Below are 461,373 nucleotides of genomic sequence, written 5' to 3' on the forward strand. Positions count from 1 at the left end.
TTCCCGGCCACGTGCACGGTCACCCGGCCGGTCTCGCGGCCGAGTGCGGTCCGGACGGTGTTCCAGGCGGCGTCTTCGGTCGCGGCCGCGTGCAGCTTGCCGAACGGCACGGCCAGCGGCTCGCACGAGAGGATCCGGCCGTCGTACCCGGCGCTGCGCAGCAACCGCGCGTACTGGCCGCTGTTGGCGCCGACGTCCACGACGGACCGCACGCCGAGTGCGTCGCACAACCGCACCAGGCGGCGGGCGAACGGGTCGCGGGACACCTCGAAGCCGAAGCGGTTGACGGTGCGCTTGAGCAGCGCGCGCATCGGCGGCGGCACCAGCCGGGCGAGGTCCTGCGGCATCCTGTTTCCCGTCCTTCGATCCGGCGAATGTCGTTGTCCCGTCTCGAAACCTCCTTCGATTCTGGGCAGAATCGCGGACGTGGCGCAGCGCCGGACGGCCAGGACAACCCTTTCGGGTCACGGCTTCCGGGCCGTGCTCTCGGCCGCGCTGCGCGTCGGCGGCGGGCAGCTGGTGGCCCAGGCCCTGACCGGGATCCAGCTGCTGGTGCTGGCCCGGCACACCGGCACGGCCGCGTTCGGCACGGCGGCCGCCTGGTACGGCGTGGCTTCGGCACTGGTGCCGTTGTGCGACTTCGGCGCGTCGGCCCGGTTGCTGCGCGACGGCGGACGTCTCGGCGGGCCGCCACCGGGAGCCGGGCGGCTGCTCGTCGTGCGCAAGAGCGCGGTGCTGGCGGGGCCCGCCGCGGTCGTGCTGGTGGTTTCCGCCGTGCTCGGCCTGCCGGTCCTGTTGCTCGGACTCGCGGTGGCTTACGGCGTCACGCGGGCGGCCCTGCTGGTCGTGCAGGCGGACTGGCAGCTGCGGGGACGCGCCGGGGTCGCGGCCGGCGTGGCCGCCGGAGAACGGCTGGTCGCGCTGGCAGCCGGCCTGTCCCTGACGGCGGCCGGCGTCCCCGCGGCGGTCGCGCTGCTCGGCGGGCTCCTGGCCGGGACCGCGGCGATGCTCGTCCGGCGGGCGCCGTTCGAGCCGGGCCCGGCGGCCGGCCCGATCCGGTACGGCCTGCGGTTCGCCGGCGCCGGGGTCGCGGGAAACCTGGCCCTGCTCGACACGGTGGTCGTGTCGGCGGTGGCCGGGCCGGTGCAGGCCGGGTACTACGCGCTGGGGGCGCGGCTGCTCGGGCCGCTGCTGGTCCTGGTGACGGCGGCGGGGACCGCGGTGCTGCCGGCACTGGCCACCGGCGCTCCGGCGGCGTCGCGGGTGGTGCGGCTGATCGGAGTGACGTCCGCGGTGGCGTCGGCGGTGGTGTTCCTCGCCGCCGGCCGGCTGGTGCCGCTGGTGGCCGGGCCGGGGTTCGCGGGGGCGGTCCCGGCGGTGCGGTGGTACCTCGCGGCGCTGGTGTGCGTGGTGGCCGCGCAGCTGCTGGTGTTGCTGCGGCAGGCTCGCGGAGACGAGGTGGCGATGAGCGTCCTGCTGCCGGTGGGCGTGGCGACGGGACTGGGCGCGATCGCCGTGGGAGCGCACGCGGGCGGGGCGGCGGGAGCGGCGGCCGGTTATGCGGCGGCTTGTGTCGTGGTGCTCGGGGTGCTGGCCCGGCGCCACTTCGGCCGCCGCTCAAGGTCACCGGGCGGCCACTGACACCTCCACCGGTTCCGCCACCGGCTCCGGCGGTTCCTCCCGCCGTGACACCGACGTCAGCGCCAAGGCCAACGCCAGCGCCAGGTGTCCCCGGGTCGTGTCCCCCAGTGGGGAGAACCACACGTGCCAGAACGCCACCAGCAGCACGTACACCTCCGCCACCCCGCCGCGGCGCAGGGCCCGCGTGAGGCCCCGGGCCAGCAGCACCAGCGCCAGCAGCCAGAACGGCAGCGCCCCGATGCCCGCCGTCGCCCACGCTCCCAGCAGGATCGAGTGCAGGTACAGCTCGGGCGGCTGCACCAGCGTCAGCCGGTCGTAGCCGTAGACCGGGTAGTGGTGGGACTCCAGCCAGTCCAGCGCCGTCGCCTTGACCTCCGGGGGCACCACCGCCCCCGGGCCCCAGCCGAGCACCGGGCTCGCCGCGATGCCGCCGAGCAGGAACACCGCGTCCTTGCGCCCGCCCACCAGCAGCCCGAAATCGCCTTCCTGGAACCGGACCTTCTGCTGCTGCGCCGCCCCCAGCTCACCCTCGTTCGCCAGCGTCACGTACGCCTGCTGCAGCACCAGCGCCCCGATCGCGACGGCGACGGCGAGCGCGACCACCCGGGCGCGGCCCCGGCGGCGGCCACCCAGCGGGGCGAGCACCGCCGCCAGCCCGGCTGCCACCGTCAGCACGGCCAGGCTGCGCGACCCCGTGACCAGGTGCCCGGCCGCCAGCAGGAACAGCAGGACCGGGACGGCGTAGCGGCGGGTGCGGGGCCGGAGCCGTTCCGCGGCCAGCAGCACCAGCAGCGTCACGGCCTGGCCCGCGCCGAACTTCCACGGATCGAGGGCCGCCACCGTCGGCGGCGTGACCAGCAGCCCGGCCAGCTGGCCCCACGCGAACCCGAGCAGCACCCGGCGGCGCAGCGCCGCCGGGTCGGCGTCCGGAGACCGCAACACCAGGCACAGCAAGCCGATCGTGACGACCAGCGTCCCCAGCGACGCGAACGCCCGCAGCACCTCCCCACCCGGTGCGGGCCGCAGCAGCGTGCTCACGGTCAACCCGGCGAGCCACAGCAGGCCCGTCCCCAGCACCGCCGGTCCGCGCCGCGCCTTGAGCAGCGCGAACAGGCACGGCGGGGCCAGCACCAGCGCGGCGAGCTCGGTCAGCGAGAGCCGGCCGCCCAGCGGCAGGTACAACCACAGCCCCAGACCGGCGACCAGCGGCGGCAGGAGCCCCGCGCGGGTCAGCGGCCGATCCACGCGCGCGTCCGGTGGAAGTAGGCGCCGTCGATCTCGCGGATCGCCTTGGCCGGCACCCCGCCGAACAGGGTGTTCGGCTCGTACTCCCGGTTCAGCGCCGTGACGCTGCCCGCCGCCAATACCGCCCGCCGGGTTAGCCGCGTCCCCGCCATCACCACGCAGTTGGTGCTGACGAAGGCGTCTTCGGCGAGGCGGACCGCGACCGTCGTCTGCCGGCCCGTCTCGAGGTCGACGCTGTGCGAGAGCACCGTGCTGCGGACGCCGCCGATCGTCGCGAACGGCGCGAGCACGACCCCGCCCGAGACGTCGACGTAGTGGCGGTTGGTCACTACCGCGTGGTCGCCCAGCCGCAGCGCGCCGTGGTCGCCGTCGCTGACGTCGCGCAGCGTCGGCGCGGTGGAGATCCAGTTGAACTGGCCGATGATGACGTCTTCGCCGACGTCGAGCACGCGCAACCCGCGGAACGTGTTGCCGGAGCCGAGCACGGTCCCGGACCCGATCCGCACCGCCGTCGCGCCGCGGAACAGGCAGATCCCGATCCGGGCCGTCGGTGCGACGTCGTGGCCGAGCAGCCGCAGCACCCGGTTCTTGCCGCGGCCGGGCGGCAGCAGCCACGCGGCCGTGCGGGCCAGGCTCTTCAGCTGGTCGAACACCGGGAAACCACCTTCTGTCGCAGGGATGTGTACCGGGCGCCGAACCGCAGCTTCGCGGTCGCGACGCCCGCGGCGTGCCAGGCCGTGCCGGCCAGCGCGCGGAGGGCGTCGGGCGCGGTGCGGCAGCCCCGCCACCGCACCCGGGCCCCCTCGGTGAAGAACCGGCGGCCGAGCCCGCCGGACTTGCTCGCGTCGTGGTAGCGCAACGCGGCCAGCGGCCGCGGCACGACCACCTGGTCGGCGCCGGCCAGGCGCAGCATCAGGTCGAAGTCCATGACGTAGTGCAGGTCGGGCGCGAAACCGCCGCGGGCGCACAAGAACTCGCGGTCCACGGCCAACGCGCCGGAGAAGGCATAGCAGCCGCGCAGCAGCAGCTGCCCGCGGTCGAGCCGCTCGGCCGGGCTTTCCCGCAGGAGACCGCCTTCGCCGTCGACGAGCTGCCAGCCGCCGACGACCACCTGCGTCCGCGCGGTGACGGCCGCGCGGACCGCGGTCAGGGCGCCGGGCAGCAGCAGGTCGTCCGCGTTGGCCCACAGGACGAAGTCGCCGCAGGCCCGGCGCAACGCGCGGTTGAGCGCATCGGACTGGCCACCGTCGCGCTCGTGGACCACGCGCAGCCGCGAGTCCTCCGCCGCCAGCGCGTCGAGGACCTCGGCCGAGCCGTCGGCGGACCGGGCGTCCTGCACGACCAGCTCGTCGTCGGGACCGAGCTGCCCGAGCACCGAGGCCAGGGCCGGGCGGAGGTGGCGCCCCGCGTCGAGGCAGGGCATCAGCACGCTCAAGCGGACCACCGGGTGAGCACCTCCTTCACCAGCTGCCGGTAGCGGTCGCCGACCCGGCCGTCGTCGAGCTCGCGGCACGCCCACGCCCGCCCGGCCGCGCCGACCGCCCGGCGCCGGCGGTCGTCGCCGAGCAGGTCGCGCAACGCCCTCCCGGCCGCGGCCGGGTCGCGCGGGGTCACCACGGCGGCCCCTTCCGGGGCCAGCTCGTCACCGAGGTAGACCTCGTCGCTGACCAGCACCGCGACCCCGGCCACGAGGGCCTCGGCGACGGCGACGCCGAAGTTCTCGTTGTCGCTCAGCAGCGCGAAGACGTCCGCGGCGGCGAGCAGGTCGCGCCGGCGCACCGGGTCGGCCCAGCCGGTGAACACGACCCGGCCGGCCCCGGGCCGGGCGGCCGCCGTCGTCCGCAGCTCCCGGTCGAGGCGGTCGTCGCCGGCACCCGCCACGACCAGGACGTCCCCGGGGCGCGCCGCCCGGTCGAAGGCGGCGAGCAGCAGCGGCAGGCCCTTCTTCTCGTCGATCCGGCCGAGGAACAGCACGATCCGGCCGTCGGCGGGCAGCCCGCACGCGCGACGCGCGACCGCGCGCGGATCGGGCGCCGCCGTGGGCACCGGCAGCGGCAGCACCGTCCGGCGCGAGCCGGCGCCGAAGTCGACCAGCCGCTCGGCCTCCCGGGCGGTGGTGCAGACGACCGCCGCCGCGCCGGCCAGGGTCTCCCGCCACAGCGGCGCGAGCCGCCGCTTCGCCCAGGCGTGCTTGTGCAGGTCGTAGGGGTCCAGGCTGCCGTGCGGCCACACCAGGTAGGGCACCGCGTACTGCCGGGCGGTCCGGCCGCACAGGTGAGCGGTGAAGTCGAAGACGCCGTGCACGACGACGAGGTCGTGCTGCGGCACCAGCCGGGCCAGGGTGGACTTGAGCCGTGCCGAGCCGTGGAAGCGGCCCGCGAACCGCCCCGGCGGGACGAGCTCGACGTCGAACCACAGCGGCAGGTCCCGCAGGATCCGCCCGCCCTCCTCCGGCCGGTGCACGGTGACGAGGGTGGCGTCGTGCCGCAGCCGGGCTTCGACCCCGCCGAGCGCGGCTACGGCGGCGGCGACCCCGCCGTAGCTGTCCCCGACGCTGGCCACCGCGTGCAGCACGCGCAGCGTCATCGAGTGGCCTCCCGCACACTGTCGTGCGGTGCGCTCCGCGGGCGCGGGGCGTGGACGCCGGTGACTTCAGCGAGATCGGCGTCGACCATCAGCCGCGCCAGCTCGGGCGCGTGCACCCGGGCCCGCCAGCCGAGCTCGCGTTCGGCTTTGCCCGCGTCACCGATCAGCGACCGCACCTCGACCGGCCGCACGTACCGGTCGTCGAAGCGCACGTGCTCGCGCCAGTCGAGCCCGGCGTGCCCGAAGGCGTGGCCGAGGAACTCCCTTACCGTGCAGGGAGTTCCGGTCGCGATGACGTAGTCGTCCGGCGAGTCCTGTTGCAGCATCAGCCACATCGCCTCGGCGTACTCGGGGGCGTACCCCCAGTCCCTGGTGGCGTCGAGGTTCCCCAAGTGCAGCACATCCTGCTTGCCCGCGCTGATCATCGCCGCCGCGCGGGTGATCTTGCGGGTCACGAAGGTCTCGCCACGCCGCGGGCTTTCGTGGTTGAACAGAATCCCGTTCACGGCGTACATGCCATAACCCTCGCGATAGTTGCGGGTCACCCAGTAGGCGTAGGTTTTGGCCGCGGCATAAGGCGACTGCGGCCGCAACGGTGAATTCTCATTCTGCGGCGGCGGCGTTTCGCCGAACATTTCCGAACTGGACGCTTGGTAGAACCGGCACGGAAGATCCACCATTCGGATGGTTTCGAGCAGCCGCGCCGTGCCGAGGCCGGTCGTGTCGCCGGTGAACACCGGCTCGTCGAAGCTCACCCGCACGTGGCTCTGCGCGGCGAGGTGGTAGACCTCGTCCGGAGCAATGCTGGCCACCAGGTTCGCCAGCCGGCAACCGTCCGTGAGATCGCCGTAGTGCAAGGTCAACCGGCCGGGTTCCCGCACCGGGTCCCGGTAGAGGTGGTCGATACGCGTGGTCGTGAATGTGCTCGCGCGGCGGATCATCCCGTGGACTTCGTACCCTTTGGCGAGCAGCAGCTCGGTGAGGTAACTTCCGTCCTGTCCGGTTATCCCGGTGATCAAAGCGGTTTTCATCGCGGTTCTCCCGGAAAGTGCGATCCGTCGGCGTCCGGCTGGGCTCGTCCCATCATTGGCCCGCACGAGGACAGCGGCGAGTCGCGTGCGGACACGTTCACACAAAAGCGTTGTTCTGCCGGAACGAGGAGTGAGGCCGATGCGTCGTGCGCTGACCGGGACCACGCCGATCTACGTGGCGGGGCACACCGGCCTCGTCGGGTCCGCCTGCCTGCGGCTGCTGGCGCGGCGCGGGTTCTCGCGGCTGATCACCGCCGGCTCCGCCGAACTCGATCTCAGAGACCGTGACGCGACAAGGGAATTCCTCCGCCGGCACAACCCGCAGGTGGTGCTCGTCGCCGCCGCGCGGGTCGGCGGGATCGCCGTGAACGCCGCCGAGCCCGCCGAGTTCCTCAGCGACAACCTGCGGATCCAGCTGTCCCTCTTGGACGCCGCGCGCGAGCTCCGCGTGCCCCGGCTGCTGTTCCTCGGCTCGTCGTGCATCTACCCGCGGGCCTGCCCGCAGCCGATCCGGGAGTCCGCCCTGCTGACCGGGCCGCTGGAGCCGACCAACGAGGCCTACGCCGTGGCGAAGATCGCCGGGCTGGTGCACGTGCGTTCGGTGCGCCGCGAAGACGGGCTGCCGTGGATCTCGGCCATGCCCACCAACCTCTACGGCCCGCACGACCGCTTCGACGCCGAACGCGCGCACGTGCTGCCCGCGCTGCTGCGCAAGTTCCACGAAGCGGTCCGCTCCGGTGCGGACACCGTCGAGGTCTGGGGCACCGGCCGGCCGCGCCGGGAGTTCCTCCACGTCGACGACCTCGCCGCGGCGTGCCTGACCCTGCTGCAGCACTACGACGACGACGAACCGGTGAACGTCGGCACCGGCGAGGACATCGCCATCGCGGACCTGGCGAGACTGGTCGCCGCCACCACCGGGTTCACCGGGGAGATCCGCTTCGACCCGTCCCGGCCGGACGGGACCCCGCGCAAGCTGCTCGACGTCAGCCGGATCCGGGCGCTCGGCTGGCGGCCGGAGATCGGGCTCGAAGCCGGCCTGGCCGGCACCTACGACTGGTACCTGCGCCACCAGGAGGTCGCGGTCTGATGCGGATTCTCGTCGTCGGTCTCAACTACGCCCCCGAACACGCCGGGATCGCGCCCTACACCACCGGCACCGCGCGGGCGCTCGCCGCCGCCGGGCACGACGTCCGGGTCGTCGCGGGGTTCCCGTACTACCCGCAGTGGCGCACCGCCGCCGGGTACCGCGGGCTCGTCCGCCACGAGACCGACGGCCCGGTCCGGCTGACCCGGCTGCGGCACTTCGTCCCCCGGGACTCGGCCGGGCTCGGGCGGATCCTGCACGAAGGCTCGTTCGCCGCCCACGCGTGGCTGCGCGCCCGCGGCCTGCGCGACGTCGACGTGGTGCTCGGGATCAGCCCGTCCCTGCTGTCCCTGGTGGCCGCGCGGCAGCTGGCGGCGACGGCGGGAGCCGCGTTCGGCGTCGTCGTCCAGGACCTGTACGCCTCGGCCGCGGCCGAACTGGGCACGCCGGGCGGCTCGCACGTCGGCCGGCTCGAAGGCCGGCTGCTGCGCGCGGCCGACGGGGTCGTCGCGGTGCACGAATGCTTTGCCGAGGCACTGCGGCAGCGCCACGGCGTCGAGCCCGGCCGGATCACGGTGATCCGCAATTGGACGCACACCGGCCCGCCGGCCGACGAGCCGTGGCCGGAGGAGCACCCGTGGCCTGCTGGACGCGGCCCGGTCGTGCTGCACGCCGGGAACATGGGTGCCAAGCAGGGCCTGGAAAACGTCGTCGCGGCCGCCCGGCTCGCCGAAGAACGCGGTGAGGACGTGCGGTTCATGCTCGTCGGGGACGGCTCCCGCCGGGCCGAGCTGTGCCGGCTCGCGACCGGGATCCGGCGGGCGTCCGTGCTGCCGCCGGTCCCCGACCGGCACTTCCCCGGCATGCTCGCCGCCGCCGACGTCCTGGTGGTCAACGAACGCCCGGGCCTGCGCTCGGTCTGCGTGCCGAGCAAGCTCACGTCCTACTTCGCCGCCGGGCGGCCGGTGCTGGCCGCGACCGAGCCGGACAGCCCCGCCGGGATCGAGCTCGCCGCGGCCGGCGCCGGCGTCCGGGTCACTCCGGGCGATCCCGAAGCGCTGCTGGCGGCCGCGCTGCAGCTCGGCCACGACCGCGAACGAGCCGACCGGTTCGGCGAAAGCGGCCGCAGGTACGCGAAGACGGTGCTGGGTGCCGACGAGGCCGCCCGGCGCTACCGCGACTGGGTCACGGCGCTCGGCGAGCGGAGCCCGGGGTGAGCGCCGTGCTGGTCGTCTGCACCGCGAACGTCTTCCGCTCGCCGCTGGCGGCCGGCCTGCTCGCCGCCCGGGTCGGCGGGACGTTCTCCAGCGCCGGGGTCCGCGCGCGCCCGGGTGAGCCCATGGCCGAGGCGGCCCGGTCCGCCTTGGCCGCGCACGGCCTGGCGGACGACGGGTTCCGGTCCCGCCGGCTCACCGCCGAACTGGTGGCCGACGCCGCCGCGGTGGTCACCATGACCTGGGCCGAACTGTCGGAAACCGTGCGGCTTTCCCCGCGCGCGCTGCGGAAGGTCGTGACGCTGGGCGAAGTCGCGCGCGCCGCGTCGGACGGCGGGGCACGCGGCTTCGAAGACCTGGTCGCCGCCGCCGTGTGCGACCGCGGAACCGTGACCGTCCAGGACGTCCCGGATCCGCGGGACGCGCGCCTGTTCGCGGCCACGACGGCCCGGATCACCGAGTTGGTCGACGTCGTGGCCGGGGCGCTCGCCGCCGGCGTGGCGGGTGCGCGGTGAAAGCCCCCGCCGTCGCGTTCGCGATCCTGCTCGCCGCGGGCCTGGTCTGGCTGCTCGCCGCGCCGCTGCACGGCGGGGTCCGGCACGGGCCCGCGATCTGGCTGGGACTCGGCGGGGCGGCCCTGCTGGCCGGCGTCTGCGCGGTCGTGCGGGCCCGGCGTCGCGCGGCCGGGCGGCGGACCGGCGTCATCGCCGTGATCCCCGTGCCGCGCGCGTACGGCGGGTCTCTGACACCCTCCGACGAACTCAGGAAGGGCTGACTGTGGCGGGCAACGGCAGCGGACGGCCCGCCCGCAGCGCCTCGGCCGCCGCCGCCAGCCGCGGCCGGTCCAGGGTCAGGTACGCCTGGCCGTCCGGCGAGCGCCCGGATCCGGCGACCGGTGCGGTGTGGAACGTGACCGCGTCCGGGCGCAGGGTGGCGACGTCGAGGAACAGCTCGCGGAAGCGGTCCGGGGTCAGGCCGGCGTCGGCGGCGACGGTGTCGTGCACGACGCCCAGCACCCGCTCCAGCAGCCCCGGGTCGGTCAGGGCCTTCGTCGCGACGTCACGGCCCAGCGCCGAGAGCAGCAGGTGCTGGCGGCCGATGCGGTCCAGGTCGCCGTGGGGCAGCCCGTACCGCTGCCGCACGAAGGTGAGCGCCCGGTCGCCTTCCAGCACGATCGGCCCGGCGTCGAAGTGGATCCGGGTCTGCGGATCGGTCGAGGCCACCGGGTTGTCCACCGGCACCCCGCCGAGCTCGGTGGTCAGCCGCCGGACCCCGGCGAAGTCGGCGACGACGACGTGGTCGATCCGGATCCCGGTCAAGTCCTCCACCGTGCGGATCACCAGCCCGACGCCGCCCAGCGACAGCGACGCGTTGATCTTCGCGGTGCCGTGCCCGGGGATGGGCACCCAGGAATCGCGCGGCACGGAAAGGACTTCCAGCCGCTTGTGCCCGGCGGCGAAGTGCGCGAGCAGGATGCTGTCGGCCCGCTCCCCCGTCACGCCGCCGCCGACGTCGGGACCTTCGCGCCGGTCGCTTCCCAGCAGCAGGACCGTGACGGGCGGCTTGGCCTCCTCCGGCGCCGGAGCAGCCGCGGCCGGCCGGGACGGCAGGCCGGCGAAGACGTCACCCGGCAGCTGGCCCAGGCCGTTGGTCACCACGCGCTGCAGGTGCCACCCGTACGCCGTGACGCCGATGGTCAGCAGCGCCAGCACGACGAGCGCGATCCGGCCGGCCACGGTGTACCACCGGCGTGGCGCGTTCGGGCTCATGCTCCGACAGTGGTTCCCGGCCGGGGCGCTGTCAACGCGGGCGCAACGATCAGGTGACCCGGCCGCGCATCCGGAAAGTCCACTGTAGATGGCCGAAAAACCTTGGTGGAGAAGGTATCGCACGTTCCTCGCCGCGTCCGACACCCTCGTCGTCGGCTGGGCCGTGACCCTCGTCCCGGTGATCGCGCCCGGCCAGCCGCCGTGGCGCGACGTCACCGTGCCGCTGGGGTTCGCGCTGCTCTGGTCGCTCGCCCTGGTGGTGTCGGGCACCCGGGACGCGAACGTGCTCGGGATCGGGCACGAGGAGTACAAACGGGTACTGTCGGCGTCGGTGACGCTGTTCGGTCTCGCGGCGATCGCGGCATACCTGCTGCGGGATCCGACGGTTCGCAGCTACCTCCTCGCGGCGTTCCCGACGGGCGTCGGCGGGCTGGTGCTGTCCCGCTGGCTGTGGCGGCAATGGCTGCATGCGCGCCGGTGCGCCGGCGACTGGTCGGCGCGGGTGTTCTTGGTCGGGGACACCGCGCGGGTGTCGGGGCTGGCCGACGCGCTGTCGTCGGTCCCCTACACCGGCTACGCCGTGATCGGCAGCTGGCACGGACCGGCGGGCGGCTGCCCGGACGACACGGCGCGCGCGATCGTCCGCGCCGCGCGCCGGCTGGCGGCGGACACCATCGCCGTCACCGGCGGTCCCGACGCCGGCCCGGACCTGCTGCGCCGGCTGGGCTGGCTGCTCGAGCAGACCCCCACCCAGCTCGTCGTGGTGCCGGGCGTGATGGCGGTGGCGGGGCCGCGGGTGCACACGCGGCCGGTGGCCGGGCTGCCGCTGCTGTGCATCGAGGCGCCCCGGTTCACCGGCTCGGCCCGGCTGGTGAAGCGCCTGTTCGACGTCGTGGTCTCGGCGGCGTCCCTGCTCGTGCTGAGCCCGGTGCTGGTGGCGATCGCGGTGGCGGTCAAGGTGGACAGCCGCGGGCCGGTCTTCTACCGGCAGCCACGCTGCGGGCGCCACGGCAAGGTGTTCCGGGTGTGGAAGTTCCGCACGATGCACCCGGACGCCGACCGCCGGCGCGCGGAACTGGTCGCGGCCAACGAAGCGGACGGCCCGCTGTTCAAGATCCGCCACGACCCCCGCGTCACGCGGCTCGGGCGCTCCCTGCGCCGGTGGTCGGCGGACGAGCTGCCCCAGCTGATCAACGTGCTGACCGGCCGGATGAGCCTGGTCGGCCCCCGCCCGCCGCTGCCGGAGGAGCTGCGCCACTACGAACGCGACGTCCGCCGCCGGCTGCTCGTCACCCCGGGGATGACCGGGCTGTGGCAGATCAGCGGCCGCTCCGACCTCGGCTGGGCGGAGGGCATCGAGCTGGACTTGTACTACGTCGAGAACTGGTCGTTCACACTCGACTTGACGGTGCTGTGGAAGACGGCCCGCGCGGTCGCCGGCGGCCGGGGCGCGTACTAGCCGACGGGCTCGGTGCGCCGCGGCAGGTCGCGGCGTTTCTCCGGTAGCCACCGCGTGAACCGGCTCCGCTTCGGCGGGGTCAGGTAGCGGTAGTACCGCCCGGCCGCGCCCGCTGAACCGGCCGGGACGCGGTTCAGCATGATGCCGATCAGCCGCGCGCCGATCGTGCTCAGGGCGCGCGCCGCCCGGTCGACCTGGTCGCGGCGGGTGCGGCCGACCGCCGTCACCAGCAGGGCGCCCGTCGCCCGCTTCGCCAGCAGTGCCGCGTCCGTCACCGGCAGGAGCGGTGGGGAGTCGATCACGACCAGGTCGAAGCGGGTCTCGAGGTCCTTGAGCACCTTGTCCATCGCCGGCGAGCCGAGCAGCTCGCTCGGGTTGGGCGGCAGCTCGCCCGCGGTCAGGACGTGCAGGTCGCCACCCCAGCGCTGCAGGGCTTCGTCGATGCCGATGCGGTCCAGCAGCACCGTCGTCAGCCCGACCGTGTCGACCAGCCCCAGGTAGTGCGCGATCCGGGACTGCCGGAGATCGGCGTCCACGACGACGACCCGCAGTCCGCTGTCGACCAGCGTGAGGGCCAGGTTGACCGCGGTGGTGCTCTTGCCTTCGGCGGGCACGGCCGAGGTCACCACGACCGAGCGCAGCTCCCCGACGGCCGACACGAACTGCAGGTTCGTGCGCAGCTTGCGGAACGCCTCGGCGCGCGCGCTCTGCTGGCTGCGCAGCAAGGTCGGCAGCTGCTCGGCCTGGCGGTCGAACGGGATTTCGCCGAGGACGGCGTCGCCCTTCGGCAGGTCCGCCTCGCCGCGGACGCGGGTGTCCACCGCCTGGCGGACCAGCGCGCCCGCGATCCCGGCGATGATCCCGGCCAGCAGGCCTGCTCCCAGGCTCACCGGCACCGACGGGAACACCGGGTCCGCCGGGACGCTGGCGCGGCGCACGAAGCTCACGGTGACCGGCGAACGCTGCCCGGTGGTGCTCTCGAGCTGCGTCACCACCCGGATCAGCGAGTCGCCGATCGCGTCGGCGGTGGTCGCGGCGCGGGCGGGGTCGGCGTCGCGCACGGCGATGTCGACGAGCACGGTATCCAGCGGCGCGCCGACGGTGACTCGCTCGGCGAGCTCGTCGGCGGTGCCGGGCAGGCGCAGCTGCGCGATCACCGGGTCGAGCACCCGCGGCGTCGTGACGACCTGCGCGTAGGACTTGACCCGCTGCTGGCCGAAACTGCCACCCGAGTACAACTCGGTGCCGTCGTCGCCCTGACGGGTGGAGACGAACAGCTGGCTGTTGGCCGAGTACTGCGGGGTGGTGCAGAGCAGGAACACCACGGCCGCCAGCACCCCGAGCAGGACTCCGGCGACCACGGCGCGCCACCGCGCTCGCAAGGCGCGCAGGTATTCGGCGAGCTCCACGTTTCTCCTCCCGGCCGGACCTCGGACTGTGTGTTCGGGGTCAGGCCGGCCCGGCCCGGCGTTCCGCCGCCCCACCGCGGCGGGTCACCCGGCGCGCGGGCTTCGGGGCGATCGGCTCGCCGTTCTCCTCGGCGTCGTCGGTGCTCGCTTCCGGTTCGCGCCCGTCCGCCGGCCCGCGGAGCGCGGCGATGGCTTCGGCGATCCGGTCGAGGTCGTCGGAGAGCTCGCGGTGCAGCGCCCGGACTTCGGCCGCCTCTTCTTCCGCGCGCGCGACGATCAGCCGGGCCTCGCGCTGGGCCTCGGCTTCCGCGGTCCGCCGGACGTCTTCGGCGTCCGCGACAGCACTGCGGGCGTCCGCGCGGATCTTCTCGGCGTCCTCCTCGGCCGCGGCCCGGATCGCCGCGGCCTCGGCTTCGGCGAGGCCGAGGATCTTTTCGATGCGCGCGCCGACCCCGGAGGCCGCCGGTTCCGCCGGTGGCCGCGGTTGCGGCACACCGCCTTCCGCGAACCGAGCCACCCGCTCCTGCAGCGCTTGGACGTACTCGTCGACCTGGTGGCGGTCGTACCCGCGCAGGACGACGGCGAACCGGACGGAGCTGTCCGCGGCCGCTTCGGACACCGTGATCGAGTCTTCCGCCATGCTTGGAGTGTCGTGAACCCGGCGCCCGCCAGCAAACCGGGACGCGCCAATGGCACCTTCGGATGAATTCCTCAGGCGCCGCGGGCGGTGCCGAAGTCCTGGGTCCAGTAGGTGCGCGCGCCGCCGAGGGTGTACCAGATGCCGATCTCGCGGAACGCGCAGTTGAGGATGTTCGCCTTGTGCGGCGGGCTGTTCATCCACCAGGTGACGACCTGCTGCGGAGTCCGCTGCCCGGCGGCGATGTTCTCGCCCCAGCGCTTCCACGGGTAGCCGGCGCCGGTGATCCGGTCGTCGGGGTTGTCGCCGGCGACGCCGGTGTGGCTCATGTACCGGTACTTCGCCATTTCGTCGGTGTGCACCTGCGCGGCCACCGTCAGCTGCCCGTTGCCGACGAGCGCGGGGCACCCGGCCTGCGCGCGGTACTTGTTCGTCTCCTGCAGTACCTGGACCGGGTAGGAGGTGGCGGCGTCCGCGGCCCCCGGTGCGACGACCGTTCCGGCGGCGGCCACGGTCAGGGCGACGGCGATTGTTCCGATGCGCATGGATTTCTCCCGGGTCGGATCACGAGGCTTCCGTCCATGATGGACAGATTGCCGGGGTGACCCGCAGCCACCGGATCCGGGCGTCCGGGTTGACCGGACGTGGCCCGCCGCGCGGGATTTCACGAGATGGGGACACCGTCCTCCGCCACTTCGGTGAATCGCGCCGGGATCACCCGGACGTCGCGTCACCTCGTGAAACCCCGGAGCGTCAGCCGGCCGGCTCCAGGCGGATCCGGACGTCCAGGTTCCGCTCGACCTCGCTCCGGCTGTACAGCAGCGGGAACGAGCCACCCGAGGCCCACAGGCCGTTCAGATCGCTGTAGTGCGGGCTGCGCGGGTCGCCGGACTGCCCCGGCGCGTTGATCGCCGCCGAGCCGTTCCAGTTGCCCACGTCCAGGGCCATCTTGAACGTCGCCCCGATGATCTGGGCGTAGGTCAGCGGGTGGAAGAACGACGGGTGGATCGTGTGGTAGTCGCCGCCGATCGGGGTCGGGCCGACGTTCGGGCCGCCCAGCGGGTGCTTGAACTCGTTGTGGTGCAGCGTCCCCCAGTGCCACGTCGACGGGTCGGGGCCGAGCTGGCCCGCCACGTCTCGGAACGCCACTGGCAGCGAGCTCAGGATCAGCTGGTCGCGCACCGCCGCGCCGTCCGGGCCGAGCCAGCCCGACGGGTCGCGGAAGGACGCGATGATCAGGCTGAAGTCGGGGTTGATCGTGCGGACCAGCGCGTCCGCCGCGGCCTGCGGCAGCACCGCGTGCGCCCACACGTAGTGCAGGTACTTCATGATCCACGTCTCGTACAGCGCGGCCGCCGGCGAATCCGCCGACGCGACGCCGTCCCAGCCGCGAAGCAGCTCCAGTGCCTTCGCCGTGTCCGGGTCCGAGGAGGACAGCCCGCGCACGAACTCGAGGAGCTGCGTGGCCGCCAACGACTTCTCGTCCTTCTGCAGCGCCAGGGAATCGGCGACGGTCGCGCCCGGGCGGGACTCGATCAGCTCGTCGATGCGCTGCTTGCGGTACGGGAGCTGCCATTCGTAGTTGGACACCACCGGGTGACCCGGCGGGATGTTGAAGTCGTTGGCCGAAGCGAAATACCCGGACGGCGGGTTGTACTGGCCGGGCAGCTCGCTGTTCGCGTAGAAACCGTTCCAGTCGTAGCGGCCGTCACCGGGGACCGGCAGCAGGCCGTCGTAGCCGGCACCCGTGCGACGCGGCGTCAGCCCGGCCGGGACGTAGCCGATGTTCCCGCGCACGTCGGCGTAGGCCAGGTTCGAGCCCGGCGTGCCCCAGTTCCGCATGCCCGCGGTGAACTCGCGGAAGTTCGTGGCGCGCTGGTAGTTCAGGCTGCCCAGGTACGCACTGGCGCCCGGCTGCGTCCACGCCGTGCGGACCGCGAACGCCCGGTGCGCCGCCTCGTCGACCTTGACGACCGGGCCGTGCCGGGTGAAGGACAGCTCCTTCGTGACCGGCGTGCCGCCGCGCACCGCGATGGGTTCGGCGACCGTGGTCATCCGCTCCCAGCCGTTGCCGTAGCGATAGCGCGTCGGGTCGTTCGGGTCGAGGTCGTAGACGTAGAGGTCGGTCTGGTCGATCGGCAGGTTCGTCAGGCCGAACGCGATGTTTTCGTTGTGCCCGATGGCGATCCCCGGGTTCCACGGCTCGCCCGCGCCGGCCAGGTTCAGCCCGGGCGCCGACAGCTGCGCGACGTACCGGCCCGACGGCAGGGCGTCCGCGCCGCGGTGCGGGTCGTTGGCCAGGATCGGCCGGCCCGACGCCGTCCGGCCCGGCCCGATCGCCCAGGCGTTGCTGCCGGCGGTCGCGTCGGCGATGTCCTTGGTCTCGGTCCGGAAGCCGCTCCCGGTGAAGTTCACCGCGGCGGTGGCGAGGTCGTACACCTTGAGCACGTCGTCCGGCACGGAGCACGGGTCGAGGCCGGCGGGCACCGCCGCCTCGTGGTCCGGGTGCAGGGACCGCAGGTAGCGGCTCGCGCCGGGGCCGGCCAGGCAGACGAGCTTCGCGCGGGCGACCTCCCACATCAGGTTCTCCCCGATGGCGTGCGTGCGGATCCGCACCACGTCCTGCGGGCGCCAGCGGGCGGGCTGGTAGCCGAGCTTGGCGAACTCCGGCGGAACGGCGGCGGGGTTGCGGCCCAGCCAGTCGACGTAGGAGTTGATGCCCTCGGCGAACCGGGTGGCGGCGAGCCTGCCCTCCGGACCGTAGGACGCCCACTCGGCGTCCATGTCGCCGCGGTAGAGGAACAGCCGGGCGGCCCGGTCCTGCTCCACATAGGACGGACCGAGCACCTCGCTGAGCTGCCCGAGACCACGGCGGCGCCAGGTGTCGATCTGGAACAGCCGGTCGCGGGCGATGTTGAAGCCCTGCGCGAAGAAGAGGTCACTGGTGTCGGCCGCGTAGATGTGCGGCACACCCCACTTGTCGACGAGCAGGTCGACCGGCCGGTGCAGGCCGGCGGCCGCATATCTCGGCCCGGTCGCGGCCACCGCGCCCGGAACCGGCGACAGGCAGAGCACGACCAAAGCGAGGATCAGGCCGCGGAAGACCGGCCGGCGTCGGGCCATGGTGCTCTCCTCGTTCGGGAGTCGGGTCCGGGTTCGTCCGATATGTCTACCGGCCGCCGGCGCGGTCCCACGAGCCCCTTAGGGGTCAGCCGTCCCCGCCGGTTCCACCAGCACGTTTTCCGGGTCCTGCGGGTCGTACCGCACGGTCACCGCCGAGCCGCGCGACGGCGACTGGAACAACGACGTCACCATCGTCGCCACCACCGTGCGCTCCCCCGTCTCCGTCGCGAACCGGACGTGGACGACGAACCGCGGGTTGCCCATCACCCAGACGTTGGTGAACTCGGCGTGCACCACGTGCCCGGTGACCCGCCGCCCCCGCTGACGCAGCGCCCCCTCCCGGTCCTGTGCCTCCGCCTCGCGCAGGAACGCCCGCAGCAGCACCACGATCAGCACCAGCGCGACCAGCGCGGCCACCGCCGGCACCAGGTACGGCTCGTAGTAGACGACCCAGTCCACATCGGACCAGGGCTCGGCCTTCCCGTCGAGGAACGGGAGCCGCTGCCCCACCGACTCCGGCGGGGTCCACGACGGGATCGCGACGCCGCTGCCCAGTGCCACGCCCAGTGCCGCCGTCAGCGAGCCCGCCCGGAAGCCGAGGCCGACGCCGTTCAGCGACAGCCCGCCGCCCCACAGCATCGCGAACCCCAGTGACGAGGCCACCGTGACCGCCACGCTGAAGAACAGCACCAGCGATGCCGCCGAGCCCGCCCCGGCCCCCCACGCGTCGAGGCGGTTCAGCGACATCAGCCGGAAGTTGTCCAGGATCCCGAGCGACCCGGACCAGCCCGCGGCGGCCCAGGCGAGCGTCGTCGGGATCCCGAGCAGCCACAGCCCGCGCCCGGTCCGGCGGCCCGGCCGCGGCGGGTCCGCGAGCCCGGGAACGAATCCGAACACCGCGGCCGCCTAGTCGATCGGGCCGAACACGGCGACCTTCGCCGGGTCGGCCGGGTCGACGCGGGCCTCGTGCCGGGTGCCGGGCGCGTACTGCTGGATCGTCGCCTGCGGCGTGATCAGCCGGGTCACCGTCCGGTAGGTGCTGCCGCCGGCGCGGGTGACCTCCAGCGTCGCCGTGTACTGCGCCTGCCCGGCGATCGTCCGGCCGGTCGGCTCCAGGGCGCGGATCACCAGCGTGGCCGGCTCGCACGTGTCGTACAGCCGCCGCAGTTCGGTGCCGTAGGCCTGCAGCTCCTGCTGCTGGCGCAGCTGCTCCTCCGGCGGGAGCGCCATGAACGCCGCCATGTCCGGGTCGGCGGTCAGGCCCCGCAACGCCTGCGCGGCCGGCTGCGGCGTCGGCAGCTGCGGCGTGATGTCGTGCCCCTGCGCCGCCGCGGCCTGCCGGAACTGCTCCGCGTGCTGCCGGAAGTCCTGCGCGCCGCGGGCCATACCCTGCTGCGTGGCCTCGTCGACCTTCTCGCGGATCTTCTTGAACATCGGTCCCGCCCTTCGCTGTGTGGTGTGCACACAGCTTCCGGCGGGCCGGCCGCTACCGAACCCAGGTTTGCCCGTCGTCGGAGGCATCGAGGCAGGTCAGCGCCGCCCAGAAGACCGGCGAGCGAGCCGGCTCGGGCCGTTCGCGCCACCGCGCGAGCCGGGTCCGCTGCCACGCGCAGAGCTCGGCGACCGGGTCGTCGCCGGCCAGCGCCGTGTCGACGGCGATCACCAGCTCGGCCATCGGGTCCGCGCCCGGCACCGCCGCCGACGTCGGCAGCGCCCACACCGTCGCGGCCACCAGCCGGGCCCCGGCCGCGACCGCCGCGAGCAGCACGCCGAACGGCTCGGGCAGCCCGAAGTCGCTCGCGCTGGCGCAGCCGATCAGGGCCACGCGCGCCGGCATCGCGTCCACTTCGGACAGTGCGAGGTCCGCGGCGGTGAAGGGCCGGTGCGCGCCGATCGGCTCGGCCGTGCCGGGCAGCTCGGCCGCACAGGACAGGTGCAGCGCGGTCTGCGCGCCGTGGTCGTCGCGGACCCGGCTGACGTGCCCGACGAACACCAGCCGTGAACAGGGCTCGGCCAGCAGCCGCGCGAGCAGCCGCCGGTCGGTGTCGGTGCGGCGGACCAGGTCGAGGCCCCGCGCGGCGGACGGCCGGACCGGCCCCTCGGCGAGCCGCGAGTCCAGGTGGCGGATCAGCGGCGACGCCGCGTCCTGCTTGCCGAGCACCGAGCCCAGCTCGCCGAACGCGCTCTGGCCGGGGATCCGCGGGTCGAGCAGGTAGCAGGGCGGCCCGGGCGGCGCCGGGGGACGGCGCGGGATCCCGACGGGCGCCAGCAGCGAGACGTCGGCGACGTCGAGGACGCGCTCGTCACCGTCGAAGCACCCGCCTTCCTCGCCGGGGCCGAGCACGCGGTCCGGGCGCCGGTCGGGCAGCGCGACCAGCCCCCACGGCACCGCGGCGAGGCTCGGCGACGGCTGGACGCGCAGCAGCGGACGCCGTCCGCCGGCGGCGGCCTCCCGCAGGCGCGCGACGAGATCGGCCGGCAGCAGGTTCAGGCCGAGGACCCGGGCCAGCCGTTGTTCGCCGGTGAAGGCGGCCAGAGCCCGTCCGACGGCGTCGGGGACGCTCTCGCCCTCGTGCGGCGTCGGGGACGCGGCGTCCAGGTACTCGCGCGCTGTCGCGACCAGGGCGGCGTCGACCGGGTGGGTGTGGACGGTGTCGAGGTCGGCGGTGGTCCGCCAGGTGAGGTAGGTGTGCCCGGCATCGGCGTACCGCAGGAGGAACGTCTCCCTTTCGGTCGCCGGCCAGGTGCACACCGCCGGGGTCTCCGGCCGCGACGTGCGATACCGCTCGGCGGCGACGTCGAGCCAGCGGTCGAGTTCCATCGGCGAGTCCGGGGACCACCGCAGAGCGGGCGGCGGGGCCAGGCGCAGCGGCAGCGACGACGTGACGGTGCCCAGCGCGGCGAGCGGAAGGCGGTCGCCGGCGAGCGCCACCTCGAGCGCGGGAACCGTCCCGGTCAGGTCGACGGCCGCTGCCCCGCCCGCGGTGTAGGCGCCGACGGCACAGGTGCGTTCGACCAGCTCCGCCGCCAGTCTCGGCTCCCGCAGCCGGGCCAGCACCGCCATCAGCAGTTCGGTCGCCGGCCCCGCGACGTCGCGGGCCCACGCCGTGCGGGCCCGCGGCGACGAGAACTCGAACCGGTAATCCGCGGCCGCGAGCGCCAGCGGCAGCAGCAGGTCCAGCAACGCGCGCGGGTCATCACCACGCGCGTAGCCGATCGTGGCCGCGACGAAGTCCGTGTGCAGGCATTCCAGCCACTCACCGGACGCGCGTGCCGATTCCCGCGCTCGCGTCACGTGCTCCTCGGCGGTCGCCCAGTCGCCTTCCGCCGCGGCGCAGCGGGCCAGCGCCACGTCGAGCCGGCGCAGCCCGGGCCGGTCGTCGTGGGCGGTCCAGATCCTGCCCGCGTGCTCGAACTGGTCCCGCGCCTGCCGGACGTCGCCACTGAGCATCAGCACCGTCCCCAGCGCGTGACTCGCCTCCGCGACGTCACCGGTCGCGCCCGCCGCCGCGAGGTCGTCTCGGGCGGCGACGATCGCCGCGACCGCCCCCGGGAAGTCGCCGGCCGACGCACGGTCGGCGGCCAGGTCGATGGCGTACTTGGCGGCGTGGTTCGCGGTGAGCCGGACCAGGTCGGCGCGCGCGTCGGCGTCTTGGCCGCCCGCGCGGCGAAGGCGGGCGCGTTCGGCCTGGGCCATCGCCCGCAGGGAAGCCACCCGGTCGCCGTCCCCGTCCAGCGCTCCCAGGATCTTCTCGAGCGCGGTCAGTGCCCCGGCCGGGTCGCCGGCGGCCACCTGGACGCGCACCTCGAGGATCCGCAGCTCCAGCTCGTCGGTGCCGTGCGGGTCGAGCAGCTCGGGCGGGTACTGCTCCGGGCCGGCCGCCTTCCGCAGGGCCGCCCGGTGCCGCTGTCCCGCGATCAGCGCACGCGCCCGCGCGACGTCACCGTCCTCGGTGGACAGGGAGATCAGCACGCGATCGGCCACCTCGCGGGAACCTTCGACCATCCGCAGCTCGGCGTACTGTCCGAAGTGGACAGCCGCGGCCGCGCTCACCCGGAAGGCGGCGAGGACGGCTTCGGCGCACTGCCGGGCGTTGCGCAGGTCGCCCGCGGAGTAGCAGACACCTGCCAGGTCACTGACGGCGGCGAGTTCGAAGTCGCTCCGGTCGAGCCGCTGCGCGAGCTGCCGCAGCCGGCCGTAAGCCCGGTGTGCGCCGGCGATGTCCCGCGCCGCGGCGAGCCTTTTGGCCTCCTGCTGGATCTCGACGGCTTCGCCGAGCAGCCGCTGGTACTCGGCCTCGGTGAGGGAACACGCGGGCAGTTCGCCGTAGCGGGCCGGGTCCAGGCCGAAGTGCTCGGCGACGCACCGGCAGTTGTAGCCGTGCGAACTCGCCCCGGCCAGCTCGTCCGGCACCGGCGGGTGCAGCGGCGGCGGCATGCCGACGAGCACGTCAGAACTCCCCGTCGGTGGCCGCGCGCTCGGCCAGCGTCCGGGCCCCCGGGGGCAGCGCCTCGCGCGCCCGCACGAGCGACACGACCTCCGCCCGGTCGGCCTCGGTCGTCCCACCGACCTCCTCGGCCGTCACGCCGACGACGAGTCCGAAGTGGACGGAAGGCGCGGCCGCCAGGTCGACGGCACCGGCGAACCGCCCGGCACCCAGGTGCAGGGGAACCTCCGCGACCACTTCGCCGTCGCGGGTCGCGAACGCGGACAGCGTCGCGTCGGCGAACGCCCCGGCGACCTCGACCTCGAGGCGGGTGACCGTGGGCGCCGCGACGACCCGCCAGGTCACGGTGTCTTCGGCGGCGTCGAGGACACCCGGCGGCACCCGAGCCCAGTCGACGCTCGCCCGGCCCTCGGCCACGACGCCCTCCTCGGACGCACCGGAACCGGCTCCCGCGGCCAGGGCGTACGCGCGCTGCCCCGGCATCACGGCGGCCGCCAGCCGGGCCGCGGCTTCGGCGCGCACGACGTCGTCCTGCTCGTCGAACCACGCCGACAACCGTGTGCAGAGGCCACGGACTTCGTCGGCGACAGGTGTCGCGGTGAGCCCTTCGACGGCGGCGTCGAACAGTTCTCCCGGCGTGGCTTCGAAGCCGTCGAGCATCCCTTCGGCCACGTTCTCCACCATCGTGGTGGCGACCGCGGCTTCGAGGTCGAGCAGCGCCGGATCCAGCGACGGAATCCCGAGCGCCGCGCTCGCGGGCCACCACCGGCGGGCCCACAGCAGCAGCGCGAGGGTGGCCACTTCGGGCCGGGCGGGGACGTCGACGTGGCCGGACGTGAGGGCGTCGAGAGCGTGGTCGGCGCCGACGAGCCGGGTCAGCCACGGTTCCGCGGCCGCGGCGTCGGTGAGTTCGACCCGCATCGCGCCGGGCACGCCGGCGAGCAGGTCGGCGAGGGCGAAGCGGACGAGGCCGCCGTCCGCCGCGACGACGGGGGTGTGCACCGGGTGCGTCACGAGACGGCCTCCAGGTCCGGCAGGCGGGCCACGAGCGCACGCCGCACCTTCGTCCGCAGATCCAGCGAGGTCGACCGGACGACGCCGGAGACGAGGTCACGCACGTCCGCGGCGTCGGCCGGGACGTCACCGCGGACGTCGAAGCCGTGCAGGCGGATCCACAGCCGGCCGAGGAACTGCTTCCCGAACTCCCGCAGCTCGCGCACCAGCTCGGCGTCGGGACGCGGGGTGAGCGGTGTGGTGCCGGCCAGCGCCCGGCGAGCGTGGAGGACATACCCCTCGCGCGCGACCTGGGCGTTGAGCTGCCGGGCGAAGGCCGGCGCGGATCCGGGCGCGACGCCGTCGAGCGGCCGGAGGGCGGGCGCGAGGACGACCCCGAGCGCGAAGCAGGTGGCCAGGGCGGGCAAGCCGAGCCCGAACCCGGCCACGACGCGGCGGGCTTCGTCGTCGACGAGGTCGGCGACGTCACCCCGGTCGCCGGCGGGGAGTCGCCGCAGGGTGGCGCGCACACGCCGTTCGACGCTGCGCTCGAGGAGTTCGGGGCCGGCTTCGTCCTGCCGGCGCAGCGGCGGGACGGCGGTGCGATCCCCGCGCTGCAGGCCGAGATCCGGGACCGGTGAGCCGGAAACGGCTTCGGCGGCCCGGGCGAGCGCGCCGGCTCCCCCGGGCCGGCGCAGCGCCAAGCCGAGGGCGTGCCCCGCGGCGGATCCGGCCAGCCACGCGGCATCGGTGGGGGTCTCGGCGAGCGCGCCGAGCAGCACCGCGGCTTGCTGCGGGGCCAGAGCGGCGTCGGTGTGCCAGCGGCGGTGCAGCTCCGCGGTCAGGTCCGCGGCCGCCCGGGGATCGGCGAGATACGCGGTCAGCTGCGCGACGCCGGCTTCGTCGCCTTCGCCGTGCAGCTCGCGCAGCGCGGATGCGGCGGTCTCCGGCGCTTCCGGTCCCGGCATGCCGAAGCTCGTCGCCAGCTCGTACGCCAAGGGGAAGCAGACGTCCTGGACGTTGCCCGTGGTGATGCGCAGGGCCCGGCGCTGCCGCTTCAGGTGCCCGAACCACGCGGCGGTCGCCCGCAATCGCGGCGCGTCGGCGAGGAGCAGGCCGGTGAGCTCATTCGCCGCGGCGGGCTCCAGCAGCGGCCGGCCCAGCTTCGGCCGGGCCGCGGTCCGCACCACGAGCGGGTCGATGATCTTCTTGACGGTGCGGGTCAGCGGGCCGCCGTCCGCGGCCGACAGGACCTCGACGCCGGCGATCCGGTGCCAGGCCGCCGCGAGGACGGCCGAGCGCAGCCGGGGCTTGCCCGATCCCGTCACCGCCACCCCCGCCACGAACGCACCTTACGGCTACTGAGGTCCGTTGGTCAGCGAAAGGTTGAACGTGTAGCGGGACGCGCGGTAGACGTGCCAGCCGTACTCGACCACGCGGCCCGTGTCGTCGTACGTCGTGCGCTGCATGGTCAGCAGGGCCGCTCCCGGCGGCTCGTCCAGCAGCTGCGCGTCCTCTTCGGTCGCCAGCCGGGCGCCGATGTGCTGCTCCGCCGCGTGCAGGCGGATCCCCGCCGAGCGCAGGAGCTGGTAGAGGCCCTTGTCGCGCAGTTCCTCGTCCGTCGGGTCGATGACGCCGTCGGGCAGGTAGTTGTTCATCAGGGCCAGGGGCTCGCCGTCGGTCGAGCGGATGCGGGTCAGCCGCCGCACCCGCGTCAGGCCCGGGGCCTCCAGCAGTTCGGCCACCTCGGCGTCGGCGTCCGCCACGCTGTTGGCCAGCACCCGCGACTCCGGCTTGCCGCCGAGCCCGGCGAGGTCGTCGAACAGGCTGCTCAGGCGCAGCGGGCGCGCCACCTTCGTCCGGACGACCTGGGTACCGACCCCGCGCCGCCGCACCAGCAGGCCCTGGTTGACCAGCGTCTGGATCGCCTGGCGGACGGTCGGGCGCGAAAGCCGCAGGCTCGCCGCCAGGTCCACCTCGTTGCCCAGCCGGGCGCCCGCGGGCAGGCGGCCGTCCTCGATCGCGGCGTGCAGCTGCTGCGAGACCTGGTGGTACAGCGGCTCCGGGCTGCCGGGGTCCAGCACGATCTCCCGGCCGGGATCCCAGGCCGGGTACGTGACGTCCACGCGGGACGACGGCGGCGGGGTGCTCATCAGCGGAAGCGTACCGTCACTCGGCCGGATGACCGTATGTCCATATGTCTTGACAAAGTCCGCCGGGCGCTGGCATCGTCGATCGCGTGACGGACATGGTGCGGCGGATCGTCGCCAAGCGAGTGCACGACCCGGGCGCGGTCGCCGAGGCGGCGGCGAGCCGCGTGCGGGCCGAGTCGCCCTTCAACGACAAGGGCCGCACGATGATCATCGCCGCGGACCACCCCGCCCGCGGCGCCATCGCCGTCGGCGGCAACCCCACGGCGATGGCGAACCGGGGCGAACTGCTGGAGCGGCTGTGCCTGGCGCTCGAACGCCCCGGCGTCACCGGCGTGCTGGGGACCGCGGACATCCTCGACGACCTGCTGCTGCTCGGCGTGCTCGACGGCAAGACGGTCATCGGGTCGATGAACCGCACGGGGCTGGCCGGGTCGAGTTTCGAGATCGACGACCGCTTCGCCTGCTACGACGCCGAATCGATCGAACGGATGCGGTTCGACGGGGGCAAGACCCTCACCCGCATCTGCCTCGACGACCCGGCCACGCCGGGCGTCCTGGAGAACACCGCGAAAGCGGTCAACGAACTGGCCGACCGCAAGCTCGTCGCGCTGGTCGAGCCGTTCCTGTCCCGGTGGACCGACGGACGCCTCAAGAACGACCTCTCCCCCGAGGCCGTCATCAAGTCGATCACGATCGCCGCCGGGCTCGGCCGCTCGTCGGCCTACACCTGGCTCAAGCTCCCCGTGGTGGACGAGATGGAGCGCGTACTCGCGTCGTCGACCCTGCCGGCCGTCCTGCTCGGCGGTGAGGTCACCGACCCGGACGCGGCCTTCGCGGCGTGGCAGCGCGCGCTCACCCAGCCGACCGTGCAAGGCCTGGTCGTGGGGCGTTCGCTGCTCTACCCGCACGACGGCGACGTCGCCAAGGCCGTCGACACCGCGGTGGGCCTGTTGTGACCACCCGGATTCAGCACACTACCCGTGGGAGCACCGTGAACACCGTCGAACACTGGATCAACGGCACCGCCACGTCCGCGGGCTCGACCCGCACGGCGCCCGTCTACGACCCGGCCACCGGGAAGCAGCAGGCCTCGGTCCTGCTCGCCGAAGCGTCCGATGTGGACACCGCCGTAGCGGCCGCGGGCAAGGCCTTCGAAGCGTGGGGCGACTCCTCGCTTTCCCAGCGCACCAAGGTGATGTTCGCCTTCCGCGAGCTGCTGGTGAAACACGAAGACGAGCTCGCCCGGATCATCTCCGGCGAACACGGCAAGGTCGTCGAGGACGCCCGCGGCGAGATCGTGCGCGGCCGCGAGGTGGTCGAGTACGCGTGCGGCATCGCCGACGCGCTCAAGGGCAGCTTCTCCGACCAGGTCTCCCGCGACGTCGACGTGCACGACTTCCGGCAGCCGCTCGGTGTCGTCGCCGGGATCACGCCGTTCAACTTCCCGATCATGGTCCCGCTGTGGATGCACCCGGTGGCGATCGCGACCGGCAACACGTTCGTCCTCAAGCCGAGCGAGCGCGACCCGTCGGCGTCGAACTTCGTCGCGCAGCTCTACGCCGAGGCCGGGCTGCCCGACGGCGTGTTCAACGTCGTGCACGGCGACAAGGTCGCGGTCGACGCGATCCTGGACCACCCCGACATCGCCGCGGTGTCGTTCGTCGGCTCGACCCCGATCGCCAAGTACGTGCACGAGCGCGGGACCGCGGCCGGCAAGCGCGTCCAGGCCCTCGGCGGGGCGAAGAACCACGCGGTCGTCCTGCCCGACGCCGATCTGGAGTACGCCGCGAACCAGCTGACCGCCGCCGCGTTCGGCTCGGCCGGGCAGCGGTGCATGGCGATCTCGGTCGGCGTGGCCGTCGGCGCGGCCGGCGACAAGCTGGTCGAGATCCTCGAGCGCAAGGCCCGCGAGATCAGGGTCGGTCCCGGCAGCGACCCGGCCAGCGACATGGGCCCGGTGGTCACCGAGGCCGCCCGCGAGCGCGTGGTGAACGCCGTCGCGCGGGGCGCGGAGCAGGGCGCGTCGGTGGTGGTCGACGGCCGCGGGCTGACGGTCGGCGGGTACGAGGAAGGCTTCTTCGTCGGGCCGTCCCTGCTGGACGACGTCACCACGGACATGCAGGCGTACCGCGAGGAGATCTTCGGCCCGGTGCTGGCGATCGTCCGCGCGGAGACCGTAGCCGAGGCGATCGCGATCATCAACGCCAACCCGTACGGCAACGGCACAGCGATCTTCACCGCCGGCGGCGAGGCGGCGCGCAGGTTCCAGCGCGAGGTCAAGGTCGGCATGATCGGCATCAACGTGCCGATCCCGGTCCCGATGTCGTACTACTCCTTCGGCGGCTGGAAGGACTCCCTGATCGGCGACAGCCCCATCCACGGCCCGGCAGGAGTCACTTTCTACACGCGCGCAAAGGTGGTCACGACGCGCTGGCCCCACACGACGACCCCGGCCGCGGCGTTCACGTTCCCCACCTCCAGCTGAACAAGCGGCGCGGGACGCCGCCCGGCACCTCGGTGGCCTGCAAGCCGAACCCGGGGTCCCGGAGCAGCGAATCCCGACGACCGCTGAAGTTCGGCTGCCGGCCCAGCACGTGCAGACACTGCACGGACCCAACTCCCGGCGGCTGGGCCCCGCCCAGAAGCTCCGCGGCGAAACTTCGAGCACCCCTAACCCGCACTCAGCAGGCACACCCGGTGCGGCCCGGAACTGCGGGCCGTCGAAAACCTGTGCAACGAACACGCCATGGTCGCCAGGTGAGGGCACGACCGCGGGTTCGGCTGGTCTCCTCGCAACGTGGATGCCAGCGCTCGATGCTCGCTGGCGATCGCCGACGACACACGACGCTGCCCGATCCCTGCCCCGCACGCTGCACCAGGTCGACCTCGGCGATAACGCCCTGGTCGAGTTGGACGGGTCGACGACGATCTGGCCGGCGAGGCCGCCCGGATCAACAACCGTCTCCGCGGCCCGCTCACCGGGATCCACCCCGCCTTCGAAGGCGCCATCGGCCCCAAAGCCAACCACTAGGCGGTGCGGGAAATCCTGTCCCGTTGAGGCGGCCCGGCAGGCATCGCCATGGCCGGCCGCCGCAAGCTCACCGCGATCGCCACCGCCCACGCACCCCGCATGGGCACCCAGCTCGTCGATGCGATCGTGACCGCGCTCGGTGAACAGCCGGTCATCGTTCCCGGCACAACGGCCGCGGACTTGGTGCTCCCCCGAGACCGGCCGACAGCTGCTGACCAACCATCCGGACACCCTCGGAGGACCGCCACAGTAACCGGAACACCCATCTCCGGTTTCCGGTACGGTGGGTAACGGCACCGACGAAGGAGGCCGCCATGGGCAACGTGGGCCCGATCCCGAAGACCGCCGTCGATCGCGTCAACACCTGCGTCGGCTCGCTCCGCGCTTCCCCGCGCTGGGGACGGCTGGTTCGCCGGCACCTCACGCAGGTCACCTACACGGGACGGCGGTCGGGCCGGACGTTCAGCACCCCCGTCGGCTACCGGCGGGCCGGTGACGTCGTCACCATCGGCGTCCGGCTGCCCGACGCCAAGCGGTGGTGGCGCAACTTCACCGGCGACGGTGGCCCGCTGTCCCTCGAACTCGACGACACCGAGCGCACCGGCCACGCCGTCGCCCGGCGCGACGAGAAGGGCCGCGTCACCGTCACCGTCCGGCTCCGCGAAGCCGAAACCGAAACCGCCTAGCGGGCCATCCCGTGCCAGAGCAGCTCGGCGAGACCCGCCGCGTCGCCGCGCCAGTCGCCGTTCGGGTCGAGCATGAGCAACCCCGCCAGGCCGCGCAGCACCACCAGCGGGTCGAGATCCGGTCGCACGGTCCCGGCCGCCTCGTTGGCCTTCAGCAACGTCGAGACCGCGCCGACCATCGCTTCGTACGCACTCGCCGGCAGCTCGCCGCGGGATGCCGTCGCGCGGCGCAGGGCGTCGGCCAGGCCCTTCTTGGTCATCATGTAGTGGGCCAGGTGGTCGGTCACCCACACCCGGAACGCCTCGTCCGCGGCGTGCTTCTCCAGCAGCACCGGCACGATGTCGACGATGTGCCGCACCTCCCGCTGGTACACCGCCAGGATCAGCGCCTCCGGCGTCGGGAAGTGCCGGTACACCGTGCCGACGCCGACCTCGGCCTGCTTCGCGATCGCGTTGAACGAGACCTCGCCCGTGCGGGCCAGCGACTCCGCGGCGACGACGAGGATGCGCTCGTGGTTGCGCCGGGTGTCCGCGCGCCGGGGGCTGACCGATCCCGTCGTCATCGTCCTCCCGTTCCTCGTGCCGTCCCGCCGAATCTAACCCAGACCTGGAGCGGCTCCAGCGTGTCCGGTTCGTTGCGAACCGGATTGTAATCCGCTAGCCTCGCCCAAAGGTGAAGCGGATGAGTATCCGCTCCCTGTTCGCCGCCACCACCACCGTCAGGTACCCATCCGGACGAGCTGCGGAAAGAGACCAGTGGACATCTCACTCGAAGTCAACGGCAGTACCGAACACCTGGACGTCGATCCCGGTGTGACCCTCCTCGACGCGCTGCGCGAGCGCCTCGACGTCACCGGCCCGAAGAAGGGCTGCGACCGCGGGCAGTGCGGCGCCTGCACCGTGCACGTCGGCGGCCGGCCCGTGCTCTCGTGCCTCACCCTGGCCGCCACCGTCAAGCAGCCGGTCACCACCGTCGAAGGACTGTCCACAGAGGACCGGCAGCACCCGGTGCAGCAGGCGTTCGTCGACCAGGACGCCCTGCAGTGCGGGTTCTGCACCGCCGGGCAGGTCATGTCGGCGGTCGCCGCCGTCGAGCAGGACGTCGAGGACGTGCGGGAGTTCATGTCCGGCAACCTCTGCCGGTGCTCCGCCTACCCGAACATCGTCAAGGCCGTCGAGCAGGCGAGGCGGGCCGATGCGTCCCTTTGAGCTGACCGCCCCCACCACCGTCGACGACGCGCTCGCGACGCCCGGCACGTTCCTGGCCGGCGGGACGACGCTGGTCGACCTCATGAAGCTCGACGTCCTCACGCCCGAGCACGTCCTGGACATCAACCAGGTCCCGCTGCACGGCATCGACACGAGCGACGGCCTGCGCTTCGGCGCGCTGGAGCGGATGAGCGCCATCGCCGCGCACCCGCAGGTCTACCCCGCGATCTCGCGCGCGCTGCTGCTGAGCGCGTCGCAGCAGATCCGGAACATGGCCAGCATCGGCGGGAACCTGCTGCAGCGCACGCGCTGCTCGTACTTCCGCGACGTCGCCACGCCGTGCAACAAGCGCGAGCCGGGCAGCGGCTGCTCGGCGATCGAGGGCGCCAACCGCATGCACGCGATCCTCGGCACCAGCGACTCGTGCGTCGCCACGCACGCCAGTGACGTCGCCGTCGCCCTGGTCGCGCTCGACGCGCGCCTGCAGCTGGCGAGCGCCGAAGGCACCCGCGAGGTCGCCCTCCGGGACTTCTACCAGCTGCCCGGCGACACCCCGGCGCTGGAGAACGACCTGCGCCCCGGCGAGCTGATCACCGAGGTGGTCGTCCCGCGGCTCGACTGGGCCACGAACTCGACCTACGTCAAGGTGCGCGACCGGCAGTCCTACGAGTTCGCGCTGTGCTCCGCCGCCGTCGCCCTCGACGTGCGCGACGGGAAGATCGCCGACGCGCGGGTCGCGGCCGGCGGCGTCGGGACCGTGCCGTGGCACCTGCCCGCCGTCGAGGACGCCCTGCGCGGCGCCCCGGCGACCCAAGCCACCTTCGAAGCCGCCGCGACCGTGGCCGCCGACGGCGCGCGCCCGTTGTCCGACAACGGTTTCAAGGTGTCACTGCTGAAGCGGACGATCGTCCGCGCCCTGCTCGAACTGACCGAGGGGAGCTCCCGATGATCACCCGGCTCGACGCGCCGCTGAAGGTCACCGGCGAGGCCAAGTACGGCGCCGACCACTCCTTCCCCGGCATGGTCTACGGCTACGTCGTGCTCAGCACGGTCGCCCACGGCGAGATCGAAGCCATGGACTTCTCCGCCGCGCGGGCAGCCCCGGGCGTCGTCGGCGTGTACTCGCCGTTCGACCCGCTGACGCTGAAGACGGCGACCTCGCCGCTGTTCGGCGAGACCTGGGTTCCGCTGCAGACCAAGGAAGTCACCTACTACGGCCAGCCGATCGGCTTCGTCGTCGCGGAGACGTTCGAGCAGGCCCGGGACGCGGCGGCGCTCGTCGCGGTCGGCTACCGCGAGCTGCCGGCGAAGACGTCGCTCACCGACGGCCTCGCCGACGCCGAAGACGCGCCCCCGGCCCGCGACGGCGCCCCGCCGACGCTGGCGATCCTCGAGGACGGCGTCGAATCCATCGAAGACGCGTTCGCCGCGAGCCCGGTGGTCGTCGAAGCGACCTACTCGACCGCGACGCAGAACCACGCCGCGATGGAGCCGCACTCCGCCGTCGCCGTGTGGGACGGCGGCGAGGTGACCGTCTACAGCGGCAACCAGGCGTCGAACCTGCAGGCGATGGAGCTCGCCAGCGCCCTCGACGTGCCGCTGGAGGCCGTGCACTGCGTGAACCCGTTCGTGGGCGGGGCGTTCGGCGGCAAGGGCCGCACGTCCGCACCGGCGTTCCTGGCCGCCGCGGCCGCCCGCGACCTCGGCCGGCCGGTGAAGTCCACACTGGCCCGCGAACAGGTCTTCACCGCGACGGCGGGCCGGGCCGCGACGGTCCAGACGATCAAGCTCGGCGCGGAGCGCGACGGCAGCCTGGTCGCCTTGAGCCACGACTCCTGGTGCAGCACGGACACCGCGCGGTCGTTCGTCGAGCCGACGTCGCACGGCACCTCGCGCGAGTGGTACGCGACGCGGAACCTGGCCATCAGCCAGAAGATCGTGCCGCTGAACATCCCGCCGACGACGTTCATGCGGGCTCCCGGCGAGGCGCCCGGCTCGTTCGCGCTGGAGAGCGCGATCGACGAGCTCGCCGAAGCCCTCGGCATGGACCCGATCGAGCTGCGGATCAAGAACAACTCGATCGCCCCGCCGGGCAAGGACCTGCAGTGGGCGAGCAAGCACCTCGACGAGTGCTTCCGCGTCGGCTCGGCCCGGTTCGGCTGGCAGCACCGCCGGCCGGGCGGGCACACCGACGGCGACTGGCTCGTCGGGATGGGCGCCGCGACCGCGATGTTCCCGGCGCTGCGGTTCCCGGCCACGGTCGGGATCACGCTGCGGGCGGACGACACCGCCGACGTCGCGACGAGCGGCGCGGACCCCGGTACCGGCCTGCTGACCGTGCTTTCCCTGATCGGCGCGGAGTCGCTGGACATCCCGGCGGACCGGATCACCCCGCGGCTCGGCGACTCGTCGCTCCCGCCGGGCGGCCTCTCCGGCGGTTCGACGGCGACGGCGAGCGCGGGCACGGCGATCATGATCGCCGCGACCAAGGCGATCGACGAGCTCGTGGCCCTGGCTTCCGACCCCGGCGCGCCGTTCGAAGGCGCCGAAGTCACCTACGCCGACGGCCACGTCTTCGCCGATGGCAAGTCCATGACGTTCGGCGAGCTGCTGCGGACGCTGGGCCGGGAGACGCTCGAGGTGACCGGCTCGTCGGCGCCCGGCGAGGAGCTGACCAAGCACTCGTTCAGCTCGTGGGGCGCCCAGTTCTGCGAGGTCCGCGTGCACAAGTGGACGCGGGAAGCCCGGGTGTCGCGGATGCTCGGCGTGTTCGACGCGGGCCGGATCATCAACGACAAGGCGGCCCGCAGCCAGATCATGGGCGGCATGATCTGGGGCGTCTCGGCGGCTTTGCACGAGGGCCTGGAGATCGAGGCGAACGGCCGGCTCGCGAACGGCGACTTCGCGAGCTACCTGCTCCCGGTGAACGCCGACATCCCCGAGGTCGACGTCCAGTTCGTCGAGTACCCGGACACCCTGCACAACGCGGTCGGCGCGCGGGGGCTCGGCGAGATCGGCACGGTCGGCATGGCCGCGGCGATCGCCAACGCCGTGCACAACGCCACCGGCATCCGGGTCCGGCACATCCCGATCACCATCGAAGATCTGCTCGAAGACTGAGCCGGGGGCGGGGCACGCGCGCGTGTCCCGCCCCCGCGTTCGTCCACCTGGCGCAACGGAACCGGCGCCGTTATCCATCCGCGACATCCCGCGACGGTTCGCCCATGACGGCGGCCCGTCCTCGGTCCTAGGCTGACGGGCGCTCGCCCGATCTTCCTCGAAGGGACCCCCCGGCATGACCGACCCCGTCGTCCCCACCACGTCCGGCGCGGTCCGCGGTCACGTCACCGCCGCCGGCTTCGCGCTGTTCCGCGGGATCCCGTACGCCGCCGCGCCCGAGGGCGACCTGCGCTTCGCCGAACCCGTCCCGGCCCCGCCGTGGGAGGACGTCCGCGACGCGAGCAGACCCGGGCCGACCGCACCGCAACGCCGGCACGACGTGCCCGGGCTCGACCTCTCCCCGCTGACCGGCGCCGGCTGGCGGCCGGGCCCGGAGTACCTCACGGTCGACGTCTGGACCCCGCAGCTCGGCGCGGCCGGCCTGCCCGTGCTCGTGTTCGTGCACGGCGGCGCGTTCCTCGGCGGCACCGGGTCGGCACCGGCCTACGACGGCACGTCGTTCTCGCACGCCGGCGCGGTGCTCGTGACCGTCCAGTACCGCCTCGGCGTCGACGGCTTCCTGCCGCTGGAGGGCGGCACGACCAACCTCGGGCTGCGCGACCAGCTCGCGGCGCTGCGGTGGGTCCAGGAGAACATCGACGGCTTCGGCGGCGACCCCGGCAACGTCACCTTCTTCGGCGCCGCCTCCGGCGCGGTCAGCGTCGCCTGCCTGCTCGGTTCCCCGCTCTCGCAGGGCCTGTTCCACCGGGCCATCGTCCAGAGTGGACACCCGGACATGGTGCGCGACGGCGTCCAGTCCCGCCGCCTCGCCCGGGTGATCGCCGACGAGCTGAAGGCCGAACCGACCGCCGAGGCGTTCCGGAAGGTCTCGACCGAGCAGCTGCTCGACGCGCAGGACGCCGTCCTGCGGCCCGGCGGGGCCCCCGACCTGCGCGACGCGCTCGGCTACGACCGCGGGTACGGCCTCAGCCCGTTCCTCCCGATGGTCGGCGACGACGTCCTGCCGCAGCACCCGGCCAAGGCGATCCGCGCGGGCGCGGGCCGCGACGTCGACCTGGTCGTCGGCAGCTGCAGCGAGGAAATGCGGCTCTACCTGGTCCCCAACGGCGCGCTGGAGGCGGTCACCGACGACCAGGCCGTGGCGTCGCTGGCGGTGTCGCACCCCGACCCGGCCGGCGTGCTCCACCGGTACGGCCTGGGCTCGGACCGCTCGGCGGGCGAGGTCCTCGTCGCGGCCCTGACCGACCTGGTCTTCCGCGACGGCGTGCGCGACCTGGCCGAGCACCACGCCGGCCGGACCTTCCGCTACGAGTTCGAGTGGGGTTCCCCGCTGCTCGAAGGCAGCCTGGGCGCGTGCCACGGGCTCGAGCTGCCGTTCGTGTTCGACGCGCTGGGACCGCTGTCCGGGCCGAGGGGCCTGCTGGGCGAGCACCCGCCGCGGGAGCTGGCCCGCGACCTGAACGGCGCGTGGTACCGCTTCGCCGCGACCGGCGCGCCCGGCTGGGAGGAGTACGCGGGCGAGGAGACGGTGTTCCACACGTACTGAGCCGCGAGCACCCCGCGCCGGTGTCCGGCCGGGGTGGCGTCGAGCAGGGCCGGACCGGACCCGGCCGCGATCCGGTGGCCTGCGTGGCACGGCCGCGCTCCGCTACCGCTGCCGACCGGAGCAGCCCCTGCCTGACCCCTACCCCGGGGGGCGGTTGACGACGCCCCGCCCCGCTGACAGGCTCGAACCGCCCGGACGGCCGGACGAAATGGGGACCACCGATGCCCGAGGCGGGCTCCGCCGCACCGCCGCGCACGCTCGTTCGCACGCTGCTGCGCAGCGGCACACCCGCGGAGCCGGCCGAGCCTCCCGACGAGCACAGCGATCTCGCCGCCGTCGGGGACGCGACGCTCGCCCGCGCCGCGCGCTACTGGGTCGTCGTGCCGCTGGCCTACCGGATCGCGGCGTTCGTCAAGGTGTTCATCGGGTTCGCCGCGGCCAACGGCCGGGTCGGGCTCGGGCCGGTGCTGGCCGCCACGGTGTTCGCCGTCGCCGCCAACACCGGCGCGGTCGCCTGGGTGCTGCGCGCGGGCGGGCTGCGGGCCCGCGTCACCGGCCGCGCCCTGGCGCTGGACCTGGCCGTCGGGGTGGCGCTCAACTTCGCCGTCGCCGTGACGGCCCCGCCGGCGGTGCAGCCGTTCGCGGTCGACGTGTCCTGGACCTGGCTGGTCGGCGCGGTCGCGATGTGGGCGGGGACGTCCGGGCTGCCCTCGGCGCTGTGGCTGGTGGTGGCGGCCGCCCCGCTCCGGGCGGCGCTCACCCTGGCCGGCGGTCTCCCCCTGACCGACCAGCTCTCCGTGACGCGGTCGATCGGCTGCATGATCGCGCTGGCGGTGGCGATCGTGCTCGCCGCCGGCATCCTCATCCTGCTCGGCGCCGGCACCCGGTTCGCGGTGGACATCGGGATCCGGCGCGGGCGCGAGGCCGAGCGGCGCCGCACGCGGCGCATCATGCACGACAGCGTCCTGCAGACGCTGGAAGCGCTGGCCATCTCGGCCCCGGGCGACGACGCGCACGCCGTGAGCCGGCTGTCCGAGGTGCGTTCGGTGGCGAAGGCGGAGGCGGCCGAGATCCGCCGCCGGATCACCGAGCCGATCCCGAACGGGACGAGGCGCGGGTTCGCGGTCGAGCTGGCCGACGTCGCGACCGAGATGGCCCGCGACGGCCTGCGCACCCAGCTCGTGGCGGCGGACTTCGCCGACGACGACAAGCTGTCCCAGGACCGCCGCACGGCGATGTGCGACGCGGTGCGGGAAGCGCTGCGCAACACGGTGAAGCACTCCGGAACGAAGCAGGTCGTGCTGCGCGTGGAGGAGCGCGACGGCGGGATCGCGGTGGTGGCGCGCGACCAGGGCCAGGGCTTCGACGTCAACGACCGGCCGCCGGGCTTCGGCATCACCCAGTCGATCCTCGCCCGGCTGGCCGAGGTGGGCGGCCACGGCACGGTGGACTCCCAGCCGGGCCGCGGCACCCGCGTGACGATGTGGGTGCCGAACTAGGCCCGCACCCGGCGACAACGCTTCTGCGCTGCCGCACAAGACCGCGGGGGTGTCCGGGGCGCACCATGCCCGGACAAGCCACCGCGGGAGGAGAATCCCATGTCCGACGCACTGCGCCGCGACGCGCTGGGCACGCCGGGTGTCGTCTTCCTCGTGCTGGCCGCCGTCGCGCCGCTCACCGGCATCGTCGTCATCGCCGCCTTGGGCATCGCGCTCGGGAACGGCGGCGGCATGCCCGGCGCGTTCCTGCTCGCCGCCGTGATCCTCGTGCTCTTCGGCGTCGGCTACGCGCAGATGAGCAGGGTCGTCACCGGCGCGGGCGGGTTCTACGTCTACGTCACAAAGGGCCTCGGCCGCCCGCTCGGCCTGGTCGCGGCGCTGATCGCGCTGCTGGGCTACAACTGCTTCGTCGCCGGCGCGGTCGGGACGAGCGGGTTCTTCACCGCGAACGTCGTCGAGCAGGTCTTCGGGTGGCACACGCCGTGGCAGCTGTGGAGCCTCCTCTCCGCCGCCGCGGTGTTCGCGCTCGGCCGGCGCGGGGTCGACGTCAGCGCGAAGGTCCTCGGGGTCTCGCTCGTCCTGGAGGTGTCGATCCTGCTCGTCCTCGACGTCGCGGTCGCCGTCCGGACCGGCCTGGACGTCCACGCCTTCGCGCCGGGCGTGGTCTTCTCCGGCTCGGTCGGGGTCGCGTTCCTGTTCGCTTTCAACGCTTTCGTCGGCTTCGAGGCCACCGGGCTGTTCAGCGAAGAGGCACGGGACCCGCACCGCACGATCTCCCGCGCGACCTACACGGCGATCGTGCTCATCGGCGTCTTCGCCGCGTTCACGACGTGGGCGGTCGTCAGCGCGACGAACGTCGCCGAGGCCGGGAAGACCGCCCAGGACCACCTCGCGACCGGGGACCTGGTCTTCTCGATCAGCCGGACGTACCTGGGCTCGTTCCTCACCGACGTGATGATGCTGCTGCTGGTCGTCAGCCTGTTCGCGGCGCTGCTCGCGCTGCACAACTCGGCGACGCGCTACCTGTTCGCGCTCGGCCGGGCCCGGGTGCTGCCCGCGGTCCTCGGCCGGACGAACGCGGGCAACGGCGCGCCGTACGTCGCCAGCGGCACGCAGATCGGGGTGGCGACGCTGATCGCGGCGGGGTACGCGCTGGCCGGGCTGGACCCGCTCGCCGACCTCACCGCCAGCATGACCGGCATCGGGACGCTCGGGGTGATCGCCCTGCAGGCCCTGGCCGGGGTCGCCGTCGTCGCGTTCTTCCGCCGGCGGCGCGACCCCCGGATCTGGCGCACGGCGGTGGCGCCCGGCCTCGGCGGGCTCGGCCTGATCGCCGTGACGACGCTGGCGTTCCTCAACTTCCCCACCCTCGCCGGGTCCGACGCGCCGGCGATCGCGCTGCTGCCGTGGCTGCTGGCCGTGGCGGTGGCCGGCGGGCTCGCGCTCGCGGTGTGGCTGCGGCGGCGCCGGCCGGAGGTCTACGCGGGCCTGGACGAACTCGGGCTCGAAACCGTCTCCGGCTAGGCCGCGCGCCGGGCGGCGCGCTCGGCGGCCAGGCTCGCGCGGCACGCCGCGGTCAGCCGGGTGGTGGCGGCGCTGCCGCCGTGGCCGCAGCGCGGGCAGGTCATCGCGACGGCCAGGGACAGCTCGTCGACGGCGACGCACAGCTCGGTCCGGCAGCCGCGGCACCAGCGGTGCCGGGTGACCGGGCTGACGTGCGCCGGCGACGCGACGCACTGGTGGATCCACCGGCCGTGCACGTGGCAGGTCAGGCGGTCGTCGGGGGCCAGCAGGCCGATGTCCTCGGCGTCGTCTTCGGTGGCGAGCAGGACCGGCAGGCTGCGGACCCGGGTGGTGGTGCACGTCGTGGCGGTCATCGCGATCCCCTTTCTCCGCTTGTTCGTCGAAGGGGGATCGCCGGATTCGACATCGGGACCAGGTTGGCCGGAACTCGGCGGTTCTTGGCATTCCAGCCACTGCCCGGCCCGCACGAAGATCGGTAACTTCGGCGCGTGTCGAAAATCCTGCTCTCGGTCCACGTCCTGGCGGCGATCCTCGCCGTCGGCCCGGTCGCCGTCGCGGCCAGCATGTTCCCCGCCGCCGTCCGGAAGGGCGATCTCAAAATCGCGAAGGTGCTGCACCGGATCTGCCGCGTGTACGCCTACGCCGCCGTCGCGGTGCCGGTGTTCGGCTTCGGCGTCGCGGGCACGATGCACGTCATGGGCGACCCGTGGCTGCTCGTGTCCATCGGGCTGACCGCCGTGGCGGCGGCGGTGCTCGCGGTGCTGGTGCTGCCGCGGCAACGACGGCTGCTGGCCGAAGAGTCCACCGCGAGCAAACTGGGCAGGCTGGCCATGGTCACCGGGGTGTTCAACCTGCTGTGGGCCGCGGTGACGGTCCTGATGATCGTGCGGCCGGGCTCCTCGACCGGCGCCTAACCGGGCACGCGGACGGCGACGAAGTCCGGCCGCTGCCGCAGGACGAAGCCGAGCGAGAGGTACAGGCGGATCGCGGAGGTGTTGCTCGCGGCCGCGTGCATCATCGGCGTCTCGCCGCGCTCGCGGATGCCCGCCGCCACGGCGTGCACGAGCCGCGTCGCGAGGCCCTGCCCGCGGTACGCCGGGTCGGTGCACACCGCGCTGATTTCGGTGTAGCCGGGCGGGTGCAGCCGCTCGCCGGCCATCGCGACCAGCGCGCCGTTCCGCCGGATCCCCAGGTACGTGCCGAGTTCGACGGTCCGCTTCCGGAACGGCCCGGGCTTCGTCCGTTCGACGAGGTCCAGCATCTCCGGCACGTCCGAGAGCCCCAGCCGCACGGCTTCCGGGTCCGGCGCGGCCGCGACGCTCTCGTCCACGAGCTGGACGCCGGGCAGCGCGTCGAGCACTTCCCAGCCGGCCGGCGGCCGGGCGGCGGTGGCCGCGAGCACCACGACGGCTCCCGGCCCGCCGAGCCCGGCGACGTCGAGCCAGTCCTGCTCGCCGGGATCGTCGGGAAGACCGAGGAACGGTGCGATGTCCTCGGGGTAGCGCACCACGCGCCCACGGCGTTCCGCGAAGCGGGCGTGCGGGCCGGTCAGCGACGCCCAAGTCGGGTTGTCGAGCGGAGAAGACATACCGCCAGGATGCGCAAAACCGCCGTCCGCCCGGCGGCGCTCCCACATCCTGAGCAAGCGCTCAGCCGACCGTGGTCAGCTCGTCGTCGGAGAGCACCCCGGACCCGGCCGACACGACCAGCCTGCCCGCACCCACCTGGTAGGTGTAGTCGCCGTTCTTCGCGACGAAACCGTCGCCCGCGGCCCGGGCGGGCAGCACGATGTGGGTGTCGTCCGAGGCCGCCTGCCCGCGGGCCTGGCCGTCGTAGAAGATCCGCCCGTCGGGGACCTGGCAGATCGTGATCAGGGACTTCACCGTCTGCGCGACCAGCAGCGCCGTCCCCTGGCCGCCCGGCAGGTACCGGGCCGCGTCGCCCGGGCACGGCTTCCCCGTGGGCGTCGCCGAGGTCGACGTCGTCGTGGACGGCGTCACCGGCGGGGTGACGCCTTGCGCGGTCGTGACCACGGTCTTGGTCGTCGGCAGGGCGGGCGTCGTGTACGACGGGAACGGCCCGGACGCGTCGGGCGAGGGCTTCGAGCGCGAGGTGAACAGCAGGACCCCGCCGATCGCGACCCCGGCGACCAGCATCAGGGCCAGCAGCACCCACAGCGCTCGCGCGCGAGCCCGGCCCGGGGCCAGGCTCGCGCAGGTACCGCAGCGCCCGGCCGCGGGGTCGTTGACCGCGCCGCACTGCGCGCACGTCCAGGGGGAACCCGCCATCGGGCCTCCTTCGCCCCGGCGCGGAAGCACGCCGGCCCCTCATCGTCACCGACGCGGGCGCGGGCTGCAACGCCCCCTTACGCCTGATGGACGACGTTGACCATCCACGGGATGCCGAACTTGTCGACGCAGGCACCGAATTCGTCGCCCCACATCTGCTTTTCGAACGGAACCGTCACGGTGCCGCCCTCGCTCAGCTTGTCCCAGTAGCCGCGCAGGTCGCCCGCGTCGTCGCCGCTGAGGCTCACCGTGATGTTCGTGCCCGGGTTGTGGTCCATCCCGGCCGGGGTGTCGGACGCCATGAGCGTGTAACCGTGGTCGGTCTCCAGCTGGGCGTGCATGATCTTCTCCGCGTCCGCTCCTTCGGGTGAACCGAATTCCCCGAACGTGTTCACGGTCAGCGTGCCGCCGAAGATGCTCTTGTAGAACTCCATGGCCTGGCGCGCCTCGGCGCGGAAGCTCAGGTACGGGTTGAGAACGGTCGCCACGGCGAACTCCTTCTGCTCGAAGAGAGCAGCATCCTCGCAGAAGCCCGTGACCTCGACAAACGCGGGAATTTCAGACGACGAACCGGCGGTGCGCGTGCGGTTCCAACGGCAGCGCGCCGTACAGCGCGGCGCGGGCACGCAGCTCCAGCGCGGGGTCGAGGGGCTGCGTCCCGGCGGCCGCGGCGGTGTGGAAGGTGCCGCGGTCGAACAGGTAGACCAGCGCGAGCTTGCGGTCGCGGCGCCCGTCCGGCTCGGCGAACTCGACGGTCGCCGACCGCAGGCAGCCGCCGTAACCCGCCCGCGCCAGCCGGTCCGCGACGTCGACCAGGTCGGCGGTCAGCACGCGCAGGTCGCGGTTGCGGCGCCAGCACCGGACGGTCGAGCGGCCGTGGAGGTCCTGCGTGACCAGCGGGTGCACGGGCAGCCGGGCCGACGTCGCGGCGATCAGCTCCGCCTCGGTGCGGGCCAGGGCATCACCGTCCACCTTGAACCCGACCGTGCCGCCGCCGGTGGGCGTGAGGCCGAGCGCGGCGCGCATCCGCGGGGCGGCCGCGGCGAGGGTGTAGAGGGAGTTCAGGTGCGGACGGGACGTCCAGCAGCGGACGAGCTTGCTGTCCAGCAGGGTCACGGGCGGTGTGTCCTATCTCGGTCGAGAAGACCGCCGGGCCGGGCGCTCTGGCAATGTCCACAGTGGACGTCAGGCGCGGGGACGCGGGGTCGGAAAGGACAGCATGCGCCCGCGGCCGCCGGTCCGGACCGGAACCGAGCGATCACGCGGCGAGCGGCAGCACTTCGCCGCCGAACGGTCACACCGGGTCAGGTTCAGCCGATCAGCGGTATCCCTCTCGCCTCACGGGACCGTCACGACCACCTTGCCGAGGTTGCGCCGGCTCCGGAACCGCTCGAACGCCGCCCCGGCGTCGTCGAACGGGAAGACGCTGTCGACGACCGGCTCGAGCGGCCGGACCGCGAGCCACCGGAGGAGGTCCTCGGTGTCCTCGCGGCTGCCGACCCAGATCTTCCGGATGGTCGCGCCGCTGCGGAAGAGGTCCATGAAGTCGACCGGCGGTCCGCTGCGGCCGACGAACCCGACGAGCGCGATGTCGGCGTGGTGCGTTCCCGCCGCGACGAGCGACTGCGCGAACGTGCCGGGCCCGCCGACCTCGACGATCCGGTCGGCACCGCGGCCGCCGGTGGCGTCGAGGACGGCTTTGCCCCACTCGGGCGTCGCGGTGTAGTCGATGACGACGTCCGCGCCGAGTTCGGTCAGCTTGGCCGCCTTGGCCGCGCTCGACGTCGTCGCGACGACCCGGGCGCCGTGCTGCTTGGCGAGCTGCAGGGCGAACAGCGACACACCGCCGGTGCCGAGGGTGAGCACGACCTCGCCCGGCTTCACCCCGCCGAGCGAGGTCCAGGCCGTCACCGCGGCGCACGGCAGCGTCGCCCCTTGCTCGTAGCTCAGGGAATCCGGCAACGCGACGAGCGCGTGCCCCCCGACGGCGCGGTACTCCGCGAGCCAGCCGTCCTGGCCGTTCCCGTAGCCGGTCAGGGTGCCGGGCAGCCGTCCGGCGATCCAGTCCGAGTGGAAGGCGTTGAGCACGCGGTCACCGGCCTTGAACCGCGTGACCCCCTCGCCGACCGCGGCGACCTCGCCCGCGGCGTCGGACAGCGGGATCAGGCTCCCCGAGCCGGTGGCGAAGTGGTCGCCGTCGAGGATGAGCAGGTCCCGGTAGTTCAGCGACGTCGCCCGGACCCGGACGAGCACCTCCCCGCGTCGCGGCTCGGGCGTGGGCTCTTCGCGCTGGACCAGGCTTCCGGCCTCGGGACGGTAGACACGCACTGGGCGACCTCCTCATGTTAACCGATTGGCTAACATCGACCTTGGCACAGCGAGCGACACCCCGGCAAGCAGGGATACTCGGACCATGGCCAGCCGCACCGCGACCCCGTTGGAGCACCCGGCCCTCGCGGACGTCTCGTTCCCCGAGGCCCTGGAAGCACTGCGCGACCCGCACCGGCTGGCCATGGTCGCCGCCCTCGCCCGCGAACCCGGCCAGTCGTGCGGCGCGATCATGCCACCGGTCAGCAAGCCCGCAGCGTCCCGGCACTTCAAGATCCTCCGCGCGGCCGGCCTGCTGAAGCAGTGGGACAGCGGCACACAGCGGCTCAACGCGTTGCGCCGCGAGGAGTTCGACGCCCGCTTCCCCGGCCTGCTCGACCTGGCGCTCGCGGAAGCCGCACGCCTGCCGGGCTGATTTTCTCCGCATTTCTCCCCTAACAGACATTTAGCATTGCTAATAGATCTGAGTCAGAGCTACTTTGGCGGCATGACCGAACTCGCCGACCGACTGCTCGGCGCCGTCCAGGGGATCCGCCGGGTGGTGCGCCGCCGCACCCGCGCCGAAGTACCCGGCTTCCCGCTGCCCGGCGCGCAGGTCGAGGTCCTGCGCGTGGTGGCCGACCACCCCGGCATCGGCGTCGCCGCGGCCGCGCGCGAGCTGCACCTGGCCGCCAACTCGGTCAGCACGCTGGTGAACCAGCTCGTCGACGCCGGCCTGCTGCGACGCGAAGCCGATCCCGCCGACCGGCGCGCGGCAAGGCTGGAGATCACCGACGCCGCCCGCGAGCGGATGGCTTCGTTGCGGCGCGCCCGCACCGGGCTGGTCGCCGAAGCGCTCACCGGACTGTCCGAAGAGGACACAGCGGCGATCGAACAGGCGTTGCCGGCGCTCGAAAAACTCATGGGCATCCTGAAGGAGCAGCCATGACCGAACCCGCGGTGCGGTGCACCGAGCTGAGCCACTCGTTCGGGACGACCCGCGCGGTGGACGGCGTCGACCTCGAGATCGCCCCCGGCGAAGTGTTCGGCTTGCTCGGCCCGAACGGGGCAGGCAAGACGACGACGCTGCGGATGATCACCACGCTGCTGCCTGCGGCGGCGGGCCACATCACGGTGTTCGGCGTCGACGTCGCGCGCCGCCGGATGGCCGTGCGGCGGCTGATCGGCTACGTCCCGCAGCAGCTGTCGGCCGACGGCGCGCTGACCGGGCGCGAGAACGTCGCGTTGTTCGCAAGACTCTTCGACGTGCCACGCGCGCGTCGGGACGCCGAGGTGCGGCGCGCCCTGGACCTCGTCGGGCTGGCCGACGAAGCCGACCGCGTCGCGAAGGGCTACTCCGGCGGCATGATCCGCCGGCTCGAGCTCGCCCAGGCCCTGGTCAGCTCGCCGCGGCTGCTGATCCTCGACGAGCCGACGATCGGGCTCGACCCGGTCGCGCGCTCGGCCGTGTGGGAGCGGATCACGCAGATCCGCACCGACACCGGCATGACCGTGCTCGTGACCACGCACTACATGGACGAGGCCGAGCAGTACTGCGACCGCGTCGCGCTCATGCACACCGGCCGGATCCGGGCGCTGGGCACCCCCGCCGACCTCGAGACCGACCTCGGCCCGGGGTCCACATTGGACGACGTCTTCCGGGCGGTCACCGGCGACCGCCTCGAAACCGACGAAGGAGGGATCCGCAGTGTCCGTGCCGCTCGCCGCACCGCCCGCCGTCTCGGCTGACCCCGGCCCGCTGCGCCAGGCGCGCATCCTCGCCGCGCGCGTCGGCGCGATGTGCCTGGTCGAACTCCAGAAGCTGCGCCGGGACCAGACCGAACTGCTCACCCGGGCGATCCAGCCCGCGCTGTGGTTGCTGATCTTCGGGGAGACGTTCACCCGGCTGCGCGCGATCCCGACCGGCTCGACGCCGTACCTCGACTACCTCGCGCCCGGCATCCTCGCGCAGTCGGCGTTGTTCATCTCGATCTTCTACGGCATCCAGATCATCTGGGAACGCGACGCGGGCGTGCTCGCCAAGCTCCTGGTGACCCCGACCCCGCGCGCCGCGCTCGTCGCGGGGAAGGCGTTCGCCGCCGGGGTCCGCGCGCTCGTGCAGGCGCTGATGGTGCTGGTCCTGGCTGCGATCCTCGGCGTCGGGCTGACCGTGAACCCGTTGAAGCTGCTGGCGATGGCCGTGGTGCTCGTGCTCGGGTCGGCGTTCTTCTGCTGCCTGTCCATCGTGATCGCCGGGATCGTGCTGTCGCGCGAACGGTTGATGGGCATCGGCCAGGCCATCACGATGCCGCTGTTCTTCGGCTCCAACGCGCTGTACCCGGTGGACCTGATGCCGTCGTGGCTGAAGGTGCTCAGCCACGTCAACCCGCTGAGCTACCAGGTCGACGCGCTGCGCGGGCTGCTGATCGGCACCCCGTCGCACCTCGGGCTCGACTTCGGCGTGCTGGCCGCGGCGACCGCAGTCGCGATCGCCGTGGCTTCGGCCCTGCTCGGCAGGTTGGCCCGTTGAGGCGCATATCTCACCGAACGGCGGCTTCATTCCCCGGTGGCTAATCTCGGATTCGTGAATGGTCGCCCTGGCGTGGTCTCTTTTGCCGGTTTGTGCGTTCTCGCCGGAATTCTGGTGGCGGGCACGGTGGCGCCCGCCGCCATCGGCGCCGGCCTGCTGTCGAATCAGGTCAGCGATTCGGTGGACGCCATTTCCGCCCAGCTCGCCGCCGCCGATCCGCCGCTGACGACGACGGTGACCGACCGCGACGGCACCCCGATCGCCACGCTCTACGCGCAGTACCGCCTCCCGGTCACCCCGGCGGGGATCGCGATGACGATGAAGGCCGCCATCATCGGGATCGAAGACCGCCGGTTCTACACCGAAGGCGGCGTCGACGTGCAGGGCATGCTCCGCGCGGCGGTCAACGACAGCGCCGGCGGCTCGCTGCAGGGCGCGTCGACGATCACCCAGCAGTACGTCAAGAACTACCTCGTGAACGTCGTCGACCGGACCAACCCGATCGCGCAGCAGGAAGACCGTGAAGACTCGCTCGCGCGCAAGCTGCGCGAAGCGAAAATGGCCGTCCAGCTCAACGACACGACGAGCAAAGACGACATTCTGGCGGATTATCTCAACGTGGTCGAATTCAGCGGAACCGTGTATGGGGTCGGCGCCGCCGCGAAAGCGTATTTCGGGACGACAGCGGACAAACTGACCGTCCCGCAGGCGGCGTTGCTCGCCGGAATGGTGAACAACCCCAGCATCTACAACCCGTACACGCACCCGGACAAGGCCCTGCAGCGCCGGAATCTCGTCATCGACGCCATGGTCTCCAACGGCTCGCTCCCGGCGTCCTACGCGGCGACGGCCAAGGCGGCCCCGCTCGGACTGCTGCCGAACGGGCCGGTGACGCCGTCCGGGACGTGCATGGGCGCGGCGCCGGACGCGGGATTCTTCTGCACCTACGCGGAGAACTACCTGGTGCACGCCGGGTTCACCGCGGATCAGCTGGCCACCGGCGGCTACACGATCAAGACCACCCTCGACCCGCGCGTCTCCCAGGTGACGAAGGACGCCGTCGACGCGAACGTGCCGACCACCCAGGACGGCGTGGCGAACACCTTCGCCGTCGTCCAGCCGGGCTCGAGCGGTCACCAGGTGCTCGCCATGGTCGCGAACCGGAACTACGGCACGGATCCGGCGCAGGGCGAGACGTCCACGGACATCGTCGCCGACGCGAGCAACGAGTTCGGCGCGGGCTCGTCGTTCAAGATCTTCACCTCGGCGGCGGCGCTCGTCACCGGCAAGGCGGGCCTGGAGACGCCGCTGCCCAACCCGGATAGCCAGTGCTTCGCGCCGCCGAACGCCAACGCGCACACGGCCTGCTACACCGTCCACAACGACGGCCACTACGCCGACCCGATCAGCCTCGCCGACGGCCTCGCGACGTCGCCGAACGTCGCTTTCGTCGGGCTCGAGAACCAGGTCGGGATGCCCGCCGTGCTCGACATGGCGTACAAGCTGGGGCTGCGCAACACCCTCGCGACGAACGACGCCGGGGCCGCGCCGAACCCGGCGTCGGGCAACCCGCAGTACAACGAGCCGCAGTCGAAGTACTTCCAGAACCTGCTGTCGTTCACCCTCGGCAACAGCCCGGTCAGCCCGCTGGAGATGGCGAACGTGTCGGCGACGCTGATGAGCGGCGGCGTCTGGTGCCCGCCGAACCCGATCCTTTCGGTGACCGACCGGAACGGGAACGCCGTCCCGGTGCAGCAGCAGGCGTGCGAGCAGGTCATCCCGACCGGCGTGGCGAACACGCTCGAAGCGGGCTTGAGCAAGGACACGACGGACGGCACGTCGGCCCAGGCGGCGCACGCGGCCGGCTGGACGCGCCCCGACATCGGCAAGACGGGCACGACGCAGCAGAGCGAGTCGGTGGCGTTCGTCGGCGGCGTCGACGGCTACGCGGTCTCGTCCATGGTCTTCGCCGACGGCCCGCGCCCGCGCGAGATCTGCCCGGGCACGCCGGTGCACCTCGGCAACTGCGGCCACGGCGCGTTCGGCGGCACGGTCGCCGCGCCGCCGTACTTCCACGCGATGAGCCAGCTGCTCGCGGGCGTGCCGGACCAGGCGATCCCCGGCCCGGACCCGGGCTACCTGACCGCGCGGAGCTAGCGGGGTTCGAGGAAGACGAGCGGGATCTCGCGCTCGGTCTTGGTCTGGTACTGCGCGTAGTTCTTGAAGTCGCCGGTGATCTTCGGCCAGAGCTGCGCGCGCTCGCCGGCGTCGGCGATCCGCGCGTGCATCGGCCGCTTCGGGGCGCCCTTGAGCGACACCTCGACGTCCGGGTTGTCGCGCAGGTTGAGGAACCATGCGGGGTGCGTGTCGTCCCCGCCGCGCGAAGCCACGACGACCAGCGTTTCGCCGTCCTGGTGCGGCGAAGTCAGCAGCACGGTCCGCGGCTGCCCGCTCTTGCGGCCGGTCGTGGTGAGCTCGAGGACGGGCATGGCGGCCTGCCAGCCGACCTTCCCGCCGGTGAGCTTGATCAGGCCGCGGTGCACGGCGTTCATGGTCTTGAGGGCGAAATCGCTCGGCATGATCACAATCTAGTCCCCGAGTTCGGCGAAACCGCCACGCGGCGGCGCGCCGGTGTGCGAGGCTGCGCGGCGGACAGAGGACCTGGGAGAAAGAAGTACCGATGCTGATCTGGGGCTGGCGGACACGGATCTACGTGCTGGCGATGACGACCTTCCTGTGCGGCCGGTGCGGCAACCCCGCCTCGCACGCGGTGCGCAAGGCGGTCACGAAGTTCACCCTCTTCTTCATCCCGCTCTTCCCGATCAGCGTGAAGTACTCCGCGCAGTGCACGTTCTGCGGGATCGAGAACCGGATCCCGAAGGAGGACGCCGTCCGCCTGCAGGCGCAGGAGGAGCAGGGGCAGCAGCAGGGTGCCCAGCCGGGCTACCCGCAGCAGCCGCCGTCGCAGGGGTTCCCGCAGCAGGGTGCGCCGCAGGGCTTCCAGCCGCCGCACCCGTCGCAGCCGCAGGGTTTCCCGCAGCCGCAGCACCCCTCGCAGCAGCAGTACCCGCAGCAGGGCCAGTTCCCGCAGCAGGGCAACTGAGGCTCGGGCGCCGGGTTCGCTGACCCCGTCGGCGTCCTTTTCGGACAACAGGAACAAACCTCGCACCGCTGTCGTCTCTCGGCAGCAGCTCGCCGGTCAGGCACCGACCGACGCGAACCCCGAGGCCCGGCGCGCGATCAAGGCCGAGGTCCCGGCGAACCGGCCGTAGAGGGCCGCGAGCAGCACGACGTCGACCGCAGCCCCGGCGCCGCACCCGCGCGCGGCTTCGCGCAACCCCCGCTCCGCGGCCTCGGCGAGCGCGACGGCATCGGCCAGCCCGGCATCACCTTCCCCGCCGAGCAGCCCCCGCAGCGCCCGGGCGGCGGCCACCGCGTGCCCGCCCAGCCGCCCGAGCGCCGGCCGCACCTCCAGCGGCACCCGCCGCGGCTCCGCGACCTCCCGCGCAAGACCACCCATCCGAGTGAGATCCACAGCGGTGCAGACGGCGGCGACGACCGCCTTCAAGTCCTCCTCCCGAGGCGCGTGCAGGGCCAGCAGCGCACACGCCTGGTCCTCGCACGCGGCGCCGAGCGCGCCGATCGCGGCAACGTCGTCCCGCACCCGTCCGCCCAGCGTGTGGTCACTTTCGAGCACGGAACGCGTGGCCTCTTCGAGCGCGATCGCGACCAGCGCGCACAGGTCCGCGAGCCGGTGGGCGAGCGTGCCCAGCTCCTTCTGAAACGCCGTCGGCATGGCGGCAGGAAACCAGCCCGGCCGGGTACCGGCATCTCGTCGCCCGGCCCGGAACTGTCGGACCCCCGTGCTCTCCTCGTCGGCGAGAGCGGTGCACCCCGCACCCGGAGGAGAAGGAGGAGCCCGATGGCAGGCGAAACGCTCGTCACCGTGGTCGGCAACCTGACGACCGACCCCGAGCTGCGGTTCACCCCGTCCGGCGCCGCGGTCGCGAACTTCACGGTCGCGTCCACGCCGCGCACGTTCGACCGCGAGTCCGGCGCCTGGCGCGACGGCGAGGCGATGTTCCTGCGCTGCAGCCTGTGGCGGCAGTACGCGGAGAACGTCGCGGAGTCGCTCGGGCGCGGTGCCCGCGTGGTCGTCCAGGGCCGGCTGAGACAGCGGTCGTACGACACGAAGGAGGGTGAGAAGCGCACCGTGACGGAGCTGGACGTCGACGAGATCGGCCCGGCCCTGCGGTACGCGACGGCCAAGGTGACCCGGCTCAGCCGGGCCGCCGGCGGCGAGGAGAGCAGTTCGTGGACGCCGGAGCCGGCGGTCGCCGGATCGCCGCCGTTCTGAGCCCATCCGGTCGCGTCCGGCGCCCGAACGCCCGTTGACGAGGAGTCGACCCGGGCTCGACCGGCGGTGGTGACGATGGACGGACGCTCACGGCCCGACCGGTTCCGGATGTGCTGTCGAAATCCCGTCAGCTGGTTCGACGCAGGGGTAGAGGCCGAACCACGAGCGGGAGGGACCGAGATGACCAGCAACGAGAAGACCGGAACACCGGCCGTGCGCCCCTTGGTGAACCACCGGATGCTGGCGATGCTGCGAGCGGTCGGCGCGGGTCGCGGCCGGGTGTCCTGCAGCAGCGAGCCGGACCTGTTCATCGACGGCCTGTCGTGCGGCGACCAGTTCGCAGCCCACGCACTGGCCCACCAGGGCCTGCTCCGCCCGGCCCGCCCCGGCCTGCCGGGCGAGCTGGTCCCGGCGATCCTGACGGCCGAGGGCCACGCAATCGTCACAACGCAGCAGCACCACCACGCCGCCTGACCCGGCAGCGCGAACCTTGACAACTCCACAAAGCGAACGCGCGGCCGGTCCGCTCCGCCGGAAGGTCCGGGTGGTCACCATCCGGCGACCACGCACCCGCCCCGGCTCGGCCAGCCTGGGCACTGGTCGCGAGAGTCCGGCCCGCGCAACCAACTCGACCCCACCCCGCCGACCCGGGCACTGGTCGCCGGAATCCCGCCCCGCACAAGCAACTCCACTCACCCAGCCACCCGCCCGGCCGACCTGCGCACTGGTCACCGGAACCCGGCCCGAGCAACCAACCCACCCCACCCGGCGACCTACTCAGCCGACCTGCGCACTGGTCACCGGAACCCGGCCCGAGCAACCAACCCACCCCACCCGGCGACCTACTCAGCCGACCTGCGCACTGCTCGCCGGAACCCGACCCGAGCAACCAACTCCGCCCCACCCCGCGACCCACCCGGCCAGCCTGGGCGCTGATCGCTGGAGTCCGACCGCGCAACCAACCCCACCCCACCCGCCCGCGCACCGCGCCCCGCCCGGCACCCGGGCCCGCCCGCACAACGCGACTACCGTGGCGGGCATGAGCAACACCGAGGCCGCCCCCACCGAGCTCGCCTGTGGCGACCGGCCCGCGACCGCCGACCCCGAGCACCCGGCCGTCGAGATCCTCACCCCGCGCGAGGTCCCCCTGGGCGGCCCACGAGCGATGCACGTCCGGCGAACGCTCCCCCAACGCGCCCGGTCACTCATCGGCGCCTGGTGCTTCGCCGACCACTACGGCCCGACCGAGGTCACCGGCGCGATGGACGTCGCCCCGCACCCGCACACCGGCCTGCAGACGGTGAGCTGGCTGTTCGCGGGCGAGATCGAGCACCGCGACAGCCTGGGCACGCACGCGATGGTCCGCCCCGGCGAGCTGAACCTGATGACCGGCGGGCACGGCATCTGCCACTCGGAGGTCTCCACCGAAGCCGCGAAGACGCTGCACGGCGTCCAGCTCTGGGTGGCGCTGCCCGAGCGGCACCGGCACACGGCACGCGCCTTCGACCACTACGTGCCGTCGGTGAACCGGATCGAGGGCGCCGAGATCCGGGTGTTCCTCGGATCGCTGGCCGGGCGCACGTCCCCGATCCCGACGTTCACCCCGCTCCTGGGCGCGGAGATCGTGCTGGGCCCGGACGCCCACATGTCCCTCGGCGTCGACCCCCGCTTCGAGCACGGCGTCCTGGCCGACACCGGCGACGTCGTCGTCGCGGGCACTCGCGTCCGCGCGGCCGAGCTGGGCTACATCGGCACCGGCGTGCGCTCCCTGACGCTGAGCAACCGGGGCTCGGCGCCGGCCCGGTTCCTCCTGCTGGGCGGCACCCCGTTCGACGAAGAGATCCTGATGTGGTGGAACTTCGTCGGCCGGACCCACGAGGAGATCGCGGCGTTCCGCGAGGCCTGGCAGGCGGAGTCCGACCAGTTCGGCAGCGTGAAGGGCTACTCGGGCACGCCGCAGCGGCTGCCGGCACCCGAGTTGCCGGCGGTCCGCATCAAACCGCGCCGGAACCCGCCGTCAGGCCAGGAACCCGGCCACGGCTGAGACGAACGCGGGCGCGTCGTCCAGCCAGGGATAGTGCGCGGCGCCGGGCAGGACGGCGACCCGCGCGTCCGTGAACAGCGCGGCGAACTCGCCGGCGACGCCGGGGCTGGCGATCCAGTCCAGCTCACCGGCCAGCACCAGCACGGGAGCATCGACGGCCCCGAGCGCGACCCGGGTGCGCTCGGGCTCGAAGGCACCATCGGCGTTGTAGACACGAGCGGCGGCCCCGTTGCGCTGCCCGGGTTCGGCGGCTTGGTGACGCCGGGCGGCGTCGTCCCAGCGGCCGTAGTACATCGGGGCGACGGCGGCCCAGTCGGCACTGGTCGCGGTCCGGGCGGCAATCGCCTCATAGGCCGCGGCGGCGGCCTCGAACCACGGCGCCCCGGAACGCCGAGCCATGATCAGCCGCCGGTCGGCAACGGGCAGCTGCAACCCGACGGCCCGCGGACTGGGCGCAACAAGCGCAAGCCGGCGCAGCCGACTGGGATACCGAGCGGCGTAGAGGGTGGCAAGGCTCGCCCCGGCGGAGTGCCCGAGCAGGTCGAACCGTTCGAGGCCGAGGTGCTTGCGCAGTGCTTCGACATCCTCGACCTGCCGATCACACCGAAAGGTCGCGGGATCACCGGGCGTTTCGGAGTCCCCAGTCCCCCGCAAATCCAGCACGGCAAGCTGTCGCCGGTCGCCAAGCCCCCCGAGATCCCCCAGATAAGCCCCGGCCCGCATAGGTCCACCGGGCAGGCAGACAACGGGGTCACCACGAGAACCGAGGAGGCGAAAAGCAAGCGCGGTCCCATCCGGCGCGGAGAAGATCGGCATCCCCGACCCTGACACTCCCGAGGCAATCCGGGCAACCCTCACCGGTCAACGGTCAGCCACACCAGCCGGACCCGCGCCCTTCCCGGCACCCTGCGCCCACACCGGCCACGGCGCGCCTCGCGAGCAACCCTCCCCGGCCCGCACGCCGGGCCCGCCGCCACCCTTCGCCCACAACGGCCCCAGCGCACGTCGCGACCAACCCCTCCTCCGCGCCCGCACAAGCCCGACCCTTCACCGCTCCCGCGCGAGGTAAGCCTCCAGCGTCGCCAGCCGATGTCCCCGCGCGAACCGCTCGACCTCCGCCGGATCGCCCCCGCCCTCGATCAGCTCCAGCAGCCGCTCGTGCTCCTCGACCGACTTCGGTGCCCGCCCCGGCACCGATGCGAACGTGCTGTCCCGGACCGCCGCCAGCCGCGTCCAGCAGCGCTGCACCAAATCGACCAGGTTCGGGTTCGGGCAGGCGCTGAACAGCACCTCGTGGAACTCCGCGTTCAGCGCCGTGAACGCAAGCGGGTCGAACTCGGCCAGGCTCCGGCGCATCCGCTCGTTCAACGACCGGGCCAACGCCAGCGCCGAAGGCGTCAACAGCGGCGCCGCGAGCCCGGTGGCCGCGCCCTCGACGATCGCCACCGTCTCCATCGCGTGCCGGTACTCCGTGGGGTCGATGGCCACCACCCGGGCGCCGACGTTCCGCTCGAACTCGATCAGCTCTTCGGCTTCGAGCCGCCGGAGGGCCTCGCGGACCGGCACCGCGCTGACCTCGAGCTCGCGGCCGATCTGGTCGAGCACCAGCCGGTACCCGGGTCCGTAGCGGCCGTCGAGGATCCTGGCCTTGATCGTCTCGTAGGCCAGCTGGGACTTCGTAACCGGTCTTCCCGACGACGCGCTGATCATGTAGGAAACCATATATGGTCCTGCCGACGGACGACGCCCAGGAGGCCGTGCCGATGCCGATTCCCCCGCCCGCCCCCACCGCGGCCGACCTGATCGTCGACGGGCTGCGGGCCCACGGCGTCGACACCGTCTTCGGACTCCCCGGCGTCCAGACCTACGACCTGTTCGACAGCCTGGCCCGCGCGGGCGACGACATCCGGGTGATCGGCGCCCGGCACGAGCAGACCGTGGCCTACATGGCGTTCGGGTACGCGCAGGCGACCGGCCGCACCGGCGTCTGCACCGTCGTCCCCGGCCCCGGTGTCCTCAACGCCTCGGCCGCGATGCTCTCGGCGCACGGAGCCAGCGCGCCGGTGCTGTGCCTGACCAGCGAGATCCCCCGCGCATACCTCGGCCGCGGGCTCGGGCACCTGCACGAGATGCCCGACCAGCTGGCCACCCTCCGGACCCTGACCAAGTGGTCGGCGCTGGTCGAGCACCCGGTCGAAGTCCCGGACGCGCTGGCGACCGCCTTCCGCGAAGCCGCGGGCGGGCGGCCGAGGCCGGTTTCCCTCGCGGTCCCGTGGGACGTGCTGGGCCTGCGCGCACCTGCCGAGGTGGCCGGCCCGCTGCCGTTGCCCCGCCCGGTCGTCGACCCGGACGCACTGCAGCGAGCGGCGGACCTCCTCGCCGGCGCGAAGAACCCGATGATCATGGTGGGCGGCGGCGCCCGGCACGCGGCTGCCGAGGTCCGGGCGCTGGCCGAACGGCTGCAGGCACCGGTGGTGCCGTTCCGCGGCGGGCGCGGCATCGTGGGCGACGACCACCCGCTCGGCTTCACCTGCGTCTCCGGTTTCGAGCGGTGGGCGGAGACCGACGTGGTGATCGGCATCGGGTCGCGGATGGAGCTGTCCTGGTTCCGCTGGCCGGAGAAACCCGCCGGTCTCAAGACGATCCTGCTCGACATCGACCCACGGCAGGCAACCCGGCTGGAGGCGGACGTCGCGATCGTCGCCGACGCGGCCGACTCCACGGCAGCGCTCACCGAGGCAGCGGGTCCACAAAGGACGGATCGGACCGCCGAGTTCACCGCGCTGAAGGCGACCGTGGCCGGGCGGTTCACCGACGTCGGCCCCGAACTGGAGTACCTGCGGGCGATCCGGGACGTGCTGCCCCGCGACGGCTTCTTCGTCGAAGAGATCTGCCAGGTCGGCTTCGCGTCCTACTTCGGGTTCGACGTCTACACGCCGCGCACCTTCGTCACGTGCGGCCACCAGGGCACGCTCGGTTTCGGCTACCCGACGGCGCTCGGCGTGCAGGCGGCTTTCCCCGGCCGCCCGGTGGTTTCGGTGGCCGGCGACGGCGGGTTCATGTTCGCCGCGCAGGAGCTGGCCACGGCCGTCCAATACGGACTCAACGTGGTGGCGGTCGTGTTCGACAACGGCTACTACGGCAACGTCCACCTCGACCAGGAGCGGCTGTTCGAGGGCCGCGCGCTGGGCGGGCGGCTGCACAACCCGGACTTCGCCCGGCTCGCGGAGACGTTCGGCGCGCTCGGCCTGACCGCTCGCACCCCGGACGACCTGCGCGGCGCGCTGGACAAGGCGTTCGCCGCCGGGCGACCGTCACTGGTGCACGTGCCGTGCGAGCTGGGCGTTGGCGCTTCGCCGTGGAAGTACCTGATGCCGAAGTCGGACCGCAGCTAGCCGGTGGCCACGCGCTCGAGCGCGGCGAAGACGCGGTCGACGTCGGCCGTGGTCGTCTGCCAGTTGCTGAAGGCCGCCCGCAGCGCCGGGCGGCCGTCGTAAACGGTCGGGGTCAGGAAGGTGGTCCCTTCCTCGGCGATGGCGCGGACGAGAGCATCGACGTCGCCGCCGCCGGCCGGGGCGAAGCACACGACGTTGAGCCGCACCGGCGCGAGCAGCCGCCAGCGTGGCGAGCCGTCGATCCGCGCACCGAGGTCCCGGGCGAGCGACACGCAACGCTCGACGATCTCGCGGTGCCCGTCCCGGCCGTAGGCCACTAGCGAGAACCAGGCCGGGAGGGCGCGCAGCCGACGGGAGTTCTCCGGCGTGAGGTGCAGGAAGTCCGGGGTTTCGCCGATCTCGCCCAGGTAGGCCGCGTTGTTGCTGAACACGCGCAGCTGCAGGTCGCGGCGGCGGGTGAACTGGACGGCGGAGTCGTAGGGCACGTTGAGCCACTTGTGCAGGTCGACGACCACCGAGTCGGCCTGGTCGAGGCCCGCGGTCAGCGCCGCGTGCTCCGGCGAGAGCGCGGCGAAGCCGCCGAATGCGGCGTCGACGTGCAGCCAGAAGTCGTACCGCTGCTTGAGCGCGGCGATCGCGCGCAGGTCGTCGAAGTCGACGGTGTTCACGGTGCCTGCGTTCGCGACGACGACGGCCGGTCCGTCCAGCGATTCGAGCGCTTCGGCCAGCTTGGCGACGTCGACGGCTTCGCGGCCGGGGAGCACAGGCACTTTCCGCAGCGCCGACCGGCCCATCCCGAGGAACGACAACGCCTTCAGGATGCTCGAGTGCGGCGAGCCGGACAGCACGGTGACGGGGCCGAGCGCGGCGGCGCCGTCGTCGGACACCGACACCCTGGCGCGCTCGCCGAGCCATTCGCGGGCGATGGCGAGGCCGGTGACGGTGGACATCGTGGCGCCGGTGACGAACGCGCCGGAGAACTCCGCGCCGAGCCCGAACAGCTCGGCCAGCCAGCCGACCGTCTCGCGTTCCAGGTCCTGTGCCGAGGAGTCCATGCCGCTGGCGGGGTTCTGGTCGTAGGTGGCGGTGAGCCAGTCCCCGGCCAGCGACGCCGGAGTCGCACCCCCGGTGACGAACCCGAGGTAGCGGGGCCCGGCACTGCCCGCGAAGCCGGCTTCCCAGCGCTGCGAGAACGCCTCCAGCGCACCCTGGCCCCCGACGCCTTCAAGCGGCAGCGGCGCCCGTACCGGATCCCCAGGCGGAACGGCGGCAGGCCGTTCGGGCAACCCGGCAAGCGCTTCACCGGCGAGCTTCCGCGCGGCGTCGAGCAGTTCGGGCAGGGACTTCAGGTCTTCGGCAAGCCTCGGATGCACCTCACCGACGCTAGGCCCCACCGCCAGCGCTGTCGCGGTCCAATCCCCCGAAACTGGCCCGCCGCACCCCGTGTCGACCTTGGAATCACGCGAGTCGACCCGGGAATCACGCGTGATGCCCCTCCAATCACACGAGATGCCCTCGCAAGCACGCGAGAGGCCCGCCCAATCACGCAAACCGACCGCCCAGGTACGCGAACCGACCCTCCAGGCACGCGAACCGACCGCCCGGGCACGCCAGCCGACCGCCCCGGCACCGGCAGCCGACCAACTCGGGCACGCCAACCGACCCTCCCGATACGCGAATCGACCGTCCAGGGACGCCAGCCGACTGCCCGGGTACGCGAACCGACCCTCCAGGCACGCCAGCCGACCGCCCGGTGCACCCGCCGGCCCGGCCACGCACCCGGACCGGCCGGGTCAGCGGCGCCGGAGCCGCCGAACCCGGACTTCCGCCGGGTCGAACGCCACCCGCCTCAGTGGCACCACGAGCAGCAGCACCACCGCCATCGACGACATCGCCGCGAGCACCATCGCCGCGACGAACTGGGCGGCTCCCGACGTCGCCGTCGCGAGGACCAGATACCCCGCCAGCACCAGCGCGACCGGCGCCAGCAACCCGCACAGCACCGGCACCGGCGGCACCCGGTCACCGTCGGGGCGGCGGGCGGAGACCACCGCCGCCCCGGCGCAGGTGACCGCGGCGACCAGGAGACAGCCGCCGACGGTGTCGCTCAACCGGTGCCAGCCCAGGGCCACGGCCGCGGCCGACACCCACGCGACGCCGACCCCGCCCGCCACCAGGGCCTGCGGGCGGAACCGCCGCGGCAGCACGATCGCGAGCGCCACCAGCACCGCCATCGCCGCGCTGACGTGCCCGCTCGGAAAGCTGTTGTGGCTCGCGACGCCGAGCCGCTCGCCCGTGCTCGGGCGGTCCAGGACGTACAGCTTGAGCAGCTGCGCCACCATCAGCGGCGCGGCCAGCATCAGCAGAGCCGTCACGCCGAGGGCGAACCGCCGCCGCGCCAGGGCGATCACCACCAGCAGCACCGCGACGCCGCCGAGCACGACCACCAGGTCGGTGTCGCGCAGCGGAGCGGCCCACTCCACCGTCGTCCCCGCGGACTGGGCGCTGCGGACGACGCCGTTCTCGACGCTGCGCCCGGCCTCGGTGCGGACGAAGAGCAGGTAGGCCGCGACGAACGCGAGGGCGAACCCGGCCGCGCTCGCCGCGAGCACGGCGGTGCGGGACACGGCCCGGGTCACGAGCGCGTGGCGCCCGGCCGGCGGGGTGGCGGGGCGTACCTCGGAGATGATCACTGCCATGTCTCCGAGTCTGGCTCCGGCATTTCGGGATCCCGTCAGAGCGATGTCATGGTTTTGCTACAAGATCCGCCCGGGTCGCCACGACGTGCGCTTTTCCGAATAATGGCGCCGTGGCCGAGGTACTGGTGGTAGAAGACGACGCGGCGGTACGGGAAGGACTGCAACTGGCCCTGCGCCGGCAGGGACACGTGGTGCACACCGCGGAGTCGGGCGAGCTCGGCATCGAGGTGCTCGTGCACCAGCACCCCGACATCGTCGTGCTCGACCTCATGCTGCCCGGCATGGACGGCTTCGAGACGTGCCGCCGGATGCGCGCGTCGGGACCGATCCCGATCATCATGCTCACCGCGCGCAGCGACGACTTCGACGTCGTGGCCGGGCTCGAAGCGGGCGCCGACGACTACGTCGCCAAACCGGTCGAACCCCGGGTGCTGGACGCGCGGATCCGGGCCGTGCTGCGCCGGGCCGTCGCGGAACGGCCGGACGAGCCGCCGCAGCCCGAGGAACGGCACGGCGACCTGGTCATCGACCGCGCCGGGCTCGAGGTCACCAAGCGCGGCGCCCCGGTGTCGCTGACCCCGACCGAGCTGAAGCTGCTGCTGGAGCTCTCGCGCACACCCGGGCAGGTGTTCAGCCGCCAGCAGATCCTCTCCGCCGTCTGGGACCACGACTACCTCGGCGACTCGCGGCTCGTCGACGCGTGCGTGCAGCGGCTGCGCGCGAAGATCGAAGACGTGCCGGCGAAGCCGGAGCACGTCCAGACGGTCCGAGGGTTCGGCTACCGGTTCGGCCGGTCGTGATCCGGCAGGTCCGCTCCTGGCTGGCCGGGCTGAGGCCCCGGCTGGTCGCCGCGTTCGCGGTCATCATGATCCTCGGCGCCACCGCCGCGGCCGGCGCGAGCTACGTCTCCGCGCGCAACGCCATCCTCAAGGGCATCCAGGACCAGACGATGCTGAAGCTGCGCGACCAGATCGTCGCGTACCTGCCGACCGTGTCGCTGCCGCCGTCCCAGGCCACGCTCGACGCGTTCGCCTCCGCGCTCAAGCCCAGCGGCGCGCTGGTCGTCTACCACGACCTGTACTCGTCTTCGGGCATGTCACCGGACCAGGTGCCCGCCGAGCTGCGCCAGGCCGTGACGACCAGCACGTACACGCAGTTCCAGCGGGTCGACGCCCACGGCTTCCCCTTGTTCTTCGTGGGGATCCCGGTGCAGTCCGCGACCGGCTCCACGACCGGCCTCGAGGTCTACGCGATGGCTTCGCTGGACCAGCAGCAGGCCGCGATCGACGAACTGGCCCGCCAGGCCTGGCTGGTCTCCGCGCTCGCGCTGCCGTTCGCGGTGGGGGTGGCCCTGCTGGCCGCGCGGCAGGTGCTGCGGCCGGTCCGCGCGCTGAACACCGCCGCGGACCAGCTCGGCCGGGGACGGCTCGACGTCCGGCTGCGCGCCAAGGGCTCCGACGAGCTCGCGCAGCTGGTCACGACGTTCAACCACACCGCGGCGGAGCTGGAGCGCACGGTCGGCACGCTGCGCGCGATGGAGGCCGACGCGCGGCGGTTCGTCGCCGACGTCTCGCACGAGCTGCGGACGCCGCTGGCCGCGATGAACGCCGTCACCGACGTCCTCGACGAGGACGCCGGCCAGCTGCCGGCGGACACCGCGGTCGCCGCCCGGCTGGTGTCGGCGGAAACGAAACGGCTGACCCGGCTGGTGCAGGACCTGATCGAGATCTCCCGGTTCGACGCCGGCCGGGCCGAGCTGCGCCGGGAGGAGCTGGACGTCGCCGCCGCCGTCACCGACACCCTCGCCGCACGCGGGTGGGAACCCGGTTCCGAAAACTCCACGGACGCCGCCGTGGTCGCCGACCTGCCGCCCGGCATCACGGCCGCGCTCGACCGGCGGCGGCTGGACATCGTCGTGGCGAACCTCGTCGGCAACGCGCTGCGGCACGGCGCGCCCCCGGTCGAGGTGGTGCTGCGGGCGGAGGGCGGCGACGTCGTGCTGGCCGTCACCGACCACGGGCCGGGCATCCCCGCCGAGGTGCTGCCCCGGATCTTCGACCGCTTCGCCAAGGCGGACACGGCCCGGGCGCGGTCCGAGGGCAGCGGGCTCGGGCTGTCCATCGCGCGCGAGAACGCGCGGTTGCACGGCGGCGACATCGTCGCGGCGAACACCGGCACGGGTGCTCGCTTCGAGCTGCGCCTGCCCCGGGTGGCCCGGTCCGAGGAGGCGCGGTGAAGAAGCTCTTCGTCCTGGTCGTGCTGCTGCTGGTGAGCGCGTGCGGCGTCAAACCGACGGGCGTCGTCCCGGCCGGGCCGGCGCCGACGCTGCGCAACACCACCGGCAGCGGACGCGGCACCGACGTGATCCTCTACCTCGTCATCGACGGCCGGGTGGCCCCGGTTACGCGATCGACCGGTGGTGGCAGCGTGAGCGTCGAGACGGCACTGTCGTTGCTGCTGGCCGGACCGACGTCCAGCGAAGCGGCCGACGGGTACGTTTCGGCCCTCCCCCGCCAGACCGCGCCGATCGCATTGGCCCCCGGCCCGCCTACGACGATCAGCTTCCCGTTCCCGCTGAAGTCCATTGCCGCAGTCGGCATCAACCAGCTGGTCTGCACGGCGGTCGCGGCGCTGGCGACCGACGGGCAGTACTCGAACGACGGCACGATCTCGATCTCCGGAACGGACGTCCAGCTGCCGTACCAGACGTGCCAAGCGTTCTGAGCACTGTCTACTGTGGACCCTCGGGTGCCGTGGCCGAGGCGACGAAGATCGGGATGGCCAGGAAGAACCGACCCGCCGCGGCCCGCGCCGACTGCTCCCGCAGCCAAGCATCGATCGGCGCCCGCGATGCGACGCCGGCGTCCCTGGCCGCCGCGGCGAGGCCGTCCAGCAGGGGCAGGAAGCTGCCGCCGGTGTCGACCATCGTCCTGACCTCGACGGCGACCTCGGTGAACCCGGCGTCGACGAGCAAGGTGCGGTACTGCCGGGCCGCGCGAGGGCCCGCGACCACGTCGGCGCGGGCGTGGACGATCGCGCGGGTCAGGGCCGGCCGGTCCGAGTCGAGCACGAGGGTGTCCCAGTCCTGCCCGCACAGCACGGCCCGGCCCCCGGGAGCCAGCACCCGCCGGGCCTCCACAACGGCCGCCGCCGGATCGGCCAGCTCGTGCAGCACCTTGTCGGCGCGATAGCCGCGGAACTCCCCGTCGCCGAAGGGCAGCCGGAGCAGGTCGGCCTCGACGAACCCCGCCGCCGCGCGAGATTCGCCGGCCGGGGCGCGACCTGCAGCCCCAGGTTCACCGACCGGAGCGCGAGCCGCCGAGGGCGAGCCCACCTGCCGAGCGGATGGCGCGGACCCTCCGGCACCGCGCGCCCGTGCCGCAGCCAGCATCCCCGGGTCGCGATCCACCCCCACCGCGCGCACCCCGCGGCCGCACAGCTCCGCGACCGCCCGTCCAGCACCGCACCCGACGTCCAAGACCCGGTCGCCCGGCCGGCATCTCAGCAGCTCGTACGTCGCTTCGCGCAGCTCGCCCGCCCCTGGGAGTTCGTCGGCCCGGTCGAGGCGGGCGAGCAGCTGTTCGGTCGTCATGCTCGCCATCGTCGGCCTTCAAGCCGACCTGAAGTCAAGCTCCGGGGTACGGTCGGGCCGTCCTGGCCTCCGTCAGCGACCGGGCCCACCAGCCCAGCTGGTCGAGCATCACCTTCGCCGCGACCGACGCCGCCTCGTCCGTCGGCTGCCCGTCCGGCCCGAAGCGGGCGTGGGCGCCGTGGAAGCTGACCGTGTCGCGGATCGTCACCGCGTGGAGCTCGGCGAAGACCGCCCTCAGGTGCTCGACCGCGCGCAGGCCACCCGACATCCCGCCGTACGACACGAACGCGACCGGCTTGGCCGTCCACTCCGTGCGGTGCCAGTCGATCGCATTCTTCAACGAGGCCGGATAGCTGTGGTTGTACTCCGGGGTGACCACGACGAACGCGTCCGCCGCGAGCAGCCGCGGCGTCACCTTCGCGATCTCGGCCACGACCGCCGCCGACGGCACCGAGCCGAACGCCGGCAGCGCCAGCGGCAGCTCCGGCTCGGCGAGGTCGACGACGTCGACCTCGAACCCGCCGTGGTCGCCCGCGACGCCGGCCAGCCAGTCCGCCACCACCGGGCCGAACCGTCCTTCCCGGACACTTCCCACGATCACCGCGACCCGCACGGGAGCTTCGGACACACTTCCTCCTTGGCACAGCGGCGTTGTTGCCGTCCGGCCCAGGATCAGACCTCAAGCTCGCTTGAAGTCAAGTGCGCGGCTGTGGTTGGCTGGGAAGCATGGTCAACGCCACCGCCCGGACGCTGCCCGATCTCACCGTCGGCGAACTCTCCCGGCGCAGCGGCGTACCCGCGTCGGCGCTGCGGTTCTACGAGGACGAAGGCCTCATCCGCAGCCGCCGCACCGCCGGCAACCAGCGCCGCTACTGCCGGGACGCGCTGCGGCGGGTGACCTTCATCCGGATGTCCCAGCGGGTCGGGATGCCGCTGTCGACGATCCGCGAAGTGCTCGCCCTGCTGCCCGACGACCGCACGCCGACGCGAGCCGACTGGGCGAGGATCTCGCAGTGCTGGCAGGAAGACCTGAACGCGCGGATCCGGCAGATGGAACAGCTGCGCGACCAGCTCACCGACTGCATCGGCTGCGGCTGCATGTCCCTGGCCAAGTGCCGGCTCGCCAACCCGGGCGACCGGCTCGGCGCCGACGGGCCCGGCCCGCAGCGGCTGGCCGACCACCGCAGCGAAGGCTATGAAGACTAGCGGCGCTCCAGCACGCCGCGGACGAACATCGCCTGCCCGGCGTGCTGGATGTCGTCGTCGAGGACGCTGACGAGCCGCACCCCCAGCGAAACCGGCGGGTCCCAGGCCTCGTCGACGATCCGGTCGAGCGCCGGCTCGTCGAGCCCCCGGAGGAACCGGACGGTCTGCTCGTGCACGGCGTCGTAGTACCCGGTGAGCAGGTCCGGCTTGTCGACCCGGACCGCTTCGACGTCGGCCGGGCGGTGCCCGAAGCCGATGTCGCCCGCCGGGAACGGGAGGCCGAACCGCGAAAGCCAGTCCTGGCCGGTCCACACCTGCTCGGTCCCGGCCACGTCGGAGACGTGGTCGTCCTGGACCCGGGTCAGGTGCCACACCAGCCAGGCGATCGAGTTGGCGCCGTCGTCCAGCCGGGTCCGGAGCTGCTCGGCGGTGAGCCCTGCCACCGCCGCGTGCACGTTCTCCCGGACCCGGCCGAACCCGTCGACGAGCAGATCGGCCACGTTCATCGGCTGCCTCCCGTTGCTGAACCCGTTCACCGGCGTGCTACCCGATCATGCCCGCCGGCAAACGGATCCGGCTAGCGCGGCAGCAGCTGGTCGAAGAACGAACGGTAGCGGCGCAGCGCCACGCGCAGGTCCTCGGTGGCCGGTTCGCCGTGCCGCCACTGGCCTTCCAGCTCGCCCTTGTGCTCGGCGAAGGTGGTGGCCAGCGCGCTGATCACGGCGGCGACCAGCTCGTCGGCCTCGCGAACCGACTGCTGGGGGTCGTCGACGAACCCGGTCTGGATGTTCTGCCAGCGGTCCCGGAAGCCGGTGACCTTGTCCTCGTCGATGAGCGGCGGAGCCTCGACGTCGCCGCCCGACTTCGCGGGTGCGGCGGCGGGTGCGGTGTCCGTGCGGGTGGTCTCGGCGGCCGGCTGGGCCGACGCGGAAGCCAGGTCCGCCGTGCTCAGGTTCTGGTCGCCATCGCGGTTGCCGTCGTAGGTCTCGTCGGTGCCCGGCTCGCGGAAGTCGGCGTGCTCCCCGGGGACTCCGGCGGTGTCCGGCTCGCGGACGTCGTCGGCGAAGTCGTCATCGTGGTCGGTGCCGTGCCGGGTCAGGTGCTCGGTCATGGTCAGCGTCCTCCGTTCCACTCGGTCCGCGGCTGCGCGGACGCCTGGTGTTCCTGGTGCCCGGTCTCGGGGGTCTCGTGGACCTCGAGCCGGTCGTCGTCGCGGTCGCGCCCGTTGCGGTCGTGCCCGTTGCGACGGTCGTGGTGGTCGTGCTGCCGGTCGTCGTCCGCGCCGTCGGTCAGCAGGTCCTCGAAGACGGTGCGGTAGCGGACCATCGCGTCGCGAAGGTCCTCAGTGGACGCTCCGTCGCTCTTCTGCTGCGTGGTGTGCGCGGCGCGGTAGTGCTCGAGGGTCTTGGCGTGCCGCACGGAAAGATCGGCGACCTGCTGCTCGTACCCCTCGGTGGGGTAGCCGCGCTCGCCCATCAGCGCGACGAGCAGGTGGTCCGCTTCGGCGACCGCGGTGGACGGCTCGTCGACGAACTTTTCCTGCACCTGCGCCCATTCCCGGGCGTAGCGCTCCCGCGCCGATGCCGACAGCGGGCGGATGTCGAACTCCTTGTGCCGGCGTTCGCGCTCGGCGAGTTCCCGTTGCGCGGCACGCGGGTTGTCGCTCTCCTCGACCGTCCGGTCGTACTCCGGGCCGAACCGCTGCTGCAGGCGCTTCCGCTGCATCTCTTGTGACACAAGCCAAATCACGGCGCCGAGCACCGCGACGGCCACGACGACGATCACGACGATCAGCCATGTGGGCATTGCCAAAACACTCCTTCACGGACGTCGCCCCCGACGCGTCCGGAGTTCCCGCGCGCCGGGCTCCGAAACCCGCCGAGACGCGCTCGACCTCGCGATTCGGCCGACCGGCGGCGCCAATACGGCCGGATGCCGCGCCGGCCGCACGGGTGTAACGACGATAACACCGGAGCACTAGCGTCGTTACCATCGAAGTGCTATCGTCGATAACAGAACGACGGAAGCGGTGATACAACCACCGCCCTGACCGGAAGAAGGAACCATGAGCACCACCGGAACCCGCGTCGCGATCGTCACCGGCGGCTCCCGCGGCATCGGCCGCCAGGTCGCCGAGCGCCTGGCCGCCGACGGCATGGCGGTCGTCGTCAACTACGCCGGCAACGAGAAGGAGGCCCAGGCCGCCGTCGACGCCATCACCGAGCGCGGCGGGCAGGCGATCGCCGTCCGCGCCGACGTGGCCGATCCGGCCGCGGTCGCGGAGCTCTTCGACACCGCGGAGCGCACTTACGGCGGCGTCGACGTCGTCGCCCACCTGGCCGGCGTCATGAACGCGCCGACCCCGATCGCCGACACCGACTTCGACGTCCTCGACCGCGTGCACCGCACCAACATCCGCGGCACGTTCGCGGTGGCTCAGCAGGCCGCGAAGCGGGTGCGCGACGGCGGCGCGGTGATCACCACCTCGACGTCGGTGCTCGGGCTGAACCTGCCCGGCTACGGCATCTACAACGCGACCAAGGGCGCGGTCGAGGCGATCACCATGATCCTGGCGCGCGAGCTGCGCGGCCGCGACATCACCGTGAACACCGTGGCCCCCGGTCCGACCGCGACCGCGCTGTTCCTCGACGGCAAGGACGAAGAGACCATCGACCGGATGGCCAAGCAGCCGCCGCTCGAGCGGCTCGGGCAGCCCGAGGACATCGCCGAGGTCGTCGCGTTCCTGGCCGGCCCGGCCCGCTGGGTCAACGGCCAGGTGCTGCGCGCCAACGGCGGAATCGTCTGAGCACCCCTTCGAAGGCAAAGGACAGAGTCATGATCATCGTCGTCACCGGCGCCTCCAGCGGGATCGGCGCCCTCTCCGCCCGGGCGCTGGCCCGGGCCGGCCACACCGTCTACGCGGGCATGCGCGACACCGGCGGCCGCAACGCGCCGCAGGTCGAGGCGGCCGCCGCGTTCGCCCGCGAGCACGGCGCCGACCTGCGATCGGTCGAGCTCGACGTCTCCAGCCAGGACTCGGCCGACGCCGCCATCGAGCGGATCGTCGCCGAACAGGGCCGGCTGGACGTCGTCGTCCACAACGCCGGGCACATGGTGCTCGGCCCGGCCGAAGCGTTCACCCCCGAGCAGCTCGCCGAGCTGTACGACACCAACGCGATCGGTACCCAGCGCGTCAACCGCGCCGCCCTGCCCCACCTGCGCGCGCAACGCGACGGGCTGCTGGTGTGGGTGTCGAGCAGCAGCGTCCGCGGCGGCACCCCGCCCTACCTCGCGCCGTACTTCGCGGCGAAGGCGGCGATGGACAGCCTCGCCGTCTCCTACGCCGCCGAAGTGGCCCGCTTCGGCATCGACACCACGATCATCGTGCCGGGCGCGTTCACCTCGGGCACCAACCACTTCCCGAACTCGGGGCACCCGGCCGACGAGGCCGTCGCGGCCGCCTACGAACAGCGGTACGCGGGGCTGGTGGACCACGTCGCGGAGAAGCTGGCCGCCATCACGCCCGCCGACGCCGACGTCGCGACGGTCGCCGACGAACTGGCGCGCGTGGTCGGCCTGCCGAAGGGCGAGCGGCCGTTCCGGGTGCACATCGACCCCTCCGACGACGGCGGGTGGCTGGTCGCGGAGGTCGGCGACCGGATCCGGAGCGAGTTCCTGCGCCGGATCGACCTGGGTGACCTGCTCAGCCCGACCGTGTGAACCGCGTGACGATCACGTGGTCCTTCGCCGGGCCGCGGACCGCCCACTCCTGCCGCCAGCGCCGCGCGTCGAGCACCCGGTAGCTCCCGCGGTAGAGGTCGTCGCGGCAGGGGTGGTCGGTGTCCCAGCGCCCGGCGCGCAGGTCGACGGCGTGGAAGAAGCCGCCGTGGTCGAAGTGCACGTCCGCGCGCCCGGGCGCGGTGGGCCGGTAGTGCAGCGTGCGGGTCACCGGTCCGGTATACGTGCCGAGCCGCATTTCGCCGGCCTCGCGGTAGACGAGGACACCGTCCTCCTCGGTGAAGGTGGCGGTGCCGGTCACCTTCACCGCCGGATCCCCGCCGGCCGTGCGGATTTCGCGGTCGAGCCACCACTCGCCGCCGAAATGCGCGGCGAGATCGGGCACCGGGAAGCACTCGTCCATCACGACCAGTGTGCACCCGCCGGATCCCGCCGCGCCGGAGAGGGCGGCCGGAAGTTGTCGGACCCCCGCTCTAGACTCGGCCGGGTGGCAGAGACCGAGTTCGCGACCGTGTCCGACGCGCTGGAGACCCTCCGGCGCGTGTTCGGCTACGACGCCTTCCGCGGTGACCAGGCGGCGATCGTCGAGCACGTGATCGCGGGTGGTGACGCGCTCGTGCTGATGCCCACCGGTGGCGGGAAGTCGTTGTGCTACCAGATTCCCGCGCTGGTGCGGCCCGGTGTGGGCGTGGTGGTGTCCCCGCTGATCGCGCTGATGCAGGACCAGGTCGACGCGTTGCGCAACGCCGGCGTCCGCGCGGGTTTCCTCAACTCCACGCAGGACTACGCGGCCCGGCAGGAGGTCGAGTCGGCGTTCCTGTCCGGCGAGCTCGACCTGCTCTACCTGGCCCCGGAACGCCTTTCGGTCGAATCCACCGTGCGGCTGCTCGACCGCGGGAAGATTTCGCTGTTCGCGATCGACGAGGCGCACTGCGTCGCCCAGTGGGGCCACGACTTCCGGCCCGACTACCTCCAGCTCTCCGCGCTGCACGAACGCTGGCCGGACGTGCCGCGGATCGCCCTGACCGCGACGGCCACCGAAGCCACGCACAAGGAGATCGCGGCCCGGCTGAACCTCGACGAGGCCCGCCACTTCGTCGCGAGCTTCGACCGGCCGAACATCCAGTACCGGATCGTCGGCAAGAACTCGCCGCAGCGGCAGCTGCTGGAGCTGCTGCGCACCGAGCACCAGGGGGACGCGGGGATCGTCTACTGCCTGTCCCGGAACTCGGTGGAGAAGACCGCGGAGTTCCTGGTGCAGAACGGGATCCCGGCGGTGCCGTACCACGCGGGCCTCGACGCGCGCACCCGCGCGAAGCACCAGTCCCGGTTCCTGCGCGAGGACGGCCTGATCGTGGTCGCGACGATCGCGTTCGGCATGGGGATCGACAAACCGGACGTCCGGTTCGTCGCACACCTCGACCTGCCGAAGTCCGTCGAGGGCTACTACCAGGAGACCGGCCGGGCGGGGCGCGACGGCCTGCCGTCGACGGCCTGGCTCGCGTACGGGCTGCAGGACGTCGTGCAGCAGCGCAAGATGATCGACACGTCCGAGGGCGACGACGCGCACCGTCGCCGGCTGGGCGCGCACCTGAACGCGATGCTCGCGCTGTGCGAGACGGTGGAATGCCGCCGCGTGCAGATCCTCGACTACTTCGGGCAGAAGGCCGAGCCCTGCGGCAACTGCGACACGTGCCTGAGCCCGCCGGAGAAGTTCGACGGCACGATCCCGGCGCAGAAGCTGCTGTCGACGATCGTGCGGCTGCGCAACGAGCGGCGGCAGAAGTTCGGCGCCGGCCAGGTGGTCGACATCCTGCTCGGCAAGTCCACGCCGAAGGTCACGCAGTTCCAGCACGACACGCTCAAGACGTTCGGCATCGGCACCGAGCTGCGCGAGCCGGAGTGGCGCGCGGTGGTGCGGCAGCTGCTGGCCCAGGGCCTGCTCGCGGTCGAAGGCGACTACGGCTCGCTGGTGCTCACCGAGGCCAGCGCCGAAGTGCTGGGCGGTGACCGCGAGGTGATGCTGCGCCGCGAGCCCGAGCGCGCGGCGGCCGCGAAGGTCCGTGGCACCCGCAAGGCCGCCCCCGCGGCGGACTTGCCCGCGGAGGCGGCCCCGTTGTTCGAGCGCCTGCGTGCCTGGCGGGCCGGCGTCGCGAAGGAACAGGGTGTCCCTGCGTACGTGATCTTCCACGACGCGACCCTGCGCCAGATCGCCACGCAACGGCCGTCTTCACTGGCCGACCTGGGCACGGTCAGCGGTGTCGGCGAGAACAAGCTCGCCAAGTACGGCGAGGGCGTCCTCGAGGTCCTGACCGCCGAGTGACCTAGCGGGTGGCCGGCCCCGGCCCCGGGTGCCCGTCCGGCCCGGTCACGGAGTTGACCTTGCGGACCGCGCCGGCGATCTGCTCGTGGTACTTGCCCTTGGTCTTGTCGTCGACGAACTTGGCCGCCTTGCCGACGGCCCCGTTCACCTTTTCGGGGTTCTTCTTGGCGTACGCGCGGGCGGCGCCGGCCGCGCCGGCCAGCACGGTGAGCTTGCGCAGGAAAGCCATGGTCGTCTCCCTCGTCGGTGTGCGGTCATCCTGACAACGCGGACGAACCACCCGGAGGTTCCCCGTGTGACGAGGGCCAAACCTGCCACCGCGGCGCCGCGGCGGAAAATCGGGCGCGCACCTGGGCGGGCGCACCTAGGCTCACGATCATGCGCGACCTCGCCGCCCTGCCGAAAGCCCACCTCCACGTCCACCTGGAGAGCACGATCCGGCCGGGCACGCTCCGTGAGCTCGGCGAGGCGAATGGCGTGGACGTCCCGGGTGAGCCCCCGGTCTTCGACGGCTTCCGCGCCTTCGCCGACTACAACGCGCTCGTCCGGGCGTGCCTCCAGCGTCCGGAGGACTTCGAGCGGATCGCCCGCGAGTACTGCGAAGACGAAACAGCCCAGGGCACGCGCTACGCCGAAGTCACGTTCACCGCGGCGTCGCACGGGGAACGCCTGGGCGACCTCGAAATGCCGCTCACGTCCGTCCTCAAAGGACTTTCCGGGAGCGCGCTCGAATGGCGCTTGGTGCTCGACCACTCGCGGCGCCGCTCGGTCGAGCGCGCCGAACGCACCCTCGACCTCGCGGTGAAGCACGACGAAGTCTTCGCGATCGGCATGGCCGGCGAGGAAAACCACTCCCTGAAGCCTTTCGCAGCCGTCTTCGAGCGGGCCCGCGCGGCCGGCATCCACCTGCTGCACCACACCGGCGAGGACGCCGGCCCGGACAGCATCCGCGAAGCCCTCGACGTCGGCCGGACCGAACGGCTGGGCCACGGCATCCGCGTCCTCGAAGACCCCGCACTGGTCGCCGAGGTCCGCGAACGGGGTCTGGCGCTGGAGGTCTGCCCGTCGTCGAACGTGACGCTGGGGCTGGTTCCGTCGCTGCCCGAGCACCCGCTCCCCCGGCTCCTCGACGCGGGGCTAACGGTCACGCTCAACACCGACGTCCCGTCGGTCACCGGCGCGAACCTGGCGGCGGAGTACGCCCGCGTCCGGGATGCCTTCGGCTACGACGATGCGGCGATGGCGGACTTCGCGCGGGCGAGCGTCACCGCGTCCTTCGCACCCGACGTGACGAAGGAGGCGATGCTGCGCGGCATCGACGCGTGGCTCACACCGGCAGCAGGCGGGTGACCAGCGTGCCGAGCTGGTGCACCGTCCGGCACTCGTGCATCTCGACGACGTCGGCGTACTCCAGCGCGGCCGAGTCGCCGGTCGACCACAGGGACCGGCGCTCCGGGTTCAGCCAGTAGACGTGCCGGGCGCGGGCCTTGATCTCGCGGACCGCGTCGAGGTTCGGGTCGCCGCCGTTGGTGCGGGCGTCGCCGAGGATCAGCACCGACGTCCGCGGGCCGACCGCGTCGAGCCAGTTCGCCGTGAACTGGCGCAGCGAGCCGCCGTAGTCGCTGTGGCCGTCCCAGCGCACCAGCGCCGCCTCGGACAGCATCCGCGCGCCGAGGTGCTCGGGGTCGGCCGCGCCGCTGGTGACCAGGTGGGTGACCTCGTCCGCGCTGTCGACGAACGCGAACACGCGGATCTTGCTGAACTGGTCGCGCAGGGCCTGGACCAGCAGCATGGTGAAGTTCGCGAACCCCGCCACCGAGCCGGAAAGGTCGCACAGCAGCACGATCTCGGGCCGGCCGGGGCGCCGGTGGCGGTAGGCCGGGCGCAGCGGCACCCCGCCGGTCGACAGCGACCGCCGCAGCGTGCGGCGCAGGTCGATCTGCCCGCGCGTGGTGCGCTTGCGGCGGGCGGCGAGGCGCGTCGCGAGCTTGCGCGAGAGCGGCTGGATCGTCCGGCGCAGCTCGGCGAGCTGGTTCCGGCTGGCGATGAGGAAGTCGACGCGGTCGGGCGCGGGCGCGATGGCGTGCTTGGCCACGCGCTCACGGCCCCGGACCTCGGCCGCGCGCCGGCGGGCCTCGGTGCGGACCTGCCCGCGGAAGCCTTCGACGCGGCGGCGGATCTCGTCGCGGTCGAGCCGGTCGGTGAACTCGCCGCGGGCGCCGCCGCCGCGCACCGCGGCCAGCACCCGCGCGATCAGCGTCTGCGGCTGGAGCCGCTCCAGGGTCTGGTGGGCCGAGAACCCGCCGCCCGGACCGGACGCCGAGCCGTACTGGCCGAGCATGTCCACCGCGAGCCCGGCGAGCTGGGCCAATGCCTGCTGGTCGCCGTCGGCGAGCGCGGCGGCGAGCTCTTCGCGCAGCTCTTCCAGGGTCGACGGCTGGTCCTCGCGGGCCCGCTCGGGCGCGCCGATCCCGGCCGGGAAGTACAGGTCGAACGCGGCGTCGAACACCGCGCGCTGCCCGCCGCGCCGGACCAGCGCCGCGGCCAGCCCTTCGCGGACCAGCTCGCGGTCGTCGAACCCGAGGACTTCGAGCGCGGCCGCGGCGTCGACCGTCTCGGCGGGGCCGGCCGGGATGCCCTGGGCCCGCAGGGCCCGGACGAACGACGCGAGCCGGTCCGGCACGCCGCCGGTCACGACGCGTCCAGGACCTGTTCGAGCTTCAGGCCGGCGCCGGCCTTGGCGATGTCGTCCTGGTGCTTGAGGACGACGCCGAGGCTTTCGAGGACTACCTGCTCGTCCAGCGTCGACGCGCCGAGCGCGAGCAGCGTGCGTGCCCAGTCGATGGTCTCCGCGACCGAGGGCAGCTTCCGCAGGTCCATCGCGCGCAGGGCGGCGATCACCCGGACGACGGAATCCGCGAGCGCGGCGTCGATGCCCGGGACCTTGAGCCGGACGATGTCGCGTTCGAGCTCCTCATCCGGGAAGTCGATGTGCAGGAACAGGCACCGGCGGCGCAGCGCTTCGGACAGCTCACGCGTCGCGTTGGAGGTCAGGACGGCGAACGGCGCGCGCGTCGCGGTGATGGTGCCCAGCTCCGGCACGGTCACCTGGAAGTCGCCGAGGACCTCCAGCAGCAGGCCCTCGACCTCCATGTCGGCCTTGTCGGTCTCGTCGATGAGCAGCACGGTCGGCTCGTCCGAGGAGATCGCGGTGAGCAGCGGGCGGCGCAGCAGGAACTCCTCGCCGAAGATGTCGGTGCGGGCGTCTTCCCACGTCTCGTCGCGGCCGGCGGTGATCCGCAGCAGCTGCTTCGCGTGGTTCCACTCGTACAGCGCGCGGGCCTCGTCGATGCCCTCGTAGCACTGGAGGCGCACCAGCCGCGAGCCGCTGACCTGGGCGACGGCCTTGGCGAGCTCGGTCTTGCCGACGCCGGCGGGACCCTCGACCAGCAGCGGCTTGCCGAGCCGGTCGGCCAGGAACACCGTGGTCGCCACCGCCGTCGAGGCCAGGTAGCCGGCTTCGGCCAGCTTCGCCGACACGTCGTCGACGGAGGTGAAGAATCCCGTGCCCACCACGTGCCTCCTAAGCGGTCGCTCACCAGGAGCGTACCCGACCGGACGGCTAGCATCGGCCGCGTGACCTACGTTGCGGCTTCCGGCCGATACGAATCGATCCCCTACCGGCGCTGCGGGCGGTCCGGGCTCAAGCTGCCCGCGATCTCGCTCGGGCTGTGGCACAACTTCGGCCACGACAAGCCCCTGCAGACCCAGCGCGACATCACCCGCCGCGCCTTCGACCTCGGCATCACGCACTTCGACCTCGCCAACAACTACGGCCCGCCGTACGGCTCGGCGGAGGAGAACTTCGGGCGGCTGCTGGCCACCGACTTCAAGCCGTACCGCGACGAGCTGGTGATCTCCACCAAGGCGGGCTACGACATGTGGCCCGGCCCGTACGGCGAGTGGGGCTCCCGCAAGTACCTGCTGTCGTCGCTGGACCAGTCGCTGGGCCGCATGGGCCTGGACTACGTCGACATCTTCTACTCCCACCGGTTCGACCCCGAGACGCCGCTGGAGGAGACGGTCGGGGCGCTCGACTCCGCCGTCCGCGCCGGGAAAGCGCTTTACGTCGGGATTTCGTCGTACAACTCGGAGCGGACCGCCGAGGCGGCCAGGCTGCTGCGCGAGCTCGGCACGCCGCTGCTGATCCACCAGCCGTCGTACTCGATGCTGAACCGCTGGATCGAGGAGGACGGGCTGCTCGACGCCCTCGACGAGGCGGGCGCGGGCTGCATCGCGTTCTCGCCGCTGGCGCAGGGGCTGCTGACGGACAAGTACCTGACCGGCGTCCCCGCGGATTCGCGGGCGGCGCAGGGCAAGTCCCTCGACCCGGACACGCTCGACGACGACCGCCTCGGCCGGGTCCGCGCGCTCAACGAGATCGCCGGGCGCCGCGGGCAGTCGCTGGCGCAGCTCGCGCTCGCGTGGGCGTTGCGTGACCACCGCGTCACGTCGGTGCTGATCGGTGCCAGCAGCGTCAAGCAGCTCGAGGACAACGTCGGCGCGCTGGGCAACCTCGACTTCAGCTCGGAGGAGCTGACCGAGATCGACGGCCACGCCACCGACGCGGGCATCAACCTCTGGAAGCGGTCCTCGGACGGCTGACGGCTGACGACGGCGGGGCGCGCACTGCGTCCCGCCGTTTTCCGGCTCGACGTTTGACCAGATTTCGCATTTGGTCATATGATGGCGTCATGCCTCCTGCCGAAGACCGCGCCGAGCGGGCCGAGCGCATCCTCGACGCGGCCGCCGAGCTGCTGCTGCGCGTGGGCTACCGGCGCACGACCATCGAGGACGTCGCCGAGCGCGCGGACGTCGGCAAGGGGACCGTCTACCTGCACTGGAAGAACCGCGAGGAGCTGTTCCTCGCGGTTCTGCTGCGGGAGTCCGTGCGCAGCATCGAGGACCTCGTCCGGGCGGTCGAAGCGGACCCGCTCGCCGCGCGGCTGTCGCGGCTGACCGAGGTCCAGTACACGAACGTGCTGGGGCGCCCGCTGCTGCGCGCGGGGTACGCCGACGACGCCGGCACGCTCGGGAAGCTCCTGCCGAAGCTGCACGCCAAACTCGACCCGCGCCACGACGAGGCGTTCGTCGAGTACCTCGAACTGCTGGCGGGCAACGACTTGCTGCGCACCGACCGGCCGGCCCGGGAGCTCGCCGTCGCCTACCAGGCGGTGCTGCACGGCTTCCTCGTCGGCGTTCCGCCGGCGGAGCCCGCGCTGATCGCCGACACCGTCGCGCACGCCTTCGAGCCGGTCGCCGTCTCGACGATGCGGCTGCGCGAAGTGGCGCCGCGGGTCGTCGCGCTGTTCACCGAATCCGTCGCGCTCGACCGGAAGCAGCTCGAGCGCGCGTACTGAATATCTGGGAGGACACATGCGCACGGGGATCCTGATCGACGAGCTCGGCGTCGGCTTCGACGGCATGACCACACAAGCACGCGAAGCGGCGAAGCTCGGCTACGGCACGCTGTGGCTCGCGCAGCGCGGCGGCTGGGACGCGCTCACGGCGTTGCCCGCACTCGGCGCCGCGGCGCCCGGCGCCGAGCTGGGCACGTGCGTGGTGCCGACGTACCCGCGGCACCCGATCACGATGGCGGCGCAGGCGCTGACCGTCCAGGCCGCGACCGGCGCGCCGGTGCACCTCGGCGTCGGGCTGAGCCACCGGTACATCGTCGAGCGGGAGTTCGGGTACTCCTACGACCGGCCGCTGCGGCACCTGCGCGAGTACCTCGAAGCGCTGAACCCGTTGCTGCGCGGGGAAAAGGCGGACGTCCACGGCGAGACGCTCACCGCGGCGGGCGGCTTGACCACGCCGGGCGCGTCCCGGCCGGCGGTCCTGGTGGGCTCGGTCAGCCCGGGGTCGACGCGCCTGGCGGGCGAGCTGGCCGACGGCGTGATCACGACCTGGGCGGGCCCGCGCGCGATCGGCGAGTTCGTGGTGCCGACGCTCGGTCCCGGCCGGCGGGTCGTCTCGGGCCGGCTGATCTGCGTGACGTCCGAAGTGGACGAACGCCGCGCGTGGGTGGAAGAGAACTACGGCGCGGCGGCGCAGGTCCCGGCGTACCGGTCCATTTTGGACCGCGACGGCTACGCGCGCGCCTCCGACAGCGCGATCGTGGGCGACGAGGAGACCGTGCGCGACAAGGTGAAATCCCTGGAGGATGCGGGCGCGACCGAGCTGCTGGTGATGCCGTTCGGCTCGGTGGCGGAGCAGGCCCGAACGCGCGAACTGCTGGCGGCATGAGCGGGCTCTGGGTCGACGACTTGCGGCCGGCGCCGCCGGGCTGGACGTGGGCGAAGTCGAGCGAGGAGGCGATCGCGCTGCTCAGGGACGGCGAGTTCACGGCAATCTCGCTGGACCACGACCTCGGCGGCGACGACACGACCCGCCCGGTCGTGCTGTGGCTGTGCGAGAACGACCGCTGGCCGCCGGAGGTCGGAGTGCACACGGCGAACCCGGTGGGCCGCGAGTGGCTCACCGGCATGGCGCGGCGGTACGGACCCGGGGTCCGCTGACCGGCACCGCCGACTCCGCCGGGAGTGACTCACCAGCACCAGGTCCCACGCCGCGAGTGACTCACCACCACGCCACGCCGATACGCCCTGGATCAGCCGGCGCCGCGGGCTCGGCGGGCCTGGATCAGGTCCTCGCGAGCCCGGGCGACGCGGGAGCGGACCGTGCCGACCGGGCAGCCGCACACCTCGGCGGCCTCCGCGTACGACAAGCCGAGAACCTGGGTCAGCACCAGGACTTCGCGCCGCTCCGGGTCCAGCCCGTCCAGCAGCAAGCCCAGCTCCACGAGCTCTTCGAAGCCGGCCGCCGGGTCGCGGGTGCGCTCGGCGGCGGCTTCCCAATCCGTGTCCGCGATCTTGGGGCGCGCCCCCGCGGCCCGGATCTGGTCCACCACCACCCGGCGCGCGATCGACAGCAGCCACGTCCGCGACGACGACCGCCCCGCGAAGCGGCGAAGGCTGCCGAACGCGCGGAGGTAGGTCTCCTGCGTCAGGTCGTCGGCCGCGGACGCGTCGGTGAGGTGGGCGAGGAAGCGCCAGACGTCGGCCTGCGTCGCGCGGACCCACTCCTCCAGGGCCCGGCGATCGCCGCGGCCCGCTGCCATCGCCAAGGCCGTGACGCGCTCGTCGTCCTCACCGCGGGTCATGCGAGGAAGATACCGCGGCGCGAAGCGCCTCCGTCGAGGGCGGCGATGGGGAGGAAGGCGGAGTCAGCAGTGACGGCAAACCTCGCGATTCCGCCGTCCGGCTGGTGGGAGACGCGCCGTATAGGGCGTTATACGACCCTCACTCGACCTGCTTGACCGCCCACTCCGCCCACTCGCGCTGCATGGCGGAGAACCGCTTGCCCCACTCCAGGACCAGGCGGCCGTAGAGCGACTGGTTGTCGTCGCCCCAGTCGATCGAGCCCTCCAGCTCGTCCAGCCGCTCTTCGCGCGCCCGCGCCGACTCCCCCATCGACGCGACGTAGCCGCGGGCCTGCGCCGGGGAAACCGAGCCGAGGAAGTACACGCGCAGCAGAGCGGCGCTGCGCGGCGGGCCGCCCGGGTCGACGTCGACCAGCCAGTGCCGCAGCTCCGCGCGGCCGGCCTCGGTGATCTCGTACTCCTTGCGCCCGCGTGGGCCCTCGGCGAGGACGTGGATCATGCCCGCCGTCTCCAGTTTGCCGAGCTCGCCGTAGAGCTGGCTCTGCGTCGCGGGCCAGACGTTGGCCATCGCCCGCTCGAACCGCCTGAGCAGGTCGTAGCCGCTTCCGGGCTCGTCGGCCAGCATGCCGAGCACCGCGTGTCGAAGGCTCATGTGCCCCATCATGACATTCCACTATTGACATGTCTATCCAGGAGCTTCTAGTTTCGACATGTCACAGCTGGAACGTCCGGGGGAGACCGGCATGAACTACCTGAAGAGCTTCCTTCCGTGGATCGCGTTCGCCGTGGTCGCGACGCAGTTCGACTGGCGCTGGTCCGGCCTGACCGGGCTGGTCATCTCGGCCGCGCTCCTCGTGCTCGCCCGCCGCGAAGGCCGCCAGAACGACGCCCTCATCATCGAGTGGAGCGCGCTCGCCTTCTTCGCCCTGCTCACGGCGACGGCGTTCGCTTTCCCGGCGTCGCCGCTCAAGACCTACACCGGCGCGCTCACCGACGCCTGGCTGGCGCTGACCGCCTGGGGCTCGCTCGCCATCGGCAAGCCGTTCACCCTCGGCATCGCCCGCACGATGACGCCGCCGGAGCTCTGGGGCAACCCCGTCTTCAAGCGCGTCAACGTGGTCATCACGCTCGTGTGGGCCGCGAGCTTCACCGTCACCGGCCTCGCCGGCATCGCGCTGCTGAACTTCGCTCCGCACGCGACCGCCGCCTTGATCACGCTCAAGGTCCTCGGCTTCGCCGTGCCCGTCGCCTTCACCATCCGCTACCCGCGCATCGTGCGCGCCCGAGCCGAAAAGGCCGCCTGACATGACCACCAGCGACTTCCACCTGAGCGGGGTCTACGCCCCCGTCCACGACGAGCTGACGGCGTTCGACCTCCCCGTCACCGGCGCCCTGCCGCCCGAGCTGACCGGCTGGTACCTGCGCAACGGCCCGAACCCGCGTGAGGACAGCAAGCACTGGTTCACCGGCGACGGCATGGTCCACGGCGTCCGGCTCGAAAACGGCCGGGCCGCCTGGTACCGCAACCGGTGGGTGCGCACCGACAGCTTCGACGACCCGGATCTCGAGCTGTACAACGAAGACGGCACGCGCAACCTCCACGCCAGCGTCGCGAACACGCACGTGGTGAACCACGCCGGCCGCACGCTCGCGCTCGTCGAATCCTCGCTGCCGTACGAGATCACGACCGACCTGGACACCGTCGGCGCCTACGACTTCGACGGCGAGCTGGCCGACTCGATGACCGCGCACCCGAAGATCTGCCCGACGACCGGGGAGCTGCACTTCTTCGGCTACGGCAGCATCACCGCGCCGCACGTGAGCTACTACCGCGCCGACGCCGCCGGCAAGCTCGTCGTCAAGCAGCCCATCGACGTCCCGGGGCTGACGATGATGCACGACTTCGCGCTCACCGCGGAGCACGCCGTCTTCTACGACCTCCCGGTGGTGTTCGACCACGCGTCGGTCGGCCGGGGCATGCCCTACCGCTGGGACGCGGGCTACGGCGCCCGGCTCGGCGTGCTGCGCCGCGACCGGCCCGAGGCCGGCGTGCGCTGGCTGGAGATCGAGCCCTGTTATGTCTTCCACACGCTCAACGCCTTCGACACCCGGGACGGCCGGATCGTCGTGCACGTCCTGCGCTACGACCACCAGTGGCAGGCGGGCCACGACGACCCGCCGGCGTTCCTGTACCGGTGGACGATCGATCCCGTCGCCGGGACGGTGACCGAGGACCGGCTCGACGACCGACCGGGCGAGTTCCCCCGCATCGACGACCGGCTCGCCGGGTCCGACGCGCGCTTCGGGCACGTCACCGGCCACGACGTCCTGCGCCGGTACGACCTGCACGCGGAGACCAGCAGCGAGCACGTCTTCGGCGAAGGACGCGTCCCCGGCGAAGCGGTGTTCGTCCCGGCGGAGCACGGCGAAGGCTGGCTGCTGACCTACGTCTACGACTCGGCCGAGGACCGCAGCGACCTCGTCGTGCTCGACGCCGGGGACGTCGCCGCCGCGCCGGTCGCCACGGTCCACCTGCCGCAGCGCGTTCCCGCGGGCTTCCACGGGAACTGGCTGCCGGACGCGTGACGCGTCAGGCGAACTTCGTCTTCGGCCGCTCCTGCCGGACGCCGTCGACGAAGACGTCGACCTTCTCGTCGAGGAACGCCACCAGGCCCGCAGCGCGCTCGCTCTCCGGCAGCGGCGTCGGGTAGCTCCACGCGAGGTCGTCGTGCCCGGCGACGTCGAAGTGGTCGGCGGCGCCCTTGTACGGGCAGTGCGTCACGGTGTCGATCTTCTCGAGCAGGTCCATCCGGACGTCCACGCGGGGCAGGTAGTAGCGGGTCGGCAGGCCGGTCTCGAAGAGCAGGTGCGGCCGCACGGTGTCGGCGACCGTGACGCCGTCGACCTCGATCCGCACGTGGCGCGAGCTCGGCAGGATGTCGACGCGGACGCCGGGGTCGCGCGGGTGCGTGAAGATCTGTTCGTCCTCTTCGAACCAGTCGAAGGCGCCGAACTCGAAGCGGACGTGGTCCCGGAGCTCCTCGATGGGCGAATCCGGGTATTCCAGCGCGGCGTCCACCGCCTCCGCTCCGCCACCCTTTATCGTCGACAGAACACCTTCTCCGCGGCTGGGCGAGTGCGACGTCCGGCCGGAGGGGGCGAGAACGCCGCCGGCGACGTCCGCGCGCGGGAAGTAGTAGGTCGGGTAGTAAGGAACTTCCCACACCAGAAGGGGGTGCACCGTGTCCGCGACGACCTGGCCGCCGAGGAACACGCGTACCCGCTTCGCGCCTTGTGCCACGCGGACCCGGCCGCGTACCGGAGTGCTCATGCCCCGGTCAACGGGTCCCGAAGCGAGCGTATTCCGGCGAAACCGGGGCTCGGGCGGCTAGCGTGGCAGGAAGCAAGCGGATGACAGGAGGCGGGCACGGGTGGCCGGCGTAGATGCTCCAACGGTCGGGACCCCCGCCGGGATGCGCAAGATCAACCAGCGGGCGGTGCTCGACCTGCTGCGCCGCAGCGGACCGGCGACCCGGCCGCAGGTGGCGAAGGACACCGGGCTGTCGAAGCCGACGGTGAGCCAGGCGCTGCTCGCGCTGGAGGCCGCCGGGCTGGCGCGCCCGACCGGGCACACCTCGACCGGCACCGGGCGCTCGGCCGTGCTGTACGAGGCCGACCCGACCGCGGGGTACGTGCTGGGCGTCGACATCGGGCGCGAGCACCTGCGCGTCGCGGTGTCGGACCTCGGCCGCACGATCGTGGCGCGCCGCGACGAGCGCAACACGGCGCGTTCCGGCGCCGCGCTGGTCACGGCGGTCGGCAAGATCGCGGCTTCGGCCGTCGCGGAGGCGCGGCTGTCGCAGGCCGACATCGTTGTCCGCGTCGTCGGCTCCCCCGGCGTCGCCGACCCGGAGAAGCGCTGCTTCCGGCACGCGCCGAACCTGCCGGGCTGGGGCCGCGCGGGGCTGATCGATGACCTCGAGGCGGCGCTGGGCCCGGACCTGATGGTGGAGAACGACGCGAACCTGACCGCGGTCGGCGAGGGCGAGAGCGGCGCCGCGCGCGGGGCGTCGGTGTTCGGCTGCATCACGATCGGCACGGGCGTCGGCATGGGCATGATGGTCGACGGCCGGGTGTTCCGCGGCGCGACGGGCGCGGCGGGCGAGATCGGCTACCTGCCGTACGGCCGCACCCGGTCGTCCCTGGAAGACGGCGCCCCGCCCGCGCGCGGGCACCTCGAGGAGGCGACGGCGGCCCAGTCGGTGGTCCGCGGCGCCCGCGAACTCGGCCTGGGCACGGCGAAGTCGGCCCGCGAGGTGTTCCGGCTGGCCCGCGAAGGCGACGAGCTGGCCCGGCGCGCTCTCGAAGCCGAGGCGGACCGGCTGGCGTACACGGTGGCCTCGGTGGCGGCGGTGATCGACCCGGAGCTGATCGTCCTGGGCGGCGGCATGGGCACGGCGGCGGACCTGCTGCTGGAGCCGCTGGACCGCGCGCTGCGGGCGTTCACGCCGTTGGTCCCGAAGGTGGTCCAGGGCGAACTGGGCGAGGACGCGGTCCTGGCGGGGGCGATCAGCGTGGGGCTGCGGGCGGCGCAGGGGCTGGTCTTCGACCGCCGCGTGGGTGCCGCTTAGTGGACTCGCCCGGGCGCGAGCTCCGGCTGCCGCTCGACGAAGCCGTCGAGGTGCTCTGCGACCTGAACGAGTTCGTCGTTTCACTGGACCGCATCGGCTCCCGGCAAGCCGGCGGCGCCGCCGATGACGAGACGATGGGCCGGTTCGTCGCCGACTGGGACCTCGCCGGGCGGCTGGCCCGCGCCCGCCGCCGGCGCCGCCTCAGGCCGCGCGCCAGGCTTCGCCGCCGGTCGACACTCGCCACGGGGTCAGCTTCAACACCGTGATCTTCGGGTCGCGGTGGTCCTCGCCGCCCAGGATCTTCGGGTTGTAGCCCAGGGGCTCCGGGGTCGAGGCGAACAGGTCCCACAAGAACCTGCGCGTCTCCTCGTCGTCCGTGAACTCCGCTCGGCACTCCGCCACCGCCACCTCGTGCAGCGGGTCCCAGTACGAGCACGACACGTACGGCGTCGCCGCCAGGTGCGCCAGCTTCAGCGGTGTCGGGCGGGTGAACAGCCACCCCGTCAAGCCGTCGGGGCCGAGTTCCCAGATCGGGTGGACCACCCGCGACCGCGGCCGGCCCCGGCCGTCGACGGTCACCAGCGTGCACCACACGATCCGGTGCGCGACACGGACGAACGCTCCGGCCAGCTCGGCCGGCACTCTGCTAGATTCCACAACCATGGTTGTGCATCCTAGCCCGGACGGCCTCGATCTGTCACTCACCGCCCTCTTCGCGGGCTGGGCGATGACCGACGAGGTGCAGCGGCGGCTCACCGGCCAAGGCTTCGGCGACCTGCGCTTCAACGACGGCGTCGTGATCCAGCACGTCCTGGCCGCGCCGCTGTCCATCACCGCGCTCGCCGACCGGATGGGCGTCACGCAGCAGGCCGCGTCGAAGGCCGTCGCCGATCTCGAACGCCGGGGGTTGCTGAAGCGTGCGCCCGACCCCGAAGACGCGCGCACCAAGCTGCTGCACCTCACCGAGCACGCGCACGACGCCGTCGCAGCCACCCGGACCCTGCGGGCAGACCTTCAGGACGAACTCGAGACGGAGTTCGGCGCCGGACGCGTCGAAGACGCCCGTGCCTTGCTGGCGGCGGTCATCGGCCGCTTCGGCGGCGGTGACGCGATCCGCGCCCGGCGCGTCCGGCCGCCCCGCTGATTACCTGGCACGTAATCGACGGCGACGCACGCGAAGCCGACCATGAACGCCATGGACCAGAACCGCATGATCGTCGTCGACTGCCTGGAAAACCTGTTCGTGCACAAGGACTTCGACGCCGCGAAGGCCGCGCTGCACCCCGACTTCGTCACCCACAGCCCCGGCCTGCCCAACGGCCGCGACGCGTTCGCCGACGCCGTGAAAAACTCGCCGTTGGCCGGCGCCACCGCCGAGATCAAGCACATCGCCGCCGAGCACGACCTCGTCATGGTGCACCTGCACGTCGCCGGCACGGCCATCGTCGACATCCTGCGCGTCGAGGACGGCCTGCTCGTCGAGCACTGGGACGTCAAGCAGCCCGCGTGATCACACAGGTCCCCGACGCCGTCGCCAGCAGCTTGCCGTCGGCGTCGCGGATCTCCCCCTCGGCGAACGCGATCCGCGAGCCCTCCTTCACCACGCGCCCGGTCGCGCGGATCTCGCCGCGGCCCGCGTGGATGGCGCGCAGGTAGCTCACCTTCAGCTCCACCGACGAGTAGCCGACGCCGGCCGGCAGCGTCGTGTGCACCGCGCAGCCGACCACCGAGTCCAGCAGCGTCGCCGCGACCCCGCCGTGGACCATCCCGATCGGGTTGTACAGCGACTCGTCGGGTTCGGCGACGGCGACGACCTCGCCGTGGCCGATGTGCTCCCAGCGCAGCCCGAAGTGCGCGGCGATCGGGGGCCCGGGCAGCGTGCCGTCGGCAATGGCCGTCATGTAGTCGAACCCGGACATCGACGCGCCGAGCCGGGCGGTCGGCAGCGGGTCCTGCCAGGTGATGGTCTTCGAGCGGGTCTGCGCCCCGGCGGCCACGTCGGTCATCTCGGCTCCTCGATTATGACAACTGTCTTAATCGCAGCCTCGCCCGCGCACCCGCCCGCGTCAAGCGCGGCGTGACCCAGGCCACCGGAGGTCCCGGCCCGGGTGGAATCATCTCGGGGTGGACAACGACGCCGGCCGCAAGCTCATCGACCCCGAACGGGTGGCCGCCGCGGTCGACGGGCTGGGCGACCGCGCCGTCATCGACGAGTGGGCCCAGCGGTTCTCCGTGGTCGCCGACCCGTCCCGGCTGGCGCTGCTCGTCTCGATCCACTACGCCCGCGAAATCAGCGTCACCGACCTCGCCGCCGTCACCGGCATGACCGACACCGCGGTTTCCCAAGCTCTGCGGCTGCTGCGCGCGCACGGGCTCGTGACCACGCAGCGCACCGGACGCGTGGTGCGTTACCGGCTCGCGGACGCGACCGTGCACGAACTCATCCACCGCGTGCGGCCACACCCGGCACAGCCAGTGACCGACGAGGACCGGTAGCGTGCGGGCATGACGGGATTGCCCGAGAACATCACCGCCTGCCTGTTCGACCTCGATGGAGTGCTTACCGGTACGGCCGTTCTGCACAGCGAAGCCTGGAAACGGACTTTCGACGAGTTTCTGCGCGCCCGCGACGGAGCCGGCTTCCACGAGTTCACCGCCCAGGACTACGCGACCTATGTGGACGGTCGGCCGCGCGCCGACGGCGTCCGCGAATTCCTGCGCTCGCGCGGGATCGACCTGCCGGAAGGCACTCCCGACGACGCCCCGGACGCCCCGACCGTGAACGGGGTCGGCAACCGCAAGAACGAGCTGGTCCTGAAGATCATCGACGAACGCGGGGTGAACCCTTACCCCGGCTCGATTCGCTACCTCGAGGCAGTCAAGGCCGCGGGCCTGCGGATCGCCGTCGTGACGTCGTCGGCGAACGGCGCGAAGGTGCTCGACGCCGGTGACCTCAGCAAGTACGTCGAAGCCCGCGTCGACGGCCTGACCATCCGCGAGCGGAACCTCAAGGGCAAGCCCGCGCCGGACTCGTTCCTGGCCGGCGCCGCGGAACTCGGCGTCGAACCCGCGCACGCGGCCGTGTTCGAGGACGCCCAGTCCGGCGTGCAGGCCGGGAAGGCAGGCAACTTCGGCTACGTCGTCGGCGTGAACCGCGCCGACCAGGCCGACCAGCTCCGGGCCCACGGGGCCGACATCGTCGTCGACGACCTCGCCGACCTCCTGGAGGATTGAATGACCGAAGAAGAACCCCGCGGCTACGAGTGTTCGCCGTGGGAGCTGCGCTGGCGCGGCATGGACGTCGACGCCCTGCAGCGCACCGAGTCGGCGTTCGCCGTGTCGAACGGGCACATCGGGCTGCGCGGCACGCTCGAGGAAGCCGAGCCGCGCGGCCTGCCCGGCACCTACCTCAACGGCTTCTACGAGCAGCACGAGCTTCCCTACGCCGAAGCGGGCTACGGCTACCCCGAAGAGGGCCAGACCGTCGTCAACGTCACCGACGGCAAGATCATCCGGCTGCTCGTCGAGGACGAGCCGCTCGACATGCGCTACGGCGCCGCCACCAAGCACGACCGGGTGCTCGACTTCCGCAAGGGCACGCTGTGCCGCAGCACCGAATGGTCGTCGCCGACCGGGCGGCGGGTCCGCGTGCGCACCGAGCGGCTGGTGTCGTTCACCCAGCGCGCGGTCGCCGCGATCCGGTACGAGGTCGAACCGCTCGACGAGGACCTGCAGCTGGTCGTCCAGTCCGACCTGCTGGCCAACGAGCCCATCGAGTCCGACACCAGTGACCCGCGGGTGGCCGCCGCGCTGAACTCCCCGCTGGTCGGCGAGTTCCACCGCGCGTCCGACTACAACGCCGTGCTGGTGCACCAGACCCGCCGGTCCGGGCTGCGGATGGCCGCGGCGATGGACCACAAGATCGAGGTGGACGACGGGATCCGCGCCCGCATCCACTCCGAGGAGGACCTCGCGCGGCTCACGGTCGCGGTCGACGTGCCGAAGGGTGGGCGGCTGCGGATCACCAAGTTCCTCGCCTACGGCTGGTCGGCGCAACGCTCGGTGCCCGCGCTGCGGTCGCAGGTCGAGGCCGCGCTCGCGGGCGCGCGCCAGACCGGCTGGAAGGGCCTGGTCACCGAGCAGCGCCAGTTCCTCGACGACTTCTGGGCGACCTCGGACATCGAGATCGAGGGCGATCCCGAGCTGCAGCAAGCGGTGCGCTTCGCGCTGTTCCACCTCCTGCAGGCCGGGGCCCGCGGCGAAAGCCGCGCGATCGCGGGCAAGGGGCTGACCGGCCCGGGCTACGACGGGCACGCCTTCTGGGACACCGAGTCGTTCGTCCTGCCGGTGCTGACGTACACGATGCCGGACGCGGCGCGCGACGCCCTCCGCTGGCGGCACTCCACAATGGACAAAGCGCGGGAACGCGCGCACCAGCTGGGGTTGCGCGGCGCGGCGTTCCCGTGGCGCTCGATCAACGGCGCCGAGTGCTCGGCGTACTGGCCGGCGGGCACGGCGGCGTTCCACGTCAGCGCGGACATCGCCGACGCCGTGGTGCGCTACCTCAACGCGACCGGCGACGACGAGTTCGAGCGCGACTACGGCACCGAGCTGATGCTGGAAACCGCGCGGCTGTGGGCGTCGCTGGGCCACCACGACCGGCACGGCGCGTTCCGCATCGACGGCGTCACCGGGCCGGACGAGTATTCCGCGGTGGCGGACAACAACGTCTACACGAACCTGATGGCGAAGCGGAACCTGCTGGCGGCGGCGGAGTCGTGCGAGCGCCAGCCGGACGTGGCGGCGCGGTTCGGCGTCGACACGGTCGAGCTGGACTCGTGGCGCGCGGCCGCCGCGGCGATGTACCTGCCCTACGACGAAGAACTCGGCGTGCACCCGCAGTCGGAGGGTTTCCTCGACCACGACGAGTGGGACTACGAGAACACGGATCTCGCGCACTACCCGCTGCTGCTGCACTTCCCGTACTTCGACCTGTACCGCAAGCAGGTCGTGAAGCAGGCGGACCTGGTGCTGGCGCTCTACCTGTGCGGCGACTCGTTCAGCCCGGAGGAGAAGGCCCGCAACTTCGCCTACTACGAAGCGAGGACCGTGCGCGACTCCTCGCTCTCGGCGGGGACGCAGGCGGTGGTCGCGGCCGAGGTCGGGCACCTCGAGCTGGCCTACGACTACCTCGCCGAGGCCGCGCTGACCGACCTGCACGACGTGCACAACAACGTGCGCAACGGCCTGCACATGGCGTCACTGGCCGGGGCGTGGCAGGGCGCCGTGGCCGGCTTCGGCGGCCTGCGCGACCACGGTTCGACGATGGCGTTCGCGCCGCGGCTGCCGCCGCAGCTGGACCGGATCACCTTCCGGCTGATGTTCCGCGGCACCCGGTTCCAGGTGGAGATCGACCGCGACCAGGCGACCTACCACGTGCTGGACGGCGAGCCGCTGGAAGTGCTGCACCACGGCGAGCGCGTCACGGTCACCGCCGAGCCGCAGCGGTTCGCGATCCCGAAGATCGACGCGGGTGACCCGCCGGGCCAGCCCCCGGGCCGCGCCCCCATGCGGCGCGACTCGGAGAAGGTGCGTCAGTACGCGGATCCGACCAACCCGGTCACCCTGGAAGGTCGCTGACGGCATCACGCCCGGGTGGGGCCGGAATCTCTTCGGTCCCGCCCGGGTTGACGTCCGGGTCCGGCGCGGTCGGGACGTCGTGCGTCAGCTGACCGGGAGTCGGGAGCTTCGGGAGCTCGTCGTCCTCGTCGTCGCGGGCGTGGCTGTGCTGCTGCTGGCTCATACCTTCCGGAATACCCGGTTTTCCCGGCCACGGCCAGGGGTCAGGCCGCCACGACCTTGGACCCCGCCTTTTCCCGCGCCTTGTCCTGCAAGGTCAGCAGCAGGCCGTCGCGGGTCGACCAGGGGCAGATCGCGACCTTGCCACCCGCGACCGTCAGCAGTGCTTCCGCCACGATCGCGCCCGCCAGCGCCTGGTGGGCGCGGCTGCGGGAGATGCCCGGCAGCTTGGCCCGCTTGGACGGCGGCAGCGCGGCGAGCCGCGGGATCCAGGCGCGCAGGTCGTCGAGGCGCAGCTCCTTGCACTTGGTCGGGCGGGCGCCCGCCAGCCGCGCTAGCTGCTGCAGCACCTTCGAACACCCGATGACGCGCGGGTCGTCGACGTCCGCGGCGCCCAGGGTCGTGGTGACGACGTCGAGCGCGTGCGCGCGCAAGGCCTTGACCTGCTTGGTCGACACGCGCTCGCCCGGCAGCCAGTCGCGGGTCATCGACCGCGCGCCCAGCGGCAGCGACCGCGCGAACGTCGCCCGGTCGCCGCGGCCCGCGGCCAGCTCGACCGTGCCGCCGCCGATGTCGAGCACCAGCAGCGGCCCGGCCTCCGCGCCGTACCAGCGGCGGGCGGCCAGGTAGGTCAGTTCGGCTTCCCGGCGGCCGGAGAGGAACCGCAGCTCGACGCCGGTTTCGCCGGCGACGTGCCGGACGACGTCGGCCGCGTTGGCGGCGTCGCGGATCGAGGACGTCGCGAGCGGGTAGATGTGGCTGACGCCGTGGCGGTAGGCGGTGGTCATGCCCGCGGCGACGGCGGCCGTGACGGCGGCGATGCCGCGGGCGGAGAGCCGGCCGCGGTCGTCGAGCTCGCGGTCGAGGCGCAGCCGCGTCTGGTGGTTCAGCAGCGGCTCGCGGGGCGAACCGCCCACCGGGACCACCACCAAGCGGGCGCTGAACGAGCCGACGTCCAGCACGCCCACCGCGGGCTCTTCGATTTTTCGCACGGCTCGGCGCACCTCGCTTCCGGACGAGTGGATATCCCCAGTTCGACAGGTCGAAACACGCAATACTGCCCGAAATCGCCGCGGTTCGCCGGGAATTGTCGGCTTTCCCTCCTCCGGACGTGCTTTATTGACGCGCAGGTCACAGGCCGATAACCCGATCGAGTGAATCGCAGCACTCCTGGACACGATTCGGTAACGCCCACTCTTCGCGTCCCGACTTACCGGCGTGCGGCAGGGGAACGTGGGAGAGCGCCACTCGACGCTCGTGCGGCCGGCCGCCGCCGTGCTCGCGGTGGTGGCCGGGCTCGGGTGCGTCCTGCTCGGCGTCACGACGGTGCTCAGCCCGGGCGCTCCCGGGGTGACCGCGGGCCGTCCGGCGACCGTCGCTGCCGGTGTCCTGCCGGCCGCGCTGGTGATCCCCGACCTGGGCCTCGCGCTCGGCCACCTGGTCGACCTCGGCCACGTCGGCGGCCGCCGGGAACAGCCCGGCACGGCGCCGGGCGTCGGCTGGTTCGCCGACGGCCCCGCCCCCGGTGCCCCGGGCGTCGCCGTGCTGTCCGGGCACGCCGGCTTCGGGTACTCCAGCGGCTCGTTCGCCCGCCTCGACACGCTGAAGCCGGGCGCCCCGGTCGTCGTGCGCGACGACGAGGGCCGCGAAGCCCGTTTCCAGGTTCGCCGGACGGCGACGTTCCCCGCGGACGAACCGGACAGCACGCTCGTCGCCCCGGAGGGGCCGGGCCCCGAGCTGCGCCTGATCACCAGCGACGGGACCCACGACTTCGCCGGGATCGACTCCCCGCGGATCGCCGTCTACGCGGTCCCGGTCTGACGCCCGTCCGGGCTCAGGCGAGCAGCTCCCGCAGCTGGGCCACGGCCGCGACCCGCGCCTCGCGGCCGGGCAGCATCGGGTTGACGACCAGCGTCGTCGCCCCCGCCTCCTTGAGCGCCGCCAGCCGCTCCTTGACGTACCCGGCCGGGCCGACCAGCGAGATCGAGCGCAGCAGCTCGATCGGCACCGCGGCCGCGGCCTCCTCCTTCTTGCCGTCGAGGTAGAGGTCCTGGATCAGCTTCGCCTCGGCCTCGTAGCCGTAGCGGCAGGCGAGGTCGTTGTAGAAGTTCTTGCCGCGCGCGCCCATCCCGCCGACGTAGAGCGCGACCAGCGGGCGCAGGTGGTCGAGCAGCGGCTCGACGTCGTCGCCGATGGCCAGCGCGGCGCTGACGAACACGTCGAGCTCGCCCAGCGCCGGGTCGCGCTTGGCCTTGCCCGCGGCCAGGGACTCGCCCCAGACGTCGGCGGCCTTCTCCGGGTGGAAGAAGATCGGCTGCCAGCCCTCGGCGATCTCGGCGGTGAGCGCGACGTTCTTCGGCCCGAGCGAGGCCAGCAGCACCGGGATGCGCTCGCGCACCGGGTGGTTGATCAGCTTGAGCGGCTTGCCGAGGCCGGTGCCCTGCTCCGGCGGCAGCGGGATCGTGTAGTGCTTGCCGTCGTGGACGACGCGCTCGCGCCGCCACACCTGGCGGCAGATCTCGACGATCTCGCGGGTGCGGGCCAGCGGCGCGTCGTACTTCACGCCGTGGAAGCCCTCGATGACCTGCGGACCGGAGGCGCCGAGCCCGAGGATGAACCGCCCGTCGGAGACGAAGTCGAGCCCGGCCGCGGTCATCGCGGTGAGGGTCGGGGTGCGGGTGTAGATCTGGAAGATGCCCGAGGCGAGCTGGACGCGTTCGGTCTTCGCGGCCAGGTAGCCGAGCTGGCTGACGGCGTCGAAGGAGTAGGCCTCGGGAACGAAGGCGACGTCGAGCCCCACCTTCTCGAGTTCGACGATGTCCGCGACGCTGTCGGCGAAGCCTCCGGCGTAGTTGATCGCGGTCCCGATCCGCATGTCCACCTCCGTTGCTGAGCAAGCGCTTAGTCGCGGATCCTAACGGGACCGGCCACGCCGCGCGCCCGCGATGTGCGCGCCGCCACTCACCGGCCGGTCAAGGTGCGGACCACCAGCTCCGCCGACGCCCCGGCCCCGAGCGTCGTGCCGGCGTAGCGGACGTCGGCGGCGAGCGTGCCGGCCGGCGGCTCGTCGCGGACCGTGAGCCACACCGTGACCATCAGCAGCCAGCGGACGACCAGGTAGACGAACAGCAGCACGCCGACCAGCGTGCCGAACGCCGCGACCGCGGGTGACCGGCCGAGCAGGTGCAGGTACAGCCCGCCGGCCTGCTGCAGCGCCGCGAGCCCGACGGCGGCGGCTCCGGCCGGGCGCAGCGTCGAGCGCAGCGGCAGTGCCCGGCGCGGCAGGCGGGCCAGGCACCAGGCGATGACCAGCCAGTTCGCCGCGAGGCCGAGCAGCAATGAGCCCGCGACGAGGAGGAAGTGCGGGAACCCGCCGGTCAGGCCGGTCAGGCCGAGGACCCAGGTGCCGGCCGCGCCGGTGAGCGCCGCCAGCCCGAACGACACGGCCATCGCGAGCCCGACCCCGATCAGCGCGAGGACGTCCGCGGCGATCCCGCGCAGCAGCGGCCGGGTGGCCCGCTCCTGGCCGAGCATCGAGGTGACGGCGTCGCGGACGTTGCTGATCCAGCTCCAGCCCGAGTACGCGGCGACGGTCAGCGCGAGCACGCCGATCCGGCCGCGTTCGCCCACGACGGTGTGCACGACGTCGTTGACGCGCGTGGCGATCTCGGGTGGGAGCGCGCCGTCGATGACGCGGTCGAGCTCGGTCGCGAGCAGCTGGTCGCCGGCCAGGACGAACCCGGCCACCGAGACGGCGACCATGACCAGCGGGACCAGCGCGAGCAGGCTGAAGAAGGTGACCGCGGCCGCGTAGTGGTCACCGTCGCGTTCGCGGTACCGGGCCAGGGTCGCCCCCGCCCGCCGGACCCCCTTGCCCACGACGGCTTTCCCCGCTCCACGTCCCACCGGCCGACCCTCTCATCCGCGCGTGTCCTCCGCAGTCCGACCCGGCGGCGGGGAAAACGTCACGCGCGATCACGGGCGGATCTCGCGTGATCCGGTCCGCAATTTCGCGAGTTCCGGTTCCGATCACGAAAGGTACGGTTTCGATCACGCGAGTTCCGGGTTTCGGATAGGCGGGTGTTCAGCCGGGGACCACCGTGCCGCGGACGTCGCCGAAGCCGATGCGGGTGCCGGCCGGGCCGGGGGCCGTCGCGCTGATCACGACCTCGTCACCGTCCTCCAGGAACGTTCGCTGCTCACCGCCGGGGAGGTCCAGCGGCTCGCGGCCGCCCCAGGACAGCTCCAGGAGCGAGCCGCGCTGGTCGCGGTCCGGGCCCGTCACCGTGCCCGAGGCGTACAGGTCGCCCGTGCGCAGGCTCGCGCCGTTGACCGTCAGGTGCGCCAGCTGCTGCGGCGCCGTCCAGTACTGCGTCGCGAAGGGCGGGCTCGACACGAGGTGGCCGTTGAGCCGGACCTCGATCGCCAGGTCCAGCCCCCACTTCTCGCCGGTGCGCAGGTACTCGAACGGCTCCGGGTCCTGCGGCGGGCCGTCGACCCGCGCGTGCTCCAGCGCCGCGAGGGGGACGATCCACGGCGACACCGACGTCGCGAACGACTTGCCGAGGAACGGGCCCAGCGGCTGCGACTCCCAGGCCTGGATGTCGCGGGCCGACCAGTCGTTGACCAGGCAGACGCCGAAGACGTGGTCCGCGAAGTCCTCAGTGGACACTCGCGTGCCGGGCGTGGACGGGACGCCGACGACGAACCCCACCTCCGCCTCGATGTCCAGCCTCTGCGACGGGCCGAACGACGGAGCGTCGGCGTTGCGCGGCTTGCGTTGCCCGTGCGGGCGGACGACCGGCGTGCCCGACGCGACGACCGTGCCCGCCCGGCCGTGGTAGCCGATCGGGACGTGCTTCCAGTTCGGCGGCAGCTCCGCGGCGTCGGGCCGGAAGATCCGGCCGGCGTTGAGGGCGTGCTGCTCGCTGGAGTAGAAGTCGACGTAGTCGGCGACCTCGAAGGCGAGGTGCGTGGTCACCTCGCTCAGCGGGACGAGGTGCGGGCGCAGCGACTCGGCGTACCGGGGTTCGGTCAGCCAGGTCCGGACGCTCTCCCGGACCTCCCGCCAGGTGTCGGGCCCGGCGGCCAGCAGCGGGTTGAGGACGCCGTCGGTGAGCAGCGGCGCGAAGGCTGCAGCGGTCTCGGCGGCCGCGGCGGTCAGGTCCAGGACCTGCTCGCCGACGGGCACGCCGACCCGCCGCTCCTGCGCGCCACCGACGGAGAAGACGCCGTAGGGCAGGTTGTCCAGGCCGAACGGGGTATCGTCGGCGAGGTCGAGCCAGGTCACGTCTGCTGCTCCTCGTCATCCGGGCCGGGCCGGGTCGCCTGACGCGTGATCGTGGGGCCGACACGCGTGATTGCCGGGTCGACACGCGTGATCAGCGGGTCGACACGGTGTTTTCCGCCGGTGGTCACTCCTTGGCTCCCTGGGAGCGGGCCGCCACCCAGGTGGCCACCACGTCCGCCAGGACCGGGAGGGGCAGGGTTCCGCTGCCCAGCACCGTGTCGTGGAACTCGCGGATGTCGAACCGGTCGCCCAGCGCCTGCTCGGCTTCGGCGCGCAGGCGCTCGATCTCCAGGCGGCCCACCATGTAGCCGAGCGCCTGCCCGGGGTGGCCCGCGTAGCGGTCGATCTCCGCCTCGATCTCGATCTGCGCCATCGGCGTGTTCTCCACCAGGAAGTCCACCGCCCGCTGCCGGCTCCAGCCCAGCGCGTGCAACCCCGTGTCGACGACCAGCCGCGCGGCCCGCATCGAGTCCTGCGTCAGCAGGCCGAGGCGCGACACGTCGTCGGAGTACAGGCCCATCTCGTCGGCCAGCCGCTCCGCGTACAACCCCCAGCCTTCGGCGTAGGCGTTGAACATCGCGATCCGCCGCAGCAGCGGGACGCCGGTGAGCTGCTGCGCGAGCGTCAGCTGGAAGTGGTGCCCCGGCACGGCTTCGTGGAACGCCACCGACTCGCCCAGCGTCCGCTGCCGCTGGTCCGCCTCGTGCGTGTTGGCGTAGTACGTGCCCGGGCGCGAACCGTCGAGCGACGGGTCGATGTAGTACGCGATCGAGCCGCTCGCGGCCTCCGCGGCGGGCACCGGCGCGACCTCGCACTTCTGCTCCGGCACGCGCAAGAACCATTGCGGCGCCACGGCTTCCGCCCGCGAGATCGTCTGCCGGGCGGCGTGCAGGAGCTCGTCGCCGTCGCGCCAGCGCAACGCCGGGTCCGTGCGGATCCGCTCGAAGATCTGCGCGAGATCGGTGGTGCCGAACACCTTCTGCCCCAGCTCGCGGTACTCCCCCGCCAGCCGCTCGATGATCGCCAGGCCGGTGTCGTGCAGGTCCTGGGCCGTGCGCTCGGTCGTCGTCTCCGCGCGGATCAGCGCCGCGTAGCGCTCCGGCCCGCCGGGCAGGTCGCCGATGCCCGGTGACGTCTCCGGCCGCGCGACCGGGACCACTTCGCCGGCCAGGAAGTCGCGATAGCGCGCGTACGCCGGGTACACGACTTCGGTCAGCAAGCGGTCGCGCTCGGCCTCGAGCCCGTGGACCGGCACCTTCAGCGGATCGGCTTCCGGAGCCGCCAGGTAGCGCTCGACGTACCCGACACCGATGCGCGCCAGGAACTCCGGCGGCGTGCGGCCTTCGGCGAGCGCCGCCCGCTGCCGCTCGATCACCTGGTCCAGGTACGGGCCGATCGCGCCGAGCCGGGCGAGGTAGCCGCGGGCCTTGGCCTCGTCGTCGAGCACCGTCTGCGGCAGCTCCATCAGCAGTTCCAGCGCCGGCGCGGCGAGCCCGTCGCTCACCGCGATGTCGGCGCGGCCCGAATCCAGCAGGTCGATCTGGGTGCGTGCCTGCCAGATCACGACGTCCCGCGTCACGCGCTCGGCGGGCGAGAGCGCCGCCGCGTCGAGTGCTTCGGCCCGCGTGATCAAGCCGGCGAACCCGGCGCGCTGCCGGGCGCCCGCCTCGGCGGACTGGTCGGCGAGCCGGTCGTGCGTGCCGGGGAGACCGTAGAGCGACGGCAGCAGCGGCTGCGCCTCGAACATCAGCGCCAGGCACTCGTCCGCGAGCGAGTCCGGGGTGTCGGTCCGGCTCGCGACCCAGTCGGTGACGACCTTGGCCAGCGCCGGCAGCGGCAGCATGCCGTGGCCCAGCACGACTTCGTGGAAGTCCCGGATGTCGAAGCGGTCGCCGAGCGCCGCCTCGGCCTCGGCGCGCAGCCGCTGGATCTCCAGCCGCCCCACCATGTACCCGAGAGCCTGGGCCGGCCAGCCGGCGTACCGGTCGATCTCCGCCTCGATCTCCATCCGCGCCATCGGCGTGTGGTCGACGAGGAAGTCGATCGCCCGCTGCCGGCTCCAGCCCAGGGCGTGCATCCCGGTGTCGACGACCAGCCGGCCCGCCCGCATCGAGTCCTGCGTCAGCATGCCCAGCCGCGCGACGTCGTCGGAGTACAGGCCCATCTCGTCGGCGAGCCGCTCGGCGTAGAGCCCCCAGCCTTCCGCGTAGGCGTTGAACATGCCGATCCGCCGCAGCAGCGGCAGGTCCTTGAGCTCCTGGGCCAGGCTGAGCTGGAAGTGGTGGCCCGGCACGGCTTCGTGGAACGCGATCGCCTCGCTGGTGAACCGCGGCCGCTTGTCGGCTTCGTGGGTGTTGGCGTAGTAGGTGCCCGGCCGCGAACCGTCGAGCGACGGCTGCAGGTAGTAGGCGATCGTGCCGCTCGCCGCGTCGGCCTCGGGCACCGGCGCGACCTCGCACTTCTCCGCCGGGATGCGCGAGAACCACTGCGGCGCCACGGCTTCCGCGCGGGCGATGGCGTCCCGGGCCGCGGACAGCAGCTCCTCGCCGTCACGCCAGCGCAACGCCGGATCGGTGCGCAGGCGCTCGAAAATCTCAGCGAGATCGGTGGTGCCGAACACCTTCTGCCCCAGCTCGCGGTACTCCGCCCCGAGCTGCTCGATGATCGCCAGGCCGGTGTCGTGCAGGTCCTGGGCCGTGCGCTCGGTCGTCGTCTCCGCGCGGATCAGCGCGGCGTACCGCTCCGCCCCGTCCGGCACGTGGCCGATGCCGGGCGCGGTGTCGGGCCGGCCGACCGGCTCGACCTCGGTGCGCAGGAAGTCGCGGTAGCGGGCGTAAGCCGGGTGGACGACCTCGGCGAGCAGCCGGTCGCGCTCGGCTTCGAAGCCTTCGACGGCCGCCGTCGTGCCCACCTTCAGCGGGTCGCTGTCCGGCGCGGCGAGGTAACGCTCGATGTACTCCACGCCCACGCGGGCGAGGTATGCCGCCGGCACAAGCCCGTCGGCCAGGCTCGCCCGCTGCCGCTCGGTCAGCTCCTCGAGGAACGTGCCGATCGCGCCGAGCCGGGCGAGGTAGCCGCGGGCCTTCTTCTCGTCGTCGAGCTGGTAGTACGGCAGGTACAGCAGCAGTCCCAGCGCGGGCGCGGTCAGCCCGTCGCTGACCGCGATGTCGGCGCTGCGGGCCCCGAGCCGGTCGGCCTCGACCTCGGCGGAGGCGACGACGACTTCGCGCGTCACGGCCTCTTCCGCGGACAGGCTGTCGGCGGGCAGTGCCCGGGCGCGGGCGGCCAGGTCGCGGAACGCGGCGAGGTACCGCTCCTGCGCGGCCCGGGTCTGGTCGGCGAGCCGGTCGTGGTCGGCGGGCAGGCCGAAGACCGACGGGTACAGCGGCTCCTGTTCGAAGGTCAGCTCGACGAGCTCGGCGGCCAGGCCGTTGGCCGTGTCGCCGTGCCCGGCCACCCAGTCGTCGACGGCGGAGGCGAGCGCCGACAGCGGCAGCGCGCCGCCGGCGAGCACGAGGTCGTGGAACGCGCGGATGTCGAACCGGGACCCGAGCCGCTCCTCGGCGCCGGTGCGGATCCGCTGGATCTCCAGGCGCCCCACCATGTACGCGAGCGCCTGGCCCGGCCACGCGATGTAGCGGTCGATCTCGGACTCGACCTCGACGCGCGCCTCCGGCGTGTGCTCCAGCAGGTAGTCCACGGCCTGCTGCCGGCTCCAGCCCAGCGCGTGCAGGCCGGTGTCGACGACCAGCCGGGCCGCCCGCATCGAGTCGCCGGTCAGCATGCCGAGCCGCGCGACGTCGTCGGAGTAGAGGCCCATCTCGTCGGCGAGGCGCTCGCTGTAGAGCCCCCAGCCCTCGGTGTAGGCGGTGAAGTTGCCGATGCGGCGCAACAGCGGCAGCTCGGTCAGCCCCTGGGCGATGCTGAGCTGGAAGTGGTGCCCGGGCACGGCCTCGTGGAACGCGGTCGACTCGGCCGTGTGCCGGAACCGCTCGCCCGCTTCGTGGGTGTTCGCGAAGTAGATGCCGGGCCGGGAGCCGTCGGCGGCCGGGCGCAGGTAGTACGCGGCGGGCGCGCCGGGCGCCGTCTCCGCCGGGACCGGCTCGACCGCGCACTGCTCCGCGGGGACCCGGCCGAACCACTTCGGGGCCTCGGCGGCGGCCCGGGCGACGGCCGTGCGCGCGGTGTCCAGGAGCTCGTCACCACTGCTCCAGCGCAGGGCCGGGTCGGTGCGCAGGCGCTCGAAGATCTCGGCCAGGTCGTCGGTGCCGAACACCTTCTGCCCCAGCTCGCGGTACTCGGCGGCGAGGGAGTCGATGACGTCGAGGCCGATCCGGTGCAGCTCTTCCGGGCTGCGGTCGGTGGTCGTGTGCACCTTCGCGAGCCGCGCGTACGCCTCTTCGCCGCCGGGCAGCCACTTCAGGCCCGGCCGGTCGGCGGGACGCCCGTGCGGCTGCACCTCGGTGACGAGGAATGCGCGGTACTCGGCGAAGGCCGGGCGGACGACGTCGGCCAGCAGCTCGTCGCGCCGGCGGCCGAACTCCTCGTCCGGCGCCGGCTGGCGGCGCAGCGGGTCCGCGTCCGGGGCGGCGAGGTAGCGGTCGAGGTGCGCGATCGCGGCCTCGACCAGGTGCGCCACCGGGACGAGCCCGTCGGCGATGCCCTCGGCGTGCCGCCGCGCGGCCTGGCGCAGGTACTCCGGGACCGCGGCCAGGCGCCCGAGCTGGGCCTCCGCGGCCTCGCCCGCCGTCACGGTCGTCATCGGCAGCGCCATGAGCAGCGAGGCCGCGGGCGCGACCATGATGTCGGTGACCGTGTAGTCGGCCATCCGGCTGTCGATCGACGCGACGCGGTCTTCGGCCGTGGCGATCAGGACCTCGCGGGTGACCCGGTCTTCGGCGGACAGCCCGTCGGCGGGCAGCGCGCGGGCCCGCTCGGCGAACTCCGCGAGCCGGGCCCGGTGCGCCTGCTCGGCCCCGGCGGACAGGTCCGGCAGGCCGGGCTCGGCCGGGCGGACACCTAGCAGCGCGGGCGTCAGCGGATCGGCGGCGAACAGCGCTTCGACGAACTCGTCCGCGAGTTCGGTGACCGCGGTCATGGCAGGACCCCCAGCGTCGGTGATGTGCTCCAGGCCGACCCTACTGTGCCGTTCGTTTCCGATCCGACCACAGCCACGGCCGGATGGATTTCGTGGCAATGGCACGTACCGCTCGAGGGGCCGGCCTACCTTTGGCCGGATCGGAAACGGAGATCACCGACAAGAACGCCGCGCTGTTCGCCGGGGGCGGACCACCTCGGCGCGGCCGCTCCGGCGAGACGGTAGCGTTCAGCGGGTGGCCGTGACCGATCCCGTCGATACCCGCCTGCTCGCCGCCCTCGCCGACCTCGGCAAGACGGCGGTGCACGAGCTGGCGGCCAAGGTCGGCATGGATCCGCGCGAGGTCGCCTACCGGCTGGTGGCGCTGTCCGGCAGCGGGCTGCCGCTGCTCGTCGGCGTCGAGAGCGACCCGCAGGGGCTGCGGGCGGCGATCGCGGGCTCGCCGCCGTCGTGGGCTAACCGGCCGCCGCAGCAGTTCCCGCCCCCGCCGTCCCAGCCGGTGCCGCAGCAGCCGGCGCCGCAGCAGCCGCCGATGCCGCCGCCGGGCCCGCACGGGGTGCCGTCCGGCCCGTACAACGTGCAGGGCGCGCCTTCGGGGCCGTACACCGTCCAAGGGGCGCCGTCCGGGCCGTACACCGTCCAGGGGACGCCGTCCGGGCAGTACCCGGGCCCGCCGCCCCGGCCGCCGCAGCAGCGGCCGCCCCAGCAGTTCGCCCCGCCGCCGGCGCCGGTGGACCCGGTGGTGAGCACCTGGGGCCTGCCGCAGACGGCGTCGTGGGCCCGCGGCGACGAGCCCGCCCGTCCCGCGGCCCCGGCCGGCGGCAAGCAGGGCCGGCTCCGCGAGGTGCTGGAGACCCAGGGCCTGGAGGGCGAGCAGCTGTCGGTGCAGCTGCTGGAGGTCCAGGACCCGGCGGACTACCTGTTCAGCGCGGCGGGCTACCGCCTGGAAGAGGGCGAACGCTCGGTGGTCGTGCACACCGAGATCACCAACCGCGGGGCGATCCCGTTCGTGTCGCTGCCGGACAACTACCTCGAGCTGCTCGCCGCCGACGGCACCGCGATCGGCAAGGCCCCGGTGTCGCTGACGTCGCGGCCGCCGCACAAGATCGGCGTCCAGCCCGGCGAAACCCTGGGCGGCCACACGGTCTACGTCCTCCCGGACGCGACGCGGGTGGTGTCGGTGCGCTGGAGCCCGCGGCCGGAACCGGACGAGCGCACGCTCATCTGGTCGATCGAAGACTAGTAGCTCTCGTCCTGCAGGATCTTCAGGGCGTTCGCGAGGTCGTCCGGGTACTCCGACTCGAACTCGACCCAGCGGCCGTCGGCCGGGTGCGCGAACGCCAGGGTCTTCGCGTGCAGCCACTGGCGGTTCAGGCCCAGGTGACGGGCCAGGACCGGGTCCGCGCCGTACGTGAGGTCGCCGACGCAGGGGTGCTTCAGCGCCGAGAAGTGGACGCGGATCTGGTGCGTCCGCCCGGTTTCGAGCTTGATGTGCGCCAGCGACGCCGCCCGGAACGCCTCGACGACCTCGTAGTGCGTCACGCTCGGGCGGCCGCCCTGGACGACCGCGAACTTGTAGTCGTGGCGCGGGTGGCGGTCGATCGGGGCGTCGATCGTGCCGCGAGTCGGGTCGGGGTGGCCCTGGACGATCGCGTGGTAGCCCTTGTCGACCGTGCGTTCCTTGAACGCGCGCTTCAGCACCGTGTAGGCGTGCTCGCTCTTGGCCACCACCATCACGCCGGTCGTGCCCGCGTCGAGCCGGTGCACGACGCCCTGGCGCTCGGCCGCGCCCGACGTCGCGATCCGCAGGCCGGCCGCGGCGAGGCCGCCGACGACCGTCGGGCCGGTCCAGCCCGGGCTCGGGTGCACCGCGACGCCGACCGGCTTCGAGATCACGACGATGTCGTCGTCGTCGTGGAGGATCTGCATGCCCTCGACCGGCTCGGCGACGACCTCGACGGGGTTCGCCGGCTCCGGCAGGGTGACCTCCAGGAGGCCGTCCGCGGTAAGCCGGTCCGATTTGCCGGCCGGCCGGCCGTTCAGCAGCACCGCACCGGATTCGGCGAGCTCGGCGACCACCGTGCGGGAGAGCCCGAGCAGCTTGGCGAGGCCGGCGTCGACCCGCATCCCGTCGAGCCCGTCGGGCACCGGGAGCATCCGCGAGCTCACGCCTGCTCCTCCTGCTGCTTCTCCGGCTCGGCCTTCTTCTTGTCCTTGGTCGACGTGCCGTCGTAGTCCTTGCCCAGCAGGGACAGCAGCACGATCAGCGCGCCGCCGACGCAGATCGCCGAGTCGGCGATGTTGAAGATCGCGAAGCCCTTGCCGTTCGGGGCGAACGCCGAGATGAAGTCGACGACGTGGCCCTGCAGCCCGCCGGGCGCGCGGAAGATGCGGTCGGTGAGGTTGCCGGTGGCGCCGGCGAGCACGAGGCCGAGCCCGATGGCCCAGCCGATCGAGCGCAGCCGCCGCGACAGCCAGACGATCGCGATGACGACGGCCAGCGCGACCAGCGCGAGCACCCACGTCATGCCGGTGGCCATCGAGAACGCGGCGCCCGGGTTGCGGATCACCTGCAGGTAGATGAGGCCGCCGAGGATCCGGACCGGCTCCTTGCCCTCGAGGTTGGCCGCGACCAGGTTCTTCGTCACCAGGTCGATCGCCCAGAACACGACCGCGACGGCGAACACCCAGCCCACGCGGCGCTTCGGCAGCGGCTTCGCCGGGGTCTCGGGCACCGCTTCTTCGGGCGCGGCGGTGTCGGGTTCGGAGTGGCTGGGGTCGGTGCTCACCACCCCATTCTCCACGGCGATGGTCAGAGCGTGTCGGCGGCGGTGACCGGCCCGCGCAGGAGCACGGCGAACGCGGCCCCGAACAGCACCGCCGCCGCGGTGAGCGCCCCGGCCACCGGGGGCAGGAGGACCACGGTGACCAGCGCGAACACCCCCGCGACGGCGAGGACGAACCGGCTGCGCTCGTACCCGGCGAGCAGCAGCAGCCCGAGGGTCGCCAGCAGCGCGCCGCGCACGTCCCCGGCCAGCCGGAACTGCAGCATCCCGACCAGGTCGAGCACCGGGACGGCGAGCAGGGCACCGAGGGTCCCGCAGGCGAACCGGGCGGTGCGCGGCGGCGTTCCGGCGCGGCGCAGGTCCAGCCAGTACCAGCCGGCGACGGCGGCCACGACGCAGGCGAGCGCCACGAGCCAGCCGAGGGTGGCCGACCTCGTCGGGCCGGCGTAGACGGCGACGGCGACACTCGTACTGCCGGTACCGCCGATGGTGCCGGTGGCGAGCTCGTTCGCCCGGCTCATCGGCAGCGCGCGCAGGTCCGTGAAGGTACCGGCGGCGAGGCTCTCCCCCGGCAGCAGCTCGGCGAGCACCATGATCAGCTGCGCGAACCCCAGTGCCGCCAACGGAAACCACCAGCGTCGCTCGTTCCCCATCACGGCAGGGTATCGGGTGCCCGGCGCAGCAGTACCGCGAACGCCGCGGCGAGCAGGACGGCCGCCGACAGGAGCACCCCCACGATGTCCGCCGAGAGCACCACCGCGATCACCGCGAAGACGAACGCGGTGAGCAGGACGAGCCGGCTGCGCTCGTACGCGGCGAGCACCAGCAGGCCGAGCGTGGCCAGCAGCGGACCGCGCACCCCGTCGCCGAGGCGGAACTGCCACGACCCGACCAGGTCGAGCAGCGGAACGGCCACCAGCGCGCCCAGCGTGCCGAGGACGAACCACCCGGTGCGGACGGACCGCCGGACGACCGCGTACCAGACGGCCGTGCCGACGAGCACCACGCCGAGTGCGCCGAGCCAGAGCAGGCCGGTCGGCAGTCCCCGGCCCAGCGAGTAGAAGGCGTCCTGGCTCAGCCACTGCGCGCGGCTGTACTCCGGCGCACCGGCCGAAGGTGGCCCGAGGAGCAGGTTCGCGGACTCGCCTTCGGCGGCGCTGCGGCGCGACAGCAGCTGCACCGCCGCCATGGCGACCTGCGCGATCCCCAGCAGTGCCAACGGAAACCAGGACCGCGACCCTCTCCCCATCGGCCCAGGCTAACGCTCAGCAGAACGGCGGCAGCTCCCGCGGGTCGCCGACCGGGGCCCAGCGGCCGTCCACCTTCGCGTACTCCCAGCGGGCCCCGCGCGCGACGATCCGGCGCAGCGCCAGCACGACGCGGTCGACGTGCTCCTCCGTGCTGCCCAGGCCGAGGCTGACGCGGATCGCCTGCTGCCCGTCGCCGCCGGTGACGCCGATCAGGCGCTTGGCCGCGATGTGCGCGCAGAACGCCCCGTCGCGCACGCCGATGCCGTACTCGGCCGACAGCACCGCCGCCACCCAGCCCGGGTCGAAGCCGTCGAGGACGAAGCTGAGCGTGCCGACGCGGTCGACCGGTGCGTCGAACAACCGCAGCTCGGCGCAGCCCGGGATGCCCTCGAGTCCCTTGCGCAGCCGGGTGAGCAGGGCCTGCTCGTGCGCCACGACGGCGTCCCAGTTCTCACTGAGGGTCTCGCACGCGACGCCGAGCGCGTACACCCCGACGGTGTTGGGCGAGCCGGCTTCGTGGCGCTCGGGCCCGGTGTTCCAGACGACCGCGTCCTCGGTGACGAGCTTGGTCGCGCCGCCGCCGGCGAGGTACGGCCTGGCGGCGCGCAGCCAGTCGGCACGGCCGATCAGCGCACCCGCGCCGAAGGGCGCGTACAGCTTGTGGCCGGACAGGGCGACGTAGTCGACGTCGAGTTCCTTGATCGAGATCCGGCGGTGCGGGGCGAGCTGGGCGGCGTCGAGCGCGATGCGGGCGCCGTGCCGGCGCGCCACGGCGGCGATCTCCGCCACCGGCAGGAGCTCACCGGTCACATTGGACGCTCCGGTGACGACGACCAACCGCGGTCCCTGCGGGGAATCCGCGAGGGCTTCGTCCACAGCGGACACTGCCGCGAGGCGGGTGCGCGGGGTCGGGATCCGCCGGACGTTCGGACCCTGCCACGGCAGCAGCGCGGCGTGGTGCTCGGTGTCGAAGACGACCACCGTCGTGTGCCGGGGCAGGCTGCGGGCGAGCAGGTTGAAGGAGTCGGTGGTGTTGCGGGTGAACACGACGGTGTCGGTGCGGCGGGCGTCGACGAAGCGGCGCAGGACGTCGCGGGTGCGCTCGTAAAGGCGCGTCGAGACCTGCGAGGCGAAGCCGGCGCCGCGGTGGACGCTGGCGTACCAGGGCAGGAACTCGTCGACCTTGGCGCGGACGGCGTCCAGACAGGGGGCGCTCGCGGCGTGGTCGAGGTTGGCGTAGCCGATGGTTTCCCCGGTGACGAGCGGGACTCGCAGGGCGGCACCCGCGACGGCCGGGATCTCGTGCGCGACAACGGTTTCGGCGGTGAAAGCCGGCTCGGTGATCGTGCTGGTGCGGTCGATGGCGAGAGTCATCGGTGCCTCCTCGGCGGTCCGGGGGACCCCGGCGAGGGGCCCGCGCTTGCCCGTCGCACGACGCGACCGGCCCGGTCTTCACCCGGGGCACCCCACCGCGGTAGGAGGGTTGCCGGCCAGCAAGCCGGGGCTTCGCGCTGGCACTCATGACCTGAGCCAGAAGGTAACCGAGAACGCCGCCGCCGGCCAACCCCCGCCTCACATTCTGAGACGCCGCTCACACACCGTGAGGACGTCAGAGCTTCGCGCGGAAGTGTCCCGGCAGCTGCGTAACGGCGTTGTCGGCGAGGTGCGTCGCCGTGCCGGTGTACTGCTCGGCGCCGGCGGTGAAGCGCCAGCCGCCGATGGTCTTGCCGTCGACGGGCTCGCCGAGGGCCGCCGCGACGGTGGTCGAGACCTCGGCGAACGACTTGCCGTCCCAGTTCGCCGCCGGGGCATCCGGCAGGGTCCAGAGCGTGAAGTGCACGTGGGCGCCGGTGCTGCTGCCGCCGCACGGCAGCGCGTTGCCGGTCGAGCCGAGCTCGGCGCCGGCCTCGACGTGCTCACCGTCGGTGACCTCGATGCCCTCCATGTGGTAGTACCCGGTCCGCCAGCCGCCGTCGTGGTCGATGGTCACCCAGTCCCCGCCCGCGCAGTGCTGCAGGTGGACGGTGCCGGCCAGCGGCGCGCGCACGGTCTTGTCGGCCGGGCTGAAGTCGATGGCGTTCTTGACGCCGGTGCTGCCGTCGTCGGAGTGGATGCCGGCCGAGTAGACCTGCTGGCCGGCCTTGAACGGCAGGGCGAGCGCCGGGAAGGGGGCGACCTCCGCGGCCGCGTCCGGGACGCCGGCCAGGCCGGCCGTCACGACGATCGCCGCGATCAAGCTCGCCCCACGCACGTGAAGTTTCGTCACCCTGCGTACTCCTTTGGCTATTCACTCACCCATTCGAACTAATGAATGGAGCGCACAGTAAGCCAAAAGAGGGAACGAAGGGAAGATCACGTGAGATTTTTGTGTGGACAAGCGCCGGACAACGGCACTCCCTAACGACCCGACTCGCCCTTCCAGCGGGCCAGGCGGCCGGCCCGGTCCACGGCGCGGAGCCGGAGCTCGACGGCGTCGCGGACCCCGCTGGTCGTGACCACCAGCAGCTGGTCGTGCTCCTGGAGCCGGCTGGTCTTCTGCGGCGTGAAGCCGGCGCCTTCGCGCACGACCAGGCTGACCGTCGCCCCGACCGGCAGCCGCAGCTCGGACAGGTACACGCCGTGCAGCTTCGACCCGGGCTGGATGCGGACCTGCAGCAGCTCGGCGCCCAGCTCGTCCAGCGGCGCGGAGTCGACTTCGATCTCGTGCGCCTCGGACTTCTTCGCCAGCCCGAGCCAGCGCCCGAGCGGCCCGAGCGTCGCGCCCTGGAGCAGCGTCAGCACGATGACCAGCACGAACACCGCGTTGACCAGCCGTTGCGCGCCCGGCACCCCCTGCGACAGCGGGATCATCGCGAGCACGATCGGCACCGCACCGCGGAGCCCGGCCCACGACAGGAACGCCTGTTCCCGCCACGGCAGCCGGAACGGCAGCATCGCCAGCACGACCGAGATCGGCCGGGCCAGCAGCAGCACGACGGCCCCGGCGACCAGGCCCGGCACCACCGCCTCGAGCACGCGGCCCGGCGAGGCGAACAGGCCGAGCAGCACGAACAGCCCGATCTGCGCCAGCCAGCCGAGCCCTTCGGCGAACGACAGCGTGTCCGAGCGGTGCGGCAGCCGCGAATTGCCGAGCACCAGCGCGGCGACGTAGGTGGCGAGCAGCCCGGACGCGTGCAGCAGCTGCCCGGACGAGTACGCCACGACGCACACCGCGACCGTGGCCAGCGGGTAGAGACCGGTCGCCGGCAACGCGGCCCGGCGCAGCGCGATCCCGCCGAGCCAGCCGAAACCGAGCCCGATCGCCAGGCCCGCCCCGAGCTCGTAGACCACCAGCAGCGGCAGCGTCCAGTCCACAGTGGTGCCCTCGGCCAGCACCACGACGGCGATGTACGCCGGCGCGTCGTTGATGCCCGACTCAAGTTCCAGCGCGCCGGTGAGCCGTTTGCCGATCCCGGCCGAGCGCAGCACCGAGAACACCGCGGCCGCGTCGGTCGACGCGAGCACCGCGCCCCACAGCAGCGCGAACCGCCAGTCGAGGCCCAGCAGCCAGTGCAGGGCGGCACCGGTCACCGCGACGCTCACCACAACGGACACAGTGGACAGTGCGATCCCGATGCCCAGCGCGGGTTTCACCGCCGACCAGCGCGTCGTCAGGCCGCCTTCGGCGAGGATCATGACGAGCGCGGCGAGGCCGAGCGACTGGGTCAGCTCGGGGTTGTCGAACCGGATGCCGAAGCCGGCTTCGCCCAGCAGCACGCCGATCGCCAGGTAGAGCAGCAGCGACGGCAGGCCCAGCCGGATCGACACGCGCACGGCGAGCACGGAGGCGAGCAGCACGGCACCGCCGACACCGAGTAGCACGGGAAGCTGGTCCATGCCGCCTCCCTCCGAGTGCCGTGGGCCCTCAGAATAGTGAAGCGGGCGAGTTAACTCCTTCGTGTACCGCTGGGGCGCGCCGAGGGCGTGGTGTGTTAAGGCCCACCGAGTGCGGCGAGATCGACACCGAGCGCGGCGAACGGCTTCTCCGCCGCCGGGAACACCTTCACGGCGCGATGTCCGTCGCGACCGACCCAGCCGGCGCCGACCGCGCGCTCGAGCAGCGCCGCGGGCACGGCTCCGGCGAGGTGGTCGCGCCGCTCCGTCCAATCCAGACAGTCGCGCAGCGGCGACCGCCGCCCGGGCGCGACCGCCACGCCGAGCTCGGCCAGCACCTCGCGACCGCGGCCGGTCAGCGCGAGCCCGTTGTCGGCGTCGATCAGGCCGGTGGCCAGCATGCCGTCGCGGAGGGCGACGCCGAGCACGCCGGCGAGGTGGTCGTAGCAGGTCCGCGCGAACCCGAGCCGCTTCACCCGCAGCGACGACTTCAGCCCGGTGACCGGGCGGTGCTCGGCGTGCTGGGCGAGGTGCTCGATGAGTTCGGCGACGCGCGGGTCGGCGATCCGGACGTAGCTGGCCCGGCCCTGCTTGACCCGGGCGACGAACCCGGCGTCGACCAGCCGGGAGACGTGCTCGCTGGCCGTGGAGAGCGCGATCCCGGCCGCCTTGGCCAGCTCGCCGACGGTCCACGCCCGCCCGTCCAGCAGCGCGAGGCACATGGTGGCCCGGCTCGGGTCGGCGAGCACCGCGGCGACCTCGGCCAGAGCGATCGTCTCCATGCGCCCACGGTACGTCGGCCACCCTTCGCCCGCGGCCGAACCGACGTACCCAGAGGGTCGGCTCACGTACCTGGACGGTCGGTTCGCGTACCTGGAGGGTCGGGTCGTGAGCCGACCCTCTGGGTACGCGAGCCGACTGCCTGGGTACGTGAGCCGACCCTTGGGGTCAGAGGGCTTTCAGGAACTTGGCGGCCAGGGTGACTGCCGGGCCCGAGTCGTTCGAGTCCTCCAGGAGCACCGCGAACGCCACGTTGCCGCGGTAGCCGACGAACCAGCCCGTTGCGTTGGAGCCGTCGCCGAACTGGGCCGTGCCCGTCTTGCCGAACACCTGGCCCGCGCCCGCCGCGCCGCGGCCCGTACCGCTGGTGACCACCGCGCGCATCATCGTCCGCACCTGGCCGAGCACGGCCGCCGGCGGCGGCGAGTACCCCTTGACGACCGTCGTGTCCAGGTCGTGCCACAGCCGCGGCGTGATCGCCTTGCCGGACGCGACCGTGGCGGCCATCAGCGCGCCGCCGAGGCAGCTGGCCTGGATCCGGCCCTGGCCGAACCCGTCCTCGACCTGCTCGTCCTTGCTCGCCGCGGGCTCGACCTTGCCCAGCTCGGTGTCGATCCCGGGGATCTCGTAGTCGGCGTTGAGGCCCAGCTCGTCGGCCGCCTTCTGCAGCCCGTTGGCCGGCAGGTCGAGCGCGAGCTGCCCGAACGTCGTGTTGCACGACCGCGCGAACGCCGTCTGCAGGTTCGTCGCCCCGAGCTCGAAGCCCTCGTTCTTGACCGACCGCGTCCCGATGGTCGCGACGCCGGGGCAGTCGACCGGCGACGTCGCGGAGAGGCCGCTCTGCTGGACCGCGGCAACCGACGTCGCGATCTTGAACGACGACCCCGGCTCGTAGAGCCCGTTGAGCGCCTTCGGCTGCTTCCCGGCAGCCGCGTTCTGCGCGACGGCCAGGATGTCGCCCGAACCGGTGTCGAGGGCGACCATCATGGCCGACCCCTTGTTGGAGTCCACCGCAGCCTGCGCGGACTTCTGCGCGGCCAGGCTCAGGCTCGACGTCAGCGGCTTGGCACCGCCGTCGGAAGCCTTCCCGAACAGCGTCTCGACGCTCTTTCCGCTGGTGTCGACGCGCTGGACGGCGAAACCGTCCCCGGCCGCCGCCGTGACCTGCCCGCCCAGCGCCGAACGCAGCAGCGGCGCCGGGTCGCCCTCGACCGCGCGCAGGCCGCCGGCCCCGTTGATCAGCAACGGCTTGCCGTCGCGGTCGGCCACGGCCGTCGTGTCCTGCACGGCCGTGCTGACGACCAGCCGCTGGCCGGCCTCCAGCTTCGGGTGCAGCAGCGACGGCGCCCAGTGCACGAGCCACTTCCCGCCGGCCTGGGCCAGCTGGAACGGCACGTCGTAGGTCCAGACCTTGCCCGGTTTCAACGTCCACCCGAGGCTGAACGTCCCGCCGGTCTGCGTCGCCCCGGCCGGGGTCGGCTGCAGAACGGTCAGCTTGGCCGCCAGCGACGCCGGGTTCAGCGTGTTCCGCGCGTCCCGCAGGGCCACCGCGGCCGCCGGGACGGCGTCGGTCAGCCGGCTCGCCGCGTCGGTGTTGTTCTCCGACAGGTCCTGCAGGTATTCGGTGATCGCCGTGTGCGGGTCGAGGGCACCCGGCGTCTCGACGCTCGTGGCCCCGGCTTCCGCCTCCGGCGTCGATCCGCCGCCGTTCAACACGAAGAACGCCGCCACCACGACCACGACGACCAGCAGTGCGCCGCCGATCAGGACGCCCCGTCTTCTGGCAGGACTCATTTCCGCGTACCCCTCCCCCAAGGAACGCCACCGCCGTAGGTGGCCGGCCGATCTTACCGGCCACCTACGACAGCCGGTCAGGCTTTTGCTACCGAAACGGTCACCTTGGTGCCGTCGCCGACCGTGCCGGCGAAGCCCTCGGCCACCGGACCGTGGGTCACCGACGTCGCCAGCGTCTCCGAGCCCAGGAACTCCTCGTGCGTCCGGGCCGCCTCGACGACGTCGGGTACCGAGTCGACGGTCAGCGCGATCCGGTCGGCGACGTCCAGCCCGGCGTCGCGGCGCGCCTGCTGCACGACCCGGACCAGGTCGCGGACCAGGCCCTCGGCCGCCAGTTCCGGCGTCACCTCCGTGTCGATCAGGACCAGCCCGGACCCGCCGGGCAGCTCGGCCGCCGCGCCGCCGCCCTTGGCGACCAGCCGGCGGTCGAACTCGCCTTCCTGCAGCTCGATCCCGGCCGCGACGACCTTGCCGCCCTGCAGCGACCAGTCGCCCGCCTTGACGGCCTTGATCACGGTCTGGACGTCCTTGCCCAGCCGCGGACCGGCGGCACGCGCGTTGACCGCGACCTCGAACCCGCCGTGCGCGGCGACGTCGGTGGTCAGCTCGACCGCCTTGACGTTCACCTCGTCGCGCAGGATGTCGGCGAAGGCACCCAGCGTCTCGGCGTCGTCGGCCGCCACGACCAGCGACGACAGCGGCAGCCGCACGCGCAGCTTGTTCGCCTTCCGCAGCGACAGCGCCGAGGACGCGACCTGCCGCACCCGGTCCATCGTGGTCACCAGCGCCGCGTCGGCGGGCAGGTCGAGCGCGTTCGGCCAGTCGGTGAGGTGCACCGAACGGCCGCCGGTGAGCCCGCGCCAGACGACCTCGGTGGTCAGCGGCAGCAGCGGCGCCGCGACCCGCGACGTCACCTCCAGCACCGTGTGCAGCGTGTCGATCGCGTCCTGGTCACCGGCCCAGAAGCGGTCCCGGGAGCGCCGCACGTACCAGTTCGTGAGGACCTCGAGGAAGTCCCGCACGGTCTGGCACGCGCCCGCGACGTCGTAGTGGTCCATCGCGTACTCGACGTCGGTGACGAGCTCGTGCGTCTTCGCCAGGACGTACCGGTCGAGCACGTTCGACGAGTCCGTGCGCCACTTCCCTTCCACGCCTTCGGCGTTCGCGTACAGCGCGAGGAAGTAGTACGAGTTCCACAGCGGCAGCACGGCCTGGCGGACGGCGTCGCGGATGCCCTTGTCGGTGACGACCAGGTTGCCGCCGCGCAGGATCGGGCTCGCCATCAGGTACCAGCGCATGGCGTCCGAGCCGTCACGCTCGAAGACCTCGTTGACGTCCGGGTAGTTGCGCAGCGACTTGGACATCTTCGCGCCGTCGGAGCCGAGCACGATGCCGTGCGCGACGCAGGCGCGGAACGCCGGCCGGTCGAACAGCGCCGTCGCGAGCACGTGCAGCAGGTAGAACCAGCCGCGGGTCTGCCCGATGTACTCGACGATGAAGTCGCTCGGGTAGTGGTGCTCGAACCAGTCGGCGTTCTCGAACGGGTAGTGCACCTGGGCGTAGGGCATCGAGCCCGAGTCGAACCAGACGTCGAGGACGTCCGGGACGCGGCGCATCGTGGACTTGCCCGTGGGGTCGTCCGGGTTCGGCCGGGTCAGCTCGTCGATGTAGGGCCGGTGCAGGTTGTCCAGCCGCACGCCGAAGTCGGCCTCCAGCTCGTCGAGCGAGCCGTAGACATCGGTGCGCGGGTACTCCGGGTCGTCGGACTGCCACACCGGGATCGGCGTGCCGAAGTACCGGTTGCGGGAGATCGACCAGTCGATGGCGTTCTCCAGCCACTTCCCGAACTGGCCGTCCTTGACGTTGCCCGGGTACCAGGTGATCTGCTGGTTCAGCTCGACCATCCGGTCCTTGAACTGCGTCACCGCGACGAACCACGACGAGACCGCGCGGTAGATCAGCGGGTTCCGGCAGCGCCAGCAGTGCGGGTAGGAGTGGTCGTAGGTCTCGTGCCGCAGCAGCACGGAACCCTGCTGCCCCGCCGAACCGGTGCCGTTCTTGAGGTCCCGCACGATGTTCGGGTTCGCGTCGAAGACCTGCTGGCCCTCGTAGTCCGGCACGGTCGCGTCGAACTTGCCGTGCGCGTCGACCGGCGTGACCGGCGGGATCCCGGCCGCGTCGGTGACCACCTTGTCGTCGGCGCCGTAGGCGGGCGCGATGTGCACGACGCCGGTGCCGTCGTCGGTGGTGACGTAGTCGGCCGCCAGGACGCGGTGCGCGTTCTCGGTGCCGACGAAGTACGGGAACGGGGGTGCGTAACGGGTTCCGAGCAGCTGCTCGCCCGTGTAGTGCGCGACGACCGCCGGCTCTTCGCCGAGTTCACGCGCGTACGCGGCGACCCGCGCCTCGGCGAGCAGGAACCGCTTGCCGTCGTGCTCCACGACGACGTACTGCACCTCGGGGTGCACGGCGGTGGCGAGGTTCGACGGCAGCGTCCACGGCGTGGTCGTCCAGATCAGCAGGTAGGTGCCGTCGAGCTCGTTCCCGTTGTCCTGCAACCGGAAGCCGACCGTGACGGCCGGGTCCTGCCGGTTGCGGTAGACGTCGGCGTCCATGCCCAGCTCGTGGTTGGACAGCGGCGTCGCGTCCCGCCAGCAGTACGGCAGGACGCGGTAGCCCTCGTAGACGAGTCCCTTGTCCCACAACCGCTTGAACGCCCAGAGCACCGACTCCATGTAGGTGACGTCGAGCGTCTTGTAGTCGTTGTCGAAGTCGACCCAGCGGGCCTGGCGGGTGACGTAGTCGCGCCACTCGTCGGTGTAGCGGAGGACGGATTCCTGCGAAGCCGCGTTGAACTTCGCGATGCCCATCACTTCGATCTCGGACGTCTCGGTGATGCCGAGCTGCCGCATCGCCTCGAGCTCGGCGGGCAGGCCGTGGGTGTCCCAGCCGAAACGGCGCTCGACCTTGCGGCCCTTCATCGTCTGGTAGCGCGGCACCAGGTCCTTGACGTACCCGGTGAGCAGGTGACCGTAGTGCGGCAGGCCGTTGGCGAACGGCGGGCCGTCGTAGAAGACGTACTCGTTGTCGCCGTGCTCGCCGGCCGGGCGGGCGTCGATGGTCGCCTGGAACGTCCGGTCCGTCTCCCAGTAGGCGAGGACCTGCTTCTCCAGCTCGGGGAAGGACGGCTGCGACGGCACGCCCGCGCTGTCGTCGAGCTTGGCCTGGGGGTACATCCCGGTGCTCCTCGGTTCGTCGCTCTCGTACGGACGACCGGGTTTCCGGTCACCCACACGGGGACGAAACGCCTGGCGGCGCACCGCGGTACCACCCCGCTTGCCCGGCGGTGAAGCTGCCGGGCCGCTCGTTCGGCGGCTGTCACGGGCCGCACCCGTCCGGTTCTACTGCGAGCGGTGAAGCCCGGTTCTTCCGGAGGCTCCCCGGTGATGGCCGGATCGACGCCTTGCTGATACCAGGTTAACCGGCCCGCGCAACCGGGTTGTCACGAGGGGCACGTACCCCGGCGAGGGTCACGCCGATCGCCGGCAGCCACAACGCTCCGGCGATCAGGCCCGCGGCGTGGAGGCCGCCGACCGACCCGTCGCCCGCCACGGTGCCGAACACCGCCACCCCGAGCGCGCCGCCGGCTTGGCGGGCGGTGTTGTTGATGCCGCCGGCGACGCCGGCGCGTCCGGGCGGGATGCCGCCGACCGCGGCCGTCACGACCGCCGTCGTCAGCAGGCCCATGCCGGTCCCCAGCCCGAGCAACGTCGGCAGGAGGGCCGGATACCCGCTGTTCCCGTTGAGCAGCACCAGGTTCAGCATCCCGGACGCGCCGAGCGCGAGCCCGGCCACCATCGGCGGCCGCGGGCCGAACCGGGCCACCAGCCGGCCCGAGACCGGCGCCACCACCGAGAGCGGCAGGAACAGCGGCAGCACCTCGAGCCCGGCTTCCAGCGGCCCGGCGTGCCGGACGCCCTGGAGGTACAGCGTCAGGACGAGGATCGTGCCGATGCCGACGAAGTTCATCACCGCCGCGACGAGGTTCGCGCCCGCCGTCCGCCGGGCGAGGTCCAGGGGCAGCATCGGGTGCGCCGAACGGCGCTCGACGACCAGGAACGCGGCCGCCAGGACGACCGCGAGCAAGCCGGCGAAGACGCTCCCGCCGATGACCGCGTAGACCCCGGCGCCGAGCGCGGGCACGGCGGTGACGATGCCGGCGACGTCGGCCCGCCCGCGCCCGCGGTGCCCGCGCGGCACGAGCCGGCGGGTCGCGACGGCGGCCGCGAGCACCACCGGGACGTTGAGCCAGAACACCGGCCGCCAGCCGGCCGCGGCGACGATCGCGCCGCCGAGCACCGGGCCCGCCGAGAGCGCCAGCGCCGACACCCCGGCCCACACGCCGAGGGCCCGCGCGCGCTCGGCGTGTCCCGGGTAGGCGTGGGTGATCACGGCCAGGGTGCCGGGCAGCAGCAACGCGGCGCCGAGGCCCTGCCCGGCACGGGCGGCGACGAGCCACGGCGCGGTGCCGGCGAGCCCGCACACCGCCGACGCCGCGCCGAACAGGACGAAGCCCGCGAGGACGACCCGGCGGTGGCCGAAGACGTCACCGAGTGCGCCGCCGGTGAGCAGCAGCGCGGCCAGGACGACCGTGTAGCCGTCGACCACCCACTGCAGGGCGGCGAGGTTCGCGCCGAGCTCGGTGCCGATGGTGGGCAGGGCGACGTTGACGACCGTGACGTCGAGCTGGACGAGGAACATGCCGGCGCACATGGTGAGCAAGAGCATGTCCCCAGTGGACCGCCGGGACGCTTCCGTCGCGGTGGAAGTGTGCCCGGGGCATCCTGGAGGCATGGAAGGCGACGCCGACATCGCGCGCACCGCGGCGCTGTTCGCGGACCCCGCGCGGGTCCGGGTGCTGCTCGCCCTCGCCGACGGCCGGGCGCTGGCGGCGTCCGTGCTGGCGGCCGAGGCCCGGCTGTCCGCGCCGGGGGTCAGCGCGCACCTGGCGAAGCTGCGGGCCGCGGGCCTGGTGGTCGCCGAGAAGTCGGGGCGGCACCGGTTCTACCGGCTGGCCGGCCCGGACCCGGCCGAGCTGATGGAGGCACTGGCGCGGTTCTCGCCGTCACAACCGGTGACGTCCCTGCGCGAGGGGACGCGCGCGGAGGCGCTGCGCACGGCGCGGACCTGCTACGACCACCTGGCGGGACGGCTCGGCGTGGCGGTCACGGCGGCGTTGCTCGAGCGGGGCGCGCTGTCCGGGGCGTCCGACACGCGACGACGTCCGGGCGACCGGATTTCGGCTCCGCTGCGCGAACACCCGTACACACTGGGTCCGCACGCGACCGAGGTGTTCGGCTCGCTCGGCGTCGATCTCGACGCGGCCGCGGCGGGCCGGCGTCCCTTGCTGAAGTTCTGCCTGGACTGGAGCGAGCAGCGCCATCACCTGGCGGGCGCGCTGGGCGCGGCCGTGGCGACGCGGTTCACGGAGGCGGGCTGGGTGCGGCGGCGCGGGCAGGCGCATCGCGCGGTGAAGCTCACGCCGGAAGGAGCGAGGGCGCTGGCCACCCGGCTGGGTCTGGCCGACCTCGCCGCCTGACGGCGTGTCGTCGCACCGCGCTCGCGTGTCGTCGACTAGCGGTGGGCGGCGACCAGGTTCGCGTCGGGGCGGCAACGGTCACAGGGGGTGAAGCCGAGCTGACGGGCTTCGCCGACACCGATCGGGATCGTGTCGCGGGTGCCCAGCCAGATGCAGGTCGTCAGGTGGTAGCGCGGGTGCTCGTCGACCACCACGACCTCGTCCTCGAGGTCGGCCAGGACGGCGATGTCGGCTTCCGGGGTCTCTTCCACACCCGGATCGGACTCGATACCGTTCGCCGATTCGACCGGGGCTTCCGCCACGACGGTCTTTTCGGACTCGGATTCGGGTTCGGGTTCCGGCGTGTCGGCCGGGTCGCCCAGGTCACCGGCCGCCGGGATGAGGACGGTCGGCTCCTCCTCGGCCGGCTTTTCCGCCGGAGCAGGCTCCTCTGCCGGCGGCGATGGCTCTTCGGAGACGGGCTTTTCGGGCTCGGCGGGTGCCGCGGCCCGACGCCGGCGGCGCAGCCAGTCGGCGACCAGGATCAGCCCGGCCAGCACCGACAGGCCGATGGACACCCACGCCCACAGCGAAGAGGCCGTGATGAGCGCGGAGACGAGCAACCCCAGAGCCGCCAGTACCAGTACCAGCACGATGTAAAGCACGCTGAATTACAGCACGAACCAGGCAAGATCGTCCGATGACCCGCCCACGTGCGGTACCGGATCGACTCCGAACCGTGGCTCACCCCGCCGGCACGTGCCGGCGGGGTCAGCCCGGGAAAACTCAGCCGGCTTCGGCGCGCGGGCCGAACGAGTAGCCCTGGCCGCCGCTCGACGAACCGGACGACTGCCCGGAGTTCGAGGAGGCCGACGCCGGGGCCGCGGAGCCGCGGTCGTCGAGCTCGCGCAGCTGGGACTCGAGGAACCCGCGCAACCTCGTGCGGTACTCCCGCTCGATCGTGCGCAGCTCTTCGATCTTCTTGCCCAGCCCGCCCTTCTCGGAGTTCAGGCTGTTCATCGTCTCGGTGTACTTGCGCTGCGACTCGCGTTCCAGCGTGGTGGCCTTGTCGCGCGCCTGGCGCTCCAACGTCTCCGCACGGGTCCGCGCGTCGTTCAGCATGGTGTCGACGCGCGTGCGCGCCTCGTTCACCATCGAGTCCGACTTCGCCCGCGCGTCCGAAAGCAGCTGCTCGGACTTGGTGCGGGCCTCGGCCAGCATCCCGTCGGACTCGGTCTTCGCCTCGGCGGTCAGCCGGTCGGCCATCTCCTGGGCCAGGCCCAGGACCTTGGCGGCCTGCACGTTCGGCTCCGCGCTGTCGCCGACCATCGAGTGCGCCTGGGTCTGCTCCATGGCGGACTGCGGCGGCGGCACCGGCGCGAGGCGCCGGGACGGCTCTTCACGCATCGGGGGCGCCGACTTGGCGCTGTCGAGCTCGCCACGAGTCGACTCGAGCTCGGCGTCGAGCTGCTCCATCTGCTGGCGCAGCTCGTTGTTGTCCTCGATCAAGCGGGCCAGCTCGGTCTCCACCAGGTCGAGGAACGCGTCCACCTCGTCCTCGTTGTAGCCCCTCTTGCCGATGGGCGGCTTGCTGAACGCGACGTTATGCACGTCAGCGGGGGTCAACGACATCAGATCACCTCACGCACTCCATGGCCTGCAGGGTCCACCCAAGTCTCCCCGATCAACTTGGAGTCGCCAGTTGCATCGCGAAGAACACAACCAACAGCAGCACCATAATCGACAAGTCCAGTCCGACGCCGCCGATTCGAACCATCGGAATGATTCGTCTGAACAGACGAACCGGCGGGTCCGTCACTGTGTAGATGGTCTCGAGCGTCACCGCAACCCCCCCGGCCGGATGCCACTCACGCGCAAAAGTCCGGACGAGTTCGATCACGATCCGCGCCGTCAGCAGCAGCCAGAAGGCGAACAGCACGTACCAGACGACCAGCCACACAGCTTCCACGTACCTACTCTAACCGGGCGTCCTCGCAGAAGACGCAGTTGAGGGGGTCGACGCCGCATCGGGTCGACAAAATCACGTCTGCTTGCGCTCAGCGGTCCGCGCGACTTCAGCCCCGCAAGAATAATCCGCCCTCGGCAATCCGCCGACGGTCCTCGGCGGTGACGTCCACATCGGGCGGTGAGAGAAGGAACACCTTGTTGGTGACCTTGTCCATCGACCCGCGCAGCGCGAACGCCAGCCCGGCGGCGAAGTCGACGAGCCGCTTGGCGTCCGCGTTCTCCATCTCGGTGAGGTTGATGATCACCGGGATGCCCTCGCGGTAGTGCTCACCGATGGCGCGCGCCTCCACGTAGCTCGTCGGGTGCAGCGTCGTGATCCGGCTCAGCGGATCACGCAGCGGCGGACGGGCCGGTTCGGTGACCGGGCGCAGGCGCGCCACCGGCTCCGGCTGCCGGTCCATCGCCAGCGCACCGTGGACGGCGGGCTCGGCTGCCGACACGGAGCGTGATCGACTGCGGCTGACAGGCTCGTCGTACGTGTCCTCGACCTCGCGGTACCGTGAGCGCGAGGACCGCGGCGCCGGCTCCTCATAGGAGTCGTAGTCGTCGTCGTAGCCGCGCCGGTAGTCGTCCTCGGCCTCGTAGCCGTCGTCGTCTGCGGGCACCATCCCGAAGTAGGCCTTCAGCTTCTGCAGCGCGCTCATGCCTCTCCCTAGCCCTAGCCGCTCCCGCACCAACGTTTCTCCACGCCGTCAGTGCCCCGCGCGGGCGACCACTAAACGTGACGATCGCGCGAGCTCCCTACGGCGAGGCTAAACCGCGTCCGCCGAGCAACGCGGTTCCGACACGCACACAGGTCGAGCCGTGCGTGATCGCCTGCTCGAGATCATGGCTCATCCCGGCGGAGACGTCTGCGGCATTCGGGTGATCTTTTCGGAGCCGCTCACCCGCGCGGGCGAGCCGTTCGAAGGCCTCGGCCGGGTCCGCGCCGAGCGGCGCGACGGCCATCAGGCCGCGAAACCGCAGTTCGTCCGTGTGAGTGACGTGCTCGGCGAGCGCACCGAGCTCGTCGAGGGGGCAGCCGCCGCGCTCCGGGTCGTCGTCGAGGCTCGCCTGGATCAGCACGTCGAGGGGTTCGTCACGTATCTGAGCGTCACGAGCCGCACGCACCGCCTTCGCGAGCGCGTCGGCGAGCCGGGCCGAATCCAGGGACTGCACCTCGTGCGCCCACCGGACCACGGAGCGTGCCTTGTTCCGCTGCAGCCGGCCGACCATGTGCCAGCGCAGGTCCGCCTCCGGCCGCAGCTCGGCGACTTCGAGGGCCTTCGGGCCGGCGTCCTGGTCGCGGTTCTCGCCGACGTCGGTCACGCCGAGGTCGGCCAGCAGCGCGGCGTCGGAGGCGGGGAACGTCTTGGTGACCGCGATCAGCTTGACCTCGTCGCGCGCCCGCCCGGCGGCGCGGCACGCGGCGGCGATCCGCTCTTCGACCTCGGCCAGGTTCGCGGCCAGCTCGGCCTTGCGGTCGGTCATCCCTCGATCCAGGTGATCCCGGCGATCCGCCCGGTCGTGCCGTCGCGGCGGTAGCTGAAGAGCGTCTTGTCCTCGTTCGTGCACCGCGGGTCGACGCCGATCTTGCCGACGCCCAGGTCGGCGAGCTGCTGCCAGAGCCCGGCACGCAAGTCGAGCCCGGGCGTGCCCTTCCGCGTCTTGCACGCACTGCCGGGGACGTGCTTCTCGACGTCGGCGGCCATGGCGGCCGGGACCTCGTAGCAGTCGCCGCAGATGGCCGGGCCGAGCAGCGCCTCGATGCGGCCCACCTCGGCCCCGGCCTCCCGCATGGCTTCGACCGCCGCCGGGACGACGCCGACCCGCGTGCCGACGCGCCCGGCGTGCACCGCCGAGACCACGCCGGCCTCGGCGTCGGCCAGCAGGATCGGGACGCAGTCGGCGACCAGCACCACGAGCGCGACGCCCGGGGTCGCGGTCACCAGGGCGTCGGTCGCCTCGGCGGCCCGGGTCTCGGAGCCGTCCACCGTGGTCGCCGTGCGGCCGTGGACCTGCTCCATCCAGGCCAGCTTGTCCTCGGCCAGGCCCAGCTCGGCGGCGAGGCGCTTGCGGTTCGCGTAGACGTCGCCCTCGTCGTCGCCGACGTGGTCGCCCAGGTTGAACGTGTCGTACGGCGGCCGTGACGCGCCGCCCGCCCTGGTCGTGACCACTCGCCGAACCCGCACGAATCCTCCTTGACGTCACTGAAGGCCACCACCCAGGACTCTAGTTCCCGGGTGATGGCCTTCAACGGTGGTGTCGCTAGCGCCGCATGAACGGCGGGACGTCGACCTCGTCGTCCGACGGGTCGTCGTGCACCGGCATCGCGCGGCCGGGCAGGCTGCCCTGGGTCGCGTTGGAGCCGATCGGCGAGTAGCCGCGCGAACCGCCGCCGGGCTGCGGGAGCCCGCCGGAGTTCTGGCCGGACGCCGACGGCAGCGGCGAGTGCGACCGCGGCGGCGCGACCGGGTAGCCGGAGCTGCCCGCCGGCGGCACCGGGGTCGCCCCCGACGGTGGCCCCTGCTGGCTCGAAACCTGCCCCGCCGAGGCCGACGCCGTGGTCGAGCCCTGGCGCGAGCCGGAGCCGAAGGTCGACGGGTCGAGCTTCTTGTGGGTCGGCGCGCCGGCGTCGAAGCCGGCCGCGATCACCGTGACGCGGACCTCGTCGCCGAGGGAGTCGTCGATGATCGTGCCGAAGATGATGTTGGCGTCCGGGTGCGCGGACTCCTGCACCAGCGACGCGGCTTCGTTGATTTCGAACAGGCCGAGATCCGAACCACCCGCGATCGAAAGCAGCGCGCCGTGCGCACCGTCCATGGAGGCTTCGAGGAGGGGCGAGTTGATCGCCTTCTCCGCCGCCTGGATGGCTCTGCCTTCACCGCGTGCGCTCCCTATGCCCATCAGGGCGGAGCCCGCGCCGGACATGACGCTCTTGACGTCGGCGAAGTCGAGGTTGATCAGGCCCGGCGTGGTGATCAGGTCGGTAATGCCCTGGACACCGGACAGCAGCACCTCGTCCGCGGAGCGGAACGCGTCCATCAGCGACACGCCGATGTCGCCGAGCTGCAGCAGCCGGTCGTTCGGGATGACGATGAGCGTGTCGCACTCGTTGCGCAGCGACTGGATGCCGTCCTCGGCCTGCTTGCCGCGGCGCTTGCCCTCGAAGGTGAACGGGCGGGTCACGACGCCGATGGTCAGCGCGCCCAGCTTGCGGGCGATCTGCGCCACGACCGGGGCGCCACCGGTGCCGGTGCCACCGCCTTCGCCGGCCGTCACGAACACCATGTCGGCGCCCTTGATGACCTCTTCGATTTCTTCCCGGTGGTCTTCGGCGGCCTTCTGGCCGACCTCGGGGGCGGCGCCCGCGCCGAGGCCACGGGTCAGCTCGCGGCCGATGTCCAGCTTGACATCGGCGTCGGACATGAGCAGTGCTTGTGCGTCGGTGTTCACCGCGATGAACTCGACACCCTTGAGGCCGACCTCGATCATGCGGTTCACGGCGTTCACGCCGCCACCGCCGATGCCGACCACCTTGATCACCGCAAGGTAGTTGTGCGGGGGCGTCATCGAAGTCCGCCTTCCTGATCGTTGTGCCCGTACAGCCCGCCGGCCGGTGATCAACTCTCAACCTAAACCCCAGATTGAGAGTTATGTCAACTGCCGACGTTAGGCAGGACGGTAGGCACCAGGCAGGCTCTAATCCAGTAGGCACGCCGTGTGTCGCAAAGGTGTTTTGCCACAACACGTTCGAGCGCGCAAGAGCCGGGAGCCGCGATCACCGCTCCGGCCCCGTCTGCTATGGCGCTCCGTCAGGCCGGCACGGGCATGCTCATGAGCACGTCCGTGGGTGTCCCGCTGGGCGATCCACCGGCCTGTTCCAGGCTCACCGCGAGGTGGTCGGTGGAGCCGATGCCGTCCGCCACGACCAGGCCACCGTCGCTCGGAGCGGCGAGCACGCCGGCCGAGCGCGGCGCGTCCTTCCCGGTGATCAGCCAGGCTTCGTACACCTTCCCGCCCGGCTGCGCCGGCAGCCCGGCGTCCATCACCATCACGCGGTTCAGGGACTTCGACAGGACGACCGTCACGCCGCCGCCGGTGGGTGCCTCGCCGTGCGCGGTCTTGGCGTCCGGCGCCGCGAGCAGCGCCGCCACCGGCGCGTACCGGCCCTTGGCCTGGTCGAGCTGGGTCTGCGCCGACTGCAGCTCCTGCTGCTGGGTCAGCGCGATCCCGCCGAACACCCCGCCCGCGGCGAGCCCGACGACGGCGGCCGCGGCCGCGGCGACGACCGCCCAGCGCGGCGCCCGCGCCGAACGGCGGTGCCGGTCGGTGGCGGGCCGGGTGCGCGGCGGCAGCTGGCGGGTGGCGTGCATGGCGGTCAGGACGCGGTCCTTGAACTCGGCCGGCGGCTCTTCGGCCATCGCCGCACCCAGCCGGGCCGCGGTCGCGCGCAGCTCGGCGACCTCCTGCGCGCACGACTCGCACTGCTCGAGGTGGCGGCTGAACTCCGCCCGCTCGAGGTCGGACACCGCGTCGAGCGCGAACGCGCCCGCCAGGGTGTGCATCTCGGGCGTGCTCACGCGGTCACCCCCAAGCAGTCCCGCAGGCGGATCAAGCCGTCCCGCAGCCGCGTCTTGATGGTTCCTTGCGGCGTCGACAGCACTTCGGCCACCTCGCGATACGTATAGCCCTGGTAGTAGGCGAGCAGCACGGATTCGCGCTGCAGATCGGTCAGGAAGGACAGGCACTTGCGCACCTGGGAGCGTTCGAGCCGCGCGGTGACGGACTCGGCGACCTCGTCGAACGGCCGGCCGCGGGCGGCTTCGAAGGTCGCCTTCTGCTCGCGCTCGGTGCTGGCGCGCGCCGAGCGGACGCGGTCGACGGCCCGGCGGTGCGCCAGCGTCATCGCCCAGTTCAGCGCGGAGCCCTTCTCGGGCGCGTACCGCGTCGCGGTGCGCCAGAGCTCGACGAGCACCTCCTGGGCGACTTCTTCGGACTGGGCCGCGTCGCGCACGATCCGCCGCACCAGCCCGAAGATCGGCCCGGCGAGCTGGTCGTAGAGCAGCTCGAAGGCCCGCTCGTCGCCCTTCGCGACGCGTGCCATCAGCTCCTCGGCGGTCGGCGCGGCCGGGGCGTCCGAAGGCTCGAAGGGCACCGACGCCACCGGGCGCCGGCGGGCCGACTCATCCATGCAGCTGTCCTCCGGCGTTCTGCGGCGTGCGCGGCACGACCGCGGCCTTCCGCAGCCACAACGCGACGCCGTGGCGGCGGATCAGCGCGGACACCCGCTGCGGGAGCAGCGGCCGGGCCAGCACGAGCCGGGCCAGCCACCGCGGGTTCACCGGTCGGCGAACTCCCCGCAGCGTAGCGACCAGCGGCGTCGAACTCCCGCGGCGCAACGCGACCGTGAGGTCGAGCAACGCTTCCGGGTGGGGCAGGCGCATCCGGTACTCGCCGTCCATCTCCTGGAACGGCGAGACGTAGAACTCCTTGGCGGCGCGGGCCCGGCCGGCTTCGTCGGGGTGCAGCAGGTAGGCGTGCCGACCGCCGTAGGTGTTGTGCACCTCGGCGACGACGCACTCCAACCGGCCCTCGCGGTCGTGGCACCAGTAGACGCTGATCGGGTTGAACACGTACCCGAGCACGCGCGCGGCGGCCAGCATGACGACCTTGCCGCCGCGCAGGTCGACGTCGCGTTCGGCGAGCCACGCGTCCAGCTTCTCCCGGATCCCGCGCGGGTCGCTCGCGACGAAGTGGTCGCGGTCGTCGAACCGGGCGAACGGCCGGACCCACCACGGCAGCCGCGGCGGCGCGTCCAGGTCCACCAGCCACAGGTACACGCGGTGCGCGAAGGAGTGCGGCGGGTCGATCCGCCGCACGTGCGCGACCGTGGCGTCGTAGAGCGCGTTCGTCACCAGGCGACTCCGAGGCTTTCGGCGGCGCGGGCCCCCGAGGAACAGCCGTCCTCGTGGAAGCCCCAGCCGTGGTACGCGCCGGCGTAGGCGAAGACGCCGTCGTTGAGCTCGGGCAGCCGTCGTTGCGCCGCAACGGATTCCGGCGTGTAGACGGGGTGCTCGTAGTGCATCTTGGCGACCAGGGCCGCCTTGCCGGTGCCCTCGCCCGGGTTGAGCGTGACGACGTACCCGGTCGGCTCGTCCAGCCGCATCAGGCGGTTCATGTCGTAGCTGACCTGGACCGCGCCGGTCGGGGCACCGCACACCGGGGCCCGGTAGTTCCAGCCCGCGCGGGCGTCGGCCAGCGACGGCAGCACGCTCGTGTCGGTGTGCAGCCAGGCCTCGTTCTCCGAGTAGCGGAACGCGCCGAGCACCTCGCGTTCGGCGGCGGTCGGGTTGGCCAGCAGCGACAGCGCCTGGTCGGCGTGGGTGGCGATGACGACCCGGTCGACGCGGTGCGGGGTGTCGGCGTCGTCGCGGACCTCGACGCCGCGGGCGGTCCGCAGCACCGACCGCACCGGCGTGGACAGGTGGACCGCGGTGAGCTGCTTGGCCGCGCGTTCGACGTATTCGCGGGACCCGCCGACGACGGTCCGCCAGGACGGCGAGTTCTTGACGCTCAGCATCCCGTGGTTGCGCAGGAACTCGAACAGGTAGCGCGCCGGGTAGCGCAGCGTGTCGCTGCGGTCGGCCGACCAGACCGTCGAGACCAGCGGCAGCATGAAGTGGTCGGTGAAGTAGCGCGTGTAGCCGCCGATGGCGAGGAACGCGCCGAGGGTGACGTCGCCGGCGTCCTTCGCGTCCAGCAGCCGCTTCGCGTGCCGGTGGAACTTCTTCACTTCGGCCAGCATCCGCAGGTAGCGGGGCCGCGCGAGGTTGGCGCGCTGGGCGAACAGCCCGGCCAGCCCCTTCGCGCCGGCGTACTGCAGGCCGCAGCCGTCGCACCGGATGCTCATCGACATCTCGGTGTCGCGGGTGCGCACGCCGAGCTCCCCGAACAGCTTCAGCAGCGTCGGGTAGGTGCGCTCGTTGTGGACGATGAAGCCCGAGTCCACGCCGATGGTGCCGCCGTGGGCGCTGGGGACGTCGTGCGTGTGCGCGTGCCCGCCGAGCCGGTCGTCGGACTCGAAGAGCAGGACCTCGTGCTTGCGTTGCAGCAGGTATGCCGCCGTCAGCCCGGCCACCCCGCTGCCGATGACGGCGATGCGTTCTCCCGTGATCTCCACACCGGTACTTCGCTGCCGCCCCGCAGGTGGATTGGATGGACGCGGCACCAATCCACCGCGCAGGGGAGAGCGAATCCCGGACATGCCGAACAGCACCGCGCACCGCCTCGCCTCGTTCGCCGAAAAACTCCTCGGCGGGCAGCTCCCCGTCGGCCTCCGGACCTGGGACGGAACCCGCGCCGGCCCAGTGGACGCGCCCACCGTCGTGCTCCGCAACCGCCGCGCCCTCCGCCGCCTGCTCTACGCGCCGGGTGAGCTGGGTCTCGCCCGCGCCTACGTCACCGGTGACCTCGACGTCGAAGGAGACCTGGCGGACGGCTTCCGCCGGATCTGGTCCCTCACCCGCGCGGGTGAGCTCAAGCGGGTGAAGCTCGGCCCCCGGGACTGGGCCGAAGCGGCGTCGCTCGCCGCCCGGCTCGGCGTCGTCGGACCGCCGCCCAAGCCGCCCGCCGAAGAAGCACGGCTCACCGGCAAGCTGCACAGCCTGCTGCGCGACAAGTCCGCCATCGCCCACCACTACGACCTGGGCAACGCCTTCTACCAGCTGCTGCTGGACGAGTCGATGGCCTACTCCAGCGCGTACTTCACCTCCGACGAGCCCGGCTACGGTCTCGAGCAGGCCCAGCACGACAAGCTGGAGATGATCTGCCGCAAGCTGGGGCTGCGGCCGGGGATGCGGCTGCTCGACATCGGCTGCGGGTGGGGCTCGCTGCTGGTCCACGCGGCCAAGCACCACGGCGTGCACGCCGTCGGCATCACGCTCTCGGCCGAGCAGCTGCAGCACATCCGCGGCCGGCTCGCCCAGCACGACCTCGAAGACCGCGTCGAGGTGCGCCGGCAGGACTACCGCGAGCTGCCGGACGCGCCGTTCGACGCGGTCGCGTCGATCGAGATGGGCGAGCACGTCGGCGAGGTCAACTACCCGACGTACACCGCGACGCTGCACAAGATGGTCAAGCCGGGCGGGCGCGTGCTGATCCAGCAGATGTCCCGGGGGAACGTGGCGCCGGGCGGCGGCGCGTTCATCGAGCGCTACATCGCCCCCGACATGACGATGCGCCCGGTGGGCCGGACGGTCGAGCACCTCGAGCACGCGGGCCTCGAGGTCCGGGACGTGCATGCGATGCGCGAGCACTACGTCTGGACGGTGCGGTCCTGGGCCGACACCCTGGAGCAGAACTGGGCCGATGTCGTCGCGCTGATCGGCGAGACGGGCGCGCGGGTCTGGCGGCTCTACCTGGTCGGTGGGGCACTGGCGTTCGAGGAGAACCGGATGGGTGTGGACCAGATCCTGAGTGTGCGGCCGGACGAGCACGGCGTGAGCGGCATGCCGGCGACGCGGGAGTGGATCTGATGTCACTCGGAGCGACACTGCTGGTCACCGCCGGCGTCACGCTCGTCGCGGTGGTGGCGACCTTCGGGATCGCGCGGGCGCGCAAGCGGTACGACACGGTCGACACGTTCTGGGGGCTCGGCTTCGCGATCGTCGCGCTGGCCGCGTTCCCCTTCGGCGACGGGCCGCTCCTGCTGCGGCTGGTGGTCGTGGTCCTGACGGTCGTCTGGGGCGGGCGCCTTTCGCTGCACCTGCACCTGCGCAACCACAAGCTGCCCGAGGACCCGCGGTACGCGCGGATGGGCTACGCGCCGCTGCGGATGTTCGTCCGCGTGTACCTGTTCCAGGGCGTGGTGCTGTACTTCGTCTCGCTGCCGGTGCAGTTCGCGATGTACGGCACCGGGATCGGGGTGCTCGGCTGGCTCGGCGTCGTGGTGTGGCTGATCGGGTTCGGCTTCGAGACGATCGGCGACGAGCAGCTGCGCCGCTTCAAGGCCGACCCGTCGAACAAGGGCAAGGTGCTCGACACGGGGTTGTGGCGCTACACGCGGCACCCGAACTACTTCGGCGACGCGTGCGTGTGGTGGGGCCTCTACCTGCTGGCCTGCTCGACGTGGCCGGGCGCGCTGACGATCCTCTCCCCCGTGGCGATGACGTTCACCCTGGCCCGCGGCACGGGCAAGCCCATGCTGGAGAAGGGGATGGCCCGCACGCGCCCGGCGTACGCGCACTACGTCGAGCGGACGAGCGGCTTCTTCCCGCTGCCGCCCAAGAAGCTCACTCCCCGGTGAGGCCGTCGGTCAGCTCGCGCAGGACGTCGAGGTGGCCGACGTGCCGGGCGGTCTCCTCGATCATGTGCGTGAGCACCCAGCGGACGTTGAAGGTCTCGTCCTTGTGCGTCACCTCGTCGTCCAGGCCGTGCTTCGCGACGATCTCGCGGCTGCGGGCGCTCTGCTTCTCGTAGTCGGCGAGCAGCTGCGCGAGGGTCGTCCCGGGCGGGACCCGGAACTCGGCGTCCGGGTCCTGCTCGAGCCTCGCCTCCCAGGTGTCCTCCTCACCGTCGACGACCACGGCGAACCAGAACCACTCGTTCAGCGTGAGGTGGGCGAGCAGGCCGGCGACGGTCGTCAGCTCGCTGGGCAGGTGGACCTGGCGGGCTTGCGCTTCGGTGAGCCCCTCGCTCTTCCAGGCGACGGTGGCGCGGTGGTAGTCGAGCAGGGCGGTGAGGATCTCGCGCTCGCCGCCGGTGAGCGGGACCTCCGGGCGCTGCGGTCGTTCGGTCATGGACGGGAGTCTGCCAGGCACCACCGACAGGTTTCCCGGATTACCTTGCGCACGATGTAATCGTGGGCTAGGTTTACGGGCGTGCCGGATGAGTTCTCGTTGGACGAGCAAACCTGCTTCGCGCTCTACGCGGCGTCGCGCGCGGTGACGGACACGTACCGTCCCCTGCTCGGCGAGCTCGGCCTCACCTATCCGCAGTACCTCGTGCTGCTGGTGCTGTGGGAGTCCGACGACCGGCCGGTCAAGGAGATCGGCGAGGCGCTGCACCTGGACTACGGCACGCTTTCCCCGCTGCTCAAACGACTCGAGGCCAACGGGCTGGTGACGCGGGCGCGGATGCCCGCGGACGAACGCACCGTGGTGATCAGCCTGACCGAGGAGGGCCGTTCGATGCGCACCCGCGCGGCGAACGTCCCGACGGCCATCGGCTGCGCACTGGGCCTCGACGACGTTTCGCGGCGGGAACTGATCACAACCCTGCGGCGGCTGACAGCATCGGCCGCCGCGTACTCACTTGGAGGCCCTGATGCCCAGCCGTGACGCGACCACCCACTGGGTCGGCGGACTGCAGAACGGGAAGGGCGAGGTCACGCTGGACTCGTCCAACGCCGGCACGTTCTCCGTCTCGTTCCCGACCCGCGCCGGCAACCCGGACGGCCAGACGAGCCCCGAAGAGCTCATCGCGGCGGCGCACTCATCGTGCCTGGCGATGAACCTGTCGGGCGTGCTGGAGGCGCAGAAGCTGACGGCGGACTCGATCGACGTGAGCGCGGAGGTGACCCTCGGCCCGGCCGCCGGCGGCGGCTTCGAGATCAGCGGCATCGCGATCACCCTGCGCGCGTCCCTGCCGGGCGTGAGCGCGGAGCAGTTCGCGGAGTACGCCGAGACGGCGGAGAAGACGTGCCCGGTGTCGAAGGCACTGGCCGGCACGACGATCACCCTGGACGCGGCGCTCGTCTGAGCCACGCGGCGAACGGCCCCCTCCTTTTCGCCGAGGGGGCCGTTTTCGCGTCAGTGCACCTTGGCTCGATAAGTCGACTTCTTCGCCTGGTTCCCGCAGATCTCCATCGAGCACCACCGCCGCGTTCCCGGCCTCGACGTGTCCAGGAACAACGCCCCGCACCGGGGACCCGCGCACCGCCGGACCCGCGCGAACTCCGGGGACGTCACCAAATCCAACGCGTCCCGCGTCAGCAAAGCCAGCATCGCCGATGCCGGATCCGCCGCCTGCCACCGCACCTCGCCCGAAGCCGACAACGACGGCGCCGGTACCGGCAAGGCCGCGAACCGGTTCAACCGCTGCCGGATGGCGGGGCGCATCGAACCCGTCAGCAACGCATGGATCGCCTCGCGCGCCACTCGCGCATCGTCCACCGAGGCCGGCCGCACCGGGACCGCGTAGGGGCCGAACGCGTCGATCCACGCTCCCCACGCGGAAGCGTCCGGGAGTTCCTCCTCTTCCGAAGGCGTTCCGCGGTAGCGCAGCGTGCGGATGAAGTCGAGGCACAGTCTGCCCGCTCCCGCGCGGAATCGGTCCGTCATACGGGTCACAGTACGCCGGAACCGGTTTGACTGGTACCGTCGGGAACCGATCAAACCGGTTCCACGAGGGGGCACGCATGACCGAGACCGAGCAGAAGGCCCCGCCCGGCTGGCTCGTGCTGCTGCTGGCCGTCTCCTGTGGACTGACCGTCGCGAACCTCTACTACGCCCAGCCGCTGCTCGCCGAACTGCGGCACACCTTCGGCGTCGGGGAAGCCGCGGCCGGCGGGGTCGTCACCGCCACCCAGATCGGCTACGCGGCCGGGATGCTGCTGCTCGTCCCGCTCGGGGACCGGCTCGAGAACCGCGGCCTCGTCGCGACGCTGCTGGCGGTCGCCTGCGCGAGCCTGGTCGCCATCGGCGTCGCCCCGGGCTTCTTCGTGCTGCTGATCGCTTCGCTGATCGCCGGAGCGGCGTCGGTCGTCGTGCAGATCCTCATCCCGTTCGCGGCCGACATCTCCCCCGACGCCATCCGCGGCCGGATCGTCGGGCGCGTCGTGAGCGGCCTGCTCTTCGGCATCCTGCTCTCACGCGTCGTCGCCAGCTTCCTGGCCGAGGTCACGAGCTGGCGCGTGGTGTTCCTGATCTCGGCCGCCGCGATGGCCGCGCTCGCCGTCGTGCTGCGGTTCATCCTGCCGCGCCGGGCACCCAAGACCGATGTCCACTATGGACAGCTGCTGCGCTCGACCCTGGCGATGTGGAAGAAACACCCGAGTCTCCGCCACCGCGCGCTCTACCAGTCGGCGATGTTCGGGGCGTTCAGCGCGTTCTGGACGACGATCGCGTTCGTGCTCACCGCGCCGCCGTTCGGCTACTCCCAGTTCGGCGTCGGCCTGTTCGCGCTGGCGGGCGCGGCCGGTGCCGCGGTGGCACCGCTGGCCGGGCGGTGGTCGGACCACGGCCACGGCCGGCGGCTCACGGCGGGCGCGTTCGCACTCTGCGCGGCGGCGTTCGCCCTCGCCGGGTTCGGCGCGCACAGCGTCATCCTGCTGGCGATCGCCGCGATCGCGATCGACACGGCCGTCCAGGCAACGCTCGTGACCGGCCAGCACGTGATCTACCAGCTCGACCCATCGGCCCGCGCCCGCGTCAACAGCGTGTACCTCGGCACGTTCTTCATCGGCGGCGCAATCGGTTCCCAGGCGGGCTCGATCGCCTACCACCTGGGCGGCTGGACGGCAGTCGTCGTCTTCGCCGGCGTCCTCCCACTGCTCGGCCTGGCCGGCATGACCCGCACCGAGGTCTAGGCGAACACGTCCCGGCGCGCGGCGGCCCATTCGGCGTACGTCGTCCCCGGGCGGCCCAGCAGCTCCTCGACGACGCCGGTCGGCACCTGCGGGTGCCGGAGCGTTTCCTCGAAGCCGTCCAGAATCCAGTCAACAGCCGACTCTGGGACGCCGTATCCGACCCACTGCGCCCGCTGGTCGTCCCGGGTCAGCTCGCGGAACCGGATCTCCCTGCCCAGCACGGATTCCAGCGCAGCGACCTGGCCGCGCAGGCTGATCGCCTCCGGTCCACTGAGGACATACGTCTGGCCGATGTGCCCTTCGGTGGTCAGCACCCGGGCGGCCACCGCGGCGATGTCGCCGAGGTCGATCGGGGTCTGCGTCGCGTCGCCGTAAGCCATCGCGACCTCGCCCTCGCGGACCATCGGCGCCCAGTCGAGGGTGTTGTTCATGAAGACGCCGGGGCGCAGGAAGGTCCAGGCGAACCCGCCTTCCCGAACCGCGGCCTCGACGGCTCCGTATTCGTTGCCACTGGAGCCTTCGTGGCCATCGCCGACACTGCTACCCGACAGCGCGACGACCCGCTTGACGCCGGCTTCGGTGGCCAGCTCGCAGAACCGCCGGACGGTCCGCGCCATCGGAGCGAGGTAGACGGCGTCGACACCGTCGAGAGGCAGAGTCGACGGCCGGGCCAGCGACCCGACCACGACCTCGGCTTCAGCGGGCAACGCGGCCCGCGCGGGGTCGACGGTCAGCGCCCGGACCGGCACCCCCAACGCCAGCAGCTCGTCGACCACCAACCGCCCCACGCTGCCGGTCGCACCCGTCACCAGGATCGTCATGACACCCTCCTCGTTTCCGTATGCCGTACGAGATAGTACGGCATACGGGAACCCCGGCGCACATGAATCGAAGAAATCAGGAAGTGATCGTCGGCAGCTCGGGCGCCGCGACGTCGTAGACCTTGCCCTCTTGGCTCAGCAGCGCCGCCAAGACCTTGGCCTTGCGGTCCGTCTGCTCTGGTGTCCCCCAGCGGACGATCTTCCCGCTCGACAACGTGAACTCCACGCTCGCCGGGGTCTTCGCCGTCGCCGTCGTCACCTGCTTCAGCAGCTGCTCCGGGATCACGCCCAGCACCGCCGTCACCGCGCGCGTCACCGGGTCGTCGGCCGACACCTTCGGGAGCTTGAGCTCCGGCAGCCCCGCCGGCCGGGACGGGACCGTCTTGAACACCACGCCGCCGCCGTCGACCAGGTGGACTCCGTCGCCGCCCGGACCGCTGTCGAAGAACGCGATCGCCGTCCGCTCGGTCACCGTGATCTCGACCGTGTTCGGCCACGACCGCGACACCTCGACCGTCGCGATGCCCGGCATCGCCGCCACCCGGTCGCGGATCTCGTCGGTGCTCAGCCGCAGCAACGGCTTGTCCGCCGGCACCCCCGCCACCTCGCGGATCCGGTCGGCCGTCACCGTGCGCGAGCCGCTGACCGACACGTCCTTCACGCCCAGCATCGAACTGAAGAACAGCAGGTACACCACCGCGATCACGGTCAGCACCGACAGCAGCGCCACCCAGCGGCGGCGGATCTCGACCCGCCGGTTGGGCCGGTTGCGCGGCGACGGGCGCGTGGTCACGCGGGTGCGGCGGCGCTCCTCCTCGGAGCGCCGCCCACGGCGTTCCCGCGCCAGGGCAGCGCGATCCCGTTCGTCCTCTTCGGACGGACGGCGGCGTTCCCTGGTCGGACTCATCGGCTCAGCGCTTGTCCAGCTCGGCGAGGATCTCCGGGCCCAGCTGCGTCACGTCCCCGGCGCCCATGGTGACGACGAGGTCGCCCCCGCGCGCCAGCCCGGCCGCCAGGCCGGCGGCGACGTCGAACGCGGGCTCGTAGTGCACCGGCACGGTCACCGCGTCGGCGATCAGCGCCCCGGTCACGCCCGGCTCCGGCTCCTCGCGGGCGCCGTAGACGTCCAGCACGACGACCTCGTCGGCCAGCGACAACGCCGCGGCGAACTCCGCCGAGAACAGCTTCGTCCGCGAGTACAGGTGCGGCTGGAACACGACCACGACCCGTCCGGTCCCGGCCGCGGTCCGCACCGCGCGCAGCTGCGCGGCCACCTCGGTCGGGTGGTGGGCGTAGTCGTCGTAGACGCGGACGTCGCCGGCTCGGCCCTTGAACTCGAACCGCCGCCGCACGCCACCGAACGCGGCGAGCCCGTCGGCCAGTTCGTCAGCGGGCGCGCCCAGCTCCAGCCCGGCCAGCAGCGCCGCGACCGCGTTGAGCGCCATGTGCTCCCCCGGCACGGCGACCCGCACGGACAGCTCGCCGCCGTCCAGGGCCAGCCGGACGACCCCGCCGTCGGGCGCCGGGGTGTAGTCCAGGATGCGGGCGTCGCCGGCGTCGGTCACCGTGCGGCCGTAGCGGCGCACCCGGACACCCAGCTCAGAAGCCTGCTTGCCCAGCTCGTCCGCCGCCGGATCGTCACCGCAGACGATCAGCAGCCCGCCCGGCACGATCCGGCCCACGAAGTCGGTGAACACCTTCGTGTAGGCCTCGGCGGTGCCGTGGTGGTCCAGGTGGTCCGGCTCGACGTTCGTCACGACCGCGACCGACGGCGAGTAGGTCAGGAACGAGCCGTCGCTCTCGTCGGCTTCGGCGACGAAGATGCCGCCCTCGCCGTGGTGGGCGTTGGCCCCGGACTCGTTGAGGTCGCCGCCGATGGCGAACGACGGGTCGAGCCGGCAGTGCTGCAGCGCGACCGTGAGCATCGACGTCGTCGACGTCTTGCCGTGCGTGCCCGCGATGCAGGCGACGCGGTGGCCTTCCATCAGCCCGGCCAGCGCCTGCGCCCGGTGCAGCACCGGGATCCCCGCCGCGCGCGCCGCGACCAGCTCCGGGTTGGTCTCCTTGATCGCCGTCGAAACGACGACAGCGGACGGCGGCTCGGCCAAGGCGGAAATGTTCGAAGCGCTCTGGCCGACGAACAGCTCCGCGCCCTGGGCCCGCAGCGACAGCAGCGCGCGTGACTCCTTGGCGTCCGAGCCCGACACGAAAGCGCCGCGGGCCAGCAGGATCCGGGCGATCCCGGACATGCCGGCGCCGCCGATCCCGATCAGGTGCGCCCGGCGCAGCTCTTCAGGCAACTCAGGCACCGGCGGCCTCCAAAACGATGCGGGCGAGCAGTTCGTCGGCCTCGCGGTGGCCCATGCCGACCGCGGCCGCGCCCATCTTCGCGACGCGGTCGGCGTCGGTGACGAGCGGGACGACCAGCTCGGCGACCTTGGCCGCGGTGAGGTCGCCGTCGAAGACCATGAGCGCCGCCCCGGCGTCGACCGCGGGACGCGCGTTGGTGGCCTGCTCGCCGTTGCCGTGCGGCAGCGGGACGAACACCGCGGGCAGCCCGACCGCCGTCACCTCGGCGACGGTCATCGCACCCGACCGGCACACCGCGACGTCGGCGGCCGCGTAGGCCAGGTCCATCCGCTCCAGGTACGGCACCGGCACGTACGCCGGCTTCCCCGGGAACTCCTGCACGACCAGCGTGTTCTTCGGGCCGTGCGCGTGCAGCACGCCGACCCCGGCGTCGGCCAGGTCCTTCGCCGCGCCGGACAGCGCGGTGTTGATCGACTGCGCGCCCTGCGAACCGCCGAACACCAGCAGCGTCGGCGCGTCCGGGTCGAGCCCGAAGTGCTCGCGGGCCTCGGCGCGCAGCGCGGCCCGGTCGAGCGACGTGATCGACCGCCGCAGCGGGATCCCGACGACCTCGGCCTTCGGCAGCGGCGTGCCCGCGACGGCGACGGCGACCCGGCGAGCGAACCGCGCGCCCACCTTGTTCGCCAGGCCCGGCGACTGGTTGGCCTCGTGCACGACGATCGGGACGCGCCCGCGCGCGGCCAGGTAGGCGGGCAGGGCGACGTAGCCGCCGAAGCCGACGACGACGTCCGCGCCGACCCGGTCCAGCACCTCGCGGGTCCGGCGGACCGAGTCGCGGACCTTCAGGGGCAGCCGCAGCAGCTCCGGCGTCGGCTTGCGCGGCAGCGGGACCGGCGGGATCAGCTCGAGCTCGTAACCGCGGGCCGGGACGAGCTTGTTCTCCAGGCCGCGCTCGGTGCCCAGCGCGATCACCGTCGCGTCCGGGCGCAGCCGCATGACGGCGTCGGCCAGGGCGAGGGCGGGTTCGATGTGTCCTGCGGTGCCACCTCCGGCGACCACGACCACGGGCGCCTTGCCCGTGGCAGCTCGCTCGGTTCCCTTGACGGGCTTACTCACCAATGACCTCTCCGGTTCGCGGTACTCCGGGTACCACGGCTCGCTGTTGTCCGCGCGGCCCCGCCGCGAGACGTGGCCGTGCTCGTCCGTGCCGCGCTGCGGCGCACCGGTTCGCGGACCGACCTGCGTCGTTCCTGCGCCGGGGCGGGCCGCGCCGCACGGGGCGCGGGCCTGGCCGCCTTCGCCCCGGTGCGCGCCGCCCCCTTGCGGGTGGCGGGCGGGCGGTACGGATCGGGCGCGGGCAGCCGCAGCAGGCGTCCGAACTTACCCGGCCCCTGCGTGCGCAGTGCGGCCACCGCCTCCGGTTCGTGCCGGGCGGCGTTCGCGAGCACGCCCATGATGAGCATGGTGATCACCAGCGAGGTGCCGCCGTAGGAGATCAGCGGCAGCGTGACGCCGGTGACCGGCAGCAAGCCGACGACGTAGCCGATGTTGATGCCGGCCTGGGCCACCAGGAACACGGTGAGCGTGCCGGAGACGATCCGGATCCACGGGTCGATGTTGCGGGTGGCGATCCGCAGGCCCACGACGGCGACCCCGGCGAACAGGGCGAGCACGACGACGCAGCCGACCAGCCCGAGCTCCTCGCCGATCAGGGCGAAGATGAAGTCGTTCTGCACGTTCGGCAGGTAGTTCCAGCTCGCCGCGCCCTGGCCGAGGCCCTTGCCGAACAGCCCGCCGTCGGCGAGCGCGAGCTTGGCCTGGTTGGCCTGGAAGCCTTCGGCGCTGGTGTCCGCGTCCGGCGAGAGGAACGACATGACGCGGGCGAGCCGGTAGGGCGCGATGAGCGCGAGCACGAGCACACCGGCCAGGCCGCCCGCGAGGATCACACCGAACAGGCGTTTCGGCGCGCCGGCGAACCACAGCAGCGCCAGGAGCACCACGGCGAGGGTGACCGTGCCGCCGAGGTCCGGCTGCAACATGACCAGGGCGAACATCAGCAGCGCGATCGGCACCACCGGCACCAGCAGGTGCCGCCACTGGTGGATCACGTTGTACTTGATCACCAGGATGTGCGCGCCCCAGAAGGCCAGCGCGACCTTCGCGGCCTCGACGGGCTGGAAGGTGAACTCGCCGATCCGGAACCAGCCCTGCGAGCCGTTGACCGTCGAGCCGAGCGGGGTCAGCACGAGCACCAGCAGGCCGAGGCAGATCACGGTCGCGGTCGCCGACATCCGCCGGATCCGCTCCAGCTTGACCCGCATGCCCAGCCAGAACACCACGCCGCCGAGCGCGACGAACACCAGGTGCTTGGTGAACAGCGCGTACACGCCGCTGCCGGTCTTCGGGTTGTACGAGCCGACCGACGACGCCGAGAGCACCATGACGATGCCGATCACGGTGAGCACGCCGGTCAGCGCGAGCACGAGGTGGAACGACGCCAGCGGGCGCGAGAGCCACGCGGTCAGCGCGGTCCGGAACGCGACGAAGCCGCTCTCCTTGCGCTCCCGGCGCGGGCGCTTCGGCGGGGTCTTGGGCTTGGGCTCAGCTACCGTCACTCGGCTCCCCCGCTGCGTCGTCGCGGAGGACGTGCACCGCCGCGGCGAACGCGTCGCCGCGCTCGCCGTAGTTGCGGAACATGTCCAACGACGCCGCGGCGGGTGCGAGCAGCACCACGTCACCAGGCCGGGCCATCGCGCTGGCCGCACTCACCGCCGCAGTCATGGGTTCATGGTCACCCGGACGGAGGCTGTTCACCGGGACATCCGGCGCGTGTCGCGCGACCGCGGCGGCGATCACGGGTGAATCGACGCCGAGTAGCACAACTCCGCGCAGGCGGCCCGCGATACTGCTCACCAATTCGTCGACGGAAGCGCCCTTGAGCTGGCCTCCGGCGATCCAGACGATGCTCTGGTGGGCCCGCAGCGACCCGGCGGCCGCGTGCGGGTTGGTCGCCTTCGAGTCGTTGACGTACCGGACCCCGGCGACCTCGGCCACCTCGACGGCCCGGTGCGGCGCGGGCCGGTACTCGCGCAGGCCCTTCAGCACGGCCTCCGGCGGGACACCGTGGGCGCGGGCCAGCGAGGCGGCGGCGAGGGCGTTCGAGACGTTGTGCGGGCCGGGCGGGCGGACGTCGGCGAGGGTGGCGAGCTCCTCGGCGCTGTTCGCCGGGTCGGCGACGAAAGCGCGGTCGACCAGCAGGTCCTCGACCAGGCCCAGCTCTTCGGCGGCCGGGGTGTCCAGCCGGAAGCCGACGCGGCGGGCGCTCTCGGGCGCGTGCTCGTCCGCGATCCGCGTGGACCACTCGTCGTCGGCGTTGTGCACGGCGACCTTGGCCCGGGTGTACACGCGGCCCTTGGCGGCGGCGTACTCGTCCATCGAGCCGTGCCAGTCGATGTGGTCTTCGGCCAGGTTGAGCACCACGGCCGCGTCCGGCGCCAGGGTCGAGGACCAGTGCAGCTGGAAGCTCGACAGCTCCACGGCCAGCACGTCGTAACCGGCGCGGACCGCGTCGAGGGCCGCGTAGCCGATGTTCCCGCAGGCCACGGCGTGGGAGCCGGCCGACTTGAGGATCGACTCCAGCATGCCCACGGTGGTGGTCTTGCCGTTGGTGCCGGTGACCACCAGCCACGACGGCGGGTGCTCCCGCAGCTGCCCGACGCGCCAGGCCAGCTCGACGTCGCCGATCACCTCGACGCCCGCCTCGGCCGCGGCCACCAGCAGCGGCGACGTCGGCCGCCAGCCGGGGCTGGTGACGACGAGGACGACGTCGGAGGGCGGCTCGGTCAGGCCCGGCACCAGCTCGGCGCCCAAGCCTTCCAGCTCGGCCAGGCGCTCGGCGTTGCCGTCGGTGACCGTGACCTGCGCGCCGAGGTCGGTGAGCACGGGCACGATCGACTTGCCGGTGACCCCCGCACCGGCGACCAGAACGTGACGACCGGCGATGTCCACGGTCAGCCCCCGAAGCCGAGCTGCTCGCTGTAGAACAGGCCCAGGCCGAACATGCAGCAGATCGCCGACAGCAGCCAGAACCGGATGATCACCGTGGTTTCCGCCCACCCGGCGAGCTCGAAGTGGTGGTGGAACGGCGCCATCCGGAACAGCCTTCGCCGGGTCGTCCGGAACACCGCGATCTGCGCGACCACCGAGATCATCTCGACCATGAACAGGCCGCCGATGACGATGGCGAGCAGCTCGGTGCGGGTGGTCATGGACAGCCCGGCGACCAGGCCGCCGAGGGCCAGCGAACCGGTGTCGCCCATGAAGATCTTCGCCGGGGCCGCGTTCCACCAGAGGAACCCGACGCACGCGCCGGCCGCCGCGGCGGCGACCACGGCCAGGTCGAGCGGGTCGCGGACGTCGTAGCAGGCGGGCGCCGGGCCGTTGGCGCAGTTCAGCCGCTCCTGCCAGAACGCGATCACGACGTAGGTCGCCAGCACCATCGCCGCCGAGCCGCCCGCCAGGCCGTCGAGGCCGTCGGTGAAGTTCACCGCGTTCGACCAGCCGGAGATCACGATGTAGCAGAAGATCACGAAGATCACCGACGGGAAGGTGATCAGCGCGAGGTCGCGGACGTAGGAGAGGCTCTCCGACGCCGGCGTGATGCCGCGCGAGTCCGCGAAGTTCAGCGCCAGGACCGCGAACGCGACGGTGACCACCAGCTGGCCGACCAGCTTCGCGGTCTTGTTCAGCCCCAGGTTCCGCTGCTTGCGGATCTTGATGAAGTCGTCGAGGAACCCGACGATCCCCAGGCCCACCGCGAGCATCAGGACGAGCAGCCCGGAGGCCGTCGGCGCGCCGCTGCGGGAGTTGAACATCCAGTTGATCAAGTGCGCGGCGAAGTACCCGACGACCATCGCGATGATGATCGCGACGCCACCCATCGTCGGCGTACCGCGCTTGGACTTGTGTCCCTGCGGGCCTTCCTCACGGATCTCCTGGCCGAAGCCCTGCCGGGAAAACACCCGGATCAGGTAGGGCGTGAGCAGGATGGAGACCAGCAGGCCCGCCGCGGCCGCGATCAGGATGCTGATCACGCGTCACCACCGTTCGAGCGATTCTCGGAGTTGTCGGTTTCCCGGGGTTCGAGCAGAGCTTCGGCGACCCGCCAGAGGCCGGCGGCCTTGGAGGCCTTGACCAGCACCACGTCCCCGGGACGGAGCTGATCATGCAACAGGGCGATCGCGGCGCCGACGTCGGGTACCAGAGCCGATTCCTCGCCCCAGGAGCCTTCCTGGAACGCGCCCTGGTGCATGGCCGCCGCCTCAGGACCGATCACGACGAGCTTGGCGATGTTGAGCCGGACGACCAGGCGGCCGATCTCGTCGTGGGCGGTGACCGCGTCCGCGCCGAGCTCGCCCATCACGCCGAGCACGGCCCAGGACCGGCGGCCGCTCTCCCGCGTCATCGCCGCGAGCGCCTTCAGGCCGGCCCGCATGGACTCGGGGTTGGCGTTGAAGGAGTCGTTGAGGATCGTGACGCCGTCTTCGCGGGTGACGACCTCCATGCGCCGCGCCGAGCGCCGTTCGAGGCTCGAGAGGCGCGTGGCGATCTCCGCCGGCGTCGCACCCAGCTCCAGCGCGACCGCCGCGGCGGACAGCGCGTTGCCGACGTGGTGCTCGCCGTGCAGCGGCAGCTTCACGTCGGCCTCGCCGGCCGGCGTGACCAGCCGGAAGGAGGCGCGGGCTTCGTCGTCGAGGGTGATGTTCTCCGCGCGGATCTGCGCCGAGGCGCTTTCGCCGACGAACACGACACGGGCCTTCGTGCGGCTCGCCATGGCCGCGACCAGCGGGTCGTCGAGGTTGAGCACCGCGACGCCGTCTTCGGGCAGGGCCTCGACCAGCTCACCCTTGGTTTTCGCGATGCCTTCGCGCGAGCCGAACTCGCCGACGTGCGCGGAGCCGACGTTGAGCACCACGCCGATCCGCGGCGGGGCGATCTCGGCGAGGTGGGCGATGTGCCCCGGCCCGCGCGCGGACAGCTCCAGCACCAGGTGCCGGGTGCTCGCGTCGGCCCGCAGGGCGGTCCACGGGTGACCCAGCTCGTTGTTGAACGACCCGGGCGGCGCGACCGTCGGGCCGAGCGGCTCGAGCAGCTGCGCGATGACGTCCTTCGTCGACGTCTTGCCGGACGAGCCGGTGACGCCGACGACGGTCAGGTTCCCCTCGGCCAGGCGCTGCACGACGAACCGGGCGAGCTTGGCCAGCGCGGCCAGCACCGCGGCGCCGGAGCCGTCCTGGTCGCCGGTCAGCGCGACCGACCGTTCGTGGGCCTCGCCCGGCGCAAGCGGTGGGACGACGATGGCGGGCGCGTCGACCTCACGGGCGGCCACCACGGCGACGGCGCCGGCTTCGACGGCCTGCGCGGCGAAGTCGTGGCCGTCGACCTTCTCCCCCGGCAGGGCGACGAACAGGCCGCCGGGCGTGAGCTGCCGGGTGTCGAACTCCACGCTGCCGGTCACCTGCGCGCCCGGGTCGGCGCGGTGCAGCCGGCCGCCGACGACGTCGGCGATCTCGGCCAGGCTGAGCACGATCACACACTCACCTCGAGTTTGTTGCGGATGGCCGCGGCCAGCTCGTCGCGGTCGGAGAACGGGTGCACGACGCCGCCGGCCTCCTGGCCGGTCTCGTGCCCCTTGCCGGCGATGAAGACGATGTCACCCGGCCCGGCGAGCGCGACGGCGTGCGCGATGGCTTCGCGGCGGTCGCCGATCTCGACGATCTCGCCACCCTCGGCGGGCCCGACGGCGCGGGCGCCGGCGAGCATCGCGGCACGGATCGCCGCGGGGTCTTCGGAGCGCGGGTTGTCGTCGGTGACGATCAGGACGTCGCTGCGGCGGGCCGCCGCCTCGCCCATCATCGGGCGCTTGGCGGTGTCGCGGTCGCCGCCGCAGCCGAGCACGGTGATGATCCGGCCCTCGGCGCGGGCCCGCAGCGCGTCCAGGCCCTGCGCGACCGCGGCCGGCTTGTGGGCGTAGTCGACGACGGCGGTGAACTCCTGGCCGACGTGCACGCGCTCCATCCGGCCCGGCACCTGCACCTGGGCCAGCCCGGCGACGATGTGCTCCAGGCTCACGCCCGCGGTGCTCAGGATCGCGGCGGCCAGCACGGCGTTGGCGACGTTGAACTCGCCGGGCAGCGGGATCCGGGCGGGCGCGCTGACGCCGTCCGGGCCGTGCAGGGTGAAGGTCTGCTCGCCGTGCGGGGTGGCCTCGAGGTCGGTGGCCTTCCACGCCGCGTCCGTGCCGGGGTCGGTGGTGACCGTGACCGTCTGCGGCGTGAGCAGCGCCTGGCCCCAGGCGCTGTCGACCACGACGACCTCGGTGGTCGAGCGGCCGTCGAACAGCAGCGACTTCGCGGCGAAGTACTCCTGCATGTCCTTGTGGAAGTCCAGGTGGTCCTGGGAGAGGTTGGTGAACGCGCCGACGGCGAACCGGGTGCCGTTGGCCCGGCCCAGCGCGAGCGCGTGGCTGGAGACCTCCATCGGCACGTGCGTGACGCCGCGCTCCAGCATGACCGCGAGCAGGGCCTGCAGGTCCGGCGCCTCGGGCGTGGTGAACCCGCTGACCAGGCGCTCGCCGGCGATCCGGGTCTCGACGGTGCCGATCAGGCCGGTGGTCAGGCCGGCCGCCTGCAGGCCGGCGTCGACCAGGTAGGACGTGGTGGTCTTGCCCGAGGTCCCGGTGACGCCGAGGACGGCGAGCCGAAGCGACGGCTCGCCGTAGATCCAGGCGGCGATCTCGCCGAGGGCGGCGCGCGGGTCGGCGTGCACGAGGATCGGGACGCCGGCGTCGCGCAGCGCGGGGCGCTCGGCCCCGTCGGCGTCGGTGAGGACCGCGACGGCGCCCGCGGCGATCGCCTGGTCGCTGAAGTCGGCACCGTGGGCCCGGGCGCCGGGCAGGGCGGCGAAGAGGTCGCCGGGCAGCACGTGCTGCGCGCGCAGGGTGGTGCCGGTGACGGTGAGCTCGGCGGCGTCGGGCCGGTCGGCGATCAGCCGCGCGTCCGCCCTGGCGAGGAGGGTCGCCAGCGGGACCGGGTCGATGCGCGCCGGGCGCGGCGGCGCGGGGACCGCTTTCACCGGGCTTTCCGGCACCTGGGAACTGGACGATGACACGGACACGGCCAAGAGGCTACCGGCGGGCGTTCCGGGGGCCCGCACGCGGTACGGCGATTGCGCGCGGCTGAGGCAGATGTGCTAGACGGCGGCCCGCACCCCGTTGCGCCGCAAGGCTTTCCCGGACGCTTCGGACCGATGTGGACGCTGGACGCGTGAAAGCCCCCTCACGCAGGTGAGGGGGCCTTCACGGACTGTGCCTACTGCACGATGAGCGGGACCTCCGGCGACGGCCCGTCCGACAGCGGGATCTGGTACCGCTGCGTCAGGTACGACGCGATGCTGTGGAACAACGGTGCGGCGGAGTGCCCCACCGGCAGCGTCGTGTCCGGCGCGTCCAGCCGGATCCCGACGACGAACCGGGGGTGGTCCGCGGGCAGGATGCCGGCGAAGGTGATGTTGTAGAGGTGGTCGCTGTAGCCCTTGTTCCGCGGGTCGATCTGCTGGCCGGTGCCGGTCTTGCCGGAGATCTGGTAGCCCTCGACCGCCGCCGTCGGCGCGGTGCCCTTCTGCAGGCCCTTGCCGTTCTGCGCGACCGCGCGCATCATGTCGCGCACCGTCTTCGCCGTCTGCGGGCCGACCACCTGGACCGACTTCGGCGCCGGCTCGGGCACCGTCGTGCCGTCCGGGTTCACCTTCGCCTTGACGATCCGGGGTTCGACGCGCACGCCGTCGTTCGCGATCGTCTGGTACAGCCCGGCCATCTGCAGCACGGTCATCGACAGGCCCTGCCCGATCGGCAGGTTGCCGAAGGTGGTCGCCGACCACTGGCTGCGCGCCGGCACGACCCCCGCGCTCTCGCCGGGCAGGCCGACGCCGGTGCGCTGGCCGAGGCCGAACTTCTTGAGCAGGTCCGCGTAGCGCTCCTCGCCGATCTTCTGCGCCAGCAGCAGCGTGCCGATGTTCGACGACTTGGCGAAGATCCCGGCGGTGGTGAACGTCTGCGTTCCGTGCGTCCAGGCGTCGTGCACGGTCTTGTCGGCGACCTGCAGCAGGCCGGGCACCTGGATGGTCGATTCCGGCGTCGCGATGCCGTAGTCGATCGCCCCGGTGGCGGTGACGATCTTGTTGACCGACCCCGGTTCGAACGGCGTGGTGACCGCGGGGTTGGCCAGGTCCTCGCTCGTCCACGTCGACTGGTCGTTGGGGTCGAACGAGGTGTTGTTGGCCAGCGCGTAGACCTCGCTGGTCTTGGCGTCCAGGACGACCGCCTGGCCGCCCTTGGCGTGCGACTGCTGGACGTAGTCCGCGAGCTGGCGCTGCACCTCGTACTGCAGGTCGGAGTCGATGGTCAGCTCGAGGTCCGACCCCGGCACGGCGGCCTGCAGGTCGCGCTCGGTGCCCGGGATGACGACGTTGTCGCTGCCGTTCTTGGTGTTGACCAGCATCCGGCCCGGCGTGCCCGCCAGGTCGTTGTCGCGGAGCTGCTCCAGCCCGACCAGGCCGTGCAGGTTGTGCTTGGACACGTCCGGGTCGTCGGAGCGCCAGTTCGCGGCACCCACGATGTTGGACGCCAGGCTGCCGCCCGGGTACTCCCGCAGCGCGCGCTTCTCGACGCCGATCCACGCGAAGTTCTTCACGATGTCGGCGGCGACCGACGGCTCGACGTTGTGCTCGAGGTAGGTGAAGGACGCCTGCTTGTGGAACAGGTCGAGCAGCTGCTGCTCGGTCAGCTGGTTCGGCACCTTGGCGGCGATGTACTTCGCGGCCGCGGCGGTCTCGGCGTCGAACGTCTTCTTCGTGCCGGGGTTCTTCGCGGCGAAGTCGTCCATGTTCTTGTGCAGCGCCTTGAGGTTCACCGACAGCGAGCGCACCTCGACGCTGAACGCCAGCTTGGCGCCGTTGCGGTCCACAATGGACCCGCGCTGGGCGGGGATGTCGATGGTCTGGGCGCGCTGCCGCTCGGCCGCGGCCGAGAGCGCCCCGGCCTCGAACCACTGCACCTGCACCAGTTTCACGCCGGCCGCGAGCAGCATGGCGACCAGGATCAGGCGCACGGCGGAGAACCGGCCGCGGTTGCCGCCGTTGCCCCGCCGCGCGGCCGCACTGCGCGTCCCGGCGGCGTAGGTCCGGCGAGCGCTGCCGGTGGTGCGCGCGCGGGACTGCCCCCGGCTCGAAGCCATCACTGGCCGCCGCCCGTGCCCGCGGGCGGCGCGGGCTGCTCGTCGGCGGGCACGGCGGGCTGGTCGCCCTCGATCGGCGCGCCCTGCTCCGACTGCGTGCCCGCGGCCGGCGCGGCGGGCGGCGCGACCGGCACCGCCGGCGTGTCCGCCTTGGCCTTCTTGGGCTCTCCGACGAGCGAGGTCTTCCCGTCCGGGCCCACGAGGATGCGCGCCGGGTCACCGCCCGGCACCATGCCCAGCTGCTGGGCCGCGGGGGCCAGCGACGCCGGCGACTCGGCCTTCGCGACTTCGCGCTGCAGCTGTTCCTTCGTCTCGGCCAGGTTCGAGTTGGTCGTGCGCAGCTGCTCGAGCCGGTAGGAGTCGGCGATCGCCTGCGTGGTCAGCCACAGCGTGGTCGCCACGCCGGCGGCCAGCAGCGCCATCATCAGCAGCACGAACGACGCCCGCGACTTCGGCAGCCGCAGCTTCAGCCGGACCGTGGACCCGCGAGCCGCGCCCGGCTCGGCGGTCTTCGGCGCGGGCCGCGGCTCGCGCTCCTTGAGCAGGTCGGCGCGCTGGGCGCGGCGGGCGTAGGCGCGCTCGGCCGCGGACGTGCGGCCTCGCGACGCGCGACGCGGCGCGGCCTTGCCCGGCTCGAGGGTCTGCGGTTCCGGCTCGGCGGTGGTCGAGGTGCGGGCGGCCTCGCTGCGGCCCCGCGTCGCCGGCGCGTTGCGGCGGCGGGACTTCGTGGGAGCGGTCATCGCGGCTCTCCGATCCTCTCTGCGGCCCGCAACCGCACCGAAGCGGCACGCGGGTTGTGTTCCGTCTCCTCTTCGCCGGCCTTCTCGGCGCCTCGCGTCAGGAGCTTCAGCTCCGGTCCGTGTCCCGGCAGCTCCACCGGAAGTCCTTCCGGGGTGCGGGACTTCGCGAGCTCGGCCAGCGCCTGCTTGACGAGCCGGTCTTCCAGCGACTGGTAGGACTCGACGACGATCCGCCCGCCCACGCCGAGCGCGCCCAGCGCGGCGGGCATGGCCCGGCGGAGCACCTCCAGCTCGCCGTTGACCTCGATCCGCAGCGCCTGGAACGTGCGCTTGGCCGGGTGCCCGCCGGTCCGCCTGCTGGCCGCCGGCACGGCGTCGTAGAGCAGTTCGACCAGGCGGCCGCTCATCGTGAACGGCTCCTGTTCGCGGGCTTTCACGACGGCTTTGACGATCCGCTGCGCGAACCGTTCCTCGCCGAAGTCCCGCAGGATCCGGATCAGCTCACCGGGCGCGTAGGTGTTGAGGACGTCGGCGGCGGTGAACCCGGTGGTCGGGTCCATCCGCATGTCGAGCGGCGCGTCCTTCGAGTAGGCGAAGCCGCGCTCGGCGCGGTCCAGCTGCATCGACGAGACGCCGAGGTCGAACAGGATGCCGTCGGCCTTGGCGATCTTCAGCCCGGCGAGGGCTTCGGGGAGTCCGTCGTAGACGGTGTGCACGAGGTCGACGCGGTCGCCGTGGCGCGCGAGGCGCTCGCCGGACTTCTCCAGCGCGGCGGGGTCGCGGTCCAGCGCGACGAGGCGCAGCCGCGGGAAGGCTTCGAGGAGGGCGTCGGAGTGCCCGCCGAGGCCGACGGTCGCGTCCACGAGGACGCCGTCGCGGTCGGCGAACACGGGAGTGAACAGTTCGACGATCCGGTCGAGCAGTACCGGGACGTGCTCGGGTGCCGTCATGTTCCCCTCCCCCTTTCTCGCCTGGGCGGCCCGGGGGAAATATGGCGGATGCCGTCAGGTCCCTGTCCGCCCGCTGCCGACCTGGTACCGGGGAAGGTGCACCAGGGCTGTTGAGCGGACAGAGGCCTCACGGCATCCGGGTGGACGTCTCCCGTCGGTGCGGGCGGCGAACCTGTCGTCCCCCGACGACGAAGGTGCACCGCGACCGCACGCCTAGAAGACGCCCGGCAGTACTTCCTCTCGAGCCTTCGCGTAGCTGTCTTCGTGTTCTTCCAGGTAGCCCTGCCACGCTTGGGCGTCCCAGATCTCGAGCCTGGTGATCGCCCCGATCACCACGCAGTCCTTGCTGAGCCCCGCGTAGCGGCGGAGCTCGGGCGCGACGGTGATGCGCCCCTGGCCGTCCGGTCGTTGCTCGTCCGTGCCCGCGAACAGGTAACGCTGGTAGGCCCGAACCGCCTCGTTGGTGAACGGGGCCTCGGCGACCTTGCGCGCCATCTGCTCGAACTCGGCGCGGGGGAAGACGAAGAGGCAGTGATCCTGCCCCTTGGTGACCATCAGCCCACCCGCCAAGGCGTCACGGAACTTCGCGGGCAGCGCGAGCCGCCCTTTGTCGTCCAGCTTCGGGGTGTGGGTGCCGAGGAACACGGCCTCCACCTCCCTACCGAACCAGGCGGTGAACCACCTCGAACGGCTACGGGGCTTCCCTTCCGCCCCACTGGCCACCACCGTACCCCACTTTTCACCACAGTCAACGCGTGAAACCGGCGACTCACTCCGTCGTGTGCTTTGTTTGCGCAGGTCAGCAGGGTGGGGGTCGGTGGGGGGTGCGGTGGGGGACGGTGGCCAAGATCCCCCGTGCCGGGGTCCCGAGCAACCTCAGCTGTACCCCATGCGTCCGCATAACGGCCGCGAAAGGACCCAAGGGCCGTTCCGTGGGGCCGAGTGGGGGCCCGGGGTGGGTCCGGGTGGGGAACGCCGTGGGGCCCGGTGGGGACACCGTCGTGACGGAACGGTCGACACGCGTGATCCAGAGGTCGACACGCGTGATCCGAGGGTCGACACGGCACCGGCAGGGCGTGTCGACCCTTCAGTCACGCGAGTCGGCTCTTCAGTCACGCGAGTCGACCCTTCAATCACGCGCGTGCTGCCCCGGGTGGTCAGTCCTCGGGGGTGAGGAGCGCTGCGACGCGGGCGGCGAGCCGGGTGCTGTCGACCGGGGTCACGTTCACCCACTCCTGCCCACCGCGGCCCGCGCTCTTCGTCGCGCAGTACGCGCCGACGTCCGTGTCGAACCACGTCAGCCCGCCCACCCGCGCAACCCGGCCCGACGCCGTCCGCCGGCTCACGCTGAACTGTCCCGCCGCGTACACCGGCCGGGCCTGGATCGCCAGGACCTCCTGCTGCTGGGCCGACGTCGACCGCGAGTCGGATGGCGAACCCGAAAGCGCCGACGCCGCCAGGTTGATCCCGTAGCCGGGCCCCGGCGACAGCTCCGGCAAGACGTCGACGAGCGCCGTGCAGAGCTCGCTCGAGCTGATCGAGTCCAGGCCGATCGTCTGCTCCGGCTGGGTCGCCAGCACGCCCCGGCTGCCGCGGGTCGCCGTCACCGCGCGGAACGGCGCCGCCGCCGTCATGTCCGCCAGCGCTTCGCACGCCACGAACACCTCGCCGCCCGCCAGGAGGTCCAGGCGCGAGGCCAGCGCCGGTGCCAGCGCGCCGTCGTACAGACCGCGCTCGGCGAGGTTCTCGTACACCTTCTTCCGCACCTCGGCGCGTTCCTCGTCGGTCCCGCCGACGCTGCGCACGGTCAGCGGTTCCGGTGGCCGGTCGTGGCCGAGGTCGGTCCAGAGGATGTCGAACGCCGACGCGGAGACGCGGATCAAGCCGGCCCCAGCGTGGGCGGGTCGGCGAAGGACTCGGCGGGCACGTGGCCGCGCAGGGCCGCGTCGCGGGTCCGCAGCACGTCGATCGCCTTCTGCCTCGCCGCTTCCGCCTCGGCCCGGCGGGCTGCCATCTCGTCGGCCAGCCCGGCCAGCACGAGGACGTTCCCGGACGACGCCGCGTCCCGGATCATCGACGCCGGGTCGTACGTCACCGGCGGCGGCATGTCGGCGCGGGCCCGCGCGGCCGCCTCCGCCTGGGCGCCGACCGCGCCGCCCACCGAAGCCGACACCGCGGCGGAGTGCGACAGCCACTGCGCGGCCCGGCCCACCGCCGCCCGCGCCGCGTCACCCGCCCGGCCGCCCCAGTTCTCTTCCGACGAGGCCACCAGCGCGGCGAGGTCGGCCGTCGACTCGTGCATCCGCTTCGCCAGCTCTTCCCAGCGCGCGCCCGCCTCGCCCGCGGCGACCGGGTTGTTGCCGTGCTCGACCTCCGCGGCCATGGCCTCGTGGCTGTAGGCCTCGTACCTCGCGGTGGGCACAGGGGGTTCCGACACGGCGCACCTCTCGGTTCAGGGCAGCTTGGGCTCGACCAGCCCGGCCACCGTGCCCGCGCGGCGGCACGCGAGCGGGGTGTCCGAGAAGCCGGTGTTGCTGACGTCGATCTGGACGCTGGCCGCGTCGCCCACCCCGAGCAGCACGGCGCAGGTGCCGTCGGCGGCCTTCTTGTCCGCCACCTGCAGCGCCGGGTGCGTGCCGACCTTGGTCTTGGTGGCCGTCTTCTTCGCGACTTCGAGGTCGGCCAAGCCGTCGGTCTCGCTGAGGGTCACGGTGACGCCGAAGGTGCCGGGCACGGTCCAGTCGCACGCGCGGGCGCCGGCGATCTCCTTGGGCTTGCCCAGGACGCCCACCCCGGCGGCCGACCGGTCCTGCGGGCCGAGCAGCGCGCACGGGTCGATCGCGGCGAGGCCGGTCCAAGCGACGACGGGCGGCGGCCCGGCCGTGGCGGTGGCTTGCGTGGAGGCGTGGCCGGCCGCGGCCGGCGGCGCGGGCTGCTGCCCGCACCCGGCGAGCACCAAGAGGAGGGCCGGCACCGCCAGGTACTTCGTGCGCATCAGGTCAGCCACCCGTGCAGTCCACCCCGTCCGCCGCCTGCTCGTCGGCGTGCTGGTACTTCGCCAGCGCCTGGCCGATGCGGTGCTTGAGCGTCTCGAGCTCCTTGCCGAACGCCGTCAGCTGCTGCACGGCCGAGCCCCGCCCGCCGATGCCGTACTCGGCCATGAACTTGCCGATCTCCCCGGCGTACCCGCCGCCGAGCGGCACCGACCGGCCGAGCACCTTGGCCTCGCGGACCATCTCGCCGACGACGTCCTGCAGCGCACCGATCTTCGCGTAGGCGTCCGTGGCCAGCTCGGGCGCGACCGCGAACCCGCGGACGTCGTACGGCGGCTGCGTTCGCACGTCGCTCATAAGCGGTTACGCCTCTCAGTAGCCGGGCGACCTCGAATCGCAGCATACGACAGAGCGGGGTGTCAGCGGGAGCGCCCAGAATCGGGTGACAAGGCACCCGTTCGGGGTATCGTCCCTGCTTGCGCAGTGTCATCAACCGACGTGCCGGGCGTGCTCGCCCGGGCTTCGCGGGGTTCCGCCCCCAGGTTCGCCCGGGTTTGACACACTGGGTGGAAGGCTGGTCGCTGCGCGCGGACAGCAGCGATGGGGGCCGTTCGGGCCCGGCGGTGCGCACAGTGCGCGCGGCCATGCGCCACCAGGAGGTCGAGTGACGTCGAGAATCCAGTCTGCGGCGCCCGGATCGGGCGAGCAGGCATCCGGACGCCCGCCTTACCCGGCGGAGTCCACGGGCAACGGCCGGGCTCCCGGCCGGCCCGCGAGAGTGTCGCTGGACGAACTGCACGAGACCGCGCGGCGGATCGCCGCGAACGTCGAGCGGGTGCTGGTCGGCAAGCCCGACGTCATCCGGATCGCGCTGGTCACGCTGCTCGCCGAAGGCCACCTCCTGGTCGAGGACGTGCCCGGCGTCGGGAAGACGTCGCTGGCCAAGGCGCTGGCCCGGTCCATCGACTGCACGGTCAGCCGCATCCAGTTCACCCCCGACCTGCTGCCGAGCGACGTCACCGGCGTCTCCATCTACAACCGGCAGAGCGGCGAGTTCGAGTTCCGGCCCGGCCCGGTGTTCGCGAACATCGTGGTGGGCGACGAGATCAACCGCGCCTCGCCGAAGACGCAGTCGGCGCTGCTGGAGTGCATGGAAGAGCACCAGGTCACCGTCGACACCTCGACCTACCACCTCGACGAGCCGTTCATGGTGATCGCCACCCAGAACCCGATCGAGATGGAAGGCACCTACGCGCTGCCCGAGGCCCAGCGCGACCGCTTCACCGCGCGGGTGTCCATCGGCTACCCCGACCAGCAGGCCGAGCTGGCCATGGTCGACGAGCACGCCGGGCACAACCCGATGGACGACCTGCAGCCGGTGTCCGACGGCGAGACCGTGCACCGGCTGATCGAGACGGTCCGCGGCGTGCACATGGCGCCGGAGGTCCGCCGTTACGCCGTCGACGTCGTCGCGGCCACCCGCCAGGTCCCCGAAATCCGGCTCGGCGCGTCCCCGCGCGCGACGCTGCACCTCGTCCGCGCGGCGCGGGCGCAGGCGGCGCTGTCGGGCCGCGACTACGTCGTGCCCGACGACCTGCACACGGTCGCGGTGCCGGTGCTGGCGCACCGCCTGGTGCTGACCACCGAGGCCCACGCGGCGCGCCGGTCGGCGACCGACGTCGTGCGGGCGGTGCTGCACCGGGTGCCGGTGCCGCAGGGCTCCCGGCCCCAGTAAACGCACCGGCGAAGGGGAGACAACGACGTGCTGCGTGCCCTGTCCGGCTTGACCACCCGCGGCCGCTGCCTGCTGGCCGCGGGGCTGGCGGCCGCGGTGTGCTCGTTCGTGCTCAACGAACGCGACCTGCTGCGGGTCGCCGTCTTCGTGGTGGCGCTGCCGCTGCTGGTCGCCGTGTTCATCTCGGCGACCCGGCTGCGCATCGGCGCCACCCGCGCGCTGCGTCCCCAGCGGGTCGCGGTCGGCGGTGCCGGCGAAGTCCAGCTGGAGCTGTGGCGCAGCGGGCGGCTGCCGGCCGGCGAGATCCTCCTCGAGGACGGCGTGCCGTACGCGCTGGGCTCGCGGCCGCGGTTCGTCGTCGAACGCCTCCCCCACGACCGCCGCGTCGCGCTGCGCTACCCGCTGCAGCCGGTGCTGCGCGGGATCCAGCAGGTCGGGCCGCTGCGCGCGACCATCACCGACCCGTTCGGGCTGTGCGAGTTCGAGCGTGAGCTGATCGGGCACTCGCGGCTGGTCGTCGTGCCCCGGGTGGTCCCGCTGTGGGGCCTGCCGAGCGGTGCGGGCATCGGCGTCGGCGACGACGGCACGGTCCGGCTGCACGCCGGGCAGGGCGAGGCCGACGTGATCGTCCGCCAGTACCGGCAGGGCGACGACCTGCGGAAGGTCCACTGGCGCTCGACCGCCCGCCGCGACGAGATCATGGTGCGCGTCGAGGAGCGGCCGTGGCGCGGCGGCACCACGGTGCTGCTCGACCACCGCGCCGCCGCCCACCACGGCAGCGGCCCGGCCGCCAGCCTGGAGTGGGCGGTGTCCTTCGCCGCTTCGGCCGCGCTGCACCTGCGCCGGTCCGGGCACCGGGTCCGGCTGGTCAGCGAGCACGGCGCCACGCTGGCCGACACCCCCGGCGACGGCGGCGACCACTACGACCACGTCGTGCTCGACGCCCTCGCCGCACTGCAGCCCGCCCACCAGCGCGACATCACGCTGGCCGGCGACCCGGCCGACGGCCAGGAGCTGATCGCCGTGCTCGGCACGGTCAGCACCGAGGCCGTGCACGAGCTGGCCCAGTTCCGCCCGCGCGGCATCCGCAGCCTGGCGGTCCTGCTGGACACGCCGACGTGGTCGACCGGAGTGAGCGCCCCCGAGCAGCGCGCGGCAGCCACGGAGGACTCGGCCGCGCTGCTGCGCGCGTCCGGCTGGGGCGTGGTGATCGCGGGTCCCGGCTCGCCGATGCCCCAGGTGTGGGCCGAGCTCTGCCAGGCAGGCGCCCGCCGCGGCACGCTGATCGGCGGCACCCGATGAGCACCACCGGCACCCGATCCCGCATCGGCGGCAGGCGGACGAGCAGGACCGCCCCGGCCCCGGCCGGCGGCAGGTGGGCGAGCACCACCCCACGCGACCACCGCGCACCCCAGCTCGCAACCAACCCCTCCGGCGCCCCGGCCCCGGCCGGCGGCAGGCGGGCGAGCACCGCCACCCAGCCCGCAACCAGCCCCTCCGCCACCCCGGCCCCGATCGGCGGTACCCGATGAGCACCGCCGCCCCGCCGCGTCCGTCCGCGACTCCGCCTCGGCGCCCCGCCTCGCAGCACCCCCTCTCCGCCTGGCGTGGCAGCCTGCTCGCGCCCGCCGCCGCCGGGATCGCGACCCTCTGCGCCGCGACCTCGGTGACCAGCGTCGTCTCGGGGCTGGCCTGGTTCGGTTACCTCTTCGTCGCCGTGCTGCTGATCGCCGCGACCGGCCTCGCGCTGCGCTCGCTGCAGGTGCCGACCGTGCTCGTCGGCCTCGGCCAGCTGCTGGTGCTGCTGTTCCTGATCACCGGTGCGTTCACCACGCACGGGATCCTGCAGGTCATCCCCGGCCCGGAGGCCTTCGGCGAAATCGGGAACACGCTCTCGGCCGCCGCCGAGCAGATCCGCGTCGGGCTGCCGCCGGTCGAGGGCAGCCAGCCGATCCTGTGCCTGGTGACCATCCTGGTCGGCCTGGTCGCCGTCCTCGTCGACACCCTGACCGTGGCCGCCGCGGCCCCCGCCGCGACCGGGCTCGTGCTGCTCTGCGTCTACGCCGTGCCCGCCGCGCTGAGCGAGGAAATGCTGCCGTGGTGGACGTTCCTGCTCGGCGGGGCCGCGTTCGCCGGCCTGCTGGCGGTCGACGGCAACCACCGGCACCGGCGCTGGCGGACCCGGGAAGCACCCGGGCGCAGCGGCAAGCCGGGCGTGCTGTCCGCGCCGGTCGCGGTGGTCTGCGCGGCGATCGTGCTCGGCCTGTTCGGCGGTGCGATCACCTGGGTCGGCACGGTCGGGCGGATCCCGTTCGGCAACGGCGGCGACGGCCCCGGCGCGGGTGCCGGCGGGTTCGGCATCCAGCCGTTCACCGAACTGCGCGGCTTCCTCGACCAGGGCTCGAACCGGGAGCTGTTCAAGGTCCGCGGCCTCGGCACCGACAAGCGGCTGCTGCGCGCGATGACGCTGGACACCTACTACCCCAACAAAGGCTGGGGCCTGCACGACGAAGGCCGTTCGCAGCAGGGCGTCCCGGTGGGGCCGCAGCTGCCGCCCGCGCCCGGTGACGACGGCAGCGGCGCCGCCCGCCGGATCGACGTCGAGCCGACGAGCTGGCGCGACAACTGGCTGCCGGTCTACGGCGCGCCGCGGGTGATCGACGGCACCGCCAACGGCTACCTCTACGACCAGGTCAGCGGCACGGTGTTCACCACGCGCAGCGAGGTTCCGCCGTCCTACACCGAATACGCGTCGCTGAAGGAGCCCACGGCCCAGGAGCTGCGCGTGACCCCGCGGGTCGACGACCTGCCGCCGCGCTACACGCAGATCGACCGCGTCGACGACCGCGTCCGCGCGAAGACGCAGCAGCTGATCGCCAACGAGTCGAACGACTTCGACCGCGCGTCGGCGATCTGGCGGTACTTCACCGCGCAGAACGGGTTCGTCTACGACACGAAGACCGCGCCGGCGAACGACGCCGACGCGCTCGCGGACTTCATCCTCAACGGCAAGCGCGGCTTCTGCGAGCAGTTCGCTTCGGCGATGGCCGTGATGCTGCGGGTGGCGGGCATCCCGTCGCGGGTGGCCATCGGGTTCACCCCCGGCGTGCAGGTCAACGACTACCTCTCGATCAGCACCCAGGACGCGCACGCGTGGGTCGAGGCGTACTTCGGCGACAAGGGCTGGGTGACGTTCGACCCGACGCCGCTGTCCGACGGCCGCGGCATCACCCCGTCGTACCTGCAGGCCGGCTCGCAGGACGGCAACCAGCCCGACGACACCCAGGTGGCGCCGAGCACGGTCCAGTCGAGCGCCGCGCCGACCGGCGTGCCCCGCGACACCGAGCAGAACACGCAGGCGCAGGGTCCGCAGACCACCGACGAGGGCACGCCGGGCTGGGTGTGGGGGCTCGTCCTGGCGCTGGTCGCGCTCTCCCTGGTGGCGACGATCCTGGTGGTCGCGGGCGGCCGCCGCAGACGGCCGGACCGCGAGCCCGCGGCGACCGGGCTCGGCGCGCTGCTCAAGAACTGGCTGCCGTTGATCGCGGCGGCGTTGTGGGTGGCGGTGCTCGGCGTGCTGACGTGGCTGGTGGCCTGGTGGTTCAGCCTGATCGTGGTGCTGCTGCTGGCCGGGCTGCTGGGCCCGTCGGCGGCCCGCGACGTCGGGCGGCGCCGCCGGCTCCAGGAGATCGTCGGGCAGCGTCCCGGGGCGGCCGACGCGGCGTGGTCCGAGCTGCGGGCCGAGTGCGCCGACCGCGGGCTGCCGATCCCGCCGAGCGACACGGTCCGCGTGGCGGGTCAGAAGCTGGCGGCGAAGCACCACCTGGACGACGAAGGCCGCGACGGCCTGCGCACGGTCATCGGCGTGGTGGAGAAGTCGTGGTACGGCGAGGACGGCGTGGCCGACCCGACGCTCCCCTCGGCGTTCGACCACCTGCGGCGGAGCCTGCACCGGAACGCCCCGCTGTCCTGGAAGGGCCGGTTGTTCCCGAGGTCCCTGTTCCGCAACCGCGACTGAGGTTGTGCGGGAAGGGTCGACACACGTGATTGAAGGGTCGACACGGCGGTCCGCCGTCATGTCGGGCTCTTGACCCCGATCGGGTGCCACCCAGTGTCACCACGGCCGGCGCGGCAGGCTGAGCACACAAGAAGATCCGCGCCTGCCGGGGGTGGCGAGCGCGGATCTCGTGGTCTTGCGGCGCTACTGCTCCTCGAAGCGCTGGCGGAAGCGCTCTTCCATGCGCTGGGTGAAGGAACTCCGGCGGCCTGACTGCTTGGCCCCGCGACTTCCCGACCCACCGCCCTTGCCGTCCGATTCGGCGCCGTGCCGGATCGATGTGACGGCCAACATGACCCCGAAGAACATCACGAGGAACCCGAGCACGCTGATCAGCGGGATGTCGGCCACCCGGAACTGCGGCACCACCACGCCCAGCACCAGCAGGGCCACGCCCACTACGAACAGGGCGATGCCCTGGATACGCCGTCGGCGAGCGGGGCGACGCAACCGGGTGCCTCGCACCGTGGATGCGAACTTGGGGTCCTCGGCATAGAGCTCGCGCTCGATCTGATCGAGCAGCCGCTGCTCATGCTCGGAGAGTGGCATCTTTCCTCCTCCGGCACAGCTGTCGCGGGCGCCGGGCCGCGCAACGTTCTGGACCCAACAGCCAACCCCAGGCGGGGTGGCACTGTCCAGGATACGAGGCCCGCGCCCGGACGACTACCCGATCCCGCATCCAGAAGGGATCGAATTGGGCTAAATCCCGCCGGAGCGGGGTTGCGGACGGTCACCGCCACCCAAAGTGACCAATTCACGGCCTGAGCGGCAATGTGGGGGAAGCCGACCGAGCCGAAGATCACGCGGAGTGCCCGGGGCCGGCCGGGTGTGGGCTGCGCTGCGGGTTCGCGAGCGCACCGGCAGCGCCGGGTGTGGGCGGCGCCGAGCGCGAGGTCGGCCGAGCCGACGGTTCCGAGGTGGGCAAGATCGGACCAAGCGGACATCCGGCCGGAGTGGCTGCCACAGCTCGGCCGAAATCCCGCGACCGCGCTCAGCTCACACGCAGCACACCTCGCGAAGGCCGGCACTGGTTCAGCGCAATCCGATGGGGTGCCCCACTCAGCCCACCCCACGAAGGCCGGCGCAAACCCGAGGCCCCGGAACCGTCCCAAAGCACCCCCGGCCCTCATGCAACGCAACCCGAGGCGAACCCCTGACCCGCGAACCCCTCAGCTCTCCCTCGGCCCCAGCAACGACGCCGGCCGCACCGCCGCGGACCCGAACTTCGATCGCGCCACGTCCGCCGCCACCTCGGCGTCCCGCCACCTCGGGGCCGGGGACTCGAACACCAGCTGCTCGCCCGCCTCCCCCGTGTCCAGGCCCTCCACGCGCACGCCGATCAACCTCACCGCTCCCGTCGGTGCGTGCTCCGTGAGCAACGCCACCGCCACCGCGTGGATCTCCCGGGCCACGTCCGTCGCCGACACCAAGGTCCGGGCCCGGGTGATCGTCCGGAAGTCCGCGAACCGCACCTTGATCGAGACCGTCCGGCCGCGCACGCCCCGCTCCCGCAACGTCGCCCCCACCCGCGACGCCAGCCGCAGCAGCTCCAGGCCCAGCTCGGCGCGGGAATGCCGGTCCACGTCGAACGTGTGCTCCGCGCCGATCGACTTCTCCGGGGAATCCACGACCACCGACCGCTCGTCCACGCCGTGGGCGAGCCGGTACAGGTGCTCGCCCACCGCCACCCCCAGCGACTTCTTCAGCCGCTCCGGCGGGAACGCCGCGACGTCCGCGATCGTGCCCAGCCCCAGCCGCCGCAGGTGTTCCTCCGTGCGCGCGCCGACTCCCCACAACGCCGACACCGGCAGCGGGTGCAGGAACGCCAGGGTCTCCGCCGCGGGCACCACGACCATGCCGTCCGGCTTCGCCATCCCCGACGCCAGCTTCGCGACGAACTTGACCTTCGCCACCCCGACCGAGCACGTGATCCCGTGCTCGGCCTCGACCCGCGAACGGATCTCCGCGCCCAGCGAAGCCGGCGTCGCGCCCAAGCGCCGCAACGCCCCGCTGACGTCCAGGAACGCCTCGTCCAGGCTCAGCGGCTCGACCAGCGGCGTCAGCTCGCGGAAGATCTCCATCACCCCGCGGGAGACCTCGCCGTAGAGCCCGCCGGTCGGCGGGATGTTGATCAGGTGCGGGCACAGCCGCTTCGCCGTCGAGAACGGCATCGCCGAGCGCACGCCGAACTTCCGCGCCGGGTAGTTCGCCGCCGCGACGACCGCTCGCGGCCCGCCGCCGGACACGACGACCGGCTTGTCGGCCAGCTCGGGCCGGGTGCGCAGCTCGACCGACACGAAGAACGCGTCCATGTCGACGTGCAGCATCCCGCACCCGGTGTCGTCCGGCGCCGGTTCTCCCGGCCGGACGCGGAACCGGCCCATCCCGCCCGGCAGCTCAGCATTTCGCCCCACACCCGAGGACGCTACCGGCCACCACCGACAGTTTCGGATCACGCGCGAGCGCGACGGCCGAAACCCGCCGTAAAGAGGTCAGGCGAGCCGCGCGACCGCGTGCAGCCGGCCGGCGATGTCGCGCAGCGCCGGCGAGGCCGCCGCCACCCGCTCGAATTCCGCCAGCTCGTCGTCGCGGACGTCGCCGCCGACCAGGTCCGAGATCACCCGGTCACCCTGCAGCGACACCACTTCGAGGCCGGCGGCCTCCAGGTCGGCCCGCAGGCCGGCCGCGGAGTACCGCCGCAGCACCGTGTCGCCCGGGACGACCCCGTCCGTGCTCTCGAGCAGCCGCTGGGCCTCGCCCACCCGGCCCGACAGGGCGCGGTTCAGCACCGCCGCGTGCCGGTTCGCGACCAGCACCGACACCGCCCCGCCCGGCGCGACCGCCGTGGCCAGCGCGGTGAGCACCGCGGCCGGGTCGTCGACGATCTCCAGCAGCCCGTGCGCCAGCACCAGGTCGGCCGAGCCGGCCTCGACGTGGCGTCCCAGCGCGTCCGAGTCGTCCGCGACGACCGTGATCAGCTCGGAGACGCCCTCTTCCTCGGCCCGGCGCTGCAGCGTCGCCAGGGCGTTCGGGCTCGGCTCGACGACCGTGACCCGGCAGCCGGCCGCCGCGAACGGCACCGCCCAGCCGCCGCTGCCGCCGCCCACGTCGACGACGCGGGGGTGCTCGGCGCCCCGGGCGCGGGCGGCCTTCAGCTCGGCCTCGAGCACCCGGCGGACGGCGCCCGAACCCCGGGCGGCCACGGTCTCCGTCTTCATGCCGCACAGGGTAGTGCCCGCCCCGGCCCGGCTCCCCGGCTCCTCCCTTCGAGTGAACGCCCCTTGCCCGGCGGCACCTCTCGCGCGCACCCGTAGGCTGGTCTTCGTGCACACGGTCGCCGTACTCAGCCTCAAGGGAGGCGTCGGCAAGACGACGGTCGCTCTCGGTATCGCGTCCGCCGCCCTGCGTAGGGGCACGCGGACGCTGGTGGTGGACCTCGACCCGCAGGGCAACGCCACGACCTCGCTCGACCCGCCGTACACCGACGCGACCCTCGCCGACGTGCTCGAGAACCCGACGCGCGAGATGCTCGAACGCGCCATCGCGCCGAGCGTCTGGAGCGAGGACGTCGACGTCCTCGTCGGCACCGAAGAGCTCGAACTGCTCAACGACCCCGACGCCGACAGCGAGCGCCTGGCGAACTTCTCCCGCGCCCTGGACGAGCTGCACCGCACGCCCCTGCGCGAGACGCCGTACGAGCTGGTGATCCTGGACTGCCCGCCGTCGCTGGGCCGGCTGACGAAGTCGGCGCTGGTCGGCGCGGACAGCGCGCTGATCGTCACCGAGCCGACGATCTACGCCGTCGCCGGCGCGAACCGGGCCCTGGAAGCGATCGAGAAGATCCGCAAGGAGCTCAACCCGGACCTGCGCGCGATCGGCGTCCTGGTGAACAAGCTGCGCGTGCGCTCCTACGAGCACCAGTTCCGGATCGCCGAGCTGCGCGACAACTTCGGCTCGCTGGTGATGCCGACGGCGATCACCGACCGGCTGGCGGTCCAGCAGGCCCAGGGCGCGTGCAGCCCGATCCACGAGTGGCACTCGCCCGGCGCGCAGGAGATCGCGCTGACGTTCAACATGGTGCTGGCGAAGATCCTGCGGTCCAACCGGGCAGGCCGCCACCGCATCGCCGGCGAAGAGCCCGAAGGGCCGGACTGGCCCGAGGGCCCGGCGCCGGAGACGCCCGCGGCCCCGGCCGAGGTGACCGAATCCGCGGGGTGAACCGTGCCCGAAGGTGACACCGTCTACCTCGTCGGAAAGCGCTTCGACCGGGCGATCGCGGGAAAGACGTTGCTGCGCGGCCAGTTCCGGGTGCCGCAGCTGGCCACCGTGGACCTCGCCGGCCGCGAGGTGCTCGGCGTCGGGACGGTCGGCAAGCACCTGTTCACCCGCTTCTCCGGCGACCTCACCCTGCACTCGCACCTGATGATGGACGGCATGTGGGACGTCTACCCGGCCGGCGCGAAGTGGCGCCGGCCCGGCCACCACGCCCGCGTGGTCCTGACCGCCGCCGACGTCCAGGTGATCGGCTTCCGCGTCCACGACCTCAAGCTCGTGGCCACGCCGAAGGAACACGACCTCGTCGCCCACCTCGGCCCGGACCTGCTGGATCCACAGTGGACGGACGAGCACGCGGCCCGCGCGAGCGCCGCACTGGCCGCCGATCCCGCGCGCGAGCTGGGGCTCGCGCTGCTCGACCAGCGCGTCATGGCGGGCGTCGGGAACCTCTACAAGTGCGAGATCGCCTTCCTGCTCGGCGTGACCCCGTGGACGCCGGTGTCCGAAGTGGACGCACGAGCCACGGTCGCACTGGCCCGCAAGCTGATCCTCACCAACGCCGCCGCCGGGCGCTTCGACCAGAGCACCACCGGCCACCTCGACCGCAACCGCAAGAACTGGGTCTACGAGCGCACCCGCCAGGGCTGCTTCCGCTGCGGCGGCCAGGTCCTGGTCCGCACGCAGGGCCACGACGCCCGGCGGCGGCCGACGTGGTTCTGCCCGAAGGACCAGCACGGCCCTTCCCCGGCGCAGTAGACTCGGCGGCGTGACGTCGTTCAAGCTCCCGCTCTACGGGACCGACACCGAACGCGGCGACCTCGCTCCCTGAGCCGCCCGCGCTCCTTACGTCACCCCAGCACTTCCCAGGGAGCTCAGTCATGCCCGGAATCCCCACCGGGCAGGCGCTGCGCGCGTTCGCGCACGCCCTGCCCAAGGTCGAACTGCACGTCCACCTCGTCGGCTCGGCGAGCCTGCCGACCGTCCTGGACCTGGCCCGGCGCCGACCGGCCGCCGGTGTCCCCACCGACGAGCGCGAGCTCGCGGAGTTCTTCACCTTCCGCGACTTCGCCCACTTCCTCACCGTCTACCTCGCGGTCACCTCGCTCGTGCGCGACCGCCACGACATCCACGCGCTCGTGGCGGGCCTGGCCGCGGATCTCGCCGCGCAGAACTGCCGCTACGCCGAAGTCACCGTGACGCCCTACAACCACCTGCTCGACGGCGTTCCCGGCGACGACCTGCTGTCCGGGCTCGCCTCCGGCCGGGCCCGCGCCGCCGAACTGGGCGTCGACCTGGCCTGGTGTTTCGACATTCCCGGCGAAAAGGGCACCAAGGCCGGGCAGGAGACGCTCGTGTTCGCGCTGCGCGAACGCCCGGAGGGCCTGGTTTCCTTCGGCCTCGGCGGCCCGGAACTCGGCGTCGGGCGCGCGCGGTTCGAGCCGTTCTTCACCCGTGCCAGGGAAGCCGGGCTGCACAGCGTCCCGCACGCCGGCGAAACCACCGGCCCGGCCACGATCTGGTCCGCGCTGCACGACCTCGGCGCCGAGCGCGTCGGCCACGGCACCAGCTGCGCCGCCGACCCGGCCCTGCTGGAACACCTTGCGGCACACCGGATCCCGCTCGAAGTGTGCCCGACGTCGAACGTGCGCACCGGCCAGGTCGCGAGCATCGCCGCCCACCCCGTGCGACGGATGCTCGACCACGGCGTCGTCGTCACGCTCAACACCGACGACCCGCCGATGTTCGGCGCCACGCTGACGGGCGAGTACGTCGCCGTCGCCGAAACCCTCGGGCTGACCGCGGCCGAACTGGCGCGGCTGGCGGAGAACGCCGTCGACGCGTCGTTCCTCGGCGAAGAGCGCAAAGCCGGTCTGCGGAGTGAGATCGGAGAAATGACATTGCCGGACCCCGGGAACTTCGCCTAGCGTGGCAGTACACAAGAGAGGAGGTGGTCCTAAGTTGTATTCCAACAGGACTTGTGAGGTGGCTGTCCGCTAGCGGATGGCACGTGGAGGACTTTGAGCAGCGTTACAGCTGAGCCACCTTCGGCTCATCGCCTGCTCCACGTGATGCCTGATAGCGAATACCAGGCAGTCACCGTGCCCCCGGGGTTTCCGAGCACCAGTCCGGCTCGGGCTCAAGCGTTTGACGGCGCTTGAGAGACACCCCGGGGGTTCCTTAATGCGCTCATTTTGTGCAGGTCACGCCGCCGGTCGGCGCCGGACGACCGCCCAGCGATCCGACGCCGGGGTTCGCTGAACGCGTTACTCCGTTCTGTCCCCCGGACGGCTGAAGGTCGCTAGCCTGGAAGCATGCTCAGGCCCGACTACCCGATCACCACGGCTCGGCTGCTCCTGCGCCCGTTCACGCCCGACGACCTCGACGCGCTGAACTCCTTCCAGTCCCGTGCCGATGTCGCCCGCTACCTCTACTGGGGCCCGCGCAGCCGCGCCGAATCGGCCGCCGCGCTCGCGAAACGGGTGCACAGCTCGACGTTGACCAAGGAAGGGCAGTTCCTGGCCGTGGCGGTCGAACTGGCCGCGACCGGGCAGCTGATCGGCGACCTGAACCTGGAGTGGCTCAGCAGCGAGCACCGGCAGGGCGAGATCGGGTTCGTCTTCCACCCGGACCACCACGGCAAGGGCCTGGCCGCGGAGGCGACCACGGAACTGCTGCGGCTGGGCTTCGAGGACCTGGGGCTGCACCGCGTCATCGGCCGCTGCGACGGCCGCAACACCGCGTCCGCCGCGCTGATGGAGCGGCTCGGGATGCGCGAGGAAGCGCACCTGCGGGAGAACGAGATCGTCAAGGGCGAGTGGACCGACGAGCTGGTCTACGCGATGCTCGAAGACGAGTGGAAGGCCCGCGAAGCCGCCGAATAAGTGGCCGTGTTCACCCCGGGGTGACGCTCCGGTCGCGCGGTTCGCGTGGTTTGGCAGCATGGGGGCGTGTTCTTCGACAAGATCGTCCGCCCGGCGCTGTACCGGCTCTCCTACCACGACCCCGAGCTGGTGCACGAGCGCACGATCGGCGTCCTGGCCCGGCTCGGCAAGGCGGCACCCGCACTCGGCGGGGCGCTGCGCGTCGACGACCCGGTGACCGTGCTGGGCCTGCGGTTCCCCAACCGCGTCGGCCTCGCCGCCGGGATGGACAAGAACGGCCGCGCGCTGCCCGCGTGGGCCGCGCTGGGCTTCGGCTTCGTCGAGGTCGGCACGGTGACGCGGCTGGCCCAGCCGGGCAACCCGAAGCCGCGGCTGTTCAGCCTCCCCGCCAGCGACGCGGTGATCAACCGCATGGGCTTCAACAACGACGGTGCGGAAGCGCTTGCGGCCAAGCTCGCGCGCGACGGGAAACCCGGCGTGCCGCTCGGGATCAGCATCGGCAAGTCGAAGGTCACGCCCCTCGAAGACGCCGTCGAGGACTACCGGTTCTCCCTGCGTGCGCTGTACCCGTACGCCGACTACTTCGCCGTCAACGTCAGCTCGCCGAACACCCCGGGGCTGCGGCAGCTGCAGGACCGCGCCGCGCTCGGCGAACTGCTCGGGGAGCTGCGCGCGACGGCCGCGGAGCTCGCCGGCGCGGGCACGCCCACGCCGATCCTGGTGAAGGTCGCGCCGGACCTGACCGACGACGCCCTCGGCGAGCTCTTGGAGGTCGCGCTCGAGCACGGCGTCGCCGGGATCATCGCCACGAACACGACGCTCGCCCGCGACGGCATCGTGCCCGCGGAGAGCAGCCTGGCCGGACAGGCGGGAGGACTGTCCGGCCGGCCGCTGACCACCCGCGCGGCGGAGGTCGTGCGGTTCGTGCACGACCACACCGGCGGGAACCTGCCGATCATCGGCGTCGGCGGGATCATGGGCCCCGGCGACGCCGTCCGGCTGGTGGACGCGGGCGCGTCGCTCGTGCAGCTCTACAGCGGGTTCGCGCTGCACGGGCCCGGTCTGGTGCGCCGGGTCAGCCGGGGTCTCGCGGCCCGGCCGTCGAGGTGAACCGGACGTACCCGCGCCAGGATTCGTAGCGGTCCAGACCGGCTCCGGCCGCTTGCGGGTCGCACCGGACCGCCAGGGGCCGGGAGCCGTCGTCGAGCTCGACGCGGTCCAGCACGAACGGTTCCTTCAGCGTGGTGGCGAACCGCTCGAACGCCGCCGGGGACAGCCGCCAGCTTTCGCCGTCGAGACTGCTGCCCTCGGCGTGGTCCAGCACGCCCGGCTGCGGCGGCTCGGTGTCCAGCAGCACCATCCGGTAGCTCTCGGTGGTCCGGACCGGCCGGGTGAACCGGGCGCCGAGCTCGGTGAGCCGGGTGTTGAGCGGCTGGCCGCGCAGGTGCGCGCCGAACACGACGACGTCCTCGCCCGGTTCGGGGTAGGGCGTCATGGGCTCGTCCGTGCAGACCGTCGCGAGGTCCAGGCCGATCTGGTCCTCGAACGCCCGAGTCAGGAAGGTGACGCCGAACGGGCGCTTGTCGCCCGGCCGCACCGGGACGGTGACCGCCGCCAGGTCGAGCAGGTTCGCGAAGGCCGTGCAGCCGGCCAGGCGGTGGTCGACGGCGGCCGGGTCGGCCAGGGCTTCGGCGAGTTCCGGGTGATCCGGCACAGTGGGCACGAGGAGCGCGTCGAAGCCGTCCGGTACCTCTCCCGAGAGGATGACCGGTTCGAGGACGACGCCCGCCGCCGTCAGCCGCTTCACGGTGTCTTCGAAGGCGATGGCCGCGGCGGGTCCCAAGGGCAGGTCGCGCGCGTACGCGACGCGCGGGTGTTCGCCGGCGCCGAGGCGGACGTCGGCGGGCCAGGTGCGGGCCGGGGAAACGCCGTCCGGCCCGGTCATCAGGGCGAGCGCACGCCGGCCGGCGACCAGGCCGGTCGTGTGGACGGAGACGGCTTCGGAGGCGCGGACGCCGGTCATCGGCAGCAGGCCGCGGGTCGGCTTCAGCGCGACAACGGCGTTCAGGGCCGCCGGGACCGCGCCCGCGGTGCTCAGCGCCAGGTCGACGATGCCCAGTGCGACGACGACCGCCGCGCCGCGGCCGCCGGTCTTCGTCCGGTCCCAGGCCGAGGCCACGGTGGCGGCCCCGGTCTTGCCGAGCACGACGGCGCCGGCCGCGGTGAGCCGGGAGACGACCGTGGCGCTGGTTTCCGGGACCGAGCGGCCGGACGGCTGGCCGGCGACGTCGATCAGGTCCGGCACGGTGAAGACGGTGCCCGCCAGCGGCAGGTTCTCCCCCGCCTGGACGCGTTCTTCGACGGCCTTGGCGTCGACGAGGACGTCCTCGACGGCGCGGAGGGTGGACCAGAGCTCGGGACGGTTCGCTTCGGTGATGCGCTCGAAGGCCGCGATGACGCGCTGCGAGGCGGTGGGCGGGGTCGGCGGCGTGGGATCCGGGTCCGGCGGGAGCGTGTTCACGGGGCGTCCTTCCCTCGGCGATCGAGAAAGTCCACTGTGTACGGTCGGCGCCGGCGATCCTCAAAGCACGGCGGGCCTCCCGGCTAGTGACACCTCTGCATGCATGACAGAAACGTTAGGTGGTCGACGTTTCCGTAGCCAGCTGTTTCCGATTACGCGCGGGTTTCGGGACCAAGAGGTGAACAGGGCGCGACGCCGGGGTGAAACGCACGATCACGCACGCCGGGTGACGAACGGCCGGTTCCCCCGGATGCGGCACCCGAACGGCCGAGTTTGAAACCTCAAGCGGCCCAACGAACCCGGAATTCGCGTGATCAGGGGGTCGGCACGCGTGATGGGACGGTCGACACGCGTGATCCGGGGGTCGACACACCGTGGCCAGGCCAAGTTCGCCGTGTCGACCCTTCAATCACGCGTGTCGACTGCTCGATCACGCGTGTCGACCCTTCGCTCACGCGGGAGCTCGGGTCAGGAGAGTTCGCGCAGGGCCATGGCGAGGCCGGCCAAGCGGTCGGTGGCGTCGGTGAGGGCTTGCTTGGACGTCACGAGGCCGTCGCTCGACGCGGCGACCGTGTGGCCGGCCGCGGCGACCAGGCCGCGGTAGCCCTCGAGGCCGTCGTCGAGCTGTTCGCGGAGCTTGCCGACCGCCGCGTCCAGGGCCGCCTGCTCGCGGGCCGGGGCGGAGTTGCGGCCGCGTTCGATCGCCTGGATGCGGCCCGCCAGGCCGCGCAGGGCGGCCGCGGCTTCGGTCGCGGTCTGCCCGGCGTCCGCGACGGACACTTCGGACACCGGCACCGTGCCCACGGAGGACGGTACGGAGAGCTGGCGCAGCAGCTCGCCCAGGGAGGCCTCGCACTCCGCGAGCCGTTCCATCGGCTCGCGCGCGGCGGATCCCGCGGGCGGCAGCGGCGGCGGGCCGGCCGGTGCGGTGGGGAGCTGGGTGCGCTTCAGTTCACGCAGTTTGAGTCCGCTTCGGACGCCGAACGTCCCGAAGACGACGGCGCCGGCGAACGCCATGATCGCCTGCGGCATCATCGGCGCGCCGGCAGCGCTCATCCAGCCGAGCCCGGCCGAGACGGCGAGGACGCCGCACAGGATCGTCAGCAGGATCCACAGCGTCATCGCGCGCGACGTCCGGCGCTTGCGGCGCTCGTGCTTCGCGGCCGGGTGGTTCCAGCGGTCCCACTTGGCCCGGGCCTCGGCGAACGCCGGGACCTGGTTCGCCATGGTCGAGAACGTCGCCGCCACGTCGGGCCGCCGGACCGGCGGCCGCTGCAGCGGGTTCGGCCGGGGGCGCGGTGGTGCGGGCTTCCCGCCGGCCTGGTCGGCCGGCGGGAAGTACTTCTGCACCTTCTGGAGCTTTTCCTGGGCGCGCACGGCGTAGTCGGGCAGCTTCTCGATGTGCTTCTCCAGCTTCGCGCTGAACTCGCCGAAGTCGCGTCGTCTGCCCTGCTGCCCCATGCTCGCCCCCTTCGAACTCGCTGCCCGCGTCAGGCCGGGTTCTTGCCCTGCTCGGCCTGCACGCGCGCCTGGATCTCGCGCTGGATGTCGGCCGAGCTGGCGGCCGGCTGGGCCGCCTTGCCGCCGTCGGTCACCTGGGCGACCGAGTCACCGTGCATCGACGCGCGGATCTGCTGCAGCCGCGACTGGCCGGCCAGCTGCGTGGTGGAGGCCTGGACCTCCATCATGCGCCCCTGGACCGAGTTCTGCGCCAGTTCCGCCGAGCCCAGCGCCGTGGTGTAGCGCTTCTCGATCTTGTCGCGGACCTCTTCCAGCGACGGCGTGTTGCCCGGCGCCGCCAGCTGGCTCATCTGGTTCAGCGAAGCGGAGACCTGCTCCTGCATCTTCGCCTGCTCCAGCTGCGAGAGCAGCTTGGTGCGCTCGGCCAGCTTCTGCTGCAGCATCTGCGAGTTGCGCTCCACGGCCTTCTTGGCCTGGGCCGCGGCCTGCAGCGACTGGTCGTGCAGCGTCTTCAGGTCCTCGATGTTCTGCTCGGCCGTGACGAGCTGCGTCGCGAAGCTCTCCGCGGCGTTCTCGAACTCGACGGCCTTCTGCTCGTCACCCTTGGACCGGGCCTCGTCCGCGAGGACGAGGGCCTGCCGGGTCGAGGCCTGCAGCTTCTCGACGTCGCCGAGCTGCCGGTTGAGCTTCATCTCCAGCTGCCGCTGGTTGCCGATCACGGAGGCGGCCTGCTGCGTCAGCGCCTGGTGGTTGCGCTGCGCCTCCTCGATGGCCTGCTGGATCTGTACCTTCGGGTCGGCGTGTTCGTCGATCTTCGACGAGAACGCCGCCATCATGTACTTCCAGAACTTCACGAACGGGTTGGCCATCTCCTCCGCCTGCCTTCTTGCGTCCCACGGGCCTAGGTACTCGGGGTGGGGCGTCACTCCCCTGCATGTGCAACGCACCGACCCCGGCGTTGGGTTCCATCGTGTCAGGTCGGCCACGTCCGTTCCAGGCGACCCCGGGGGATTTCAGGGTTCGCCCCTGATCACCCCTGGAGGTAACGCCCCCGGCCCCGGGCGGGTTGCCCGGCTGCGGAGGCCGAAATACGGCTCGGAAACCTTGGCGCGGGCTGCCGACCCGGGTGGGACGGCGGACACGCGCCGGCGGCTTGCCCCGGGCGGCCGGCCTGGGGGCTCGACCCCGGAAGTGCCAGCTCACGCGGCCGCCAACGCTCCAGTCGACCCGAGCGGAACGGCGGACACGCGCCGACCGGGCCCGGCTTCCCCGGGAGGCCGGCCAGAGGGCGCGAACCCGGAAGTGCCAGTTCAGCCGACCTGCGCTCCCGAGAAACCGAGCCCCGGAAGAGCCGGCTCAGCCGGCCAGCGCTCCCGCCGACCTCTGGCCCGAACGCGAACGGCCCCGGGCTCGGTGCCCGGGGCCGTTCGTCGCGCGTCGGAATCTACGCCGCGATCGTCGAAGCCAGCTTCGGCTGCCCGATCGTCGTGCGTAGGGTCGTGTTCATCCGCGGTGCCGGGGAAACCCGCAGGTCGGCGAGGTCGTTCCCGATCAGCTCCGACATCAGGCGGCCGCCTTCGATGCCGGCCGCGGTGGCCTTGGCGCCGCGCTCGGGCACCTTCTCCCGGGGCGCGCCGTCCCCGATCCGCTCGTCGACCGGTGCGACCTCGACGTTGTCGAGGGCCGAAACGTCCGCCGCCACCTTGTGCAGCAGCTCGCCGAGCGGAAGGTCCAGGGCCTGGCAGATGGACGCGAGCAGCTCGCTCGACGCCTCCTTCTGGCCCCGTTCCACCTCGGAGAGGTAGCCGAGGCTGACCCTGGCGGCGCGGGAGATGTCGCGCAGCGTACGACGCTGGTTGGTGCGGGCATGACGGAGCCGATCACCGATCGCCTCACGCAACAGCACGGTCATCACGCGCCTCCCTTCCGTACAAGTACCCCCTACGTTACCCAGAGCGGCGCCCTGGGCGCAGGAGTTGGTGTGCCCGTACGCCAAGGGCGAACGCCCGTTTCACGCCAGATGTTCCCCGAGCAGGGAAAACGCCGCCCGGACCGATTGGGTCCTGATCAAGTCCCGGTCGCCGCTGAGGCTCAGGGTACGGACTGTGCGTGTTCCCGGCCCGGCGAGCCCGACGTGCACGGTGCCCGGCGCGACCCCGTCCTGGGCGGCCGGCCCGGCGACGCCGGTCAGCCCGAGGCCCCAGGTGGCGCCGCACCGCTCCCGGGCGCCCACGGCCAGCTGGGCCGCGACCTCGGGGTGGACGGCGCCGTGCTCGGCCAGCAGTTCGGCGTCGACCCCGGCCAGCGCGGTCTTCAACTCGGTGGCGTAGACGACCAGGCCGCCGCGCAGGGCGCCGCTCGCCCCCGGCACCTGGGCCAGGGTGGCGCAGACGAGCCCGGCGGTCAGCGACTCGGCCGCCGCGACGGTCTCACCGCGGGCGACGAGCGCGGCGATCAGGGCCGCGGCCTGCTCGCCACCGGGCCCCACCACGAACCGGGGCACGCCGGCCGGAGCGTCGGCCACCCGTCAGCTCCCGGTGACGCGGCGCCCGGCCGCGCGCAGCCGCACGGCCCGGACCAGGTAGTCGACGCCGGTCACCACGGTCAGCACCAGCGCCAGGCCCATCAGCGCCCAGCGGACCGGGTCCGCGCCCGCCGGCAGCGGCAGCAGGTACGCCGTGATCGCGGCGATCTGCGCCATCGTCTTGGCCTTCCCGCCGCGGCTGGCCGGGATCACGCCGTGCCGGATCACCCAGAACCGCAGCAGCGTGACGCCGATTTCGCGGACGGCGATGACGATCGTGACCCACCAGCCCAGCTCGCCGAGGATGCTCAGGCCCACCAGCGCGGCGCCGGTCAGCGCCTTGTCCGCGATCGGGTCGGCGATCTTGCCGAAGTCGGTGATCAGGCCGTACTTGCGGGCCACCCAGCCGTCCAGCTGGTCGGTGGCCGAGGCGATCGCGAACAGCCCGGTCGCGATCGCGCGCCACGTGGTGTCGGCGCCGTCGCCGGTGAACAGCGCGACGATGAACAGCGGCACCAGCACCAGGCGCGACAGCGTCAGCAGGTTGGCGACGTTGAGCGTCGGGACCGGGGTCGCCACCGGGACCTGGGCGGGGCCTTCGTGGGCCGTGCCCTCGTCGGCGGCGTCGCTCGGGAGCGCACTCACCGGTCGGCGTCCGGTGACGCGCGGACGATCAGGTCGACGCCCGCCGAGTCGACGACCTCGCACCGCAGGAAGTCACCGACCTCCGTCTTCTCGGGCGCGTCGAGGATGACGCACTCGCCGTCGACCTCGGGGGCCTGGTGGGCGGCGCGGCCGGTGAGCTCGCCGTCGTCGTCCAGCTCGACGAGCACGTCGACGAAGGTGCCGATCCGGTCCTCGGCGCGCTGCGCGGTCAGCTCCTCGACCAGCGCGGAGATCCGCGTGACACGCTTGGCCACCTCGTCGGCGTCGAGCTTGCCGTCGAAGGTCTCGGCCTCGGTGCCGTCCTCGTCGGAGTAGCCGAAGACGCCGACGGCGTCGAGGCGCGCGCCGGTCAGGAAGCGTTCCAGCTCGCTCAGGTCGTGCTCGGTCTCGCCGGGGAAGCCGACGATGACGTTGGTGCGGATGCCGGCTTCGGGGGCGTATTCGCGGATCTGCTCGGTCAGCGCCAGGAACGAATCCGTGGAGCCGAACCGGCGCATCCGGCGCAGCACCTGCTCGCTCGAGTGCTGGAACGACAGGTCGAAGTACTCGGCGACGCCGGGCGTGGTCGCGATGGCCTTGACCAGCTGCGGGCGCGTCTCGGCCGGCTGCAGGTAGGAGACGCGGACGCGCTCGATGCCGTCGATCTCCGCCAGCCGCGGCAGCAGCCGCTCCAGCGCGGTGGCGCCGTCGCGGCCGAAATCCTTGCCGTAGGACGTCGAGTTCTCGCTGACCAGGAACAGCTCCTTGACGCCGTGCTCGGCCAGCCACAGGGCCTCGGCGACGATCTCGTCCGGCTGCCGTGAGACGAAGGAGCCGCGGAACGACGGGATCGCGCAGAACGAGCAGCGCCGGTCGCAGCCGGAGGCGATCTTCAGCGCGGCCACCGGCGAGTCGTCGAGGCGCGTGCGCAGCACCCGCGGACCCCAGCCGTGCTGCGCGTGGCCCGGGACCTCGACGCTCTCGGCCGCGGCGGGCCGCTGGACCGGGCTGATCGGCAGCAGCTTGCGGCGGTCGCCCGGGGTGTGCGAGGCGACCTTGCGGCCGGCGACGACGTCGTCGAGCCGGTCGGAAAGCTCGGCGTAGTGGTCGAAGCCCAGCACCGCGTCGGCCTCGGGGAGGCTGTCGGCGAGCTCGTGGCCGTAGCGCTCGGCCATGCAGCCGACCGCGACGACCTTCTTGCCGGTGTCCGACGCCGCCAGCAGCGTGTCGACGGAGTCCTTCTTGGCCGACTCGACGAAGCCGCAGGTGTTGACCACCACGACGTCGGAGTCCTCCGGATCGGCCGCCAGCTCCCAGCCGCCGGCCGCCAGCCGGCCCGCCAGCTCCTCCGAGTCGACCTCGTTGCGGGCGCAGCCCAGGGTCAGCAGGGAGACGCGTCGGGTGGCGGCGGGGTCAGTGGCAGGAGAAGGCACGACGTTGAGGGTAGCCGCCGGTCCCGGGCAGGCCGACGACGGCGTAGCCCGGTTGTGCCGGAGAAGCCGACGCGCGGCGATGTGGCAGTGTTGACGATCGTGCCGTCCGCCTCCCCCGCCGTCCGCCGCGCGCGGATCGCCGACGTCCGCAAGATCAAGGCCCTGGTCGACTCCGACGCCGGCCGCGTCCTGCTGGAGAAGGACCTGGTCACGCTGTACGAGGCGGTCCAGGAGTTCTGGGTCGCCGAGGTCGACGGCGAGGTCGTCGGGGCCGCCGCGCTGCACGTGCTCTGGGAGGACATCGCCGAGCTGCGGACCGTGGTGGTCGACAAGGCCGTCCGCGGCCAGGGGGTCGGGCGGGTGCTCGTGGCCCGGCTGGTCGACGAAGCGCGTGAGCTGGGTCTCAGGCGGCTGTTCGTGCTGACGTTCGAGACGAGCTTCTTCACCGGGCACGGCTTCGTGGAGATCCAGGGGACGCCGGTGTCGCACGAGGTCTACGAGGAGATGCGGCGCTCGCACGACACCGGTGTGGCCGAGTTCCTCGACCTGCCGTACGTCAAGCCGAACACGCTCGGCAACTCCCGGATGCTGCTCCAGCTGTGAGTACCACCCCTACTGCGCCCGAAATCTGAAAGTTTCCCGACAACATTCTTTCGGGCGGTGACGCGCGCCACCCGAAGCCTGATGCTGATCACGCACATCCGTCCCCTGATCAGCGAGGAAACACCACAACAATGGGCACATTGCGGAACCTGGGGGCCACCATCGCGGTGGCCGCGACCGTCGGCGGAGGTGCCCTCCTGGGCGCCGGCACGGCGGCGGCGGTCGACATCCCGACCGTCACCGACCAGTACCTCTTCAGCACCTCCCTCTCGAACTTCGAGACGATCCGGGCCCAGGCGCCGTACAACGGCCAGCTCGACTGGTCCTCGGACGGCTGTTCGTGGGCGCCGGACAACCCGTTCGGCTGGAAGTTCCTGCCCGGTTGCCACCGGCACGACTTCGGCTACCGCAACTACAAGAAGCAGGGTCGCTTCTCCGAGGCGAACCGCCTGAAGATCGACGACAACCTGTACTCGGACCTCAAGTCCGTCTGCGGCTCCAACGTGGCCTGCAAGGCCGCCGCCTGGACGTACTACCAGGCCGTGCGCAAGTTCGGCAGCTGAGCCCGCCCCCTGGCCCGGGCGCGTGCCCGGGCCAGGATGGGGTCATGGAGATCGATCACCTGCTCAGCACGACCCGTGCGGTGCGCCGGAAGCTCGACCTCGACCGGCCGGTCGAGCCCGAGGTCCTCGCGGACTGCCTGAACCTGGCGCTGCAGGCGCCGACCCCCGGCAACGCCCAGGCGTGGCGCTGGCTGGTCGTGCGCGACCAAGGCGTGAAGGACCGGCTCGGCGTGCTCTTCCGCGAGGTCGGCGCGGCCTACCTGGCGGAGCGGGCGGCGGAGGGTGACTCACGGGCGCTGAGGTCCGGACGGCACCTGGTCGACGTGATCGAGCGGGTGCCGGTGTTCGTGATCCCGGTCCTGAAGGGCCGCCCGGCCGGGAGCAACGCCGTGGACGCGGCGTTCTACGGCGGCATCTTCCCGGCGGTCTGGAACTTCCAGCTGGCGCTGCGCTCGCGCGGGCTCGGCTCGACGCTCACGACGTACCACCTCTCCCGCGAGGCGGAAGCGGCGGAGATCCTCGGCGTCCCGGACGGCTACACGCAAGCGGGCCTGCTGCCGGTGGCGTACACGACGACGCCGGACTTCAAGCCGGCCGAGCGGGTCCCGCTGGCCGAGGTCGCCTACCTCGACCACTGGGGCACGCCGCTCAGCTGACGCGCACGGTCGCCGCCAGGCCGTCCTCGCTCACCGACACCAGCTCGACGCGGCTGGCGGCGAACGAGGCCGCCTGGGGGCCGGTCCGCGGGCCGCTGTGCAGCTCGGCCGTCGTGCTCTCGCCGCGGCCGGGCTCGCTCAGCAGGAACGCGAGCGTCGCCTCGCCCTGCCAGATGCAGGTCATGTTCGGCCGGCACCGCGAGTCGGAGACGACCCGCAGGTAGCGGACCACCAGGTCCTTCCCCTGGATCGCGGCTTCCTGGCCGAGGTGCAGGGTGACCTCACCCCGCGGCGCGGTGCTGACGGTCGACGGCGCCGCCGGCCGGGCCGGGACGGGCTGCCCGGAGGCGACCGAACTCCCGGCGCCCACCGCGACGACGGCGAAGGCGAACAGTCCGGCTGCGATGCGCTGCAGGTCCATGTGCTCAGGACGGAACGAGCCCGCCGGCGGGTTGCACTACTCGTCGTCCGGGTCGGCCGGGACCGGGTCGCCGCCGCGGATCATGAACAGGACGCCCTCCAGCTCCTCCGGCTTGATCAGCACGTCACGCGCCTTCGAGCCCTCCGACGGGCCGACGATCCCCCGGCTCTCCAGCAGGTCCATCAGGCGGCCCGCCTTGGCGAACCCGACCCGCAGCTTGCGCTGCAGCATCGACGTCGAGCCGAACTGGGACGTCACGATCAGCTCCGCCGCCTGGAGCAGGACGTCCAGGTCGTCCCCGATGTCCGGGTCGATCTCCTTCTTCTCGCCGGCCTTCTGAGCCGTGACGCCGTCCTGGTAGTCCGGCTGCGCCTGCTCCTTGGCGTAGTTGACGACCGCGGAAATCTCTTCGTCGCCGACGAACGCGCCCTGGATGCGGACCGGCTTGCCGGCGCCCATCGGCAGGTAGAGCGCGTCGCCCATGCCGATCAGCTTCTCCGCGCCCGGCTGGTCGAGGATGACCCGCGAGTCGGTCAGCGACGACGTCGCGAAGGCCAGCCGCGAGGGCACGTTGGTCTTGATCAGGCCGGTGACGACGTCGACCGACGGCCGCTGCGTCGCCAGGACCAGGTGGATACCGGCGGCGCGGGCCTTCTGGGTGATCCGGACGATCGCGTCCTCGACGTCTCGCGGGGCGGTCATCATGAGGTCGGCGAGCTCGTCGACGATGGCCATGATGTAGGGGTAGGGCCGGTACTCGCGCTCGGACCCCGGCGGCGCGGTGATCTCGCCGGAGCGCACCTTCTTGTTGTAGTCGTCGATGTGCCGGACCTTGTTGACCTGCATGTCCTGGTAGCGCTGCTCCATCTCCTCCACCAGCCAGGCCAGCGCGGCGGCGGCCTTCTTCGGCTGGGTGATGATGGGCGTGATCAGGTGCGGGATGCCCTCGTAGGGCGTGAGCTCGACCATCTTCGGGTCGATCAGGATCATCCGGCACTCGTCCGGCGTCGCCCGCGCGAGCAGCGAGACCAGCATCGAGTTGACGAAGCTCGACTTACCGGAACCGGTGGAACCGGCGACCAGCAGGTGGGGCATCTTCGTCAGGTTCGCGGTGACGAAGTGGCCCTCGATGTCCTTGCCGAGGCCGATCACCATCGGGTGGTTGTCCTTGACCGTGGACGGCGCGCGCAGGACGTCGCCCAGGCGGACCATCTCGCGGTCGGAGTTCGGCACCTCGATGCCGACGGCGGACTTGCCCGGGATCGGCGCCAGCAGCCGGACGTTGTCGGTCGCGACGGCGTAGGCGATGTTCTTGGTCAGCGCGGTGATCTTCTCGACCTTCACGCCCGGGCCGAGCTCGACCTCGTAGCGCGTCACGGTCGGGCCCCGGGTGAAGCCGGTGACCTGCGCGTCGACGTTGAACTGCTCCAGCACGCCGGTGATCGCCTCGATCATGGCGTCGTTGGCCTTGCTGCGGGACTTCGGCGCGTCGCCGAGCTTCAGCAGGTCGGGCGGCGGGAGCTGGTAGTCGCCTTCGACGGTCCGGGTGACGGCCAGCGGCGGTTCCGGGGCCTTCTTCGGCTTCTTCTCGGGTACCTCGGCGACCGGCTTGGGCTTGGGCGGCTTGATCGGCGTCGGCGGCTCGGCCAGCATCGCGTCGATGTCCAGCTGCTCGGGCTCGGCGTCGCTGGCCTGGCGGCGGCGCGAGGGCTTGCGCAGGCGCGCGGACTTCGGGTCGGCCTCGGTGACGGCTTCCTCGTCGGTGGCGAACCCGGCCTTCTGGTCGGCTTCGGCGATCTCTTCTTCGTCGAGACCCCAGTTGCGCAGCCGGTGCGGGATCTCGCGGACCGGGGTGCCGGTGAACACGAGCACGCCGAAGACCAGCGCGAGGATGAGGATCGGCACGGCGACCCAGGTGGTGACGCCCATGGTCAGCAGGCCGCCGGAGAAGGCGCCGATGATGCCGCCGGCGTACATCCGGCCGTCGTTCGTGGCCGGGAGCGCGGTGAAGATGTGCAGCATCCCGAGCACGGACAGGACTACCATGATCGTGCCGATCACCATCCGCGGCCGCGTCTCGGGGTGCGGCTCGGACCGCATGAGCGCGACGGCCACGACGACGAGGACCAGCGGGAGCGTCACGGCCCCGGCGCCGAGGACGGACCGGGTGGCGATCTCGACGCCGGCCCCGATCGGCCCGGCGGCCCGCCACCAGACGCCGACGGCCGCGACGATGGCCAGCGCGATCAGGCCCAGCGCGAGGCCGTCACGGCGGTGTTCGGCCTCCAGTTCGCGGGTGCGGCCGACCGTCCTGGCCAGCGTGCCGATGCCCTTGGCCAGCAGGTTCCAGGTGCCGCGGACGCCCTTGCCGAAGATCCCGGGTGTCTTGCGCCGCGCGCGGGGGGCGGGCTTGCGAGCGGACGACGTACGTGGCTTCGCGGGTGTACGCGGCTTACGCGCCGCTGCCCCCTTCGCGCCGCTCCCCGTGCTTCGTTTCCTCGTCGCCGACCCAGCCATGCCTTTCACGGTAACCGGCCGTCGCCGTTCGTCCCATGCGCCACTCTCGGCCCAGCGTGAACTTCTGCCTCACAGTCGCCCTTGAGCGGCCATCCGGGTGAACCGATCCGGCCAGTGCACAACCGGGTGAATCCGGCGTCTGCCATGCTCTGCCCCATGGTCGCGCTGCACTCCGACAACACCTCCCGCCGAGCCCCCGCCATCTGGCGGACCATGCTGAACATCGACCGGGGGCTGGTGAACCTCGTCGGGCGGCTCACCGTCAGCGGGCGGATCCCGGCGCAGCTGCGCGGCAAGCCGCTGCTGATGACCGCGAACCACATCGGCGTGTTCGACGCGTTCGTGCTGATGGCGGCGTGCAAGCGGATCGGCATCAACCCGCGGTTCATGCTGGCCGGCGGCATCCTGGACGCCCCGGTCATCGGCCCGGCGCTGCGGGTCAGCGGCCACCTGCGGGTCGACCGGAAGGTCGCCGCGACCGCCGTCGGGCAGTTCGCCGAGGCCGTCGAAGCGCTCAAGACCACGCGCGAGCCGATCATCGTCTACCCGGAGGGCCGGATCAGCCACGACCCGGGCCTGTGGCCGGAGCGCGGCAAGACCGGTGCGGCGCGGCTCGCGCTGGGCGCGGGCGTGCCGGTGATCCCGATCAGCCAGTGGGGCGCGCACGAGGCCGTGTACTGGGGCACCGAGACCGTCAACGGCCCGGCCGACCTGGTCCCGCTCGCCCGCTCCGGGCTCAGCGCCCCGCTGCGCCGGCCGAAGTTCCGGGTGCACTTCGGCGACCCGGTGGACCTGTCGGACGTCGAGCCGGACCGCCCGGGCGCCGGGGTGCGGGCGCACGCGAAGATCATGCAGGCGATCACCGACGGCCTGATCCCGCTGCGCGCGGGCGAACTCGACCGGCCCCGCTTCCACGACCCGACCCGGCCGACCGACACCGTCAGCCCGTGGAAGCCTCAGCAGCCGAAGTCCGGATCCTGAGACGGCGGCGCCGGTTCACCTAGAGTCGGCGGGTGTGAGCACACGGATACTCGTCGTCTACTACAGCTCGACCGGGAACACCGCCGCCCTCGCCGAGTCGCTCGCCGCGGGTGCCCGCGAAACCGGGGCCGACGTGCGGGTGCGGACCGTGCCGGAGACCGTGCCCGCCGAGGCCATCGCGCAGAACCGGCGCTGGCAGGCCTGGATCGACTCCGGTCCGCACCACGCTCTGGCCACGCTCGACGACCTCGTGTGGGCCGACGGGTTCGCCGTCGGCAGCCCGACCCGGTTCGGCGGCCCCGCGGCCCAGCTGAAGTCCTATTTGGACAGCACCGGTGGGTTGTGGGCGCAGGGGAAGCTGGCCGACAAGGTCGCGACGTCGTTCACGACCGCGTCCACCCGGCACGGCGGCCTCGAGTCGACGCTGCTGGCGATCAACAACGTCTTCTACCACTGGGGCGCCATCGTCGTCCCGCTCGGCTACACCGACCCGCACCTGATGGAGTCCGGCAACCCGTACGGCGGCTCGTTCGTCTCGCGCAAGTCGGCGGCGCCGGACGAGCTCGCCCTCGGCGCGCTGCGCGTCCAGGGCCGGCGGCTGGCCACGATCGCCACGCACGTCGCGACCGGGCTGAAGCAGGCCGAATAACCGCAAAAACCACTTTGGCAGTCACGCGGGGCGCCCTACAGTCGCGAGGGTGACCACCGAGCTGCCCGTCCTCGCACCTCCCCGGGTCGCCCACCGCGGCCGCGGGACCACGCTCGTCCTGCTCGCGGCGCTGTTCTTCAGCACGTCGGGCACGCTGGGCAAGTCCGCGATGTCCGCCGGGTTCACCCCGGAACAGGTGGCCGCGATGCGGATCGGGCTCGCCGGGCTCGTGCTGCTCGCCGGGGTGGCGCTGGTGGCGCCGCGAAAACTGCGGGTGCGCAGCAGCGAGCTCCCGGTGCTGGCCGGCTACGGCCTGCTCGGCGTCGCCGGCGTGCAGCTGCTGTACTTCGTCGCCGCGGGCCGGATCCCGGTCGGCATCGCGATCCTGCTGGAGTTCATCTCGCCGGTGCTCATCGCGCTGTGGGTGCGGTTCGTGCGGGGGCACCGGCTGCCGCGGTCGGTGTGGGGCGGCATCGCGCTGGCCATGGCCGGGCTGTCGCTGGTCGCGCAGGTCTGGCAGGGCGTCACGCTGAACGGCGTCGGCCTGCTCGCCGGCTTCGGCGCGGCGCTGTGCTCGGCCGGGTACTTCCTGCTCGGCGAGCGCGCGGTGGCCGACATCGACCCACTGGGCCTGGTCACCTGGGGCATGGTGATCGGCGCGGTGCTGATCAGCCTCGTCGCGCCGCCGTGGACGTGGCCGGTCGGGCTGCTGGCCGTGGACGTCGAGTTCGGCGCCTGGCACCCGCCCGTGTGGCTGCTGATGGTCCTGCTGGTCCTGGTCGCGACGGTGCTCGCCTACGTCTGCGGGATCTCGTCGCTGCGGCACCTGCCCGCGTCGGTCGCGAGCGTGCTCGGGCTGGTCGAGCCGGTGATCACCACCGTCGCGGCGTGGGCGCTGATCGGCGAGGAGCTGACCTGGCCGCAGCTGCTCGGCTCGGCGATCCTGCTGGCCGGCGCGTACCTGGTGCAGCGGAAGTCGGAGATCCTGACGAGCTGATCTCTTCACGAGATGGTGCGTGAGTGCGAGAATTCCCCACCGTGACGACTCAGGGGTTGCGGCCCGAACTGCGGCAGCGGCACGTCCGGATGATCGCCCTCGGCGGCATCATCGGCGCGAGCCTGTTCATCGGCAGCGGCGCGGTGATCCACACCGTCGGCCCGGCGGCGGTGCTCTCCTACGCGCTGGGCGGGCTGCTCGTCGTGCTCGTCATGCGGATGCTCGGCGAGATGGCGACGGCCGCACCGGCACTCGGCTCGTTCATGGAGTACGCGCGCGACTCGCTGGGCGGCTGGGCGGGCTTCACGATCGGCTGGCTGTACTGGTACTTCTGGGTCGGCGTGGTGGCGTTCGAAGCGGTGGCCGGCGCGAAGATCCTGCAGGGCTGGATTCCCGGTGTGCCGCAGTGGGTGTTCTCGCTGGCACTGATGCTCCTGCTGACGGCGACGAACCTGGCGTCGGCGCGGTCGTTCGGCGAGACGGAGTTCTGGCTGGCGTCGATCAAGGTCGCGACGATCGTGGTGTTCCTGGTGCTGGGCCTGCTGTTCGTACTCGGGCTCTGGCCGGGCGCGCACTTCTCGGTGGGCAACATCGGGCTCGACGGCTTCGTCCCGAACGGCGGGTTTTCCGTCGTGCACGGCGTGGTGATCGTGATCTTCTCGTACTTCGGCGCGGAGATCGTGACGATCGCGGCGGCGGAGTCGAGCGAGCCGGAGACGGCGGTCCGCAAGGCGACGTCGACGATCGTCTGGCGCGTGATCGTGTTCTACGTGGGCTCGGTGGCCCTGCTGGTGATGATCACGCCGTGGCGCGAGGTCCCGAGCGAGACGAGCCCGTTCGCGGCGGCGTTCGGCCGCTTCGGCGTCCCGGCGGCGTCCACTTTGGTCAGCGCGGTCGTCCTGACGGCGGCGTTGTCGGTGCTGAATTCGGGGCTGTACACGGCATCCCGCATGTTGTTCGCCCTGCACCGCCACAGCTGGGCGCCATCGTGGGTGGCGGACACGAACCGGCGCGGCGTGCCGTGGAAGGCGATCCTGGTGTCCACTTCGGTCGGGTACGTGGCCGTGGTGATGAGCTACGTGTCCCCGGAAAAGATCTTCTACTTCATCATCAATTCGGCGGGCGCGGTGGCATTGTTCGTGTACGCGATCATCTGCGGCTCCCAGCTGCGCATGCGGCGACGGTTGGAGGCTTCGGCGCCGGAGACGTTGAAGCTGCGGATGTGGGGGTATCCGTGGCTGAGCTGGCTGACGTTGGTTTTGACGCTGGTCGTGGTGGCATCGATGCTGTTCGTGGACGAGGACACGCGGGCGCAGTTGTACCTGAGCCTGATCAGCTTGGCGGTGATCCTGGCCGTCTACGCCCTCATCCGCCGGCGATCCGTCCGTGCGCCAACCGAAGTTGAGTAGAGTCGAGTTTCCTGCTAGTTGCCTTTGCAGCAGCACGCTGGCCAGCCTGCCGCCGATCATGAATTGGCTTTACGCACAAGTCCTGTGTAGCCGGCGAGGGCAAGCGTCGCCAAAGCCCACACCCCCGCCTGCACAAGCCATACTGCGGCAGTAAACGCGCCGCCCCATGGTCCGTCTACATTGAGATCGCAGCGGCCACGAACCCCAACGAGGCGGTACGTTCCACAGAGTGACGAGCCGAGAACTCAGTCACTCGTGGCAAGTCGGTGTCAGATGTCGTCGTGCTACATAGTGATGGTCGCCAACCTCGAACTCGGACAGCGCGTCAAACGTTCTCGAGACGCCGCCCTCATCCGCCGGCGATCCGGCTCAGTGCCCCGAAAAACACGTCCGTGATCTTTGCCGGGTCCGGGGCCACGAACGCCTGACCGCCCGTTGCCGCGGTCAGCTGGTCCAGTTCCGGTTTGTCCGCGTCCGGGCCGATGCCCACGCCGATCAGCGGGATCGGGCGGCGGGGGTCCTGGAGCTTGGCCAGCTCCGCCAGCAAATCCTCGCGCGAGATGCCGTGCGGGTCCTCGTTCTTGCCGTCCGTCAGGACGATCACCAGGTTGAGGCGGCCCGGCTCCCACTCGCGGCGTGCCGTCCGGTACGTGTCCAGGACGCTGTCGTACAACCCCGTTCCACCGTTCGGGGTCGCCTTCACCTGGGCGAGCTTGTCCAGTGCGCCGCTTGCCAGGTGCTGGGCCACCGGGGCCATCGGGAGCAGCTCGCGGTAGTCCTTGTCGCCGTCCAGGCGCGTCGAAAACGCCAGCATGCGCAGCTGGGTCGTCGGCTTGAACAGGTGCAGGGCCTTCGCCGTCGCCTGCATCGACAGCTGCATCCGGTTCAGCCCGGTCCCCGGCACCTGCGCGTTCATCGACCCCGAGACGTCGACGAGCACCTGCACCCGCGCGCTCAGGTTGATCCCGGCCCACTGGTTGAGCAGTTCGTCGACGGACGCGGCGGGCGGCAGGATCGCGGCCCGGAACCCGGACGTCGACACGCGCGGGTCGTCGGCGTGCTCGCGCAGTGCCTGCCCGCCCGCCGCACGCAGGCCCGTCTTCGCGATGGCGTCCGCGCCCGCGTCGCCGAGGACCGCTTCCCGGAACGCGTCGAGGATCGGCCGCTGCTGCGGCGTGACCCCGCCCAGCTCGGCGAACGGATAGTCCAATGTGGGCACGGCGCTCGAGTAGACGGCGACGAGCGGCGACGACGCGTCCTCGATGTTGTGGCGCAGCAAGGAGTTCTCCGACGTGGGGAACATCGTCACCGCGGCCGTGCCACCGGTGCCGCCTGATCCCGGCAGCCGCGCGATCAGGTCCGTCTCCGCGCCGAGCGTGTTGGCGGAGAACCGCCGCAGCAGCGCGACGTACGCGGCCGCCGGCTCGGGTGCCGTTTTCACGCTCTCCTTCAACCCGAGCAACGACACGGCGGCGACCGAGTCGCGCGCCGGGTCGGACATCCCCGGGACCGCGCCCTGCGCGCCCAGGACCTCCGCCCAGGTGGGCACGTGCTCGGGCCAGCCGATGCCCTTGGCGACGGCCTCGGCGACGCCCAGCACGACCGGCGAGCTGGCCACCGACGCCCCGGACTCGGGGACGTCGGAGGCGCCGAACTGGTGGGCGCGGCGCAGCGCGAGGGTCGAGTCCGGCACCCACACCTGCGGCCGCGGGCTGCCGTCGGACATGGCGAGCTGCTCGGCCGCGGCGGCCGCCTCCCTGGTCTGGACCTCGACGCCGCCGCACGGGAGGTCGAGACCGCGCGCGACGATCGAGAGCGCGGGCGCGATGTCGGCGGACGCGGTGACGAGGACCTTCGCCGGCTGCTCGCACGTGGGCCGGGACCGCACCGCCGAAACGGTGACCCAGGCCGCGGCCCCGAGGACGACCACGAGCGAGGTCGCGAGGACGGGTACGAGCAGCCGGCGTCGTCCGTCCGGCGAGTGACGTCCCATCGGCGCGGCCTCTCTTCGGGGAGGCGGGGTGGGGATCAAGGCTATCGCCCGGCAAACCACCGGTTCGTGGTCCAGACGGCCTAACAGCGGCCCTCATACCCGGGAAGGATGCGGTCTCGGCCCGAAGTGGGATGTCCGAGCCCGGCCCGCGCGCGACACTGGGGGCCTGACCGCTTGGGGGTACGCATGAAACCGACACGAGCCGACCAGCGCCGCGCCCGCCGGGCCCTGCTCCGCCAGACCGCCACCGTCGCTTTCGCCCTCGTGGTGGCCAAGGTGACACGCTGAACGCCGTGAAGGGCACCCTGAAATCCATCAGGGTGCCCTTCACGGCAAAGACCGGAGCTAGACCGGGATGACCGTCGGGACGATCATCGGGCGGCGGCGGTAGGTGTCGGCCACCCAGCGGCCGACCACCCGGCGGACCGCCTGGGCGATCCGGTGGGTGTCGGTGATGCCCTCGGACTCCGTGCGCGCCAGCTCCATCTCCACCAGCGGCACGACGGCGTCGAGCGCCTTCGGGTCGTCGGAGAAGCCGCGGCCGGACACCGTCGGGCTGCTGACCGGGCGGCCCGTGCTGGAGTCCACCGCGACGCTGATCGAGATGAACCCGCCCTCGCCGAGGACCAGCCGGTCGGACAGGGTCGACTCGCCGACGTCGCCGACCGACAGGCCGTCGACGTAGACGTGCCCGACCTCGACGCGGCCGGTGCGCGACGCCTTGCCGTCGACCAGGTCGACGACCACGCCGTCTTCGGCGATCACCACGTTGTCCGGCGCGACGCCGGTGCGGATCGCCAGCTCGCCGTTCGCACGCAGGTGCTTCCACTCGCCGTGGACCGGCATGACGTTGCTCGGCCGCACCGCGTTGTACAGGTAGAGCAGCTCCCCCGCCGACGCGTGGCCGGACACGTGCACCTTGGCGTTGCCCTGGTGGACGACGTTCGCGCCGAGCCGGGTCAGGCCGTTGACCACGCCGAACACCGCGGTCTCGTTGCCCGGGATCATCGAGCTGGCCAGCACGACGGTGTCGCCCGCGCGGATCGAGATCTGCCGGTGCTCGCCGCGCGCCATCCGCGACAGCGCCGAGAGCGGCTCGCCCTGCGACCCCGTCGAGACGAACAGGACCTTGCTCTCCGGCAGGCCGCTCGCCTGGTCGAGGTCGACCAGCAGGCCGTCCGGCACGTTGAGCAGGCCCAGCTCGGCCGCGATCCCCATGTTGCGGACCATCGACCGGCCGACGAACGCGATCCGGCGGCCGTGCCGCTGGGCGGCGTCGAGCACCTGCTGGACGCGGTGGACGTGGCTGGCGAAGCAGGCCACGATCACGCGCTGGTCCACGCGGCGGATGACGTCGTCGAGGACCGGGCCGATGTCGCGCTCGGGCATGACGAACCCGGGCACCTCGGCGTTGGTCGAGTCGACGCAGAACAGGTCGACGCCCTCGTCGCCGAGCCGGGAGAAGCCGGCCAGGTCGGTGAGGCGCCCGTCCAGCGGGAGCTGGTCGAGCTTGATGTCACCGGTGTGCAGCACCACGCCCGCCGGGGTGCGGATGGCCACGGCCAGCGCGTCCGGGATGGAGTGGTTGACCGCGAAGAACTCGAGGTTGAACACGCCGACGTCGCGGCGCTCGCCCTCGCGGACCTGGATCAGCTTCGGCCGCTGCCGGTGCTCCTTGGCCTTCGCCGCGAGCAGGGCGTTGGTGAACTTCGAGCCGTAGATCGGCAGGTCCGGCCGCAGGCGCAGGAGGAACGGGACGGCACCGATGTGGTCCTCGTGCCCGTGGGTGAGCACCAGGCCTTCGATGTCGTCGAGGCGGTCCTCGATCGCGCGGAAGTCGGGCAGGATCAAGTCGACGCCGGGCTGGTCGTCCTCGGGGAAGAGCACCCCGCAGTCGACGATGAGCAGCCGGCCGGCGTACTCGAAGACGGTCATGTTGCGCCCGACCTCGCCGATGCCGCCCAGCGCGACCACGCGCAGGGCCCCGGCGGGCAGTTCGGGCGGGGCGTTGGTGGGGCCTGGACCTGGGGGAAGTGAGCTCACCGAGGCAGGGTCCCAACGCTGGTGTGCGAGGTCGGCGCCACGTAGGCGGCCCTCGAATCTGCTTGTGCCACCCGCTCACCATGCCAGTCCCGGGCCGCCGTGTCGCCCAGCGGCACGCCGCCCTGCCCGAGATCACCGGCGATCAGGGCCGTCTGCTCGGCCGTCGGCGCGACGATCGGGAGCCGCGGCTCGCCGGCGTCGAAGCCGCGCAGCCGCAGCGCCGCCTTGCTGAACGCGACCCCGCCGACCCGCGACATCGCGCGCAGCACCGGAAGCATGCCGCGGTGGTTGGTGCGCGCGGTGGACGTGTCGCCGTTCTCGTAGGCGTCGATCATCGCGCGGATCCGGCCCGCGACGACGTGACCGATCACACTCACCACGCCGGTGCCGCCGACGGAGATCCAGGGCAGGTTCAGCCCGTCGTCGCCGGAGTAGTACGCGAGGTGGGTGTTGGCGATGACCTCGGACCCGGCGATCAGGTCGCCCTTGGCGTCCTTGACCGCGACGATCCGCGGGTGCTCGGCCAGCCGCAGCAGCGTGTCGACCTCGATCGGCACGACCGAGCGCGGCGGGATGTCGTAGAGCATCACCGGCAGGCCGGTGGCGTCGGCGACCGTGGTGAAGTGCGCGTGCAGGCCGGCCTGGCTGGGCCGCGAGTAGTACGGGGTGACGACCAGCAGGCCGTGCGCGCCGGCCGCTTCGGCCTGCTTCGCCTGCTCGATGCTGTGCGCGGTGTTGTTGGTGCCCGCGCCGGCCACCACGGTCGCCCGGTCGCCGACGGCCTCGACCACGGCGCGGATCAGCTCCTGCTTCTCCGCGTCGCTCGTGGTCGGGCTCTCGCCGGTGGTGCCGTTGATGACGAGGCCGTCGTTCCCCAGCTCCACGAGGTGCTCGGCCAGCTCCTGCGCCCGCTTCAGGTCCAGCGCGCCTTCGGCGTCGAAGGGGGTGACCATCGCGGTGAGCACGCGCCCGAAGGGCCGTCCGGGCGCTGCGGTAGGTGGGTTGGACATGCTGAGACGGTACCCCGTCCCACCGACGAAAACCGCGCCGACCTGGTCACGTCCGGCGAAGTGCGGAGGATTTCCGGGTCCCGGCCGCTCGTCGCGGAACTTCTACTTGACCTTGGTCACGATCGGCGCGGAGATCGGTCCGCCGTCGGCCTTGGCGAGCACGCAGTAGAACTCGCGCGTCGGGTATTCGCCGCTCTCGACCGGGACGCTCTGCCACTGCGCCTGGGTCGGCACGAGCGCCCGGAACTTCAGGCCGTCGCGCTTGGGCTCGGGCACGATCGACGAGCGGAACGAGGCCGCGCAGCGGGCTTCGGCGGCCGCGGTGACCGCGCCCAGGCCCGGGTAGTCCGCGATGGTCGCGTCGCTGTCGGACCAGCTCGTGGTGCCGATGGCGTCCCCGGCGTCGTAGATCTCGAGGGTGTGGCTCTCCTTGCAGTCGCCGTCGTTGGCGTCGCTGATGACGCCGCCGTCCTGGACCGCGGCGTTGTAGCAGGGGTAGCTCGAACTGGCGTCGACCCGCATCTGCCCGCCGAGGCCGAACGTCACGGTCGGCAGCTTCTGCTCGTCGACAACCGGGGCTTCGAAGGCCTTGCCCGCGAAGAACCCGCCGACCAGGGCACCGACGACGAGCACCGCGGCGAGTGAGATCCACAGCGCGCGGAGGTTCTTCTTCGGCGGCTGCTGCGCGGCGACCCGGGTCATGGGGTGGACCATCGCGGTGCCGTTCGGCGGCGTCGGGCGGACGCCTTGGGCCGTGGTCAGCAGGTTCTGCGCCTGGGCGGCGGTGAGGCGCGCGTCGGGGTTGGCGACGAGCAGGCCGAGGATGGCCGCGGCGATCGGGCCCTGGCCGCGGGTCAGGTACGGGATCTCGGTCATGATCGCGTGCAGCGTCGCGGCGGTGGTCGCGCGCTCGAACGGGATCGAGCCTTCGACGGCGAAGAACAGCGTCGCGCCGAGGGACCACAGGTCGGACGCGGGCAGCGCTTCGCGGCCCTCGACGCGCTCCGGCGCCATGAACGCGGGCGAGCCGACGATCATGCCGCTGGTGGTCAGCCGCGGGTCGTCGACGGCGTGGGCGATACCGAAGTCGGTGAGCTTCACGCGGCCGTCCGGCGCGACGAGGATGTTCGCCGGCTTGACGTCCCGGTGCACGATCCCGGCGGCGTGGGCGGCCTGCAGCGCGGCCAGGACCCGCTCCCCCATCAGCGCGGCCTGCGCGGCGGGCATCGGGCCCCGCTGCCGGACGAGGTCGGCCAGCGACGGCGCCTCGACGAGCTCCATCACGATGAACGTGGTGCCGCCGTCGGTGACGACGTCGTAGACGGTGACGACGGCGGGGTCGTTGAGCCGCCCGCCGGTGCGCACCTCGCGCAGCGCGCGCTCGGAGAAGACGGCGGCGGACTCGGCGTCGGGCAGCCGCAGCTCCTTGACGGCGACCTGCCGGCCGATGACCTGGTCCTGCGCCCGCCAGACGACGCCCATACCGCCCCGGCCGAGCTCGCCGAGGAGCGCATAACGGCCCGCGACCACCCGCTGACCAGGCGTGGCGGGCGCCTGGGGTGGATACGGCCGGGTCTGTTCGTCGGTCACGGTGCTCCTTCAAGCGGCGGTCGCGCAGATGCTAGTCGGACCGCTCCGGAGCGTTCGGGGTTCCGCGGAATTGTTGTCAGCCGACGACCACACCGCCGCCGTGTCCAGGCCGCCACCCGGCGACCCGACCGCGCCACTCGACGTCGCGGCGCCGCGGAAGGCGCCCGGGGTCCGCCGAAATCGCCCTCAGCCGGGCGACCGCACGGCCGGGCACCCCACCGCCGTGGCCGGCCGCCGCCCCGCCGAGCCGACCGCGCCACTCGACGTTTCACCGCAGCGCAGCGCCCGGCGCCCGCGGAATTGTTGTCAGCCGCGGGTGTGGGTCTCACCCCGGTAGGGGATCCACCGGTAGCCCGGGGCGAAGTCGCTGAACTCGGCGCGCTGGCCGGTCGCGGCCCAGATGTCCTCGCTGACCACCAGCCCGGGGAAGACCGTCAGGTCCTCCCTCTCGGCCATCAGCTCGTCGTACGTGCGGAACTCGTCGGTCTCGATGCCGGCGAGGGCGTAGCGGTAGACCGGCGGGGCCGTGCGCAGCAGCCAGTAGAGCCGGCGCCCGGCCGCGGTCATGGCCGCCGCCTCTTCGGGTGTGTGTGCGCCGTTGGTGCTGAGGCCTTCGGGCGCGACGCCGCACCACCAGCCGCCGCCGGAGTCGCCGAAGACTCTGGCGGGCCAGCCGTCGAAGTGGCGCGCGAGGTCCCGGGCGTGGGTCTCCCGCCCACCGCATTCGGCGTTGAGGGCGAAGATCCAGGCCATGGTGGAGAGTCTCCCTGCTCGTGGGCTCACCCGGTGAAGGTGAGGTAGATCAGCACCAGGTTGAGCGCGATGATCACCACCGCGATCAGTGCCGCCGCGATGGTCGTCAGCCTGCGGTTGGCGTCCGCCCCCATCAGATCACGGTCCGCTGTCAGCCGGATCAGGGGCACCAGCGCGAACGGGATCCCGAACGACAGCACCACCTGCGAGACGACCAGCGCCGCGCTCGGGTCGGCGCCCAGCGCGAGCACCACGATCGCCGGCGTGAGCGTCACGAGACGGCGCAGGACCAGCGGGATCCGCTTGTGCAGCAACCCTTGCATGATCATCGCGCCCGCGTACGCGCCCACCGACGTCGATGCCAGACCCGACGCCAGCAGGCCGATCGCGAACATCAGCGCGATGCCCGGGCCGAGGGCCACCGCGACCGCGGCGTGCGCGCCTTCGATGCTGTCGACGCCCGATTGGCCCTGCAGGTTCGTCGCGGCGAGCAGCAGCATGCCGAGGTTGACCGCGCCGGCCAGCAGCATCGCGAGGCCGACGTCGGCCCGGGTGGCGCGCAGCAGGCGGCGGCGAGTCGTGACGTCCGGGAGGCCGTGCCGGTCGCGGACCAGGCCGGAGTGCAGGTAGACGGCGTGCGGCATGACGGTCGCGCCCAGCATCGCCGCGGCGATGAGGATGCTGCCGGAGCCGTCGAACTTCGGCACCAGCCCGCCGAGCGTGCCCGCGGCCGACGGCGGCTCGACGAACAGGCTGGCCAGGAAGCCGACCGCGATGACCAGCAGCAGGCCGGTGACGACCCGCTCGAACGTGCGCTGGCCGCCGCGGTCCTGGACCGCCAGCAGCGTCAGCGAGACCGCGCCGGTGATCAGGCCGCCGGCGACGAGCGGCAGGTCGAAGAGCAGGTAGAGCGCGATCGCGCCGCCGACGACCTCCGCGAGGTCGGTGGCGATGGCGACGACCTCGGCCTGCAGCCAGTAGGCGAGCCGCGCGGGCTTGGACAGCCGGGCGCGCAGGGCCTCCGGCAGCGACATCCCGCTGACCAGGCCGAGCTTCGCCGACAGGTACTGCACGAGCACGGCCATCAGGTTCGCCGCGACGATCACCCAGACCAGCAGGTAGCCGTAGCGGGCACCGGCACTGATGTTGGACGCGACGTTCCCCGGGTCGACGTAGGCGATCGCGGCGACGAACGCCGGGCCCAGCAGGGCCGATCCGGTGCGCAGGCGCGACGCGAGTCTCGGCCGGGCCGCCTCGGTGACCGCCATGGCGCCTGCCTCTCAACCGGGTGTCGGGGATCCCAAATCGAAGTTTAGGCGTGCCGAACTTTCGATTTCAAGGGTGACGGCTCCCACCCTCGCCTCCCGGGTACCCGATTCGTCAGGGGTGCGCGACCTCGTGGCCGGATTCGCGCAGTGCCTTCACCGCGTGCCCGAGGTCGTCGGCGCGGACCAGGATGTGGTCGGTGTCGAACGTGGACATCGAGAACAGCGCAACCCCGGCCGCGGCCAGCTCGGAGGCCAGCGCGGCGATGATGCCGGTGAGCGTGAACTCCAGCGGCCCGCGGACCGAGAGCAGCCGCCAGCCGTCTTCGGACGCCGTGCCGCCGGACGGTTCGCGCCCGGCCGGGCAGATGATCGACAGCTCTTCGGGCGTCCGGGTCACCGAGACGAACGCGGGCTCGCCGGCGGCGAGGAGCTCGGCGGGCACCGGGGCGTCCGCGGGCAGCCGGACGACGGCGTACTCGCCGGGACGGACATCGATCGCGAGACGCTTCATCAGCCTTCGAACACCTTCGGGCTCGTAGCGATCTCGGTGCCGTCCGGCAACGTCGAGATGGTGAAGTCGGCGAACACGTTCGCCGCGGCCTTCTGCAGGTGCCGCAGGCATTCCACGGCCAGCTCGCGGATTTCGACGTCGGCATGCTCGGTGGCGCGCATCGCGACGAAGTGGCGCCAGGCCCGGTAGTTCCCGGTGACGACGATGCGCGTCTCGGTCGCGTTCGGCAGCACGGCCCGCGCGGCCTGGCGGGCCTGCTTGCGGCGCAGCGTCGCGCTCGGGACGTCGGCGAACTTCTCCTCGAGGCCGGCCAGGAGCTCTTTGTAGGCATCTACGCTCGCCTGGGCCGCCGCGAGGAACTTCTCGTGCAGCACGGGATCGTTCGCGATGACGTCCGGCTCGACGATCTCGGCGTCGCGCTCGGGCACGTACCGCTGGGAGAGCTGCGAGTACGAGAAGTGGCGGTGCCGGATCAGCTCGTGGGTCAGGGAGCGGGAGATGCCGGTGATGTAGAAGGTCACCGATCCGTGCTCCAGCACCGAAAGGTGGCCGACGTCGATGATGTGCTCGAGGTAGCCGGCGTTGGTCGCGGTGGCCGGGTTCGGCTTCTGCCACGACTGGTAGCAGGCGCGGCCGGCGAACTCCGCGAGCGCCTCGCCGCCGTCCGCGTCGGTCGTCCACGGGACGTCCGCGGGCGGGAAGAACTCCGTCTTGGCGATCAGCTGCACCCTCGGTGACACGGTTTCGGCCACTCCGCACTCCTTCCGCAAGCTCCCCCCGGCAGCCTAACCGCGTGCGGGCGCCCACTCCCGGGGGACACGTGACAGCACCGGCTTCCTTGACTGACACCACCGATGACGTCATAGTGGTGTCATGGACCTGACGCCGTACATCGCCAACCTTCGCGAGGACCTCGCGAACACGGCTGCCGCCGGGGACGAGCAGACCCGGCGGGCGGCCGCGCTGCTGTCCTCCGCACTCGAACCCTCCGTCCGCCTGACGCTCATGAACGCCCTCGCCGACCTCGCCGCCGAGGTCACGGCCGCTTTGCCCGGCCAGGTGGTCGACGTGCGGCTGGACGGCCGGGACGTCCGCGTGGTCGTCACCGGAGCCGCTGAAGAGGCGCCGCCACGCACGACACCACGTGACACCACACCGCCACCACCGATCGACGGCGGTGACATCTCGCGCATCACGCTGCGCCTGGTCGAGCAGATCAAGGGGCAGGCCGAGCGCGCGGCGCAGGCCCAGGGTGTCTCGCTGAACACGTTCGTTTCCCAGGCGGTGCAGGGGGCGCTGGGGCACGGCTCGTTCGGCGGGGGCTCGAAGCACCACGGCAAGGGCGAGCGGCCCGGGTCGCACCTGCACGGCTGGGTCGAGGGTTGAGGGGATCGAAGATGAGTGACGAAGAGACGACACCGGCCGAAGAGACGGCCACGCCGGCCGAGGAGCCTCGTGCGCAGGAGACCGCCGCGCAGGCCGAGTCCGAGGAGCCTGCCGCCGAGCCGGGCGACGAGCTGGTCCGGATCGACGAGTTCGAGACCGACGTCCCGCTGGAGCTCGACATCGGCGTGACGATCGGGCGCGTCGAGGTGGTGCTGGAAGGCGGCTCCGGCGCCCGCGTCGAGCTGCGGCACGACCAGGGTGAGCAGCAGCCGTGGGTTGCGGGGGTCAACAACCTGCTGTCCTGGGTCGGCGAGCGCTTCGGCGACCAGCTGGGCGTCGACCCGTCGGGGGCCAACCCGGCCGAGGCGGTGCGGCAGAGCCGGATCGAGAAGCTCGGCAACCGGCTCGTGGTGCAGGCGCCGAAGGCGTGGCAGCTGCGCAACGTCGCGCTGTCGGTGATCGTGCGCGCCCCGGCGGGGTCGCACGTCGACGTGCGGGCCGGCGCGGCGGACGTCACGGTGACCGGCTCGGCCGGGCGCGTCGACCTGCTGACCGGCTCCGGCGAGGTCAAGCTCGACCGGGCCGACGGCTCGGCGACGGTCCGCACCGGCAGCGGCGGCATCAAGCTCGGCCCGACGCTCGGCGGGCTGCAGCTGCGCAGCGGCAGCGGCCACGTCGAGGCGTCGTCGATCGCGGGCTCCGCGACGCTGGCGACCGGCACCGGCGACGTCTGGCTGGGCGCGGTGTCGGGCGAGGTGATGGCCCGCACGGGCAGCGGCGACCTGTCGGTGGCCGACGCGGCGTCGGGCACGCTCGACCTGATCACCGGCTCCGGCGAGGTCCGCATCGGTATCCGCGGCGGCACGGCGGCGGAGGTCGACCTGACTTCCAGCGGCGGCAAGGTGTCCAGTGAGCTGGACATCGCCGACAGCGCGCCGTCGGGTGGGGTGAAGCTGAAGGTGCGAGCCCGCACGGGCTCCGGCAACGCCGTGGTGACGCGCGCGGCCGGCTGAGGGAAAAGGGGGTGACGGGCCGTTCCCGGCGGGGGTTTCCGGGGACGGCCCGTTTCTTCGCGTCCGTGCCGATCCGGCGGGGTTTCGGGAACGGCCCGTTTCTTCGCGTCCGTGCCGATCCGGCGGGGTTTCCGGGAACAGCCCGTTTCTTTGCGTCCGTGCCGATCCGGCGGCGGTTTCCGGCTCAGCGCACCAGCTTCTTCAACGCCGGTGCCAGGTCGCCGCGGGACCCCACCGCCACGCCCGACAAGCCCAGCCACTCTGCCATGTGCTTCAACTCCGCCGCCAGCTCCGGGAGCACCCGCGTCACGTCCGCGCCCTCCTCCGCGAACGCTCCCTGGACCCGCAGCACTCCGGCCGCGCGATCGGACTTCAGGTCGACCCTCGCCGCCAGCTCGCCGTCCAGGAGGAACGGGAACACGTAGTACCCGTACACCCGCTTCGGCTCCGGGACGTAGATCTCGATGCGGTAGTGGAACCCGAACAGCCGTTCCGTGCGGGCTCGTTCCCAGATCAGCGGGTCGAACGGGCACAGCAGCGCCCGGCCCGTGACCGCTCGGGGCGTGCGGGCCTCGACGTGGCGGTAGGCCGTTGCCTTCCAGCCGCGGACGGATAGGGGCTCCAGGGTTCCCGACTCCACCAGTTCCGCCACCGCCTGGCGGGCCGGGGCCGGGCCGAGGCGGTAGTAGTCGCGCAGGTCCGTCTCCGTCGCCACGCCCAGCGCCCGCGCCGATCGCTCGATCAGGCCCCGCGCGCCTTCCTCCGCCGACACCGACCGGGCGAGGACCTCCGGGGGGACCACCCGCTCGGTGAGGTCGTAGAGCCGTTCGAACGACCGGCGCGTGCCCGTGGTCAGCTGGCCGATCCCGAACAGGTACTCGCAGACGCGCTTGACCTCCGACCGCTCCCACCACGAGCCCGGGCCGCGCCGCTGCGCGTCCGCCGCGACCTCGCGCTCGATGCCGCCCGCGCCGATCGGGCCGAGCTCCTTCACCACCGACAGGATCTCCTCGACCAGCCCCGGCGACTTCTCGATCAGCGGCCCGTAGTGCTTCCACCAGCCGTCGCGCTTCGCGCCGGAACGGATCAGCGGCCAGTCCTCGACCGGCAGCAGGCTCGCCTCGTGCGCCCACGTCTCGACCAGCAGCCGGGGCCGGCGGGCCGAGTGCGCCCACGCCGCGCCGTCCAGCAGCGCGGGCTCGTACGCGCCCAGCCGCGAGAACACCGGCATGTAGTGCGCCCGGACCGCGACGTTCACCGAGTCCAGCTGCAGCAGCTGGACTCGCGACAGCACGCGTTTCAGGTGCCGCCGGGAAACCGGACCGGACGGACGGGGGTCGGCGAAGCCCTGTGCGGCCAGGAAGGTCTTCCGGGCCGTCGTGACGCTGATCGTTTGCATGGTGCCGTCATGGTGCCACCCACCACCGACAAAAACGCGCACCGCTAAGTTCACAGCCATGAGCGACGCCGCCGTCCGCCCCGCCGACCTGTCCGACGCCGCGGAGATCGCCCGCATCCAGCGCGAAACCTGGCACGCCGCCTACGAGGACCTCCTCGGCAAGAGCGCACTGGCCGAGCTGGACGCCGCCGACCTCGTCGGCACCTGGACCGAGACCATCGACTACCCGGGCAGCGAGGTCTACGTCGCCACCGAGGGCGAGTTCACCGTCGGGTTCTGCGTCGCGGGCCGGGCGCCCGAAGGCGAGGTCGCCGCAGCCGACGGCAGCCTGCCCGAGGACGCCGGCCGCACCGGCCTGGTCGCCACCCTGCTCGTCGAGCCGCGGTGGGGACGACGCGGGCACGCCGGGCGCCTACTCGCGACGGCCGCCGCGGGCCTGCGGGCCGACGGCGCCGCCCGCGGCATCGCCTGGGTCGCCCAGGGCGACCACGCCTCCCTCGGCTTCTACCGCCGGGCCGGCTGGAACCCCGACGGCACGGTCCGCACCCTCGACACCGGCGACCGCATGGTCCGCGAAGTCCGCCTCACCGGCACCCTCGACCTCGCGCTCACCTGAGCCGGCGTCGCGGAAGATCACCCACCGCATCACGGCGTACATGAACACGCCCTCGCCGGCGCCCGCGAGCACCCGTGACAGGTGGTATTCGACGCCCAGCGCCGTCAGGCCCGCGCCCACACCCAGCAAAAACGCCGCGTAATTGACAGCAATCGCAACAATGTAAAGCAGCAGCTGGATTCCGACCGCGGCGTGGGAATGGAAGTTGAACGTCCGGTTCAGCGCGAAGCTCAACCCGAACGCGCAAACGTAGGAAACCGTGATCGCGAGCCACACGGGCCAGCCGGCCAGCCCGTGGAAAACGGTCAGCAGCCCCAGGTCGACGCCGAACGTGAAGCCGTTGATGAGGCAGAAGCCGAGAAACGTCGGCGCCACGATCCGCGACAACCCCAGCGGCAGTACCCGCACGATCGCCCGGCAGAGGGCACCGAATCGGTCAGCGGGCGTTCGGGAAAGGTCGGCGGCCACCCCGTCAGCCTGGCAAGCAAAGGTGACCGCAGGCCGTCCGGCAGGTGATCTTCTGGTGCGACCCCCCTACCGCATAGGGGGGTTAACCCCCGTGACTCCAGGTTTCGAACTGATAACTTGGAGGAACACGATCGAGCGCGGGAGGTGACACGATGAGCTGGATTCTCTTGACGCTAGGGGTTGCGTTCGGTTCCGCCATCGTGCCGCTGATCAACGCCGAAGTGTTCCTGATCGGGCTCTGCGCGAGCCAGCCCGGGCTGCACTGGCTGTGGCTCGGCGCGGCGGTGGCCGTCGGGCAGATCGCCGGCAAGTCGCTCTACTTCCTCGCCGCGCGCGGCACGATCAAGCTGCCGAAGCCGCTGCACGACCGCCTCCACCGCGAGCGGCCGATGACGGCGCGGCGCGTGCGCTGGGAGCTGCGGACCAAGCGGCTGCGCGGCTGGATCGACCGGCTGCGCGAGCGCTGCCACCGGCACCCGCACTGGATGGCGGGGACGTACGGAGTGAGTTCGCTGGTGGGCCTGCCGCCGTTCATGGCGACGAGCGTGCTGGCCGGCGTGGTCCGCATGCGGCTCGTGACGTTCCTGACCACGGGCTTCGCCGGCCGGTGGGTCCGCTTCAGCTTGATCGCCGCTTCACCCGCGGTGTTCGCGGGCTGGCTGCACCACTGACGTCACCCTCGGGGTGCTTGCCGCCGGTAAACGAGCTGCCCCGCCACCGCCCCGCCGGCCGCGAGCACGAACGCCCACCCGCCGAGCGGCTCGACCAGCACCGCGACCAGGAAGCAGAAGGCCGCGAACCCACCGAGCCCGCGCAGCAGGCCCCGCATCGTCGCGGCCGCGGCCGGCGGGCCGCCCTGGGCCAGCGCGAACACCGCCACCACACTCAGCGCGGTCGGGAACGGCGCCAGCACCCCGGTGAGACCAGGCCCCAGCCACCCGGCGGCGGTGGTCACCACCAGGACGAGTCCCGCGGTCACCACGGCCCGGGCGGGCAGGTCCCACCACGGCAGGGCCACGGGCCCGGCCTCACCCGGCACCGGCGCGCCCTCGTCCGGCACCGCCTTGCCCTCGCCCGGCACCGGCCCGGCATCACCTGGCACCGGCCTGCCCTCGTCCGGCACCGGCCCGCCGCGCACTGGCCCAACCCCGCCACGCGCTGGCTCGACCTCACCCGGCACCGGCCCACCACGCGCCGGCTCAACCCCGCCGCGCACTGGCCCGGCATCACCCGGCACCGCCCTGCCCTCGCCCGACACCGGCCCGCCACCCGCCGGCTCAACCCCGCCGCGCACTGGCCCGGCCTCACCCGGCACCGCCCTGCCCTCGCCCGGCACCGGCCCACCACGCGCCGGCTCAACCCCGCCGCGCACTGGCCCGACCTCGCCCGGGACCGGCAGCAACCGCATGCCTGCCCAGGCCGCCGCCAGGGCGAGCCCCAGCGCCACCCAGACCGGGACCGGCGCGAACGAGAGCGCGAGGTCCAGCGACAGGCACACCAGCCAGCCCTGCAGCACCGTGCCCGCCCAGCCTCGCGCCCGCGACACCCGTGCGAAGACCACCGCGAACGCCGCCAGCGACACCAGCCCCAGCAGCGATGCCGAGGCGGCCCGCGCGGCGAACGCCGGGCCTTGCTCGAGGTAGGTGATCAGCAGGATCGGGCCCGCCACCAACGGCAACGCGACCAGCAGGCCCGTCAGGCCCGGGCCCCAGCGCCGTCCGGCCAGCGATGACCCGACCACCAGGAGCGGCGCCAGGACGAGCTTCAGCAGCAGCGTCACCGGGTCCAGTCTGCCGGACTCAGTGGTCGGCGGCTTCCAGCTCCACGGCCTTCTTCATCGTCTCGCGGGCCCGACGCCGGTCACCCGCGATGTCGTACGCGTACGCCAGCTTGTACCAGGCTCGCCAGTTCTCCTGGTCCGCTTCGACCTCCGCGCGGCGGTCCTGGAACCACGCGTCGGCCGCGTCGCGATCCACGCGTCCGGAGGGACGGCGCGGCAGGTCCGAGACGTCCGGGAGCTCGCCCTCCGCGTCGAGCCGGCGGGACAGCCGCTGGATCTGGACGCCGTTGCGCCAGGTCACGACGACGATCCAGATCCCCAGGATCGGCAGCAGCAGCACGCCGACACCCAGCGCGATGCCCGCGCCGGTCCCCGACGCGAACAGCGCGAACGCCCGGTCGGCGAGCAGCACCAGGTAGACGACCAGCGCCGCCGTCATCAGCAGCGCGACGTTGCGGGCCTTCACAGGTCGAGCACGTTCTCCAGGCCGACCGTCAGGCCGGGCCGCGCCACCACCGTGCGCACGCCGAGCAGCACGCCGGGCATGAACGACGTCCGGTCGAGCGAGTCGTGGCGGATGGTCAGGGTCTCCCCCTCGCCGCCGAACAGGATCTCCTCGTGCGCCACCAGGCCCGGCAGCCGGACCGAGTGCACCCGGACGTCCTCGACCGTCGCCCCGCGGGCGCCGTCCAGCTCGGCCGTCGTCGCGTCGGGCCCCGGCGTCACACCGGCTTCCGCGCGGGCCGCGGCGATCATCCGGGCGGTGTGCGCGGCGGTGCCCGAGGGCGCGTCCGCCTTGCGGTTGTGGTGCAGCTCGATGATCTCGGCGGACGCGTAGAACTTCGCCGCCTGGGCCGCGAACCGCATGGCCAGCACCGCGCCCAGGGCGAAGTTCGGCGCGATCAGCACGCCCAGCGACGGCTTCGGCTCGAGCAGCGCCCGCAGCGCGGCCAGCCGCTCCTCGCTGAAGCCCGTGGTGCCGACGACCGCGTGGATGTCGTGCTCCACCAGGTACTTCAGGTTGTCCATGACGGCGTCGGGGTGGGTGAAGTCGACGACGACCTGAGCCTCGGCCAGCGCCGAGAAGTCGTCGCCCGCGTCCAACGCGGCGACGACCTTCATGTCACCGGCACCTTCGACGGCGTTCACCACCGTCGCGCCCATCCGGCCGCGCGCGCCGAGCACACCGACGTTGATGGTCATGAAGCGATCACCTCGTGCAGATCGTCGGGAAGGTCGTCGGCGTGAGCGTACGGCCCGACGACCGCCGCCGCCGAGACCCCGCCCGGCCGCGCGAACAAAGTGCGAGCGAGCGCACACACCTCTTCGGTGGTGACGGCGTCGATGCGGGCGATCGTCTCGTCGACGCCCAGGTAGTGGCCGTAGTTGAGCTCGCTCTTGCCGATCCTCGACATCCGCGACGACGTGTCCTCCAGGCCCAGCACGATCCCGCCGCGCAGCTGGCCCTTGGCGCGGGCCACCTCGGCGTCGGTCAGGCCGTCGACGCCGACCTTGTCGAGGACCTCGCGGATGACGCCCGCGACGTCGCCGAGCTTCTCCGGCTGGCAGCCCGCGTACACGGCCATGTGCCCGGTGTCGGCGTAGCTCGCCACCGACGAGTACACCTGGTAGGCCAGCCCGCGCCGCTCGCGGATCTCCTGGAACAGCCGCGACGACATGCCGCCGCCGAGCGCCGCGTTGAGCACCGACAGCGCGAAGCGGCGCTCGTCGTGGCGCGACAGCGACCGCAGGCCGAGCATCACGTGCGCCTGCTCGGTGTCGTCGGTGTGCAGGGCGAGCTTCGGGAGGGTCTTGATCCGGGCACGGCCCTCGCGCGGCGCGACCGGCGTCGCCGAGCCGGCCAGCTTGTCGCGCAACGCCTTGCGCACCAGGCGGAGCACCTGGCCGTGGTCGACGTTCCCGGCCACCGCCAGGACCATCCGCGGCAGCGTGTAGCGGCGCTTGTAGAAGTTGCGCAACGCCGCCGGCGACATCTCGATGATCGACTTCTCGGTGCCCAGCACCGGGCGGCCCAGCGGGTGGTCGCCGAGGATCGCACTGACGAACGTCTCGTGCAGCAGGTCTTCGGGGTCGTCGTCGCGCATGGAGATCTCTTCGAGGACGACGCTGCGTTCCATGTCCATGTCGCGGTCGGTGCAGAGCGCCTCGAACACGACGTCGGTGACCAGGTCCACGGCGAGCGGGAGGTCGGCGTCGAGCACCTGCGCGTAGTAGCAGGTGTGCTCCTTCGCCGTGAAGGCGTTGAACTCGCCGCCGACGGCGTCGATCTCCTCGGCGATCTGCGTCGCGTCGCGGTTCTTGGTGCCCTTGAACAGCAGGTGCTCGAGGTAGTGCGCGGCACCGGCGACGGCGACCGGCTCGTCGCGGGAGCCGATGCCCACCCACAGCCCGACCGTGGCCGAGCGGGACGCCGGGACGTGCTCGGTGATCACGCGCAGACCGCCGGGCAGGACGCTGCGCTTGACGACCGCACCGTCCGGAGTGGACTCGAGCGTGCGGGTGGTGCCGACGGGCTGCTCGTGCCCGGAAACCTGCCGTGCCATGGGTTCCTTACTCACGATGCCGCGAAGGCCTCCCCGCCGGAATCGGCGAGGAGGCCTTCGACGGACCTGTCTTGAACCGGACGAGCCGGGTCTTACTTGGCGTCGGCCTTCTCGGCGTCGGCGTCGGCGGCCGGCGCGTCACCCTCGGGCTTCGCGTCGTCCTCCTTGACCACGATCAGGCTGATCTTGCCGCGGTTGTCGATGTCGGCGATCTCGACGCGGAGCTTGTCGCCCACGTTGACGACGTCCTCGACCTTGGCGATCCGCTTGCCGTTGCCCAGCTTGGAGATGTGCACCAGGCCGTCCTTGCCCGGCAGCAGCGAGACGAACGCACCGAACGCGGCCGTCTTCACCACGGTGCCGAGGAAGCGCTCGCCGACCTTGGGCAGCTGCGGGTTGGCGATCGCGTTGATCAGGTCGATCGCCGCGTCCGCCGACGGGCCGTCGGCCGCGCCCACGTAGATCGTGCCGTCGTCCTCGATGGAGATGTCGGCACCGGTCTGCTCGGTGATCGAGTTGATCATCTTGCCCTTCGGGCCGATGACCTCGCCGATCTTGTCCACCGGGATCTTCACGCTGGTGACGCGCGGCGAGTACGGGCTCATCTCGTCCGGGCCGTCGATCGCCTCGGCGATGACCTCCAGGATGGTGAGGCGAGCGTCCTTCGCCTGCTTCAGCGCGGCGGCGAGCACCTCGGAGGGGATGCCGTCGAGCTTCGTGTCCAGCTGCAGGGCGGTGATGATGTCCTTGGTGCCGGCGACCTTGAAGTCCATGTCGCCCATGGCGTCCTCGGCCCCGAGGATGTCGGTCAGCGCGACGTAGCGGGTCTCGCCGTCGACCTCGTCGGAGATGAGGCCCATCGCGATGCCCGCGACCGGCGCCTTCAGCGGCACGCCGGCGTTGTACAGGCCCATCGTGGACGCGCAGACCGAGCCCATCGAGGTCGAGCCGTTGGAACCCAGCGCCTCGGAGACCTGGCGGATCGCGTACGGGAACTCGTCGCGCTTCGGCAGCACCGGGACCAGGGCGCGCTCGGCGAGCATGCCGTGGCCGATCTCGCGCCGCTTCGGCGAACCGACGCGGCCGGTCTCACCGGTGGAGAACGGCGGGAAGTTGTAGTGGTGCATGTAGCGCTTGTGCGTCTCCGGGGACAGCGAGTCGATCTGCTGCTCCAGGCGAAGCATGTTCAGCGTGGTGACGCCCAGGATCTGGGTTTCGCCGCGCTCGAACAGCGCCGAACCGTGCGCCCGCGGGATCACGGCGACCTCGGCCGCGAGCGACCGGATGTCGGTGAGGCCACGGCCGTCCATGCGGATCTTGTCCGTGAGGACGCGCTTGCGCATGACCTTCTTGGACAGCGCCTTGAAGGCGGCGCCGATCTCCTTCTCGCGGCCTTCGAAGGCTTCGCCCTCGCCGACGCCGACCTTCTCCAGGACGGCGGCCTTGACCTCGTCGGTCGCGGCGTCGCGGGCCTGCTTGCCGGCGATCTGCAGCGCGTTCGCCAGGTCGTCGGTCGCGATCGCGGCGACGGCGTCGAAGGCGTCCTGCTCGTAGGCCAGGAAGACCGGGAACTCGCCGGTCGGCTTGGCGGCCACGTCGGCCAGGCGCTGCTGCGCCTCGCAGAGGACCTTGATGAACGGCTTGGCGGCCTCGAGGCCCTCGGCGACCGAGACCTCGTCCGGCGCCTTGCCGCCGGCGGCGATCAGGTCGAGCGTGTGCTCGGTGCCCTCGGCCTCGACCATCATGATCGCGACGTCGTCACCGACGATGCGGCCGGCGACGACCATGTTGAAGGTGGCCTTCTCCAGCTGCGACCAGGTCGGGAACGCGACCCACTGGCCCTCGATCAGGGCGACGCGCACGCCGCCGACCGGGCCCGAGAACGGCAGGCCGGCGATCTGGGTCGACGCCGACGCGGCGTTGATCGCCAGCACGTCGTACGGGTCGTCCGGGTTGAGGCTCTGGACGGTGATGACGACCTGGATCTCGTTGCGGAGACCGTCGGTGAACGACGGGCGCAGCGGCCGGTCGATCAGGCGGCAGGTCAGGATCGCGTCGGTCGAGGGACGGCCCTCGCGGCGGAAGAACGCGCCGGGGATGCGGCCGGCCGCGTACATGCGCTCCTCGACGTCCACCGTCAGGGGGAAGAAGTCGAAGTGGTCCTTCGGGTGCTTCGACGCGGTCGTCGCCGAGAGCAGCATGGTCTCTTCGTCGAGGTACGCGACGACGGCGCCGGCGGCCTGCTTGGCCAGGCGGCCCGTCTCGAAACGAACGGTGCGGGTACCGAACTTGCCGTTGTCGATCACGGCTTCGGTCTCGTGCACGGTGACTCCGGTGGAGTCGGTCATGGATGTTTCTCCTCTTTGGTTCCTTCTATCCGGCGCGAGTCTCCCACCCTGGGACCCGTTTCGCTTGAGGACGCTCGAGGAGTGATGCCGGTCTTCGATCGAAGCCCCCGGGACTCTTCCCGGAAGCCACTACCGAGGACCGGCGGACGGTCCCTCGCGCGCGCTCGCGCCGTTTCTTCCTCTTTAGACCGAGGGGGAGCGACCGGCGGCCACTCCCCCCTCGGGTTCAAGCTATCGGCGCAGGCCGAGGCGCTGGATCAGCGCACGGTAACGCTCGATGTCCACCTTCATCACGTAGTTCAGCAGCCGGCGGCGACGGCCGACCAGCAGCAGGAGCCCGCGACGCGAGTGGTGGTCGTGCTTGTGAGCCTTGAGGTGCTCGGTGAGGCCGACGATCCGCTTGGTCAGCAGCGCGACCTGGGCCTCGGGGGATCCCGTGTCCGAGTCGTGCACGCCGTACTCGGCCAGGATCGACTTCTTCTCTTCGGTGGACAGCGCCACTTGTGTTGCTCCTCGAAATAATCAGTGCCGTGCGGCCCCGGTCGCGGAATGAACGCCGGGAAGACGGTCGCGGCCGCCACGGACTGCAGCCGGACCCGGTCATGACGTTACCAGCCGTCCGGACTGTGCCCCTGAGCAGGGCCTTCAGGTGTTGCCGAGCCCGAACGCACGGGCCACCCGGTACCGGGTCCCGCCCGGCTCGCGCTCGCTGGTCATCAGCACCACTCGGGTGGCCGTCCAACTGCGGCTGCGAAACCCCGACAACACCTCGGTCCAACGCCCGGCCAGCCCCGGTTCTTCCCGGGGGAACCGCGCCAGCGTCAGGTGGGGCACGTACGGCCTCGCCTCTTCGCCGGCCCCCGCGGCGAGCGCGAGGGGCGTCAGCTCGTCTCCGGCGGCAGTCAACCACAGCACCCCGGGGAACGTCGCGGCCTTTTCCAGCCGGACGTCGACGGCCGGGCGGCCGGCCAGCCGCTCCGCCAGCCAGGCGGCGCGGGTGTCCGGGTCGTCCGGCCCGTAGTAGGCGAGGGTGACGTGCCAGCGCTCCGGCGGCTCCCAGCGCAGGCCGTCCCCCGGGTCGCCCAAGGTCTCGGCGAGCGCTTCGGCGACGTCGTCCGGCGGGACCAGCGCGCTGAACAGGGCCGGCATCAGGCGCCGTTGCCCGCCCGGCGCAGCAGGTCGGCGATGGCCGGGAACTCGTCGTCGAGCCGCTTGGCGGCCTCGCCCAGGTCCTCGTCTTCGGCCAGGTCGCGCAGGTAGGCGAGCACCTTCTGGTCCTCGTTGACGACCGGGATGTTGTCGCGGCCGACGGTGGGCCGGGAGTCGCGGACGTCCTCCATCGCGGCCAGCATCGCGTCGCGGTTGCCGGCGGCGACCTCGGGCACCAGGATCTTGCGCTCGAGCATGATCATCCTGGCCAGCACGACCGGGTTGCCGATCTTCGCCCGCCGCCCGCTCATCACCTGGCTGAGCATGGGGGCGCTGATCCCGAGGACCTCGGCCAGGAACGCCTGCGAAACGTCGAACGCGACGACGAGGCGGCGCACCCGGTCACCGAGCGGCTCCCCGTACCACTCGCGCTGCAACGCGATGTTCCGCTGGACGATCTTGTGGTCCTCCACCAGTTCCGCTCCCCTAAACCGCTTCGTGCCGCTCGCGCGTGCACCGTCCGTGAGCATCTTGCCATCGCTGTCACGTGCGTGAACGCGAAATCCCCTATTCGCGCCCGGTCGGGGCGTCCGGGGGCACCTCCAGTGCCTTTCTCGTCTCGACGACGTCGTCGTCGATCTGCGCGACCAGCCCGGCCGAGTCGGCGAACCGGACCTGGTCGCGCAGCCGCGTCACGAAGTCGATCGCCACGTGCTGGCCGTAGAAGTCCTCGTCGACGTCGAGGACGAACGCCTCGACGGTCCGCTCGCGCCCGGAGAACGTCGGGTTCGTGCCCACCGAGACCGCGGCGCGCAGCCGGCGGGTGCGGTCGGCCGAGCGGGTGAACCAGGCACTGTAGACACCGTCGGCCGGGACGGCGGCGAAGCGCGGCGTCGACAGGTTCGCCGTCGGGTAGCCGAGCTCGTGGCCCCGGCCGTCCCCGCGGACGACGATGCCCTCCAGGCGGTGCGGGCGGCCGAGCGCCTCGGCCGCCGCGACGACGTCACCGGCGTCGATGCACGACCGGACGTACGTGCTGGAGAACGTGATCGCCGACTGGTCCTCTTCGGACAGTTCCTTGCCCTGCAGTTCGGCGCCGTAGGCGGCGAAGCCGAACCGGCGGCCGAGGGTGCGCAGCAGCGCGACGTCGCCGGCCGCCTTGGCACCGAAGGTGAAGTTGTCGCCGACGATCACCGCGGCCGCGTGCAGCCGGTCGACGAGGACCTCGTGCACGAACTCCTCCGGCTGCAGCCGGGACAGCTCCAGGGTGAAGGGCAGCACGCAGAAGACGTCGATGCCGAGGCTTTCGACGATCTCCGCCTTGCGCCGCAACGTGGTGAGCTGCGCCGGGTGGCTCCCGGGCCGCAGCACCTCCGACGGGTGCGGGTCGAACGTCACCATGACGCTCGGCAGGCCGCGCTCGGCCGCCGCGGCCACGGTCCGGCTGACCAGCTCCTGGTGCCCGCGGTGGACACCGTCGAACACGCCGATGGTGACCACGCACCGGCCCCAGCCGCCGGGGAGGTCCCCCAGTCCACGCCACCGCAGCACGTCGAACTCCCGTCTCTCACCCGTCACCCTAGGCGGGCAGCAACACGACCACTGCCCGGGACACGCCTTGTTCGTCGGTGGCCAGGGCGAGGACCCGGCCGTCGGGCCCGAAGAGCCCGTAGGTGCCCTCGACGCCGGCCGCCGGGATGCGCTGGCCGTGGCGGACGGCTTTCGCCGTCGCGGCGTCGAGGTCGCGCCGCGGGAAGGCCGCGGCGACGGCGGCGTCGAGGTCCAGGCTCAGCTCGGGCGTCTCCTCGAGCTGGTCGAGGGTCCGCGCCTTGGCCAGGGTGAAGGGGCCGACCGTGGTGCGCCGCAGCGCCTGGAGGTGGCCCCCGACGCCGAGGTCCGCGCCGAGGTCGCGGGCCAGCGCGCGGACGTAGGTGCCGGACGAGCACTCGACGACGGCGTCGACCTCGACGCGGTCGTCTTCGTGCCGCACGCCGAGGACGTCGAAGCGGTAGACGGTGACCGGGCGCGGCGGGAGGACGACCTCCTCGCCGGCGCGGACGCGGGCGTAGGCGCGCTTGCCGTCGATCTTGACGGCGCTCACCGCGCTGGGCACCTGCTGGATGGCGCCGGTCAGCTTCTCGACCCCGGCGGCGATGTCGTCGTCGGTGACGGACTTCGGGTCCGCCGTCGTGAGGACCTCGCCCTCGGCGTCGTCGGTCGTGGTGCTGCTGCCGAGGCTGAGGGTGGCCAGGTAGGTCTTACGGTCCAGCGCCAGGTGGCCGAGCAGCTTGGTGGCGCGCTCGATGCCGAGCACCAGCACGCCGGTCGCCATCGGGTCGAGCGTGCCGGCGTGCCCGACCTTGCGGGTGCCCATGATCCGGCGGGCACGGGCGACGACGTCGTGCGACGTCATGCCGGCGGGCTTGTCGACGATCACGAGACCGGGCGGCGGGGCGGGACGGCGGGGCGGTTTGGGGCTCGACACGCGGCAAACCCTAGCGGCCGCCGATCGTGGATCGATCAGGCCGCTCGGCCGGGCCACCATGGGGGTGTGACGGAGATCGAAGTCCGGGCCGCCCGGCCCGCCGAGCTCGAAGCGGTCGCCGCGCTCCGGTGGCGCTGGGTGGCCGAGCGGGACGGCCTGGCCGGCGCCGGCCGCGAGGCGTTCGTGCGGGAGTTCGCCGCGTGGGCGCGGGAGAACGCGGCCACCCACCGCTGCCTCGTCCTGGTGCGCGGCTGCGAGGTCCTCGGGATGGCGTTCCTGGCGATCACCCCGCGCGTGCCGACGCCGTCGGCGGTGTCGCGGGCCGCCGGGGACGTGCAGAGCGTGTACGTCGTCCCGGAAGCCCGCGACGGCGGCCTCGGCGGGCGGCTGATCGAAGGCGTCCTGCGGCTGGCCGGGGAGCTGGGGCTGGAGCGGGTCACCGTGCACTCGTCACCGCGGGCCGTGCCCGCCTACGAGCGGCGCGGGTTCTCGGTGGCGCCGCAGCTGCTGCAGGCGCTGGTCAAGCGGCCACGATCGGGGTCTCGGGCAGAGCGGCGTCCCAGCGGCGGCGGGTGATGCGCACCGGCAGCTCCTCGCCGCGGGCTTCGGCCAGGAACAGGTGGGCGCGCGTCCGGCGCCACCACACGAGCATCCGGGACGTGCCCACCGCCAGGATCGCGACGATCGCCAGCAGCGAGATCCGGAAGCTCCCGCCGGTCCACTGCAGCAGGACGCCGACGAGCAGGGCCGCGATGGTCGTCGCCACGAAACCGCCGACGTTGACCACGCCGGTCGCGGTGCCGACGCGGGACAGCGGGTTGTAGTCGCGAGCGAGCGCGAAGCCGATCATCGACGCCGGGCCGCCGAGGGCGAGGAAGGCGAACGCGGGCACCAGCAGGCCCACCGGCACCTGCCCGGGCCAGCTCAGCAGCACCGCCCAGAGCAGCGCGGCCCCGCCGATGTACCCGCCGACCAGCGGCATCCGCAGCGACGGGCGGCGCCCGATCAAGCCGCCCAGGAAGGGGCCGCCGGCCATCGAGCCGAAGACGAACACGGTGAGCAGCGCGCTCGCGGTGGCCTTCGACTGGCCCTGGCCCTGCACCAGCCACGGCACGCCCCACAGCAGCGTCAGGGCGTTGGGGGCGAACATCGTGCTGAAGTGGACCCAGAAGCCCAGGCGCGTCCCCGGCGTCCGCCACGCCTCGGCGACCTGGTGGGCGAGCTGGCGCGGGCGGACGGCTTCGCGGACCGGCGGCTGCTCCCCGGCGGGGACGTCGCGGACCCGGAGCGTCACGACCAGGGTGTAGAGGACGGTGACGGCGCCGACCGCGAGGAACGTCGGGGTCCAGCCGGCGCTGTCGAGCACCAGCGAGAGCGGGACGGTGGCGGCGAGGTTGCCGATGTAGCCGACGGCCGCGGTGAACGACGTCAGCAGCGCGTACTGGCGGCCCGGGAAGTGGGCGGCGACCAGGCGCAGGACGCTGACGAAGGTGAGCGCGTCGCCGAGGCCGAGGACGCCGCGGGCGACCAGGCCGAGGCTGTAGGAGTGGGCGATGCCGAGGAGGAGCTGGCCGGCGCCGAGCACGAGCACCGCGACGGTGAGGACGCGGCGGGGGCCGTAGCGGTCGACCAGGACGCCGGTCGGGATCTGCATCGCGGCGTAGACGCCGACCTGCAGCACGGTGAACGTCCCGAGCGCGGCCGCGCCGACGCCGAAGCGCTCGGCCGCCTGCAGCCCGGCGACGCCGAAGGAGGTGCGGTGGAAGACCGCGAGGAGGTAGACGGTGACGGCGGCGAGCCAGATGAGCCAGGACCGGGCCGTGGCGCGGCCGGTGGCGGGCGGCACGAGGACCTCCAGGGATTCGGCGTACGGGGCGTGCGGACGCCTGCGCTGCCGTCCTTACTACTTGTAGCGCCTAAGCAACGACGAAACATAGCTGTTATCCCGGTGGCGTTCACCACATGGTTGTATCTGAATGTTCTTCACATTCGGGGGTGGTTTCGTGACCGGGCTGCACGGGGCACACGCGGTGATCACCGGCGGGTCCAGCGGGATCGGCCTGGCGACGGCGGCGGCGCTGGCCGCGCGCGGCGCGTCGGTTTCGCTGGTGGCACGGGACGAATCGCGGCTGCGGAAGGCTTCGGTGTCGCTGAAGTCACGCGGGGCCTCGGTGCGGACCGCCGTCGCCGACGTCTCGTCGCAGGCCGAGGTGGAGCAGGCGTTCTCGGAGCTGGAGGCGGCCGCGGGGCCGTGCGACGTGCTGGTGACGTGCGCGGGCCAGGCGCGTCCGGGCGAGTTCCTGGAGCTCGACGACGAGGTCTTCCGGCGGATGGTGGAGGTCGACTACTTCGGGACGCTGCACGCGGTCCGGGCGGTGGCGCCATCGATGGTCCGGCGGCGCAGCGGCTCGATCGTCGCGATCTCGTCGGCGGCCGCGGTGCTGGGGATCTACGGGTACACGGCGTACGCACCGGCGAAGTTCGCGGTGCGCGGGCTGATGGAGGCGCTGCGGGACGAGCTGAACCCGGCCGGGGTGCACGTCGCGTGCGTGTACCCGCCCGACGTCGACACGCCGCAGCTGGCGGAGGAGAACCGCTGGAAGCCGGCCGAGACGGCGGCGATCAGCGGGACTATCCGCCCGATGGCGGCCGAGGCCGTGGCGACGGCGATCGTCCGGGCGGTGGAGCGGGAGCGGTACGCGGTGTACCCGGACCGGTCGGTGGCCCTGCTGGCGGCTTTGGGCCCGCTGGCAGCCCCGTTCCTGCGCCGGATGGTGGACCGCCGCGTCCGCCACGCCCGCCGAACCCGCACCTGACCGTGATGGGAACGCCGACACGCGTGATTGGAAGGTCAGCTCGCGTGATTGGAGCGCCGACACGACGCGCGGGGCCGGAGTCCGGCGTGTCGACCCTTCAATCACGCGTGTCGACCCCCTGATCACGCGTGTTGGCTGCTCCATCACGCGGAACGGGTCAGGCGGGGCGGATTGCGCCGGTTATCGCCCAGTTTCCGGAGCGCCAGCGGAGGAGCACGAACGCCAGGCGGAGGACCATGAACAGGGACAGGCCGGTCCAGATGCCCGTCAGGCCCCAGCCGAAGCCCAGGGACGCCCAGATCAGCGGCAGGAAACCGAGCGCCGCGCTGCCGAGGGTCGCGTTGCGGAGGAACGCCGCGTCGCCCGCTCCGAGCAGGACGCCGTCGAGCGCGAAGACCACCCCCGCGATCGGCTGCAGTGCCACGAAGAACCACCACGCGTGCGGGATCTCCGCCAGCACCCCCGGGTCGGACGTGAACGCGTGCGGCAGCACCCACGACAGCGCCGCGAACACCACGCCGAGGAAGCAGCCCAGCAGCAGCCCGTACCCGGTGATCTGGTTGGCCACCCCGCGGGCCTGCCGCGCCGCGTTCGCCCCCAGTGCCGCCCCCACCAGGGACTGCGCCGCGATCGCCACCGAGTCCAGCACCAGCGCCAGGAACGTCCACAGCTGCAGCACCACCTGGTGCGCGCCCACTGCTTCGGTCGACGTCCGGGCCGCGACGGCCGCCGCCGAGATGAAGCACGCCTGGAACGCCAGGCTGCGCAGCACCAGGTCGCGGCCGAGGCCCAGCTGCGCGCGCATCACCTTGAAGTCGGGCCGCAGGCCGGCCTTCTCGCGCACCAGCGCCGCGATGAACAGCCCCGCCGAGATCACCTGCGCGACGACGTTCGCGATCGCCGAGCCCTCCAGCCCCAGGCCGGCCCAGTAGACGAGCACCGGGCAGAGCACGGCCGAGATCCCGTTGCCCGCCAACACGTATCGCAACGGCCTCGCGGCGTCCTGCACCCCGCGCATCCAGCCGTTGCCGGCCATGGTGACCAGGATCAGCGGCGCCCCGGACAACGCGATCCGGATCCACGACACCGCCGCGCCGGCGACCTCGTCGCTGCCCGAGAGCACCCGCGCGATCGGCCAGGCCAGCAGCTGCCCGGCGACCAGCACGAAGAGCCCGACGAACACCGCGAGCCACGTCGCCTGCACGCCCTCGCGGACCGCGTCGGCCCGGCGGCCGGCACCGTGCAGCCGGGCCGTGCGCGACGTCGTGCCGTACGACAGGAACGTCAGCTGGCTCGACACCTGGGCCAGCACGACGCCGCCGAGCGCGAGCCCGGCCAGCGGCAGCGCGCCCAGGTGGCCGACCACCGCGGTGTCGACCAGCACGTACAACGGCTCGGCGGCCAGCACCCCGAGCGCGGGCACGGCCAGGCCGAGCACGCGCTTCGCCGGGATCCGCTCCGCTTCCTCCACGTTCACCACGAATCGGACTCTAACCGCCGGCACCGACAGTTCCGGCCGGCGGGAAGCTCACAGCAGCGGCGCCCGCTCCAGCGCCGCCCGCAATCCGGCCAGGACCTCCTCGGCGGTCCCCTCGATCGTGCAACCGGCGGCCTGCCGGTGCCCGCCGCCGCCGAACTCCGCCGCCACCGCCGAGACGTCGATCCCGATGCTGCGCAACGAGATCTGCCACTGCGCGGGGTTCGACAGGTCCTGTTTGAGCACCGCCGCGACGGCCGCCTCGCGCACCGAGCGGACGACGTCGATCACCGACTCGACCTCTTCGCCGCGCACCGTCCGCGCCGCGTCGACGCGGACCACCGCGTGCACGAAACCCCGCCCCTGCGCGGCATCCGGCTCCAGCTCGGCCTCGCGCAGCACGGACGACAGCATCGGCAGCCACGTGAACGGCCGCTCGTCGACGATCCGCCGCACCACCGCTTCGGCGTCGACGCCCGCCTCCAGCAGCCGCGCCGCCATCCGGTGCGTCTCGGGGCTGGCCCGCCGGAACCCGCTCGTGTCGGTGACGATCCCCGCGTAGATCCCGCGGGCGATCGGCTCGTCCAGCTCGACGCCCATCGCGTCCAGGATCCGGAACACGAGGATCGCGCTGGCCTCGGCGGACTCGTCGACGACGTGGCAGGAGCCGTAGAACGTGTTGGTCGCGTGGTGGTCGATCACCAGCACCGCGCCGGCCAGCTCGACGCGCCCGGCGAGCCGGCCCAGCCGCTTCGGCACCGGCGTGTCGACGCAGACCAGCAAGGCCTCGGTGTCGGGCAGGTCATCCGGGTGGGTGAGCAGGCCGTCCTCGTCGAGCCACCGCAGCGTCTCCGGGGCCTCGTCCGGCTCGCCGAAGGAGACGCGCACCGTCGCGCCGCGCTGCCGCAACGCCCGGCCGAGGGCGAGCGCGCTGCCGAGGGCGTCCGCGTCCGGGCGGACGTGGCCGAGCACGGTCACGTCGGTGGCCGACGCGAGCAGCGCGGCCGCGTCCCGGATGTCCTGCGCCGAAGAAGGGGTCACGGTGCGTCACGCTACGCTCTGCGGGATGCCTGAGTACGTGATCCTGGTCCACCCGTCCGCCAATCGGGTCTACGCCGCCTCCTCCCCCGCGCTGCTGCGCGCCGAGCTGGCGGTCTTCGGCGCGGCGCTGTCCGCCGAGCTGTCCGGGATCGAGGAGCTCGAGCTCGGCGGTGTCGGCTACGTCCGCTTCACCAGTTCGGCGCCGCTGGGCGAGCGCGACCTCGCGCTGCTGTCGAACCTGTCGTCGCTGTACGCCCTGTTCGAGCTGGGTGACGGCGTCCTGCGCCCGGTCACCGTGACGCCGCTGGCGAAGGCCGACTCGGACCTGCTGACCATCCTGAAGTACGCCGGCAAGACGAACGAGTCGTTCACGAAGCTCCTGCTGAACGTCACGCTGCTGGCGACCGCGGACCCCTTCTCGGACAAGCCCAAGTACCTGCTCGACCCGCTGTGCGGCCGCGGCACCACGCTCAACCAGGCGATCATGTACGGCCTGCACGCCACCGGCCTGGACGTCGACGCCAAGGACTTCGAGGCGTACGAGGCGTTCATCAAGACGTGGCTGCGCAACAAGCGCGTCAAGCACACCGCCGACTCGGGACAGCTGCGGCGCAACAAGGTCCGGCTCGGGCGCCGGCTCGACATCGAGTACGCCCTGGACAAGGACGACTACAAAGCAGGCGACACCCGCAAGCTCACCTACTTCCAGGCTGACACCCTGACCACCGACGAGGTGCTGCGCGCGAACTCGTGCGACGTGATCGTCACCGACGCGCCCTACGGCGTGCAGCACGGCAGCCACCGCGAAGCCGGCCTGCAGCGCAGCCCGCGCGACCTGCTCGCGGCGGCCGTCCCGGTGTGGACGCGGGTGCTGCGCCCCGGCGGCGCGCTCGGGATCTCGTGGAACACCACCGTGCTGCCGCGCGAAGAGCTCGTCGAGGTGCTGCGCAAGGCCGGGCTCGACGTCCGCGAAGACGGGCCGTGGGCGGAGTTCACCCACCGGGTGGACCAGGCCATCCTGCGTGACCTGGTCGTCGCCGTGAAGCCCGCCTCCTGAGTCGACAAAGCGCTACTGGGTGAGCTCGCTGCGCGCCTGCCCGTTCTCCTCCGGGGCTCCGGCCGGAGCCGGCGGCGGCGTGGTCAGGCCGCGCTTCACCGAGTCCAAGATGGACAGTCCCTGGCCGACGAGCCCGGCGGCCATCTCCCCGAGACCGTCGGCGCCGTTGAGGATGTTGACGTTCGCGCCGGCCAGCCCGCGCCCGGCCTCCTTGACGATCTGCGGCAGCTGGTCGATGAGCATCCGGTCGAGCGCGACGCGGTTGTTCGACGCGGCCGCCTCCGCCTGAACGCGCATCTTCTCCGCGTCGGCCAGCGCCAGGATGCGGATCCGCTCGGCCTCCGCGTCGGCCGGCTTGATGACCTCGGCCACCAGCTGCTGCTGCCGCAGCTCGGCTTCGCGCTGGGCCAGCTCGGTCCGCGCGTCGACGACCTGCTGCTGCGCTTTCGCCTGCGCGAGCGGCCCGGCCTGGGCCGCCTCGGCCTGCGCCGCCTCGACTTCGGCGCGGTACTGCGCCTGCACGATCGACGTCTGCCGGGCGTACTCCGCCTGCGTCCGCTGCGACTCCTGCTCGGCCTCGGCCGCCTTCTTGTTCGCCACGGCCTGCGCGATCTGGGCGTCCCGCTGGATGGCGGCGTTGTGCGGCGCGGCCATCGCGGCGATGTAGCCGAGCTTCATGTCGTCGATCGACTGGATCTGCAGCGCGTCGACCGACAGGCCGATCTTCGCCATCTCCACCGCCGAGCCGTCCAGCACCTCGGTGGCGAGCTTCTGCCGCTCGGTGATGATCTCCTCGACGGTCATCGACCCGATGATCGAGCGCAGGTGACCGGAGAAGATGCGGCCGGTCAGCACCGACATCTGGTCCTGGTCGGAGAGGAACCGCTGGCCGGCGTTGACGATGCTCTCGGTGTCGTTGCCGACCTTGAACGCGATCACCGCCCGCACGGTCAGGGCGATGGCCTGTTTCGTGACGCACACTTCGGTCACTTCGGCCTCACACATGGAAAGCGTGAGGAACCGGACTTTCCGGAAGACCGGCATGACGAACGCGCCGTGGCCGGTGACGACCCGGAACGGCGACGCGCCCTTGCTGCTCTTGCCGCCCGAAATCAGCATCGCTTCGTTGGGGGCCGGCACGCGATAACCGAACATCGATTGTCCTTCCGCGAGCACTAGGAAGTGGGTTCCGAGACGTCCCACGCCACGACGTCGACCGTGCGCCGGCCCCGGGTTTCGACGACCAGCACGGTCGTCCCCTTCGGCAGCTCCGTGTCGGACCAGGCCAGGAAGGTCTCCAGACCGCCCCTGATCCTGATCAGCACCTCCCCGGGCCCCCGCTGCCCGCGGGTGCCGACCAGGAGGACTCCGGTGCGGCCCGACGGCGACAGGTCGGAGTGCATGTGCCGGCCTCCCTCGCCCGTCCGCCTCGTCGCGGGTGTCCCCGCTCACCCATTGTGCTCCCGGCGGGCGGGGCGGTGCGGCACTGTGAGGTTCCGATCAGGAGGCAACCGGCGGGGGCACCCGGGCGTGAACAGCCCGGGACGGGGGCCGGCTTGGCTATACTCCGGGCCGTGACGGTCGAGCAACGCCCCCTGCGCGCGGACGCCCGGCGCAACCGGGAGGCGCTGGTCGTGGCCGCGCGGGAGGTGTTCGGCGCCAAGGGCGTCGACGCCCCGCTCGACGAGATCGCGCGCCGCGCCGAGGTCGCGATCGGCACGCTCTACAACCGGTTCCCGACGCGGGCCGACCTCGTCGAGGCCGCGTTCCTGCCGACGCTGGAAGAAGCGAAGGCGGTCACCGAAGAAGCCCTCGCCCTCGACGATCCCTGGGACGGTTTCGTGCTCTTCCTCGAACGGTCGGTCCTGATGCAGGTCAGCGACCGTGGCTTCACCGAAGTGTGTTCGCGGGCGTTCGACCCGGACTCGGGGCTGGAGAAGGCCAAGCACGGCAACGCTTCCCGGATGCAGCGGATCGTCACGCGCGCCCAGGAGGCCGGAGCGCTGCGGCCGGACTTCCGGCTCCTCGACCTGGCGTCCGTGTTCGCCGCCGCCACCGCGGCGCCCGACTGGCGGCGCGGGCTCGCCCTCGTCCTCGACGGCCTGCGCGCGGCCGCCGCGCACCCGCTGCCGTGACCTGGCTCGCGGACACCCGCACGTCCTACGACACGGTGGCGGAAAGCTACGCCGAGTTCATGGCGGATGCCCTCGGCAAGCAGCCGTACCTGCGGGCGGCGCTGACGCTGTTCGCATCCGAGGTCGACGGGCCGGCGGCGGACGTCGGCTGCGGCCCGGGGTACTTCACGGCGTACCTGCATTCGCTGGGCGTCGACGCGTGCGGCATCGACCTTTCCCCGGCGATGATCGACCTCGCGCGCAGGGAGCACCCGGGACCGCGGTTCGAGGTGGGCTCGATGACGGACCTGCCCCTGCCGGACGCGTCGATGGCGGGCGTGCTGGCGTCGTGGTCGCTGATCCACGTCCCGGACGACGACGTCCCGCTGGCCCTCGGCCACTTCCGGCGCGTGCTGCGGCCGGGCGGGCTGCTGGTGATCGGCTACCACGTGGGCGTGGGAACACGGCTGAAGACCGAAGGCTACGGAGGACACCCGATGCGGGTCCACGTCCACCTGCGGCAGCCGTGGTGGCTGGCGAAGCGGGTACGGGCGGCCGGGTTCACGATCGAGGCGGAGTGGGCGCTGAACCCGGAGAACGAGGTGTCGCAAGCAATCCTGTTCGCGCGCGCGTCAGCTTAGCCGCTGCCCCACGAACTTCAGGACGTCCGGCAGGATCCCGCGCCAGTACTCGGCTTCGTGCTTGCCCGGGGAGAAGCTCGACACCGCCGGGTTCGCCGCCTTGATCAGCTTGCGGTCCGCGCCCAGGAACGGGTCCGACTCGCCGCACCAGATGCCGAGCCGGTCGGCCGGTAGATCTTCCGTGTGCAGCAACGGTTCCTCCGCGCGCCAGTTTTCCTCGCCGGAGAACACCTTGCGGCTGCGGGCATCCGGCCAGCTGACGAACAGGGCCGCGCTCGCCGTGGCGACCGCTTTCAGGTCCGAGTGGGCGCGGGCGAAGCGCAACGCGCCGAAGCCGCCCATGGAAATGCCGAACACCGCCGAAGCCGGGCTCAGGTCGCGGCCCATCAGCCAGCCCGGGACTTCCTCGGTGAGCATGCGCTGCGGGTCGTCGCCGGCACCGACGTCGACCCAGTAGTGGTCGCCGTCGAGCGCGGCGACCGCGAACGGCGGCACGCCCGCGCGGACCGCCGCCGTCAACGCCGAGGGGACGCCCAGGTCGAGGAAGGTCCGCGCGCGGGCGCCGCGGCCGTGCAGGGCCAGGCACACCGGCAGCCCCGACGACGGGACGCCTTCGGGGGTGATCAGGACCAGGTCGACGTCGGTGCCGCGGGCCATCGAGTGCACGCGCTGGACCGTCACCGGGTCGAGCGGTGCCATCGGGTGCGACGGCACCGGCACCGCGGGCGGCTCGGACGGCGCCGCCGAGCAGCCCGCCAGCAGCGCGAGTGCGCTGCCGGCGAGCAGGCCGCGGCGGGAGAGCACGGGTCAGCCCCGGCTCTCCTCCTCCGCCAGCTCGTCTTCGTCCTCGGTTTCGCGAGGCGCCTTGTACGGGTCGGGCTCGCCCGCGTGCTGGGCTCCCGCCGAGCGGCGCGCGACCTCCGCGTCGGCCTCGCGGGCCTTCGCGAGGAGGTCCTCGATCCGCTTCGACTCCTCGGGGATGGTGTCCGCGACGAACGTCAGCGTCGGCGTGTAGCGGACCCCGGTGCCCTGCCCGACCTTCGTGCGCAGCATCCCCCGCGCCGATTCGAGCGCGGCGGCGGCACCGGCGAAGTCCGGGGCGGCGTCCAGCTTCTCGCCGAGCACCGTGTAGTACACCGTGGCGTCGTGCAGGTCGCCGGTGACCTTCGTGTCCGTGATGGTCACGTAGTCCAGCCGGGAGTCCTTGACCTCGTGTTCGATCGCGGACGCCACGATCTGCGAGATCCGCTTCGCGAGCTTGCGAGCCCGAGCAGGATCAGCCATGTCTTTCTCCTAGTCTTCTGGACCGAGCAGCCGGCGGCGGGCGGTGAGCAGCTCGAACTCCGGCCGGCTCGCCACGTACCGCTCACACGAGTCGAGCACGTCACGGACGTGCTCGCCACCTTCGGCGACCACGGCCACCCCGATGAGGGTCCGGCGGTGCAGCTCGGTGTGACCGGCTTCGGCCACCGAGACGGCGAAGCGCTTGCGCACCTCGGCCAGCACCGGACGGACCACGGATCGCTTCTGCTTCAGCGAATGGACGTCGCCGAGCAGGATGTCGAGCTCTAGGGCTCCGACGAACATAGGCAAATGAGGTGGTGTCGTAGGGAATGGGGAGCGAAGCCCCGGGTGCGCGGCCTGAGCCGCACACCCGGGGACAACCGCCTTACGCGCGGGGCTTCTCGCGCTGCTCGTACGTCTCGATCAGGTCGCCGACCTTCAGGTCGCCGTACGAACCGAGCGTCAGACCGCACTCGTAGCCCTCGCGGACCTCGACCACGTCGTCCTTGAACCGCCGCAGCGAGCTGACCGGCAGGTTCTCCGCGACGACAGTGCCGTCGCGCAGCAGCCGGGCGCGCGCGTTGCGCCGGATCTCGCCGGACATGACCAGGCAACCCGCGATCGTGCCGATCTTGGAGGACTTGAAGACCTCGCGAACCTCCGCGCGGCCCAGCTCGACCTCTTCGTACTCCGGCTTGAGCATGCCCTTGAGGGCCTGCTCGATCTCGTCGATCGCCTGGTAGATGACCGTGTAGTACCGGACGTCGACGCCCTCGCGGGTGGCCCGCTCGGTCGCCTTGCCCTGGGCGCGGACGTTGAACCCGAGGACGATCGCGTCGGACGCGGTCGCCAGGTCGATGTCCGACTCGGTCACGCCACCGACACCGCGGTGGACCACGTTCAGCTCGACCTCGTCGCCGACGTCCAGCTGGAGCAGCGAGGCTTCGAGGGCCTCGACGGTACCCGAGTTGTCACCCTTGATGATCAGGTTGAGGCTGTTCGTCTCCTTCAAGGCGGAGTCGAGGTCCTCGAGGCTGACCCGCTTGCGGCGCGACGCGTTGAGCGCGTTGCGCGTGCGAGCGGAGCGGCGCTCGGCGATCTGCCGGGCGACGCGGTCCTCGTCGACCACCAGGAAGGTGTCGCCCGCACCCGGCACCGAGGTGAACCCGATGACCTGGACGGGACGCGACGGCAGCGCCTCGGTGACGTCGACGTTGTGCTCGTCGACCATCCGGCGGACGCGGCCGTAGGCGTCACCCGCCACGACCGAGTCGCCGACGCGCAGTGTGCCGCGCTGGACCAGGACGGTGGCCACCGGGCCGCGGCCGCGGTCGAGGTGCGCCTCGATCGCGACACCCTGGGCCTCCATATCCGGGTTGGCCCGGAGGTCCAGAGCGGCGTCGGCGGTCAGCAGGATCGCCTCGAGCAGGCCGTCGATGTTGATGTTCTGCCGCGCGGAGATCTCGACGAACATCGTGTCGCCGCCGTACTCCTCGGCGACCAGGCCGTACTCGGTCAGCTGCTGCCGGATCTTGTCCGGGTTCGCGCCTTCCTTGTCGATCTTGTTGATCGCGACCACGATCGGGGCCTTGGCGGCCTGCGCGTGGTTGATCGCCTCGACCGTCTGCGGCATCACACCGTCGTCGGCCGCCACCACGATCACCGCGATGTCGGTCGAGTTCGCACCACGGGCACGCATGGCGGTGAACGCCTCGTGGCCCGGGGTGTCGATGAAGGTGATCAGGCGCGGGTTGCCCTCGAGCTCGGTCTCGATCTGGTACGCACCGATGTGCTGCGTGATGCCGCCGGCCTCGCTCTCGCGGACCTTCGTCTTCCGGATCGTGTCGAGCAGGCGGGTCTTACCGTGGTCGACGTGACCCATGATGGTCACGACCGGCGGCCGGACCTGGAGGTCTTCTTCCTCACCGGCGTCCTCGCCGTAGGTGATGTCGAAGGTCTCCAGCAGCTCGCGGTCCTCTTCCTCCGGCGAGACGACCTGAACCGTGTAGTTCATTTCGCCGCCGAGCAGCTCGAGGATGTCGTCCGACACGGACTGCGTCGCGGTGACCATCTCGCCGAGGTGGAAGAGCACCTGCACCAGCGAAGCCGGGTTGGCGTCGATCTTCTCGGCGAAGTCGGTCAGCGAAGCACCCCGCGGCAGCCGGATCGTCTCGCCCTGCCCCTTGGGCAAGCGGACTCCGCCGACGCTGGGCGCCTGCATGTTGTCCATGTACTCCTGGCGCTTCTGCCGCTTCGACTTGCGGCCCTTGCGCGAGGGACCACCCGGGCGCCCGAAGGCACCCGCGGTGCCGCCACGGCCACCGGGGCCACCACGGCCACCGCCGCCGCCGCGGAAACCGCCGCCGCCGGCCGGGGCACCGGTGCCGCCACCCGGGCGGAAACCGCCGCCGCCACCGCCGCCGCCACCGGGGCCGCCGCGGAAGCCACCGCCGCCGCCACCGCCACCGGGACCGCCGCGGAAACCGCCGCCACCGCCACCGGGACGACCGCCGCCGCCACCGGGGCCGCCACGGGCGCCGCCACCGGGACCACCGCGGGCGCCGCCACCGGGACCGGCGGGACGCTGCGTGCGGCCCGGCATCATGCCGGGGTTCGGCCGCGGGGGCATGTTGCCCGGGCTCGGCCGGTTGCCACCGGCGCCGCCACCGGGCCGCGGGGCCGGACGGTCACCGCCGCCACCGGTCCCACCGGGACGCGGCGGGCGGTTGTCGCCGCCCTGGCCGCCACCCGGGCGCGGGCCCTGCGGACGCGGCGGGGCGCCGGAACCGACGCCGAACGGGTTGTTGCCGACCCGCGGGGTGCGCGGACCGGGCTTGGGACCGCCGGGCTTGGGGCCCTGCGGCTTCGGCGGGACGACCGAACCGGTGTTGCCCGAAGGCGCGGCCGGGGTCTCCTGCTTGGGTGCGGCCGGGGTCTCGGCCTTCGCCGCCGGGACCTGCTCCTGGGGAGCGGGCGCGGCCGGCTGCTGACGCGGGCCGGGTCGCGGGCCGGGGCCCGAGGGACGGCCACCCGGTGCGGCGGCCGGCTTCGAAGCCGGTGCCTGCTGCTGCGGGGCCGCCGCGGGGGCGGCCTTCGCGGCGGGCGCCTGCTGCTGCGGCGTGGGCGACGCGGGCTTGGGCGCGGGAGCGCCCGGCTTGGCGGCCGGGGGCCCGGGGCGCGCCGACGGGCCGGGGGTCGGAGTGGGCTTCTTGGCGCCCTTGGGGGCGTACGCGTCGCGGAGACGGCGGGCGACGGGCGCCTCGACCGTGGACGACGCGGACTTCACGAACTCGCCCTGTTCCTTCAACTTGGCGAGAACGTCCTTGCTGGTGATGCCGAGCTCCTTAGCGAGCTCGTGTACGCGGGCCTTGCCTGGCACAGCTCTCCTCATCTAGGGGAGGCCAGGCGGGAACCCGCTGACCTCGTCCTTATTGTCTCGCGTTCATGGCTTCAGCTTCACGGCTGACTCATGACGGGTCGACCTGCTTCCTTGGTTCCTCGCGAAGCCGGGTACGTCCCGGCTTCGTGGTGCGAAGTGGTGCGCCCGACGTGGTCGTGAACCTCACGGACGTCGAGCGCCCCGGGAGCCCGCAAGGCTCTCGGGAAGGCTCGCCGCCGTTCGGCCTTGGCCAGGCAGTCCGGATCGGGGTGCAGCCAAGCTCCCCGGCCCGGCAGCCGCCGACGCTCGTCGACGACCACCCGCCCGGCCACCGCGACCACGCGCAGCAGCTCACCGATCAATGCCCGCCGCTTGCAGCCGACACAAGTCCGCACCGGAAGATTCCGGTGGGGCTGGTGCTCGGCTACCCGCCGCGGGCGTTGAACCACTCCTGAGTCTAGCGCTTCGACCTTCACTCAGCCGAACCGGTTGTCGCGGCGGGCCGCGATGGACGGGCGTGGTCTTGATCACCCTCGTCGTCCGCCGGTGCGGCGTCGCTGCGGATGTCGATCCGCCAGCCGGTCAGGCGGGCGGCGAGGCGGGCGTTCTGGCCCTCCTTGCCGATCGCCAGCGACAGCTGGAAGTCCGGCACCACGACGCGGGCGGTCTTCGCCCGCTCGTCCACGACTCGTACCGAAACAACCTTCGCCGGGGACAGGGCATTCCCCACGAACCGGGCCGGGTCCTCGGAGTAGTCGATGATGTCGATCTTCTCGCCGGCCAGTTCGCTCATCACGTTGCGCACGCGCGCGCCGACCGGGCCGATGCAGGCGCCCTTGGCGTTCACGCCCGCGACGGTGGACTTCACGGCAATCTTCGTGCGGTGCCCCGGCTCGCGCGCGACGGCGGCGATTTCGACCGTCCCGTCGGCGATCTCCGGGACCTCCAGCGCGAACAGCTTGCGCACCAGGTTGGGGTGCGAGCGCGAGAGCGTGATCTGCGGGCCGCGGTTGCCGCGCGACACGGTGACCACGTAGGCCTTGATCCGGCTGCCGTGCTCGTACGACTCGCCGGCCACCTGCTCCGCCGACGGCAGCACGCCCTCGGTGTCCCCGACCTGGACCACGACCATGCCGCGGGCGTTGGCGCGGGCGTCGCGCTGGATGACGCCGGCGACGATCTCGCCCTCCTTGGTGGAGAACTCGCCGAAGGTCTTCTCGTGCTCGGCGTCGCGCAGCCGCTGCAGGATGACCTGGCGCGCGGTGGTGGCGGCGATCCGGCCGAAGCCCTCGGGGGTGTCGTCCCACTCCTCGTCGGTCTCGCCGTCGTGGGTCAGCGTGCGCGCGAGCACGCGCACCAGGCCGGTCTTGCGGTCGATGTCGATGCGGGCGTGCGGCTGGTGGCCCTCGGTGTGCTTGTACGCGGTGAGCAAGGCCGTCTCGATGGCCTCGATCACCGTTTCGAAGGGGATGTCCTTGTCCCGTTCGATCGCCCGTAGCGCGGCGATGTCGACGTTCACTTCGACCCCTTCTCCGTCTCGGCGGCGATCATGCCGGACGCGTCGTCTTCGAGCAGTTTCAAGTCCTCGGCGGGCGGCTGCTTGAACTCGATCTCCACGACCGCCTTCGCCACGCCGGCGTAGCGGACGTCGCGGATCTTGCCGCCTTCGAGGACGCGGGCGGCGTCCGCGCCCGCGTGACCGACCCGGCCGATGAAGGCCGCGCCTTCGGCCGGCGTGACCTTCACCAGGCGGAAGCGCGCGCGGCGCCAGTGCCGCCGCTCGGTGAGCGGGCGGTCGAGGCCCGGCGAGGTGACCTCCAGCGTGTAGGCGCTCGCGAGCACGTGCTCGTTCTCGTCGAGCACCGCCGAGACCTTGCGGCTGACGTCGGCGACCTCGTCCAGCCCGACACCGTCGTCGGAGTCGACGACGACCTTGACCAGCTGCCGCCGGCCGGCCTGCTGCACCTCGAACGAGTCGAGGTCGAAACCCGCGGCGGTGACGGCTTCGGCCACTATCGGCTGAAGCCGGCTGGCGAGTTCTCCTGGCACGTGGGGCTCTCCTCGGTCGAGGTTCGGGTCGGTGGTGGACCAGCTTATCCGGTCGCCCGGTGACCCCGCGCGAGCGGCGGGCGTGCCCGGGGGCCTGGCAGGATGGGCCGACGTGACCGGAAGACCGACCGACCTGACCCGTCGTGCCGCCCTCCGCGCGGGGGCACTGGCCGCGCTGGCCGTCCCCCTGGCCGCGTGCGGGCCCGGCTACGACGAGAGCCCCGACCCGCTGCAGCCCCTGCTGGCCGCCGCCGAGGCGGACGCCGCCGCCGCGCGGGCGCTGGCCAAGGGCGGCGACGCCGACGCCGCCGGCCAGCTCGCCGACGCGCGCGCGGCGCACGCGGCCGCGCTGAAGTCCGAAGTGGACCGCCTGAACCGGCCGAAGCCGTCGGCGTCCCCGACGCCCCCGGCGCCGGCCGCCCTCGGCGACCTGAAGGAGCGGCTGGCGACCGCCCGCAAGCAGGCCGAAGACCTCGTCGGCGGGCTGCCGCGCTACCGCGCCGGGCTCGTCGCGGCGGTGGCGGCCGGCTGCGCGGCACTGCAGCGCACCGCCCCGGCGCTGGGCCCCGGCGAGGACGCCCCGGCGCCCGCGGGGACCACCGCGGCCGTCCCCGCGGAGGTGGTGGACCCGCTGCAGACCGCGCTCGCCGCCGAGCACGCCGCCGTCTGGGTGTACGGGCTGGTCAGCGCGTTCCTGCCGGGCGACTTCGGCGACGCCGAGAAGTCCGGGGCGGCGGAGCACGCGGTGCGCCGCGACCTGCTGCAGACGATGCTGTCCGCGTCCGGGGCGACGCCTGTCGCGCCCGAAGCGGCGTACGTGCCGAAGAAGCCGGTGACGGACGCGAAGTCGGCGTCGCTGGTGGTCGCGACGGCCGAAGCGGACTGCGCGAACGCGTGGCTGGCGGTGGTGAACCACACCGACGACGGGGCCCTGCGCACGACGGCGCTGCACGCCTTGGTGGCGGCTTCGCGGCGCGGGACGCCCTGGCGGTCCGAGGCGGGCGAGAAGCCGGTCGCGATCGCGATGCCCGGCCAGGCGGGCTGACGCCGGACCCGGCGCCCCGAGGTGGCCTCGGGGCGCCGGTTCAGCCCTTGAGGTCGGCCGACAGGCGCAGGGCGTCGTCCGCGATGCTCTTGATCAGGTTCTTGTCCTTGTGCTTGGCGTAGAAGTCGGCCAGCACGATCGTGGTGTTCGTGCCGTCGACGCCCGACGCGTACGCCGCGTCGGCGCCGCTCACGCTCGGCGCGCCGGAGCCGGTGAACGTCTTGTCCTTCACCAGGTCCGTGACGTTGCCGGTGCCGTCCTGCTCGGTCAGCGTCTTGAGCGCCTTCGCCTGCGTCGAGTCCGGCATCCCGACCAGCACCACCGACACCAGCGCCTTCGCGCCGCCCGACTCCGTCGTGTAGAGCGCGCGGACCAGCGACTGGCACTCGTTGTCCTGGAAGAAGTCGTGCGTCTTGCCGTACGACTTCGAGGCGCACTCGTTGGACTTCGCCGGCCCGGCGACCAGCGTGAACTGGTACTTCCCGGTGTTCTGGGCCGGCGGCTGCGCGACCGGCTCGTCGGGCGTCGAGTCGTGCCGGATCAGGAACCAGAGCAGCCCGGAGACGACGGCGATCGCGACCAGCCCGGCGCCCCTGAGCAGCAGGGACCGGGTGTCGCGCGCCGGAGGTCCCGGCACGGGCGGGCGGGGCTGCGGGGGCACCGCGCCCAGCGGGGCCGTGTCGGACGGGCCTGGGGTGAAATGCGCACCAACCACGAGGCCATACGGTAGTTCACCGTCTCCGGCGCGTTCACTCGAATGCGCGTAAGACGCGTTCGACGTCGTCAGCGGTGTTGTAGAGGTGGAAACCGACCCGCACCCGGCCACCGCGGACGCTCGAGACGATCCCGGCCGCCGCGACCCGCTCCGGATCGGCGTCGAGCGACACGATCGGGGTACCTCGCGGGGGTAGCCCGAGCTTCTCGAGCAGCTGGTCGGCCAGGCCGGTGTTGTGCGCCGCGACCTGCGCGAGGTCGAGGCCGCCGAGGTACTCCAGCGCGGCGGCCGCGCCGACCTGGGCGAGCCAGACCGGCGAGAGGTCGAACGCGCGGGCGTCGCCGGCCAGGCGCAGCGGGAGGCCGTAGACCGTGGCCCACGGGTCCTCCCCCGCGTACCAGTTCGCCGCGACCGGCCGGGTCCGGTCGCGGGCGTCCGGCCGCACGGCGAGCCACGCGCAGCCGCGCGGGGACAGCAGCCACTTGTAGCCCGCCGCGACCACCCAGTCCGCCCAGGCGACGTCCAGGGGCAGCCAGCCCACGGCCTGGGTGGCGTCGAGCAGCACCGCCGCCCCGGCGGCCTCGGCGGCCGCCCGCAGCGCGGGGAGGTCCACGAGCCGGCCGTCGGCGGACTGGACGACGCTCACCGCGACGACGTCGTGGCCCTCGACCCGCTCGGGCAGCAGCTCCAGCGGGACCTCGGTCACCGTGACGCCGGGGGCGGCCGCGAACGGGAAGGTCACGCTGGTGAAGTCCCCTTCGGCGGCGAGCACGCGGGTGCCGGCGGGCAGCGCGGCGGCGACGTTCGCGACCAGCTGCGAGGCCGACGCGCCGATCGCGACGTGCCCGGGTTCGACGCCGAGCAGGCGCGCGAACCCGGCCCGGGACCGGTCGACGTACCGGTCGAACTCCCCCGGCCGGGTCGCGCCGGTGCGCCACCGTTCGACGGACTCGGCCACCGCGGCGGCCACCGGGGCCGGCGGGATGCCGACGCTGGGCGTGTTCAGGTAGCCGGGCGGGACGGCGAAGTCGCTTCCGAAGGCGCGCATGGTCTTCAGGCTGGCAGACCGGGCAATCCGATTACGGCAGCAGCGCCACGACGTCGGCGTAGCCCGGCGGGCTCAGCGGCAGGGCGTCGCCGTCGCGGACCGCCAGCGCCGTTGCGGCCGCCGCCTGCAGGGCCATGCGGTACGGGAGCGAACCGAGGCTGACCCGCGCGACGCCCAGGTCCGCCAGCCCGGCGAAGGTGACCTTGCCGGGCAGGAACAGCAGGTTGACCGGGAGGCCGAAGCCGACGATCCGCTCGACGTCCGCCGGGTCGGCCAGGCCGGGCACGAAGACGCCGTCGGCGCCGGCCGCCGCGTAGGCCCGCACGCGATCTTCGGCGGTTCCGATCGCCTGGTCGCCGGACCAGTGGGTGTCGGTGCGGGCGTTGAGGAACAGGCCCGGGACGCGGTCCTTCACCGCCTCGACCAGCGCGGACTGGACCTCGACCGGGGCGAGTGCGCCGTCGGCCCGGCCGTCTTCGAGGTTGACGCCGACGGCACCGGCGTCGGCGAGTTCCGCGGCGAGGTCGGCCACGGCGGCGGGATCGGCGCTGAAGCCGTCGGCGATGTCGACGCTGACCAGGACGTCGAGCCGGGCCAGGCGGCGGGTCAGGGCGACGGTGGCGTCCCGCGTCGAGGGGGCACCGTCGGGCTCACCGGCCGCCGCGGACACGCCGAGGCTGGTGGTGCCGAGGGCGCGGAACCCCTGCGCGGCCAGGAAAGCGCCGACGCCGAACTCCCACGCGTTCGGCAGCAGCAGCGGGGTGCCGGGGAGGTGGAGGGCACGGAATTCGTCCATGCCCCGAACCTAGGAGCGGGACGCTTCGGCGGGCGCCGAACGGACGCGGTCACGGCCACAGCAGCGGCGCGGCGTGCCACACCGCCCAGCCGACGAGGGCGAACCACGCGGCGATCCACACGAACGCGGGGATTCCGGTGAACCGGGCGAGCAGGGCGGCGTCGTCCTGCCGGCCGCGGAACCCGGCACGGAGCCGGTTGAGGACGAGCACGCGCAGTCCGCCGATCTCGCTGGCCAGCAGCAGCCAGGCTTCGGCGTACGCGACGCCGTTCTGCAACCAGCCCGGCGCCCAGCGCACGGCCGAGTACGCAATCCCCCCGATGACGGCGACCGACGCCAGGGTGAGCAGGTCGCGGGCGAACAGCGCGATGAACACCATCGCCGCGGTGGTCAGGCCGAGCACGGCGGGGACGAGCCCGCGGTGCAGCAGCGCCGCGGCCCCCAGCCCGGCCAGCGGCGGCATCGCGTAGCCGGCGGCAGCGGTCAGGACCCCGGCGAACGGCGACGGGTTCCACTGCTCGGTGAAGCCGGACTCCGAGCCGGTGATCCCGATGCGGACGACGCCGCCTCCGGTCAGCAGGCTCATCAGCGCGTGGCCGCCTTCGTGGACCAGGGTGCCCAGGACGTTGGCCCCGGTCAGAAGGGTCCGCGTACCGGTGGCCGGCACGGCGAACGAGGGCGTCGCCACGGCGGCGGCCACCAGCGCGGTGACACCGACGAGCTCCCACCCCGGCGCGGGAACGGTCTCGTTGAGCACGGCGAACACGCCGACGAGTGTCCCGTCCGGGGAGCCACCCGGGCACCACGCGAGAGCCGGTTGTCCAGGAGCTGTCCACAGCCGCGCCCGGCGGAGCTAGGCCGAGGCGGGGGTGTGCTCCGCGTCGTAGGCGTCCCGGGCTTCCTGGACCGCCGTCATGTGCCGGCGGGCCCACTGGTCGAGCACCTCGAGGGGCTCGGACAGGTTGCGGCCCAGCGTCGTCAGCTCGTACTCGACCTTCGGCGGGATCACCGCGTACGCCGTGCGGGTCAGGATCCCGTCGCGGACCAGGCTGCGCAGCGTCTGGGTCAGGACCTTCTGCGAGATCCCGTCGACCCGGTGCCCGATCTCGGTGAACCGCAGCGGGCCGTCCCGCAGGGCACCGACGATGAGCACCGTCCACTGGTCGCCGATGCGGTCGAGCAGCTGGCGGGTCGGGCAGTTGCGGTCGTACGGGTTCGACAGCACGGCGCGTCTCCTTACTTTCCCGGGGAGAGTAACACGCCGTTCAGGCGGTTGCGGCCATCAAGGTCGTGAACAGGATGCGCAGGTGCCGGCGGCCGCGCTCCCAGCGGGCCTCCAGCTCCTCCTGGTCCCGCGTCGCCCAGCTCGCGATGAGGATGCCGCGCACGACGTCCATCGCCGTGTACACCGCGTGCAGGAACTCGTGGTGCGCCGCGTGCTCCGGCAGCAGCGCCTTGCCGAACTCGACCAGGCTGGACGTCGCGATCGGCTCGACCGCCGCCATCTGCCCGCGCAGCTCCGGATCCGTGCGGGCGGCGACCCACAGCTCGACCGTCGCCGAGAACACCGGCCCCTGGTGCATCTCCCACATCAGCTGCAGCGCGTCGCCGACCGGGTCGCTGGACGCGCGGAGGCGGTCGAGCTCGGCCATCGCGACCTCGGTGCGCTTCTCCGCCAGGTGCCGGATCGCCGAGGTCACCAGGTCGGCCTTCGTCGGGAAGTGGTGGACCTGTGCGCCGCGCGTGACGCCGGCGCGGTCGGCCACCCGCGTGGTCGTCGTGCCCGCGTAGCCGTATTCGACGAGGCAGTCGATCGTCGCGTCGAGCAGCCGCACGCGCATCGCCGCGCTGCGTTCCTCCTGGGTGCGGCCGGTCGATCCCCGTCGTGGCGCTGACATGCGCCCACTTTATGGGGCCGCGCGCACCCCGGCCGCGTCGACCAGCCCGGCGACCACCTGCCCGATGAAGCGGCCGAGGAACCGGCGGTAGAACCAGCCGGTGCCGGGGATCTTCGGGGTGAACGTCGAGTGCCAGTGGATCTCCGTGCCGCCGTCGGCCGGGGACAGGTCGACGTAGGCGACGTAGTCCCGCAGCGGCAGGCCGTGGTCCAGCGCGTAGCCGAACCGGCGGCCGGGCTCGAGCGCGACGATCTTCTCGTACGAGCGGATACCGCCGGTGCGGAACAGGCGGATCGCGCCGAGACCTTCGGGCTCACCCTCGCCTTCGCGGACCAGCTCGAACGACCCCAGGGGCGACCAGCGGGGCCAGCTCGCGCCGTCCCGCAGCAACGCGTACACCGTGTCGGCGTCCGCGGCCGTCACGCCGCGGACCGAAATTCTCTGTACCATTTGGTACGTGTACCATTCGGTACATGATCGACGCAAGCCCGCGCGTGAAGCTCCTCGACGCGGCGATCGACCACATCGCCCACCACGGCGGCGCGGACCGGAGCCTGCGGGCGCTGGCCACCGCGCTCGGCACCAGCCACCGCATGCTGATCTACCACTTCGGCTCCAAGGAAGGCCTGCTCACGGCGGTGGCGCGCGAGGTCGAGGCCCGGCAGCGGGCGGCGCTGGCCGACCTCGACCCGGCGGAGTTCTGGCACCGGCTGACCGCGGACGACCTGCGGGCCAACGAAAAGCTCTTCTTCCAGCTCTACGGCCAGGCCCTCGGCGGCACCCCGGGCACCACCGAGTTCCTCGACGGCGTCATCCAGGACTGGCTCGGCCCGATCGAGGCGCTGCTGGCGGCGCGCGGCGTCCCCGAAGCCGACCGTGCCGCCCACGCCCGGCTCGGCCTCGCCGTCACGCGCGGCCTGCTGCTCGACCTCGTCACGACCGGCGACCGCGACGCCGTGAACGCCGCGATGGCGCAGTTCCTGGCGATGTCCGAGAAGCTCGCGTGATACTGGCGAAATGCGACTGCTACTGGGGTTTCTGGCCGCACTGATCACCACGACCGGGCTCGTGCCCGCGGCGTCCGCTTCGGAAAGCCGGCCGATCCACGAGACGGCCTGGGTCGAAACCGGCACCGACCAGGACCGTGACGGGAAGCCCGACCGCGTCGCCGCCGACGTCATCCGGCCGGACGCGCGGGTGCGCGTCCCGGTGATCCTCGACGTCAGCCCGTACTACGCGTGCTGCGGCCGGGGCAACGAGTCGCAGAAGAAGACCTACGCGCCGGACGGCACGCCGCAGCAGTTCCCGCTGTTCCTCGACAACTACTTCGTGCCACGCGGGTACGCCGTCGTGCTCGCCGACGTCGGCGGGACGAACCGGTCTTCGGGCTGCTTCGACGACGTCGCCGACGGGATCGCCGTCGTGAACTGGCTCAACGGCCGCGCGAAGGCGTTCGACGCTCCCGAAGGCGGCCGGCCGGTGACAGCGGACTGGGCCACCGGGGACGTCGGCGCGATCGGGAAGTCCCAGGACGGCGCCACCGCGATCGGCATGGCCGCGTCCGGCGTCCGGGGGCTGAAGACCGTGGTGCCGATCGAAGGCGTCGCCGACAACTACAGCCAGCTCATCGCGAACGGCGCTCCCCTGGCCACGCCGGAGAACACCGGCTCGGCGTTCACCTACAACGAGCGCGCGGCCGAGCTGTGCAAGCCGTTCGAAGCGGACCTGAAGACGCGGATGGGCACGAACGGCGACTACACCGCCTACTGGCGGAGCGTGCACTACGTGCCGCGGCCCGGGCAGGCGAGCGTGCTCGTCGCGCAGGGCTTCGGGGACAGCGCCGTGGCGCCGAACCAGTTCGCCTCCTACTGGGACGCGCTCGGCCGCGCCGGTGTGCCGCGCAAGGCGTGGCTGAGCCAGGCCGGGCACGTCGACCCGTTCGACCTGCAGCGCGCGCAGTGGGTGGCGACGCTGGGCCGCTGGTTCGACCGCTGGCTGCGGGGCGTCCGCAACGGCGTCGAGACCGAGCCGGCGGTGCACCTCGAGATCGCGCCGGACCGGTGGACCGACGTCCGGAGCTGGCCGCCCGCGAGTCTTCCGGCGACCTTCCGGCCGAGCGCCGACGGCACGCTCGGACTCCGCGGCTCGGGCACGGCCACCGTCGTCGACGACCCGGCTGTCGGACGCGAGGAGTGGGCGACCGGAGCTTCGGCGGCGAGGTTCACCGGCGCCCCCTTGACCTCGGCGGTGCGGCTCGCCGGGTTGCCGTCGGTGACGATCACCGCGTCGTCCGACAAGACCGCCGCCCGGCTCGGCGTCGCGCTCGTCGACTACGGCCCCGCCGACGTGCGCAACACCGCGAACTACGGCAGCGGGATCAAGAACCTGACGACGTCGTCGTGCTGGGGTGTGAGCCGGCCCGGGGACTCCGCCTGCTTCCTCGACACGGCGGCCGACCTGGTGCACGTGGACCACCGGATCGTCGCGGCAGGCTGGGCCGACCTCGGGCACCACGCGTCGCCGCGCCACGGCGAGCCGCTCGTCCCTGGGCGGGCGTACTCGATGACGTTCACGCTGACCGCGCTCGACCACGTCGTCCCGGCGGGGCACCGGCTCGGCCTGCTCCTCGGCGGCACCGACGGGCAGCTGTTCGACCCGGCGCTGCCGGCGCTGGGCGACACGCTGACGTTCGACCTCGCGCGGACGTCGGTCACCGTCGGCCTTACAAAGCCCGAACACTAGGCGGACGCCCTCCGAACACCACCCCGCCAAAGTTCTCCTCGCAAGCACGACACGAGGGAGACGACATGCGAGGAACCACCTGGACGCGGCTGGCGCTGGCGGGCTGCGGGAGCGCGGCCTGCCTGCTGGTGGCGGCGCCGCTGGCCTCGGCGCAGACGACGTCGCCGGCGCCGGTCGCGCCGATCACGCTCAGCCCCGAGGAGTCGCAGCAGGTCTGCGGCGACTGGGTGCCGAAGCTGCAGAAGCGCGCCGACAACCTGGAGAAGCGGATCAACGGCGGTCCCGAGGTCGCCGGTTCGGTCGCCAACCTGAAGGCACGCGCCCAGGACCAGCGCGCGGCCGGGCACGAGGACCGCGCCAAGAAGCTCGACGACCGCGCCACCAAGCGCCAGGGCAAGGCCGGCGAGCTGACCACGGCGAAGCAGAAGCTGGACGCCTTCGCGTCGGCGCACTGCAAGCCCGCGGCCCCGGCGCCGACCAAGTGAGGGCGGCGAGGATCGCGGCAGCGGTCGGGGCCGCCGCGCTCATCGCGCTCGGCTGCTCGGCCTGCCGCGACAACCTGATGGGATCACCGGACTCCGGTTCGCCCCCGGCGTCGTCGGTGTCTTCGGAGCTCAGCGGGATCGAGTCGACGCTGAACGGCGTCGAATCCGACATGAACAGCGATGGCTCACCCTGACCGGCTAGCGTCTCCCCGTCGATGACGGCGGAGACGGGAGCAGGCATGGGGTCACCGGGGCGCGGCCTCGTCCTCGTGGTCGAGGACGAGGCCGCGATCGCCGAGCTGGCGGCGCTCTACCTCAAGCGCGACGGCTTCGGCGTGCACGTCGAGGCCGACGGCGGCCGGGCGCTGGACGCCGTCCGGCGGCTCAAGCCGGTGGCGATCGTGCTCGACATCGGACTGTCCGGATTGGACGGTATCGAGATCTGCAAGGCGCTGCGCGCGGCCGGCGACTGGACGCCGGTGCTGTTCGTCACCGCCCGCGACGACGAGCTGGACCGCTTGCTGGGCTTGGAAATCGGCGCCGACGACTACCTGACCAAGCCGTTCAGCCCGCGCGAGCTGGCCGCCCGGGTCCGGACCGTGCTGCGGCGTGCGTCCGGCGCGGCTCCGGCACCCGCTGCGTTGACCGTCGGCGGCGCGCGCGTCGACCTCACGAGCCGCCGGGCCTGGGCGGGCGAGACGGAGATCTCCCTGACGTCCACCGAGTTCGACCTCCTCACGCACCTGCTCCGGCACCCGGGGCAGGTGCTTTCGCGCGACCAGCTGCTGAGCGCCGTCTGGGGGTACGCCGCCGCGGCGGGCACGCGGACCGTGGACGTCCACGTGGCGCAGCTGCGGGCGAAACTGGGGACGTCGAGTCCGATCCGGACGGTGCGCGGCATCGGCTACGCGGCGGACCCGGCATGAGGTACCGCGGCACCCTCGCCGGGCGGATCACGCTGGTGTGCCTCGCCGTCGCGGGCGTGGCGGTGATCGTGGCCGGGCTCGTCGCGGCCCGGCTGATCCGGACCACGGCGGACAACGTGCTGCAGTCGTCGCTGGCCGCGCAGGCCGACGTCGTCGCGTCGCAGCTCGACGAGACCGGCATCGGGAACCGGCTCGGCGTCGGCAAAGTGGCCGATGTCGTGCGTGGGCAGGGCATCTCCGTGGTGGTCCGGCGCGCGGGCGGCCAGGCGGCCGGCGACGCGGTCGCCGTGCAGGCGGCGGCCAAGGCGGGGCTCGCCGCCCGGCATTCGACGCGCGTGACGGTCGCGGGCGCGCAGTACCTGGTGGAGACCCGGGTGATCGGCACGCGCGGGGCCGCGTTCGCGCTCGTCCTGCCCGCACGCAGCGCCGAAGCGACGCAACGCGCGCTGGTGCGCAACATCGCGCTGGCGCTCGGCATCGGGCTGCTGGTGGCGGCCCTCGCGGGCTGGTTCTCGGGCCGGCTGCTGGGCCGTCCCCTGCGGCGGGCCGCCCTTGCCGCGGGATCGCTCCGGGCCGGACGCCGGGACGTCCGGGTGCCGGTGCAGGGGCCGCGTGAGGTGGCGGAGGTCGCCGGGTCGCTGAACTCGCTGGCCGACGCGCTGGCCGTGAGCGAAGCGCGGCAGCGGGACTTCCTGCTGTCGGTGTCGCACGAGCTGCGGACGCCGCTGACCGCCGTGACCGGGTTCGCCGAAGCGATCGCGGACGGCGTGGCAACCGGTGACGACGCGGTGCGCGCGGGTCAGACGATCCAGCGGGAGGCGCTGCGGCTGGAGCGGCTGGTGACGGACCTCCTGGAACTGGCCCGGCTGGGCGCGGACGAGTTCCGGCTGGACCTGGCCTCGGTGGACCTGGCCGCGTTGGTCCGCGACTGCGCCGAGGTCTGGCAGCTGCGGTGCGCGCGGGAGGACGTCCGGCTGTCCGTTTCGGCGCCGGCTTCGCCGGTCCCGGTGCTGGCGGACGCGCGGCGGCTGCGTCAGGTGGTGGACGGGCTGGCGGAGAACGCGCTGCGGGTGACGCCGGGTGGCGCGCCCATGGTGTTCGCGCTGTCGGTGTCCGGTTCGGGTGCGTCGCTGTCGGTGCGCGACGGCGGGCCGGGCCTGGCACCGGAGGACTACGCGGTGGCGTTCGAGCGCGGGGTGCTGAACGCGCGGTACCGCGACCGCCGTCCGGTCGGGTCAGGCATCGGGCTGGCCCTGGTCCACGGCCTGGTCACCCGCATGGGTGGCACGTTGACGGCCGGCCCGGCCCCGGAGGGCGGCGCGGCGTTCACGATCACCTTCCCGCCGGCGGCGTCGGACGCGACGGTGCCCCTCCCCCTGGGCTGAGCTGGGCCGCGCGGTCGGTGACGTCCATGAGAGCCCAGTGTTCGACCACCCGGCCCTCGCGGACGCGGATCATGTCCATGCTGGTCACGGCGTAACTGCGGCCGGTCGAGATCTGCGTGCCCGTGCTCGTGTAGCGGTTGACCGAGAACTCGCCGTCGGCGACGTTCTGCTCGACCCGCACGCCGACGTCGCGGAAGTCGGCGAAGAACTCGCCGCCGAGCATGGCCTCCCACTTCGCGCGCCAGGCGTCGACGCCGTGGTGGTCGCCGCCCGCGCCACCGCGGTGGTCGACCACCTGCGGGTCGATGTAGCGCAGGCCTTCGGCGACGCTCTCCTTCGTGAACGGCGTCAGGGCGATCAGGCGGCGGTGCACTTCGGCGGCGTCCATGCTCGCTCCTTAAGTGGGGAGTTCCCCGGTTAGTGTTCGGCTACGCTAACCGGGGATGTCCCCACTTGGCAAGGGAGCAGCATGACGGCACGGGCCCGCAGGTCGGACGCGCGGGACAACCAGGCGCTCGTGCTCGCCGCGGCGAAGAAGGTCTTCGCCGAGGACGGCCCGGACGCACCGCTCGACCGCATCGCCCGGCGCGCCGGCGTCGGCAACGCGACCCTGTACCGGCACTTCCCGAACCGGCGTGAGCTGGTCGTGGCCGTGTACGCCGACGAAGTCGCGGAGCTGCGGAGCCGCGCGGACCTCGACGCCGGCAACCCCGGCGAAGCGCTCTTCGCCTGGCTCGGACTGTTCGTCGAGCACGTGCGGACCAAGCGCGCCCTCGCACTCTCGCTGGCCGATCCCGCGGGTGAGCACGAGAGCCTGTTCGCGGGCTGGCACGCGGCGATGAACGCGACCGCCGCCGCCCTGCTCGACCGTGCCCGGGCGGCGGGCGCGGTGGCGTCCGACGTCACCGAGCTGGACCTCCTCCTGCTCGCGACCGGCATCGCACTGGCCGGCGGTGAGCCCGGGCGGCTGCTCGCCCTCGTCCGCCGCGGTGCGTCGGCTCGCTGAACGCGCATCTCGCGTGATTGGAGAGGCATCACGCGTGATTGGAGGGGCGACACGGCGGGTCGTTAGGGTCGGGCCATGGAGATGCTGCACCTGCGCTACTTCGTCGCGGTCGCCGAGGAACTGAACTTCTCCGCCGCCGCGCGGAAGCTGCACATGGCCGCGTCGCCGCTCTCCCAGCGGATCAAGGACCTCGAGCACGAACTCGGGCAGCAGCTGTTCGACCGCAGTACCCACCATGTGACGCTCACCGCCGCCGGGACCGCCTTGCTGCCGCTCGCGCGGGACGTCCTCGAGCAGGTGAGTGCGATTCCGTGGCGGCTGCAGGAGGCCGTGCGGCCGCAGCGCAGCACCGTCTTCCTCGGCATGCCCGCCGGCGTGCACCCCGACCTGCGGGACCGGGTCAACGCCTTGGCCGAGCGGGTCAAGGCGCACTACGAGCTCAAGCGCTGGCCCGGCACCACCGCCGACCTCGTCCAGGGCGTGCACGACGGGAAGCTCGCGCTCACCCTCGCCCGGCTGCCGGTCAGCGATCCGGCGCTGGAGCAGCTGCCCGTGATGTCGGAACGGCTCGGCGCGGTCGTCCCGGCCGACCGGTTCGCCGGGCGGGACTCCGTCACCCTGGCCGAGCTGGCCGCATTCCCGTACGTGGCCTCACCCGGGGAAATCACGCCCGCGTACTTCGACCAGCTCGACCACCAATTGACCGAACTGGGCGTCAAGAAACGCATTCGCCTGACCAACACCGGCTACGGCGGAACGTCCGAAATCATTTCCAGCGGCGAGGCCTTCTCCATTTCCATGCTGGACGACCGGAGCCCGATGCACGGTTACCGGCTGGACAACGTGATCGTGTTGCCGTTCAGCGACTTCCGGCCCCAGCTCGACACCGGCCTGCTGTGGCGCCGCGACCGCGATCTCCACCAGCTCGTCGCAGCCGCGAAAGAAATCTTCGCGGAGCCGATCAGCACGTAAACAATGGTATGACCACCGTGGTCATACCATTGTGCGCATCATGATCATTCCCTTTCGCGCCACCCGCGCCTACGTTCGTGAGTAGAGCGAAGAGCGCGAAAGGACGAAATGATGACGGACATCAGCACCGCGACCGGCCCGCTGGACGGCGTGCGCGTGATCGACCTCTCGACCGTGGTCATGGGCCCGTACGCGGCCCAGATCCTCGGCGACCTGGGCGCCGACGTGATCAAGATCGAGTCCCCCGCGGACACCGTGCGGGTGGGCCAGTACCGCACCACGCCGGGCATGACGCCGCTGAACCTCAACGTCAACCGCAACAAGCGCAGCGTGGCCCTCAACCTCAAGGACGAGACCGAGCGCGAGCAGGCGCTGAAGCTGATCGACACCGCCGACGTGCTGATCACCAACATGCGTCCCGGCGCACTGGCCCGGCTCGGCCTGAACTACGCCGACGTCGCCGAGCGCAACCCGCGCCTGGTCTACGCCCACGCGCAGGGCTTCCGCAGCGACTCCGCCCAGGCCGGCAACGCCGCCTACGACGAGACCGTGCAGGCCTCCTCCGGCCTGGTCGACGTCGCCAACCGGGCGCTGGGCGAGCCGGTCTACCTGCCGACGATCATCGGCGACAAGGTGTCGTCGCTGACCATCGCCTACAGCGTGCTCGCCGCGCTGGTGCACCGCGACAAGACCGGGCAGGGCCAGCAGATCGAGATCCCGATGACGGACACGCTCCTCGCGTTCAACCTGGTCGAGCACCTCGCCGGGCACACCTACGAGCCGGCCGAGGGCCCCACCGGCTTCGCCCTGTCGATGACGAAGGGCCACGCCGCGGTCCGCACGAAGGACGGCCTCGCCTGCGTGATCCCCTACAACCCGAAGAACTTCCGCGACTTCTTCGCCGCGGCCGGGCGCCCGGACCTCGCCGAGGACCCGCGCGTCAACGGCGAAGCCATCGACCGCGCCGACAACGAGTGGCTGACCGGGCAGATCGCGGCGTGCGCCCCGGCGCTGACCACCGACGAGTGGGCCGAGGTCTGCGCGAAGCACAGCATCCCGATGGCGCCGGTGCTGGAACTGGACCGCGCGCACGAGGACGGCTACGTCCGCGACGGCCACCTGCTCGACACCGTCGAGCACCCGAGCGAGGGCGCCATCCGCACGGTCGGCATCCCGGTGAAGTTCTCCGCGACGCCCGGCTCGATCCGCCGCCTGGCCCCGCTGGCCGGCCAGGACACCGCCGAAGTCCTCGCGGAACTGAACTGAAAGAAGCAAGACGATGACCGAAGTACGCACCGAACGGATCGGCAGCACCCTGCTGATCACGATCGACCGGCCCCAGGCTCGCAACGCGGTCAACGCCGCCGTCGCGGCCGGACTGGCCGCCGCCCTGGACGAGCTGGAGAACGACCCCACGCTCCGGGCGGGCGTCCTCACCGGCGCCGAGAACACCTTCAGCGCCGGCATGGACCTCAAGGCCGCGCTCAAGGGCGAGTCGCCGGAGATCCCGGGACGCGGGTTCGGCGGCCTCACCGAAGCCGAGCTGGCCAAGCCGCTGATCGCCGCCGTCGAAGGGTTCGCCATGGGCGGCGGGTTCGAGCTGGCCTTGGGCTGCGATCTCATCGTCGCCGCCGAAGACGCGAAGTTCGGCCTCCCTGAGGTCAAGCGCGGCCTGATCGCCGCGGGTGGCGGCGTCATCCGGCTGCCGAAGCGGATCCCGCACCACCTGGCGATGGAGTTCCTGCTGACCGGCGAGCCCGTCACCGGCCGCCGCGCGGGCGAGCTGGGCCTGGTCAACCGTGTCACGCCGAGCGGGGACGCCGCCGCCGTCGCGCTGCAGCTGGCCGAGAAGCTGACGGAGAACGCGCCGCTCGCGCTGGCCGCCGTCAAGAAGATCGTGCGTGCCGCGGATCCCGCGGCCGTGCAACGCGAAGAAATCGAGAAACTGATGCAGTCCGCCGACGTCCGCGAGGGCATGACCGCCTTCGCCGAGCGCCGCGCTCCGAAGTGGACAGGCGAATAAACCATGAAGATCGACGAAGTCCGCAGGCACGTGACCACTCCCCTGACCGCCCCGGCGTTCGCGCCCGTGGTCCCGAGGTTCACCGACCGCGAGTACCTGAACATCGTCTACCGCACCGACGCCGACGCCCTGCGCGCCGTCGTGCCGGAGCCGCTGCAGGTCGAAGAACCGTTGGTGCGCTTCGAGGTCATGAAGATGGGCGACGTCTCCGGCTACGGCCCGTACACCGAGTCCGGCCAGGCGATCGAGGTCAGCTTCGACGGTGAGCGCGGCGAGTACCTGCACGCGATGTACCTCGACAACTTCCCGGCGACGGCGTCCGGGCGCGAAGTGAGCGCGTATCCGAAGACGATCGGCAGCCCGGGTTTGTACGTCGACAACGGTGTCCTGGTGGGCACTTTGGACTACGGGACGCTCCGGGTGGCGACCGCGACCATGGGCTACAAGCACCACGAACTCGACGCCCGCGAAGCCGAACGCCAGATCACGGTCCCGACGTTCATGCTCAAGACGATCCCCGGCTACGACGGCACCCCGCGCGTGCAGGAGCTGGTCCGCACCGAGATCACCGACGTCGTCGTCAAGGAGGCCTACACCGGCCCCGCGCGGCTGCAGCTGTTCCAGCACGTCCTGGCCCCGCTGGCCGACCTGCCGGTGCTGGAGGTCGTCTCCGCCAGCCACATCCGCACCGACCTGACGCTCGCCCCGGTCAAGCCGGTCTTCGACTACCTGAAGGGAACACAGTCATGAAGAACGCGGCCGTCATCGGCGCCGGCACCATCGGCCTGTCCTGGACGGCGCTGTTCGCCCACCACGGCCTGACCGTCCGGGTCAGCGACCCGCGCCCCGACCTCGCCGAGGCCATCACCGACGCACTCGAGACGTTCGCCCCGCACCTCGGCACGACCGCCGACGTACTGGCGAGCCGGGTGCACGTCGCCGCCGACGTCACCGAAGCCGTCCGTGACGCGGATGTCGTGCAGGAAAACGGACCCGAGAACGTCGAGTTCAAAAAGGACCTGTTCGCGAAGCTCGTCGAAGAAGCGCCGGAGCACGCGCTCTTGCTGAGCTCGTCGAGCGCCATCCCCTCGACGGCGTTCACCGGGGAGATCGACGGCAGCCGGGTCCTCATCGGACACCCGTTCAATCCGCCGCACCTGATCCCGCTGGTCGAGGTGGTCCCCGGCGAGCGGACCAGCGCCGAGTCCGTCCGAAAGGCGGTGGACTTCTACACCTTCCTCGGCCGCACACCGGTCGTGGAGCGCAAGGAGATGCCCGGCTTCGTCGGCAACCGGCTGCAGAACGCGCTGAGCCGCGAGGCGATCTACCTCGTCGAGCAGGGTGTCGTGACGCCGGAAGAACTGGACGCCGTCATCACGAACTCGCTCGGCATCCGCTGGGCGACGGTCGGGCCGTTCCTCGGCTCGCACCTCGGTGGCGGCCCCGGCGGCTACCGGCACATGGCCGAGCACATCGGCAAGTCGATGAAGCAGATGTGGGCCGGGCTGGGCACCCCCAGCCAGAGCCCCGAAGAGCAGGAACGGCTGATCGAAGCCGTCGAAAAGGCTTACGGCTCCTCCACGTACTCGGAACTGGCCGAGACGCGCGACCGCAAGCAGCTCGCAGTGTTGACCGCAGTGGAGGAGAACTGACATGGAATCCCTGACCGCCGACTTCTACGACTTCGAAGCGCTGCTCCCGGACGACGAGCACAAGCTGCTCGTCCAGGCCCGCGAGTTCATGCAGCACGACGTCAAGCCGCTGGTGAACGAAAACTGGGAAGCCGGAACCTTCCCGAAGGAGCTGATCGGGCTGTTCCGCGAGAGCGGCCTCGCCGGCCTGCCCTACGAGGGCTACGGCGAGCACAAGCCCGCCGTCAGCCACCTGCTCACCGGCATGATGGCGATGGAGATGAGCCGCACCGACGCTTCCGTCGCGACGTTCTTCGGTGTCCACAACGGACTCGCGATGTACTCGATCCACAGCGGCGGCAGCCAGGAGCAGCGGGACCGCTGGCTCCCGGAGATGGCGGCGATGGACAAGATCGGCGCGTTCGCGATGACCGAGCCGCTTGGCGGATCCGACGTGGCCGGTGGCATGCGCACCACCGCCAAGCGCGACGGCGACACCTGGATCCTCGACGGCGCCAAGAAGTGGATCGGCAACGCGACCTTCGCCGACTACGTCGTGGTGTGGGCGCGGGACGTCGACGACAACCACGTCAAGGGTTTCGTCGTCGAGAAGGGCACGCCGGGGTTCGTGCCGGAGAAGATCCAGGGCAAGACCGCGTTCCGGATCGTCGAGAACGCCGAGATCACCCTGACCGGCGTCCGCGTGCCGGAGGCGAACCGCCTGCAGGGCATCAACGGCTTCCGCGACGTCGCGGAGATCCTGCGCGCCACGCGCGGCGGCGTCGCGTGGCAGGCGCTCGGTGTGATGATCGGCGCCTACGAAGCCGCGCTGGCCTACGCCCAGGAGCGCAAGCAGTTCGGCCGGCCGATCGCCCGCTTCCAGCTGGTGCAGGACCTGCTCGTGAAGAGCCTCGGCAACATCACCGCGTCGTGGGGCATGCTCGTGCAGCTCGCCCGGCTGCAGGACGCCGGGATCTTCAAGGACGAGCACTCGTCGCTGGCCAAGGCGTTCGTCACCTCGCGGATGCGTGAGGTCGTCGCGTGGAGCCGGGAGATCCTCGGTGGCAACGGAATCGTGCTCGGCTACGACGTCGCGCGGTTCTTCGCCGACGCCGAAGCGATCTACTCCTTCGAGGGCACGCGCGAGATGAACACCCTGATCGTCGGGAAGGCGATCACGGGACAGTCCGCGTTCGTCTGATCGCTCAGTTCACGCAGCCGGCGGCCGTACTGGTCGCCGGCTGCTTCGCGGTCGACGACGGCGGGGTGGACGTCTGCGCCACCGGCTTGACGCCGCCGCTCGTGTCGTCGCCCGAGGCCTGGACCGCCGGCGTGCTGATCGCCGTCCGGATGAACTGCTGGACCTGCGCCGGGTCGACCTTCACCGCGTCGCCGTCGGACGGCGTGGACAGCGAGAGGCTCTGCACCGGGATCGTGGCGAACGCGATCGCCCCGGAGCTCATCCCCCGCAGCTGCTGCGCGAAGCTCAGCACGTCCCAGCCGCGGTCCAGCACCACGGCCCCCTGAACCGCGCTGACCAGCGAGTTCAGCTTCGACACGTCGGTGAACGTGCCCGCGCTCAGCACCTTCTTCGCCATCCCGGACAGGAACGCCTGCTGCCGCGCGATCCGGTCGAGGTCGCCGTTGGCCAGGCCGTGGCGCTGGCGGACGAACGCGAGCGCCTGCGCGCCGGAGAGCGTCTGCGGGCCGGCCGGGAAGTCCGCGCCGGAGTAGCTGTCGTGCACCGGCGCCTTGAGGCAGACCTCGACGCCGCCGACGGCCTGCGACAGCGCGTCGAAGCCGGCGAGGTTGATGGCCGCGTAGTGGTTGATCGTCAGCCCGGTGAACTTCTCGACCGTCTGGATCGCGGTCTTCGCGCCGGCCTCGTTCGCCGCCACCTCCAGCTGCGCGCCGGACAGGCCCTGGGCCCGCAAGCCGGACATCGCGGCGTTCTTGCCGCGGCTGTACGCCGAGTTGATCTTGTGCTTGCCGTAGCCGCCCGCGATGTCCACATAGGAGTCACGCGGGATCGAGATCGCCGTCGCCGCCGCGCCGCCGGCCGGGATGTGGACCACGATCATCGTGTCGGTGGTGTCGCCACCGGTGTCACCGCTTCCGGCGTGCAGCGCGTCGAGCACGTTCTGCGGCAACGGGTTGCCGTACGCGTCGGTGCGCGCGTCGATCCCGACGAGCAGGATGTTCTGGGCGACCTTGAGCGGTTCCCCCGGCGGGGTGTCGTCGTCGTTCACCTGCGCCGCGGGCGGGATGACGTCGGCGGTGACGAGGCCGTCGTCGAGCTTGCTCAGCTGCGACCAGGCGTACCCGGTGGCGCCGAGCACCAGCGCCGACACGACGCCGAGCGCGACCCGCACGCCGATGCGACGCCCCCGGGACGACAGCAGCACGACACTTCCCCTTGCTTCCCTGTGGTGAACCTCCGACCCCGCCTTCGAGGATCACCGGGTTAGCTGGGAATCAGCTGAGAAACTTGTTGAAAGCTCGTGACGTTGCCCGATCGGCCGAGCTGAATCGAGCCGATCGGCCGAGATCGCGACGGAAAGTACCGGCGCGCACACGAGAACGTGCTGTGGCCGTGGCCACAACCGGCGCTAGCGCGGCAGCCGGCGCCAGAGCACGCGCGGCAGCAAGCGCATTCCGAAGAACACCGGACGGAGTACCCCGGGCACCCAGACGACCCCGCGGCGCTTGCGCAGCGCGGCGACGGTCGCGTCGGCCACCTGGTCCGGCGTGCTCGAAAACGGCGCCGGGCTCATGCCCTCCGTCATCCGCCCGATGACGAAACCGGGGCGGACGAGCAGCAGGTGGACACCCGAGCCCGGCAGCGCGTCGGCGAGGCCGCTCGCGAAGCCGTCGAGACCGGCCTTCGCCGAGCCGTAGACGTAGTTGGCGCGCCGCACGCGCACGCCGGCGACGGACGAGAACACGACGAGGCTGCCGTGCCCCTGGGCGCGGAGCAGGTTCGCGGCGTGGGTCAGCACGCCGACCTGGGCGACGTAGTCCGTGTGGACGATCGCGGTGGCGTGGGTGGCGTCTTCTTCGGCGCGCGCCTGGTCGCCGAGGATGCCGAAGGCGAGCACGACGACGTCCAGGGGCCCGTGCCCGGCGGCGACCTTCTCCAGGAAGGGCCCGTGGGCGGCGAGGTCGTCGGCGTCGAACTCGGCCGTCTCGACGGTCTCGGCCCCGGCTTCGCGCAGGGTGGCCGTGGCGGCGGTGAGGTCCGCGCCCGGGCGGGCGGCCAGCACGAACCGCCGGTGGTCCCCGGCCAGGCGTTGCGCCACGGCCAGGCCGATCTCACTGCGTCCGCCGAGTACCAGCACCGTTCCGCTCACGCGGGCAGTCTTCCAGCCCCCGGTGCGCTAGCGTGCCCGGGTGGGCCACGCTCCGGATTTCGAGACGGTCGTCGCGCGGCACCGGCGGGAGATCCAGGTGCACTGCTACCGGATGCTCGGCTCGCTGAGCGATGCCGAAGACCTCGCCCAGGAGACCTTCCTGCGCGCGTGGAAGGCGCGGGAGCAGTTCGAGGGCCGGGCGAGCGTGCGGACCTGGCTGTACCGGATCGCGACCAACGCCTGCCTCGACGTCCTCGCCCGGCGGCCGCGGCGGGTGCTGCCCGACCAGCTCGGGCCCGCCGGCGAGCCCGACGGGCCCCTCTCGGCCGCCGACCTGCCGTGGCTCGAGCCCGTCCCGGACCGGTTGCTGGACGAGGCCGGGCCGGACGCCGTCGTCGTCGAGCGGGAGACCATCGAGCTCGCCTACCTCGCCGCCGTCCAGTACCTGCCCCCGCGGCAGCGGGCGGCGCTCGTCCTGCGGGACGTCCTCGGCTGGTCGGCCAAGGAGACCGCGGACCTGCTGGAGACCAGCGTCGCGTCGGCGAACAGTGCCCTGCAGCGCGCCCGGGCGACGCTGCGTGAACGACTGCCCGCGCGCCGTGCCGAGTGGACGGCCGGCGACGCGACGGCTCAGGAAACCGCGCTGCTCAAGCAGTTCATCGCGGCTTACGAGCAAGGCGACCCCCAGGCGGTCGCCCGGCTGCTGCACGCCGAGGCGCGCGCGGTCATGCCGCCCTACGAGCTGTGGTTCGCGAGCGCGGCGTCGATCGTCCGGGCGTTGTCGCTGTCGCTCGACCCCGCGTCCCCGCACTGCGTCGGCCGCTTCCGGATGCGGCCGACGCGCGCCAACCGCCAGCCCGCCGTGGCGACCTGGCTCCGGCGCCCGGGCGCGGACGAGTACCGCTGGTTCGGGGTGTCCCTGCTGACGATCGAGCAGGGGCTGATCACCGGCCTGGCCGCCTTCGAGTCCGTCCCGGCGGCGGTCTGGGGCCTGCCGGAGACCTGGCACGACGAGTGAGCACGATGACCTCGGGTGGCCCCGTCCGGCATCGCGCACCGATGGGCGGCGCACGCATTCGGTAGTGCATCGCTCACCCGTGAAGGGCGTGAAAAAGCCCGGGCGGGTGATTCACGGGGAATCACCCGCCCGGGCGCACACCATCCGGAAAGAAATTCTTCCGATTTCGGTGTTCGGCTTTTCCTGGCCGCCGGGAAGAGGTCACCGGGCGGCGGGTCAGGCTACTCGGTGCCGCTGCGGCGCGGTGCGCGTCAACCGGCGTCGGTCCTCGGCGGTGGTCCCGCCGAAAACACCGTGGTCCAGGCCGTTGTCGAGCGCGTAGCCCAGGCATTCGGCGCGCACCGGGCAGCGCGCGCACACGGCCTTGGCCTGCGCGGCCTGCCGGGCGCCGGGGCCCATCGCGGAGATCGGGAAGAACAGTTCCGGGTCCTCGTCCTTGCAGGCCGCGAGTTCCGCCCAGCCCGTCATCGTGGCTTCCATTTCCTTCGTTCACCTCCCTCTGCTTCTACTGTTTCCCATTGTCATGGCGCGTCAACCGACTTGACCGCAGTGGACGCGCGAGCGTATCCGCGTCGGTCAAGGGGGTTTTGGCTTCGGTCCCCGGCTCACCCTCCGGGCAACCAAGACTGCAACACATGAGAGTACGCCTTCCTTCCCGGGATCTCGATGTCGATCACGTCACCCGATCGGCGTGAGCACGCTCCGATGCGGCCACGCGACGTGCGCCGGCCGCCCGGGCTTTCCCGGCCCCGCGCGGCTTTCCCGGCCGGGGTGCGGCAGGCCACGGCCGCCGGGCCGGTGTCCGGAATCCGCCGTTCGCGCCCTCTGCGCCGTTCGCCGGACCCGCACCGGCCGCCAGGTGCTTGATCAAAAGGGTCATCGGGGCCGGGTACCCGAGATGCCCGCACCCATTCGTCACCGGTCGTCACCATCCGGAGCAGGCCATTACTCCCATCGAGCAGTCTTGATCGAATCGTTACACGTAGCGGTCACCTCAGCGCACTTGTTCCAGTGGAGGCGAGGGGTGGTGAGGGGTCCGTGTGGGCTGACGACGATTTCGACGCGTTCTTCCGCGCCGACTTCCCCCCGCTCGTGGCGTTCCTGTGCAAGGCCGGGTTCGAGGCCGAGCTGGCCCGCGAGATCGCCACCGAGGCGATGCTGCACGCGCTGGAGGCTTGGCCGACCCCCGAAGACCCGCGGGCCTGGGTCCGCCGCGTCGCCGGGCGGCTGCTCGACGCCGTCGGCGAAACGCCCGCGGACCGGGCCGGCGACCCGCAGGACGACGAGAAGCTGGCCGCCCTGGTCGACCAGCACGCGGGATTCATCGACCTGCTCGCCTCCCTCCCCGGCCAGCAGCGGATGGTCCTCGCCTGGTCCCTCGACGGCTTCACGCCCACACAGATCGCGACGGCGCTGCGTGTCGCCCCCGCGACCGTCCGCTCCAACCTCCGCCACGTGCGGGAACGCCTCAGGCGCCACCGGGCCGCACGACCCGGCGACCAGCGGGACAGGGAAGGGTGAGCACCATGCCGGCAACCGAGTACGGGGACCCCGCGACCACGGAGCTGCTGCGGGAGTCCAACGCCGCGCTGCACGACTCGCTGCGCGTCGGCCTCGACGTGGAGGGCACCCTGCTCCGGGTGCGCAGCCGCGCCCTCGTCCGGGAGATAGCCGCGGCGCAGCCCCCGGAAGCCTTCCCCTCGCACTGGCGGCGGCACGACGAGCCGGTCGCCGACGCGATCGCCGGTGACCACGCCGCGACCGCCCGCCTGCTCGCCACCATCCGGCCGCTGGTGGTGCGCTACTGCCGCGCCCGCGTCGGCCGCCACGAGCGGTCGTTCGCCTCGGCCGACGACGTCGCCCAGGAGGTGTGCGTGGCCGTGCTGACCGCGCTGCCGTCCTACCGCGACCAGGGCCGCCCGTTCCTCGCGTTCGTCTACGGCATCGCCCAGCACAAGGTCGCCGACGCGCACCGCGCCGCGGCCCGCAACCGCGCCGACCCGGTCCCCGAAGTCCCCGACGGCGTGTCCGAAGCGGACGGCCCGGAGCAGCACGCCCTGCGGTTCGAGCTGAACGAACGCCTCGCGCGGCTGCTGGACGTGCTGCCGGCCAAGCAGCGCGAGATCGTCGTGCTGCGGGTGGTCGTCGGGCTGTCGGCGGAGGAGACGGCCGCGGCGGTGGGCTCGACGCCCGGCGCGGTGCGCGTCGCCCAGCACCGCGCGCTGGCGCGGCTGCGCAGGCTGCTGACCGGCGAAGAAGACTGACCGGCTACCGCAGGTCCGCGACGCCGGGAACGACCACGCCGTACAGGTCGGCGATGGTCGCCAAGGCGCCGTGGTGCAGCTCCGCGGCGGTCACCTCGGCGACCGGGGTCGCCAGCGGCCGGGTGGCGCAGGCATCGGCGACGACGGTCGGGCGGTTGCCGCGCAGGAACGCGCCCTCGGCGGTGAACGTGACGCACATGTTCGTCATGAACCCGGCGACGACCACGTCCTCGTACCCGGCGGCGTCGACCCGCTCGCCGAGCTCGGTGCCCACGAAGGCGTTCGGCACCTTCTTGACCACCACCGCCTCGCCGTCCGCGGGCGCGACGGCCGGGTGGATGCCGCCGATCTCGGCCCGCACGTCGTACGGCGTGCCTTCGCCGCCGTCGTTGACGACGTGGATCACGGTCGTCCCGGCGGCGCGGGCCGCCGCGAGCAGGTCTCGGGCCGCGGCCAGCGCGGGCCGCCACCCCGCCAGCTCCATGACACCGCGGGTGTAGGTGTTCTGGTAGTCGACCAGGATCAGCGTCGAGCCGGCCAGTGCGGCCGGGGTCCCGTCGAGCCCGTTCAGCTCACGCAACGTCGTCCTCGCCATGTTCGGGTGTCCTTTCGCGGTGTTCGCCCGGCTCGCCCGGGCACCACCGACGCTAAGCTCGACCGGAAGTGTCGGCAATGACATGCTCGACGCAGAAACCGACACGGAACGGAACGTGATGGAGCACCCCGAGCGGCTGGTCGTGGTCGTCCTCTTCGACCGGGTCGACCTGCTCGACGTGACCGGCCCCGCCGAGGTTTTCTCGCTGCTGCACCGGGAACTGGACCGTCCCTCGGGCTACCGCGTGCTCCTCGCCGCCGAGACGCCGGACCCGGTGACCACCTCCGCCGGGGTGCGTGTGCTGCCCGACATCACCTTCGAGGACCTGGCCGGCACGCCGATCGACAGCCTGGTCGTGCCGGGCGCGGTGACCGTCGGGGCGAACCGGGAGATCGTCGCCCGGTGCGACCCGGCCGTGGTCGAGACCGTGCGCAAGCTGGCCGGCCAGGCCCGCCGGGTGGCGTCCGTCTGCGTCGGGGCGCACCTGCTGGCGGCCGCCGGGCTGCTCGACGGCAAGCGCGCCACCACGCACTGGTCCACCGCCCGGCAGCTCGCCGCGGACCACCCCGGGGTCACCGTCGACGCCGACCCGATCTTCATCCGCGACGGCAGCGTGTGGACCGGGGCCGGGCTGAGTGCCTGCCTGGACCTCGCCCTGGCGCTGGTCGCGGACGACTTCGGGCCCGGGCCGGCGTCCCGGGTCGCCCGCCAGCTCGTCATGTTCCTCCGGCGACCGGGCGGGCAGAGCCAGTTCAGCGTGGGCATCGAACCGGCGTCGGCGACCCGGCGCGTCGACGAGCTGCGCCAGTACATCGCCGCCCACCTCGCCGACGCGCTCACGGTGACCGAGCTCGCCGCCCGGGTCCACCTGACCGACCGGCAGATCACGCGCGTGTTCAAGGCCGAGCTGGGCATGACGCCCGCCGCCTACGTCGAGCACGCGCGGGTCGAGGCGGCCCGCCAGCGGCTGGAAACCACCGACGACACGCTCTCGCGCATCGCCGGTACCTGCGGGTTCGGCACGGTGTCCACGCTGACCCGGGCGTTCCGCCGGACGGTGAACACGACGCCGGGCGAGTACCGCGAGCGGTTCCGGGTCGAACCGGCCTAGCGCCGCACGCTGTCCAGGACGAACTCCTCCAGCGCCGCCGCCGGTCCCTCCTGGGATTCCCGCGACAGCAACATGAACTCGATCTCGCCGGGCTCGGGCAGGCCGTCGAGCTCGACGAGGTCGGCGGGCACCAGGCTGCGCGCGTGCAGGGTGACACCGAGCCCGGCCGCCGCCGCGGCCCGCAGGCCGGTGAGGCTCGACGTCTGGCACGCGGCCCGCCACTCCAGCCCGGCGCGTTCGAGGCACTCCACGGCGAGCTGCCGCGTGATCGAGGGCATCGGGTACTGCACCAGCGGCACCGGCTGGCCGGGCTCCAGCACCGTCGCCGCCGAGCCGATCCAGACCAGCGGCTCCCGCCAGAGCAGCCGGCCGTGGTGCGCGCCCGGGCGGCGCTTGCCCAGCACCAGGTCCAGCTGGCCGGCACGCAGCCGCTGCGCGAGGACGTCCGAGAGCTCGACGGTCAGCTCGACGTCCACCAGCGGGTGGCTGCGGCGCAGCCGGTGCAGGATCTCCGGCAGCTCGCCGAGCGCGAAGTCCTCCGAGACGCCGAAGCGCACGCGGCCACGCAGCTCGGCGCCGCGGAAGTGCCGCTCGGCCCGCTCTTCGGTGTCGACGATCGTCTGGGCGAACCCCAGCATCGCCTGCCCGCGCGCGGTGAGCTCGACGGTGTGGGTGTCGCGGGCGAAGAGCAGCCCGCCCGAGTCGCGCTCGAGGCGCCGGACGTGCTGGCTGACCGTCGGCTGGCCGACCCCCAGCCGCCGCGCGGCCGCGGTGAAGCTGCGCGTCTCGGCGACGGCGAGGAACGAACGGCACAGGCGTGGGTCCAGCACCCGGCCACTTTATCGCGATCCGCGATGACAGTCAGTCCGGTCATCGGGGTTCACAATGAGCGCGCGGTCGCCGAGAATTGCCGTGGAAGGAGATCCATGTCCCGGTTACGTCTCGACCCGTTCGTCGTCGCCATCCTCGCCACCGTCGGGATCGCCACGCTGCTGCCCGCCTCGGGCGTCGTCGCCGACGGTTTCGGCACGGCCACCACGATCGCCGTCGGGTTGCTGTTCTTCCTTTACGGCGCCCGGTTGTCCACCCAGGAAGCCGTCGACGGGCTGCGGCACTGGCGGCTGCACGCGGTCGTGCTGGCTGCGACGTTCGTCCTCTTCCCGCTGCTCGGCCTGGCGCTGTTCCTGCTGCCGTCGTCGGTGCTGCCCGCCCAGCTCGCCGCCGGCGTGCTGTTCCTGGCCGTGCTGCCTTCGACCGTGCAGTCGTCGATCGCGTTCACCTCGATCGCCCGCGGCAACGTCGCGGCGGCGATCTGCAGCGCGTCGCTGTCCAACCTGGCCGGGATCGTGCTGACGCCGTTGCTGGTGGCGCTGCTGCTGTCCGGGGACGGCGCCGGTGTCGACGGGTCGGCCGTGCTCGGGATCGTGCTGCAGCTGCTGGCGCCGTTCGTCGCGGGCCAGCTCGCGCGGCGCTGGATCGGCGACTGGATCACGCGGAATTCGGCGCCGCTCAAGCTGTTCGACCGCGGGTCGATCCTGCTCGTCGTCTACACGGCGTTCAGCGCGGGCATGGTCGAGGGCATCTGGCACCGGCTCGACGTCGGGCACCTGCTGGTGCTCGTGCTGCTGTGCTGCGTACTGCTCGCGGCGGTGCTGGGCGCGACCGGCTGGGGCGCCCGGCTGCTGGGCTTCGCCCGCGCCGACCGGATCACGATCGTGTTCTGCGGGTCGAAGAAGAGCCTGGCGAGCGGGCTGCCGATGGCGACGGTGCTGTTCGGGCACGCACAGGTGGGGCTGATCGTGCTGCCGCTGATGCTGTTCCACCAGATCCAGCTGATCGTGTGCGCGACGCTGGCCCGCCGGTACGCGCTTTCGGCGTCGCCGGAACTCGTGCCCGCCTGACCGATGAGTTTCCCGGGCGGCCGCAGTCGGTACCGGTGATCCCTACCGGAAGGCGGCACCCATGGCCAAGGTCCTCTACCACATCACGATGTCCCTCGACGGCTTCGTCGCCGGCGTGGGCGACGACATGACGTGGCTGTCCGGCCTGCCCGCCGGGCCGAACCCGCTCGCCGAGCGGCTGCTCGGCGAGATCGGGGCGATCGTGATGGGGCACAACACGTACGCACCGGCGACGGCGGCCGAGGGCAAGGTGTACGGCGGCCGCTGGGAGGGCCCGATCTTCGTGGTGACCCGCTCGGCCGCGCCTTCGCCGGGCTTCACCCTGGTCGACGACCTGGGCAAAGCGGTGACAGCGGCATCGTCGGCGGCGGGCGACGGGTACGTCGCGGTGCTGGGCGCCACGACGGCCCGACGCTGCCTGGAAGCCGGTCTGCTGGACGAGGTGCTGGTGCACGTGGCCCCGATCCTCCTCGGCGACGGCGTCCGGCTGTTCGACCACCCGGGCGGCACCCGGGTGCGGCTCGAGCCCCTGGAGCTGAGCAGCACCGGGCCGATCGGCACGTTCTGGTACCGGGTCGCGTGAGTCACCGGCCTTCGTCAGCGCGCAGCTCCGCACCGTGGCGGTGTTTCACCGTCCACTGTGTACAGGCAGTTGCCGAAGACGGTGTAGCCCTGGAAGACCACGCTGCCCGTGCTCAGCGCCGGCTGCGGGAAGTGGACGCGGTGGTCCTCGGCCGCGGTCGGGCCGTCGCCGGCGCCGGTCGTCCAGGCGGCGCAGGCCACCTGCGTGACCGACGGCAACGGCTTCTGCACCGTGACGCACAGCCTCGGCAAGGTGCCGGAGGCGGTCGTGGTCTCGCCGAACACGCCGAGCGCGTTCAACGGGTTCGTGCTCAACACGGTGCTGGGCTCCGCCACCGCGACCACGTTCCAGGTGCGGGCGATGTTCTCGCAGACCACTCCGAAGGCGTTCGGCCAGATCTGGTTCACCTACGCGGCTTACGGTTCGGCGGCGCCGCCCACCACGACGCCCCAGACGACACCACCGCCGACCACCACGACCACGGCACCGCCGCCGACCACCCAGACCGGCGGCGGAACCTGAGTGGAATCCGCACCCTCACCGCGGCTTGGGCGACGGCTTCCGCAGTTCCTCGGCGAAAATCGCGTCCACGCGCCGGTTCGCGCGGCGCAGGACCCTTGCCGCCGCGCGGATCACGTACCCGACTGCGAACGTGAACAGCAACGCCAGGCCGATGGCCGCGAGGTTCGCCACGAGCGCCTCCCGGTACTGGTGTGCCAGGTAGCCCATGCCCGCCCCGGCGATGACCGCGTCCAGCAGCGCCAGCCGGAGTGCGTGCGGAGCGTGCCGGGAGGCTCGCGGTGCCGTGACCATCGACCACCCTCCCGCCGTTCCGTTCAGCGGCGACGCCCTTGCAACGTAGACGAGCTTGGGCCGGTCGGTGGCCACTTCAACCTGTTTGGCCTACCGGATCTCCCCGGATGGCCGCTGTGATAACTTGAAGCGAACTGAGTCTTCTGTGCGAACGCAAATCCGGGGGCGGTAGCTCAGTTGGTTAGAGCAGGGGACTCATAATCCCTTGGCCGCGGGTTCGAGCCCCGCCCGCCCCACCCGATCGGCCTGATCTTGCTCGGTGCTGACGCACCTTCGCCAGCATCGGGTGGTGATCACTCCCGGGGGACAACCCCCGGACCCCCGGCACGTGGTGGTTGCGTTGGCATGTCCGCTGCGGGTCCACATAGGACGTCAGCGGGCTCGGTCGTAGACCGAGGCCGTCTCGCCCAGCTCGCCCGCTTCGTGGTGGGCCAGCCGCCACTTCGTCGCCGGGAGACCGTCGTCGAACAGCCTGGGCCCGCCGCCCGCGATCTCCGGGCAGACCATCAAATACAGCCGGTCGACCAGGTCCGCTGCCAGCAACGCCTTGATGACGCTCGCACTGCTGTTGACCAGAATGTCACCCGATCCGGTGGACTTCAGGTCCGCGACGACCTCCGCGGCCGGGGCGTTCACCACCCGCGTGCGCTCCCACGGCACCTCGGTCAACGTCGTCGAGAACACCACCTTTTCCGCGCCCACCAGCCACTTCGCGTAACCGCGGTCACGCGGGTCGGCGTTCTCGTCGGCGGCGACCGCCGGCCAGAAACCCAGGAAACCCTCCGCGTTGCGACGCCCGAGCACCGCCGTCGTCGCACCCTCCCGGATACGCGCCAGGTGACGCCGCGCGACCTCGGTCGTCGCGTACGAAACGATCGCGCCCATGTCGCCGGGCCCGCCCGGGCCGTGGTAACGCCCGTCGAGCGTGAGGCTCAGGTTCGCGGTGACCCTGCGCTCGCTCATGGTGATCAGCCCTTTCCTTCGGTGAGCACGTCGGTGAGGTGGTCGAGCACCTGGTCCCAGCCGGTTTCGAGACCGGCGATGGCGGCAGCGGCCCCGACCGTCGTCGCGGTGACGCGCAGGCCCAGCCGCAGCCGGGTCCCGCCGGGCACCGACGCGAGCTCGAGGTCGTAGTGCCCGGTGAAGGACGCCTCGCCGGTCACCGCGAGGTCGAACGCGAGCCGCCCGGGCTCCGCCGCGAGCCGGACCCACCCTTCGGCGTGGTACTCGCCGTCGGCGTCGCGGTAGGCGAGCACCGCACGTCCGCCGGGCCGCGGCTCGAGGACGCAGGCGGTGACCGTCATCGACGGCGGAACCCACCACGACGCCAGCAGCGCCGGGTCGGTCCAGTGCCGCCAGACGAGATCCCGCGGCACCGCCAGCAGCCGCTCGAACGCGAACTCCCGCCCGTCCGCCCACAAGTCGCGATCCGCCGCCGCGGACTCCGCGTCGACGGCCGCGCGGTACCGCGCGACGACGTCCCGCTCGCCCTGGTGCGCTTCGGTCGCCTTCGCCAGCTCCGCCAGCCGGCCCGCGAACGCCGCCAGCGGCTCGGATTCGAGGGCGTAGACGCGACGCTGCCCCAGCGGGAACACGGTGACGAGCCCGGCGCGGGCGAGGGTCTGGAGGTGCTTGGAGGTCTGCGGCTGCCGCAGGCCGGTCAGCTCGGCCAGCTCCCCGACCGACCGGGGACGCTCGGCGAGCAGCTCGACGAGGCGCCACCGCGCCGCGTCCCCCAGTGCTGCCGCGATTCCGTCCACAGCCATTCCGTCCACAACACGGAGTATTCAGATCACAGAATATTCATGTCAAGGAATATCACTCAGGGACTTTCCGAGGCCACCCAGCGCAGTCCGTAGGCGTAACCCAGCTGTGGCGCGGTGAACTCCTGCGCCACCTCGCACGCGCCGTCGAGGGAAAGCGCCGGGCCCGGCTTGGCCGGGTCGGCGAGCACCGAGGGCGGGACCCGGTCCACGCGCCACACCGTCCACGGCAGCCGCTGGGGGTCGAACCGGACCCGCACGGTGAACGACTCGCACGTCACCAGCGGTACGAACGTGTACGACGGCCGGATGGGCAGGCCGTCCCGGATCCGGATGACCAGGGCGTAGGTGTGGGTGTCGCCGCGCGCCAGGGGCCGCGGGAGGTCGAGCAGCCAGCGGAAGTGCCGCTGCCCCATCCGCTGGGCGTCGGTGATCCGGACGCCCTGCTGGGCGTCGGCGGCCACCCGCCGTTCGCCGTCGCCGCCGTCCTCGACGCGGGGCACGGTGAACTGCGCGGAGATCCGGCTCAGCCCGTCGCGCGTCGCGACGATCTGCCGTTCCTCGATCAGCTCCGGCTCGGCGGTGTCCAGCCGCAGGATCGCCCGGAGCCGCTTGACGAACCAGCCCTGGTCGGGATCGTCGGGCACCCCGTCGCCGGGGCGCAGGCCGGCTTCGATCTCGGCGGCCAGGCGCACGAACGACCGGTCGATCCGGCGCCGGGCCGTGCGGTCGGACACCCGCAACCGGTCGGCGAGGACCCCGACGCGGTCGCTGAGCAACGCGTGCTGCGCGCCGGGGGCGATGCCGAGCGCGACGTTGACCGCGAGCTGGTCGTCGGCCGGGAATTCGGCGATCGCGGCGGAAATGGCGTCGCGCAGGACGCGCCGCGCTTCGCGGTCGTTGGCCGTCCGGTGAATTTCACACCAGCCGGAAACGAGCGGCCCGAGCCGGCTCCGCAGCCGTTCGGTTTCCAATCCCCAGCCGCGGCGCAAAGTGGTGAGTTCGCGGAGCAACCCGTCCTCGTATGCCATGGGATTTCGATTGTGACACGCGGACTTCCGCGCGATCGGCGGTGCGGGCTGCGCCGATCAGGTGATTCCCGGGTGGCCAGCCGCTGGCCAGTTCCGGCGTGATTCGGCCAGGCGGCGGCCTTTTCCTGTTCCTCCGCTGACCGACCATTTCCCCGTCGACGACATCGGGGAGGACGAGTTGCTCGACACCACCTTTCCGGCCGCCGTCGCGGACGTCCGGCAGCTGGCCCGCGACGGCCGGCTCGCGGACTCGGCGGCGGCCGCCCCGCCCGGCGAACTCGCCCGCCTGCGCGGCGCGGTCTACAGCATCGCCTGGCCACTGGTCTTCGCCCGGATCACCAAGCCGCTGGAGCGGCAGCGCCGGCACCCGGACTGCGCCCGCGGGCTCGAATGGCTGCGGCCCGACTGCCTCGACCGGTTCCACGACGACGTCGAAGCCGTCGTCGAGCACGCTTTGCGGCGCGCGACGGACCCGATCGACAACTTCGACGGCTGGCTGGCGACCCGGCTGAGCCCGGCGACGGTCGACGCGCACCGGCGGCGGCGCGGCGAGATCGGGGCCCTGCAACGGCCTCGCCTGCCGGCCTGGCTGGGCGAGGCCCTCGGCGGCGACCCGTGGCTGTGCGACCTCGCCGTCCAGATCCTGGTGTGGGCCGGGGTGCCGGCGACCGCGGGTGCCGAGCTGTGGCCGCTGGACGGCTGGGGGGCGCGCCGCGCCGAGGTCACCGGGGCGCCGCCGGGCGGCCACGACACGCGCGACACGCTCGACCGCGAGGTGCGGACGGTCCTGGCCGCCATGGGCACCAAGCCGAAGTGGTACGCCGAGCACGTCGAGCGCCCGCTGGGGCACAAGCGGGCACCGGTGGCGCCGATGCCGGCGGACAGCGCGGCCGAGCCGGCCCCACTGCGGCTCGTGGGCCCCGAGGAGACCGACGACGCCCGGCTCGCGGCCCGGGCCGAGCAGGCACTGCGCGCGATCGAGAGGCGGCTGGACCGCGGCGAGGACCCGCCGACGGCGGTCGCGACGGTGGTCCGGCGAGTGTTCGGATCGGGCGGAGACGCGCTCGACCGATTGCCGCACAACGGATCCGCCCGCGACGATTGGTTAGCCACGGCTCTCGCCGACGAGGCCCGGCTCGACCGGATCGTGACGACGGTCTTGGCTGTCCTCGGCCGCTGAGCCCGGGTTCGGGTGCCGAGGGGGCCGGCTGGAGCTGACCGCATCCTCGGGCGCCCAGCGGGGTTGCCCGTACCGAGCGGGCCCGACAGCATCGGCCAGCTCCCGGCAACCGGCCGGTGGGCGCGGTCCCGCATCCCGGCCGTGGGCCGCCGAACGCGGGTGCGCGCATGCGGGCCCGACGACATCGCCCGGGTCCCCCGCCGCCGGGCGCGATCCCGCGTCGCGGCTTTCCTCTACCGCTGTGCGCAGGCGGGCGTCCAGCTCTTCGAACAGCACCTCCGGCGGGCAGCCGGCCGCTCGGGCCCGGGTCTCGGCCGATACCAGCTCGGCCAGCAACACCTCGCGCACCGCCACTCGGGTTGCGCGCGGGAGTCTTGTGGGCGGGACAGCTGATCCGGCCACCCCGGCCTCCTTTCACCCGGTGCCGGGTTCGGCCGGCCCAGCCTTCCCCTGACGGACGGCCGACCGCCGTCAACGCCACCACGACGGCGGGGGCACCGGCAGCCGCAGCGGGCGGCCGGTGTGGCGGCCCGCCCAGGAGTCGGCGAGCCTGCGGGTCAGCGCTACCGGCCCGAGCAGGCTGTCCTCCCACACCGGGGTCAGCTCGCCGGCCCGGCGCAGCATCGTTTCGGCCGTGGCGCAGAAGGAAATGATCGCCGCGACGGCGGCGTCGGCCCGCGCGAACGGCCAGGCGACCGCGGCTCCGGGCAGGCCCGCCGGCATGGCCAGGCCGGGGCCGGCGGTGCAGGTGCGGGCCAGCTGGACGGCGAGGTCGAACTCGGCCGCTTCGGCGTGGTGCTGCCGGGCCCGCCAGCGAGGCGAGGCCCCCGCGGCGTGCAGCCCGGCGAGCCGGGCGGCGACCAGCCCGTCCCACACCGCCATGAGCACCCCTCGCGTGTCGGCCGGGTGCGCGCCGGCGAGCTCGAGGGTGACGGCGCTGAGCCAGGCACAAGGGTCCTTGACTTGACGATCGACGGCGACGGTCACGGCAGACAGTCTCGCACCGGAATCCACGTCCGACCGCAAGTTGATCATGGTTCGCGGCAGGACCACCCGGTCGGTGGCGAACCGTTGAGCGGCTGGGTCATTCCTTCGGGCACTGCGCGTGACCAAACAGTTACGACTGTGCCATCATGTCGGCGCTCAGTGCCGAGCACGCCCCCTTCGTTTTCCCTCTCCGAAAGGCCGTCGCAGCGTGATCAAGACCAGCAAGAGCCGGGCCGGCACCCAGCGAGTGACGTTCAGCCTCCCCGCCGGGGCACCACCCGGGCGCGTGAGCGTGGTGGGATCGTTCAACGACTGGACGCCGGGCCGCCACCACCTGACGACCCGCTCCAACGGCCGCCGGTCGGCGTCGGTGGACGTGGCGCCGGGCACCGTGATCCAGTTCCGCTACCTCGGCGAGAACGGCCTGTGGTTCGACGACCCCGACCTGCCGGACCGCGCGGACGGCAACTGCGTCTACTCGACGAACTGAGACGAACCGAGACGAACCGAGGGGTTCAGGACTTCCGGCGCGGCTTCCCGCGCTTCGGAGCGCCGCCACCCCGCCGGGCCGGCTTGCCGGCCGACTTCGCGACCGCCGGCTTCCGCTCCGGGCGCTTCTTCTCCGCCTGCGCGGGCTGGCGGCCGCGCGTGCTGTTGACCGTGCGGCCGCGGACGATGCCGATGAACGTCTCCATCAGGTCCGTCGTCTCGTCCTCGAGCCACGACAGCGCCACGCTCGACTGGGGCGCGTCGGTCACCGTCCGGTAGGTCAGGTCGCGGCGGTGGTGGAGGCGGGCCAGGGACTGCGGGACCACCAGCACCCCCACCCCCGCGGCCACCAGCTCGATCGCGTCCGCCGTCGTCTCGGGGCGCGAGACCGCCGCCCGGCCCGGGAGCGCGGACCACTCGATCGTGTCATCCAGCGGCGAAAGCACGACCTCGTCGGCCAAGTCCGCTGTGGACACTTCGTCCGCCGCCGCGACGACGTGGTCCTTGGCGACGACCACGACCGTCGTCTCCGTGTAGAGCGGGATCGCGTGGAGGCCGTCACGGTCGATCGGGGACCGCAGCAGCGCCGCATCCGCGCCCTGCGCCCGGAGCAGCTCCGTCGCGTCGGCCGCGGCGACCGGGACCAGCTCCAGCGGGACGTCCGGCTGCCGCTCGGCCCACGTCCGCACCCACTTGGCGGGCGTCGCGCCGGGGACGTACGCGAGACGGAACGAGGTCACCGGGTCAGGCTACCGGGCGGGGCGCTGGCTACCCTGGACGGCATGACGTCGCACAAGACCACCCAGACGATGAAGCCCGCGACGGCGGCGAAGAAGCTGGGTGTGTACCTCGAAGCCACGCCCCCGGAGTTCCAGGAGGGCGTCGTCTCGCGCGACGAGCTGAACGCGCTGCAGGCCGAGCCGCCCGAGTGGCTGCGCGAGCTGCGCCGCACCGGCCCGCACCCGCGGCCGGTCGTCGCGGCGAAGCTGGGCGTCTCGATCGGCGGCCTCAGCCGCGGCGGGATCACCGAGGCGCTCACCACCGAGCAGATCGACGCGCTGAAGACCGAGAACCCCGACTGGCTGGTGCGGGAACGCGCCACCCAAGCCGAGGTGCGCAAGGAAACCGTGCGGGTCAAGGAGAAGGAGCACTGACCACGCTCGAGGAGGCGCAGCGCCTCGACGCCGCGGACGAGCTGGCCGCGTTCCGCGACCGCTTCGTCCCGATCACCGACCCCGGCGTCGTCGCCTACCTCGACGGGAACTCGCTGGGCCGTCCCCTGCGCGCGACGGCCGAACGGCTGCAGGAGCTCGTCGCCGACCAGTGGGGCGCCCGGCTGATCCGGTCCTGGGAAGAGCGCTGGCTCGACCTCCCCGAGCGGATCGGCGACGAGCTGGGCCGCGTCGCGCTCGGCGCGGCGCCCGGCCAGACCATCGTCGCCGACTCGACGTCCGTGTGCCTGTACAAGACGCTGCGGGCGGCGGCCGCGCTCCGGCCGGGGCGCGCCGAGATCGTCACCGACTCCGCCAACTTCCCCACCGACCGGTTCCTCGTCGAGAGCGTCGCCGCCGAACTCGGCCACACCGTGCGGTGGATCGAAGGCGGTGACGTCCGCGCCGAGGACGTCGCCGCGGTCACCGGGCCGCGCACCGCGGCCGTCGTGCTGTCCCATGTGGACTACCGCAGCGCCGCGATCGCGGACCTCACGGGCATCACGCGGCTGGTGCACGACCGCGGCGCGCTCACCGTCTGGGACCTCTGCCACAGCGTCGGCTCGATCCCGGTCGAGCTGGACGCCGGCGGCGCCGACTTCGCCGTCGGCTGCACGTACAAGTTCCTCAACGCCGGGCCCGGCGCGCCCGCCTTCCTCTACGTGAACTCGCGCCACCACGCGGAGTTCGGGCAGCCGATCACCGGCTGGATGGGCGCGGCCGACACGTTCGGCATGGCCGAGCACTACGTGCCCGCACCCGGCATCCGCCGCGCGCTGTCCGGCACGCCGCCGGTGCTCGGCATGGTGGGCGTCCAGGAAGGCGTCGCGCTGCTGGCCGAAGCCGGGATCGAGCGCGTGCGCGCCAAGGCCGTCGCGCTGGGGCGGTGGGTGCTCGATCTCGCCGACGAGTGGCTCGTCCCGCTCGGCTTCACGGTGGCCTCGCCGCGCGAGGACGCCCGCCGCGGCGGCCACGTCACCCTGCGCCACCCGGACGCCGAACGGCTTTCCCGGGTGCTCATCGAGAACGGCGTGCTGATCGACTTCCGCCGTCCGGACGGCATCCGCGTCGGATTGAGCCCGCTGACCACCGGGTTCACCGAGGTCCGCGCGGCCATGGACCGCATCCGCGAACTCGCCGCCTGACTCGCACCGCGTCGGCAGCGGCCGGCGTCGCGCCAGATAGTAGCCAAGTACTTAGTAGCCATGTACTGTATCTGGCATGAGCACTCCGGGGCACCTGGTCTGGCGACTGTCGATGAAGTGGCGGGTGGCCGTCGACCGCGCACTGGCCCCGGTCGGCCTGACGCACGCCCAGTACGTCTTCCTGTCCTCGCTCTTCGGCCTGGAGCGCGCCGGAACGACGCCGAGCCAGCGGGAACTCGCCGACCACACCGGGCTCGAGGCGCTCTACGTCTCGAAGCTGGCGCGCTCGCTCGACGCCGGCGGTCTCGTCGAACGCACCCGCGACGCCGCGGACACGCGCACCGTCCGGCTGGCCCTCACCGATCGCGGCCGCGACGTCGTCGAGCCCGCGATCGCGACCGTGGCCGACCTGCTCGACCGGCTCCTCGCGCCCCTCGGCGGCCGGGACGGCGACCGCACCGCGGCGCTGGCACGCGAGCTCACCCTCCTCCTCGACACCCCCCTGGATCCCTGAAGGGACAAGACATGACCCTGCACTTCGAAGAGACCGGATCCGGCACCCCGATCGTCTTCCTGCACGGCAACCCCGGCTCGTCGCACGGCTGGCGCCTCGTCCTCCCCCACGTCGGCGGCGGCCGGCTGCTCGCGCCCGACCTCATCGGCATGGGCCGCTCCCCCAAGCCCGACATCGGCTACTCCTTCGCCGACCACGCCCGCCACCTCGACGCCTGGTTCGACGAACTCGGCCTGGACGACGTCGTCCTCGTCGGCCACGACTGGGGTGGCGCGCTCGCCTTCGACCACGCCGCCCGGCACCCGGGCCGCGTCCGCGGGATCGCGTTCTTCGAGACCATCCTCAAGCCGATGGCCTGGGACGACCTGTCGCCCCAGGCGGCCGAGCGGTCGCGCAAGATCCGCACGCCGGGCGTCGGCGAGGAAATGGTGCTGGAGCAGAACCTGTTCGTGCGGCAGGCGTTCACCGGCGGGGTGCGCACACCGGTGGCGGATCTCGAGCCGTACCTCGCGCCGTTCCCCACGCCCGAGAGCCGCCGCCCGATCCTCGCCTGGGCGCGGCAGCTGCCGCTCGGCGGCGAGCCGGCCGAGCTGATCCCCCGCATCGAGGCCTACGACGAGTGGCTGAAGACCAGCACCGGCACGCCGAAGCTGCTCATGACCTTCGAAGGCTCGCCCACGCTGCTCATCGGCGAACAGCTGGTGCGGTGGTGCGAAGGGAACGTCGCCGCGCTCGACGTCGTCGCCTGCGGGGAAGCCGGGCACCACGCCCAGGAGGACCGGCCGAAGGAGATCGGCACCGAGATCTCGGCGTGGCTGGACCGGCACGCCCTCCGGTGAGTCAGCGGTGCCGCAGCGGCGGGGTCGCGTCCAGGCCGAGGACGCGGGCCGCGACCCACGCGAGCGCGTCGGCCGTGCGGGCCGGGGTGTCCGACGGCTGCATGACGTGGCTGAGCACCGTGCGGACCACGACGTCGATGACCGCCGTGAGCTGCTCGTCGGTGAGGTCGGGCCGGTAGGCCGGCACGCGCGTGGCGAGCATCGCCTTCGCCTGCTTCAGCAGTGAGCCCGCCTGGGTCGTGAGCAGCGGGAGGAGCTCGTGCGCGGTGCCGTGCGTCGCGGACGCGATCGCCTGCAGCAGGAGGTTGTCGTCGGCGAGCTCGAGCACCGCGCGGACGGCTTCGTAGAACGCCTCGACGAGGTCGTCCGGGTACCGCTCGAAAGCCGTGTCGACGACCGAGAGGAACCGGGCGAGCTCGTGCGCGACCATCGCCTCGGCCAGCGCGGTCTTGGAGCCGATCTCGTTGTAGACGGTCTGGCGGCTGACCCCGACGACCTCGGCCAGGCGGGCCATCGTGACCGACGACCACCCCGACCGGGCGGTCAGCTCGATCGCCGCGGTGATGATCGGCTGCCGGTGCTGACCACCTTCGGGCGCCGCCGGAAGTGCCGCACTCATGGTCGCCATCCTAAGCCGCGCCCGCGAAGGCCAGCGCCTCCGCCCACGCTGCCCGCCCCGCGATGCGGCGGCGGTACTTCATGATCTCGCGCGGCCGGTCGACGGTCAGCGCGCCGGCGATCCGGTCGCCGCGGCGGTACAACGTCACCCCGCCCGCGGACACCACCTCGTCGGCGCGCGGGGTGCCGACGAACTGGATCCGGTGGCCGTACCAGTCGGACCAGAAGTACGGCACGGCTGCCAGCGCCCGCGCCGCCGCCGGGTCGAGCGCGTGCCGGGCGGCGGCCGCACCCTGCTCGGCCGCGTTCGTCCAGTGCTCGAGCCGCATCGGCTCGCCGTCGAAGAGCGGGTTCGCGACGTGCGCGACGTCGCCCGCCGCGTAGACGCCCGGCACTCCGGCGGACAGCGTCGCATCGCACACCACACCGCGGTCACGCTCGTGCAGCGTCAGCCCGCTGTCCTCGAGCCACCCGGTGGCCGGGGCCGCGCCGATGCCGGCGACCACGAGGTCCGCAGGGAGGACCTCGCCAGTGGAGAGCCGGACGCCGCCCCCGTCGACGGCGGTGACCTCGGTGGCGAGCCGCAGGTCGGTGCCGGCCGCGTGGTGCAGCCCGGCCAGCTCCGCCCCGGCCACCTCGCCGACGGCGCGGGCGAGCGGGACGGCCGAGGCTTCCACGATCGTCACCGGCAGGCCGCGCTTGCGGGCCGCCGACGCGACTTCCGAGCCGATGAACCCGGCGCCGACCACGACGGTGCGGGCGCCGTCGTCCAGTGCGGCGCGCACCGCGACGGCGTCTTCGGCGGTGCGCAGCGTGCGCGCTCCGGGGAGCCGGCGTGCGGTCGCGCCGGTGGCGATGACGAGGGCGTCGTACCCCACGGCCGCGCCCGCGACCATCACTTCGCACGCGTCGGTGTCGAGGCTCTCGGCCGGTGTGCCCAGCATCAGTTCGACGCCGAGTTCGTCCCGCAGCACGGTTTCCGGGTGGAACGGCCGGACGTGATCCGGGCCGCCGGCGTCCAGGAACGCCTTCGACAGCGGCGGCCGGTCGTAGGGCAGGTGCTCCTCGGCGCCGACCAGCACGATCCGGCCGCGGTAGCCGGTGCGGCGCGCGGACTCCACCGCGCGCAGCCCGGCCAGCGACGCACCGACGACGACCAGCGTCATGTCAGCTTCAGGGCGAGCACGGGACAGGAGTCGACCGCCGCGGCGACGTCGGTCCGGTGTTCCTCGCCGGGGCGCTCGTCGAGCACCACGACCGTGCCGTCGTCGCCCACCTCGAAGAAGTCCGGCGCCATCGCCTCGCACATGCCGAGGCCGTCGCACTTGCCGCGGTCCGCTTCGATCCGCATCACGCACCCACCCGGCCCGGCGCGACGAAGTCGACCTTCTCGCGCACGCCGCAGTCCGGGCAGCACCACGAGTCCGGGATCGCCGACCACGGCGTGCCGGCCGGGAAGCCCTCGCGCGGGTCGCCGAGCTTCTCGTCGTAGACGTAGCCGCAGCCCGGGCACATGCCGCCCTCGCTGGCGTCGCCGTGGGTGTCGGCCCGGTCCTCGGCCGCGGTGACGCGGGTGCCGTAGCGCGCGAGGATCTTGTCGCGCTTGCCCGGCTGGAGGTTGGCCCGGGAGAGATCGCCGTCGAAGTGGGCTAGCACCCGCGGGTCCATCACGCGGCGCCACACCGGCGGGATCAGCGCGAGCACGATCATCCCGGCGTACCCGGTGGGCAGCACCGGCGACTCGGCGAAGTCGCGCAGCGTCTGGTAGCGCCGGGTGGGGTTGGCGTGGTGGTCGCTGTGCCGCTGCAGGTGGTAGAGCAGGACGTTGGTGGCGATGTTGTTGGAGTTCCAGCTGTGGCTGGGATCCACGCGCTCGTAGCGGCGCTTCCCGGGCGCGCCGACGCGCTGCCGCAGCATGCCGTAGTGCTCCATGTAGTTGACGACCTCGAGCAGCGAGAACCCGACGACGGCCTGGATCACCAGGTACGGCAGGACGCCCACGCCGAGCCACGCGATCATCGCGGCCCACAGCACGGCCGACATCAGCCAGGCGTTGAGGACGTCGTTGCCGAGGCGGTACGGGTGCTTGTCCCGGCGGGCGTAGCGCTTGCGCTCCAGGCGCCATGCGGACTTCAGCGAGCCGAAGACCGTGCGCGGCCAGAAGCGGTAGAAGCTTTCGCCGACGCGGCTGCTCGCCGGGTCCTCCGGCGTGGCCACGCGGACGTGGTGGCCGCGGTTGTGCTCGATGTAGAAGTGGCCGTAGAAGCTCTGCGCCAGCGCGATCTTCGACAGCCAGCGCTCGTGGCTTTCCTTCTTGTGGCCCAGTTCGTGCGCGGTGTTGATGCCGATCCCGCCGATGCAGCCGATGGAGATCGCGAGCCCGATCTTGTCGGCGACGCCCAGGCCGCCGTGCGCGACCAGCCAGAACGCCGCGGCGAAGCCGAGGTACTGCACGGGCAGGAAGGCGAAGGTGATCCAGCGGTAGTAGCGGTCGCGCTCCAGCCGTTCGAGGACGTCGTCGGGCGGGTTGCTGCGGTCCAGGCCGGCGACCAGGTCGATCAGCGGCACGATCACGAGGATCACGACGGGCCCGATCCAGAACCAGCCGGCCCAGCCGGTCGCCGCGTGCAGGCCGATGGCGAGGAACGCCAGGGACGGCACGACCAGGCCGATGAGCCACAGGTAGCGCTTGCGGTCGCGCCACCGCTCGGTCGACCCGGCGGGGATCGTTGCTCCGCTCATCACACCCTCCTTCGTTGGCTGGGTTTACAGAACGATAGGCGATGTCCATCGTGATTGACAAGAAGGGGTCTGATGTAAAGCCAGTTCCGGATCACCAGGACTCCGCGACCGCCTGGTCGTGACGAAGATCATCTCCAGTCGGAGCGGCACGCAGTGTTGCCGCCGGAGGACCGACAAAGGGGGCCGCGCAGGGCAGTCGCGGTGCCCGTTCTTTCCCGGCCCGCGGACCAAGGACACGCCAGGTCGGGTGAATTCACTTTCACCCGTTCGGCCCAGTGTGCAACCTCCGGAAATACCGCCCGAGCCCGTTACCAGAGGAAATGGGAGTAGTCGGCCCGACGCACTCGGTAAACACCGTTCGCGCTTCGCCGGACAACCGTCCGCAGGCCGGGTCAGCACCACCGCTCCTCACTGGTTCGTGGTAAAAAACGGACCCTGATCGATTCCGCGGCAACACGGAGGGTGAGGCGAAGACGGGTGACGGCGGCAGCTGTGTCCCATCGTCGTGTCCGCTTCCTCGTCCGGGTCCCCGTTTATCGCCGACCGTCACTCAGGAGTTCGTGAACCGCCGTGCAGAACAAAGACGCTCAGGACGAGTCGGACAAGCCGTACGACAAGTCGATCCGCAAAAGGCTGACCAGGACCGTTCTCATTCCCAGCGTGACCCTGCTGGTGCTGTGGATCGCGGTCTCCTCCTACTTCCTCTTCAACGGCGTTTACGTCCGGCTGGTCGCGGCCTCCGTGCGCGAGGTGTCCATCCCCGCCGCCACCGCGCTGGCCGAGTTCCAGAAGGAACGCCAGACCGCGCTGCAGTACCTCGACGACCCGGCGCTCGGCCCGGGGCGCCTGCAGCAACAGCAGAAGGCGACCGACGAAAAGCTCGGCGCCCTCCAGGACGCGTTCGCCGCGACGATCTCCAACGCGCCGGACGAGATCGCGGCCAAGGTCAACGCCCTGAAGTCCCAGTTCGACCAGCTGCCCGTGCTGCGCTCGCAGATCAGCTTCCGCAGCATCGACCGCGGCCAGGTCAACAACTACTACAACGGCGTGATGGACACGGCGTCCAACCTCTTCGACACCCAGGCCCGCGTCGTGCCCGACGCCGACGCCGCGACCGGTGGCATCACGGCGACCTCGGTCTTCCGCGCCGGGGACGCCATGTCGCGTGAGACGTCGCTCGTCTCGACGGCCTTCTCGGCCGGCACCTTCGCGCCGGAGGACTTCGCCCAGTTCGCGCAGCTGTCCGGGACCTACCGGACGCAGCTGGCGCAGATCGAGCCGTTCCTCGACCCGAGCGTCCGCACCAAGTACCAGGCGCTGGCCAAGAGCACCGCCTGGCAGCAGCTGGCCACCGCCGAGGTGGGGATCGTCAAGCACGGCCCGTGGTCGCCCAGCGAGCAGAACTCCGTGCCCGTGTCCGAAACGGACTGGCTGAACGCGACGAACCAGGTCGCCCAGGGGCTCAACGACCTCGCCATCACCCAGGCGGACAAGGTTTCCGCAGCCGCGATCGACTCCGGTGACGCCCAGCTGCGCAACGTGATCATCGGCAGCATCCTGGCGCTGCTCGCGTCGCTGGCGGCGATCATCGTCGCGGTGCGGGTGTCCCGCTCGCTCGTCGACCGCGCCCTGATGACCCGCCTCGCCCGGCTGCGCAACGACTCGCTCGACCTCGCCCGCAACCGCCTGCCGGACATCGTGGCGCGGCTGAAGAACGGCGAAGCCGTCGACCTGAAGGAAGAGCTCCCGCAGCTCGACCACGGCCGCGACGAGATCGGCCAGGTGGCCGAGGCCTTCAACACCGCCCAGCTGACCGCCGTCAACGCGGCGGCGAGCGAGGCGAAGGCCCGCAGCGGTGTGCACAACGTGTTCCTCGGCATCGCGCACCGCAACCAGGTCCTGGTCCACCAGCAGCTGCAGATCCTCGACGAGATGGAAGCCCGCGAGGACAACTCGACGCAGCTGGCCTCGCTGTTCCAGCTCGACCACCTCGCCGCCCGGGCGCGGCGCACCACCGAGAACCTGATCATCCTCGGCGGCAAGCAGCCGGGCCGCCGCTGGCGCAAGCCGGTGGCGCTGATGGAGGTCCTGCGCGCGGCCGTCTCGGAAACCGAGCAGTACGCGCGGGTCCAGGTCGAGCAGGTGCCCGACGTCGCGATCCTCGGCGCCGCGGTGGCCGACACGATCCACCTCGTCGCCGAGCTGGTCGACAACGCGACGTCGTTCTCGCCGCCCGGGTCCCCGGTCGAGGTCACCAGCCGCGCGGTCGCGCGCGGGATCGTCGTCGACGTGTCGGACCAGGGGCTCGGCATGAAGGACGGCGTCCGCGAGTGGGCCAACGCGATGATGGCCGAGGCGCCCGAATTCGACGCGATGGCGCTGCGGGCCGACTCCAGCCTCGGCCTGTTCGTGGTCGCGCGCCTGGCGGCGAAGCTCGGCATGACCGTCACCTTCGACCCGTCCCGCTACGGCGGCCTCCGGGCCACCGTGCTGATCCCGACCCAGCACCTGGCCGGCCAGCAGGAGAGCCTCCCCGCCGAGCCCGGTGCCTCCCCGGCGGAGACCACCGCGGTCCTCGCCCCGGTGGGCGCACCCGCGCCGCAGGCAGAAAGCTCACTCGGTTCCATGGACACGCCCAGCTCGTTCACCGGCCAGATCCCGATGAAGCGAGACGCCAAGCCGAGGCCGTACCCGGCACGCGCGCTCACCCCGCCCGACCCGCTGCCCGCCGTGCCGGCCGCTCCGCCGGCGGCCGTGGATCCGGCGCCGGCGGCCCCCACCGGCGGCCCCGCCGGGCAGAGTCCGGCGGTCGACGACCGGCCGCGGCTGCCCCGGCGCGAGCCCCAGCAGAACCTCGTCGCCCAGCTCGAAACCGAACCCGACGAAAGCGACGACGTCGTCGCGCCCGGAGAGGGGACCGCGCGCACGCTCGCGGCGTTCCACAAGGGCACGCGCCGGGGACGGGGCGGACGCGACGATGCGTAGTCCGCGACAGCACACCAGAAAGTCCACAGAGGAAAGTCAAGGTCTCTGACGCATGAACGAGTACGGGAACCCCAAACCCGATCTCAACTGGCTGCTCGACGACGTGGTGAACCGCGTGGTCGGCGCGCAGAACGCCATCGTGCTGTCCGCCGACGGGCTGCTGATCGGCAAGTCGGCCGGCATGAGCAAGGACGACTCCGACCAGCTGTCGGCCATCGCCTCCAGCCTGCAGAGCCTGGCCAAGGGGGTGAGCAAGCAGTTCAACCGCGGCCCGGTCCTGCAGAACATGATCGAGATGGAACGCGGCTACCTGTTCGTCTCGGCCGCCGGCGCGGGCGCCTGCCTGGCTGTGCTGGCCGCGGACAACGTGGACGTCGAGATGATCGCCTACGAGATGAGCCGCCTGGTCAAACGGGTCGGCGACTACATGGTGTCGGCGCCGCGCGAGGCGGCGCAGATCCTGCGGGAGGCCACGTGAGCGACGAAGGCTGGTACGACGAGGCCGCCGGGCCGCTGGTCCGGCCCTACACGATCACCAGCGGTCGCACGCCGGGCGACTCGGCGCGGCTCGACCTGTCGACGCAGGTCATGACGCTGCGCTCGGAGCAGGAGCCGACGGGGCTGGGCCCGGAGCACCAGGCGATCGTGAAGCTGTGCCGCCACCCGGTCTCGGTCGCTGAGATCGCCGTCTACGTGAAGATCCCGCTGGGGGTCGTGCGCGTGCTCGTCGGCGACCTGATCGAGCGCGGGCTCGTGATCACGCGCTCCCCCACCCACAACCCGGCGCAGTCGCCGGACCTCGAAACTCTCCAGGCGGTTCTCGATGGCCTCATCAAGTACTGACGGCACCGGGGCCGACCTGGTCCCCACGCCGGTCAAGATCATCGTCGCGGGCGGCTTCGGCGCCGGCAAGACCACCATGGTCGGTTCGGTCAGCGAGATCCCGCCGCTGACCACCGAGGAGGTGCTCACGGAAGCGAGCGCCGGGGTCGACGACCTGTCCGGGGTGGAGCGCAAGACCACCACGACGGTCGCGCTCGACTTCGGCCGGATCACGATCTCGCCGCGGCACGTGCTGTACCTGTTCGGGACGCCGGGGCAGGCGCGCTTCTGGTTCATGTGGGACGACCTCGCGCGCGGGGCGATCGGGACGATCGTGCTCGTCGACACCCGGCGCCTCGAGACCAGCTTCGCGGCGATCGACTTCTTCGAGCGCCGGAAGATCCCGTTCGTCGTCGCGGTGAACTGCTTCGACAACGCGCCGCGCTACACCGCCGACGAGATCCGCGAGGCGCTCGTGGTCCCGGACCGTGTGCCGATCGTCATGTGTGACGCGCGCGACAGGGACTCGAGCAAGCTCGCGCTGATCCGGCTGGTCAAGCACGCGATGACCGTGGTGCCGGTGCGGGTCTGAGACCTGCGCTTTGTCCGCTCCCTGTCCGGTCCGGACAGCGCCGGTGTCCGATGTGTCCGAGCGTGTCCACCTCGGACACCGGCAAACCCACATGGACCAATTGGTTGGACCACCTGGGTGCAGCTTTTTAGTTGAGCAAGCATCAAACTGATAGCATCCGCACGTGACGATTCACGTGCCGAAGTTTCCTGAATATATAAGGGAAAACTACCCGGCTCAGGGTCGTCTCTTCGGTGACTTTCTGTGCGGGCTCTGGGCTACCGCGTGTGAAGCGCTCGAGATCCCGGTGGCGCAGTCGGTCCGGACGACCCGGATGCTGCGCACGCTGCTGCCGCCGTGGGCGCACGAGCGGATCGGGTCCGCGCCGGCCCAGCCGTCCTATGTGGCGGACGACGGGTTCCCGGCCGAGATGTCGGTGAACTGGTCCGGGCGGCACCCGGAGCTGCGCGTGCTGTTCGACAGCCTCGGCCACGACGTGGGCCTGCCCGCGGAAAGCGGTTCCCGCAGGCTGCAAGGGGTGCAGGAGGTCTTCACGCCGCGCGCCGGCCGCCCGTCGCCCGCTCCCCTGTGGCACTCCATCGCGTGGCGGCCGCCGTCGACGGTCGTCCACAAGACCTACTTCGGGCTCTACCCGTGGCCGCACGCCCAGCGCGAGGCGGCCGTGGCCGAAGCCATGGCCCGGCTCGGCATGGCGGCGGCGTGGGACGAGACCCGGCGCCGGGTCGAAACCGTCGAAGGTGCCCGGGAAATCGAATTCTTCGCGGTGGACGTGGCCGACGAGGCCGAGGCCCGGGTCAAGGTCTACTACCGCAACCACGGCGCCGGCCTGGCCGAGGTGGACCGCGTCGCCTCGGTGGCGCTGCGCCACGACGCCGACGACGCCCGCGCCGCCTACCGGATCCTGGCCGGTGACCGCGAAGACGCCGGCGAGGCGGCCTTGAGCTGCCTCGCGTTCCGGTCCGGAGCGGACCGGGCGGCCGAGTCCACGACCTACCTGCGCCTGCCCGATCTCGCTTCCGGTGACGAAGAAGCCGTGGAGCGCACCGCCGCGTTGCTGCACCGCGAAGGCGTCGACCCGGGCCGGTTCCGCCTCCTCACCGCGGCGCTGGCGCCGGAACCGCTGTCCACGACGAACATCCTCGAGCTGGTGAGCTATCGCACAGCGGGCCGGCGCGGCGACGTCACCACGTACTTCCGGTTCCCCGTGTACGACCGCTCCCTCACTCCTGTTGATCTTGATTGACGTCGCCGGAAAGATGATCTCCCGTCGCACCACGGTAAGGAGCCGATCGTGACCAAGCAGGACGTCGAGCGCGTAGCCCGCCACAACGAGCAGCGGCAACGGGAGTACGGAACGTCGGACCTGATCCGGCTGCTGACCGACGCGGGCACCACCGACGAGACGAAGAAGGCCGTGCTCACCTACCTGCAGCCGTGGTCGAACGCCTTCCAGCGGATGATCAGCGCCCGCGTCACCTTCGAGAGCGATCCGGAGCTGCGGGCGCTGGCCCTGGAGCACCAGGAGGAGGAGATCGGGCACGACAAGATCCTGGCCCGCAGCCGCGCGGACGACCGGCAGCTGGTCTGGGACCCGGTGATCGAAGCGGGCGCGTCGTGGTTCGTCGACCAGTTCGCGACCCTGCCCGGGGTGCAGCGCGCGGTCCTGGCGCACCTGGCCCTCGAGGCCGGCAGCCTGGTGTTCAGCCAGGCGGGGACGCGGGCGTTCCCCGACGACGAATACTTCGACCTGCACGACGAAGCCGACGTCGAGCACCTCGAGATGGGCTACGAACTGTTGCGCCGCCGCGAAGACTGGACGGTCGAGGACGTCGTCGAGGTGCTCGACCGGGCGTGGCAGGTGATCGGCGTCGTCTCCGACCGCATCGCCGAGCGCGCCCTCCGCGCTACGGTGGCGGCATGACCTCGACCGACCCGGCTTCGGCCGCTCGTGAAGTCGCCGCCGAAGCGGCCCGCGCGTACCAGGAAGCCTTGGGAGAGCGCCTGATCGGCGCGTACCTGCTGGGCAGCCTGTCCTACGGCGGGTACGCGCCGGCGGCGAGCGACATCGACCTGGCTCTCGTGCTGAAGGAGACCGACGGCTCGTCGATCCCGGAGACGACGGCCGCACTGCAGGAGCGGAGTCCGTTGCACCGCAAGCTGTCGGTGTTCTGGGCGTCGCTGCCGGCGTTGCGCGAAGGCCGCGACGACGGCCGCTTCCCGGCGCTGGACCGCCTGCAGCTGGCCGACCACGGCCGGGTCCTGCTCGGCTCGGACGTCCTCGCGGAGATCGCCCGCCCGGCGGCTTCGGAGCTGCTGCTGGAGAGCGCCCGGTTCGCGATCGCGGTCCTGGCGACCCCCGAGGTGACCGCGGAGTTCCGCGAACCGCGCCGGCTGCTGGTGGACACCGTGTGGTTCACGAAGGCGGTGCTGTTCCCGGTCCGCTTCCTGTACTCGGGAACGCTCGCTTCCGGCCGCGCGGCGAACAACGACGAAGCGATCGAGTGGTACCTGTCCCGGCCGGACGCCCCCGCGGGGTCGCTGGTCCGGCTGGCCTTGCGGGTCCGGGAAGGGCACCCGCTGGACGCGGACGAGCTGCGGCCCGAGCTGGCGGCGGGGCTGGTTCCGCTGTACCGGTACTACATCGCCGACCAGCTGCGGCAGCTGAAGGAGATCGACGCACCCGCCGACCTGGTGGCGGCGTTCGCCGACTGGGACGAACGCCTCGGCTAGCGCCGGGAGACCTGCGCCGTCGCCCAGGCGGCCACCTGGCTGCGTGAATCGAACTCCAGCTTGCGGAGGATCCGGTTCACATGGCCCTCGGCCGTCCGGCGGGAGATGACCAGCTTGTCCGCGATCTCCTGGTTGGACCGGCCGTCCGCGATCAGCAGCGCCACCTCCTGCTCCCGGTCCGTCAGTGGCGTCGACCGCGACGGGCCGGGCGCCGGGGACGGCGTCGCGTCCCCCAGCGCGTAGGCGATCGCTTCCTCCAACCCGAACTCGCGGCCGCGGCGGACGGCCGCGTCGAACGGGCCCTCCCCCAGCCCCCGGCGGGCCTGCGCCTCGCACTCTCCGTGCGGGGCACCGAAGTACCGCGACCCGAACATCGGGAACCCGACCGCCTGCCAGATCGGCTGGGCGGACCCGAGCATCGTCGCCGCCGGTTCCCAGTGGCCGCGGGCCGATTCGGTCCAGGCCAGCGCCTCGATCGCCAGCACGATGCCCAGCAGGTCGTGGAACTTCCGCTTGACGCGCAGGCAGTGCCGCCCGTATTCGGCCGCCCGGGCGAAGTCGCCGCGGCCCAGCGCGACCAGGGCCTGGACGAAGACCGCGTACGCCTGCGCCCACTGCTCGCCGTGGGCGACGCCGGTCGCGCACGCCTCCTCGCACAGCTCGCCCGCGCGGTCGAGGTCGCCCAGGAAGATCAACGCGACCGCGAGCTCGATGCCGGCCAGCATCACGTTGCTGTTGAGCTCGCCGAGCTTCCGGTAGCGGACCTGCGCTTCCTCGAAGAGCGCCTTCGCGTCGCCGACGTCGTCGCCGACCAGCAGGTTGCAGCCGAGCCGGTGCGTCGCGTAGGCCATGGCCACGTCGTCGCCGGTCTGCCGGGCGTAGGTGCGGCATTCCTCCAGCATCGCGACCGCACCGGCGTTGTCGCCCTGCAACGTCGCGACGTACCCGTTGACCCACAACGCCTTCGCGCGTTCCTCGCCCGGTGCGGGGGAAAGCGCGAGCGCGCGGTCGAGCCAGTGGCGGCCTTCGCCGAACACCCCGCAGCCCGCCCAGTAGAACCAGAGCGTCGAGGCGAGCCGGAGGCCGGTTTCGAGCTCGCCGGGCGTAGTCAGGCAGTAGTCCAGCGCGGCCCGCAGGTTCGCGTGCTCCAGGCGGGTCCGGCGGAAGGTCTCCGCCTGCGCCGGGCCGAACCACTCCCGTTCGCTGCGCACCGCCAGGTCGAGGTAGTGGTCCCGCATGGCCCGCAGGACCGCGGCCGCTTCCCCGGACTCGCCCAGCTTGTCCCGGCCGAACTGCCGCAACGGCTCCAGCAACCGGAACCGCCCGGCTTCGCGGATCAGCACCGACTTCTCCACCAGCCCGGCGAGGCCGGCCCGGACGTCCTCGCCCGCGCAGACGCGCTCGGCCGCCGGCAGGTCGAAGCCGCCGGCGAACACCGACGCCCGGGCCCACAGGCGCCGCTCGGCCGGTGTGCACAGCCGGAAGCTCCAGTCGACGGCGGCCAGCAGCGTCTGGTGCCGGGGCTCGCCGCCCCGCTTCACCGTCCCGGGCAGCCGGAAGCAGTCGCCCAGCCCGGATTCCAGCTCCGCCAGCGTCAGCACCCGCAGCCGCACGGCCGCCAGCTCGATCGCCAGCGGGATGCCGGCCAGCAGCCGGCACACCTGCGCCACGCGCTCCTGGTTCTCCGCGGTGACGGCGAACCCCGGGTCGACGGCGGCCGCGCGTTCGGCGAACAGCGTCAGCGCCGGGTAGCGCAGCCAGGCCCCGCCGGGCAGCGGGCGGCCGGGTTCCGGCAGGGGCAGCGGGGACACCGGCCAGAGGTGCTCGGCGGCCAGCGCGAGCCGCTCCCGGCTGGTCGCGAGCAGCCGCAGGCCGGGGGCGGCCCGCAGCAGGTCGTGCGCGAGCGCGGCGCAGGATTCGAGGACGTGCTCGCAGTTGTCCAGGACCACCAACAGCCGCCGGTCCCGCAGGTGCTCGGCGAGCACGTGCGCCGGCGCCCGGCCGGTTTCGTCGTGGACGCCCAGCGCTTCGAGCACGGTGTGCGCGACGAGCGCCGGGTCCTGCAGCCCGGCGAGCTCGACCAGCCAGACGCCGTCGGGGAACGCCCGGGACAGCCCGGCGGCGGTCTGCACGGCCAGCCGCGTCTTGCCGACCCCGCCCACGCCGGTCAGGGTGACCAGCCGGGCCCGGGTCAGCAGGTCCTTGACCTCGGCCACCTCGGACCTGCGTCCGACGAAGCTCGTGGTCTCCGCGGGCAGGTTGCCCCTTCCGCACGTCACGCCGGTCTTCCCCACCCGTGCACCGTAAGGACGGCCGCGCGGGCCGGTCAATGCGAGCCCCTCGGAGGAAGCAACCGCCTCAGGCGTCGGGAAGGCCGTACAGCGTGGGCGTGTCGCCGCCGTGCATCGCGGACAGGCTGGTGCGGCAGGCCTGGCGGACCTCGCGGTTGGCCGCGGAGCCGGCCTGGCCGCAGCGTGGGCAGTACAGGTGCACCGCCCCGGGCGGCGTCTCGTCGACGACGACGTCGACCGGGCACTCGCAGCGGCGGCACCACCGGTGCCCGGTGACGACGAGGACGTGCAGCGGGTTGCCCACGCACTGGTGCGCCCAGCAGCGGTGCACGTAGCAGGTGCTGCGGGTGTGCGGGTTGAGGCCGTGCTCTTCGGCGGTGTCCTCGGCGGCCAGGATGGCGGCCAGCCGCCGGTCGTCGAGGTCGGCGTAGCGCTCGCGCGAGCCCGAGGTGGCCGGTCGCGGCTCCGGGGCGTCCGCGGGGGAGTCGACGACCCGGAGGAGGGGACGCGACCGGCCGTGCACCATGGGGTTTCCGACCTCCTGCGGTCATCGGGGGCCGGACCAGCTTGCGCCGGGGTGCGCGTCACCACACCCGTACAAGTACCTGACTCCATACCTGTCCGCCCTCACGTGCCGCGCCCGCGGAACTACTGTCCGGCGTCGCTCAGTGCAGGGTCAGCGGGGTCTCCGCCTCGACGCGAGTCAGCTTCTCCGGGTTTCGCACGTAGTACAGGCCGGTGATGCGGCCGTCCTCGACGCGGACCGCCATGACGCCGTCCAGTTCGCCGTCCAGGCGCAGGACCAGCCCCGGGTTGCCGTTCACGATCGTGGGCGCGCTGGTCAGCTTCGCTTCCGTCCGGCCGATTCCGCCGGTCATGAACCGGACCACCTTGTCCGCGCTCACGACCGGGCGCAGGGCCGCCTGCTTCACGCCGCCGCCGTCGCTGACCAGGACGACGTCCGGGGCGAGGACGTCGAGCAGGCCCTGCAGGTCCCGGGTCTCCATCGCCCGCTGGAACGATTCCAGGACGGCCCGGGTCTCGCGGGCGGAAACCGTCTCGCGCGGCCGGCGGGCGTCGACGTGCTTGCGCGCGCGGTGCGCGATCTGCCGCACCGCCGCGGCGGTCTTGCCGACCGCGGCGGCGATCTCGTCGTAGCCGAAGTCGAAGACCTCGCGCAGCACGAAGACGGCGCGCTCGGTCGGGGACAGCGTCTCGAGGACCAGCATGAGCGCCATCGACACGCTCTCGGCCAGCTCGACGTTCTCGGCGACGTCGGGCGCGGTGAGCAGCGGCTCGGGCAGCCAGGGCCCGACGTAGGCCTCGCGGCGGCGCTTCACCGTGCGCAGCCGGTTGAGCGCCAGCCGCGTCGTGATGCGGACCAGGTAGGCGCGCTGGTCACGCACCTGCCCGAGGTCGATGTCGGCCCACCGCAGCCACGTCTCCTGCAGGACGTCCTCCGCGTCGGCCGCCGAGCCGAGCATCTCGTAGGCGACGGTGAAGAGCAGGTTGCGGTGGGCGACGAAGGCTTCGGTGGCACTCACGCGCGCCCCCAGGCGATGAAAACCGCGATGGCGAGGTAGGTCAGGTTCAGCGCGACGAACTTCGCCTCGCCGTGGCGCAGGTGGGTGATCATGGCGCCGATCATGAGCAGGATCCAGCAGCCGGCCGTGACCGGCACCAGGACGGGCGCGATGCCCAGGGCGGCGGGCAGGATCAGGCCGGCCGCGGCCAGCAGTTCGAGGACGCCGAGCGTCTTGACGAAGCCGTCGCTGCGCTCGCCGGTCCATTCCCCGCCGGGGGTGGCGGCGAGCTTCGCCCGGGGCACGAACGTCTTGCTCACGCCCCCGGTCAGGGCAACGACGGCGAGCAGGCCCGCGGCGATCCAGAGTGCGATGTTCATGAGGTCTCCCTTGGTCGGCCTCAAGACACCGGGTACCCGGCCGCTGTGACAGGGCATGACGCGGGTCACACCGCGGTTCGCGCCGGCAGTGGCTCCAGCAGCCGGCGCGGCGTGTTGATCGCGGCCGAGACCGGGTCGGGGCCGCCGGGCTGGGGCTCGTAACCCGGCCCGGGCTCGATGCGGATCTCCGGGACCGGGACCAGCGCCCCGCACTCGGTGCAGCGGCCGTCCGGGTCGAGGCGGCCGCCGTCCGCGTCGTGGCGGGTCGTGCGCTTCTCCCCGGCCGGGGAGTAGTACTCGTCGCCCCAGCCCATCAGTGCGCGCACGATCGGCCACAGCGCGATGCCCTTCTCCGTCAGCCGATACTCGACGGCACCGCCGCTCTCCAACCGGACCAGGACGTCCTCTTGCACCAGGGACTTCAGCCGGCTGGTCAGGACCGCGCGCGGGATCCCGAGCTGGGCGGCGAAGTCGCCGAAGCGCCGGACGCCGAAGAACGCGTCGCGGACGATCATCAGCGTCCACCGCTCGCCGACCACCTCCAGGGAGCGCGCCAGCGAGCAGTTGGTATCCGCGTAGGTGCTGGGGAGAGCCATGCCGACCAGCGTACACCGGGTAGTTCGTTCATTGAACCAGATCGTGCTACGGTGACGTAGTTCAATGAATGAACTCCCGATCTGGAGGGTCCCGTGTACCAGTTCCTCGTCTCCTTCACGGTCCGGCCGGACCGGCGTGACGACTTCGTCAGCCTGGCCGCGAAGACCGCACGCGACTCCCTCGCGAACGAACCCGGCTCCCGCCGGTTCGAGGTCATCGCCGACGATGCGAACCCGGATGTCTTCTACCTCAACGAGGTCTACGCCGACCTCGCCGCATTCGAAGCGCACGCCGGCGGCCCGTACTTCGGGGCCTTCTTCACCGAAGCCGGTACCTACGCCGAAGGCCCGACGTGGCTGATGCGCGGCACCCTCGTCGGCGAGGCGGCCTGAGATGGCGCTCTTCCTCGTCACCGGCGCGGCCGGGAAGACCGGCGGCGCGACCACCGAGCTCCTGCTGGCCCGCGGCCACCACGTCCGGGCCATGGTGCGCCGGGAAGACGAACGCTCGCACGCGCTCGCCGCGGCCGGCGCCGAAGTCGTCCAGGCGGACTTCCTCGACCTCGACGGCGTCACGACCGCGCTGCGCGGGGTCAGCGGCGCCTACTTCTGCTACCCGATCCGCGAAGGCCTGCTGGAAGCGACCGCCACCTTCGCCCAGGCGGCAACGGAAAACGGCGTCCGCTCGATCGTGGACATGTCGCAGATCTCCGCCCGCCGCGAGGCGCGCAGCAACGCGGCCCGGCAGCACTGGCTCGCCGAGCGCGTGCTGGAGCGCACCGGCCTGCTCACCACCCACCTGCGGCCGACGTTCTTCGCGGAGTGGCTGACGACGTGGTGGGAACTGCGTGCCGGCGAGGGCCTCCTGCGGCTCCCCTTCGGCGACGGACGGCACGCGCCGATCGCCTCGGCCGACCAGGCGCACGTGATCGCCGCGGTGCTGGCCGACCCCGAGCCGCACGACGGCGCGGCCTACACCCTGCACGGCCCGGTCGAGCTGAACCACCACGAGATCGCCGGGATCATGGCCGCCACACTCGGCATCCCGGTGCGCTACGACCCGATCGGCGTCGAGGAGTTCACCACCGCCATGACCGCGCGCGGGCTGCCCGCGCACCTCGTCCAGCACCTCGGCAACGTCGCGGTCGATTACCAGAACGGCGTGTTCGCCGGCACCAACGACGTCGTCGAGCGGATCGGCGGCCGGACACCGCAGTCGGTCGAGCAGTTCGTGCTGGCGCAGAAGGACACCTTCACCACCAACGGCCCGTACTTCGTTCCCTGAGGAGAAACCCATGTCGTCCGTACTCATCACCGGCGCGTCCAAGGGCATCGGCCGCGCCATCGCGCTCGAACTGTCCCGCCGCGGCCACCGGGTGATCGCCACCGCGCGGAACCCGGAAGTGCTCGCCGACCTCCCCGTCGACCGGCGGCTGCGCCTCGACGTCACCGACCAGGACAGCGTCGAGGCCGCGATCCGGGACGCCGGCGAGGTGGACGTCCTGATCAGCAACGCCGGCGAAACCGTGCGCGCACCACTGGAAAGCGTTCCGCTCGAGGAGGTCGAACGGCTCTTCCGGCTCAACACGGTGGGCGCGCTGCGGGTCACCCAGGCGGTGCTCCCGGCGATGCGCGAGCGCGGCTCGGGGCACCTCGTGTTCGTCTCGAGCATCCAGGGCCGGCTGGTGCTGCCGATCATCGGCCCGTACGCGGCCAGCAAGTGGGCGTTGGAGGCGCTCGCCGAGACGCTCGCCATCGAGGTGGGCCACTTCGGCGTCGACGTGAGCATCGTCCAGCCCGGCGCGGTTTCTTCGGGCGGCGGCGAACGCGCTCGCGTGTTCTTCGGGGAGAACGACCCGTACACCCCGCTGTACGAACAGCTTTCCGCGCTTCGCGGCGAAGTGGTGACACCCGAGGAAGTGGCTGTCACAGTGGCTGCGACGATCGAGCAGTCCTCGCCTCCGCTGCGGGTGCCGGTCGGGGCACCGGCCGAGAAAGCCTTGCGGGCACGCAAGGAAGCACCGGAGGACGCGCCGTTCCTGTTCGCGAAGATCGACTGGTAGCCGGACGTACTTGAACGAGCAACTAAACGGGAGTACTACTGGCTTCAGGAAGATCCATTCGTCCTTCAGGGGAGAATTCATGCAGTTGGGGTTCAGCCTTCCGGTCTTCGGCAAGGCAGCGGCCACGCCGGGCGGGATCGCGCGGTACGCACGCGAAGCCGAAAAGGCCGGGGCGGCCAGTCTCTGGGTCGGTGACCGGCTGCTGTCGCCGGTCGCTCCCGTCGTCTCCTACCCCGGTTACGACACCATGCCCGAGGAGTTCCACACCGCGCAGGACCCGTTCACCGCGCTGGCCGTCGCCGCCGCCGTGACCGAGACCGCGATCCTCGGCTCCAGCACCATCAACGCCACCCAGTACCAGCCCGCGAACTTCGCGCGGCTGCTCACCAGCATCGACGTCGCCAGCAACGGGCGGCTGCTGCCCGGCCTGGGCATCGGCTGGTCGCCCGACGAGTACACCGCCGTCGGGATTCCGATGAACGAGCGCGGCAAGCGGCTGGACGACCTGCTCGACCTGCTCGAAACCTGGTGGACCAAGGACGTCGTGGCGCACGAGGGCGTCGGCTACGCCATCGCCGAGTCGCACGTCGACCTCAAGCCGGTGCGCAAGCCGCCGGTGCACCTGGCCGGGTTCGGCGAGAAGTCGCTGCGCCGCGTCGCCGAGCGGGCCGACGGCTGGCTGCCCGTCTGGTCGGTTCCCGAGCAGTTCCCCGCGGACGTGCTCACCTCCACCCTGGCCAAGATCCGGGCCGACGCCGAACAGGCCGGGCGGGACCCGAAGGCCATCGGCGCCGCCCTGCGCGTGAACGCCGCGCCGGACGCCGCACCGGAGCTCATCGCCGAGTCGGTGACGAAGATCGTCGCGGCCCTCGAACCGGACCACACGTTCGTCGACATCACCTACCTGACGAGCAGCGTGGACGAGCACCTCGACCTCACCGGCAAGCTGCTGGACCTGGTCGCCAAGGGCTGATCCACCACGCAGCGCACTGTCCGGGCGGACCCGGCCCGGACAGTGCGATACTGCGGGTGTGCGCACCCAAGGGAATGACGACAACGTGATCCGCCTGGTGATCGTCGACGACGAGCCGATGGTGCTCGCGCACCTGCGTACGGTGCTGACCTCCGCCGACGACATCGACATCGTCGGGCAGGCGCAGGACGGCGCCGAGGCCGTCGAGGCCGCGGGGCGCTTCCGGCCCGACGTCATGCTGATGGACCTGCGGATGCCCGGGGTCGACGGGCTGACCGCGATCGAGCGCATCGTCAAGCTCCCGAACCCGCCGTCGGTCGTGGCGCTCACGACCTTCGACACCGACAGCTACGTCCTCAAGGCGTTGCGCGCGGGCGCGTCGGGCTTCCTGCTGAAGTCGACGCCGCCGGAGGACCTGATCGGGCTCGTCCGGGTCGCCGCCGACGGCCACACGGTGCTGTCCAAGGAGGCGGCGCGCCGGATGGTCACCGCGTCGGCCGGCGAGCACGAGCGCTCGCAGGAGGCGCGGGAGCGCACTTCCGACCTCACCGACCGGGAACTCGACATGCTGGTCTGCCTCGGCGAGGGCATGTCGAACGCCGCCATCGCGGCGAAGCTGCACCTGTCCGAGGCGACGGTGAAGAGCTACGTCTCCCGGATGCTGACCAAGCTCGGCTGCGCCAACCGCACGCAGGCGGGCCTGCTGGCCCACGAGGCGGGTCTCGCGGGCTAAGCGCTGCTGCGCGCCCCGAAGCCCCACGCCCCGAACACTTCGGCGAGCTCCGCCCGGCCCGAGATGCCCAGCTTCCGGTAGCAGTTCGTCAAGTGCTTCTCGACCGCGCGCCGGGTCACGTTGATCTCGGCCGCGATCTCGCCGTTCGTCAGCCCGTCGAGCGCGAACCCGACCACGCGGCCCTCCGCCTCGCTCAGCGCCGCCGACGGTCCGGCGGCCGTGCCCGGCCCGGTCGTCTCCTCGGCCGTGCGGCCGGTGAGCCACGGCGCGCCGCAGCCCTCGGCGAGGCGGTAGGCCTCGCGGAACCGGTCCTCCGCCCCCGCCTTCCCGCCGTCGCGCAGCAGCGCGCCCTCCGCCAGCAGCGCGCGGACCAGCTCCAGCCGGTCCCCCGACGCCCGGGACGTCTCGATCGACTCCGCCACGATGCGGTCGGCCTCGGCACCCGAGGACAGGGACGCCTTGATCCGCAGCGCGCGGCCGAGCGGGCCCGGCGCGCCCCAGCACCGCGCCCACCGGATCTCGTCGTCGATCAGCTCGCCCGCCGAGCCGGGGTCGCCCAGCCGACGCTGGAGCCAGGCGCTCCACGTCCGCCACGGGAACAGCGCCGGGTTCCGCCAGCCCGCCCGGTGCAGGGCCGCGCCGCAGTCGAGGAACTTCGCCAGCGCGCCGCGCGGGTCCTCGACCGCCGTCACGGTCCCGCGCAGCATCAGCAGGGCCGCCCGGACGTGCAGGCCGGTCCGCGCCAGGGCGTGCTCGTCGTAGTGCTCGACCACCGTCGTGGCGAGCCGTTCGTCGCGGGTGACCACGGCGATCGCCACGAGCGCCATCACCAGCGACTCGGGTGCTTCGCCCAGGTTGCCGCCGATCAGCTCGTACGCCTCCCAGGCCGTGGACCGGGCGCGGGTGAGCTGCCCGGTCTGGGCCAGCACCGCCCCGCGCGCGGCGATCAGCGACGCCGGCCGGGCCGGGCGCCCGCGCACCGGTTCGCCTACCGCGCTCTCCAGCCAGGACGCTGTCGGGCCGAGCGCACCCGCGGTGAGCGCGGAGATGACCAGCAGCGGCGCGGTGCCCGCGAACTCCTCGGACGACGCGGGGGCACAGCGCAGCAGCCGGTCGGTCAGCTCCGCCACGGTCGCCGCGGGCATCCCGGCGCTCAGCGTGGCCGCGTGCAGCAGGACCGCCAGCAGCTCGCGTTCGGCGAGGGTGGCGATCGGCGGCTCCGGGCCCAGCTCGCGCAGGCGGCCGACCGCGGCGGCGAGCAGCGCCGGGTCGTCACAGCGGGTGAGCCGGATCCGCGCCTCCAGGCGGAGCCCGGCCTGGCCGCCGGTGTCCTCCGGGGTGACGCGGCCGGTGAGGACGGCGGCCTCCGGCCGGAGGAACGCCGAGAGCGGCAGCAGCGTGACCGCTTCGGCCCGTTCACGCGGGGTGGGCAGCAGGCCGATCGCCTGCGTGAGGTGCCGGATCGCGGCGGAGACGTCGAAGACGGCTTCGGTGAGCGCCAGGTCCACCAGCCGCCAGCCGCGTTCCGGGCCGTCGGGCGGCAGGTCGAGCAGGGCGCGGCGCAGGTACCGCGCCGCCGTCTCGGGCTCCCCGCGGCGGGTCGCCGCGTCGGCGGCCGTGCGCAGCTCCTCCGGCATCCACGGCGACGGCGACGGCGCGGGCACCTCGAGCAGCTGCGCCGCGACCGTCTCGGCGGCGAACCCGGCCTCGTGGAACGCGGTCGCCGCGCGCACCCGCAGCCGCAGGTCCTCCTGCGCGGTCATCGACGCCTCGATCGCGGTCCGCAGCACGGGTGCGGCGAACCGGGGCGGGCGCCTCGGGGCGAGGACCCCCAGCCGGCCCAGGGCCAGCACGGCCTCCGCGACGGCGACCGAGTCGGCGCCGGTGAGGTGCTCGACCAGCCACGGCTCGGCGTGCCCGCCGAGCACCGCGATCGCCCGGGCGCAGTCGCCCACCTGCGGCGGCAGCACGGCGAGCTGGGCGGACAGCCGTTCCTTGAGCACCGACGGCCCGCTGCGGTGCGCGTGGTCGCCGCGCACGACTTCGGTGAGGTACAAGGGATTCCCGGCGCTCGCCGCGTGACAGGCGGCGACCCCGCGCGGGTCACCGGCGCGGGCGTCGGACGTCGCGTGCAACACCGCGGCGACGCCGTCTTCGGACAGGTTCGCCGGCCGGATCCGGATCTTCGCCAGCTCCCACAGTTCGCGGATCGCGGGCCGGTCGGCGCCCGGGTCGCCTTCGCGGACCGCGACGATCAGCGCGCAGGGCAGGTCGTGGATCCGCCGCGCGCAGTGGCGCAGCCAGGTCAACGACTGCCGGTCGGCGACGTGCAGGTCGTCGACCAGCACGGCGAGCGGCCGCTCGGTGCTGATCGCGGCGAGCAGGCCGAGCAGGCCGTGCGTGGTCAGCACGTCGTTGTGGTCCCCCGGTTCCCACCCCGGCCAGCCCGGGGCGCCGGGGAACAGCCACCGCGCCGCCCCGGCAGTCCCGCCGAACCAGCGATCGGCGGCGTCCGCGTCCGCCTCGGCGACCAGCGGTTCGAGCACCTGGCAGGCGATCCCGAAGTCGAAGTCCTGTTCGGTCCGGCTCGCGGCCGCGGCGAGCACCCGCGGCCCGCCGGAATCCGCCTCGGCCGCCCGCAGGACTTCCTTGAGCAGCGCCGTTTTCCCGACACCGAGCTGCCCGGTGACCACCGTGACCGAACCCTCGCCGGCGCCGGCCGCAGCGACCGCGCCACGCAGCCGACGCAGTTCGATCTCGCGTTCCGGCAGCGCCACGGGTCAGCCCTCCTTGCCGGTGCCGGCGAGCTGCCGCCTGCCGTCGATCCCCGGCTCGCGGCAGACGTCGGTCACCGCGCCGCCCCCGACCTCCCGCAGCATCACGACCAACCCTCCACACCGCCGGCCGCAAGCGCCTCGGCAAGCTGCCGCCTGCCCTCGATACCCAGCTTGCGGTACACGCCGGCCAAGTGAAGCTCGCCCGCCCGCCGGACCACCGCGAACCCGCCCCGCCACACCCCGCCGCCCCCGACCTCCCGCAGCATCACGACCAACCCTCCACACCGCCGGCCGCAAGCGCCTCGGCAAGCTGCCGCCTGCCCTCGATACCCAGCTTGCGGTACACGTTCGTCAAGTGGAGCTCGACCGTCCGGCGGGTCACCGCCAGCTCCACCGCGATCCCGGCGTTGGACGTGCCCGCCGCGGCCAGCTTCGCCACCCGGCGCTGTGCCTCCGAAAGCCCGTGCCGTCGCGCCGTCACCGGGCGGCCGGTCAGCTCGTGCAGCCGCTCGAGGACGCGCTGCCAGCGGTACTTCGCCGCCAGGGTGGCCGCTTCCGCGAGGTGGTCGGCGGCCTGCTCGCCGCCGGCTGCCGCCAGTTCCACCAGGGCCGTCGCGTGGCGGAGGTGGCTGCCGCTGCCGTGCAGCAGTGCGACCGCCTGCTCGAGGTGCCCGGCGGCGTCGCCGGGGCCGAGGGTGAGCGCGGTGGCCAGGTGCGCGCCGCCGACCGCGGCGCGGGTTCCCCACGCGGTCGCGGCCGCGAGCTCCTCGCCGAGCAGCAGCCGGGCGGCTTCCCGCTCGCCGCCGGCCACCAGGCACTTCGCCGCGGTCGAGCGCCACGGCAGGAGCTCCGGGTTTTCCCAGCCCCGCGCGGAAAGCCGGCGGCCGCACTCGCGCAACGGGGCGAGCGCCTCGCCGGGCCGGTCCTCGCCGAGCAGCACCGCTCCCGTGGCGTACAACAGGAACGCGCTGCCGAGCCCGGGTCCCGGCTCGATCGCGTCACGCTCGAGCACCCGCCGGGCGAGGTCGACGCGGCCGGCCTGCAGGTGCACCCTCGCCTCGGTCGCGACCACCCGGGCGCGCAGCGTCGAGTGCCAGTGCCGGGGCGGTACCAGCTCGTGGGCGTCGGCCAGGTCGGCCGCCGCCTCGTCGAGGGTGCCCGCCACGAGGTGCCGTTCGGCCCGCTCGGCCAGTGCGCGGGCGACCAGCGCCCGGGAGCGCCGACGGCGCGCCTGCGCGAGCACGTCTTCGCCGTGGGGCTCGGCTTCGGCGAGGTCCCCGGCAAGGACCAGCGCGCGGACCGCCGCCGAGCGCACGGTCAGCGAGCTCACCTCGGCCATCGGCTGCGCCAGCGCCGCCCGCGCGAGCCCGCGCACCCGGGCCGGGCGCAGGCCGCGCCGGGCGAGCAACACCGCGGCCACGGCCGCCTGCGCCGGGTCCGCCGGCCGGTCCGGCAGCGGCGGTATGCCGTAGCCGCCGACGGCCGGCCGGTCCTGCGGGTCGCCGTCGGCCAGCCAGTACAGGCCGAGCAGGGTGTCGCGTTCCACCGCCGAGACGTCCGGCCGGCGGAACGCGGCGATCAGGGTGCGCGCGCCCAGCCCGCCCCGCGCGTTGAGCAGGTCCGCGGCCAGCAGCCGGTGCCCGCCGGGACCCGCACCGTCCACTTCGGACAGCACCTGGGCCAGGTGGCGGTCACCCGCGTCCTGGTCGATCAGCAGTTCCGCGGCACCGAGGTCGAGGAGCACGGCCGCGCGCCGCGCCGGTTCGAGGGGTTCCTGCAGGGCGCGCTTGAGCGACGCCACGGCCTGCGCGTCGCGGCCGCCGGCCTGCCCCAGCCGGGCGGCCGCGCGCAGCACCTCCACCACCCACGGCTCGCCGATCACGCGGGTCCGCCGCAGGATCGCCGCGACGGCGGCGTTCGCGACGCCGTGTTCGTGGCCCAGTTTCGCCGCGCGGGTGAAGAAAGCGTCGCGGTCGGCCTCGGTCATCCGGGCCAGCACCCGCTGGGCGGTGTCCGGCCCGGCCGGCCCGTCGGCCGCCGTGACCAGTCCGATCGCCCGCAGCCGCGCGAGGTCGGCGGCCAGCCGCTCCGGCGGGCGCCCGGCGAGCTCGGCCAGCAGCGCCGGGCCGAAGCCCTCCTGGCACACGGAAACGGCGCGCAGCACGGCGGTGAGCTCGGCGGGCAGGATGTCGACCAGGCGCAGCAGGCGTTCCCCCGCGATCCTGGTGAACAGCCCCGCCTGCTCGCGCGCGAACCCGGGCTCCATGCGCAGCCGGTTCAGTCCTTCGGTCAGCACGGCCGGGTTCCCGCCGCTGCCGCGTACGGCGTGCTCGACGATCTCGTCGTCGGCCGCCGCGCCCAGCCGCTCGCGCACCAGGCCGGCCACCGCGGCGTCGCCGAGCGGGCGCAGCCGGATGCCGTGCGCGGCGGCCGCGGGCCGCCAGGTGTCCAGCCCGCCGGCCTGGCTGACCACCAGCAGCACCGGAATCTCGTGCGGCCGCCCGGAAAGCGTGCGCAGCCACGCCCGGGACGCGGCGTCGGCCCAGTGCACGTCGTCGACGACGAGCACGAGCGGCCGGCCGCCGACCGCGGCCGCCAGGTCCCGGCACAGCCGGCGCAGGACGCGGATGCCCGGCACGCGGGCGCCGCTCTCCCCGACCGCCGCCGGGGGCAGTGCCGCGCCGAGCGCGGTGAAGATCTGGTGCAGCACCGTGAACGGCTGGGTGCCGTCGGACGGGCAGCACGGCACGTGGGCGACGCGCAGCCGGGCGTGCCGGGCGGTCGCGGCGACCGAAGCCAGCAGCGCGCTGCGGCCGGAGCCGGGCGCGCCGGTGACCGTGACGACCGCCGGGCCGTCGTCGGGCAGGCCGTGGACCAGCCCGGTCAGCAGGGCGGACTCCTCGTCCCGCTCGGCCAGCCGCGGGCCGGGCACGCCGCGCTGGTGCGGCAGCCCCGCCACGTCCGCCGCGGCCGGCGCGGTGGTCTCGGCCGGCACCGGGCGTTCGTCGCTACCCGGCGAGCCCATGCGTCCTCTTCGGTGCCCCGGCGTCGGCGGCCCCCGCGCTCGCCCGCAGCGCCGCGGCCAGTTCGGCCCGGCTGTCCACGGCGAGCTTCCGGTAGACGTTGGTCAGGTGCAGCTCGACGGTCCGCGGCGAGACGAACAGGGCGCCCGCGACGTCGCGGTTGCTCGCGCCGCCGGCAACCAGCCCGGCCACCTCGCGTTCGCGCTCGGTCAGCACGTCGGCCCGCGGTTTCCGCAGCCGGCCGCCGGACTCCTCGAGCAGCTCCCGGGCGAGCGCGCCGATCGAGCACCACCCCGAACAGGCCGACAGCATCGCGGCCTGGCGCAGGTGCTGGCGCGCCGCCTTGCGGTCGCCGACACGCGTCAAAGCCTTGCCCAGCAGGTACTCCACCCGCGCGTACTCGATCCGGCAGGGCGAAGCCGCCAGCACCCGGACCGCCTCCGCCAGCAGTTCCGCCGCCCGGGTCCCCGACGCGACCGCGCCACGGGCGGCCAGCACCAGGCCCCGGGCGGTCGCGGTCGGCCAGCGCCCGGCGAGCTCCTGCCCACGCTCGGCGTACGCGGCCGCTTCCTGGTGCCGGCCCTGCCGGGCGAGCAGCAGCGTCGCGGCGTACCACCACGGCGCGAACACCGGGTTGCCCACGCCGGCCTCGTCCTGCCTGCGGCCGGATTCGAGCAGCAGGTCCAGCGCACCGTCCACATCGGAGCGCAGGACCCGGGCCCTGGCCAGGCCGAGCAGCCAGAGGTGGTGCTCCGCCGGCGCGGCGTCCAGTTCGTCCGGACGGGCCGCGCGCAGCAGCGCTTCGGCGGCCGCCGGTTCGCCGTCGTCGCAGAGGGCGGTCGCCAGCGCGATGCGGACTTCGAGCCCCGGTCGCCGTCCCGCGTTCGCCAGCGCCGCGACGCGGATGTCGGCGAGCGCACCTTCGCGGTCGCCGCTTTCCCGCAGCGCCTGGTAGCGGGCGGCCAGCGCCCGGCCGAGCCCGGCCCGGTCGCCGCGCACCGCGGCCTCGGCCACCGCCCGGTCGAGAGCTCGCAGGGCGTTCGGCGCGTCGTCGACCAGCCGCAGGGTCCGCGCGGCGGCGAGCAGGTCGGCGCTGGAGGCGGCCGCCACCGGCAGCCGGACCACGGCGCGGGCGCAGGCCGCGGCGACCTCGCTGCCGCGCCCGGCGAGCGCGAGGGCGGCGGCCCGGTCCACGAGGTCCCGGGCGCCGGGGTGGCGGGCCGCGGCCGCGCGGGGGGCGGTCGCGGCCCGTTCCCGCAGCAGGCCGCGTGCGGCCTCCCGGGTCGTGGCCGCGGCGGCGAGCGCCGCCACGGGCACCGCGGGCGAGTCCGTGCCGAGCCGCGCGGCCAGCCGGTCGACCATGCCGCCGAGCGGGGCCTGCCGCCGGCCGGCGGCGTCCGCGGCGGTGGCCGCGAGCGCGAACAGCACGGCGACCGCGCAGTGGTCACGCGGGTCGCGGACGGCGGCCGTGCGCAGCTCCGCCATCGCCGCTTCCGGGTCGAGCTCGAGCCGGGCGGCGGCCAGGGCCAGCCGGACGTCGAGGCGGCCCGGCTCGGCGGCGGCCGCGCGGGAGAGGTGGGCGACCGCGGTCGCCGGGTCGCCCCGGTGCTCCGCGGCGGCCGCGGCTTCGAGCGCGAGGTCGATCATCCAGCGCTCGTCGAGCCGCGGCAGCGCGCCCAGGTGCGGGGCGACCTCCGCGGCGGGCCGGGCGTCGTCGTTGAGCACCCGCGCCGCGCGCAAATGCAGGTGAGCGAGTTCTTCGGCGGGTGTTTCCGCGAGCAGGCGGGCTCGGACCGACCGGTCGAGCACGCTTCCGGCGAACAGATTCGCGCGTCGAATTCCGTCGATGGCGATCCGCACCGGCCGCGCGGGCAGCCCGCACAAAGCGGCCACCCTCGTCACGTTCTGTTCGTCGAGCACCGCGACGGCGGTCGCCACCGTCCGTGCCTGCGCGGACAGCCCGGCCAGCGCGTCGACCGGCCGCGACGCGGCGACTTCCCAGCGGTGGCACCGGTCCTGCGCACCGATCTGCCCCAGTGCCCAGCTGCCGGGACCGGGCTCGTCGGGCCGGCGGCAGAGGACGAGCAGAAACCGCTCTCCGCGACCGCACCGCAGCAGGAAGTCGAAGAACCGCACCGACGATTCGTCGCACCTTTGAGCGTCTTCGACGACGATCACGGCATTCTTTTTCCGCAATGGCCCGGAAAGGAGCAATGACCGCAGAGTGCGGAATTTCCGGTGGAGTGCGGAACCGTCTTCCGCGGGCAGTTCCAGGGTGCGCGCAATGGCGCCGCCCGGATCGGCGTGCCCCGCGAACAGTTCGGTGAGCGCGTGGAACTCGGGAGCCTCGGCGAGGGCGCCGCCGGTAATGCGAATAATATTCGCGGACCGGCCCGTTTCCGACCGTTCGAAGCTTGCCAGCAGGGCTCGGACGCCGCCGTCGGGCGCGCCGTCCACCAGCGCGGCCTGCGCGGACTCCGTCCACGCGAGCACCGCACACCGGGACAATGCGCCCGAATACCCGGCGAAGACCGGATTCGGAGTGGGTTCCGACATGCCGCCATCGACCTTTCCTGCAAGCCCGGCAATACCGAGCCCTTTTCCCGCAGCCCCCAGAGCCGCCGAAGGACCTGACCGTCCGAAACGCTATTGACACCGCCGCCGGGATGAAAACCACCGTCGGTGCCCGATCTGTGCCACTTCCTCCACTAACAGGTGACCGTACCAGGCGCGACGCATGCTGTCAGCGAACGCCACCACCCGGACGGGTGACATACTTGTAGCATTACCGAGCGTCGAAAACTGGACATTTAACCAAGACTTGAGGTCCCCCTTGTTGCCCGTGGGCCGACGGGGTGAAGGGGAACCAACGAAAGTTGTCGGTCCGTCCACCGGAGGGCAACTTTCGTCGCTAGTCCGGTCCGGGAACCGGCGGTCCACCTCCGGGACGCATCCCCGGGAGCTAACGTGGGGCCCGTGTCGGACGTCACTCCAGGTACTCGAACCACGCTGCGTGAGCACCTTGGCACCCGCGTAGGGCCCAAGCACGAACTGGCGACCCTGCTCAGCCTGGCGGTGATCTTCGGCGCGCTCGACGTGGTGATCAGCATCAACAGCCACCCCACCACGGGATGGGCGGGCCCGCGCGCCGACCTGGTCCTCCAGCTGGTGGTCGACGTCGCGGTGCTCGGGCTGCGGCGCTTCCCGAAGACCGTCGCCGGCATCGCGCTGGCCGTCACGTTCGTGACGGTGCTGGCCGACGGGCTCGCCCCCGGTCTGCTCTCCCCCGAGGATCCGGCCAGCCCGCTGATCCTGCCCCGCATCACCCCGGTCATCGTGATCTTCCTGGTCCGGCTGGAGAGCCCGCGCGTCGCGTACGCCTTCGTCGGCGCGCTGGCGATCATCGGCAGCGAGCCGTGGGCGCCCAGCTGGACCATCACCCCGGTCGGGCTGCTCAGCACGATCGGCCCGGCGGCGGTCGTGCTGTACCTGGACGCGCGCAAGCAGCTGCTGCAGGAGCTGCGCGACCGCGCCGAACGGGCCGAACGCGAGACGCACCTGCTGGCCGAGCAGGCCCGCTTCGAGGAGCGCCGCCGGCTCGCCGCGGAGATGCACGACGTCCTCACCCACGGGCTCAGCCTGATGGTCCTGCACGCCGGGGCGCTCGGCATCAGCTCGAAGGAACCCGACGTCCGCAAGGCCGCCGAGGAGATCCGCGCGCGCGGCGCGATGGCGCTCGACGAGCTGCGCGACCTGGTCGGAGTGCTGAACACGACCTCGGCCGACCTCTCCGAGCGGATGGCGAACCCGAGCCCGCGGACCGGCTCGGCGGGGTCACCGGACGAGACGCCCGACCCGTCGACGCTGGTCGCCGAGTCGGTCGCGGCCGGGATCCCGGTGGAGCTGGACGTCGAGGGCGAGCGTTCGCAGATGTCCCCGACGATCGCGCGCACGGTCCACCGGATCGTGCAGGAGGCGCTGACCAACGCCCGCAAGCACGCGGCGGGCGCCGAGATCCGCGTCGAACTGCGCTACCGGCCCGACGGCGTCGGCATCCGCGTGGTCAACACCCCACCGCGGCGGCAACCGGACGAGGTCCTGGCGGGCAGCGGCTCCGGGCTGGGGCTGTCGAGCCTGCGCCACCGGGTCGAGCTGGTCGGCGGGACGTTGCAGGCCGGGCCCACCCCGGACGGCGGGTTCCGGATCGCGGCCGACCTGCCGGCGTACGTGCCGACGACGGAGAACCGGCAGAAGACCGCGCCCCGCTGAAGGTCCGCCGCCAGGACTGGAGATTCTCCTACTACTCCCCCGCTTAGGGTCGGGCCGACCGCGATCCTTCCGACCGAGAACGTGGGGCCCCCATGAAAGGCATCATCCTGGCCGGCGGCAGTGGCTCCCGGCTGCATCCGGTCACCCTCGGCGTCTCCAAGCAGCTCGTCCCCGTCTACAACAAGCCGATGATCTACTACCCGCTCTCGGTCCTGATGCTCGCCGGCATCACCGAAATCCTGCTCATCTCGACCCCGCACGACCTGCCCGCGTTCAAGCGGCTCCTCGGTGACGGCGCCGAGCTCGGCCTGAAGCTCAGCTACGCCGAGCAGGCCCACCCGAACGGGCTCGCGGAGGCCTTCATCATCGGCGAGGAGCACGTCGGCGACGACACCTCCGCCCTCATCCTCGGCGACAACATCTTCCACGGGCAGGGTTTCTCGGACGTGCTGCGGGCCGCGACCCACGACCTCAAGGGCTGCGTCCTGTTCGGCTACGAGGTCTCCGACCCGCACCGCCACGGCATCGGCGAGTGCGACGCCGACGGCAACCTGATCTCCATCGAGGAGAAACCGGCCAACCCGAAGTCGAACCGGGCACTCACCGGCCTGTACTTCTACGACAACGACGTCGTCGAAATCGCCAAGGGGCTCAAGCCGTCCGCGCGCGGCGAGCTGGAGATCACCGACGTCAACAACGTCTACCTCGACCGGGGCCGCGCCAGCTGCGTCGACCTCGGCCGCGGCTTCGCCTGGCTCGACACCGGCACGCACAAGTCGCTGCTGGACGCCGGGCAGTACGTGCAGACGATGGAGGCCCGCCAGGGCGTCCAGATCGCCTGCCTCGAAGAGATCGCGCTGCGCATGGGCTTCATCGACGCCGACCAGTGCCACGCGCTGGGCGAGCGGATCGGCAGCTCGGGCTACGGCGAGTACGTCATGGACTTCGCGCGCCGCGCGCGGCAGCTCACCACGGTCTGAACCCCCGGAGGATCCTTCCCATGCGCATGGTGGTCACCGGCGGCGCCGGTTTCATCGGCTCGGCTTACGTCCGCAACGTGCTTTCCGGCCACTACGCCGGGTTCGAGCCGGACGAGCTGGTCGTGCTCGACAAGTTCACCTACGCGGGCAACCGCGCGAACCTGGCGCCGGTCGCCGCCGACGACCGCCTGCGCGTCGTCACCGGCGACATCTGCGACCCCGAGGTCGTCGAGCGGGAGCTGACCGGCACCGACCTGGTCGTGCACTTCGCCGCCGAGTCCCACGTGGACCGGTCGATCGCCGGGTCGGCGGAGTTCGTCCGCACCAACGTGCTCGGCACCCAGACCCTGCTGCAGGCCGCGCTGGACCGCGAAGTCGGCAAGTTCGTGCACGTCTCGACCGACGAGGTCTACGGCTCCATCGACGAAGGCTCCTGGCCCGAGACCCACCCGGTCGCTCCCAACTCGCCGTACTCGGCCTCCAAAGCCGCCTCCGACCTGCTGGTCCGCTCCTTCTTCATCACCCACGGGCTCAACGCCTCGATCACCCGCTGCTCCAACAACTACGGGCCGTACCAGTTCCCGGAGAAGGTCATCCCGCTGTTCGTCACCAACCTCGTCGACGGACTCCAGGTCCCCCTCTACGGCGACGGCCTCAACGTCCGCGACTGGCTCCACGTCGACGACCACTGCCGCGGCATCCAGCTCGTGGCCGAGCGCGGCCGCGCGGGCGAGGTCTACAACATCGGCGGCGGCACCGAGCTGACCAACCGCGAGCTCACCGAGCGGCTCCTCGAAATCACCGGCCGCGACCACACCGCGATCCGGCCCGTCGAGGACCGCAAGGGCCACGACCGCCGCTACTCGGTGGACATCACGAAGATCTCCACCGAGCTCGGCTACACCCCGCAGGTCGGCATCGACACCGGCCTGCGCGACACCGTCGACTGGTACAAGAACAACCGCGACTGGTGGGAGCCGCTCAAGGGCTGAGCTACTGCGTGCGCAGCTTGGGCCACAACGCGTCCCACGCGGTGTTCCGTCCACTGAAGACGGTCATCAGCTGCGGCACCACGTCCTGGTGCCGGTCGAACGCCCCGGCCACCAGCGGGCTCGCGTCGCCGACGAACAGGACACTGTCGACGCTCTCGTCCGGGTGCCCGAAGTAGAAGTAGCCGCGGTGGGCGCTGTACACGTTCGGCAGCCCGCGTTCCGCGCCGAAGAGCTGCAGGTCGGCGGCGAAGGCGTAGCTGTCGGTCATGATCGCCGTCCGCGCCCGCTGCTCGGGCGGCAGCGAGTCGTACACCTTCACGACGGCGTCGGAGAGCTGGCCGAGCTGACCGTCGGACTGCACGAAGACCTTCGCCGTCAACGGCACCAGCGGCACGTCCGGGATGCGCTCGGCCCACGACTTCGGGTAGATCGGCAGCGCGACGAGCGCCTGCAGGATCGACGCCGCGACCAGGAGCCAGCCGAGCGCCTTCGCGGCGGTGGGCCACTTGACGTCCTGCAGGCCCACCGCACCGGCCGCGAACAGCAGCGCGTACAGGCTGTAGACGTAGTAGGACCGGCCCGACGTCACCAGGTAGGCCACGATCAGCAGCAGGAACGCGACGCCCAGGAAGCGGTAGGGCCGCAGGTCACGGGCGGCGAGCAGGCGCCCGAAGCCGAACAGCGCGAGCGGCACGCCGATCACCAGGCCGGGCCCGGACAGCAGCTCGAGCAGGAACGGGCCGATGCCGGGGAACTCCGCCGCGACGACCTCGGACATCCGGGCGTACGGCCAGCCGTGCACGGCCTGCCAGACCAGCGTCGGCACGGTGGTCAGCGTCGCGACGAGCGCACCCGCCCACAGCAGCGGCCGGCGCACGAGGTCACGCGGCCCGAAAACCAGCGACGCGGCGGCGAGCGCCACCCACAGCGCCGGTACCAGGAACTTCGTCTGCAGCGACACGGCCGTGACGAGCCCGGCGGCGAACAGCAGCCGGTCGTCGCGCACCCGGGTCCACCGCACGACCAGCCAGACGATGAGCGACCAGAAGAACGGGTCGATCGAGTAGGTCGCGAGGTAGTGGCAGATCAGCGTGGCGCCGGACATCGCGTACGCCGCCGCGGCGACGGCCTGCGCGACCCGGCGGCCGCCCAGCTCGCGGGCGATCAGCGCGCTCAGCACGATCCCGCCGACGGCGGCCAGCGTGGCGGGCAGCCGCAGGGCCACCAGCGAGCCGGGGAACAGGTGGTCCAGCCCGGCGGCCAGGAACGGCACCAGCGGTGGCTGGTCGAAGTAGCCCCACGCGGGGTGGTCGCGGCCGGCCACCACGAAGTAGGCCTCGTCGAAGGAGAACCCGTAGTTCCGGCTGGCGATGAGGAGCAGGGCTCCGGCGACTCCCGCGATCAGGAGAACCGGAGTCCGCGCGAACGCCGGGCGCGTGCGGCCCGGCCGGCTGTCGGTGGTCTCACTGGTAAGGGTCATACCTCAAGTAGACCCGGACGGACCTGGCGTTCTCTGCGGCCGGGAGTCCTCAGCCGAGGCAACGAAAGTCGATCAAGCTGCCGGGATCCGCAACCTTCGTAGTCACTCAGAAGTGATGTTTAAGCACGCAAAGTGAGGGTAGCGATTCCCCTAGACTTCGCCGCGAAACCACGCCTGGCCTGGGCATTCTCGCGATACTCCAGCCATGACCCAGGGCCGGCACATCGTCTTCTTCAGCTTTCCGGGCGTCGGGCACATCAATCCGATGCTGGGCCCGGTCGCCGCGCTCGCCGAGCGGGGCCACCGGGTCACGTTCGCCGTCGCCGACCAGTTCACCGGCCTCCTGCGCGACAGCCCGGCCGAGGTCCTGCCGTACCACTCGGACTTCCCCGCGGCGGTCACCAAGGTCGACAGCGCCGACGACGCGGTGACGATGATCATCGACCTCATGCGCGAAGGCTTCGCGGCGCTCGAACCGGCGCTGGAGCGGCTTTCCGGCGACCGGCCCGACCTCATCGTCCACGACACCATCAGCGGGAACGCCGCGCGCGTGCTCGCCCGCGCCTGGGACGTCCCGCTCGTCGAGAGCTGTCCCGTCTTCATCGAGAACGACGACGACGAGATCCCCGGCGCGCCGCAGCCACCCGAGGACCACCCGGCCGCCACCGACTTCGACCACCAGGACCCGCGCCTGGCCCGGTTCGGCGAAGAGTTCGGCGCGGGGGTCTCGGCGCTGCTCACCCGCCACGGCCTGGACCCGAACCTGGCGATGGAAAGCCTGACGGCGGCCGGCGACGAGCCCCGCCTGGTGTACATCCCCAAGGCGTTCCACTACGGGAGCGAGACGTTCGGCCCGCGGTACCGGTTCGTCGGCCCGACCGCGGACTGCACCGCCCTCGAAGGCCACTGGACCCCGCCGGGCGGCGACCGGCCCGTCGTGCTGATCTCGCTGGGCACGTCGATGAGCAAGGACCTCGGGTTCTTCACCGGCTGCATCGAGGCGTTCCGCGGCACGCCGTGGCACGTGGTGCTGACGCTGGGGCGCGGCGCCGACCTGGCCGCGCTCGGCGAGCTGCCGCCGAACGTCGAGGCGCACAACTGGATGCCGCACCCGTCGGTGCTGAAGCACGCGTCGGCGCTGGTGTGCCAGGCGGGGATGGGCAGCGTCCTGGAGGCGCTGCGCTACGAGGTCCCGATCCTCGCGGTGTCCCACAGCGGCGAGACCCTGGCCAACGCCCACCGCGTCGCGGAGCTGGGCCTCGGCCGGCACATCCCGGTCACCGAGGCGAGCGGGCCGGTCATCTTCGCCGCGGTGACGGCGATGGCGGCCGACGACTCGCTGCCCACCCGGCTCGCGCTGATGGCCAAGGAGATCGAGCAGGCCGGCGGCGCCGCCGCGGCCGCCGATGCCCTGGAAGCCCTGCTGCCCTGAGCAAAAAGGCCGCGGCCGGCACGAACCCTTGGTAGGAATGCACCGCGTACCCGGGCCTCAGTGGGCTTGTTCCCGCCCGTCGATCACGCGACGGCGCTGGTCCAGCGCGTCAGGTGACGTCGAAGTTCGGCAGGAAATGTGGATTCCTGTCTACGGTTGCTGCGCGTGTCTTTGTTCGCAGCCACTCGGCGAAGTCGCCTTCTTGCTCGAGCAGGTAGACGATTTCGCGTAGCTCGGCCAAGACGAATGTCTTCTGGGTAAGCGCGTTGCGACACTGCTCGACGGCGGTGTCTGCGAACCCCGATGCGGAGACGATGAGTCCGTGCACCCCCGCGCGACCGTAGACTCGGACGAGGTGCTGTGATACGCCGTCGACACCGAGCCGGTCCTTCCACCACTTGACCTCGACGAGGTACGGTTGATTGCCTAGCTCGATCAGACCGTCGATCTGCTCGCCGATTCGCCCGTCCTCATTGGCCAAGGTGAAGCTGTCTCGCACACTGAGCCCGTCGAGCTTGAAGACCTCGTTGAGCAGCGACTCCAGTTTCAACCCGCGCTGACGCGGGTCTGTCATGCCGAAGAGCTTCCCCAGCTCAGCACGTAGTTGTTGGCGAAGCGCCCGCTTCTCTGCTGCCGCCGCGGCCGCCTCGCGCTGCGGTCGAAGCCGCTCTTGGCGTTCGAGGTCTCGTTCGTGTTGCATCCGTACGAACGAGTCCTTCGCGCCCACGAGGTGGCGCACCTTCGCCACCAATCCCTGTGCTTTTAGCGCGTCCTCCTTCCAGGAGGTGGAGAAGTCTTCCCATTCGACAACTCGCCGGATGATCTCACGCCGAGACCTCAAGCCCGAGTCACCGTCTTCGTTGACCCGAGCAATCACCGTACGGGCGATCTCGTACTTGTTGATGGAGCTGCGGTTCGAGTCCACGCGGTACTGCAAGTCGGCGAGATGGCGCTCGCTGACTCCACATGCGCGAAAGAACCCGACCGTGTCGGCCTTTGATCTGCGAAGCAGCGGAATCGTGTCGACGAGAATGCCCACGAGGTCAGGTGGGAAGTGGTACGGGATGTCGGTCATGATCACCTCAGTGCGAACTCACGAACCGTCATCATTCCACGGCGGTGATCCTCGAGGTGAACGGACGTCGGCGGGCCGTCCGGAGCGCAAGGTGGGTAATCAGATGATAATTCTGGAAAACACTCCCGACCAGCCACGGCGGGAGGTGTCCACGACTTCAAGCGGAGCGGCGGAAGCCCCGCGTCGCGACGATCGCACCCGTGATGCCGATCAGGCCCGCCGCGCCCAGCGCCGCCAGGCCGCCGATTCCGACGGGGTTCCCCAGCGCCAGGTTGCGCGACGCGTCGACGGAGTACGTCAGCGGGTTCACCGTGGCCACCGCGCGCAGCCACGCCGGCAGCGACGACAGCGGGACATACGCCGAAGACGCGAACATCAGCGGGAACATCACCATCGACGTGACGCCCTGCATCACCTCGACGTTCGAGATCCAGACGCCGATCGCCATGAACATCCAGCTGAGCGACCAGCCCACCGCGATGCACATCAGCCACGCCAGCAGCACGCCGGTGAAGCCGCCGCCGGGCGAGAACCCGAACAGCGTCGCCGCCAGCACCAGCATGATCGCCAGCTGCAGCGCGTGCCGCACGACGTCGGCGAGGCTGCGCGCCACCAGTACCGAAGCCGACGCGATCGGCAGCGTGCGGAACCGGGCCACGACGCCGTTGCGCATGTCGTCGAGCAACCCGACGCCGGACTGCAGCGCCACCGAGAGCGAGCCCATCACCAGCACCGCGGGCATCAGGTAGTCGATGTAGGACACCCCGGCCGGGAACGAGCTGGTGCCGGCCAGGCTCGCGAACACCTGGCTGAACAGGATCAGCATGATGAGCGGCTGCAGCAGCCCCAGCAGCACCAGCGCCCGGGACGCCACGACCGCCCGCAGCGAACGGCCGGTCAGGATGATGATCTGCATCGGCACGCTGGTGCCGCGCCACGGGCCGGGCCCGGCCACCGTGGCTGCCGAGTCCGAAGTGGACAGTGTCGGTGCGCTCATGGGTCAGGCCCTCTCGGTGACTGGGTGGGAATCCCGCGGCCCGGACAGCGCGAGGTACACGTCGTCGAGCCGGGGGTCGACCAGGGCCAGCTCGACCGGCTCGACCTTGACGTCGTCGAGCGCGCGGACCACGCGCGCGAGGTCGGTGGACTTCTCCACCGGCACCGTCAGCGCGAGCCCGGCGAGTTCGTCCACTCCGGACACCCGCGCCTCCATCCCGGCGAGGCGGACGGCGTCCGCGGCGCGTTCGGCGTCGGGCTGGTCGGCCAGGGTCAGGGTGACCGTGCGCTTGCCGACCTGCGCCTTGAGCGAGGCCGAGGTGCCCGCGGCGATCACCTTTCCCTGGGCCAGCACGACGATCTTGTCGGCGAGCCGGTCGGCCTCGTCGAGCATCTGGGTGGTGAGCAGCACGGTCGAGCCGTCGCGCACGAGCTGTTCGACGATCTCCCACATGGCGATCCGGGCCGCCGGGTCGAGGCCCGTCGTCGGCTCGTCGAGGAAGATCACGTCGGGGTGGCCGACCAGGCTGGCGGCCAGGTCGAGGCGCCGCCGCATGCCACCCGAGTACGTCTTCGCCGGGCGGGAGGCCGCGTCGTGCAGGCCGAACGCCGTCAGCAGCTCGTCCGCCCGCTCCTTGGCCGCCTTGGTGGAGGCGCCGAGCAGGCGGGCGATCAGGATCAGGTTGCGGAAGCCGGAAAGCTGCTCGTCGACCGAGGCGAACTGGCCGGTGAGCCCGATGCGGCTGCGCAGGGCGACGGCGTCGCGCTGGACGTCCAGCCCGGCGACACTGGCGCGGCCCGAAGTCGGCGTCACCAAGGTGGTGAGCACGTTGACCAAAGTGGTCTTGCCGGCGCCGTTGTGGCCCAGCAGCCCGCACACGGTGCCGCGCGGCACCTGCAGGCTGACGTCGTCCAGCGCACGAACCTTGCCGAAGGTCTTGGTGATCCCCTCGGCCTCGACGAACAACGTCACGACCGCTTCCTTCCGCTGGCCGAATCGGACATGGCAACAGTTAACACAGGAGGAAGGCCCTTTTCCCTGCTCACCGCGGGACCCGAGGGGTTCGCCTAGACATGGTTGACTGCCCGCCGCGCGCGACTAGCTTTCGGTACATGACTCCCCCGCCGGGAAGCCACGTCGCCTTCCTCAACTATCCCGCCCACGGGCACCTCAACCCGACGCTGCCCGTGGCGGCCGAACTCGTGCGCCGCGGCCACCGGGTGAGCTACGTCGTGGCGGAGCAGTACGCCGATGCCGTGCGCGCCACCGGCGCCACCGTGCTGCCGTACGAGTCCCACGTGCCGAAGTCGTGGGACACCGTGGCGATCCCGGAGAAGATCACCGGCGACGTCGTCGCGGAGGCGGGCCTCGCCCAGGCGCTGGAAGGCTTCGCACCGCTGCGGACCGCGCTCGGCGCCTTCGAGGACGACCGGCCGGACGTCTTCGTGTACGACGCTTTCGGTTACGCCACCGGACGTCTGCTGGCGCGCAAGTGGGAGATCCCGGCGATCCTGTCGTGTTCGACGTTCGTCGCGAATGAGAAGTTTTCGCCGTACGCCTCGATGGCGGGCAAGGTCCCCGCGCCCGACCCGGAGCACCCCGCGCTCGCCAAGGCAGCGTCGGTGGTCGCGGACGTGCTCGCCGAGCACCTGCCCGGCACGACCGCGGCGGACCTCGCGGAAGCGCGGGAAGACACCAAACTCGTGTTCCTGCCGAGGGAGTTCCAGCCCGGCGGCGACACCTTCGACGACGGGTACGCGTTCGTCGGGCCGTGTCTCGGCGACCGCGCGGGCGGCTGGACCCCGCCGGACGACCGGCCGGTGCTGCTGATCGCCATGGGCAGCTTCGGCTACCACCACCAGCGCGAGTTCTTCGCCTCGTGCCTCGAGGCGTTCGCCGGGTCGCCGTGGCACGTCGTCATGACGATCGGGCGTCTGGTCTCGCCGGCGGAGCTGGGCCCGGTGCCACCGAACTTCGAGCTGCACCCGTGGGTACCGCAGCCCGCCGTGCTGAGCCGGGCGAGCGGGTTCGTCTCGCACGCCGGGATGGGCAGCACCATGGAGTCGCTCGCGCTGGGCGTCCCACCGGTGGTCGTGCCCCGCACGCTGGAGCAGGAGATCGTCGCCGACCGGCTGGCCGAGCTCGGCCTCGGCGTCCGGGTCGACCCGGACGACGTCGTCGCGGCGTCGCTGCTGGAGGCCGTCACCGGCCTCGCCGAGGACGCCGGCGCGCACGAGCGCGTGGACCGGATGCGCGCGCACATCACCGACGCCGGGGGCGCCGCGGCGGCCGCGGACCGCGTCGAGGCCCGACTGACCGCCTGATCCCAGGAGTGAATTCGACGTGGACACCACCGAGCTGACCGCTGCCCCGGAAATCGCCCCGGACGGCGGCGCTTCCCTGCTGACCTGGCTGGAGAAGATGCGGGCGGACACGCCCGTGTGGCAGGACGAGGCCGGGGCCTGGCACGTGTTCCGGTCCGCCGACGTCCGCCGCGTCAGCACCGACGCGCAGCTGTTCTCCTCGGACACGACGCGCCTGACCTCGCCCGGGGACCAGGCGCCCCCGGGCACGCTGCTGGTCATCGACCCGCCCGAGCACCGCAAGCTGCGCCGCCTGGTCAGCCAGGCGTTCACCCCCAAGGTGGTCGCCGACCTCGCGCCGCGGATCACCGAGCTGACCCGGGAGCTGCTGGCCGAGGTCAAGCCCGGCGCGACGGAGTTCGACCTGGTCGACGTGCTGGCCTACCCGCTGCCGGTGATCGTCATCGCCGAGCTGCTGGGCGTGCCCGCCACGGACCGCGCCCTGTTCCGGGGCTGGGCCGAGGCGCTGATGGCGCTGCAGGTCGACGACCCCAGCACCGGCGAGAAGCTGGCCATCGCGATCGAGGAGATGGAGGCGTACCTCAACGCCCAGATCGCCTCCCGGCGCGCCGAACCCCGCGACGACCTGCTGACCCGGCTCGTGGAGTCCTCGATCGACGGCGAGCGGCTGACCGACGAGGAGGTCGGCAACTTCACCGCGTTGCTGCTGCTGGCCGGGCACGTCACCACCACCATGCTGCTCGGCAACGTGCTGCTCTGCCTGGAGGACGCCCCCGGCGTCTACGAGCGGGTGCGGGCCGAGCCGTCGCTGGTCGAGCCGCTGCTCGAAGAGGTGCTGCGGCTGCGGCCGCCGTTCCCCCGGGTGGTCCGGGTGACCACGACCGACGTCGAGGTGGCCGGCACGGTGATCCCCGCCGACTCGATCGTCTGGGCGTGGGTGGTGTCCGCGAACTACGACGAGCGCGAGTTCGCCGACCCCGCGCGGTTCGACCTGGCCCGCAAGCCCAACACGCACGCCGCGTTCGGGCACGGCATCCACTTCTGCCTGGGTGCGCCGCTGGCGCGGCTCGAGGGGCGGATCGCGCTGGAGCTGCTGTTCGAGCGCTTCGAGCACCTGCGGATCGCCCCGGGTGCGGAGGTGCCGTTCCACGCCGGCGGCGTGTTCGGCGTCCAGCAGCTGCCGGTCACGACCACCGCGGGCTGACCGGCCGGGGAACCGCTCGCGAGCGGAAAGTGAACGCCCGGATACCGCACTACCGAAGGTGCGGCCCGGGGTGCCGTACCTCCGGTGGTGCGGACCCCAGTGTTAGCCCCCAACCCCCCGACCGGCATTGACGGGCCATACCCCGTTGGCTAGCGTACGAGACGTCGTTTGGTTTGTTTCCAACGAAACGGACCGAAGCGCAGCTGGCCGGGTGGACTCGAGGATCCTTCTGGGGAAGGGCTCGAGGTTTCCGCTGGGGTGGTGTGAATAACCCGCCCGGACAGCTGCCGCCGACCCTCTTGAGGGGAGCTCGGGGGTCGTCGACGCCTTTTGTCCGTGGACAATGCCTCGAAACGTAGAACGAATCTGGGGGTTCGAACTCGATGAACACGCGTGTCGATTCCTTGGCCGAGCGGCCGGCGGCGGTACCGCACGGCCTGCCGGCCGTCGCCGAAAGACAGAACCAGAACGTCCCCGCCTTCGACTTGTCCGATGTCTGCATCGCGAATCTGGGACCCGACCTCCGGGTGATCGAGGCCAATGGCGACTTTCTCCGTCAGCTGGGCCGGACCGCGTCCGAGGTTTTCGGACAGAGCTTTGTGGACTTCGTGCACCCGAGTGCCAAACAGTTCACCCTCCAGCAGCTGGCGCGCCTGAACGAAGGCCGCCGGGACCGCTTCAGCGCCCGCCTGGTGGGCGTGCGGCCGTCCCAGCCGGTGCTCTCGGGCGGGCTGACCGGCATCGCGGTGCGCAGCCAGTCCGGCCAGGTCACCACGATCGTCGTGCTGATCAAGCCGGACCGCGCCGCGGAGGCCCCGCGGCCGGCGATCGAGAAGACCAAGCTCCTCAGCGAGCTCGACGCCAAGGTCCTGGAGGGTGTCGCGGCCGGGATTTCGACCGTGCAGCTCGCGTCGAAGCTGTACCTGAGCAGGCAGGGCATCGAGTACCACGTCGGCGCGATGCTGCGGCAGTTCAAGTCGCCGAACCGCTCGGCGCTGGTCTCGAAGGCGTACTCGCAGGGCATCCTGTGCATCGGCCAGTGGCCGCCGAAGGTGACCCCGCAGTACATCCGCTGAACGCTTCCCCCGGGGCCGCCCGGGTTGGGATCGATGTCCGGTTCGTACCGGTATCGACCCGGCCCGGGCGGCCCTTTCCCATGCGGCGGGAACCCTCCGGGAAATCCCCTCGAATGCGGGTCGCAACGGGTGCGCCCGGCAGTACCCTGCGCTATCCTGCGAAGGCAGCGACCGATTTCACGACGGCGGCCGGAACTGGGAAAGGTGAAGCGAAGTGGGTATTTTCGGAAAAAAGGAAGACGATTCCAAGAAGAAGCCGTCCGACTCCAAGGCGGACAACGCCAAGGCCGATGACGAAAAGAACCGCAAGCGCCGCAGCCGCCTTTTGGGTGGCGCGTACGGCGGCGGCAGCGGCGGCTGAGCAGGCACACCGCTGACCGGTGATCGGGTGGGACGAGGGAGACCTCGGACCACCCGATTCGCGTTTTCCGGGGGTTTCGGGTGCGGGCGCGCGATGCGGTCACGGGATGTTGGTCAGTTTCCACCAGTGATTCCGGGCGGCTACCGTGTGACAACGGCGGTCGCACGGGGCGTGACCGCTGTGGGCGGTTCAGGGGGTGGTCCGGTGTGGTCCGTAGGGGTCGCCTCGCGGCGGGTGGCTCCGCTCGATTCAGCCCGGGACGCGAGGGCGGTGGGGCGCCCCGGTCCCGCCGAAGGACCTCGCTCACCCGGGGGAGGCCGCACGCAAAAAAGGCCGCCTCCACCGGACCGCGTCCGCTGAAGGCGACCTCCGTGCTCCGCTCCTGCCTCAGCCGGCCCGGGGCACGACCGCCTCGGCCCACTCCGGCACGTCCAGGATCTCCACCACCGCACCGGCCACGCTGACCCCCGGCGCGATCCCGACCATCAGCACGTGGTCGCCCGGTGCCAGCTGGCCCGTCCCGAGCATGTTCGCCAGCGAGGCCACCTGATCACTCGCCCCCAGGTGCCCCAGGCCACGCCCGAAGTCCCAGTTCGACTTCTCCAGCGGGATGCCGAGCATCGCCAGCAGCCCGTCCTCGACGTACTTGCGCGAGCCGTGGTTGTACGCGATGCGGGTGACCCCGTCGATGCCGATGCCGGCCTCCGCCAGCACGCGGTCGATCAGCTCCGAGCGCGTCTTCAGCAGGTTCAGGCCACTGTGGAGCATCGTGTCGCGGTTCTCGAACCCGAAGAAGTCGATGCGCTCGGCGAAGTCCATGAAGCGGCCGATCGTCGCGCCCGGGGGGAACATCGGCTCGTCGCCGCGGTGCATCCCCTCCAGCTCCGGCACCGTGATCGAGCTCGCCGACTTCAGCCTCGCGAAACCGGCCGTCGTGTTCAGCACCACCGCCGTCGCGCCGTCGCCGATGACGAAGTCGGGACGCAGGCAGCGCCAGCGGTTCACCAGCGGGGACGTCGAGTTGTCCGACGCCACCGTCATCGCCGTGCCGCCGCCGCGGGCGATCAGGTACGTCGAGGCCAGCTCCAGCGCCCCGAACATGCCGTTGCAGCCCTGGCGCAGCTGCGCCGCCAGCAGGTCGCCGCCCACCAGGTGCCGCTGCAGCCAGAACTGCGGGAACCAGCCGTCCGGGCCCGAGTGGTAGTTGTCCGCGTAGAGCAGGACGTCCAGCGCCTCCGGGTCGACGCCCGCGCGCGCCACGGCCTCCTGCCCCGCCCACAGCGCCATGTCCGGGGCCGGGGTCTCACCGGCGCAGGCCGCGCCCGTCAGGCCGGACGTCTCGGCGTCCTCGGCGGTCATCCACCCCTGCTCGATCGCCGCCTCGACGCCGGTGGTCGCCGGCACGTACGTGCCGATCCCGCTGAGGTAGACCTCCGCCAGCTTCACTTCGCCTCCACTTTCGCTCGGAGCCACGATTCGACGGCGTCGGCCGCGCGGGTCTCCCCGCCGGCCAGCGCGACCTGCTCGCTCATCCACCGGACGCGCTGGGCGACCACGGGATCGGACGCGGTCGTGGCGACCGCTTCGAGCAGTTCGTCCTCGGTGACGTCGGTGCGCGACACCACCTGGCCCAGCCCGAGGTCGGCGATGCGGGCCGCGGTCACCACCTGGTCGCTCTGGGACGGCGTCACCACCATCGGGACGCCGTAGTGCAGGGCCTCCATGGCGCTGCCCAGCCCGCCGTGGGTGACGAACACGCGCGTGTGCGGCAGCAGTGCCGCGTGCGCGACGAACGGGTGCGCCTCGATGTTGTCCGGCAACGGGCCCAGCTCGGCCGGGTCGACCCACCGCCCGAGCGTCAGCACGACGTGGTACGGCTGCCCGGTGAAGGCGCGCACGCACTTGCGGAAGAAGCCGACCTGCTCCCGGCTGCGCGAGGTGCCCAGCGAAATCAGCACGAGCGGCAGCCCGTCGGCGGGCGGGGTCCACTCCCCCGGCGGCGCCGTCCGGTCGAAGCACGGCCCGATGAAGGCGAAGCGGTCGCCGAAGGTCTCGCCGTGGATCTGGAACGCCTTCGGCAGGTACACGAGGTGGTACCCGGGATCGCCGGCGCCGGTGTCCACATCGGACAAACCGTGGCGGGCCAGCAATTGCCCGGCGTGCTCCACGAACGCGGCCAGTGCGGGGTCGGTGAGGTCCGGCGGCGCGGCGGCGTCCGTCTCGGCCTGCGCCTCGTTCAGGCGGAAGTGCTCGTTCGAGGCGAACTCCGGGACCGACTGCACCGTCGGCACCGAGAACTTCCGCGCGATCAGCCGCGCCGTCTCGGACGCAGCCAAATCGTGCACCACCAGGTCCGGCGGGTCGTCGGCGAACCGGTGCATGGCCGCGTCCAGCGGTGCGAGGCCCTCGCCCATGAAGGCCAGCATGGCCCGCAGCGCGTAGCCGTCGGAGGCGGTGTCGCCCAGCCCGGTCGCCCACGGGAACGTCGAGGTGTAGGGCAGCACTTCGGCGCCGGTCGCCGCCACCTTCTCGGCGAACTCGTCGACCACGGCGAAGGTCACCCGGTGACCGCGGCGCACCAGCTCGGCGACGATCGGGAGGACCGGCGCGACGTGCGCGTACGCGGGGAAACTGAAGACGGCGATGTGCCTGCTCACCGCTGCATCGTCGGCCACCGTGCCCGCCGGGCGCACCGGCTACCACGCAAGTTCTGGCTATTTCCCCCCAAAACCGCTTTGAACGTTTCTACGCCGGGACGACTAGGGGCTTCCACAGAGTTTCGCGGCAGGATCCGTCACTCGCGCGCGGCGTACTTATCCTGCAGACGACCGCACGAGGGGGATCTCAACACCTGTTGTAAAGCAACGAAATGCACGTCATCGCGGGAAAGGGCAGACCGCGACCCCTGGGGAAGGACCTTTCATGAAGACGAGCGTTGACGACCTGGCACTCTTCGGCGGCCCGATGGCCTTCGAGAAGACCCTGGTGGTGGGAAAGCCCAGCACCGGGGACCGGGCGAAGTTCTACGAGCGGCTCGAAGTGGCCCTCGACAGCGGGCGCCTCACCAGCGGCGGCCCGCTGGTCAAGGAGTTCGAGGCGCGGATCGCCGACCACGCCGGTGCCAAGCACTGCGTCGCCACCTGCAACGGGACGATCGCCCTCGAAGTGATGGCCCGGGCGGCCGGCCTCACCGGCGAGGTCATCATGCCGTCCATGACCTACGTCGCGACCGCGCACGCGATGCGCTACCTCGGCCTGACGCCGGTCTTCTGCGACCTCGACCCGGCCACCGGGTGCATCGACCCCGAGCAGGTCGAGCGCCTGATCACCGACCGCACCACCGGGCTGGTCGGCGTGCACCTGTGGGGGCAGCCCGCCGCCATCCAGGAGCTGGAGAAGATCGCCGAGCTGCACAACCTGACCCTCTTCTTCGACGCCGCGCACGGCATCGGCTGCAGCTTCGGCTCCCAGCCCCTCGGCGGGTTCGGCAAGGCCGAGATGTTCAGCTTCCACGCGGCGAAGGTGGTCACGACCTTCGAGGGCGGCGCGATCGTCACCAACGACGACGACTTCGCCCAGCTCGCCCGCTACACCCACAACTTCGGCTGGGGCGAGGAGCACGTCACCGAGTTCGCCGGCACCAACGCCAAGATGAGCGAGGCGTCGGCGGCCATGGGGCTGACCTCGCTCGACGCGTTGCCCGCGACCATCGCCGCCAACCGCGCCCACTACGAGCAGTACGCCGCCGAGCTGGACGGCCTGCCCGGGCTGGAAATGCACCGCTACGACGAAGAGAACCGCAACAGCTACCAGTACAACGTCGTCAAGGTCGACGAGGAGGCATGCGGGCTGCCCCGCGACACGATCCTCGACCTGCTGCGTGCGGACAACGTGCTGGCGCAGCGCTACTTCTCGCCGTGCGTGCACGAGTGCGAGCCCTACCGCACCGAGCGGCCGGTCTCGCTGCCCGCCACCGACGCGTTCTCCCGGCGCGTGCTGACGCTGCCGACCGGACCGTCGGTCACCAGTGAGCAGGTCCGCGACGTCTCGGCCCTGGTGGCCTTCGCGATCGAGCACGCACCGGAGATCCGCCGGCGCCTGGCCTCCCGGGGCTGACGATGTCGTGAGTGGGAAACCGGGCCGGAACCCGGTTTCTCACTCACGACGCTCGGCGACCAGCTTCTCGAGGTCGGCCACCAGCTCGTGCGGGGTCGGCTGGGCCAGCGCGAGGTCGCGCAGGCGGCGTGCGTTGGCCGCGAACTCCGGTTCGCCGACCAGCCGGGCCACCGCGGAGCGCAGGTCCTCGGCCGTGAAGCCGTTGTGGGTGAACAACAGTCCCGCGCCCTCGTCGACCAGACGCTGGGGACGCAGGAGGTGGTCGGCGATCGGCGTGGTCACGGTCAGCTGCGGGACGCCGGCCACCAGCGCCGCGCCATAGCTGCCGAAGCCGCCGTGGTGCACGATCGCCGCGCAGCTCGGCAGCACGGTGTGCAGTGCGACCGACTCGACGACCCGGACGTTCTCCGGGACCTCGTCCAGGGCCTTCCGCTGCTCGGGCACCAGCGCGGCAACCACCTCGATGTCCAAAGTGGACAAAGCGGCCAGGATGTCCGGAATGGACACGTAGTCGCCGCCGAACGCGTCCGTGTTGGACGACCCCAGCGTCAGGCACACGCGCGGCCGTGACGGCGGTTCGCGCAGCCAGTCCCACACCACCGCCCGGCCGTTGTAGGGCACGTGCCGCACCGGCAGCCGCCGGACGCCGGAGCGCGCGCCGAGCGACTCCGGCAGCGGGTCGATGGTGGCCTGGCCGGTGACGAGCTCCTCGTCGAAGCTCACCCCGTACGGCCGGCCGGTCAGGTCGAGCCAGTCGAACAGCGGGTCTTCCTGCTCCTCGGCCGGCTGCTCCGCCATCACCTGGAGGAACGTCCGGCGCATGGCGCACCAGACGTCGGCCCAGCACAGCTGCCGGACGTGCGCGGCGCCGCAGGCCTTCGCCGCGATCGCCCCGGCGTAGGTCAGCGCGTCCCAGACGACCAGGTCGGGCTGCCACTCCTTCGCATAGGCGACCAGGTCCCCGACCATCTCGTCGTTGTAGATGGCGAACCCGGCCCACACGGTGAAGGTGTAGCGCTGGTGCAGCGCCGCCCAGGTGTGCGACGCGGGGTCGGTGTCGTTCCAGTTCGCGATGTCGGCTTCCTGGGCGTCGCGGTTCTGCTTCATGCCCTCGTGCATCGTGTTGTCCACGCCGACCGGCACCGCGGTCAGCCCGGTGCCGGTGACGACGTCGGTGAATCCCGGCGACGCGGCGACCCGCACCTCGTGCCCGGCCGCGACGAGCGCCCAGGCGGCCGGGACCATGCAGTACAGGTGGGACTTCTCGTCCAGCGTCACGAACAACACGCGCACGGGAGGGCGCCCTTTCAGTGGTGGCCGGAGAAGGTGCCCGCAAGCCGCGTCGAGATCAGCCGCAGCACCTCACGCTGGTGGTCGGCGAGGAAGAAGTGCCCGCCGGCGTACACGTTCAGCTCGAACTCGCCGTCGGTGTGCTCCCGCCAGGCGCGGGCCTCGTCGAGGGTGGTCTTCGGGTCGGCGTCGCCGGTCAGCACGGTGATCGGCGTGGCCAGCTTCGGTCCCGGCTGCTGGACGTAGGTCTCGGCGGCCTGGTAGTCGTTGCGGATGGCGGGCAGCGCCATCCGCAGGATCTCGTCGTCGCCCAGCACGGCGGCGTTGGTGCCGCCGAGCTTGCGCAGTTCGGCGAGCACACCGTCGTCGTCGAGCTTGTGCACGGACTCGTCACGGCGGCAGGACGGCGCCCGCCGGCCGGAGGCGAACAGGTGCAGCGGGGTGACGCCGGCCGCCTCCAGCCGGGTGGCGACCTCGAAGCCGAGCGTCGCGCCCATGCTGTGGCCGAACAACGCGAACGGCTTGCGCGTCCGCTCGGCCAGCACCTCGGCGACGCGGTCCGCGAGCTCGGGAATGGAGTCGATGCCCGGCTCCAGGCGGCGGTCCTGGCGGCCCGGGTACTGCACGGACAGGACCTCGACCGAGCGGCCGAGCCCGGCGGACATCGGGAAGTAGAAGCTGGCCGAGCCGCCCGCGTGCGGCAGGCAGAACAGCTGGACGGCACCCTCGTCCGCGTCGTGGTAGCGGCGGAGCCACAGCTCCGGGTTGTCAGTCATGCGTGAACTCCGTCCTCAGGGTGGTCTCGAGCCAGCCGCGCACGGTCTCGGCGGTGGTCACGGCGTGGTCCTCGACCATGGTGAAGTGGTTGCCGGGCACGTCGACGACGGTGTCGGCGGTGTCCCAGTGCGTCTGCCATTCCTCGGGGGCCAGCCGCTCGTCGGCGACCGGGGGTTCGGACGAGCGGACCAGCAGGAGCGGCACCGACAGCTTCGCGGGCGCCCAGCCGGCCATCAGCCGGAAGTACCAGCTCATCGCCGACAGCCGGGCGACGTCCATCGGCGCGAACACTTCCTCGCGGTCGAACATGCCGCCGAACAGCTCGTCGCGGAACCGGTCGAGCGGCGAGTCCTCGCGCGGCAAGTAGCTGTCGAGCAGCACGACGGCCAGCGGCGGCGTGCCCCGCTCTTCGAGGAGCTCGGCGGCGGCGTGCGCGAGCATCCCGCCCGAGGACGACCCGAGCAGCACGAACGGCGCGCCGGCGGCGGCCCGCAGCACCGAGTCCGCTTGGACCTCGGCGACCGCGCGGACGCTGTTCGGCAGGGCCTCGCCCTTGACGAACCCCGGTGCCGGCAGCGCGTGCACGTCGAGGTCACCGCGGAACGGCGAGGCGAACCGGGCGTACTGGTGCACCCCGGCCAGGGCCACGTACGAGCTGAAGCAGATGAGCTTCGGCGTGCGCTCGCCCGCCGCGAGCTGCACCGACCCCGGCTGCCGGGCCAGGTCGGCGGCCGCGTCGAAGGTGGGCCGCAGCAGCGCCGCGTTCTGCAGCAGCTCGAAGCCCTCCTTCATCTTGCCGAGCTCGCAGGCCGTGCGGAACAACGCGCTGAGCGTCTCACCGGAGTCCACAGTGGACTTCGCCGGCGCGGCCGAGGTGACGTTCAGCTCGGCGCGCAGGTGCGCGGCGAGGTCTTCCGGCGCCGGGAAGTCGAAGACCAGTGTCGGCGGCAACCGCAGGCCGGTGGACGCGCCGAGGGCGTTGCGCAGCTCGACCGCGGTCAGCGAGTCGAACCCGGCGACGAGGAACCCGACGTCCGGGCGCACGGCGTCGGGACCGGCGTGGCCGAGCACGGTGGCCGCGGTGGCCCGGACCAGGTCCAGCAGGATCGCCTGCTGGTCCGGCTCCGGCTTCCCGGCCAGTGCGGCGCGCAGGGCGGCCTCGCCGGAAACCGCGGTAGCGGCCGACGCGGCCCGCCGGGCCGGCCGCACGAGTCCCTTGAGGACGGACGCGACCGCGCCGCCCAGCCCGGTGAGGTCGAGCTTCGCCGGGACCAGCGCGGGTTCGGCGAGCGCGGTGGCGGTGTCGAACAACGCCAGCCCCTGCTCGACGGGCAGCGCGTGGACGCCGCCGCGGGACATGCGCTTGCGGTCCGCCGAGTCCAGCGCGGAGCTCATCCCGGTCTCCCACAGGCCCCAGGCCAGCGCCTGGGCGGGCAGGCCGCGGCCGGCCCGGTGGGCGGCGAGCGCGTCGAGGAAGGCGTTCGCCGCGGCGTAGTTGCCCTGGCCGGGCCCGCCGAAGGTGGCCGAGACCGAGGAGAAGAGCACGAACGCCGAGAGGTTCCGGTCCGCGGTCAGCTCGTGCAGGTGCCAGGCGGCGTCGACCTTCGGCCGCAGCACGGCGTCCATCCGCTCCGGCGTGAGCGAGGACAGGACGCCGTCGTCGAGCACGCCGGCCGCGTGCACGACCGCGGCGAGGTCGGGGACGTCCGCCAGCAGCTCGGCCAGCGCGGCGCGGTCCGCGGTGTCGCACGCGGCGAGCCGGACGTCCGCGCCCAGCGCGGTCAGCTCGTCCCGCAGGTCGGTGGCATCAGCCGCGGTCCGGCTGGTCAGCACGAGCTGCCGGACGTCGTGCGCGGTGACCAGGTGCCGGGCCAGCACGCGACCCAGGCTGCCGGTGGCGCCCGTGAGCAGCACAGTGCCGTCCGGCCCGAACGGGCGTTTCCCGGTGGCGGCTTCGGTCGTGGCCCGGGTCAGCCGGGCAGCGAGCAGGGCGCCTTCGCGGACCGCGAGCTGGGGCTCGTCGGAGCGGACGGCGGCGGGCAGTACGGCGGCGGACTCGTCGTGGTCGTCGAGGTCGATCAGCCGGATCCGGCCGGGGTGCTCGGACTGCGCCGAGCGGACCAGGCCCCAGAGCGGCGCGCACGCCAGGTCGGGGACGTCGTCGCCGGCCGCGGCGGCCACCGCGCCCCGGGTCACCACGACCAGGCGGGACGCGGCGAACCGGTCGTCGGCCAGCCAGTCCTGCAGCAGGGAGAGCACGTCGTGCGCGGTCGCCCGGGCGACGTCCGGCAGTGCGCCGGCGGCCGGGGTGCGGACGGCCAGCACCGCTTCCGGCACGGCCATGCCGAGGTCCACCGCGGCCCCGAGCGCGTCGAGGTCCACATAGGACTCACAGGTGACGCCGGAGGCGTCGAGCACCGGCCCGACCTTGAGGTCGTCGTCGCCGACGACGGCCCACCGCCGCGCGACGGTGTCGGCCGGGGCCGCCGTGACCGGCCGCCAGTCGAGCCGGAACAGCGACTCGGGGGCCTTGCGGACCGGCCGCACCGCTCCGGCTGCCAGCGGACGCAGGACCAGCGCGCCGACCGACGCCACCGGGCGGCCGGCCGGGTCGGCCAGGCTCAGCTTGACGGTGTCGTGGCCGTTCGGGGTCACCGTGACGCGGACCGCGGTGGCGCCGCTCGCGTGCAGCGTCACCCCGCTCCACGAGAACGGCAGGTAGTTGCGGCCCGCCCACTCGGCGATCGTGCCGAGCACGTGCAGCGACGCGTCGAGCAGTGCCGGGTGCAGCCCGGACCGGGCCGCGTCGGCGTGCTCTTCGGGCCGCAGGGCGACTTCGGCGTGGACTTCGTCACCGAGCCGCCAGGCCGCGTGCAGTCCCTGGAAGGCCGGGCCGTAGCCGAACCCGCCGTCCGGGCCGCCGGTGTAGAGGCCGTCGAGGTCCAGGGGCTCGGCTCCGGCGGGCGGCCACTCCGTCACGTCGTCGGGGACGGGACCGTGTTCGGCGGCCAGCCGTCCGCTGGCGTGCCGGGTCCACGGCTCGTCGTCGAGTCGCGAGTGGACGGTCACCGGGCGCGTGCCCGTCTCGTCCGGTGCGCCGAGAACGACCTGCAGCTGGACGCCGTCTCGCGCAGGCAATGGCAGCGGCGTTTCGATGATCAGCTCGTCGATGCCGCCCGCGCCGACCTGCTCACCGGCGCGCAGGACCAGCTCGACGAACCCGGTGCCGGGGAACAGCGTGCTGCCCGCGACGACGTGGTCGGCGAGCCAGGGGTGGGTGCGCGGCGAGACCCGGCCGGTGCACACCACGGCGCCGTCCTCGGCGTTCGTGACCGACGCGCCGAGCAGCGGGTGGTCCGGGCGGTCGAGGCCCGCCATCGTGACGTCGCCGGCCGGGGTGAGGGAGAACTCGGGCCAGAACCGCTCGTGCTGGAAGGCGTACGTCGGCAGGGACGCCGGGTCACCGGGTCCACCGAGGACGGTCCGCCAGTCCACTGTGGAGCCGCTGACGTGCAGTTTGGCCAGGGCGGTCAGCAGTTCCCGCGGCTCGTCGCGGTCCTTGCGCAGCACCGCGGTGACCAGCTCGCCGTCCAGGACGGCCGCGGCCATCGCGGTGAGGACGCCGTCCGGGCCCAGCTCCACGAACCGGGTCGTGCCCAGCCCGGCGAGGGTGGCGACCGCGTCGGCGAAGCGGACCGTCCCCCGGGCCTGGCGCAGCCAGTACTCCGGTGACGTCAGCTCGGTCGCGGGTTCGCCGGTCACCGTCGAGACGATCGGGATGGCGGGCGGCGCGAACGTGACGCCGGCCAAGACCCGGCCGAACTCGCCGAGCATCGCGTCCATGGCAGGTGAGTGGAAGGCGTGCGAGACGCGCAGCCGCCGGGTCTTGCGCCCGGTCCAGTGCCGTTCGACCTCCAGGACACCGTCTTCGACGCCGGAGACCACCACGGACGTCGGCCCGTTGACCGCGGCGAGTTCGACCCCCGCGGGCAGCGTCGGAACGACCTCGGCCTCGGTTGCCTCGACGGCGAGCATCGCGCCACCGGCGGGCAGCGCCTGCATCAGGCGGCCACGCGCGGCGACGACGGCGCAGGCGTCGGGCAGCGACCAGACACCCGCGACGTGCGCGGCGGCCAGCTCGCCGATCGAGTGCCCGGCGAGCCGGTCGGGACGGACGCCCCAGGACTCCAGGAGCCGGAACAGGGCCACTTCGATCGCGAACAGCGCGGGCTGGGTGTAGCCGGTCTGGTCGAGGAGGTCGGTGTCGACGGCCTCCAGGAGCGGCCGGTTGAGGTGGGTGTCGAATTCGGCGCACACCTCGGCGAAGGCTTCGGCGAACACCGGGAACTCGCGACGCAGCCCGGCGCCCATGCCGAGCCGTTGCGCACCCTGGCCCGTGAACAGGAACGCGGTACCGCCCTCGGCCCGCACGCCCGTGCTGACGCCGGGTGCGGGACGGTCGGCGGCCACGGCGGCCAGCCCCCGGACCAGCTCGTCGTGGTCGGCGCCGACGACGACCGCGCGGTGCGCGAACACCGTGCGGCCCGCCAGTGCGGTGCCGATCTCGGCCGGGTGGGCCGCGACGTGGCTCAGCAGCCGTTCGGCCTGGTCTCGCCGGGCTTCCGGGGTGTGGCCGGAGAGGGTCCACGCCGTCAGCGCGCGCGGTTCGGCCGGCTCCGCTTCGGGTGGAGCCGGTGCGGCTTCGACGATGACGTGCGCGTTGGTGCCGCTCACGCCGAACGAGGACACCCCGGCGCGACGCACGCGGTCGCCGTCCGGCCACGGCACGGATTCCGACAGCAGCCGCACCGAACCGTCGGCCCAGTCCACATGCGACGAAGGAACGTCGGCGTGCAGCGTCTGCGGCAGCAAGCCGTTGCGCAGGGCCAGCACCATCTTCATGACCCCGGCGACACCCGCCGCCGCCTGTGTGTGGCCCACGTTGGACTTGATCGAACCGAGCCACAACGGCCGGTCGCGGTCCTGGCCGTAGGTGGCGATGAGGGCCTGCGCTTCGATCGGGTCGCCCAGCGAAGTCCCGGTGCCGTGCGCCTCGACGGCGTCCACATCGGACGGTTCGAGGCCCGCGTTCGCCAGTGCCGCCCGGATCACCCGCTGCTGCGAAGGACCGTTCGGCGCGGTGAGGCCGTTCGACGCGCCGTCCTGGTTGACTGCGCTGCCGCGCACGACCGCGAGCACCGGATGTCCGTTGCGGCGCGCGTCCGAAAGCCGTTCCAGGACCAGCATTCCGGAGCCTTCGCCCCAGCCGGTGCCGTCCGCGTCGTCGGAGAAGGCGCGGCAGCGGCCGTCCGGGGACAGCCCGCGTTGCCGGCTGAACTCGACGAACGAGCCCGGCGTCGAGAGCACGGTGACACCACCGGCGAGCACGAGCGAGCACTCCCCCGCGTGCAGGGCCTGGATCGCCCAGTGCAGCGCGACCAGCGACGACGAGCACGCCGTGTCCACGGTGACGGCCGGGCCTTCGAGCCCGAGGGCGTAAGAGATCCGGCCCGAGAGCACGGAGGCGGCGTTGCCGGTGCCGAGGTAGCCTTCGGCGCTCTTCGGCGACAGCGCGAGCAGCGCTGGATAGTCCTGGCCGTTGGTCCCGGCGAACACCCCGACGGGCTGACCGCGCAGCGACTCCGGGTCGATGCCGGCGCGTTCCAGGGCTTCCCAGGACGTCTCGAGCAGCAGCCGCTGCTGCGGGTCCATGGCGAGGGCTTCCCGCGGCGAGATCCCGAAGAAGGCGGGGTCGAACAACGCGGCGTCGTCGAGGAAGCCGCCTTCGCGGGCGTACGACGTGCCTTCGCTGTCGGGGTCCGGGTCGTAGAGGGCGTCGAGGTCCCAGCCGCGGTCGGCCGGGAAGCCGCCGATGGCGTCGCGGCCTTCGGCGAGCAACGTCCACAGCTCGTCCGGGGTGTGGACGCCACCGGGGAACCGGCAGGCCATCGACACGATCGCGATCGGCTCGTCGTCGGTGCGGGCCGAGACGGGCGCCGACGTCGCCGGTCCCGCGTCGCCGGCCAGGTGCGCGGCCAGGGCGTTCGGGGTGGCGTAGTCGTAGATCAGCGTGGCGGGCAGCCGCTGCCCGGTGGCCGCGGCCAGCCGGTTGCGGAGCTCGACGGCGGTCAGCGAGTCGAAGCCGAGGTCCTTGAACGCGCGGTCCGGCGCGACGGCCGCCGCGTTCGCGTACCCGAGCACGAGCGCCACCGCGGTGCGGACGGCCTCGAGCGCGTCACCCGGCTGTTCGGCGGCGGGTTCGCCAGCCTGCCGGGCGCGCGGCGGGACCAGCCCGGCGAACACCGGCGGCAGCACCGGGGCGGCGCCGAGCACGGCGAAGTCGAACCGGATCGGCAGCACCGCGGGCTCCCCGGCGCGGCAGGCCGCGTCGAACAGCCGCAGGCCCTCCCCTGTGGACAGCGGGATCATGCCGGTGGCACCCAGCCGGCGGCGGTCGCGGTCGGCGAGCGCGCCGGTCATGCCGCCGGCCTGCTCCCACAGGCCCCAGCCGAGCGCGAGCGCGGGCAAGCCGTGGTCGCGGCGGTGGCGGGCCAGCGCGTCGAGCCAGACGTTGGCCGCGGCGTAGTTCGCCTGCCCGGCCGGGCCGAGCGTGCCGGAGATCGAGGAGAACACGACGAACGCGGTCAGCTCGGCGCCGGCGGTCAGCTCGTGCAGGTTCGTGACGGCGTCGATCTTGGGGCGCAGCACGGCGTCCAGGCGCTCGGGCGTCAGCGCGGACACGACACCGTCGTCGAGGACGCCGGCCACGTGGACGACGCCGGTCAGCGGCCGGTCCGCCGGGATGGTGCCCAGCAACGCGGCCAGCGCGTCGCGGTCCGCGGCGTCACAGGCCGCGACGACCGGCTCGGCACCCAGCTCCGTGAGGTCCGCGATCAGCTCGGCCGCGCCGTCCGCGTCCGGACCGCGACGGCTGGCCAGGAGCAGGTGCCGGACTCCGTACCGGGTGGCCAGGTGGCGGGCGACCAGGGCGCCGAGCGCACCGGTACCGCCGGTGACGAGCACCGTCCCGTCCGGACCGAACGACGCGGACGGACCGGACTCGGCCGAGGTCAGCTTGGCCAGGCGGGCCGCCCGGATCTCGCCGTCGCGCAGCAGGAACTGGGGTTCGCCGGTGGCGAGCGCGGCGGGCAGCAGCCGCGCGGCCGCCGGGTCGTCGAGGTCGGCCAGCACGAACCGGCCGGGGTTCTCGGCGGCGGCCGAGCGCAGCAGACCCCACACCGGCGCCTGCGCGAGGTCGGTCACCCCGTCGGCGACGGCGGCGTTGCGAGTCAGCACCACCAGCGTCCGGCCGTCGAACCGCTCGTCGGCCAGCCACGCCTGCACGAGCCGCAGCGCGCGGTGCGCCGCTTCCCCGGGCGTGTCACACCGGAACGGGGCGACGAGGACGTCGGGCAGCGCGCCCGCCTCCGCGACGCTGTCGAGGTCGGGGTGGCAGGCCAGCGCGCCCAGCTCGGCGAACAGGGCGGCGCCGAGCTCGCGGTGGCCGGAGCCGAGCAACGCCCACGCCGCCGGAACCGGCTCCCCCGCCTCGACCGGCACCCAGTCGAGCTTGAGCAGGCTGTCGCGGCTCGCGCCACCGACCGGCTGGGGCAGGTCGGGCCAGTAGGTTTCGCGCTGGAAGGCGTACGTCGGCAGGGCCTGTGCCCGCGCGCCGGTGAACAGCGCGCCCCAGGCGGCCCGCGCGCCGCGGACGTACACCGTCGCGACGGCGGCCAGCGCGGTCCGGACCTCGTCGCGGTCCTTGCGCAGCAGCGAGGCGGCGGTCGCGCCGGGCAGGCACTCCTCGGTCATGGCGGCGAGCACGCCGTGCGGGCCCAGCTCGAGGAACCGGGTGGTCCCGGCGTCCGCGAGCGCCGCCACGGCAGTGGCGAACCGGACGGGCTCGCGGACCTGCCGCACCCAGTAGTCCGCGGTGGTCAGCTCGTCGGTGACCGATCGCCCGGTGACCGTCGAGATGATCGGGAGGTGGGGGCGGGCGTAGGTGATCCGCGCCGCGACCTGGGCGAACTCCGCCAGCATCGGGTCCATCAGCGGGGAGTGGAAGGCGTGGGAGACGGTGAGCCGCCGGGTCCGGCGGCCGAGGGCGGCGAAGTGCCGCTCGATCTCTCCCGCCGCCCCTTCTTCGCCGGACACCACGACGGCGTCCGGGCCGTTGACCGCGGCGAGCGAGACGGCGCCGGTGAGCAGCGGCGTCACTTCGTCCTCGGTGGCCTGGACGGCGACCATGGCTCCGCCGCCCGGGAGGGCCTGCATGAGCCGGCCACGCGCGGCGACCAGCTCGGCGGCGTCGGCGAGGGAGAACACGCCCGCGACGTGCGCCGCCGCCAGCTCGCCGATGGAGTGCCCGGCGAGGTGGTCGGGCGTCACGCCCCAGGACTCCAGGAGCCGGAACAGCGCGACCTCGACCGCGAACAGCGCGGGCTGGGTGTAGGCCGTCTCGTCCAGTGCTTCGCCCGAGGCGATGACCGTCTTGAGTGGACGGTCGAGGTGCCGGTCGAACTCCGCGCAGATCTCATCGAAAGCGTTTGCGTAGGCCTGGAAACGTTCGTAGAGGTCGTGGCCCATGCCGACGCGTTGCGCGCCCTGGCCGGTGAACAGGAACGCGGTCAGCCCCTCGGTGACCGTGCCACGTACGCAGGTGTCCTCGCCCCGGGCGAGTGCGCGCACGCCCTCGGCCAGCTCGGCCGCGTCGCCGACCAGTACGGCCCGGTGTTCGAACGCCGAGCGAGTCGTCGCGAGCGCCAGCCCGATCCCGGCGGGGTCGCCGTCGAGCCCGGCGAGCCGGGCGGCCTGGGCACGCAGTGCGGCCTCCGACCGTCCGGAAAGGACCCACGGGATAACGGCCGGGGTAGTTTCGTTTTGCGGCAGGGCTTCTTCGGCCGGCGGTGCGGCCAGGAGCACGTGCGCGTTGGTCCCGCTCACCCCGAAGGCCGAGACGCCCGCGTGGCGCACCCGTCCGTTCTCCGGCCACGAGACCGGCTCGGTCAGCACGCGGACGTCCCCGGCCGACCAGTCCACCCGCGACGTCGGCTGCTCGACGTGCAGGGTCTTCGGCAGGACGCCGTTGCGCAGCGCGAGCGCCATCTTGATGACCCCGGCGACGCCCGCGGCGGCCTGGGTGTGGCCGAGGTTCGACTTGATCGAGCCGAGCCACAGCGGCGTCCGGCGGTCCCGGCCATAGGTGGCGAGCAGTGCCTGCGCTTCGATCGGGTCGCCCAGCGCCGTCCCGGTGCCGTGGGCTTCGACGGCGTCCACATCGGACGGCGACAGGCCCGCGTCGGCGAGCGCGGCGCGGATGACCCGCTGCTGCGACGGGCCGTTGGGAGCGGTGAGCCCGTTCGACGCACCGTCGGAGTTGATCGCCGAGCCCGCGACGATCGCGAGCACGGGGTGGCCGTGGCGCCGGGCGTCGGACAGCCGTTCCAGCAGCACGACGCCGGCGCCTTCGCCCCAGCCGGTGCCGTCCGCGCCGTCGGCGAACGCCTTGCACCGGCCGTCCGCGGCCAGGCCCTGCTGCCGGCTGAAGCCGATGAACGCACCGGGGGTCGTCATGACCGTGACACCGCCGGCGAGCGCGAGGTCGCACTCCCCCTCGCGCAGCGCGTGCGCCGCCCAGTGCAGCGCGACCAGTGAGGACGAGCACGCCGTGTCGACGGTGACGGCCGGGCCTTCCAGGCCGAGCACGTAGGAGATCCGTCCGGAAAGGACACTGGCGGCGTTGCCCGTGCTCTCGTAGCCGTCGCCGACGCCGGGCACGAGGCTGAGCAGCCCCGGGTAGTCCTGGCCGTTGGTCCCGGCGAACACGCCGACCGGCTCGCCCCGCAGCGACTGCGGATCGATCCCGGCGCGTTCCAGTGCTTCCCACGACGTCTCGAGCAGGAGCCGCTGCTGCGGGTCCATGGCGAGGGCCTCGCGGGGCGAGATGCCGAAGAAGCCCGCGTCGAACGCGCCCGCGTCGCGGACGAACCCGCCCTGGCTGACGTAGCTCGTGCCCGGGTGGTCCGGGTCGGGGTGGTAGACGGTGTCGAGGTCCCAGCCGCGGTCGTCCGGGAAGTCCGTCAGCGTATCGGTGCCGGTTTCGAGCACCCGCCAGAGGTCTTCGGGCGTCTCGACGCCGCCGGGGAACCGGCAGGCCATCGAGACGATCGCGATCGGCTCGGGGGTGGCGGATTCGGCCTCCCGCAGCCGTTCCCGGGTCTCGTGCAGGTCGGCGGTGACCTTGCGCAGGTACCCGAGCAGCTTCTCCTCGTTCACGTCGCACCCCGCCCGCCGGGGACCCCGCGCGTCACGCGAGTCCCAGCTCGTTGTCGATGAAGTCGAAGATCTCGGTTTCGCTGGCCGTCTCGAGCTTCTGCCGCGTGTTCTCCGCCGGGCCCGTGCCCAAGCGGCTCAGCAGCGCCTGCAGCCGGCTGGTGATCCGGGTACCGGCGAGCTGTTCGGCGGTCAGCGCGGCGAAGGCCGCTTCGATCCGGTCCAGCTCGGCCTCGGCCGCCGCGGCCGGATCGGCCGGGCCCAGCTCGCGACCGAGGAACTGGGCCAGCGCGGCCGGGTTCGCGTAGTCGAAGCCGAGCGTCGCGGGCAGGGACAGGCCGGTGACGGCGGCGAGCCCATTGCGCAGCTCGACCGCGGTGAGCGAGTCGAGACCCAGTTCCTTGAACGCCAGCCCGGGGTCCACTGTGGACGGGTTCGCGTACCCGAGCACGGCCGCGACCTCGGCCCGCACCAGGTCGAGCAGCGCCCGCTCCCGCTCGGGGCCGGTCAGCGCGTCGAGCTGCGCCCGGAGGTCCGGCTTCTCCACCGGGACGAGCGCCCGGCGAGCCTCGGGCAGGTCGTCGAGCAGCCGCGAGGTGGTGGTGAAGACGCTCCAGTCGACGTCGGCCACGGCGACGACCGGCTCGCGGCCGCTCAGCGCCCGGTGCAGGGCGGCGGTGGCCACCTCCGGAGCCAGCGGGCGGATCCCGCCGCGTTCGGCGCGGGTGCTGTTCCCGTCCGCCATGCCCGCGCCGGACCACGGTCCCCAGGCGATCGAGGTGGCGGGCAGGCCGAGCCCGGCCCGGTGCTCGGCGAGCGCGTCCAGCACGGCGTTGGCCGCGACGTAGTTGCCCTGCCCGGCCGCGCCGAGCGTGGCCGCGAGGGAGGAGAACAGCACGAACGCGGACAGGTCGCGGTCCCGCGTCAGCTCGTCGAGGTTGACGGCGGAGTCCACTTTGGCCTTGAGCACGGTGGCCAGGCGGTGCGGCGTCAGGGAGTTCAGGACGCCGTCGTCGAGGACCCCGGCGGCGTGCACGACGGCGTCGAGGTCGGGCAGCGAGCCCAGCAGCTCGGCGGCGGCGTCGCGATCGGCGAGGTCGCAGGCGGCGATCGTCACCTTGGCACCCAGCGCACTCAGCTCGGCTTCCAGTTCGGCGGCCCCGGGAGCGGCGGGACCACGCCGCCCGGCGAGCACGACGTGCGGCGCTCCGGTGCGGGCCAGCCACCGGGCGACCTCGGCCCCGAGGGCACCGGTACCGCCGGTGACCAGCACCGTCCCGGTGGGAGTCCAGGGCTCGGCGGGCGCCTCGAGCGGGGCGCGCACGAGCCGCCTCGCGAAGGTGCCTTCCGGGCGGATGGCGAGCTGGTCCTCGCCGTCGGCTGCGGAGAGGGCGGCGACGAGCCGGGTCAGTTCGGCCTCACCGGGGTCGGCGGGCAGGTCGGCCAGGCCACCCCAGCGGTCGGGGTACTCCAGCGCGGCGGTCCGCCCGAGGCCCCAGACTCCGGCGGATAGGGGCTGAGCAGGGATTTCGCCGTCAATGGCGACGGCTCCGGTGGTGACGGACCACAGCGGCGCTTGGAGGCCGGCGTCGCCGAGGGACTGAAGAAGGGTGGAGGTGAGCGCCAGGCCGAGGGGCACGGACGGCTGACCGGGCGTGGGGTGCACGGCCAGGCCGAGCAACGAGAGCACACCATCGGCCGCACCGAGACCGAGCAGTTCAGCGGCCATGGCGTCGCGATCCGGCTCGCCGAACGCCACCTGCACCGGGTCCGCCCCTGCCTCGGCCAGAGCCGGGATCACCGCCTTGACCAGCGGTTCGTCCTCGCACCCGGCAGGCACCACGACAAGCCACCGCCCCGGCAACCCCGCCCGCGGCCGGTCCGCGATCGGGCGCCACGACACGCGGTACTGCTTGCTGTCGGCCGGCGAAGCCACCGGGACCAGGGGCTCCGGCCAGAACACCTGCCGCTCGAACGGGTACGTCGGCACCGCGACCTGCCGCACCCCCGCCGAGAGCGGTGCCCAGTCCACCGGAGGCCCGCTGACGTGCAGTGATGCCAGCGCGAGCAACGCCGTCGCCGGCTCCGGGCGGTCCTTGCGCAGCATCGGGACCGAGCCGTCGGCCAGTGCGGACAACGTCCCGTCCGGGCCCAGCTCGACCAGCCGCGTCACCCCGGCCTCGCGCAGCGTCTCGACCGCCCGCGCGAACCGCACCGGCTCGCGCACCTGCCGGACCCAGTACTCCGGGTCCGTGAAGTCGGCGTCCGCGGTCACCGTGGACACGACCGGGATGCGCGGCCCGGCATAGCCGATCCCGCGCGCCACCTCGGCGAACTCCTCAAGCATCGCGTCCATATGAGCCGAGTGAAACGCATGCGAGACCCGCAAATCCCTAGACTTCACCCCGCGCGCGGTCAGCTCGGCGGCGATCCCGGCCAGCGCCGCCGCGTCGCCGGACAGCACCGTCGACAGCGGCCCGTTGACCGCTGCCAGGTCCGCACGGCCCGCCGCGGCGTCGAGAACGTCCTGCTCGGCGGCCTGCACGGCGAGCATCGCGCCCCCGCCGGGCAGCGCCTGCATCAGGCTCGCCCGCGCGGCGACCAGCCTGCCCGCGTCCGCCAGCGAGAACACCCCGGCGACGTGCGCCGCGGCCAGCTCGCCGATCGAGTGCCCGGCGAGGTAGTCCGGCTTGACGCCCCACGACTCCAGCAGGCGGAACAGCGCGACCTCGAGCGCGAACAGCGCGGGCTGCGTGAACCCCGTCCGGTCGAGCGCGGCGGCGTCGCCGAAGACGACGTCCCGCAACGGCCGGTCCAGCGACACGTCCAGCACCGCGCACACCGCGTCGAACGCGTCCGCGAACACCGGGAACCGCGCGTACAGCTCCGAACCCATCCCGGCGCGCTGCGACCCCTGGCCGGCGAACAGCAGCCCGGTCGCCCCGTCGCCGGCTTTGCCGGTGACGACGCCCGGGTGCTTCGCGCCCGAGGCGACAGCGGTCAGCCCGGCGAGCAGGTCGGCGCCCGTCACGACCGCCCGATGGCCGAACACCGCCCGGGCCGCCAGCGAACGCGCGACCTCCGCCGGGCCGACGTCCGACGCTTCGACGAACTCGGCGAGCCGCCGGGCCTGCTCCCGCAGCACCGTCTCCGACCGGCCCGACAGCGGCCAGACGACGTCCGGCGCGGGAGCGTCCGGAACCGCCACGACCGGCGGCTCTTCGAGGATGACGTGCGCGTTCGTCCCGCTGAAACCGAACGACGACACACCCGCCCGGCGCGGCCGCTCAGAAAGCGGCCAGGGCGTCGTGGAGGTCAGCAGCGCCACCGCGCCGCCCTCCCAGTCGACGTGCCGCGAGGGCCGGTCCGCGTGCAGGGTCTTCGGCAGGACGCCGTGCTCCAGCGCGAGGACCATCTTGATGACGCCGGCGATCCCGGCCGCCGCCTGGGTGTGCCCGATGTTGGACTTCAGCGACCCCAGCCACAGCGGCTGCGAGCGGTCGCGGCCGTACGTCGCCAGGAGCGCCTGGGCTTCGATCGGGTCGCCCAGCTCGGTGCCGGTGCCGTGCGCCTCGACGGCGTCCACATCGGACGGTGCCAGGCCCGCGTTCGCCAGCGCCGCCCGGATCACGCGCTGCTGCGACGGACCGTTCGGGGCGGTGAGGCCGTTGGACGCGCCGTCCTGGTTCATCGCCGAGCCGCGCAGTACCGCGAGCACCGGGTGCCCGAGCCGTCGTGCGTCCGACAGCCGCTCGACCAGCACGACGCCGGCGCCTTCGCCCCAGCCCGTGCCGTCCGCCTCGTCGGCGAAGGCCTTGCACCGGCCGTCGGCCGCGAGCCCGCCCTGGCGGGAGAACTCGACGAACGCGCCGGGCGTCGCCATCACCGTCACGCCGCCCGCGAGGGCCATCGCGCACTCGCCTGCGCGCACCGACTGCGCGGCCAAGTGCAGCGCGACCAGCGACGCCGAGCACGCCGTGTCCACGGTGACCGCCGGGCCGCCCAGGCCGAGCACGTACGATACCCGGCCCGAGACGACCGAAGCCGCGTTCCCGGTGCCGACGAACCCACCGAAATCCTCGCCGGAGCCCGCGAGCACGGCCGGGTAGTCCTGTCCGTTGGTGCCGAGGAACACGCCGACGTCCGGGCCGCCCGAAGGGTCGACCCCGGCGCGTTCCAGCGTCTCCCACGCCGTCTCCAGGATCAGCCGCTGCTGCGGGTCCATCGCCAGGGCTTCCCGCGGCGAGATGCCGAAGAAGGCCGGGTCGAACTCCGTGACGCCGTCGACGAACGCGCCGCCGCCGGTGACGACCCCGGCGGCCGCGAGGCCCGCGACGTCCCAGTGCCGGTCCGCCGGGAAGCCCGAAACCGCGTCACCGCCGGAAAGCAGCAGCTCCCACAGGTCCTCCGGGGTCCGCACGCCACCGGGGAACCGGCAGCCCATCGCCACGACGACGATCGGGTCCTCGGTGGACACCGCCGCGCGCTCGACGACCGGCGCTTCGTCCGGCGTGCCCGCCAGGTGCGCGGCCAGGTCGGCGGCCGTCGGGTAGTCGTAGATCAGCGTCGCGGGCAGCTCGGTCCCGGTGGCCAGGCCGAGCCGGTTGCGCAGTTCGACGGCGGTCAGCGAATCGAACCCGAGATCCTTGAACGACTTGTCCGCCGCGACCTCCTCGGTGTAGCCGAGCACCGCCGCGACCTGACGGCGCACCAGCGTCAGCATGTCCTCTTCGGACAGCCCGGACAGCGCCACCGGCGGGGCTTCACCCTCCGCTTCGGGCAGTTCGGTCAGCAGGCGGCTCGGCCGGACGGCGGTGAGCGCGGGGCCGTAGACCGGCCAGTCGACGTCGGCGAGCGCGACCGCGACGTCGCCGGCGCCGAGGGCCCGGTCGAGCGCCGACAGGGCCAGCTCCGGGTCGAGAGGGGTGAGCCCGCCGCGGCGCAGCCGGTCGCGGACGGCCTCGTCGGCCGCCATCCCGGCGTCGGCCCACGGACCCCAGGCGAGCGACGTCGCCGGCAGCCCGCTCGCACGCCGGTACGCGGCCAGCGCGTCGAGGTAGGCGTTCGCGGCCGCGTAGTTGCCCTGCCCGGCCGAGCCGACCGTGCCCGCCAGCGACGAAAACAGCACGAACGCCGAGAGCTCGCGGCCGGCGGTGGCCTCATGCAGGTTCCAGGCCGTGGTCGTTTTGGCGCGCAGCACCCGGTCGAGCTTTTCGGGGGTGAGCCCGTCGAGCACGCCGTCGTCGAGCACGCCCGCGGCGTGGACCACCGCGGTCAGGTCCGGCAGGGAGTCCACGAGCGCGGTGACCGCGTCCCGGTCGGTGCAGTCGCAGGCCACGACGGTGATCTCCGGCGCGGTCGGTTCGGCAGCTCCACGACGGCTCGCCAGCACCACTCGCGACGCCCCGCGCTCGATCGCCCAGCGCGCGAGGTGCCCGCCGAGCGCGCCGGTGCCGCCGGTGATGAGCACCGTGCCGCTCACCGTCCACTCGGGACATTCGACGGACAGCGGTGCGCGCACGAGCCGCCGGCCGAAGACCCCGGCGGGCCGGATGGCGACCTCGTCCTCGGCGCCGCCGGCGAGCACTCCGCACAGCCGGTCGAGGCCGCGCTCGTCGAGCTGCTCGGGCAGGTCGATCAGGCCGCCCCACCGGCGCGGGTGCTCCACGGCGGCGGATCGGCCGAGGCCCCACACCTGCGCCTGCTCCGGGTGCGTGAGGGGGTCGGACCGGCCGGTCGAGACCGCGCCCCGGGTCGCGCACCACAGCGGCGCGGACCAGCCGAGCCTGCCCAGGGCCTGCACCAGCGCGAGGGTGTCTTCGACCGCCAGCAGCGAAAGAACCCCAGCGGGCTCGTCGCCGGATCCGGCGAGATCGTCGGGCGTGCGAAGCTCCACGACGTCGGCACCCCGGTCACGCAGGCCTGCGACGACGTCGGCGCCCGCTCCCACCACCAGCCAGCGGCCGGACAGCCGGGTCGTGGTCGTCGCGGTGACCGGGTGCCAGCCGATCCGGTACCGCCAGTTGTCCACTGTGGACTCGTCGTGGTGCCGGCGGCGCCAGGCGGCCAGCGCGGGGAGGACGTCGCTGAGCGGGGTCTCCGACGACACGGCGAGGGTGCTGGTCAAGGCGGCGAGGTCCGCGCGGTCGATCGCCGACCAGAACGTGTCCGCACCGGTGTCTCCCACCGGCGCCGCCGACTCCGGCGAGGTGAGCCAGAACCGCTCGCGCTGGAAGGCGTACGTCGGCAGGTCGACGCGGCGAGCCCCGTCGAGCAGCGAAGTCCAGCCGGGCGCGCCGCCCCGCACGTACAGCTCGGCCAACGCGCTCAGGACCGACTCCCGCTCGTCGCGTCCGGCCCGCAGCACCGCCACGACGGGCGCGCTCGCCATCCCGGCCAGGGTCCGGTCCGGGCCGACCTCGACGAACCGCGTGGCGCCCCGGGCTTCCAGCGCCGTCAGGCGGTCGGCGAACCGGACCGGCTCGCGCACGTGCCGCACCCAGTACTCCGGGTCGGTCAGCTCGCCGGGCCCGCCGGTGACGATCGGGATCTTCGGCGCCGAGAACGTCAGCCCGGCCACGACCTGGCGGAACTCGTCGAGCATCGGCTCCATCAGCACCGAGTGGAAGGCGTGCGACACGGCGAGCCGCTTGGTCTTGCGCCCGCGAGACGCCAGCTCGCCGGCTGCGGCGAGCACGGCGTCCTCGTCGCCGGACAGGACGACCGAGTCGGCGGCGTTGACGGCGGCGAGGTTCACCCGCTCGTTCAGCAACGGTGTGACCTCGGCCTCGGTGGCCTGGACGGCGACCATCGCCCCGCCGGCCGGGAGGGCCTGCATCAGCCGGGCCCGCGCGGCGACCAGCGTGCACGCGTCGGCCAGCGAGAGGATCCCGGCGACGTGCGCGGCCGCCAGCTCACCGATCGAATGCCCGGCGAGGAAGTCCGGCTTCACGCCCCAGGACTCCAGCAGCCGGAACAACGCGACCTCGACGGCGAACAGCGCGGGCTGGGTGTGGCCCGTGTCGTTCAGGGACTCGCTCGCGATCGCTTCGGCCAGCGGGAAGTCGAAGCCCGCGCACACCGCGTCGAAGGCTTCGGCGAACACCGGGAACTCGCGGCGCAGCCCGTCCCCCATGCCGATCCGCTGGGAACCCTGGCCGGAGAACAGGAACGCGAGCTTGCCGGCCTTGCCCGCCACACCGTCCACAAGGGACGCGGCCGGCGCGTCGGCGGCGAGCGCGTCCAGAGCCGCCGTCGCTTCGGACGCGTCGGCGGCCAGCACGACAGCCCGGTGCTCGAACGCGGACCTGCCGGTGACGAGGGACAGCGCGGTGTCCGCGAGCGGCACGCCCGCCGTCAGGTGGTCACGCAGCCGGCGGGCCTGATCGCGCAAGGCCTCGCGGGAGCGCGCCGAGAGCGCGAGCGGCACCAGGCCGCCCACCGTGGCCGGCGAGGCCGGCGCCGCGTCGTAGCTCTCCAGGATCACGTGCGCGTTGGTCCCGCTGATGCCGAACGAGGAAACCCCGGCCCGGCGCGGAGTCTCCCCGGCCGGCCACGCGACGTTCTCGGTGAGCAGCTCGACCGCCCCGGCCGACCAGTCGATGTGCGGCGACGGCTCGTCGACGTGCACCGTGCGCGGCAGCAGCCCGTGCCGCATGGCCAGCACCATCTTGATCACCCCGGCGACGCCCGCGGCGGCCTGGGTGTGACCGATGTTGGACTTGACCGAGCCGAGCCAGAGCGGCCGGTCGCGGTCCTGGCCGTAGGTCGCCAGCAGCGCGTGCGCCTCGATCGGGTCACCCAGCGTGGTGCCCGTGCCGTGTGCCTCCACGGCGTCCACATCGGACGGCGTGAGCCCGCCGCTCGCCAGCGCGGCCCGGATGGCCTGCTGCTGCGCCGGGCCGTTGGGCGCGGTGAGGCCGTTGGACGCGCCGTCGGAATTGACCGCGGACCCGCGGACCACGGCCAGCACCGGATGCCCGTTGGCCAGCGCGTCGGACAGCTTCTCGACCAGGACGAGCCCGACGCCCTCGGACCAGCCGGTGCCGTCGGCCGCGGCCGCGAACGGCTTGCACCGACCGTCGGGCGCGAGCCCGCGCTGGCGGCTGAACTCGAGGAACATGCCGGGGGTCGACATGACGGTGACTCCGCCGACGAGCGCCAGCGAGCACTCGCCGCGCCGCAGCGCCTGGGCCGCCCAGTGCAGGGCGACCAGCGACGACGAGCAGGCCGTGTCGACGGTGACCGCCGGGCCCTTGAGCCCGAGCTGATAGGCGACGCGACCGGAGATCACCGCGGTCGAGTTGCCGGTGAGCAGGTGCCCTTCGACGCCGTCCGGCAGCGCGGTCAGGCCCGAGCCGTAACCGGTGGACGTGCCGCCGACGAAGACGCCCGCCTTCGTGCCGCGCAAGGACTGCGGGTCGATCCCGGCGCGTTCGATGGTCTCCCACGCCGTTTCGAGCAGCAGCCGCTGCTGCGGGTCGGTGGCCAGCGCCTCGCGGGGGCTCATCCCGAAGAAGCCGGGGTCGAACTCCGCCGCGTCGTAGACGAACCCGCCTTCGCGGACGTAGCTGGTGCCCGCCTGCTCGGCGTCGCCGGAGTACAGCGCCGCGGGCCAGCCGCGGTCGGTGGGGAAGCCGGACATGCCGTCGCCGCCGGCGGCCAGCAGCTGCCACAGCTGCTCGGGGGTGCGCACGCCGCCGGGGAAGCGGCAGCCCAGGCCGATCACCGCGACCGGCTCGGCGTCCCGGTCTTCGACCTCGCGCAACCGCTGGTTCGCCGCCCTCAGGTCGGTGGTGACCTTCTTGAGGTAGTCGAGCAGCTTCTTCTCGTTGTCGGAGGTCACGCCCCGAACTCCTTGTCGATCAGGTCGAACAGCTCGTCGGCGGACGCGGCCGCGACTTCGTCGTCCAACTGCGGTTCTTCGGGGGCGGTGCCGGTCCACCAGTCGAGGAGGCTCTGCAGCCGTTCGGTGATCTGCTCGCGCCCCTCGTAGCCTTCGGGCAGCGAAGCGAGCGAACTGCGCAGGTCGTCGACCATGCCGTTCGCCGACGGGGCCGGCGGCGCGATCGCTTCGAGCAGGTAGCCCGCCAGCTCGGCGACCGTCGGGTAGTCGAACACCAGCGTCGCGGGCAGCCGCTTCCCGGCGACCGCGCCGAGCCGGTTGCGCAGCTCGACCGCGGTGAGCGAGTCGAAGCCCAGCTCGCTGAACGCCTTCCCGGGGTCGATGTCCACTGTGGACGCGTGCCCGAGGACGGCGGCGACCTGGCCGGCCACCAGGTCCACCACCAGGTCTTCGCGGTCCCCGACCGGCGTCGCGGCCAGCCGCTCGGCGAGGCCCACCGGCTCGGCCTTCGCGACGGACGCGACCGCCCGCCGCGCCGGGGCGCTGACCAGCCCGCGGAACAGCGGGGCCACCGCGCCCGAGGACGCCAGCGCGGCCGGGTCGACCCGCATCGGCACGACGGCCGCCTCGCCGGACGCCACACCCGCGTCGAGCAGGGCGAGGCCGAGCTCGGCGGACAGCGGCAGCAGCCCGGCGCGGGCCATCCGGCCCAGGTCCGTCTCGGTCAGGCCGCTGGTCATGCCGACGGCGGCCGACCACGGGCCCCACGCCAGGGCCACCGCGGGCAGCCCGAGGGCGTGCCGGTGGGTGGCGAAGGCGTCCACGAACGCGTTGGCGGCCGCGTAGTTCGCCTGTCCCGCGCCGCCGAACAGCCCGGCGGCGCCGGAGAACAGCACGAACGCGGTGAGGTCGGCGTGGCGGGTCAGCTCGTCGAGGTGCACCGCGGCATCGACCTTCGGCCGCAGCACCTTGTCGAGGCGGGCCGCGTCCAGCGAGCCGACGACGCCGTCGTCGAGCACCCCGGCGGTGTGCATGACCGCCCGCAGCGGGTGCTCGTCGGAGATGCCGTCGAGCAACGCGGCCAGTGCGTCGCGGTCGGCCGCGTCGCACGCCGCCACCGTGACGGTCGCACCCAGCCCGGTCAGCTCGTCCCGCAGCTGCTCGGCGCCCTCGGCCGCGAGGCCGCGACGGCTGGTGAGCAGCAGGTGCCGCGCGCCGTGCTCGGTGACCAGGTGGCGGGCCAGCAGCCCGCCGAGGCCGCCGGTGCCGCCGGTGATCAGGACCGTGCCTTGCGCGTCGAGCGGTGCGGGCACGGTCAGCACGACCTTGCCGACGTGCTTGGCCTGCTGGAGGTGCTTGAACGCCGCGGGGGCGCGGTGGACGTCCCAGGCGGTGACCGGGATCGGCCGCAGCACGCCGCGGCCGAGCAGGCCGAGGACCTCCCGCAGCATCTCGGCGATGCGGTCGGGCCCGGCCTCGATGAGGTCGAACGCCTGGTAGGCGACGCCCGGGTGGGCTCCCGCAACCTCGGCGGGGTTCCGGACGTCGGTCTTGCCCATCTCCAGGAACCGGCCGCCCCGCGGCAGCAACCGCAACGACGCGTCCACGAACTCCCCGGCCAGCGAATCCAGCACGACGTCGACGCCGCGACCCTCGGTGGCCGCGAGGAACCGGTCCTCGAAGTCCAGGGTCCGCGAGGAGGCGATCCGGTCGTCGGCGAGGCCGTGCTCGCGCAGCGCGTCCCACTTACCGGCGCCCGCGGTGCCGAACACGTCGGCGCCGAGGTGCTTCGCGAGCTGGACCGCGGCCATGCCGACGCCGCCGGCGGCCGCGTGGACCAGCACGGTCTCTCCCGCCTGCACGCGGCCGAGGTCGACCAGCGCGTAGTAGGCGGTCAGGAACACGATCGGCACGGACGCCGCCTCGGCGAACGACCAGCCGTCCGGGACGCGGGCGACGAGCCGCTGGTCGGCGACGGCCAGGGGCCCGAACGCGCCGGGGAACATGCCGAGCACCCGGTCGCCCACGGCCAGCCCGGTGACGCCGGGGCCGACCTCGGTGACCACGCCCGCGCCTTCCAGGCCCATCGCCCCGGCCTCGCCGGGGTACATGCCGAGGGCGTTGAGGACGTCACGGAAGTTGACGCCCGCCGCGCGGACGGCGATCCGCACGTGGCCGTCCGGCAGCGGTCCGGCGACCTCGGGGCACGGCAGCAGGGTGAGGTTCTCCAGGGTGCCCTTGTCGACGATGTCGAGCCGCCAGTGCCCGTCCTTCGGCGCGCTGAGCACGCCTCCGGCCGCTTCGGCGCGCACCAGCCGGGCCGCGTGCGGTTCGCCGTCGCGAAGGGACACCTGCGGTTCGCCGGTGGTGAGCGCGGCCGGGACCGCGCCGTAGGACGCTTCCTTGCCGTCGACGTCCACCAGCAGGAACCGGTCCGGGTTCTCGGCCTGGGCCGAGCGGACCAGGCCCCAGACGGCGGCGTTGGCCAGGTCGGTCACCTCGCCGCGGTGGGCCACCGCGCCGGAGGTGACGAACACGAGCTTCGCACCTTCCAGGGCTTCTTCGGCCAGCCAGCGCTGCACGGTGGTGAGCGCGAGCCCGGTGGCCGCGCGCACCGAACCCGGCAGGTCCGCCGCGCGGGCCGGGGCGAGCGGCGCGAAGACCACCTCGGGCGGTGTTCCGCTTTCGGCGAGCAGCGCATCGATGTCCACATAGGACTTCAGGGGGCCGGACGTGCCGAGCTGGACGCCGAGCTTGTGCTGGTCCGGACCGAGCACGGCCCAGGACCCGGTGTCCGGTTCGGACCCGGTGTCGAGGGGGATCCAATCCACCTGGAACAGCGAGTCACGCAGCCCGCTGGGCTCGGTCGTCAGCTGGTCCGCGGACACCTGGCGCATGGCAAGGGAATCCACCGTCGCGACCGGGTGCCCGGCGGCGTCGGCGATGGTCAGCGCGAGTGCGTCCGCTCCGGCCAGGCTGAGCTTGACGCGCAGGGCGTCGGCGCCGGACGCGTGCAGGGTGACCCCCGCCCACGAGAACGGGAGCCTGCTCTGCCCGGACCCGGCCAGCGGCAGGTAGAGCAGCGCTTGCAGGGCCGCGTCGAGCAGGGCCGGGTGGAGGCCGAAGCGGCGCGCGTCGTCGCGGGCCGAATCGGGCAGGGCGATCTCGGCGAACACGTCGTCGCCTTGCCGCCAGGCCGCGGTCAGGCCGCGGAAGGCGTCCCCGTAGGCGAACCCGCCCGCCGCGTAGGTTTCGTAGAAGTCTTCCACGGCAAGGGGTTCCGCCTTCGCGGGCGGCCACTCGGACAGCGCTTCGCCCGGGTTCCCGGCTTCGACGGCGAGCAGGCCCGTGGCGTGCAGGACCCACTCCTCGGTGCCTTCGACCCGCGAGTGCGCGGTGAAGGCCCGCGTCCCGTCTTCGCCGGGGGTCCCGACCGAGCACTGCAGCTGGACGCCGCCGCGCGCGGGCAGCACCAGCGGCGCGGCCAGGGTCAGCTCCTCCACGCGGGCGCAGCCGGCCTGGTCCGCGGCGCGGACGGCCAGCTCCAGGAACGCGGTGCCCGGCAGCAGGACCTGGCCCATGACCTCGTGCCCGGCCAGCCACGGGTGCGTCGACAGGGCGAGCCGGCTGGTGAACAGCAGCTCGTCGGCTCCGGCCACGGAGACCGCCGCGCCGAGGAGCGGGTGGTCGACCGCGGTGAGCCCGGCGGCGGCCACGTCGCCCAGCGGCATGCCGGACAGGTGCGGCCAGAACCGCTGGTACTGGAACGCGTACGTCGGCAGGTCGATCCGGCGCGCGGCCGTCCCGGCGAACACCGCCGTCCAATCAGGACTTTGCCCGTGGACGTGCAGCTCGCCGACCGCGGCCAGCGCGGTGACCCGCTCGTCGCGGCCCTTGCGCAAGGTCGGGATCGTCACCGCCGCATCGACCATCGGAGTGAGGACGGCGTCCGGGCCGATCTCGACGAACCGGTTGACGCCCAGCCCGTGCAGGGTCGTGACGGCGTCGGCGAACCGCACCGCCGCGCGCACCTGGCCGACCCAGTACTCCGGCGTCACCGGAGACGTGACCGTGCCGGTCACCGTGGAGACGATCGGCAGGCTCGGCTCGGCGTAGGTGATCTGCTCGGCCACCTTCGCGAACTCGCCCAGCATCGGGTCCATCAACGGTGAGTGGAACGCGTGCGACACGGTGAGCCGCTTGGTCTTGCGGCCCAGCGCGGTGAAGTGTTCCTCGATTCCGTCGAGATCGTCGCCGGAGACCACGATCGACGTCGGCCCGTTGATCGCGGCGATGCTCACCGTGTCCGTGAGCAACGGCGTGACCTCGTCTTCGGTGGCCGACACGGCCAGCATCCCGCCGCCGCGCGGCAGGGCCTGCATCAGCCGTCCGCGCGCCGCGACCAGCCGGCACGCATCCGCCAGGGAGAACACTCCGGCGACGTGCGCGGCGGCCAGCTCGCCGATCGAATGGCCGGCCAGGTACTCCGGCCGCACGCCCCACGACTCCAGCAGACGGAACAGCGCCACCTCGACCGCGAACAGCGCGGGCTGGGTGTAGCCGGTCTCGTTCAGCAGGTCTTCGTCGCCGAAGACGACGTCCCGCAACGGCCGGTCCAGCTCGGTGTCGAAGTGCGCGCACACCGCGTCGAACGCCTCGGCGTACACCGGGCGCGCGTCGTACAGTTCGCGGCCCATGCCGAGCCGCTGCGCGCCCTGACCGGTGAACAGGAACCCGATCCGGCCCTCACTCGTGGTGCCGGGGAGGGGTCCGTCGACGAGGTCGCGCAGGCCCTGCAGCAGTTCGTCGGTCTCGGTGCCGATCACCACCGCACGGTGCTCGAACGCCGAGCGACCGGTGGCCAGGGACCAGCCGACGTCGGCCGGCCGTTCGTTGGTGAGGTGTTCGGCCAGCTGGGCCGCCTGCGCCCGCAGCGCGGCTTCCGACCGTCCCGAAAGGACCCACGGCACCGGCCCGGACCACGTCGGTTCCGCCACCGGGGACTCTTCGGGAGCCTGCTCGACGATCACGTGGGCGTTGGTGCCGCTCACGCCGAACGACGAGATCCCGGCGCGGCGCGGGTGCCCGTTCGGCGCCCACGCGACGGCGTCGGACAGCAACCGCACGTCGCCGGTGCTCCAGTCCACATGGGACGACGGAGTATCCGCGTGCAGTGTCTTCGGCAGCAGGTCGTGGCGCAGCGACAGGACCATCTTCATGATCCCGGCCGCACCGGCGGCGGCCTGCGTGTGCCCGATGTTGGACTTCACCGAGCCGAGCCACAGCGGCCGGTCGCGGTCCTGCCCGTAGGTCGCGAGGACGGCCTGCGCCTCGATCGGGTCGCCCAGCACCGTGCCGGTGCCGTGTGCCTCGACAGCGTCCACTTCGGACGCCGCCAGTCCAGCATCGGCGAGTGCGGCGCGGATGACTCGCTGCTGCGAAGGGCCGTTCGGGGCGGTCAGGCCGTTCGACGCGCCGTCCTGGTTGACCGCGCTGCCGCGGACCAGCGCGAGCACGGGGTGCCCGTTGCGGCGTGCGTCGGACAGCCGTTCGAGGAGCACCATCCCGGCGCCCTCGCCCCAGCCGGTGCCGTCGGCGTCGTCGGAGAACGCCTTGCAGCGGCCGTCGAGCGCGAGGCCGCGCTGGCGGCTGAACTGGATGAACCCGGAGGGCGTCGACATGATCGTGACGCCGCCGGCCAGTGCGAGGGAACACTCGCCCGACCGCAGCGCCCGCGCGGCGAGGTGCACCGCGACCAGCGAGGACGAGCAGGCCGTGTCGACCGTGACGGCCGGGCCTTCCAGGCCGAGCGCGTAGGAGATCCGGCCGGACACCACGGATCCCGCGTTGCCGGTCATGGTGTAGCCCTCGACGCCTTCGTCGTCGCCGAGCGCGAGCAGCGGGGTGTAGTCCTGCCCGTTCGAACCGGCGAAGACGCCGACCGGGCCGCCGCGCAGCGACGCCGCGTCGATCCCGGCGCGTTCGATGGCCTCCCAGGCCGTCTCGAGCAGCAGGCGCTGCTGCGGGTCCATGGCCAGGGCTTCGCGCGGGTTGATGCCGAAGAACGCGGCGTCGAACCGGCTGGCGCCGTCGAGGAACCCGCCGCGGCGGGTGTAGGACGTGCCCTGGTGGTCGGGGTCCGGGTCGTAGAGCGCGTCGAGGTCCCAGCCGCGGTCGTCGGGGAAGTCGGTGATCGCGTCCGCGCCGCCGGAGAGCAGCGCCCACAGGTCCTCCGGCGAGCGCACGCCGCCGGGGAACCGGCACGCCATCGAGACGATGGCGATCGGGTCGTCCTCGACGGTCCTCGGCGTGACGTCCACTGTGGACGTCGTCTCGGCCGGTTCGCCCAGCTCGCCCTTGAGGTGCGTGACCAGGGCGGTCGTGGTCGGGTAGTCGAAGATCAGCGTCGCGGGCAGCTTGAGCCCGGTGGCGGCGGACAGCCGGTTGCGCAGGTCGACCGCGGTCAGCGAGTCGAACCCGAGGTCGGTGAACGCGCGGTTCGGCTCGACGTCGGCCGGCCCGGCGTAGCCGAGCACCCCGGCGACCTGGGTGCGGACGAACTCGAGCACGTCCCGCTCGCTCAGCCCGACGGCCTGAGTGGTCTCCCCCGCGGCTTCGATCGCCTGCCGCGCCTCGGGGATGCCGAGCAGCAGCGGGCTCGGCCGGACGGCGGTGAACGACGGCACGTACCGCGCCCAGTCGACGCCCGCCACGGTCAGCGTGGTCTCGCCGTGGTCGAGGGCCTGCTGCAGCGCCGAGATCGCCAGCTCCGGGTCGAGCGCGTGGATCCCACCGAGGCGCTGCCGTTCGGCGACGGCGGTGGCGTCGGCCATGCCGGTGTCGGCCCACGGGCCCCAGGAGATCGACGTCGCGGCCAGGCCGAGCGAGCGCCGGTGGTCGGCGAGCGCGTCGAGGTAGGCGTTGGCGGCGGCGTAGTTGCCCTGGCCGGGCCCGCCCCAGACACCCGCGGTGGACGCGAAGGAGACGAACGCCGACAGGTCGAGGTCGCGGGTCAGCTCGTGCAGGTGGAACGCGGCGAGCGCCTTGGGCTTGAGCACCCCGGCCAGCCGCTCCGGGGTGAGCGAGGACAGCACGCCGTCGTCGAGGACACCGGCGGCGTGGACGATCGCGTTCGGCGGGTACTCGGCGATGACCGCGGCCAGCGCGTCACGGTTGCCGACGTCGCAGGCCACGACGGTCGCCTGGGCACCGAGTCCGGCGAGTTCTTCGCACAGCTCGGTCGCGCCCGGGGCCTCGGCACCGCGACGGCTGGTCAGCACCAGCCGCTCGGCACCGCGGCCGGCCAGCCAGCGCGCGACCTTCGCGCCCAGGCCACCGGTACCGCCGGTGATCAGCACGGTGCCTTCCGGCGTCCATTCGCCGGGCGCTGGTGCCGAGCCGAGCGGAGACCGCAGGAGCCGGCGAGCGAAGACACCGGACGCGCGGACGGCGACCTGGTCTTCGTCCCCGGTGAGCGCGGCGACCACGCGGGCGAACGCGCGTTCGTCGAGGTCGGCGGGCAGGTCGAGCAGGCCACCCCAGCGGCCGGGGTGTTCGAGCGCGGCGACGCGGCCGAGACCCCACACCGGCGCCTGGGCCGGGTTGCGGAGCGCGTCGGCCTTGCCGGTCGACACGGCACCGCGGGTGAACGTCCACAAGGGAGCGTCGAGGTCGTTGAGGGCTTGGATCAGCGTGAGGGTGTCGACGAGCCCGCGGTAGGACTCGTCGGTACCCAGCAGGGACAGGATCCCGGCCGGTTCGACGTCCCCGATCCGCTCGGCGAGAACGGCGCGGTCGATGCCGACCTCGGCTTCGACGGTGACGATCTCGGCACCGAAGCGCTCCAGCGGCAACGGGGTCTCGTCGTCCGGACGGCGCACGACCAGCCAGGTGCCGTCGAGGCGCGGCGAGGCGTCGACGGTGACCGGCTGCCAGCCGACCCGGTAGCGCCAGTTGTCCACTGTGGATTCTTCGCGACGCTGCCTGCGGTAGGCGGCCAGAGCGGGCAGCAGACCTTCGACGGCCCCCGCGTCGAGTCCGAGCGTCTTCGCCAGCTCACCGGCGTCGTCGCGTTCGACGGCCGTCCAGAACCCGGCGTCGGCGGCGTCGGAGGCCGCGGCGACGTCGCCCGGGCCGGGCAGCGTCGGCCAGTAGCGCTGCCGCTGGAACGGGTAGGTCGGCAGGTCCACAATGGATCCGGTCAGCGCGAAGTCCACGTCGACGCCGCGCGCCCACAGCTCGCCGGCCGAGGTGAGGAAACGGGCGAGGCCACCCTCGTCGCGGCGCAGCGAGCCGGTGACGACGGCGTCGTCGAGGGTCCCGGCGATCGCGGTGCCCAGCACGGGGTGCGCGCTGGACTCGACGAACACGCCGAAGCCCTGCTCGCCGAGCGCCACGGTGGCGGGCGCGAAGAGGACGCGCTGCCGCAGGTTGCGGTACCAGTAGGCGGCGGTCAGCTCGGTGGTGTCGAGCCAGTCGCCGGTGACGGTCGAGTAGAACGGGATCCGGGCTTCGCGCGGCGAGACCGGGGCCAGCACCTCCAGCAGTTCGGCTTCGATCGCCTCGACGTACTGGGAGTGCGACGCGTAGTCGACCGCGACCTTGCGGGCCCGGACACCGTCGGCCGTGTAGCGGGCCACCAGCGCGTCGACCTCGTCCGGGTCGCCGGAGACGGTCACCGCGGCGGTGCCGTTCAGCGCAGCGATCGACACGCCGGGCGGCAGCTCGACGTCCTCGGCCGGCAGCGCCACCGACGCCATCGCACCGCGTCCGGCCAGCGACGCCCGGATCACCTTGCTCCGCAACGCGACAACGCGCGCACCGTCCTCAAGCGACAGTCCGCCGGAAACGCAGGCGGCGGCGATCTCGCCCTGGGAGTGCCCGATCACGGCGTCCGGCCGGACGCCGTAGGACTCCCACAGCGCGGCGAGCGACACCATGACGGCCCAGCAGGCCGGCTGCACGACGTCGACCCGATGCAGCATCTCGGCGTCGCCCAGGACGTCGGCGAGCTGCCAGTCCACGAAGGGTTCGAGCGCGGTGGCGCATTCGGCCAGGCGGTCGGCGAACACCGGCGTGGCTCCGGCGAGTTCGAGCGCCATCCCGACCCACTGCGAGCCCTGGCCGGGGAAGACGAACACGGTCTTGCCGGGCGTCCCGGCAACCCCGCGCACGGCGGGATCGGTCAGGCCGGCCAGCAGCGCGTCGCGATCCGCGCCGACGACGACCGCCCGGTGCTCGAACGCCGAGCGCGTGGTGGCCAGCGACACCGCGACATCGGCGAATCCGGACTCCACTGTGGACAGCAGTTCGGCTTGCCGCCGCAGCGCATCCGGCGTGCGGCCGGACAGCAGCCACGGCACCGCGGCCGGAGTCTCGTGCTCCTCCGTGGTGGTTTCCCCGGCCTGCTCCAGGATCACGTGCGCGTTCGTGCCGCTCATCCCGAACGACGAGACTCCCGCGCGGCGTGGGCCCTCGGAGAGCCACGGCCGGGTCTCGGTGAGCAGGCTGACGTCGCCCGCGTCCCAGTCGACGTGCGGCGACGGGACTTCGGCGTGCAGCGTCTTCGGGAGCAGGCCGTGCCGGATGGCCTGGACCATCTTGATCACGCCGCCGACGCCGGAGGCCGCCTGCGCGTGCCCGACGTTCGACTTGAACGAGCCCAGGTACACCGGCCGGTCCGCGGGCCGCTCGCGGCCGTAGGTGGCGATGATGGCCTGCGCCTCGATCGGGTCGCCCAGCTTGGTGCCGGTGCCGTGCGCCTCGACGACGTCCACATCGGACGGCGTCAGCCGCGCGTTGGCCAGCGCCCGCCGGATCACCCGCTGCTGCGACGGCCCGTTCGGGGCGGTGAGGCCGTTCGACGCGCCGTCGGAGTTGATCGCGGAGCCCTTGATCACCGCGAGCACGCGGTGGCCGTTGCGCTCGGCGTCGGAAAGCCTTTCCAGCAGCAGCATTCCGGCGCCCTCGGCCCAGCTCGCGCCGTCGGCGTCGGCCGAGAAGGGCTTGCTGCGCCCGTCCGCGGCCAGCGCCCGCTGGCGGCTGAACTCCACGAGCGAGACCGGCGTGGACATGACGGTCACGCCGCCGGCGAGGGCGAGGGTGCAGTCGCTCTCGCGCAGGGACTGGCAGGCCCAGTGGATCGCCACCAGCGACGACGAGCACGCGGTGTCGATCGAGACCGCGGGCCCTTCGAGGCCGAAGGTGTAGGCGACGCGGCCCGACAGCACGCTCGGGGAGTTGCCGGTGCCGAGGAAGCCTTCGAAGCTGTCAGTCGCGGCGCCGAGGAGGCCGCCGTAGTCCTGGTAGGTGATGCCGGCGAAGACGCCGGTGCGGCTGCCGCGCAGCGTGGCCGGGTCGATCCCGGCGCGTTCCATCGACTCCCAGGAGACTTCCAGCAGCAGGCGGTGCTGCGGGTCCATCGAGACGGCCTCACGCGGGCTGATCCCGAAGAAGCCGGGGTCGAACGCGCTCGCGTCGTGCAGGAACCCGCCCTCGCGGGCGTAGCAGGTGCCCGGCGCGTCGGGGTCGGTGTCGTAGAGCGCCTCGAGGTCCCAACCGCGGTCGGTGGGGAACGGCGAAATCGCGTCGCCGCCCTCGGCGACCAGCCGCCAGAGGTCGTCGGGGTCGGCGATGCCGCCGGGGTAGCGGCAGGCCATGCCGACGATCGCGATCGGTTCGTCGACCGCCCGGGTGACGGCCTCTTCCGCAACGTCTTCCTCGCCGAACAGCTCGGCGTGCAGCGCCTTCGCCAGCGCGACCGGGGTCGGGTGGTCGAAGACGGAGGTCGCGGGCAGGCGCAGGCCGGTCGCGGTGGTGAGCGCGTTGCGCAGCTGGACGGCGGTCAGCGAGTCGACGCCCAGTTCCTTGAACGCCCGGTCGGCGCCGACCGCCTCGGGCCCGGAGTGGCCGAGCACGAGCGCGGCTTCGGTGCGGACGATGTCCAGGAGTGCCCGGTGCCGGTCGGTTTCGGGCAGGCGGGCGAGCTTCTGGTGCAGCGCGTTGCCCGCGTCGGCCACCTGGGCGACCACGCGGCGGGCCTTGACCTTCGCCGGGGCCTTCTCGACGGTGCGCAGCGCGCCCCTCGTCCCCAGCAGGTCGAACGTCTCACCGGGGCGGCAGGCGAGCGCACTGCGCGCGACGGCTTCGAGCACCGCGGTCTGCGCCGCGACCAGGCCGTCGCCGCCCGCGGCGGTCAGGACCACGAGGTCGACGTCCAGCTCGGCGAGGTTGAAGGCGATGTCCGCACGGTCGCGCAGATCGGCCGGGCCCTCGGCGAGTCCGATGTGGACGGCGGTGGTGACGTCCGGGAGGTCGCGGAGAGCCCGCGCGAGTTCGTACCGGTCGGCGGGGTCGCAGGAGATGACTTCGGCACCCGGCTGGGGCTCGCCCCCGAGCACGACGAGCCGCTGGACGCTTCGGTCCTCGAGGAGGTGCCGCGCGACGGCGGCGCCCAGTTCGCCGGACGCGCCGGTGAGCAGGACGGTCCCCTCGGGCTTCCAGGCATCCGGCGTGACGGAGGTGGTCCGCGGCTCGTAGGCGACGCCCTCGCGGATCGCGAGCCGATCGGCGCCCGGCTCGACGGCGGCGCCATCGACGAGGGCGAACCGCCCGGGGTGCTCGGCCAGCACGGGCTCGACCGCACCCCACACGGCGGCTTCCACGACATCGGGGAGTTCGCCGTCGGTCACGGCGACCGCGCCCCGGGTGACGAAGACGAGCCGTGAAGCGGCGAACCGCGGGTCGGCGAGCCAGGATTTGGTGAGAGCGAGGGCCCGCTGCGCCGAAGCCCAGACGGCCCAGGTGAGGTCCTCGGTGTCGTCGGGACGGCAGGAGGCGAAGACAAGTTCGGGAACGTCACCGGCGGCGGCCAGCTCGGCGAACTCCTGGTAGGTGGGCAGGTCGCCGAGCCCGAGCCCGGAGAGATCCCCGAGCCCGGCGGCCCGCGAGAGGTCGAGCCCCGACTCGGCGGCGCGCGAGCGGTCCAGCCGTTCCCCTGCGGCCGGCCGTGAGCGCGAACCCTGCTCCCCGCTCACGACCCACTCCACGCGGTGGTGCGTGGTCACGACCGCGCGGGTCATCGGGCGCAGGACCACCGACTCGGCCACCGCCACGACCTGGCCCGACGCGTCCGCCAGCGTCACCTGCACCGCGCTGCCCGCCGTCCGCAGGCGCACCCGCAGCTCGGTCGCGCCGGTCGCGTGCAGGCTCACGCCCGACCACGAGAACGGCAGCAGCCCCTCCCCCGGCAAATCGGCAAAGGCCAGCGCGTGCAACGCCGCGTCCAGCAACGCCGGGTGCAGTCCCCAACCCTCCGCGGACGTCCCCGCCGGCAACGCGACCTCGGCGAACACCTCGTCCCCGACCCGGTACGCCGCCCGGAGGCCCTGGAACGTCGGCCCGTAGGCGAACCCGGCCGCCGCGCGCTGGGCGTAGAAGTCCTCGACCGGCAGTGCGCCGGCCGGCGGCCACTCGGTCAAGTCGTCCGAAGTGGACAATCCGGTGGAGAGGAAGCCGGTCGCGTGCCGGACCCAGTCCTCGGCGCGGGTGTAGATGCCGAACGCGCGCCGTCCGGCGCCGTCCGGAGCTTCGACGCGGACCTGCACCGGCACGCCGCCGCGCTCGGGCAGCACCAGCGGGGCCTCCATGACCAGCTCTTCGACCTGCTCGCAGCCGGCTTCGTCGGCCGCCCGCAGCGCCAGCTCCACGAACCCCGCCCCGGGGAACAGGGTCTCGCCGTCGACGCGGTGCTCGGCCAGCCACGGCGAAGCGTCGGCCGACAGGAGCCCGGTGAGCAGGACGCCGTCCGCACCCGCCAGCTCCACGGCCGCGGAAAGCAGGCCGTGCCCGGCGCCGGACTGCCCGAGCGACGCGGGGTCGCCGTCGACGTCCGGGACCTCCAGCCAATACCGCTCACGCTGGAACGCGTAAGTGGGCAGCTCGACCCGCACGCCGTCGTGCAGCACCTCGGCCCACCCGACGCCGCCGCCGTCGACCTGTAGCGACGCGAGCGCGGACAGCAGCGTCCGGGCCTCGGGACGGTCGGCGCGCAGCACCGGCACCGCGACCACATCGTCCAGGCTTTCGGCGACCATCGCGGAAAGGACACCCGCCGGGCCCAGTTCGAGGAACCGGGTCACGCCGCGCCCGGCCAGCGTGCGGACGCCGTCGGCGAACCGGACGGTGGCGCGGACCTGCCGGACCCAGTACTCCGGGTCGCCCAGCTCGGCCGCCGACGCGAGCGCGCCGGTGACGTTCGACAGCACCGGCACCGTGGGCTCGTGGTAGGTCAGCCCCGCCGCGACCGCGCGGAACCCGGCGAGCATGCCGTCCATCCGGGCCGAGTGGAACGCGTGGCTCACCCGCAGCCGCCGGGTCTTCTCGAACCCCGCGGCGACCGCCAGCACGGCGTCTTCGTCACCGGAGAGCACGACCGACGACGGCCCGTTGACCGCCGCCAGCGATACGCCGTCGGTCAGCAACGGCGTGACCTCGTCCTCGGTGGCCGCGACGGCCACCATCGCCCCGCCCTCGGGCAGCGCCTGCATGAGACGCGCGCGGGCGCCGACGAGCGTGCACGCGTCTTCGAGGGACAGCACCCCCGCGACGTGCGCGGCGGCCAGTTCGCCGATGGAGTGCCCGCCGACGAAGTCCGGGCGCACGCCCCAGTCTTCGAGGAGCCGGTACAGCGCCACCTCGACCGCGAACAGCGCGGGCTGGGTGTATTCGGTCCGGTCCAGCAGCTCGCCGTGCTCGATGACGCCGAGCAGCGGCCGGTCCAGCTTGCCGTCGAAGTGCGCGCACACCGCGTCGAACGCCGAAGCGAACGCCGGGAACTCGCGGTACAGCTCGCGGCCCATGCCGATCCGCTGCGCGCCCTGGCCGGTGAAGAGGAACGCCGTGCGGCCAGGCGCGGCCGTCCCCAGCACCACCGCGGCGGACTTGGTTCCCTCCGCCAGTGCGGCGAGCCCGGTCCGCAGTTCGGCATCGTCCCCGGCCAGCACGACGGCCCGGTGCTCGAACGCCGAGCGCGTCGTCGCCAGGGACCAGGCCAGGTCGGCCGGGTCGGCAGCCGTGTCGAGCAGCCCTGCGGCCTGCGCCCGCAGTGCCGTCTCCGACCGGCCGGACAGCGCCAGCGGGACGAGCCCGGTGCGCCGCGGCCGCGGCAGCTCGGGTGCGGTCGCGGGCGCCTCTTCGACGATGACGTGTGCATTCGTACCGCTGACGCCGAACGCGGAGATCCCGGCGCGGCGGGGACGATCGTCGGCCGGCCACGGCATCGCTTCGGTCAGCAGCGAGACGCTGCCCGTTGTCCAGTCCACTTCGGACGAAGGCGTCGACGCGTGCAGCGTCTTCGGGAGCAGTCCGCCTTGGAGCGCGAGCACCATCTTGATCACCCCGGCGACCCCGGCCGCGGCCTGGGTGTGCCCGAGGTTGGACTTCAGCGAGCCGAGCCACAGCGGGCGCTCGCGGTCGCGGCCGTAGGTGGCCAGCAGGGCGTGCGCCTCGATCGGGTCGCCGAGCCGGGTGCCGGTGCCGTGGCCCTCGACGGCGTCCACTTCGGACGCTTCGAGCCCGGCGTCGGCGAGCGCGGCGCGGATCACCCGCTGCTGGGACGGGCCGTTCGGCGCGGTCAGGCCGTTCGACGCGCCGTCGGAGTTCACCGCGGTGCCGCGCACCACGGCGAGCACGGTGTGCCCGAGCCGCTGGGCGTCGGACAGCCGTTCCAGCACGAGCATGCCGACGCCTTCGGACCAGCCGGTGCCGTCGGCGCCGTCAGCGAACGCCTTGCAGCGGCCGTCCGGCGCGAGGCCGCGCTGCCGGCTGAACTCGACGAACGCGGCCGGGTTGGCCATCACCGCGACGCCGCCGGCCAGCGCCAGCGAGCACTCGCCCGAGCGCAGGGACCGGGCGGCGAGGTGCAGCGCGACCAGCGACGACGAGCACGCCGTGTCCAGCGTGACGGCCGGGCCTTCGACGCCGAGGTGGTAGGCGATCCGTCCGGAAAGGACACTGCCGGCGTTGCCGGTGAGCAGGTGCCCGCCGAGGCCTTCGGGTGCCTCGCGCAGACCGGCGGCGTAGCCCGAGACGCCCGCGCCGACGAACACGCCGGACGCGCTCCCGGCCAGGGACCGCGGGTCGATGCCCGCTCGTTCCAGGGCCTCCCAGGAGCTTTCGAGCAGCAGCCGCTGCTGCGGGTCGGTGGCCAGCGCCTCGCGCGGGCTCATCTCGAAGAACGCGGCGTCGAACTCGCCGGCGCCGGTCAGGAACCCGCCGTCGCGGGAGTAGCTCTTGCCCGCGGCGTCGGGGTCGGGGTCGTAGAGGCCTTCGACGTCCCAGCCGCGGTCCTCGGGCCACGACGAGATGGCGTCGCCGCCGTCGGCCAGCAGCCGCCACAGCTCTTCCGGCGACGTGATCCCGCCGGGCAGGCGGCAGCTCATGCCGACGATCGCGATCGGCTCGTCGGCGTCCTCGAGACGCTGCGCCGGGACGACGGCGTCTTCGGTGCCGAACAGCTCACCGGCCAGGAAGCCCGCGAGCACGGTGGTCGTCGGGTGGTCGAAGACGAGCGTCGACGGCAGCTTCAGCCCGGTGACCGCGCTCAGGCGGTTGCGCAGCTCGACGGCGGTCAGCGAGTCGAAGCCCAGGTCGCGGAAGGGCCGGTCCACCGCGACGGACGCCGGGTCGGCGTGCCCGAGGGCGGCGGCGGCTTCGCGCTGGACGAGGTCCGGGAGTTCGTCGGCGGACAGCTCCCGGCGCCGGGTCTCCTCGACCGGGACGTCGAGCGCGGCGCGGACCTCGGGCAGGTCGCCGAGCAGCGCGCTCGGGCGGACCGAGGTGAAGCCGGGAGCGAACCGCGCCCAGTCGACGTCGGCGACGGTCACGGTGGTGTCGCCGGAGTCGAGGGCCTGCCGCAGCGCGGTGATCGCCAGCTGCGGGTCCAGGGGCCGGAGGCCGCGGCGGCGCAGGTGGTCCTCCGCGCCCTCGTCGGCCAGCATGCCGCCGCCCGCCCACGGGCCCCAGGCCACCGACGTCGCGGCCAGCCCGGCCGCGCGGCGGCGGCGGGCGAGGCCGTCGAGGTAGGCGTTCGCGGCCGCGTAGGCACTCTGGCCGCCGCTGCCCCAGACGCCCGCGATGGACGAGAACAGCACGAACGCGTCGAGCTCGCGGTCGCCGAGGACGGCGTCCAGGTTCTCGGCGCCGGCGAGCTTGGCGGCGGTGAACCCGGCGAACTCGGCCACGCCGAGCCCGGACAGGGGCGCGGACTGGGCGACCCCGGCGGCGTGCACGACGGCCCGCAGCCCGTCGAGGCCGCCGACCAGCGCGGCGACGGCGGCTCGGTCGGTGACGTCGCAGGCCGCGACGGTCACGGTGACGCCGAGCGCGGTCAGTTCGTCGCGCAGTTCCGGAGCGCCGGCGGCATCGAGGCCCCGGCGGCTGGTCAGCACGAGGTGCTCGGCTCCGGTGCGGGCCAGCCAGCGGGCGACCTCGGCGCCGAGCGCCCCGGTCCCGCCGGTGATCAGCACGGTGCCGCGCGGCCGCCACGAGGAGCCGCCGGCGGGAGCGGGAGCGCGTTCGAGGCGCGCGGCGAAGACGGCGGAGTCGCGGACGGCGACCTGGTCTTCGGTTCCGCCGAGCACGCTCGCCAGCCGGGCGACCGCGCGCTCGTCGAGGTCGGCGGGCAGGTCGACCAGGCCGCCCCAGCGGCCGGCGTGTTCGACAGCGGCGGTGCGGCCGAAGCCCCAGAGTGCGGCCTGCGTCGCGCTGCGGACCGCGTCGGCGCGGCCGACCGAGACCGCGCCCGAAGTGGCCACCCACAACGGGGTGGCGTCGCCGAGCGACTGCAGGAGCTCCAGGGTCGCGGCGAGGCCGGTCGTGATCTCCGGGGCGTCCGGCGCGGGGCGCTCGTCGAGGGCGAGCAGCGACAGCACGCCGGCGAACTCACCGTCGATGCCGGGCAGGTCACCGAGGCGCACGGGGCGGCAGTCGATCCCCGCGGTCAGCGCGGCCAGGACGTGCGGCTCGACGCCGTGCTCCGGGAGCACCAGCAGCCAGCTGCCCGGCGTTCCTTCCGACGCTGCCAGCGGACGCCAGTTCACGGCGTATCGCCAGTTGTCCACAGTAGACAGAGCGGCGCGGTTCCCGTGCCACCGCGCGAGCAGCGGCAGCGCGGTCTCGAGGCCGGACAGCTCGGCTTCGGCGACGTCCAGGGTCGAGGCCAGGGCGGACAGGTCCGTGGTTTCGACCGCGGCCCAGAACTCGCCGTCCACGACGTTCGCCGGAGTGGCGACGGCCTCGGGCGTGCGCGGCCAGAACCGCTCACGCTGGAAGGGATAAGTCGGCAGCACGACGAACGACGCGGGCCGCAGCACCGCGGACCAATCCGGCGTGTGCCCGGAGACGTGGAGGTGGGCCAGCGCGGCGAGCAGCGTCCGCTCCTCGGGCCGGTCCTTCCGCAGCGTCGCCGTCGCGGGCAGCGTCTCCTGGGCGAGTGCGGCGAGCACGCCGTCCGGGCCCAGCTCGACGGACCCGGTGACGCCCAGCCCGCTCAGCGTGCCGACGGCGTCGGCGAACCGGACCGGCTCGCGGACCTGGCGCACCCAGTACACCGGGGTCAGGATCTCGTCTCCGGCCAGGCGTCCGGACACTGTGGACACCACAGGGATCTTCGGTGTGTGGAAGGTCAAGCCGTCGGCGACGGCCGCGAACGCGTCCAGCATCGGGTCCATCAGCGCGGAGTGGAACGCGTGCGACACCGTCAGCCGCCGCACCTTCCGGCCCAGCCCGGCGAAGTGCTCCTCGACCGCGGTGACCGCGTCGACGTCGCCGGACACGACCGTCGCTTGAGGACCGTTGATGGCCGCGAACCCCGCGCCGTCACCCAGCACGGCGGCGACCTCGTCTTCGGTGGCCTGCACCGCGAGCATCGCGCCGCCCGTGGGCAGCGCCTGCATCAGGCTCGCGCGTGCCGCGACGAGCGTGCAAGCGTCCTCGAGGGACAGCACGCCTGCGACGTGCGCCGCGGCCAGCTCGCCGATCGAGTGCCCGGCCACGTAGTCCGGCCGGACGCCCCACGACTCCAGCAGCCGGAACAACGCGACCTCGACCGCGAACAACGCGGGCTGGGTGTACCCGGTCTCGTCCAGCAGCGCGGCATCCCCGAAGACGACCTCGCGCAGCGGGCGGTCCAGCGAAGAGTCCACCAGTGCGCAGACCGCGTCGAACGCGTCCGCGAACACCGGGAACCGGTCGTACAGCTCCGCGCCCATCCCGGCGCGCTGCGAACCCTGGCCCGTGAACAGGAACGCCGTCTTCCCGCCGTTCTGCTTGCCGAGTACCAGATTCGCGGCCGGCGCGCCGGCCGCGAGGGCTTCCAGGCCGGTCGCCAGCTCGGTGAAGTCCGCGCCGAGCACGACGGCCCGGTGCTCGAACGCGGCACGTCCGGCCAGGCCTGCGGCCACGGCCGTGACGTCGGTGGCCCGCAGCCGCAGCAGGTCGCGGGCGGCGTCGCGCAGGGCAGCCTCGGACCGTCCCGAGAGGACCCACGGCACGAGCCCGTCCGAAGCGGCCGGGGTTTCGGCCGCGGGGACGCCTTCGAGGATGACGTGCGCGTTCGTGCCGCTGACACCGAAGGAGGAGACTCCCGCGCGGCGCGGCCGGTCTTCCGACGGCCAGTCGCGAGCCTCGGTCAGCAGCGCCACCGCGCCGCTGTCCCAGTCGATGTGCTGCGACGGCTGGTCGACGTGCAGCGTCTTCGGCAGCAGGCCGTGGCCCAGAGAGAGGACCATCTTGATGATCCCGGCGACGCCCGCGGCCGCCTGCGTGTGCCCGATGTTGGACTTCAGCGAACCCAGCCACAACGGCTGTTCGCGGTCCCGGCCGTAGGTGGCCAGCAGTGCCTGGGCCTCGATCGGGTCGCCCAGCGTCGTCCCGGTCCCGTGCGCCTCGACAGCGTCCACATCGGACGGCGTCAGGCCCGCGTTCGCCAGCGCCGCCCGGATCACCCGCTGCTGCGAAGGACCGTTCGGGGCAGTGAGCCCGTTGGACGCGCCGTCCTGGTTCACCGCGGAGCCGCGCACCAGCGCCAGCACCGGGTGCCCATTGCGGCGCGCGTCGGACAGCCGCTCGACGAGGATGAGGCCGACACCTTCGCCCCAGCCCGTGCCGTCCGCGCCGTCCGCGAACGCCTTGCACCGGCCGTCTTCGGCGAGCCCGCCCTGCTTGCTGAACTCCAGGAACGCACCCGGCGTCGTCATCACGGTCACGCCGCCGACCAGCGCCATCGACGATTCGCCCGAGCGCAGCGACTGCGCGGCCCAGTGCAGCGCCACCAGCGACGACGAGCACGCGGTGTCGACCGTGACGGCAGGACCTTCCAGGCCCAGCACGTAGGAGATCCGGCCGGAGACGACCGACCCGGCGTTGCCGGTCCCGGCGTGCCCGTCCGAGCTGCCTTCGCCGGACTCGCGCAGCAGCGCCGCGTAGTCCTGGCCGTTCGTTCCGATGTAGACACCGACCTGGGCGCCGCGCAGCGACGACGGATCGATGCCCGCGCGCTCGAACGTCTCCCACGAGGTCTCCAGCAGCAGCCGCTGCTGCGGGTCCATGGCGAGAGCCTCGCGCGGCGAGATCCCGAAGAAGCCGGCGTCGAAGTCGGCCACGCCGTCGAGGAAACCGCCGTGGCGCGTGTAGCTGGTGCCCTCGTGGTCGCGGTCCGGGTGGTAGAGGTCGGCCAGCGGCCAGCCGCGGTCCTCGGGGAAGGTGCCGACGGCGTCGCGGCCACCGGCCAGGAGGTCCCACAGGTCTTCGGGCGACCGCACGCCGCCGGGCAGGCGGCAGGCCATCGACACGATGGCGAGCGGCTCGTCGTCGACGGCCGTGGCGGAGCCCGTGACGACCGGCGTCGCGACGGATCCGGCCAGTTCCTCGCGCAAGTACGTGGCGACGGCGGCCGGGGTCGGGTAGTCGAACACCAGCGTCGCGGGCAGCGCGCGCCCGGTCGCGGCGCCGAGGCCGTTGCGTAGCTCGACGGCGGTCAGCGAGTCGACGCCGAGGTCCTTGAATGCCCGCTCGGGCTCGACCGCGTCAGGCCCGGGGTAGGCGAGCACAGCGGCGGCCTGCGTGCGGACGACGTCGAGCAGGAGGGCCTGCTGGTCCTCAGTGGACAGTCCGGTCAGCCGCGCGACCAGTGATTCTTCTTCGGGGACGTGCATCGCGTCCCGCGCCTCGGGCAGGTCGCCGAGCAGCGGGCTGGGCCGGGTGGTGGTGAACCCGGGCACGAACTTCGCCCAGTCGACGTCGGCGACGATCGGGTTGGCCGCCCCGCTGCCGATCGCGCGGCGCAGGGCGGCGACGGCCAGGCGCGGCGCCATCGGCGGCACGCCACCCCGGCGCATCCGGTCGGCGACCAGGTCGTCGGCCGCCATGCCGCTGCCGCCCCACGGGCCCCAGGCCACGGAGGTGGCGGGCAGCCCGGCGGCGCGGCGTTGCTCGGCCAGGGCGTCGAGCCCGGCGTTGGCGGCGGCGTAGGCGGCCTGCCCGACCGCGCCGAGGCTGCCCGCGAACGACGAGAACAGCACGAACGCGGACAGGGTGTGATCGCGGGTCAGCTCGTCGAGGTGCCGGGCGGCGTCGAGCTTGGGCCGGAAAACGGTGGTCAGCTGCTCGGCGGTGACGCCGTCCAGCACGGCGTCGTCGAGGACCCCGGCGGTGTGGATGACGGCGTCGAGGTCGGGCAGTTCACGGAGAAGGCCGGCCACGGCGTCGCGGTCGGCGACGTCGCAAGCCGCGACGGTGACCCGGGTGCCGAGCGCGGTCAGCTCGTCCCGCAGCGCGGTCGCGCCCGGGGCGTCGAGACCGCGGCGGCCGGCCAGGACGAGGTGCTCGGCCCCGGCTTCGGCGAGCGTGCGGGCGACGACCGCGCCCAGCGCGCCGGTGCCGCCGGTGATCAGCACGGTTCCGGCGGGCGACCACGGCTCGGCGGCCGGGCCGGTGGTCCGCTGGAACCGCCGCGCGAAGACGCCGGACGCGCGCACGGCCACCTGGTCCTCGGCCGAGGACAGGACGGCCGCCAGCCGGTCGAGGGCGCGGTCGTCCAGTTCGGCGGGCAGGTCGACCAGACCGCCCCAGCGCTGCGGGTACTCCAGCGCGGCGACCCGGCCGAGGCCCCACAGCGGAGCCTGGCCGGGCGCGGTCAGCGGGTCGGACTGCCCGGTGGAGACGGCACCCCGCGTGGCGACCCAGACGGGGGCGGCCGCGGTGCGGATCAGCTCGATGGTGCGCAGCAGGGCCTCGGTGTCCCAGGCCAGCAGGGAAAGCACACCGTCCACATCGGAGTGCTCGGCCAGCCGATCGAGCGTGACGGGGACGAACCCGCGGTTCACCAGCGCGTCGAGCACCGGCGACGAGAAGTCTTCCGGGACGACTGCCAGCCAGGTCCCGGAGAGCGGCTTCTGCGCCGGGGAAACCGGAGCCCAGCCGATCCCGTACCGCCAAGCGTCCACAGTGGACTTTTCCTGACGCTTCGCACGGTAAGCGGAGAGCGCGGGCAGCAGGTCGCCGACCGCCCCCTCGGGCAGGTCCAGCACCTCGGCGAGGGACCCGGTGTCGACGGCGGACCAGAACTCGTCGTCCCCGGTTCCGGCGGGGGCCGAGGGCTCCAGCCAGTAGCGCTGCCGCTGGAAGCGGTACGTGGGCAGGTCGACGCGGCGACCGCCGCCCAGGACGGCCGCCCAGTCGGGTCCGTGGCCGGACACGTGCATCCGGGCCAGCCCGGTCAGCGCGGAAGGCGTCTCGGGACGGTCCCGGCGCAGGAGCGCGGCCACGGCCGAGCCGTCGGGCAGGCAGTCCTGGGCGAGTGCGGCCAGCGCGCCGTCGGGACCCAGTTCGAGGAAGCCGGTCACGCCGGCCTCGGCCAGCCAGCCGATGCCGTCGGCGAATCGCACGGCCTCACGGACGTGCGAAACCCAGTAGTCCGGCGAAGTCAGCCGGTCGGCGAGGGTGCCGGTGACGTTGGAGACGACCGCGATCTTCGGCGGGTTGAACGTGAGCCCGTCGAGGACCTGGCGGAACTCGGCGAGCATCCCGTCCATGCGGGCGGAGTGGAACGCGTGCGAGACGTCGAGGCGCTTGGTCTTGCGGCCCAACCCGGCGAACCGCTCGGCGGCGGCCAGCACGACGTCCTCGTCACCCGACAGGACCAGCGAATCCGGACCGTTGACGGCGGCGATCGAGACCCCGTCGACCTCGTCCTCGGTCGCCTGCACGGCGACCATCGCGCCGCCGGTCGGCAGCGCCTGCATCAGCCGGCCGCGGGCGGCGACCAGCGTGCACGCGTCGGCCAGCGAAAGTACCCCGGCCAGGTGCGCGGCGACCAGCTCGCCGATGGAGTGGCCCAGCAGGTAGTCCGGCCGGTAGCCCCAGGACTCGGCCAGCCGGTACAGCGCGACCTCGACCGCGAACAGCGCGGGCTGGGTGTACGCGGTCTCGTCGAGACGCTCACCCGAAGCGATCACCGTCCGCAGTGGACGGTCGAGGTGGCGGTCGAACTCCGCGCACACCTCGTCGAAGGCGGCGGCGAACACCGGGAACCGCGCGGCCAGTTCACTGCCCATCCCGGCGCGCTGGGCACCCTGGCCGGTGAAGAGGAACGCCAGCTTGCCCGGCCGGATCGTGCCGCGCACCAAGCCCGGCGCGACGCCGTCCGCGGCGAGGGCGTCGAGGCCGCGCAGCAGCTCGTCCCGGCTGTCGGCGAGGACGACGGCGCGGTCGTCCAGGGCCGCCCGGCCGGTGCCCAGCGACCAGGCGAGGTCGGCCAGGTCTTCCTTCTCCGCAACCGACCGGAGGCTCACGACCTGCTCACGCAGGGCGGCCGCGCCACGCGCGGAGACCAGGAACGGCCACGGCCCGGTCGAAGCCGGGACCTCTTCGGTCTCTTCGGCCGCGGGCGGTTCGGAGAGCAGGACGTGCGCGTTGGTGCCGCTGACGCCGAACGCGGACACGCCGGCGCGACGGGGCGCGTCGCGCTCCGGCCAGGGCATCGCTTCGCCGAGCAGCTCGACCGACCCGGCCGTCCAGTCCACGTGGGACGACGGCTCGTCCAGGTGCAGGGTGTGCGGCAGGTGCCCGTTCCGCAGGGCCAGGACCATCTTGATCACGCCGGCCGCGCCGGAAGCGGCCTGGGTGTGCCCGATGTTGGACTTCACCGCGCCGACCCGCAGCGGCCGGTCCGCCGGGCGGTTCTGCCCGTAGGTGGCCAGCAGCGCCTGGGCTTCGATCGGGTCGCCGAGCGTGGTGCCGGTGCCGTGCGCCTCTACGACGTCGACGTCGGCGGGCGAGAGCCCGGCGGACGCCAGGGCCGCGCGGATCACCCGCTGCTGGGACGGACCGTTGGGCGCGGTCAGGCCGTTGGACGCGCCGTCGGAGTTGACGGCCGAGCCCTCGATGACGGCAAGCACCGGGTGGTTGCGACGGCGCGCGTCCGACAGGCGCTCGAGCAGCAGCAGGCCGACACCTTCGCCCCAGCCGGTGCCGTCGGCGGCCTCGGCGAACGGCTTGCAGCGGCCGTCGCCGGACAGGCCGCCCTGGCGGGCGAACTCGAGGAAGACGGCCGGGGTCGACATGATCGTGGCGCCACCGGCCAGCGCGAGGGAGCACTCCCGCTTGCGCAGCGCCTGGCAGGCGAGGTGCAGCGCGACCAGCGCCGACGAGCACGCCGTGTCGACGGTGACCGCGGGCCCTTCCAGGCCGTAGCTGTAGGCGAGCCGTCCGGACAGGACGCTGCCCGCGTTGCCGGTGAGCAGGTGCCCGGCGACCTCGCCGGTCTCACTGCCCAGGCCGTACCCGGACGGCGTCGAGCCGACGAAGACGCCCGCGGACGTCCCGGCCAGCGAACCCGGGTCGATCCCGGCGCGTTCGAAGACCTCCCAGGACACTTCGAGCAGCAACCGCTGCTGCGGGTCGGTGGCCAGGGCCTCACGCGGGCTGATGCCGAAGAACGCCGGGTCGAACGTCGTGGCGGTGTCGATGAACCCACCGGTGCGCGCGTAGTCGCCGTCGCTGACGTCCCAGCCGCGGTCGGCCGGGAACCCGGACATCGCGTCGGTCCCGTCGGAGACCAGGTCCCAAAGATCCTCCGGGGACGTCACGCCGCCGGGGAACCGGCAGCCCATCGCGACGATGGCGATGGGCTCCCGCTCCCCCGCCTCCAGCTCCTGGAGGCGTTGCCGGGTCTCGGCGAGGTCGGTCGTGACCCACTTCAGGTAGTCCCGGAGCTTGTCTTCGTTCACCAGCGCCCTCGCCTGTGGTCCTCCACCGGCACGGGCATCTACGACCTGCCGAGCTCCCGGTGGATGAAGTCGAAAATTTCGTCGTCCGTCGCGCCTTCGAGCTGCTGGGCGGCCCGGGGACGCCCGTCGGACGCCCGGGCCTCTCCCAGCTTGTTCAGCATGGTCTGAAGTCGGCTGGTGATGAGACCAAAGGCGTCATCCTCTGGGGAAACCCCTGAAACCAGCGCCTCGATCCGGTCGAGCTCCCCCAGCACCGAGACTTCCTCGCCGACCAGCGCCGAGAGCAGGAACCCGGCCAGCGCCGACGGCGTCGGGTGGTCGAAGACGAGGGTGGCCGGCAGCTTGAGCCCGGTCGCCGCGCGCAAGCGGTTGCGCAGCTCCACCGCGGTCAAGGAGTCGAAGCCGATCTCCTTGAACGGCCGGTTCGCGTCGATCTCCTCGGCGCCCGCGTGGCCGAGCACCCGGGCGATGGCCTCGCGGACGTGGTCGAGGACCACCCGCTCCTGCTCGACCGGCGGCAGGCCGGTCAGCCGGCTCGCGAAGTCCGCCGGCGTCGACTCGGCCTCGGCCGGCCGGGCTTCGAGGGCCCGGCGGACGGCGGGGAGGTCGTCGAGCAACGGACGCGGCCGGGCAGCGGTGAAGCCCTGCACGAACCTCTCCCAGTCGACGTCGGCGACGGTGAGGACGGTCTCGTCGCGGTCGATCGCCTGCCCCAGCGCGAGCAGGGCCCGCTCCGGCGGCATCGCACCCACGCCGCGGCGGCGCAGGTGCTCCTCGGCGTCGTTGTCGCCCGCCATGCCCGCGCCCTGCCAAGCACCCCACGCGACCGACGTCGCGGTGAGCCCGCGATCACGCCGCCGCTGGGCGAGCGCGTCGAGGAACGCGTTGCCCGCCGCGTACGCGCCCTGTCCACCGCTGCCCCAGACGCCGGCGTTGGAGGAGAAGAGCACGAACGCGTCGAGGTCGTCGAGGAGTTCGTCGAGGTGGGTGGCGCCGGCGACCTTGGCCGACACGACCTCGGCGAACTCGGCCAGTTCGGTGTCGTCGAGCGCGGTGCCCTGCACGATCCCGGCCGCGTGGAAGACGGCCCGGACGGGCTCGCCCAGCTCGTCGAGCAGCGTTTTCAGGGCCGCGCGGTCGGCGACGTCGCAGGCGGCGATCGTCGTCGTCGCGCCGAGCGCGGTCAGCTCCTCGCGCAGTTCCGCCGCGCCGGGGGCCGCTTCGCCGCGCCTGCTGGTGAGCACCAGGCGTTGCGCGCCGCGGCCGGCCAGCCAGCGCGCGACGTGGGCGCCGAGCGCGCCGGTGCCGCCGGTGATCAGCACGGCGCCGTCCGGCCGCCAGTCGCGGGCCGGGGCACCGTCGCCGAGCGGGGCCGGCACCAGGCGGCGGGTGAGCACCCCGGACGCGCGGACGGCGACCTGGTCCTCGTCACCCGCCGCGGCCAGGACCTCGGCGAGGCGGTGCCGGTCACGTTCATCGGTCGTGTCCGGCAGGTCGACCAGGCCGCCCCAGCGGTCGGCGTGCTCCAGGCCGATGACCCGGCCGAGCCCCCAGACCTGGGACTGCGCCGCGTCGGTCACGGTGTCGCCCCGGCCGGTGGCCACCGCGCCCGCCGTGGCGAGCCACAGCGGAGCGGTGATCCCGGCGTCGCCGAGCGCCTGGGTCAGGAGCAGGGTGTTCGCCACGCCGCGCGGGAGCACGGCGTGCTCGGTCGCATCGAGGGCGAGCAGGGAGAGCACTCCGTCCACCGGGGCGAGGTCGACCAGGCGCTTGGCGAGCGCGGGCCGGTCGGTGGCGCCGACGGTGATCGGGACGACGGTCGCGCCCTCGACGGCCTGACGTGCCGCCTCGATCCAGGGGTGGTCACCGCCCTCCGGCGTCACGACCAGCCAGGTGCCGCGCAGCGGTTTCCGTTCCGTGGTGAGGGGCTTCCAGGTGATCCGGTAGCGCCAGCCGTCCACAGTGGATTTCTCGAGCCGGGTGCGCCGCCAGGAGGCGAGCGCGGGCAGGACGTCGCCGAGGGGTTCCGGCGCGACGGCGAGGGTGCCGGCGATCGACGCCAGGTCCTCGCGTTCCACGGCGGCCCAGAACTGGTCGTCGACCGGGTCGCCGGTGGCCGCCACGGGCTGCACGGGCTTCGGCCAGAAGCGCCGGTGCTGGAACGGGTAGGTGGGCAGGCCGATCGTCCGCGTCTCGGGGAGGAACGTCCGCCAGTCGACGTCGTGCCCTTGGGTCCACAGCTCGGCGACCGACGTCAGGAACCGGCGGGGGCCGCCTTCGCCGCGGCGCAGCGTCCCGACGACGACACCCGCGGTGTCGTCGAGGGTCTCCTGGATCGCGGACAGCAGCACCGGGTGCGGGCTGACCTCGACGAAGAACCGGTGTCCCCGCCCGATGAGGACCTGGGTCGTGTCCAGGAAGCGGACCGGCTCGCGCAGGTTCCGGTACCAGTAGCCGGCGTCGAGGGTCGCGGTGTCGACCGGCTCGGCCGTGACCGCGGAGTAGAACGGGACGTCGCCCGTGCGGGGGCTCAGGCCCGCCAGGACTTCGTGCAGCTCGTCGCGGATGCCTTCGACGTAGACCGAGTGGGAGGCGTAGTCGACCGGGATGCGCCGGGCGCGGATGTCCTGGTCCGTGCAGTGGGCGATCAGCTCGTCCAGGGCGGATGGGTCACCGCACACGACCGTGGAAGCCGGGCTGTTGAACGCCGCGATCGCGACGCCGTCCGGCAGCAGGTCCGCGACGCGCTCGGCGCCGAGCGCGATCGAGGCCATGCCACCCTGCCCCGCGAGCCCGGCGGCGATCGCCTTGCTGCGCAGCGCGACGACCTTGGCGCCGTCCTCCAGGGACAGTCCACCCGCGACGACGGCCGCCGCGATCTCGCCTTGCGAGTGCCCGGCGACGGCATCCGGCTCGACGCCCGCCGAGCGCCACAGCGCGGCCAGGGAGACCATCACGGCCCAGGACGCGGGCTGCACCACGTCGACCCGTTCCAGGGCCGCCGGGTCGCTCAGCGCTTCGGTCAGGGACCAATCGACGTGCGGGGCGAGTGCTTCCGCGCATTCGGCGATCCTGCGGGCGAAGACCGGCTCGTCGAGCAGCTCGACAGCCATGCCCGCCCACTGCGCGCCCTGGCCGGGGAAGACGAACACCGTCTCCCCCGCCGCCCCGGCGGTTCCGGTGACGGCGGCAGTCAGTTCGCGGTGATCATCGAGGAGGACCGCGCGGTGGTCGAACTGGGACCGGGTGCCGACCAGCGACCAGGCGATCTCGGCGGCGCTCCCGGACACCTCGGCCAGCGCGGCCACCCGGTCACGGACCGCCGCCTCCGACCGGGCGGAGACCACCCAGGGGGTCAACGCCCCCTCGACGTCCACAGTGGCCTCGACGGGCGGTTCGGAAACCTGCTCGACGATGATGTGCGCGTTCGTGCCGCTGACGCCGAACGACGAGATCCCGGCGCGGCGCGGTCCTTCGCGCTCGGGCCACGGCCGCGATTCGGTCAGCAGGGACACCGCGCCGCTGTCCCAGTCGACGTGCCGCGAGGGCTCGCCGACGTGCAGGGTGGCGGGCAGCACGCCTTCGCGCATCGCGAGGACCATCTTGATGACCCCGGCGACACCCGCGGCGGCTTGCGTGTGCCCGACGTTCGACTTGATCGAGCCGAGCCACAGCGGTTCTTCGCGGTCCCGGCCGTAGGTCGCCAGCAAGGCCTGCGCCTCGATCGGGTCGCCCAGCGTCGTGCCGGTGCCATGCGCCTCGACGGCGTCCACATCGGACGGCGCCAGGCCCGCGTTCGCCAGTGCCGCGCGGATGACCCGCTGCTGCGAAGGCCCGTTCGGGGCGGTGAGGCCGTTCGACGCGCCGTCCTGGTTGACCGCGCTGCCGCGGACGATCGCGAGCACCGGGTGGCCGTTGCGGCGGGCGTCCGACAGCCGTTCGACGAGGACGACGCCGACACCTTCACCCCAGCCGGTGCCGTCCGCCTCGTCGGCGAAGGCCTTGCACCGGCCGTCGGAAGCCAGGCCGCGCTGCCGGCTGAACTCGACGAACAGGCCGGGGGTCGACATGATCGTCACGCCGCCGGCCAGCGCCAGCGAGCATTCGCCCGCCCGCAGCGACTGGGCGGCCAGGTGCAGGGCGACCAGCGACGACGAGCACGCCGTGTCGACGGTCATCGCCGGGCCCTCCAGCCCGAGCTCGTAGGCGATCCGTCCGGAAAGGACACTGCCCGCGCTGCCGGTGGCGAGGTAGCCGTCGACGCTCTCCTCGCCGAAGTGCAGCGCCGCGGTGTAGTCCTGCCCGTTGGTTCCCGCGAACACCCCGACCGGGGCGCCGCGCACGGAGAGGGGGTCGATGCCCGCCTGCTCCAGGGCTTCCCAGGAGGTCTCCAGCAGCAGCCGCTGCTGGGGGTCCATGGCCAGCGCTTCGCGTGGCGAGATCCCGAAGAACTCGGCGTCGAACTGGTCGGCGCCGGCCAGGAAACCGCCTTCGCGCACGTAGGTCGTGCCGGCGTGGTCGGGGTCGGGGTCGTAGAGCGCGCCGGTGTCCCAGCCGCGGTCGGCGGGGAACTCCGTGACGGCGTCGCGGCCCTCGGCGAGCAGGGCCCAGAGTTCATCCGGGTTCCGGACCCCGCCGGGGAACCGGCAGCTCATGCCCACGATGGCGATGGGCTCATCGGTGTTCTGCACGACGGCCGCGGGTCCGGCTTCGGCGTCGCCCAGCAACTCCGTGCGCAGGTAGGACGCCAGCGCCGTCGCGGTCGGATAGTCGAACGCGAGGGTGGCCGGGAGCCGCAGCCCGGTGGCGGTGTCGAGGCGGTTGCGCAGCTCGACGGCGGTCAGCGAATCGAAGCCGAGCTCCTTGAAGGTGCGGCCGGCCGCGACGTCGTCGGCCGAGCGGTGGCCGAGGGCGAAGGCGACCTGCTCGCGCACCAGCTTGAGCAGCAGCCTCTCGGCATCCGTGGTGGACAGTCCGGCGAGGTCGAGCGAACCCGCGGTGGCCGGCGCGAGCTGCCGCACCTCGGGCAGGCCGGCGATGAGCGGGCTCGGGCGGTGCGCGGTGAGCGCGGCGGCGAACCGCTCCCAGCCGACGTCGGCGACGGTGACCACCGGGCCGCCGCCGGTCGCGGCCTGCAACGCGGCGATGGCCCGGTCGGGGCGCAGCGGCGCGAGCCCGGTGCGGCCGAGGTGTTCCTCGGCGGCGGCCGCGGTGGCCATCCCGCCGTCGGCCCACGGTCCCCAGGCGATCGACGTCGCCGTCAGACCCTGGGCGCGGCGCTGTTCGGCGAGCGCGTCGAGGTAGGCGTTGGCGGCGGCGTAGTTGCCCTGCCCGGCCGCGCCGAACGTGCCGGTGCAGGAGGAGAAGAGGACGAACGCCTCGAGCCCGGCGGTGAGTTCGTGCAAGTGCTGAGCGGAGACGGCCTTCGCGTCGACGACCTCGGCCAGGCGTTCCGGGGTGAGGGCTTCGACGACACCGTCGGCCAGGACGCCGGCGGTGTGCACGACGGCGGTGAGGTCGCCGGCCGAGGCGAGGGCCGCTTCGAGCGCGGCGCGGTCGGTGACGTCGCAGGCCAGGACGTCGACGCGGATGTCGAGTTCGGCCACCAGGTCCCGGGCACCGGGGGCGTCGAGGCCCCGGCGGCTCGTCAGGATGAGCCGCTCGGCGCCCGCCTTGGCCAGCCAGCGCGCGACGTGCTTCCCGAGGGCGCCGGTGCCGCCGGTGATCAGGACCGTTCCGCTGGGCTGCCACGGCGTCACCGGGCGTGGGATGCGACGGACGAGGCGGCGGGCCAGGACCTGCGACCCGCGGAGGGCGACCTGGTCTTCGCCGGTCGCGCCGCCGAGGATCGCGCGGAGCCTCCCGAGCGTCTCCTCGTCGACGTCGGCGGGGAGGTCGACCAGACCGCCCCAGCGGTGCGGGTGTTCCAGGGCGACCGTGCGCCCGAGACCCCAGACCATTGCCTGCGCCGGGTCCGGCACGTCACCTTCGACGGCGGCGACCGCGCCGCGGGTGACGCACCACAGCGGCGCGTCGATCTCCGCGTCGCCGAGGGCCTGGACCAACGCCAGCTGGCCTTGAACATCCAAAGTGGACAGGATGCCGTCGAGGTCCCGGCCCCGCAGGCGAACAGAGAGGGAGGCGCGATCGTCCGCGGGGGTGACTTCGAGGACGTCGTCCAGGAGGTGCGTACTCGAGCCGGCCGGGACCACCGCGAGCCACCGGCCGTCGAGCGGGGTCTCGCCGGTGTCGACAGGCGTCCACGTGACTTCGTACTGGCCGACTGGGGGCTGGCCGCGGTCGCGCCAGGCCGCCAAGGCCGCGACGTCGCCGCTCTCGACGGCCGCCCAGAACCGCTCGTCGGGCGCCGGGCGGGTGTCCAGCCAGAAGCGCGTGCGCTGGAACGGGTACGTCGGCAGCGTGACGGCGCCCGCAGGCCGCCCCGGGTGCGCCGCGTGCAGGACCGCACGCCAGTCGACGGTGTGGCCCCGCGTGTGCGCGTCGCCCAACGCCGTGAGCAGGCTCGCGTATTCGGCTCGGTCCTTGCGCAGCAGCGGAAGCGCGGGGAACGCGGCCAGCGCCGAGAGGACGCCGTCGGGTCCGAGTTCGAGCCCGCGCGTCACGCCGAGGCCGGCGAGCGCGGCCGAAGCGTCGGCGAACCGGACCGGCTCGCGGACCTGGCGCACCCAGTACTCCGGGGTCAGGATCTCGTCGCCGGCCAGGCGACCGGACACAGTGGACGCCAGTGGGATCTTCGGCGCGGTGAAGGTCAACGAACCGGCCACGCGGGCGAACCCGTCCAGCATCGGGTCCATCAGCGCGGAGTGGAACGCGTGCGACACCGTCAACCGCCGGACCTTCCGGCCCAGCCCGGCGAAGTGCCGCTCCACCGCTTCGACGGCTTCGGCTTCACCGGACACCACCACGGCTTCGGGTCCGTTCACCGCGGCCAAGCCGACGCCGTCGGTCAGCACCACGGCAACTTCGTCCTCGGTGGCCTGCACGGCCAGCATCGCGCCGCCGGTGGGCAGCGCCTGCATCAGGCTCGCCCGAGCGGCTACCAGCCGGCAGGCGTCCTCAAGGGACAGCACGCCCGCGACGTGCGCCGCGGCTATCTCGCCGATCGAGTGCCCGGCAACGTGGTCCGGGACCACGCCCCACGACTCCAGCAGCCGGAACAGCGCCACCTCGATCGCGAACAGCGCGGGCTGCGTGTACCCCGTCTCGTCCAGCAGCGAAGGATCGCCGAACACGACCTCACGCAACGGCCGGTCCAGCTCCGCGTCGACCAGCGCGCAGATCGCGTCGAACGCGTCGGCGAACAGCGGGAACCGCTCGTACAGCTCCGCCCCCATCCCGGCGCGCTGCGAACCCTGGCCGGAGAAGAGGAACGCCGTCTTGCCCGGCTCCGCGAGGACCGGGGTCGTCGCGGCCAGCCCGGCGAGCAGGTCGTCGCGCCCCTCTCCCACCACGACGGTCCGGTACTCGAACGCCGACCGCGCGGCCAGCGCGAGCGCGATGTCGACCGGGTCGCCGTCGGGGAGCCCGCGGGCGGCGTCCCGCACCGCCTGCTCGGTCCGCCCCGACAGCACCCAGGGCACGACACCGGTTTCGGGTTCCTGGTGGACAGCCGGAGCCGCGGGCGGCTCCTCGAGAATGACGTGCGCGTTGGTGCCGCTGACCCCGAACGACGACACACCCGCACGGCGCGGCCGGTCGCCCCGCAGCCAGTCCTGGGCCTCCGTCAGCAGCCGCACCTCGCCCGACGACCAGTCCACCCGGTCCGACGGCCGGTCCACGTGCAGGGTCTTCGGCAGCGTTCCGCCGCGCAGGGCGAGGACCATCTTGAGCACACCGACCGCGCCCGAAGCGGCCTGGGTGTGGCCGAGGTTGGACTTCACCGAGCCCAGCCACAACGGCCGGTCCCGGTGCTGGCCGTAGGTTTCCAGCAGGGCCTGCGCCTCGATCGGGTCACCCAGCGTCGTGCCGGTCCCGTGTGCCTCGACGGCGTCCACATCGGACGGTGCCAGGCCGGCGTTCGCCAGCGCGGCGCGGATCACGCGTTGCTGCGACGGGCCGTTCGGGGCGCTCAGGCCGTTGGACGCGCCGTCCTGGTTCATCGCCGAGCCGCGCAGCAGCGCGAGCACCGGGTGGCCGAGGCGTTGTGCGTCCGAGAGGCGCTCGACGAGCACGAGCGCGACGCCCTCGCCCCAGCCGGTGCCGTCCGCCGAGTCGGCGAAGGACTTGCACCGGCCGTCACCGGCCAGGCCGCCCTGCTTGGCGAACTCCTGGAACGCACCCGGCGTCGCCATCACCGTGACACCACCGGCCACCGCCATCGACGACTCGCCGGAGCGGACCGACTGGGCGGCCAGGTGCAGCGCCACCAGCGACGACGAGCACGCCGTGTCGACGGTCACCGCCGGGCCTTCGAGACCGAGCACATAGGACACCCGGCCGGACACGACCGCACCGGCGTTCCCGGTGAGCAGGTGGCCTTCGACCTCCTCCGCCGCCTCGGTGTGGCCGGTCGCGTACCCCTGCGTGCCGCAGCCGACGAACACGCCGGCCGCGCTGCCGCGCAGCGAACGCGGGTCGATCCCGGCGCGCTCGAAGACCTCCCACGCGCTCTCCAGCAGCAGCCGCTGCTGCGGATCCATGGCGAGGGCTTCCCGGGGCGAGATCCCGAAGAAGGCGGCGTCGAACTCGTCGGCGTCGTGGACGAAGCCGCCCACCCCGTCGAGTTCCCAGCCCCGGTTCACCGGGAAGGCCGACATGCCCTCGGCGCCCGCGGAAACCAGGTCCCACAGGTCTTCCGGCGAGCGCACGTCGCCGGGCAGGCGGCACGCCATCGACACGATCGCGATCGGCTCGTCCGCGTCCGCCCGGGCCACGAACTGCTCGACGGCCACGGGGCCGGCGTCGAGCAGCTTGTGCCCCAGCAGCGCGGCGAGCCGCCGCGGGTCCGGGTGGTCGAACAGCACGACGGCGGGCAGCTTGAGCCCGGTCGCCGCGACGAGCCGGTTGCGCACTTCCAGGGCGATCAGGGAGTCGACACCCAGGTCGCGGAAGGCGCGGTTGGGCTCGACCGAGCCCGGGCCGGGATAGCCCAGGACGGCGGCGGTCTCGGCCCGCACGAGGTCGAGCAGCGCTTCGGCCCGAGCCGACTCGGTCAGGCCGGAAAGCCTTTGTGCAAAAGAAGAATCGGCCTCGGCGGGCGTCGCCGTGAGCGCGTCGTGCACGCCGGGCAGCTCGTCGAGCAGGGGCCGCGGGCGGGCCGCGGTGAAGGCCGGGGCGAACCGGGCCCAGTCCATGTCCGCGACGGACAGGAACGTCTCGTCCGCGTCGAGTGCCTGGCCCAGCACGGTGAGGGCGAGCGCCGGGTCCATCGCGCGGATGCCGCGGCGGCGCAGCTGCTCACCGGAGTCGTCGCCGGTCATGCCGGCACCGGCCCAGGCGCCCCACGCCACCGACGTCGCGGTGAGACCGCGGTCGCGGCGGTGCTGCGCCAGCGCGTCGAGAGTGGCGTTGGCCGCGGCGTACGCGGCCTGGCCACCGCCACCCCAGACGCCGGCGTTGGAGGAGAACAGGACGAAGGCGTCGAGGTTCCCTGGCAGGAGAGCGTCGAGGTGGACGGCCCCGTCCACCTTCGCGCGCAGCGTGTCGGCGACTTCGGCGCGGTCGGTGTCGGCGAGGGCGGCCGAGCGGCCCACGCCGGCCGCGTGCACGACGGTGCGGGGCTCGATCTCGGCGAGCAAGGCGGCCAGCGCGTCGCGGTCGGCGACGTCGCAGGCGGCGACGGTCACCTCGACGCCGAGCGCCGTCAGCTCGTCGCGCAGCTCGGCGGCGCCTTCCGCCTCGGGGCCTCGGCGGCTCGTGAGCACCAGGTGCTCGGCTCCCGCGGCGGCCAGCCAGCGGGCCACGTGTGCGCCGAGTGCGCCGGTGCCGCCGGTGACCAAGGCGGTTCCGCTCGTCCGCCAGTCGCGCGCGGAACGGCCGAGGGGCGCCGGGACCAGGCGGCGGACCAGCGCTCCCGCCGCCCGGATCGCGACCTGGTCTTCGCTCGCGTCGGCGAGCACCCGGGTCAGGCGGCCGAGCGCGCGGTCGTCGAGGGTTTCGGGAAGGTCGACCAGGCCGCCCCAGCGGTCGGGGTGTTCGAGGCCCACGACGCGGCCCATGCCCCAGATCCGTGCCTGCTCCGGGCTGGTCAGCCGGTCGGAACGGCCGGTGGAGACGGCACCGCGGGTCAGGAGCCACAGCGGTGCGGTCACCGCCCGGACCAGCTCGATGGTGGCGTAGAGGCCGTCTTCGGCGAAGGCGAGCAACGACAAGACGCCGGTGACACCTTCGGTGGGCAGCTCCGGAAGGTCCGCACCGGGCTCGACGGTCAGCAGGACCGGCTCGGCGCCGTGCGCGGCCAAGCCCGCGACGAGGTCGCCGGCCGGGTATCCGGCGGGGGCGACGACGAGCCAGCGTCCACCGAAGTCCCCTTCGGACGGAGTCGAGGGCCGCCAGGCGATCCGGTACCGCCAGTCGTCCACCACGGACTGCTCGGTGCGGCGCTTGTGCCACTGGGCAAGCCCGGGCAGGACGTCGGCGAGCGCCGTCGCGTCCACGTCCAGCGAGGCGGCGAGGCTTTCGGCGTCCCCACTGTCCACAGCGGACCAGAACTGGTCGTCGGCCGCGCCCGCGGCCTTCTCGGCGGCGGTCAGCCAGTAGCGTTCGCGCTGGAAGGGGTAGGTGGGCAGGTCGACGAGCCGCGCGCCGGGGAAGCGCCCGGCCCAGTCGATCGCGGCACCCCGGCTCCACAGCTCGGCCAGCGACGTCAGGAAGCGCGGCAGACCGCCTTCCCCGCGCCGCAGCGACCCGACGACGACGGGCCCGTCCAGGGTGTCCTCGACGGCGGCGGCGAGCACGGGATGGGCGCTGACCTCGACGAACGTGGTGAACCCGGCTTCGGCGAGGCCACGCACGGCTGTGTCGAACAGGACGGTCTGCCGCAGGTTCCGGTACCAGTAACCGGCGTCCATCGTGCCGGTGTCGATCCGCTCGCCGAGCACCGCGGAGTGGAGCGGGATCTCGGCTTCGCGCGGGGTGACCGGGGCGAGTGCTTCGAGCAGGGCGTCCTCGATCGCCTCCACGTGCGCGGAGTGCGAGGCGTAGTCCACCGGGATGCGACGGGCGCGGATGCCTTCGGCCGCACAGGTTTCGACCAGCTCGTCGAGCGCTTCCGGCTCGCCGGAGAGCACGACCGAACCCGGGCCGTTGACCGCCGCGACGCTGATCCGGCTGTCCAGCCGGGCGGTGACTTCGTCCAAGGACAAGGCGACCGACGCCATCCCGCCCTTGCCCGCGAGCACCTCCGCGATGAGCTTGCTCCGGAGCGCGACCACGCGTGCACCGTCCTCAAGGGACAGTGCGCCCGCGACGCACGCGGCGGCGATCTCGCCCTGGGAGTGCCCGACGACGGCGCCGGGCCGCACCCCCGCCGACTGCCAGAGTGCGGCGAGCGAGACCATCACGGCCCAGGAGGCCGGCTGCACGACGTCGACCCGGGCCAGGGCGTCGGCGTTGCCCAGGACCTCGGTGAGGGTCCAGTCGACGTGCGGAGCGAGCGCGGCGGCGCACTCGGCCATCCGGGCGGCGAACACGGGCTCGTCGAGCAGGTCGACGGCCATCCCGGCCCACTGCGCGCCCTGGCCGGGGAAGACGAAGGCCGTCTTGCCCGGCGTCGCGGCGACACCCCGGACGACCTCGGCCGACGGCGTCGCGTCCGCGATCGCGTCCAGGCCGCGGACCAGGTCTTCGACCGCGCCGCCGACCACGGCGGCGCGGTGTTCCCAGGCGGTGCGCGCGGCGAGCGTGAGCCCGACGTCGCCGGGCTTTTCGTCGGTGACGTGCTTGCGGAGCAGGTCGGCTTGCTCGCGCAGGGCCTCGGCGGTGCGGGCGGACAGCACCCATGTCGTAGGGCCTTGTGGCGCTTCGGTTTCCTGGGGCGGGGACGCGGGGACGGCTTCGAGGACGACGTGGGCGTTGGTGCCGCCGACGCCGAACGACGAGACCCCGGCGCGGCGGGGCGCGCCGGTCTCGGGCCAGGCGGTGTGCTCGGTCAGCAGCTCGACCGCGCCGCGCGTCCAGTCGACCTGCGTGGAGGGCTCGGCGACGTGCAGGGTGCGGGGCAGTTCGCCGTGGCGCAGGGCCAGGACCATCTTCATCACGCCGGCCACGCCGGCGGCGGCCTGGGTGTGCCCGATGTTGGACTTGATCGAGCCGAGCAGGAGAGGCTGCTCGCGGTCCCGGCCGTAGGTCGCGAGCAGGGCCTGCGCCTCGATCGGGTCACCGAGGGTGGTGCCGGTGCCGTGCGCCTCGACGGCGTCCACTTCGGACGGTTTGAGGCCGGCGTTGGCGAGCGCGGCGCGGATGACGCGTTGCTGCGAAAGGCCGTTGGGGGCGGTGAGGCCGTTGGAGGCGCCATCGGAGTTGACCGCGGAGCCGCGCAGGACGGCGAGCACCGGGTGGCCGTTCTTGCGGGCGTCGGAGAGGCGCTCGACGAGCAGCACGCCGGCGCCCTCGCCCCAGCCGGTGCCGTCGGCGGTGTCGGCGAACGACTGGCACCGGCCGGACGCGGAAACCCCGCCCTGGCTGGTGAACTCGACGAAGACGGCGGGTGTGGCCATCACGGTGACGCCGCCGGCGAGCGCCATCGAGCATTCGCCCGCGCGCAGTGCCTGCACGGCGAGGTGCAGGGCGACGAGCGAGGACGAGCAGGCGGTGTCGACGGTGACGGTGGGGCCTTCGAGGCCGAAGGTGTAGGCGAGCCGGCCCGACGCGACGGACACGGCGCTGCCGGTGAGCAGGTGGCCGCGGACCTCGTCGGGGAGGCCGTCGAGGTCGGTGGAGCCGTAGGCCTGGTTGCTGCAGCCGATGAAGACGCCGGTGTCGCTGGCTTGCAGGGCTTTCCGGTCCAGCCCTGCGCGTTCGAAGGTCTCCCAGGAGACTTCGAGGAGCAGCCGCTGCTGCGGGTCCATGGCGAGCGCTTCGCGGGGCGAGATGCCGAAGAAGCCGGGGTCGAATTTGTCGGCGTCGTGCAGGAAGCCGCCTTCGGCCGTGTTGCTGCCGGCGAGCTCGTCGGCGGTCCAGTTCCGGTCGGCGGGGAAGCCGGAGATGGCGTCGGTGCCGTCGCGCAGGAGGTCCCAGAGCTGGTCGGGATCGTTCACCCCGCCCGGGAACCGGCAGCTCATGGCGACGACGGCGATCGGTTCCCTGGAGGCGGCCGCGAGCCGGTCGTTCTGTTCGCGGAGCCGTTTGTTGTCCCGCAAGGACGCCCGGAGCGCTTCGACGACCTTGTCCTTGTCCGAAGACAGTGCCACCAGGTACCTCCAGGTTCACGGCGTGGTCGCCTCGAGTGAACCGCACGGGGGACCCGCAAATCCCTAGATTTCGGCCGGGCCGGGGGTTTTGTCCCCAGGCCCGGCCGGTTGTGGACAGGTGCGCCCGGCAACGCCTTCTCCGCCGGTTTCGTCGGTGGCGGCCGATAGACTGGACCAGGGACAGCCCCCAGGGAAGGGCGGGGCCCGGCCGGTGGGCTGCCCCGATCCCCCGCATCGCGCCGAGGGCTTTCGGGCGCCGGGCACGCCCGAACGGACGACACGCGCACCCGGCCGGACGACACGCGTACCCGGATGGCGAACACGCGTACCCGGACGGACGACACGAAAGCCGGCAGGGGGTCCGGCCGTGTCGTCCGCCTGGGTGCGCGTGTCGTTCGGGAGCTCAGTCCAGGTCGAGCTCGTCGATCAGTGCGAACATCTCGTCGTCCGTTGCCGACTCCAGTTTCTCCTCCACCGCCGTCGCCGTTGCCGATGCTCCGTTCACCCGGGCCAGCAGCTCCTGCAGCCGCGTTCCCAACGTCGCGCGCGCCGACGAGTCCGCCAGCAGCTCGGGCAACGCGAACTCCACCCGGTCCAGCTCCGCCAGCGCCGGCAGGATCGCCGCCGGGACGTCCGGGACCAGCTCGGACCTCAAGTGCTCCACCAGCACCGTTGTCGACGGGTAGTCGAACAGCAACGTCGCCGGCAGGCGCAACCCCGTTGCCGAACCCAGCAGGTTCCGCAGCTCCACCGCGCTCAGCGAATCGAAGCCCAGCTCCAGGAACCCGCGGTCCGGCTCGATCGCGTCCGGGCCCGCGTAGCCCAGGACCGTCGCCGCGTGGGTGCGGACCAGGTCCAGCAACGCTCCGTCTCGCTCCGCCTCCGACATCCCCGCCAGCCGGTGGGTCAGGCTGTCCACCGGGTCGGCCGGGGCCGCCGACGCCCGGACCGCGCGCCGGACCGGGGTGCGGATCAAGCTGCGCAGGATCACCGGGATCGCGTCTTCGCCGACGCGGTCGCGCATCGCCTCCACCACCAGCCGGACCGGGAGCAGCACCGCCTCGTCGAGCGTGCACGCCACGTCGAACAGGTCCAGGCCCTCCTCCGACGGCATCGGCTCGACGCCGCCACGGGCCAGCCGCGACAGGTCCGCCTCGCCGAGCTTGCCCGTCATGCCGCTGCGCTCGGCCCACAGGCCCCACGCCAGCGACAGCCCCGGCAGCCCCTGCGCCCGGCGCACGTGCGCCAGCGCGTCGAGGAACGCGTTCGCCGCCGCGTAGTTCGCCTGGCCCGTGCCACCGAACGTCCCCGCGAGCGAGGAGAACACCACGAACCCGGCCAGGTTCATCCCGGCGGTCAGCTCGTGCAGGTGCCACGCCGCGTCGACCTTGGGCCGCAGGGCCGTGTCCAGCTGGCGGGTGGTCAGCGCGGACACGACGCCGTCGTCGAGGACGCCGGCCGTGTGCACCACCGCCGTCAGCGGGTGCTCGGCGGGGATGGCCGCGAGCAGCGCGGCCAGCGAGTCCCGGTCGGCGACGTCGCAGGCGGCCATCGTGACGTCCGCGCCCCACGCCGTCAGCTCCTCGACCAGCTCCCGGGCGCCTTCCGCGGCCGGCCCGCGCCGGCTGGTCAGCACCAGCCGCCGGGCTCCGCGCGCGGTCACCAGGTGCCGGGCGACGAGCGTGCCGAGCGTCCCGGTGGCCCCGGTGATCAGCACCGTGCCCTCGGGGTCCCACGCGGCCACCGGCGCCGGGCTGGTCGCCGGGACGCGGGCGAGCCGCGGCACCTGGATCGCGCCGACCCGGACCGCGACGTGCGGCTCGCCGCAGGCCACGGCGGACGGGAGCGCCGCGTAGGAGACTTCGCGGTCGTCGAGGTCGACCAGCACGAACCGGCCCGGGTTCTCCGACTGCGCCGAGCGGACCAGGCCGACGACCGCCGCCGTCGCGAGGTCGGTGATGCCTTCGCCGACCCGCGTCGCGATCGCGCCCCGGGTGACGAACACCAGGCGCGAGCCGGCGAACCGCTCGCTCGCCAGCCACTCCTGCACCTGCTCGAGCGCGCCGTGGGTGGCGGTCCGGACCGCGCGCGCCACGTCCTCGTCGTGCTGCGGGCCGCTGGTCATCACGACCACCTCGGGCACCGGGGCACCCGCCGCCACGGCCGCGCCGAGCGCGTCGAAGTCCGGGTAGGACTCCACCGGGACGCCCGCCGTGCCGAGGGCCTTGGTGACGCGGACGCCGACGTCGTGCCCGACGACCGCCCAGCGTTCGGCCGCCGAGTGGCTGACCGGGGTGATCGGGGCCATCACCCAGCCCACCCGGAACAGTGACTCGTGGTACGCCGACCGCGCGACGTCGAGCTGCTCGGCCGAGACCGGCCGCAGCGTCAGGGCGCCGATGGTGGCCACCGGCAGCCCGTCCTGGTCGGCGACCGCCAGGGCGACCGTGTCGTCACCCTGGCCGGTGACACGCACCCGCAGCGCCGACGCGCCGCCCGCGTGCAGGGTCACCCCCGACCAGGCGAACGGCAGCACTGCCCGGCTTTCGTCGCGCAGCGCCACGGTGTGCAGAGCCGCGTCGAGCAGCGCCGGGTGCAGGCCGAAGCGTTCGGCTTCCGCCCGCTCCTCCGCCGGCAGGTCGACCTCGGCGAAGATCTCGTCGCCGGCGCGCCACGCCCGGTGCAGCCCCTGGAACGCGGGGCCGTAGTCGAATCCGTTGGCCGCGATGCGGTCGTAGAGCCCGTCGAGGTCGATCGGCTCGGCGCCGGCCGGCGGCCAGGCGCCGGTGAGGTCACCGGCCGCGGGGGCGGCCGTCGCGGCGAGCGAGCCGCTGGCGTGCGTGGTCCACGGCTCGTCCTCCATCGCGTCGTCCGCGCGGGAGTAGACGTCGATCGAGCGGGTGCCGAACCGGTCGGGCCCGCCGACGGCGACCTGCAGCCGCACCCCGCCGGTTTCCGGCAGCACCAGCGGCGCGGCGAGGGTCAGCTCTTCGACGCGTTCGCAGCCGACCTTCTCCGCGGCGTGCATGGCCAGCTCCATGAACGCCGTCCCGGGCAGCAGCACGCTGCCGAGCACGACGTGCTGCGCGAGCAGCGGGTGGCTCGTCGCCGAGAGCAGGCTGGTGAACAGCGCGCCGTCCGAACCGGCGAGGGAGACCGACGCGCCCAGCAGCGGGTGCCCGGTTTCGCTGAGCCCGGCGCCGGTGACGTCGCCGGCCACGGCCGGGACGTCCAGCCAGTACCGCTCGCGCTGGAACGCGTACGTCGGCAGTTCGACGTGCCCGCCGCTGGCGAGCACCGCGGCCCAGTCGACGTCGGCACCGGCGGTGTGCAGCCCGGCGAGCGCGGTGAGCAGGGACCGCTCTTCGTCGTGTCCCTTGCGCAGCACCGATCCCACGCTCAGCTCGGCCGGCCCGGCGCAGTCCGGGACGAGCGCGGCGAGCACCGCGTCCGGCCCCAGCTCGACGAACCGGTTCACCCCTTCGGCGGCCAGCCCGCGGATGCTGTCGGCGAACCGGACGGCCTCCCGCACGTGCTGAACCCAGTACTCCGGCGTCGCGACGTCCCCCGCCGACGCGATCGGGATCCGCGGTGGCTCGTAGGTCAGCCCGGCCGCGACCGCGGCGAACTCCTCGAGCATCGGGTCCATCAGCGGTGAGTGGAACGCGTGCGAGACCTCCAGGCGCTTGGTCTTGCGGCCGAGCGCGGTGAAGTGGTCCTTGAGCGCCAGCACGGCTTCGGTGTCGCCGGAGACCACGACGGCTGCCGGGCCGTTCACCGCAGCCAGCGAGACGCGGTCGTCCAGCAGCGGAACGACTTCGTCTTCGGGAGCGGCGATCGCGACCATGGCCCCGCCCTCGGGCAGGGCTTCCATCAGCCGGCCGCGCGCGGCGACCAGCTTGGCCGCGTCGGCCAGCGAAAGCACCCCGGCCACGTGCGCCGCGGCCAGTTCGCCGATCGAGTGGCCCGCGAGGAAGTCCGCGCGGACGTCCCACGATTCGAGCAGCCGGAACAACGCCACCTCGACCGCGAACAGCGCGGGCTGGGTGAAGCCGGTCCGGTCGAGCCGGGCGGCGTCGTCGCCGAAGACGACGTCGCGCAGGGGCAGGTCGAAGTGTGCGCAGACCGCGTCGAAGGCGTCGGCGAAGACCGGGAACCGCGCGTACAGCTCCTGGCCCATGCCGAGCCGCTGCGCGCCCTGCCCGGTGAAGAGGAACGCCGTGCGGCCGGATCGGGCGGTGTGCTGCCGCAGCCCGGCGGCGGGCCGGTCGGCGGCCAGCGCGGCCAGTCCGTCGCGCAGTTCGCCGAGGTTTTCGCCGACGACCACCGCGCGGTGGCTGAACTTCGCGCGAGAGGCGAGCGATCGGGCGACGTCGGCAGCGTCCACTTCGGACTCGGTTGCCTCCAGCAGTCGCCGGGCTTGGCCGCGCAGCGCGGCTTCGGTCCGGGCCGACACCGGCCAGACGGTGAAGTGTTGCGCAGTAACGACTTCCTCCGACGCGGGAAGCGAGGGAGCCTCTTCGAGGATCGTGTGCACGTTGGTGCCGCTGACCCCGAACGACGACACGGCGGCGCGGCGAGGGTGGCCGTTCGCAGCCCACTCGACCGGTTCGGACAGCAGCTGGACCTGCCCGGCGGACCAGTCGATGTGCGGCGACGGCGTCTCGGCGTGCAGGGTGCGCGGCAGGACGCCGTTGCGCAGCGCCTGCACCATCTTGATCACGCCCGCGATGCCGGACGCGGCCTGCGTGTGCCCGATGTTGGACTTCACCGAACCCAGCCACAGCGGCCGTTCGCGGTCCTGGCCGTAGGTGGCGATGAGTGCCTGCGCCTCGATCGGGTCGCCCAGCGTCGTGCCCGTGCCGTGGGCCTCCACAGCGTCCACATCGGACGGGGTGAGCGCCGCGTCGGCCAGCGCCGCGCGGATGACGCGCTGCTGCGCGGGGCCGCTCGGGGCGGTCATGCCGTTGGACGCGCCGTCCTGGTTGACCGCGCTGCCCCGCACGACGGCGAGCACCGGGTGCCCGCGCCGCTGCGCGTCGGAAAGCCGTTCCACCAGGACCATGCCGACGCCCTCGGCCCAGCCCGCGCCGTCGGCGTCCGCGGAGAACGCGCGGCACCGGCCGTCCGGGGACAGCGCGCGCTGCCGGCTGAACTCGACGAACGTGTCGACCGAGGAGATCACCGTGACGCCGCCGGCCAGCGCGAGGTCGCACTCGCCGGAGCGCAGGGCCTTGACCGCCCAGTGCAGCGCGACCAGCGACGACGAGCACGCCGTGTCGACCGTGACCGCCGGGCCCTCGAGGCCGAAGGTGTAGGCGATCCGGCCGGACGCGACACTGCCCGCGCTGCCGGTCGCGAGGTGTCCCTCGAATTCGCCCGGCGCGTGCCGCACCCGGGAGCCGTAGTCGTGGTAGTTGGAGCCGACGAACACACCGGTCCGGCTGCCGCGCAACAGCGCCGGGTCGATGCCCGCGCGCTCGACGGCCTCCCACGACGTCTCCAGCAGCAGCCGCTGCTGCGGGTCGATCGCGGGTGCCTCGCGCGGCGCGATCCCGAAGAACGCCGGGTCGAAGTCGGCCGCGTCGTGCAGGAAGCCGCCGCCGCGCGTGTAGAAGGTGCCGGGCTTGTCCGGGTCGGCGTCGAAGAGCCCTTCGACGTCCCAGCCGCGGTCGGCCGGGAACTCCCCGACCGCGTCGACGCCGTCGGCGACGAGCCGCCACAGGTCGTCCGGGTCGGCGACGCCGCCGGGGTAGCGGCAGGACATCGCGACGATCGCGATCGGCTCGTCGGTACCCGCGACCACCGGGGCGACGGTCTCCGTCACCACGTCTCCGACCAGCTCACGCCGGACGTGACCGGCGAGCGCGACGGCGGTCGGGTGGTCGAAGACCAGCGTGACCGGCAGCCGCAGGCCGGTGACTTCACCGAGGCGGTTGCGCAGGTCGACGGCGGTGAGCGAGTCGAAGCCGAGGTCGCGGAAGGCGCGATCGGGCTCGATCGACTCGGGTCCGGGGTAGCCGAGCGCCACCGCGGCCTGGCTCTGGATCAGCTCCAGGACGAGCCGGTGCTGCTCGTCCGCGCCGAGGCCCGCCAGCCGCTGCACCCAGCCGGTGTCGACGGCTTCGGCTTCCGGCGCGGCGGCTTCGGGGATGCCCAGGAGGGCGGCGCTCGGCCGGCCCTGGGCGAGGGTCTTGCGGTAGCGGTCCCAGCGGATGTCGGCGACGGCGAGGACGGTCTCGTCCTCGTCCAGGGCCTGCTGCAGCGCGAGGGTCGCCAAGTCCGGCGCCATCGCAGGCAGGCCCTGCTCGGCGAGGCCTTCCCCGCGGCCGCCGGCCCACGCGCCCCAGGCGATCGACGTCGCGGGCAGGCCCGCGGCACGGCGCTCGCGGGCGAGCGTGTCGAGGTAGGTGTTGGCCGCGGCGTAGCTCGCCTGGCCCGGGCCGCCGAGCGTGCCGGCCAGCGAAGAGAACAGGACGAACGCCGAAAGGTCGCGGTTCGCGGTCAGCTCGTGCAGGTGCCGCGCGGCGTCGGCCTTGGGGCGCAGGACGTTGGCGATCCGCTCGCCGGTGAGGCCGTCGAGGACGCCGTCGTCGAGGACGGCGGCGGCGTGCACCACCGCGGTCAGGTCCGGCAGCCCGGACAGGAGTTCGGCGAGCTGGTCGCGGTCGGCGACGTCGCAGGTCGCGACGGTCAGCTCGGTGCCGAGGTCGGCCAGTTCGGCGGTCAGCTCGGGCAGGTCCAGTCCGCGCCGGCTGGTGACGACCAGCCGCTCGGCGCCGGCACCGGCGAGCCAGCGGGCGAGGTGCGGGCCGACCCCGCCGGTGCCACCGGTGAGCAGCACCGTGCCGGAGGCCTGCCACGGCGTCGTCGTGCCACGGGCCGGGGTCGCGCGGACCAGCCGGCGGCCGAAGACACCCGAGGCACGCACGGCCACCTGGTCCTCGTCGGGCGACCCGAGCACGGCGGCGAGCCGGGCGAAGACGCGGGCGTCGAGGTCGGCCGGGAGGTCGACGAGACCGCCGAAGCGCTGCGGGTACTCCATGGCCGCGATCCGGCCGAAGCCCCAGGTCAAGGCCTGGGCGGCGGCCCGGATCGGGTCCGCGTCGCCGGTGCTGACCGCGCCGCTGGTGGCCCACCAGAGCGGCGCCTCGATCCCCGCGTCGCCGAGGGCGTGCAGGAGCGTCAGGTTCGCTTCGAAGCCGTCGAGGGCGAGCAGGGAAAGCACGCCCTCGCACGGGCCCGCCTCGCGAAGCAGCTCGGTACACCGCGCACGGTCCACATCGGACGGAACGACCAGCAGGCGCGCGCCGAGGCCGTCGGCCAGCGCCTGGGCGTCGTGCCCGGCCGGGGCGACGACCAGCCAGTTCGGGACGATCGTCCCGGTCGCGACGGCGAGCGGGGTCCACTCGACCCGGTACCGCCAGCCGTCCACAGTGGACCCGGCTTGCCGCCGGTCGCGCCAGGCGGCGAGCGCTTCGAGGTCGGCCTGCTCGACGGCGGCCCAGAACTCGTCGTCGAGCGCGTCGGCGCCGCGAGCAGGAGCGTCCAGCCAGTAACGCTGGTGCTGGAAGGCATACGTCGGCAGCGGGATCGTCGCGGCACCCGGGAACACCGGGGCCCAGTCGACGTCGACACCGCGGACGTGCAGCTCGGCCAGCGACGTGCGGAACCGCGCCAGGCCACCTTCGCCGCGGCGCAGCGTGCCGGTCGCGACGGCGTCCGGGACGGCCTCGGCGATCGCGGACGTGACGACCGGGTGCGGGCTGACCTCGACGAACACCGTGTGCTCGCGCGCCGCGAGCACCTCGATGGTCTGGGTGAACAGCACCGGCTGCCGCAGGTTGCGGTACCAGTACTCGGCACCCAGAGTCGCGGTGTCGATCGGCTCGGCCGACACCGCCGAGTAGAACGGGACCTCGCCGGTGCGCGGCTCGACCCCGGCGAGCACGTCGAGCAGCTCGCTCTCGATGGCTTCGACGTGCGCCGAGTGCGACGCGTAGTCCACCGGGATCAGCCGGGACCGGATGTCGGCCGCCTGGCACTGGGCGAGCAGTTCGTCCAGCGCGGCGGGCTCACCGCAGACGACGGTCGACGACGGGCTGTTGAACGCGGCGATGGTGATCCGGCCGGCCCACTCGGCCAGCAGGCTTTCGACCTGCTCGGCGCCGAGAGCGACCGACGCCATCCCGCCGCGGCCCGCGAGCCCGGCGGCGATCGCCTTGCTGCGCAGCGCGACCACGCGGGCACCGTCCTCGAGGGACAGTCCGCCCGCGACGACGGCGGCGGCGATCTCACCTTGCGAGTGCCCCACGACGGCGTCCGGCGAGACGCCATGGGACTGCCACAGCGCCGCCAGCGAAACCATGACCGCCCACGACACCGGCTGCACCACATCGACGCGGTCCAACGAGGACAGCATGTCGAAAAGCGACCAGTCGACAAAGGACTCCAGCGCCGCCGCGCATTCCGCGAACCGTTCCGCGAACACCGGTGACGAGTCCAGCAGCTCGACGGCCATCCCGGCCCACTGCGCACCCTGGCCCGGGAACACGAACACGGTCCGCCCCACCGGACCCGCGACGCCGGTCATCACCGACGTACTCGGCGTCCCGGTGGCCAGGCCGTGCAGGCCGTGCAGGAGTTCTTCGCGGTCGTCGCCGAGCACCACGGCCCGGTGCTCGAACGCGGTCCGCGTCGAGGCGAGGGACCAGCCGACGTCGGCGATGTCCGCCGCGCCGAAGACCGCCAGCTTCTCCGCCTGCGCGGCCACACCGGCCGCCGAGCGGGCCGAAAGCACCCACGGCACCGGTCCCACGACCGGCTCGCGCTCGGTCTCCGGTTCGGGCGTGGGGTCGTGTTCGAGGACGACGTGGGCGTTGGTGCCGCCGACGCCGAAGGAGGACACGCCGACGCGGCGCGGTCCCGGCTTGTCCGGCCACGGCGTGGCCTCGGTGAGCAGTTCGAGGGCGCCGGAGGACCAGTCGACGTGCGGCGACGGGTTTTCCGAGTGCAGCGAGCGCGGCAGGACGCCGTGCCGCATGGCCAGCACCATCTTGATGACACCCGCGGCGCCCGCGGCCGCCTGGCTGTGCCCGATGTTCGACTTGACCGAGCCGAGCCACAGCGGAGCCGTACGGTCCCGGCCGTAGGTGGCCATCAGGGCCTGGGCCTCGATCGGGTCGCCCAGCGTGGTGCCCGTGCCGTGTGCCTCGACGGCGTCCACTTCGGACGGTTCGAGGCCGGCCGCGGCCAGCGCGGAGAGGATCACGCGCTGCTGCGACGGGCCGTTCGGGGCGGTCAGGCCGTTGGACGCGCCGTCCTGGTTGGTCGCGGTGCCGCGGACGACGGCCAGCACGCGGTGGCCGCGGTGGCGAGCGTCGGAAAGCCGTTCGACGAGCAGCATGCCGACACCTTCGGCCAAGCCCATGCCGTCGGCCTCGGCGGAGAACGGCTTGCTGCGGCCGTCGGCGGCGAGGGCGCGCTGGCGGCTGAACGCGACGAACGGCGCCGGGGTCGACATCACGGCGACACCGCCCGCGAGCGCGAGGTCGCACTCCCCCGACCGCAGCGCCTGGCCGGCCAGGTGCAGGGCGACCAGCGAGGACGAGCAGCCCGTGTCGATCGTGACTGCCGGGCCTTCGAGCCCGAAGGTGTAGGCGACGCGCCCGGACGTGACGCTGCCGGTGCCGCCGGTGACCAGGTGGCCCTCGACGCCTTCGGGCACTTCGCTTAGCCGCTGGCCGTAGTCGTGGCCGCTGGCGCCGACGAACACGCCGGTGCGGCTGCCGCGCACGGTGGCCTGGTCGAACCCGGCGTCCTCGAAGGCTTCCCACGCGGCTTCCATGACGACGCGCTGCTGCGGGTCCATCGCGAGGGCTTCGCGCGGGCTGATGCCGAAGAAGCCCGGGTCGAACTCGGCGGCGTCGTAGAGGAACCCGCCGGCGCGGGTGTAGCTGTGGCCGGCGCTGTCGGGGTCGGGGTCGTAGAGGTCGCCCGGGTGCCAGCCGCGGTCGCCGGGGAACTCGCCGATGGCGTCGGACTCGGCCATCATCAGGTCCCACAGCTGCTTCGGGCTGCCGATGCCGCCGGCGAACCGGCAGCTCATGCCGACGATGGCCAGGGGCTCGTCGGTGGCGACGGCCGCCGCCACCACTTCGGGTGCCGGGGCGCCGAGGACCTCGGTGCGGACGTGCCGGGCGAGGGTCGTCGCGTTCGGGTAGTCGAAGACGAGGGTGGCGGACAGCTTCAGGCCGGTGGCCGCGGTGAGCCGGTTGCGCAGCTCGATCGCGGTCAGCGAGTCGAAGCCCAGCTCCCGGAACGCGCGCGAGGAGTCGACGTCCTCCGGCCCGGCGTACCCGAGCACGGCGGCCGCGTGCTTGCGGACCAGCCCGAGCAGTTCACGCTCCTGGTCCGGTTCGGACAGTGGCGACAGCTTGGCGCGCAACGCACCCGCCGCGCCGGTCTCCTCCTCGGTGACCTCCGACTCGGCGGCCAGCACGGCCGCGACCTCGGGCACCTCGGACAGCAGCGGCCGCGGGCGGGCGGCGGTGAAGACCGGGACGAACCGCTCCCAGTCGATGTCGGCGACGGCCAGGAACGGCTCGTCGTGGTCGAGCACCTGGCCGAGCCCGAGCAGCGCCGGTTCCGGCGCCATGAACGGGATCCCGCGCCACTTGAGCTGGTCGGCGACGACGTCGGAGACCATGCCGTCACCGGCCCAGATGCCCCAGGCGACCGAGGTCCCGGCGAGCCCGCGGGCGCGGCGGCTCTCGGCGAGCGCGTCGACGTAGGCGTTCGCGGCGGCGTACGCGCCGTGGTCGCCACTGCCCCACACGCCGGCGACGGAGGAGTAGAGGACGAAGGCGTCGAGGTCGGCCTCGCCGAACAGCGCGTCGAGGTGCCGGGCGCCGGTGAGCTTCGCGCGGGCGCCCTCTTCGAATTCCGGCAGGTCCGTGTCGGACAGCGGAGCCAGCAGGCCGACGCCGGCGGTGTGCACGACCGTGCGGATCTCCCGCAGGCCGCTTACCAGCGACGTCAGCGCGTCGCGGTCGGCGACGTCGCACGCGGCGATCGTCACCTCGACGCCCATGGCTTCGAGTTCTTCCCGCAGTTCGACGGCGCCGGGGGCGTCGGGGCCGCGACGGCTGGTGAGCACGAGGTGCTCGGCCCCGCGGCCGACGAGCCAGCGGGCGACGTGCGCGCCGAGCCCGCCGGTGCCACCGGTGATCAGCGCGGTGCCGCTGGTCCGCCACTCGGGCGCGGTGCCCTGGACCGGAGCACGGCGGAGCCGGCGCTGGTACAGCCCGGAGTCGCGGACGGCCAGCTGGTCCTCGTCGCCGATCCCGGCGAGCGCGGCGCAGAGCCGGGTCGCGGCCTGCTCGTCCAGCGTTTCCGGCAGGTCGATGAGCCCACCCCAGCGGTCGGGGTGCTCCAGGGCGAGGACGCGCCCGAGACCCCAGGTCGTCGCCTGGCCGGGACGCGGCGCCTCGTCGCCGGGCACGACGACGGCGGTGCCCTGCGTCGCGAGCCAGAGCGGCGCGCCGATACCGGCGTCGCCGAGAGCTTGGGAGAGCAGGAGGTTCGCGGCAAGACCCCGGGACAGCACGGGGTGCGTCGTGTGCGCGCTCTCGTCGAGCGCGAGCAGGGAGAGCACGCCGGCGACGTCGGTCTCGGTCCGCAGCCGCTCGGCCAGCGACGCGCGGTCGTCGGCCTCGTCGACCTGCAGGGTGCGGACCACCGCGCCGGCCTTCTCCAGGGCGTCGAGGCAGACGTCGGGCGCGTGCACGACCAGCCAGGTGCCGGCCAACGCCGGTGCGGGCGCGGTGACCGGGTGCCAGGTGATCCGGTACCGCCACTGGTCCACTGTGGACAGTTCGGTGCGGCGGTGGCGCCAGTCCGCCAGCGCGGGCAGCACCTCCTGCCACGGGGTTTCCGCGGAGACGCCCAGTTCCTCGGTCAGGGCGCCGTCCTCGACGGCACTCCAGAACCCGTCGTCCGCCGAGGCGGCCTCGACCGGGGTTTCGAGCCAGTAGCGCTGCCGCTGGAAGGGATATGTCGGCAAAGCGACCGGCTGCGCCTGCGGGTAGACGGCCGACCAGTCGACGTCGTGCCCCTGCGTCCACAGCTGCGCCACTGACGTCAGGAACCGCGTCAAGCCGCCTTCGCCACGCCGCAGCGTGCCGACGACGGCCGCCGAACCGGCGTCGAGTGCGGCGTCCAGGGTCTCCTGGATGCCGCCGCCGAGGACGGGGTGCGGGCTCGATTCGACGAAGAACCGGTGCCCGTCGGCGATGAGGGTGCTGGTGGCGTCCTGGAACCGCACGCGGTGCCGCAGGTTGCGGTACCAGTAGGCGGCGTCCAGCGTCTCGGCCGGCTCACCGGTGACGCTGGAGACGAACGCGATTCGCGGGGTGCGGGGTTCGAGGTCCGCCAGGGCTTCCAGGAGCTCGGCTTCGAGGACTTCGACCACGGCGGAGTGCGACGCGTAGTCCACCGGGATCCGGCGGACGCGCAGCCCCTCGGACTCGGCGCGCGCCAGGACCTCCTCGACCGCGGCGATCTCACCGGAAATCACCACCGACGCGGGTCCGTTGACAGCCGCGATCGAGACACCGTCGGCAAGCAGCGCCTCGACCTGCGCTTCCGGCGCGGCGACGGACGCCATCGCGCCCAGGCCGGCCAGCCGGCCGAGGATCAGCTTGCTGCGCAGCGCGACGACCTTCGCGCCGTCTTCCAGGGACAACGCACCCGCGACGACGGCGGCCGCGATCTCACCCTGAGAGTGCCCGACGACGGCGTCCGGCGTGACGCCGTGGGCCTCCCACAGCGCGGCGAGCGAGACCATGACCGCCCACGAGACCGGCTGCACGACGTCGACGCGTTCGAGGGCGGCCGCGTCGCCGAGGACGTCGGTGAGCTGCCAGTCGACGTGCGGCGCGAGCGCGTCGGCGCATTCGGCCATCCGCGCGGCGAACACCGGAGCGGAGGCCAGCAGGTCCACGGCCATCCCGGCCCACTGCGCCCCCTGGCCGGGGAACACCAGCACGGTGCCGCCCACGGCCTGGGCCTCGCCGGCCACCACGCTGCCCCCGGCGGCCGCGCCGGATTCGGCGATCTCGCGGACGCCCGCGAGCAGGTCACCGCCTATCACGGCGGCGCGGTGCTCGAACGCCGACCGGGTCGCGGCCAGCGACCAGCCGACGTCGGCGACGTTCACGTCCCGCAGGTCCGCCAGCTCCGCCGCGCGGGCCTTCAAAGCCGCTTCGGACCGGCCCGACAGCACCCACACCGCGGTGTCCACAGTGGACTCAGTGGCGTCCGAAGGTTCGTCGGTGACGCCTTCCAGCACGACGTGCGCGTTGGTGCCGCTGCCGCCGAAGGACGACACTCCGGCTCGGCGCGGCGCACCGGTCTCGGGCCACTCTTGCTGCTCGGTCAGCAGCGAGATCGCACCGTCGCTCCAGTCCACGTGCGGGGTCGGCTCGCCGACGAACAGCGTCTTCGGCAGGACGCCGGCACGCAGGGCCAGGACCATCTTGATCACGCCGGCGATGCCCGAGGCGGCCTGCGTGTGGCCGATGTTCGACTTGACCGTGCCGAGCAGCAGCGGCCGGTCGCGGTCGCGGCCGTAGGTCGCCTGCAGGGCCTGCGCCTCGATCGGGTCGCCCAGCTTGGTGCCGGTGCCGTGCGCCTCGACGACGTCGACCTGCTCGGGCGCCAGCCGCGCGTTGGCGAGGGCCGCCTCGATCACGCGTTGCTGCGAAAGGCCGTTGGGGGCGGTCAGGCCGTTCGACGCGCCGTCCTGGTTGATCGCGGTGCCGCGGATGACCGCGAGCACGGGGTGGCCGTTGCGGCGCGCGTCGGAGAGCCGTTCCAGCAGCACGACACCGACACCTTCGCCCCAGCCGGTGCCGTCGGCGTCGGCGGAGAAGGCGCGGCAGCGGCCGTCCGAGGACAGGCCGCGCTGGCGACTGAACTCGACGAAGTTGCGGGGGTTGGCCATCACGGTCGCACCGCAGGCCAGGGCCATCGAGCACTCGTCGTTGCGCAGCGCGGAAACCGCGAGGTGCAGGGCGACCAGCGAGGACGAGCACATGGTGTCCACGGTGACGGCCGGGCCCTCGAGCCCGAAGGTGTAGGCGAGCCGGCCGGACAGCACGGCGGCCGAACCGCCGGTGAGCAGCAGCCCTTCCAGGCCCTCGGGCGCGGTGACCATGCCCCCCGCGTAACCCTGGTTGCTGGCGCCGACGAACACGCCGGTCTTGCTGCCGCGCAGGCCCGCCGCGTCGAGCTTCGCCCGCTCGAACGCCTCCCACGTGGTCTCCAGCAGCAGCCGCTGCTGCGGGTCCATCGCGACGGCCTCGCGCGGGGAGATGCCGAAGAACGCCGGGTCGAACTGGGCGGCGTCGGTCAGGAAGCAGCCGTCGCGGACGTAGCTGCGGCCGACCCGCTCGGGGTCGGGGTCGTAGAGCTCCGGGTCCCAGCCGCGGTCGGCGGGCCACGGCGACACGGCGTCGCGGCCCTCGGCGAGCAGGTCCCACAGCTGCTCGGGGTCGGTCACCCCGCCCGGGAACCGGCAGCTCATGGACACCACGGCGATCGGTTCGGCGCGGCGCTCGGTGAAGTCGTGCAGGCGGCGGTTGGCCAGCTTCAGATCGGCCGTGACCCGCTTGAGGTAGTCACGGAGCTTGTCCTCGTTGCGCATCTGCGTCCGCTCCTGGGAAGGTTTTCCGGTCACGTCAAGAGATTCCGAGTTCTCGGTCGATCGCCGCGAACATCTCGTCGTCGGTCGCCGTGTCGAGTTCCAGGCCGTCGTCCTCGTCTTCGCCCGCGTCGTCCCACTTCCACAGCAGCTTCCGCAGCCGCGCGGTGACCAGCTCAGTCGGCAGGGCGGCCAGTGCGGCCTCGATCCGGTCCAGCTCGTCGTCCGCGGTGTCCTCGGTGAAGAGGCCGTCGAGCACGTGCTGGGCGACCGCCGCGGGCGTCGGGTGGTCGAAGACGAGCGTGGCGGGCAGTTTCAAGCCGGTCGCCGCGGCGAGCCGGTTGCGCAGGTCGAGCGCGGTGAGCGAGTCGAACCCCAGTTCCTTCAGCGTTTGCGTGGGCCGGACGGCGTCGCGGCCCGGGAAGCCGAGCACCGTGGCGGCCTCGCCGCGGACCAGGTCGAGCACGACCCGCTCGCGTTCGTTTTCCGACGCCGCCCGCAGCCGCTTCACCAGCTCGCCGTCACTGTCCACCGAGGATTCCTGCTGCGCCTCGGGCAGTTCCCGCAGCAGCGGGCGCTGCCGCGACGCGGTGTAGAGCGGGGTGAACTTCGCCCAGTCGATCTCGGCCACGACGGCGGTCGCGCCGCCGGTGTCGACCGACGGCTGGATCGCGGTGACGGCCAGCTCGGGTCGCATCATCGGGACCCCGCGCCGCTCGAGCTGCGCGCCGACGTTCTCGTCCACCATGCCGCCGCCCGCCCAGGCACCCCAGGCGATCGACGTCGCCGGTGCCCCGCGGTCGCGCCGCTGGTGGGCCAGTGCGTCCAGGAACGCGTTCGCGGCGGCGTACCCCGCCTGGCCCGCGTTGCCCCAGACGCCGGCGCCGGAGGAGAACAGGACGAACGCGTCCAGGTCGCCGCACAGCTCGTCGAGGTTCCGCGCACCGCGCACCTTGGCTTCGGCCAGCTCGGCGAAGTCGGCCAGGGTCACGGCGGTGATCGGGCGTTCGACGTCCACCGCGCCGGCCGTGTGCACCACGGCGTCGATCGGCGGCAGCTCTTCCAGGAGCTCGCGCAGGGCGTCGCGGTCCGAGACGTCGCAGGCGGCGACAGTCACCTTCGCGCCGAGTGCCGACAGGTCGCCGGTCAGGTCCGCGGCGCCCGGGGCGTCGTCGCCCTGGCGGCTGAGCAGCACCAGGTGCTCGACGCCGTGGCCGGCCAGCCAGCGGGCGACCTGCCCGCCGAGCGCGCCGGTACCGCCGGTGACCAGCGCGGTGCCGCGCGGCCGCCAGCTGACGGGCGGGGACGCGGCGGCGCGGACCAGCCGGCGGGCGAACACCCCGGACGGCCGCAGTGCCACCTGGTCTTCGCCGTCGTGGCCGGTGAGGACGGCCGCGAGCCGGCCGGCGGTCGTGGCGTCGGTGACGGGTGGCAGGTCGACGAGACCACCCCAGCGGTCGGGCTGGTCGAGGCCGAGGATGCCGCCGAGACCCCAGGCCATCGCCTGGGCGGGGCTGTGCAGGGGCTCGCCCGGGCCGGTCGAGACGGCGCCGCGGGTCGCGAACCACAGCGGGGCGGCGATCCCGGCGTCGGCCAGCGCCTGCGTGAGCACGACGTTGCCCGCGAGCCCGGCGGTGAGCACGGGGTGCTCGGCGTGCGGCTCGTCATCGAGCGCCAGCAGGGAAACCACCCCGGCCGGTGTGTCCTCGGCGGCCAGCAGAGCGGCCAGCTCGGAGCGGTCCTCAGCAGCCACTTCGAGCACGCGGACGTCGTCGCCGAGCAGGTCCCGGAAGTCGGATCCGGCGGGCACCACGGCGAGCCAACCGGCGTCGAGCGTGGTCGCGCGCGGAGTCGCCAGAGGGCTCCAGCGGACTTCGTAGCGCAGTTCGTCCACAGTGGACCTTACGACCGAGGCAGCGGAGCGTGGTTCGAGCCAGAACCGCTGACGCTGGAACGGGTACGTCGGCAGCGGGACCGTCCGCTGGACCGGGTAGCGGACCGCCCAGTCGACGTCGTGGCCGTGTGCCCACAGCTGCGCCAGGGAGGTCAGGAACCGCCGGAGGTCACCCGCGTTGCGGCGCAGGGTGCCGACGACGGCGGCAGTCTCGTCCGTCTCGTCGAGGGTTTCCTCGATCCCGCCCCCCAGTACCGGGTGCGGGCTGACCTCGACGAAGAACCGGTGCCCGGCTTCGATGAGCGTCTTCGTGGCGTCGTGGAACCGGACGGGCTGACGCAGGTTGCGATACCAATAGCCGGCATCGAGAGTGGCCGTGTCGACCGGCGTACCGGTGACGCCGGAGATGTACGTGATCGCCGACGATCGGGGCCGGACCGGCGCGAGGACCTCGCCCAGCTCGGCTTCGATCGCCTCGACCGCGGCCGAGTGCGACGCGTAGTCCACCGGGACCCGGCGCACGCGCAGCTCACCGGCACCGGCGATCAGCGCTTCGAGAGCCTCGACTTCGCCGGACACGACGACCGAGCCGGGCCCGTTGACCGCGGCGATGGAGAGCCGCCCGTCATAGGCGGCCAGCAGCGGGGCGACCTCGGCTTCGGGGGCGGCGATCCACGCCATCCCGCCACGTCCGGCGAGCCCGGCGGCGATCGCCTTGCTGCGCAACGCCACCACGCGCGCACCGTCCTCGAGCGACAGTCCACCCGCGACCACCGCGGCGGCGATCTCACCCTGCGAGTGCCCGACGACGGCGTCGGGTTCGACCCCGTGCGCCCGCCAGAGCGCGGCCAGGGACACCATCACCGCCCACGACACCGGCTGCACGACGTCGACCCGTTCCAGGGCTTCCGCGTCGGCCAGGACGTCGGTCAGCGACCAGTCCACGTGGGGCGCCAGCGCGGCCGCGCACTCCGCGATCCGCTCGGCGAAGACGGGTGCGTCGGCGAGCAGGTCGACCGCCATGCCCACCCACTGCGCGCCCTGACCGGGGAAGACGAACACCGTCTCCCCCGTGGTCCCGGTGGTCACGGGACCGCCCGCGGCCAGCTCGCGCAGCCCGGTCAGGAGCTCGTCCCGGTCGCCGACGACCGCGGCCCGGTACTCGAACGCCGACCGGGTACTGACCAGCGACCAGCCCACCTCGGCGACGCCGTGCTCCGTCTCCGCCAGCGCCGCCGCCTGCTCACGCACGGCCGCTTCGGACCGACCCGAAAGAACCCACGTCCCCACGGTGTCCGGCAGCGCGGCCACCGGCGCCTGTTCCGGTGCCTGCTCCAGGATCACGTGCGCGTTGGTGCCGCTGATGCCGAACGCCGACACGCCCGCGCGCCGCGGCGCCCCGGTCTCCGGCCACGCGCGGTCCTCGGCCGTCAGCTCGACCACCCCGGACGACCAGTCCACCTCCGCGGTCGGCTCGTCGAGGTGCAGTGTCTTCGGCAGCTGACCGTGCCGCATCGCCTCGACCATCTTGATCACGCCGGCGACGCCGGACGCGGTCTGCGTGTGCCCGAGGTTCGACTTCAGCGAGCCGACCAGCAACGGCCGGTCGCGGTCCGGCCCGTACGCGGCGATCAGCGCCTGCGCTTCGATCGGGTCACCCAGCGGCGTCCCGGTGCCGTGCGCTTCGACGACGTCCACTTCGGACGGCCGCAGGCCCGCGCCGGCCAGCGCGGCGCGGATGACGCGCTGCTGCGACCCGCCGTTCGGGGCGGTCAGGCCGTTGGACGCGCCGTCGGAGTTGATCGCCGAGCCGCGCAGCACCGCGAGCACCGGGTGCCCGTGGCGGCGCGCGTCGGACAGCCGCTCGACCAGCAGGACGCCGACGCCCTCGGCGAGGGCGAACCCGTCGGCGGCGGCGGCGAACGGCTTGCACCGGCCGTCGGGCGCGAGGCCGCGCTGACGGCTGAAGCCGAGGAACTGGCTCGGCGTCGACATCACCATCGACGCACCGGCGAGCGCCATCGAGCATTCGCCCGAGCGCAGCGACTGCGCCGCGAGGTGCAGGGCCACCAGCGACGACGAGCACGCCGTGTCGACCGTGACCGCCGGGCCCTCCAGGCCGAGGACGTAGGCGATCCGGCCGGAGGCGACGCTGGACACCGCGCCGGTGACCAGGTAGTCCTCGCCTTCGGAGCCGCCGGAGCCGTAGGCCTGGTCGGTCATGCCGACGAACACGCCGGCCGGCGTGCCGTGCAGCGCGGTGGGGTCGATCCCGGCGCGCTCGAACACCTCCCAGCAGACTTCCAGGAGCAGCCGCTGCTGTGGGTCCATCGCGACGGCTTCGCGCGGCGAGATGCCGAAGAACGCCGGGTCGAACCGGGTGGCGTCGGCGAGGAACCCGCCGTGGCGCGCGTAGGTGGTCCCGGGCCGGCTCGCGTCGGTGTCGTAGAGCGAGCCGAGGTCCCAGCCGCGGTCGGCGGGCAGGCCGGAGATCGCGTCGACGCCGTCGGTCAGCAGGGTCCAGAGCTGTTCGGGCGTGGTGACGCCGCCGGGGAAGCGGCAGCCCATCGCGACGATGGCGATCGGGTCGTCGTCGGCCACCGCGACCGTCGCCGGTGCCATGTCCACAGTGGACTCCGGCGTCACCTCGGCCAGCAGGTGCCCGGTCAGCAGCGCGGCCGTCGGGTGGTCGAACACCAGCGTGCTGGGCAGCTTCAGCCCGGTCGCCGCGCTCAGCCGGTTGCGCAGTTCGACGGCGGTGAGCGAATCGAAGCCGAGGTCCTTGAACGCGCGCCGGACGTCGACGCTCTCCGGGCTCGCGTGCCCGAGCGCGGCCGCGACCTGCTGCCGGACCAAAGTGGACACGAGCTTTTCCCGCTCCGGCGGGGAAAGGGCGGCGAGCTGGTCGGCCCAGCCGGAAGCGTCCGGTGCCGCTTCGAGGAGCTTCTTGACCTCGGGCTGTTCGGCGAGCAGCGGGCTCGGCCGGACGGCGGAGAAGACCTCGGCGAACACCGGCCAGTCGATCTCGGCCAGCGCGACGAACGTCTCGTCGTGGTCCAGCGCTTGTCCCAGGCCGGCCAGCGCGGCCTCCGGCTCGATGACCGGGACGCCGCGCCGGGCCAGGATGTCGTGCAACGTCTCGGCGATCATGCCGCCGCCCGCCCAGGGACCCCAGGCCACCGACAGGGCGGTCCGGCCGAGCGCCCGGCGGCGCAGCGCGAGGGCGTCGAGGTAGGCGTTCGACGCGGCGTAGGCGGCGTGGTCGGCGACGCCCCACACGCCGGAGATCGACGAGAAGAGCACGAAGGCGTCCAGCTCGCGGTCGCCGAGCAGGGCGTCGAGGTGCTGCGCGCCGAGCACCTTGCCGCGCAGGACTTCGGCGATCGCGGTGGGATCGGTGTCGTCGAGCGCGGCGAGCGTGCCGACCCCGGCCGCGTGCACGACGGTCCGGAGGTCGTCGATGCCCTCGACCAGCTCCCGGAGGGCGTGCGCGTCGGTGACGTCGCAGGTCACGACGCTCACCCTGGGGCCGAGCTCGGTTACATCGGCGTCGCGGCGGCCCGTCAGGATGACGTGCTCGGCACCGCGGTCGACGAGCCACCGGGCGAGGTGCCTGCCCAGTGCGCCCGTGCCGCCGGTGACCAGGGCTGTTCCTCGGGTTTCCCAGGCCGGGGCCGTGCCCCGCGGGGCCGCGGGGACCAGCCGCCGGGCGAACACGCCGGACGGCCGGATGGCCACTTGGTCTTCGGCACCGGACACCACGGCGGCCAGCTTCGCGGCGACGCTCGCGTCCCAGGTCGCGGGCAGGTCGATCAGCCCGCCCCAGCGGCCGGGGTGCTCCAGCGCGGCGACACGGCCCAGGCCCCAGACCGCGGCCTGCGCCGGCTCCGGCGGCGAGTCGGTGTCGAGCGGGGCGACCGCGCCGCGGGTCAGGTACCACAGCGGTGCGTCGATCCCGGCGTCGCCGAGCGCTTGGACGAGCGCGGCCGCGCCGGTGACCGCGTGGATCGGGTCGTCGGAGGTCCCCAGCGCGAGGACACCGTCGGGAGTCAAGCCGGCGAGTCGTTCGGCGAGGGTGGCACGGTCGTCGTCCGCGGTGACGACCACCTCGATGAGGTCGAGCCCGGCGAGGGCTCCGGCGGTGGGTGTGACCACGAGCCAGGTGCCGGTGAGCGGGGTGGCGGCCGGTTCGGGCAGGGCGCGCCAGGTGATGCGGTGGCGCCAGCTGTCCACATCGGACTGCCGCCGCCAGCGGGTCAGGGCGACCCGGGCGTCGCGCCACGGCAGGTCGTCGGCGAGGCCGAGCGTGTCGTCGTCGAGCGCGGTCCAGAACCCGCTGTCGTCGGCGGGCTTGACTGTCGGTTCGATCCAGAAGCGCTGACGCTGGAAGGGATAGGTCGGCAGGCTCACCGTGTGCTGGTTCGGATACCGGGCCGACCAGTCGATGTCGCGGCCGTGCGCCCACAGCTGGGCCGCCGACAGCAGGAAGCGGCGGAGGCCGCCTTCGCCGCGGCGCAGCGTCCCGACCACGGCCGCGTCCACGGTTTCCTGGAGGCCGCCGCCGAGCACCGGGTGCGGGCTGACCTCGACGAAGAACCGGTGCCCGCGCTCGGCGAGGACGTCGGCGGTGTCGCGGAACCGCACCGCTTGACGCAGGTTGCGGTACCAGTAACCGGCGTCGAGGGTCGCGGTGTCGATCGGCTCGGCGGTCACGGTCGAGTAGAAGGGGACGTCGCCGGTGCGCGGCCGGATCGGGGCCAGGACCTCGCGCAGCTCGGCTTCGATCGCCTCGACGTGCGCCGAGTGCGACGCGTAGTCCACCGGGATCACCCGGGCCCGGACGCCGTCGGCTTCGCAGCGCGCGACCAGTTCCTGCAGGGCCGCGGGGTCGCCGGCCACGACGGTCGACGACGGGCTGTTGTACGCCGCGATCGAGATCCGGTCGTCGAGCAGGGCTTGCACCCGCTCGGCGTCCAGCGCGACCGACGCCATCCCGCCCTGGCCGGCCAGCCCGGCCGCGATGGCCTTGCTGCGCAACGCGACCACGCGGGCGCCGTCCTCAAGGGACAGTCCACCCGCGACGACGGCCGCGGCGATCTCACCTTGGGAGTGGCCCACGACCGCGTCCGGCGTGACCCCGTACGACTGCCAGAGTGCGGCCAGGGACACCATCACCGCCCACGACAGGGGCTGCACGACGTCGACCCGGTCCAGTGCGCCGTCGCGGAGGATGCCGAAAGGCGACCAGTCGACAAAGGACTCGAGAGCGGCCGCACACTCGGCGAACCGGTCGGTGAAGACCGGCGACTCGTCGAGCAGCCCGGCCGCCATGCCTGCCCACTGCGCACCCTGGCCGGGGAACACGAAGACCGTGCGTCCCACGGGTCCGGTGACGCCGGTGACCACGGACGCGCCCGGGGTCCGGGCGGCGATCTCGCCCAGGCCTGCCAGGAGTTCGGCGCGTTCGCCGACCACGGCGGCCCGGTGCTCGAACGCGGTGCGCGTCGTGGCGAGGGACCAGCCGACGTCGGCGACGCCGTGCCGGGTCTCCGCCAGCGCCGACGCGCGGTCGGCCACCGCGGCTTCGGTGCGGCCGGACAGCACCCACACACCCAGGGAGTCCTCTTCGGACACCACGGGGTCGGCGTCCGGGGCCTGTTCGACGATGACGTGCGCGTTGGTGCCGCTGATCCCGAACGACGACACACCGGCGCGGCGGGGCGCGCCGGTCTCCGGCCACGGCTGCTCCGCCGAGGCGAGCGTGACCGCACCGGCGGACCAGTCCACCTTCGGGCTGGGCTCGTCGGCGTGCAGGGTGCGCGGGACGACGCCGTGGCGCAGGGCCTGGACCATCTTGATCACGCCGCCGATGCCCGCCGCGGCCTGGGTGTGCCCGAGGTTCGACTTGAGCGAGCCGAGCAGCAGCGGCCGTTCGCGGTCCTGGCCGTAGGTGGCGATGAGGGCCTGGGCCTCGATCGGGTCGCCGAGCGGGGTTCCGGTGCCGTGGGCTTCGACGACGTCCACTTCGGACGGTGCGAGTCCGGCGTCGGCGAGCGCGGAGCGGATCACGCGCTGCTGCGAGGGGCCGTTGGGCGCGGTCAGGCCGTTGGACGCGCCGTCGGAGTTGACCGCCGTGCCGCGCACGACGGCGAGCACGGGGTGACCCAGTCGCTGGGCGTCGGACAGCCGCTCGACCAGCACGACCCCGGCGCCCTCGGCCCAGCCCGTGCCGTCGGCGTCGGCCGAGAACGCCCGGCACCGGCCGTCGCGGGAGAGGCCGCGCTGGCGGCTGAACTCGACGAGCATGCCGGGGCTGGCCAGCACGGCCGCACCGCCGGCCACCGCCATCGTGCACTCCCCCGCGAGCAGCGCCCGCACGGCGAGGTGCAGCGCGACCAGCGAAGACGAGCACGCGGTGTCGACCGTCAGAGCCGGGCCTTCCAGCCCGAGGACGTAGGCGAGCCGGCCCGACGCGACGCTGCCGGTGGTGCCGGTGAGCAGGTGGCCGTCGAAGCCTTCGCCGCCTTCGAACAGGCGCGGGCCGTACTCGGACGGCGTGGCGCCGACGTAGACGCCGGTGCGGCTGCCCTTCAGCGACGCCGGGTCGATGCCCGCGTTTTCGAACGCCTCCCACGTGGTTTCCAGCAGCAGGCGCTGTTGCGGGTCCATGGCCAGTGCTTCGCGGGGCGAGATGCCGAAGAAGTCCGCGTCGAACTCGGCGACGTCGGTGAGGAAGCCGCCGTAGCGTGCGTACGTCTTGCCGGCTTTGCCCGGATTGGCGTCGTACAGGTCGTCGAGGTCCCAGCCGCGGTCGGTGGGCAGGCCGCCGATGACGTCGCGGCCGTCGGCGACGAGCTGCCACAGTTCGTCCGCCGTGCGCACGCCGCCGGGGTAGCGGCAGCTCATCGCGACGATCGCGATCGGTTCGTCGGTGCGGGTCGCGACGGCCGGGGACGTCTCGGCCTGGTCGTCGCTCAGCATCGCGGCGAGGCGGGCCGGGGTCGGGTGGTCGAAGACCGAGGTGGCGGGGACCTGGCGGCCGGTCGCGGCGGACAGGCGCTCGCACAGCTCGACGCCGATGATCGAGTCGAAGCCGAGGTCCTTGAAGGAGGCTGTGGGGTCGATCGCGTCCGGGCCGGGGTGGCCGAGCACGAGCGCGGTGTGCGCGCGGACGGTTTCGAGCAGGTCTTGAGTGGGGTGCGCCTCCGGCCCCCGGTTTCCAGCGTATCGGTGGGTACCGACAGTTTCGGCGGGGCCGCCGTTGACCTCGGCGGTGTTGTCCCCAACCTCGGCGGGGTTGGCATCGAGCCAGAAACGCTCGCGCTGGAACGCGTACGTCGGCAGGTCGGCCGGGCCTCCGCCGGGGAACGCGGCCGACCAGTCGATGCCGCCGCCGCGGGTCCACAGCTCGGCGACCGAGGTGGCGAAGCGGGTGGGGCCGCCGTCGCCGCGGCGGAGGGTGCCGACCGCGGCCGCGGGGCGATCGTGGTCGGCCGCCGTCGCCAGGACGCCGGGAACGAGCACCGGGTGCGGGCTGACCTCGACGAACACGCCGATGCCCGCGTCCAGCGCGGCCCGGATCGCCGGGTCGAACAGCACCGGCTGCCGGAGGTTGGCGAACCAGTGGTCGGCGTCGAGGCGTTCGGTGTCGAGCAGGCCGCCCGCGGTCGAGGAGTAGAACGGGATTTCCGACGGTCGCGGCCGGATCCCCGCGATCAGCCCCAGCAGCTCGTCCTTCAGGGGCTCGGCCTGCGCCGAGTGCGAGGCGTAGGCGATGGCGATGCGGCGGCACCGCACCTCGCGCGCGGTCAGCTCGGCCTGCAGCTCGTCGAGGGCGTCGAGGTCGCCGGAGACCGCCGTGGTCGCCGGGCCGTTGACCGCGCCGACCGAGAGCCGGCCGGGGTACGCAGTGAGCAGATCCTGCACCGCCGAGACGGGGAGGTCGACCGACAGCATGCCGCCGTTGCCCGCCATCCGGTCCGCGAGCAGCTTGGCCCGCAGCGCGACGATCCGGGCCGCGTCGTCCAGCGACAGCGCGCCCGCGACGACGGCGGCCGCCAGCTCGCCCTGGCTGTGCCCGAGCACGGCGGCGGGTTCGACCCCGCGCGCCCGCCACTCCGCGGCCAGCGACACCGCCACGGACCAGAACACGGGCTGCAGCACGTCGGTGCGGTCGAGCGAAGGCGCGCCGGGGGCTTCGCGCAGGACGTCGACGACGTCCCAGTCCAGGTGCGGCGCGAGCGCGGCGGCGCACTCGGCCAGCCGCGCCGCGAACACCGGCGCACCATCCAGGAGCTCGGCGGCCATTCCCGCCCATTGCCCGCCCTGCCCGGGGAAGACGAAGACGACGCGGTCGTCGCTCGTGGCGGTGACGCCCTGGGTGCGGCCCATGCCGTCCGCGATCGCGCGCAGTGCGTCCCGGCCGTCGGCGACCGCGCGGTGCGCGAAGGCCGTGCGGTGGTTCGCCAGTGACCACCCGATGTCCACGGCGGACAGTTCGGGGTGTTCGTCCACATGCGACAGCAGGCGGGCCGCCTGCGCCTGCAACGCCGGGGCGGTGCGGGCCGAGAGCAGCCACGGCGCGGTCGAGTCCGTCGCCGACCGGGGTGCGGCGGGCTCGGCCGCTTCGAGCACGACGTGGGCGTTGGTCCCGCCCATGCCGAACGAGCTGACGCCGGCGATCCGGCGCTCGGCGGCCCAGCCGCCTTGCTCGGTCACGACGCGGAGGTTCAAGTCGTCGAGGGGGATCGCCGGGTTCGGCGTCGCGAAGTTGAGGCTCGCGGGCAGCGTCGCGTGGCGCACCGCGAGAACGGCCTTGAGCAGCCCGGCGATGCCCGCCGCGCCTTCCAGGTGCCCGATGTTGGTCTTGACCGAACCGACCGGCAGCGGCTCGGCGCGCCCGGCGGCGAAGACCTCGCCCAGCGCGGCCGCCTCGATCGGGTCGCCGACCTTGGTCCCGGTGCCGTGCAGCTCGACGTAGCCGACGGCGGCCGGCTCGATCCCGGCGTCGGCGTGGGCGCCGCGCACGACCGCGGCCTGCGCCTCGGCGTCCGGGACGGTCAGGCCGTCACCCGCGCCGTCGTTGTTGACCGCCGTGCCGCGGAGGACGCCGAGGATCTCGTCCCCGTCGGCCTGCGCCTGCGAAAGCAGCTTGAGGACGACGAGCCCGCCGCCCTCGCCGCGCACGAAACCGTTGGCGCGGGCGTCGAAGGTGAAGCACTGCCCGTCGGGCGAAAGCCCGCCGAAGCGGGCCGTGGTGACGGCGTTGCCCGGCGAGAAGATCAGGTTGACCCCGCCCGCCAGCGCGACCGGGCACTCGCCGCGGCGCAGGCTCTGCACCGCCAGGTGGACGGCGACGAGCGAGGACGACTGGCCGGAGTCGACGGTGAAGCTCGGGCCGTGCGCGCCGAGCAGGTGGGAGACGCGGTTGCCCAGCAGGCTGCGGTGGACGCCGGTGATGGTGTGGTGGGTGATCGCTGCGGGGTCGCTCGCGTGCACGAGCGCGGCGTAGTCGTCCCACATCGCGCCGACGAACACGCCCGCGGCGCTCCCGCCGAGGCTCGCGGGCACGATCCCGGCGTGCTCCAGGGCTTCCCACGCCAGTTCCAGCACCAGCCGCTGCTGCGGGTCCATCGCGGCGGCCTCGCGCGGCGAGATGCCGAAGAACGCGGCGTCGAACCGGTCGACGTCGTCGAGGAACCCGCCCCGGCGAACCCCGGCCGTGTCCGGATCCCACCGCCCGGCGGGGACGTCGGTGACCGCGCTGCGGCCCTCGGTCAGCAGCCGCCAGAAGGCGGCGGGCCCGTCCGCGCCCGGGAATCGGCAGGAAAGCCCGACCACGGCGACCGGCTCGCCCGGAGTGCTCGCAAAACCCGTCATCTCACGCTCCATCGGCGGGGGAGATTCCTTCCTGTGGCGACTGCTCGGCCTTCACGGCAACACAGGCGCGGCGAGGCTGTCCACGGCGGACAGGTCAGGTCTAGTGCGGTGCCTAGAGGACTCAGGAGGTCCAGGTGACGGGAAGCGCGTGCACCCCGTAGTGCAGCATGTCGTCGCGCAGCGGGACCTGCTCCTGCGCCACCGCCAGCCGGAGGTCCGGGAAGCGCGTGAAGAGCGCCTCGAACCCCACCTGCATCGTGAACCGGGCCAGGTGCTGGCCGATGCACTGGTGCACGCCGTGGCCGAACGCGACGTGGCCCTGGGTCACCCGGCCGATGTCGAGCCGGTCGGGGTCCGGGAAGCGCTCGGGGTCGCGGTTGGCCGCCGGCAGCGCGACGACCACCGTCTCGCCCGCGCGGATCACCTGCTCCCCCAGCTCGACGTCTTCCAGCGCCGCCCGGCTCGCGCCCAGGTGCGAGACCGTCAGGTACCGCAGCAGTTCTTCCACGGCGTTGGGCCACAACGCCGGGTCGGCCTGCACCCGCTCGAGCTGGTCGCGGTGCTCGAACAGCGCGAAAGTGCCCAGTGCCAGCATGTTCGTCGTCGTGTCGAACCCGCCGCCGACCAGCGCCCAGGCCAGGTTCACCAGTTCCGGCCGGTCGAGTTCGCCGGTGCGGGCCAGCTCACCGAGCATGTCGTCGCCCGGGTCGTCGAACGCCTCGTCGACGAGCCGCTCCAGCGTGCCGCCGACGACCGTGATCGCGGCGATCAGCTCTTCCAGCGAGTAGTGCATGCGGGCCACGACGTTCAGGTGGTGCAGCAGTTCTTCGCGGTCCGCCTCGGGCACGCCGACCAGCTCGCACATCAGCCGGGTGGCCAGCGGCTCGGCGTAGGCGGTGACCAGCTCGGCTTCCGTTCCCCGTGACGCCATCGCGTCCAGCAGCTCACCGGCGATCCGCCGCGCGGCCGGGACGAGCTCCCGGGTGCGCCGCACGGTGAAGTACTTCGCGATCAGCTTCCGGTACCGCGCGTGGTCGGCGCCGTCCATCTTCGGGAACGCGCCGGGCGCGGCCGGTTCGGGCGTGTAGGTGTCCATCGGGAACGGCGGCGGCACGGCGAGCGCGACGAGGTCGTTGCGGTGGCTGAACCGGGCGTCGGCCAGCACGGCGCGGACGTCGGACAGCTTCGTCACCAGCCAGCCGGTGGCCGGGCCGGGGCTGACGTCGAACGCGAGCGGGCTCACCCCCGGCAGCGCCCGGTACTCGTCGGGCGGGTCGAACGGGCAGCTCCGCTTGACGGGCAACGACGACGGCTCGGTCACTTCCGGCTCCCTCCGGCCGGGTGCGCGGCGGCGACCCTGGCCTCGATTTCGTCGGCGGCGCGGACCGCCCCGCCCGCGGCGTGCACCTCGCGCCGCATGAGCTGGACGCGCCGCCGCACGGCGTCGTCCCGGTCGACGGCGAGCACCGCGTCCCGGATCCGCTCGGCCGTCACGGTCTCCTTGTCCAGCGAGGCACCCAGGCCGAGCCGCCGGATCTGCCGGGCGTTGATGTGCTGTTCCGGGTGGTGCGGCACGGCGATCACGGGGACGCCGAAGGACAGCGCCTCCATCAGGCTGCCCATCCCGCCCTGGCACAGGAACACCGAACAGTGCGGCAGGACGTCGCCGTGCGTGACCCAGCGATGGGCCTCCACATGGGACGGAAGCGGCCCGAGCGTCGCCGGGTCCCCGCGCTTGCCCAGGGTCAGCACCACCTGCCACGGCACGTCCGCGAACGCTTCCGCACAGGTGCGGAAGAACTCCGGGCGGTCGTTGACGGTGGTGCCCAAGGTGATCAGCACGACCGGGCGGCCGTCGGCGGGCGGGTGCCACGACGCCCCGGCCGGGCCGGTCGACGGCCCCACGAACGCGAACCGCCCGTCGAAGGTCTCCCCGGCCGGCTGGAACGCCCGCGGCAGGAAGACCAGGGTGAACTCGTCACCGCCGGTGAAGAACTCTTCCAGCGTCAACGCTCCGAGGCCGTGGTCGGCCAGGTGCTCGCCCAGGCGCGTGACGAACCGGGCGATCGCCGGGTGCGCCGGGTCGACCGCCTCGCCGAAGGTCTGGTTCTCCTTGGTGAGCGAGAAGTGCTCGTTGGACGCCACGGTGGCCGAAAGCTGCACGGTCGGCAGCCCGTGCTTGCGCGCCAGCAGCCGTCCCGGCGCCCACAGCGTCGTGTCGTAGACGAGCAGGTCCGGCGCGCACCGGTCGAAGACGCGTTCCACGGCGGGCAGCACGGCCATGCTCTGCTCGAGCAGGTGCAGCGGCGCCTTGGCGGCCTCGTCGGCGTCGGTGATGTCCGGCTGCGCGGTGGACAGGTCGCAGTCGTAGGCCGCGGCCCGGGCGCCGAGCGCGACGACCCGGTCCGCGAACTCGCCGGAGGTGAAGCAGGTGACCCGGTGGCCGCGGCGGACGAGCTCGGCGACCACCGGCAGCGCCGGGGTCATGTGCCCGTAAGCCGGGTACGGCAGGAAAGCGATGTCACGTGCTTCGGTCATGCCCGGCTCCTACGCGGCGGGAAGGGGTTCCGCGCCCCGCCGCTTGTAGCGCTCGATCAGGGACAGCGCGGGCGAGGTGGCCACCGTGGTCACCAGGGTCATCACCACCAGCATCGCGAACATCGTCGGGCTGATCACCTTCAGGTCGAGCCCGATGTTCAGCACCGCCAGCTCGGTGAGCCCGCGGCAGTTCATCAACGCGCCCAGCGACCACGCGTCCCGCTTGCCGATGCCGGACAGCCGCGCGGCGATCAGGCTGCCGCCCCACTTGCCCAGCATCGCCACCACGACGATCAGCAGGCACCACAGCCACAGCGTCGGGTCGGAGCCGATCAGGTCGAACTTCGTGCGCAGTCCCGTGTAGACGAAGAACAGCGGCAGCAGCAGCGTGACCGTCAGCGCGTGCATCTGGTCGGTGGCCTGGCGGATCGGCAGCGATCCGCGCGGCGTCACCGCGCCGAAGAGGAACGCGCCGAAGATCGGGTGGATGCCGATGGCGTTGGTGGCCAGCGCGGACAGCAAGAGCCCGGCCAGCAGCACGGACACCACCGCGGTCGTCGGCAGCGCCTTCTGGCCCTGCTCGGTCGGTGCGAACAGCCGGCGCAGCAACGGGCGCACGACGAACAGCATGAACGCGAAGAACGCGATCGTGAGGCCCACGGTCAACAGCGTGGCGGCCATCGAGGTCGCGCTGGCGATGGCGACCACGAGCGCCAGCAGGCACCACGCGGTGATGTCGTCGACGGCGGCACAGCTGAGCGCCAGCGCGGCGATCGGCAGCTTCGTCATCTTGCGGTCGGTGATGATCCGGGCCAGCACCGGGAACGCGGTGATGCTCATCGAGATCGCGAGGAACAACGCGAACGGCAGGCGGGCGACCCCCGCGCCGAGCGTCGGGTGGAGCACGAACGCGAGCAGGACCCCGGACAGGAACGGGATCGCGACGCTGACGTGGCTCACCAGCACCGCGGCCTTGCTGCGGCGGCGGACCAGCTCGACGTCGAGCTCGTAGCCGACCAGGAACATGAAGATGACCAGGCCGATCTGGGCGAACGTGTTGATCGTCGAGGCCAGGAAGTCGGGGAAGATCCAGTGGTAGGCCGCGGGCCACACCCAGCCGAGGAACGACGGGCCGAGCAGGATGCCGGCGAAGATCTCGCCGATCACCGCGGGCTGCGCCAGCCGCCGCGCACCCGCCGACAGCAGCCGGCAAGCCAGGAAGATCACCGGCAGGGCGAACAGCAGCTTCGCGACCGGGTCGGCCGCGCCGCCGGTGTGCCCGGTCGGGGCGTGCCCGTCACCACCGCCGGTGCGCAGCAGGAAGAAGGCGGCCACGACCGGGAGGACCACCATGGCCAGGTAGGAGATCCACGCACGCCCCTTCGGCGTGGCCGTGGGCGCGGCGGGCTCGGTGGTGCGCTCGTCGAGCGATGACATGGCAGGTCTCTCCGATCGGACGCAGCCGGTCGTGAGCGGGAAACAGCGTCAGAACACCGTTTCCCGCTCACGACCGGGTTTTTGCCTAGAACAGGGCGAGTGCCGAAGAAGAGGCCTTGAGGCTGCCGAGGTGCCCGTGCCACAGGTGCGTGGGGTCGGCCTCGACGGCGGCGACGTACTCCTTCATCGCGGTCAGGGCCGCCGGCTCCTCGGCGTCGTAGACGTCGCCCTGGAGCATCTGGATGACGTCCTTGCGGTAGCGGTCGTCGTCGATGAACGCGGTGAACAGCACGTTCAGCCGGTAGTACATCGAGATGAAGTCGTACCAGATGTTGACGCCCTTGCGGAGGGTGTTGACGTAGTTGTCGAACCGCTCCCGGCGGAAGTCACCGGCCTGGTGCGCGGCGATGACGTCCTTGGCCGCCAGGCGCGCGCTGTTCATCGCGACGCTGACGCCGCTGGAGAAGATCGGGTCGACGAAGCGGGCGGCGTCGCCGATGAGCACCAGCGAGTCGCCGGCGATCTGCTTCATGCCGTAGCTGTAGTCGCCCTCGGTCTTGAACTTCCGCACGCGCTTGGCGTTCTTCAGCGCGTCCAGCATCTCCGGCCGGGTGCCGACGGAGTTCCAGAAGAAGCCCTCGAGGTCGTCCTTGTGCTCCTTGAACTTCTCCTTCTGGGTGACGACGCCGATCGAGGTGATGGTCTCGGTGATCGGGATCTGCCAGACCCAGGTGTTCTCCTGCGGCAGGAAGTGCACGTGGATGTAGTCGGCGTCCTCGGGACGGCGCGCCAGCGACGCGCGGTCGAGACCCTCGAACCACGTGTGCACCGCGTACTGGTTGAAGACCTTGTCCGGCACCTTGACCTTGAGCTGCTGGCCCAGCAGGGTCTGCCGGCCGGACGCGTCGAGCACGACGCGGACGGCGACCTCGATCGGCTGCTCGCCGATCTTCGCCTGCAGCACCGGCCGGTCGCGGTCGGTGAAGTCGACGCGGTTGACGCGGACGCCCTGGTAGACCTTGGCGCCGAGCTCTTCGGAGTGCTTGAGCAGCAGCGAGTCGAACTGGCCGCGGTCGACGTGCCAGGCGTAGACGCGGTCGACGCCGTCCTGGTCACGCTCCTCGTAAGCGATTTCCGCGACGCCGAGGCCGTGCGACCCGGCGTCGAAGTCCAGCGTGCTGGTCGGCCGGGTGTCCGAGGACGTCCACGCGGCACCGTACTTGCGGGGGAAGCCGGCCGCCTCGACCTTGCCGATGACCCCGATGTCGTGCATCACGGGGATGACCGCGGGGACGAGGGACTCGCCGACGTGCTCGCGAGGGAACGTTTCGCCCTCGAAGACCACCACCGAAAGGCCGGCCTTCGCCAGGTAGGACGCCGCCGTGGAACCGGCCGGGCCACCGCCGATGATGCCGACATCGTAGTCGTAAGACACAGGTTCTCCGTTCAAGATCCGAAAAGGGGTCAGGCGACCGGCGCGCGCAGCGAAGTCACCAGGTCGGCGATGCTTTCGATGTCCTTGAAGTGACGGGCCACCATCTCCGTCGGGGGCACCCGCACGGAGAACTCCTCACGGATGTAGGCGACCAGCCGGGTGGTTTCGATCGAGTTGAGCAGGCCCCAGTCCAGCAACGGCGTGGTCGTGGTCAGTTCCCCCACGTCCTTGCCGTCCAACAGGTGCTTCTCGACGAACTCAACGAGCTTCCGCGTGATGTCCACGCGCTCGTCGTCTGCCATGGTTGTTCCTCCAGTGACGGCACAGCTCCACGCACGGGTTGTGCTGGAATTCGGAAAAAGGTCAGTCGGTTCCGGCGTCGTGGTTGGCCTTGTTGCGCGCGCCGCGGCGGGGGCGCTCCAGGCGCTCGGTCTCGGCGTTGATGTGCTTGCGCGGGGCGAAGGCGACGTAGCGGCCGCCGGACATCTTGGCCTTGAAGTTCTTCATCCAGCCGTGGTGGCCGAAGTTGCCGTGCTTGTCGAAGCCGACCAGCGAGATGCCGCTGCGGTCGTAGTGGCCGCCGACGAGCAGGCACCACTGCCGGAAGTCCGGGTACTCGTTGGTGAGGTGGCGGTAGGTGAGCACGAACGCGAGGTACCGGCGGAAGTCCATGCCGTCGAGGCCCTCTTCGTCGTAGACGCGGGAGATGGCCTGCGTGCTCTGGCCGAGCATTTCCGGGATCGGCGAGGCCGAGCAGACGAGCCAGTGCGACTCGTCGGTCATCGGGCTCTTGATCATGTTCTGCTCGACTTCCCAGCGGAAGTTCGTGTTGAGCTTGCCGGTCTCGATCATCTGCGCCTCGGAGATCTCCTGGGGCACGTAGATGAGCATTTCGTTGGTGGACTCGAGCTCATCGATCTCGGCCTGCGTGAACGGGCATGGCTTCACCGCGATTTCAGTGGTTCCATAGACTCCGTACACCATGTCTTCGAGGTTTTCGGGCATGCGCATGAGCGACCGTCCTGAAGGGTTTTGTGTCGTCGGCTTTTTTTCTAACACGGAACTGTCTTGGGAAATGCTCAGTAGAATTGGGACTTCTCCGTGGAGTCCATCAGCGCGACGGTGTTGCTCGACGGGTTCACCACCGTGCTCACCAGGTCGAAGTACCCGGTGCCCACTTCACGTTGGTGGCGCGTCGCGGTGTAGCCGGCGGCCTCGGCGGCGAACTCGCGCTCCTGCAGCTCGACGTAGGCCGTCATGCCTTCGTCGGCGTAACCACGCGCCAGGTCGAACATCGAATGGTTCAAGGAGTGGAAACCGGCGAGGGTGATGAACTGGAACTTGTAGCCCATGTGCCCCAGCTCGCGCTGGAACTTCGCGATCGTCGCGTCGTCCAGGTGCTGCTTCCAGTTGAACGACGGCGAGCAGTTGTAGGCCAGCAGCTGGTCGGGGTACTCGGCCTTGATCGCCTCGGCGAACTGGCGCGCGACCTCGAGGTCCGGCTTGGACGTCTCCATCCACAGCAGGTCGGCATACGGCGCGTAGGCGAGGCCGCGGGCGATGCACGGCTCGATGCCGCCGCGCACGCGGTGGTAGCCCTCGGGGGTGCGCTCGCCGGTCAGGAACGGCTTGTCGCGGTCGTCGACGTCGCTGGTGATGAGGTTCGCGGCCTGGGCGTCGGTGCGGGCGATGACGAGGCTGGGGACGTCGCAGACGTCGGCGGCCAGGCGCGCGGCCTGCAGCGTGCGGACGTGCTGGGAGGTCGGGATGAGCACCTTGCCGCCGAGGTGGCCGCACTTCTTCTCCGCGGCCAGCTGGTCTTCCCAGTGCACGCCGGCGGCGCCGCCGGCGATCATGCCCTTCATCAGCTCGAAGGCGTTGAGCACGCCACCGAAGCCGGCTTCGGCGTCCGCGACGATCGGCGCCAGCCAGTGCGGGGCGTCCGGCTCGTCCTCGGCCCAGCTGATCTGGTCGGCGCGCAGCAGCGCGTTGTTGATGCGGCGCACGACCTGCGGGACGGAGTTGGCCGGGTAGAGGCTCTGGTCCGGGTAGGTGTGGCCGGAGAGGTTGGCGTCGGCGGCGACCTGCCAGCCGGACAGGTAGATGGCCTTGAGGCCGGCGCGCACCTGCTGGACGGCCTGGTTGCCGGTCAGCGCGCCCAGCGAGTGGACGTAGTCTTCGGTGTGCAGGAGGTTCCAGAGCCGCTCCGCGCCCAGCCGGGCGAGCGTGTGCTCTTCGGTCACGCTGCCGCGCAGCCGCAGGACGTCCTCGGCGGAGTAGTCCCGGCGGACTCCGCGCCACCGGGGGTCCTCGGCCCAGGACCGGGCCAGTTCGGCCGCCGCGGCTTCGCGGGGCGGCGCTGCGGTGACGGTCATGTCGTTCTCCTGACGTACGACGACGCGCGGCTTCGGGGACGAGACCATTTAGCACCCCGAAACCCCTGCCGAGCGCCACCCGGGAGTCAGGACGAAGCATTCCCCTAGTTCTTGCCGGTCGTGCCCCGTCGAGTCCGTGACCGGGGCCGATACTCGGTTCGCGAGCCACCTTGCGAACGGAAGGCGTTTGATGGCGAAGGATCTGCGGACATTCCTGGCCGAGCTGAACTCGGCGACGCCCGAGCAGGTGAAGGTCGTGCGCAAGCACGTCGATCCCGAGTTCGAGGTCACCGCCCTCGTCGACAAGCTGGAGGACGACCCGGCCTACCCCGGGTTCCCCGCCGTGCTGTTCGAGAACGTCGGCGGGTCCGAGATCCCGCTGCTGATCAACCTGCACGGCACCTACGAGCGGCTCGCCCGCAGCATCGGCTCGGACGTGCACTCGATGGTGCCCGAATACGCGCTGCGCGAGGGATCGGGCGTCAAGCCGGTCACGGTGGAAACCGCGCCGGTCCAGGAAGTCGTGCTCACCGGCGACGACATCGACGTCGGCCTGCTGCCCCTGCTCAAGCACCAGGAGCTGGACGCGGGCAAGTACATCACCTCGGCGGTGACCATCTGCCGCGATCCCGACAGCGGCAAGATCAACGCCGGCATCTTCCGCCACCAGCAGCAGGGCCGCGACCAGGTGGGCATCCAGGTCAACCCCGCCCACCACACGGCTTACGTGCTGCGCAAGCTGCGTGAGCAGAAGAAGCCGATGGAGGTGGCGCTGGTCATCGGCCACCACCCGGCGCTGCTGATGGGCGCGGTGTCCAAACTGGAGGGCATCGGCGGCGAGCTCGACGTCGTGGGCGGCCTGCTCGGCGAACCGCTGGAGATGGTGCCCTGCAAGACGGTCGACCTCGAGGTGCCGGCGCGCGCGGAGATCGTGATCGAGGGCGTGATCGACACCGACCCGGACGCGACGGCCGTAGAAGGCCCGTTCGGCGAGTACCCTCGGTTCTACACCCGCACCGGCCCGCAGCCGTACGTGAAGATCACCGCGATCACCATGCGCCGCAAGCCCATCTTCGTCGACGTGTTCAACGCGCACACCGAGCACAGCATGCTGGGCGGGCTCCCCCGGATGGGCAGCATCTACCGCCGGGTCAAGGAAGCGGTGCCCACGGTGACCGGCGTGCACCTGCCGCTGTCGGGCATGGCGCGTTCGCACCTGTACCTGTCGATGAGCAAGCGCGTGGAGGGTGAGCCGAAGCTCGCCGCCTGCGCTGCCTTGGCGGTGGATCCGTTGCTGAAACACGTGTTCGTAGTGGATGACGACGTCGACGTGTTCAACGAGGTCGAGACGCTGTGGTGCCTGGCGACGCGCTTCCAGGCCGACCGCGACCTGACGATCATGCCGGGCTTCCTCGGCGGCCAGCTCAACCCGGTGACCTACGGGCACAACCGGGAGGAAAAGGGCCCGATGGAGACAAAACTGATCTTCGACTGCACGAAGCCCGTGCCGCCGGCGGTGTTCCCGCCGTCGTGCCGGGTACCGCCGGAAGTGGTGGAGCGGGTGGACCACCGCGGACTGCTGGAGGACGGGGACGCGCTGGCGTCCTATCTGGACTGAAGGTCGCCTTCACCGGTCCACCGCCGGTGGGGGCGATCTTCCACCACCCACGAGAAAGGCCCCCTCCGGCGGAGGGGGCCTTCTTCGTGGTCTCAGTGGGTCGCGGGTCCGTGCCAGCGTTCGACCAGCTCGTCCGGCGGCTTGATCCCCAGCAGGTCGCACAGCCGGCCGACCTGGTGGTCCACCAGGTCACCCAGCGACTTCGGGCGTCCGTAGAACGCCGGCATCAGCGGCGCCAGGATCCCGCCCATCTCGGTCACCTGCGTCATCGCACGCAGGTGCCCCAGGTGCAACGGCGTCTCGCGCAACGCGACGACGAGCTTCCGCCGCTCCTTCAACGTCACATCGGCCGCCCGAACCAGCAGACTGTCGTTCTGCGACCAGGCAATGGCCCCGAGACTGCGGACGGAACACGGCAGCACGATCATCGCGTCGATCGGGAACGAGCCGCTCGAAATCGGCGCCGCGATGTCCCCCGGCCGGTACGTGAAATCCGCGAGGGACGCGACGTCCTCCGGCTTCCAGTCCGTCTCGAAGGCGATCGTCTGCCGCGCCGCCGGCGTCACCACCAGGTGCGTCTCGACCTCGGGCATGCCCTTCAGGATCTCCAGCAGGCGGATCCCGTAGATCGCCCCGCTGGAGCCGGACATCCCGACCACCAGCCGGAAAGGCTCAGTCATGCTTCGCCCGCCTCCGCTCCGCCTGCCGCTCCTTGACTTCCTCGACCGGGCCGCGCCGGGCCTCCTCCTCGACCATCCGCCGCCACTCGGTCAGCGAGACGTCGGGGCGGTACAGCCGCTCGGGCGGGGCGTCGGTGACCTCCACCATCAGCCGGTCCTCGTCGTTGAACATGCCGTGGAACACCCAGCGGGCCCACGTCCAGTAGTAGAGCCAGAACTTCCGGTTGCGCCACTTGCCCTGGTTCATCACGGCGAGCTGGACGTACGTGTGGTTCTCCGCGGTCGCGGCGACCCACCACTCGAAGTGCGACCACTCCGCGTACTTCACCCGCAGCGTGCCCGGCAGCCGCAGCGACACCTTGGTCTTGTTGCCCTCGCGCCGGCGGTACCACTTCTTCTTCGGGAAGTCGCCGAGGCCGGGGAACGAGGCGCTGTAGTGCATCTTGTCCTTGCGGCGGGTGATCCACGGCCCGTCGCGGATCACCTTCATCTCGCTCCACACCGGCATCTTCACGCGCTTGGTCCACAACGCGTTGCGGTGCAGCCATTTCGCATGGCCGTCGTCGAAGCCGTTCTCCGCGCCGAAGCGCCAGTTGCCGTCGCGCACGGTGATCCGGCCGACGACGACCGCGTCCGGGTCGAGCAGCTCCTCCGGGACGTCGTCGGCGAACGGGCGGGCCGGGCCGTCGCCCAGCCACACCCAGACCAGGCCCCGGGCCTCCTCGACCGGGTAGGTGCGCACGGTGACCTTGCCGCAGATCGGCGACTCCGGGCCGTCGGTGATCGCCGCGACCAGCACGCCGGTCTCCAGGTCGAACGTCCAGCCGTGGTAGCAGCAGCTCCACGTGCCGGGGAACTCCTGCGACGACATCTTGTGGCTCAGCGGCACCCCGCGGTGCGGGCACCGGTCGTGCAGCGCCCGGACCTCGCCGCCGTCGCGGATCAGCATGATCTTCTCGCCGAGCACCTGGATCGCGCGCGGCTTCTTGCCGATCTTGCGCGACCACGCCACCGGGTACCAGTACTCGCGGAAGCCGAGCGCCGCCTTCTCGTAGCGCGGCCACGTCGACCAGTCCCGGCGGCCGGGGCCGCCGACCGTCGCCTGCCGCCGCGCCGGGCGGACCTGTTCCTCGCCGACAGTGTCGGTCATCAGTTGTCTCCTCGGCTGCTCGCGGGCGGCTCGCACAGCTCGGCGCGCTGCCGGGTGGTCACGTCCACCACGACACCGACCAGCAGGTCGACCAGCCGGCGCATGGCGGGCAGGTCCGCGACCCCCATGGAAAACCCTTCGAAGGGCCCGGGTTCGGTGGCCATCGGCAGGCCGATCCGCGCCGTCGGGATGCCGTGCCGGCGCAGCACGCCGCCGTCGGACAGCCCGCTGCCCGGCTTGCCCGGCACGTGCGGCCGGCCTTCGACCTCTTCCCAGGCCCGGACCAGCCGGGTGACGACCGGGCTGTCGGCCGGCGTGGCCGACCCCGCCTGGCCGGCCACCAGCTCGACCTCGATCCGGACGGCCGGCTCCGAGGCCCGCAGTTCGGCGACGATCGCCTCGAACTGGCCGGCCACGTCGTTGACCGTGGTCCGCGGGTTGACCCGCAGGTCGACCCAGAACTCGCAGGTCGCCGGGTTGAACGCCGGCTTGGTCCCGTCGCCGGCCCGGATCGCGGTGACCGCGCCCTGCGGCGCCACCTGGCCCGAGGAGTTGCGCGCGGTGTACTCGGCGAACCAGCTCTCCAGCCGCCCGATCAGCCGGGCGCCGGCGAGGATCGCGTTGTTGTAGTGCCCCTTGTGCCGGCTGCCGGTGTAGCCGACCGAACCACGCACGACGACGCGGAAGATCGCGAACCCGACCTCCTCGTGCACCACCGAGTAGCCCGGCTTGAGCACGATCGCGAGGTCGGAGGAGCACTGGCCGTGGTCCATCAGGAACTGGGTGCCGACGCCCATGCCGGAGTTGCGCCGCGAGGACTGCTCCCCGCCCAGCACCGGCATGCTGCCGCCGACCAGCGCGACCACCAGCTGGCCGTCCAGCGGCACGCCGGAGCGGTGCACGGCGAGCGCGGCGGCCAGCGCGCAGCTGGCGAACGCCTTGGGGTTCTCCGCGCCGAGCCCGACGATCTTGTCGCCGTAGCGCTGCGCGGGCAGCGTGAAGTCGTCGCGGGGCCGTTCGCCGAGCCACGGCGCGTCCTCCGGCCCCGGCGCGAACGCGGTGTCCAGCGGGGCCAGCACGAGCAGCTGCGCGCCCGTGCGGCCGGTGCCGACGCGGGTGACGAGGTTGGCCTGGCGTTCGTCGATCGCCTGGACGCGGCTGTCGATCCCGGCCGAGGTCATGACGTCGCGGAAGTACTCGGCCAGCTCGCGCTCGCACCCGGTCGGGCTGGGGATGTCGGTGGCCGCCTGGCACAGCAGGGCCAGCTCTTCCTCGTCGATCGCGGCCCGCGCGGCCTTGACCCATTCCCGCTGCCAGCCGGACAGTTCCGTGATGTCCGGGTCGATCGGATCGGGGGTCATGAGGTCTTGATCTCGGTGCCGGCCACGTGGTGGTGCCCCCACAGGCTGGTCGGCCCGGCCAGCTGCCGCGTCGACCAGTCGGCGGTGTCCACGTCCAGGCCGTCCCAGCCGTACTCGATCTCCCAGCCCGACGGCGTTTCGAGGTAGAACGACACGGCCCGGTCGTTGGTGTGCCGGCCCAGCGTGCGGGTCACGATGCGGCGTTCGAAGGCGACGTCGATGGTCGAGCCGACGTCGTCGAGCGTCGTCGTCTCCAGCATGATGTGCCGCAGGCCGGGCTCGTCGGTCTCCACCAGCGCGATGGAGTGGTGCCGCGGGTTGCAGTGCAGGAAGGCGATGAAGCCCTTGAACGTGTCGCTGACGCCGAAGCCGAGCGTGTCCACCAGGAACGCGAGCGTTTCGGCGTAGTTCGTGACGCCGACGACGGCGTGGCCCATCCCGTGCTCGCCGGTCCGGTAGCCGGCCAGCGGCCGGGTGAGGCGCAGCGGCCGGAAGTCGGCCTCCTGCCCGTAGAACAGCTCGTGGCGCAGCCCGGACGGGTCCTCGAGCCAGGCCATGCCCGCGACGCGGCGGTCGGCGCACTCGGCGGGGGTCGCCCGGGTCACCGCGACCCCGGCCGCACCCAGCTCGTGTTCGAGCGCGGCGAGGTCGGCGGCGCTCGCCACCTCCCAGCCCAGCCAGGACAGCGCTTCACGCTCACCGCGGCGCACGTCGAAGCGGTAGGCCCGCTCGTCCATGCGCAGCAGCACGCGCTCGTCGTCGACCCACTGGCCGGGCAGGCCCAGGACGTCCGCGGCGAACGTCTCCCAGGCCGGGACCTCCGTGGTGGACAGCCCGACGTAGGCGAGACTGCGGATGCGCATGGGATTCGTCCTCCTGCTGGTCACTCCGCACGGCCCAGGAAGTCGAGGACCACGCGGTCGTGTTCCTCGGGCTGCTCCCACTGCGGCCAGTGCGCGGCGTCGGCGACGCAGTGGAACGCCGCGCCCGGGATGAGTTTCGCGATCTTGCGGCCCACGTCGGGCCCGCTGCCGGGGTTGTGGTCCGACCACAGCACCAGCGTCGGCACGCCCACCGTCGCCAGCCGGTCCTCGGAGATCCGCCGGTTCGGCCCGGAGCCGAACCCGAAGGAGTTCTCGAACACCGTGCGCAGCGCGGCGTTGGTGGCCGGCTCGGCGTAGATCCGGCGGCGGACCTCGACCAGCTCGTCGGTGACGCGGTCCGGCGTGGCCATCAGCCATTCCAGCCGGGTGCGGATGGTCTCCGGCGTCGGGTTCTCGATGGCGGCCAGCGAGCGGGCGCGCAGGGCCTCACGCCCTTCGGCGGGCCGCTCGTTCACCGAGCCCGGCGCCCACTTGATGCCGGCGGTCGTGTTGAGCACGAGCTTCCCGACGCGGTCGGGGTGCTCCAGCGCCAGCGTCAGCGCGACCCAGCCGCCGAGCGACTCGCCCTCGAGGTGCGCGCGCTCGATGCCCTGGGAGTCCAGCAGGTCGAGCACCTGCTCGACGTAGGTGCCGACGGCGTCGTGGGTGAACTCGGGCTTGCCGGAGAAGCCGTGCCACAGCAGGTCCACCGCCATCGCGCGGTAGTGCCGGCCGAGCCGGTTCACGTTGCGCGCGTAGGCCTCGGCGTGGCCGCCGACGCCGTGCAGCAGCACCAGGGCCTCGCCGTCCCCGGCCTCGATGACGCGGGTCCGGTGCTTTTCGCCGAGGACGTGGGTCTGGCTGCCGAGCAGCTCGGTCCAGATGGTCACCTCGGGCACTCCCAACGGTTCGGCGGGACCGGCCGGAACCGGTGGCACTTGTGTTCGTGGCAGGGGCGGCAGGACTCGAACCTGCAACCGTCGGTGTTGGAAACCGCTGCTCTGGCCAATTGAGAGCTACACCCCTTCGCGACCGGTTTCCCGGTGCGAGATCATTGTGCGACGGAACTTTTGGGGAAGTTCCTAGCTTGCTGTCGCGGCGAACCGGTCCGGCGTGAAGACGTCGACCAGCGCGTCGGGCTCCCCGTCGACGATCCGGGCGGCGAGCGCCTTGCCGAACAGTGGCGCCAGCGTGACCCCGGCGCTCGCGACAGCCTCGTAGTACCCCGGCACCGACGACAACGGCCCGACACTCGGCAGTTCGTCCCGCGCACACCGCGCGTCGACCACCTCGGCCGTGCGGACGGTCGCCGTGCCCAGCAGCGGAACCACCTTCGCCGCCCGGTCCAGCAGGTCTTTCACGAACTCCGGGTCGGGCGTCCCGGAACGCGGGGGCAGCCCGCGGTCGACGCGGTCCGAGCGCAGGACCACGCGCCCAGGCCCGTCCGGGCGGATGCTGACCTCGGGGGCGCGCAGGATGTACGGCAACGGGTCGCCGTCGACCAGCAGGTGCGCGATCAGGCTGCGCCGCGGCGGGCCGAGGAACGGCCGCGCGCCGGCCAGTGCGCCGATCTCGTCCGCGGCCGAGCCGGTGGCGTTGACCACGGCGTCGCCCTCGAGCCGGCGACCGTCCGCCAGCCCGACCCCGCCGGACACCGACGTCACTTCGGCGTTCAGCTCCAGCGTCGCGCCGAGGGAAACCGCCTGGTCCAGCAGGTGGCGGGTGAAGGCCACCGCGTCGATCCAGCCTTCGCTGGGCAGGAACGCGACCGGTCCGGACTCGGGAAAGACCACCGAGGTGCCGTCCCCCGCGTACCGCTCGACCGGGCAGCCCCATTCGGCGAGCTGGGCGAGGTAGCCGGTGAACGACTCGTCGTCGGTCCACGCCACCGTGCCGGTGCGGTGCCACCAGGGCGCGGAATCCCCGGCGAGGGTCGCGTGCTCGGCGATGCCCGCCTGGTTCAGCTCGAAGTACGACTTGGGGAACCGCCGGTACGCCGTCGCGGTGGCGAAGCCGACCTCCGTGGTGCCCGAGGCGGGCCGGTCCGCGCGGTCGACGCAGTGCACGCGGGCACCGCGCCGGGCGAGGTGGTAGGCCACCGAGGCGCCGATGACCCCGGCGCCGATGACGACCACCTTCGGCGCCGCCATCAGTAGAGCCCTTCCGGCGCGGCCTGGCTCACCTGCAGCGGGCGCACGTTGTACACGCCGTCCACCGGCCATTCGCCCTTGGTGTCGTAGCGGGTCGCCTCGTCGCGCTCCATCAGGTTGGGCAGGAACAGGTCCTCGTGCAGCACGGTCAGCTTCAGCTGGCCCGACTGTCCCTTGTCGACGGTCTTCCGGAAGTCCTCCGGGTCCACCACGGACATCGTCACCTGCGGGTACGTCGGCGCGTAGGGCAGGATCGCGCCGCCATCCTCGGGGTGCAGGCTCACCGCGTTGCCGAAGGTGTTGCCGTAGCCCGACCGCACGAGCCCGCCGTCGAGCGCCTTGACGAAGTCCTGGTACATCTGCGGGCTCATGTGCGTGCCGCCGAGGCGGACGCCGTCGAGCGCCGCGACCAGGTCCGGGTGCCGGGCGATCAGCTTCTGCAGCAGCGCGGGCGTCGTGTTGAGGTAGTGGACGTGCTGCGAGCGCAGGCAGTCGACGATCTGGCCGAGCACGTGCTCGGTGTACTCGCCCAGCTCCTTCATCTTGCCGGCGCGGATGAGCTGCTTGATCCACCGCGGGTCCATGTCGATGCCGTACACGAGCCCGGCCAGCTGCTCGGACAGCTCGATCGCGCCGTTGCCGATCTGGTGCGGCCCGCTCGGCGTCGCCTGCAGCCAGGTGCGGCCGGCCTGGTAGCCGTCGAACAGGTACGACCAGCGCCGCCACTCGACGCGGTGGGTCATCATGTCTTCGGTGTAGAACACGCGCACCGGGTCGCCGGTGGTGCCGCCGGACTCCCAGACGCGGCCGATCAGCGGCCGCGGCACGGTGCGCGGCACCAGGTCGCCGGGGTCCATGCCGCGCAGGTCGCCGGGCGGGAACGGGCCGAACTCGGCGAGCTGGTCGTACCGGGTGATGTCCATCGGGTCGAACGCCAGCTCGGTCGCCCGCTTCAGCCAGTACGGGCTGCCGAGCTCCGGGTTGAAGTGCCGTCGCACCACGTGCCGCGTCCACGCGTCGAGGTCGAGGGACAACCAGTGGTCGGTCAGGCTGGCACGTTCGTGCGTGCGGGTGCTCACGGTTTCTCCTTGCTTCAGACGCCGGGGGCGACGAGGTCGACGGCGTAGTCGTAGATCGCGGTCATGGCCTCGGTGACGTGGTGCGGCTCGGTGATGCGCACGACGGGGAACGGGAAGTCGAGCACCCCGGCGGGCAGCGTCGGGCCGAGGACGAAGGCGAGCCGGACGCCCTGGCTCTTCATCCCGGCGCACACGTGCGGCAGGCTCATCGTGGTGGTCTTGTTGCGCTGGAACAGATCGCGGACCTCGTCGGCGGTCGTCAGCGCGCGTTCCTCGAGGAACGAGCACACCGGGATGCGCGGGTCGGCGACCGTCATGGCCGCGACGGCCGGGGCCATGAAGTCGGTCGCGTACTGGCGCAGCGGCGAGTGCACGGCGAACGGCTGGCCGTCGATGACGCTGATCATGCCGGGCGGGCTCTGCGCGACGAGCTTGCCGAGGGCTTCGGCGGTGCCGCTGAGCATGAGCAGCCGGGCGGTGCCGTTCGAGAGCACGCCGAAGTCGCCGCCGAGGTACACGCCGGGCCGCCGGTCGCCGTAGTAGAACGTCGGGTCCTCGGTCACCGGCAGGAAGGCGATGGCCGCGCCCTGCGCCGGGGGCGCCGGGTCGGGCAGCGGCGTCTTGGCCTCGCGCACCAGCAGGTCGAACAGGGTGCGCCGGTCCACCGCGCCCGCGACGGAGCTGGCGATCAGGCCGCCGAGGCTGATGCCGCCGGCGACGCCGGGGTGGATGTCGGACTCGGCGAGCACGTCGTGGATGCCGAGCGCGAGGGCGGCCAGCCGGATGCCGGCGAGGCTGAAGCGGTCGTGGTCGCCCCGGGGTTCGAACTCGCCGCGCAGCAGGGCTCGCGGTTCGATGCCGGTCCAGTCGCGCACCTGCTCGTAGGAGCGGCGCATGGCCGGGTAGGCCTCGTGGAGCTTCGCACCGTGCTCCGGGTCGGGATCGGAGATGTTCGCGCCGAACAGATATCCCAGAGTCACCGAATTCTCCTGACGAACGATTCCGAAGCGGCTGCCGCGACGCTACGGATACCTTCGGGCGCGGAACCGGGCTAGCATGGGGTCTCTAGGCAAAACCTCAGCTCCGGGCGCGGGACTCCTTAAGGGTTCCCCCAGGGTTGGCCTGGTAGGGCGGCTATCGCGGGCGACGTGCGTGGGAAAAAGCTGGCAGCCGGCCCATCCAGGCTCGTCACCCTATTCGCCGGAGGTATCAGAACGTGGAGTATGGCGTCTCGCTGTTGCCGGACTGCGACCCGGAGACCACGACCGCCTCGCAGTACTTCCAGGATGTGCTGCAGGTCAGTGTGCTCGCCGATCAGCTCGGCCTGAACTACGTCAAGATGACCGAGCACTACCTGCGCTCCTACGGCGGATATTCCCCGAGCCCGCTGGCGTTCCTGTCGGCGGTGGCCGCGCGCACCCAGTCGATCCGCCTGATGACCGGCGGCATCCAGGCGTCGTTCCACCACCCCATCCAGATCGCCGCGCACGCCGCACAGGTCGACGTGATGAGCGGCGGCCGCCTGGACGTCGGGTTCGCCCGCGCGTTCCTGCCGTACGAGTTCGAGGCGTTCGGCGTCGACATGGACACCAGCCGCGAGCGGTTCCTGGCGACCATCGAGGCGGTCGTGCGGCTGTGGAACGAGAAGGACGTCACCGAGGACACGCCGTTTTTCAAGTACGAGAACGCGAACTCGCTCCCGGCCCCGGTGCAGCAGCCGGGCCCGCCGGTGTGGGTGGCGGCGCTGGCGACCCCGGCGAGCTTCGACTGGACCGGCCGCAAGGGCTTCAACCTGCTGATCAGCTCTACCCAGCTCAACGAGATGGCCCGCAAGCGCGAGTACGTCGAGCTGTACCGGAACGCGTTCATGGAGGAACACGGCGATTCGGGCCGCAAGCCGAAGTTCGCGGTGAGCATCCCGCTGCTGATCGCCGACACCGACGAAGAGGCCCGCGACCTGGCGGTGCCGTTCATGGTGAAATCGTTCAACGCGTTCAAGGAAGCGATCCTGTCCTGGCACAACGTGGAATCCCCGGCGTACGAGGGCTACACGGCGATGGCCCGCCAGATGGCGAGCTTCGACCTGGAGACGGACGGCCTGGAGGCCAAGGCGGTGGTCGGCTCACCGGACACGGTGCTGGGCCGCATCGAAGAGGTCCGCGACGTGCTGGGCCCGGACGTGATCCTCTGGAACCTCGACTTCGGCGGCCAGTCCCTGGAGACGATGTCCCGCACGCTGAACCTGTTCGCGGACAAGGTGATGCCCGCCCTCGGATGACCCCTCCCAGGGGTGAAGAAGCGGAAGGACCCGACGGCTGGGGCAGCCACCGGGTCCTTCCGCCGTAAGGCGCGGCGGCAGCCCGGACGAACGAGCACCCAGACTCCCCCGCACCCCGATCCGAAGCCGAAACACGGCCGGCCGCCGGCCGTAGTCACAATGAAAGCTTCGGGGTGCCCGGGAAACCACCCCATCGACAACGCAAAAGGGCCCGGCAGCCGCGAAGCCACCGGGCCCTTCCGCCGTAAGAAGAGGTCAGCCGCTGAAGCCGAGCCCACCCTGAGCCGCGATCATCGTCAACCGAATGCCGCGCAAAGCCTTCTCCAACCCCGGAGCCACCTCACCCACCCGGTCCGTCAGCTCCTCGATGCGGTCCTTGTACTCGCCCTTGCTCTCCTTGCGCGTCACAACGCTCGGCACCGTGCCAGCGGCCGCGAGGGCCACCAAAGCCGCGTCGTCCGCGCCGACCTGGGCGGCCGGGGTCGAGCCGTGCAGTACCTCGACCGCGTGCTCCTGCAGTGCCTTGGCCAGGGCCGGGTCGGTCACCGTCACGTGGGTCTTCGGGACGACGCCCAGGACCTTCTTCTCCTGGACCGTCAGGAGCTTCTGCTCCACCAGCTGCTCCTCGATCTGGTCGAGGGTCTCCTTGTAGTCGTGCCGCAGCCACGACTTCCAGCTGCGCTTCTCGTTGCCGATCTGCGCCAGCAGCCGGTCGAGCACCGGGTCGCCGGTCGGGTCCGACTTGACCAGGACGGCGTCCCCGTCCTCGTCGGCGATGTTGCCGCGCAGCGCCAGCTCCGTCAGCACGCCGGCGCGGGTCAGGAACGCCGTGCGGGTGCGGTCGTAGAGGTCTTCCTTCTCCAGGTCGTAGGCCAGCAGGTAGGCGCGGTAGTGGACGGCGGTCGGCGTCTCGGTCATCTTCGGTCACCCGTTTCTGAGTCGTTCGTCGGTACAGCCGGGATCCCCGCGTCCGGCCGGGTTCTCCCCCTGGCGGACGCGTTCCTAGGCGTATTACCCGATCTTGGCGGAACTCATGCCCGGCAAAAACGGCCAAAGGTTGACAGTCGGTGACGGAAGGTTGTCGGCTCACAACCTTAGTTGTTCCGGCGTGCGGAGTAACGGGGCTTAGCAGTCTCCCCAGACGTCGTCCGATCGGGTGGACTCGCGCCCCACCAGGCCGTTAAGAGAAAGGGGCCAGTCTTTCGACACCACTATCCGCAATGGACGGCTCATGACCGCTCGAAGTGTCAGGCGTGGGGTGCTGTTCCTCTCCCTCCTCGGCCTGCTCGCCCCCGCGGTGCCCGCCGGCGCCGCACCGCAGGCGGTTCCGGCCGCACCCACCCTCCAGCAGGTCGTGCCGGCCCCGGTGTCGGTGACGCCGGACCCGGCCGTCCGCTACCTGCTCAACCCGGCGACGGTGGTGTTCACCTCCGCCGGCACCGACGCCCGGCAGGTCGGCGACTACCTCGCCGGGCTGCTCCGCCCGGCGACCCGGTTCCGGGTCCCGGTGGTCCCCGCTCCCGCCCTCCCCGGCGTCCCGAAGGCGCTGCCCGGGATCTCGCTGCTGCTCGGCGGTGCCGACCCCCGCGTCGGCGCCGAGGGCTACACGCTCGACAGCACGGCGTCCGGGGTGACCATCCGGGCCCTGAAGCCCGCCGGCCTGTTCAACGGCGTGCAGACGCTGCGGCAGCTCCTGCCCGCCTCGCTCAGCGGGACGCTCTCGGTGCCCGGCGGCCACATCCTCGACTACCCGCGCTACCCCTACCGGGGCGCGATGCTCGACGTGGCGCGGCACTTCCTGCCGGTGGGCGACGTCAAGAAGTACATCGACGACATCGCGCTGTACAAGGTCAACAACCTGCACCTGCACCTCACCGACGACCAGGGCTGGCGGCTGCAGATCACCGGCTGGCCGAACCTGACCGCCAAGGGCGCGAGCACCGGCTCCGGCGGCGGGGCGGGCGGGTTCTACACCCAGGCCCAGTACCGCGACATCGTCGCCTACGCGCAGAGCCGGCACATCACGGTCGTGCCGGAGATCGACATGCCCTCGCACTTCGGCGCGGCGCTGTCGTCGTACGCCGAGCTCAACTGCGACGGCGTCGCCGGGCCGGTCTACACCGGCCTCACCCCCGCGCCGCGGTCGGACCTCTGTGTCGACAAGCCGATCACGTACAAGTTCATCAGTGACGTGCTGGGCCAGCTCGCGGCGCTGACCCCGGGCGGCTACCTCGACGTCGGCGGCGACGAGATCCAGGACCTCGACGACGCGCAGTACACGGCGTTCATGGCGAAGGTCGCGCCGATCGTGGCCAAGCTCGGCAAGAAGCTGCTGGGCTGGGCCGAGATGCTGACCGCGACCCCGCCGAAGGGCGCGACCGGCGAGTTCTGGATCTACGACGGCACCCAGAACGAGGTCGGCGAAGCCAGCCAGAAGGGCGCGAAGCTGATCATGGCGCCGTGCGTCTACACCTACCTCGACATGAAGTACGCCCCCGGCGTCCCGGCCGACATCGGCCTCGAGTGGGCGGGCGACATCAGCGTCCAGGCCGCGTACAGCTGGGACCCGAGCGCGGTGGTGCCCGGCGCGCTGGCCTCGAACATCGACGGCGTCGAAGCTCCCTTGTGGACGGACACCGTGCGCAGCCTCGACGACGTCCGCTACCTGGCCTTCCCCCGGCTGCCCGCGATCGCGGAGATCGGCTGGTCGTCCCAGGCGAGCCACGACTGGACGTCGTTCGCGTCGCGGCTGGCCGCGCAGGGCCCGCGCTGGACGGCTCTCGGCGTGAAGTACTACGCGGCCCCGGAAATCCCGTGGCCGAAGAACTGACCCGGCGGGAGAAGCCGACGATGGCGAACAAGGACGGGCAGGTCTGGGAGGCCTACTGGACGGACCTCCCGGACCGGACGGGCGCGGCCTTCTGGGACTGCGAGCCCGCCGAAGGCGCGGCCGCGCACGCGGAGCTGTTCAAGGCGCACTTCGACCCGGCGCTCCCGCTGGTCGACCTGGGCTGCGGCAACGGGACCCAGACGAAGTACCTGGCCGGGCTCTACGACCGGGTCGTCGGTGTCGACATCGCGGAAGCCGCGTTGAACCGGGCACAGGCGGAGAACGCCGCGGAGAACGCGTCGTACGAGCTGCTCGACGTGCTCGACGACGCGGCGGTGGCGGCGTTCCGCGAGCGGTACGGCGACGTGAACATCTACCTGTCCGGCGTGATCCACCAGCTGCCGGTCGAGAAGCGGGTGGCGTGCACGCGCAACCTGGCCGTGCTGGCCGGGGCGCGCGGGTGCGTGTTCAACCAGGAGCTGACGCCGGCGAGCTACACGTACATGCAGCAGCTGATCGCCGACCCGGCCAACGACCTGCCCAAGCTGGAGCGGGTGTCGATCTACTTCGGCATCGGCCTCCAGCCGGCGGCGGGCGAGGCGGAACTGGAGACGGTCTACGAGGTGGGCGGCTTGACGGTCGTGGACGGCGGCGAGCTGCTGCTGCACACGACCGAGACCCTGCCCGACGGGTCGGGCCTGAACCTGCCGACCCACTACGTCATCGCCCGCAACTCCTGACGGCACGAAAAGGGGGCGGTCCCGGTTGCCCGGGACCGCCCCTCTTCTCGTTTCCCGGTCGGGGACGGGAAAGTCAGTGCGCGGCAGCCAGCGCGGCGCGGTCGGTCTTGCCGTTCGCCGTGCGGGGCAGCTCGGCGACCAGGTCCACGTCGTCCACGATCATGTACTTCGGCAGGTGGGCCGCGCAGTGGGCCTTCATCCCCAGCAGCGTCACGCGCTCGCCCGGGCGCGCGACGATCACCGCGCGCAGGCGGGCGTCGATGCCCGCACCCGCGACGACCACCGCCACCTCGGCCACCGCCGGATGGCGGGCCAGGGCCGTCTCGATCTCACCCAGCTCGATGCGGTGGCCGCGGAGCTTGACCATCGCGTCGCGCCGGCCGGCGTACTCCAGCTCGCCCGCCGCGTCGTACCGGCCGACGTCGCCGGTGTGGTAGCCGCCCAGCTGCGGCGGCGCTCCCCAGTAACCGAGCATCACAGTCGGGCCCTCGACGACGATCTCGCCGTCCGGCGACAGCGTCAGCGTCGCCCCCGAACACGCCCGCCCGATCGGCAGGCCACCGATACGCGCGAGGTCGGCCGATGTCACTTCGTAGCTGGTCACCACGTTCGTCTCGGTCGGCCCGTACCAGTTGAACAGCCGCACGTCCGGCCACGCGCGGCGCAGCGTCTGCACCCCGGCGATCGGGAACGGCTCCCCGGCGAACACGCAGACCCGCAGCGACGCCGGCGCCGGCCGGTCGAGCAGGCCGCCGTGGCGCATCATCAGCAGCAGCGCCGACGGCACCGAATACCAGACGCTGATCCCGCGGCCGTGCAGGAAGTCCGTCAGCTCGGCGGGCGAGTACGACAGGTCCGAACCGGCCAGGTCCACCGACGCCCCGGCGAAGAACGCGCCGTAGAGGTCGAACACCGACAGGTCGAAGTTGAACGGCGCGTGGTTGGCCAGCCGGTCCCCCGCGTGCAGCCCGGTTTCTGCCGCGGCCCACTCGACGAACGCGAGGGCGTTGCGGTGGCTGATCAGGACGCCCTTCGGGGCGCCCGTCGAGCCGGACGTGTAGAGGATGTAGGCGGGTTCGTCCGGGCCGACGTGCTCGTGGGGCACCTGAGTGTCGCTTGTGGACAGTGCGGCGAACGAGCTGAGCGGCGGCGGGTTCGCGCCCCAGTCGGCCACCGTGTCGGTGACGACCAGCGCGGGCGTGCAGCCCTCGGCGATGAGCCGCACCCGCGAGACCGGGTTCGACGGCGCTACCGGCACGTAGACCGCGCCCAGCCGCAGCGACGCCTGCATCAGCGCCACCACCTCGACGCTCTTCTCCGCCCAGATCAGCACCCGGTCACCGCGGCGGACGCCGGCCGCGTGGAGCCCGGCGGCCTGCCGGTCGGCCAGCTCGTCGAGTTCGCGGTAGGTCAGGGTGACCGCGCCGGAGTGCACGGCCGGGGCGTCCGGCGTGCGCTCCTTCGCGGTGAGAACCAGCTGGTGCAGCGTTTCCACAGTGCTCACATCCCCAGTTCCATCGCGACCAGCTGCCGCTGCACGTCGGACGCGCCGGAGAAGATCGTGCCGCCGATCGCGTCCCGCAGCGCGGCTTCGATCCCCTGCTCGCGCAGGTAGCCGCGGCTGCCGAACAGCTGCACGGCGTCGGTCGCGCTCGCCACCGTCCCCTCGGACACCGCGAGCTTCGACAGCGCCGCGAACAGCGTCGCGTCCTCGCCCTGGTCCAGCGCCCAGCAGGCCCGGTACAGCAGCAGGCGGGCGCTTTCGGCCCGCAGCTTCATCTCCACGATCCGGTTGGACACCGACTGGAACTCCGCGAGCCGCTTGCCGAACTGGCGGCGGCCGCGCACGTGCTCCAGGCAGCGCTCGATCAGCCGGTCCTGCACGCCCAGGTACAGCGCGAACAGGCAGGCCCGCTCCCAGCCCATCGAGTGCTGGAAGATCGCCGAGCCCTGGCCCGGTTCGCCGAGGACGGCGTCCGCGGGCACGAAACAGCCGCTGAAGGTGACCTCGGAGGCCACGCAGCCTTCCATGCCGAGCTTGGCGAACGGCTCGCCGAAGGCGATTCCCGGCAAGCGGGCGTCGACGACGAAGGCGGTGATGCCCCAGTGGCCGGCGGCCGGGTCGGTGACCGCGTAGGTGACCAGGACGTCGGCGACGGGACCGTTGCTGACGAAGCTCTTGACGCCGTCGAGCACGTACCCGCCCTCGACCGGGGTGGCCGTGGTCCGCAGCGCGCCGACGTCGGACCCCGCTTCGGGCTCGGTCATCGCGTTGCCCGCGATCAGGTCGCCGGCGGCGAGGCCGGGCAGGAGCCGGTCGCGCAGCGCCTCGGGGGCGAAGTCGACGATGGGCATCGTGCAGGCGAACAGGTGCGCGGCCGCGCCGAAGACGAGGCCGGTGTCCGGGCAGCCGCGCCCGGCGGCCTCGAACACCCGCGCCGTCTCGAGGGCGGTGAGCCCGCCGCCGCCGTGGCCGGCGGGCACGCTGGCGCCGAGGACGCCGAACTTGCCCAGCAGGGCCCATTTCTCGCGGCTGAACACGTACTCGGGTGCGGCCGGGAAGGCCGCCCGCGTGTCGGCCAGTGTCCGGTCGTAGCGCTGCCGCTGGTCTTCGGTCCAGCCGAACTCCATCCGCCCACCTCCACCAGGGTTCGCGCCCGAGGCTAGCGTCGGGACGTCTAGCGAAAACCCTGAATACGCGGTGCGAGCATGACTGGTGTGACCCGACACGTCGTGCTCTGCACCCTGCCCGGATACGGGCACGTGACGCCCGTGCTCGACGTCCTCGGCGAGCTGGCCGGGCGCGGCCACCGGGTCACGGTGGCCACCGGCAGCGCGTTCGCCGACCGGATCGCCGCCACCGGCGCACGGCCGCTCCTTTACGACGGACCGGCCGAAGACCCGGGTTCGCACAAGCTCGCGGCCGCGCTGACCGGCGCGTCCAGCTGCCTCGAGCCGCTGGCGCCGGTGCGGAAGCTCCTGGCCGACGACCCGCCCGACGTGCTCGCGTTCGACTCGACCATGTGGATCGCGGGCCGGGTCCTCGCGAACGACGTCCCGTGCCCGACGGTCCAGCTCTCGGCGTGTTTCGCGTCCAACGAGCACTACTCCCTGCCGGCGCACGTGGCCCGTTTCCCGTCGGAGTCCACAGTGGACGACGATGAGCCGTACGACTTCCTCGCCGACCTCACCGCCCTCCTGGGAGCCGAGGCGCCCGGCCGGACCGCGGAGCAGTTCCTCGACGACGGCCGCGACCACAAGCTGGTCCTCATCCCCCGCGACTTCCAGTACGCGGGCGAGACGTTCGACGCACGGCACACGTTCACCGGCCCGTGCTTCGGCCCGCAGCGGCCGCTGACCGGCTGGGAGCCGCCGGCGGACGGGAACCCGGTGCTGCTGGTGTCCCTGGGCACGTCGGCGTTCAACGACCAGCCGGACTTCTTCCGCCAGTGCGCGAGCGCGTTCGCGGACCTGCCGTGGCACCTGGTGATGACCCTGGGCGGCGGCGTCGACCCGGCGTCGCTGGGCTCGTTGCCGCCGAATGTCGAGGCCCGCCAGTGGGTTCCGCACCCGGCGGTGCTGCGGCACGCGTCGGCGTTCGTGACGTCGGCGGGCATGGGCAGCGTGATGGAGGCGTTCTACTGCGGGACCCCGCTCGTCCTGGTGCCGATGCACGGCGAGCAGGAAGTCAACACCGAGCGGGTGGTGGAGCTGGGCCTCGGCGTCCGCCTGCCCCGCGAAGAGCTGACGCCGGAAACGATCCGCGACGCGGTCCTCGCGGTGGCGGCGGACGAAGGCATCGGCGCCCGCACGCGGGCCATGCGCGACCACACCCGCGACGGCGGCGGTGCCGTCACCGCCGCCGACCGCATCCTCGCCGTCTGAAACACCGAAAGGGGACTTCCCGGCACGGGAAGTCCCCTTTCGGCGCGAACGAAAGCTCAGCCCGAGTCGCGCTTCCCCATCAGGGAGAACGCCACGACCAGCGCCACCGCGACCCACGTCAGCAGCGTTCCGCCGCCGGTCAGCGGGCCCAGGTACGTCACCGAGTCCGTCTTCAGCTGGGCCGTGCTCAGCTGCTCCGCGGCCGACGCCGGGAAGTACGCCAGGATGTCGCGCTGGACCCACTGCGGCAGCAGCGCGCCGAGGATCGCCGGGGCGAAGATGAAGCCGATCGCCGTGGCGATCGCGCCCGCCGCGCTGCGCATCATCACGCCGAACGACAGGGCCAGCAGCGCGAACGCCGCGAACTCCGCGCCCCAGCCGAGCAGGCTGCGCAGCACGCCCGGGCCGCCGAGGCCCAGCGTCGGGATGGCCGGGTTGATGCCGAGCACCAGCTGGCCGATGAAGAACGCCGCCGCCGCGAACAGGGTGCCGAGCACGAACGCCAGCAACCCGACGACCACGGCCTTCGAGATCAGGACCCGGCCACGGTGCGGGGTGATGGCCAGCGTGAGGCGCATCATCCCGGTCGAGTACTCACCGGACACGGCGAGCACGCCGAGCACCGAGATGAGGATCAGGCCGAGGTTCATCCCGACCATGGCGGTGCCGGCCGAGTCGAAGTCCATCGTCTGCCCGGCGGGCAGGTTCTTGTAGTCCTGTTCGGTCAGGAAGCTGAACAGCACGGAGAACCCGACGCTGACGACGGCCGCGGCGATGACGACGAGCCAGGTCGACCGGACCGACTTGAGCTTGGTCCACTCGGCGGCGAGCGTGTTGCCGATGCCGGGCGAGACCTTCGTCTCCGGCAGCGAAGCCGTTGCGGTGGTCATGTCATTCACTCCCTTCCGCCGCGAGCGCGCGGGCCGTCTCGAGAACCTTGTGCTCCTCCGGCTGCGCGCCGTTGTGGGAGCGGTACTGCACGCTGTCCTTGGTGAGGTCCATGAACGCGGCCTCGAGGCTGGCGCGGACCGGCGTGAGCTCGTGCAGCCCGAGCCGGCGCTCCAGCGCGAGGTCGCCGATCTCCGGCGCGTCCAGGCCGACGACGTTGAGCGAGCCGTCGTCCAGCTTCGTCACCTTGCCGCCCGCCCGCTCCAGGGCTTCGGCGAGCTCGGCGGCCTGCGGCGAGACCACGTGGACGTGGCTGCGCGCGCTGCGCTGGGTGAAGTCGGCGATCGGCATGTCGGCGATGAGCTCGCCCCGGCCGATCACGATGACGTGCGCGGCGGTCTCTTCCATCTCGTTCATCAGGTGGCTCGACACGAAGACCGTCCGCCCCTCGGCGGCGAGGTCCTGCATCAGGGTCCTGATCCAGTAGATGCCCTCGGGGTCGAGGCCGTTGACCGGCTCGTCGAACAGCAGCGTCGGCGGGTCGCCCAGGAGGGCGGTCGCGATGCCGAGCCGCTGGTACATGCCCAGGGAGAAGTTGCCGACCTTCTTGCCCGCGACGTCGGTGAGGCCGACGGTGTCGAGCACCTCGTCCACCCGCTTGCGGGGGATGCCGCCGGCCTGCGCCACCCACTGCAGGTGCCGGTACGCCGTGCGCGCACCGTGGACGGCCTTCGCGTCGAGCAGCGCCCCGACCTCCCGCATCGGCGCGGGCAGGTCCCGGTAGGCCTTGCCGTTGACCGTGACCGAGCCGCCGCTGGGGGCGTCCAGGCCGAGGATCATCCGCATCGTGGTCGACTTGCCCGCCCCGTTGGGCCCCAGGAAACCGGTCACGACGCCAGGCTTGATGTCGAACGACAGGCCGTTGACGGCCGTCGTGTCCCCGTATCGCTTCGTCAGATCTCGTGCTGTGATCAAGCGCCTGCTCCGTATCCGAATCCTGTAGTACCTGAGGACAAGTCAACCGGCTGCCACCGCCGCCGGGCTAGTACACAAGGTCGCTTGTCACCGCAACCAAAGTTGCAACCCCCGTACCTGCGTGATCTTCCCAGCACCCGGCGCGACCGGCAACTCGGGAGAACGTCAACTTTCGATGGTCGGAAGACGACTTTCGAGGACTCACAACGGTGATCACCGTGTGCTTGAATCGATCACAAGAGATTTCGTCGACCACTTTTCACGAGGAGTTTCCGATGGCCAAAGAACAAGGACGTCCCTTCGTTTCCCTCGTCATGGGACTGATTCTCGTCGCGGGCGGGGTCGCGATCATCATCAACGCGGGAGAGCACACCATCGGCGTGATCGGCGGCGGGGTCACCATCGTCGTGGGCCTGCTGTTCTTCGTGCGCAGCGCCACTTCCCGCAAGACGACGGCCGCCGGACGGCGCCGGTTCTTCATCTCCTGAAACACCTGAAACCTGCCATCGACGGAACTCGGCGGCCGTCCTGGTGTCCCGGTCGGGGGGTCACCAGGACGGCCGCTTCCGTTTTGCGCGAGGCTATTCGTCGCCGAGGGCCAGCCGCACGAGGTCGTCGACCCCCATCTCGCCGAACGCGTCGTCGTCGGGGGATTCCGGGGCCGCGCCGCCGTCCCGCAGCTTCAGCACCGCCTCCAGCAACCCCGCCTCGCGGAACCGGGCGACCGGAATGGACGCGAGTGCCGCGCGGAACTCCTGGTCCTCGTCCGCCTCCACCGAGGGGGAGTCCGGGAACAGCTCCTCCCCCACGTAGCCGGCCAGCGCCGCCGGCGTCGGGTAGTCGAAGATCAGCGTCGCCGGCAGGCGGATCCCGCTCGCCGCGCTGAGGCGGTTGCGCAGCTCCACCGCGGTCAGCGAGTCGAAGCCCAGCTCCTTGAACACCCGCAGCGGGTCGACGGTCTCCGCGCCGCCGTAGCCCAGCACCGCGCCCACCTGCGCGCACACCAGGTCCAGCAGTGCCTGCCGCCGGTCCTCACCGGACGTCCCGGCGAGCCGCTGCCGCAGGTCGGCCTCCGCCGCTCCCGCACCGGCCGTGCGGCGCCGGACGGCGGTCCGGACCACTCCGCGCAGCTGCTCCGGGACGTCGGTCGAGCCCAGCACGCGCGCGTCGACCAGCATCGGCACCAGCACCGCGTCGGGCGCGCCCAGCGCCGCGTCGAACAGCGCCAGTCCCTGGTCGGCCGGCAGCGGCGGCAGTCCGGACCGCGCCATGCGGCGCACGTCGGCGTCGGACAGGCTCGCCGTCATGCCGCCGGTCGGCAGCCACGGGCCCCAGGCCAGCGCCAACGCGGGCAGCCCGGCCGCTCGCCGGTGCCGGGCGAGTGCGTCCAGGAAAGCGTTTGCGGCCGCGTAGTTGCCCTGCCCCGGCGCCCCGAGCACCCCGGCCGCCGAGGAGAACAGGACGAACGCGGACAGATCGAGGTCTCGCGTCAGCTCGTCCAGGTTCGCCGCCGCGACGACCTTCGGCCGCAGCACGGCGTCCAGCCGCTCCGGGGTCAGCGCACCGACGAGCCCGTCGTCGAGCACCCCGGCCGCGTGCACCACGGCGGTCAGCGGATGCTGCCGCGGCACGTCGGCCAGCAGCTTCGCAAGCGCTTCCCGGTCCGCCGCGTCACACGCCACGACCGTCGTCTCGGCTCCGAGCGAGGCCAGCTCGGTCCGTAGTTCCTCGACGCCCTCGGCCACCGGACCGCGCCGGCTCGCCAGCAGCAGGTGCCGGACGCCGGAGTCCGCGAGGTGCCGGGCCAGCAGCCGCCCGAGCCCGCCGGTGCCGCCGGTGATCAGCACGGTGCCGTGCGGGTCGAGCGGTGCGGGCACGGTCAGCACGACCTTGCCGACGTGCTTCGCCTGGCTCACGTGCCGGAACGCCGCGGGCGCGCGCCGGACGTCCCAGGCGGTGACCGGGACCGGGGTCAGCACCCCGGCCTCGAACCACTCCAGCAGGCGGTCGAACAGCTCGCGGATCCGGTCGTACCCGGCCTCGACCAGGTCGAACGCCTGGTACCGGACGCCCGGGTGCTCGGCCGCGACGCGTTCGGGGTCGCGCACGTCGGTCTTGCCCATCTCCAGGAACCGGCCGCCGCGCGGCAGCAACCGCAGGGATGCGTCCACGAAGTCCCCGGCGAGGGAGTCGAGCACGACGTCGACACCGCGTCCGCCGGTCGCCGCACGGAACTCCGCCTCGAAGTCGAGCGTGCGCGACGACGCGATGTGGTCGTCCGCCAGGCCCGAAGCCCGCAGCGTGTCCCACTTGCCCGCGCTCGCAGTGCCGTACACCTCGGCGCCGAGCTGCCTCGCGAGCTGGACCGCGGCCATGCCGACGCCGCCCGCCGCCGCGTGCACCAGCACGGTTTCGCCGGGTTGCAGGTCACCGAGGTCGGTCAGGGCGTAGAGCGCGGTCAGGAACACCACCGGCACCGAAGCGCCCTGGGCGAACGACAGCCCGGCGGGCAGCCGGCAGAGCATGCGCTCGTCGACCTCCGCCACCGGCCCGAACGCGCCGCCGAACATGCCCATCACGCGGTCGCCCGGCGCGAACCGGGTGACGCCGTCGCCGACCGCCGTGACGACCCCGGCGCCTTCCAGTCCCGGCGAGGTGGCCGGGCCCGGGTACATGCCGAGCGTGTTGAGCACGTCCCGGAAGTTCACGCCCGCGGCGCGCACGGAGATCCGCACCGCGCCCGGCGCGACCGGTTCGGCGAATTCGGGGCAGGGCACGACGGTCAGCCCGTCGAGGGTGCCGCGGTCGGCGATGTCGACCCGCCAGTCCCCGGCGGGGACGGTGAGCGCGTCCGAACCCTTGGCCAGCCGCGCCACCCGGGCCGTGCCGGCGCGGACCGCGACCTGGTTCTCCCCCGTCGCCAGCGCGGCGGGAAGCTCGGCAACGTCACCGGCGTCCAGCAGCACGAAGCGGCCGGGGTGCTCCGACTGCGCCGAGCGCACCAGGCCCCAGACCGCGGCGAGCGCGGGATCGGCCGGGCCGTCACCTTCTTCGGTGACGACCGCGCCGGAGGTCAGCAGCGCGAGTTTCGCCTCGGCGAACCGCTCGTCGGCGAGCCAGGTCTGCACGAGGGCGAGCGCGTCGTGCGTCGCCTCGCGCACCGACCGCGTCGCGAAGGGGACCACGACGACGTCCGGGACGTCGGTGACGTCCGCGAGTGAGCCGACGACCGTCCACGACGGATCCACCCCGTCACCGTCGTGGACGGGCCAGGTCAGCCGGTAGAGCGCGTCCGGCCGGGCCACGAGCTGGTCCGGCGAGAACTCCCTCAGGGCCAGGGAATCCACGGTCGCGACGGCCCGCCCGGCGGAGTCGGCGATCGCGATCGCGAGGGACTCAGGCCCGGTCTTGGTGAGCCGCACCCGCAGGCCGCGCGCGCCCTCGGCGTGCAGCGACACGCCGCGCCAGGAGAACGGCAGCCTGCCGTTCGGGGCGGGGGCGAACGGCAGGAAGGCCGCCGCGTGCAGGACCGCGTCGAGCAGCGCCGGGTGCAGCCCGAACGCCGACGTGTCCGCGTCCTCGGGGAGCTCGACCTCCGCGAAGACGTCTTCGCCGTGGCGCCAGGCCTTCCGCAGGCCCTGGAAGACGGGACCGTAGCCGAACCCGCTGTCCGCGAGCCGGTCGTAGAGCCCGTCCGTCTCGAGGAGCTCGGCGCCCGCGGGCGGCCATTCGGTGAGGTCGTCGCCGCGTACCGGGACCGCCGGCGTCAGCACGCCGCTCGCGTGCAAGGTCCAGGGACTGTCGGGGGCGGCGTCCTCGGGGCGCGAGTGGATGGTCAGGGAGCACGCGCCGGACTCGTCCGGCGCGCCGGTCAGGACCTGGAGCCGGACACCGCCGGTCGCGGGCAGCACCAGCGGCGCCCCGAGCGTCAGCTCCTCGACCTGTGTCCGGCCGGCGCGGTCGCCCGCGTCGACGGCGAGTTCGACGAACGCCGTCCCGGGGAAGAGCACCGAGCCGCCGATACCGTGGTCGGCGAGCCAGGGATGGGTGCGCAGGGAGAGCCGTCCGGTGCCGAGGACGCCCGCGGCCCCGGCCAGTTCGGCGGTGGCGCCGAGGAACGGGTGCGGGCTGGCGGCCAGTCCGGCGGTCGCGACGTCGCCGGTGCGTCCCGCGGACCCGGGCCAGAACCGGCGGCGCTGGAAGGCATACGTCGGCAGCTCGGCCCGCTCGCCTGCCGCGACCAACGTCGTCCAGTCCGGGGAGAAGCCGTGGACGTGGGCCTCGGCCACCGCGGTCAGGACAGCCTCGACGTCGGGACGCTTGCGCCGCTGGGTCGCGGTGACGAAGACTTCGCCGTCGACGCAGTCGCCGACCATCGCCGAAAGCACGGCGTCCGGGCCGACCTCGACGAACCGGGTGACGCCGAGGGCAGCGAGCCGGGCGACGCCGTCGGCGAAGCGCACCTCGTCGCGCACGTGCCGGACCCAGTGCTCGGGCCCGGTGGCGGTGACGAGCCGGCCGGTGAGGTTCGAGACCAGCCCGATCTTCGGGTCCTGGTAGGACAGTCCGGCCGCGACCTCGCGGAAGCGTGCGAGCATCGGGTCCATCAGCGGGGAGTGGAACGCGTGGCTGGTGCGCAGCCGCTTGGTTTCCCGGCCCAGCTGCGTGAAGTGCGCGGCGATGCCGAGGACGTCCTCTTCGACGCCGGACACGACGACCGAGGTGGGCCCGTTGACGGCGGCGATCCCGGCCGACGCGGTGAGCAGCGGCCGGACCTCGTCCTCGGTCGCCCGCACGGCCACCATCGCCCCGGTCGCGGGCAGCTCCTGCATGAGCCGGCCGCGCGCGGCGACCAGCGTGCAGGCGTCGTCGAGGCTCAGCACCCCGGCCACGTGGGCGGCCGCGAGCTCGCCGACGGAGTGGCCCATGACGAAGTCCGGGGTCAGCCCCCACGACTCCAGCAGGCGGAACAGCGCCACCTCGACCGCGAACAGGGCGGGCTGGGCGAAGCGCGTCTGGTCGAGCCGCTCGCCGCCCTCGGCGATCACCTCGCGCAGCGGGAGGTCGAACCGCGCGCAGGCCGCGTCGAAGGCGTCGGCGAACACCGGGAACGCCTCGCGCAGCGCGAGTCCCATGCCCGAGCGCTGGGCGCCCTGGCCGGTGAAGAGGAACGCCGAACGGCCCTCGTCGGAGACGCGACCGCGCACGACGCCGGGGCCATCCCCGCCCTCGGCGAGCAGCCGCAGGTTCGTCAGCGCGGTGTCCCGATCGGGGGCCAGGACGACCGCCCGGTGGTCGAACGCGGTCCGGGCGGCCAGCGCGGAGCCGATGTCGTGGGCCGCCACCGGAAGCAGGGCGGCGGCCTGCGCGGCCAGCGCCGCCTCGGTGTGCCCGGACAGCGGCCAGAGAAGCGACGCCGTCTCGTCCACAATGGACTCGACAGATGCGGGAGCCTGCTCCAGCACGGCGTGCGCGTTGGTGCCACTGAAGCCGAACGCGGACACCGCGGCCCGGCGCGGGCGGTCGGCCGCGGGCCAGGCGACGGGCTCGGTCAGCAGCCGGACGTGCCCGGCGGTCCAGTCGACCCGCTCCGACGGGACGTCGGCGTGCAGCGTGCGCGGCAGCACCTCGTTATTCAGCGAGAGGACCATCTTGAGCACGCCGGCGACCCCGGCGGCGGCCTGGGTGTGGCCGAGGTTGGACTTGATCGCGCCGAGCCAGAGGGGACGCTCGCGGTCCTGCCCGTAGGTGGCGAGCAGCGCCTGGGCCTCGATCGGGTCGCCGAGCCGCGTGCCGGTGCCGTGCGCCTCGACGGCGTCCACATCGGACGGCGTCAGCCCGGCGTCGGCGAGGGCGGCGAGGATGACGCGTTGCTGGGAAGGGCCGTTCGGGGCGGTGAGCCCGTTGCTCGACCCGTCCTGGTTCACCGCCGAGCCGCGCAGCACCGCCAGGACGCGACGGCCGTTGCGCTGAGCGTCGGACAGCCGCTCCAGCAGCAGGATCCCGGCGCCCTCCGACCAGCCGGTGCCATCGGCGGCGTCGCCGAAGGCCTTGCAGCGGCCGTCCTCGGCCAGTCCGCGCTGCCGGCTGAACTCCACGAACCCGGCGGGTGTCGACATCACGGTGACCCCGCCGGCCAGCGCCAGCGAGCACTCGCCGGACCGCAGTGACTGCGCCGCGAGGTGCAGTGCGACCAGCGACGACGAGCACGCCGTGTCGACCGTGACGGCCGGGCCTTCGAGCCCGAAGGTGTAGGAGACGCGGCCGGACAGCACGCTCGCCGCGTTGCCGGTGCCGAGGTGCCCGGCGACGTCGTCCGCCGAGTCCCGCAGCAGCGTCGAGTAGTCCTGGCCGTTGGTCCCGGCGAAGACGCCGGTGCGGCTGCCGCGCAGTGCCGACGGGTCGATCCCCGCACGTTCGAAGGCCTCCCAGGAGGTCTCCAGCAGCAGCCGCTGCTGCGGGTCCATCGCGACGGCTTCGCGCGGCGACACCTCGAAGAACTCCGGGTCGAACCCGGCCGCGTCGGCGAGGAAGCCGCCTTCGCGCGTGTAGCAGGTGCCGGGGTGGTCGGGGTCCGGGTGGTAGAGCGTGTCGAGGTCCCAGCCGCGGTCGCCGGGGAACGGTGAGATGACGTCACGCCCGGCTTCGAGGAGTTCCCACAGCTGCTCGGGCGTGCTGACCCCGCCGGGGAAGCGGCAGCTCATCGCCACGATCGCGATCGGCTCGTCACCGGCCCGCGTGGTCGTTTCGGCGGGCGCGACGTCGGCCGCGCCGAGCAGGTGCTCGGCGAGCGCACGCGGCGTCGGGTGGTCGAAGATCAGCGTCGAGGGCAGCGTCAGGCCGGTCTCGCGGCCGAGCGCGTTGCGCAGTTCGACCGCGGTCAGCGAGTCGAAGCCGAGGTCGGCGAACGGCCGGTCCGCGCGCACGGACGCCGCCGAGTGGCCGAGCACCGCGGCCACCTGGGCGCGGACCAGTCCGAGCGCGTCGGCGGGAACCCCGGACGGCGCCGGCGATTCCCCGGTGAGCCCGCTGAGCAGCGGCCGGGTGGCGTCGAGGTGGTCGGTGGCGAGGTCGATGGGCACGACCAGCGCGTCGGGAGCGGCGAGAGCCCGGTCGAACAGCGCCAGCGCGTCACGGGCGGACAGCGGCCGCACGCCGCCTTGGCGCATGCGGGCCACGTCGGCGTCGGTCAGCTGCCCGGTCATCCCGCCGTCCGGCCCCCACGGGCCCCAAGCCAGCGACACCGCGGGCAGGCCCAGCTCTTGCCGGTGCTCGGCGAGCGCGTCGAGGAAGGTGTTGCCTGCCGCGTAGTTGCCTTGCCCGGCGCCCCCGAGGACCCCGGCAGCGGAAGAGAACAGGACGAACGCGGACAGTCCTTCGGTCAGCTCGTGCAGGTGCCAAGCTGCGTCGAGCTTGGGCCGCAGCACGGCGTCGAGCCGCTCGGGGGTCAGCGACGAGACGACGCCGTCGTCGAGCACCCCGGCGGTGTGCACCACGGCGCTCAGCGAGCCGATCTCCCCGAGCAGCTCGGCCAGGGCGTCCCGGTCGGTGACGTCGCAGGCGGCCAGCACGACTTCAGCGCCTTCGGTCGCCAGCTCGGCCTGAAGCTCGTGCGCACCAGGCGAATCCGGGCCACGCCGGCTCGCGAGCACGAGCCGCCGGACGCCGTGCGTCCGGACGAGGTGCCGGGCGAGTTCACCGCCGAGCGAACCGGCCCCGCCGGTGATGAGCACGGTGCCGTCCAAGCGACCGGTTTCGTCCGAAGTGGACTCGACGAGCCGGGGCGCGGTGACCCGGCCGCCGGCGTAGCTCGCTTCCGTTTCCCCCCAAGCAAGTACGGTCGGCACCTCGTCCGCCAGGAGGAACCGGCCGGGGTGCTCGGCCTGCGCGGAACGGACCAGGCCCCGCACCGCGGCACCGGCGAGCCCGCGGGTGACGAAGACGAGCTTGGAGTGCGCGTAGCGGTCGTCGGCCAGCCAGGTCCGCAGCATTTCCAGGGCTTCGCGCGCCAGCCCGTGGGCAGCCTCGACCAGATCTCCCTCAGCCTCGAACCGGTAGAAGACCACCGGCGGGACGTCGGCACCCAAGTCGTGCCAGTCGACCGCCTCGACGGCCTCGGCCGCCACGGGAACCTGCTCGACGCGGTACAGCGCACCGGCCGGCTTGACCGCCCGCTGCCCGTCCAGCCAATAGCGTTCCCGCTGGAAGGCGTAGGTCGGCAGGTCCACGACCCGCGCGCCCCGCCCGGCGAACACGGCTTCCCAGTCCGGGCTGAACCCGGCAACGTGCAGCCGCCCGACGGCTTCGGTGAAGGTGCGCACCTCGTCCCGGTCCCGGCGCAGGACCGGCACCACCACCGCGTCCGGCACGCAGTCCCCGGCCATCGCGGCGGCCGCGCCACCGGGCCCGGGCGTGACGAAGCGCGTCACGCAGTTCGCGGCGAGCCAGCGCATCCCGTCGTGGAACCGGACGGTGGCGCGGACGTGCTCGACCCAGTACTCCGCGGAAGCGACATCGGCCGGTTCGCCGGTCACGTTCGAGACCACGGGGATCTTCGGCGCCGTGTAGGCGACGGTCTTCGCGACCGCGCGGAACGCGTCCAGGATCGAGTCCATGTGCGGCGAGTGGAACGCGTGGCTGACCCGCAGCCGCTTCGACCCGGCGAACCGCGCGGCGATCTCCTCGACGGCGTCGACGTCACCGGAGACGACGACGGCCTCGGGCCCGTTGACCGCCGCGATGGCGACGCCCTCGCCCAGCAGCGGCCGGACCTCGCCCTCGGTGGCGCGCAGGGCGGCCATCGCCCCTTCGGCCGTCACCGACTGCATGAGCCGCGCCCGTGCGGCGACCAGCCGGCACGCGTCCGCGAGGTCGAACACCCCGGCGACGTGCGCGGCGGCCAGCTCGCCGATCGAGTGACCCATGACGAAGTCCGGCGTCAGGCCCCACGAAACGAGCAGCCGGTGGAGCGCGACCTCCACGGCGAACAGCGCGGGCTGCGTCACCTCGGTCCGGTCCAGGTCACCGCCGTCGAAGAGCTGCTCGCGCAGGCCAGCGAAGCCCGCACAGACCTCGTCGAAAGCTTCGGCGAAGACGGGGAAAGCCGCGTACAGCTCGCGTCCCATGCCCGGCTGCTGCGCGCCTTGGCCCGCGAACACGTAAGCCGTCTTGCCCGGCGTGGTCTCGCCGACGGACGCCAGCTCGGTGAGACCGTCCCGCAGCTCTTCGGCGGTCTCCGCCAGCACGACGGCCCGGTGCTCGAACGCCGCCCGCGTGGTGGCCAGGGAGTAGGCGAGGTCGACCGGCCGATGTCCGTCCACATGCGACAGCAACCGATCGGCCTGCTCGCGCAGCGCCTCGGGGCTCTTCGCCGACAGGACCACGGGAACCAGCCCGGCCGAACCTTCCGGCTCGACGGGTTCGAGGGCGGGCGCCTGCTCGATGATCGTGTGCGCGTTGGTGCCGCTCACACCGAAGGACGAGACCCCGGCCCGGCGCGGCCGCTCGCCCGCGGGCCACGCGACGGCCTCCTGCAGCAGCTCGACCTCGCCCGCATCCCAGTCCACTTTGGACGACGGGGTCTCAGCGTGCAGGGTGCGCGGCAGCAGCTCGTTGCGCAGCGCCATCACCATCTTGATCACGCCGCCGACGCCGGCCGCGGCCTGCGTGTGGCCGAAGTTCGACTTCGCCGAGCCCAGCCACAGCGGCGCCCCGCCCGCGCGTTCGCGGCCGTAGGTCGCCAGCAGCGCCTGCGCCTCGATCGGGTCGCCCAGGGTGGTCCCGGTTCCGTGACCTTCGACGACGTCGACGTCCGCGGCGGACAGTCCGGCGTCGGCGAGCGCGGCACGGATGACGCGTTGCTGCGAAGGCCCGTTCGGCGCGGTGAGCCCGCTGCTCGCGCCGTCGGAATTGACGGCCGAGCCGCGCACCACCGCGAGCACCGGGTGGCCGTTGCGGCGCGCGTCGGAAAGCCTTTCCAGCAAAAGGAAACCGGCGCCCTCGCCCCAGCCCGTGCCGTCGGCGGCGTCGGCGTAGGAGCGGCACCGGCCGTCCGGCGAGAGACCTCGCTGCCGGCTGAAGCCGATGAACGTTACCGGCGTCGACATCACCGCGACGCCGCCGGCCAGCGCCAGCGAGCAGTCGCCGCGCCGCAGCGCTTGCGCGGCCCAGTGCAGCGCGACGAGAGACGACGAACAGGCGGTGTCGACGGTGACCGCCGGGCCTTCCAGCCCGAAGGTGTAGGCCACCCGGCCGGAGGCGATGCTGGCCGCACTGCCGTTGCCCACATAGCCTTCGAGGCTCGCGGGCAGGTCGGTCAGGCGCGTGGCGTAGTCGTTGTACATCACCCCGGCGAACACGCCGGTGCTGCTGCCGCGCAGCGACGCGGGGTCGATCCCGCCGCGTTCGAAGGCCTCCCAGGCCGTTTCGAGCAGCAGCCGCTGCTGCGGGTCGATCGTCTGCGCCTCGCGCGGGGAGATGCCGAAGAACTCCGGGTCGAACTCGTCCGCGTCGTGCAGGAAGCCGCCCTGACGGGTGTAGACCTTCCCGGCGCGGTCCGGGTCGGGGTCGTAGAGCGCGTCGAGGTCCCAGCCGCGGTTGACGGGAAACCCCGAGATCGCGTCGCGGCCCGAGGCCACGACGTCCCAGAGATCCTCCGGCGAGCGGACGCCGCCGGGGAACCGGCAGCTCATCCCCACGATCGCGATCGGCTCGTGCTCCCGGTCCTCGGCGTCGCGCAGCCGTTCGCGCGTCCGGTACAGGTCCGCGGTGACCTTCTTCAGGTACCCGCGCAGCTTGTCGTCGTCGCTCATGCCTTTTCTCCATGGGTGGATCGCACCGCACGTTCGAGCACGTCCGCCGCCCGTCGCGCACCACCGGACGCCTGGATGGCGGCCCGCATCCCCGCGACCTCGGCCGCCACGGCCGCGTCGGCGGCGACGGCCAGGACGGCGTCGCGCACGTCGTCCCCGGTCACGTCGTCCAGCAGCGCCCGGCCCAGTCCCAGCCGCTCGACCTGCTGCGCCGTCACCCGCGCCTCCGGGCGCTGCGGCACGGCGACCACCGGGACGCCGTGGCCGAACGCGTCCATCAGGGAGCCCGTCCCCGCCTGGCAGACGACGACGTCGGTGTGCGGCAGAACCGCGCGGTGGTCGAGCCAGGAGTGCAGCTCGACGTTGTCCGGCATGGCCGCCGCGACGTCGTCGCCGACGTGCCCGGCGGTGGTCATCACGACCCGCCAGCCGGTGCCCGCGAACGCCTGCCCGCACGCGGTGAAGAACCCGGGGTTGCTGTTGGAGGAGGTGCCCAGCGACACCAGGACGACCGGGACGTCCTCGGCGGGGGCGGCCCAGCCGTCGGCGGCCGCGCCGTCGTCGCCGGTCGGGCCGACGAACACGAAGTCGTCGCCGAAGCACTCCGGGCGGAGCTGGAAGGCGCGGGGCACGAACACGAGGTTCGCCACGACCTCGCCGCCGCCGGGCGGGAACTCCGGCGGGGTGTCCAGGCCGAACTGCCCGAGCAGCGCCGTGATGCGCTCGCCGCACGCCGCCAGCGCGGGGTGGGCGGGGTCGAGCGGCGGGCCTTCGAGCTCGGTCTCGCTGCCGTTGAGGGGCACTTCGTCGTTGCCGCCGAAGCCGGCGAACAGGCGGACGACACCACAGCCGGCGCGCCGCGCGACCAGCGTGCCGACGTCGGTGCTCAGCACGTCCTGGACCACGAGGTCCACCGGGCGGTCCGCAAACTCCGGCCACGCGGCGGCGAGCGGGGCGTAGGCCTCGTCGAGGTAGTGCGCGAGGACCCCGGCGAGGTCGTCGGCGGTGTGCACGTCCGGCATCGACTCCGGGAACGCGGACGGGTAGGTCACCACTCTCGCGCCGGTCTCGGCGACCACACCGGCGAACCGCTCGGCGACCACGTACGACACTTCGTGCCCGCGCGAAAGCAGCTCGCGCACGACCGGCAGCGTCGGCCGGAGGTGACCGAAACCCGGAAAACCGAAGAAGGCGACATGCCCGCCGGAGACGTCCACGCCGGTCACCCTAGGTCGGCCGGGAGCGCCCACCGGGTCGTGCACAGGAAATCCGATGATTCGCCTAGTGTCACCGCGGCGCCCGGCGAAAGACCAGCATTCCTCCTAGTTTCTCCTCGCTACAAATAGGACATCCCGTCCGCCGGCCACGCGAGGTGAAAATCCATGGAGCGTCACACTGGAACCGGCTTGCTCCGCAAACCGGACGTGACGTTGCCACACCGGCTCGCCAAGTCCGCGGCCGCCACCGACGGCGTCGCGACGCCGAACGCCGTGGTCGCCAAGTGGATCGAGGATCGCAACCTGGCCCACCGCCACGAGGTCCGCCGGATCGAGTTCGGCGAGCTCCGGCAGTGGGGGTTCGACGCCGGCTCCGGGAACCTGCGGCACGAAAGCGGCCGGTTCTTCGGTGTCGAAGGGCTCGAGGTCGACACCGACCACGGCCCGGTCACGCACTGGTCGCAGCCCATCATCAACCAGCCGGAAATCGGTATCCTGGGCATCCTCGTCAAGGAGATCGACGGGGTCCTGCACTGCCTGATGCAGGCGAAGTCCGAGCCGGGCAACGTCAACGGCGTCCAGGTCTCGCCGACGGTCCAGGCGACCAAGAGCAACTACACCCGCGTGCACGGCGGGCGGCCGGTCCCCTACCTGGACCACTTCCGCGACCCGGACCCGGAAACCGTGCTCGCCGACGTCCTGCAGTCCGAGCAGGGTTCCTGGTTCTACCGCAAGCGCAACCGGAACATGATCGTCGAGGCCGCGGAGTTCGCCGGCGAAGACGACCTGCCCGACGACTTCCGCTGGCTCACCCTCGGCCAGCTGCACGAGCTGCTCAAGCAGGACAACCTGGTCAACATGGACGCCCGCACGGTGCTGTCCTGCATGCCGGCCGGGCTCGAAGGCCACGAGGCCGACGCCGTGAGCGACCTCGCCGCGGCGGTGGCCCGCTCGTCGGCCCAGCCCACCGGCAGCCTGCACACCCGCACCGAGGTGCTCAGCTGGATCACCTCGCGCCAGGCCCAGCACGTCGTGCGCACCAGCTCGCTGCCGCTGGGCGAGGTCGCGAACTGGGTCCGGACGCCGTCGGAGATCTCGCACGAGCTCGGCCTGTTCTTCAGCATCATCGCCGTCGACATCACCACCGAGGGGCGCGAAGTCGCGCAGTGGACCCAGCCGCTGGTCCGGCCGCACGGCGCGGGCGTGGTGGCCCTGCTGGTGAAACGCGTCGACGGGGTGCTGCACGCCCTGCTCAACGCGCGCGTCGAACCCGGCTACCTCGACGTGGTGGAGCTCGCCCCGACCGTGCAGTGCACGCCGGACAACTACGTGCTCACCCCGGCCGCGGACCGGCCGCCGTTCCTCGACATGGTGCTGGGCAGACGCGAAGACCAAGTGCTCTTCTCCGCCCAGCTTTCCGAAGAGGGCGGCCGGTTCCACCACGCGTACAGCGACTACCAGATCATCGAGGTGCCCGCGGACTTCCCGGACGCCGGGCTGGCCGACTTCCGGTGGCTCACCCTCAACCAGCTCAACGAGCTGCTGCGGCACAGCCACTACGTCAACGTGCAGGCCCGCAGCCTGATCGCGTGCCTGCGGGGGCTGCGGTGAGCCGGGCCCTGCGGCTCGGCGCGCTGGGCTGCTCGTCGATCGCCGCGCGGCGCACGCTGCCCGCCGCGGCCGCCGTGGCCGAACTGGCGCTGACCGCCGTCGCGGCCCGCTCGCCGGAGAAGGCCGCGGAGTTCGCCGCGCGCTTCCACGCCACGCCGACGACCTACGACGAGCTGCTGGACCGCTCCGACGTCGACGCCGTGTACGTCTCCCTGCCGACCAGCCTGCACCACGAGTGGACCAGGAAGGCGCTGCTGGCCGGGAAGCACGTGCTGTGCGAGAAGCCGCTCACGCTCAACCTCGAGCAGGCCCAGGACCTGGCCGAGCTGGCCACGAAGCTGAACCTGGTGCTGCGCGAGAACTTCACGTTCATCCACCACCCCCAGCACACGCGGGTGCGCGACCTGCTCGACACCGGCCGCCTCGGCGACCTCCGGACGTTCACCGCGTCGTTCGGCATCCCGCCGCTGCCCGCCGACGACATCCGCTACCAGCCCTCGCTCGGCGGCGGGGCGCTGCTCGACGTCGGCGTCTACCCGCTGCGCGCGGCGCTTTTCCTGCTCGGCCCCGACCTGCGGGTCACCGGCGCCACGCTGCGGTTCGACGAGGGCGGCGTGGACGTCGCCGGGCACGCGCTGCTCACCTCGGCGACCGGCGTCACCGCGTCCCTCGACTTCGGTTTCCAGCACAGCTACCGCTCGCGCTACGAGCTCTGGGGCAGCGCCGCCGCGCTGTCGCTGGACCGCGCCTTCACCCCGCCGCCGGGCCGGCAACCGGTGCTGCGCATCGAAGAACAGGACCACGTCGAAGAACTATGGCTGCCCCCGGCGCACCAGTTCGAGCTGTCGCTGCGCTCGTTCGCCGTCGCCGCGCTGGCCGGGCGCGACGACTCCGAGGCGGCGTGGCTCGCCTCTTCCGTGGACACCGCGCGGCTCGCCGACGAGGTCTTCTCGAACGCGGCCGGGCTGTCCGACGACCGGACGGTGGCCCGCTGATGGAGATCATCGGGAACGGCTTCATCGCGCACCACACCCGGCAGCACTTCGGCGACCGCTACCCGGACGTCACCCTCATCGCGGCGGGCGTCTCGACGGTGCTCGTCGACGACGTGTCGGCGTTCCAGCGCGAGTCCACGCTGGTCTACGACGTGATCGACCGCTGCCGGGCCACCGGCCGCACGGTGATCTTCCTGTCCACCGCCTCGACCGGCATGTACGGCGCCGACCAGTCGGTCGGCAGCGAGGGCGGCGCGGTCTTCCCGCTCACGCCCTACGGCAGGCACAAGCTGTGCCTCGAACACGTCTGCGCGCTCTCCGGCGCGCGGTGGCTCGTCCTGCGGCTGTCGCACATCGTCGGGCCGGGCCAGGCACCGCACCAGCTGCTGCCGTCCCTGACGCGCCAGGTGCTCTCGGGCTCGGTCACGCTGCACTCCGGGGTCTCCCGGGACCTGCTCGACGTCGGCGACATGATGCGGATGATCGATTCGCTGCTCGGCCAGGGCATCCGGGACGAGGTCGTCAACGTGGCGTCGGGCCGGTCCGAGGCGATCGAGGACATCGTCGACGGGCTGGAGGAGCGCCTCGGCACGCGTGCCGAGCGCACCCTCGTCGAGATGCCGGCCAAGCGCGGCGACGTGCGGATCGACAAGCTGCGGTCGCTGGTCACCGGGTACGACGACTTCGGCATCGGCCCGGGCTACCTGAAGCTGCTGCTGGACCGCAACATCGACGAGCTGGCCGCGAGCGCCCGCCGGCACCTCGCGGCCACTGCCGCGGTCAGCGCCTGATCCTTTTCCGTCCCTTGTGGACGATCGCTTTCCCCGGCCGTCTTAAGTGGTTGCGGCACGACGTCCGGCGCACCGTACTGGGGGCTGGGTGCACCGGACGTCGTACCTCGCAGGCGGGAGGGGGGAGTGCTCCCGCCGGGCCTTCGGCCGCCCGCTCAGGGCGGCGCAGGGCGGGGAGAACCCGGCTCGGTGTCGCCGCCGGCGTTCCCGTGCTCGATCATCGGTTTCCCCCTCCCCGTGGGCGCCTCGCCCGCGCGGGGCCCAGTGATCAGCTAACCGGGTGCGGCCGTCGTACGGCTAGCGGAAAAGGTCGCTGCCGGTGACAACCTAAGTTGATCGTCTCGGGACGAGTGGTCCACGAATGGAGTAGGAAGCAACTCTCGAATTGCGTTCTTCGTGTTCCGGATCGACATTCCCGCGCGGAAAGAATGGCGTTGCTCCGAATGCCGCACCTGTACGCGAGGGCAGGGTCGGCGGCCGCCCGTACCCCACCTGACCTGGCGGTGTTGACCACGCCGCCGCCGCGTACCTAGCGTTCGGCGACCCCCACCCCGCGGACGCGTGCCGCCGCCACGGTCGCCGCCGCCCCTCCCCGAGGAGGCGCCCATGTTGTCCAGGCGTACCTTCGTCACGGCCGGCCTCGCCGCCGCCGTGACCAGCGCGCCACTGTGGTCCGCCGCGACCGCGCCGAGAGCGCGGGCCGCGGCGGCACTGCCGTTGACGCTGAAGAACAATTCCGGCGGCGGAACCGTCTACGCCTACGTCAGCGGCGCGGACACCTCCGGCTGGCCCGGCTTCGTCACCGCCGACGGCGTGTTCCACCGGCTGTCCAACCCGTCGTCGCCGGTGACGCCGATCCCGGACTACGCCATCCCGCTGGGCGGCTCCGGGTCCCAGGTCACCGTGACCCTGCGCGACTACATCATCGGCGGCCGGGTGTGGTTCTCGGCCGACAAGAAGATCCAGTTCTTCGTCAACCCGGGTCCCGGCCTCGTGCAGCCGGGCTTCACCAGCTCGGACCCGAACTGGCAGACGAACTGGACGTTCGCCGAGTTCACCTACAACAGCGCGAACCTGTACGCGAACATCAGCTACGTCGACATGGTGGCGCTGCCGGTGTCCATGGCCACCACGGGCGCGGCCGGCTCGCAGTCGGTCAGCCCGCTGCCGAACGGCGCGCTCGGGGCGATCGCGGACGGGCTCCGCGCCCAGCACAACACCGACGGCGCGCCGTGGGACCGGCTGGTCGTCACCGACGCGTCCGGCAAGGTGGTGCGGGTGCTCGCGCCCGGGCACTCCCCCACCGACTTCGGCGGCTACTGGACCGGCTACCTCAACGCCGTCTGGGACCACTACCGCTCGACCCCGCTGACGATCAACGGCCAGGGCAGCATCGGCGCCTACACGGGCACGGTCAGCGGCGACACCATCGTCTTCGCCGGGCTGAACACCAACGGCGTCCCGTTCACCAAGCCGAGCGCGATCGACATCTTCGGCTGCGCCAGCGGACCGCTGTACAACTCCGGCGGGGACGCGCGCGGCGCGATCGCCGCCCGCCTCGCCGCCGCGCTCAACCGCAGCAGCCTGCTGGTCTCCGGCGGCAACAACCAGCCCGACGGCGTCTCGCCGTCCCAGTACTACAAAGACGCGACGACGAACCACTACGCCCGCCTGGTCCACCAGAACGCGTCGATCGGCTACGCCTTCCCGTACGACGACGTGGGCCCGACGGGGGCCCAGCCGGTCGACGGCCACCTCCAGGACCCGGCGCCGACGTCCTGGACGGTGGCACTGGGCCCGGGTGCGGGCGGCGGCACGACACCCCCGCCCGGCGGTGGCACGAGCGCGTACTCGACGATCCAGGCGGAGTCCTTCAGCGCCCAGAGCGGCACGCAGAACGAAGCGTGCAGCGAAGGCGGCACCGACGTCGGCTGGATCGCGGGCGGCGACTGGCTGAAGTACAGCGGCCTCGACTTCGGTTCGAGCTCGCCACGCCAGTTCGTGGCCCGGCTGGCGTCCGGCGCGGCGGCCGGGGTGAGCGGGGCGATTCTGGCCCGCCTGGACAGCACGTCGGGGCCGGTCATCGCGGAGATCGACTTCGCGAACAACGGCGGCTGGCAGAACTGGCAGACGGTGCCGGCGAACATCGTCGCCTCCGCGACGGGCGTGCACGACGTCTACCTGACGTTCGGCGGCGGCTCGGCGGACTTCGTCAACATCAACTGGTTCACCTTCACCCGGTGACGGGCGGCCGGGGCCACGTCCTTGCTCGGGCGTGGCCCCGGTACCCGGCCCCGGCTAAGGGGTCCAGGGCGCGCTGACCAGCCAGCTCACGTCGTCGTTGTACGAGGTGGCGTTGTCGAACGTGTTCGAACCGCCGTTGCTGGCGATGTAGACGACGTTCGCGTAGTGCCGGACGTACCGGTCGGCGTAGTTCGCCGACCGCAGCGACGTGCCCTGGCTGTTGCGGCCGGCTTCGGGGCAGAACGTCGCGTCCTGGGCGAACAGCGAGCTCCCGTCGTTCGCGTTGAGGTACAGCTGGAAGTTCTGGTGCCGCAGGTACTGACCGGCGGTGTTCCTGGATTCGAACGACACGCACGATCCGTTGCCCAGCCCGGCTCGCACGATCCAGGACGCATTGCCCTTTTCGGTCGCGGAGCTCGAGCCGCCGACGACCGCGGTGTCCACCGTGGCGCCCGTGTGGTGGATGTACCGGTCGGTGCAGCACGCCGTGGTCGCCCGCAGGGACACGGTCGAGCCGGGGGTCAGCCCGCTGCCCGCGCTGCCGACGCTGTAGCCCGCCGCGGTGATGTTGGCCTGCACCGCGTTCTCGGTGGCGTCCGACGGGTAGCCGGACGTCATCACGCCCTCGTAGAAGGTGCCGCGGGCGCCGACGCTGTTGTCGCCGCCGATGCCCAGGATGATCGCGCCTTCCTTCTTCATCGGGTTGTACCCCGACGCGTTGGGCCGGCTGCCGTTGTAGAACGTCGACACGCCGCCCGACTGCGCGTTGCCGCCCCGGATCGCCCAGTGGTTGGGCTCGCCCTTGACGATCGCCGTCAGGAACCGGTGGCCGATCGACGGGTCGTTGGCGTTGTAGCCGGGGTTGACCCCGGAGAACAGGCCGTTCTCGAGGTCGGCCATGATCCACGGGCCGTTGCCGGTGCCGTAGCCCCAGACCTTGATGTTGCCGAAGTAGATGGCCTCCATCGTGCCGTTGCCGTTGTCGCGGCTGTTGCGCTCGGCGTTGCCGTAGTCGAAGCAGCAGCCGCCGTTGTAGTGCGTGCCGTCGAAGACGGAGTACATGCCCTCCGGCTGGTCACCGGTCGCGACGCCGTTGGTGTTGTTGTTGCGGTAGCCGGTTCCGGGCGCGACGTAGACGCCGTAGGCCTTGTGGCCGCCGACGGTGATCGGCGCCGCGGTCGCGTTCGCGAGGTTGTCGTAGCCGCCGGCGGCCGGGCCGTTGAACCCGCCAGGAGGCGCCTGGGTGAGGCGGTTGTTCCGGCCGGTCTGGTCGTAGATGACGGTGATGAGACAGGTGGTGCCGGCGCAGAAGGAGTCCTGGGCGGCGGCGTTCGCCACGCCACCCGCGCTGAGCGGGCCGATGTCCCGGGTGCTGTTGTCCGACGCCCGCCTGACTTGGTAAAGCGCGCCGGTGTAGGCACCGTAGAGCGCGCGGGTGGTGCTGTGCGCGGCGACGCAAGGCGTGCCGCCGTTCGCATAGAGGTCGCACGGCCCCTGAGTGGCGGCTTGCGACGTACCGGTGGTGGCGACCAGCCCTCCGGCCAGGACGAGAACCGCGGCGGCGGTCCGGGAAATCGTCCGAGAACGGCGATTCTTCGGTCGTGGAGTCATGGTTATTCCTCCGTTTCAGGGGTGCAGCAAGCGCATATCCGATCGACAGCCAAAAGCGGGCACACGGGCGCGAGTGAGCACAAAGGACACAGCTTCGACACCCGGGCGCGCACGGGTGGATCCGTTGCGGGGACCGCTATCTCAGAACGCGGTGAGCGCCGACGTGCGCCCGGTCACGCGGGTTCCGCCGCTCAGCCCGATCTCGAGAGGCGGTCCGGCACTGCGGCTTCATTGGCATCTCTCCGACTTCGTCGTCGAAACCAGGCCTAATGTTAGCGCTAACATTCTGTCGTACGCTTGAATTGTGAGCGCTCACTGGCTGTGCGTCAAGAGTCAGTCGGCGGAACCTGGGCCGGTTTCCCGCCTGTCCGTGTGGCACGATCGGCGAGAGCGCGAAGTGGCCGGGAGGACGGCGGTGGCACGAGTACTGGTGGTCGGCCTCGACCCGGCCAAGATCCAGGGCTGGGACCCGGCGCCGGTGCAGGCGGCGATCGGCCGTGGCCGGGCGCGGTTCGACGACCTCGGCCTCTACGCGGACTGGTGCCTCGTGGACCTCGACGCGGACCCCGCGGGGACGATCGAGGCGGCGCTGGCCCGGGCGGACTACGCCTGCGTGGTGATCGGAGCCGGGATCCGCACGCACGAACCGCTGCTCGAGTTCTTCGAAACGGTGCTCAACCTGGTGCACCAGGCGGCACCGGGTGCGGCCATCGCCTTCGACCGGACCCCCTAGGACTGCGCCGACGCCGCGCTGCGCCGGCTGCGCCGACCCCGTCCGGTCACCCGGAAACGCGCTCCGCCGGCTCCACCATGGTTTCCAGGTTCTTCCGCGCGATCTGCTTGCGGAATTCCCCTTCGTACGAAGCATCCCCGGCGTCGTGCATCGTCTCGGTCATCCAGACCGCGGCCGCCTGACGCTCCCACGTGTGGCCGAGGCAAGTGTCGGAATAGCTGTCGAGCAGGCTCGGATCGTCCTTCTCGACCTGGCGGACGATCGCCCGGGCCAGCGTCTCGGCGTCGTGGAGGGCGAGGCTCATCCCCTCCGCGCTCATCGGGGAAATGAGGTGCGCGGCGTCGCCGAGGAGGTAGAGCCGCCCGTGGCGCATGGGGGTGAACACGACCCCGCGCAGCGGCACGACCTGCTTGCTCGTGATCGGTCCCGCCGCCACGGGCTCGCCGAACCGGGTCCCCAGCTCACTCCAGACGCGCTCGTCCGGCCACTGGTCGACGGTGTCGGTCAGCGGGCACTGCAGGTAGAGCCGGCTCGCCTCCGGGCCCCGGGTGATCCGCGCCGCGAAGCCGCGGGAGTGCACGGCCAGCACGGCCGGGGGATCCGCCGGCACCCCGGCCATGACGGTCAGCCAGGCGTACCCGAACTCGTGGGCGTGGCAGGTGAGCGCACCGTCGGGAACAGCTGTCCGGCTGACGCCGTGATAGCCGTCGGAGCCGGCGACGAAATCGCAGCCGAGCGCCTTCGACGAACCCGTGATGTCCCGGTAGCGGACCACCGGACGGTCGGTGTCGATGCCTTCCAGTGCAACGTCTTCAGCCTCGAAACGCAGATCGCCGCCGTCACGCAGGAACACCTCGATGAGGTTCCGGACGACGACCTGCTGCGGGCAGAACGCACCGTCGACGTCGTCCGCGTCTTGTTTCCACAGCCGCTTTTCCCCGTCGATCAGCAGCGGCATCCCGGCGTCGCCGGAGTCGTGGCCGATGCCGCCCTCGACGACCTCGCCCAGCCCCCAGTCCCGCAGCACGCGCACCCCGCGGGCGTCGAGGGAGCCGGCCCGCTGCCGGTTTTCGACGTGCTCGCGGCCGTGCTTCTCCAGGACCGTGCAGCCGATTCCGCTGCGCAGCAGGAAGTTGCCGAGCGCGAGACCGGCGACGCCGCCGCCCACGATGGCCACGGTGGTGTTTTCGTCCGTCTTGGTCATGGGACCACAGTGGACGCGGGAAGAGGCAGCGGACCACCGGGATCCGGACAGTGGATGACGGAAAGCCGCCAACTTGGTCAGGCGCAGTGGAGGCCGGCCTGGTAGCGGCCCGGCGTCTGGCCGACGACGGCGCTGAACGCTTCGATGAAGGTCGACGGGTTGGACCAGCCGCACGCGACGGCGGTGTCGGTGACGGACTGCCCGTCGGTGAGGCGCACGAGGGCGTGGTGGATGCGCAGGATGGTGCGCCAGCGGTGGAAGCTCATCCCGAGATCGGCGTGGAACAGGCGGCTGAGCGTGCGCTCGCTCGCCCCCGCGGCCCGCCCCAGCTCGGCCAGGGTGGTGGCCCGCCCGGGATCGGCCCGCAGCAGATCGGTGACGACGCGCAGCCGGTCATCGCGCGGCTCGGGCAGGTGCAGGGATTGCTGGGGCGTCTCACCGAGCTCGTCGACGACAACGGCACGCAACCGCTTCTCGGCCTCGGGAGGCCGGCGGTCCCGCCCGGTGAGCGCGAGGAGCGCCTCGCGCAAGAGGGGGCTGACCGCGAACACACTGGGGTACGCGACGAGGCCGCCGCACTCGTCGGCCGGAATGGCGACGAGCCGGGCATCGGTCCGGCCGTAGAAGCGATGGGAGTGGTCGAACCCGGGCGGCGTCCAGGTGACCCGGCTGGCGGGAGCCACCCAGGTCCCGCGCTCGGTGGTGGTGGCCAGCGCCCCGGCGGCGGCGTAGACGAGCTGGCCGTCGGGATGGGAGTGCGTACCGAGGTGAAAGCCGTGCGGCAGCCAGCCCCCACCCCGGGGCGTCGCCCCTGCCTGCGGGGAGCTTTGGCGGGATTCCTGCATCAGGAGCGAGATTACCGCTGAACTCGCGCCTGGCGAAGTCGAAGATCCGCTGCCCGCGTCACGGACCCAGTTCTTCGATCCGCCGGGTGAGGTACCGCCGTTCCGCTTCCGTGGGCGCCAGTTCCAGTGCCTCCCGGTACGCCGCCACCGCGTCCCCGACCCGGTCCAGACGGCGCAGGAAGTCCGCACGGGTCGCCGGGAGCAGGTGGTAGCCCGCCAGCTCGCCCCCGTCCGCGAGCTCGTCGGCCAGGGCCAGGCCCGCCGCCGGGCCGTCGGCCATCGCCACCGCCACCGCCCGGTTCAGCTCGACCACCGGGGACGGGTTCAGCTTCGCCACCAGCTCGTACAGCCGGGCGATCCGGGCCCAGTCCGTGTCCTCGGCGCGCGACGCCGTCGCGTGGCACGCGGCGATCGCCGCTTGGAGCTGGTACGGCCCCGGCCGGCCGAGCGTCAGCGCCTCGTCCAGGACGCCGACGCCCTCGTCGATCACCGCGCGGTCCCAGCGGGTGCGGTCCTGCTCGGCCAGGGTGACCAGGTCCCCCGCGTCGTCGGTGCGCGTCCCGTGGCGGGCGTCGTGGAACAGCATCAGGGCCAGCAGCCCGCTCGCTTCCGGTGCGTCCGGCAGCAACCGGACGACGACGCGCGTGAGCCGGATCGCCTCCGCCGTCAGCGCCCGGCGCACCAGGTCGGCGCCCGCGCTGGCCGAATAGCCTTCGTTGAACAGCAGGTAGAGCACGCCGAGCACGCCCGCCGTCCGCTCGGGCAGCAGGTCGGCCGGCGGGACGCGGTACGGGATGCGGGCGTTGCGGATCTTCCGCTTGGCGCGCACGATCCGCTGCGCCATCGTCGCTTCCGGCACCAGGAACGCGCGGGCGATCTCCGGGGTGGTCAGGCCGGCGAGCGTCCGCAGCGTCAGCGCCACCTGCGCCTCCAGCGGCAGGGCCGGGTGGCAGCAGGTGAACATCAGCCGCAGCCGGTCGTCCGGGACGTCGTCCGGCTCCGGCGCGGCGTCGTCGCCGCCGGACGTCGTGACGGCCAGCTCGCGCAGCCGGTTGGCCTCGGCCGCACCGCGGCGGAGCTTGTCCAGCGCCCGGTTGCGGGCGGCCGTCGTCAGCCACGCCCCGGGACGGCGCGGCACGCCGTCCCGGGGCCACGTGGCCAGCGCCTTGGCGAACGCCTCCTGGGCGCACTCCTCGGCCAGGTCCCAGTCCCCGGTGACCCGGATCAGGGTGGCGACGACGCGGCCCCACTCGGTGCGGAAGGCCTCGTCGACCGCCTCGGTCACCCCCACACGGGCCGCAGCTCGATCGCGCCGAACTTCGCGACCGGGTGCGCCGCGGCGATGTCGATCGCCTCGGCCAAGTCGGCGCAGTCGAGGATGTCGTACCCGGCGATCTGCTCCTTCGTCTCGGCGAACGGGCCGTCGGAGACGAAGGTGCCGCCGTCCCGCGGCCACAACGTCGTCGCGTCGGCGACGGGCCGCAGCTGGCTGCCTTCGAGACGGCGTTCGCCGGCCAAGGCGACCCAGTCGTCCGGGTGGTCTTCGGCGGTACCGACGAGCTCGGGGTCGACGCACACCCACATCAGGAACTTCATCGCTCAGTCCTCCCCGAACGGCCGGATCTCGATGGGAAACCGCCCGGCGGCGGGATGCGCGGACGCGATCGCGATGGCTTCATCGAGGTCATCGCACTCGACGACCTCACAGCCGGCGATCCACTCCTTCGTCTCGGCGAAGGGGCCGTCGGACGTCAGCCGCTGCCCATCGCGAACGCGCACGGTGACGGCTTCGGCGGGCGGCCGCAGCAACGTCCCGGCCCGGCGGGCGCCCCGCGCTTCGACATCACGCAGCCAGGCGACGAACTCGGGCTTGACATCGATCTCGGGCGGGCTGAACAGCTCCGCGCCGTCATCGCAGATCATCAGCATGTACCGCAAGGCTCCTCCTGATCGTCCGGTGCAGCTTCTCACCCACCCGACGCAGCCGCGGCCCGGAATCGACAGGTCCCCCGAAAAGTTTCTCGGTGCTCTGTCGATCCGTCCGAACCGCGGCGTCGTCCTGTCGGAACCACCCCGCGAACGGAGGAGCCATCATGATCCCGATCACCCAGACCGGACAGCTGTGGACCGCCACCCACCAGACCGAAGGCGACCGCCGAAGGTCAGAGCAACGCCTGGGCGAGCTGGTCGCCCACTGGACCCGCCGACGGCGACCGTCTGCTCGGGAGACACTGAATCGCCCTGCTCATAGGTAGCAAAAAAGCCCAGGTCTGTGACCTGGGCTTTGCTCCCCCGCTCGGACTCGAACGCGCCCCTAAGGCTCGTTCCCAGGTCGGTAGCCGAACTCTCCGCCGACCCCGCCTGGACGACCACCCGCACCGGCACGACCGGACAATGGAATGGCTGACCCCGATCCGGCTGGGGACCATCGTGCTCATGCTGTGGGCAGACGGCGAGGTCGTCGAGCCGCGGACGACGAACTCCGGCCGCGCTTGGCGTCCCGCAGGCCCCGTCTCCGTGAGACCTGACATCGACGCGGCAGCCACTTCTCGTCCAGCTCGCCACGGCTGGGCTCGACGGTTTCGAACGTCGCGACGCCTTCAGCGTAGATGCGCCGGACCCGCACCCCATCGACGACCCCGCTGGCCAACCCCTGGACCACATCGGCACCATCCGCGACGACACAGCGGATCCACCGACCGCGACAGCAACCAGCCACACGCCGCCCCGAACACCCTGGCGCAGGTGGCCGCCGTGCTCGGCAGCGATCGGGTCGCCACGCTGCGATTCGACAAGTACCGAACTCCGCGAGGCCCGCCCGCTTCGGTTCACCGGGCTGAGGATGGTTGGGCACATTGAGGTTCAACGCCGACCCGGGCGGCAGCGCCCCAGTGGGGTTCGGCTTCGTCGTCCAAACCGACGTCGAGCGACACAGCCAGAGCGCGGGCCCCGTTGATCGACGCGGTCAGCGCCGCACCAACCGTCCCGAGTGCAGCACCGCGCGCCCGACGTTGGCACCGCGGTTCACCCCCGACAACACCACCTCCGGCGGCTCACCGAACGCGCCCCGCGCCGCCACCAAGGCGATGAACCCCCCGATGCGCGGCCACCGCGTGCACCGGGACACCCGCCAGGCCCGGCAGCTCCCGCCGCTCCACCGCGACTCGCCGCAGGTCGCCCGCCGCGGTCAGGCCGGCACTCGTCCCGCTCGCCTCTTCGGCCGGTGCCGCGACGACGACGTCCCAGCCGTGCGCCAGCGCGCCTCGAGCCAAGGCGACCAGGCCCGGCGAGTCGACGCCGTCGTCGTTGGTGATCAGCACCCTCAAGACCGTTGGAGAAGAAGCCATCCGAACTCATGGGGTGACCACACCTGGCGCAAGTCCGGGCTTGGCGCACCAGATGACGTCGACCAGATCCAGGACCGGCCTGACCTTGTCAGGATTGCGAGGTTCGGTTCCGGGCGCGGAACGCCGCTGCCTTCACCCGATTCTGGCAGGCGAGCGAGCAGAATCGGCGCCGCCCATTGTGGGAAGTGTCGACATAAACCCGGTCGCATCGAGCCGCAGTGCACACGCCCAGCCGATCGCGGGCAGCGCTGCCCAGCACCGTCGCCAACGCAGCCGCGCACGCCCCCGCCCACGTGGCCGCCGCTCCGCCCGCGGTACCGCTGTAATGCAGGTGCCAGTGGGGATCATCGCCGTGCAGCACCAGTTCGGGCTGCGCCGCGGTGTCGCGAATCAGACGGTTGACCTCGTGGGCGGCGGCGGCGAAGTCCTCCTCCGCCGCCGCGGTGAACACCGCACGGAACCGGGCGGCGAACCCGGTGACGCGGTCGGCTTCGCCGTGGCTGATCTCCTCAACGTGCGGGTCGGCCGATCGCAGCGCCGCGAGGACCACAGCCGCCCGCAGCTCGCGCTGCGGCGCGATGAAGGCTTTACCTCCGGCTTCGCCGGCAACCAGCGTGTTGACCAGGTGCGCGGCCAGTCGCACGCCCGCACCATAGTGACTGTTGAACTCCACTTGACCAGTGACTCCGTCTCCGTCATGGTGACTGTTCACAGCCTAGTAGACAGTGACCGAGTGGGGGTGGTGTGGCGTGGCGTCACGGCGACAGACCTCGGGGCCGCTACTGCTGCGAGATTTCCGCCTGCTGTGGATCGGGGAGACGTCCACCAAGCTCGGCACCGGTGTCACCTCGGTGGTGCTGCCGCTGATCGCGGTGACAACGCTGAACGCGACACCCTTCCAGATCGGGCTGCTCAGCGCGGCCGCATGGCTGCCCTGGTTGCTCGTCAGCCTGCCCGCCGGAGCGTGGGTGGATCGCCTGCGACGCCACCCCATCATGCTGACCTGTGACGCGACGTCCCTGGTCGTGCTCGCCAGCATTCCGTTCGCGGCGTGGGCCGACACGCTCACCACGACACACCTGATCGTGGCGGCATTCCTGGGCGGGCTGTCCGCGGTGTTGTTCACGACCGCCTATCGCGCCTACGTACCCACCCTGGTCGACAGCCATGACCTCGTCGCCGCCAACGCCGCGCTACAGGGAGGCGAGCAGGCCGCCCAGATCACCGGTCGCGGGCTCGGTGGGCTGCTCGCCCAACTTCTTGGTCCCGCCGTCGCGCTGCTCGTCGACGTGGCCAGCTTCGCGGTCTCCGCCGCGTGCCTGCTCACGATCCGCAAGCGCGAGCCCCGCCCTGTCCGGGCCGGAAACAAGACCGGCGTGGGGCGGGAGATCATCGAAGGGCTGCGCTTCACTACGGGCGACCCCTACCTGCGCCCGCTGACCCTGTTCGGCGCGCTGGGCAACCTCGCTTTCGCTGCGTTGCAGACACTCCTGGTCGTCTTCCTCGTCCGCGACGTAGGTGTGTCCTCCATGCTGGTGGGTGTCGTTCTCGCGTCCACCAGCGTCGGCGGCGTAGTGGGTGCCGTGGCAGCCAGGCCCACAGCACGGCGTTTCGGCACCGCGCGCGGGTTGCTGCTGTGGGCGATGGGCACCGCGCCGTTCGCCCTGCTCATCCCCCTCACTACACCTGGCGCGGGACTGGTGTTGGCGGTGATCGGCGTCTTTGTGATCGGCGCCGGCCTGGTCGCCGCGACGGTGATCATCATCAGCTTCCGGCAGACGTACTGCCCACCGCACCTGCTCGGCCGGGTCGGGGCCAGCACACAGTTCCTCAACTATGGCGCCATCCCGCTGGGCACCCTGGCCACCGGCGCGTTCGCCACCGCCGTGGGCACCCGTGCCGCGCTGTGGGGTGTCGCGGCTGTGTTCCTGCTCTACGGCATCATCCTGTTCGCAGGCCGGCTGCGCCGCCACCGCGACCTGCCCACCATGCCACCCGTCCACGATGACACCCCGCACTCACCCACAGGTTCCAAGGCATGATGCCCACGTACGGGCATTCCTCGACGGCGCGGGTCCCGCCGCGGTCGGCGCCATCCTCGGCTCGGCGATCTCCTGCTCCTCAGCCTCACCCAGCCCTGGCAGTACGCCGTCCTGGCTGGAACCGCGGTCCCGCAAAGACCTCGCGAGTCGTGATCCGCACCACAGGAGCCCGCGGTCCGAATCAACACCGTGGAACCCGGGGCCACGGCCGGCCCGGGGGCGAGTCGGGCGTCCGCGCAAGAAGGTAGCGACCTTCCGGAATCCCACGAGCGGAACTTCGGCGTGCCGATCTTCGCATTGCCCTGCACCGCAAAGGCATTCACCGCCGGATCGAACCCCGAGTACATCGCCCACGCGGCAGCCAACATGACCGGCTCGAACCGCCTGCTGCTCGGCCTCGGCTGGTCGCTGGTAGTGCTCATCGGCCTGGCGATCGCGAAGAAGCGCACCGGGAGGACCGTCCGCGAGCTGACACTGGACTCGCCCTACCGGGTCGAGCTCGGGGTTCCTGGCGATCGCCTCGGTCGTCGCGTTCGTCATCCCCGCGACCGGGCAGATCCCGTTGCTGCTGGGTTCGCGTTGCTCGGCTTCTTCGTGTTCTACCTGTGGAAGGTCTGTTCGTCTTCGCCGCCGCGGTGATCCTCGCCTGCGCCGAACCGTTCGCGCACAACCTGATCGCCGCCGGGACCCGGCTTGGCATCGACCGGTTCCTGCTCGTACAGTGGCTCGCCCCGCTGGCTTCGGAGGCGCCGGAGTTCATCGTGGCGATCCTGTTCGCGATCCGCGGCAATGCCGGTGCCGCGATCGGCACGCTGATTTCCAGCAAGGTCAACCAGTGGACGCTGCTCGTCGGCAGCCTCCCGCCGGCCTACCTGCTCGGCGGCGGCGGAGCCGGGCTGCACCTCGATGCGCGTCAGATCGAGGAGTTCCTGCTGACGGCCACCCAGACCTTGCTCGGCGTCGCCGCGTTGCTCGCGCTGGGCGGCGTGGACGCTGCTGAGCCTGTTCGCCATTCAGTTCGCGCTGCCCGGTCAGACGGCCCGTTATGTCCTGTGCGGTGTCGACGGCGGTCAGCTCGATGACAACGATGAGGGGATTGTCCACGAGGGACCAGCGCGACGGCGGTCTCCAGTCGAAGCGCACTGGCCAGGTCCAGGTCTCCGGCCGGTGACAGTCAGTTTGCCTTTCATGCCATCTCCTTTGGCGAAGCCTCGTGGAACGAGGGGGAGCCCGGCACAACCGATGCCGGGCTCCCCTTCGTTCACGGGCAGGTCAGAGTCGGCTCCGCGGTCGTCGAACCGGCCGATGTCAGCTGGGCGAGGCCGCGGCCGCCGAGGCCGAGGACCGCTTGTGTCGTGGCTCGCACGACCGTGTCGGCGTTGTAGCCGGTGGCGTCGTAGGCGATCGCGCCGCGGTTCGCGGCGACGCCCGCGCACCCGACCTGGAGGCCGGCGATGAACGTCTTCGCCTTCTGGGCCGCCGCGAGCCGCAGGCCGGCGCGGAACGCCTGGCCGGCCAGGCCGGTCGTGTTGGCGTTCGGTGCCACCGCGGGGTCACCGGTGCCGACCGAAATGCCGCCGCCTGCCCGCTGCTTGCTCGCCAGCCAGGTCAGGCCCTGCTGGGACTTGGCGATCCGGCCGGTCGCCTGCAGCGCCTGGGCCACCATCGCCGTCGAGTCGGTGTCGCTCACACACGGCGTCGCCCCGAAGTCCAGCGGGAAACCGCCGTCCGCACACTGCGTGCCGGCCAAGAAGTTCACCGCCGACGCCGGAGCGTGGCCCGGCGTCCGGTCGAGCGCGATGATCGCCAGCGACTGGGAGAACGCGTTGCTGAAGTCCCCGAACTGCGACTTGTCGGAGAACCGCCCGGACGGGGTCAGCAGCGCCCGCAGGCGTGTCGGCAGGTCGGTACCGCCGAACGACGCCGGGTTCAGGCCCCGCACCTCGGCGGCCAGCGCGGCCTTGGCGGTGGCGCCCGCGTAGGACTCGGTGACGCCGTCGCCGATGTAGCCGGCGAGGTTCGCGGCCACGTAGGTGGTTGCGCGACCCGCAGCGGGGTTCGCCACGCCGGCCGAGGCGAAGGCGAGGATGCCGTCGATGGTGAGGCCGGTGTCCGGATAAGCCACGCCGCCGAAGACGGTCACGAGGTGGTCGCCGTCGGCCAGCTGTCTGGCGAGCCAACCGGCGGCGACGTCGGCGCTCTGCTGGGCCGAAGTGGTCGCGGAGGCCGTCGCCGGGACGACGAGCGCGGCGGCGGTGACCGTGGCCAGCACGGCCGTGAGGTGGCGCAGTTTCACTGTTTCTGCCTTTCCATCGGGAGTTCGGCGAAGCTCGGTGCGACGCCGTAGGACGCTTTGCGCGACGCCCGGCGCAGCGTGGCGAGCACCGCCGGGCCGAGCACGAGGATCGCCGCGGTGTTGGTGATCGCGCGGCCGGTGTCCCACCCGGCTGTCGAGGTCAACAGGGTGAAGACGGCGAAGCGGTGCAGGTTCTCCCCCACCGGATCGCCGGGGACGTAGGAGATGTGACCGTGGTAGTACGGGACTTCGGCGCCGGTGATGAACGGCCAGAACCACAGGTTCATCAGGAAACCGAACAGGTAGGCCACCACGATCCCGTAGCCCACGAGCATCGCGATCTCGGCCTTGCCGGTCACGCGCCGCGGCAGCAGGCCCGCGCCCATCCCGATCCAGGCCGAGCACAGCATCTGGAACGGCAGCCACGGCCCGACCCCCGCGGTCAGCAAGGCGGAGGCGAACAACGACGTGCAGCCGAGCACGAACCCGAACCCGGCGCCGAAGACCCGTCCCGCGAGAACGAGCATGAAGAACACCGTCTCGATGCCCGCTGTCCCCGCCCCCAGCGGCCGCAGGGCCGCGTTCACCGCCGAGAGCACGCCCAGCATGGCGAGGGCCTTGGCGTCCATCCCGCCTTCGGAGAGCTCGGCGAGCACGATGACGATCAGGATCGGCAGGATGCCGAAGAAGATGAACGGCGCGTCCGGGCCGTGCTGCATGCTCTGCGGCTCGACGCGGACCAGCAACGGCCAGACGAACATCATCAGCCCGGCCAGCGACGCCAAGCCGAGCACCACCGCCGAGCGCGGCCCGACGCGCACCGCCTGGTCGGCGCGCCCCCACTGCCGGATCACGAGACGGCCGCCTCGACCTCGGCGACGGTCAGCCACCCGCCGCCGAGGATCTTGGCCACCTGCGTCGCGAACGCCGGGGACCCACCGAGCACGTCGGCGGTCGAGCCGTCGCTGACGATCTCGCCCTCGGCCATGACCACGACCCGGTCGGCGACCGTCGCGACGAACTCGACGTCGTGCGTGGCCACGACCACCGCCCGCCCCTCGGCGGCCATCGCGGCGATCATGTCCGCGAGCGCGGCCTTGGCCGAGTAGTCCAGGCCGCGGGTCGGTTCGTCGAGCAGCATGATCGAGGGCGACGCCGACAGCTGCACGGCCAGCACCAGCGCGAGCCGCTGCCCTTCGGACAGGTCGCGGGGATGTTTGCCGCCGTCGATGCCCGGCGCGAGGCGGTCGAGCAGCCCCCGGCACCAGCCCGGCTCCGCCCCGGATTCGGCGTCGGCCGCAGCGCACTCGGCCGTCACGGACTCGAGGTAGAGCAGGTCGCTCGCGGTCTGCGGGACGAGCCCGACGACCTTGCGCGCCTTCGCGCTCGGCAACTCCCCCGGATCGACCCCGGCAGCGCGGACCTTCCCACCCTGGCGCGGCCCCGAACCCTGCAGAGCCCACAGCAGCGAGGATTTCCCGGAGCCGTTGCGGCCCATCATCGCGACCACCCGGCCGGGATACAGGCCGAGGTCGAGACCGCGGACCGCGACCACCGGCCCGTACCGCACGACGACGCCGGAGGCGGTCAGCACCGGCTCCGCCGGCCGGGCGGGCACCGCGTTCGGCCGTCCGCCGAGGCGCTCACGCAACGGCCGGGCAACCCGGCGCGCGTCACGCACGGACATCGGCAACGGGTCCCACCCTGCGAATCGGCCCAGCCGGACGATCGGCGGTGCGATCGGCGTCGTCCGCAGGATCTCCGGCGGTGTCCCGTCGACTACGTTGCCGTCGCCGGGGACGTAGAGCATCCGGTCGGCGAACGGGATCACCCGTTCCATCCGGTGCTCGGCCAGCACCACGGTGGTGCCGAGGTCCTGCACCAGCCGGGCCAAGGTCGCGAGGACCTCCTCCGCCGCGATCGGGTCGAGCGCCGAGGTGGGCTCGTCGAGGACGAGGACTTTCGGGTGCATGGTCAGCACCGACCCGACCGCGACCCGTTGCTGCTGCCCGCCCGAGAGGGTCCTGAGTGGACGGCGGCGCAGCTCCGCGATCCCCAGCAGATCCAGGGTTTCCTCGACACGGCGGCGCATCACCTGCGGCGCCAGGCCGAGCTGCTCCATCCCGTACGCGAGCTCGTCTTCGACGACGTCGGTGACGAACCCGGCCAGCGGGTCCTGGCCGACCACGCCGACGAGGTGCGCGAACTCCCGTGGCGGCCGCTCCCGCGTCGTGACGCCGTCGACCGACACCGTGCCTTCGAGGTGACCGCCGGTGAAGTGCGGGACCAATCCGTTGAAGGTACCGAGCAGCGTCGACTTGCCCGACCCGGTCCGGCCCGCCACGAGCACCAGTTCACCCTCCCCGATCGTCAGCGTGACGTCGGCGAGGACAGGCTCGGGCTGCCCGTGGTACCAGAAGGAAACGCGGTCCAGCTCGATCATGCGGGAACTTTCTCGGGCTCGGGCACCGCTTCGGCCTCGAACGGCAGCGCGGGCGGCGGGGTGAGGAAGGCGGGCAGCACACCGACGAGCACGCCGACCAGGGGCAGCCAGGACAGCAGCGGCCAGGACAGCGTGCTCAGCGACGGGTTGAGGTTCGTCGGGTCCACACTGGACGTCGCGAACAAGACCACGGCCACTCCGATCCCGCTCAGCGCGGTGACGAATTCGGCCGGGTGCCAGCGGTCTGGCCGGTAGCGGCTGCGCCGGACGCGAGTCCCGGCGGTCCGGAACCCGATCAAGCCGAGAACCAGTCCCACCGCGAGAAACGGCGTCGCCAGGAACCGCGGCGTCGAGCCGTCGAGCGTCGCGTAGACCCCGACGCAGATGCCGATCAGTCCGGTGATCATCAGCGTTCCGGTGAGCAGCCGCGCACGGGCCTTCACCACACCGGCACGCCCGTAGCCACGGGAGTCCATTGAGGACGCCAGCTGCAACGACCGGTCGAGCGCGTCCTCCAGCACCGGGATGATCACCGCGTGCAGGGCCCGGAACCGACGCCCCTTCGCGCCGCCGCGCAGCTTGCGCGCGCGGTGCACCCGTTGGACGCTTTCGGCCAGCTGCGGGAACACCGACAGCGCGACGATCACCGCCGTCCCGATCTCGTACAGCGCCGGCGGCATCGCCTTGAGCAGCCGCTTCGGGTTCGCCAGCGCGTTGGCCGCGCCGAGGCACAGCACCATCGTCGCCAGCCTGAGCCCGTCGTAGAGCCCGCCCAGCACCGACTCGGCGGAGACGTCACCGAGCAGCCGGATCCCCGCCGCCCATGCCGGCAGCGGGATCTCCGGCAGATGCAGGATGATCGTCGATCCCTCTGCGCCGCCGAAGACGATCCGGAAGAACACCCGCACGCCGATGATCACCGCGGCGAGGTAGGCGTACATCCGGAACGCCATCGCCCACGGCGCGTCCGCCCGCCGCGCGATCACGACGTAGGAGAGCACCGCGCAGATCGTGAGCAGCAGCCACGGGTTCGTCGTCCGGCTCGCCGCGACCGCCAGCCCCAGCGCCCACCCCCACCACGCCATCGGATGCAGATCGCGGGGCAGGAAGTACGTCCCGGCCATCACCCTTCCCGCGCGCGCTTGCGTCGTCGCGCGGTGAACCACGCCGCGGCGGCCAGCAACACGACGGCGGCGCCGGCCACCCAAGGCGCGTAGTCGCTCGCCCCGGCCTGTTCTTTGATCGCCTGGTTGACGTCAGGTGCCTGCTCGCCGCCGGTGAACGCGACGTTCATCGCCGGATCGGGCGCCCCTTGCGCGCCGCCACCGGGCCGCGGCTTGGGCGGTGGCAAAGCGCGACTGCTCGCCGGATCCGCGTTCGGCGCACCCGGCGTGGCGGTCGATGCCTCCGCGGACGGCGCGGCAGTCGTGCCACCTGCCCTGCCGTTGCCGATGCTGCCGGGCTGCTTTTCGTTGACGTCGTTGGAGTTCGGCGGCGGTTCGGCCGCGGTGGTGCAGCCTTGACCGGCGGTGCCGGGCCGGACCGGGGCGATGCGCGGGACCGGGTTGCTGTCGGCGGTGGCGTTGAGCGAGAACGACCAGCCCTCGAACCCGCCCGGGGTGAAGTCGCGGTTCTTCACACCCCACTGGCTGTATTCCCACGCGCAGTTGTTCCCGGCGTGCCAGTACGACCAGTAGCCCGCCGCGGGTGGCGTGTCGACGCAGGTCTCTTTGTAGTGCTCGTTGCCCTTGACCGGGATCTCCTCCACGGCCGAGGGCCGGTTCTCGATCCGGCAGATGAACGCCTCGCCCCACCGCTGCACGCCGGCGATCTGGAAGCCGGCGTTCTTCAGCGCGTCCAGCCCGGTGCCGCGGCCGGTCTGCGGGTCGCAGCGCACGATCGTCGTGCCTCCGAGCTGCTGGAAGTCGATCACGACCGTGACGCCGATACCGTCCGCGCAGAAGCCGGGTTTGCCCTTGCTCTGGTCGATCGCGTGCGCGGGGCTCGCGGTGAGCGCGGCCGTCAGCACCGCGACGGCCGCGCTCGCGAGGATCCGCCTCATTGCACCGTCAAGGTCGCGGTCGAGTACACGGTGCCGCCCGTGCCGGTCGCCTTGATCGTGTAGGTGTAGGTGCCCTTGGCGGTCGGGGTGATGGTCTTCGTTCCGCCCGGGACGGCTAGCGAGCCCGTCCAGGATCCGCCCCCGGTGGCCGGGGACACCGACTGCGCGGTGAGGGTCGTGGAGTTGGTCGACGTCCAGGTCAGCGTGGTGCTCTGGCCCAGGGTGATCTTGCGGTCCAGGTCGTCGGCCGAGAGGCTCACGCTGGGGTTGGTGGCGTTGACCGCCGGGTTGCGCGGCGTCACCCGCGGCACCGGGTTCGTGCTGGCGGACCGGTTGAGCGAGAACGACCAGCCTTCGAAGCCGCCGGGAACGACGGTGCGGTTCAGGGCGCCGTAGCTGCTGTAGGTCCAGGTGCTGTCCGCGCCGGTGGCGTTCCAGTAGGACCAGTACGCACCCGCCGGCGGGGTCCGCACGCACGCTTCCTTGTAGGTCGGGTTGCCCGAGACCGGGATTGCCTCGGTCGCCGACGGCCGCCCCTCGAGCCGGCACACGAACCCGAGCCCCCACTGCGCGACGCCGGCGACGGCGATCCCCGCGTCCTGCAAGGCCTGGATGCCGTTGCGGTCGGTGCCGGGGGTGGCGTTCGGCGAGCAGCGGGTGATCGTCGGGGCGGCGGTGCCACCGTTGCCGTTCAGCTCCTGGAAGTCGATGACGACGGTGACGCCGGTGAGCGCGTCGTTGCCGGTGCAGATGCCGTTGTAGCCCTTGGTCGGGTCGACGGCCGACGCGGGCGTCGCCGAGGTGACGACGAGACCGGCCATGACGGCGAGCCCGGCCAGCAGTGAAGGAAGGCGTCTCATGGTGTTACCCCCTGGTGCGTTGTGTGCGGTTGACGAGGTGGCGCAGGCCCAGGGCCAGCGCGAAGACGAGGAGGAGCGCCGCTCCGGAGAAGCGGGTCGCCAGCCAGAACGCGGAAGTGCTCGTCTGCGCGATCGCCGGACCGTGCCCGGCAGCCGCGAGCGGCTGGTCGGTCAGCGGCAGGCGCGCGGCGGTGACGAGCGGCGAGCCGTCGGCGTCGAGCCAGGTCCGCCCGGCGATCCCCGGCGCCGACGCGATGCTGACGCCCGGGTCGCTCGGCCCGCCCGGCGATTTCGGCAGCCCACCGTCGGCCAGCACCCAGGCGCCGAGCGCCTGCGCGGTCTTGCTGGCGTCGAGGCCGGCCGCCTGGCGGCCCCCGGCGACGGCTGCGGTGAGCGTGGCGTCCGGCTGTCCGCCGGGGCCGGCGACCGTGCCGTCCACGTCGGTGCGCGCGGTCAGGGCCGCGGCGGCGGACTCGAGGGCGCGCCGGTGCTCAGGGGGCCAGCCGGCGCCGCGTGCTTCGGCGGCAGTACGCGGCTCGGCGTTCAACGCCTGGATCGCGACGGCGGTCGCGGCCAGGTCCCCGGTGGCGCACGGCGTCCCGGTGAAAGCGGCTGGGAAGAGCCCGTCCGCGCATTGATGGGTGATCAGCACGCCGATGGCCGCGGTCGGATCCGCCGCCGCGGTGGTCGCCAAGATCGCCCACGCGTGCCGCTGGAGGGATCGTGTTCCGTCGGCGAACTCGCCGGTGTCGGTGAACTCGCCGGACGGGGTGCGCAACACGTCGAGGTCCTGCGTCAGCTGCGCGGCGACCGGCCCACCGGGCTCGACAAACCGCGCGATGATCTGCAGCTTCGCCAGAGGTTCTGCGTAGGAGGCCGCACCCGCTTCGTAGGGCGCACCGTGGGCGTAGGCCTTGATCGACTCGGGGTTCAGAAGGAACCGTGAGGCGCGGGCCACGGCGTCCGGCTGCTGGCCCAGGGTGCGCAGGGCAAGCACCAGGTCGGCGGTCAGGTCGTAGTCGACGAACGTCTTGCCGTCCTGGCCGACCTCGACGTGGTCGCCGTCCACCAGCCGCCCGGCGAGGTAACCGCCGAGCCGGTCCGCCGGCGTCGGCCCGGCCACCTGCGCCGGCGCGGCGGCGGGCGCGATCACGGTGCCGCGCGGTGAACCGGGTCGGACCGCGGCGGTGCCGGCCTTCTTGCTGACCGGCGGGGTCACCGCAGGACTGCCCTTCACCGGCGGCTTTTCGCCGGGTGGTGACGGGAGGCAGCCGGGATCAGGCTGCTTCGCGACGGGGGCGTGTCCCAGGGTGAGGTCGTGGAACCCGACCTGGGACAGGCCGAGCGCGGCTTGGGCACTCGCACGGATCCAGGTGTCGAGTCCGCCGATGCCGTTGGTACGGGCGGATTGGTACTCGGCCGGGGTGTAGGCGATGGCCCCGAGCTGGCCGGCCAGGCGGTTGCCCGAGTCGGCCGCCGTCGCCTGGGCGGACTTGAGGAACGCTGTCCCCGAGGTCATCGCGGAATCCACGCATGCGGCGTCGGCGAGCGCCTGGAGGATCAGGCCGGTGCTGTTCGTGTTGGGCGCCTCGGTGCCGACCCCGCCGCCCCAGCCGCCGCTCGCGGTCTGGTGCGCCTTCAGCCATCGCACGGTCTTGGTGATGGGCGCGTCGAGGTTTGCCGCGCCGGCATCGCGGGCGGCCAGCATCGCCGAAAGGGCGAGCCCGGTGGTGTCGCCGTCCGGCGGCGCCTGGTCGAACGGCTTGCCCTCATCGCAAGTCGAGATCTTGTGGCCGTCCGGGGTGACCTGATCGCCGGTCTCGGTGGTGGGGACGAGCCCGAAGAAGATCCGGAAGTAGCCTTCCGAGCACTGCTGCTTCAGCATCGTGTCGATCGCGAGCCGGTCGGTGATGCCGACGCCGGCCAGCCCGATCACCGCCAGGGCCTGGCCGAACATGTTGGCGTTGTTGCTGACGAAGTCCTTGAAGTCCGGGTTCTTCGAGTAGTCGCTGACCCGGCCCTTGTCGACGCCCGAGCGCGCGATGGTGCCGAGGGTTTCGGCGACCATGTCGTGCCCGCCGAAGTCGCGCGGGTTTCGCCCAGCGATTTCCGCGGCGACCAGCACTTTCGCGGCCGCGCCGCCGGTGATGATCGCGTCATAGCCCTGGCCGGGGACGAGGCCGTCCCAGGTGTAGTAGTCGGTCGCGTGGTGGTCGAGGTACTCGACGATCGGCGCGGCCAGGGCGCCGTCCCCGGAGGCGAACATCGCGAACAGGGTGTCGATCATCAGGCCGTGGTCGGGCAGGTCGCCACCGAGCGGGTTCTGCAGGGTCCCCTCGGGCGAAAGCTGCGCGGCAAGCCACTGCGACGTGGGTTTCGACGCGGCCAGGTCACCCGCGAAAGCGGGGGTCGACAAGCCGATAGCGCCCACCAAGACAGCGGACACCAAAGCCGCGAGGCGCGTGCCGGCCACGTGGTCCTTCCTCTCCCCAGACGCCGGCACGCGCACGAGGGAGAGTCCGGCCCTGAGGACCGGGCGTCACTCACTGCTTACGCGACAGCGATTCGACAAAACCTGCCCGAGGAGGTAATCCGACTCGTCACCCAGAGGTGACCTACGGTTGCGCGACAGCGCCGGACTTCGACCGGCTTCCCCTGCCACGGGCAGAAATCATGAAGTTGTACTGGCCAAACGCAAGGACAGTAACACCCGGTCATCCGGACGGGAACGGCAAAACTCACGTCGACTTGACCTCTGGGGTGTCGTCTGGGGGAGCCGATCCGTTTCGGTGATCCGCCCCACAAGACACGACTCAGCCCGGCGATCCCATTTCCGGCTTCCCCGCCCCGACCGGGCACCGACTGCGCGGCACGCCCCGCCGGCGCGTGCGTCGGACAGCATGCACCGTCACCGGGCTCCGACCGACCGCAGCCCGGCATCTCCGGGACGAGTCGTACGCCCAGATCCAATACCGTCCTCACGGCCCAGGAGATGCCGCTTCCCGGGCGGGTCATGTCATGTGCGACCAGTTCGACGAACCTGAATCATCCCGAGTACGACGACCTCCGACGCGTGGTCAGACCTCCTGGCGGGCCTGCCCGAGATCGATGGCTGGACCATTACTGCCGGACTGCCTGATATCTACGAAATTGGCGCGATTTTCGTCGACTGCTTCGAGGTCGATGTGCCCCCGCTCGAAGGATTTAACCGCGTATCGGTACAGGCTCAACCGTGCCCGTCGTTGCGCCGCCCGCCAGCGACTCGACGAGCTGATGTCGGCCATCGACACCTTGCTGCCCGTTCTGCTCTCAGGTGTAGCCCATGACTCCTCGATGAAGCTGGAAGGCTCAAAACAGAGAAGATCAGGGCCGCCGTCGACGAGATTGCGCGGCTCTCGGGAAACACAGCCCAGCGCCAGGGACGCTGGAGTGACCTTCGCCGCCATCTACGTTTCAGCGAAGGCCACGATCAGGCCGCAGCCGGAAGCCTGACCGAGGCCGCCACGATCGCTCTTCCGTGGGACCGCCTTGATGACGGCGGTTTCGAGCGCCTTCGTCCAAGCCAAACACTGCGCTCCCGATCCGTTCGACCCACTGAAGTGTCGGACACCGTCGCCACGGTCAAGCGGTCTCATCATCGCCACCACCAGCCGCTTCACAGCCGATGCCGCGAGCTGGGCAGAGAAACACAACGAAACGGGAGCTTCACACCTCATCGAACTCTGGCCCGACAGCAGGCTGGAGACACTTCTCGCCCAGAAACCTCACATCGCCGCCAGCCACGGCCTTCGATGAACTGCCGAGTCCTCCACTGCTTTCAGCGCGAACTCGCCACCCGCCGATGTGATGGCGAATGCCTCAACGGACCCGATGGCGGAAGAACCACGTCGAGCTTGTCGAGGCCATCGCCTCCCAAATTGTCGACGTACGCGGTCCCGTGTCTGCAACTCGCGGTCATGAACTCCTTCGAGCCCCGATCCCCATCCCACGCGAGCCGCTCCGACTCCTCCTGCCAGTTCCGACGGTTCTCCAGCGTCCGTATCGGCTGGCCGTCGCGTTTGCCCACGTTGACAGGATCAGCTTCGTCACGCCGTACGAACTCGCGTGTGCCGGCTCCATCGGGCGACTCTCTGAATCTGACCCGTTCGCGGCGGGGACCTCGCCCCATGAACGACAGCTTGCCCGCTTAGGCCATACGCGGCACGTCCGGCGCCCCCCTCAGCGGCCGGAGAGCCGCAGGGTCATCGACCGAGCGCATCGCAACCGCGTCGCCAGCGGGACGCCGCGCACGAGGCCATGACACAGGTCCGCAGCACCCGCCCTGACGCACTGCCGCAGACCGGCGCCGATGGCCAACCCCATCTCCTTGGACGATCGTCAAGATAGACACTGATCGCCCCTGACCGCAGACGCAAAGAAGGCCCAGGTCTTTGACCTGGGCCTCTGCTCCCCCGCTTGGACTCGAACCAAGAACCCTCCGGTTAACAGCCGAATGCTCTGCCAGTTGAGCTACAGGGGAATGTTGCTCACTTCCGGTGCCGGTCTCTCCGACCGACGAGAAGAACTTTAGCCCATGCCCGCACACCCTCCGCACCCACCCCCCACTTGGCGCAACCGCCCCCTCGCGGCCGTTTTCCTGGACAATGGACAGTCGGACGACCGACCGATGGAAGGCGTGGACGCGGATGAAGAAGTTCCTGCTGGGGACGGCCCTGGGGTACGTGCTGGGCGCCAAGGCAGGCCGGGGGCGGTACGAGCAGCTCGTGCGCACCTACCGCCGGGTCGTCGACCATCCCATGGTCCAAGGTGCCGCCGGGGTTGCACGGGCCAAGATCAGCGAGAAGGTCAAACGGTAGCGACGACGAACACGCGGCGGAACTCGAACCACGTCGTGCCGTCAGGGCGGGCCGGGTAGGCCGCGGCCAGCCTCGGGGCCAGCTCGGTGCGGAACTGCTCCCACTCCGCGTCGGGCAGGGCCGCGCGGATCGGGCGCAGCGCCGTCCCCGTGATCCACTCCAGCACCGGTGCCGGCCCGCGCAGCGGCTGCACGTACGTCGTCTCCCAGGCGTCGACGCCGCAGCCCGTGTCGGCCAGGAGGTTCGCGTACTCGAGCGGGCTCGAGACCGCGTCGTCCTCGCGCAGGACCACCTCGGCCAGCCTCGAGGCCCACGCCGGGGACGCCGCCAGTTCCCTCGTCAGCGCGTGCGAGGGCGCGTTGAAGTTGCCCGGGACCTGAATCGCCAGGTACGCACCCGAAGGCAACGAAGAGGCCCAGCGGCGAAGCAAAGCGGAGTGGTCCGGCACCCACTGCAGGACGGCGTTCGACACCACGACGTCGGTGTCCGGCGCCGGCGTCCAGTCGCGGACGTCGAGCAGGGACGCGTCGAGGCCGCGGGCGCGCGCGGCCGTCACCATTTCGGGTGAACTATCGCCGCACTCCAGGGCCGCGCCGGGCCAGCGGTCCCGCAGGGAAACGGTCAGGTTCCCCGGGCCGCACCCGAGGTCGACCACCCGGCGCGGAGCGGACGCACCGATGCGCGAAACCAGGTCGTGGAACGGCCGGGCCCGCAGGTCGGCGTAGTCGAGGTACTTCTCCGGATCCCACACGGCGCCTCCAAACAGTACGCTTGTACTGAGTACGAGCGTACTGCTATTCGGCGGGGTTGACCAGCTTCGCGGCCGCCTGCTCGGCGATGGCCGCCACCAGCTCGGCGTCGGTGCCCGGGTCGGGCCGGACCTGCAGGACGCTGCCATCGCGGCCGGGCACCTTGCGCTGGACGAACCACGCTCCCCCGGACCCGATCTCCTGCCGGTGCCGCGACCGGATCGAGCCCTCGACGCGCTGGTAGGCCTCGCGCGGCACCTTGCCCGGCGCGGCCAGCCGGAAGCGCACCGGCGGCAGGTCGGCCAGCACGACCGCCGCGCCCGCCTCCCCCACTTCGGCCGTCTCGGTCAGCGTGAACACGCCGTCGGCCCAGGCCGCTTTACCGATCAGGTGCCAGCCGACGCGCCGCGCGCCTGCGCCGTCCGGGATCCACAGCCCGAGCTGCGTCACGACCAGGTGCCCGCCGCCCTCGACGGGAGCGCTGTCGATGACGTCTTCGCCGGGCGAAAGCGCTCCAGTGAAGTCCGCGGGTGTGCGGTCGCCGAGCAGCCGGCGCAGGAAGGACACGTCAGCCCCACGCGCCGGCGGCCGCCTGCTCGCCGAGCGACTTCTTGTACTGCTCCAGCGCGACGAGGTCGCCGAACAGCGCGCGGTAGTCGTCCGGCGCTTCGACCGGCGAGAGCCGCTGCAGCTTGCCCTTGATCTCCGCGATCTGCCGGCCGACGAGCCCCTCCTGCAGCCGGGCGAGGATCGAGGAAATGTACCGCGAGTCGACTTCGTCCTTGGCCTGCAACGGTTCCACGGCCAGCTCGGACAGCACGCGCCGGACCGTCCCTTCCGGACAGTGCGGGGCCGCCGCGTCCAGCAGCGCCGGGCCGGTCAGGCCCGAACCCGCGCCGCCCGCCTTGAGCACGGCCTCGTGCACCGCGACGTACACCGGGTGCGTGAACGCCTCCAGCGGCAGCGCGTCGTACTCCGGCCCGGCGATCGCCGGCTGCTGCAGCGCCGCCTTCAGCGCCTCGCGCTGGACGGCGAACCGCGGGTCCTTCGGGGCCGGGCGGGCGACGTCCTGCGAAGGCGCCGGAGTCTCGGGAGCACCGACCCGGGCCGGCTGCTTGAGGGGCGCGCCGCCGCGCCGGTCGGTCGCGCCCGCGCTGCCGCGGACCCGGTTGACCACCTGGGCGACGTCCTGCCAGCCGACCCACCAGGCGAGCTTCGACGCGTAGCCGTCGCGGGCCGCGCGGTCCTTGATCGACGCGACCATCGGCACGGTCTTCTGCAGCGCCGCGACCTGGCCGTCGACCGAGTCGAGGTCGTAGTTCTTGAGCGTGCTCCGGATGACGAACTCGAACAGCGGGGTCCGCCGCGCGACCAGGTCCTTCACCGCGCTGTCGCCCTTGGCCAGGCGCAGCTCGCACGGGTCCATGCCGTCCGGCGCGACCGCGATGTACGTCTGGCCGGCGAACGTCTGGTCGCCTTCGAAGGCCTTCAAAGCGGCCTTCTGACCCGCTTCGTCGCCGTCGAAGGTGAAGATCACTTCGCCGCGGAAGGCGTCGTCGTCCATCATCAGCCGGCGCAGCACCTTCATGTGGTCCTCGCCGAACGCCGTGCCCGACGACGCGACCGCGGTCGGGACACCCGCCGCGTGCATCGCCATCACGTCGGTGTAGCCCTCGACCACGACGACCTGGTGCTTCTTCGCGATCTCGCGCTTGGCCAGGTCGAGGCCGAACATGACCTGGGACTTCTTGTAGATCGGCGACTCGGCGGTGTTGAGGTACTTCGCCGAGATCCGGTCGTCGTCGAACAGCCGCCGCGCGCCGAAGCCGACGACCTCGTTGCCGACGTCGCGGATCGGCCAGACCAGGCGCCGGTGGAAGCGGTCCATCGGACCGCGCTGGCCCTCCTTGGACAGCCCCGCCGTCAGCAGCTCCTTGACCTCGAAGCCGCGCGTGAGCAGGTGCTTCGTGAGCTTGTCCCAGCCGCCGGGGGCGTAGCCGCAGCCGAACGTCTTCGCCGCGGAGGCGTCGAACCCGCGCTCGGACAGGAAGTCGCGCGCCGCGCGGGCCTCGTCGGTGGACAGCTGCTCGGCGTAGAACTCCTGGGCCGCGCGGTGCGCCTCGATCAGCCGGCTGCGGCTGCCGCGGTCACGCTGGATCGTCGCGCCGCCACCTTCGTAGGTGAGCCGGATGCCGACCCGGTCGGCCAGCCGCTCGACGGCCTCCACGAAGGTGATCAGGTCGATCTTCTGGATGAACTTGATCACGTCGCCGCCCTCGCCACAGCCGAAGCAGTGGAAGGTGCCGTGCGTCGGGCGGACGTTGAACGACGGGGTCTTCTCGTTGTGGAACGGGCAGAGGCCCTTCAGGCTGCCCCCACCGGCGCGGCGCAGCGCCACGTACTCCCCGACGACCTCGTCGATCCGGTTCCGCTCGCGCACCTCCGCGATGTCGCTCTCCCGAATCCGTCCTGCCACGTCATCCACTCTAGCCTCGCCGTTTGCGGCACACTCGGGGCATGGCCTCCACGCCCACCGCCCAGGACACCCTCGCCGCGGAGTTCGCCGCCCACCGCGGCCACCTGATCGGGGTCGCCTACCGGCTGACCGGCACGCGCGCCGACGCCGAGGACGCGGTCCAGGAGTCCTGGCTGCGCCTGGCCGGGCTCGACGACGCGGGCCGCGCGGCGATCCGCGACCTGCGGGGCTGGCTCACCACGGTCGTCGGCCGGATCTGCCTCGACCGGCTCAAGTCGGCCGCCGCCCAGCGCGAGCGGTACGTCGGCCAGTGGCTGCCGGAGCCGGTCGTCACGCCGTTCGGGCAGCCGGTGAGCGAGGACCCCCTCGACGTCGCGGTCCGCGACGACGGCCTGCGGATGGCCGCCTTGGTCGTGCTCGACAAGCTGACCCCCGAGCAGCGCGTCGCGTTCGTGCTGCACGACGCCTTCTCGGTGCCGTTCTCGGAGATCGCCGACGCGCTCGGCGTCTCGGTCGACGCCGCCCGCCAGTACGCGTCCCGGGGCCGCAAGGCGCTCGCCGACGCCGACCCGGCCCCGCGCGTCCCGCTCGACGACCAGGCGCGGATCCTCGAGAAGTTCGTCACCGCGCTGCAGCAGGGCGACATCCGGGCCATGACCGAGCTGCTGGCCCCGGACGTCGTGCTCATCGGCGATTCGAACGGCAAGGGCCGCACCACCCGCCAGCTCATCCTCGGCCCGGACAAGATCGCCCGGTTCTTCATCGGCCTCACGCGCAAGTACGCGCCCGGCATGGTCGAACGCGGCGCGCCGGTGCTGGTCAACGGCGACCTGGGGATGTACCTGCCGCCGATGCCGGGCCGCGAAGGCTTCCTCGCCCTCGACGAGCACGTGCAGTCGGTCAGCATCCGCGACGGCAGGATCGTGGCGATCTACGACGTGGTCAACCCGGACAAGCTGACCCGGATCACGCGTCCCGGCGCCGCGCCTGAGTGATCCCGGCCGCCAGCAGGAGCACGGCGATGGCGCCGAAGAAGGCCAGGGCCCAGCCCGGGCTCAGGGGTGAGTCCGAAAGGACGGTGGCGTTGCCGCCGTCCCGGCCGGCGTTGGCTTCCCCGCTCCCGCTGAGGAACTTCGTGACGGCGTTCAGCGGCATCCACCGGTGGATCGCCTGCCCCGCCCGCGGGATCAGCGTGACGACGTTCTCCGCCATGAGCGGATAGACGACGAGCAGCGCGACCGCACCGGCGGTGTACCGCACGAGCAGGCCCACGCCGACCCCGCAGACGGCGGCCAGTGCGAACACCGGACCGGTGCCGGCGACGATCCTCCAGTCCGCGACGCTGTCCAGCGCCAGGTCGGCGTCCGGGGCGAGCACTCGCGCCACCAGCCAGGCCGAGAACGCGGCGGCCTCGCCGACGGCGAAGGCGTACCCGGCGGCGACCACGGCCTTCGCGAGCAGCGCGGGCCACCGGCCGGGCACGCCCTGGAAGGTGCTGTGGATCGTGCCGGTGTGGTACTCGCTGGTCACCGCGAGTGCGCCCAGCAGCAGGACCGCGACCAGCCCGAGCTGGTAGCCGAACTGGGTGCTCGCGACGGTCGGCGGCAGCCGCGACTCGGTCGCCGTCAGGGCGGTGAGCGCGGCCGGGCCGGCCATCGCGACCATCGCGAAGCCACCGCACACCCAGGGCGTGGCGATGCTGAAGAGCTTGATCCGTTCACTGGCGACGAGGTGCATGCCCGGAACGGTCCCGCGGCGGGCCCCCGTCGCGCGTCCGCCCGGGGTCCGATTCCCGGGGTCCTACTACGGGAGCGGGACGCGGCAGGCGTCGCCGGAAGTGAAGCCCTGGTCGACGATGCCGAGCGCGCTGTTCATCCGGGCGCGCGAGTTCTCCAGCGCGATCTGGTAGGTCAGCTCGACGACGCCCGCGCGGCCGAACTCGCGCTCGAGCTCGGCGACCTGCTCGTCGGTCACGGTGACCTGCTCGCCGGACATCGCGTCGGCGTAGGCGATCGCGAGCCGTTCCTGGTCGCTGAACGCGGGCGAGGTCGCGTAGTCGTCGATCTTCTTCAGCCGTTCGATGTCCAGGCCGTCGTGCTTCTGCAGCATCGTGCCGAAGTCGACGCACCACGAGCAGCCGATCCGGGTCGCGACGCGGTAGACGGCGAGCTCGCGCACGTTCGCCGGCACCTTCTTCGACGCCCGCTCCACCATCAGCTCGTGCACGGCGTTGGCCCGCAGCAGGCCGGCGTGGTGCGCGGCGACGGCCATCGGCTCGGGCACCGCGCCGTAGCGCCGCCCGGCGATCCGGTAGACCAGCTTGAGGAACGGGCCGGCGTCGGACGTCTTCTTGGCGGGGATGCGAGGCATCTGCGTTCTCCTTCGTTCGCGGTCACGACGAGGACGAGACCGCGGCGGGAGACGTGACAGCGGGCGCGGTGAGCCAGGCCACCAGCATGATCGCGGCCGCGGCGCCGAACACGACGGTGAGGCCGGCGGTGGTGAGCCCGCCGGTCGTGGCCAGCGCGAGCCAGCCGAACACCGCCGCGCCGGCCAGCCCGCCGGCCTGCCGGGCGAAGGTCAGCGACCCCAGCGTGACGCCCATCAGCTCGCGCCGGGCGCGGGTCTGGCCCAGGACGGTGTATGCGGACGTGCAGACCGCGAAGGCCGCACCGATCGCGAACAGCCCCGGCGCGAGGAACCAGGGACTGCCGTCGAGGGCGGCCGCGACGGCGATCGCGCCGAGCCCGGCCGTGCCGAGCAGGCAGCCGGACCGGCCCCACGCCGTCATGTCCGGGCGTTTGCGGGCCAGTGCGGCGAAGGAGGCGGACAGCGCGAGTTGCCCGGCGGTCATCGCGACGAGCAGCAGACCGGTCCCCGCCGCGTTGGCTTTCAAGGCCGCGACCAGGGCGACGTAGGTGAACGTGCCGTAGAGCGCGGCGCCGGCCAGTCCGTTGACCAGCACCGCGCGCGCCAGGACGGCGTCCGCGAAGACCTTCGGCGAGATCAGCGGGCTCGGGGTGCGGCGCTGCCGGCGCACGAACAGGAATCCCGCGGCCACGGCGGTCCCGACCAGGATCGGCGTCCACAGTGGACTTCTTGCGAGTGCGTCGAAGGTGCCGAGCGCGACGACCGCGGAGCCCGCGACGGTGAGCAGCACACTGCTCCCGGCGTCGAACTTCTCCTTGGTACGACGGGGTTTCGCGGGCAGGCCGCGCAGGCCGAGCAGCAGCGCGGGCACGCACAGCGGGAGGTTGACCAGGAAGATCCAGCGCCAGCCCGGGCCGGCGGCGAGCAGCCCGCCCAGCGGCGGCCCGCCGAGGGTGGCGGCTGCGAAGACCGCCGTCTGCCAGCCCTGGCGGCGCAGCAGCTCGTCGCGCTCGAACAGCTCGCCGAGCGCGCTCATCGCCGTGACGATCAGGCCGCTCCCGCCCAGGCCCTGCAGTGCGCGGGCGGCGATCAGCGAGCCGAGGTCGGGCGCGGCGGCGCACCACGCCGACGCCGCGGCGAACACCAGGACCGAGCCGGCGAACGAGATCCGGCGGCCGTGGAGGTCGCCGAACCGGCCGTGCAGCGGCGTCGCGACGGTGAGCGTGAGCAGGCCGGCGGCGGTCACCGCGACGAGGCCCGTGCGGGCGTGCAGGTCTTCGCCGATCGAGGGCAGGGCCGCGGTGACGATCAGGCCGTCGAGCTGGGCCATGGCCATCCCGAGCAGGAGACCCGCGAAGGCGAGGTTCCGAGATGCGTGCATAAAGCACACGTTATAACGTGCCTTATGCACACATCAACCCCGGACGGCGGCCCTGCCCTCTTCCGGCTGGTCCGGCACTGGTCGCGCCAGTGGGCGCCGGACGTCGTCGAGCGGTTCGCCGAGGGCGCCCCGACGTGGACAGTGCCGAACCTCCTGGTCATCCAGGCCGTCGACGGTGCCACGGCGGCCGAGGTGACGGTCGCCGACGTGGCCCACCAGCTGGGCATCGACCGCTCGGTGGCCAGCCGGATGGTCGCCGAAGCCGGCCGAGACGGCTTCGTGAAACGCTCGACGTCCGCCCGGGACGCGCGCCGGGCAGTCCTGACGCTCACCGACGCGGCGAAGGAGTTCCTCGCGGCTTCGCAGGCCCACCAGCGTCAGGCGTTCGAGGCACTCGTGGGCCACTGGCCCCGCGAGGACCGTGAACGCTTCGCGGGCTACCTGAGCCGGCTTGCCGACGAAGTCCTCGGCTAACCCAGGATTTCGTTCAGGACTTCCCAAGCCCGCCAGGCGCGCGTGACGCCGAACTGGGCGGTGAACCGCAAGGCCGCGCGTACGTCTTCGGGCGCCGCGCCGCCCCTCAGCGCGCGTCCGACGTGGATGCGGAACGTGTCTTCCAGGGTCTGGTAGTGGACGTCGACGCTGAGGCTGACCAGGCCGCGCTCGCGTTCGCTGAGCGTGCCGGGTCCGTGTCCGGCGCGCATCGCCGACTGCAGGTCGAAGTACCCGGCGAAGTGCGGGTCCAGCTCGGTCAGCCGCGCCCGCACTTCGTCCGGCAACGGGCTGGGGCCGTCCAGCACCGGCTCGGGGCCCGCCCGTTCCGGGTCGATGCCGAGCTCCGCTTCGAGCTCGGCGATCCGCTCGATGCCCGCGGTCGCGGCGTGGTAGCCGCAGTCGTAGGAGACGAACCGCAGCAGCTCGCGAATGTCCGAAGTGGACACTCCGGCGGCCAGGCCGGCCCGGACGTGCGCGGTGAACGCCAGGCCCAGGCTCGCCTGGCAGACGTCGGCCGTGACGCAGAGGAACGTCTTCTCGCGGTCGGTCAGCTCCGGGATCGCCCGGACGTGCTTCGCGGTGGCGCCGACCATCCGGGCGAACGCCGGGTCGAGCGCGGCCAGCCTGCCGAGGCTGGTTTCGGTCGTGGTCAAGAGCGTGCTCCCTCAGTGTGGTGAACATTCGTAGCGCTACAGCTGTAGTGCAAATGACGCTACACCTGTAGCGCAATGGGTGTCCAGCTACACTGGGCCGACCATGACCGAGAACCGCCGCCGCCCCAACGCCCGAGGCCAGGGCGAACTGCTGCGCGAAGAGATCGTCACGGCCGCCGTGCGGATGCTCGACGAGCTCGCCGACGACGAAGCGCTGTCGCTGCGGGCCGTCGCGCGCGAGGTGTCGATCGCGGCGACGTCGGTCTACCTGCACTTCCCGGACCGCGACGCGCTCGTGCTGGCCGCGATGCAGCGCTGCCACGAAGAGCTCGTCGGCGCCGGGGACGCCGCGGCCGCCGAAGCCCCCGATCCGGCGGCCGCGCTGCGCGCCCGGATCCTGACGCAGGCGGCGTGGGCGCGCGAGCACCCCGGGCTCTACAAGGTGCTGCACGAGAGCAAGGTCCACCGGCGGCTCGGCATGCCGTTCAAGGAGGTCATGGTCGCGCGCACGATCGACGCGGTCCAGGCCTGCATGGACGCGGGCCTGGCGCCCGCCGACGACGCCACGACCGTCGCCATCGACCTGCGGACCGCCGTCAACGGCATGCTGGCGCAGCGGATCAACGAACCCGACCTGCCGTGGCCGCCGGCCGTCGAGCAGGTCGACCGGTTCCTCGTGAAGCTGGTCGGCCTGCGGCGCTGACTTGTGATCACAGCGGGAACCGGCTTGGGTGGGCGGGTATGAGCCTCCAGACGGTGGTCCCGCGGATGGTGGTGCGCGACCTCGTCGCCGCCGTGGCGTTCCTGCGGTCGGTGTTCGGCGCGACCGGCGAGGTCGAAAGCGGGCGCCCCGCCGAGATCCGCATCGGCGACTCGCTGGTGATGGTGTCGGCCGAAGGCGAGCGCGAGCTGTTCCCGGCGTTCCTCTACGTGTACGTGGCCGACGCGGACGCGACGTACCGCCGGGCGCTGGACTGCGGCGCGACCAGCCTCGAGCCACCGGCGAACACGCCCTACGGCGACCGCCGCGCGATGGTCCGCGACCCGTTCGGCAACGTCTTCCAGATCGCCCACCGCCGCGGCTGACCGCGATCCCGCGGTTCGGCCATGGCCGGCTCGATGACCCGGCTGACGCGCACCAGCCGGGGCGCGCGGTGCCGGAGCTCGGCGAGCAGGTTCACTCGCCCGTGCTGCCGTCGATCGACTCGCGGATGAGGTCGGCGTGGCCGTTGTGGCGGCAGTACTCCTCGACCATGTGCACCAGGATCCAGCGCAGGCTCGGCGAAGTGCCGTCCCGCCGCGTGTGCTTGGCCGCCTGGGAAAGGTCGCCGTTCGTCACCGCCTCCGCGTACAGCTCCCGAGACCGCGCCACCGCCCCCTGCCAAAGTTCGCGAAGCTGCTCCGGAGTGTCTTCCGCAGCGGAATCCCAGTCCCAGTCCGGGTTTTCACGCCAGTCGACGGTGTTCCACGGCTCCGCGGGCTCGCGGTCGAACAGGACGCAGGAGAACCAGTAGTCCTCCACGTACGCGAGGTGCTTGAGCAGCCCGCCCAGCGTCAAGGTGGACGGCGGGTGCGTCGCGCGCAGGGCCGCCTCGGCCAGCCCGGCGCACTTCCACGCCAGGGTGTCGCGGTGGAAGTCGAGGAAGCCGAGCAGGATCGCGGCTTCGTCGCCGTCGACGGGCGGCTCGGTCCGCCCCTGGTCGTCCACTGAGGTCACGGACGCCGACTGTACCGAAATTGTCGGAC

370 protein-coding genes, 3 tRNA genes, 6 pseudogenes and 1 riboswitch (1 of these 380 only partly in view) are annotated in these 461,373 nt (G+C 72.5%); of the genes and pseudogenes, 148 read left to right on the top strand and 231 right to left on the bottom strand.

The annotated features are described in order from the left end of the window. Positions 1 to 347, bottom strand: partial view of an FkbM family methyltransferase gene (locus tag QSK39_RS24980; RefSeq protein WP_285480258.1) — the start only. The gene continues 400 nt to the left of window position 1, outside the view; the window shows 347 of its 747 coding nt (coding positions 1-347); the start codon lies at positions 345 to 347; its stop codon lies off the left edge, out of view. 79 nt (positions 348 to 426) lie between these two features. Here QSK39_RS24980 and QSK39_RS24985 point away from each other — a divergent pair, with 79 nt between their 5' ends. Continuing rightward, the gene (locus QSK39_RS24985) at positions 427 to 1,641 is read left to right on the top strand and encodes a lipopolysaccharide biosynthesis protein (protein WP_285480259.1); all 1,215 of its coding nucleotides are present in this window, start codon (positions 427 to 429) and stop codon (positions 1,639 to 1,641) included. Here QSK39_RS24985 and QSK39_RS24990 read toward each other — a convergent pair. From QSK39_RS24990 to gmd, 5 genes are read right to left on the bottom strand one after another with little or no spacing between them, the layout of a single operon-like run. Beyond that, the gene (locus tag QSK39_RS24990; RefSeq protein WP_285480260.1) at positions 1,624 to 2,886 is read right to left on the bottom strand and encodes a hypothetical protein; all 1,263 of its coding nucleotides are present in this window, start codon (positions 2,884 to 2,886) and stop codon (positions 1,624 to 1,626) included. The two genes, QSK39_RS24985 and QSK39_RS24990, sit on opposite strands and share 18 nt — an antisense overlap. Further along, entirely contained in the window at positions 2,871 to 3,539 is a 669-nt protein-coding gene (locus QSK39_RS24995) for an acyltransferase (RefSeq protein ID WP_285480261.1), read from the bottom strand. The genes QSK39_RS24990 and QSK39_RS24995 overlap by 16 nt, the downstream gene beginning before the upstream one ends. Next, the gene (locus QSK39_RS25000) at positions 3,524 to 4,330 is read right to left on the bottom strand and encodes a glycosyltransferase (protein WP_285480262.1); all 807 of its coding nucleotides are present in this window, start codon (positions 4,328 to 4,330) and stop codon (positions 3,524 to 3,526) included. Before QSK39_RS25000 ends, QSK39_RS24995 begins: the two co-directional genes overlap by 16 nt. Continuing rightward, a complete protein-coding gene (locus tag QSK39_RS25005) occupies positions 4,318 to 5,472 on the bottom strand; it encodes a glycosyltransferase (RefSeq protein WP_285480263.1) in 1,155 nt (384 codons plus the stop codon). Before QSK39_RS25005 ends, QSK39_RS25000 begins: the two co-directional genes overlap by 13 nt. Continuing rightward, on the bottom strand, positions 5,469 to 6,569 hold the full coding sequence (gene gmd, locus QSK39_RS25010; protein WP_353051078.1) for a GDP-mannose 4,6-dehydratase: 1,101 nt from the start codon (positions 6,567 to 6,569) through the stop codon (positions 5,469 to 5,471). Before gmd ends, QSK39_RS25005 begins: the two co-directional genes overlap by 4 nt. Positions 6,570 to 6,642: 73 nt before the next feature. On the opposite strand from gmd, the gene QSK39_RS25015 reads away from it, so the two are divergent. From QSK39_RS25015 to QSK39_RS25030, 4 genes are read left to right on the top strand one after another with little or no spacing between them, the layout of a single operon-like run. Further along, positions 6,643 to 7,593 carry a GDP-L-fucose synthase family protein gene (locus QSK39_RS25015; protein ID WP_285480264.1) on the top strand — a complete coding sequence of 317 codons (951 nt, stop codon included), beginning with the start codon at positions 6,643 to 6,645 and terminating at the stop codon, positions 7,591 to 7,593. Beyond that, complete coding sequence (locus QSK39_RS25020; protein ID WP_285480265.1) at positions 7,593 to 8,807, top strand: glycosyltransferase family 4 protein; 1,215 nt, start codon at positions 7,593 to 7,595, stop codon at positions 8,805 to 8,807. Before QSK39_RS25015 ends, QSK39_RS25020 begins: the two co-directional genes overlap by 1 nt. Then, on the top strand, positions 8,804 to 9,319 hold the full coding sequence (locus QSK39_RS25025) for an arsenate reductase/protein-tyrosine-phosphatase family protein (RefSeq protein ID WP_285480266.1): 516 nt from the start codon (positions 8,804 to 8,806) through the stop codon (positions 9,317 to 9,319). Before QSK39_RS25020 ends, QSK39_RS25025 begins: the two co-directional genes overlap by 4 nt. Next, the gene (locus QSK39_RS25030) at positions 9,316 to 9,579 is read left to right on the top strand and encodes a hypothetical protein (RefSeq protein WP_285480267.1); all 264 of its coding nucleotides are present in this window, start codon (positions 9,316 to 9,318) and stop codon (positions 9,577 to 9,579) included. The genes QSK39_RS25025 and QSK39_RS25030 overlap by 4 nt, the downstream gene beginning before the upstream one ends. On the opposite strand, the gene QSK39_RS25035 is transcribed toward QSK39_RS25030, so the two are convergent. Then, complete coding sequence (locus QSK39_RS25035) at positions 9,566 to 10,573, bottom strand: LCP family protein (RefSeq protein WP_285480268.1); 1,008 nt, start codon at positions 10,571 to 10,573, stop codon at positions 9,566 to 9,568. The genes QSK39_RS25030 and QSK39_RS25035 overlap by 14 nt on opposite strands. A gap of 88 nt (positions 10,574 to 10,661) precedes the next feature. Between QSK39_RS25035 and QSK39_RS25040 the strand changes: the two genes are divergently transcribed. Then, positions 10,662 to 12,032: a sugar transferase gene (locus QSK39_RS25040; protein WP_285480269.1), complete on the top strand. Its 1,371-nt coding sequence runs from the start codon at positions 10,662 to 10,664 to the stop codon at positions 12,030 to 12,032. On the opposite strand, the gene QSK39_RS25045 is transcribed toward QSK39_RS25040, so the two are convergent. From QSK39_RS25045 to QSK39_RS25090, 10 genes are all read right to left on the bottom strand, one after another. Continuing rightward, positions 12,029 to 13,441: a tyrosine-protein kinase domain-containing protein gene (locus tag QSK39_RS25045; protein WP_285480270.1), complete on the bottom strand. Its 1,413-nt coding sequence runs from the start codon at positions 13,439 to 13,441 to the stop codon at positions 12,029 to 12,031. The two genes, QSK39_RS25040 and QSK39_RS25045, sit on opposite strands and share 4 nt — an antisense overlap. A gap of 40 nt (positions 13,442 to 13,481) precedes the next feature. Beyond that, positions 13,482 to 14,081 (bottom strand): DivIVA domain-containing protein, encoded by a 600-nt coding sequence (locus tag QSK39_RS25050; protein WP_285480271.1) that lies wholly within the window; start codon positions 14,079 to 14,081, stop codon positions 13,482 to 13,484. Between the two features lie 71 nt (positions 14,082 to 14,152). Then, positions 14,153 to 14,623 carry a CAP domain-containing protein gene (locus QSK39_RS25055; protein ID WP_285480272.1) on the bottom strand — a complete coding sequence of 157 codons (471 nt, stop codon included), beginning with the start codon at positions 14,621 to 14,623 and terminating at the stop codon, positions 14,153 to 14,155. Between the two features lie 208 nt (positions 14,624 to 14,831). Next, on the bottom strand, positions 14,832 to 17,201 hold the full coding sequence (locus tag QSK39_RS25060) for a penicillin acylase family protein (RefSeq protein WP_285480273.1): 2,370 nt from the start codon (positions 17,199 to 17,201) through the stop codon (positions 14,832 to 14,834). Between the two features lie 78 nt (positions 17,202 to 17,279). Further along, positions 17,280 to 18,098: a DUF3592 domain-containing protein gene (locus QSK39_RS25065; RefSeq protein ID WP_285480274.1), complete on the bottom strand. Its 819-nt coding sequence runs from the start codon at positions 18,096 to 18,098 to the stop codon at positions 17,280 to 17,282. A 9-nt stretch (positions 18,099 to 18,107) separates the two neighbouring features. Further along, positions 18,108 to 18,635, bottom strand: coding sequence for a hypothetical protein (locus QSK39_RS25070; protein WP_285480275.1), 528 nt, complete (start codon positions 18,633 to 18,635; stop codon positions 18,108 to 18,110). Between the two features lie 52 nt (positions 18,636 to 18,687). Continuing rightward, complete coding sequence (locus tag QSK39_RS25075; RefSeq protein WP_285480276.1) at positions 18,688 to 21,651, bottom strand: tetratricopeptide repeat protein; 2,964 nt, start codon at positions 21,649 to 21,651, stop codon at positions 18,688 to 18,690. A 1-nt stretch (position 21,652) separates the two neighbouring features. Then, positions 21,653 to 22,663 carry a hypothetical protein gene (locus QSK39_RS25080; RefSeq protein ID WP_285480277.1) on the bottom strand — a complete coding sequence of 337 codons (1,011 nt, stop codon included), beginning with the start codon at positions 22,661 to 22,663 and terminating at the stop codon, positions 21,653 to 21,655. After that, positions 22,660 to 23,985 carry a hypothetical protein gene (locus QSK39_RS25085; RefSeq protein WP_285480278.1) on the bottom strand — a complete coding sequence of 442 codons (1,326 nt, stop codon included), beginning with the start codon at positions 23,983 to 23,985 and terminating at the stop codon, positions 22,660 to 22,662. Before QSK39_RS25085 ends, QSK39_RS25080 begins: the two co-directional genes overlap by 4 nt. Positions 23,986 to 24,000: 15 nt before the next feature. Further along, positions 24,001 to 24,795 carry a GntR family transcriptional regulator gene (locus tag QSK39_RS25090; protein WP_285480279.1) on the bottom strand — a complete coding sequence of 265 codons (795 nt, stop codon included), beginning with the start codon at positions 24,793 to 24,795 and terminating at the stop codon, positions 24,001 to 24,003. A gap of 86 nt (positions 24,796 to 24,881) precedes the next feature. Here QSK39_RS25090 and QSK39_RS25095 point away from each other — a divergent pair, with 86 nt between their 5' ends. The 4 genes and pseudogenes from QSK39_RS25095 (at position 24,882) to QSK39_RS25110 (ending at position 28,512) form a co-directional block, all read left to right on the top strand. Next, positions 24,882 to 25,751 carry a Cgl0159 family (beta/alpha)8-fold protein gene (locus tag QSK39_RS25095; protein WP_285480280.1) on the top strand — a complete coding sequence of 290 codons (870 nt, stop codon included), beginning with the start codon at positions 24,882 to 24,884 and terminating at the stop codon, positions 25,749 to 25,751. Positions 25,752 to 25,786: 35 nt separating this feature from the next. Then, complete coding sequence (locus QSK39_RS25100) at positions 25,787 to 27,280, top strand: CoA-acylating methylmalonate-semialdehyde dehydrogenase (protein WP_285480281.1); 1,494 nt, start codon at positions 25,787 to 25,789, stop codon at positions 27,278 to 27,280. Positions 27,281 to 27,638: 358 nt separating this feature from the next. Next, positions 27,639 to 28,021, top strand: a pseudogene (locus tag QSK39_RS25105) (IS110 family transposase); the annotation flags it as partial. 119 nt (positions 28,022 to 28,140) lie between these two features. Next, positions 28,141 to 28,512, top strand: coding sequence for a hypothetical protein (locus QSK39_RS25110; protein ID WP_285480282.1), 372 nt, complete (start codon positions 28,141 to 28,143; stop codon positions 28,510 to 28,512). Here the strand turns inward: QSK39_RS25110 and QSK39_RS25115 are convergent. Further along, complete coding sequence (locus QSK39_RS25115; RefSeq protein ID WP_285480283.1) at positions 28,509 to 29,075, bottom strand: TetR/AcrR family transcriptional regulator; 567 nt, start codon at positions 29,073 to 29,075, stop codon at positions 28,509 to 28,511. The two genes, QSK39_RS25110 and QSK39_RS25115, sit on opposite strands and share 4 nt — an antisense overlap. A gap of 193 nt (positions 29,076 to 29,268) precedes the next feature. Between QSK39_RS25115 and QSK39_RS25120 the strand changes: the two genes are divergently transcribed. The 6 genes from QSK39_RS25120 (at position 29,269) to QSK39_RS25145 (ending at position 37,470) form a co-directional block, all read left to right on the top strand. Further along, positions 29,269 to 29,721, top strand: a complete 453-nt coding sequence (locus tag QSK39_RS25120) for a (2Fe-2S)-binding protein (protein ID WP_285480284.1) — start codon at positions 29,269 to 29,271, stop codon at positions 29,719 to 29,721. Further along, complete coding sequence (locus tag QSK39_RS25125) at positions 29,708 to 30,670, top strand: FAD binding domain-containing protein (protein ID WP_285480285.1); 963 nt, start codon at positions 29,708 to 29,710, stop codon at positions 30,668 to 30,670. Before QSK39_RS25120 ends, QSK39_RS25125 begins: the two co-directional genes overlap by 14 nt. Then, positions 30,667 to 32,841 carry a xanthine dehydrogenase family protein molybdopterin-binding subunit gene (locus QSK39_RS25130; protein ID WP_285480286.1) on the top strand — a complete coding sequence of 725 codons (2,175 nt, stop codon included), beginning with the start codon at positions 30,667 to 30,669 and terminating at the stop codon, positions 32,839 to 32,841. The genes QSK39_RS25125 and QSK39_RS25130 overlap by 4 nt, the downstream gene beginning before the upstream one ends. Before the next feature lie 175 nt (positions 32,842 to 33,016). Beyond that, entirely contained in the window at positions 33,017 to 34,447 is a 1,431-nt protein-coding gene (locus QSK39_RS25135; protein WP_285480287.1) for a carboxylesterase/lipase family protein, read from the top strand. A gap of 221 nt (positions 34,448 to 34,668) precedes the next feature. Then, on the top strand, positions 34,669 to 35,946 hold the full coding sequence (locus tag QSK39_RS25140) for a sensor histidine kinase (RefSeq protein ID WP_285480288.1): 1,278 nt from the start codon (positions 34,669 to 34,671) through the stop codon (positions 35,944 to 35,946). Positions 35,947 to 36,045: 99 nt separating this feature from the next. Continuing rightward, positions 36,046 to 37,470 (top strand): APC family permease, encoded by a 1,425-nt coding sequence (locus QSK39_RS25145; protein ID WP_285480289.1) that lies wholly within the window; start codon positions 36,046 to 36,048, stop codon positions 37,468 to 37,470. Here the strand turns inward: QSK39_RS25145 and QSK39_RS25150 are convergent. Beyond that, entirely contained in the window at positions 37,467 to 37,823 is a 357-nt protein-coding gene (locus tag QSK39_RS25150) for a hypothetical protein (RefSeq protein ID WP_285480290.1), read from the bottom strand. The two genes, QSK39_RS25145 and QSK39_RS25150, sit on opposite strands and share 4 nt — an antisense overlap. 135 nt (positions 37,824 to 37,958) lie before the next feature. Here QSK39_RS25150 and QSK39_RS25155 point away from each other — a divergent pair, with 135 nt between their 5' ends. Continuing rightward, positions 37,959 to 38,384 (top strand): DUF2269 family protein, encoded by a 426-nt coding sequence (locus QSK39_RS25155; RefSeq protein WP_285480291.1) that lies wholly within the window; start codon positions 37,959 to 37,961, stop codon positions 38,382 to 38,384. Here QSK39_RS25155 and QSK39_RS25160 read toward each other — a convergent pair. The 5 genes from QSK39_RS25160 to QSK39_RS25180 all read right to left on the bottom strand — a co-directional run bounded on the left by QSK39_RS25160 (position 38,381) and on the right by QSK39_RS25180 (position 42,086). Continuing rightward, complete coding sequence (locus QSK39_RS25160; RefSeq protein ID WP_284744111.1) at positions 38,381 to 39,058, bottom strand: GNAT family N-acetyltransferase; 678 nt, start codon at positions 39,056 to 39,058, stop codon at positions 38,381 to 38,383. The genes QSK39_RS25155 and QSK39_RS25160 overlap by 4 nt on opposite strands. A gap of 61 nt (positions 39,059 to 39,119) precedes the next feature. Next, positions 39,120 to 39,758, bottom strand: a complete 639-nt coding sequence (locus QSK39_RS25165) for a hypothetical protein (RefSeq protein ID WP_285480292.1) — start codon at positions 39,756 to 39,758, stop codon at positions 39,120 to 39,122. Between the two features lie 77 nt (positions 39,759 to 39,835). Next, positions 39,836 to 40,246, bottom strand: a complete 411-nt coding sequence (locus tag QSK39_RS25170) for a VOC family protein (protein WP_285480293.1) — start codon at positions 40,244 to 40,246, stop codon at positions 39,836 to 39,838. Between the two features lie 70 nt (positions 40,247 to 40,316). Then, entirely contained in the window at positions 40,317 to 40,874 is a 558-nt protein-coding gene (gene pspAB / locus QSK39_RS25175) for a PspA-associated protein PspAB (RefSeq protein WP_285480294.1), read from the bottom strand. 222 nt (positions 40,875 to 41,096) lie between these two features. Then, a complete protein-coding gene (locus tag QSK39_RS25180; RefSeq protein WP_285480295.1) occupies positions 41,097 to 42,086 on the bottom strand; it encodes a zinc-dependent alcohol dehydrogenase family protein in 990 nt (329 codons plus the stop codon). An 85-nt stretch (positions 42,087 to 42,171) separates the two neighbouring features. On the opposite strand from QSK39_RS25180, the gene QSK39_RS25185 reads away from it, so the two are divergent. From QSK39_RS25185 to QSK39_RS25205, 5 genes are all read left to right on the top strand, one after another. Beyond that, entirely contained in the window at positions 42,172 to 42,501 is a 330-nt protein-coding gene (locus tag QSK39_RS25185; RefSeq protein ID WP_285480296.1) for an ArsR/SmtB family transcription factor, read from the top strand. Positions 42,502 to 42,573: 72 nt separating this feature from the next. Then, positions 42,574 to 43,014 (top strand): MarR family winged helix-turn-helix transcriptional regulator, encoded by a 441-nt coding sequence (locus tag QSK39_RS25190; RefSeq protein ID WP_285480297.1) that lies wholly within the window; start codon positions 42,574 to 42,576, stop codon positions 43,012 to 43,014. After that, positions 43,011 to 43,814 (top strand): ABC transporter ATP-binding protein, encoded by an 804-nt coding sequence (locus tag QSK39_RS25195; protein ID WP_285480298.1) that lies wholly within the window; start codon positions 43,011 to 43,013, stop codon positions 43,812 to 43,814. The genes QSK39_RS25190 and QSK39_RS25195 overlap by 4 nt, the downstream gene beginning before the upstream one ends. Continuing rightward, positions 43,774 to 44,595, top strand: coding sequence for an ABC transporter permease (locus QSK39_RS25200; protein ID WP_285480299.1), 822 nt, complete (start codon positions 43,774 to 43,776; stop codon positions 44,593 to 44,595). Before QSK39_RS25195 ends, QSK39_RS25200 begins: the two co-directional genes overlap by 41 nt. A 114-nt stretch (positions 44,596 to 44,709) precedes the next feature. Next, positions 44,710 to 46,752, top strand: coding sequence for a transglycosylase domain-containing protein (locus tag QSK39_RS25205; RefSeq protein ID WP_285480300.1), 2,043 nt, complete (start codon positions 44,710 to 44,712; stop codon positions 46,750 to 46,752). Here the strand turns inward: QSK39_RS25205 and QSK39_RS25210 are convergent. Then, positions 46,749 to 47,174, bottom strand: a complete 426-nt coding sequence (locus tag QSK39_RS25210; RefSeq protein WP_285480301.1) for a nitroreductase/quinone reductase family protein — start codon at positions 47,172 to 47,174, stop codon at positions 46,749 to 46,751. The two genes, QSK39_RS25205 and QSK39_RS25210, sit on opposite strands and share 4 nt — an antisense overlap. A 101-nt stretch (positions 47,175 to 47,275) precedes the next feature. Between QSK39_RS25210 and QSK39_RS25215 the strand changes: the two genes are divergently transcribed. Next, positions 47,276 to 47,698 (top strand): zinc ribbon domain-containing protein, encoded by a 423-nt coding sequence (locus tag QSK39_RS25215; RefSeq protein WP_285480302.1) that lies wholly within the window; start codon positions 47,276 to 47,278, stop codon positions 47,696 to 47,698. Positions 47,699 to 47,794: 96 nt separating this feature from the next. Here the strand turns inward: QSK39_RS25215 and QSK39_RS25220 are convergent, their stop codons facing one another. After that, complete coding sequence (locus tag QSK39_RS25220) at positions 47,795 to 48,391, bottom strand: PhoU domain-containing protein (protein ID WP_285480303.1); 597 nt, start codon at positions 48,389 to 48,391, stop codon at positions 47,795 to 47,797. 126 nt (positions 48,392 to 48,517) lie between these two features. Between QSK39_RS25220 and QSK39_RS25225 the strand changes: the two genes are divergently transcribed. The 3 genes from QSK39_RS25225 (at position 48,518) to QSK39_RS25235 (ending at position 50,996) form a co-directional block, all read left to right on the top strand. Then, a complete protein-coding gene (locus QSK39_RS25225; protein WP_285480304.1) occupies positions 48,518 to 48,952 on the top strand; it encodes a single-stranded DNA-binding protein in 435 nt (144 codons plus the stop codon). Between the two features lie 180 nt (positions 48,953 to 49,132). Further along, positions 49,133 to 49,426, top strand: coding sequence for a hypothetical protein (locus QSK39_RS25230; protein ID WP_285480305.1), 294 nt, complete (start codon positions 49,133 to 49,135; stop codon positions 49,424 to 49,426). Positions 49,427 to 49,991: 565 nt separating this feature from the next. Beyond that, positions 49,992 to 50,996: a pirin family protein gene (locus tag QSK39_RS25235; protein WP_285480306.1), complete on the top strand. Its 1,005-nt coding sequence runs from the start codon at positions 49,992 to 49,994 to the stop codon at positions 50,994 to 50,996. On the opposite strand, the gene QSK39_RS25240 is transcribed toward QSK39_RS25235, so the two are convergent. Beyond that, a complete protein-coding gene (locus QSK39_RS25240) occupies positions 50,970 to 51,812 on the bottom strand; it encodes an alpha/beta fold hydrolase (protein WP_353051079.1) in 843 nt (280 codons plus the stop codon). The genes QSK39_RS25235 and QSK39_RS25240 overlap by 27 nt on opposite strands. A 231-nt stretch (positions 51,813 to 52,043) precedes the next feature. After that, the gene (locus tag QSK39_RS25245) at positions 52,044 to 52,718 is read right to left on the bottom strand and encodes a GntR family transcriptional regulator (RefSeq protein WP_285480307.1); all 675 of its coding nucleotides are present in this window, start codon (positions 52,716 to 52,718) and stop codon (positions 52,044 to 52,046) included. A gap of 2 nt (positions 52,719 to 52,720) precedes the next feature. Here QSK39_RS25245 and QSK39_RS25250 point away from each other — a divergent pair, with 2 nt between their 5' ends. Then, positions 52,721 to 54,391 carry a thiamine pyrophosphate-dependent enzyme gene (locus tag QSK39_RS25250; RefSeq protein WP_285480308.1) on the top strand — a complete coding sequence of 557 codons (1,671 nt, stop codon included), beginning with the start codon at positions 52,721 to 52,723 and terminating at the stop codon, positions 54,389 to 54,391. Here the strand turns inward: QSK39_RS25250 and QSK39_RS25255 are convergent. Together QSK39_RS25255 and QSK39_RS25260 are read right to left on the bottom strand one after the other, a co-directional pair. Next, on the bottom strand, positions 54,388 to 55,764 hold the full coding sequence (locus tag QSK39_RS25255; protein WP_285480309.1) for a pyridoxal phosphate-dependent decarboxylase family protein: 1,377 nt from the start codon (positions 55,762 to 55,764) through the stop codon (positions 54,388 to 54,390). The two genes, QSK39_RS25250 and QSK39_RS25255, sit on opposite strands and share 4 nt — an antisense overlap. Before the next feature lie 420 nt (positions 55,765 to 56,184). Then, positions 56,185 to 57,090, bottom strand: coding sequence for a phosphatase PAP2 family protein (locus QSK39_RS25260; RefSeq protein WP_502873305.1), 906 nt, complete (start codon positions 57,088 to 57,090; stop codon positions 56,185 to 56,187). 110 nt (positions 57,091 to 57,200) lie between these two features. Here QSK39_RS25260 and QSK39_RS25265 point away from each other — a divergent pair, with 110 nt between their 5' ends. The 3 genes from QSK39_RS25265 to QSK39_RS25275 all read left to right on the top strand — a co-directional run bounded on the left by QSK39_RS25265 (position 57,201) and on the right by QSK39_RS25275 (position 59,814). Next, complete coding sequence (locus QSK39_RS25265) at positions 57,201 to 57,890, top strand: response regulator (RefSeq protein ID WP_284744090.1); 690 nt, start codon at positions 57,201 to 57,203, stop codon at positions 57,888 to 57,890. Positions 57,891 to 57,955: 65 nt separating this feature from the next. Further along, on the top strand, positions 57,956 to 59,326 hold the full coding sequence (locus QSK39_RS25270; protein ID WP_285480902.1) for an ATP-binding protein: 1,371 nt from the start codon (positions 57,956 to 57,958) through the stop codon (positions 59,324 to 59,326). Further along, positions 59,323 to 59,814 (top strand): hypothetical protein, encoded by a 492-nt coding sequence (locus QSK39_RS25275; protein ID WP_285480310.1) that lies wholly within the window; start codon positions 59,323 to 59,325, stop codon positions 59,812 to 59,814. Before QSK39_RS25270 ends, QSK39_RS25275 begins: the two co-directional genes overlap by 4 nt. A gap of 7 nt (positions 59,815 to 59,821) precedes the next feature. On the opposite strand, the gene QSK39_RS25280 is transcribed toward QSK39_RS25275, so the two are convergent. After that, positions 59,822 to 60,682: a methyltransferase domain-containing protein gene (locus QSK39_RS25280; protein ID WP_285480311.1), complete on the bottom strand. Its 861-nt coding sequence runs from the start codon at positions 60,680 to 60,682 to the stop codon at positions 59,822 to 59,824. Between the two features lie 34 nt (positions 60,683 to 60,716). Then, positions 60,717 to 61,310 carry an NADPH-dependent FMN reductase gene (locus QSK39_RS25285; RefSeq protein WP_285480312.1) on the bottom strand — a complete coding sequence of 198 codons (594 nt, stop codon included), beginning with the start codon at positions 61,308 to 61,310 and terminating at the stop codon, positions 60,717 to 60,719. A 98-nt stretch (positions 61,311 to 61,408) separates the two neighbouring features. Here QSK39_RS25285 and soxR point away from each other — a divergent pair, with 98 nt between their 5' ends. Next, positions 61,409 to 61,888 carry a redox-sensitive transcriptional activator SoxR gene (soxR, locus tag QSK39_RS25290; protein ID WP_285480313.1) on the top strand — a complete coding sequence of 160 codons (480 nt, stop codon included), beginning with the start codon at positions 61,409 to 61,411 and terminating at the stop codon, positions 61,886 to 61,888. Here the strand turns inward: soxR and QSK39_RS25295 are convergent. The 3 genes from QSK39_RS25295 to QSK39_RS25305 form a co-directional block, all read right to left on the bottom strand. Further along, positions 61,885 to 62,394, bottom strand: coding sequence for a mycothiol transferase (locus tag QSK39_RS25295; protein WP_285480314.1), 510 nt, complete (start codon positions 62,392 to 62,394; stop codon positions 61,885 to 61,887). The two genes, soxR and QSK39_RS25295, sit on opposite strands and share 4 nt — an antisense overlap. 71 nt (positions 62,395 to 62,465) lie before the next feature. Next, positions 62,466 to 62,999, bottom strand: coding sequence for a hypothetical protein (locus tag QSK39_RS25300; protein ID WP_285480315.1), 534 nt, complete (start codon positions 62,997 to 62,999; stop codon positions 62,466 to 62,468). A 2-nt stretch (positions 63,000 to 63,001) separates the two neighbouring features. After that, the gene (locus tag QSK39_RS25305) at positions 63,002 to 63,694 is read right to left on the bottom strand and encodes a hypothetical protein (protein ID WP_285480316.1); all 693 of its coding nucleotides are present in this window, start codon (positions 63,692 to 63,694) and stop codon (positions 63,002 to 63,004) included. A 259-nt stretch (positions 63,695 to 63,953) separates the two neighbouring features. Between QSK39_RS25305 and QSK39_RS25310 the strand changes: the two genes are divergently transcribed. Further along, positions 63,954 to 64,694 carry an SDR family oxidoreductase gene (locus tag QSK39_RS25310; protein WP_285480317.1) on the top strand — a complete coding sequence of 247 codons (741 nt, stop codon included), beginning with the start codon at positions 63,954 to 63,956 and terminating at the stop codon, positions 64,692 to 64,694. Positions 64,695 to 64,723: 29 nt separating this feature from the next. Continuing rightward, a complete protein-coding gene (locus tag QSK39_RS25315; protein ID WP_285480318.1) occupies positions 64,724 to 65,608 on the top strand; it encodes an SDR family oxidoreductase in 885 nt (294 codons plus the stop codon). On the opposite strand, the gene QSK39_RS25320 is transcribed toward QSK39_RS25315, so the two are convergent. Then, a complete protein-coding gene (locus QSK39_RS25320; RefSeq protein ID WP_285480319.1) occupies positions 65,592 to 66,029 on the bottom strand; it encodes a DUF6314 family protein in 438 nt (145 codons plus the stop codon). The genes QSK39_RS25315 and QSK39_RS25320 overlap by 17 nt on opposite strands. A gap of 84 nt (positions 66,030 to 66,113) precedes the next feature. Between QSK39_RS25320 and recQ the strand changes: the two genes are divergently transcribed. After that, a complete protein-coding gene (gene recQ, locus QSK39_RS25325; protein ID WP_285480320.1) occupies positions 66,114 to 67,949 on the top strand; it encodes a DNA helicase RecQ in 1,836 nt (611 codons plus the stop codon). A gap of 1 nt (position 67,950) precedes the next feature. Here the strand turns inward: recQ and QSK39_RS25330 are convergent, their stop codons facing one another. Further along, positions 67,951 to 68,178 (bottom strand): antitoxin, encoded by a 228-nt coding sequence (locus QSK39_RS25330; protein WP_284744077.1) that lies wholly within the window; start codon positions 68,176 to 68,178, stop codon positions 67,951 to 67,953. Positions 68,179 to 68,327: 149 nt separating this feature from the next. On the opposite strand from QSK39_RS25330, the gene add (QSK39_RS25335) reads away from it, so the two are divergent. Next, entirely contained in the window at positions 68,328 to 69,299 is a 972-nt protein-coding gene (gene add / locus QSK39_RS25335) for an adenosine deaminase (protein ID WP_285480321.1), read from the top strand. Here add (QSK39_RS25335) and QSK39_RS25340 read toward each other — a convergent pair. Together QSK39_RS25340 and QSK39_RS25345 are read right to left on the bottom strand one after the other, a co-directional pair. Then, the gene (locus tag QSK39_RS25340; protein ID WP_285480322.1) at positions 69,277 to 70,644 is read right to left on the bottom strand and encodes a vWA domain-containing protein; all 1,368 of its coding nucleotides are present in this window, start codon (positions 70,642 to 70,644) and stop codon (positions 69,277 to 69,279) included. The two genes, add (QSK39_RS25335) and QSK39_RS25340, sit on opposite strands and share 23 nt — an antisense overlap. Next, positions 70,641 to 71,522 carry an AAA family ATPase gene (locus QSK39_RS25345; protein ID WP_285480323.1) on the bottom strand — a complete coding sequence of 294 codons (882 nt, stop codon included), beginning with the start codon at positions 71,520 to 71,522 and terminating at the stop codon, positions 70,641 to 70,643. The genes QSK39_RS25340 and QSK39_RS25345 overlap by 4 nt, the downstream gene beginning before the upstream one ends. A 63-nt stretch (positions 71,523 to 71,585) precedes the next feature. Between QSK39_RS25345 and mgrA the strand changes: the two genes are divergently transcribed. From mgrA to QSK39_RS25365, 4 genes are all read left to right on the top strand, one after another. Continuing rightward, positions 71,586 to 72,614 (top strand): L-glyceraldehyde 3-phosphate reductase, encoded by a 1,029-nt coding sequence (gene mgrA / locus QSK39_RS25350; RefSeq protein WP_285480324.1) that lies wholly within the window; start codon positions 71,586 to 71,588, stop codon positions 72,612 to 72,614. A gap of 89 nt (positions 72,615 to 72,703) precedes the next feature. Further along, positions 72,704 to 73,369: a TetR/AcrR family transcriptional regulator gene (locus tag QSK39_RS25355; RefSeq protein ID WP_285480325.1), complete on the top strand. Its 666-nt coding sequence runs from the start codon at positions 72,704 to 72,706 to the stop codon at positions 73,367 to 73,369. A 16-nt stretch (positions 73,370 to 73,385) separates the two neighbouring features. Further along, positions 73,386 to 74,255 (top strand): TIGR03564 family F420-dependent LLM class oxidoreductase, encoded by an 870-nt coding sequence (locus QSK39_RS25360; protein WP_285480326.1) that lies wholly within the window; start codon positions 73,386 to 73,388, stop codon positions 74,253 to 74,255. Beyond that, positions 74,252 to 74,527: a cyclic-phosphate processing receiver domain-containing protein gene (locus QSK39_RS25365; protein ID WP_285480327.1), complete on the top strand. Its 276-nt coding sequence runs from the start codon at positions 74,252 to 74,254 to the stop codon at positions 74,525 to 74,527. Before QSK39_RS25360 ends, QSK39_RS25365 begins: the two co-directional genes overlap by 4 nt. 92 nt (positions 74,528 to 74,619) lie before the next feature. Here QSK39_RS25365 and sigC read toward each other — a convergent pair whose 3' ends face one another. Further along, a complete protein-coding gene (gene sigC, locus QSK39_RS25370) occupies positions 74,620 to 75,171 on the bottom strand; it encodes an RNA polymerase sigma factor SigC (RefSeq protein WP_285480328.1) in 552 nt (183 codons plus the stop codon). Positions 75,172 to 75,310: 139 nt separating this feature from the next. Next, complete coding sequence (locus QSK39_RS25375) at positions 75,311 to 75,823, bottom strand: PadR family transcriptional regulator (RefSeq protein ID WP_285480329.1); 513 nt, start codon at positions 75,821 to 75,823, stop codon at positions 75,311 to 75,313. A gap of 58 nt (positions 75,824 to 75,881) precedes the next feature. On the opposite strand from QSK39_RS25375, the gene QSK39_RS25380 reads away from it, so the two are divergent. Both QSK39_RS25380 and QSK39_RS25385 read left to right on the top strand, forming a co-directional pair. Next, positions 75,882 to 76,475 carry a hypothetical protein gene (locus QSK39_RS25380; RefSeq protein WP_285480330.1) on the top strand — a complete coding sequence of 198 codons (594 nt, stop codon included), beginning with the start codon at positions 75,882 to 75,884 and terminating at the stop codon, positions 76,473 to 76,475. A 1-nt stretch (position 76,476) separates the two neighbouring features. Beyond that, positions 76,477 to 77,757 (top strand): carotenoid oxygenase family protein, encoded by a 1,281-nt coding sequence (locus QSK39_RS25385; protein ID WP_285480331.1) that lies wholly within the window; start codon positions 76,477 to 76,479, stop codon positions 77,755 to 77,757. A 4-nt stretch (positions 77,758 to 77,761) separates the two neighbouring features. Here QSK39_RS25385 and QSK39_RS25390 read toward each other — a convergent pair whose 3' ends face one another. Further along, positions 77,762 to 78,502 carry a DUF427 domain-containing protein gene (locus QSK39_RS25390; protein ID WP_285480332.1) on the bottom strand — a complete coding sequence of 247 codons (741 nt, stop codon included), beginning with the start codon at positions 78,500 to 78,502 and terminating at the stop codon, positions 77,762 to 77,764. A 142-nt stretch (positions 78,503 to 78,644) separates the two neighbouring features. On the opposite strand from QSK39_RS25390, the gene QSK39_RS25395 reads away from it, so the two are divergent. Beyond that, entirely contained in the window at positions 78,645 to 79,802 is a 1,158-nt protein-coding gene (locus QSK39_RS25395) for an ROK family protein (RefSeq protein ID WP_502873306.1), read from the top strand. Further along, complete coding sequence (locus QSK39_RS25400) at positions 79,802 to 80,068, top strand: hypothetical protein (RefSeq protein WP_285480334.1); 267 nt, start codon at positions 79,802 to 79,804, stop codon at positions 80,066 to 80,068. The genes QSK39_RS25395 and QSK39_RS25400 overlap by 1 nt, the downstream gene beginning before the upstream one ends. Here QSK39_RS25400 and QSK39_RS25405 read toward each other — a convergent pair. After that, positions 80,004 to 80,465, bottom strand: a complete 462-nt coding sequence (locus tag QSK39_RS25405; protein WP_285480335.1) for a pyridoxamine 5'-phosphate oxidase family protein — start codon at positions 80,463 to 80,465, stop codon at positions 80,004 to 80,006. The two genes, QSK39_RS25400 and QSK39_RS25405, sit on opposite strands and share 65 nt — an antisense overlap. On the opposite strand from QSK39_RS25405, the gene QSK39_RS25410 reads away from it, so the two are divergent. Beyond that, on the top strand, positions 80,464 to 80,946 hold the full coding sequence (locus QSK39_RS25410; protein WP_285480336.1) for a MarR family winged helix-turn-helix transcriptional regulator: 483 nt from the start codon (positions 80,464 to 80,466) through the stop codon (positions 80,944 to 80,946). The two genes, QSK39_RS25405 and QSK39_RS25410, sit on opposite strands and share 2 nt — an antisense overlap. 51 nt (positions 80,947 to 80,997) lie before the next feature. Continuing rightward, positions 80,998 to 81,312, top strand: a complete 315-nt coding sequence (locus QSK39_RS25415; RefSeq protein ID WP_285480337.1) for a nuclear transport factor 2 family protein — start codon at positions 80,998 to 81,000, stop codon at positions 81,310 to 81,312. Here QSK39_RS25415 and QSK39_RS25420 read toward each other — a convergent pair. Beyond that, a complete protein-coding gene (locus tag QSK39_RS25420; RefSeq protein ID WP_285480338.1) occupies positions 81,296 to 81,808 on the bottom strand; it encodes a PaaI family thioesterase in 513 nt (170 codons plus the stop codon). The genes QSK39_RS25415 and QSK39_RS25420 overlap by 17 nt on opposite strands. 118 nt (positions 81,809 to 81,926) lie before the next feature. Here QSK39_RS25420 and QSK39_RS25425 point away from each other — a divergent pair, with 118 nt between their 5' ends. The 3 genes from QSK39_RS25425 to QSK39_RS25435 are packed head-to-tail and all read left to right on the top strand — an operon-like array spanning position 81,927 to position 85,442. Next, complete coding sequence (locus QSK39_RS25425) at positions 81,927 to 82,298, top strand: ArsR/SmtB family transcription factor (RefSeq protein ID WP_285480339.1); 372 nt, start codon at positions 81,927 to 81,929, stop codon at positions 82,296 to 82,298. 9 nt (positions 82,299 to 82,307) lie between these two features. After that, positions 82,308 to 83,036, top strand: coding sequence for an HAD family hydrolase (locus tag QSK39_RS25430; RefSeq protein WP_285480340.1), 729 nt, complete (start codon positions 82,308 to 82,310; stop codon positions 83,034 to 83,036). Next, positions 83,037 to 85,442, top strand: a complete 2,406-nt coding sequence (locus QSK39_RS25435; protein ID WP_285480341.1) for a glycoside hydrolase family 65 protein — start codon at positions 83,037 to 83,039, stop codon at positions 85,440 to 85,442. On the opposite strand, the gene QSK39_RS25440 is transcribed toward QSK39_RS25435, so the two are convergent. Beyond that, the gene (locus tag QSK39_RS25440) at positions 85,423 to 85,605 is read right to left on the bottom strand and encodes a hypothetical protein (protein ID WP_285480342.1); all 183 of its coding nucleotides are present in this window, start codon (positions 85,603 to 85,605) and stop codon (positions 85,423 to 85,425) included. The two genes, QSK39_RS25435 and QSK39_RS25440, sit on opposite strands and share 20 nt — an antisense overlap. A gap of 40 nt (positions 85,606 to 85,645) precedes the next feature. Continuing rightward, positions 85,646 to 86,593, bottom strand: coding sequence for a Ppx/GppA phosphatase family protein (locus QSK39_RS25445; protein ID WP_285480343.1), 948 nt, complete (start codon positions 86,591 to 86,593; stop codon positions 85,646 to 85,648). Between the two features lie 241 nt (positions 86,594 to 86,834). Here QSK39_RS25445 and QSK39_RS25450 point away from each other — a divergent pair, with 241 nt between their 5' ends. Next, complete coding sequence (locus QSK39_RS25450; RefSeq protein WP_285480344.1) at positions 86,835 to 87,422, top strand: class F sortase; 588 nt, start codon at positions 86,835 to 86,837, stop codon at positions 87,420 to 87,422. Between the two features lie 13 nt (positions 87,423 to 87,435). Here QSK39_RS25450 and QSK39_RS25455 read toward each other — a convergent pair whose 3' ends face one another. The 5 genes from QSK39_RS25455 to QSK39_RS25475 form a co-directional block, all read right to left on the bottom strand. Beyond that, positions 87,436 to 88,476, bottom strand: coding sequence for an LLM class F420-dependent oxidoreductase (locus QSK39_RS25455; RefSeq protein ID WP_285480345.1), 1,041 nt, complete (start codon positions 88,474 to 88,476; stop codon positions 87,436 to 87,438). Between the two features lie 86 nt (positions 88,477 to 88,562). Next, positions 88,563 to 89,480, bottom strand: a complete 918-nt coding sequence (locus tag QSK39_RS25460) for a YhjD/YihY/BrkB family envelope integrity protein (RefSeq protein WP_285480346.1) — start codon at positions 89,478 to 89,480, stop codon at positions 88,563 to 88,565. 205 nt (positions 89,481 to 89,685) lie between these two features. Then, the gene (gene fahA, locus QSK39_RS25465; protein WP_285480347.1) at positions 89,686 to 90,891 is read right to left on the bottom strand and encodes a fumarylacetoacetase; all 1,206 of its coding nucleotides are present in this window, start codon (positions 90,889 to 90,891) and stop codon (positions 89,686 to 89,688) included. Then, the gene (locus QSK39_RS25470) at positions 90,888 to 91,019 is read right to left on the bottom strand and encodes a hypothetical protein (RefSeq protein ID WP_285480348.1); all 132 of its coding nucleotides are present in this window, start codon (positions 91,017 to 91,019) and stop codon (positions 90,888 to 90,890) included. The genes fahA and QSK39_RS25470 overlap by 4 nt, the downstream gene beginning before the upstream one ends. Next, the gene (locus QSK39_RS25475; RefSeq protein WP_285480349.1) at positions 91,016 to 95,989 is read right to left on the bottom strand and encodes a DUF885 domain-containing protein; all 4,974 of its coding nucleotides are present in this window, start codon (positions 95,987 to 95,989) and stop codon (positions 91,016 to 91,018) included. The genes QSK39_RS25470 and QSK39_RS25475 overlap by 4 nt, the downstream gene beginning before the upstream one ends. A 235-nt stretch (positions 95,990 to 96,224) precedes the next feature. Between QSK39_RS25475 and QSK39_RS25480 the strand changes: the two genes are divergently transcribed. Next, on the top strand, positions 96,225 to 97,232 hold the full coding sequence (locus QSK39_RS25480; protein ID WP_285480350.1) for an Lrp/AsnC family transcriptional regulator: 1,008 nt from the start codon (positions 96,225 to 96,227) through the stop codon (positions 97,230 to 97,232). Here QSK39_RS25480 and QSK39_RS25485 read toward each other — a convergent pair. The 11 genes from QSK39_RS25485 to QSK39_RS25535 all read right to left on the bottom strand — a co-directional run bounded on the left by QSK39_RS25485 (position 97,229) and on the right by QSK39_RS25535 (position 111,260). After that, a complete protein-coding gene (locus tag QSK39_RS25485; protein ID WP_285480351.1) occupies positions 97,229 to 98,158 on the bottom strand; it encodes an RluA family pseudouridine synthase in 930 nt (309 codons plus the stop codon). The two genes, QSK39_RS25480 and QSK39_RS25485, sit on opposite strands and share 4 nt — an antisense overlap. Then, positions 98,155 to 98,778, bottom strand: coding sequence for a signal peptidase II (lspA, locus tag QSK39_RS25490; protein ID WP_502873307.1), 624 nt, complete (start codon positions 98,776 to 98,778; stop codon positions 98,155 to 98,157). The genes QSK39_RS25485 and lspA overlap by 4 nt, the downstream gene beginning before the upstream one ends. Before the next feature lie 23 nt (positions 98,779 to 98,801). Beyond that, positions 98,802 to 99,428: a hypothetical protein gene (locus tag QSK39_RS25495; protein WP_285480352.1), complete on the bottom strand. Its 627-nt coding sequence runs from the start codon at positions 99,426 to 99,428 to the stop codon at positions 98,802 to 98,804. Then, the gene (locus QSK39_RS25500) at positions 99,428 to 100,024 is read right to left on the bottom strand and encodes a hypothetical protein (RefSeq protein WP_285480353.1); all 597 of its coding nucleotides are present in this window, start codon (positions 100,022 to 100,024) and stop codon (positions 99,428 to 99,430) included. The genes QSK39_RS25495 and QSK39_RS25500 overlap by 1 nt, the downstream gene beginning before the upstream one ends. A gap of 16 nt (positions 100,025 to 100,040) precedes the next feature. After that, positions 100,041 to 101,399: an aminotransferase class V-fold PLP-dependent enzyme gene (locus tag QSK39_RS25505; protein ID WP_285480354.1), complete on the bottom strand. Its 1,359-nt coding sequence runs from the start codon at positions 101,397 to 101,399 to the stop codon at positions 100,041 to 100,043. A gap of 37 nt (positions 101,400 to 101,436) precedes the next feature. Further along, a riboswitch (SAM riboswitch) is annotated at positions 101,437 to 101,551 on the bottom strand. A gap of 83 nt (positions 101,552 to 101,634) precedes the next feature. Continuing rightward, complete coding sequence (locus tag QSK39_RS25510) at positions 101,635 to 102,291, bottom strand: M23 family metallopeptidase (protein WP_285480355.1); 657 nt, start codon at positions 102,289 to 102,291, stop codon at positions 101,635 to 101,637. Positions 102,292 to 102,422: 131 nt separating this feature from the next. Continuing rightward, positions 102,423 to 103,901, bottom strand: coding sequence for a potassium/proton antiporter (locus QSK39_RS25515; RefSeq protein ID WP_285480356.1), 1,479 nt, complete (start codon positions 103,899 to 103,901; stop codon positions 102,423 to 102,425). 95 nt (positions 103,902 to 103,996) lie between these two features. Next, a complete protein-coding gene (locus QSK39_RS25520) occupies positions 103,997 to 104,680 on the bottom strand; it encodes an ArsR/SmtB family transcription factor (RefSeq protein ID WP_285480357.1) in 684 nt (227 codons plus the stop codon). A 166-nt stretch (positions 104,681 to 104,846) separates the two neighbouring features. Continuing rightward, positions 104,847 to 106,472 carry a penicillin-binding transpeptidase domain-containing protein gene (locus QSK39_RS25525; RefSeq protein ID WP_285480358.1) on the bottom strand — a complete coding sequence of 542 codons (1,626 nt, stop codon included), beginning with the start codon at positions 106,470 to 106,472 and terminating at the stop codon, positions 104,847 to 104,849. A 77-nt stretch (positions 106,473 to 106,549) separates the two neighbouring features. Continuing rightward, complete coding sequence (gene ileS / locus QSK39_RS25530) at positions 106,550 to 109,708, bottom strand: isoleucine--tRNA ligase (protein ID WP_285480359.1); 3,159 nt, start codon at positions 109,706 to 109,708, stop codon at positions 106,550 to 106,552. Between the two features lie 241 nt (positions 109,709 to 109,949). After that, a complete protein-coding gene (locus QSK39_RS25535) occupies positions 109,950 to 111,260 on the bottom strand; it encodes an MFS transporter (protein WP_285480360.1) in 1,311 nt (436 codons plus the stop codon). Between the two features lie 64 nt (positions 111,261 to 111,324). Between QSK39_RS25535 and QSK39_RS25540 the strand changes: the two genes are divergently transcribed. Next, positions 111,325 to 112,071 (top strand): ArsR/SmtB family transcription factor, encoded by a 747-nt coding sequence (locus QSK39_RS25540; protein ID WP_285480361.1) that lies wholly within the window; start codon positions 111,325 to 111,327, stop codon positions 112,069 to 112,071. A 35-nt stretch (positions 112,072 to 112,106) separates the two neighbouring features. Here the strand turns inward: QSK39_RS25540 and QSK39_RS25545 are convergent, their stop codons facing one another. The 11 genes from QSK39_RS25545 to QSK39_RS25595 all read right to left on the bottom strand — a co-directional run bounded on the left by QSK39_RS25545 (position 112,107) and on the right by QSK39_RS25595 (position 121,240). After that, a complete protein-coding gene (locus tag QSK39_RS25545; protein ID WP_285480362.1) occupies positions 112,107 to 112,715 on the bottom strand; it encodes a hypothetical protein in 609 nt (202 codons plus the stop codon). Positions 112,716 to 112,836: 121 nt separating this feature from the next. Continuing rightward, complete coding sequence (wag31, locus tag QSK39_RS25550; RefSeq protein ID WP_284744036.1) at positions 112,837 to 113,682, bottom strand: DivIVA-like cell division protein Wag31; 846 nt, start codon at positions 113,680 to 113,682, stop codon at positions 112,837 to 112,839. A 52-nt stretch (positions 113,683 to 113,734) separates the two neighbouring features. Beyond that, complete coding sequence (locus tag QSK39_RS25555; protein WP_072477845.1) at positions 113,735 to 114,010, bottom strand: YggT family protein; 276 nt, start codon at positions 114,008 to 114,010, stop codon at positions 113,735 to 113,737. 115 nt (positions 114,011 to 114,125) lie between these two features. Further along, positions 114,126 to 114,722: a cell division protein SepF gene (locus QSK39_RS25560; RefSeq protein ID WP_285480363.1), complete on the bottom strand. Its 597-nt coding sequence runs from the start codon at positions 114,720 to 114,722 to the stop codon at positions 114,126 to 114,128. A gap of 97 nt (positions 114,723 to 114,819) precedes the next feature. Then, positions 114,820 to 115,548: a YggS family pyridoxal phosphate-dependent enzyme gene (locus QSK39_RS25565; protein ID WP_285480364.1), complete on the bottom strand. Its 729-nt coding sequence runs from the start codon at positions 115,546 to 115,548 to the stop codon at positions 114,820 to 114,822. After that, the gene (gene pgeF / locus QSK39_RS25570; RefSeq protein WP_285480365.1) at positions 115,545 to 116,249 is read right to left on the bottom strand and encodes a peptidoglycan editing factor PgeF; all 705 of its coding nucleotides are present in this window, start codon (positions 116,247 to 116,249) and stop codon (positions 115,545 to 115,547) included. Before pgeF ends, QSK39_RS25565 begins: the two co-directional genes overlap by 4 nt. A gap of 76 nt (positions 116,250 to 116,325) precedes the next feature. Further along, positions 116,326 to 117,630, bottom strand: a complete 1,305-nt coding sequence (gene ftsZ, locus QSK39_RS25575; protein ID WP_285480366.1) for a cell division protein FtsZ — start codon at positions 117,628 to 117,630, stop codon at positions 116,326 to 116,328. 242 nt (positions 117,631 to 117,872) lie between these two features. Beyond that, positions 117,873 to 118,640 (bottom strand): anti-sigma factor, encoded by a 768-nt coding sequence (locus tag QSK39_RS25580; protein ID WP_285480367.1) that lies wholly within the window; start codon positions 118,638 to 118,640, stop codon positions 117,873 to 117,875. Then, complete coding sequence (sigK, locus tag QSK39_RS25585) at positions 118,637 to 119,251, bottom strand: ECF RNA polymerase sigma factor SigK (protein WP_285480368.1); 615 nt, start codon at positions 119,249 to 119,251, stop codon at positions 118,637 to 118,639. The genes QSK39_RS25580 and sigK overlap by 4 nt, the downstream gene beginning before the upstream one ends. Continuing rightward, positions 119,244 to 119,978, bottom strand: coding sequence for a DUF1365 domain-containing protein (locus QSK39_RS25590; RefSeq protein WP_285480904.1), 735 nt, complete (start codon positions 119,976 to 119,978; stop codon positions 119,244 to 119,246). The genes sigK and QSK39_RS25590 overlap by 8 nt, the downstream gene beginning before the upstream one ends. After that, entirely contained in the window at positions 119,972 to 121,240 is a 1,269-nt protein-coding gene (locus QSK39_RS25595; RefSeq protein WP_285480369.1) for an NAD(P)/FAD-dependent oxidoreductase, read from the bottom strand. The genes QSK39_RS25590 and QSK39_RS25595 overlap by 7 nt, the downstream gene beginning before the upstream one ends. A gap of 82 nt (positions 121,241 to 121,322) precedes the next feature. On the opposite strand from QSK39_RS25595, the gene QSK39_RS25600 reads away from it, so the two are divergent. Further along, positions 121,323 to 122,594 carry an SAM-dependent methyltransferase gene (locus QSK39_RS25600; RefSeq protein ID WP_285480370.1) on the top strand — a complete coding sequence of 424 codons (1,272 nt, stop codon included), beginning with the start codon at positions 121,323 to 121,325 and terminating at the stop codon, positions 122,592 to 122,594. Continuing rightward, a complete protein-coding gene (locus QSK39_RS25605; RefSeq protein ID WP_285480371.1) occupies positions 122,594 to 123,364 on the top strand; it encodes a DUF1295 domain-containing protein in 771 nt (256 codons plus the stop codon). The genes QSK39_RS25600 and QSK39_RS25605 overlap by 1 nt, the downstream gene beginning before the upstream one ends. Here QSK39_RS25605 and QSK39_RS25610 read toward each other — a convergent pair. Next, the gene (locus QSK39_RS25610) at positions 123,351 to 123,857 is read right to left on the bottom strand and encodes a DinB family protein (RefSeq protein ID WP_285480372.1); all 507 of its coding nucleotides are present in this window, start codon (positions 123,855 to 123,857) and stop codon (positions 123,351 to 123,353) included. The genes QSK39_RS25605 and QSK39_RS25610 overlap by 14 nt on opposite strands. A gap of 81 nt (positions 123,858 to 123,938) precedes the next feature. Here QSK39_RS25610 and QSK39_RS25615 point away from each other — a divergent pair, with 81 nt between their 5' ends. Together QSK39_RS25615 and QSK39_RS25620 are read left to right on the top strand one after the other, a co-directional pair. Further along, on the top strand, positions 123,939 to 124,397 hold the full coding sequence (locus QSK39_RS25615; protein WP_285480373.1) for a MarR family winged helix-turn-helix transcriptional regulator: 459 nt from the start codon (positions 123,939 to 123,941) through the stop codon (positions 124,395 to 124,397). Beyond that, positions 124,384 to 124,818 carry an OsmC family peroxiredoxin gene (locus tag QSK39_RS25620; protein ID WP_155546023.1) on the top strand — a complete coding sequence of 145 codons (435 nt, stop codon included), beginning with the start codon at positions 124,384 to 124,386 and terminating at the stop codon, positions 124,816 to 124,818. Before QSK39_RS25615 ends, QSK39_RS25620 begins: the two co-directional genes overlap by 14 nt. A gap of 50 nt (positions 124,819 to 124,868) precedes the next feature. On the opposite strand, the gene QSK39_RS25625 is transcribed toward QSK39_RS25620, so the two are convergent. Next, positions 124,869 to 125,399, bottom strand: a complete 531-nt coding sequence (locus tag QSK39_RS25625) for a CGNR zinc finger domain-containing protein (RefSeq protein ID WP_285480374.1) — start codon at positions 125,397 to 125,399, stop codon at positions 124,869 to 124,871. Between the two features lie 77 nt (positions 125,400 to 125,476). Here QSK39_RS25625 and QSK39_RS25630 point away from each other — a divergent pair, with 77 nt between their 5' ends. Next, positions 125,477 to 126,646, top strand: coding sequence for an MFS transporter (locus tag QSK39_RS25630; RefSeq protein WP_285480375.1), 1,170 nt, complete (start codon positions 125,477 to 125,479; stop codon positions 126,644 to 126,646). Here the strand turns inward: QSK39_RS25630 and QSK39_RS25635 are convergent. From QSK39_RS25635 to QSK39_RS25715, 17 genes are all read right to left on the bottom strand, one after another. Continuing rightward, positions 126,643 to 127,467 carry an NAD(P)H-binding protein gene (locus tag QSK39_RS25635; protein WP_285480376.1) on the bottom strand — a complete coding sequence of 275 codons (825 nt, stop codon included), beginning with the start codon at positions 127,465 to 127,467 and terminating at the stop codon, positions 126,643 to 126,645. The two genes, QSK39_RS25630 and QSK39_RS25635, sit on opposite strands and share 4 nt — an antisense overlap. A gap of 76 nt (positions 127,468 to 127,543) precedes the next feature. Continuing rightward, positions 127,544 to 128,374 (bottom strand): cell division protein FtsQ/DivIB, encoded by an 831-nt coding sequence (locus QSK39_RS25640; protein WP_285480377.1) that lies wholly within the window; start codon positions 128,372 to 128,374, stop codon positions 127,544 to 127,546. Positions 128,375 to 128,378: 4 nt separating this feature from the next. Further along, on the bottom strand, positions 128,379 to 129,776 hold the full coding sequence (murC, locus tag QSK39_RS25645) for a UDP-N-acetylmuramate--L-alanine ligase (RefSeq protein ID WP_285480378.1): 1,398 nt from the start codon (positions 129,774 to 129,776) through the stop codon (positions 128,379 to 128,381). Then, on the bottom strand, positions 129,769 to 130,893 hold the full coding sequence (gene murG / locus QSK39_RS25650; RefSeq protein WP_285480379.1) for an undecaprenyldiphospho-muramoylpentapeptide beta-N-acetylglucosaminyltransferase: 1,125 nt from the start codon (positions 130,891 to 130,893) through the stop codon (positions 129,769 to 129,771). Before murG ends, murC begins: the two co-directional genes overlap by 8 nt. Further along, complete coding sequence (ftsW, locus tag QSK39_RS25655) at positions 130,890 to 132,392, bottom strand: putative lipid II flippase FtsW (RefSeq protein WP_285480380.1); 1,503 nt, start codon at positions 132,390 to 132,392, stop codon at positions 130,890 to 130,892. Before ftsW ends, murG begins: the two co-directional genes overlap by 4 nt. Further along, complete coding sequence (murD, locus tag QSK39_RS25660) at positions 132,379 to 133,785, bottom strand: UDP-N-acetylmuramoyl-L-alanine--D-glutamate ligase (RefSeq protein WP_285480381.1); 1,407 nt, start codon at positions 133,783 to 133,785, stop codon at positions 132,379 to 132,381. Before murD ends, ftsW begins: the two co-directional genes overlap by 14 nt. Before the next feature lie 2 nt (positions 133,786 to 133,787). Then, on the bottom strand, positions 133,788 to 134,870 hold the full coding sequence (mraY, locus tag QSK39_RS25665; RefSeq protein WP_285480382.1) for a phospho-N-acetylmuramoyl-pentapeptide-transferase: 1,083 nt from the start codon (positions 134,868 to 134,870) through the stop codon (positions 133,788 to 133,790). Continuing rightward, positions 134,867 to 136,369 (bottom strand): UDP-N-acetylmuramoyl-tripeptide--D-alanyl-D-alanine ligase, encoded by a 1,503-nt coding sequence (locus QSK39_RS25670; RefSeq protein ID WP_285480384.1) that lies wholly within the window; start codon positions 136,367 to 136,369, stop codon positions 134,867 to 134,869. Before QSK39_RS25670 ends, mraY begins: the two co-directional genes overlap by 4 nt. Continuing rightward, entirely contained in the window at positions 136,366 to 137,910 is a 1,545-nt protein-coding gene (locus QSK39_RS25675) for a UDP-N-acetylmuramoyl-L-alanyl-D-glutamate--2,6-diaminopimelate ligase (protein WP_285480905.1), read from the bottom strand. Before QSK39_RS25675 ends, QSK39_RS25670 begins: the two co-directional genes overlap by 4 nt. Positions 137,911 to 138,146: 236 nt before the next feature. Next, positions 138,147 to 140,069, bottom strand: coding sequence for a peptidoglycan D,D-transpeptidase FtsI family protein (locus tag QSK39_RS25680; RefSeq protein WP_285480385.1), 1,923 nt, complete (start codon positions 140,067 to 140,069; stop codon positions 138,147 to 138,149). Continuing rightward, the gene (gene ftsL / locus QSK39_RS25685; protein ID WP_285480386.1) at positions 140,069 to 140,809 is read right to left on the bottom strand and encodes a cell division protein FtsL; all 741 of its coding nucleotides are present in this window, start codon (positions 140,807 to 140,809) and stop codon (positions 140,069 to 140,071) included. The genes QSK39_RS25680 and ftsL overlap by 1 nt, the downstream gene beginning before the upstream one ends. Further along, positions 140,806 to 141,759, bottom strand: a complete 954-nt coding sequence (rsmH, locus tag QSK39_RS25690) for a 16S rRNA (cytosine(1402)-N(4))-methyltransferase RsmH (protein ID WP_285480387.1) — start codon at positions 141,757 to 141,759, stop codon at positions 140,806 to 140,808. The genes ftsL and rsmH overlap by 4 nt, the downstream gene beginning before the upstream one ends. Positions 141,760 to 141,972: 213 nt before the next feature. Beyond that, entirely contained in the window at positions 141,973 to 142,404 is a 432-nt protein-coding gene (gene mraZ / locus QSK39_RS25695; RefSeq protein ID WP_284744008.1) for a division/cell wall cluster transcriptional repressor MraZ, read from the bottom strand. A gap of 512 nt (positions 142,405 to 142,916) precedes the next feature. Continuing rightward, positions 142,917 to 143,642 carry an ESX secretion-associated protein EspG gene (locus QSK39_RS25700; RefSeq protein ID WP_285480388.1) on the bottom strand — a complete coding sequence of 242 codons (726 nt, stop codon included), beginning with the start codon at positions 143,640 to 143,642 and terminating at the stop codon, positions 142,917 to 142,919. After that, a complete protein-coding gene (locus QSK39_RS25705; RefSeq protein ID WP_285480389.1) occupies positions 143,639 to 144,196 on the bottom strand; it encodes a PPE domain-containing protein in 558 nt (185 codons plus the stop codon). Before QSK39_RS25705 ends, QSK39_RS25700 begins: the two co-directional genes overlap by 4 nt. Before the next feature lie 15 nt (positions 144,197 to 144,211). After that, positions 144,212 to 144,766, bottom strand: coding sequence for a DUF3558 domain-containing protein (locus QSK39_RS25710; RefSeq protein ID WP_502873308.1), 555 nt, complete (start codon positions 144,764 to 144,766; stop codon positions 144,212 to 144,214). Continuing rightward, a complete protein-coding gene (locus QSK39_RS25715) occupies positions 144,759 to 145,109 on the bottom strand; it encodes a hypothetical protein (RefSeq protein WP_285480390.1) in 351 nt (116 codons plus the stop codon). The genes QSK39_RS25710 and QSK39_RS25715 overlap by 8 nt, the downstream gene beginning before the upstream one ends. Positions 145,110 to 145,416: 307 nt before the next feature. Here QSK39_RS25715 and QSK39_RS25720 point away from each other — a divergent pair, with 307 nt between their 5' ends. From QSK39_RS25720 to QSK39_RS25730, 3 genes are all read left to right on the top strand, one after another. Then, positions 145,417 to 146,487: an AAA family ATPase gene (locus QSK39_RS25720; protein ID WP_285480391.1), complete on the top strand. Its 1,071-nt coding sequence runs from the start codon at positions 145,417 to 145,419 to the stop codon at positions 146,485 to 146,487. A 27-nt stretch (positions 146,488 to 146,514) separates the two neighbouring features. Then, positions 146,515 to 147,789 (top strand): DUF58 domain-containing protein, encoded by a 1,275-nt coding sequence (locus QSK39_RS25725; RefSeq protein ID WP_285480392.1) that lies wholly within the window; start codon positions 146,515 to 146,517, stop codon positions 147,787 to 147,789. A 226-nt stretch (positions 147,790 to 148,015) separates the two neighbouring features. Next, positions 148,016 to 150,505, top strand: a complete 2,490-nt coding sequence (locus tag QSK39_RS25730) for a transglutaminase TgpA family protein (protein ID WP_285480393.1) — start codon at positions 148,016 to 148,018, stop codon at positions 150,503 to 150,505. A gap of 183 nt (positions 150,506 to 150,688) precedes the next feature. Here the strand turns inward: QSK39_RS25730 and QSK39_RS25735 are convergent, their stop codons facing one another. The 3 genes from QSK39_RS25735 to QSK39_RS25745 form a co-directional block, all read right to left on the bottom strand. Further along, on the bottom strand, positions 150,689 to 151,093 hold the full coding sequence (locus tag QSK39_RS25735) for an SCO2097 family morphological protein (protein ID WP_284744000.1): 405 nt from the start codon (positions 151,091 to 151,093) through the stop codon (positions 150,689 to 150,691). Between the two features lie 620 nt (positions 151,094 to 151,713). After that, positions 151,714 to 152,928 carry a DNA polymerase IV gene (dinB, locus tag QSK39_RS25740; RefSeq protein ID WP_285480907.1) on the bottom strand — a complete coding sequence of 405 codons (1,215 nt, stop codon included), beginning with the start codon at positions 152,926 to 152,928 and terminating at the stop codon, positions 151,714 to 151,716. Between the two features lie 108 nt (positions 152,929 to 153,036). Next, complete coding sequence (locus QSK39_RS25745; protein ID WP_285480394.1) at positions 153,037 to 153,762, bottom strand: methyltransferase domain-containing protein; 726 nt, start codon at positions 153,760 to 153,762, stop codon at positions 153,037 to 153,039. A gap of 106 nt (positions 153,763 to 153,868) precedes the next feature. Between QSK39_RS25745 and QSK39_RS25750 the strand changes: the two genes are divergently transcribed. From QSK39_RS25750 to QSK39_RS25770, 5 genes are all read left to right on the top strand, one after another. Beyond that, a complete protein-coding gene (locus tag QSK39_RS25750; protein WP_285480395.1) occupies positions 153,869 to 154,762 on the top strand; it encodes a ParA family protein in 894 nt (297 codons plus the stop codon). A gap of 3 nt (positions 154,763 to 154,765) precedes the next feature. After that, entirely contained in the window at positions 154,766 to 155,575 is an 810-nt protein-coding gene (locus QSK39_RS25755) for a DNA-formamidopyrimidine glycosylase family protein (RefSeq protein ID WP_285480396.1), read from the top strand. A gap of 122 nt (positions 155,576 to 155,697) precedes the next feature. Next, positions 155,698 to 156,744 carry an adenosine deaminase gene (add, locus tag QSK39_RS25760; RefSeq protein ID WP_285480397.1) on the top strand — a complete coding sequence of 349 codons (1,047 nt, stop codon included), beginning with the start codon at positions 155,698 to 155,700 and terminating at the stop codon, positions 156,742 to 156,744. Positions 156,745 to 157,131: 387 nt separating this feature from the next. Then, on the top strand, positions 157,132 to 157,701 hold the full coding sequence (locus QSK39_RS25765; protein WP_285480398.1) for a GNAT family N-acetyltransferase: 570 nt from the start codon (positions 157,132 to 157,134) through the stop codon (positions 157,699 to 157,701). 66 nt (positions 157,702 to 157,767) lie between these two features. Continuing rightward, complete coding sequence (locus QSK39_RS25770; RefSeq protein WP_285480399.1) at positions 157,768 to 158,811, top strand: quinone-dependent dihydroorotate dehydrogenase; 1,044 nt, start codon at positions 157,768 to 157,770, stop codon at positions 158,809 to 158,811. On the opposite strand, the gene QSK39_RS25775 is transcribed toward QSK39_RS25770, so the two are convergent. From QSK39_RS25775 to rimO, 7 genes are all read right to left on the bottom strand, one after another. Then, positions 158,777 to 160,222, bottom strand: a complete 1,446-nt coding sequence (locus QSK39_RS25775) for an allophanate hydrolase-related protein (RefSeq protein ID WP_285480400.1) — start codon at positions 160,220 to 160,222, stop codon at positions 158,777 to 158,779. The genes QSK39_RS25770 and QSK39_RS25775 overlap by 35 nt on opposite strands. 468 nt (positions 160,223 to 160,690) lie before the next feature. Beyond that, complete coding sequence (gene pspM / locus QSK39_RS25780) at positions 160,691 to 161,683, bottom strand: phage shock envelope stress response protein PspM (protein ID WP_285480401.1); 993 nt, start codon at positions 161,681 to 161,683, stop codon at positions 160,691 to 160,693. A gap of 29 nt (positions 161,684 to 161,712) precedes the next feature. Continuing rightward, complete coding sequence (locus QSK39_RS25785) at positions 161,713 to 162,552, bottom strand: PspA/IM30 family protein (protein WP_285480402.1); 840 nt, start codon at positions 162,550 to 162,552, stop codon at positions 161,713 to 161,715. Positions 162,553 to 163,127: 575 nt separating this feature from the next. Then, positions 163,128 to 163,595, bottom strand: coding sequence for a helix-turn-helix domain-containing protein (locus QSK39_RS25790; RefSeq protein WP_284743990.1), 468 nt, complete (start codon positions 163,593 to 163,595; stop codon positions 163,128 to 163,130). Between the two features lie 99 nt (positions 163,596 to 163,694). Beyond that, positions 163,695 to 164,174, bottom strand: a complete 480-nt coding sequence (locus QSK39_RS25795; RefSeq protein ID WP_285480908.1) for a CinA family protein — start codon at positions 164,172 to 164,174, stop codon at positions 163,695 to 163,697. Between the two features lie 36 nt (positions 164,175 to 164,210). Further along, positions 164,211 to 164,852, bottom strand: a complete 642-nt coding sequence (pgsA, locus tag QSK39_RS25800) for a CDP-diacylglycerol--glycerol-3-phosphate 3-phosphatidyltransferase (RefSeq protein ID WP_285480403.1) — start codon at positions 164,850 to 164,852, stop codon at positions 164,211 to 164,213. Next, positions 164,849 to 166,285 carry a 30S ribosomal protein S12 methylthiotransferase RimO gene (gene rimO / locus QSK39_RS25805; RefSeq protein ID WP_285480404.1) on the bottom strand — a complete coding sequence of 479 codons (1,437 nt, stop codon included), beginning with the start codon at positions 166,283 to 166,285 and terminating at the stop codon, positions 164,849 to 164,851. The genes pgsA and rimO overlap by 4 nt, the downstream gene beginning before the upstream one ends. Positions 166,286 to 166,384: 99 nt before the next feature. On the opposite strand from rimO, the gene QSK39_RS25810 reads away from it, so the two are divergent. The 3 genes from QSK39_RS25810 to QSK39_RS25820 all read left to right on the top strand — a co-directional run bounded on the left by QSK39_RS25810 (position 166,385) and on the right by QSK39_RS25820 (position 168,107). Next, complete coding sequence (locus QSK39_RS25810) at positions 166,385 to 166,888, top strand: amino-acid N-acetyltransferase (RefSeq protein WP_285480909.1); 504 nt, start codon at positions 166,385 to 166,387, stop codon at positions 166,886 to 166,888. 131 nt (positions 166,889 to 167,019) lie between these two features. Next, positions 167,020 to 167,451, top strand: coding sequence for a phospholipase (locus QSK39_RS25815; protein WP_285480405.1), 432 nt, complete (start codon positions 167,020 to 167,022; stop codon positions 167,449 to 167,451). Between the two features lie 44 nt (positions 167,452 to 167,495). Further along, positions 167,496 to 168,107 carry a nitroreductase family protein gene (locus QSK39_RS25820; RefSeq protein WP_285480406.1) on the top strand — a complete coding sequence of 204 codons (612 nt, stop codon included), beginning with the start codon at positions 167,496 to 167,498 and terminating at the stop codon, positions 168,105 to 168,107. Here the strand turns inward: QSK39_RS25820 and QSK39_RS25825 are convergent. Both QSK39_RS25825 and QSK39_RS25830 read right to left on the bottom strand, forming a co-directional pair. After that, positions 168,100 to 168,528, bottom strand: coding sequence for a hypothetical protein (locus QSK39_RS25825; protein ID WP_285480407.1), 429 nt, complete (start codon positions 168,526 to 168,528; stop codon positions 168,100 to 168,102). The genes QSK39_RS25820 and QSK39_RS25825 overlap by 8 nt on opposite strands. A gap of 36 nt (positions 168,529 to 168,564) precedes the next feature. Next, positions 168,565 to 171,045, bottom strand: a complete 2,481-nt coding sequence (locus tag QSK39_RS25830; RefSeq protein ID WP_285480408.1) for a DNA translocase FtsK — start codon at positions 171,043 to 171,045, stop codon at positions 168,565 to 168,567. A gap of 156 nt (positions 171,046 to 171,201) precedes the next feature. Between QSK39_RS25830 and QSK39_RS25835 the strand changes: the two genes are divergently transcribed. The 4 genes from QSK39_RS25835 (at position 171,202) to QSK39_RS25850 (ending at position 175,081) form a co-directional block, all read left to right on the top strand. Then, positions 171,202 to 172,026, top strand: a complete 825-nt coding sequence (locus tag QSK39_RS25835; RefSeq protein ID WP_285480409.1) for a lysophospholipid acyltransferase family protein — start codon at positions 171,202 to 171,204, stop codon at positions 172,024 to 172,026. Positions 172,027 to 172,060: 34 nt separating this feature from the next. Beyond that, on the top strand, positions 172,061 to 172,675 hold the full coding sequence (wrbA, locus tag QSK39_RS25840; RefSeq protein ID WP_285480410.1) for an NAD(P)H:quinone oxidoreductase: 615 nt from the start codon (positions 172,061 to 172,063) through the stop codon (positions 172,673 to 172,675). 49 nt (positions 172,676 to 172,724) lie between these two features. Further along, a complete protein-coding gene (locus QSK39_RS25845; RefSeq protein ID WP_285480411.1) occupies positions 172,725 to 173,672 on the top strand; it encodes an EamA family transporter in 948 nt (315 codons plus the stop codon). Between the two features lie 89 nt (positions 173,673 to 173,761). Continuing rightward, on the top strand, positions 173,762 to 175,081 hold the full coding sequence (locus tag QSK39_RS25850) for an amino acid permease (RefSeq protein WP_285480910.1): 1,320 nt from the start codon (positions 173,762 to 173,764) through the stop codon (positions 175,079 to 175,081). Positions 175,082 to 175,430: 349 nt separating this feature from the next. Here QSK39_RS25850 and QSK39_RS25855 read toward each other — a convergent pair whose 3' ends face one another. The 8 genes from QSK39_RS25855 to thyX all read right to left on the bottom strand — a co-directional run bounded on the left by QSK39_RS25855 (position 175,431) and on the right by thyX (position 185,001). Continuing rightward, positions 175,431 to 177,074, bottom strand: a complete 1,644-nt coding sequence (locus tag QSK39_RS25855) for a VWA domain-containing protein (RefSeq protein WP_285480412.1) — start codon at positions 177,072 to 177,074, stop codon at positions 175,431 to 175,433. Between the two features lie 345 nt (positions 177,075 to 177,419). Beyond that, positions 177,420 to 179,117, bottom strand: coding sequence for a ribonuclease J (locus QSK39_RS25860; protein ID WP_285480413.1), 1,698 nt, complete (start codon positions 179,115 to 179,117; stop codon positions 177,420 to 177,422). Beyond that, complete coding sequence (gene dapA / locus QSK39_RS25865) at positions 179,114 to 180,127, bottom strand: 4-hydroxy-tetrahydrodipicolinate synthase (RefSeq protein WP_285480414.1); 1,014 nt, start codon at positions 180,125 to 180,127, stop codon at positions 179,114 to 179,116. Before dapA ends, QSK39_RS25860 begins: the two co-directional genes overlap by 4 nt. Positions 180,128 to 180,229: 102 nt before the next feature. Beyond that, positions 180,230 to 181,717 (bottom strand): serine/threonine-protein kinase, encoded by a 1,488-nt coding sequence (locus tag QSK39_RS25870; protein ID WP_285480415.1) that lies wholly within the window; start codon positions 181,715 to 181,717, stop codon positions 180,230 to 180,232. Between the two features lie 306 nt (positions 181,718 to 182,023). Beyond that, complete coding sequence (locus QSK39_RS25875; RefSeq protein ID WP_285480416.1) at positions 182,024 to 182,470, bottom strand: hypothetical protein; 447 nt, start codon at positions 182,468 to 182,470, stop codon at positions 182,024 to 182,026. 26 nt (positions 182,471 to 182,496) lie between these two features. Further along, positions 182,497 to 183,738 carry an Nramp family divalent metal transporter gene (locus tag QSK39_RS25880; protein WP_285480417.1) on the bottom strand — a complete coding sequence of 414 codons (1,242 nt, stop codon included), beginning with the start codon at positions 183,736 to 183,738 and terminating at the stop codon, positions 182,497 to 182,499. 112 nt (positions 183,739 to 183,850) lie between these two features. Beyond that, positions 183,851 to 184,249 (bottom strand): ACT domain-containing protein, encoded by a 399-nt coding sequence (locus QSK39_RS25885; RefSeq protein WP_284743972.1) that lies wholly within the window; start codon positions 184,247 to 184,249, stop codon positions 183,851 to 183,853. Further along, on the bottom strand, positions 184,249 to 185,001 hold the full coding sequence (gene thyX, locus QSK39_RS25890; protein ID WP_285480418.1) for an FAD-dependent thymidylate synthase: 753 nt from the start codon (positions 184,999 to 185,001) through the stop codon (positions 184,249 to 184,251). The genes QSK39_RS25885 and thyX overlap by 1 nt, the downstream gene beginning before the upstream one ends. Before the next feature lie 121 nt (positions 185,002 to 185,122). Here thyX and QSK39_RS25895 point away from each other — a divergent pair, with 121 nt between their 5' ends. After that, positions 185,123 to 185,635, top strand: coding sequence for a toxin-antitoxin system HicB family antitoxin (locus QSK39_RS25895; RefSeq protein ID WP_285480419.1), 513 nt, complete (start codon positions 185,123 to 185,125; stop codon positions 185,633 to 185,635). Between the two features lie 11 nt (positions 185,636 to 185,646). After that, on the top strand, positions 185,647 to 186,648 hold the full coding sequence (locus QSK39_RS25900; RefSeq protein ID WP_285480420.1) for a DUF4097 family beta strand repeat-containing protein: 1,002 nt from the start codon (positions 185,647 to 185,649) through the stop codon (positions 186,646 to 186,648). A gap of 184 nt (positions 186,649 to 186,832) precedes the next feature. On the opposite strand, the gene QSK39_RS25905 is transcribed toward QSK39_RS25900, so the two are convergent. Further along, complete coding sequence (locus QSK39_RS25905; protein ID WP_285480421.1) at positions 186,833 to 188,047, bottom strand: winged helix-turn-helix domain-containing protein; 1,215 nt, start codon at positions 188,045 to 188,047, stop codon at positions 186,833 to 186,835. Between the two features lie 58 nt (positions 188,048 to 188,105). Here QSK39_RS25905 and QSK39_RS25910 point away from each other — a divergent pair, with 58 nt between their 5' ends. Next, positions 188,106 to 188,663, top strand: coding sequence for a GNAT family N-acetyltransferase (locus tag QSK39_RS25910; RefSeq protein WP_285480422.1), 558 nt, complete (start codon positions 188,106 to 188,108; stop codon positions 188,661 to 188,663). Positions 188,664 to 188,735: 72 nt separating this feature from the next. Here the strand turns inward: QSK39_RS25910 and QSK39_RS25915 are convergent. Continuing rightward, a pseudogene (locus QSK39_RS25915) lies at positions 188,736 to 189,131 on the bottom strand (GtrA family protein); the annotation flags it as partial. 152 nt (positions 189,132 to 189,283) lie between these two features. Between QSK39_RS25915 and QSK39_RS25920 the strand changes: the two are divergent. Continuing rightward, positions 189,284 to 189,802, top strand: a complete 519-nt coding sequence (locus QSK39_RS25920; RefSeq protein WP_285480423.1) for a YqaA family protein — start codon at positions 189,284 to 189,286, stop codon at positions 189,800 to 189,802. A 2-nt stretch (positions 189,803 to 189,804) separates the two neighbouring features. On the opposite strand, the gene QSK39_RS25925 is transcribed toward QSK39_RS25920, so the two are convergent. From QSK39_RS25925 to truB, 10 genes are all read right to left on the bottom strand, one after another. After that, complete coding sequence (locus QSK39_RS25925) at positions 189,805 to 190,911, bottom strand: hypothetical protein (RefSeq protein WP_285480424.1); 1,107 nt, start codon at positions 190,909 to 190,911, stop codon at positions 189,805 to 189,807. Positions 190,912 to 190,930: 19 nt separating this feature from the next. Then, a complete protein-coding gene (locus QSK39_RS25930; RefSeq protein WP_285480425.1) occupies positions 190,931 to 191,377 on the bottom strand; it encodes a tetratricopeptide repeat protein in 447 nt (148 codons plus the stop codon). Beyond that, positions 191,374 to 192,114, bottom strand: coding sequence for a 4-hydroxy-tetrahydrodipicolinate reductase (dapB, locus tag QSK39_RS25935; RefSeq protein ID WP_285480426.1), 741 nt, complete (start codon positions 192,112 to 192,114; stop codon positions 191,374 to 191,376). The genes QSK39_RS25930 and dapB overlap by 4 nt, the downstream gene beginning before the upstream one ends. Next, on the bottom strand, positions 192,111 to 193,475 hold the full coding sequence (locus QSK39_RS25940) for a M16 family metallopeptidase (RefSeq protein ID WP_285480427.1): 1,365 nt from the start codon (positions 193,473 to 193,475) through the stop codon (positions 192,111 to 192,113). Before QSK39_RS25940 ends, dapB begins: the two co-directional genes overlap by 4 nt. 92 nt (positions 193,476 to 193,567) lie before the next feature. Beyond that, a complete protein-coding gene (locus QSK39_RS25945) occupies positions 193,568 to 195,823 on the bottom strand; it encodes a polyribonucleotide nucleotidyltransferase (RefSeq protein WP_285480428.1) in 2,256 nt (751 codons plus the stop codon). 231 nt (positions 195,824 to 196,054) lie between these two features. Then, the gene (gene rpsO / locus QSK39_RS25950) at positions 196,055 to 196,324 is read right to left on the bottom strand and encodes a 30S ribosomal protein S15 (protein WP_003084034.1); all 270 of its coding nucleotides are present in this window, start codon (positions 196,322 to 196,324) and stop codon (positions 196,055 to 196,057) included. 144 nt (positions 196,325 to 196,468) lie between these two features. Further along, positions 196,469 to 196,972, bottom strand: a complete 504-nt coding sequence (gene thpR / locus QSK39_RS25955) for an RNA 2',3'-cyclic phosphodiesterase (RefSeq protein WP_285480429.1) — start codon at positions 196,970 to 196,972, stop codon at positions 196,469 to 196,471. Then, a complete protein-coding gene (locus tag QSK39_RS25960; RefSeq protein ID WP_284749483.1) occupies positions 196,972 to 197,445 on the bottom strand; it encodes a helix-turn-helix domain-containing protein in 474 nt (157 codons plus the stop codon). The genes thpR and QSK39_RS25960 overlap by 1 nt, the downstream gene beginning before the upstream one ends. 94 nt (positions 197,446 to 197,539) lie before the next feature. After that, positions 197,540 to 198,523, bottom strand: a complete 984-nt coding sequence (locus tag QSK39_RS25965) for a bifunctional riboflavin kinase/FAD synthetase (RefSeq protein ID WP_285480911.1) — start codon at positions 198,521 to 198,523, stop codon at positions 197,540 to 197,542. A 28-nt stretch (positions 198,524 to 198,551) separates the two neighbouring features. Then, a complete protein-coding gene (gene truB, locus QSK39_RS25970) occupies positions 198,552 to 199,457 on the bottom strand; it encodes a tRNA pseudouridine(55) synthase TruB (RefSeq protein WP_285480430.1) in 906 nt (301 codons plus the stop codon). Between the two features lie 66 nt (positions 199,458 to 199,523). Between truB and QSK39_RS25975 the strand changes: the two genes are divergently transcribed. Next, complete coding sequence (locus tag QSK39_RS25975; RefSeq protein ID WP_285480431.1) at positions 199,524 to 200,033, top strand: GNAT family N-acetyltransferase; 510 nt, start codon at positions 199,524 to 199,526, stop codon at positions 200,031 to 200,033. On the opposite strand, the gene QSK39_RS25980 is transcribed toward QSK39_RS25975, so the two are convergent. Beyond that, positions 199,978 to 201,303 carry an MFS transporter gene (locus QSK39_RS25980; protein ID WP_285480432.1) on the bottom strand — a complete coding sequence of 442 codons (1,326 nt, stop codon included), beginning with the start codon at positions 201,301 to 201,303 and terminating at the stop codon, positions 199,978 to 199,980. The genes QSK39_RS25975 and QSK39_RS25980 overlap by 56 nt on opposite strands. A gap of 157 nt (positions 201,304 to 201,460) precedes the next feature. On the opposite strand from QSK39_RS25980, the gene QSK39_RS25985 reads away from it, so the two are divergent. After that, complete coding sequence (locus tag QSK39_RS25985; RefSeq protein WP_285480433.1) at positions 201,461 to 202,273, top strand: SDR family oxidoreductase; 813 nt, start codon at positions 201,461 to 201,463, stop codon at positions 202,271 to 202,273. Between the two features lie 157 nt (positions 202,274 to 202,430). Here the strand turns inward: QSK39_RS25985 and QSK39_RS25990 are convergent, their stop codons facing one another. Together QSK39_RS25990 and QSK39_RS25995 are read right to left on the bottom strand one after the other, a co-directional pair. Further along, positions 202,431 to 203,750: an MATE family efflux transporter gene (locus QSK39_RS25990; RefSeq protein WP_285480912.1), complete on the bottom strand. Its 1,320-nt coding sequence runs from the start codon at positions 203,748 to 203,750 to the stop codon at positions 202,431 to 202,433. A gap of 51 nt (positions 203,751 to 203,801) precedes the next feature. After that, positions 203,802 to 204,791: a DHH family phosphoesterase gene (locus QSK39_RS25995; protein ID WP_285480434.1), complete on the bottom strand. Its 990-nt coding sequence runs from the start codon at positions 204,789 to 204,791 to the stop codon at positions 203,802 to 203,804. A gap of 25 nt (positions 204,792 to 204,816) precedes the next feature. Here QSK39_RS25995 and QSK39_RS26000 point away from each other — a divergent pair, with 25 nt between their 5' ends. Continuing rightward, complete coding sequence (locus QSK39_RS26000; protein ID WP_285480435.1) at positions 204,817 to 205,848, top strand: TRM11 family SAM-dependent methyltransferase; 1,032 nt, start codon at positions 204,817 to 204,819, stop codon at positions 205,846 to 205,848. A 12-nt stretch (positions 205,849 to 205,860) separates the two neighbouring features. Here the strand turns inward: QSK39_RS26000 and QSK39_RS26005 are convergent, their stop codons facing one another. After that, on the bottom strand, positions 205,861 to 207,003 hold the full coding sequence (locus tag QSK39_RS26005; protein ID WP_285480436.1) for an SPFH domain-containing protein: 1,143 nt from the start codon (positions 207,001 to 207,003) through the stop codon (positions 205,861 to 205,863). A gap of 20 nt (positions 207,004 to 207,023) precedes the next feature. After that, positions 207,024 to 207,251 carry an NfeD C-terminal domain-containing protein gene (locus tag QSK39_RS26010; RefSeq protein WP_284749492.1) on the bottom strand — a complete coding sequence of 76 codons (228 nt, stop codon included), beginning with the start codon at positions 207,249 to 207,251 and terminating at the stop codon, positions 207,024 to 207,026. A 171-nt stretch (positions 207,252 to 207,422) separates the two neighbouring features. Between QSK39_RS26010 and QSK39_RS26015 the strand changes: the two genes are divergently transcribed. Both QSK39_RS26015 and QSK39_RS26020 read left to right on the top strand, forming a co-directional pair. Further along, complete coding sequence (locus QSK39_RS26015) at positions 207,423 to 207,983, top strand: TetR/AcrR family transcriptional regulator (protein ID WP_285480437.1); 561 nt, start codon at positions 207,423 to 207,425, stop codon at positions 207,981 to 207,983. Further along, a complete protein-coding gene (locus tag QSK39_RS26020) occupies positions 207,980 to 208,603 on the top strand; it encodes a class I SAM-dependent methyltransferase (protein WP_285480438.1) in 624 nt (207 codons plus the stop codon). The genes QSK39_RS26015 and QSK39_RS26020 overlap by 4 nt, the downstream gene beginning before the upstream one ends. Here the strand turns inward: QSK39_RS26020 and QSK39_RS26025 are convergent. The 7 genes from QSK39_RS26025 to rimP all read right to left on the bottom strand — a co-directional run bounded on the left by QSK39_RS26025 (position 208,595) and on the right by rimP (position 215,315). Continuing rightward, positions 208,595 to 209,407: an alpha/beta hydrolase gene (locus QSK39_RS26025; RefSeq protein ID WP_285480439.1), complete on the bottom strand. Its 813-nt coding sequence runs from the start codon at positions 209,405 to 209,407 to the stop codon at positions 208,595 to 208,597. The two genes, QSK39_RS26020 and QSK39_RS26025, sit on opposite strands and share 9 nt — an antisense overlap. Before the next feature lie 3 nt (positions 209,408 to 209,410). Beyond that, positions 209,411 to 209,887 carry a 30S ribosome-binding factor RbfA gene (gene rbfA / locus QSK39_RS26030; RefSeq protein ID WP_285480440.1) on the bottom strand — a complete coding sequence of 159 codons (477 nt, stop codon included), beginning with the start codon at positions 209,885 to 209,887 and terminating at the stop codon, positions 209,411 to 209,413. A gap of 9 nt (positions 209,888 to 209,896) precedes the next feature. Then, positions 209,897 to 210,190: a DUF503 domain-containing protein gene (locus QSK39_RS26035; RefSeq protein WP_285480441.1), complete on the bottom strand. Its 294-nt coding sequence runs from the start codon at positions 210,188 to 210,190 to the stop codon at positions 209,897 to 209,899. Between the two features lie 82 nt (positions 210,191 to 210,272). Then, on the bottom strand, positions 210,273 to 213,266 hold the full coding sequence (gene infB, locus QSK39_RS26040) for a translation initiation factor IF-2 (RefSeq protein WP_285480442.1): 2,994 nt from the start codon (positions 213,264 to 213,266) through the stop codon (positions 210,273 to 210,275). A 77-nt stretch (positions 213,267 to 213,343) separates the two neighbouring features. Continuing rightward, positions 213,344 to 213,661, bottom strand: coding sequence for a YlxR family protein (locus QSK39_RS26045; RefSeq protein WP_284749499.1), 318 nt, complete (start codon positions 213,659 to 213,661; stop codon positions 213,344 to 213,346). 77 nt (positions 213,662 to 213,738) lie between these two features. Beyond that, complete coding sequence (nusA, locus tag QSK39_RS26050; protein WP_285480443.1) at positions 213,739 to 214,785, bottom strand: transcription termination factor NusA; 1,047 nt, start codon at positions 214,783 to 214,785, stop codon at positions 213,739 to 213,741. Then, positions 214,782 to 215,315, bottom strand: coding sequence for a ribosome maturation factor RimP (gene rimP, locus QSK39_RS26055; RefSeq protein WP_285480444.1), 534 nt, complete (start codon positions 215,313 to 215,315; stop codon positions 214,782 to 214,784). Before rimP ends, nusA begins: the two co-directional genes overlap by 4 nt. Before the next feature lie 112 nt (positions 215,316 to 215,427). On the opposite strand from rimP, the gene QSK39_RS26060 reads away from it, so the two are divergent. Next, positions 215,428 to 216,360 carry a ferritin-like domain-containing protein gene (locus QSK39_RS26060; protein WP_285480445.1) on the top strand — a complete coding sequence of 311 codons (933 nt, stop codon included), beginning with the start codon at positions 215,428 to 215,430 and terminating at the stop codon, positions 216,358 to 216,360. A 40-nt stretch (positions 216,361 to 216,400) separates the two neighbouring features. Here QSK39_RS26060 and QSK39_RS26065 read toward each other — a convergent pair whose 3' ends face one another. The 7 genes from QSK39_RS26065 to QSK39_RS26095 all read right to left on the bottom strand — a co-directional run bounded on the left by QSK39_RS26065 (position 216,401) and on the right by QSK39_RS26095 (position 221,267). Beyond that, entirely contained in the window at positions 216,401 to 216,997 is a 597-nt protein-coding gene (locus QSK39_RS26065; protein ID WP_353051085.1) for a hypothetical protein, read from the bottom strand. A 112-nt stretch (positions 216,998 to 217,109) separates the two neighbouring features. Continuing rightward, positions 217,110 to 218,123 (bottom strand): aminotransferase class V-fold PLP-dependent enzyme, encoded by a 1,014-nt coding sequence (locus tag QSK39_RS26070; RefSeq protein ID WP_285480447.1) that lies wholly within the window; start codon positions 218,121 to 218,123, stop codon positions 217,110 to 217,112. A 31-nt stretch (positions 218,124 to 218,154) separates the two neighbouring features. Continuing rightward, the gene (locus QSK39_RS26075; protein WP_285480448.1) at positions 218,155 to 218,919 is read right to left on the bottom strand and encodes an isocitrate lyase/PEP mutase family protein; all 765 of its coding nucleotides are present in this window, start codon (positions 218,917 to 218,919) and stop codon (positions 218,155 to 218,157) included. 49 nt (positions 218,920 to 218,968) lie between these two features. Continuing rightward, positions 218,969 to 219,685, bottom strand: coding sequence for a M50 family metallopeptidase (locus QSK39_RS26080; RefSeq protein WP_285480449.1), 717 nt, complete (start codon positions 219,683 to 219,685; stop codon positions 218,969 to 218,971). 87 nt (positions 219,686 to 219,772) lie between these two features. Next, a complete protein-coding gene (locus QSK39_RS26085; RefSeq protein WP_285480450.1) occupies positions 219,773 to 220,144 on the bottom strand; it encodes a winged helix-turn-helix transcriptional regulator in 372 nt (123 codons plus the stop codon). A 40-nt stretch (positions 220,145 to 220,184) separates the two neighbouring features. Further along, entirely contained in the window at positions 220,185 to 220,760 is a 576-nt protein-coding gene (locus tag QSK39_RS26090; protein WP_353051086.1) for a TetR/AcrR family transcriptional regulator, read from the bottom strand. Between the two features lie 66 nt (positions 220,761 to 220,826). After that, entirely contained in the window at positions 220,827 to 221,267 is a 441-nt protein-coding gene (locus tag QSK39_RS26095) for an SRPBCC family protein (RefSeq protein WP_285480452.1), read from the bottom strand. A 23-nt stretch (positions 221,268 to 221,290) separates the two neighbouring features. Here QSK39_RS26095 and QSK39_RS26100 point away from each other — a divergent pair, with 23 nt between their 5' ends. The 6 genes from QSK39_RS26100 (at position 221,291) to QSK39_RS26125 (ending at position 226,355) form a co-directional block, all read left to right on the top strand. Continuing rightward, a complete protein-coding gene (locus QSK39_RS26100) occupies positions 221,291 to 221,824 on the top strand; it encodes a TetR/AcrR family transcriptional regulator (protein WP_285480453.1) in 534 nt (177 codons plus the stop codon). Positions 221,825 to 221,834: 10 nt separating this feature from the next. Further along, a complete protein-coding gene (locus tag QSK39_RS26105; protein WP_285480454.1) occupies positions 221,835 to 223,559 on the top strand; it encodes a CocE/NonD family hydrolase in 1,725 nt (574 codons plus the stop codon). Between the two features lie 65 nt (positions 223,560 to 223,624). Continuing rightward, entirely contained in the window at positions 223,625 to 224,044 is a 420-nt protein-coding gene (locus tag QSK39_RS26110; RefSeq protein WP_285480455.1) for a hypothetical protein, read from the top strand. Further along, entirely contained in the window at positions 224,041 to 224,238 is a 198-nt protein-coding gene (locus QSK39_RS26115) for a hypothetical protein (RefSeq protein WP_285480456.1), read from the top strand. Before QSK39_RS26110 ends, QSK39_RS26115 begins: the two co-directional genes overlap by 4 nt. A 45-nt stretch (positions 224,239 to 224,283) precedes the next feature. Beyond that, complete coding sequence (locus QSK39_RS26120) at positions 224,284 to 224,970, top strand: response regulator transcription factor (protein WP_285480457.1); 687 nt, start codon at positions 224,284 to 224,286, stop codon at positions 224,968 to 224,970. After that, positions 224,967 to 226,355, top strand: coding sequence for a HAMP domain-containing sensor histidine kinase (locus QSK39_RS26125; RefSeq protein ID WP_285480458.1), 1,389 nt, complete (start codon positions 224,967 to 224,969; stop codon positions 226,353 to 226,355). Before QSK39_RS26120 ends, QSK39_RS26125 begins: the two co-directional genes overlap by 4 nt. Here the strand turns inward: QSK39_RS26125 and QSK39_RS26130 are convergent. Beyond that, on the bottom strand, positions 226,303 to 226,743 hold the full coding sequence (locus QSK39_RS26130; protein ID WP_285480459.1) for an ester cyclase: 441 nt from the start codon (positions 226,741 to 226,743) through the stop codon (positions 226,303 to 226,305). The two genes, QSK39_RS26125 and QSK39_RS26130, sit on opposite strands and share 53 nt — an antisense overlap. 81 nt (positions 226,744 to 226,824) lie before the next feature. On the opposite strand from QSK39_RS26130, the gene QSK39_RS26135 reads away from it, so the two are divergent. From QSK39_RS26135 to QSK39_RS26165, 7 genes are all read left to right on the top strand, one after another. Further along, a complete protein-coding gene (locus QSK39_RS26135; RefSeq protein WP_285480460.1) occupies positions 226,825 to 227,361 on the top strand; it encodes a TetR/AcrR family transcriptional regulator in 537 nt (178 codons plus the stop codon). A 75-nt stretch (positions 227,362 to 227,436) separates the two neighbouring features. Next, positions 227,437 to 228,333, top strand: coding sequence for a LysR family transcriptional regulator (locus QSK39_RS26140; RefSeq protein WP_285480461.1), 897 nt, complete (start codon positions 227,437 to 227,439; stop codon positions 228,331 to 228,333). A gap of 111 nt (positions 228,334 to 228,444) precedes the next feature. After that, positions 228,445 to 229,599 carry a CaiB/BaiF CoA transferase family protein gene (locus QSK39_RS26145; protein WP_285480462.1) on the top strand — a complete coding sequence of 385 codons (1,155 nt, stop codon included), beginning with the start codon at positions 228,445 to 228,447 and terminating at the stop codon, positions 229,597 to 229,599. 13 nt (positions 229,600 to 229,612) lie between these two features. Beyond that, positions 229,613 to 230,356, top strand: a complete 744-nt coding sequence (locus tag QSK39_RS26150) for a crotonase/enoyl-CoA hydratase family protein (RefSeq protein ID WP_285480463.1) — start codon at positions 229,613 to 229,615, stop codon at positions 230,354 to 230,356. A gap of 3 nt (positions 230,357 to 230,359) precedes the next feature. Then, positions 230,360 to 231,106, top strand: coding sequence for an acetoacetate decarboxylase (locus QSK39_RS26155; protein WP_285480464.1), 747 nt, complete (start codon positions 230,360 to 230,362; stop codon positions 231,104 to 231,106). Then, positions 231,103 to 232,008: a 3-hydroxyacyl-CoA dehydrogenase NAD-binding domain-containing protein gene (locus QSK39_RS26160; protein ID WP_285480465.1), complete on the top strand. Its 906-nt coding sequence runs from the start codon at positions 231,103 to 231,105 to the stop codon at positions 232,006 to 232,008. Before QSK39_RS26155 ends, QSK39_RS26160 begins: the two co-directional genes overlap by 4 nt. Position 232,009: 1 nt before the next feature. Beyond that, entirely contained in the window at positions 232,010 to 233,188 is a 1,179-nt protein-coding gene (locus QSK39_RS26165; RefSeq protein ID WP_285480466.1) for an acyl-CoA dehydrogenase family protein, read from the top strand. A 4-nt stretch (positions 233,189 to 233,192) separates the two neighbouring features. Here QSK39_RS26165 and QSK39_RS26170 read toward each other — a convergent pair whose 3' ends face one another. After that, the gene (locus tag QSK39_RS26170) at positions 233,193 to 234,392 is read right to left on the bottom strand and encodes an LCP family protein (RefSeq protein ID WP_285480467.1); all 1,200 of its coding nucleotides are present in this window, start codon (positions 234,390 to 234,392) and stop codon (positions 233,193 to 233,195) included. 204 nt (positions 234,393 to 234,596) lie between these two features. Further along, positions 234,597 to 235,337 (bottom strand): decaprenylphospho-beta-D-erythro-pentofuranosid-2-ulose 2-reductase, encoded by a 741-nt coding sequence (gene dprE2 / locus QSK39_RS26175; RefSeq protein ID WP_285480468.1) that lies wholly within the window; start codon positions 235,335 to 235,337, stop codon positions 234,597 to 234,599. A gap of 40 nt (positions 235,338 to 235,377) precedes the next feature. Between dprE2 and QSK39_RS26180 the strand changes: the two genes are divergently transcribed. After that, positions 235,378 to 236,355 (top strand): RNA polymerase subunit sigma-70, encoded by a 978-nt coding sequence (locus QSK39_RS26180; protein WP_285480469.1) that lies wholly within the window; start codon positions 235,378 to 235,380, stop codon positions 236,353 to 236,355. A 216-nt stretch (positions 236,356 to 236,571) separates the two neighbouring features. Here the strand turns inward: QSK39_RS26180 and QSK39_RS26185 are convergent, their stop codons facing one another. Further along, a complete protein-coding gene (locus QSK39_RS26185) occupies positions 236,572 to 236,835 on the bottom strand; it encodes a WhiB family transcriptional regulator (RefSeq protein ID WP_285480470.1) in 264 nt (87 codons plus the stop codon). 558 nt (positions 236,836 to 237,393) lie between these two features. Between QSK39_RS26185 and QSK39_RS26190 the strand changes: the two genes are divergently transcribed. Further along, on the top strand, positions 237,394 to 237,876 hold the full coding sequence (locus QSK39_RS26190) for an RNA polymerase sigma factor (RefSeq protein ID WP_285480471.1): 483 nt from the start codon (positions 237,394 to 237,396) through the stop codon (positions 237,874 to 237,876). A gap of 146 nt (positions 237,877 to 238,022) precedes the next feature. After that, the gene (gene shbA, locus QSK39_RS26195) at positions 238,023 to 238,619 is read left to right on the top strand and encodes an RNA polymerase sigma factor ShbA (protein ID WP_353051087.1); all 597 of its coding nucleotides are present in this window, start codon (positions 238,023 to 238,025) and stop codon (positions 238,617 to 238,619) included. Between the two features lie 4 nt (positions 238,620 to 238,623). Here shbA and QSK39_RS26200 read toward each other — a convergent pair whose 3' ends face one another. Then, a complete protein-coding gene (locus QSK39_RS26200; RefSeq protein WP_285480473.1) occupies positions 238,624 to 239,214 on the bottom strand; it encodes an isochorismatase family protein in 591 nt (196 codons plus the stop codon). An 82-nt stretch (positions 239,215 to 239,296) separates the two neighbouring features. On the opposite strand from QSK39_RS26200, the gene QSK39_RS26205 reads away from it, so the two are divergent. Next, positions 239,297 to 240,325, top strand: a complete 1,029-nt coding sequence (locus tag QSK39_RS26205) for a GlxA family transcriptional regulator (RefSeq protein ID WP_285480474.1) — start codon at positions 239,297 to 239,299, stop codon at positions 240,323 to 240,325. On the opposite strand, the gene QSK39_RS26210 is transcribed toward QSK39_RS26205, so the two are convergent. Beyond that, on the bottom strand, positions 240,322 to 241,155 hold the full coding sequence (locus QSK39_RS26210; protein ID WP_285480475.1) for a LysR substrate-binding domain-containing protein: 834 nt from the start codon (positions 241,153 to 241,155) through the stop codon (positions 240,322 to 240,324). The two genes, QSK39_RS26205 and QSK39_RS26210, sit on opposite strands and share 4 nt — an antisense overlap. Positions 241,156 to 241,251: 96 nt before the next feature. Between QSK39_RS26210 and QSK39_RS26215 the strand changes: the two genes are divergently transcribed. The 3 genes from QSK39_RS26215 (at position 241,252) to QSK39_RS26225 (ending at position 243,331) form a co-directional block, all read left to right on the top strand. Beyond that, entirely contained in the window at positions 241,252 to 242,226 is a 975-nt protein-coding gene (locus QSK39_RS26215) for a bile acid:sodium symporter family protein (protein WP_285480476.1), read from the top strand. Positions 242,227 to 242,287: 61 nt separating this feature from the next. Beyond that, positions 242,288 to 242,809: a dihydrofolate reductase family protein gene (locus QSK39_RS26220; protein WP_285480477.1), complete on the top strand. Its 522-nt coding sequence runs from the start codon at positions 242,288 to 242,290 to the stop codon at positions 242,807 to 242,809. Positions 242,810 to 242,917: 108 nt separating this feature from the next. Further along, a complete protein-coding gene (locus QSK39_RS26225; RefSeq protein WP_285480478.1) occupies positions 242,918 to 243,331 on the top strand; it encodes a hypothetical protein in 414 nt (137 codons plus the stop codon). Between the two features lie 15 nt (positions 243,332 to 243,346). Here QSK39_RS26225 and QSK39_RS26230 read toward each other — a convergent pair whose 3' ends face one another. Next, positions 243,347 to 243,622 carry a hypothetical protein gene (locus QSK39_RS26230; protein WP_285480479.1) on the bottom strand — a complete coding sequence of 92 codons (276 nt, stop codon included), beginning with the start codon at positions 243,620 to 243,622 and terminating at the stop codon, positions 243,347 to 243,349. 162 nt (positions 243,623 to 243,784) lie between these two features. Here QSK39_RS26230 and QSK39_RS26235 point away from each other — a divergent pair. Further along, positions 243,785 to 243,858 (top strand) — tRNA-Ile (locus QSK39_RS26235). A gap of 136 nt (positions 243,859 to 243,994) precedes the next feature. Here the strand turns inward: QSK39_RS26235 and QSK39_RS26240 are convergent. From QSK39_RS26240 to QSK39_RS26250, 3 genes are all read right to left on the bottom strand, one after another. Next, the gene (locus tag QSK39_RS26240; protein ID WP_285480480.1) at positions 243,995 to 244,585 is read right to left on the bottom strand and encodes a dihydrofolate reductase family protein; all 591 of its coding nucleotides are present in this window, start codon (positions 244,583 to 244,585) and stop codon (positions 243,995 to 243,997) included. 5 nt (positions 244,586 to 244,590) lie between these two features. After that, positions 244,591 to 245,382, bottom strand: a complete 792-nt coding sequence (locus QSK39_RS26245) for a metalloregulator ArsR/SmtB family transcription factor (RefSeq protein WP_285480913.1) — start codon at positions 245,380 to 245,382, stop codon at positions 244,591 to 244,593. 62 nt (positions 245,383 to 245,444) lie between these two features. After that, positions 245,445 to 246,416 carry a hypothetical protein gene (locus tag QSK39_RS26250; protein WP_285480481.1) on the bottom strand — a complete coding sequence of 324 codons (972 nt, stop codon included), beginning with the start codon at positions 246,414 to 246,416 and terminating at the stop codon, positions 245,445 to 245,447. Between the two features lie 178 nt (positions 246,417 to 246,594). On the opposite strand from QSK39_RS26250, the gene QSK39_RS26255 reads away from it, so the two are divergent. Beyond that, the gene (locus QSK39_RS26255) at positions 246,595 to 247,596 is read left to right on the top strand and encodes a hypothetical protein (protein WP_285480482.1); all 1,002 of its coding nucleotides are present in this window, start codon (positions 246,595 to 246,597) and stop codon (positions 247,594 to 247,596) included. Positions 247,597 to 248,067: 471 nt separating this feature from the next. Here the strand turns inward: QSK39_RS26255 and QSK39_RS26260 are convergent, their stop codons facing one another. After that, a complete protein-coding gene (locus QSK39_RS26260) occupies positions 248,068 to 248,583 on the bottom strand; it encodes a hypothetical protein (RefSeq protein WP_285480483.1) in 516 nt (171 codons plus the stop codon). A 208-nt stretch (positions 248,584 to 248,791) separates the two neighbouring features. Between QSK39_RS26260 and QSK39_RS26265 the strand changes: the two genes are divergently transcribed. Beyond that, positions 248,792 to 249,073, top strand: coding sequence for an early set domain-containing protein (locus QSK39_RS26265; protein WP_285480484.1), 282 nt, complete (start codon positions 248,792 to 248,794; stop codon positions 249,071 to 249,073). A gap of 25 nt (positions 249,074 to 249,098) precedes the next feature. Here QSK39_RS26265 and QSK39_RS26270 read toward each other — a convergent pair whose 3' ends face one another. Continuing rightward, entirely contained in the window at positions 249,099 to 249,812 is a 714-nt protein-coding gene (locus QSK39_RS26270; protein ID WP_285480485.1) for a LysR substrate-binding domain-containing protein, read from the bottom strand. Positions 249,813 to 249,854: 42 nt separating this feature from the next. Between QSK39_RS26270 and QSK39_RS26275 the strand changes: the two genes are divergently transcribed. From QSK39_RS26275 to QSK39_RS26290, 4 genes are all read left to right on the top strand, one after another. Continuing rightward, a complete protein-coding gene (locus QSK39_RS26275; RefSeq protein ID WP_285480486.1) occupies positions 249,855 to 250,226 on the top strand; it encodes a DUF5997 family protein in 372 nt (123 codons plus the stop codon). After that, entirely contained in the window at positions 250,223 to 251,428 is a 1,206-nt protein-coding gene (locus QSK39_RS26280; protein ID WP_285480914.1) for a kynureninase, read from the top strand. Before QSK39_RS26275 ends, QSK39_RS26280 begins: the two co-directional genes overlap by 4 nt. Positions 251,429 to 251,504: 76 nt before the next feature. Continuing rightward, complete coding sequence (locus tag QSK39_RS26285; RefSeq protein ID WP_285480487.1) at positions 251,505 to 251,942, top strand: MarR family winged helix-turn-helix transcriptional regulator; 438 nt, start codon at positions 251,505 to 251,507, stop codon at positions 251,940 to 251,942. A gap of 11 nt (positions 251,943 to 251,953) precedes the next feature. Then, positions 251,954 to 252,781: a haloalkane dehalogenase gene (locus tag QSK39_RS26290; protein WP_285480488.1), complete on the top strand. Its 828-nt coding sequence runs from the start codon at positions 251,954 to 251,956 to the stop codon at positions 252,779 to 252,781. 1 nt (position 252,782) lies between these two features. Here the strand turns inward: QSK39_RS26290 and QSK39_RS26295 are convergent, their stop codons facing one another. From QSK39_RS26295 to QSK39_RS26310, 4 genes are read right to left on the bottom strand one after another with little or no spacing between them, the layout of a single operon-like run. Then, entirely contained in the window at positions 252,783 to 253,409 is a 627-nt protein-coding gene (locus QSK39_RS26295; protein WP_285480489.1) for a TetR/AcrR family transcriptional regulator, read from the bottom strand. A 1-nt stretch (position 253,410) separates the two neighbouring features. Next, the gene (locus tag QSK39_RS26300; RefSeq protein ID WP_285480490.1) at positions 253,411 to 254,565 is read right to left on the bottom strand and encodes an NAD(P)/FAD-dependent oxidoreductase; all 1,155 of its coding nucleotides are present in this window, start codon (positions 254,563 to 254,565) and stop codon (positions 253,411 to 253,413) included. Continuing rightward, positions 254,562 to 254,750 (bottom strand): ferredoxin, encoded by a 189-nt coding sequence (locus tag QSK39_RS26305; RefSeq protein WP_284748710.1) that lies wholly within the window; start codon positions 254,748 to 254,750, stop codon positions 254,562 to 254,564. Before QSK39_RS26305 ends, QSK39_RS26300 begins: the two co-directional genes overlap by 4 nt. Continuing rightward, on the bottom strand, positions 254,750 to 256,141 hold the full coding sequence (locus tag QSK39_RS26310) for a fatty acid desaturase (protein ID WP_285480491.1): 1,392 nt from the start codon (positions 256,139 to 256,141) through the stop codon (positions 254,750 to 254,752). The genes QSK39_RS26305 and QSK39_RS26310 overlap by 1 nt, the downstream gene beginning before the upstream one ends. Positions 256,142 to 256,711: 570 nt before the next feature. Here QSK39_RS26310 and QSK39_RS26315 point away from each other — a divergent pair. The 7 genes from QSK39_RS26315 to QSK39_RS26345 all read left to right on the top strand — a co-directional run bounded on the left by QSK39_RS26315 (position 256,712) and on the right by QSK39_RS26345 (position 263,270). After that, complete coding sequence (locus tag QSK39_RS26315) at positions 256,712 to 259,126, top strand: sensor histidine kinase (protein WP_285480492.1); 2,415 nt, start codon at positions 256,712 to 256,714, stop codon at positions 259,124 to 259,126. 52 nt (positions 259,127 to 259,178) lie between these two features. Then, positions 259,179 to 259,604 carry a roadblock/LC7 domain-containing protein gene (locus QSK39_RS26320; RefSeq protein WP_257919794.1) on the top strand — a complete coding sequence of 142 codons (426 nt, stop codon included), beginning with the start codon at positions 259,179 to 259,181 and terminating at the stop codon, positions 259,602 to 259,604. Next, positions 259,601 to 259,969: a DUF742 domain-containing protein gene (locus tag QSK39_RS26325; protein ID WP_285480493.1), complete on the top strand. Its 369-nt coding sequence runs from the start codon at positions 259,601 to 259,603 to the stop codon at positions 259,967 to 259,969. Before QSK39_RS26320 ends, QSK39_RS26325 begins: the two co-directional genes overlap by 4 nt. Continuing rightward, complete coding sequence (locus QSK39_RS26330) at positions 259,950 to 260,540, top strand: GTP-binding protein (RefSeq protein ID WP_284748705.1); 591 nt, start codon at positions 259,950 to 259,952, stop codon at positions 260,538 to 260,540. Before QSK39_RS26325 ends, QSK39_RS26330 begins: the two co-directional genes overlap by 20 nt. 286 nt (positions 260,541 to 260,826) lie before the next feature. Then, complete coding sequence (locus QSK39_RS26335) at positions 260,827 to 261,783, top strand: hypothetical protein (protein ID WP_285480494.1); 957 nt, start codon at positions 260,827 to 260,829, stop codon at positions 261,781 to 261,783. A gap of 48 nt (positions 261,784 to 261,831) precedes the next feature. Then, entirely contained in the window at positions 261,832 to 262,461 is a 630-nt protein-coding gene (locus tag QSK39_RS26340; protein WP_285480495.1) for a hypothetical protein, read from the top strand. Beyond that, positions 262,458 to 263,270 (top strand): hypothetical protein, encoded by an 813-nt coding sequence (locus tag QSK39_RS26345; protein ID WP_285480496.1) that lies wholly within the window; start codon positions 262,458 to 262,460, stop codon positions 263,268 to 263,270. Before QSK39_RS26340 ends, QSK39_RS26345 begins: the two co-directional genes overlap by 4 nt. Here QSK39_RS26345 and QSK39_RS26350 read toward each other — a convergent pair. The 5 genes from QSK39_RS26350 to QSK39_RS26370 all read right to left on the bottom strand — a co-directional run bounded on the left by QSK39_RS26350 (position 263,267) and on the right by QSK39_RS26370 (position 268,060). After that, positions 263,267 to 265,564 (bottom strand): ATP-binding protein, encoded by a 2,298-nt coding sequence (locus tag QSK39_RS26350; RefSeq protein ID WP_285480497.1) that lies wholly within the window; start codon positions 265,562 to 265,564, stop codon positions 263,267 to 263,269. The two genes, QSK39_RS26345 and QSK39_RS26350, sit on opposite strands and share 4 nt — an antisense overlap. A gap of 64 nt (positions 265,565 to 265,628) precedes the next feature. Further along, the gene (locus tag QSK39_RS26355; protein ID WP_285480498.1) at positions 265,629 to 266,087 is read right to left on the bottom strand and encodes a hypothetical protein; all 459 of its coding nucleotides are present in this window, start codon (positions 266,085 to 266,087) and stop codon (positions 265,629 to 265,631) included. Between the two features lie 139 nt (positions 266,088 to 266,226). Beyond that, positions 266,227 to 267,105 carry an RNA polymerase sigma-70 factor gene (locus tag QSK39_RS26360; RefSeq protein ID WP_285480499.1) on the bottom strand — a complete coding sequence of 293 codons (879 nt, stop codon included), beginning with the start codon at positions 267,103 to 267,105 and terminating at the stop codon, positions 266,227 to 266,229. Next, positions 267,102 to 267,464 carry a DoxX family protein gene (locus QSK39_RS26365; protein WP_285480500.1) on the bottom strand — a complete coding sequence of 121 codons (363 nt, stop codon included), beginning with the start codon at positions 267,462 to 267,464 and terminating at the stop codon, positions 267,102 to 267,104. Before QSK39_RS26365 ends, QSK39_RS26360 begins: the two co-directional genes overlap by 4 nt. Positions 267,465 to 267,529: 65 nt before the next feature. Then, complete coding sequence (locus QSK39_RS26370) at positions 267,530 to 268,060, bottom strand: winged helix-turn-helix transcriptional regulator (RefSeq protein ID WP_285480501.1); 531 nt, start codon at positions 268,058 to 268,060, stop codon at positions 267,530 to 267,532. Positions 268,061 to 268,153: 93 nt separating this feature from the next. On the opposite strand from QSK39_RS26370, the gene QSK39_RS26375 reads away from it, so the two are divergent. The 5 genes from QSK39_RS26375 to QSK39_RS26395 all read left to right on the top strand — a co-directional run bounded on the left by QSK39_RS26375 (position 268,154) and on the right by QSK39_RS26395 (position 271,829). Then, the gene (locus QSK39_RS26375) at positions 268,154 to 268,453 is read left to right on the top strand and encodes a putative quinol monooxygenase (RefSeq protein ID WP_285480502.1); all 300 of its coding nucleotides are present in this window, start codon (positions 268,154 to 268,156) and stop codon (positions 268,451 to 268,453) included. Position 268,454: 1 nt separating this feature from the next. Then, the gene (locus tag QSK39_RS26380; protein WP_285480503.1) at positions 268,455 to 269,345 is read left to right on the top strand and encodes an NmrA family NAD(P)-binding protein; all 891 of its coding nucleotides are present in this window, start codon (positions 268,455 to 268,457) and stop codon (positions 269,343 to 269,345) included. 10 nt (positions 269,346 to 269,355) lie between these two features. Continuing rightward, positions 269,356 to 270,123: an SDR family oxidoreductase gene (locus QSK39_RS26385; protein ID WP_285480504.1), complete on the top strand. Its 768-nt coding sequence runs from the start codon at positions 269,356 to 269,358 to the stop codon at positions 270,121 to 270,123. Between the two features lie 79 nt (positions 270,124 to 270,202). After that, positions 270,203 to 271,096 carry a TIGR03619 family F420-dependent LLM class oxidoreductase gene (locus tag QSK39_RS26390; RefSeq protein WP_285480505.1) on the top strand — a complete coding sequence of 298 codons (894 nt, stop codon included), beginning with the start codon at positions 270,203 to 270,205 and terminating at the stop codon, positions 271,094 to 271,096. An 85-nt stretch (positions 271,097 to 271,181) separates the two neighbouring features. Continuing rightward, complete coding sequence (locus tag QSK39_RS26395; protein WP_284748715.1) at positions 271,182 to 271,829, top strand: response regulator; 648 nt, start codon at positions 271,182 to 271,184, stop codon at positions 271,827 to 271,829. On the opposite strand, the gene QSK39_RS26400 is transcribed toward QSK39_RS26395, so the two are convergent. The 4 genes from QSK39_RS26400 to QSK39_RS26415 form a co-directional block, all read right to left on the bottom strand. Further along, positions 271,826 to 274,606 carry a helix-turn-helix transcriptional regulator gene (locus QSK39_RS26400; protein WP_285480506.1) on the bottom strand — a complete coding sequence of 927 codons (2,781 nt, stop codon included), beginning with the start codon at positions 274,604 to 274,606 and terminating at the stop codon, positions 271,826 to 271,828. The two genes, QSK39_RS26395 and QSK39_RS26400, sit on opposite strands and share 4 nt — an antisense overlap. A gap of 101 nt (positions 274,607 to 274,707) precedes the next feature. Then, positions 274,708 to 274,875: a hypothetical protein gene (locus tag QSK39_RS26405; protein WP_285480507.1), complete on the bottom strand. Its 168-nt coding sequence runs from the start codon at positions 274,873 to 274,875 to the stop codon at positions 274,708 to 274,710. After that, a complete protein-coding gene (locus QSK39_RS26410) occupies positions 274,872 to 277,631 on the bottom strand; it encodes an AAA family ATPase (RefSeq protein WP_285480508.1) in 2,760 nt (919 codons plus the stop codon). The genes QSK39_RS26405 and QSK39_RS26410 overlap by 4 nt, the downstream gene beginning before the upstream one ends. Then, positions 277,615 to 280,185 carry a LuxR family transcriptional regulator gene (locus QSK39_RS26415; RefSeq protein ID WP_285480509.1) on the bottom strand — a complete coding sequence of 857 codons (2,571 nt, stop codon included), beginning with the start codon at positions 280,183 to 280,185 and terminating at the stop codon, positions 277,615 to 277,617. The genes QSK39_RS26410 and QSK39_RS26415 overlap by 17 nt, the downstream gene beginning before the upstream one ends. A 420-nt stretch (positions 280,186 to 280,605) precedes the next feature. On the opposite strand from QSK39_RS26415, the gene QSK39_RS26420 reads away from it, so the two are divergent. The 3 genes from QSK39_RS26420 to rfbB all read left to right on the top strand — a co-directional run bounded on the left by QSK39_RS26420 (position 280,606) and on the right by rfbB (position 283,870). Next, on the top strand, positions 280,606 to 281,898 hold the full coding sequence (locus tag QSK39_RS26420) for a sensor histidine kinase (protein WP_285480510.1): 1,293 nt from the start codon (positions 280,606 to 280,608) through the stop codon (positions 281,896 to 281,898). Positions 281,899 to 281,990: 92 nt separating this feature from the next. Continuing rightward, the gene (gene rfbA, locus QSK39_RS26425; protein WP_285480511.1) at positions 281,991 to 282,878 is read left to right on the top strand and encodes a glucose-1-phosphate thymidylyltransferase RfbA; all 888 of its coding nucleotides are present in this window, start codon (positions 281,991 to 281,993) and stop codon (positions 282,876 to 282,878) included. Between the two features lie 20 nt (positions 282,879 to 282,898). Continuing rightward, positions 282,899 to 283,870, top strand: a complete 972-nt coding sequence (gene rfbB, locus QSK39_RS26430; RefSeq protein WP_285480512.1) for a dTDP-glucose 4,6-dehydratase — start codon at positions 282,899 to 282,901, stop codon at positions 283,868 to 283,870. A 1-nt stretch (position 283,871) separates the two neighbouring features. On the opposite strand, the gene QSK39_RS26435 is transcribed toward rfbB, so the two are convergent. Next, positions 283,872 to 285,350, bottom strand: coding sequence for an ArnT family glycosyltransferase (locus QSK39_RS26435; protein ID WP_285480513.1), 1,479 nt, complete (start codon positions 285,348 to 285,350; stop codon positions 283,872 to 283,874). A gap of 205 nt (positions 285,351 to 285,555) precedes the next feature. On the opposite strand from QSK39_RS26435, the gene QSK39_RS26440 reads away from it, so the two are divergent. Continuing rightward, on the top strand, positions 285,556 to 286,782 hold the full coding sequence (locus QSK39_RS26440) for a macrolide family glycosyltransferase (RefSeq protein ID WP_285480514.1): 1,227 nt from the start codon (positions 285,556 to 285,558) through the stop codon (positions 286,780 to 286,782). Positions 286,783 to 286,891: 109 nt separating this feature from the next. Here QSK39_RS26440 and QSK39_RS26445 read toward each other — a convergent pair whose 3' ends face one another. The 3 genes from QSK39_RS26445 to QSK39_RS26455 form a co-directional block, all read right to left on the bottom strand. Then, positions 286,892 to 287,857 carry a restriction endonuclease gene (locus QSK39_RS26445; RefSeq protein WP_285480515.1) on the bottom strand — a complete coding sequence of 322 codons (966 nt, stop codon included), beginning with the start codon at positions 287,855 to 287,857 and terminating at the stop codon, positions 286,892 to 286,894. Positions 287,858 to 288,014: 157 nt separating this feature from the next. Then, the gene (locus QSK39_RS26450) at positions 288,015 to 288,854 is read right to left on the bottom strand and encodes an ABC transporter permease (RefSeq protein WP_285480516.1); all 840 of its coding nucleotides are present in this window, start codon (positions 288,852 to 288,854) and stop codon (positions 288,015 to 288,017) included. 3 nt (positions 288,855 to 288,857) lie between these two features. Further along, positions 288,858 to 289,826, bottom strand: a complete 969-nt coding sequence (locus tag QSK39_RS26455) for an ATP-binding cassette domain-containing protein (protein ID WP_285480517.1) — start codon at positions 289,824 to 289,826, stop codon at positions 288,858 to 288,860. A 140-nt stretch (positions 289,827 to 289,966) separates the two neighbouring features. Between QSK39_RS26455 and QSK39_RS26460 the strand changes: the two genes are divergently transcribed. From QSK39_RS26460 to QSK39_RS26475, 4 genes are all read left to right on the top strand, one after another. Next, positions 289,967 to 291,178, top strand: a complete 1,212-nt coding sequence (locus tag QSK39_RS26460; RefSeq protein ID WP_285480518.1) for a macrolide family glycosyltransferase — start codon at positions 289,967 to 289,969, stop codon at positions 291,176 to 291,178. A gap of 19 nt (positions 291,179 to 291,197) precedes the next feature. Next, entirely contained in the window at positions 291,198 to 292,382 is a 1,185-nt protein-coding gene (locus tag QSK39_RS26465; protein WP_285480519.1) for a cytochrome P450, read from the top strand. A gap of 383 nt (positions 292,383 to 292,765) precedes the next feature. Beyond that, a complete protein-coding gene (locus QSK39_RS26470) occupies positions 292,766 to 293,458 on the top strand; it encodes a helix-turn-helix transcriptional regulator (RefSeq protein ID WP_285480520.1) in 693 nt (230 codons plus the stop codon). Between the two features lie 214 nt (positions 293,459 to 293,672). Then, positions 293,673 to 293,819, top strand: coding sequence for a hypothetical protein (locus tag QSK39_RS26475; protein WP_284748679.1), 147 nt, complete (start codon positions 293,673 to 293,675; stop codon positions 293,817 to 293,819). Positions 293,820 to 294,206: 387 nt separating this feature from the next. Here QSK39_RS26475 and QSK39_RS26480 read toward each other — a convergent pair whose 3' ends face one another. Together QSK39_RS26480 and QSK39_RS26485 are read right to left on the bottom strand one after the other, a co-directional pair. After that, positions 294,207 to 295,265 (bottom strand): ketoacyl-ACP synthase III family protein, encoded by a 1,059-nt coding sequence (locus QSK39_RS26480; protein WP_285480521.1) that lies wholly within the window; start codon positions 295,263 to 295,265, stop codon positions 294,207 to 294,209. Beyond that, positions 295,262 to 296,476, bottom strand: a complete 1,215-nt coding sequence (locus QSK39_RS26485; protein WP_285480522.1) for a macrolide family glycosyltransferase — start codon at positions 296,474 to 296,476, stop codon at positions 295,262 to 295,264. Before QSK39_RS26485 ends, QSK39_RS26480 begins: the two co-directional genes overlap by 4 nt. Before the next feature lie 265 nt (positions 296,477 to 296,741). Here QSK39_RS26485 and QSK39_RS26490 point away from each other — a divergent pair, with 265 nt between their 5' ends. Beyond that, positions 296,742 to 297,935, top strand: a complete 1,194-nt coding sequence (locus tag QSK39_RS26490) for an aminotransferase class I/II-fold pyridoxal phosphate-dependent enzyme (protein ID WP_285480523.1) — start codon at positions 296,742 to 296,744, stop codon at positions 297,933 to 297,935. 39 nt (positions 297,936 to 297,974) lie between these two features. On the opposite strand, the gene QSK39_RS26495 is transcribed toward QSK39_RS26490, so the two are convergent. The 15 genes and pseudogenes from QSK39_RS26495 to aceA form a co-directional block, all read right to left on the bottom strand. Continuing rightward, positions 297,975 to 299,228: an activator-dependent family glycosyltransferase gene (locus QSK39_RS26495; RefSeq protein WP_285480524.1), complete on the bottom strand. Its 1,254-nt coding sequence runs from the start codon at positions 299,226 to 299,228 to the stop codon at positions 297,975 to 297,977. Positions 299,229 to 299,242: 14 nt separating this feature from the next. Further along, the gene (locus QSK39_RS26500) at positions 299,243 to 300,001 is read right to left on the bottom strand and encodes a thioesterase II family protein (protein ID WP_285480525.1); all 759 of its coding nucleotides are present in this window, start codon (positions 299,999 to 300,001) and stop codon (positions 299,243 to 299,245) included. Continuing rightward, positions 299,994 to 310,271 (bottom strand): annotated as a pseudogene (locus QSK39_RS26505) (type I polyketide synthase); the annotation flags it as partial. The pseudogene QSK39_RS26505 and the gene QSK39_RS26500, both read right to left, overlap by 8 nt. Positions 310,272 to 310,308: 37 nt before the next feature. After that, positions 310,309 to 319,068 (bottom strand): annotated as a pseudogene (locus tag QSK39_RS26510) (type I polyketide synthase); the annotation flags it as partial. Positions 319,069 to 319,115: 47 nt separating this feature from the next. Beyond that, positions 319,116 to 343,406, bottom strand: a complete 24,291-nt coding sequence (locus QSK39_RS26515) for a type I polyketide synthase (RefSeq protein WP_502873309.1) — start codon at positions 343,404 to 343,406, stop codon at positions 319,116 to 319,118. A 38-nt stretch (positions 343,407 to 343,444) separates the two neighbouring features. After that, positions 343,445 to 356,776 (bottom strand): type I polyketide synthase, encoded by a 13,332-nt coding sequence (locus tag QSK39_RS26520; RefSeq protein WP_285480528.1) that lies wholly within the window; start codon positions 356,774 to 356,776, stop codon positions 343,445 to 343,447. Between the two features lie 403 nt (positions 356,777 to 357,179). Then, positions 357,180 to 371,516 carry a type I polyketide synthase gene (locus QSK39_RS26525; RefSeq protein WP_285480529.1) on the bottom strand — a complete coding sequence of 4,779 codons (14,337 nt, stop codon included), beginning with the start codon at positions 371,514 to 371,516 and terminating at the stop codon, positions 357,180 to 357,182. A 1-nt stretch (position 371,517) separates the two neighbouring features. Continuing rightward, a complete protein-coding gene (locus tag QSK39_RS26530; RefSeq protein WP_285480530.1) occupies positions 371,518 to 383,253 on the bottom strand; it encodes a type I polyketide synthase in 11,736 nt (3,911 codons plus the stop codon). Between the two features lie 121 nt (positions 383,254 to 383,374). Continuing rightward, positions 383,375 to 384,574: a cytochrome P450 gene (locus QSK39_RS26535; RefSeq protein ID WP_285480531.1), complete on the bottom strand. Its 1,200-nt coding sequence runs from the start codon at positions 384,572 to 384,574 to the stop codon at positions 383,375 to 383,377. Next, on the bottom strand, positions 384,571 to 385,791 hold the full coding sequence (locus QSK39_RS26540) for a macrolide family glycosyltransferase (RefSeq protein WP_285480532.1): 1,221 nt from the start codon (positions 385,789 to 385,791) through the stop codon (positions 384,571 to 384,573). The genes QSK39_RS26535 and QSK39_RS26540 overlap by 4 nt, the downstream gene beginning before the upstream one ends. A 9-nt stretch (positions 385,792 to 385,800) precedes the next feature. Continuing rightward, entirely contained in the window at positions 385,801 to 387,228 is a 1,428-nt protein-coding gene (locus tag QSK39_RS26545) for a cation:proton antiporter domain-containing protein (RefSeq protein WP_285480533.1), read from the bottom strand. Positions 387,229 to 387,313: 85 nt separating this feature from the next. After that, positions 387,314 to 388,663: an NAD(P)/FAD-dependent oxidoreductase gene (locus QSK39_RS26550; RefSeq protein WP_284750308.1), complete on the bottom strand. Its 1,350-nt coding sequence runs from the start codon at positions 388,661 to 388,663 to the stop codon at positions 387,314 to 387,316. 29 nt (positions 388,664 to 388,692) lie between these two features. Continuing rightward, positions 388,693 to 388,965 carry an acyl carrier protein gene (locus tag QSK39_RS26555; protein WP_285480534.1) on the bottom strand — a complete coding sequence of 91 codons (273 nt, stop codon included), beginning with the start codon at positions 388,963 to 388,965 and terminating at the stop codon, positions 388,693 to 388,695. 61 nt (positions 388,966 to 389,026) lie between these two features. Beyond that, entirely contained in the window at positions 389,027 to 389,674 is a 648-nt protein-coding gene (locus tag QSK39_RS26560; protein ID WP_285480535.1) for a hypothetical protein, read from the bottom strand. 68 nt (positions 389,675 to 389,742) lie between these two features. Continuing rightward, positions 389,743 to 391,038, bottom strand: a complete 1,296-nt coding sequence (aceA, locus tag QSK39_RS26565; RefSeq protein ID WP_285480536.1) for an isocitrate lyase — start codon at positions 391,036 to 391,038, stop codon at positions 389,743 to 389,745. A 190-nt stretch (positions 391,039 to 391,228) separates the two neighbouring features. Between aceA and QSK39_RS26570 the strand changes: the two genes are divergently transcribed. Further along, entirely contained in the window at positions 391,229 to 392,656 is a 1,428-nt protein-coding gene (locus QSK39_RS26570; RefSeq protein ID WP_285480537.1) for a UbiD family decarboxylase, read from the top strand. Between the two features lie 92 nt (positions 392,657 to 392,748). Here the strand turns inward: QSK39_RS26570 and QSK39_RS26575 are convergent, their stop codons facing one another. The 9 genes from QSK39_RS26575 to QSK39_RS26615 form a co-directional block, all read right to left on the bottom strand. Next, positions 392,749 to 393,336: a UbiX family flavin prenyltransferase gene (locus QSK39_RS26575; RefSeq protein ID WP_285480538.1), complete on the bottom strand. Its 588-nt coding sequence runs from the start codon at positions 393,334 to 393,336 to the stop codon at positions 392,749 to 392,751. Further along, positions 393,329 to 394,486, bottom strand: a complete 1,158-nt coding sequence (locus QSK39_RS26580; RefSeq protein ID WP_285480539.1) for a Rieske 2Fe-2S domain-containing protein — start codon at positions 394,484 to 394,486, stop codon at positions 393,329 to 393,331. Before QSK39_RS26580 ends, QSK39_RS26575 begins: the two co-directional genes overlap by 8 nt. Next, a complete protein-coding gene (locus QSK39_RS26585; RefSeq protein ID WP_285480540.1) occupies positions 394,486 to 395,847 on the bottom strand; it encodes a M20 family metallopeptidase in 1,362 nt (453 codons plus the stop codon). The genes QSK39_RS26580 and QSK39_RS26585 overlap by 1 nt, the downstream gene beginning before the upstream one ends. Next, the gene (locus QSK39_RS26590; protein ID WP_285480541.1) at positions 395,844 to 396,710 is read right to left on the bottom strand and encodes a VOC family protein; all 867 of its coding nucleotides are present in this window, start codon (positions 396,708 to 396,710) and stop codon (positions 395,844 to 395,846) included. The genes QSK39_RS26585 and QSK39_RS26590 overlap by 4 nt, the downstream gene beginning before the upstream one ends. Before the next feature lie 20 nt (positions 396,711 to 396,730). After that, the gene (locus QSK39_RS26595; RefSeq protein ID WP_285480542.1) at positions 396,731 to 397,600 is read right to left on the bottom strand and encodes an alpha/beta fold hydrolase; all 870 of its coding nucleotides are present in this window, start codon (positions 397,598 to 397,600) and stop codon (positions 396,731 to 396,733) included. A 57-nt stretch (positions 397,601 to 397,657) separates the two neighbouring features. Further along, a tRNA-Trp gene (locus QSK39_RS26600) sits at positions 397,658 to 397,736 on the bottom strand. 56 nt (positions 397,737 to 397,792) lie between these two features. Beyond that, positions 397,793 to 398,860 carry an NAD(P)/FAD-dependent oxidoreductase gene (locus tag QSK39_RS26605; RefSeq protein WP_285480543.1) on the bottom strand — a complete coding sequence of 356 codons (1,068 nt, stop codon included), beginning with the start codon at positions 398,858 to 398,860 and terminating at the stop codon, positions 397,793 to 397,795. Beyond that, a complete protein-coding gene (locus tag QSK39_RS26610) occupies positions 398,860 to 399,939 on the bottom strand; it encodes a hypothetical protein (RefSeq protein WP_285480544.1) in 1,080 nt (359 codons plus the stop codon). Before QSK39_RS26610 ends, QSK39_RS26605 begins: the two co-directional genes overlap by 1 nt. 14 nt (positions 399,940 to 399,953) lie before the next feature. Continuing rightward, the gene (locus QSK39_RS26615; protein ID WP_285480545.1) at positions 399,954 to 400,919 is read right to left on the bottom strand and encodes a hypothetical protein; all 966 of its coding nucleotides are present in this window, start codon (positions 400,917 to 400,919) and stop codon (positions 399,954 to 399,956) included. A 236-nt stretch (positions 400,920 to 401,155) separates the two neighbouring features. Between QSK39_RS26615 and QSK39_RS26620 the strand changes: the two genes are divergently transcribed. Further along, positions 401,156 to 402,217 (top strand): LLM class flavin-dependent oxidoreductase, encoded by a 1,062-nt coding sequence (locus tag QSK39_RS26620; protein ID WP_285480546.1) that lies wholly within the window; start codon positions 401,156 to 401,158, stop codon positions 402,215 to 402,217. Positions 402,218 to 402,472: 255 nt separating this feature from the next. Here the strand turns inward: QSK39_RS26620 and QSK39_RS26625 are convergent, their stop codons facing one another. Continuing rightward, the gene (locus QSK39_RS26625) at positions 402,473 to 403,135 is read right to left on the bottom strand and encodes a GOLPH3/VPS74 family protein (protein ID WP_285480547.1); all 663 of its coding nucleotides are present in this window, start codon (positions 403,133 to 403,135) and stop codon (positions 402,473 to 402,475) included. A 313-nt stretch (positions 403,136 to 403,448) separates the two neighbouring features. Between QSK39_RS26625 and QSK39_RS26630 the strand changes: the two genes are divergently transcribed. Next, positions 403,449 to 405,047, top strand: coding sequence for a beta-N-acetylhexosaminidase (locus QSK39_RS26630; protein ID WP_285480548.1), 1,599 nt, complete (start codon positions 403,449 to 403,451; stop codon positions 405,045 to 405,047). Next, a complete protein-coding gene (locus tag QSK39_RS26635; RefSeq protein WP_285480549.1) occupies positions 405,032 to 405,787 on the top strand; it encodes a class I SAM-dependent methyltransferase in 756 nt (251 codons plus the stop codon). The genes QSK39_RS26630 and QSK39_RS26635 overlap by 16 nt, the downstream gene beginning before the upstream one ends. A gap of 73 nt (positions 405,788 to 405,860) precedes the next feature. Here QSK39_RS26635 and QSK39_RS26640 read toward each other — a convergent pair whose 3' ends face one another. Then, entirely contained in the window at positions 405,861 to 407,291 is a 1,431-nt protein-coding gene (locus QSK39_RS26640) for an AMP-binding protein (protein ID WP_285480550.1), read from the bottom strand. Beyond that, positions 407,288 to 408,418 carry an acyl-CoA dehydrogenase family protein gene (locus QSK39_RS26645; protein WP_285480551.1) on the bottom strand — a complete coding sequence of 377 codons (1,131 nt, stop codon included), beginning with the start codon at positions 408,416 to 408,418 and terminating at the stop codon, positions 407,288 to 407,290. Before QSK39_RS26645 ends, QSK39_RS26640 begins: the two co-directional genes overlap by 4 nt. Positions 408,419 to 408,505: 87 nt before the next feature. On the opposite strand from QSK39_RS26645, the gene QSK39_RS26650 reads away from it, so the two are divergent. After that, the gene (locus QSK39_RS26650; protein ID WP_285480552.1) at positions 408,506 to 409,672 is read left to right on the top strand and encodes a macrolide family glycosyltransferase; all 1,167 of its coding nucleotides are present in this window, start codon (positions 408,506 to 408,508) and stop codon (positions 409,670 to 409,672) included. Between the two features lie 56 nt (positions 409,673 to 409,728). Here the strand turns inward: QSK39_RS26650 and QSK39_RS26655 are convergent, their stop codons facing one another. Together QSK39_RS26655 and QSK39_RS26660 are read right to left on the bottom strand one after the other, a co-directional pair. Next, positions 409,729 to 410,562, bottom strand: coding sequence for an ABC transporter permease (locus QSK39_RS26655; protein ID WP_284749960.1), 834 nt, complete (start codon positions 410,560 to 410,562; stop codon positions 409,729 to 409,731). Position 410,563: 1 nt separating this feature from the next. Beyond that, positions 410,564 to 411,535 carry an ABC transporter ATP-binding protein gene (locus QSK39_RS26660; RefSeq protein WP_285480553.1) on the bottom strand — a complete coding sequence of 324 codons (972 nt, stop codon included), beginning with the start codon at positions 411,533 to 411,535 and terminating at the stop codon, positions 410,564 to 410,566. 275 nt (positions 411,536 to 411,810) lie between these two features. Between QSK39_RS26660 and QSK39_RS26665 the strand changes: the two genes are divergently transcribed. After that, positions 411,811 to 412,023, top strand: a complete 213-nt coding sequence (locus tag QSK39_RS26665; protein ID WP_284749958.1) for a hypothetical protein — start codon at positions 411,811 to 411,813, stop codon at positions 412,021 to 412,023. A gap of 93 nt (positions 412,024 to 412,116) precedes the next feature. On the opposite strand, the pseudogene QSK39_RS26670 reads toward QSK39_RS26665, so the two are convergent. Continuing rightward, positions 412,117 to 422,334, bottom strand: a pseudogene (locus QSK39_RS26670) (SDR family NAD(P)-dependent oxidoreductase); the annotation flags it as partial. A gap of 8 nt (positions 422,335 to 422,342) precedes the next feature. Beyond that, entirely contained in the window at positions 422,343 to 423,563 is a 1,221-nt protein-coding gene (locus QSK39_RS26675; RefSeq protein ID WP_285480555.1) for a macrolide family glycosyltransferase, read from the bottom strand. Positions 423,564 to 423,728: 165 nt separating this feature from the next. Between QSK39_RS26675 and QSK39_RS26680 the strand changes: the two genes are divergently transcribed. The 4 genes from QSK39_RS26680 (at position 423,729) to QSK39_RS26695 (ending at position 429,204) form a co-directional block, all read left to right on the top strand. Next, entirely contained in the window at positions 423,729 to 425,174 is a 1,446-nt protein-coding gene (locus QSK39_RS26680) for an NDP-hexose 2,3-dehydratase family protein (RefSeq protein WP_285480556.1), read from the top strand. Beyond that, positions 425,153 to 426,169, top strand: a complete 1,017-nt coding sequence (locus tag QSK39_RS26685; RefSeq protein ID WP_285480557.1) for a Gfo/Idh/MocA family protein — start codon at positions 425,153 to 425,155, stop codon at positions 426,167 to 426,169. The genes QSK39_RS26680 and QSK39_RS26685 overlap by 22 nt, the downstream gene beginning before the upstream one ends. Continuing rightward, positions 426,169 to 426,960, top strand: coding sequence for an NAD-dependent epimerase/dehydratase family protein (locus QSK39_RS26690; protein WP_285480558.1), 792 nt, complete (start codon positions 426,169 to 426,171; stop codon positions 426,958 to 426,960). Before QSK39_RS26685 ends, QSK39_RS26690 begins: the two co-directional genes overlap by 1 nt. Positions 426,961 to 427,566: 606 nt before the next feature. Further along, positions 427,567 to 429,204, top strand: a complete 1,638-nt coding sequence (locus QSK39_RS26695; protein WP_285480559.1) for a beta-1,3-glucanase family protein — start codon at positions 427,567 to 427,569, stop codon at positions 429,202 to 429,204. A gap of 54 nt (positions 429,205 to 429,258) precedes the next feature. On the opposite strand, the gene QSK39_RS26700 is transcribed toward QSK39_RS26695, so the two are convergent. After that, positions 429,259 to 430,815 (bottom strand): alpha-L-arabinofuranosidase B, encoded by a 1,557-nt coding sequence (locus tag QSK39_RS26700; RefSeq protein WP_285480560.1) that lies wholly within the window; start codon positions 430,813 to 430,815, stop codon positions 429,259 to 429,261. Between the two features lie 415 nt (positions 430,816 to 431,230). On the opposite strand from QSK39_RS26700, the gene QSK39_RS26705 reads away from it, so the two are divergent. Then, on the top strand, positions 431,231 to 431,548 hold the full coding sequence (locus QSK39_RS26705; RefSeq protein ID WP_285480561.1) for a hypothetical protein: 318 nt from the start codon (positions 431,231 to 431,233) through the stop codon (positions 431,546 to 431,548). Between the two features lie 46 nt (positions 431,549 to 431,594). On the opposite strand, the gene QSK39_RS26710 is transcribed toward QSK39_RS26705, so the two are convergent. The 8 genes and pseudogenes from QSK39_RS26710 to QSK39_RS26750 all read right to left on the bottom strand — a co-directional run bounded on the left by QSK39_RS26710 (position 431,595) and on the right by QSK39_RS26750 (position 437,617). Continuing rightward, entirely contained in the window at positions 431,595 to 432,752 is a 1,158-nt protein-coding gene (locus QSK39_RS26710; protein ID WP_285480562.1) for a 4-hydroxybenzoate 3-monooxygenase, read from the bottom strand. Between the two features lie 77 nt (positions 432,753 to 432,829). Beyond that, positions 432,830 to 433,597 carry a helix-turn-helix domain-containing protein gene (locus QSK39_RS26715; protein ID WP_285480563.1) on the bottom strand — a complete coding sequence of 256 codons (768 nt, stop codon included), beginning with the start codon at positions 433,595 to 433,597 and terminating at the stop codon, positions 432,830 to 432,832. A 58-nt stretch (positions 433,598 to 433,655) separates the two neighbouring features. Next, positions 433,656 to 434,888: an RNA polymerase sigma factor gene (locus QSK39_RS26720; protein ID WP_285480564.1), complete on the bottom strand. Its 1,233-nt coding sequence runs from the start codon at positions 434,886 to 434,888 to the stop codon at positions 433,656 to 433,658. Beyond that, complete coding sequence (locus QSK39_RS26725) at positions 434,879 to 435,193, bottom strand: YciI family protein (RefSeq protein ID WP_285480565.1); 315 nt, start codon at positions 435,191 to 435,193, stop codon at positions 434,879 to 434,881. Before QSK39_RS26725 ends, QSK39_RS26720 begins: the two co-directional genes overlap by 10 nt. A gap of 3 nt (positions 435,194 to 435,196) precedes the next feature. Further along, the gene (locus tag QSK39_RS26730; RefSeq protein WP_285480566.1) at positions 435,197 to 435,535 is read right to left on the bottom strand and encodes a YciI family protein; all 339 of its coding nucleotides are present in this window, start codon (positions 435,533 to 435,535) and stop codon (positions 435,197 to 435,199) included. Between the two features lie 890 nt (positions 435,536 to 436,425). Then, positions 436,426 to 436,724 (bottom strand): annotated as a pseudogene (locus tag QSK39_RS53085) (5'/3'-nucleotidase SurE). Further along, positions 436,651 to 436,944: a 5'/3'-nucleotidase SurE gene (locus QSK39_RS26745; RefSeq protein WP_285480567.1), complete on the bottom strand. Its 294-nt coding sequence runs from the start codon at positions 436,942 to 436,944 to the stop codon at positions 436,651 to 436,653. The pseudogene QSK39_RS53085 and the gene QSK39_RS26745 overlap by 74 nt, the downstream one beginning before the upstream one ends. 88 nt (positions 436,945 to 437,032) lie before the next feature. Beyond that, positions 437,033 to 437,617 (bottom strand): CGNR zinc finger domain-containing protein, encoded by a 585-nt coding sequence (locus QSK39_RS26750; protein WP_285480568.1) that lies wholly within the window; start codon positions 437,615 to 437,617, stop codon positions 437,033 to 437,035. Between the two features lie 76 nt (positions 437,618 to 437,693). Here QSK39_RS26750 and QSK39_RS26755 point away from each other — a divergent pair, with 76 nt between their 5' ends. The 3 genes from QSK39_RS26755 (at position 437,694) to QSK39_RS53315 (ending at position 440,068) form a co-directional block, all read left to right on the top strand. After that, on the top strand, positions 437,694 to 438,986 hold the full coding sequence (locus QSK39_RS26755; protein ID WP_285480569.1) for an MFS transporter: 1,293 nt from the start codon (positions 437,694 to 437,696) through the stop codon (positions 438,984 to 438,986). A gap of 282 nt (positions 438,987 to 439,268) precedes the next feature. Beyond that, positions 439,269 to 439,625 carry a hypothetical protein gene (locus QSK39_RS53310; RefSeq protein WP_285480570.1) on the top strand — a complete coding sequence of 119 codons (357 nt, stop codon included), beginning with the start codon at positions 439,269 to 439,271 and terminating at the stop codon, positions 439,623 to 439,625. Continuing rightward, entirely contained in the window at positions 439,592 to 440,068 is a 477-nt protein-coding gene (locus QSK39_RS53315; protein WP_285480571.1) for a sodium/calcium exchanger protein, read from the top strand. The genes QSK39_RS53310 and QSK39_RS53315 overlap by 34 nt, the downstream gene beginning before the upstream one ends. A gap of 179 nt (positions 440,069 to 440,247) precedes the next feature. Here QSK39_RS53315 and QSK39_RS26770 read toward each other — a convergent pair whose 3' ends face one another. From QSK39_RS26770 to QSK39_RS26810, 9 genes are all read right to left on the bottom strand, one after another. Beyond that, complete coding sequence (locus QSK39_RS26770) at positions 440,248 to 441,282, bottom strand: prenyltransferase/squalene oxidase repeat-containing protein (protein ID WP_285480572.1); 1,035 nt, start codon at positions 441,280 to 441,282, stop codon at positions 440,248 to 440,250. After that, positions 441,279 to 442,133 carry an ECF transporter S component family protein gene (locus QSK39_RS26775; protein WP_285480917.1) on the bottom strand — a complete coding sequence of 285 codons (855 nt, stop codon included), beginning with the start codon at positions 442,131 to 442,133 and terminating at the stop codon, positions 441,279 to 441,281. Before QSK39_RS26775 ends, QSK39_RS26770 begins: the two co-directional genes overlap by 4 nt. Further along, a complete protein-coding gene (locus QSK39_RS26780; RefSeq protein WP_285480573.1) occupies positions 442,133 to 443,725 on the bottom strand; it encodes an ABC transporter ATP-binding protein in 1,593 nt (530 codons plus the stop codon). The genes QSK39_RS26775 and QSK39_RS26780 overlap by 1 nt, the downstream gene beginning before the upstream one ends. Next, the gene (locus tag QSK39_RS26785; RefSeq protein ID WP_285480574.1) at positions 443,722 to 444,849 is read right to left on the bottom strand and encodes an energy-coupling factor transporter transmembrane component T; all 1,128 of its coding nucleotides are present in this window, start codon (positions 444,847 to 444,849) and stop codon (positions 443,722 to 443,724) included. The genes QSK39_RS26780 and QSK39_RS26785 overlap by 4 nt, the downstream gene beginning before the upstream one ends. Continuing rightward, positions 444,849 to 445,787, bottom strand: coding sequence for an ABC transporter substrate-binding protein (locus tag QSK39_RS26790; RefSeq protein WP_285480575.1), 939 nt, complete (start codon positions 445,785 to 445,787; stop codon positions 444,849 to 444,851). The genes QSK39_RS26785 and QSK39_RS26790 overlap by 1 nt, the downstream gene beginning before the upstream one ends. After that, positions 445,784 to 446,647, bottom strand: coding sequence for an SCO2322-related protein (locus QSK39_RS26795; protein ID WP_285480576.1), 864 nt, complete (start codon positions 446,645 to 446,647; stop codon positions 445,784 to 445,786). Before QSK39_RS26795 ends, QSK39_RS26790 begins: the two co-directional genes overlap by 4 nt. 4 nt (positions 446,648 to 446,651) lie before the next feature. Beyond that, positions 446,652 to 449,120 (bottom strand): hypothetical protein, encoded by a 2,469-nt coding sequence (locus QSK39_RS26800; RefSeq protein WP_285480577.1) that lies wholly within the window; start codon positions 449,118 to 449,120, stop codon positions 446,652 to 446,654. A gap of 604 nt (positions 449,121 to 449,724) precedes the next feature. Then, entirely contained in the window at positions 449,725 to 450,093 is a 369-nt protein-coding gene (locus tag QSK39_RS26805; protein ID WP_285480578.1) for a hypothetical protein, read from the bottom strand. Positions 450,094 to 451,093: 1,000 nt separating this feature from the next. After that, positions 451,094 to 451,166, bottom strand: a tRNA-Asn gene (locus QSK39_RS26810). A 166-nt stretch (positions 451,167 to 451,332) separates the two neighbouring features. Here QSK39_RS26810 and QSK39_RS26815 point away from each other — a divergent pair. After that, positions 451,333 to 451,503: a hypothetical protein gene (locus tag QSK39_RS26815; protein ID WP_285480579.1), complete on the top strand. Its 171-nt coding sequence runs from the start codon at positions 451,333 to 451,335 to the stop codon at positions 451,501 to 451,503. On the opposite strand, the gene QSK39_RS26820 is transcribed toward QSK39_RS26815, so the two are convergent. The 3 genes from QSK39_RS26820 to dnaG are packed head-to-tail and all read right to left on the bottom strand — an operon-like array spanning position 451,493 to position 454,728. Further along, positions 451,493 to 452,254, bottom strand: coding sequence for a trans-aconitate 2-methyltransferase (locus tag QSK39_RS26820; RefSeq protein WP_285480580.1), 762 nt, complete (start codon positions 452,252 to 452,254; stop codon positions 451,493 to 451,495). The two genes, QSK39_RS26815 and QSK39_RS26820, sit on opposite strands and share 11 nt — an antisense overlap. Before the next feature lie 43 nt (positions 452,255 to 452,297). Next, positions 452,298 to 452,819, bottom strand: coding sequence for a hypothetical protein (locus QSK39_RS26825; RefSeq protein ID WP_285480581.1), 522 nt, complete (start codon positions 452,817 to 452,819; stop codon positions 452,298 to 452,300). A gap of 1 nt (position 452,820) precedes the next feature. Then, positions 452,821 to 454,728, bottom strand: a complete 1,908-nt coding sequence (gene dnaG / locus QSK39_RS26830) for a DNA primase (RefSeq protein ID WP_502873310.1) — start codon at positions 454,726 to 454,728, stop codon at positions 452,821 to 452,823. A 41-nt stretch (positions 454,729 to 454,769) separates the two neighbouring features. Here dnaG and QSK39_RS26835 point away from each other — a divergent pair, with 41 nt between their 5' ends. Further along, a complete protein-coding gene (locus tag QSK39_RS26835; RefSeq protein ID WP_285480583.1) occupies positions 454,770 to 455,723 on the top strand; it encodes a sigma-70 family RNA polymerase sigma factor in 954 nt (317 codons plus the stop codon). Here the strand turns inward: QSK39_RS26835 and QSK39_RS26840 are convergent. From QSK39_RS26840 to QSK39_RS26850, 3 genes are all read right to left on the bottom strand, one after another. Further along, on the bottom strand, positions 455,695 to 456,465 hold the full coding sequence (locus QSK39_RS26840) for a hypothetical protein (protein ID WP_285480584.1): 771 nt from the start codon (positions 456,463 to 456,465) through the stop codon (positions 455,695 to 455,697). The two genes, QSK39_RS26835 and QSK39_RS26840, sit on opposite strands and share 29 nt — an antisense overlap. Positions 456,466 to 456,531: 66 nt before the next feature. Then, positions 456,532 to 457,098 carry a carboxymuconolactone decarboxylase family protein gene (locus tag QSK39_RS26845; protein ID WP_285480585.1) on the bottom strand — a complete coding sequence of 189 codons (567 nt, stop codon included), beginning with the start codon at positions 457,096 to 457,098 and terminating at the stop codon, positions 456,532 to 456,534. Between the two features lie 22 nt (positions 457,099 to 457,120). Then, on the bottom strand, positions 457,121 to 458,479 hold the full coding sequence (locus QSK39_RS26850; protein WP_285480586.1) for an MFS transporter: 1,359 nt from the start codon (positions 458,477 to 458,479) through the stop codon (positions 457,121 to 457,123). A gap of 24 nt (positions 458,480 to 458,503) precedes the next feature. On the opposite strand from QSK39_RS26850, the gene QSK39_RS26855 reads away from it, so the two are divergent. After that, positions 458,504 to 458,953 (top strand): MarR family winged helix-turn-helix transcriptional regulator, encoded by a 450-nt coding sequence (locus QSK39_RS26855; RefSeq protein ID WP_285480587.1) that lies wholly within the window; start codon positions 458,504 to 458,506, stop codon positions 458,951 to 458,953. Here QSK39_RS26855 and QSK39_RS26860 read toward each other — a convergent pair. Continuing rightward, positions 458,950 to 459,627 carry a carboxymuconolactone decarboxylase family protein gene (locus QSK39_RS26860; protein WP_285480588.1) on the bottom strand — a complete coding sequence of 226 codons (678 nt, stop codon included), beginning with the start codon at positions 459,625 to 459,627 and terminating at the stop codon, positions 458,950 to 458,952. The genes QSK39_RS26855 and QSK39_RS26860 overlap by 4 nt on opposite strands. 103 nt (positions 459,628 to 459,730) lie before the next feature. Here QSK39_RS26860 and QSK39_RS26865 point away from each other — a divergent pair, with 103 nt between their 5' ends. Next, positions 459,731 to 460,330 carry a TetR/AcrR family transcriptional regulator gene (locus QSK39_RS26865; protein WP_285480589.1) on the top strand — a complete coding sequence of 200 codons (600 nt, stop codon included), beginning with the start codon at positions 459,731 to 459,733 and terminating at the stop codon, positions 460,328 to 460,330. A 38-nt stretch (positions 460,331 to 460,368) separates the two neighbouring features. Further along, the gene (locus QSK39_RS26870) at positions 460,369 to 460,713 is read left to right on the top strand and encodes a VOC family protein (protein ID WP_285480590.1); all 345 of its coding nucleotides are present in this window, start codon (positions 460,369 to 460,371) and stop codon (positions 460,711 to 460,713) included. Between the two features lie 91 nt (positions 460,714 to 460,804). Here the strand turns inward: QSK39_RS26870 and QSK39_RS26875 are convergent, their stop codons facing one another. After that, positions 460,805 to 461,344 carry a DinB family protein gene (locus QSK39_RS26875; RefSeq protein ID WP_285480591.1) on the bottom strand — a complete coding sequence of 180 codons (540 nt, stop codon included), beginning with the start codon at positions 461,342 to 461,344 and terminating at the stop codon, positions 460,805 to 460,807. Positions 461,345 to 461,373 lie beyond the last annotated feature (29 nt).

This window comes from Amycolatopsis sp. NBRC 101858, assembly GCF_030269325.1.
GTDB lineage: Bacteria > Actinomycetota > Actinomycetes > Mycobacteriales > Pseudonocardiaceae > Amycolatopsis > Amycolatopsis ponsaeliensis.

What these genes read in the sequence shown, in the direction of transcription:
- QSK39_RS25005 (WP_285480263.1), bottom strand. Translation starts at nt 5,472, where the DNA reads ATGACGCTGCGCGTGCTGCACGCGGTGGCCAGCGTCGGGGACAGCTAC.
- QSK39_RS25015 (WP_285480264.1), top strand. Translation starts at nt 6,643, where the DNA reads ATGCGTCGTGCGCTGACCGGGACCACGCCGATCTACGTGGCGGGGCAC.
- QSK39_RS25020 (WP_285480265.1), top strand. Translation starts at nt 7,593, where the DNA reads ATGCGGATTCTCGTCGTCGGTCTCAACTACGCCCCCGAACACGCCGGG.
- QSK39_RS25035 (WP_285480268.1), bottom strand. Translation starts at nt 10,573, where the DNA reads ATGAGCCCGAACGCGCCACGCCGGTGGTACACCGTGGCCGGCCGGATC.
- QSK39_RS25040 (WP_285480269.1), top strand. Translation starts at nt 10,662, where the DNA reads ATGGCCGAAAAACCTTGGTGGAGAAGGTATCGCACGTTCCTCGCCGCG.
- QSK39_RS25050 (WP_285480271.1), bottom strand. Translation starts at nt 14,081, where the DNA reads ATGGCGGAAGACTCGATCACGGTGTCCGAAGCGGCCGCGGACAGCTCC.
- QSK39_RS25055 (WP_285480272.1), bottom strand. Translation starts at nt 14,623, where the DNA reads ATGCGCATCGGAACAATCGCCGTCGCCCTGACCGTGGCCGCCGCCGGA.
- QSK39_RS25060 (WP_285480273.1), bottom strand. Translation starts at nt 17,201, where the DNA reads ATGGCCCGACGCCGGCCGGTCTTCCGCGGCCTGATCCTCGCTTTGGTC.
- QSK39_RS25070 (WP_285480275.1), bottom strand. Translation starts at nt 18,635, where the DNA reads ATGTTCAAGAAGATCCGCGAGAAGGTCGACGAGGCCACGCAGCAGGGT.
- QSK39_RS25090 (WP_285480279.1), bottom strand. Translation starts at nt 24,795, where the DNA reads ATGAGCACCCCGCCGCCGTCGTCCCGCGTGGACGTCACGTACCCGGCC.
- QSK39_RS25110 (WP_285480282.1), top strand. Translation starts at nt 28,141, where the DNA reads ATGGGCAACGTGGGCCCGATCCCGAAGACCGCCGTCGATCGCGTCAAC.
- QSK39_RS25115 (WP_285480283.1), bottom strand. Translation starts at nt 29,075, where the DNA reads ATGACGACGGGATCGGTCAGCCCCCGGCGCGCGGACACCCGGCGCAAC.
- QSK39_RS25125 (WP_285480285.1), top strand. Translation starts at nt 29,708, where the DNA reads ATGCGTCCCTTTGAGCTGACCGCCCCCACCACCGTCGACGACGCGCTC.
- QSK39_RS25130 (WP_285480286.1), top strand. Translation starts at nt 30,667, where the DNA reads ATGATCACCCGGCTCGACGCGCCGCTGAAGGTCACCGGCGAGGCCAAG.
- QSK39_RS25135 (WP_285480287.1), top strand. Translation starts at nt 33,017, where the DNA reads ATGACCGACCCCGTCGTCCCCACCACGTCCGGCGCGGTCCGCGGTCAC.
- QSK39_RS25140 (WP_285480288.1), top strand. Translation starts at nt 34,669, where the DNA reads ATGCCCGAGGCGGGCTCCGCCGCACCGCCGCGCACGCTCGTTCGCACG.
- QSK39_RS25145 (WP_285480289.1), top strand. Translation starts at nt 36,046, where the DNA reads ATGTCCGACGCACTGCGCCGCGACGCGCTGGGCACGCCGGGTGTCGTC.
- QSK39_RS25150 (WP_285480290.1), bottom strand. Translation starts at nt 37,823, where the DNA reads ATGACCGCCACGACGTGCACCACCACCCGGGTCCGCAGCCTGCCGGTC.
- QSK39_RS25160 (WP_284744111.1), bottom strand. Translation starts at nt 39,058, where the DNA reads ATGTCTTCTCCGCTCGACAACCCGACTTGGGCGTCGCTGACCGGCCCG.
- QSK39_RS25165 (WP_285480292.1), bottom strand. Translation starts at nt 39,758, where the DNA reads ATGGCGGGTTCCCCCTGGACGTGCGCGCAGTGCGGCGCGGTCAACGAC.
- QSK39_RS25185 (WP_285480296.1), top strand. Translation starts at nt 42,172, where the DNA reads ATGGCCAGCCGCACCGCGACCCCGTTGGAGCACCCGGCCCTCGCGGAC.
- QSK39_RS25190 (WP_285480297.1), top strand. Translation starts at nt 42,574, where the DNA reads ATGACCGAACTCGCCGACCGACTGCTCGGCGCCGTCCAGGGGATCCGC.
- QSK39_RS25195 (WP_285480298.1), top strand. Translation starts at nt 43,011, where the DNA reads ATGACCGAACCCGCGGTGCGGTGCACCGAGCTGAGCCACTCGTTCGGG.
- QSK39_RS25210 (WP_285480301.1), bottom strand. Translation starts at nt 47,174, where the DNA reads ATGCCGAGCGATTTCGCCCTCAAGACCATGAACGCCGTGCACCGCGGC.
- QSK39_RS25215 (WP_285480302.1), top strand. Translation starts at nt 47,276, where the DNA reads ATGCTGATCTGGGGCTGGCGGACACGGATCTACGTGCTGGCGATGACG.
- QSK39_RS25220 (WP_285480303.1), bottom strand. Translation starts at nt 48,391, where the DNA reads ATGCCGACGGCGTTTCAGAAGGAGCTGGGCACGCTCGCCCACCGGCTC.
- QSK39_RS25225 (WP_285480304.1), top strand. Translation starts at nt 48,518, where the DNA reads ATGGCAGGCGAAACGCTCGTCACCGTGGTCGGCAACCTGACGACCGAC.
- QSK39_RS25230 (WP_285480305.1), top strand. Translation starts at nt 49,133, where the DNA reads ATGACCAGCAACGAGAAGACCGGAACACCGGCCGTGCGCCCCTTGGTG.
- QSK39_RS25235 (WP_285480306.1), top strand. Translation starts at nt 49,992, where the DNA reads ATGAGCAACACCGAGGCCGCCCCCACCGAGCTCGCCTGTGGCGACCGG.
- QSK39_RS25240 (WP_353051079.1), bottom strand. Translation starts at nt 51,812, where the DNA reads ATGCCGATCTTCTCCGCGCCGGATGGGACCGCGCTTGCTTTTCGCCTC.
- QSK39_RS25245 (WP_285480307.1), bottom strand. Translation starts at nt 52,718, where the DNA reads ATGGTTTCCTACATGATCAGCGCGTCGTCGGGAAGACCGGTTACGAAG.
- QSK39_RS25250 (WP_285480308.1), top strand. Translation starts at nt 52,721, where the DNA reads ATGGTCCTGCCGACGGACGACGCCCAGGAGGCCGTGCCGATGCCGATT.
- QSK39_RS25260 (WP_502873305.1), bottom strand. Translation starts at nt 57,090, where the DNA reads ATGGCAGTGATCATCTCCGAGGTACGCCCCGCCACCCCGCCGGCCGGG.
- QSK39_RS25270 (WP_285480902.1), top strand. Translation starts at nt 57,956, where the DNA reads ATGATCCTCGGCGCCACCGCCGCGGCCGGCGCGAGCTACGTCTCCGCG.
- QSK39_RS25280 (WP_285480311.1), bottom strand. Translation starts at nt 60,682, where the DNA reads ATGACGACCGAACAGCTGCTCGCCCGCCTCGACCGGGCCGACGAACTC.
- soxR (WP_285480313.1), top strand. Translation starts at nt 61,409, where the DNA reads ATGGTCAACGCCACCGCCCGGACGCTGCCCGATCTCACCGTCGGCGAA.
- QSK39_RS25295 (WP_285480314.1), bottom strand. Translation starts at nt 62,394, where the DNA reads ATGAACGTGGCCGATCTGCTCGTCGACGGGTTCGGCCGGGTCCGGGAG.
- QSK39_RS25300 (WP_285480315.1), bottom strand. Translation starts at nt 62,999, where the DNA reads ATGACCGAGCACCTGACCCGGCACGGCACCGACCACGATGACGACTTC.
- QSK39_RS25305 (WP_285480316.1), bottom strand. Translation starts at nt 63,694, where the DNA reads ATGCCCACATGGCTGATCGTCGTGATCGTCGTCGTGGCCGTCGCGGTG.
- QSK39_RS25310 (WP_285480317.1), top strand. Translation starts at nt 63,954, where the DNA reads ATGAGCACCACCGGAACCCGCGTCGCGATCGTCACCGGCGGCTCCCGC.
- QSK39_RS25315 (WP_285480318.1), top strand. Translation starts at nt 64,724, where the DNA reads ATGATCATCGTCGTCACCGGCGCCTCCAGCGGGATCGGCGCCCTCTCC.
- QSK39_RS25320 (WP_285480319.1), bottom strand. Translation starts at nt 66,029, where the DNA reads ATGGACGAGTGCTTCCCGGTGCCCGATCTCGCCGCGCATTTCGGCGGC.
- QSK39_RS25330 (WP_284744077.1), bottom strand. Translation starts at nt 68,178, where the DNA reads ATGGCTTTCCTGCGCAAGCTCACCGTGCTGGCCGGCGCGGCCGGCGCC.
- add (WP_285480321.1), top strand. Translation starts at nt 68,328, where the DNA reads ATGCGCGACCTCGCCGCCCTGCCGAAAGCCCACCTCCACGTCCACCTG.
- QSK39_RS25355 (WP_285480325.1), top strand. Translation starts at nt 72,704, where the DNA reads ATGCCTCCTGCCGAAGACCGCGCCGAGCGGGCCGAGCGCATCCTCGAC.
- QSK39_RS25360 (WP_285480326.1), top strand. Translation starts at nt 73,386, where the DNA reads ATGCGCACGGGGATCCTGATCGACGAGCTCGGCGTCGGCTTCGACGGC.
- QSK39_RS25365 (WP_285480327.1), top strand. Translation starts at nt 74,252, where the DNA reads ATGAGCGGGCTCTGGGTCGACGACTTGCGGCCGGCGCCGCCGGGCTGG.
- sigC (WP_285480328.1), bottom strand. Translation starts at nt 75,171, where the DNA reads ATGACCCGCGGTGAGGACGACGAGCGCGTCACGGCCTTGGCGATGGCA.
- QSK39_RS25375 (WP_285480329.1), bottom strand. Translation starts at nt 75,823, where the DNA reads ATGAGCCTTCGACACGCGGTGCTCGGCATGCTGGCCGACGAGCCCGGA.
- QSK39_RS25380 (WP_285480330.1), top strand. Translation starts at nt 75,882, where the DNA reads ATGTCACAGCTGGAACGTCCGGGGGAGACCGGCATGAACTACCTGAAG.
- QSK39_RS25385 (WP_285480331.1), top strand. Translation starts at nt 76,477, where the DNA reads ATGACCACCAGCGACTTCCACCTGAGCGGGGTCTACGCCCCCGTCCAC.
- QSK39_RS25390 (WP_285480332.1), bottom strand. Translation starts at nt 78,502, where the DNA reads ATGAGCACTCCGGTACGCGGCCGGGTCCGCGTGGCACAAGGCGCGAAG.
- QSK39_RS25395 (WP_502873306.1), top strand. Translation starts at nt 78,645, where the DNA reads ATGCGCAAGATCAACCAGCGGGCGGTGCTCGACCTGCTGCGCCGCAGC.
- QSK39_RS25410 (WP_285480336.1), top strand. Translation starts at nt 80,464, where the DNA reads ATGGTTGTGCATCCTAGCCCGGACGGCCTCGATCTGTCACTCACCGCC.
- QSK39_RS25405 (WP_285480335.1), bottom strand. Translation starts at nt 80,465, where the DNA reads ATGGTTGTGGAATCTAGCAGAGTGCCGGCCGAGCTGGCCGGAGCGTTC.
- QSK39_RS25415 (WP_285480337.1), top strand. Translation starts at nt 80,998, where the DNA reads ATGGACCAGAACCGCATGATCGTCGTCGACTGCCTGGAAAACCTGTTC.
- QSK39_RS25420 (WP_285480338.1), bottom strand. Translation starts at nt 81,808, where the DNA reads ATGACCGACGTGGCCGCCGGGGCGCAGACCCGCTCGAAGACCATCACC.
- QSK39_RS25430 (WP_285480340.1), top strand. Translation starts at nt 82,308, where the DNA reads ATGACGGGATTGCCCGAGAACATCACCGCCTGCCTGTTCGACCTCGAT.
- QSK39_RS25435 (WP_285480341.1), top strand. Translation starts at nt 83,037, where the DNA reads ATGACCGAAGAAGAACCCCGCGGCTACGAGTGTTCGCCGTGGGAGCTG.
- QSK39_RS25440 (WP_285480342.1), bottom strand. Translation starts at nt 85,605, where the DNA reads ATGAGCCAGCAGCAGCACAGCCACGCCCGCGACGACGAGGACGACGAG.
- QSK39_RS25455 (WP_285480345.1), bottom strand. Translation starts at nt 88,476, where the DNA reads ATGCGGATCGGGACCGCGATCAACTACGCCGGAGGCTTCGCCGACAGC.
- QSK39_RS25475 (WP_285480349.1), bottom strand. Translation starts at nt 95,989, where the DNA reads ATGACCGCGGTCACCGAACTCGCGGACGAGTTCGTCGAAGCGCTGTTC.
- QSK39_RS25495 (WP_285480352.1), bottom strand. Translation starts at nt 99,428, where the DNA reads ATGGGGAACGAGCGACGCTGGTGGTTTCCGTTGGCGGCACTGGGGTTC.
- QSK39_RS25500 (WP_285480353.1), bottom strand. Translation starts at nt 100,024, where the DNA reads ATGGGGAGAGGGTCGCGGTCCTGGTTTCCGTTGGCACTGCTGGGGATC.
- QSK39_RS25505 (WP_285480354.1), bottom strand. Translation starts at nt 101,399, where the DNA reads ATGACTCTCGCCATCGACCGCACCAGCACGATCACCGAGCCGGCTTTC.
- QSK39_RS25515 (WP_285480356.1), bottom strand. Translation starts at nt 103,901, where the DNA reads ATGGACCAGCTTCCCGTGCTACTCGGTGTCGGCGGTGCCGTGCTGCTC.
- QSK39_RS25520 (WP_285480357.1), bottom strand. Translation starts at nt 104,680, where the DNA reads ATGGAGACGATCGCTCTGGCCGAGGTCGCCGCGGTGCTCGCCGACCCG.
- QSK39_RS25525 (WP_285480358.1), bottom strand. Translation starts at nt 106,472, where the DNA reads ATGAGTCCTGCCAGAAGACGGGGCGTCCTGATCGGCGGCGCACTGCTG.
- ileS (WP_285480359.1), bottom strand. Translation starts at nt 109,708, where the DNA reads ATGTACCCCCAGGCCAAGCTCGACGACAGCGCGGGCGTGCCGTCGCAG.
- QSK39_RS25535 (WP_285480360.1), bottom strand. Translation starts at nt 111,260, where the DNA reads ATGCTCTTGCTCACCATGTGCGCCGGCATGTTCCTCGTCCAGCTCGAC.
- QSK39_RS25540 (WP_285480361.1), top strand. Translation starts at nt 111,325, where the DNA reads ATGGAAGGCGACGCCGACATCGCGCGCACCGCGGCGCTGTTCGCGGAC.
- wag31 (WP_284744036.1), bottom strand. Translation starts at nt 113,682, where the DNA reads ATGTCGTTGACCCCCGCTGACGTGCATAACGTCGCGTTCAGCAAGCCG.
- QSK39_RS25560 (WP_285480363.1), bottom strand. Translation starts at nt 114,722, where the DNA reads ATGAGCGCGCTGCAGAAGCTGAAGGCCTACTTCGGGATGGTGCCCGCA.
- QSK39_RS25565 (WP_285480364.1), bottom strand. Translation starts at nt 115,548, where the DNA reads ATGACCGACCGCAAGGCCGAGCTGGCCGCGAACCTGGCCGAGGTCGAA.
- ftsZ (WP_285480366.1), bottom strand. Translation starts at nt 117,630, where the DNA reads ATGACGCCCCCGCACAACTACCTTGCGGTGATCAAGGTGGTCGGCATC.
- sigK (WP_285480368.1), bottom strand. Translation starts at nt 119,251, where the DNA reads ATGGATGAGTCGGCCCGCCGGCGCCCGGTGGCGTCGGTGCCCTTCGAG.
- QSK39_RS25600 (WP_285480370.1), top strand. Translation starts at nt 121,323, where the DNA reads ATGCCGAACAGCACCGCGCACCGCCTCGCCTCGTTCGCCGAAAAACTC.
- QSK39_RS25605 (WP_285480371.1), top strand. Translation starts at nt 122,594, where the DNA reads ATGTCACTCGGAGCGACACTGCTGGTCACCGCCGGCGTCACGCTCGTC.
- QSK39_RS25610 (WP_285480372.1), bottom strand. Translation starts at nt 123,857, where the DNA reads ATGACCGAACGACCGCAGCGCCCGGAGGTCCCGCTCACCGGCGGCGAG.
- QSK39_RS25620 (WP_155546023.1), top strand. Translation starts at nt 124,384, where the DNA reads ATGCCCAGCCGTGACGCGACCACCCACTGGGTCGGCGGACTGCAGAAC.
- QSK39_RS25625 (WP_285480374.1), bottom strand. Translation starts at nt 125,399, where the DNA reads ATGACGGACCGATTCCGCGCGGGAGCGGGCAGACTGTGCCTCGACTTC.
- QSK39_RS25630 (WP_285480375.1), top strand. Translation starts at nt 125,477, where the DNA reads ATGACCGAGACCGAGCAGAAGGCCCCGCCCGGCTGGCTCGTGCTGCTG.
- QSK39_RS25635 (WP_285480376.1), bottom strand. Translation starts at nt 127,467, where the DNA reads ATGACGATCCTGGTGACGGGTGCGACCGGCAGCGTGGGGCGGTTGGTG.
- QSK39_RS25640 (WP_285480377.1), bottom strand. Translation starts at nt 128,374, where the DNA reads ATGAGTCCGACCAGGGAACGCCGCCGTCCGTCCGAAGAGGACGAACGG.
- QSK39_RS25680 (WP_285480385.1), bottom strand. Translation starts at nt 140,069, where the DNA reads ATGGCTTCGAGCCGGGGGCAGTCCCGCGCGCGCACCACCGGCAGCGCT.
- ftsL (WP_285480386.1), bottom strand. Translation starts at nt 140,809, where the DNA reads ATGACCGCTCCCACGAAGTCCCGCCGCCGCAACGCGCCGGCGACGCGG.
- rsmH (WP_285480387.1), bottom strand. Translation starts at nt 141,759, where the DNA reads ATGACGGCACCCGAGCACGTCCCGGTACTGCTCGACCGGATCGTCGAA.
- QSK39_RS25715 (WP_285480390.1), bottom strand. Translation starts at nt 145,109, where the DNA reads ATGAGCGACGTGCGAACGCAGCCGCCGTACGACGTCCGCGGGTTCGCG.
- QSK39_RS25730 (WP_285480393.1), top strand. Translation starts at nt 148,016, where the DNA reads ATGAGCACCGCCGCCCCGCCGCGTCCGTCCGCGACTCCGCCTCGGCGC.
- QSK39_RS25735 (WP_284744000.1), bottom strand. Translation starts at nt 151,093, where the DNA reads ATGCCACTCTCCGAGCATGAGCAGCGGCTGCTCGATCAGATCGAGCGC.
- dinB (WP_285480907.1), bottom strand. Translation starts at nt 152,928, where the DNA reads ATGGGCCGGTTCCGCGTCCGGCCGGGAGAACCGGCGCCGGACGACACC.
- QSK39_RS25745 (WP_285480394.1), bottom strand. Translation starts at nt 153,762, where the DNA reads ATGAAGACGGAGACCGTGGCCGCCCGGGGTTCGGGCGCCGTCCGCCGG.
- add (WP_285480397.1), top strand. Translation starts at nt 155,698, where the DNA reads ATGCCCGGAATCCCCACCGGGCAGGCGCTGCGCGCGTTCGCGCACGCC.
- QSK39_RS25765 (WP_285480398.1), top strand. Translation starts at nt 157,132, where the DNA reads ATGCTCAGGCCCGACTACCCGATCACCACGGCTCGGCTGCTCCTGCGC.
- pspM (WP_285480401.1), bottom strand. Translation starts at nt 161,683, where the DNA reads ATGGGGCAGCAGGGCAGACGACGCGACTTCGGCGAGTTCAGCGCGAAG.
- QSK39_RS25785 (WP_285480402.1), bottom strand. Translation starts at nt 162,552, where the DNA reads ATGGCCAACCCGTTCGTGAAGTTCTGGAAGTACATGATGGCGGCGTTC.
- QSK39_RS25790 (WP_284743990.1), bottom strand. Translation starts at nt 163,595, where the DNA reads ATGACCGTGCTGTTGCGTGAGGCGATCGGTGATCGGCTCCGTCATGCC.
- QSK39_RS25815 (WP_285480405.1), top strand. Translation starts at nt 167,020, where the DNA reads ATGGGCACATTGCGGAACCTGGGGGCCACCATCGCGGTGGCCGCGACC.
- QSK39_RS25820 (WP_285480406.1), top strand. Translation starts at nt 167,496, where the DNA reads ATGGAGATCGATCACCTGCTCAGCACGACCCGTGCGGTGCGCCGGAAG.
- QSK39_RS25825 (WP_285480407.1), bottom strand. Translation starts at nt 168,528, where the DNA reads ATGGACCTGCAGCGCATCGCAGCCGGACTGTTCGCCTTCGCCGTCGTC.
- QSK39_RS25830 (WP_285480408.1), bottom strand. Translation starts at nt 171,045, where the DNA reads ATGGCTGGGTCGGCGACGAGGAAACGAAGCACGGGGAGCGGCGCGAAG.
- QSK39_RS25835 (WP_285480409.1), top strand. Translation starts at nt 171,202, where the DNA reads ATGGTCGCGCTGCACTCCGACAACACCTCCCGCCGAGCCCCCGCCATC.
- QSK39_RS25850 (WP_285480910.1), top strand. Translation starts at nt 173,762, where the DNA reads ATGATCGCCCTCGGCGGCATCATCGGCGCGAGCCTGTTCATCGGCAGC.
- QSK39_RS25855 (WP_285480412.1), bottom strand. Translation starts at nt 177,074, where the DNA reads ATGGGACGTCACTCGCCGGACGGACGACGCCGGCTGCTCGTACCCGTC.
- dapA (WP_285480414.1), bottom strand. Translation starts at nt 180,127, where the DNA reads ATGTCCAACCCACCTACCGCAGCGCCCGGACGGCCCTTCGGGCGCGTG.
- QSK39_RS25875 (WP_285480416.1), bottom strand. Translation starts at nt 182,470, where the DNA reads ATGGCCTGGATCTTCGCCCTCAACGCCGAATGCGGTGGGCGGGAGACC.
- QSK39_RS25880 (WP_285480417.1), bottom strand. Translation starts at nt 183,738, where the DNA reads ATGGCGGTCACCGAGGCGGCCCGGCCGAGACTCGCGTCGCGCCTGCGC.
- QSK39_RS25885 (WP_284743972.1), bottom strand. Translation starts at nt 184,249, where the DNA reads ATGAAGCGTCTCGCGATCGATGTCCGTCCCGGCGAGTACGCCGTCGTC.
- QSK39_RS25895 (WP_285480419.1), top strand. Translation starts at nt 185,123, where the DNA reads ATGGACCTGACGCCGTACATCGCCAACCTTCGCGAGGACCTCGCGAAC.
- QSK39_RS25900 (WP_285480420.1), top strand. Translation starts at nt 185,647, where the DNA reads ATGAGTGACGAAGAGACGACACCGGCCGAAGAGACGGCCACGCCGGCC.
- QSK39_RS25905 (WP_285480421.1), bottom strand. Translation starts at nt 188,047, where the DNA reads ATGCAAACGATCAGCGTCACGACGGCCCGGAAGACCTTCCTGGCCGCA.
- QSK39_RS25910 (WP_285480422.1), top strand. Translation starts at nt 188,106, where the DNA reads ATGAGCGACGCCGCCGTCCGCCCCGCCGACCTGTCCGACGCCGCGGAG.
- QSK39_RS25920 (WP_285480423.1), top strand. Translation starts at nt 189,284, where the DNA reads ATGAGCTGGATTCTCTTGACGCTAGGGGTTGCGTTCGGTTCCGCCATC.
- dapB (WP_285480426.1), bottom strand. Translation starts at nt 192,114, where the DNA reads ATGACCATCAACGTCGGTGTGCTCGGCGCGCGCGGCCGGATGGGCGCG.
- QSK39_RS25940 (WP_285480427.1), bottom strand. Translation starts at nt 193,475, where the DNA reads ATGGCACGGCAGGTTTCCGGGCACGAGCAGCCCGTCGGCACCACCCGC.
- QSK39_RS25945 (WP_285480428.1), bottom strand. Translation starts at nt 195,823, where the DNA reads ATGACCGACTCCACCGGAGTCACCGTGCACGAGACCGAAGCCGTGATC.
- thpR (WP_285480429.1), bottom strand. Translation starts at nt 196,972, where the DNA reads ATGCCGGCCCTGTTCAGCGCGCTGGTCCCGCCGGACGACGTCGCCGAA.
- QSK39_RS26000 (WP_285480435.1), top strand. Translation starts at nt 204,817, where the DNA reads ATGCCTGAGTACGTGATCCTGGTCCACCCGTCCGCCAATCGGGTCTAC.
- QSK39_RS26005 (WP_285480436.1), bottom strand. Translation starts at nt 207,003, where the DNA reads ATGTTCGGTTATCGCGTGCCGGCCCCCAACGAAGCGATGCTGATTTCG.
- QSK39_RS26010 (WP_284749492.1), bottom strand. Translation starts at nt 207,251, where the DNA reads ATGCACTCCGACCTGTCGCCGTCGGGCCGCACCGGAGTCCTCCTGGTC.
- rbfA (WP_285480440.1), bottom strand. Translation starts at nt 209,887, where the DNA reads ATGGCTGATCCTGCTCGGGCTCGCAAGCTCGCGAAGCGGATCTCGCAG.
- QSK39_RS26035 (WP_285480441.1), bottom strand. Translation starts at nt 210,190, where the DNA reads ATGTTCGTCGGAGCCCTAGAGCTCGACATCCTGCTCGGCGACGTCCAT.
- QSK39_RS26070 (WP_285480447.1), bottom strand. Translation starts at nt 218,123, where the DNA reads ATGCGCGCCTTCGGAAGCGACTTCGCCGTCCCGCCCGGCTACCTGAAC.
- QSK39_RS26075 (WP_285480448.1), bottom strand. Translation starts at nt 218,919, where the DNA reads ATGGACGAATTCCGTGCCCTCCACCTCCCCGGCACCCCGCTGCTGCTG.
- QSK39_RS26090 (WP_353051086.1), bottom strand. Translation starts at nt 220,760, where the DNA reads ATGCGCGTGCGGCTGCTCGACGCGACGATCGACTGCCTCGTCGAATAC.
- QSK39_RS26095 (WP_285480452.1), bottom strand. Translation starts at nt 221,267, where the DNA reads ATGGTACAGAGAATTTCGGTCCGCGGCGTGACGGCCGCGGACGCCGAC.
- QSK39_RS26100 (WP_285480453.1), top strand. Translation starts at nt 221,291, where the DNA reads ATGATCGACGCAAGCCCGCGCGTGAAGCTCCTCGACGCGGCGATCGAC.
- QSK39_RS26105 (WP_285480454.1), top strand. Translation starts at nt 221,835, where the DNA reads ATGCGACTGCTACTGGGGTTTCTGGCCGCACTGATCACCACGACCGGG.
- QSK39_RS26110 (WP_285480455.1), top strand. Translation starts at nt 223,625, where the DNA reads ATGCGAGGAACCACCTGGACGCGGCTGGCGCTGGCGGGCTGCGGGAGC.
- QSK39_RS26120 (WP_285480457.1), top strand. Translation starts at nt 224,284, where the DNA reads ATGGGGTCACCGGGGCGCGGCCTCGTCCTCGTGGTCGAGGACGAGGCC.
- QSK39_RS26125 (WP_285480458.1), top strand. Translation starts at nt 224,967, where the DNA reads ATGAGGTACCGCGGCACCCTCGCCGGGCGGATCACGCTGGTGTGCCTC.
- QSK39_RS26130 (WP_285480459.1), bottom strand. Translation starts at nt 226,743, where the DNA reads ATGGACGCCGCCGAAGTGCACCGCCGCCTGATCGCCCTGACGCCGTTC.
- QSK39_RS26135 (WP_285480460.1), top strand. Translation starts at nt 226,825, where the DNA reads ATGACGGCACGGGCCCGCAGGTCGGACGCGCGGGACAACCAGGCGCTC.
- QSK39_RS26140 (WP_285480461.1), top strand. Translation starts at nt 227,437, where the DNA reads ATGGAGATGCTGCACCTGCGCTACTTCGTCGCGGTCGCCGAGGAACTG.
- QSK39_RS26145 (WP_285480462.1), top strand. Translation starts at nt 228,445, where the DNA reads ATGACGGACATCAGCACCGCGACCGGCCCGCTGGACGGCGTGCGCGTG.
- QSK39_RS26150 (WP_285480463.1), top strand. Translation starts at nt 229,613, where the DNA reads ATGACCGAAGTACGCACCGAACGGATCGGCAGCACCCTGCTGATCACG.
- QSK39_RS26155 (WP_285480464.1), top strand. Translation starts at nt 230,360, where the DNA reads ATGAAGATCGACGAAGTCCGCAGGCACGTGACCACTCCCCTGACCGCC.
- QSK39_RS26160 (WP_285480465.1), top strand. Translation starts at nt 231,103, where the DNA reads ATGAAGAACGCGGCCGTCATCGGCGCCGGCACCATCGGCCTGTCCTGG.
- QSK39_RS26165 (WP_285480466.1), top strand. Translation starts at nt 232,010, where the DNA reads ATGGAATCCCTGACCGCCGACTTCTACGACTTCGAAGCGCTGCTCCCG.
- QSK39_RS26185 (WP_285480470.1), bottom strand. Translation starts at nt 236,835, where the DNA reads ATGGAAGCCACGATGACGGGCTGGGCGGAACTCGCGGCCTGCAAGGAC.
- QSK39_RS26200 (WP_285480473.1), bottom strand. Translation starts at nt 239,214, where the DNA reads ATGGCGAGGACGACGTTGCGTGAGCTGAACGGGCTCGACGGGACCCCG.
- QSK39_RS26205 (WP_285480474.1), top strand. Translation starts at nt 239,297, where the DNA reads ATGCTCGACGCAGAAACCGACACGGAACGGAACGTGATGGAGCACCCC.
- QSK39_RS26215 (WP_285480476.1), top strand. Translation starts at nt 241,252, where the DNA reads ATGTCCCGGTTACGTCTCGACCCGTTCGTCGTCGCCATCCTCGCCACC.
- QSK39_RS26220 (WP_285480477.1), top strand. Translation starts at nt 242,288, where the DNA reads ATGGCCAAGGTCCTCTACCACATCACGATGTCCCTCGACGGCTTCGTC.
- QSK39_RS26230 (WP_285480479.1), bottom strand. Translation starts at nt 243,622, where the DNA reads ATGGTCACGGCACCGCGAGCCTCCCGGCACGCTCCGCACGCACTCCGG.
- QSK39_RS26240 (WP_285480480.1), bottom strand. Translation starts at nt 244,585, where the DNA reads ATGAGCGAGCGCAGGGTCACCGCGAACCTGAGCCTCACGCTCGACGGG.
- QSK39_RS26250 (WP_285480481.1), bottom strand. Translation starts at nt 246,416, where the DNA reads ATGGCATACGAGGACGGGTTGCTCCGCGAACTCACCACTTTGCGCCGC.
- QSK39_RS26275 (WP_285480486.1), top strand. Translation starts at nt 249,855, where the DNA reads ATGACGTCGCACAAGACCACCCAGACGATGAAGCCCGCGACGGCGGCG.
- QSK39_RS26285 (WP_285480487.1), top strand. Translation starts at nt 251,505, where the DNA reads ATGAGCACTCCGGGGCACCTGGTCTGGCGACTGTCGATGAAGTGGCGG.
- QSK39_RS26290 (WP_285480488.1), top strand. Translation starts at nt 251,954, where the DNA reads ATGACCCTGCACTTCGAAGAGACCGGATCCGGCACCCCGATCGTCTTC.
- QSK39_RS26295 (WP_285480489.1), bottom strand. Translation starts at nt 253,409, where the DNA reads ATGGCGACCATGAGTGCGGCACTTCCGGCGGCGCCCGAAGGTGGTCAG.
- QSK39_RS26300 (WP_285480490.1), bottom strand. Translation starts at nt 254,565, where the DNA reads ATGACGCTGGTCGTCGTCGGTGCGTCGCTGGCCGGGCTGCGCGCGGTG.
- QSK39_RS26305 (WP_284748710.1), bottom strand. Translation starts at nt 254,750, where the DNA reads ATGCGGATCGAAGCGGACCGCGGCAAGTGCGACGGCCTCGGCATGTGC.
- QSK39_RS26310 (WP_285480491.1), bottom strand. Translation starts at nt 256,141, where the DNA reads ATGAGCGGAGCAACGATCCCCGCCGGGTCGACCGAGCGGTGGCGCGAC.
- QSK39_RS26320 (WP_257919794.1), top strand. Translation starts at nt 259,179, where the DNA reads ATGAACGAGTACGGGAACCCCAAACCCGATCTCAACTGGCTGCTCGAC.
- QSK39_RS26330 (WP_284748705.1), top strand. Translation starts at nt 259,950, where the DNA reads ATGGCCTCATCAAGTACTGACGGCACCGGGGCCGACCTGGTCCCCACG.
- QSK39_RS26345 (WP_285480496.1), top strand. Translation starts at nt 262,458, where the DNA reads ATGACCTCGACCGACCCGGCTTCGGCCGCTCGTGAAGTCGCCGCCGAA.
- QSK39_RS26355 (WP_285480498.1), bottom strand. Translation starts at nt 266,087, where the DNA reads ATGGTGCACGGCCGGTCGCGTCCCCTCCTCCGGGTCGTCGACTCCCCC.
- QSK39_RS26365 (WP_285480500.1), bottom strand. Translation starts at nt 267,464, where the DNA reads ATGAACATCGCACTCTGGATCGCCGCGGGCCTGCTCGCCGTCGTTGCC.
- QSK39_RS26370 (WP_285480501.1), bottom strand. Translation starts at nt 268,060, where the DNA reads ATGGCTCTCCCCAGCACCTACGCGGATACCAACTGCTCGCTGGCGCGC.
- QSK39_RS26380 (WP_285480503.1), top strand. Translation starts at nt 268,455, where the DNA reads ATGGCGCTCTTCCTCGTCACCGGCGCGGCCGGGAAGACCGGCGGCGCG.
- QSK39_RS26385 (WP_285480504.1), top strand. Translation starts at nt 269,356, where the DNA reads ATGTCGTCCGTACTCATCACCGGCGCGTCCAAGGGCATCGGCCGCGCC.
- QSK39_RS26390 (WP_285480505.1), top strand. Translation starts at nt 270,203, where the DNA reads ATGCAGTTGGGGTTCAGCCTTCCGGTCTTCGGCAAGGCAGCGGCCACG.
- QSK39_RS26410 (WP_285480508.1), bottom strand. Translation starts at nt 277,631, where the DNA reads ATGGGCTCGCCGGGTAGCGACGAACGCCCGGTGCCGGCCGAGACCACC.
- QSK39_RS26415 (WP_285480509.1), bottom strand. Translation starts at nt 280,185, where the DNA reads ATGTCGGAACCCACTCCGAATCCGGTCTTCGCCGGGTATTCGGGCGCA.
- rfbA (WP_285480511.1), top strand. Translation starts at nt 281,991, where the DNA reads ATGAAAGGCATCATCCTGGCCGGCGGCAGTGGCTCCCGGCTGCATCCG.
- rfbB (WP_285480512.1), top strand. Translation starts at nt 282,899, where the DNA reads ATGCGCATGGTGGTCACCGGCGGCGCCGGTTTCATCGGCTCGGCTTAC.
- QSK39_RS26435 (WP_285480513.1), bottom strand. Translation starts at nt 285,350, where the DNA reads ATGACCCTTACCAGTGAGACCACCGACAGCCGGCCGGGCCGCACGCGC.
- QSK39_RS26440 (WP_285480514.1), top strand. Translation starts at nt 285,556, where the DNA reads ATGACCCAGGGCCGGCACATCGTCTTCTTCAGCTTTCCGGGCGTCGGG.
- QSK39_RS26445 (WP_285480515.1), bottom strand. Translation starts at nt 287,857, where the DNA reads ATGACCGACATCCCGTACCACTTCCCACCTGACCTCGTGGGCATTCTC.
- QSK39_RS26450 (WP_285480516.1), bottom strand. Translation starts at nt 288,854, where the DNA reads ATGAGCGCACCGACACTGTCCACTTCGGACTCGGCAGCCACGGTGGCC.
- QSK39_RS26460 (WP_285480518.1), top strand. Translation starts at nt 289,967, where the DNA reads ATGACTCCCCCGCCGGGAAGCCACGTCGCCTTCCTCAACTATCCCGCC.
- QSK39_RS26470 (WP_285480520.1), top strand. Translation starts at nt 292,766, where the DNA reads ATGAACACGCGTGTCGATTCCTTGGCCGAGCGGCCGGCGGCGGTACCG.
- QSK39_RS26490 (WP_285480523.1), top strand. Translation starts at nt 296,742, where the DNA reads ATGAAGACGAGCGTTGACGACCTGGCACTCTTCGGCGGCCCGATGGCC.
- QSK39_RS26500 (WP_285480525.1), bottom strand. Translation starts at nt 300,001, where the DNA reads ATGACTGACAACCCGGAGCTGTGGCTCCGCCGCTACCACGACGCGGAC.
- QSK39_RS26530 (WP_285480530.1), bottom strand. Translation starts at nt 383,253, where the DNA reads ATGACGGGTTTTGCGAGCACTCCGGGCGAGCCGGTCGCCGTGGTCGGG.
- QSK39_RS26540 (WP_285480532.1), bottom strand. Translation starts at nt 385,791, where the DNA reads ATGACCGAAGCACGTGACATCGCTTTCCTGCCGTACCCGGCTTACGGG.
- QSK39_RS26545 (WP_285480533.1), bottom strand. Translation starts at nt 387,228, where the DNA reads ATGTCATCGCTCGACGAGCGCACCACCGAGCCCGCCGCGCCCACGGCC.
- QSK39_RS26555 (WP_285480534.1), bottom strand. Translation starts at nt 388,965, where the DNA reads ATGGCAGACGACGAGCGCGTGGACATCACGCGGAAGCTCGTTGAGTTC.
- QSK39_RS26560 (WP_285480535.1), bottom strand. Translation starts at nt 389,674, where the DNA reads ATGCGCATGCCCGAAAACCTCGAAGACATGGTGTACGGAGTCTATGGA.
- aceA (WP_285480536.1), bottom strand. Translation starts at nt 391,038, where the DNA reads ATGACCGTCACCGCAGCGCCGCCCCGCGAAGCCGCGGCGGCCGAACTG.
- QSK39_RS26570 (WP_285480537.1), top strand. Translation starts at nt 391,229, where the DNA reads ATGGCGAAGGATCTGCGGACATTCCTGGCCGAGCTGAACTCGGCGACG.
- QSK39_RS26575 (WP_285480538.1), bottom strand. Translation starts at nt 393,336, where the DNA reads ATGACTGAGCCTTTCCGGCTGGTGGTCGGGATGTCCGGCTCCAGCGGG.
- QSK39_RS26580 (WP_285480539.1), bottom strand. Translation starts at nt 394,486, where the DNA reads ATGACCGACACTGTCGGCGAGGAACAGGTCCGCCCGGCGCGGCGGCAG.
- QSK39_RS26585 (WP_285480540.1), bottom strand. Translation starts at nt 395,847, where the DNA reads ATGACCCCCGATCCGATCGACCCGGACATCACGGAACTGTCCGGCTGG.
- QSK39_RS26590 (WP_285480541.1), bottom strand. Translation starts at nt 396,710, where the DNA reads ATGCGCATCCGCAGTCTCGCCTACGTCGGGCTGTCCACCACGGAGGTC.
- QSK39_RS26605 (WP_285480543.1), bottom strand. Translation starts at nt 398,860, where the DNA reads ATGGCGGCGCCGAAGGTGGTCGTCATCGGCGCCGGGGTCATCGGCGCC.
- QSK39_RS26625 (WP_285480547.1), bottom strand. Translation starts at nt 403,135, where the DNA reads ATGACCGAGACGCCGACCGCCGTCCACTACCGCGCCTACCTGCTGGCC.
- QSK39_RS26630 (WP_285480548.1), top strand. Translation starts at nt 403,449, where the DNA reads ATGACCGCTCGAAGTGTCAGGCGTGGGGTGCTGTTCCTCTCCCTCCTC.
- QSK39_RS26645 (WP_285480551.1), bottom strand. Translation starts at nt 408,418, where the DNA reads ATGGAGTTCGGCTGGACCGAAGACCAGCGGCAGCGCTACGACCGGACA.
- QSK39_RS26655 (WP_284749960.1), bottom strand. Translation starts at nt 410,562, where the DNA reads ATGACCACCGCAACGGCTTCGCTGCCGGAGACGAAGGTCTCGCCCGGC.
- QSK39_RS26665 (WP_284749958.1), top strand. Translation starts at nt 411,811, where the DNA reads ATGGCCAAAGAACAAGGACGTCCCTTCGTTTCCCTCGTCATGGGACTG.
- QSK39_RS26680 (WP_285480556.1), top strand. Translation starts at nt 423,729, where the DNA reads ATGGAGCGTCACACTGGAACCGGCTTGCTCCGCAAACCGGACGTGACG.
- QSK39_RS26690 (WP_285480558.1), top strand. Translation starts at nt 426,169, where the DNA reads ATGGAGATCATCGGGAACGGCTTCATCGCGCACCACACCCGGCAGCAC.
- QSK39_RS26695 (WP_285480559.1), top strand. Translation starts at nt 427,567, where the DNA reads ATGTTGTCCAGGCGTACCTTCGTCACGGCCGGCCTCGCCGCCGCCGTG.
- QSK39_RS26700 (WP_285480560.1), bottom strand. Translation starts at nt 430,815, where the DNA reads ATGACTCCACGACCGAAGAATCGCCGTTCTCGGACGATTTCCCGGACC.
- QSK39_RS26710 (WP_285480562.1), bottom strand. Translation starts at nt 432,752, where the DNA reads ATGACCAAGACGGACGAAAACACCACCGTGGCCATCGTGGGCGGCGGC.
- QSK39_RS26715 (WP_285480563.1), bottom strand. Translation starts at nt 433,597, where the DNA reads ATGCAGGAATCCCGCCAAAGCTCCCCGCAGGCAGGGGCGACGCCCCGG.
- QSK39_RS26725 (WP_285480565.1), bottom strand. Translation starts at nt 435,193, where the DNA reads ATGAAGTTCCTGATGTGGGTGTGCGTCGACCCCGAGCTCGTCGGTACC.
- QSK39_RS26745 (WP_285480567.1), bottom strand. Translation starts at nt 436,944, where the DNA reads ATGGCTTCTTCTCCAACGGTCTTGAGGGTGCTGATCACCAACGACGAC.
- QSK39_RS26780 (WP_285480573.1), bottom strand. Translation starts at nt 443,725, where the DNA reads ATGATCGAGCTGGACCGCGTTTCCTTCTGGTACCACGGGCAGCCCGAG.
- QSK39_RS26785 (WP_285480574.1), bottom strand. Translation starts at nt 444,849, where the DNA reads ATGGCCGGGACGTACTTCCTGCCCCGCGATCTGCATCCGATGGCGTGG.
- QSK39_RS26790 (WP_285480575.1), bottom strand. Translation starts at nt 445,787, where the DNA reads ATGAGGCGGATCCTCGCGAGCGCGGCCGTCGCGGTGCTGACGGCCGCG.
- QSK39_RS26795 (WP_285480576.1), bottom strand. Translation starts at nt 446,647, where the DNA reads ATGAGACGCCTTCCTTCACTGCTGGCCGGGCTCGCCGTCATGGCCGGT.
- QSK39_RS26805 (WP_285480578.1), bottom strand. Translation starts at nt 450,093, where the DNA reads ATGGCGGCGAAGGTCACTCCAGCGTCCCTGGCGCTGGGCTGTGTTTCC.
- QSK39_RS26815 (WP_285480579.1), top strand. Translation starts at nt 451,333, where the DNA reads ATGAAGAAGTTCCTGCTGGGGACGGCCCTGGGGTACGTGCTGGGCGCC.
- QSK39_RS26835 (WP_285480583.1), top strand. Translation starts at nt 454,770, where the DNA reads ATGGCCTCCACGCCCACCGCCCAGGACACCCTCGCCGCGGAGTTCGCC.
- QSK39_RS26840 (WP_285480584.1), bottom strand. Translation starts at nt 456,465, where the DNA reads ATGCACCTCGTCGCCAGTGAACGGATCAAGCTCTTCAGCATCGCCACG.
- QSK39_RS26845 (WP_285480585.1), bottom strand. Translation starts at nt 457,098, where the DNA reads ATGCCTCGCATCCCCGCCAAGAAGACGTCCGACGCCGGCCCGTTCCTC.
- QSK39_RS26850 (WP_285480586.1), bottom strand. Translation starts at nt 458,479, where the DNA reads ATGCACGCATCTCGGAACCTCGCCTTCGCGGGTCTCCTGCTCGGGATG.
- QSK39_RS26855 (WP_285480587.1), top strand. Translation starts at nt 458,504, where the DNA reads ATGCACACATCAACCCCGGACGGCGGCCCTGCCCTCTTCCGGCTGGTC.
- QSK39_RS26865 (WP_285480589.1), top strand. Translation starts at nt 459,731, where the DNA reads ATGACCGAGAACCGCCGCCGCCCCAACGCCCGAGGCCAGGGCGAACTG.
- QSK39_RS26870 (WP_285480590.1), top strand. Translation starts at nt 460,369, where the DNA reads ATGAGCCTCCAGACGGTGGTCCCGCGGATGGTGGTGCGCGACCTCGTC.